The following is a 452,276-nucleotide window of genomic DNA, read 5'->3' as shown; positions in this document are numbered from 1 at the left end:
ATCAGAAGCCTGGCCGGCGGATGCGATCGGGCGAGCTTCTGGGTTCGCTTGTCCAGGCTGCTGAACTCGCGCCGCAGCACGGCATGGGCTTCGAGCAGCGCCTTTGCCACCAGCTCCAGTCCAGGATGGCCGGCGACCAGCTCCCGGATACGGCTGGCGAACGTGCATTCGGTGGTCTTGCCGACCTTCAGGCCAAAGCCCCGGAGCACGCCACGCAGACTGTTCTCGACGTCGCGCAGCTTCGACTGCAGCAGTTTGCGCGCCGTCAGAACCGCACGCGTCTCCTGCGCTTCGATCGACTTGCAGTGCACCGGGCGGAACCAGCCCAGCCGCATCAGTTGCGCGATCCCGCGGGCATCATTGCGGTCCGACTTCACCGGCATCGATTTGAAGGCATCGCGGACGTGCCGCGTCTCCAAAAGCTCGACCGCAAACTTCGCTTCGCGCAGCGCCGCGTAAAGCCATTGCGACAGAGGACCTGCCTCCAGGCCGATCCGCTCGAGCGAAAGCCCCAACGACCGAAACCAGGCGATCAGGGCCTCCGGCTCGCTCGCCACCTTCGCCTCACGCAAAATCTTGCCCGCGCCATCGACCACGCAAATGGTCGAGCTTTTCAAAGACACGTCGATTCCGGCATAGTGGTACATGGTCGTCCCTCGATGATGCTTGGAGCGGGCTCGCCCGACTCCGGTTATTGACACCATCAGTCTGAGGGACGACCGCCTCCCGGCAAAGCCGCACGCGAGCGCGCTTCCAAATCGCGCCGTAGCGAGCGTGCGGCTGGTTCGGCCGGCCCGTTACCCCATCTACGGAATTCTCACCCCCGCCGTGGCCAGGCTGCCGCGACCGCCAGCGCCAGCCAGCTTGCAATCAGCAGCGTCCCGCCGGTCGGCGCGGCCATTGTAAACAGCCCATGCCCGGCATAGTGCCGCAGCGTCAAATCGCCGGCGAACAGGCCCGCCGCAACCACGAAGCCGAAAGCGGCCGCGATGCCGATTGTCGCGTGAACGATCCCGCGCTCGGCCAATGCGACGGCGCCTAATACGGCGCTGGAGTGAAACAACAGCATCGACGACGCCGACATCAGCCGCGACGCATCCGCGCCATGGGCGGAGGCGGCCGCCAGCATGACACCGTCAGCGCCCATGATGGCAGCGAGCACGATCAGGATGCGGCCGGCGCGGTTCATCAGCCACGCTCTTTCAACAGGCGCACCATCGCAGCGCGCAATTCCGGCATGCCGGCACCGGTGCGCGAGGATGTCACCAATACGTCCGGAAACGCCGCCGGATGCTTGGCGAGCGCGGTCGTGGTTTCGGCGATGTTCTTTTGCAGCTCGGCGGCCTTCACCTGATCCGCTTTCGTCAGCACCACCTGATAGCTCACAGCGGATTTATCCAGCGTCTTTAGTACGTCCTGATCGACATCCTTGATGCCGTGGCGCGCGTCGATCAGCACATAGACCCGCGCCAGCGTGGCGCGTCCTAACAGGAATTGATGGATCAGCTTGGTCCAGGAGGCGACCTTGGTTTTCGGCGCCGAGGCATAGCCATAGCCGGGCATGTCGACCAGTCGCAGCCCGGCCTTGTCAGGTCCTTCGAAGAAGATCAGTTCCTGGGTGCGACCAGGCGTATGCGAGGTGCGCGCCAGCGCGTTGCGGCCGGTGAGCGCGTTGATGAGGCTCGATTTGCCGACATTGGAGCGTCCGGCAAACGCCACTTCCACGCCGGCCATCGGCGGCAGCGTCTCAATCGAGGGCGAGGCCCAAACGAACTTCCATTCGCCGGCGAAGAGCTTTCGGCCCTCCTCGATCAGCTTCGCATCAGTTTCGGCGGTCATGCGAAGGTCCCAGATACATCGTCATGGCCGGGCTTGTCCCGGCCATCCACGTCTTTCTCTATTACCAACACCGTAAAGACGTGGATGCCCGGCACAAGGCCGGGCATGACGGGGTTGGAAAGTGCTTTCACTGCTGACTTGCGCGGCAGCTCTTACGTCTTCTCGGCGGCTTTCTTCGGCGCGAACGTCGCCTTGAGGTTGTCGAACAGCTCCACCTTCACGCCGTTCTTGCGCATGATGTAGCTCTGCTGGACCACCGAGAGCAAGTTGTTCCAGGCCCAGTAGATCACGAGACCCGCCGGGAAGCCCGCCAGCATGAAGGTGAAGATCAGCGGCATCCAGTCGAAGATCATCTTCTGGGTCGGATCCGGCGGTGTCGGGTTCAGCTTCATCTGGATCCACATCGTGATACCCATGATGATCGGCCAGACGCCGAGCGCGAGGTAATATCCGATCACCGGTATATGCGTCGGATCGAACGGCAGCAGACCGAACAGGTTGAACAGGTTGGTCGGGTCGGGCGCCGAGAGGTCCTTGATCCAGCCATAGAACGGCGCATGCCGCATCTCGATGGTGACGAACAGCACTTTGTAGAGCGAGAAGAACACCGGGATCTGCAGCGCGATCGGAAGACAGCCGGCGATCGGGTTGATCTTCTCCTTACGGTAGATCTCCATCATCTCCTGCTGCTGCTTCTGCCTGTCGTCGGGATACTTTTCCTTCAGCGCCGCGAGTTGCGGCTGCACCGACTTCATCTTCGCCATCGACTCGTAGGACTTGTTGGCGAGCGGGAAGAACAGGAGCTTGATCAGCAGGGTCACCAGCAGGATGGAGACGCCGAAATTGCCGAACAGATGGAAAAAATAGTCGAGCGCCAGGAACATCGGCTTGGTGATGAAGTAGAACCAGCCCCAGTCGATCAACAGATCGAAATGGTTCAGCCCGAGCTGCTTGTTGTAACCGCCGTGGCCGGCGAGCGGGAAATTGATGCCGACGACGCCGGCCTCCTTGGCCCCCGCAAACAGCCGCGCATTGGCGCTGCCGGTGCCGCCGATCGCAATGGTCTGGGGATCCTGCAGGTAGTCGGCCTGATAACGAACCTTGGCGCCGGGTTCGGCGAGGAAGCGGGCCTTGAGGCGCGCCGACGTGTCGGGCAACAGCGCCGCGGCCCAATACTTGTCGGTGATGCCAAGCCAGCCATTCGTTACATTAAACTCGAAGCCGCGTGCGCCATTGCCCAGAACGGGCGCCTCGGCGACGGCCTTGTAGCCGTGTTCCTGCAGGCCCTTGTCGCCGAGATAGCCGATCAGGCCTTCGTGCAGGATGTAGTAGCCCGAGACCTCAGGCGTGCCATGGCGCGAGATCAGTGCGAACGGATAGAGCGTGACCGGCGCGCTGCCGACGTTGGCAACATCATCCTTGATAGTGAAGAGATAGCGGTCGTCCATCGCAATGGTGCGGCGGAAGGTGAGGCCTTCGCCATTGTCGTATTTGAGCGTCACCGGGTTGCCGGGCGTCAGGCTGCCGGAACCCTCCTGCTGCCACACTGTATCGCGATCGGGAAGCCGCGCCGTCGAGCCCGGGGCAGCGACCCAGCCGAACTCCGCGTAATAGGGATGCGCGGTGTTTGACGGCGAAAACAGCACGATCGCGGGCGATTTCGGGTCGACGGTATCGCGGAATTTCTCCAGCGACAGGTCGTCGATGCGGGCGCCCTTCAGCGAGATGCTTCCCGAGACCCGCGGGGTCTCGATCTTGATGCGGGGCGAAGCGGAAATCGCAGCGTCGCGGCTGACGACGGGCGCAGCCGCGCCCGGCTGGCCGGCCGGCGTGGTGGCGGAGGGAGTCGAGCCCGGCTGCGGCGTTGTCGTTCCCGGCGCCGTCTGCGGCGACGACTTGCTGAGTTCAGCCTGGGTCTGGCTTTGCGCGCGCTGCCGCTCCATCTGCGGCATATTGTAGAAATACTGCCAGGCGATCAGCACGAGGCCGGACAGAATGACGGCGAGGATGGTGTTGCGGTTGTCGGTCATCGTTTTTGAGGTCTCGCCATTCAATTCGGGTTTCGGGCCCTTTCGGTTCCGACTGACGTCGCAACCGAGGCCCTCACTTTTCGTTTTGACGCGTTTTCTTCACGCGAACCGGAATCCACTTCGCTCGAAAACGCCTTGCCCGTCGGCTGCCGGTCGAGGCGATGCAGCGCCGAGCGGAGATCGTCGAGCATGGTTGCGAAGTCGCGGGTGAGCGCGGCGCGACGGCCTACCAGCACATAATCATGGTGCGGTCGCATTGATATGACGTCCAGCCGCTTCACAAGTTCGCGAAGCCGGCGCCGGATGCGATTGCGCTCGGTAGCAGTACCGTTCTTTTTGGTAACGGTGAAGCCGATTCGGATCGGGCCGTCATCCTCGCGGGCCCGGCCCTGCACCACGAAGGCAGCGCTATTGGCCCGCGTGCCATTGGCAACGGCGAGAAAGTCCGCCCGCTGCCTCAGCCGATCCATGAATTAAATCTCCGGAAAGGATCCGGCTCAGGCGCTCAGACGCTTGCGGCCGCGCGCGCGGCGGGCTGCGAGAACCTTGCGACCGCCGGCGGTGGCGAGACGGGCGCGGAAGCCGTGACGGCGCTTGCGCACCAGTTTGCTGGGTTGATAAGTCCGCTTCACGGGTAGTTCTCCGCTGACCGGGCAATTTGCCTGTTGGATTGAGATGCGTCCGATGATGCGGGCCGGCCCGAAAACGGGCCATTTACGGCCCAAAGCGAGCCGCCCCCGGGTGAAACCGGGCCATCGCGGACAATTGGCGCGGCTTATACGGGAGCGACCTGTTTTCGTCAATGTCGGGGGTTGCCACACCAGCCGTTCTTTGAAACGTCGCAATTAGGGCGAATATATCTGTTTTCGTGGGGTTTTCAGGGGCAAGACAGCGGCGCACCCGGACCATCGGAACCGCAGGACATTAGCGATCGGTAATTTGACCACCAGGTTGCCCAAACGCATCCTTGGAATCGCGATACCGACCGATTTGGGCCGGGGGCTTGGGTCCGGCTCCAAAAGCAGAGATATCAAGGCGGATATTCGTGTCAGCGACTGACGACCAGCCGACCCCTCAAGTACCGCGGCCCCGTGCCCAGCGGCGCCTCGGCCTGTCCGGCAAGCTGCTGCTGCTGACGATCCCGCTGGTGATGATCGCGCTGTTGATGATCTACGTGCCGTCGATCGCGAATTTCTGGACCAATCGGTTGAACGATCGTCTGGCGGCGGCCAACACTGCCGCCCTGGTGCTGGATGCGGCGCCGTTGGGAATGGTCCCGGATTCGCTCGCGCGTCAAATCCTGACCAGCGTCGGCGCGCGCGCGGTTGCCATCAAGATGGGACAACAGCGCCGGCTGCTCGCCAGCGCCGACCTGCCTGCGGCGATCGATCGCAATATCGACCTGCGCACCCTGACGGTGTGGTCCGCGATCGTGGAATCCTTCGAGACCATGGTGGATACCGGCAACCAGACCATCCGCGTGGTGGGACCCGCGCCCGGCGGCGCCCACTTCATCGAGGTCGTGGTCGATGAAAAGCCGTTGCGGCTGGCGATGTACCGGTTTTCCCGCAATCTGCTGCTGGTCTCGCTGGGGATAGCGATGCTCGCCGCGGGGCTGGTTTACCTCGCGCTGCATTATCTGTTTGTCCGCCCGATGCGGCGGGTGACCGCCAATCTCGTCGGCTTCCACGAAAACCCCGAAAGCGCGGCACGCATCATCGTGCCGAGCCAGCGTGGCGACGAGATCGGCGTTGTCGAGCGCGAACTGTCCGACATGCAGCGCGACCTCGTCTCGATGCTCTCCCAGAAGAGCCGGCTTGCCGCGCTGGGCCTTGCGGTATCGAAGATCAACCATGATCTGCGCAATCTTCTGGCGTCCTCGCAATTGCTGTCGGATCAATTGGCCAGCGTGCCCGATCCACGGGTGCAGCGCTTTGCGCCGAAACTGATGCGCTCGCTGGAGCGTGCCATCGACTTCTGCCAGTCGACGCTGTCCTACGGCCGCGCCCAGGAAGCCGAGCCCGACCGCCGCATGATCCAGCTCGAACCCGTGGTCACCGAGGTGCGCGAATCCGCTGGCCTCGCCGCCGACGCCTCGATCACCTGGATCAACGCGATCGAGCGCGGCCTCTCCATTGACGCCGATCCCGACCAGCTCTTTCGCGTGCTGCTCAACCTGGTGCGCAACGCGGTGCAGGCGCTCGACAGCCGTCCCAAGGGCGACGCTGCGACCTTGCAGATCCGAATCACCGGCCGCCGCGAAGGCTCGGTCGCGATCATCGAGGTGTCCGACACCGGTCCGGGCGTGCCGGCAAAGGCGCGCGAGCACTTGTTCGAGGCGTTCCAGACCTCCGGCCGCCCCGGCGGCAGCGGGCTGGGCTTGGCCATCGCCGCCGAGTTGGTCCGCGCCCATGGCGGCGACATCCACCTGGTCGAAGGCACCATCGGCGCCACCTTCCGTGTTTCGATCCCCGACCGCCCGGTGGAACTGCAGAGCGTCCGCAACGAGCGGGCGCGGGCGTAAGCGCTTGGTCTCGCAGTCATTCCGGGCGATGCGAAATATCGAACCCGAAATCCAGCGGTTACGGCGCGAGATTCCCCGATGGGCAGGGGGACATCCGACGTTTGCGCTAGGCGCGTCCCCGAATGACGGAAATACCGCCCGGAATTGGCCCCCTGATCGCATTTCCCCACCTTGCAAAGCGAAGCCGGAGCGGGTAGCTAAAGCGCTCTTTCGCGACGGTCCGAGGCTTTTGTCGGACGCATCGGGGCCTCTGAAGCCCAAATGCCAAGCGAAAACGCGCCCGTAGCTCAGCTGGATAGAGCACCAGACTACGAATCTGGGGGTCAGGAGTTCGAATCTCTTCGGGCGCGCCATTTCGGTACAAAGCTGCGAACGCCAGCAGCCGCCGATTCTACGCCAGCAGCGGCAACAAGTGTCCGGAGCAGTTCGGTTTCGTGCCACGGATATGAATCTCGCTCGGACTGACGACCTCAACGCGCTGGGCCACGGCGCGCAAATGGTCCCGCCGGTATGTTCCATCTTCGCTTCGCAACTTGCGGCGCGCACTCAGTGCGAACCGGCGTAGGCTCTCTGGCGTGATGGCTGGTCCAACACGTTCTGACGCCGCGACGGCACGTTCGGTATCCGCATGAGCCTGGTCGCGCATAGCGGACACTGCTTTGCGTTCTCCTTCGACCGATACTCATCAAACGGGGTCATGATCTGCCGCATCATCACGCTCATCGGGTCGTCGCCGAGGTCCTGCGTGATTGAAATCGGGCGGACGCCATTCTTTGCCAGCTTGCGGACGTAGAACTGGAACTGATCGCGGAAGAAGCGCGAGAATGAATGGACGACTATGAGCGTGCCCGAAGCTCTTCGCGCCGTGGATGGCGTAGTGCTACCGTCCAGCAGCTACAACATCACCAGGGACACGACCAAAATCATGACTAAAAGTAAGTTGCTACGAATGGACAATGTCGGCATCGTGGTGGAATCTCTCGATGATGCCATCTCTTTTTTCACCGAGCTTGGCCTGACGCTTGAGGGACGAGCCATGGTTGAAGGAGAATGGGCCGGACGCGTCACTGGACTGGGTAATCAGCGCGTCGAGATCGCCATGATGGTCACTCCCGACGGCCGCAGCCGCCTCGAGCTCTCGCGTTTTCTCACTCCGTCTGTAGTCGCCGATCACCGGAACGCTCCGGTGAACGCCCTCGGCTACCTGCGTGCTATGTTCACAGTGAGCGACATCGACGAAACACTCACCAGACTCCGTAAGCACGGCGCGCAGCTCGTCGGCGAAGTGGTTCAGTACGAGGACTTGTATCGGCTCTGCTACATCCGCGGCCCCGAAGGACTTCTCATCGGACTGGCAGAACCACTCGGTAGTAATCGGTAACGGTTCAGGGAGAGCCCCGCCCGCGTTAGTTTCGGTTCAAAGGCACGAACGCCTAGCACCGCCGCCTCTACGCCAGAGGCGGCGGTTAGCGTTCGGAGCAGCTCGCTCCGCAGCTCGCGAATGCGAACCTCTTTCCGGCTCACGACTTACACCCGCTGCGCGACAGCGCGCACTTGATCGCGGGCGAACGTGCCGTCGCCGTTCCCAATTGCGATTTAAAATCAGTCAATCTAGCTTACAACCGATTGCATAACGCAATCAGAACCGCGTGGATGTGCCGCATGAGGAAGGAATTGGGTATGGCTAAGCTCGTGTTCGGAATGAACCAGTCCCTGGACGGCTACGTCGACCATATGGCGTTTGCGCCAAGCCCTACGCTCTTCCGCCACTTCATCGAGGAGGCTCAGCGGCAGACAGGTAGTGTGTACGGCCGCCAAATGTATGAGATCATGCGTTACTGGGACGACGATCATCCTGAGTGGGGTGCAGAGGAACACGCCTTCGCGGCGGCGTGGCGGAACCAGCCGAAATGGGTCGTCTCGCGCTCGTTGAAGTCGGTCGGCCCCAACGCCAGGCTTGTTGAGGATGATCTTGAGGGCGCGATCCGCGAGTTGAAGGCCGGGCGCGACGGGGAGATCGAAGTTGCTGGCCCGGACTTGGCGCAAAGCCTAACCGAACTTGGCTTGATCGATGAGTATCGAATCTACCTGCACCCCGTCGTGCTTGGCCACGGCAAGCCATATTTCGCCGGACCCCGGCCGCCGCTCCGCCTTGTGACTAACGATCGGATTGGCGAGGATGTGATCAGGTTGACTTACGTTCCTGCTTAAATCTCGCGACCCGCCGGATGGAAATCGCAGCGATCTGCGCTCGCTAGCGGCGCTAGCGAAGTAGGAACGGCAGATTGTATTCGTCGTGTCTATCCGGCGTAGCGCGCCATTTCGGAATACGCGATCGCAGCCAAATCGGCCGCTCCTTCGATTGAAGCCGTTAGGTTCTCGAATTGAGTGCAGTGTCACCGTGATCCCGTACTACGCCGGTATATCTCCAGCAGACCGCGAATCGTCAGGTCGGGATCGAAGTGATCTATCGCCTTGGTGGCGTCGTGAAACAACGATGCGACACCGCCGGTGGCGACGACCGTCATTGCTTCGTTCCGCTCAGCCTTAATGCGAGCAATCATTCCTTCGATGAGCGCAACGTGACCCCAAAAAATACCGGACTGCATGGCGCTAACCGTGTCATCGCCTACCACCCGTCGTGGCTTTTGCAGCGCAATTCTGGGAAGCTTCGCGGCGGCTGCGTGCAGGGCCTCCATCGACAGGTGGACGCCTGGCGCGATCACACCTCCCTCGAAGCCGCCATCACTCCCGATCACGTCCAGCGTGATGGCGGTCCCGCTGTCGACGATGATCAATGGCCCGGAATAGACCTTGAGTGCGCCGAGCGCATTGACCAGACGGTCCGATCCGACCTCCGAGGGCTTCTTGGTCCGCACCTCGATGCCCAGCTCGGTATTCTCACCAATGATCAACGGCTCGGCGTGCAAGTAACGACGCGACAGGTTTCGCAGGTTGAAGATTGACTGCGGCACTACACTCGATATCACACAGGCATTCAAAAGGCTGAGCTCAAGTTTGTGCATCGCCATGAGCTGCGACAGCCACACGGCGTATTCATCGGCTGTACGGCTAGGCTCGGTAGCCGATCGCCATTGGGCGATCCAATGCTCGCCGTCGTGAACCGCGAACAGGCTGTTGGTGTTTCCCTGCTCAATTGCTAGAAGCATTGATCAAGTCCTGCGTTACAGCGTCACATTATCTGGGCGCGGCGCCGCGGGGAAGCAATAGTGCCCATCTTCATCGGCCGTGGCGCGCCACTTATCAACTGCATCGCGTAAATATCTTGATCTGCTAGAGGCTGCCGCTGTGCACGTGCTCGATGGACTGGCGCCTATCGACTAACGCCGATGTGCAAAGGATGCCTCAGGCGCTTCAATGGCCTTCGCGTGCCCTTGCGCGCGATTTCCTCGGAAACGTCGATAGCCATGTTGCGCTCGGTGACCCCGCCCGGGCTGCCGACGGACATTTTGGCTCTGAGCCGCTCCAGCCGCGCCCGCTGCGTATCGCGCGCGAACTTCTTTTCGACGAACTGTCGCCGTGCCTCTACATAGGCCGCCAGCAATTCGACGTCGGACATTTGTACAGGGTGGTTTTGGCTGAAACGCCCTCGGGTTCATGACATGTAGCGGGTCATAACCTATTCTACCGCACCGGTACGGGATCGTCGATTTCAGGAAACCTTCCTCCAATCGGTTTCATCGACTTGAGCAAAGCAACCCGTCCGCGCTTGCGGACCGGCTCGACCACTAGACGGTCACCCGCGCGATGCATGATCGCTCGTCGCCCGGTAGTTCGAACTCCACGGGAATACGGACCGCCTGAATTCGCCCGTGGCGGAATAGCCTGACACGCCTCTGCTCCGGCATCACGCTGCTCCGTTGGCATATACTTGTTACATGCCGCTTTATTCCGCCTCCGAAGCCAAGTCCGATCAAGAGCCTGCCATTTCCTGCGGCCCGCCGAGCAGCGTGACGTTGAGTCTGCCGCCAGTGAACAACATGTCGTCCAGCGCTTCGCTGATGTCGCCGGATTCGACCGTCGAACCGCCATCCCGAAAAATGCTCGCTTGCGCGATACGCCGCATCAATTCCTTGATGAACGCGGCGCTGACGCCCTTCGTGCGATTCACGGTCTCATCAATGATGGTCTGATCCATCGGCAGGTCCTTGCCATAGAGCTGAACAAGCTTGCTGCGGCCGATGCCGTCGGGCAGCGGCACTTCGATCGCCTGGTCGATGCGTCCGGGCCGGCCGGCCAGCGCGCCTTCAAGCTGCTCCGGCCGGTTGGAGGTGAGGACGAACAGGATGTCGGAGTCTTCCTTCAGCCCGTCCATTTCGTTGAGCAGCTTGTTGAGCAGCGGCTCTTCACACGATCCCATCTCTTCACGATCGCGGGCGATGAGGTCGACGTCCTCGATCACTACCATCGTCGGCTGCAACAGGCGCGCCAGCTTCATATAGGCGCCGAGCAACGCCACCTGCTCGGCCGTGATGATCAACGTCGTATGTCCGGGCAAATTGGTCGCGAGGTAACGGATCGTGTCTTGCCGGTGCCCGGCGGGCCGTAAAGCAGGATGCCCTTGCGGGTCGATTGGCCCAGCTTGCGAAGCGCCGCGCGATTGCCGACAAAGCCCATGACGTTGCGATCGAGCAGCTTCAGCGTCTGTTCGGGCAAGATGACTTCATCACGTCCGACCGCCGGTAGCCGGTGCACCATGACCCCGCTCGACCGTCCGCGATAGTCTGATCCTCCTTCGAGCGAAAGGATCTTGCCGCGATAGGAACGCGCGGCGTGCACCGCCTCTTCAAGCTCGGCGAACGAACGTTGCACCAATGCGTCGCCGGCGGCGCCGGCCGGCACGGCGATCTCGATGCGTATCGCAGCCTCATGCTGGTATTCGCGATGAAACGATAGCAGCACGGCGTAGCGGAGCTCGCCGGCCCCGCACAGCCACAGTCCGTTATGCAGGCATTTCACCGGCTGCGCTTCACCGATCTCGACGTCGTGGTACTGCGGCGGCGCAAGCGCGGGTGCGTTCCGGCCCTCCTTAATCAGGGCCGCAAATACCAGCGTCTCATAGCGATACTCCTCGTGAATGCCGAAGAAGTGCAGCGGCGAGGCGAGCAACTGGTCGACCGCGACCTGGACGTCGGCGCGCATGTGGCCGGGAAACTGCCGCGCTCTCGTCACCAATTGGTTTCGCGGGATTCCGGCAAAGTGCCAGTCAAGCGCGAGCCAGGCGTATTTGAACTCGTCTCCAGGCACGGCCTCCGATGCGCGCCTCACGGCAAGCAGGCAGCCGTTGCAGAGGCACGCTGTCCTGCCGGCGAGCAGGATTTCACTGCCAGTCGCCGGTGCTCCGCAAAGATCGCATGCGCCTTTCGTGGTCGCGGTTTCGCTGGTGATCAGCAAACCATGACCGGCGGCGCTGATGCTTTGCCGTGCCGAATCCAGCAGCGCCTTGGCGACCGGGCCCGGGTAGGGGCCGCAGGCCACCTTCTCTTTGTTCTCGATCAGCGCGGTGAATGCGATCGCCTCCCGTTCCGACTCGCCGAAGACGTTGCGAAGGAGCTGCCGGACGAATTCGACGGGCGTATCGTCGTCATTATGAATAAAGAGGGTAATCGACCCGGCGTCGGTGCAAATGTCATGCATGAAAGGAAAGACCTCGTACGCTTTGCCCAAAGAACAAAAAGAGAATACAGGCGGCGAGCCGCGTCAAGCGGTCAGAGAACCGCCACGGATGCATCGGGCGTTCAAGAGCGGGATCGCCGCTTCTGGATTCAAGGCAGAAGAAAATCGTCCCGCGCCCTGAAACGGCCTTGGGATAAACTCGTATGGGGTCTCTTAGGGACGTTGCGCAGGTCTCTCTTGTGTTCGCCTGATGAACTCCATCATGAGAGAGAGTGCCGGTTTGGCGTGCGTCTCGAGCAACTTGTGGCCGGCGTCGAGAACATGGGCTTCCATCCTCGGCAGCGCCTGCATCCATGACAGGACCTCGGCGAGATCGAAGAAGGGGTCGTGGCGTGCCCAGATCATCAGGGAAGGCGGTCGCCAGCGCGCGAGATATGCGGCGATTTCGTCGAACCGGGCGACGTAGTTCCCGTAGTCCTTGACGAGCGCGCGCTGCGTGTCCATCCGGCCCGGCAAGTTCATCACCCGCCAGTCCTCCTCCCAGATTTCGGCCGGGATTCGCGCCGCCACGTCCGGCGGCATCCCGCCGAGATACCCGTTGCGCACGCCCTCGAATGTGAGATGCGCGGTCGCAGCCGCCTCGTTTTCCGGGTCTGGATGGGACCAATAGGCCATCACCGGGTCCCATTGCGACCCGAGCCCGGTTCGATGAGCGTTGGCGTTCTGAATGATGAGGCCCAGGACTTGCTCCGGCGCCTGCATGGCGATGTGAAACCCCGCCGGCGCACCGAAATCATGAAGGTAGACATAGCGCGGTCCGATCGCGAGCCGGTCCAGGAGCTCCGAGATTGCCTGACCGAAGGCGGGAAACGAGACCGTCGGCAGGACGTCGGATTCGCCAAAGCCGGGCAGATCGGGCGCGATCACGTATGCGGCCTGCGACAGCTCGGGCACGACCTCACGAAAATAGCCCGCCGAGCCCGGAAAGCCGTGCAGGAGCAGCACCGCGGGCTTGGACGCCTCACCTGCCGTGATGAAGGACAACTCCGTACCGCCGGAGAGGCGAAATCGTTGCCGCGTCGCCGGGTTCATATCAGAACTCCTCTCCTTGACCGATTGATCACTCGCAAGCGGCGCGACAGGAGCGGAGCGCTACAGCTCCCGATCGTCGCGATGATCGCCGAGCCCGCTCGTCACGCGTCGGGTGACTTCCTTCATGTCCATGTCAACGCCGCTGCCGGCCTGGCGCTCCAGCCCGTAGACCTCTTCGGGGAAGTTCATTTCGCGCAGGATGGCGTTGATCTCCTCGTGCTTGTCGGACGGGAACATCTGGGCGGGATCGCCGACCGCCACCCATTTGATCGGGACAAGCGAGTTCGGCGGCAGCACGCTGCGCACGTGGACCACGCCGTCGATGCGAACCTCGGTGCGCCGCCTGATGAGCGCGCCCTGATAGATTTTGACGCCCGTCGCCAGAAAGCACTCGTCCTCGACGATGCAGCCCTTGAGCGAAGACAGCGGCCCGATTAGGACATGGTCGCCGATCTCGACGGCGTTCCGGCTCATGCTGCGGATGTTGAGGTTCTCGCGCACGACGCACTGGGCGCCGATCCGAACCGGCGCGCCATGCGCCTCGATCACCGCTCCGAACGAGACGTGCGTGCGTGGACCGATCGTCACATCACCGCAGATCACCGCCGTCGGGGCCACATAGGCGGTCGGATCGATGTTCGGCCGCTTGTTCTGATGCTCGATAAGCATAGGGCGGGCTCCTCTCTGGAAGAGCCAATGGTCGAGACCAGTGCGAGTTCCGCTGGCTGAGGTTAATTGACCACCTGTCGTTCGCAATCGCCGCATCAAGCCGCCGAAATTGCACGCGGAATAGCCCCGATGAGCCAAGTTTCATCGGGGCAAGCCCAGCTATTCGTAACGCCCTCCCGCATCTTCTCGCGATTGGAGAGCGCGAAAACACCATGGCCTCTGTCGGCGCGCTCTGTGCCACCGCGCATGAAAGGATGCCGCACCAAGCTCGCGAAAGCGAAGTGGCACGGGTGGTTCGCAGGAAAGCCGTGAGCCACGCCTCGGCGCTTAGCCCGCCGCGTCCTTGATCGCGGTTTCGAAGGTCTGGGCGTCGAAGGCCGGCATGCTTTGGATCCGCCCCAGACCTTGCGTCGCGTACCAGACGGAGAACGCGAGCATCGCTCCCTCATTCGGGGCATCGACGATGTCGACGAAATCGTAGTAGCCCTGCGTATAGTGGATCGACTCGACCTTGATGCCTAGCTTGTCGAGTTTTGCCTTGGCCTTGTCGACCCGCTCCGATTGCTTGCTTGCCCACTCCGGGCTCAGATTACCAAGCAGCACATATTTCATGGCCACCTCCACGTGCGGTTGATCATTTGCGCGAAGGACCAAACAATTATACGCCTTTCGGCGACCGGCGCCTATGCCGTTCCGCGATTGCGGGGAACGGCGAAGCACGGGTTCCCCGGCACTGGTCCTGGCCGCCAGCCCTATAGCCACCGCCGTACCCGCGCGCAGTAGCGGCGATAGACGTCGCCGAACTTGCGCTCAAGATACACTTCCTCGCGGGCAATCACACCGTAGCGGATGATTAGCGCGAAGGGCACCAGCGTCACCAACAGCCAGAGGCTGTTGAAGGCACTGGCCAAGCCGATGAGCCCCAGCACCATGCCGAGATAGATGGGATTGCGCGTGAAGCGGTAGGGGCCAGCCTCCACGATGGTCGTGGTCGGCAGGTTGGTGGGCACGTTCGAGCCGGCCCGGGTCATGGTAGAGATCGCCCACGCGACCAGCGCCAGCGCAAGGAAAAACACTATCGCACCCAGCCAGCCTGCAGGTAGCGCGGCCGGCAAGAACGGCAAGGGCATGAGCCAGTTGAGCGCGAACCCGGCAAGCACCGCGAGCGCCCACGCGATCGGCGGCCGGACAATGACGCCAGCGGTATCGTCTGCCATGTCAGCCATAACGGGGCCGGTGAAACAGCGCTTGATGTGGCTAAAGGCTATTTGCAAGTATGGCACAAAATCGCAGACAGGCCGAGATTTGCTGGTTGCATCGGGACGTGAAGGGTGGGAAGCGGAATTCAGATGATGCCGTGTTCTTTCAGAACGGCTCGCTCATCCCCTGACACCCATCCAAAGATCTTTGGCGTGTCTTCGAGCTGCTGCACCAGGTAATGGACCTCAAAATCAATGGAAACATCCACTTCGCTGCCACGGTCGTAGATGGCGGTCCAAGCGACGTGCGCCAGGCAATGGTGCTCGTCGATAGGTGCGATGCGGACATTACGAAGTCGCATATCCTTCGTGCCGATTCGGCGATAATTTTCAAATCCCTGTCGCATCATCTGCTTCAGGTGTTCGTCATTCCGGCCGACACTGACGCCAGCCGGAGAGGCAGCAACGAATGCAGTGGCGTATGAAGACGTCACTTGGTCCATATCCACTTGATCCCTAAGCGCCGTTCGGAACAGCTTCGCATAGCGCTCAAACAAGTCCTTTACGTTCTTTTCCATGGGGAGCCGCCTCCTCATTATGGCTCTCTTGGCTCAATGCATTCTGCGCGAGGTGGCTTAGTGTGGTCTAGTAAGGCTGACCTAGTCCGATCGTCCAAACATGTTCAGAATGCTGTGAGAGATAGATGGAAAAGCTGGACCTAAAGAAGGTGAGGAAGCCACTCTTCACCGCTCCCCTTAATCGCTTCGTGACGATCAATGTGCCGCCGGTTTCCTACCTCATGGTAGATGGTCATGGTGACCCGAACACCGCCCAAGCTTATAAACTGGCCGTGGAGAGCCTCTACGCGACGGCCTTTACGATCAAATTCTCCTGCAAGGCAAACGGGAAAGACTTCGTCGTGATGCCATTGGAGGGACTTTGGTCAGCTCCCGACCCTGAGAGCTTCTCCGCACGGCGCAAGGACGAATGGGAGTGGACCATGATGATCATGGTGCCGGACTATGTGGATGACGAAACCTTCCTGGCTGCCAGGATCAAGGCGCGAGAGAAGCTCGGCACACTTCCTGAAAGTCTGAGGCTCGAAAGCCTGGAGGAAGGCCTCTGCCTCCAAGCATTGCACGTGGGCAGCTACGACGACGAAGGGCCGCTGCTCGCGATGTTGCACGGGGAGATCATGCCTTCGGGCGGCTACGACTTCGCCGGTTGGCATCATGAGGTCTATCTGAGCGACCCTCGCAAGACTGCGCCTGAAAAACTCAAGACGGTGATCCGCCAACCTGTGCGGCAGAACTGAAAGTCCGCGAACCACTCCAAGCGGCGTGGAGCTTGATCAGCACGCCACAGAGGCGGTTACGAAATTTGCAGCTAGTTGGCGGCGCGAATGCCCCGCTCGCGTATGATTCGCGCCGAATCGCTCTGCAGGCGCAACAACCCAGGCTCAGGGAGCATGCCCTCTGGTCACCTGGACTGCCAAGCTTGGCGGGCTAGACGACCAATCATCCGCCTTCCAACTGGGAATACTGGTGCGGCGACAGATGGCGTAGTACTATACTCTGAGTTGCATAACGATTGTCATTTGGCCGATCTGGCCGTTGATCCCGGGATTCAATCATGACCAAAATCGTGCGCGCGACCGCGTTTTCCAACAATGAGGTCGCTTACATTGCTTGGGAGATCGATGGCCCGGCCATACCGGGCTGCCTCGGCTTCAACATCGTCCGTGAATTTCTCAACTCCGCCGGAGATGTCATCGAGGCAAAGCCGCTCGCCGCCTATGTGGCCTTCAAAGGTCAGCACAACCCGGAGGGCTTGGCTCAGAACACGACGGTCTGGCCGGTGCAGAAATTCAATTGGCGCGACCTGACATTGCGCAAGAGGCGTAGCAAACTGGAGCGACGCGAAGAGAGGTTGCGGGTGCGCTATTGTATCCGCGCAGTCGGGCACCTGCGGGACGGCCTGGAGAGGGTCGAGGTCGTGCCCGAAAGCCACTTTGACCGCAAAGCCAGACAGGAAGTCCTTCACACCTACGAAGGCGAGCCGATCCCTCTCGGCTTTTTGACCCCGGAGTTCCGCACGAATGTTATGGACGTGCCGCGCGACCGCGGGCCATTTACCTCGACCTTCACCAACGGCATTTTGTCGACGCAGTTCATCGTGCGTATCCTGCAAGAGGACGGCAGGATCACGCCCGGCGAATTGGAGGGGCGGCTGAAAAGTCCCGACGATTTCCTGAGGAACTATCTGGCCGGCGAAGTCCTTCCACTCATCGAGAACTTTTTCGCGCAGCCCGGAGGCCGCTTCCATGCGGCGCTCTACGAGCTCGAGGATAAGCAACTCGAGGACTTTCTCGCGGCGAATGCGGAGCGTCTTGATCTGATCCTTTCGGATGCCGGCAGCAGTTCAAGTGCGGACGAGCAAGGAGACCCGACGCCGAAAAGCAAAAAGGCAAAATCGGCGATGAAGAAAACGAGCGCGGCCAAGAAGAGCAAGAAGATTACGCTCTATGACACGCGCAATGAGGCGGCCCGCAGCGTTCTGCAAAAGCTCGCCAGGAAATCCGGCACGAAATTCAAGCTGCAGCATCGAATGTTCAATGGGTCGGGCCACATCGGTCATAACAAGTTCATCGTCTACGTCGATGACACCGGCACGGCGAAATCGGTCCTGACCGGTTCGACCAATTGGACCTGGTCGGGCGTCGCGGGCCAGAGCAACAACTGCATCCGTATTGATGACGAAGAAATCGCCGCCGGGTTCCTCGCTTACTGGCGGCGTCTGCACAAGGACAAACTGAAAGTCCCAAAGCCGTTGAGCGCGAAGGCATCCGACGCCAATCAAAGCGATAAACTCAAGGCCGAGAATCGCAAAGCCGTGACAGGCAAGCTTCCCGACGGCGGCACATTCGAATGCTGGTTTTCACCGAATATGCCCGGCAAGGAGCAGCCACCCGCAAAAACCGTGAAGACGCTGCCTCCGCCTCCTCCCGACATGGATCGTCTGTTTTCGCTCATGCGCAAGGCGCGGAAGGCGATATTTTTCCTCGTGTTCATGCCTTCTCGTGGCGGCCTGAACTCGATCGTGGCCGAAGCCGTCAATCTCGGCCTCAAGGATACGTCCCTCAACGTGGTCGGTGCAATTTCCGATACACAGGCGATGTGGGGCTATGAAGCCAGTCGCAAGACTGAATCGGGCGCAAAAATTCCAGCCTCATCGCCGCATGTTTTTCAGCAAGGCGGTATCTCAGTCGTGCGAGCCACTGCACTCACCGATAAGGAAATCGGCCGGGAGCTCGGAGATTTCCGGCTCGCCGAGACATTGACGGTCGGACGTGCGATCATTCACGATAAGATTCTCGTCATCGACCCGCTTGATCCGGATAACTGCGTCGTCGCGTTTGGAAGCCATAATCTCGGATACAAGGCTTCATACTCGAACGACGAAAATTTGACCATCGTGCGGGGACATCAAGCGCTGGCCGAGGCCTACGCGGTGCATGTGCTCGACGTCTATGATCATTATCGGTTCCGTGCCGTCGAAGCGGAGGTGAACGCCGGCAAGAAGGGCAAGAGCAAAACCGGCAGGGAGAAGCAAGGCTGGGTCGGCTTTCTTGCCACCACCGACGCATGGCAGCAGCGGTCGTCGCATCGGCTGTCGCGGTATTTCACGCAGTGATGTACCCTCGGGCAGGTGGCCGCAAGCGCGAAGCGACGTGAGGGACCGAACGCGGTCCACGGCGAAATCGCGGCTGCTGCAGGCACAAACAGCGGCCGCAGTTCGTGTGGTCGCTAGATCTTGATCCCGAAAGCGGACCGGTATCCGATCTCGCCTCGCACTTCTGGCTCGTCGAGGCGCAGCGTGCAGGGGAAGGCGAAACTAGTGTGCCGAGGTAGACGGCCGTTGCATCCTTGCCGTTAGCCGGCCTCTCGCTGCCTTCACCGTATTCTCCATCAGGCAGGCGATAGTCATCGGACCGACACCTCTTGGCACGGGCGTAATGGCTCCGGCAACCTGCACCGCCTCCTCGAAGACGACGTCGCCCTGAACGGCGTATCCGCTGTCCTGCTTCGCGACACGCGTGGTGCCAACGTCGATGACGATGGCTTGCGGCTTGATCCAGTCGTAGCGGACAAGTCCGGGCTTGCCGACCGCGCTGACCAGGATGTCCGCCTCACGGCAGACGCACGCGATGCCGCGTGTATGGACATGCGTTTGTGTCACCGTCGCGCGCTCTTCCAGCAGCAGCGCTGCCATCGGTCTGCCGACGATATTCGAGCTGCCGATGACGACGGCGTGACACCCGGTAAGATCCGGTGCGATTGACTTGATGAGTTTCAGGCAACCCGACGGCGTGCATGGCACGAGGGCGTCGGCGCCATGCAGCAGGCGGCCGGCGTTCAGCGCATGCAGGCCGTCGACATCCTTGGCCGGATCGATCGCGTCCATGATGCGCAACGTGTCGATGTGCGCCGGCAACGGGAGTTGGACGAGAATGCCGTCGATATCGTCCCGCTCGTTCAGTGTCGTAATAACGGAAAGCAGCTCGGCCTCGCTGACGCCATGCGGCAGGATTTCCGTCTCGCCGCGCAACCCCAACTGCTTTGCGATCTTGATCTTGCTTCGGACGTAGATGTGACTGGCCGGGTCGTCGCCGACCAGCACCACCGCCAGCCCTGGCGCTTGGGATAGCTGCTCCAGCCCATCGGCAATACTGTCGAGAAGAATTTGAGCCTGTTTGCGCCCGTCGATGATTTCCGCAGTCATGGCACCTCCGTAAGAAGCGGGTGCCCAGGCGCGCGGCATATGGCTTCCGCGCTCCCCGATGGTCCTCCATCTGAGCACCAGTCGCGCGGAAGCAGGCTTCATAGTTGATTGGATGGCCGAGGGCAATGGCCATCGTGGCGCTACATCACAGGGAATGCGACGTAGCAGGATTGACCGTCATCGAGAGAGATGCCGGCCCTCGAACCTCGCTCATGGCGCCGTCGTTTCCTCAGAAATGATGGATCCCCAGCGCGGAGAATGCGCCGTCATGCGGCTCATGGCCGTCCATCGTCGGCTGGCCGAGAAAGCCGAGCTGCAGCGGGATCGGATGTAGCAGCGACGTCGGTATCGCGCCCGCGGTGTCGAGCAGCGGTACGTCGTGCTGCGCGGCGCCAGAGAAATCCGTGGTGCCGGATGTCTGGCCGGAAAGGTTCGTCGTCAGCGGCTCGAGCAGGCTGGGGGCCGGTGCGTCATGAATCAGGCCGGTCACCGTGCCGGTCAAGCCGTCGAGGAGAGGGCTCGCGGTGCCGGTCACGGTCGCCGTCAGTTGCCCGACGGTGGCACTCACGTTTGCGATCGTATTCGATACCGTTGCAAGCGCGGTGTCCACGATCCCGGTGAGGCTGTCTGCAAAATTGTGAACGGATGCGCCAAGATCGAATGACGGTGATGCGGTGCTGCTGCCGAGTGAGCCATTCGCGCCCGCCGATGGCGCGTGATCCAGCGCAGCGCTGAAGCCTGATGGCACGGGCGTCGACGCAAAAGCCTGCGTGGCGAGCACGTCGGCTGATGGAACGTCGGCGAGAGTTGCGCCCGCATCCTGTGGCTGGCTCGTTGCCGTGGCCTCGGCGTGCACCGCAGGCGAAAGATCGGCTGCCGGAGGTTCGATCGTGCCGGCATGCTGGTCGTCATGGCCGGGTGCGGGATCGGCCGGCTGCAGCGCGGCCGGGACAATCTCTGCCGGAGGCGGGTGCAGGGCAGCCGGTTCTGCCGCGCGCGCCGGCTCGTGCTCCACGCGGTGCAGCGCGGCGTCGGCGTCGTTGAGAAGGCCGAGCAGCATGGTGGCGAAAGCAACCGATTCGGTTGCCGCGAGATGACGGCTGCGTTCAGCTTCGTCGGAGCGGCGGGCGTTCTTGACGGCTTCGGCCATGGCCATCTCCTCCTCAGCGCTCGCGAAACGCGCGGGTGATCTCGTCGCGCAGCGGACCGAGCAGATACTCGAACAGGGTGCGCGGACGCGTCGGCACGATCACCTCGGCGGGCATGCCGGCCTGCAGATCGATGCGCGCCTTCTTGACGTCGTTGGGATCGAGCGCGACCTCGACGGCGTAGTAGCCTTGTCCGGACTTGTCGTCGGTCAGGCGGTCGGCGGACACCGTATGCACGGTGCCGTAGAGCCGGGGACGCTCGATATAGTTGACGCCGGTGAGTTGCACTTCGGCGCGGTGGCCGACGGCGACGTCGTTGATATCAGAGAGCTTCAGTTTTGCGGCGGCGATCAGCGGATTGTCGGTGGGCACGATGTCCATCAGCCGCGCGCCGGGCTGGATCACGCCGCCCTCGGTAAAGACGTCGAGGCCGACCACCGAGCCGGTTGCCGGCGCGGTAATCCGGGTGCGGGTAAGCACGTCCGTGGCGGCGTCGATCTTGGGCGCCAGCTCCGCGAGCTTGTTTTCGGTCGCGCGCAACTGGTCGGTGATCTCGCTCATCCGTGCGCGTTCCACCCTGGCGATCTCGAGGTCGTTCTGCGCGATCTGCTGCTGCATGCCGGCGATGCTGGCCTGCTGCGCGCCGATATCGGCCTGCAGCCGGGCGTCCTCGCGCTGCAAAGCGAGGATGCGGGTCTTTGGCGTATAGCCCTGCGCGAACAGATGTTGCGCGCCGTTCATCTCGTCGGTCAGCAGTTCCCGCTGCTTCTCGGTGCCGGCAAGCTGCGCCTGGGTGCCCGCGATCTGCGCTTCGAGCTCCTTGATCTTGCCGCGCAGCACCGCCGTCTCGGCGGCAAACTGGTGCTTTCGCGCCGCCATCATCGCGGTCTCGTTGGCCATGGCCTGGCGCACCGCGGATAGTTCGCTGCGCGCACGGAGATGTTCGTCGAACTCCGGCGCGTCGCTTCGGTCGCGCTCGGCGACCAGCCGTGCGCGCGCTGCCAGCGCGGCGTCGCGATCGGCTGTGAGCACATCGAGCTTGGCGCGCGGGTCGCTGTCATCGAGCCGGATCAGGAGCTGGCCTTTTTCGACGCGCGCGCCGTCGCGCACGGTGAGCTGGCGCACGACGCCGCCATAGGGGTGCTGCACGCTCTGCCGCCGCCCCTCGACCTGGAGGTTGCCGCTGGCGATGGCTGCGCCGGAGATCGGCGCGAGTGTTCCCCACATCGTCATCGCGGCGACGAACGCCGCCACCACGCCGGCACCTAGCAGCGCCGGCCGCGAGGGGCGTGCGTAGCGTGCACGGTCGCGCATCGGGGTGAAGCCGTCGATCGCCGTCATGACGCGCGCCCGGCGGCGGCCTGCTGGAGGGCATGGTAGACCTCGCCCGGCGGGCCCAACATGTCAAGCATGCCGCCCCGCAGCACCATCATGACGTCGACGATGTCGAGAATGGTGGTGCGGTGCGTGATCACGATGATGGTGGCGCCTTCGCTCTTGGCCTGCAGCAGCGCCACCTTCAGCGCCTCTTCGCCGGGAGCGTCGAGATTGGCATTGGGCTCGTCGAGCACGAGCAGCGGTGGGCGGCCGAGCAGCGCCCGCGCCAGCGCCAGACGCTGGCGCTGTCCGCCAGACAGGCCGACGCCGCCGGGACCCAGTCGGGTGTCGTATTGCTTCGGCAGGTCGAGCACCATCTCGTGAATGCCGGCGCGCTTGGCGGCGTCGATGATTTCGTCCGTCGAAGCATCGCCGAAGCGGGCAATGTTCTCGCGCACGGTGCCGGCGAACAGGCCGACGTCCTGCGGCAAATAGCCGACATGGCGGCCGAACTCGAGCGGATCCCAGTGGCTGTAGTCGAGCCCGCCGAAACGCAGCCGTCCATCGGAGGGTAGGATGGCGCCGACCAGAAGGCGAGCCAGCGTGCTCTTGCCGGAGCCGCTCGGGCCGACGATGCCGAGCGCCTGGCCACCGCCGAGCTCGAATGTGAGGTCCCTGATGACGGGCTCCTTGCGCGCCGGCAGCAAGCAGCGCAGTTCGCGCACCTCGATCGTATTGCGCGCCCGCGGCACGATGGTGTGCGGCGGCGTCAGGTCGACCTCGCTAAGCAGCTCGCGCACCTCCGCATAGGCCTCGCGCGCGCCGATGAACTGCTTCCAGGTGCCGACCGCCTGTTCCACCGGAACCAGCGCCCGGCCCATCACGATGCTTGCGGCGAAGATGGTCGCCGGCGTGATGGCATGGTCGATGGCAAGCCACGCGCCGGTGCCGAGCATCAGCGATTGCAACAGCAGGCGGAAGAAGCGGATGGAGGAGGTCATCACCGCGTTCTTGTCGCTGGCCTGCGCCTGCTGCACCAGCATCGATGAGCGTTGGCTTTGCCAGTTGCGCTCCACCGCCGGCTGCATGCCCATCGCGCGGATCACGTCGGCGTGGCGCAGGATGTTTTCGGTGAACACATAGGACTGGTTGCCGGCGGCCTCCGCTTCCTTCATTGGCTCGCGGGTCATCATCTCGTTGAGACCGGCGAGTCCAAGCAGCAGCACCGCGCCGATGTTCGCGACGATGCCAAGCAGCGGATGGATGAAGAACAGCAGCATCAGATAGATCGGAATCCACGGCAGGTCGAACGCGAAATAGATGCCCGGGCCGGTCACGAAGGTGCGGAACTGATCGAGATTGCGCAATTGCTGCGCGCCGCGCGATGCGCCGCGCTGCGCCGAGCGCACCACCAGCGCCTCGAACACGCGCGCGGACAATTCCATGTCGAGGCGGATGCCGCAGCGGATCAGGATGTAGGAGCGCACCGCGTCCAGCGCCGCCATGGTGAGCAGCGCGATCGCGAGAATCAAAGTGAGGAGGACGAGCGTGGAGACGTTCTCGTTGAGCAGCACGCGGTTATAGACCTGCATCAAATAGAGCGGCGAACTCAGATAGAGCAGGTTGATGGCGCTGGAGAACAGCCCGGCCCAGAGGAATTGCGGCCATAGCGCGACCAGCGCCTGGCGAACGTCATCGATCCGCCGCGCCGGCGCGACGGAGTCGTCAAGGGCGGTCAGCATGCCCGTAGGCATTCGGCATCACCTTAAGCGAGTTGATTATGGCGCTGCGCGATCCACTCGTGCAGTGCAGGCTTGGAGGACGCGCGGCGTGGGAATACGCTCCCCACGCCGCGCAGTTTGGGAATGTCCGAACTCAACTGGAGTTAGGCGAGGCCGTGGAGCAGGCCACCGACATCGAGATGGCCGACATCGGCGCTGGCGCCGATCAATGTCGGTGCGGAAACCGAGCTGTCGATACCGTCGAGCCCTGCCGAGAGGTCGATGCTCGGGCTGGTCTCAATCACCGCGCCGAGATCGAGCGTGTGCGACAGGTCCGCCGTGCCGCTGGCGCTGGCAGAAGCGCTACCGCTGGCGCTTGCGCCGCCAAGTACACCGGTGGCGGTTCCGAGCAGGCCATCGACGGTACCAAGCACGTTTCCGAGTAGTGCAGCCATATAGTCAACTCCTATGAAGGTTGGCTGGAATGCGACGAACGTCGCGATGCAAGAAGCCACGGCAGTCAGAAAGGTTGCGGACTCACATGCGGCGTTTTGGTGATGATTTGTTGGGAGGGGGAACTTTCCGTTGTTGCCGGTCGGCGTTGGCGCGACCATGATGTGAAATCTCTTTTGTAAGATCTCCTTGGAAGGTGTTTGGAAAGTAATGTTGGAAGATAAAGCGGATGTCGTGGTGCTCGGCGCGGGCATCGTCGGCGTGTCGACGGCCTTTGCCGCGCGGCAGCGCGGGATGCCGGTCGTACTCGTCGATCGGCGCGAGCCGGGCAGCGAGACCTCATACGGCAATGCCGGCATCATCAGCAGCGGCTCGATCACGCCGCTCAACAATCCATCGCTGTGGAGGTCGCTGCCGAAATACCTGACCAACCGCCACGCGGCATTGCGTTGGAATCCGTTGTGGGCGGTAAAGAACGCGGGCTGGGTGGCGCGCTTTCTGGCCGATTCGGCCGCGGCGCGACTTGAGCCGCGCGCGATCGCGCTGCATGGCTTGATCGGTGCATCGGCCAGACTGCATCGGGAATGGATCGTGCAAGCGGGAGCGGGACATCGCATTCGCGAGACCGGCTGGCTCAGGGCGTGGCGAAGCGATGCGGTTCTCGCGGCGAAGCAGGAGCAGGCCATGCTGGCCGAGTACGGCATTGCCAGTGAATGGCTCGATCGCCAGGCCATCTCCGCGCTCGAGCCGGACATCGTGCCGGTCTACAAAGTGGGCCTGCTGCACACCCAGACCGCCTCGGTCGACTCGCCAGGCGAGGTGGTCAGGGCCTATGCGCGGATGTTCGCGAATGCCGGCGGCCAACTCAGGCAGGCGGACATCAAGGCGATCATACCCGACGGCCATGGCTGGCGCGTGGTGCTGGCCGATGGCGAGATTTCGGCGCGGCATGTGGTGGTCGCGCTGGGACCCTGGTCTGCGGATATGTTGCGGCCGCTCGGCTATCGCGTGCCGCTGGCCTATGAACGCGGCTATCATCGCGAATTCAAGCCGAACCCGGCGCGATCGTTGCGGCGTCCGATCTACGACATCGACGGTGGCTTCATCATGACGCCGATGGAGCAGGGCATCCGCGTCACTTCGGGCGTCGAATTGACCGATCGCGATGCGCCTTCCTCGTTCGCCCAACTCGATCAGGTGGTTCCGCTCGCGCGTGGCGTGGTCGAGTTTGGCGATGCCGTCGGCGATGCATGGCGCGGCTCGCGGCCGACGCTGCCCGACAGCCTGCCGATGATCGGTCCGGCGCCCCGGCATGCCGGGCTGTGGCTTGCGTTCGGCAACCAGCACATCGGCTTCACGACCGGTCCCGCAACCGGCGCCGCGATCGCCGCCATGATTGACGGTGTACCCGCGCTTTACGACGTCACGCCCTTCGCGCCGGCGCGCTACATTTGATTGAAGGCTCATCAGGCCTCGGCCATCGCCGGCTTTGACGCGCTCGGTGTCCGACGCGGTCTGCGGCATGGACGACTGTCGGACCTCTCTGGACGTCCCTCTGTTTGCCGGCCAGCGCAAGGAAGCTTCGCTTGGCTGACATACCCAAGTATGAGGGAACGGATGTCGCTGCCGTTCATTGACCGTTCATGGAACGGATCTTCCTCGCGGTTATCGTCTCAGCCCTGATGGTGCTCATCGGCTCGACGATGATGCTCGTCTACGGCACGAGGGAATCGGCAGCTCTGCTGCGTCCTCCGACACAGGAGCAAACGCCGGTTAAGCCGTCATCGCTCGCGGTCTTGCCGCTCGGCACCGCGGCGGCGGGCCATCGGTAGAGATTTGCATGTTCCAGCCGCTTCGACCGCGGCGGTCCGGGAACCGAGAAATATCTCGATGTCGGCGACAAATGTCGCCCAGAAGCAGCTTCAGCCCCACGACCTTCCCTCGGCCCCAAGGCACGGTCGCGCGCCGCCGCACGGGATTTGACTGGCATGGATGCGCCAGAGCCTTATTATTCTCCACGTACGTCCTGCATGGATAGCGGGACAGGAGCGAATCCCGCCCGGCAACCAGGACAGGTAAAATGGGTGACCCAGAACAGGGTTCCGCGTCTGCTTCGCAGCAGGTCAATGATCTGTTCGATGCGCTCGATATCACAGAAGCGATCAACTCCCACGAGTTCAGGCTGTTCCTCGATCGCTTACCGATCGCGGTGGTCATCTCCAAAATAGTCGGTGGAGACCAGCGCATAGTTTTTGCGAACAAGTCCTATGAGGCGCTGACGGGACAAACCGCCTCGGAAATCCAGGGAAGAGGTTGGTCGATCCTGGAGTCGTTCACGCTCGAAGGACAGCCTGACGTCACCTTCACCAAGTCGCTACTCAACTGCGATGACTTTATTGGGACGTTTCAACGCGAGCAGCCGAAGCACTTATTGGTAGATGCATTTGCCGGCGTGATCCAAAACGAGGACGGAACGGAGGACTATCGCATCGTCGCGCTGATTGACATTACCGAGCGCGCAAAATCGCAACGTGAGGAGTTTGAGCGGCAATTGCGCGATAAGGATCTTTTGCTGAAGGAGTTGCAGCATCGAGTAAAGAACAATCTGCAACTGATCGCCGCCCTCATTCGCCTTGATATTCGCAATCAAAACAGCGCTGACCGGGCGGCATTGGATCGTCTGGCTGGACGCATCGAATCTTTGGCCATTCTCTACCGAGAACTTTCCGGCGACGGTCTTGGTCAAACCATCGATCTTGGCCAGTATCTTACACAAATTGCGTCCGCGGTGACGCGTACTCACGGTCTTGACGGCGTTAGACTGGACCTCAAAGCCGATCAAGCTCCGATTTCAATCAACGTGGCGATGCCCGTGGGACTTCTCGTCAATGAACTGCTGACGAATGCATTCAAGTACGCCTTTGATGGCCGTCAATCGGGCACATTGACGGTCAGATGCCTGCAGGAGCGCGACGACTACTATCGGGTCGTGGTGGCAGATGACGGGAATGGACTTCCCGAAGGCGCAATGTGGCCTGTGCCCGGAAAGCTTTCAGCCCTCATGCTCAGTACATTGACGGAGAACGCCAGAGCGGATTTCGATGTCGATAGCGCCCCCGGCAAGGGAATGCGCGTGAGCATCGGATTATTCAAGGGCCTCGCACGTTGAGCTGATCCGGCTGCTTAATCAGGCGCAGCAGCAGATGAGCCATTGATCGCTCGCCGCTCTTCGTGCCCCCAGTTTGCTCCGGAAGGTCCGCCACTCCGCAGCAAAGCCCTTGAATTCATTTGATTTTTTGGAGCGCGAGGGCATTGCCCTGATCGAACGTCAGAACTCCTGCCATGGCATGCACATTGCATTCGCCTCCGTGGCGTTGACGGGCGCAACGCTCGCACCACGTTCCTCAACGCCGCGATCGGAACGCGGCTGCGAGCCGCGGCTCGAATCGATCTTAGGTGAGACCAACATTCCAAGGCGTGCACACCCTGCACGAAATATCGTCGCCTCTCTTGCAAGGGACAACTGTTTGATGACACGTTCGCTTTGTTGTATGGCGGCCGATCTGAGAATGCGCGTCCCGGGTCGGTCGTGGAGTCCTGATATATGTTGCGTCTGATTGCCCGGCGTCTTGCTCTCGGTTTGCTGGTCGCGCTGACCGTCATGACGCTTGCGTTCCTGCTGACGCGGCTGTCCGGCGACCTCGCGGTGTCGATCGCAGGCCCGCAGGCGACGCAGGCCGATGTCGAAATCATCCGCAAGGCCTATGGCCTTGACCGCCCGCTCTACGTCCAGTTCTTCGCCTGGACCGGACGCGCCATGGTCGGTGATTTCGGCCAGAGCTACTTCTTCAAGGACAGCGTGGCGAACCTGATCCAGAAGCGCCTGCCGATCACGCTGACGCTCGGCCTGGTCGGCCTGAGCCTCGCCTTGATTATCTCGCTACCGCTCGGCATCCTGGCGGCGCTCCGCGAAAACACCTGGCTCGATCGCGGCGTGACCTTGTTCACGATGGTGGGGCAGGCGGTCCCGAGCTTCTGGCTGGCGCTGATTCTGATGATCGTGCTCGGCCTGCAGCTCGGCATTCTGCCCATATCCGGCACCGGCACCTGGCAGCATTTCGTGATGCCCGGCATCGTGCTCGCCTTCACCGCGATCCCGGCGCTGACGCGGCTGACGCGCTCCGGCATGATCGAGGCGATGGCCTCCGATTACATCCGCACCGCGCGCGCCAAAGGCCTGTCGCGGGCGCGCATCATCTTCAAGCACGCGCTGCGCAACGCCGCCATTCCCGTCGTGTCGATCGCGGCGGTCCAGCTCGGTTTCATGCTGGGTGGCTCGATCGTCATCGAAACGGTATTCGCGCTGCATGGCGTCGGCTATCTCGGCTGGGAGAGCATCGCCAAGAACGATTTCCCTGTGGTGCAGGCGGTGGTGCTGGTGCTGGCCGTGTTCTATATCGGCCTCACGCTGTTGGCCGACATCCTCAATGCGCTGCTTGATCCGAGGCTGAGGACCGGATGAGCGAACCGATTGCCATTCAGGCGCCGCAGCCGTCGAGCATAGGTAGCTCGCGCATCGGCACCGCCGGCTTTGCGATCGGCATCGCCATCGTCGCGGTCGTCCTGGCGGCGGCGCTCGTCGGCAATGCGCTGGTGCCGCAGGATCCGTTCACCCAGGACCTCGGCAATCGCCTCAAGCCGCCGTTCTGGATGGAGGGCACCCAGCCGGGCCATTGGCTCGGCACCGACCAACTCGGCCGGGACTATCTCGCGCGGCTGGTCTATGGCGCGCGCATTTCGCTCCTGATCGGCATCATGACCGTGATCACGTCGGGGCTGATCGGCATCACGCTCGGCGTGCTCGGCGGATTCTTCGGCGGCCGCGTCGACGATGTCGTGCTGTTCGCCATCACGACGCGATTGTCGATCCCCGTCGTGCTGGTCGCGCTTGCGGTGGTCGGGCTGATGGGGTCGGGCCTCGGGCTCGTCGTCGCGACCCTCGGGCTGTTGTTGTGGGACCGCTTCGCGGTCGTCGCGCGCGCCACCACCATGCAGGTCCGCAACCACGATTATGTCAGCGCCGCCTGGTGCGCCGGCGCCTCGATGCCGCATATCCTGACCAAGGAGATTTTACCGAATATCGCAAGCCATCTTGCCGTCGTGGCAACGCTGGAGATGGCGCTGGCCATCCTGCTCGAGGCTGCCCTGTCGTTCCTGGGGTTAGGCGTGCCGCCGCCGCTGCCGTCTTGGGGGCTGATGATCGCCGAGGGCAAGGACTACATGTTCTTTTCGCCCTGGGTGATCATGATTCCCGGCGTAGCCCTGGCGGTTCTGGTGCTCGGCATCAATCTGGTCGGCGACGGACTGCGCAATCTGCTCGGCGCGGAGCGGCTGCGATGAGCGCGCTCTTGGACGTGGAGGAGCTTCAGGTAACGTTCGGCCGCACCGCGGCGGTGCGCGGCGCCTCGTTCCGGGTCGAGAAGGGCGAGACCCATTGCCTGGTGGGCGAATCCGGCTGCGGCAAGTCGGTCACCGCGCTGGCGGTGATGAGCCTGCTCGCCCGCGGCGGCCAGCGTTCGGCGAAACGGATGCGTTTTGCCGGCATTGACCTCACATCGCTGTCGGACCGCGAGATGGCGCGCCTGCGCGGCAACCGCATGGCGATGATCTTTCAGGAGCCGATGACCAGCCTCAATCCGGCCTTCACCATCGGTTCGCAGATGGCGGAGGTGATGACGCGCCACAAGGGCGGCTCGCGCGCGGCGGCGCTCGACCGCGCCGCCGAACTGATGGGCCGCGTCGGCATCACCGCGCCCGGCATGCGGCTCGGCCAATTCCCGCACCAGCTCTCCGGCGGTCTGCGCCAGCGCGTCATGATCGCGATGGCGCTGATGTGCGATCCGGAACTGTTGATTGCCGACGAGCCGACCACCGCGCTCGATGTCACCGTGCAGGCGCAGATCCTGCGGCTGCTCGCCGGCCTCAAGCGCGAGCTCGGCCTCTCGATCCTGCTGATCACGCATGACCTCGGTATCGTCGCGCGCGTCGCCGACCACGTGTCGGTGATGTATGCCGGCGAGGTGGTCGAGCGCGCGCCGACCGCAGAACTGTTCCGCGCGCCGCAACATCCCTACACACGCGGCCTGCTGTCCTGCGTGCCGGTGCCCGGCCGGGTGCAGCGCGACCGGCCGCTCGGCTCGATCCCCGGCGTCGTGCCGGCGATCGGGCCCGGCTTTGCCGGCTGCGCCTTTCGCTCGCGCTGCGCGCACGCCAACGAAACCTGCACGCGCGCGATACCGCGGCGGCCGGCGGGCGATGCGCATGATTATCTTTGCCGGCTGGAGCCGGACTGGGCGGAGCTACAACCCGCATGACCGCCGCGATCGAGGTCAAAAACCTGCGGTGCGAATTCCGCGTCCACACCGGGCTGATGTCGGCGGAAAAGCGCGTGGTCGCGGTCGACGATGTCACCTTCAGCGTGCCGGCCGGCAGCGTGCTCGGCATCGTCGGCGAGTCCGGATGCGGCAAATCCACGCTGGCGCGCCTGATCCTCGGGCTGCTCAAGCCGACGGCGGGGACCGTGCTGGTCGATGGCAAGCGCCTGTTCGACCTCGACCGTAAGGCGCGGGCGCGCCTGATCCAGCCGGTGTTCCAGGATCCGTTCGCCTCGCTCAATCCGCGCCGGCGCATCAAGGATATCGTCGCGCTCCCGCTTGCAGCCCAGGGCACGTTCTCGCGTGGCGAGATCGAGCGCCGGGTCGGCGGCATTCTCGAACGCGTCGGCCTGTCGGCTGCGATGGGCGAGCGCATGCCCGCGCAACTTTCCGGCGGGCAACGCCAGCGGGCGGCGATTGCCCGCGCGTTGGTGCTGGAGCCGCGGATCGTGATCTGCGACGAGCCGACCAGCGCGCTCGACGTCTCGGTGCAGGCGCAGATCCTCAATCTCTTGGCCGACCTGCGCCGCGATCTCGGGCTGACCTATCTCTTCATCAGCCACAATCTCGCCGTCGTCGAGCATGTCGCGAGCGAAGTCGCTGTCATGTATCTCGGCCGGTTCGTCGAGCGCAACGAAACCGACGCGCTGTTTCGCAGCCCCCGCCACCCCTACACCAAGGCGCTCCTGGAAAGCGTGCTGACGCCGGAGCCGGGCAAGGGCGTGCCGGATATCGGTCTCGGCGACATCATGCCGGATCCCGCCAATATTCCGCCGGGCTGCCGGTTCAACCCGCGCTGCCGCATCGCAATCGAACGCTGCCGCCATGAGGCACCAATGCCCATGGTCCGCGCGCCCCAGGGAATGGTAGAGTGTCATTTGGCATAGGGCGTGCTTCACGCCGCCTGTAAACGAAAATAAAATAATGGAGAGCGACATGCGTATGCAAAACAAGCTCGGCGTTGCAATTCTGACGGCGGTTCTATCAGGTGTCGCCGCGTTGCCCGCTTCGGCGCAGAAATCCGCCGACACGCTGCGGATCGTGATGCGCGACGCGCTTCCCAACATCGATCCCTTCTACAACAATCTGCGCACCGGCGTGGTGATGCACCACCAGGGCTGGGACGCGCTGGTCTACCGCAATCCCGATACGTTCAAGCTCGAACCGCTGCTCGCCACCGAATGGAAGCTGCCGGACCCGACCACGATCGAGTTCACGCTGCGGCCGGGCGTCAAGTTTCATGACGGCAGCCCGTTCACGGCCGACGACGTCGTTTACACCATCAACATCGTTGCCGATCCGGCGAGCCGCGTCTCGACCCCATCGAACTACAACTGGATCGACAAGGCGGAGAAGACCGGCGATCTTTCGGTGCGCGTCAAGCTGAAGCGGCCAAACCCCGCGGCGCTGGAATATTTCGCGCTGGTGCTGCCGATCTATCCCAAGGCCTATCGCGAGAAGGTCGGTGCGGAAGGTTACGCCAAGGCGCCGGTCGGCGCGGGTCCCTACAAGATCACCAAAGTAGAGCCCGGCGTCACCATCGACTTCGAGCGCTTCGAGGACTACTGGGCCGGCAGCCCCAAGGGCAAGCCGGCGATCAAGAAGATGAGCGTGCGTTTCGTGCCGGATGCCGGCACCGAGATGACGGAATTGCTCGCCGGCCGCGCCGACTGGATCTGGAACATGAACCCGGACCAGCTTGAGCCCGTGAACCGGATGCCGCATCTGCAGGCGGTGCGCAAGGAATCGATGCGGATCGGCTTTCTCTCGATGGATGCGGCCGGCCGCACCGGCGCCGACAATCCCCTGACCAAGCTCAAGGTGCGTCAGGCGATCTGGTACGCGATCGACCGCAAGGCGATCGCCGACAAGCTCGTCACTGGCGGCAGCCGCGTCCCCGCCGCACCATGCTTCCCATCGCAGTTCGGCTGCGATGCCGAAGCGGCGATAAGCTACGACTACAATCCGGCGAAGGCCAAGCAGCTCCTTACCGAGGCCGGTTATCCCGATGGATTCGACGTCGAGCTTGCGAGCTACGTGCTGCCGCAATGGGGCTCCTCGGTGCAGAACTATCTGCATGCGGTCGGCATTCGCGCCAAGCTCAACCAGCTCCAGACGGCGGCGCTGATCCAGCGGGCCAAGGCCGGCGAATTGAGGATGTATCTCGGGAGCTGGGGCAGCTATTCGATCAACGACGTCTCCGCCATTCTGCCGAACTACTTCGACGGCGGCGCCGACGACTATGCGCGCGATCCCGACGTGCAGAAATGGCTGGTCCAGGGCGGCTCATCTATCAACCCGGAGGTGCGCAAGGAGGCCTATTCGGCGGCGATCAAGAAGATCACCGAACAAGCCTATTGGGCGCCGCTGCACACCTATGTGACGACCTACGGCCACTCCAAGCAGCTCGACTTCACCCCGTACCCGGATGAGCTGCCGCGCTTCTATCTGGCGAAGTGGAAATAGAGGTTCTGGCCGCGTCGGCCGTTCAACCCCGCCATGTGGACGCCGGGCTGCTTCCCGGCGTTCCACTTGGCGCGATCGAGCTAGCAAACGCGTCAAAACGAGAATCTAGAGCTTCGGTTCTGATTCAATCAGAACCGATAATACTCTGGTCACCGAACCGCTCGATAACATCCGCGAGTGGGATATGGCCGACACAAGCGCCTGTTCCCGAACCGATATCTCCGCTCTCCAGCGCCGTCGCATAGATGACGGCGGGGTCGGCCTCAATGCGCCGCCGCACCGCGGCGAGTTTTGGCCAGCGTGCCGGATCGGCGACTTGATGGAAGTCGAGCCAGCGCGCGACGCCGACCAGAACGCCGTCTGCAAGGGTCGGGCGCTCACCCATGAGAAAAGGATGATTCCCGATCATGGCTTCGAGCTTGTCATGCCGCTCGATCACCCGTGCGGCGCCGAACTCGCGTAGCGATGCCTGCATTTGCGGGTTCGGTTTCGCCATCTCCATCGCCGCCCACAGCGGCGCGAAGGCGCCAGTGAAGCCGGTGTTAACAAAGCCGATCAGTTGGTGCATCCGGTCTGCTTCCGGCGAAAGCGGTGCGAAGCTGATGCACCGCTCGCTGTCTCTTGCCTCGAGCCAGGCAGCGATCGCCATCGTCTCGGTCAGCACGCGCCCGGCATCCGTGATCAGCACCGGCGTTTCATGCCGGGCATTGATGCGGGCATAGGAAGGGTCGCGCATCTCGCCGAGCATATCGACACGGCACAGCCGATGGGGTTTGCCAAGCCATTCAAAGGCGGCGACAAGTCCCATCGAGCTTCCGGCCGGGAAGCCATAAACAAGTATCGGTTCCATTGGTATGTTCTCCGTGATTTCTGCCGATCACGCTGCGCAGCGTGACTGGAATCTACGGATCGGGCTGCCCAAGTAAATTACGCACCTTTTTGTAACCACGAGTAGTCAGATGAAAGATCTCGTCTCCCGCTGACATAACAGTGCCCAGCATCTTTCTTTCGGTCGCGCCAGTATCCGCTGAATTTACGATCTCCTACAACTGCCGCTGCGGTGTCATCTCGCTATCGGTTCTATTCGCGAGAGAAAACCGCGTGTAAGCGAGACAACTTCGGGCAGGTTCGTCTCCAGGAGCCAATGGCCTCCGTCCAGCAAATGCAACTCTGCGTTCGGCAGGTCACGCCGATAAGCGCGTGCGGAGGCTTCGGGCATGAAGCCGTCCTGCGGCCCCCAGACGATCAGCGTAGGTGGCTGGTGGTCGCGTAGGTAGGACTGGTAACGCGGAAACCAGGCGATGTTCTCTCGCAAGCCCGCGATCAGGCCGATGAAGATCTCCCGTCGTCTGGGCGTCGTCAGCGACCAATGCAGCTTCCAAAGATCCGGAGAGATGCGCTCGGCGAGCTCGGAACGGACGTCATTCAGGTACTCATCCCGGTATCCTTCCTCGCTCACAGCTTCACCGAGCTTGACTCTGCCTTCCGGCGTGGGATTGCGGAAATACTGCTGGAGCGAAGCGTACTTCGGGCCCATTTCATCTTCATAGATGTCGCCGTTCTGAATGATCAGCGCGGCAATGCGGTCGGGCCGACGAATCGCCAGCCGAAGACCGATCTGCGATCCGAAATCGTGTAGATAGAGCGCGAAACGATCAACGCCCAGGCGGCTGGTGAATCGATCGAGAAAATCGGCATAGCCGTCGAAATTGTACGCGAAGTCGTCTGGCGTATCGCTATAGCCGCACCCCGGAAAGTCGGGTGCGATAAGCCGATAGCGATCCGCCAAGAACGGCATGAAATTGCGAAATTCGTAAGACGAGCAGGGGTAGCCGTGGGGTAGCAGGACCGTCGGCGCATTGGGCGGTCCGGCTTCACGGTAGAAGATGCTGATGCCGTTCAACTCGACAAACCGGTGTGTCACGGAGTCTGCTGAAACCATTTTTGATGCCTTGCGTTCAACCGACTGAAAGCTGAACATTGCGCAGGCGCTCTAGTTCCGTGTCATCCGGACTATCGGCACCGTTGATTGTGCCGATCGCGTGCCCGGTTACGCGCCGTTTCTCTAACGCGCGCTCTCGTCGCCAGTTCACATTGGACATGACGCTGAACAATCCTGCGGAGGCATCTATCCGTGCGGTCAGTCAGCCCCTTAGTTCCCGGCCGGGAAGCCATAAACAAGAATCGGTTCCACTGGTATGCTCTCCGTGATTTCTGCCGATCACGCTGCGCAGCGTGACTGGAATCTACGGATCGCGCTGCCCAAGTAAATTGCGCACCTTTTTGTAACCACGAGTAGTCAGATGAAAGATCTCGTCTCCCGCTGTCCCATCGAAGAAGTGATGCAGGTCATCAGCGGTCGCTGGCCCAGCCTGCTGATCTACTATCTGAAGCAGGGCACCAAACGCTTCAGCGATCTGCGCAGGGACAACCCCACCATCTCGCAGAAGATGCTCACTCTGGAGCTTCGCAAGCTGGAGGAGGCCGGCATTGTCGAACGCAGTGAATTCGAGGGATATCCGTTGCGCGTGGAATACGATCTGACGCCGGCTGGCCTCAAGCTCGTGCCGTTGCTTGATGCCCTGGGCAGCTGGTGGGATGCGACGGCCGCTGGCCGCAGCCAGGGCGGCACGGTGCCGGTCGAGGTGACAAAATGACCTCGGGGCTATACGTCAGCTCTGCGGCAGCCCTTCTTGTCTGGGATCACAAGATATTTTTGCTCGTCGTGAGCATCGTCCGGCCACGCCTCGATGTCTTCCTCGACATCGGTAAGCCAGAAAAACTTGCCGGTCTTCCGGCAAAGGACGGCCTCGTTTCCCATGCTGACGAACTCGACCGTATTTTCCAGCTCGTTCCGGTCGATCAGCATCGCTGCTCTCCTGCTTGACCCCAGCGACGCCGCTTCCCTCTCGCGCTGCCCAATCAGATCGCATCTAAGCTTTCGGCGTGTGATTGTCAGGCTGTGAATCTCTCGTCACATGCACACCCGGCGTCTGTCCCGCGTTCCACTTGCCGCCGATCGCGCGCTCGATCTGGGCCGCCAGCTGCAACAGCAGCCCATCATTCGCTTGCTTGGCGATGGCCTGGATACCGAGCGGCAGGCCGTGCTCGTGGGTCGCGAGCGGCAGCGAGATCGCCGGGATGCCGCAGAGATTGGCGAGCGGGGTAAAGGCAAAATTGCGCCAGAGATTGCCGAACCAGTCGAGCACGTCGGGATTGTCGCTGATGGTGAGATATTCCGTGGTGCCGACCTTCGGCGTCGGCAGTGCCGTGATGGGGGTCAGGATGATGTCCCAGTCCTCGAAGAACGCGCCGAAGCCGCGCGAGGTCGTGTTGAATACCGCCTGCATGCGCGCTCGGTCCGCGTAGGACGTGTGCCGGCCATGCTCCCAGATCCGGATGTTGATAGGTTCGATCAGATCTTCCGGCGGCTGTTCGAGGCCGCGCGCGGCCAGCATGTTGGAGATCACGACGGCAAAATTGCTGATGTAGCAGGTGGTCTGAGCCGCGAAGGCTTCGCCATAGTCCAGATCGGGCAGGGCGTAATCGACGCGATGCCCAAGGCCCTCGAGAAAGCGTCCGGCCTTCTGCAGCTCGGCTGCAATATGCGGCGTCGCACGGTAATCGCCCCACTGGTACGACAGCGCGATTTTCAGCCGGGCAGGATCACGTGTGATCATCCGCGTGTAAGGCTCCGGCGGGCTCCAGAACGGCATGAATTCGCCCGGCGCCGGACCGCGGCAGGCGTCGACGAAGGCGGCGGTATCGCGCACCGTGCGCGACTGGCAGCCTTGAATCGAGACCAGTCCGCTCAAATCAGAGAGGTGCGGCGACAGCGAGAACACGCCGCGCGAGACTTTCAGCCCGATATTGCCGTTGACGCCGGCGGGAATCCGGATCGAGCCGCCGCCGTCGGTCGCGTGCGCGATGGGCACCGCGCCGGCGGCGACCATCGCGGCACTGCCGGCTGACGATCCGCAGGTGCTGTAGTCGGTATTCCAGGGATTGCGCGTGACGTAGACGGCGGGATTATCGGCCGAGCTGCAAACGCCGAATTCCGGCGTCGTGGTGCGCCCGATCAGATTGAGCCCGGCCGTGCGCATCTTCCGCGTCAGGAAGGTATCGGCGGTGGCGCGATTGCCGCGCATGAACAACGAGCCCATTTCCTGCAGCCGGCCCTTGAGCGTCGGACCGAGGTCCTTCACCAGAAACGGCAGGCCGGCAAAGGGACCGTCGAGATTGGTGCCATCGGTGGCGGGATCGGCGACCGCATCCTCGAACACCTCGACGACGCCCAACAGTGCAGGATTGACCTTCGCGATGCCGGCGGCGGCCTGCGCCGCCAGTTCCTTGGCCGTCAGCTCGCCCTTCGCGACACGCGCAGCCAGCGCCACGCCATCATGATCGGTCCATTCATCCCAGCTCATCGGCAAGTTCATGCAATCGGTCCCTTGGGAAAATAGCTCGGACCTTAGAACATGATTGGGGAAAAGCGGAACTGTTTTTCACCGGTCCGCAGATCGGTTCATTGTGACCTTCCCGCCGGCTGTTGAGCGGCTGCGTCTCTAGGAGCGGAAATCTATGCTGCGCGCGATGATGCCGGGAGGAGTGTCTTCAAACTGTCCAGAAATTTGCGGGACACGCATGCCCTCGATCCGGCGATTAGCTATCGGTTTCTTTGGCGTCCGCCGCATTTGGTTGAATAAGCCAGCCACCGCCTTGTATTCGCTGGCTTCGTAGCCACTTCGAGCATGCGGCAGCCGGAAAGGGCCTTCGAGTGAAGATTCGCGTCGGATTCGAAATGATCTACGATTTCCCGCAGCCGACGCCGATGATCATGGTGCTGGGCACGCACTTCACCCGTGCGTCCGACGTCATCGTGCCGGATTTCCTCACCACCGACCCAGTCGTCGAGATCACCCCCTATCGCGACATGTTTGGCAATTGGTGCAGCCGCATGGTTGCGCCCGCCGGCCGCGTGCGTCTTGCGGCCGACGGCGTCGTTCGCGACAGCGGTCTGCCAGATCCGGTGTTTACTTCCGCCGTTCAGCACGCGGTCGAGGACCTGCCCCCGGACACTTTGGCCTATCTGCTCGGCAGCCGCTATTGCGAGACCGACCGGCTTTCGGAAATCGCCTGGCAATTGTTCGGGAAAAAGCCGCCGGGCTGGGCGCGAGTCCAGGCGATCTGCGATTTCGTCCACCATCACATCGCCTTCGGATATGAGTATGCTCGCGCCAGCAAGACAGCGTGGGAGGCTTACCAGGAAGGCAAGGGCGTCTGCCGCGACTACGCCCATCTTGCCGTTGCGTTCTGCCGCTGCATGAACATTCCCGCGCGCTATTGCACGGGCTATCTCAGCGACATCGGCACGCCGAAGCCGTGGGCTGCAGGCGATTTCGCCGGCTGGTTCGAAGCCTATGTCGGTGGGCACTGGCGTACGTTCGATCCGCGCAATAACGTGCCAAGGATCGGTCGCATCCTGATTGCGCAGGGGCGCGACGCTTCCGACGTGCCGATCACCCAGACCTTTGGGCCGAACACATTGGTCGGCTTCAAGGTCTGGACCGACGAGGTTGCGTGACGACGGTCGCCGCGCGTCGACCTGCTTGATTTGAACTGCGACCAATCGGGAAAGGAACTCGGATGAAAACGACTCTCGCCGTGCTGGCACTATGCGCATGTGCGTCGGGCGCTCTTGCCGCTGCGCCAGAGTGCCGTGCGATCGACAACGCCAATGCGCGCCTGTCGTGCTACGACGCCGCGCATCCTCCGAAAATGGAAAAGCCCCTTATCCCCGAAAAAGACCCGTCGCGAGACGCCTACAAAGATCCTTTCAGCGCAGAAGACGCCAGGACCAACGCCAAGCTGAAGAATATCTGCCGCGGTTGCTGAGATGGAGGCGCCGGCCGGTAGAGGGCTTTTTCTTCGCACAGGCGACAAACGGCGCGACAGCCAGCTTTGCTAGCTCAACAAGGTACGCACCCTCATGGCGGCATCGTAGATCTGGACCTGAAGCATCGGATAGGCGGTCTTCAGCTTACGACCGGAGACCTCGGCAGCCTCGATCGTATCAAACTCCGATTTGAAATGGCCGTCGACAATCGTCGCGAACCCTTCGGTCGGAGGCCTGTCGGCCCGCACCGCCTTCTTCGGCTCTGGTTCTTCAATTGAAAGCACGGATTTTTTCATCGTTATTCCTTTCGCGTTCACCGCGATGATTTGATCTGCGTGGAAGCTGGTTTCAAAAGCCGCGGTTGGCGCATCGTGATGCGCGTCTTCCGTCACTGCGGCGTTACCACTGGACAATAACTGCTCCAGCGATCAGGAGACCAAGAACAACTGGTACCAGGATTGGAGGTACCAGCCACTCTCGCAGATTGAATTGTTGGCTGGTGGACATATTAACCGCCCGTCGTGTGGCGGGAGTACAAGACTCTCAGTCACCGATAGCAGCCAATGAAGGGGCGGTGATCCGTATAGCAGACGCTCTTTTCATGACGATGTCGAGCGAAATCCCGAAGCGGAGGCAAGGGTCAGCGTGCCGCATCTTTCCGATGGCGAGAGCAGCGTGATGTGGAGCTGGGATCGATCTCCAGTCCGCCTATGCCGTCCTCGGTGTGCCGTCTTGCGCTATATCGACCGGGCGCGAAGCAAAATGGTTGCTATTGGGTGCGGCAGTATCCATATGAGCAACAGGGTAACCGGTTCCGCAACAAGGCGTGTCCGGCAGACGCGACGCTTAGCCACACATCCTGCTGATGATATCGACCAACGGCATGTCGCTTCGGCATGCGCGTCATGGGTCAGGAGATCCTATGCCCATCGAACACGCGTCCGTACGGGCCATGCCCAAGCCCTGGGGCGTCAGCGATCTCCAGCCATGGAGCAGCATCGACGGTACCGGGGGTGCGGTGGGAGAGCTTTGGTTCGAGCGCGCCGACAGCAATGCGCCGACTCCTGCCTTGCTTCTCAAGTTGCTGTTCAGCAGCGCGCCATTGTCGATCCAGGTCCATCCGGACGATACGTTTGCGCGCGCAATGGGGATGCCGAACGGCAAGAGCGAGGCATGGTACATCATCTCGGCGGAGCCGGGCGCGCAGATCGGCGTCGGCCTGAATCGACGGATCACACCACAGGAACTACGGACGGCGATCACGAATGGCTCGATCGTTGATCTGGTTCAATGGCGTCCGGTTGCGAAAGGCGATGTCATCTTCATTCCGGCTGGGACCATCCACGCTCTCGGCGCCGGCATCGTGCTCGCCGAGATTCAACAGCGCAGCGATACGACATTCCGCCTGTTCGACTACGGCAGGCAGCGTGAACTGCACATCGACAATGGGGTCGCAGTCGCGAACATCGCTCCACTTCGACCTCCACGTCATCCAGTCCGCCTGACTCTTGAGCGGACGGTTCTGGTCGCGAGCCAGCATTTTGTGCTCGAGCGGCTTGAGTTGCCCGAGGGTTCAAGCTGGGCGCTGCTCGCCGATTCGGAGACTTGGGTTCTCGCTCTCGACGGCCATGCGGCGATCGGATTGGCCGCGCTGTCCGTCGGGCAGGCGATCTTCGTCGGCGGCGGTCGCGCCAGCATCGAAGTCGGTGCCAACGGGCTAACCGCCCTGGTCGCATATCCCGCAAGCGGTCCGATCGGCTCCCTTTTGCACAGGCTTTCCGGGCAATCGATCAAGCCTGCTCGGTCCGTTGCTTCCGACGTGGCGAAACTCACCGGCCTGGCCGAGGCGCACACGTGACGCCGCTACGCAGAATCGCCGTGATCGGCAATTCGTTGCCTCGCCGCTGCGGAATTGCGACATTTTCGACCGACCTGCAACGCGCAATCTCGAATTCGGAGCCAAACCTGCAAACCTGCATCGTGGCGATGACCGACCACGATCAGACCTATGACTATCCGGCCTCGGTCGCGTTGCAGATCAAGGACGCCAGCGTCGAGGAGTATGTGGCCGGTGCGGCGTTTCTCAACGCCGGCCGGTTCGACATCGTCTGTCTGCAGCACGAGTTCGGAATTTTCGGCGGCGAGGCCGGGGCTCATATCCTGGAACTGCTGTCGCGCCTTACCATGCCGGTCGTCACGACGCTGCACACGGTGCTGGCCGCGCCGACCGCGGCTCAACGCGCGGTGATGGAGCGCATCGTCGAGATCTCCTCGAAGGTCGTCGTGATGGCCAACAAGGGCCGTGAACTGCTGCGCAACGTCTATCGCGTGCCGGACGACAAGATCGAGGTCATAGCCCATGGCATCCCCGACTTTCCGTTCGTCGCGCCGGACGAGGCAAAGGCCAAGCTCGGATTCAGCAACCGGTCGGTCATTCTGACGTTCGGCCTGCTGTCCCCCAGCAAGGGCATTGAGGTCATGATCGACGCCATGCCCTCGATCCTGAAAAGACGGCCGGACGCGGTCTATGTGGTACTTGGTGCGACGCATCCCAATCTGGTTCGTGACCAGGGCGAAGCCTATCGCGGCAGCCTGATGGCACGCGTGCGCAAACTTGGCGTCGAGGATCACGTCGTATTCCTCGACCAGTTCGTGGATCAGGCCACGCTGCTCGAATTCATTTCAATGTGCGACGTCTATGTCACGCCCTATCTCAACGAGGCGCAGATGACGTCGGGCACGCTGGCCTACAGCTTCGGCCTCGGCAAGCCGGTCGTCTCAACACCTTATTGGCATGCGCGCGAACTGCTGGCCGACGGCCGCGGCGTTCTCGTTTCCTTTGGCGACGCGATGGGGATCGGCAACGAAATAGCGGGCCTGCTTACCGACGGTCCTCGCCGTCAGGCGATGCGCGAGCGCGCCTACGCTGCCAGCCGATCGATGACATGGGAGCGCACAGCCGAGCGTTACATGACCACCTTCGACAATGCACGGCACGGCCACCGGCTGAAGGTGATTGCGCGTGCCCGACCGGACGCAATCGCGCCGCACCGCCCCGCCGTGCCCGACATGCAATTGGGCCATTTCCTGTCGATGTGCGACGATACCGGCCTGTTTCAGCACGCCGTGCATTCGGTACCTGATCGTGCGCACGGCTACTGCGTGGACGACAACGCCCGCGCGTTGCTGCTGGCCTGCGCGCTCAATGAACCGGGCGAGCACCCGCTTTCGGAAAGCCAGACGGGCCGCTTTGCCGCCTTTGTGCAGCATGCGTGGAATCCCGATACCAGACGCTTTCGCAACTTCATGGGTTTCAACCGGACCTGGCTCGAAGATAAAGGCTCCGAGGACAGTCACGGGCGAACTCTGTGGGCCCTGGGCGAATGCGCGCGGAAGGATGCCAGCCGGTCACGGCGTCGCTGGGCAGCGGCCTTGTTTGCCGAAGCTCTGTCGACCGCCGCGAGCTTTCGTTCGCCTCGCGCAATGGCCTTCACGCTGCTCGGCCTCGACGCCTATTGTGCCGTAACTCCGGATGATCAGCGCGCCCGTGAGATCAGGCATTCTCTTGCCGACGGACTGGTTTCGGGCCTGGATTTGGTCGAGACGCCCAACTGGGTGTGGTTCGAGGAAGGCCTGGCGTATGACAACGCCCGCCTCCCGCAGGCACTGATCGCTACGGGCTTTGCAACGCAAACGCCGGCCTATACCGATGCTGGCTTGAGAACCCTGCGCTGGTTGATGACACAGCAGACGACGTCAACTGGGCATTTCCGTCCCGTGGGTACGACGAGCTTCGGACGACTTCGAAAGCCTCCTGGCGCGTTCGATCAGCAGCCGGTGGAGGCCAGCGCAACGATTGCGGCATGTCTGGTCGCCTGGCGGGCGGAGGGCGACGCCGAATGGAAGGCGATCGCGGCCAGGGTTTTTTCCTGGTTTTTCGGCGGCAACGACCTGTCGGTGGCGCTGGTCGATTCCGATACCGGCACTTGCCGCGACGGGCTGCATCCTGACCGCGCCAATGAAAATTGCGGCGGAGAGTCGGTCGTGTCCTATCTACTGGCGCTCGCCGAGATGCGCCAGCTTGCGCGCGTCAATATTGATCCGACCAACCCCGTGGCGCTTCGCGCCATAGGCGCTTGATTAAAGCGCCTACTCACGCAAATGCGAACAGAGGGCACGCTGTTGCAAGCCACGTTTATCAATCGGCGGGCGCTCCATCTGCGGCCTGATCCTGCGCGCGTGATCGTGCGTCCGTTCAAGCCAGCGACCGAACCGCGCGATCTCAACCCGACCGACAAGACACGCGCCAACCATATTGTCGAGCGCGTTCTCAATCTCGATTCGCAGGCTGCGGCCGGCCAATTAGCGGACGTGCTGGAGAATTTTCAGGGCCGGCACCGCAACTTGCTAAAGACGTTTGAGCTGCGTGCCGATGAGATGGAGGAGGCGCTGCTGGCGCACTCTACGTTTTCCGAAGTGCAGCGCCAACTGATCGGCGCCTACTTCGTGCACGAATATTCCTTCGAAGCGTCGGCACTGTTCAATCCAAGCATCGTGCCGCACCCCGACCAGTCGGGAATCCCGAGCGGCAGCCTGCGCTTCATTCTGAGCCTCCGAGCCGTCGGCGAGGGGCATGTATCGTCGCTGACGTTTCGCGCCGGCACGATCGCGGCGGATGGCAGCATTACAGTCGATCCGACCGCCCGGCTCGCTACGAGTCCCCGGGTCACGCACCGGACCGCCGGACCGAGCGGCGATGAAGTCGATGTCGTTTTCGAGCTGGCACCGGACATCAGCGAACGGGTGATCTTTCCGGTGACGGAGTCGCAATCGAACGGCATCGAAGACGCGCGCTTCGTCCAATTCAGCGACGGCGGTCGGACGACCTATTACGCAACTTATACCGCCTATAAGGGCACTGCCATCCGATCGGAGTTGATCGAAACCGCCGACTTCCTCTCGTTTCGGATGACGCCGCTGCAAGGCGCAGCCGCGCGCAACAAGGGCATGGCGCTCTTCCCGCGGAAAATCGATGGCAGGTACGCCATGATTGCGCGACAGGACAACGAGAATCTCTATCTGGTTTATTCGGACGATCTCTACAGATGGGAAGGCGGTCAGGCGGTCCTGAGGCCGCAATTTCCCTGGGAGTTCGTGCAGATCGGCAACTGCGGATCGCCAATCGAACTGGAGGAGGGCTGGCTGATGTTGACGCACGGTGTCGGCCCGGTCCGGAAATATTCGATCGGCGCAGCGCTGCTGGACAAGCGCGACCCCTCCAGGGTGCTGGCACGTTCGCGTGAACCGTTGCTGCGACCCGAACCATCCGAACGCGAAGGCTACGTTCCCAATGTGGTCTATACCTGCGGGGCGATGACGCACAACGGTCAACTCATTTTGCCTTACGCCGTCTCGGATACGTACTCCAACTTTGCGACAATCGAAATTTCTGCGCTGATGCGATCGATGGCCTGAATCAGAAATCGCGCGGTGCGACCCGCATTCCTAAGGAGAGCCCATGGCTCGCGAAACAAGCTACTTCGTTCAGGCCTTCGATGCCGGCCGGGGAGGAAACCTGAAAGCGGGCGTTCCGATAGCCTGCAAAACGGCAACGGGCGCGCTTCGCACCGCGGAGCGGCTGGCCGAGAGCAAGCTCGGGGTTGTTGCCTTCTCATCCACCGGTGACCCTGAGATGGGCGACTATGACGACGAGCCGACGGTCATCTTCCGCAAGGGAGAGCTGCCATCGGCCTTCGATTGAGATAGGCCCGACAAATTTCCGCGGATCGAGCCAGGTAGATCGCTTCGAGTTGGACGCGACGGGATTACGTCAGCGCCCCTTCCGTAGTCGCGCTCGAGGTCGGGATAAGGTGAAGTACGAGCATTGCCACCGGCAGGCGCTCGCGGTTGTCGCCGCGGCGTTTTAGCGCTCGCTATTGCCGCGACGCGAGCCTAGAGTTGATTATCACCGCGTTTCCCACGGCGTCTATCGGTGACTGAGGGCTAGCAACGCTCACGCCCGACGAACGGAGCGCTTTTGTTGTCCCAAGGTTGCTTGGCTGCCGACCGGACCGTCCCGCTGGCAATCGTTCCGCCGCTTCTTCCATTGTTGGTGTCGGCCGTGGCATTCCCGCATGGATAGGACGAGCGAACTGCATTACCTGATCAGCGGCAACAATCAATTTGGCCGGGTCAATCTTAGCCGTGCGGCGGCGGGGGCTGCCGTCAAGAAGGCAAAGGAGCTTTTGCAGGAAGGTTATTTGGACGTGAGGATATCCACGCCCCGGGGCCGGATCGTGTTGTCTGATGAGTTCGATCAGCTTGAAGAATAGCGGGGCGCCCACAAAAGGTCCGGGAGGCAAGCCGTGAGCAGACCCTTCAAGACCGCCGATGAGCTCCAGGACATGATTGTCGAGCAGGCAAGGATTCTCCATGGTCCCTGGCCTTCGGGGATGACGATGTTTGTTTTCGATGATGCTTACGGATGGAGCGCGAGCATCAGTCGGCCAGCGTCCGAGGGCGACAATTTCTACCGCACCCGCACGCTGGATCTGATCAGGACGTTGAAGGTCAGATATGACCTCGACGCGCCTCGGCTCTAGTCGACAACGATATCTAGCCGGATCTGCATTGGTTCAGGCATCACCATCAACCCAGGAGATCGACATGGCCAAAAGCGAGCAAAGAGGCAATCGGGAAGCCAAGAAACCCAAGAAGGAGAAGATCAAGGTAATTGCCGCAGCACCGAGCCAGAAGGCCGGAGGCTGGCAGCCAACCTTGGGTTCCGGTAAGAAGAAATAATGTTCGGTGCTCGCATGGCCTATCGGCGCATGCTGAACCGGGCTAACCGACGATCGCGCCCAGCATCAAACCTTGATTAGCCGCACCTTGGTGCCCCAGGGATCGGCGGTCTCGATGCTGTTCGTAATCGCAGCCGCCGGCGCGCCGGCCTGCCGCAGGCGCTGCTCCTGGGCCTGCAGGATCTCCTCCGACGCGACCTCGAGCGAAAACCATGCAAGTCCCGTGGCCGCATCATTCCGCCGGCCGGCGCCGGCGCTCTGCCAGACATTGATGCCGAGGTGATGGTGATAGCGTCCCGATGATAGGAACGCGGCACCGGTTCGTTTGCGCGTCGGATCGAAGCCGATGGCGCCGCCATAAAAGCGGTCGGCCTGTTCGAGGTCGCCGACGCGCAGGTGCATGTGGCCGATGCGAAGGCCGTCGGGTGCCGCGGCATAGTTGGAGATGCGCGGATTTGTCAGCGCCAGCAGGCCGTCGATATCGAGCGGGTCGGTGGCCATCGCCACCGTGCCGCCATCCCACTTCCAGCTTTCGGGCGCGCGGTCGGCGTAGACCTCGATGCCGTTGCCTTCGGGATCGTCGAGATAGACGGACTCGCTGACAAGATGGTCGGCAAAGCCGGAGAGCGGCACCTTGTTCGTCGCGGCCTGCACCAGCCAGCGCGCGAGATCCTTGCGGGTCGGCATCAGGAAGGCGGTGTGATAGAGGCCCGCCGCATTCCGTGCCTCGCTGGCGGCGCCCGCGCGCAGGGTGAGATCAAGCAGCGCCACGCCGCCCGCGCCGAGACGGGCACCCGTAGCCGTGCGCTGCATCACGGTGAGCCCGATCGCATCGCGATAGTAATCGGTGACGAGATCGAGGTTACGCACGCGCAAGGTCACCATGCCGATCCGCATCGGTGTGCGGTTGGCGAAGGTCGGTCCTCCGTCGGCCACGCCCTCTGCCTGCGCCGCGGCAACGGCCGCGGCTGATAGCGACGAGGCGCCGGCGAGGTGGAGCAGTGTGCGGCGCGTCAGCTCGATGGTCATGAAATTTCCCTTTCACAGATCGTTCAGTGAAGCAAATCCTGCGCCGGTTTCAATGTCCGCGACGCCGCATAAAAACTAACCGGAACCTTCGTTGCAGCAGAACGTTTTGCTCCGAGCAAGCTGTTTTTCAAGCCTTTGGAGACCGAAAATGACCCGCCTCGCGGCAGCGATTTTTGCAGCGGTAATCGGAGTGAGTGCGGCCTCTGCCCAATCCACGGCACCATCGGGCGAGAAGGAGGAGACGGCCTGCACGACATCACCGGCTGCGACGTCGGGAAGCGGCGAGGAGAAGACGTCGAATTCAGTCACCGTCGGCAAGAGCGCGGTGCTGCCCGATGCGGGCGGCACGGACTCTGCCGCGCCGACGGTGCAGAGCGGCGACGAGCCGCTGAAGGCTTCCCCGAACTGTCCGCCGGATTCCACACCAAAAGATTGACGACGAGATCCGTAGGGCGGGCAAAGGCGCCCTTGCGCCGTGCCCACCATCGGCGATCGCACTTCTCGATGGTGGGCACGCTATCGCTTTGCTCACCCTACTGGATTGCGAACTGATTTGCGGCGCGCAAAAGCGAAAATTTAATGCGCGGCTGCGACCAATTGGCACGACGGGCAAATCACCAAAAGTCTGTCCAGACCTTCTTGCAAAAATATTCCGCTTAACAGGCCGGGCAAATCAGCCGCATAACTCCGCCCGTCTCACCCGATGGAGGGGCGGCTCGCGATCGTCACGAACGTGCGGTGGGATGCGATGGACGCGAGAGGCGCACAAGACGGTGGCGCCCGACGCGTACGGCGAAGTCGTGTGGTTCTGGCGCCGCGGTGCTGGCGTTAAGTCCTTTGGAAGCGAAGCTTCTCGGGGGCGACGGTGGCAAGAAAGCCGTTCACCGGGAAGAGCACGAAGTAAGCCGTAAAGCCATTGCGCAGGGAAGGCCGGGATGCTCCCGCTGTACCTGTATGCTCGTGTGCGCGTTCTTAGTGCGCAAATTGCACACGAGACCGCGGGTGCGGCGCGCACCCGGTCTTCCCTGCGCCCTCTGTGTTTCGGAAGGGCGAAAAGAAAATGCAAACTCGGGCGCCATGCGTCGCGAGAACGCCGCTTCATATTCCCTTGTCGTCACCCGCGAAGGCGGGTGACCCAGTATTCCAGAGGCGCCAGTGATTCAAGCGATAAGCCGCGGCGTACTGGATCCCCCCTCGCGGGGATGACCATGGTGTGTTGCTTTGCTTCGCGGTGCCTGCCATCGGACTCGCCGAAGGCGAGCCGGGTGGCGGGATGTCGGTTGGTCGGCTATGCCCCCGCCGGCACCTGATCGAGGAAGCCGGTGATGCTGCGGATGCGGCCGTCGCTAAGAACGGCGAAATCCGTGCCCTTGATCGGAGTATCGCCGCCTTCGGGGCCGAGGCCCCAGGAGAAGCGGACGTAGTCGCCAAAACCATTCGGCTCGCCGATCAGCCTGAACCTGAAATCCGGAAACCGCTGCTGCACGCCAGCGATCAGCGCGTCCACGCCGTCATGGCCGTCGCCCGACATCAGCGGGTCGACATATCGGGCATCACTCGTCCAGTTCTGGCTGAGAATTTCGCGGCGGCGGCTTGGCGTCCGCTCATTCCACAGTTCGATGTAGCTGCGGGCGATCTTGTTGATGTCGGTCATCATGCTCTCCTTCGTTTCGGCCGAATGGGCCGGCTGACCGACTATCGAAAAATCCGACGCGCCAATCGATTACCTCGGAGGTTAAGGATTTCGATTTTTGCTGATACATGCATCCTCCGTCCCGTCGCCGCGGGCCTGGACGTCCAGCGCATCGAGGAAACATCGCACCTTGGCGGGCACAAACCGGCGGGCCGGCAGTAGCGCGTGAATGTTGAGCGGCTCGCAGGATGATCAGCGAGGGTGTGACGATCGACCAGCTAGGGCCTGCGCCGGATTTGGCGTAAAAGCATGCGATCTCGTTGTTCCAGAACAGCTCGATCCTGCCGTCCTCACCATGACGGCACGACCAATCGGTGAACGGGTGTGGTAGAGAAGCCAAAGAGGCCGGAGGAACATGCGGGCGCCGACTGGACGCAGGTGTGGCTGTGGCCGCTCGAAGCCACGCGATTGGCGCTCGACAGCTACGCGCAATGGATCGCCGATCAGAAACCTGCGCCTTCCCGCGCGCCGGAGCAGACACCGCTCGCCTGGACCACGCCAAACGCGGTGTTGCAACTTCAGTCGATGCGATTGCGCGAGTTTTCGCGAGGGGATGCGGGGCAGCCGGTGCTCGTTTGCGCGCCCTATGCGCTGCACGGCGCGCTGGTTGCGGACTTCGCGCCGGGCCACAGTCTGGTAGGGGCGTTGCAACGAGGCGGCATGAACCGCATCTATGTCACGGACTGGCGCTCGGCCACGCTGGAAATGCGCCATCTGTCGATCGACAATTATCTTGCCGAGCTCAACGTCGCGATCGACGAGATCGGCGCGCCGGTCGATCTTGTCGGCCTGTGCCAGGGCGGGTGGCTGTCGCTGGTCTACGCTGCTCGTTTTCCCGGCAAGGTGCGGCGGCTGGTGCTCGCCGGCGCTCCGGTTGATGTTTCCACGCCGTCAGAACTCTCGAAGATGGTGGCCGCACTTCCCCGTCAGGCTTTCGAGCAGATGGTGCAGCAGGGAGGAGGAATCGTGAACGGCGAGCACATGCTGCGGTTCTGGAACATTCCGTTCAGCCAGCATGACGTCGAAGCCGTGCTGCAAAGGAATCTTCGCGATCGATCGGACGAGGCCCGCATGCTGCTGGACCGTTTCAAGCGCTGGGATCGCGCGCCGCTGGATCTGCCGGGAGTCTATTATCTCGAGGTGACCGACCGCGTGTTTCGTCAGAACCAGATCGCTGAAGGACGTTTCGTCGCCCTCGGTCGCCGGATCGATCTCGCCGAGGTGCGCGTGCCGGTCTTCCTGCTGGCGGGAGAGAACGACATCGTGGTCCCGCGCGATCAGGCGTTCGCCACAGTTCGGCTATTGGGCACGCAACCAGCGTGGCTGGAACGGGCCTCCGAACCATGCGATCACCTCAGCCTGTTCATGGGGCGAAAAGTTCTGAGCCATTCCTGGCGCCGGATCGCCCAGTGGCTTCAGGCTGATATCGGCGATGTCACGGGCGAACGGATCAGCGCGTGAGAGGCCGATGAAAATGCCCCGGATGGCGTCTGCAATCCGGGGCAGCAAGACGGTTAGTGGCTGGCTGGCGTTACTTCGCCGCGACCACCATGATCTCGACATTGTATTGCGGAGCGGCGAGCTTGGCCTCGACGGTGGCGCGCGCCGGCGTGTTGCCGGCCGAGACCCAGCCGTCCCACACCGCGTTCATCTCGGGAAAGGTCTTCATGTCGGTGATATAGATCGTGGCCGACAACAGCTTCGATTTGTCGGTGCCGGCCTTGGCGAGATGGCCGTCGATGATCGACAGAATGTCCTGCGTCTGCTCGGTCACGCTCTTGCCGGCGGCCTTGCCGGCAACGACGCCCGCGAGATAGACGGTGTTGCCGTGGACGATGACCTGGCTCATGCGAGGTCCGGTTTCGAAGCGCTGGATGGTCATATTGTTCTCCTAATGAGGGGCGGCGGTTACTTAGCGCGCTCGCGTCCCATGCGCCACTGCGTTATTTGCATTGAGATTGCAGCCGCCATGCCGGGACAAGCCTGACCATCGCGGCGAAAAATCAGGAAGCCGCCTTGGCCGCCGCGCGTCCCGCATTCCTCCCCGAGAACAGGCAGCCGCCGAGGAAGGTGCCTTCCAGCGAGCGGTAGCCATGCATGCCGCCGCCGCCAAATCCGGCGGCTTCGCCGGCGGCGTAAAGCCCCCGGATGATCTCGCCGTTGGTGCCGAACACGCGCGAGTCGAGATCGGTCTCGAAACCGCCCAGCGTCTTGCGCGTCAGGATGTTGAGCTTGACCGCAATCAGCGGTCCGTGTTCGGGGTCGAGAATTCGATGCGGCTTTGCGGTGCGGATCAACTTGTCGCCGATGTAGCGGCGCGCATTGTGCAGGTTCATCACCTGCGCGTCCTTGACGTAAGGATTGGTGATCTCGCGGTCGCGCGCCTCGATTTGCGCCTTGATGTGATCGAGCTTGAGCAGGTCGCTGCCTGCGAGCGCGTTCATCGCGCTGACGAGGTCGCCGAGATTGTCGCGCACGATGAAATCGGCGCCGTTCTGCTTGAACGCTTCCACCGGCGCCGGCGCCCCCTTGTTGGTGGCGCGCTTGATCGTCATGCGCCAGCTCTTGCCTGTGAGGTCGGGATTCTGCTCGGAGCCGGAGAGCGCAAACTCCTTTTTGATGATGCTCTGGGTCAGGATGAACCAGGAATAATCATAGCCGGTCGACATGATGTATTGCAGTTGGCCGAGCGTGTCGGAGCCGGGGAAGAGTGGCGCGGGCAGGCGTTTGCCCGTGGCGTCGAACCACATCGAGGAGGGGCCGGGCAGGATACGGATGCCGTGGCGTGGCCAGATCGGGTTCCAGTTCCGGATGCCCTCGACATAATGCCACATCCGGTCGCGGTTGATCAGTCGCGCGCCGGCGGCCTCGGTGATGCCGATCATGCGGCCATCGACATGTTCGGGGACGCCGGAGACCATGAATTTCGGCGGCTCGCCCAGGCGCTTCGGCCAGTTCTGCCGGACCATGTCATGATTGCCGCCGATGCCGCCGGAAGCGACGATCACCGCCTGCGCCCGCAGCGTGAAATCGCCGATCACCTGGCGCGAGGAGCTCCTGCCGCGCTCGACGCTATCAGGTTCGAGCACAGAACCGCCGACCCCCTCAACCGCGCCGTTCGTCATCACGAGTGTGTCGACGCGGTGGCGGAACTTGAACGTTAACCGGCCATTTTTTTGCGCTTCGCGCGCGCGGCGCTCGAACGGCTCGACGATGCCGGGGCCGGTGCCCCAGGTGACGTGAAAGCGCGGCACTGAATTGCCATGGCCCATTGCGTCATAGCCGCCGCGCTCGGCCCAGCCGACCACCGGAAAAATACGGTGGCCCATCGCGCGGAGCCAGTCGCGCTTCTCGCCGGCGGCGAACGCCACATAGGCTTCCGCCCACCGCTTGGGCCAATGGTCGTCGCCGCGGTCGAAGCCCGCGGTCCCCATCCAGTCCTGCAATGCGAGATCAAACGAATCCTTAATGCCGAGCCGGCGCTGTTCGGGAGAGTCGACCAGAAACAATCCGCCGAACGACCAAAAGGCTTGTCCGCCAAGGCTTTGTTCGCCTTCCTGGTCGACGACAATGACGCGCTTGCCGGCATCTGCGATCTCCGTCGCCGCGACCAGCCCCGCCAAGCCACTGCCAACCACGATTACGTCTGCGTCATCAGCCATCGTTTCCTCCCCATGCCGCTTTTGATTCAAGCCCGCGTCCTTGCGCGTGGTCAACGGCAAACGGACTCTAGCCTGTGCCCGCATTGCCACCGCGCTAGTGGTTGCATGTTCCAGTCTGGGACCTTTTCGCGGGAAGGGTGCAGCGGCCAAGCAACACTTAATTTGAATTTGTTTTGACTAGCTGTGGCTGCCTAGACAAAATCACGATCTCAAACGACGCTACGCCACGTCTTGCATCACGAAGACGATCAGATTCGGTTTCGACATTTTTGGACTGGGGCGGGATATGAAGCTGGTGACGGGGTTGCTTGCCGCGGTGCTGCTGCTGGCGGGGGTAGGGGCGAGCCAGGCGGTGGTGCGGATCGCGGATGACCGCGGCGGCCGGATCGGCACCTATGTCGACAAATACCAGGGCCTGCGTACCTCGGGCGAAACCGTGATCATTGATGGCCTGTGCGCCTCGGCTTGCACCATCGTGCTCGGCGCGGTTCCCCATGACCGGATCTGCGTTACCTCGCACGCCAATCTCGGCTTCCATGCCGCTTGGGATTTCGGCGCCAACGGCCGCGCCGTCATGAACCCCGAAGCGACTCAGATGCTGTATTCGATGTATCCGCCGCCGGTGCGCAGATGGATCGCGGCGCGCGGCGGCCTGACCCAACGCATGCTCTTCCTGCGCGGCAAGCAGCTTCAGGCGATGTACAGGCCCTGCTATCTCGACGCCCAGGCGTCCTCGAACAAGCCCCCGCGCTGAGCCGAACGGCTGCTGCTCTGCAACGCCGGAGCGGTCGTCAGGCTCAGTTCACAAGAACGGCCTGCAGGATCCTAGGCAGCGCGCGCTTCGTGGGCGACGTACTCGCGAGTCACGTTTCCAACGTTTGCATCGATCCAGGCGGCCATCTCCTGTTCCTCCTGGAGTGATGCCTGAAGCGGGGCACGCGCGGATTCCATGCCGGCTGGGCTACAAAGCTCCAACAGGGACTTGTAGGCCGCGATCTCAAAATGCTCGAACGCATTGTTTGCGAACGTATTCTTCAGAATTTCGTCGCCTGCCATCGCGTTCAGCATCGCAGCGGTGTTGCCCATTACCGATTGCGCCGTATCCTTTAGGCTCGAGGTCGTTTCGCCGCAGGACTCGAGGCACTGCTCCAATCGCCTGAGCTGGCCATTGGTTTCTTCCAGATGGGCTCGAACCTTGGCCTTGACTTGCGGGTAATCATCCAGCCGCTCAGACTGCCGCTCCAGCAGCTCACGGGCCTGGACCTCCATCGAATGTGCGTTACGCAATCCGACCACAAAAATATCACGAGCACTGGTAGGCATGGTGGTCTCCTTCAGATTGATCATTGAGGCACAATCAACAGACATGCTGAGCGTTCCTCGCCGACCGGCTTTTTGAACGCCCGGTTACTTTCGCTTCTCTCGATCTGTTGGCGGTACGTCAGCTTGGGCTTGCTGCGCCATTTCCATGGCAATGGCCTGCGCCATCCGGAGATGGCCCAGTACGGTCGGCAGGATGTCCGATGCGAAGTCCTTCAGTTCCGCGTTCTCTCCTGAACCGATCTCGTATTGCAGAAGCTGTGCTGCCTTCTGATGCTCGATGATCTGGCCCTGGATGTAGGCGTGGTCGAACTGGGCACCGTCAGATTGTTGGAGCCTGACGTGCATGGCTTTGTGTTCCTCGTCCAGTCGATCGGGCGGCGCGATGCCGACTGTCCTTACGAGTGCCGCTAGCCTGTCGTTGGCGGCGCTGTGATCGCGGATCATGTGCTCGGCAAATTCCTTTACGGCACGGCCCGATGCTTTTTGTGCCGCAAGCTTGCCGAACTCCACCTCCGCCAATCCGCTGATCGTCGCCGCGTGAATGAAGGCGCGGTCGGGTTGATTGGTTTGTCGCGGAGCGGGCACTCCGGGCGCTGATTGTTTGGTACCTGGCGACATGCCGCCGGGGTTGCCGGGTGCCGGGCTCGCCGGATTGGTCGACTGAGCAAGGGCGGGTGGCGCAAGAAGCGCAGTAGCAAGCGATGCGACGGCAACGAAGCGAATCATTTCAACCTCCTTCGACGGCCGGGGACATTGACCGCTGCGAGCGTAGGGCGGCGTCACAGCGTGAGCATGTAGGCCACCAGCGAATCCTTCTCCTCCTGTGTCAGCTTCAGGCCGAGCACCAGGTTGAAGAACTCGACCGTGTCGGCGAGCGTCAGCAGCCGCCCATCATGAAAATAGGGCGGCGAGTCCTTGATGCCGCGCAACGTCAAGGTCTTGATCGATCCGTCGGGCAACGCCACCAGGCCGTTGACGGTCTGGCCTATGTTGTAGAAGCGCTCGAGCTTCAGATCGTGCATATTGTTGTCCAGGAACGATGTCTGCGGCGTATGGCATTGTCCGCACTGGCCCTTGCCCAGAAAGACCTGTTCTCCTGCGAGTTCCTGCTGGGTCGCCTTGCTGGGGTCCAGGCGTCCCATTGGGTTGAGCTTCGGTGCTGGCGGGAAGTCGATGATGTTTTGCATCTGCGCCATCATCGGCACCTGATCAAATCGGTCCGGCAGGTTCACGCCCTTGCGTTGCGCGCTGACGTGATCGCCGTTGAAATACGCCGTCCGCTGCTCGAATTGGGTGAAGTCCTCGACCGAGCGCAGCGATCGCTTCGAGCCGTGAATCTGCTGGTTGAACATGCCACGAAGGCTCACCGTGTCGAGGCGGAAGCGCGCCGCCTGCGGACGAACGTCAGGCGTCAGGTGGAAGGCCGCGTTGGTGTGGAAATTGGCATGGCAGTCGAGGCAGGTGACGCCAAGACTCTGGTCCGCGCTCTTGCGATCCTCTGTCTGGTTGAACTCTTCCTGCGGGAACGGCGTCAGCAGGAGACGCAGTCCCTCCATTTGCACAGGGGTAAGGAGGCCGACCATCAGTTGATAGTGGTTCTTGATTGTCAGGAGCTGGCCGTGGGAGACGTCGCCCAACTCCGGGTGCGTTGTGAGAAAGATCGGCGGTGGAAACTCGGGCGTGAACCGATCCGGAAGGTCGAAGTCGATATCGAACCGCCTGATATTGCGGAGCTCCTGCCGGCCCACCTCATCGATCTGCTGGTTCGGGAAAACCTGACCGCCGGTCGCCTGTTTAACGTGCGGCAGCGGCATGAATCCGGCCGGCAGCAGGCCGCGCTCGCGGATCTCGTCCGGACTCATCGCCGACAGGCTGTCCCAGGTAACGCCTGCGGGGAGCTTGACACGCACACCCCCCTGCACCGGCTTTCGCCCGCCTGACATTATGACGTTGGCGATCGGCCGATTCGAGAGGTCGTAGCGCTGCTCAAGCAGGGCCTGCTGACGCTGCATGACCTGCGTCTTCTGGGCCTCGTCGAGCGCCTTGACGGCATCGAACGGCAGCGTTGGAAGTGGCCGATAGGTCGCGTCGGGAGGCAGCGGGCCAGCCAGCGCGGCGACTGCAAGCAGGGCTGCTCCGGCCAGCGGAAGAGCAATTCTCAGGCGTTTTGACATTGATGGCCTCCGACTTCGGAGTGCGCAAATGTGAGCGCGACAAATGCGGGCTCCCAACGCGGATGCGCTGCCAAACGCGTGCAACTCATCATTGTTCCTAATGAAATACATCAGCGGCAGTGCTTGCCGGTTTCGACTGCGTCATTCGCAACTTCCGCAGGATATCACCTCGCCAGATTCGCAAGGTCTACCAATGCGTGTGGAAAGCGTCAGGGCCTGCTGACGCGCGCTCCGGTGACATCCCCGTCGCTTTTGTCGCAGCTTGCCCTCCGCATGACGTGATCTCTCCTCCGGCCATTCCGCTTGCCTGCTCGGGGAACTCGCCCTATCTGAACCTTCATGGTTCAGCCGATCTCCACCCGACAGGACATAGCGGCCGCCCGGCAGCAAAGCGGGGTGGCCGCGGTGATCGCTTGGAGCGCTGCCGGCCTCGGTGCGCTGGTCGTGCTCGGCGCGGCTGCATTGTGGTTCCATTACGGCACCACGGTGTTTTTCGAAATGATCGCCGCCGGCATCTCGGCCTGCTTCTGACCGGGCAATAAGGAATTCCTTTCATGGACCGGACGATCCGCCCGCTGGTGATTATCGCTGCCTTCGCTGCGAGCCTTGCGATCGGGCTGACGATCATGCTGTGGGCAATGGGCGGCTTGCGAACCGTCACAGCGCCGGCCGCGATCGGCGGGCCGTTTCAACTGACCGATCAGTCCGGCCAGACCGTCACCGAGCAGAATTTGAAGGGCAAGCCGACACTGATCTTCTTCGGCTTCACCCATTGCCCCGATGTCTGCCCGACGGCGCTATTCGAGATTTCGGAAGTGCTGAAGGCGATGGGCAAGGACGCCGATCGCGTCAACGCCTGGTTCGTCTCAGTCGATCCCGAGCGCGATACCGCCGCCGCGATGAAGGACTATCTCTCCAGCTTCGACCCGCATTTGAAGGGGCTGACCGGCTCGCCGGACGCGGTGGCGAAAGTGCTTTCGGCCTACCGGGTCTATGCCCGGAAAGTCCCGCTCAAGGACGGTGACTACACCATGGACCATACCGCGCTGGTCTATCTGATGGACCGCGACGGCAATTTCGTAGCGCCCTTCAATCTGAAACGGGCGCCGGAGGAAGCCGCCAAGGATTTGAAGCGCTATCTCTGAGCGGCGTCGCTGGTCAAAGGGCGAAAACGGCCTCGCATCGCGGGCCGGATGGTCTATAAGGCCGTGAAATTCCGCAAAGCCATTGCCGAAGATGCCATATCTTAACGTCCAGTTAACCAATGCAAGACTGCATCGAACCATCAGCGCGTGGCTGGTCGGGGTGTCGATCGCGTGCGCGTTGACGGCTGTCGGCGGCAATGCGGCGCAGGCGCAAACCCAGCCCCGTCCGGCCGTCGAGGCGGCTCCGCAGGCGGTGCCCGGCTTCTGGGACCCGCGGCGGCGCCCGGACCGGCCGGACATGTCGCGCCTCACCGTGATCCGGTTCCTGACCGAGACTGATTATCCACCGTTCAACTTTACCGGTCCCGACGGCAATCCCGCCGGCTTCAACGTCGACCTGGCGCGCGCGCTGTGCGACGAGATCAAGATTTCCTGCACCATCCAGATGCGCCGGTTCGAGACGCTGGTCGACGCCATCACCAGCAACCGCGGCGACGCCATCATCGCTTCCATGGCGGTGACGCCGGCCCTGCGCGCAAGGCTCGACTTCACCGATCCCTATTACCGCGCGCCGGCGCGCTTCGTGTCACGGCGTGAGGCCGTGATGCCGGAGGTTCGCCCGGAATATCTCGAAGGCAAGAAGGTCGGCGTCATCGCCGGCACCTCGCACGAGGCCTATCTGAAGGCGATGTTCACCGACGCCGAGATCAAATCCTATCCCAACGACGACGCGCTGCGGTTGGCGCTCAGACGTAGCGAGGTCGACTTTATCTTTGGCGACGCGATCTCGCTCGCGTTCTGGATCAACGGCACCGATTCGGCCGAATGCTGCGCGTTCTCGGGCGGGCCCTTTGTCGAGAGCCGCTATTTCGGCGAAGGTATCGGCATCGCCGTGCGCAAGGGCAATGATCTGCTGCGGACGTCGCTGAACTGGGCGCTGTTCCGGATCTGGGAAAAAGGCCGCTTCACCGATCTGTGGCTGCGGTATTTTTCGATCAGTCCGTTTTGAGGCGCCGTCATTCCGGGGCGATGCGCAGGCATTTCCGGGTCTGGTGCTTGCGCACCATCCCGGAATGACATCGGAGACGTCGTCATTGCGAGGAGCGAAAGCGACGAAGCAATCCATGGCTCAATACGCCGCGAAATGGATTGCTTCGCTTCGCTCGCAATGACGGCTATAACCGGCCGTTTCCCGGCCCCGGAGAGAGCCTCTAAAAATGTCCGTCATCGACCTTGCCGCCAACCCGAGCGATTTGCGCGCGCTCGCCGAACAATCCAACGCCTGGCCGTTCGAGCAGGCCAAGGCCATTGTCGCGCGGCTGAAGAAAAACCCCAAGGACGAGGTGCTGTTCTCGACCGGCTACGGTCCATCGGGCCTGCCGCATATTGGCACTTTCGGCGAGGTCGCGCGCACCACCATGGTGCGCCATGCCTTCCGCGTGCTGACCGAGGACAAGATCAAGACGCGGCTGCTCGCGTTCTCCGACGACATGGACGGCCTGCGCAAGGTGCCTGACAATGTGCCGAACAAGGAGCTTCTGGAACAGCATCTCGGCCGGCCGCTCACAAAGGTACCCGATCCGTTTGGCACCCATGACAGTTTCGGCGCGCACAACAATGCGCGGCTGCGCGCGTTCCTCGACACCTTCGGCTTCGACTACGAATTCGCCTCTTCGACCGAGTATTACACGTCGGGCCGATTCGACGCCGCACTGCTGCGCATGCTGGAACGGCTCGACGCCGTCATGAAGATCATGCTGCCCAGCTTGCGCGAGGAACGCGCGGCGACTTATTCGCCGTTCCTGCCGATCTGCCCGCGCACCGGCATGGTGCTGTATGTGCCGATCGTCGAGCATGATGTGAAGGCCGGCACGGTCTCCTATGACGATCCCGAAACCAAGCAGCGCGCCACGGTGCCGGTCACCGGCGGGCATTGCAAGCTGCAATGGAAGCCGGACTGGGCGATGCGATGGTTCGCGCTCGGCGTCGACTATGAAATGGCGGGCAAGGATCTGATCGACTCGGTCAAGCTGTCCGGCAAGATCTGCGCGGCGCTCGGCGGCACGCCACCCGAGGGCTTCAACTACGAGCTGTTCCTCGACGAGAAGGGCCAGAAGATTTCGAAGTCGAAGGGCAACGGGCTCACCATCGACGAATGGCTGCGCTATGCCTCGCCGGAATCGCTGTCGCTGTTCATGTATCGCGAACCGAAGTCGGCGAAGCGGCTATATTTTGACGTCATCCCGCGCAACGTCGACGATTACCAGCAATTCCTCGACGGCTTTGCGCGGCAGGATGCCAGGCAGCAGTTGCAGAATCCGGTCTGGCACATCCATTCCGGTAAGCCGCCGAAGGTGGATATGCCGGTCACCTTCCAGCTCCTGCTGACGCTGGTGTCGTCGTCGAATGCGGAAAACGCCGAAACGCTGTGGGGCTTTATCGGCCGTTATCGCCCGGGCGTGACGCCGCAGACGCACCCGAAGCTCGACGCGATGGTCGGCTACGCCATCAACTACTATCGCGACTTCGTGGCGCCGACCAAGAAGTTCCGCGAGCCGACCGACAGCGATCGCGCCGCGCTGCAGGACCTGCGCGATGCGCTGTCGCAATTGCCGTCAGGGTCTAGCGCCGAGGACATCCAGAACGTGGTCTACGAGATCGGCCGCCGCGAGCCGTTCCTCGACCCTGTCAAGAAGGGCAAGGACGGCCGGCCCGGTGTTTCGCTCGACTGGTTCAACATGCTCTACCAGGTGCTACTCGGCCAGGAGAAGGGCCCGCGCTTCGGCTCATTCGTCGCGGTGTACGGCATTGCGAACGCCGTGAACATGATCGACGGCGCGCTGGCGAGGAGCGGGTAGTGTTTTCCTTCCCTTCTCCCCTTGTGGGAGAAGGTGGCGCGAAGCGCCGGATGAGGGGTCTGTATCCGCGGACACAGACCCTCATCCGTCCCGCTGCCGCTACGCGTCCATAGCCGATGCGAGCATCGGCGTTCTAAGAGACGGCGGCCATAGGCCGCCTATGCCACCTTCTCCCACAAGGGGAGAAGGGAAGACGTCAAACCGACTGCAGCACGTATCAAGGGTCTGACCAGTCCGCCTACCCTGCAAACCGGGATGGCAGGCCCTCCGCAATTTCAGCCATAGCGGCGCCGGATTGCGCTACACTGCTGCGCATAACAGCCGCCAAAACCCCGCCGAGGGGCCGGCAAAAGCGCATCAGGGAGAAAGCTCATGCAGTTCAGGGTTTCGCCACAGACGCTCAGCGAGTACGGCGCCGAGGAATGGCAGGCGCGGGTCGATCTCGCGGCCGCGCACCGGCTGGCCTTTATCCAGGGATTTTCCGAAGGCATCTTCAACCATCTGACCTTCGTGGTGCCGGGCAAGAGCGACTGCTACTACCAGATCCCGTTCGGCACGCATTGGTCCGAGGTCACGGCTTCCTGCTTCATGGAAGTCGGCATCGACGACGGCGAGATCAAGCGCGGCGAGGGCGAGGTGGAGCGGTCCTGCTATTGCATCCATGCGCCGATCCACAAGGCGCTGCCGCAGGCGAAAGCGGTGTTCCACACCCACATGCCGCATGCCAGCGCGCTGACGCGGCTGGAGGATCCCCGCATCAAGGAGATCGGCCAGACCGAGGTCGGACTGTCGGGCGCCATTGCCTATGACGACGAGTACACCGGCCCGGCGCTCGATCCCGCCGAAGGCGCGCGGCTTGCCAAGGTGATCGGCGACAAAACCGTGCTGTTCATGGCCAATCACGGCATCTCCACGGTCGGACAGACCGTCGCCGATGCCTATGACATGCTCTATTACGTCGAGCGTGCGGCGCAGGTGCAGATCTACGCGATGTGGACCGGGCAGAGGCTGAAGCAGCTTCCAGCGCCCGTGGTGGAGAAAACCAAGCGCGATTACAAGGACGACCATCTCTACAAAGGCCCGACCCCGGCCCAGCGGCATTTCGATGCGTTGAAGCGGATGCTGGATCGGAAAGAGCCGGATTACGCGACGTAGCGCTTCTTCCCTTCTCCCCTTGTGGGAGAAGGTGGCGCGTAGCGCCGTCCGCGGAGACAGACCCCTCATCCGTCTCGCTGCCGCTGCGCGTCAGCGATCCACCTTCTCCCACAAGGGAGAAGGGCTCAGCTCTCACCCTGCCGCCCTGACCGCATCCGCAAACCGGTGCCAGACTTCCGGGCGCCAGCTTCCATTCGCGGCACCCGAGGTCGACGGCAATATCCACACCCTGGTATCGCCGATCAGTTCTAGCTGCTCGCCATAGTCGCGCTTGCCGTCGAAGAATTTCTGTCCGGCCGTCTTGCTGGTGAATGCGAGGAATTGCGGACGAAATGTCGCGATCGCATCGCTCAACCGGGCGCGATCCGCTGCCGTCATTTTGGCAGGGTCGCACGGTCCATGCCCACGCCCGCTTTGACGAGATCCGTCAGTCCGATCCGATGCTGCAGCAGATCGCGATATTGATGCGGCTGCAGCGGCTCCGGCGTCAGCCGCGTCTCGTACAGAATCTTCCAGAACTTGTTCTGCCGGTGCGCGTAGTAGGCTCGCTCGGCGGCGGACGTCGTGCCCGCGGCGGTTCCGCACAACACGATGCGAAGAGAATGTTGCAGCAGGTCGCTCAGCACGTCCGTCACGGAAGGGCAATCCTACTGGCTCGCCCATACGATCCTGGCGATCCAGGCGACGTCGTCGGCCTCAAGCGTGCGATCGGCATGCGCTGGATTGAGCGACTGCAGTTCCAGGGTTTTGGTGGTCCGGCGTTTCAATTCCTTGACCATCACTTCGCCGTCCGATGTCTTGAGCACCACGCGGTCGCCGCGCCGGATCGCCGTGCCCGGCGACACCACGATGATGTCGCCGTCGCGATAGGTCGGCTTCATTGCATCGCCCGAGATTTCCAATGCGTAGGCGTGTTCGTCGCTGGTCGACGGCAGCGCCACCTCGTCCCAGCCCTTGCCGGCGGGAAAGCCGGAATCGTCAAAATGGCCGCCGCCGGCTTGCGCAAGCGCGAGCAGCGGCACCGACTGCTGGCCGCGCGCGCCGTCGCCGATCAATTGCACGAAGGTATCTACCGACGAATTGGTCGCAGCCAGCGCCTTGGAAATGGATTCCGTTGACGGCCAGCGTTCCCGGCCGTCGGCGGCGATACGCTTGGATTTGTTGAACGTGGTGGGATCGAGGCCGGCGCGCTTGGCAAGACCCGAGGGCGACATGCCCGCGCGTTCCGCCAGCCGGTCGAGCGCGGTCCAGATCTGGCTATGGGTCAGAATGCGTTGCGCCTTGGCCTGCCGGGCCATCGAAAATCCCTGAAGCGATCTAGGAATTATTGCCTCATTCGGCCAGTTTGCGCAAACCTTCCAGCCGAACTCTGTGACCGCAGCGCTTGAGTTAGGCGCAGGCCGCCTTTACGGTCGGCCGCCAGCCCGGCCATTTCCGGGAAAATCCCAAGAGACTCAACGACAAGCAGGAAGTCCGGAAAGCCGTGCCAACGATCTATAAAATCACTCCCGCCTCGGCCTGGCGCGAGGCCGAACGGCAGGGAGTCTACCGGGGTAGCAGCGACGATCTGCGCGACGGCTTCATTCATTTCTCGACCGCCTCCCAGGTCGCCGAGACCGAGCGCAAGCACTATTTCGGCCAGAGAGGGCTGTTTCTGGTCGCGGTCGATGCCGACGCGCTGGGCGATGCGCTGCGCTGGGAGCGTTCGCGCAACGACGAACTGTTCCCGCATCTCTACGGCGAACTCGATCTCGGCGCGGTGACGGCCATCCTCGATATGCGCGCGCGCTCCGATGGCACGCACGAGATTCCGGAGCTTCTCCCGTGATCCGCGCGTTCGACGCCTTTTCGCTGCCGCTGTTGCGCTGGTTTGATCCGGAGGATGCGCACCGCATGGCGATCCAGGGCCTGCGGCTGCTGCCGTCGGTCAAGCCGCGCGCCGACGACCACAAACTGGCGGTGCGCGCCTTTGGCCTGAATTTTCCCAATCCGATCGGCATGGCCGCGGGCTTCGACAAGAGCGCGGAAGTGCCCGACGCGCTGTTGCGGCTCGGTTTCGGCTTTGTCGAGATCGGCACGGTGACGCCGAAACCGCAGGGCGGCAATCCGCGGCCGCGGCTGTTTCGGCTCGAGCGGGATGAAGCCGTGATCAACCGCATGGGCTTCAACAATGACGGCGCCGAAGCCGCATTGCGCCGGCTTGCGGCGCGCGCCCACCATGGCGGCATTATCGGCGTCAATGTCGGGGCGAACAAGGATTCGCCCGATCGCGTCGCGGATTATGTCAAGCTGATCGAGACGTTTGCGCCGGTTGCGAGCTATTTCACCGTCAATGTCTCCTCGCCGAATACGCCGGGCCTGCGCAATTTGCAGCAAGCGGCAGCGCTCGACGAATTGCTCGCCAAGGTGATCGACGCGCGCGAACGGGTGCGGAAGAATGCCGGGGATTCACCGGTGTTGCTGAAGATCGCGCCCGATCTCAGCCTCGCCGAACTCGACGACGTCGTGCACATCGCGCGCTCGCGCCGTGTCGACGGCATGATCGTCGCCAACACCACGCTGGCGCGCCCTTCATCGCTGCGCGAGCAGGCCCGCGCGAAAGAGCAGGGCGGCTTGTCCGGACGGCCGCTGTTTCGACTATCGACCCGCATGGTGGCGGAGACTTATGTCCGCACCGAGGGCGCGTTTCCGTTGATCGGCGTCGGCGGCATCGATTCCGGCGGCGCCGCACTGACGAAAATCCGCGCCGGCGCCAGCCTGATTCAGATCTATTCGTCGCTGGTCTACAAGGGGCTTGGTCTCGTCGACGACATCAAAAATGATCTCGCCTCGACCTTGCTGCGCACGGGGCGCGACTCGCTGTCCGAAATCGTCGGCGCGGATGCTGCGACGATCACGGCAGAGGACTGGCCGGTGAGGTGATACTCGACGGATTTTCGTAGCCCGGATGGAGCCAACGGGTCGCGCGAATGCGCGCCCGATGACAGGCTCCGCGCAATCCGGGACAACTTCACCCGCTTCCACGAATATCCCGGATTTCGCTTCGCTGCATCCGGGCTACGCAAACGACTTCCGCAACAGCGTCGGATACCGCAGCGCCTCCAGTCCACCGCGCGCGGCGTAGTGAACCAGTAGCGCGCCCCACAGTCCGGCATTGCCAAACGACCGCAGCGCAAACCACGCGGCGAGGAAGATCACCAGCGAAGCCACCATCAGATTGCGCATGTCGCGCGCCCAGGTGGCGCCGATATAGATGCCGTCAAAGGCAAAGGCGAACACGCCGAGCAGTGGCGCAAAAATCACGAACGGCAGATAGTCGCGCGCGATGCGCCGCACCTCCACGCTTGCCGTCATCACGTCGACAAACGTGGGCCCGAACAGCAGGAAACAGGCGGCGACCGCGAGCGCGAAGCCAAAGCCCCACATACCGACGAGCTTGACGGCGCCTGCGAAGGCCGCCTTGTTGCGGGCGCCATAGGCCCGGCCGCAGAGCTGCTCGGCGGCGTTGGCCAGGCCGTCAAGGAAAAACGCGCCGAATAGCAGAAAATTGTTAAGCACGGCATTGGCGGCGAGCGTCAGATCGCCGGCACGTGCGCCCTGTGCGGTGAAGAACAAAAATGCTGTGATCAGCGACGCGGTGCGGATCATGATGTCGCGGTTGACCGAAAGCATGCGCATCAGCTTGGCCCGGTCGAACAGCATCGCGCGAAAGGTGGCGGGCGATCAGCAAGCCGAGCATCAGGCCTGCGGCTTCCGCCATCAGCGCGGCGATTGCAGCGCCGGCAATTCCGAAGTCGAGCGCCAGCACGAGCACGACGGTCGCCGCCACGTTGATGAGGTTGATCGTGATCTGCGTGCCGAGCGCCAGCTTGGCCCTGGCCTGCCCGACCAGCCATCCCAGCACGACATAATTGCCGAGTGCCAGCGGCGCCGACCAGATCCGGATGATGAAGTAGGTTTTCGCCGCGCGCGTGACGCCCTCACTGCCACCCATCGTCTTGAGCAGAATGGTGGCGAGCGGGATCTGCAGAACGATCAGCACCGCGCCGACCAGTGCCGCGACGATCAGCCCGCGTGCCAGGATAGCGCGCAGTTCCGATGTCTCGCCGGCGCCGAGTGATTGCGCTGTAAAGGCGACCGTGCTCATGCGCAGGAAGCCGAACAGCCAGAACACGCAGTCGAACAGCACCGAGGCCAAGGCCACGCCGCCGAGCAGCGTGGCGTCGCCGAGCCTGCCGATTGCGGTGGTCGAGACGATGCCGATCAGCGGCGTGGTCAGGTTTGCGACCATCGCGGGACCGGCGATGGCAAACACCTGTGCTGTCGTGACTTTCGATGGAGCCAGGGGCGAATGCATACCTAGAGCTCGACGACCATGTCGTCATGGGCGGCGGTATAGGGCAGTTCGCCCAGCCGCCCGAGCATATCGTCGCTCATATGCGTTAGCACCAGCCGTTTCGGGTTGATATCGGGCAGACGCGCTGCGAGCGTTTTCAGGCTGAGATGGTTCTTGACGATTTTATCAAAGTAATATGCCTCGGCGACGAACAGATCGGCGTCGCGCCCCGCCGGGATCAGCGTCTCCGTCCACTCGGTGTCGGCGCTATAGGCAATGACGTGGCCCTCCGCCTCGACGCGATAAGCCAGGAACGGCCCACCGGATTCGCCGTGAACCACCGGATAGGGCGTGACCTTCACCTCGCCGAACGTGCAGCTTTGCTCCGGTTCAAGCGCGACGACCGAGAGATCAAAACGCTGTTTTGTCTTGGAGGAATGCTCGAATAGCGCTTCCATCAGGTTGGCAAGTTTCGCGTCGATGCCTTGCGGTCCGGCAATGACGAGCGGGCGGGAGCGGCGCGTAAATTGTGCATCCAGCAGCAAGAACGGCAGGCCGCCAAAATGATCGCCGTGGAAATGCGTGATCAGGATCAGATCGATCGCCTCGCGCGCGATGCCGAGGCGCTTCAGCGCCGGCAGCGACGACGCGCCGCAATCGATCAGGAAATTGACCCTGCTACCCGTGACGTGAAAGCAGGTATTGTACCTGCCGCCGGAGCCGAGCGCGTCACCGCAACCGACAAATTGCAATTGCATCGGCTGCCACCGCCCAACGAGTGACTAGCGCCCGCGCGGAGCGCCGAACAGCCGCGACAACAGCCAGATCGGGATCACGATCACGGCGCCGAGCAGGAAATAGCGCCACAGCCAGTTGACGGCGTCAAAACCGAGATCCCACAGCCGCTGGAACAGCATGCGGATACTATGCACGATGTTCCAGGGATCGAAACCGATGGCGGCGAGCACCACGCCGACCAGGATCGACAACAGGATCAGCCGGAACGCCACCGACAGCGGCGAGCCGCCGAGAAAACGGTACAGGCCGTCATTGCTGGCCGGCAGGTCTCTGACGTCGTTGGGCATCGGTTTCTCCTCGCGGGTCGGCCCATTATAGGCACGGCGGGGCACATGGGGAACCCGTTGATGTCGGTCAATGGCCGCCATACGCCCCAGGAATGTTAATTTGCTGTCACGTCCTTCAGCATCCGCTCCAGCGTCTCCAGCCGGTCGGCCTCGCGCGGCGGCTTGTCCCAGCGCAGCCGGCTGATTCGCGGAAACCGCATTGCGATGCCGGATTTGTGCCGCGGTGAGCGCTGCAGTCCCTCGAAGGCCACTTCCAGCACCAGGCCCTGGTCCGGCTCATGCACGACATGGCGGACGGGACCGAATTTTTCCGTGGTGTTGCGCCGGACGAAGCGGTCGATCTGCAGCAGCTCTTCGTCGGTGAAGCCGAAATAAGCCTTGCCGACCGGCACCAGTTGCTCGCCCTCCTCGCCATTGGTCCAGACGCCGAAGGTGTAGTCCGAATAATAGGACGAGCGCTTGCCGTGGCCGCGCTGCGCATACATCAAGACGGCGTCAATGATGTGGGGATCGCGTTTCCACTTCCACCACTGCCCCTTGGGTCGGCCCGGCAGATAGGGCGCGTCGCGGCGCTTGAGCATCACGCCCTCGACGGCATCAGCGTCCTCTCCCGCGCCGGCATTTGCGGGATCGGCGCGCGCGGCCATCAGCGCGTCCCAGCTATCGAAGGCAATCGTCGGCGATAAATCGATGCGCGGGTCGTTCAGTTTCCTGACGAATTTCTCCAGATGCTCGCGGCGCTCGACAAACGGCAATTCCCGTAGGTCATTCTCGTCATCGCCGAGCAGGTCGTAGGCGCGCAGGTGAATCGGGAAATCCTTGATCAATTTCGGTGAGACCACTTTCCGGTTCAGCCGCTGCTGCAGCACGTTGAAGGTCTGCACCCGTCCCTCGCGCAGCACCAAGAGCTCGCCGTCGATCGCGCCGGGCAGATGCAGTGACGGGACGAGATCGGGGAAGCTTTTTGTAATGTCCTCGCCGGTGCGCGAATAGAGCCGTGCCTGCATGTGTCCGCGCTCGTCGCGGCCGGCGACCGCCTGCACGCGAATGCCGTCCCATTTCCATTCCGCGATGTAATCGGCCGGATCGAGACTGGCGAAATCCGTATCCTCGATCGCATGCGCCAGCATCACCGGGCGGAACGGCGCCGGATCGCGGTTGACCGGTTTTTCGTCGCGGCCTTCCAGCCAGGCAAACAATTCGAGATAGGGCGGCGACAGCCCCGGCCAGATCAGTTCAATCTCGTGCGGGTCCTTGTCGCCGAGCGCGGCCGCGGCCGTTTTCGCCAGCCGCGCCGAAACTCCGATCCGCATCGCGCCGGTGACGAGTTTTAACAACGCCCAGCGGCCGGTCTCGTCGAGCTCGTCAAGCCAGCGCGCGAGCTGTCTTGGCAGTTCGGTCTTGCCGAGCGTGCGAAGGGTGGTGACGACTTCGGAGAGAGTTGGAGGCGGCGGGTTGTTGTGGTTTCGCGGTCGGAGCTCATCATTGAGACCACCCGTGGGATACCCCTCTCCCTGCCCCTCCCCCGCAAGGGGGGAGGGAACGGAGAGAGTCTTTGCTGCGGCTTTGGAGTTATCTTGCGATGATAGACCAGCACCCAACTGCGCTCCCTCCCCCCTTGCGGGGGAGGGCTGGGGAGAGGGGGGGCCCAGCAAAGACTCGTCATGATGAACCGCCCCCTTCGGCCACATCAGCGCAACCGTCTCGGATAAGTCGCCGACATAATCGTAAGACAGCCCGAACAACACCGGATCGGCGCGATCCATAATCAAATCACGAATCAGCCCCGGCTTGGCATGCTTGAACGACAGCGCGCCGGTCAGCGCCGCCAGCGCGTAGCCGCGGTCGGGATCGGGGGTGTCGCGGAAATAGGCCGTGATCAGCCGCAGCTTGTTGTTGCGGCCGGGCTCGTAGGCGAGACGATCGAGCAGTTCGGCGAAGCGGTTCATGCCTCGGCCTCGTCGACCGTGACCACCTCGTGCTCTTCCTCATCGCCGTAGCCGACCAGATCGAGTGGCCGTGCGGCGAGCCCGCGCGTTGTGCACCAATGCACTAGTGCGTCTTCTTGCCCATGCGTGACCCAGACCTCGCCGGCGCCGGTGGCCGCGATGGTCGCGGTCAGGCCGTCCCAGTCGGCGTGGTCGGATATCACCAGCGGCAGTTCGACGCCGCGCTGTCGGGCGCGCGCCCGCACCCGCATCCAGCCCGAGGCGAACGCCGTGACCGGATCGGGGAAACGCCGCGTCCAAATATCAGAGGTGGCCGTCGGCGGCGCCAGCGTGATGGTGCCGGCAAGGTCGGCCTTCTTCATGCCCCTCACCAGCCGCAGCTCGCCGAGCGCGACGCCGCGGCTCTCATAGTAGCGCGTGATCCCTTCCATCGCGCCATGCAGATAGATCGGCGCGTCGTAGCCCTGCTCGCGCAGCAGCGCGATCACGCGCTGCGCCTTGCCGAGCGAATAGGCGCCGACCAGGTGCGCACGTTCCGGAAACAGCGCGACCGAGGCGAGCAGCTTTTTCACCTCATCCGCCGCGTCGCCATGGCGGAACACCGGTAGGCCGAACGTGGCCTCGGTAATGAAGACGTCGCAGGGCACCACCTCAAACGGCGTGCAGGTCGGATCAACGGCGTCCTTGTAATCGCCGGACGCAACGATGCAGAGATCCTTGCAGGAAACGGCGATCTGTGCCGAGCCCAGTACGTGGCCCGCCGGGTGAAACTTGATCTTGACGTCGCCGAGGCGGATCTCTTCGCCATAGCGAATCGCCTGCGTGCTGCCCGCAAAATTGTCGCCATAGCGCAGCCGCATCATGTCGAGCGTTTCCTGCGTGGCAAGCACGGCGCCATGGCCGGGCCGGGCGTGGTCGGAATGGCCATGGGTAATCACGGCGCGCTCGACCGGGCGAACGGGATCGATATGGAAGCCGCCCGGCTTACAGCACAGGCCGGCGGCAACTGGCAACAGGATGTCGTGCGGACGCATTCCGGTTATATAGGAGGCCTTACGACGAATTTTACCTGTCATGCGCGGGCTTGACCCGCGCATCCATCTTTTGAACAGTCTACTTTTACGATGGATTGCCGGGTCCCGGCTACGCCAAGGCTTCGCCGGGCACTCTAGTGTCAGGCCGGCGTAGCTTCAGCGAAGTCGGCAAGCCCTGCAATGACTGATTTTGGTTCCTGAAATGCCTGCCCGCCTGTTTCTGTCCTCCGGCGATCTGATGGCCGACCGCCGGTTCGAATTCGCGCGCGACCTTCAATTGAAGGGCGATCTGCCCGCCGCTGCCGATCTGCTCATGCAGGCGATCGAACTGGCGCCGAACTTCAGCTCCGCCTGGTTCACGCTCGCCGATATTCGCGAGCAGCTCGGTGAGCGGGAGGCGGCTGTTGCCGCGTTCCGCAAGGCCCTGGCCAGCGATCCCGGCGACCGTCACGGCGCCGGGCTTCGCTTGATGCGGCTCGGTGCCGAGCCATTGGCCGGCATGTCGCGGGCCTATTTGCAAACTCTTTTCGACCAATATGCGCCGCGGTTCGAAGCTTCACTAGTCGGCGATCTCGGCTATCGCGGCCCGGCGCTGCTGTTCAAGGCGGTGTTGTCGGTGCGATCAGCGGCGCGCAAGCCGGCATTCTTCAAGCGCGCCATCGACCTCGGCTGCGGCACCGGGCTCGCGGCGTCGGCGTTTGCCAGGGAAGTCGATCATTTCATCGGCATCGATCTGTCGCCGCGCATGATCGAGCGGGCGCGCGGTACAGGGCTGTACGGAGAATTGGAAGTCGCGGATATATTGCAGGGCCTGCGCGCAAGACCAGACGCCAGCGCCGATCTCATCCTTGCCGCGGATGCCATGGTTTATGTCGCCGATCTCGCAGCCGTACTGGCGGAAGCCGCGCGTGTGCTTGCGCCGGGTGGCCTGCTTGCTTTCACCGCCGAGACCCATGACGGCGAAGGCGTTATCATCGGCCACGGGCTGCGCTACGCCCATGCTGCCGCTTACGTGCGCGCGTCGGTCGAGGGCGCGGGCCTCAAATTATCCCTGCTGGAAGATCGTTCCGCCCGCAATGAGGACAACGCTCCCGTTCCCGGTCTGGTCGCCGTCGCCGCCAAAACTTGAGTCTAGACGCTACGATTTCCGCCTTGCGAAATGAGGTGGACATCGCAAGCGGCATGGCCGTCAGTTGGCTATTGCCGAGGTCTCGGGAATGTAGATCATGGTGTGCAACCAAGGGAGAAACAACAATGAACAAGAAACAAACCCGCCGTGAATTCGGCGCCACCGCGCTCGCTACCGCTTTTGCATCAACGCTGCCCGCGCCCTTCGTCTGGGCCGCCGAGAAAAAATACGATCCGGGCGCCAGCGACACCGAAATCAAGATCGGGCAGACCGTACCGCATTCCGGTCCCGGCTCGCTCTACGGCGTGCTCGGCCGCGTCGGCGAAGCCTATTTTCAGATGCTGAATGAGAAGGGCGGCATCAATGGACGCAAGGTAAAATTCTTGACCATGGACGACGGCTACAGCGCGCCGAAATGCGTCGAGGCGACGCGGCGGCTGGTCGAGCAGGAGGAAGTGCTGGCGCTGTACGGCTCGCTCGGCACCGCCCCGCAGACCGCCGTGCACAAATATCTCAATTCGAAGGGCGTGCCGCAACTGCTGCTCAATACCGGCGCGTCAAAATGGAACGATCCGAAGAACTTCAAATGGACCATGGCGGGCCTGCCGCTCTATCCGACCGAAGCGCGCATTCTCGCCAAGCATGTCGTGAGCGTGAAACCGAACGCGAAAATCGGCATCCTTTATCAGAACGATGATTTCGGCCGCGATTTTCTGGCGCCCTTCAAGAAGGTGCTGGCCGATGCCGGCGGCACCGCCAAGGTGATCATGGAGCAGACCTACGATCTGACCGAACCGACGATCGATTCGCAGATCATCAATCTCTCGAAATCCGGCGCTGACGTCTTCTACAATATCTCGACCGGCAAGGCGTCGTCGCAGTCGATCCGGAAAGTCGCTGAACTCGGCTGGAAGCCGCTGCATCTGTTGTCGGCGGGATCGACGGGCCGTTCGATTCTCAGTGCCGCAGGTTTCGAGAATGCCACCGGCATCGTCGCCATCCGCTACGCCAAGGAAGTCGGCGTGCCGCGCTTCGAGAACGATCCGGACGTGATGGCGTTCGAGGAACTGCGCAAAAAATATCTGCCCAATGTCGATCCTGACAACACCATCGCCTTTGCCGGTTACGGCCAGGTAGTGGCGATGGCGGAGATCCTGCGCCGTTGCGGCGACGAGCTCACCCGCGCCAACGTTCTGAAGCAGGCGACGACGCTGGCGGGCTTCCATTCCCCCTACATGCTGGACGGCGTGACCTATAGCTACACGCCGGAGGACTACACGCCGATGAAGACGCTCTACATTTCGATCTTTAACGGCAAGGACTGGGATATTTCAGACAAGCCGGTGACGGAGTAGGGCTACCTCTCCCTCTCCCCGTTCTTCACGGGGAGAGGGTCGGCGTGAGGGGCTCTCTCCGCGCAGACGGTAACAAACAAACTCGCGGAGCAAGCCCCTCACCCGGCGCGACGCGCCGACCTCTCCCCGCGAAGAGCGGGGCGACGTGACTTCCTAGGCCCTCGACGAACCCGCCGCGACGGCTTACCTCTTTGCCGTGCCGTTGCCCGATCCCTTGCCCCTCACGCCGCTTGAAACGGCTGCGCTCTTGCCCGACCGCTTCCGGCGCTGGTTCACCTCGCGCGGCTGGTCGCCGCGCGAGCATCAACTCGCGTTATTGGCCAAGGCCCGCGACGATCGCTCGGCGCTCTTGATCGCGCCAACCGGCGCCGGCAAGACGCTGGCCGGTTTCCTTCCGACGCTGGTGGAGCTGAGTGTATCCTCAACGGCAGTGCGTGCTTCTCCCTCCCCCCTTGCGGGGAAGGGGCGGGGAGAGGGGTGGCCACATACACCGAACCCTGCGGCTTACCCCTCTCCTCAGCCTCGAGAGCGAGCTTCGCTCGCCTCGGACCCCGCAAGGGGGGAGGGAGCACATATCGCAAGCGGCAAGGTCATCTCCACGGGTCGCAGCGTCAAACGCACCGGCGGCCTCCACACCCTCTACATCTCGCCGCTCAAAGCGCTCGCGGTCGACATCGCCCGCAATCTGGAGACGCCGATCGCCGAAATGGAGCTTGCGATCAAGGTCGAGACCCGCACCGGCGATACGCCGGTGTCGCGGCGGCAACGGCAGCGGCGCTATCCGCCGGACATCCTGCTCACCACGCCAGAGCAACTGGCGCTGCTGCTGTCGTCCGACGACGCGCCGTTTCTGTTCTCCTCGCTGAAACGTATCGTGCTCGACGAACTGCACGCGCTGGTCACCTCCAAGCGCGGCGATCTGTTGTCGCTCGGCCTGGCGCGGCTGTGGCGCTTGGTGCCCGAGTTGCGCGCGATTGGACTATCGGCGACGGTGGCCGAGCCGGAATCGCTGGCACGGTTTCTGATGCCGCAGCGCGACGGCAAGGACGTGTCCGCTGATATCATCGTGGCCGGCGGCGCGGCCGCGCCCATCGTCGAGATGCTCGACACAAAGGAGCGGTTGCCGTGGGCCGGCCATACCGCCCGCCATGCGCTCGGCGAAATGTATGACCTGATCAGGCGCAACAAGACCACGCTGATCTTCGTCAACACCCGCAGCCAGGCTGAAATGCTGTTCCAGGAATTCTGGCGCATGAACGATGATGGTCTCGCGATCGCCCTGCATCACGGCTCGCTCGACGTCGCGCAACGCCGCAAGGTCGAGGACGCGATGGCGGCCGGTAAACTGCGCGGCGTGGTCTGCACGTCGTCGCTCGACCTTGGCGTCGACTGGGGCGATGTCGATCTCGTCATCAATGTCGGTGCGCCGAAAGGTTCTTCGCGGCTAATGCAACGGATCGGCCGCGCCAACCACCGGCTCGACGAACCCTCGCGTGCGGTCCTGATCCCGGCTAACCGCTTCGAAGTGCTGGAGTGCCGCGTCGCGATCGATGCCATTGCGGAGAATGCGCAAGATACGCCGCCGCTCCGAACCGGTGCGCTCGATGTACTGGCGCAGCACGTGCTCGGCTGCGCCTGCGGTGAGCCGTTTTTCTCCGACGAGCTCTACGAGGAAGTCCTGACCTCGGCGCCTTATTCCTCGCTGACGCGAACCGATTTCGACGACGTCGTCGATTTCGTCGCCACCGGCGGCTATGCGCTGAAGACTTACGAACGCTTCGCCCGCATCAAGCAGGACAAGCAGGGCCGCTGGCGCGTCGCCAATCCAAAGGTGAGGCAAAGCTATCGCCTCAACGTCGGCACCATCGTCGAAGAGACCATGCTGAAGGTCCGCCTGGTGCGCTCGCGAAGCAGTGGATCCGGCTCGACCGGCGCGCTCGGCCGCGGCGGGCGGATGCTGGGCGAAATCGAGGAAGCCTTTATCGAAGGCCTCGTGATCGGCGACACGTTTGTGTTCGGTGGTGAAGTCGTGCGCTACGAGGCGCTCGCGGAGGACGTGGTCTATGTCTCGCGCGCCAACGATAAGGACGCGAAGGTGCCGTCCTACATGGGCGGCAAGTTTCCGCTTTCGACCTATCTTGCCGAGCGCGTCCGCAAATTGCTGGACGACCGCCGCGCGTGGAATGCGCTGCCTGATCAGGTGCGCGACTGGCTGTCGCTGCAGAGGGATTTTTCCCGCGTGCCGGGTGTGCGCGAGCTGTTGATCGAAACCTTTCCCCGCGGCAACAAACACTACCTCGTCTGCTATCCCTTCGAGGGTCGGCTGGCGCACCAGACGCTCGGCATGCTCTTGACACGGCGGATGGAGCGGGCGCGGGTGCGGCCGCTCGGCTTCGTCGCCAACGAGTATGCACTGGCCGTATGGGGCCTCGGCGATATGTCGTTCATGATCCGGCACGGCAAGCTCGATCTCAACACGCTGTTTGATCCGGACATGCTGGGCGACGACCTCGAGGCGTGGCTCGCCGAATCCGCGTTGATGAAGCGTACCTTCCGTACCTGCGCGATCATCTCCGGCCTGATCGCGCGGCGCTTTACCGGCGAGGAAAAATCGCGCCGGCAGGTGCTGTTCTCCACCGACCTGATCTACGACGTGCTGCGTAAGCATCAGGCCGACCACGTGCTGCTGCGCGCCGCGCGTGCCGACGCCGCAACAGGTCTGCTCGATCTCAAGCGTCTGGGTGATATGCTCTCGCGCATTCACGGGCGAATCACCCATCGGGAACTCGAACATGTTTCGCCGCTCGCAGTCCCCGTGATGCTGGAAATCGGCCGCGAGTCAGTTTATGGCGAAGCGGGAGATGAGTTGCTGGCGGAGGCCGCCGATGAACTCATCAAAGAGGCGATGTCGTAAGGCGACATAGAGAATACGAATGAGTTTACGGGGCGATCCATCCACGTCGTCATGCCCGGGCCTGTCCCGGGCATTCACGCCTTTCTTTGCGAGACAAAGACGTGGATGGCCGGGACAAGCCCGGCCATGACGGAGAGAATATCTGTCACGATCAAACCTTCAAGCGCCTTCGAAATCGCCGGCGTCTCAATGCTCGCCGATCTCTCCGGCGCGCTGTTCTGGCAGGAGCAGCGCCTGCTCGTCGTCTCCGACCTGCATCTGGAGAAAGGCTCCAGCTTCGCCGCGCGCGGCGTGCTGCTGCCGCCCTACGACACCGTCGCGACGCTGAGCCGTCTCGCCGCCGTCGTCGCGCGGCACGATCCGCGCATGGTGATCGCGCTTGGCGACAGTTTTCACGATCGCGACGCGCATCAACGGCTGTCGGCGCCGGATCGCGACGCGCTGTCAGCGATGCAGGCGCGGCGCGATTGGATCTGGATTTCGGGCAATCACGATCCGGCCCTGCCGCCCGACCTCGGCGGCACGGTGGCGAACGAAGTCGCGATCGGGCCGATCGTGTTCCGCCATGAGCCGACGGGGGCGGCAGGTGAAATCGCCGGCCATCTGCATCCAAAGGCGCGCGTCGCCACCCGGGGACGATCGATGGAGCGGCGATGCTTCGCCAGTGACGGCGAGCGCGCGGTGATGCCGGCGTTCGGCGCCTATACCGGCGGCTTGAGCATCCGCGATCCCGCGTTTGCGAAGATTTTTCCGACGCCGGCCCTGATGGCGCATGTGCTTGGCGACAACAGGCTGCACGCGATAGCGGCATCAAGGTGTTATTGAGCGGCCGCACATGAAGACCTCATCCAGAGGAGCCGCGTAGCGGCGTCTCGAAGGATGGACCACTGGCCTCATGGTTCGAGACGCGCTTCGCGCTCCTCACCATGAGGGACCGATTACGCCGCCTTCGCGTCGACGCTGTCGCAGAACTCGGCGAGGCGGTCGGCGAGCCGCAGCGTTGCGGGGCTGGCGTCGGGCGAGGCCACCAGCGCCAATTCGGTCTTATCGATCGGCGCAAAGCCGTCTTTCGCCGTGAGCACGCGATGGCCGGCCTGGATCGCGATATCGGAGAGGATGCTCAATCCCAATCCCGCGGCGACCGCGGCCTGGATGCCGGCGAGGCCAGAAGAAGTATAGGCCATGTGCCAGGAGCGCCCAGCGCTTTCCAACGCATGGATCGCGCGCGAACGATAGAGGCAGCCGGCGGGAAAGCCGATCAGCGGCACCGAGCCAGCGTCGATATCGACCGGATGGGTTTTGCTGGTCACCCAGTGCACCTGTTCGGGCCACACCGCGATCGCGCCTTTCTCGCCGGCGTCGCGCTTGAGCAGCGCCAGATCGAGGTCGCCGCGTTCGATGTCGCGTCGCAGATACGTGCTCTGGTCGGCCCGCACGTCGAGCCGCAGGCCCGGCCGTGACCGCGCAAACGTCGCCAGCAATTTGGCGAGACGATAGGCGGCGAAATCCTCGGGGATGCCGAGCTTGATCGCGCCTTCGCTTTCCGGCCGCGCTACCACGTCGCGGGCTTCCTCGGCGAGCGACAACAGCCGCCGCGCATAGGAGAGCAGCCGCTCGCCGGCCTCCGTCGGCGTCACGTCCTTGCCATTGCGGTTTAATAGCGCCTGGCCGACGTCGTCTTCCAGACGCTTGATCTGCTGGCTGACGGTCGATTGCGTGCGGTGGACACGCTCGCTGGCGCGGGTAAAGCCGCCGGCGTCGACGACGGATATGAAACTGCGCAACAGCTCCAGATCGAGCATGTGAACGCTCCATTTATAAATCCACTGGACATCAGTTTATCATTTAATTTCCAAATATCAAGGTACGGCCCTAGATCATGGGTGAAGGAGACTATCCATGTCACTCGCCCCTTCGGTCGCGGTCCCCCGCGCCGGCTTCAATCTGTTACCGCTTTATATCGGCCTGTTCTGTCTGCTCTGGAGCTTTGCCTTCGTCGCCGGCAAGGTCGGCGTCACCGACTGCCCGCCGCTGATCCTGCTCACGGCGCGGTTTTCGCTCGCGGGAATCCTGATCCTCGGCATCACGGCGCTGCGCGGCGAGGCATGGTCCTCGCTCACCTGGCGCGACGCCGGCATTTTCGCGATTCTCGGCGTCGCCAACAACGCGCTCTATCTCGGCCTCGGCTACACCGGGTTGCAGACAGTATCGGCCGGCCTTGGCGCCCTGATCGTTAGCGCCAATCCAGTTTTCACTGCTGTACTTGCGGCGGCCTTTCTCGGCGAGGCGCTCACCTGGCGCAAGGTGGCGGGACTTTTGCTCGGCATTTCCGGCGTCGCTTTCATCGTCTGGCACCGCATGTCGGTCGGCACAGATAGTTTTCACGGCATCCTGTTTACGCTGGCGTCATTGGCCTCGATCGTCGCCGGCACCATCCTGTTCAAGGCGCTGGCGCCGAAAGGAAGTCTCTGGGTCGGCAATGGCGTGCAGAATCTCGCCGCGGGCATCGTGCTGCTGCCGCTTGCGTTCACGTTTTCCAGCGTCGGCGATATCGTGCCGAGCGCGCGGCTCGCCGGCGCGTTCGCTTTCCTCGTGCTCGGCGGATCGATCCTGGCTTACCTGCTCTGGTTTCACCTCTTGAAGGTCTGCGGCGCGACGGCCGCGAGCGCCTATCATTTCCTGATGCCGCCGCTCGGCATGCTGTTCGCCTTCCTTGTGCTCGGCGAACACGTCGAATTGCGCGACCTGCTTGGCATCATTCCCGTAGCCCTCGGCATTTATCTGGTGACCCGTCCCGCTGCGGCCGGTCAATCCCGAGCTTCGGTTCTGATTAAATCAGAACCGAAGCTCTAAACTTTCGTTTTGACGGGTTTTCTTCACGCGAACCGGAATCCACTTCGCTCGAAAACGCTATCGTAGAAGGAGCAGTCATGACACTAACCATCACCCTGATCGGCGGCCCGACCGCGCTCATCGAAGTCGACGGCTTCCGGCTGCTGACCGATCCGACCTTCGACGAGCCCGGCGCCTATCAACTGCCGCACGTGAAACTGGAAAAGCTGGTCGGTCCCGCCGTCAGCGCGCGTGATATCGGCGAGGTCGACGCCGTGCTGCTCAGCCATGACCAGCATTCGGACAATCTCGATCATTCGGGGCGCGATTTTCTCAAATCGGCCAAGCGCGTGCTGACGACGGAGGTTGGCGCAAAACGGCTCGGCGGCCACGCCGAAGGCTTTGCGCCGTGGGCGTCGACCGAACTGGCCGGCAAGAATGGTCATTCGCTGGCCATCACCGCGACGCCGGCACGTCACGGTCCGGCGGGAATCGAACCGCTGGCGGGCGACGTGATCGGCTTCGTGGTTTCGTCGAGCAAGCCGGGCAGCCGCCCGATCTACATCAGCGGCGACACCGTCTGGTACGACGGCGTTGCGGAAGTGGCGAAGCGGTTCAAGGCCGGTGTGGTGCTGCCGTTCGCGGGCGCGGCGCAAACCCGCGGCCCCTTCCACATCACGATGGACACCAACGATACGATCGAGACCGCGCGCGCATTCCCGGATGCGGTGATCGTCCCCGTGCATACGGAAGGGTGGAAGCATTTCCGTCAGAGTGCGGCCGATCTGCGAGCTACTTTCGACACGCTGGGTTTTGGGCCGCGATTGCGGATTCTAGAGCCGGGTGTGGCCACACTCATCGAGCCATTGCACGCCGTGTGACGCCTGCAACCTATCCGGCGCGCCCGAGCAAGTTCTTTGCCTGGAACTTGCTCGGGTCAGCTTCGTTGTTGCTCCGGCGGATCGCTGGCATGGCAAATCGTACCCGGTCGAACAAGAAGCATCCGAAGCGTACGAATTCCGGCCATGCGAATCCGGATGCAGAGGCCGAGGCCGCCCGGCCGTTTCGCTTCCGCAAGGCGTTGACGGCGCTTGGGCCTGGCCTGATCACCGGCGCGTCCGACGACGATCCGTCGGGGATCGGCACCTACAGTGCGGCCGGCGCGCAGCTCGGCTACGGCATCGGCTGGATTATGCTGCTGACATTTCCGCTGATGGCGGCGATCCAGGAAATCTCCGCACGCGTCGGCCGCGTCACCGGGCATGGCATAGCGGGCAATGTGTGCCGGCATTATTCGCCATGGTTGCTCAATGTGGTGGTGGCGATGCTATTCATCGCCAACACCATCAACATCGGCGCCGATCTTGGCGCCATGGCGGATGCGACCAAGTTGCTGATCGGCGGCCACAGCATCGTGTATGTGCTGCTGTTCGGCGTGACCTCGGTCGCGGCGCAGATCTTCCTCGATTACAAACGCTACGTGTCGGTGCTGAAATGGCTGACGCTCAGCCTGTTCGCCTACGTTGCCGCGCTCGCCTTTGCCAAGGTTTCGTGGGGCGACGCGCTTGCCGGCATTCTCGTTCCGCGCCCGACCTGGAGCGTCGATTACGTCACCACTATCGTCGCCATCCTCGGCACCACGATCTCGCCCTATCTGTTCTTCTGGCAGGCCTCGCAGGAAGCCGAGGACCAGCGCGTCGACAACACGAAGCGGCCGCTGATCGAAAAGCATCACGGCGCGCAGAAGGAATTCAACCGCATTCGCGCCGACACCATCATCGGGATGGCGTTCTCCAATTTGATTGCGCTGTCGATCATCGTCACCGCCGCGGCGGCGCTGCATGCGGCCGGAAAGACGGATATCCAGAGCTCAGCGGACGCGGCCGAAGCCCTGCGTCCGATTGCCGGCGCGTTTGCTGAAATGATTTTTGCGCTCGGCGTCGTCGGCACCGGATTGCTGGCCGTTCCAGTGCTCGCCGGCGCCGCGGCCTATGCCGTCGGAGAGGGACGGCGATGGCCGGTCGGGCTCGCGCGCAAGCCCAAGGCCGCCGCCGCTTTCTACGCGGTGCTGGCGCTTTCGGCTGGCATAGGCATCGCGTTGAACTTCACGCCGATCAACCCGATCTCGGCGCTGTACTGGAGCGCGGTCATCAACGGCGTGCTTGCCGTGCCGGTGATGGTGCTGCTGATGTTGATGGCGCGCCGCGAGGACGTGATGGACCGCTATGTCATCAAGGGCCCGCTCTATTGGCTGGGCTGGCTGTCCACCGCGGCGATGCTGCTCAGCGTCGTCGCGATGGGGATCGGATTTTTTGTCGGAAAGTAAGCAAGGTTTCATCCCGGCGGTCCGAACATCGCCCTAAACTTTGCTCGCACGGTTGCCGCCTTCCGGACATCGTGGAACATCGCGCTCCACTCGCCGAGCGCGATCCGCACCGGATTGAAAGACGGCTTGCCGCCGACCTTTCCTGTGCCGGCGCCTCCGCAAACGTGCCGAACAGGCGATCGAATATGATCAGCATGCCACCGAAATTCTTGTCGAGGCAGGGCTCGTTTGACGCGTGATGCACGCGATGATGCGCCGGCGTATTCAGTACCAGCTCGAGCGGACCCAGCCGCGGCGCAAGCTCGGTGTGAATGAAGAATTGATACATCAGGTTGATGCCGAGCATCGCGATTACCGCGAACGGATTAAAACCGATCCAGGCCAATGGCAGGAAGAACAGGAAATTGCCGGAAATGTTGCCGGTCCAGCCGAGCCGGATCGCAGCCGTCAGGGTTGAATCTGGTCGCCGAATGGTGGACGCGATGGGTTGCCCACATCCAGCGGATTCGATGCGAGGCGCGGTGTTGCCAGTAATAGAAAAACTCCATGCCTAAAAATAATCCGAGCAGGGCCGGCACGCTCGTCGCCGAGAATTCGAAAAGCCGATGCTCATAGACGAATACGAACGGGATCGCGACGATGCCGGCCTCGATCACGCGCACGAGGGTCTGCACCACCGCAACGCCCAGCGTCGCGGCGCTCTCCCGCCAGTCATGCGTCTCTCGATGCGTGAGGCGGGCGAGACCATACTCCAGCGCCATGAAACCGAGTGCGGTAACCAGGATCATGGCGCGGGCGGAGGGGCTGAGGAATGATGCAAGGTCCATGCGTCACTCCTGCTATTTAGGCATCACGCCAGCCGCGACCGCGCCGTCCTTGAGCGACTGGGCGCGTGGCATGGCTTGTGCGCAGGCGGCGCTGAGTGCGTTCGTGTGGCTCTGGAGGCAGGCCAGAATGCGCCCGCCGCCGGGCTGCACGCCGCCGCATAGGCGGTCATAGTCGGCACGGCAGACCCGCATCAGCGCCGTCGCTTCGCTGCGCATCTGCGGCGATACCTGCGCCTGCGCTGCGGCAGCTCCCGCGACCGCGGCCGATACAACAAACAAGCCGGCCAGCGCGCGAAGCGGTATCGAAGATAAGGGAAACTTGGGCATCGTGATCTCCTGAAGATGGGTTGCGGGGATGGAGAGGCGATCGCTCAGGGCGCTTCGGCCTTGAGCGATCGCCTTTGCGGTCAGTAGCGGGAGACCGTGCCCTGGCGGGTGTAGGTGTTTCCGGCAGGCCCGGTGCGCGTGGCGGTACGCGAGCAGGTGCCATTGGCGCAGCCGCCGGACACATACAGGCTCGATGTTCCGCGCGGCCCGTTGGAGGAAGCCGATCGCGTCCAGGCGCTGGCTTCGGCAATGGCGGTGAGCGAAAGGGTGCCGGCCAGCGCCGACAGCAGGACGAACTTCTTCATGGTCGCGGTCTCCTCGATGTGTAAACGGCTACCGGTGCGATGGCCGTACGGTGGAGACTGCGCCCGCTTTGTCAGCGCGATATTGCCGCGGAGAAACGGTTCGTATCGTTTTGTCGATCGCGTGTAACAGTGTGTAACAACGTCGCCGGCGGTCTTGCGCGGTGCGCGGCGTGGTTCAGAATGCGGCGATGACCGCACCTCCGCCGCTGATTCTGATTGTGGAAGACGACCCGGAGATCAGCCGGATGATCGCCGATTTCCTGCAGCGGGAGGGGTTCGAGGTCGCGTGCGCGGATAGCGGCAAGGCGATGGATACAGTGCTGCAGCGGCAGCGCCCCGATCTACTGGTGCTGGATTTGATGCTGCCCGGTGAGGACGGGCTGTCGATCTGCCGGCGGCTACGCGCCCACGAGGATTTCCCGATCCTGATGCTGACCGCGAAAAGCGACGAAGTCGACCGTGTGGTCGGGCTGGAGATGGGCGCCGACGATTACCTGACCAAGCCGTTCGGAACCCGCGAATTGCTGGCCAGAGTGCGTGCGATCCTGCGCCGTGCCAGGGCGGCACCGGCAAAGCCGCTGGTCCGGCGCTATGCCTTCGATCAGTTCGTGATCGATCTGGATGCGCGCAGCCTGCAGCGCGGCGATTCCGCGTCCGAAGCGCTGCAGCTTACCAGCGCCGAATTCGACTTGCTCGGCTGCTTCGTGCTGCGACCGCGTCACGTGCTGACGCGCGATCAGATCCTGGACTGGACGCGCGGGCGTTCGCCGGAGCCGTTCGACCGCACCGTCGACATGCTGATCTCGCGGCTGCGCAAGAAACTCGACGCCGCGTCTCCCGGGTCCAACCTTATCACCACGGTGCGCAACGGCGGCTATCTGTTTACGGCCGCCGTGAAGCAGGTGTCGTGATGTTGCGCTTCACGCTGGCGACGCGGCTTGCGCTGATCGCAATCGTTGGATTCTCGGCGGTCAGTATCGCTATCATTGCTGTCTTTTATTTCACCTCGATCCGCGAAAATGAATTTGCGCGACCCTCACCCGGCCGGATCGCGGCCATCGCCGATTTGATCGAGCGGTCTGATCCCGCGGCGCGGGTGCAGGTTCTCGGCGCGATATCGTCACCACAATTCGCCGTGCGGATCGAGCCTGCCGCTGCGGCAGCCGGGCAGCCGGTTTCGAATGATCTTCGACCCGAGCTTCGCGAGATGTATGCGGCTGCACTTTCCGGCCGCGAGGTCACGGTTGCTGCGTCCTCCGCCGCGTCCCGCGGCCGGTTTCCGCGACTGACCAAATTCATGGCCAACGCAATCGAGCTTCGGGTAGCACTTCGCACCGGAGAAACGCTGGTGATCGACGCATCGACCCGGCTGCCGGTCACCCGGCTCGGCCTGCCGCTCGGCTTCGGGGCGGGGTTGTTCGGAACTATCGTTGCCCTGCTGGCACTACTGGTCATGCAGCGCGAGACGAGGCCGCTCGCCCGGCTCGCCGCCGCCGTGGATCGCGTGGATCTCGCCGCCGATCCGCCGCCGCTTCCCGACGCGCGCCGCAGCGCGCCGGAAATCCGCGCCCTCATCGCCGCATTCAATCGCCTGCAAGCACGGCTGAACGAGATGCTGCGCGCTCGCATGACATTGGTCGGCGGCATCGCGCACGATGTGCGAACCTTTGCGACGCGGCTGCGCCTTCGCGTCGAAAAGATTCCCGATCCGGCCGAGCAGCAGAAAGCCATTGCCGACATCGATGACATGATCAGCTTGCTCGACGATGCCCTGTTGTCGAGCCGCGTGGGGGCCGGGCAGCTATCGCAGGAGATGGTGGACTTTTCGGCGTTCGTGGGTGCCGAGGTCGACGACCGGCGCGCCCAAGGCAATGCTGTCGATGTGGCGGTTGACGAAGCGAGCAAGGGCGTTTTCGTGCTCGGCGATCAGTTGGCGCTGCGGCGCATCGTCGCGAACGTGATCGACAACGCCGTGAAATACGGTCGAGTTGCACATGTTCGGACCCGGCTCGAAGGTGATACCATCCTCGTTATCGTCGATGACGAAGGTCCCGGGATTCCCGCAGATCAGCGCCGCGCTATGCTGGAGCCGTTCAACCGCCTCGAGACCTCGCGCAATCGCGCCACCGGCGGTGCGGGGCTCGGCCTCGCAGTCGTCCGCAGCCTGGTCGAAGCCCATGGCGGCTCGATCGAAGTCACCGAGGCGGCGGGTGGCGGCACAAGTGTGAGTATCGCGTTGCCGGTTTTCCGTCCGGGCTGAGGGTTGCCGAGGCCGAGGCGGATGGCGCCGACGCCCGCGTCAATCCTTCCGGAACACGATCGAGGCCATCCATCCCGTCATCAGCGCCATGAACGCAGTGACGAGTCCATAGACAAACCCGTTCTGGCGCGCGGTAGTCGCGACGAACTGCTCAAAGCCGACTTTCACGATTTCGAACGCAGTATCCGTCTTGGCCACCAGCGCGCCTTCGGCGAACAGTTTGATCTCGACATTATAGAGTCCGATCGGCACTTCCGCAGGCAGCGGGATGCCGGTGCGGAACAGCGTCGGCGTCAGGAACGTCACCGCCGAGGTCTCCTCGCGATAGAGGCCGTGCTGCTTGCGCAGCCGCACGAAGGCACTGCGGAACGCATCGTCCGGCACGACGTCGGCGTAGTCAGGCCCGACGCGCTGGGTGAGCAGCACGTTGTTCAGCCCGAGCTGCTGCCGCCGCTGCACCTCGGGCGCGGCGATGGCGTCGAACGGGCGGTTGGAAAATAGCGCCAGGTAGGTCGGCACTTTGAGGAACTGCCGGGAGTCGGTGTTGATCCAGATCCCGAACCGGCGCTCCTTGCGGCGCGTCACCATGTCGGCGCGCGGGCCGGCCACCGTTACCACGAGATCATAAGTGCGGTTGGTCGGCGTGTTTGCGTCCTTCTCCACCGAGCCGAACAGCACGAGCTCCTCGCCGGAATAGTTGGGCGTCACGGTAACGCGGTGGTTGGACACCGAAACGATCAGCCGTTCGGCCCGAACCGGCGACGCCGCGAGCACCGCGCCCAGCGCCAGCCATCCGAGCGTGCGGGCGAGGCGTGCGGTCATCCCGTCACTCCTGTTTCCCGCACGGTGAAGAGATCCTCGGGCCGGATCACCAGCTCGACGGCGAAACGAATGCCCACGGCAAGAACCAATAACCCGAGCAGCAGCCGCAAATGTTCGCCGCGGATTTTCTGCCCGGCGCGGGCGCCGAACTGGGCGCCGGTGACGCCGCCGACCATCAGGATCAGCGCCAGCACCGCATCGACCAGATGATTGGTCACGGCATGCAGCATGGTGGCGAACACCATCGTGACCAGGGTGAGCACCATCGAGGTGCCGATCACGGTCGAGGTCGGCACCCGCAGCACATAGATCAACAGCGGCACCAGGATGAAGCCGCCGCCGATCCCCATCACGGCGCCGATGAAGCCGATGGCCAAACCGATCACGACGACCGGAATGACGGACAGATAGATTTTCGAGCGCTTGAAGCGCATCTTCAACGGCAGGCCATGAATCCAGACATGGCTGCCCGGGCGGCGCGTGGTGATCGGACCGCCGCGGCGGGCCCGCAAGAGCGCCCGCAGGCCTTCCCAGAACATCAGGGCGCCCACGGTGGTCAGCAGGATCACGTAGGACGTCGCGATCATGAGATCGAGCTGACCGAGCGAGCGCAGCAGGGTGAAGGTCCACACGCCCAGCGCCGTGCCCAAACTGCCGCCAGTCAACAGCACGACCGCCAAGAGCGGATCGATGGCGCGGCGCCGCCAGTAGGATATCGCGCCGGAGAACGAGGAGGCCGCGATGTGGCTGGCGACGGAAGCGACCGCAACCGCGGGAGCAATGCCGACGAAGATCAACAGCGGCGTCATCAGGAAGCCGCCGCCGATCCCGAACATGCCGGAGACGAACCCAACCGCCGCGCCCATCGCCAGGATGAGGAAAACATTGACCGGAATGTCGGCGATCGGGAGGTAGAGCTGCACGCGCGTCTGCTTTTGTAGCTTTGCCGCAAGAGACGGCCGAGGGGCCGCTCAGGGCATGGTTTCTCTTGTATTTGCCGGCAGTGGAATCCGGTTCGCGCATGCACCTTTGCGTGCGCAGGGGCCGGTTCCCGCGCCTTTGCATAACCGAATTCGGAAGGATGAGGGACTAAAAATGCCCGGGAAGGCAAATTTTTGCCGTACGCGCGCGTGCCTCGGGATGTTGCAACGCTGTTACAAAATCCGGAAAGCCGGTCGGTTCATGGGGCACGGCACTCGGCCGACTCAGGGCTTTCCGAGCGGCTCCGTGACGAGGTTCATCGCCAAGGCCTGCTTGGGGCTGAGCCAGCGAATATCCCGGGTCTCGGACATCGCTTCCACGATCGAGGACGAAACCCCCATTTTGGTCATGTAGCCCAGCACAGCACCAGCAATCCGCTGGGTGTCCGCGACGGGGTCGTCCACGGGCCTGGTGGTGACAAACCGGTGAACGCCCAATGCCGAGCCTAATACGCCGAAGCGGGTCTTGCCTCCGGCATAGGCCAGCACGCAGGCGCTGGCGCAGTAACCGGGCTTGATGCGGCCCGAAGCGTCAGCGCTGCCGACCGCGGTCGCGAGCCCCCGCGAGCGGATGATCTCGCCCATGATCACGGCCTGGTTCAAATCGCCGCCGGGCGAGGCCAACAGCACGATGTCGCCTGGCGCGAGATTGGCCTGCTCCAATCTGCCGCGAAACCAATTCGCGGCGGCAGGGCCGATGGTCCCGCTGACGAACAGCGCACGCCGGCCCTTGCTCGAACCATCGAGATAAAGCGTCTCAATCACCTGCGACGTCAGGCTTGGCGAGACGTACTGATCCTTCCAGTAGTGCCAAGCGTCCGGCTGCGACAGGTCTCGGTAGGCGCGAATGCAGATGCCAGCAACCAACAGGATGAAGATCGCCACCGTCCAAAAATGCCGTCTGCGCCGCGATGGCTGGGGCGGCGGCGCCGGGGTCCGACCGGCTGGGATGCGCGGCGGCGCGACCACAGGACCTGTCGGCGAGCTGCGGAAACGATTTTCCCCGTGCTGGCTGTCGTCGGCTGACAATCGATCCTCTTTGCAAGCCGGACCCGGTCAGGATCAGGCTGACCAGAAGCACTAATACGAATTTATGGCCGAGGATATGGCGGCGATGCCGGCGCCAAGCGCTTAGTGAACGGCGGCGGTGCGCTTGGTCGCAGCCGGTTTGGCGGCGGGCTTGCCCGTGGCAGGTGCTGGGGCCGAATCCCAGCCGCCGGCAGGTGACGCGACGTTAACGGCCTCGTCGGGCTGCGGCTCGACGGTGAAGGTCTGGATCGCAAGCTTGGCCGCTGCCAGTGACTGGGCGTCGAGGCGCTTGGCAATATCGTCGCGCTTGCGGCCGGCATCCGCATCGCCCTGGGCGGCTGCGAGGCTGAACCATTTGAAGGATTCGGCGAGGTTCTGTTCGACGCCGATGCCGCGGGCATAGAGGATGCCTAGGTTGAACTGGCTGTCGGCGACGCCGCGATCGGCGGCTTTGCGGAACCAGATCGACGCGCTCTTGTAGTTGGCGCCCTTGCCGCCGCCGTCGGCGTCGAGCACGGCCAAATTGTGCATCGCCTTGGCGCTGCCGCGCTCGGCCGCCTCCAGGTAGTAACGCCGCGCGATATCCAGGTCCTTTTTCACGCTCATGCCCTTCTCGTAGAAGGTGCCGAGCCGGAACAGTGCGGGCACCACGCCGGCCTGCGCCGCGCGGTCGTACCATTTGGCGGCCTCGTCAAGGTTCGGGGCGACGCCCTTGCCTTCGGCAAAGCGCACACCGACCTCGTAAGCGGCGGTCGGATCGCCCTTCAGCGCGGCGGCGCGCAGCACCGGGCCGCCGATACCGTCAGGCAACCGCTCGCTCGGCGGCACCGCGATCATCGCAAGCTTGACGCCGCTGGCCGGCATCGCCTGGATCGCGCCGGTGATATCGCTGGCCTGCGGCGGGGCCGCGATCCGTGCGCTATCCAGCGTGTTCGGTGCGGAAGAATTGTTCGATTGCTTCTCGACCGGCGTCGGCGAGATCATCGAGGGCGCCTGCGGCGCGGGAACTGCGGGCGCGGGCCTGGAGCTGCTCTCCGAGGGTGCGGCCGGCGGAGCCGGCTCGCGGGACTGCTCCATCATCGGCAGTTGCAGCACGCTGCCGGTATCCAGCAGCGTCATCGCCATCTTGAAGGTGCCGAGCACGATCACGACCACGCTTGCGCCGACCAACAGCGAGCGGATTTTTGAGGAAATGTTCGACGCGTTCTTGTCGTCCGCCTTGGCCTTGTTGCCGCCCTTGTCCTTGAGCACGGCCTTCGCAGCCGAACGTCCGGCTTTCTCAGGCGGTGGCGCGGCGGCGGCGGCCTGCGCGGCGCGTCGCGCGGCGGCAATGAAGCTCGACGAACTGACCGGCTCCTTGGGGGCGGAAGCAATCTCGCTGATCGCGTTTTCGGAAGCGGCGATCCGCTCCGACGGCGACGACATACGTGCCGGCGGCCGCGTACCCGGCTCAAGCGGATGATCCGGCGGCAGTTCCGGCGCGATCGCGGTGCGCGGCGCTGATGCATGCGGCTCCAGGATTTCGCTGATCGCCCGCGGCGGCAATGGCGGCACAACCGGCGCGGCCGTTTGCACGGCGTGGAATTCGCGCGGGGCAGCGTCGAAATGTCCTTGAGGATATTCTTGCAGCACAGCGGGATTCGGCAATTCCGGCTTCGGCGGCGCCAAAGGCTGCATCAACGGCTGCGTCGAGGGTTGTGGCGGCGGCGTAAAGGCCTGCGGCGGCGGCGTCACCGCGCGCGGGGCCTCGTCACGCCCCTCTAGCGGCGCCCGGGCTCCCTGGGGCGCGGCGCGAACCCCGCGCAGATCACCTTCGATCATCGACAGGCGATCGACCACATGGCCGAGCGTGTTGTGAACGGTCTCCAGCGAGTCCTGCGTGCGGCGGTCGGTTTCCGACTGGCTGAAGCGGATGTCGGATAATTCGCGCTTCACCAGATCGACGATGCCGGTGTCCATCGGCGCTGCCGCACCGCCGGAATTGCGGTTGGATTCGGCGAGCGCGACCAGGCTGGCGTGCTGACGTTCGAGAGAACGCAGAATGTCGTGCAGGCTTTCCTCGACCCGTCCGAGATCGATGGCCGGAGCTGCGGAACGATCGTTAGAGGCTTCCAGGCGCTCCAAGAGATACGAGACGCGCTGTTCGAGATGGGCTAACGCCGACGCATTGTCGTTGCCGACCGGAATGCGGTCTAGCCGCTCCGACAGCGAGCGCAGCGCGTTTTCGACATATTCCGAATTCTCGCTTGCGGCCGGCGGCTGCCGGGATTCCAGCGTCGAGGTCAGCGCGGCGAGGCGCTGCTCGAGAATGCCGAAGGCATCGCTGTTGCCGTCAAAGCGGGAAAGCTGGTCGACCTTGGCCGACAGCGTGTGGATATCGTCGGCGAGGCGGGCCAGCGCGTCGTTGGAGGCGACGTTGGACACAATTCCGCGCAGCGCCGCAATCGCGCTTTCGAGCTGCTGCACCGTCGACGGATCGTCGTTGGAGCGCAGGATCACGTCGAGCTTGGCGCCGAGGTTGCGGATCGCCTCGTCGTAGCCGGTAAGCTGCTCGGCCGGTGTCAGCGAGCGCAACGCTTCGCGGATTTCACCGAGCGCGCTCTCGATGTTGGCCAGTATCTGGCCGTCGGTGCCGTTGTGGCGGCTGTCGTCGATGCGGCGCGACAGCGAGCGGATTTCGCTCTCGAGCGATTCGATCTCCCGGCGCGGCACCGCCTCGGTGATGGCCTGACGGATTTCGGCAAGCTCGCTGCGGAATGCCGCAATCGACTGCTCGATATGATCTGGGCGCTGCAGCGCCTCGATCTGGCTCGTGATCTTGATCAGGTGCCGTTCGAGCGACGAAAAGTCCGGCCCCGCAGGCGCGGACTGCGTTGTGGGATACGCAGAATGGGGCTGGGCGGCCGAGGCCATCGGCGCGGCATTGCGCGGCGGCATCTGGCGCGGCGTCGGAGTATCGAGTTCGTTCTGGCGGGCGGCGATTTCGGCGATCGCAAAATCCATCGAGGCCGGGCTGAGCGGCGGCGCGGGGCGATAGACCTGGGCCGCGGCACGCTCGACCAAATCGGTCTGACGCTGCTTTTCCTGCATCTGGGCCTGACGCGCCGGCACGGGATTCGAAATCTGCGACAGCCGCGCGTCGAGGCGCGAAATGGCGTCGTTGAGCTGGCGGGCCACCGTCGGCTCGCCATGAGCGGCTTCGCCGCGGGCTGCCGGCCGCGAAATCTGCTCGATCTGCTTTGTGATCGAATCCAGCCGCTGGTGAATGTCGGCCACATCGGGGATCTGCCGGCTCGGCATCGCCGGCCGCTGACCGGAAGGTGCGCCGAAACTGGGCGGGGCCGGTTCGCCGATGGTGGAATTCAGCCAGTCGTTCAACGACATGCCGGCGCGGCGCGCAGCCGCCTCGGCCCTATCGCGGACCGATGGATCGATGCCGTCAACACTCCACGATACGCGCGAATTCATGCTCTCGTCCGGTTCCGCTACGGCGCCCCACCCGCGCCATCAGCCTCCCCGCGCGTCCCACTGAGGAGACAATCGTATTTCCGCGCGGGTCGCCTGCCTCGGAACTGACTTTTTCGCGTTACGGTAAAGAAGGGGTTAAGGAATGGGACGGACTGCCCCAAAAGTTACCAGGCGGCCAAATCGGCTGGCGTCAGGCGTTGTTTTCGCGCTTGTTCTCGTCGATGGGCACGACGTTACTCCGCTCCGTGCCTGGAGATAGGGCCGACAATGCCTCGATCGCCTCTTCGCACCATTCCGCTACGGCGCGCTCGTGGGCGAGGCCGATGCGAAGTCCGAGCAATTTGCCGACATCCGCCGGCCGCGCCGTGCCGTCAGGGAATCGCTTGTTGAGCAGGCGCTCGTAGCGGGCAAAGCGGTCGCGGTGATGTTCCAGCCGCGCCATCAGGTCGGTGCGCAGCGGTTCGATGTCGACGCTATCGAGCGCATAGAGCCGCACCAAGAGGTCGTCCTTGATCGAAGCCGGCACGCTCGGCCGCGCAGCCCAATGCCGGAGCGCGGCGCGCCCCTCCGGGGTGAGGGTATAGACCAGCTTGTTCGGCTTACCGGACTGCACCACCTCGCGGCCCTGGATATGGCCGCGGTCGCGAAGTTTGGTGAGCTCCCGATAAATCTGCTGGTGGTCTGCCTTCCAGAAGAATCCAATAGAGTTGTCGAACGTCTTGGCGAGCTCATAGCCCGTCATCGGACGTTCGGTCAGGCAGGCAAGGATCGCGTCACCAAGCGCCAAAACGCCCGCCTCCGGCTTTCATTGTGATTTGACTTTATGCATAAAGTTGCATATGCGTCAACGCGCATAAGCTCCGGAGAAGTCCATTCCCGGCGCCAGCCCGTCATCGCCCGCATAGGAGACGTGATGACCATGAGCGGCCTCGACAAGTGGTACGGCTACATGAAGTCCCATGACAAGGCGGCGCTATGGGACCTGTTGCACCCGGACGCGGTGTTCGAAAGCCCTGTTGTCCACACGCCGCAGCGTGGGCGTGACATCACCTTCAAATATTTGGCGAGCGCCGAGAAGGTGCTGGGCGGCCCCGGCTTCAAATACACAGGCGAATGGCGCAGCGAGAGCGGCGCGGTCCTCGAATTCGAAAACGAGGTCGAGGGCATCAAGATCAACGGCGTCGACATCATCACGTTCAGCGATGACGGTAAGATCACGCACTTCAAGGTGATGGTGCGTCCGCTGAAAGCAATCAATCTGCTGCACCGCTTGATGGGGGAGCAACTCGCCAAGCAGTGAGGTGAGGAAGCAAAGGCTGCGACCTCCGGCTCGACTTATGTCGCAATGGTTGTCCGGATATTTCGCTTGCCCACTCACTCCCTAGGACTGCCGGAACGCGGTAAGGTCTCGTTCCGGAACGCCACAACGAATTTCATTCAAACGCCTTCGTCGCCCTTTGCCCCTGCCGGGAGAACACCATGCCGATCTACAAAGCCCCCGTGGAAGACGTCACCTTCCTGCTCAACGACGTGTTCCAGATCGATCGCTACGACAATCTGCCCGGATTCACCGATGCCTCCGCCGATGTGCGCGAGGCCATTTTGGGCGAGGCCGCAAAACTTTCCGAAGAGGTGCTGCAGCCGCTGAATCGCGTCGGCGATCTCGAAGGCTGCAAGCGGCATGATGATGGCTCGGTGACGACGCCGAAGGGGTTCAAGGAAGCCTTCAAGCAGGTGGCCGAGGGCGGCTGGCTCGGTTTGTCGGCGCCGGCAGAATATGGCGGGCAGGGGCTGCCGGTGACGCTGAGCCAGGTCGTCACCGAATTCCAGAGCGCGGCCAATATGGCGTTCTCGATGTATGGCGGCCTGACCATGGGCGCGACGGCCGCGCTTCTGGTCCACGGCAAGCCCGAACAGAAGAAGATGTTCGTGCCGAAGATGGTGGCGGGTCAGTGGACCGGCACCATGAACCTCACCGAGCCGCAATGCGGCACCGATCTGGGCCTGTTGCGCAGCAAGGCGGTGAAGCAGGCCGACGGCAGCTACAAGATCACGGGCACCAAGATCTTCATCTCGTCCGGCGAGCATGACCTCGCCGAGAACATCATCCATCTGGTGCTGGCGCGCATCGAAGGTGCGCCCGCCGGCATCAAGGGCGTGTCGCTGTTCGTGGTGCCGAAAATCCTCGTCAATGCCGACGGTTCGCTGGGGCAGCGCAACGGCGTGTCCTGCGGCTCGATCGAGCACAAGATGGGCATTCACGGCAATTCTACCTGCGTGATGAATTACGACAACGCCACCGGCTGGCTGATCGGCGAAGAGAACAAGGGCATGCAGGGCATGTTCGTGATGATGAACGAGGCCCGCCTCGGCGTCGCCGTGCAGGGTCTGGCGCAGTCCGAAGTCGCCTATCAAAACGCCGTCGCCTATGCGCGCGAGCGCCTGCAGGGCCGCTCGCTCACCGGCCCCAAGGAGCCTGAGAAGCCGGCCGACCCGATCATCGTGCATCCGGATGTTCGCCGCGTGCTGCTCACCATCCGCGCCTTCAACGAGGCGGCCCGCGCCATGGTGGTGTGGACCGCGCTGAAGAGCGACGTCGCCCACCGCTCCTCTGATCCGAAGGATCGAGAGGCCGCCGACGACCATATGGGCCTGATGACCCCGGTCATGAAGGGCGTGATGACCGACGTCGGCTTCTCCAACGCGGTGCTGGCGCAGCAGATGTATGGCGGCCACGGCTATATCGCGGAGCACGGCATGGAGCAGTTCGTGCGCGATGCGCGCATCGCCATGCTCTACGAGGGTGCCAACGGCATCCAGGCGCTCGATCTGGTCGGCCGCAAGCTGCCGCGGAATGGCGGCCGCGCCGTGATGGCGTTCTTTGCCGAGGTCGCTGGCTTTGCCAAGGAGTATGGCGGCGACGAAGCGATGAAGCCATTCGTGGCGCCGCTCTCGACCGCGCTCGGCCATCTGCAGCAGGCCACCGGCTGGCTGATGCAGAACGCGATGACTAAGCCCGACAACGCCGGCGCCGCCGCCACCGATTACATGCAATTGTTCGGCCTCGTCGCCTTCGCCTACATGTGGGCGCGGATGGCGAAGGTGGCGCAGGACAAGATTGCGGCTGACGGCGCCACGCCCTATCTGACGACCAAGCTGGTGACCGGCCGCTTCTTCATGGAGCGGATGTTGCCGGAAACCCACGTCCATCTTGCGCGCATCCAGTCCGGCTGCGCGACCACCATGGAATTGGCGGCGGAAGCGTTCTGATTTTTCGCCGTTTCCCGTTCGATCTGCCTATAATATTATGATCCTCATACCAGGAGGGCGTCATGCCTGAGGCATATATCTACGATCACGTTCGCACCCCGCGCGGCCGCGGCAAGCCCGATGGCGCGCTCCACGAGGTCACGGCGCTGGCGCTCGCCACCGTGCCGCTGCAGGCGCTGAAGGAGCGCAACAACCTCGCCGAAGACGTCGTCGATGACGTCATCCTCGGCGTGGTCGATCCGGTCGGCGAGGCCGGATCCGACATCGCGCGCTTCGCGGCGCTGAAGGCCGGCCTCGGCGAAAGCGTCCCCGGCGTGCAGATCAGCCGGTTCTGCGCCTCCGGCCTCGACGCCGTGAATTTTGCCGCCGCCCAGATCATGGCCGGCCAGCATGAACTCGTGATCGGCGGCGGCGCCGAATCGATGAGCCGCGTCGGCATCGGCGCGTCCGGCGGCGCCTGGCCGATGGATCCCTCGATGGCGGTGCCGTCCTATTTCATGCCGCAGGGCGTCTCGGCCGATCTGATCGCCACCAAATACGGTTTTTCGCGCGACGACGTCGACGCCTATGCCGTGCAGAGCCAGCAGCGCGCCGCCAAGGCCTGGGACGAGGGGCGTTTCAATAAATCGGTGGTGCCGGTGAAGGACGTCAATGGCCTGACGATCCTTGCCAAGGACGAGCACATGCGCCCGACCACGACCATGCAGTCACTGGCGCAATTGCAGCCGTCGTTCACCGTCGTCGCGCAGATGGGCGGGTTCGATGCGGTCGCGATCCAGTCGCACCCGGAAATTGAGCGTGTCAACTACGTGCACCACGCCGGCAACTCCTCCGGCATCGTGGACGGCGCCGGCGCGGTTTTGCTCGGCAGCAAGGAAGCGGGCGCCAAGCACGGCCTGAAGCCGCGCGCAAAAATCTGTGCCTTCGCCAATATCGGCTCGGAGCCCGCGATGATGCTGACCGGTCCGGTCGACGTCACCGAAAAGCTGTTCGAGCGTTCCGGCATGAAGAAGTCGGACATCGACCTGTTCGAGCTCAACGAGGCCTTTGCTTCCGTCGTGCTGCGCTACATGCAGGCGTTCGAGATCGACAATTCGAAGATCAACGTCAATGGCGGCGCGATCGCGCTCGGCCATCCGTTAGGGGCAACGGGCGCCATGATCCTCGGCACCGTGCTCGACGAGTTGGAGCGCACCAACAAGTCCACCGCGCTGGTGACGCTGTGCATCGGCGGCGGCATGGGGACCGCGACGATTATTGAAAGAGTCTGAGCGCGTAGGGTGGGCAAAGGCGCTCTTGCGCCGTGCCCACCATCACGCACTCCGCGAGCAATGGTGGGCACGCTTCGCTTTGCCCACCCTACGAGATCCAGACACAACCGCCGCGCCTGATATCGGCTGCGGCACCGAGGGAGCAACGACATGGCCTTCAAGAATTTCAAGCTAGAGAACGACGCCGACGGCATTGCGCTCGTCACCTGGGACATTCCGGGACGTTCGATGAACGTGCTCGATGAAACCTCGACCACCGAGCTCGAGGAGATCCTGAAACAGACCACGGCGGACGCCGCGGTAAAGGGCGTCGTCATTACTTCGAGCAAGGAAGCGTTCTGCGCCGGCGCTGACCTTTCGATGCTCGAGGGCATGAACAAGGAATACGCAAAGGTCTTCAAGGAAAAGGGCGAGGTCGCCGCCAACCAGATGCTGTTCGACCAGAGCCGGCGCTTCTCGCTGGTGCTGCGCGGCATCGAAACCTGCGGCAAGCCATGGGCGGCCGCGATCAACGGGCTGGCGCTCGGCGGCGGCTTTGAGGTGACGCTGTCTTGCCACTATCGCGTTGCGGCCGAAAATCCCAAGACCCGGCTCGGCCTGCCGGAAGTGAAGGTCGGCCTGTTCCCCGGTGCCGGCGGCACCCAGCGCGTGCCGCGTCTGGTGCCGCCGCAGGACGCCATGACGATCCTGCTCAAGGGCGATCCGGTCACCGTTGAGAAGGCCAAGTCGCTGAACCTGATCCACGCCATCGTGCCGGCTTCCGACCTGATCAAGGCGGCGAAGGACTGGATCAAGGGCGGCGGCAAGGCGGTCGCGCCGTGGGACGAGAAGGGTTTCAAGCTGCCGGGCGGACCGGTGTTCTCCAAGGCCGGCATGATGATGTTCCCGGCCGGCAACGCCATCTACCGCCGCGAGACCTACGACAATTATCCGGCGGCGCGCGCTATCATGAGCTGCGTCTATGAGGGTCTGCAGTTGCCAATCGATGCCGCGCTGCGCGTCGAGTCGCGTTACTTCACGCAAGTGCTGCGCTCGAAGGAAGCCGCCGCGATGATCCGCAGCCTGTTCCTGTCAATGCAGGAGCTCAACAAGGGTGCGCGGCGGCCGCAAAACGTGCCGCCGACGAAAGTGAAGAAGATTGCGGTGATCGGCGCCGGCTTCATGGGCGCCAGCGTCGGCTACGTCTCGGCGCGCGCGGGCCTCGACGTCGTGTTGATCGACCGCGACCAGGAAAGCGCCGACAAGGGCAAAGCCCATGCGCAGAAGGTGATCGACGAGCAGATCGCCAAGGGCCGCGCCAAGGCAGGCGACCGCGACGCGCTGCTGGCGCGCATCACGCCATCAGCGGATTACGCTGCGCTGGGGGATTGCGACCTCGTCATCGAGGCGGTGTTCGAGGACCGCAAAGTCAAGGCGGAGACCTTTGCCAAGGCGCAGCAGTATCTCAAGCCTGACGCGATCTTCGCCTCGAACACTTCGACGCTGCCGATCACGTCGCTGGCCGAAAACTTCAAGGACCAGGGCAAGTTCATCGGCATCCATTTCTTCTCGCCGGTCGAGAAGATGATGCTGGTCGAAATCATCCTCGGCAAGAACACCGGCGATGTCGCGCTCGCCGCCGCGCTCGACTATGTGCGGGTGATCGGCAAGACGCCGATCGTCGTGAATGATTCCCGCGGCTTCTACGCCAACCGCTGCGTCGGCCGTTACATCGCCGAAGGCAACGAGATGTTCCTCGAAGGCGTGCCGCCGGCGATGATCGAGAACTGCGCCAAAATGGCCGGCATGCCGGTCGGCCCGCTGTCGCTGTCGGATGAAGTAGCCCTCGACCTCGGCCTGAAGGTCATCAAGGCGACCGAGGCCGATCTCGGCCCCAACGCCATCAACCCCGATCAGAAGAAGCTGATGGTGGAGCTGGTCGAGAAGCAGGGCCGCCTGGGGCGCAAGAACGGCAAGGGCTTTTACGATTATCCCGAGAAGGGCAAGGGTCAGAAGAGCCTGTGGCCGGGATTATCCGCGCTGCAGCCCAAGCAGCTCGACCCCGATACGATCGATATCGAGGAGTTGAAGCAGCGCTTCCTGGTGGTGCAGGCGGTGGAGGCCACGCGCACGGTGGAGGATCACGTCATCACCGACCCGCGCGAGGCCGATGTCGGCTCGATCCTGGGCTTCGGCTTTGCGCCGTTCACGGGCGGCACGCTGTCCTATATCGATTTCATGGGCACGCGAAAGTTTGTCGAGCTCTGCCACAGACTGGAGGCCAAGTACGGCTCGCGCTTTACCCCGCCGAAGCTCCTCGAAGACATGGCGGCGAGCGGCGAGACCTTCTACGGTCGCTTCCCGCCGAAGAAGCAGGCGGCGTAAGCTTTGTAGGTTGTAGCCCGGATGGAGCGAAGCGAAATCCGGGGATCTCGCCACTTGCTGCACTTTCCCGGATTGCGCTGCGCTCCATCCGGGCTACGCAACGACAAGGGCCGGATCATCGATCCGCCCTTTCCATATTCGTTATTCGCAAGAACTCACGCCGCCTTCAGCAGCCCTTCCTTGGTCATCGCCTCCTGCACCTTCGGCCGGGCGCCGACACGGGCCTTGTAGGCCAGAAGGTTCGGCATGGCGGAAAGGTCGAACTTCAAGCGGTCGGTCGCCCACATCAGCATGGTGAACAGGTAGCCGTCGGCCACGGTGAACTGCTTGCCCATCAGGTAGTCGCGCCCGGCCAGCGCCGTTTCCAGGTACTTGAACTTGCCCATGGCGCGGTCCTTGAAAAACGCCTTGGCGTCATCGGCCAGCACCGGCGAGAACATCGGTCCGAGATTCTTGTGCAGCTCGGTCGTGATGTAGTTCAGCCATTCCAGCAGCTTGTAGCGCTCGTCCGAATCGCGGGGCGGCGCCAGATTCTTGCCCGCCTTGTCGGCGATCATCTGGACGATGATCGGGCCTTCGGTCACCAGTTCGCCCGAATCAAGCGCCAGCGCCGGCACCTGGCCCTTCGGGTTGACCTTCAAAAAGTCGTCACCATTCTCCAGCTTCTTGGCGCGCAGATCGACCTTGACCAGGTCGTAGGGCAGACCGGCCTCGAGAAGCGCGATATGGGGAGACAGCGAGCAGGCGCCCGGGGAATAATACAGTTTCATTGGCTTTTTCCTTCCCTCGACATTATTGGCGGACTGACTAAATGCATCTGCATGGAATAGTCAAGATTGATGCAGCTGCATTTAGTGCGGTACACTGATCCTTGACAGATACGGACCGGACCATGAAACGCAAACCATCGACCGAGGCGACTGCCGCCTGGATCCGCCTGATGCGGGTGCAGAGCCGGGTGCTCGATGCCGTCGAACAGGATTTGAAGAAAGCGGGCTTTCCGCCGCTGGCCTGGTATGACGCGCTATTGGAACTGTCGCGCGCCCCGTCCGGCGAGATGCGCCCGGTGGAGCTGGAAAAGCAGATGCTGATCCCGCAATATTCCACCTCGCGGCTGATCGACCGCCTGGTGGACGAAGGCCTGGCGGCGCGCCGCGAATGCAAGATCGACAAGCGCGGCCAGTTCGTGGAGATCACCGAAGCCGGGCGCGAGTTGCAGAAGAAGATGTGGGGGGCCTATTCGGCGGCGATCGAAAAGCACGTCGGCTCCAAACTGTCCGATGCCGACGCCTTGAAGCTCTGCGGTCTGCTCGACCGGCTGGGCTGCTCCTGCTCCGACGTCAAGGCGGCTGCTGCCCGCGACGGCGTGCCGGCGCGATGACATCTTTGATACGTTTCGTTGGTGCAGACGACGCCGTCCGCACCCCCTCAGCCACACGGCGCGTTCGGTCGAATCGCCAGGTATCCGGATTTTTTCATGGCGCGTGACCAGATCGATATGACGCCGCTGCAATCGCGTGACGAACTCGTCGCGTGGTTCGAGGCCGGCATCAAGGCGCCGTCCGAGTTTCGCATCGGCACCGAGCACGAGAAGACCCCGTTCACGCTGCAGGGCCGTCAGCCCGTGCCGTACGAAGGCGCGCGCGGCATCGGCGCGCTGCTCGAAGGCATGCAGCTCCTGCTCGGCTGGGAGCCGATCATGGAGCGCGGCAACATCATCGGGCTGTATGACGTCACCGGGGGCGGCGCGATCTCGCTGGAGCCGGGCGGGCAGTTCGAATTGTCGGGCGCCCCGGTCGAGAACGTGCACCAGACCCAGTCCGAGCTGATGGCGCACCTGGCGCAGGTCCGTGAGATCGCGACCCCGTTGGGCATCGGCTTTCTCGGGCTTGGCATGACGCCATCGTGGTCGCGGTCGCAGATCCCGGTGATGCCCAAGGGCCGCTACAACATCATGACCAACTACATGCCGAAGGTCGGCCAGTACGGCATCGACATGATGTACCGGACCTGCACGGTGCAGACCAATCTCGACTTCTCCTCCGAGGCCGACATGGTCAAGAAGCTGCGGGTTTCGCTGGCGCTGCAGCCGGTGGCGACCGCTCTGTTTGCCAACTCGCCCTTCACCGAAGGCAAGCCCAACGGCTTCCTGTCGTTCCGGTCAGAGATCTGGCGCGACACCGACAATGCGCGCTCCGGCATGTTGCCGTGGGTGTTCGAGGACGGCATGGGGTTCGAGCGCTGGGTCGACTACGCCCTCGACGTGCCCATGTACTTCGTCAAGCGCGGCGAGACCTATATCGATGTCGCCGGCTCGTCGTTCCGCGCCTTCTTCGAGGGCCGCAACAATTCGTTGCCCGGCGAGCGTCCGACCCTGTCGGACTGGGCAAATCATCTGTCGACGATCTTCCCCGAAGTCCGCCTCAAGCGCTATCTGGAAATGCGCGGCGCCGATGGCGTGCCGTGGGGCCGCCTGCCGGCGCTGCCGGCGTTCTGGGTCGGCCTGTTGTACGACAATGACAGCCTCGATGCAGCCTGGAATCTGGTCAGCCACTGGACCGCCGCGGAGCGTCAGGCGTTGCGCGACGATGTCCCGCGCTTCGGCTTCAAGGCCAGGATCAAGGACCGCTATCTGTTCGAGATCGCGAAGGAATGCCTGAAGCTGTCGCATGCGGGCTTGCGGCGGCGCAACCGCGTCGACCATTCCGGCCGCGACGAGAGCCGCCACCTCGAACCGCTGGAGCGCATCCTCGAAGCGGGCCGCACGCCGGCGGAAGAGATGCTGGATAAATTCAACGGCGACTGGGGCGGTTCCGTGGAGCCCGTCTATCAGGAATACGCGTTCTGATTAAATGGGTTGCCTGGTCTTCGGCCGTTCATCCGCCGTACAGGTTGATGGCGCTCAAATGACGGCCGATCCAGCATGATCCGAACGACCGCCTGCCGGTCTTTCGAAAAATCATGCTGAATCAAGGGGCTGGGGGTGGACGACTTTTCGAGGAAGGTCATCCCGCGCTGGCAACGCGCGCATTCGAAAGCAACCGCAGATGGAGACTGGTCGCCTGCTCAGGGCGTGTATGGTGGCGCTCGCCTTCTTGGCGGCGGCCGTATGCGCGCGCCCGGCGCTGGCGCAGGCCAAATTCGACCGTCCCGGCGGCGATTATCTCAGCGCTCCCGTGATCTCGGGCGATCCGGCGGAATGTGCGCTGGTATGCGAGCGCGACCGGCGCTGCCGCGCCTGGAGCTTCAACTATCCGACTGATCTCGCCAACGGTGCAGTGTGCTGGCTCAAGAGCAACGTGCCGCCGCGGATACAGAGCGATTGCTGCGTCTCCGGCGTGCGCGGCGCTGGCGTGGTTGAACGGCGCAACGAGGCCGTCGAAACCTCGATCGACCGCTTCGGCGGCGACTACAAGAGTTTTGATCTCAAGAGCAGCGACGGCGAAGACGCCTGCAAGGCCGCCTGTTCCGCCGACAACAAGTGCCGCGCCTGGACCTATGCCCGGCCGGGTTATGCCGGCAAGGAAGCGCACTGCTTCCTGAAGAAGGACATCAAGCCGCCGCGCCGCAAGGCGGGGTTTACCTCGGGCGTAGTGCGGTAGGGGCGGCACCAGCATAAGAACCGTAGATGGGGTAACGGGCCGGCCGAACCAGCCGCACGCTCGCTACGGCGCGATTTGGAAGCGCGCTCGCGTGCGGCTTTGCCGGGAGGCGGTCGTCCCTCAGACTGATGGTGTCAATAACCGGAGTCGGGCGAGCCCGCTCCAAGCATCATCGAGGGACGACCATGTACCACTATGCCGGAATCGACGTGTCTTTGAAAAGCTCGACCATTTGCGTGGTCGATGGCGCGGGCAAGATTTTGCGGGAGGCGAAGGTGGCGAGCGAGCCGGAGGCCCTGATCGCCTGGTTTCGGTCGTTGGGGCTTTCGCTCGAGCGGATCGGCCTGGAGGCAGGTCCTCTGTCGCAATGGCTTTACGCGGCGCTGCGCGAAGCGAAGTTTGCGGTCGAGCTTTTGGAGACGCGGCACGTCCGCGATGCCTTCAAATCGATGCCGGTGAAGTCGGACCGCAATGATGCCCGCGGGATCGCGCAACTGATGCGGCTGGGCTGGTTCCGCCCGGTGCACTGCAAGTCGATCGAAGCGCAGGAGACGCGTGCGGTTCTGACGGCGCGCAAACTGCTGCAGTCGAAGCTGCGCGACGTCGAGAACAGTCTGCGTGGCGTGCTCCGGGGCTTTGGCCTGAAGGTCGGCAAGACCACCGAATGCACGTTCGCCAGCCGTATCCGGGAGCTGGTCGCCGGCCATCCTGGACTGGAGCTGGTGGCAAAGGCGCTGCTCGAAGCCCATGCCGTGCTGCGGCGCGAGTTCAGCAGCCTGGACAAGCGAACCCAGAAGCTCGCCCGATCGCATCCGCCGGCCAGGCTTCTGATGACAACGCCGTCAGTCGGTCCGATCGTCGCTCTCACCTATGCCGCTGCGATCGATGATCCGAAGCGATTCCGCGCATCCAAGGCCACAGGCGCGCACTTCGGACTGACCCCGAAGAAACATCAGTCGGGGCAAAAAGACTACACCGGCCGCATCAGCAAGATTGGCGATGCCTCGGTGCGGGAGGCACTCCACCAGGCCGCTCACGTCATGCTGACCAAACCGATCAAGGGCTGCTCGGCGCTGAAGAGCTGGGCGATGCGGATCGCCAAACGCGCGGGCATGCGCAAGGCCAAGGTGGCGCTGGCGCGCAAGCTTGCCGTCATCCTGCACCGCATGCTTGCCGACGCCAAACCGTTCAACCCGATGGCCAAGGCCACCGCAACCTAAGCAAGGAGCATCGATCGATTCCGGGCGGGCCAAGACACCAGGCTCTCCCCGAGCGAAGTCCCTCGCCGGGACGATGGATCCGGTCAGGCCGCCATCCGGGAAGTCGGCTCACAACCACGCACCCCGTAGATTGGCCGGCCGATTCCTCATGCACCCCAGAAGGTGACGGCCTCAGCGCCGATCCCGTACAGAAGCAAGTGCCCGGCAGGTGGACCAAGCAAGAGGGATTGACAAACCAAGGCCCGTTACAGAAGCCCGGATGGAGCCAACGGGTCGCGCGAATGCGCCCGATGACAGGCTCCGCGCAATCCGGGGGACTGTATCCAGTGGCAACACTGTCCCGGATTGCGCTGCGCTCCATCCGGGTTACGAGAGCCGCTCCGCCGGCAGCACCGTGAGCTCCGGCCACAGCGCCTTCCAGCGCGCAGCCTTGGCCTCATAATTTGCGACCGAAAAATTCGGTCCCGGGTTAGGCCGCGCGATCAGTGCGGCGACATCGTCAAAACCATTCGGCGCGTAAACCTCATGCCCATTCCGCGTGCGCCGGATTCCGATCTGGGTGTTCCTGGTCAGAAAGCGATCGATGCCATCGGTCGAGCAACGCAACGGCGGGTAGGGCAGACCATGTTTCTTCGGGTACCAGAGATGCACGCGCGCTTGATTGCGCGCCTCGACCGCGATGCCGCGGCTTGAAAATCGCTGCGCCAGCGCGCGGATGACGGCATCCTCGGCTTCCCAGGACGTATCGGGATCGAAATAGAACACGTCGTAATCGTTGATGCCGTAATCGACCGCGCGCTTGGTCAGCACGTTCCACACCGTCTGCACCAGGCAGCCGGAGACCAGCCACGCGTCCGGCAGCGATAGTCGAAACAGTTCCTCGGTGATGATTTCGTTGATGGGATTGCGCAGAGCGGCGGTGAGGAATTGGTCCTGGTTCATTGCCGTTCGCCTGGGGATCGTAGCTGGGTGGCACGAATGCCGCACGTCGTCATTGCGAGGCGCGTAGCGACGAAGCAATCCATTCTTCACTGCCGCAAGATGGATTGCTTCGCTTCGCTCGCAATGACGGAAGAGACTAAAGCTCGTCGAATTCCTTCACCGCTTTCTTCGAGGCCAGCGCGCGCCAGTGCCGGCGCAACAGCGGCTCGACGGTGGCGCGGCTGGCCTTTGAGAGGCGGATCAGCACGATCGGATAATCGCGGTAGTGATCGGTGAAGTAAAACGTCTTGGGCTGGCTTTCCACCAGCATCTCGCGCTCGTCCCTTGGCACGCTTGGCATCACCAGGCTGTCGCCGTCTTCCTTTAGCCGCACCAGCATCTTCTTGCGCACCTTCAGGGCCGGCGTGCCGTAGGAGGTGCCGTCCTCGACCTCCGGCCAGAGAAGCGCGATTTTTCTGACATCATCGAAGGTCATGGCTCAGCGCTGTAGGGTGGGCAAAGCGAGGCGTGCCCACCATTAGCTTGATCGCTAGCTTGATCGCTGGCGAGATGGTGGGCACGGCGCAAATGCGCCTTTGCCCACCCTACTTCCCGCTCAATGCACGGACGTAAAAAACCGCGCCAGCCGGAAACCCGACAACCAGGTCCATACCGGTTGGTTGCGCATGCCGAGATCCCAGGAGCCGACCACGGCATCGGCGCGGCCGATCAGATTGTCGATCGGCAATAGTCCCACGCCGCCGTCGCGCACAGAGACGCGGCTGTCGGCGGAATTGTCCCTGTTGTCGCCGAGCACGAACAGTTTGCCCGGCGGCACGGTCACCTCGGGCGTGTTGTCGAGCCTTCCATTGTCGCGCATCTTGAAGATCGCGTGGCTGACGCCGTTCGGCAGCGTTTCGATGAAGCGGTAGGCCCGTTCGGTATTGCCGCGATCGTCTTCGGCCTGCGCCACGCCGTCCGGCTTCAACGTCGCGGCATGGTCGTTGATGAAGAGCTGGCCCTGCCGCATCTGGACGCGGTCGCCCGGCAATCCCACCACGCGCTTGACCCAGGCCTGCGACCGGTCGCCCGGCCAGCGGAACACGACGACATCGCCGCGCTTTGGCGTATCGCCGAACAGGCGGCCGGTCTCAGGCAGGGTGATCTGGATCGGCAGCGACGCCGCGCCGTAGCCGTAAGGAAATTTCGAGGCAACCAACGCGTCGCCGATCAGAAGCGTCGGCTCCATCGAACCGGACGGAACATAAAAGGGCTCGGCGATCGCACCCTTGGCGAGGAACACGACGGCAACAATCGCCGCCAGTTGCACGGCTTGCGCGCGCCAGCTCGACCATTGGCCGGGAGAAGCATCCTTGTGGTCGCTCACCACCTTTTTGTCGCTCACTAGCCCGTTCCTCCGACCGTGATCTTTTCCATCCGCAGCGTCGGCTGGCCGACGCCGACCGGCACGCCCTGGCCGTTCTTGCCGCAGGTGCCGATGCCGGTGTCGAGCGCCAGATCGTTGCCGACCATGGTGATTCTATGCAGGTCGGTCGGCCCGTTGCCGATCAGCATCGCGCCCTTCAGGGGCGCACCGAGCTTGCCGTTCTCGATCTTGTAGGCCTCGGTGCACTGGAACACGTATTTGCCCGAGGTGATGTCGACCTGGCCGCCGCCGAAATTCGCGGCATAAACGCCATTCTTCACCGACGCGATGATTTCCGCCGGATCGCGATCACCGGCCAGCATGTAGGTGTTGGTCATGCGCGGCATCGGCACATGAGCGTAGCTCTGGCGACGGCCGTTGCCGGTCGGCTTCATGTTCATCAGCCGCGCGTTCTGCCGGTCCTGCATGTAGCCGACCAGAATGCCATCTTCGATCAGCACGGTGCGGTTGGTCGGCGTGCCCTCGTCGTCAATTGAAAGAGAACCACGCCGCGAGGCGATGGTGCCGTCGTCGACGACGGTGACGCCCTTGGCCGCGACCTGCTTGCCCATCAGCCCTGCGAAAGCGGACGTCTGCTTGCGGTTGAAGTCGCCTTCGAGGCCATGGCCGACCGCTTCATGCAGCATCACGCCGGGCCAGCCGGCGCCCAGCACCACGTCCATTTCGCCCGCGGGCGCGGGCACCGATTCCAAATTGACCAAGGCCTCGCGGATCGCGCCGTCGGCAGCCTCGCGCCACGCTTTTGTTTCGATGAAGCGCGCATAACCCTCGCGTCCACCATAACCCTTGCTGCCGCTTTCCTGCCGGTCGCCTTGGCCGGCGACGACGGAAATATTCACTCGGACCAGCGGGCGGATGTCGCGATAGCTCTCGCCGTCGGGCCGCAGGATTTCCACTACCTGCCAGGTGGCGCCCAGGCTGATCGAGGCCTGCCGCACCCGCGGGTCCTTGTCGCGGACGTAAGCGTCGATCTCGGCCAGCAGCTTCACCTTGGCCTCGAAGCCCGGCGCATCCAAAGGATTCTCGTCGCCATAGAGCCGCACATTGGTGTGCGGCGGCGGTGCTGCAAAGTTGCCGCTGTACCCGCCGCGCACGGCCGCCACCGCGTCCGCTGCGCGGATCAGCGCCGGCAGCGACACGTCGGAGGAATGCGCGTAACCCACCGCATCGTCCTTTACCGCGCGCAGGCCAAAACCCTGCGAGGTGTCGTAGGTCGCCTGCTTCAAGCGCCCATTGTCGAAGCCGAGCGCTTCGGTCTGGCCGTATTCCAGAAACAGTTCGCCATCATCGGCGCCCAAAAGCCCCCGCGTGATCTCGCGTCGGACGGCATCGCGGTCGAGATTGGCGCGGTCGAGCAGGGAGGTGGTGGCAGGGTTTGTCATCAAATCAGTCCGTTGTCGGAGGGGCGCATCCAAGATAGTTGTTTCCGGGCCATTCCGCGAGGGGCGGGATCAACACGTTGCTGAGACGATGGCTGTCGTTCAAATTGTTCCGATCAGGGAAGCCCACATCGAGAGCTTTCATCGCGCCCTCGATTTCGTCGCCAGGGAGCGCCGTTATCTCGCGTTTCTGGAAGCCCCGTCATTCGAATCGACGCGGGCGTTCATTCTCAACAATATCAAGCAAGGTTATCCGCAACTGGTCGCCGTTTCAGACGGCCAGGTGATCGGATGGTGCGATATCGTGCCCAACCCAAGGCCGATTTATTCCCATGTCGGCGTTCTCGGCATCGCGCTGCTGCCGGAATTCCGGCGGCAGGGAATAGGCGGGCGTTTGATGCGTCAGACGCTCGACGCGGCGCGCGACTTTGGACTGCGCCGGGTCGAACTGACGGTTCGGGAAAGCAACGCGGCAGCGATCAGGCTCTACAAGAAATTCGGGTTTGAAATCGAAGGGCTGCAGCGCAACCGCATTCTGGTCGATGGCGGCTACGAAAACCTGGTCCTCATGGGGATGCTGTTTTAGCAGCCTATGCCTTACGGCAACTTGTCATATCCTTTGCCGGCAGCGTTTGCATCGGGCTCCAGCCTGCCATGTGTATTGGCCCATCGGGACAGTTCGTCGAATACCGGCTTCAAGTCCCTCGCCGCCGGTGTCATTTCGTATTCGACGCGCGGCGGCACTTCGGGAAACACGGTGCGTTTCACCAGGCCTTCGTTTTCGAGGTCGCGTAGTTGGGTGGTCAGCATGTGCTGCGTCACATCGGGAATGGCGCGCCGCAATTCGCCGAACCGCCGATTGCCGCCGACAAGCTGCCAGAGAATTTCGCCCTTCCACTTACCGGAGAGCACGCGAAGCGCGCGCTGAAGCTGCGGCGCTGCGGGGCATTCGGACGGCGCGGGCTCATTAGTCTGCTTTTTCATACTACACCAGAAAAATCATCCTACTTGTCAATTTCATCTTAGTACCGAATTTTGGTTTTGAAAGGCCGCGGTCGCCTTAGGCCTTCGACACATTAAGGCCTGGTGCTCGCGGCCGCGGACCGTTTCTCAAACTTTCGGGAGTTTCGATGTCGGACGTTGCTGTGCCTGCCGAGCGCCGTTGGACCTATGTTGCCGTGTGGATTTTCAGAGGATTGCTGGCGCCGGCGTTCCTGGCGGCCGGGGGCGTCAAGCTCTACGGCGTGCCGATGATGGTGGACGAGTTTCACCATATTGGGCTTGGCCAATGGTTTCGCTATTTGACCGGCAGTCTCGAGATCATCGGGGCAATCCTGCTGCTGCTTCCGCGAAAGGCCGGCTTCGGTGCGCTGCTGCTCATCTGCATCATGATCGGCGCGGTGATCACGCATTTGTTCGTCATCGGAGGATCGCCGGTACCGGCAATGGTCCTGCTCGTATTGAACGTGCTCGTCGCCTATTCGAAGCGCGAGGAGATTGCTTCCCTCGCCAGGGCATTTTGAAGCCGCGATAATGCGCCCGTCTTTCCGCCAGGTAATCAAATGGGTCGGGCTGGCGCTGATCTTCATCGTGCCGCTGGTCGTGACGTTGTTGCTGACCGAGCCGGGCTCCGCTGTCTCGAAACCGGAGGCGAAGCGCGCTTCGCCTCCGGTGCATCGGCTGGTGCTGCCGATCAATAGCGACGATCCCACCACGATGCGGGCTTTGATCTCGACGTCGCTCAACTTTCCGAAATACTACCAGGACCGCAACGAACCGTTCATGATCGAGATCGTCGCCTACAATGCCGGCGTTCACATGTTCCGTGTCGACACGTCGCCGGTGAAGGATAAACTGCAGGTGGTAAGGGCGGTGAATCCAAACATCCGCTTCGTGGTCTGCGATGCGACGAAGCAGGGCATGCAGCGCAGCGAGGGCCGCCCGATCACGCTGATCGACAATGTCGATCTGGTGCCGAGCGGGCCTGGACGCATCATCGAATTGCAGGAAGCCGGTTGGTCCTACATCCGGTCATGACAAGCGGACACGCACCATGACGCTACATCGCGGGCTAACACGCCGCACGGTCGTTGTAGGGCTGCTCGGGGCCGGCGCCTCGGTCGCGATGTCGGCTGCGTCCAATCGCGCCCAGGCCGAAGGTCCGCCGCCATTCGCCACCTCCCGGCATCAGTTCATCCAGCTTCGTGGTGCGAGGCCTGTCCCGTCTGTACCGATTCCGCGTCTCTCCGGAGGCGCGATCGATTTGACCTCCTTGAGAGGGAAGGTGGTGCTCGTCAATTTTTGGGCGACCTGGTGTCCGGCCTGCCGGACCGAACTGCCGATGCTGGACAGTCTGGCGGCGAGCGACGTCAGGAATCTCATGGTGATCGCCGTGGCAACGGATCGCGACCGCTCGGTCATTGCACCTTTTGTAAAAGGGCTGAGGCTCCGGCGCCTTGCGATCGGGCTTGATCCGCAAGGACTTGTGGCAAGAGCCGGCGCAAGCGGCCAAGCCGACACGCCGTTTGCGCTCTATGGCATGCCCATTACCTTTTTGATCGGCATCACCGGGCAAGTCGAAGGCTATATCAGCGGTGAAGCAGACTGGCTTTCCATCGAGGCGCGCCGATTGCTTGATTACTACGCCAGTGCCGGTTAGGTCGATCAGCCGGATCTTGCGGAGCTATCGGCTCGCCCTCACGGCAGCTTGTCATATCCCTCGCCGAGCCCGTTCAGGCTGAGCGGAAACCCAATTCCCTCTTCGGGCGTCTCAAAGATAATGAAAGTTGCCGTCTTGGCGCCCCGGAGCTGGCCCAAGAGTTTTTCGTCCATCACCACCTCGGCGACGCAGCCATTCGGCAGGCATCGCACGAACCCGGCCCGTCCAACGTCCTGGTTATCGAGTTTCAGGCCGAGCCCGGAGGGCAGCAGCACGCCAAGGGGGGCGACCACCCGCATCAGCTTGCTCTTCTGGTCGGCGGTTTTCAGCACGATCACGGTCAGGCCGGCGTTGGAGCGGTCCTCGGCGACCACGCTCTGGATCAGCGCGCATTGCTCGCCTTGGGCACCAGGCGGGGTGTCGCAGCGGATCTGCCAGTCGCCATGGACCGACCGCACCGCGCCCTGCGCGCTCGCCGCCTGGGTCAGGCCGAGCAGGAAGGCCACGGCGAGCAGGCCGCCGAGCCAGCGGGCCGGTTCCAAGCGAGATCCTGCCTGATGTCGTCCCGCCCTATGTTTCGAACGCCCCATCCGGGTCGATCCTCTCACGATTTCCGGCAGCGCCGGCAGCACATGTTGTAACTGGACTTACCCGGACTGATACGCAATGACGGCGCCTTGAAGGCGGTCCGAGAGCCTATCCACGCCATCAAGGACCATCCGGCCCAAGCGAATCAGGTCGCTCGGGAGCACCATGACTGTGCCTACATCCGGCAATCGGGCTGTCAAGCGGTGCAGGCCTGCCAAACGGCAGGTTTTGCCTGATTTGTCGGGGAAATCCGACGTCCGGCGAATAGCAGGTGACGCATGGCTTTGCGCACCACTACTGCATTGCGAGAGCCCTGGAATTATGATTTGAGAGGCTGGATTTCGACGCGTTCTAACGATCTGGCCCGGGGTACTGCAGCAATATTGTTGCAGGTACTTTCGAAGGTGTACTTCAAAAGTACCTCCGGTAGGCCGTTTGTGAGGGCGGATCGTGCGGCATTTCCTGCCATCCGGCGGAAATGCTTTGGGGATTATTTCTAAGGGAGCGCGAGCGGCATGAAGATGTCGAAGGGCCTGATGGGCCGTCGGTTGCTGGGGTTGGCGGTAGCGGGCATGGCGCTCGTCTCCGGCGGGACGGCTTTTGGGCAGCAGCCAAAGCCGTGGGAAATCACGCTGCAGGAAGCCGCTACCCCGGTGATGGAAAACATCATCAGCTTCCATAACTTGCTCTTGGTGATCATCACGCTGATCACCCTGTTCGTGCTGGCGCTGCTGGTCATCGTGGTGGTGAAGTTCAACGCCGGGGCCAATCCGGTGCCCTCCCGGACCACCCACCACACCCTGATCGAGGTGGCCTGGACGCTGATCCCGGTGCTGATCCTGGTTGGTATCGCGGTGCCGTCGTTCCGCCTCCTGTTCCAACAGCTCGACATTCCTCGGGCTGACCTGACCGTCAAGGTCACTGGCAAGCAGTGGTATTGGAGCTACGCCTACCCTGATAACGGCAAGTTCGAGTTCGACTCGCTGATGGCTCAGGACAAGCAGCCGCGCCTGCTTGGCGTCGACAACGAGATGGTGGTGCCGGTCAACAAGGTGATCCGGGTCCAGACCACCGGCGCTGACGTGATCCACGCGTTTGCGGTGCCGTCGTTCGGCATCAAGATTGACTCGATCCCCGGCCGTCTCAACGAGACCTGGTTCAAGGCGACCAAGACCGGCATGTATTACGGTCAGTGCTCCGAACTGTGCGGCAAGGACCACGCCTTCATGCCGATCGCGGTCAAGGTGGTGAGCGATCAGGAATTCGCTGACTGGGTTGAGGCGGCGAAGAAGAAATATGCGACCAACCCGGCGAACACCTACGCCTCGGCTGGGGGCCAGGCCGCGCAGTAGGCCGCGGGCCAAGGGACAAGCAAGGGACAAGGGCGACGGGACCTGAAAAGGTCCGCAAAGGGACTGCAAGGCAGGATTACAAAAATGGCAACGACCGCTGCGACACACCACGATCACGCCCATGACGGCCATGCGCATGCCAATCCGACCGGATGGCGGCGCTGGCTCTATTCGACGAACCATAAGGACATCGGCACGATGTACCTTATCTTCGCGATCTTCGCGGGCGTCATCGGGGCTGCGATGTCGATCGCGATCCGCATCGAGCTGATGTATCCCGGCGTCCAGTTCTTCCACGAATCCCACACCTACAATGTGTTCGTGACCTCGCACGGCCTGATCATGATCTTCTTCATGGTGATGCCGGCGATGATCGGCGGCTTCGGCAACTGGTTCGTGCCGCTGATGATCGGCGCGCCCGATATGGCGTTCCCGCGCATGAACAACATCTCGTTCTGGCTGCTGCCGGCTTCCTTCGCGCTGCTGTTGATGTCCACCTTCGTCGAGGGTGAGCCGGGCGCCAACGGTGTCGGCGCGGGCTGGACCATCTACGCACCGCTGTCGACCTCGGGTCATCCGGGACCGGCGGTCGATTTCGCGATCCTGTCGCTGCATCTGGCCGGCGCCTCCTCGATTCTCGGCGCCATCAACTTCATCACCACGATCTTCAACATGCGCGCGCCGGGCATGACCCTGCACAAGATGCCGCTGTTCGTCTGGTCGATCCTGGTGACGGTGTTCCTGCTGTTGTTGTCGCTGCCGGTCCTCGCCGGCGCCATCACCATGCTGCTCACCGACCGTAACTTCGGCACCACCTTCTTCTCCGCCGATGGCGGCGGCGATCCGGTGCTGTTCCAGCATCTGTTCTGGTTCTTCGGCCACCCCGAAGTGTACATCCTGATCCTGCCCGGCTTCGGCATGATCAGCCAGATCGTCTCCACCTTCTCGCGCAAGCCCGTGTTCGGCTATCTCGGCATGGCCTACGCCATGGTCGCGATCGGCGGCATCGGCTTCGTGGTGTGGGCGCACCACATGTACACGGTCGGCATGTCCAGCGCGACGCAGGCCTATTTCGTCGCCGCCACCATGGTGATCGCGGTGCCGACCGGCGTGAAGATCTTCTCCTGGATCGCCACGATGTGGGGCGGCTCGATCGAGTTCAAGACGCCCATGCTGTGGGCGATCGGCTTCATCTTCCTGTTCACGGTCGGCGGCGTCACCGGCGTCGTGCTGGCCAATGCCGGCGTCGACCGCGTGCTGCAGGATACCTATTACGTGGTCGCGCACTTCCACTACGTGCTGTCGCTGGGCGCGGTGTTCGCGATCTTCGCGGGCTGGTACTACTGGTTCCCGAAGATGTCCGGCTACATGTATTCGGAAACTATCGGCAAGCTGCACTTCTGGTTCACCTTCATCGGCGTCAACCTGGTGTTCTTCCCGCAGCACTTCCTCGGCCTGTCGGGCATGCCGCGCCGCTATGTCGACTATCCGGATGCGTTCGCGGGCTGGAACCTGGTGTCCTCGCTCGGCTCCTACGTTTCGGGCTTCGGCGTGCTGATCTTCATCTACGGCGTGGTCGATGCCTTCGTGAAGAAGCAGGCGGCTGCCAACAATCCGTGGGGTGCCGGCGCCACCACGCTGGAGTGGACGCTGACGTCGCCGCCGCCCTTCCACCAGTTCGAAGTGCTGCCGCGCGTTCAGTAAACATTTGTTCGCGGCGCGCTATCGTTGCGCGCCGGCTTTAGTGAAGCGAGATAAATCTTGTCGGTAGTCGACCACAATGCCATCGATGCTCTGCCCCGGGTTTCCGAGGCTGATGTCGGTGATTACCTCGCGCTGCTGAAGCCGCGGGTGATGTCGCTCGTGATCTTCACCGCGCTGGTCGGCCTCTTCATCGCGCCCGGCCACGTCCATCCGGTCATCGCCTTCACCTCGATCCTCTGCATCGCGGTCGGGGCCGGCGCCTCGGGCGCGCTGAACATGGCCTATGAAGGTGACATCGACGCTTTGATGTCGCGCACTGCCAACCGGCCGATTCCGCGGGGACGCATCACGCAGGGCGAGGCCATGGCGTTCGGCCTGATCCTGTCGTTCTTCTCGGTGATGACGCTCGGTACCCTCGTTAACTGGCTCGCCGGCGCGTTGCTGGCGTTCACGATCTTCTTCTACGTGGTGATCTACACCATGTGGCTGAAGCGCTGGACCGCGCAGAACATCGTGATTGGCGGTGCCGCCGGCGCGCTGCCGCCTGTCGTGGCGTGGGCCGCGGCCACCGGCTCGCTGTCGATTGAGCCGCTGCTGCTGTTCCTCATCATCTTCTTCTGGACCCCGCCGCATTTCTGGGCGCTGGCGCTGTTTCGTTCCGACGACTATGCCCGCGCCGGGATTCCGATGCTGCCCGTGGTCGCCGGGCCCGACGCGACGCGGCTGCAGATACTGCTCTACACGGTCGTGCTGGTCGCCATCGCCGCCGCGCCCTGGCCGCTCGGCTATTTCGACGCGGTGTACGGCGTCATTTCGCTGATGCTCGGCGCCGGCATGATGTGGCTTGCGATCGAGGTCTATCGTCACCGCGAAGGCAAGCAGGCGCAGCGCGCCACCCGCCGGCTATTTGCCTTCTCGATCCTCTATCTGTTCGCGCTGTTTGCGACGCTCCTGCTCGAGGTCGTGATTCGCGCCGTCGCAGCTATGGTCGTCGGGTAGGGGGCGCATGGAACGCTTATGGACGACAAGCGCAAGCCAGATGGAATCGTCCTCACCGAGGCGCAGAAGCGAAGCCGCCGTCAGCGCTCGATCGCCATTGCGCTCGCGCTCGGCGTCCTCGTCGTGCTGTTTTTCGCAGTCACCATGGTCAAGGGGCCGGGCGTTCTCGTCCGTCCGTTGTGATTGAGATGCAGAACGAGCCGCAGATCAGCGAGGGCAGGGCGGAAGGCGAGAGGCTTGCCTCGCGCCGTACCCTGACGCGCGATGCGGCCGTTGCCTCGATCTGCGGCTTCGTCGTGGTGCTGATGGTCGGCGCGTCCTATGCCGCCGTGCCCTTCTACGACTGGTTCTGCCGCGCCACCGGCTTCAACGGCACCACGCAGGTCGCGACTTCGGCGCCATCTGACGCGCCGCTGGAGCGCAAGATCGCAGTGCGGTTCGACGCCAATGTCGGTCCCGGACTGCCCTGGAAATTCGAGCCCGAGCAGAACGAGATCGAAGTCCGCATTGGCGAGGTCGTCACCGTCTTTTATACCGTGACCAACCAGGCCGCGCGTGCCACCGCCGGCGTTGCCGCCTACAACGTCGCGCCGCTCACCGTCGGCGCCTATTTCCAGAAGATCAACTGCTTCTGCTTCACCGAACAGACGATGGGCCCCGGCGAGAAGCGCGAGATGCCCGTGGTGTTCTACGTCGATCCGGCGCTGGCGAAAGACAGCGAGAACGACGGACTGAAGACGATTACGCTGTCCTACACCTTCTATCCCGTGCGCGAACCGGCACAGAGGCCGCTCGCGGCCGGCGAAGCCGACAAGCGCAAGGGAAGCCTGTAAGCTCGGAATTCCGTATCTCACGGGATTCGCGATTTGATTGTTGAGACGAATATGTGCCGAAGGGAACGGCACATCTAACGGAGAGACCGCAATGGCTACGGCGCACGCGAAGCACCACGACTACCACCTCGTCGATCCGAGCCCGTGGCCGGTCGTCGGGTCGATCTCGGCCTTCATCATGGCCGTGGGCGCGATCGCCTGGATGCACAAGATGTTTTCCGGTGCTCCAATCGTCTTCGGCGTCGGCACCATTGGCGTGCTCTACACCATGGCGAGTTGGTGGGGCGACGTGATCCGCGAAGCCCAGTACAAGGGCGACCACACCCGCGTGGTGCAGATCAGCCACCGCTACGGCATGATCCTGTTCATCGCCTCCGAGGTGATGTTCTTCGTCGCCTGGTTCTGGGCGTTCTTCAATTCCGCGCTATTTCCTGCGGATGCGGTCCACGCTACCCGCGACGCGGTGTTCGGTTGCGGTCCGGGGACGGCTGCCGGCGCCTGCCCCGTACCGGGCACCTGGCCGCCGAAGGGCATCGAGACCTTCGACCCCTGGCATCTGCCGCTGCTCAACACGCTGTTGCTGCTGACCTCGGGCACGACGGTGACCTGGGCGCACCACGCGCTGCTGGAGAACGACCGCCAAGGGCTCAAATACGGCCTGATTCTCACCGTCGTGCTCGGCGCCTGCTTCACCGCCGTGCAGGCCTATGAATATGCCCACGCCACGTTCTCGTTCTCGGGCAACATCTACGGCGCGACCTTCTTCATGGCGACCGGCTTCCATGGCTTCCACGTGCTGGTCGGCACTGTCTTCCTCTTGGTCTGCCTGTTCCGCGCCTATGCCGGCCACTTCACGCCGAAGCAGCATCTCGGCTTCGAATTCGCGGCCTGGTACTGGCACTTCGTCGACGTGGTGTGGTTGTTCCTGTTCGTCACGATCTACGTCTGGTTCCGCGGTTCGGGACCGGTGGCCGGGCACTGATGCAGGCTTGACGTGCTACAAGGGGGCGGTCGGAAGGACCGCCCCTTTTTCTTTCTTCCTTTCCCCTTGTGGGAGAAGGTGGCATAGGCGGCCGTCAGCCGTCGTACTTAGAAAAGGACGCCGATGCTTTGCATCGGCTATGGACGCGTAGCGGCGGCGAGACGGATGAGGGGTCTGCATCCGCGGAGAGAACCCCTCACCCGCCCTCGCTTCGCGAGTGCACCCTCTCCCACAAGGGGAGAGGGGAAGGACGGAATATGACGCCTGGCCAATCACCCACACTAACCCAGAGCGCACTCCGCGGCCTCGCCTGCCGCTGCCCGCGTTGCGGCAAGGGCAAGCTCTATGCGGGCTTCCTCGACCTGCGCCCGAAATGCCAAGCTTGCGGCCTCGACTACGCCTTCATCGATTCTGGCGACGGCCCTGCGATCTTCATCATCATGCTGGCCGGCGCCATCGTGGTCACCGCCGCCCTGATCGTCGAAATCAAATATCAGCCGCCGTTCTGGCTGCATGCGGCGCTGTGGCTGCCGCTGATCGCAGTGACCACGCTTCTGCCGTTACGCTCGATGAAGTCGCTTCTGATCGCGCTGCAATTCCATCACAAGGCGGCGCCGGGCCGGCTGATCGACCGCGAGCCGAAATGACCGGCCTTTCGTCACGGCGGCGGCCGGTCGCCGGCTTTGCCGTCTTCACGCTGATCATGGTGGCGGTCTTCGCCGGCCTTGGCATTTGGCAATTGCAGCGCCGGGTCGAGAAGCACGCGCTGATCGCCAGGTTGAATGAGCGGCTCGCGGCCGCGCCCGAGGCGCTGCCGGCGCAAACGCAATGGAGTTCGCTAAATCCGGCCAAAGACGAATTCCGCCGCGTCAGCTTCACCGCGGTCTATGCGCGGCTGCCGGACGCGATGGTTTATAGCGCAGGCTCCGCGGTCCGCGACGATGTCTCCGGTCCCGGCACTTGGGCATTCCTGCCAGCGCAACTCGCGGATGGCAGCACCATCGTGGTTAATGCCGGTTTTGTGCAAAACACGATGCAGGACCGCAGCCAGCAGGATCGCGCCACCAGTCGGTTGATCACCGGACAGCCCGCGACGCTCACCGGCTATATCCGTTTTCCCGAGAGCGCCGGCACGCTGACGCCGCCGGAGAGCGCGGCAAAACGGCTTTGGTTCACCCGCGATCATCTCGCTATGGCGCGCGCGCTCGGCTGGGGCGAGGGCGGCAAGATTGTCGCGCCTTTCTATGTCGATCTTGAACAACCGGTGCCCGAAAGCGGCATTCCGAAGCCCGGGCCGCTCTCCGTGCACCTCAAGGACGATCATCTGCAATACGCCATCACCTGGTTCACGCTGGCCTTTGCAGTTGTCATCGCCTTCGGTGTGTGGTGGCGCGCGCAGCGTCGAGCCTGAGACCCGTATTCGTCCGGACTAGCCTAATGGAACCTTTGTTCCGCACAATCATTCAGGTACCACGGTGAGTTCCGGAAATAGGCTGTTCAGTGTCCATTCACGACGATCGCCATACTCCGTCACCCGCGTCAGTACTCGGGACAAGGTATGACAACGTGGATGGGATCGCGGAATTGGCTGATGATTTCGATCCGGTAGCACTGGTGGTCGATTGGCTGGACGCGTGTCGCAATCGCGACCTCGTGACATTGCTCGACCTCTATGCTGACGACGCGATGGCCGAATGCCGGTGCGGCGAGGTGAAGCTCAGTGAAGGTCGCGCCGAACTCGAATCCTATTGGCGGCCGCGCCTCGATGCGCTCGCACCGACCGCATTCGGACTGGAGGAAATCACGCCGACCACTGATGGCGTCGTGCTCGATTATCTCAGCCACGAAGGCCAGCCGGTGCGCATCGCCTTCAGCTTCACGCGTGATGGAAAAATTCGGGCGACACATTGCATGCCGGTGGCGGAGTTGCAGGAGCGCGCCGCCGACGAGCTACTGGTTCCTTCACATGCATTGAGGCCGGACTAAAGCAGGCCAGATGGAGCAACTCCCGTCAGGCTTGCTTTGCGGCTTGCGCGTGTGAGGCCGATTCCCCCGCCGGAAGCCGGCAACGAACGCGGGTGCGCCCCGCCTCGCGCAACAACTCAAGCGTCCCGCTCAGCGCTCGAACGCGCTCCAGCATTCCCGTCAATCCGCGGCCGAATACCCGATCCGCCGGAAAGCCGATGCCGTCATCGGACACTTCCACGATCACTTCGCGCTCCTTGGTGCCCGCCGCGACATGCATCGATGTCGCTTTGGCATGGCGGAGCACATTTGTCACCGCCTCCTGGATCACCCGATAGATCGTCTGCGACAGCAGGCCATCGACCTCGTTCAATGCCGCGTCGATCTGTGACGTCACTTTGAGATCAGGTGATTGCGCCTTCGCATTGCGCAGCAGTGTCTGGATGCTCTTCTCCAGGCCGAGCTCCTGAATGTAGAGCGGCCGCAGGCGGTCGAGGATGCGGCGGTTTGCCTGCTGCAATGTTTCGACCGACTGCAAAATGCCATCGGCAGCGCTCCTCAACTCCGCATTAGCGGACGGGATCGTCTCCAAGAGCGCCACCGTGTTGGCGCGAATCCCGAACAGCAATGGCCCGAGCTCATCATGGAGCTCGCGCGCCATGTCCTGCCGCTCGTCATCCTGCAGCGACACGATCCGGCGCAGCAGGCTACGGTTATCCTGGCTGAGGCGATTGAGGGTGCGGGCGAGTTCGTTGGCTTCCTGCGCGCTCCTGCGGATCTCGGGCGGACCGGCAGGGGAAATTAGCTGTTCGTAATTCCCCGTTCGCATGCGGGTCAGGCCGTCGCCCAGATTCTGCAGCGGTACCAATGCGGAACGCGCGGTGAAGTGGGCAATTGCCCCCGTCAGCAGCATCAGGACAATTCCGGAACAGGTCATCGCCAGAAATCCGATCCACTTTTCGTAGATGTCGGCGGACATGTCCGGCGCAAATATGATATCGCCGACCTGCTTCCCCTCGACCATCACGGGGAAGGCTGTCCCGAATTCGGGGATGGCGAGGAGGTGGACGAACCATTCAGGCACCGTTCCCAGGGGAGTCTGCACCTCGGGAGGGTGAACATCGAGGTCGGTCCCGAGGCGCCGAAACCGGATCGTTTCCGACGTTCCCAGCGATTGCACGAACGCATCGAGGGTTGCTTGCGGATTGGCTGAGGCTTGAAGTGCAGCATTGAGCGCCGCCGCGACCGTTCTGGCCGAGCGAGACCCTGGCGCGGCTTCCTCCACAAGGTGCGCAGAGGCAAAGATCTGGAGCGAAACGGCGCCGGCCAGCAGGGCGGCCACGAACATCAGGCCGAGCGGCAGTAACAGCCGCGTTCTAAGAGAAAGCCTTTCCCACATTTGCACTATTCTAGTTCCCGCAACCCAAGATTTCTCTTTTCAAATGCTGGCAACCGCTTATTTATCCCGAAAGGGGAAGGATGATGCAAAATTCCGCCAGATCGGCAACGAAGGTATTGATCGTCGACGACCATCCGGTGGTCCTGTCCGGTTGCCGGTCGCTGTTCGCCTCGGACAATTCCGTCAAGATCGAGGAGGCCACCGACGCCAAGTCCGGCCACCGCGCCTACATTGCCAGAAAGCCCGACGTCACGGTAATCGACATCAAGCTTCCCGACGTTTCCGGTTTCGAGCTGATGCGGCGCATCCGCAAGGACGATCCGGGCGCGAGGATCATCATGTTTAGCATGAATGACGATCCGGCGTTCGTCGTTCGCGCCATCGAGATGGGCGCGCAGGGCTATGTTTCGAAGGGTGACGATCCCCGGATGCTGGTGCGGGCCGTCCGCAAGGTGGCCGCCGGCGAGAATTTCATTTCACCGCAACTGGCGGAGGCGGTGACGTTCTCGGGAGCTTCGATCAAGGCCAATCCGGCGTCGCTGATGACGCCGCGCGAGCTGGAAATCCTGCGGCTGTTGGGCCGTGGCGACAAGATTGTCGAGGTCGCCGACGCGCTGGAGATTTCTTACAAGACGGTGGCCAACACTACGTCACTGCTCAAGCAGAAGCTCGGCGCCAAGAACCATTCGGACTTGATCCGGATCGCGGTCGAGATGGGGCTCGGCTGAACGCCGTCTGCCGTTTGATCCCCGCTGAACCGGTCGCGCCGGATGGCGCGACCCGTTCGCGCCGCTGCAATTCGCGCATCGCCCGGGCAATGGGATGACGACAAGCGAATCCAGCGAAGCCTTACCAGCGGTGATGCCGGCGATGGTGGCGCCACTTGTGATGACCGCGACCCCTGTACCATCCGTAATGATGACCGCGTCCGCGGTGTCCGCGACCATGGTGGCCGTGACCGCGCTTGACCTGGATCACCGCGCCGTCCTGCGCGGCAAGGGGCGCGATGCCCAATCTGGCGGAAGCGGACAGGGTCATTGCCAGCGAGGCAATCAATGCCGCGCCAATCAGAACGGTACGTCTCATGTTTGGGGGGTCCTCCCGATCGCTTGATCGCGATACCCAACACAAGTTCCCGATCATCGATTTTGTTCCGCGGCGACCAAGCAAGAAGATGAAGCGAACAGTCTGCCGCCGGTTGACGGGAAAAATTGGCAAAGTAACCTTGCGGAGCATTTGCAAGGAGAGCTGGATGAACAGCCCGGATATCGCAGAAGCCGCCTTTGCACGGGCCTGGAGCGTCTACCTGCTGATCCACAGCGGTATCGACGAGAACGACGTACGCCGCGCCAGTCTCCAGCGTTTTATTCAACAGCGCTGCATGGCGGGCGAGACCGACACGGAGCTACTGGCGGTCGAGGGGCTCAAATATCTCAAAAGCCTGGAAGGGCTCCAGGACGACTAGTTTGCAGATCAGTTCGCCGCCGCCTCACCGACGGCGCATCCTCTCGGACGGGAAAAACTGGAACATTCGATTATCTCAGGAGTTGCCGGTTGCATCATTGGGAAACCGGAGGAGGACACCTTGAGGAAGTTTCTGATGATCGGGACGCTGGCCTTTGCCGCTTCGGCCGTCGCCGGGCCGGCGCTTGCTGCCGAATTTTATGTCGTTCGCGACGCCACCACCAAGAAATGCACGGTGGTCGATACCAAGCCGACCACGACGACGACCACCATCGTCGACAACGGCGTCTTCAAGACCAAGACCGAGGCCGAAACCAGCATGAAAACCATGAAGGTCTGCACAAGTCAGTGACGGAGACCCTTCCAGGAGAGAGGGCCGCAGGTTCGCCTGCGGCCCTTTTTGTTGGCCCGGCAACAAGCATCAGCGCCGGTAACGCAGCGCCTCGACCAGCACGGCAAAGGCGGGTGTGAGCTGACGGCGGCTCGGATAGTAGAGGTGATAGCCGGAAAATGGCGGACACCAGTCGGCGAGCACGCGGATCAGGCGACCATCGGCGAGGTACGGCTGCGCCTGGTCTTCCGGCAGATAGGCAAGGCCGAGCCCGGCCAGCACCGCGCTCATCCGCAGCGCCAGATTGTTGAACACCAACTGGCCGTCGACTCGGACCCTCAGTCCGCGCCCGCGCTTCTCGAATTCCCACGCGTAGATACCGCCATGGGTCGGCAACCGGATATTGATGCAGCTATGCGCGGTCAGATCCTGGGGCTTGGCGGGCTTGGGATGTCCAGCAAAGTAGGAGGGCGCTCCGACCACCGCCATGCTGAAGTCCGGTCCGATGCGCACCGCGATCATGTCCTTTGCCACCTGCTCGCCGAGGCGAACGCCGGCGTCGTAGCGCTCCGCGACGATGTCGGTGAGGCCATACTCGATGGTGATCTCCACCTTGATGTCGGGATAGCGCGGCAGCAGCTTTGCCAGCGCCGGCCAGAGGATTGCGCTCGCCGAGTGTTCGGCCGCGGTGATGCGAATTGTGCCGGCCGGCTTGTCGCGCAGTTCCGTTAGGGCGGACATTTCCGCATCGATCTCTTCCAGCCGCGGGCCGACCGTTCGCAACAGCCGCTCGCCGGCCTCCGTCGGCGCGACGCTACGCGTGGTGCGGGTCAACAGCCGCAATCCGAGCCGCTCCTCTAATCCGCGCAGCGTATGGCTGAGCGCAGGCTGTGAAACCCCGAGCTGCGCCGCCGCCCGGGTGAAGCTTCTTTCGCGCGCCACCGCAAGGAACGCGGTGAGATCGCTGATGTTTTGCCGCGCCATTCATGAATCCAGTTCATAGGTGCAAGTTAATTCTACCATCTAATAGGGCGCGCTCGCAGCCGCTAGATGTTGGGCTCGGCCGCGCTCGCACCGGCCATCGCGCTCTATCAAACGTGAACGCCGGCTAGGAACAGCCGGAACGCGGCGCAGTTACAGGAGCGCAGCCGGATATTGCGGGCATCGGTAAAGACCGCGCCCTATCTCGAACGTAATCCGCGCGAAAAGCACAACGGGAACACGACATGAAAAGTCCGAGCGACTTCGAATTATCGCGGCGTAAACTGTTGGCGGGAAGCGCCGCATCAATGGCGCTGACTGCGGCGCCATCCATCCTCAATGCCCAGGCGCCTGCTGTGGAGGCTGCCGTCGCTGAAGTCTCTGCCGTACGGAAAGTCTCCTTCACCGTGAACGGAACGGCGCGCGGCCTCACGCTCGACCCGAGAACCACGCTGCTCGACGCGCTGCGCGAGCACCTGCATCTCACCGGCACCAAGAAGGGTTGCGATCACGGCCAGTGCGGCGCCTGCACCGTCATCGTTGGCGGAAGGCGGATCAATTCCTGCATGACGCTCGCCGTGATGCATGAGGGCGAGCGCATCACGACCATCGAGGGGCTCGGCACGCCCGAGAATATGCACCCGATGCAGGCCGCTTTCGTCAAGCATGACGGTTACCAATGCGGCTATTGCACGCCGGGACAAATTTGTTCGGCCGTCGCAGTGCTCGACGAGATCAAGGCCGGCATCCCGAGCCACGTCAGCACCGACCTGAACGCGCCGCCGCAACTCAGTAATGCCGAGCTCCGCGAGCGCATGAGCGGCAATATCTGCCGTTGCGGCGCCTATTCCAACATCGCCGAGGCAATATCGGAAGTCGCCGGGAGGCCCGCATGAGATCATTCACCTACGAACGCGCCCGCACGCCGGCTGAGGCTGCCGCTTCCGCGATGCGCAAGCCGGATGCCAAATTCATCGCGGGTGGCACCAATCTCCTTGACCTGATGAAACTCGAGATCGAGACGCCGGCTCATCTGATCGACGTCAACGGCCTTGCACTCGACAAGATCGAATCGACGCAAGAGGGCGGACTACGCATCGGCGCGCTTGTGCGCAACACCGATCTCGCCGCAGACGCGCGCGTACGGCGCGACTACGGCGTATTGTCGCGCGCGCTGCTCGCCGGCGCCTCGGGGCAATTGCGCAACATGGCGACCACCGGAGGCAATCTGCTGCAGCGAACGCGCTGCCCTTACTTCTATGACACCAACCAGTCCTGCAATAAACGGAAGCCCGGCAGCGGCTGTGCGGCGATTGGCGGCTTTAGCCGCCAGCATGCTGTCGTAGGCGCAAGCGAAGCCTGCATCGCGACCCATCCGAGCGACATGGCGGTAGCAATGCGTGCGCTCGATGCCACCATCGAAACCGTGCGGCCCGACGGTGCGAGGCGAGCGATCCCGATTGCCGAATTTTACCGTCTGCCCGGCGATACGCCGCATATCGAGACGACGTTGATGCCGGGCGAATTGATCACGGCGGTGACGCTGCCAAAACCCGTCGGCGGCAAACAGATCTACCGCAAGGTGCGCGACCGCGCCTCCTACGCCTTCGCGCTGGTGTCGGTGGCTGCGATCGTGCAGGGCGACGGAACCGGGCGTATTGCGCTCGGCGGCGTCGCGCACAAGCCATGGCGTGTCGAGGCGGCCGAGGCCCAGATGCCGCGTGGCGCCAAGGCGGTCGCCGCACAGTTGCTCGCCGGCGCCAGGCCGACGCGGGAGAATGCATTCAAGTTGGCGCTGGCGGAACGCACGTTGGGCGCCGTGCTGGCTGAAGCGAAAGGTTGATCCGAAAGGTTGATCCATGAGATTCGAAACCCCTGCCACAATCAATCCGATCGACCAGCTCAAGGTGGTCGGTAAGCCCGCCGATCGCATCGATGGTCCGCTCAAGGCCACCGGCCGCGCCCCTTACGCGTATGAGCGCCACGATGTCGTTTCGAATCCGGCCTATGGCTACGTGGTCGGTTCGGCGATCGCAAAGGGACGGATCGCCCGGATTGACCTCGCTGCGGCCAAGGCCGCGCCCGGTGTGCGCGCGATCGTTACGGCCGACAATGCCGGCAAGCTCGACAAGGGTGAGCGCAACACGGCGAGGCTGCTTGGCGGCCCCGAGATCGAACATTATCACCAGGCGATCGCGGTTGTGGTCGCAGACACTTTCGAGCAGGCACGCGCCGCTGCGGAGCTTGTCCACGTCGATTATGTCAAGGCGGAGGGCGCGTTTGATCTTGAAGCGGTCAAGGACACGGGTAAGCCCCAAGCCCTGTTCGGCGGTCCTGCCGATACCTCGGTTGGTGATTTTGACCGCGCATTCACGGCAGCGCCGGTTCAACTCGACGCCACCTACACCACGCCCGATCAGGCGCATGCGATGATGGAGCCGCATGCCTCGATCGCCGCCTGGAACGGCGACAAGCTCACGCTTTGGACCTCGAACCAGATGATCGCCTGGGGAGTGGGCGATGTCGCGAAGACGCTCGGCATTTCCAAGGAGAATGTTCGGCTGGTCTCGCCTTTCGTCGGCGGCGGCTTCGGCGGCAAACTATTCGTGCGTTCGGATGCCTTGCTTGCGGCGCTCGGCGCGCGCGCAGCCGGCCGGCCGGTAAAGTTGGCGCTGCAGCGTCCGCTGATGTTCAACAATACGACGCACCGTCCGGCGACGATCCAGCGCATTCGTATCGGCGCGACCCGCGACGGCAAGATTACGGCGATCGGACATGAGGAGTGGTCCGGCAATCTGCCCGGCGGCAGGCCCGAGGGCGCGGTCAGCCAGACGCGGCTGCTATATGCCGGGGCGAACCGCATGACCGCAACCCGCTTGGCGGCGCTCGACCTCGCCGAAGGCAACGCGATGCGCGCGCCGGGCGAGGCTTCGGGCATGATGGCGCTGGAGATCGCCATCGACGAAATGGCCGAGAAGCTCGGGATTGATCCGATCGAGTTTCGTATCCTCAACGATACCCAGATCGATCCGGAACGGCCGACGCGGCCATTCTCGCAACGTCAACTCACCGAATGCTTCCGCACCGGCGCTGAGCGGTTCGGCTGGAGCAAGCGTAATCCGCAACCGGGCCGGGTCCGTGACGGACGCTGGATGATCGGCATCGGCACCGCCGCTGCGTTCCGCAACAATTTGGTGGTGAAGTCAGCCGCGCGCGTGCGGCTCGACAACAACGGCACGGTGACGGTCGAGACCGACATGACCGACATCGGTACCGGCAGCTACACCATCATCGCGCAGACCGCGGCCGAAATGATGGGCGTCCCGCTGGAGAAGGTGGTGGTACGTCTCGGCGATTCGACCTTCCCGGTCTCGTCAGGCTCCGGCGGGCAATTTGGCGGCAACAGTTCGACCGCAGGCGTCTATGCGGCGTGCGTCAAGCTGCGAGAAGCAATCGTCCAGAAACTCGGCTTCAATTCAGCGGAGGCCGAGTTCGCTGATGGCGAGGTGCGCGCGGGCAATCGCCGCGTGCCGTTAGTGCAAGCTGCGGCAGATGGTGGGCTCACAGCCGAAGACGGAGTTGAATTCGGCGACCTCGACAAGAAGTACCAGCAATCGACCTTCGGCGCGCATTTCGTCGAAGTCGGCGTCGATGTTGCGACCGCTGAGATCCGCGTGCGCCGCATGCTCGCAGTGTGCGCGGCGGGCCGAATCCTCAATCCGAAAACTGCGCGCAGCCAGGTGATCGGGGCGATGACCATGGGCGTGGGTGCGGCGCTGATGGAAGAACTCGTGGTCGACAAGCGCGCCGGCTTTTTCGTCAACCATGACCTCGCCGGCTACGAGGTGCCGGTTCACGCCGACATTCCGCATCAGGACATGATCTTCCTCGACGAGACCGACCCGATGTCCTCGCCGATGAAGGCCAAGGGTGTCGCCGAGCTCGGCATCTGCGGCGTGGCGGCGGCGATCGCCAACGCAATCTACAACGCCACCGGCGTCCGCGTGCGCGACTATCCGATCACGCTAGACAAGCTTCTGGAGCAGCTACCGGACGTCGGCTGAGCCGTAACGCGGCGCAACCGTTTCGAAGCTCGACGCAAGCACGAAGGGGAAAGCGTCATGATCACGCGACGACGCCTGCTCGCCACCACCGGCCTCGCGGTGCTGGCAGCAGGAACAACGCCGGCTGTCCCGGCTAATGCAAGGAACGGAACGATGGAAATCAAGCGAAGCGGTTCACAGCCGTCCGGCAAAGGACCTGCGGAATATTTCACCGGCAGCGTGCGCGTCGATCCGCTGATGCAGGCGCCCGATCCGGCGCGTGTCGCCGGTGCGCACGTCACATTCGAGCCCGGTGCGCGCACGGCATGGCACACCCATCCGCTCGGTCAGACCCTGATCGTCACCTCGGGGCGCGGCTGGGTGCAGGTCTGGGGCGGACGTGTCGAGGAAATCCACCCGGGCGACGTCATCTGGTTTCCGCCCGGCGAGAAACACTGGCATGGCGCGACGCCGACCACGGCGATGACCCATATCGCCATCCAGGAGCGGCTCGACGGCAAGACCGTCGACTGGATGGAAAAGGTCAGCGACGAACAATACCGGACTTGATTTTGAGAGCTTGACGGAAAATGTAGCCAGCATCTTCAGGCTCTTTGCTGACTGTATGAAAGCGAGTCGCGTTTTCGTCATGGCCAGGCTCCTCCCGGCGCTCCAATTCTTCTTGCTTTGTTGAGACACCGTTTGTCGTTCACAGCCCGCGGCGCCCTGATCTGGCGTGGCAGGAATATGGCGGTGAACGAGGATCATTCTTCAAAGCTAGGCGCCAATCGTTCCAAAAACGCGCTATGAATTAACCATGGAGAATCCGCGCCCCCTGCCGTTCTCGGCATTCGAATGGCTGCTGTCCGGGCGGTATCTGCGGGCGCGTCGCAAGGAAGGCTTCATTTCCGTTATCGCCGGTTTTTCCTTCCTCGGCATCATGCTCGGCGTTGCGACGCTGATTATCGTGATGGCGGTCATGAACGGCTTCCGCAAGGAACTGGTGGACAAGATCGTCGGCCTGAACGGCCATCTTCTGGTGCAACCGCTTGAGGCGCCGCTGACGGATTGGGAGGACGTCACCGAACGCATCAGTCGGGTTCCAGGCATACGGCTCGCCGCTCCCGTGGTGGACGCTCCGGCCCTGGCATCATCGGCGCACAACGCCTCCGGCGTGCTCGTTCGCGGCATCCGCTCCGACGATCTCAACAAGTTGGCCGCGATCGCCGGCAATATCCAGCAGGGCTCACTGGATGAATTCAACGAGGGGCGGGGGGTCGCCATCGGGCGCAGGCTTGCCGATCAATTGTCGCTGCGTGCCGGCGACAATATCACGCTGGTCGCGGCAGATGGCGCAGTGAGGTCGAAGGGCACGACGGCGCATATCAAGCCGTACAAGGTTGCGGCGGTGTTCAGCATCGACATGTCGGAATATGATTCCGTCATGGTTTTTCTGCCGCTCGCCGAGGCGCAGGCCTATTTCAACCGTGCAAACGACGTGAGCGCCATCGAAATTTTTATCGACGGCAGCCCTGACCGGGTCGACAGCTTCCGAAGACCGGTAGCTGACGCCGCGGGGCGGCCGGTGTTCCTCGTCGACTGGCGGCGGCGCACCTCGGCCTTCTTCGCCGCACTTCAGGTCGAGCGCAATGTCATGTTCCTGATCCTGACCTTGATCGTGCTGGTTGCCGCGCTGAACATCGTATCGGGCCTGATCATGCTGGTGAAGGACAAGGGCAGCGACATCGCCATTCTGCGCACCGTGGGCGCATCGCGAGGGGCAATCATGCGTATATTCCTGATCGCAGGTGGTGCGATCGGCGTGCTCGGCACGGTGACCGGACTGCTCGTCGGCATGCTGATTTGCCTGAATATCGAAACGATCCGGCAATTCCTGTCCTGGCTCACCAATACCGAGCTGTTTCCGCCAAAACTCTACTTCTTGTCAAAACTGCCGGCGGAGATCGATTTTGCCGAAACCGCCGCCGTCGTGGTCATGGCATTGACGCTGTCATTGCTCGCGACGCTCTATCCATCCTGGCGCGCCGCGCGGCTCGATCCGGTCGATGTGCTTCGATATGGGTGACGGCACGCTGGCCTTAGCGTTGCTCTCGCTCCGCAGAGGCTGCGGCAAGATCCGAACCCGGCTGTCGTCGCCCGCGAAGGCGGGTGACCCAGTATCCCAGAGGCGCTGGTACTGAATCGAGAGGCCGCGGCGTACTGGATCCCCCGCCTTCGCGGGGGATGACGGCTTGTGGTGATTCGGCGCTCTACGTCATCGCGGGTCGCGCGCCCGATGACAGGCTTCCGCGAAGCAATCCATCTGTCCCGGCGCCGATGTGGATTGCTTCGCTGCGCTCGCAATGATGGGGTGGACGGCCCCCGAACGGCATCGATGTGCCAGACTGGCGATGCTGAGTCGAACCAGACAAGGGGACCGTCCATGACGAAGATTAGCACGATTGGGTTGGATCTGGCTAAGAACGTGTTTCAGGTTCACGGGATTGATGCATCGGGAAGGGTTGTGCTGAGGCGGCAGCTCAGGCGGGCTGCCGTAGAGAAGTTCTTTGCGGGGTTGCCACCGTGCCTGGTTGGCATGGAGGCTTGCGGGAGCGCACATCATTGGGCCCGGGTGATCAGGCGCTATGGCCATGAGGTGCGACTGATGCCGCCGGCCTATGTGAAGCCCTACGTCAAGCGCAACAAGAACGACGGCCGGGATGCGGAAGGTGTCTGCGAGGCAGTGGGCCGGCCGACGATGCGCTTTGTTCCGGTGAAGAGCGTCGAGCAACAGGCCACGCTGGCGGTTCATGGCACACGTGCCTTGCTGGTTCGCCAGCGGACGATGGTGGCAAACGCCTTGCGGGCAGCGCTGAGCGAGCTCGGGATCGTGGCCGCGCAAGGACATCAGGGGCTGTGTGAGCTGATGGCCAAGCTTGAGGAGCCGAGCGAAGAGATTCCGGAGATGATGCGATGTGCTCTGTTGATGCTGGCGCAGCACTGGCAGGCGCTCAATGCCGATGAACGCGTGCTTGAACGGCAGATCGCGAAGGCTGCCAGATGCGATCGGGACGCGCGCCGGCTGATGGAAGTCCCAGGCGTCGGCCCGATCATCGCCAGTACGGTGTTGGCCAAAGTGCCCGATGCGAAGGTGTTTCGCTCCGGTCGGGACTTCGCCGCCTGGATCGGGCTCACCGGCAAGGACCACGGTACTGGCGGCAAGCATCGCCCAGGGCGTATCTCCAAACAGGGAGATCGTATGTTGCGCGCGCTGCTGATCAGCGGAGCCAGCGCCCATCTGCGGCAGCAAAAGAGGCGCGGCGTCAGCGACCCGTGGCTGCGCGATCTTTTGGCGCGGCGGCCTTACAAGGTCGCCATGGTGGCGTTCGCCGCTAAAGCCGCGCGCATCCTCTGGGCCATGCTGAGCAAAGGAGAAGTTTACCGAGACCGCGCGAGCGCGCCGGCTGCTGCCTAGTTGAAGGGCGACAGCCGCCGCGCTCGCGCTCATCCCTATCGGAAGGGCAATTAAGGTGTGATGGCAAATGGTCAGGAAACCAGGATCGAAACACTCCGACACGTCATTGCGCGTCACAGCGCGCCGCAATGATTGGAATTCGATCCGCGATCTCCATCAGGGCCCGCGGTCAATGGCCGCTTCTCGAGGCCGTATACATGACCGCTCCCCGATCCATTGCCGAAGCACCAAAAAGCCCTTGCCGAGAGGGGGCCGTCCATACATGACGTGGAAGGGCCACGCCGCGCGTCTTGAACAGTCTTTTCCCCTCTCATGCCATTTCCCCTTCGCCACAAAACCCATTATGGTGCGCCCTCGCTTCGCGCTTGGCGAAATCTAATTCATGGCTAATATCAAAGGCTTGGCATAGGGCTTGCGCCTTTGGAGGGTGGTTTGACGCGCTATATTTCGACGCGGGGGGAGGCCCCCGTCCTGGGTTTCTGCGATGTGATGCTGACCGGGCTCGCCCGCGACGGCGGCCTCTACGTGCCTGAAGTCTGGCCGCAGTTATCGAGCGAGACCATCGCCTCCTTCTTCGGCCGGCCCTATTGGGAAGTTGCCGTTGACGTCATCAAGCCGTTTGCTGCAGGCGAAATTTCCGACGCTGACCTCGGACGCATGGCGAATGAGGCTTATGCGACGTTCCGCCATCCCGCGGTGGTGCCGCTGAACCAGGTCAGCCCCCATCAATTCGTGCTGGAGCTGTTCCACGGTCCGACGCTGGCGTTCAAGGACGTCGCGATGCAGTTGATCTCGCGGCTGATGGATCATGTGCTGGCCAAGCGCAGCCAGCGCACCACCATCGTGGTCGCCACTTCAGGCGACACCGGCGGCGCCGCCGTTGATGCGTTTGCCAATCTCGACAATGTCGATCTGGTCGTGCTGTTCCCGAACGGGCGCATCTCCGACGTGCAGCGGCGAATGATGACGACGACGGGCGCTGCCAATGTGCATGCGGTGGCGATCGAGGGCACCTTCGATGATTGCCAGGCGATCCTGAAGGCGATGTTCAACCATCACGGCTTTCGCGACGCGGTCTCGTTGTCGGGCGTCAACTCGATCAACTGGGCGCGGATCGTCGCGCAGGTAGTGTACTACTTCACGTCGGCGGTGGCGCTCGGAGCGCCCGCGCGAACCGTGGATTTCACAGTGCCGACGGGAAATTTCGGCGACATCTTTGCGGGCTACGTGGCGAAGAGGATGGGGCTGCCGGTGCGCTGGCTACGCATCGCCTCCAACATCAACGACATCCTGCCGCGCACGCTCAAGACCGGCATCTATGAAGTCCGCGAGGTTCATGCCTCGGCTTCGCCTTCGATGGATATCCAGGTCTCCTCGAATTTCGAGCGGCTGTTGTTCGAGGCCAGCCGTCGCGATCCCGACAGTGTCCGCCGGCTGATGGCCTCGCTAAAACAGTCCGGACGTTTCGTGCTGCCGGATGCCATGCTGGCCGCGATCCGCGAGGAGTTCGACGCCGGCCGCGCCGACGAGACCGAGACGTCGGCCGCGATCCGCGCCGCCTGGCGCGAGGTCGGCGACCTCGTCGATCCCCATACCGCGGTGGCGCTGGCGGTGGCCGATCGCGATACGTCGGACTCGAAGATCCCCAACATCGTGTTGTCGACCGCGCATCCGGCCAAGTTCCCCGATGCCGTGGAAGCCGCGTGCGGCGTGCGGCCGCAACTGCCGGCCTGGCTCGACGGCCTCATGACCAAATCCGAACATATCACGGTGATGAAAAACGATTCAGCCGAGGTGGAGCGATTCGTGCGCTCGGTCAGCCGCGCTGCGAAGCAGGGAGTTGCGGGATGAGCGTTGACGTCACCAAGCTGCCATCCGGCCTGACGGTCGTCACCGACACCATGCCGCATCTGGAAACCGCGGCGCTCGGCGTCTGGGCCGGCGTTGGTGGTCGCGACGAAAAGCCGAACGAGCACGGCATCTCGCATCTCCTCGAACACATGGCTTTCAAGGGCACGACGCGGCGCTCCTCGCGCGAGATTGTGGAAGAAATCGAGGCTGTCGGCGGCGACCTCAATGCCGGGACCTCGACCGAGACCACGGCCTATTATGCGCGGGTGATGAAGGCCGACGTGCCGCTCGCGCTCGACGTGCTCTCCGACATCCTCACCAATCCGTCCTTTGTGCCTGACGAACTCGAGCGCGAGAAGAGCGTCATCGTGCAGGAAATCGGCGCGGCGCAGGATACGCCCGACGACGTCGTGTTCGAGCACCTCAACGAGCTCTGCTTTCCGGACCAACCGATGGGCCGGTCGCTGCTCGGCACCGCGAAGACGCTGAAGAATTTCGATCGCGACATGCTGCGCGGCTATCTTTCGACGCATTACCGCGGCCCCGACATGGTGGTGGCGGCCGCCGGCGCGGTCGACCACAAGCGCGTGGTGGAGGAAGCGGCGCAGAAGTTTGCCAGCTTCGACGCCACGCCGGCACCGAAGCCGCAAGCCGCGATGTTCGGCAAGGGCGGCTCGCGCGTGGTTCACCGCGATCTCGAACAGGCGCATCTGACGCTGGCGCTCGAAGGCGTGCCGCAGACCGACCTGTCGCTGTTCTCGCTGCAGGTCTTCACCAACACGTTGGGCGGCGGGATGTCGTCGCGGCTGTTCCAGGAAGTGCGCGAAAAGCGCGGCCTCTGCTACTCGATCTACACCTTCCACGCGCCCTATACCGACACCGGGTTCTTCGGCCTCTACACCGGCACGGATCCCGGCGACGCCCCGGAGATGATGGAGGTGATCGTCGACGTCATCAACGACGCCGTGGAAACCCTGACCGAAGCCGAGATCGCGCGGGCGAAAGCGCAGATGAAGGCGGGGCTGTTGATGGCGCTGGAAAGCTGCTCGTCCAGGGCCGAACAGCTTGCGCGGCACGTGCTGGCCTATGGACGGCCGCTGACGGTGGAGGAGCTGGTCACCAGGATCGATGCGGTCTCCATCGAATCGACCCGCAACGCAGCGCATGCGCTATTATCCCGCAGCCGGCCGGCGGTTGTCGCGCTTGGCAGCGGAAGGGGCCTGGACACGGCGGTGTCTTTTGCGGAAGGATTGACGCGGTCAAAGGCGAAAACGCTCCTACATTAAGGTTGTTAACCTCTCCCCGCTTGCGGGGAGAGGTCGGCGCGAAGCGCCGGGTAAGGGGCTCTCTCTGCGAATACGGCTCGTGGAGAGAGCCCCTCACCCCGACCCTCTCCCCGCCAGAGCGGGGCGAGGGAGAGCTAGTTAGGGCGGGAGAGAGCGGCATGGCCCTGTTTCGTTTGCCAACCAGCGGACCGGCTGCGCTCGTGCCGCGCGGCCACGGTCTCCTGCTGCGCGCTCCCCAGATGGCGGACTTTCCGCAATGGGCGCAATTGCGCGAACAAAGCCGGACCTATCTGACGCCATGGGAGCCGATTTGGCCGTCGGACGATCTGACCCGCGCCGGGTTCCGTCGCCGGCTGCGCCGCTACGCCGAGGATATCGCCGCCGACCGCTCCTATCCCTTCATCATCTTCCGTGAGCGTGATGGCGCCATGATCGGCGGCATTACGCTCGCCAATGTCCGCCGCGGCATCGTGCAGGCCGGCACCATCGGATATTGGGTCGGCGAGCCTCACGCCGGCCGCGGCTACATGACCGCGGCGCTGCGGGTACTGCTGCCGACCCTGTTCGGCGAGCTCAATCTGCACCGCATCGAGGCAGCCTGCATTCCCTCCAATACGCCGTCGATCCGGGTGCTGGAGAAATGCGGCTTCACCCGCGAGGGGCTGGCGCGGCGCTATCTCTGTATCAACGGCATCTGGCAGGACCACCTGCTGTTCGGCCTGCTGCATGAGGATTTCCGCGGCTGAACCGTTGATTTCTAAGCCTTTTGGGTGCCTTGGGTTCGCCGCCATTGGGCTGCTATAACGCCGCCGCGAACAAATTCACGTGGGACGATGGGATTGCGGGGACGTCGCATGGGTGACAATCGTTTGGCCAGGGTGATGGCTGTGGCTGCGGTCGCGGGCGGTCTGGCCTGTCTGACGGCGGCGCCGGCATCGGCGCAATCGCTGACCGACCGTTTCAAGAGCCTGTTCGGTGGCAAGTCGGACGAGGAGCCGGCCACCGCTGCGCCGACAGTTCCGCAGGACACTGGCGATCTGACCTGTCCGCCGGTCACGGTCCGGTCAGGCGCATCCACCTACGCGGTCGCTGCGCCCGGCAAGCAGCCGGTCGGCAACGACCTGCGGTTCCAGGCGACGATCAGCAAGATGGCCCGCGAATGCAGCATCAATGGCGGCGTGATCACGGCGCGGATCGGCATTCAGGGCCGCGTCATCGCGGGTCCCGCCGGCGCGCCGGCCTCGGTCCAGGTCCCTATACGTGTCGCAGTGGTGCATGGCGGCGTATCTGAGAAGACCATCGCCACCAAGGCCTACCAGACCACCGTCAATATGACCGAGAGCGGCAGCGAGCCGTTCACGCTGGTCGCCGAAGACCTCACCTATCCGGCGCCCCCCGGCGCCGTCGGTGACAGCTACATCTTCTATATCGGATTCGACCCGCAGGCCTTAAAGCCCGAACGCCCGGCACCGAAGAAGAAGAAGCAATAAAAAAGCCGGCGCGATCGTCTCGCGCCGGCTTTTGATTGATGGAGGAAAGCGCTCAGTTCAGCTTGGCGCGAACCTCGGCAATGCCCTTGGCGAGCAGGTCGTCGGCGACCGAGCCCTTGACCGACTGCGACAGGATGGTCGAGGCGGCTTCGACCGCAGCGTTGGCCGCGGCGGCACGGACGTCGGCCAGTGCCTGGGCTTCGGCCAGCGCAATCTTGCTCTCGGCGGTCTTGGTGCGGCGGGCGACGAAGTCTTCCATCTTGGCCTTGGCTTCGGTCGCGATGCGCTCCGCTTCGGCCTTGGCGTTGGCGACGATCTCCTCGGCCTCGCGCTCGGCGCTGGCGCGGCGGGTCTGATACTCGCCGAGCAGCTTGGCGGCCTCCTCTTTCAGACGGCGGGCGTCGTCAAGTTCCGCCTTGATGCGTTCGCCGCGATGATCGAGCGCCGTCAGTACCGTCTTGTGGATGCCGAGATAGGCAAACAGCACCAGCAGGATGACGAAGGCAATCGCGACCCAGGTTTCCGGTTCGGTAAACATCGGTCTATCCCTTCAACGAAACATCAACGGCTTTGCTCACCGTCTTGCTGTCGGGCAGCACGCCGGTGAGGCGCTGGACGATGGCGCCGGCCGCGTCCGCTGCGATGCCGCGGACATTGCTCATCGCGGCTTCCCGCGTTGCCGCGATCTGCTTCTCGGCGGCGGCAAGCTTGGCGGTGAGCTGGTCCTCCAGCGTCTTGCGCTCGGCTTCCGCGGCCGCGTTCAGCTTCTCGCGGGTCTCGTTGCCGATGGCCTGGGCGCGGGCGCGGGCGGAAGCGAGTTCGGTCTCATACGCCTTCAGCGCCGCGTCCGACTCGTCCTTGAACTTCTGCGCCGCCGCCAGATCGCCCTCGATCGCGTTCTGACGTGCGTCGATCACGCTTTCGACGCGCGGCAGCGCAAAGCGGGAAACGATCACGTAGAGCGCGACGAATGCAATGACGAGCGACACCAGCTGCGAAGCAAACGTGCTCGACTCGAACGGAGGAAATCCTCCGCCGTGTCCGCCGTCGGCTTCGGTGTGGGCGCCGGTGCCCTTGGCCGGGGTACCATGACTTTTTTCAGCCACGGGGTTCTCCTGTTGCGGTCAGGCGCGCCGCCCGGAGGCGGCGCGAGTGGGTGCAGCTCAGAGCGGAACGAACAGCAAAAGCAGCGCGATCAGCAGCGAGAAAATGCCGAGCGCTTCGGTCACGGCGAAGCCGAAGATCAGGTTGCCGAACTGGCCCTGGGCTGCCGAAGGATTGCGCACGGCAGCAGCGAGGTAGTTGCCGAAGATGATGCCGACGCCGACGCCCGCGCCGCCCATGCCAATTGCTGCGATGCCCGCGCCGATAAGTTTAGCTGCTGCCGGTTCCATTTCTATAGCTCCTTGAGGGGTAAGACAAAGGTGTGGGTGGAAATTCCCCGGACCGCTTAGTGTCCCGGATGAATGGCGTCGTTGAGATAGATGCAGGTCAGGATCGCGAACACGTAGGCCTGCAGGAACGCGACCAAGAGCTCAAGCGCGGTCAGCGCTACCGTGAGCGCCAGCGGCAGCATGCCGCCGACCCAGCCGAGCGCGCCGAGCGACACGCCGAGCATCGCGACGAAGCCTGCGAACACCTTCAGCGCGATGTGGCCCGCCAGCATGTTGGCGAACAGACGTACGCTGTGCGAGACCGGTCGCAGGAAGAACGACAGGATTTCGATGAACATGACCAGCGGCAGGATGTAGATCGGCACGCCGGAGGGCACGAAAATCTTGAAGAACTTGAGGCCGTTCTTGTAGAGGCCGTAGATCAGGACGGTGAAAAAAACCAGGAAGGCCAGCGCCGCGGTAACGATGATGTGGCTCGAAACCGTGAACGTATAGGGAATGATGCCGATCAGGTTCGAGATGCAGATGAACATGAACAGCGAGAAGATCAGCGGGAAGAACTTCATGCCTTCCGCGCCGGCGGTAGAGCGGATCGTCGAGGCGACGAATTCGTAAGAGATTTCCGCGATCGACTGCAGCCGCCCGGGAACCAGTTGGCGTCCCGCCATGCCGCCGATCATCAGTAGCGAGATCACGGCTACCGTGAGGAACATGTAGAGCGAGGAGTTGGTGAAGGCGATCGTCTGATTGCCGATATGGCCGATCGTGAAGAGGGGTTCGATATTGAACTGGTGGATCGGGTCGATTTTCATCCGCGCGGCTCTTTATCCACCGGCCTGGCCGGCATCGAATTTCAAATGTCGTGACTTCCCGTCGATGCTCAGCGTCTGCGGGAAGCTACGCCTGCAGATCTCACCACGTTGACCACACCGGCAGTGAAGCCGAGCAGCAGAAACACGATGAAACCGAACGGCGATGTCGACAACAAACGGTCGAACCCCCAGCCAATCGCTGCACCGACGACAACGCCCGCAACCAACTCCGAGGAAAGCCGGAAACCCAGCGCCATCGCAGATGCTCTGGCAGCCCTGTCTCCGCTTTCAGTTCCGGGTTGATCAGTCCTGAGTTTCCGGGTGTCGCGAATTTCGGACAACCGTTGATCCAGACTTCCGAGCCTTGCGGAAAGCGCAGCTTCGTCGGAAGACGGCTGATCGCGATTTCCACTTGCGTTGTCGTTCTTGTCTTCGGCCATGCCAAGACATTAAACGATGCCAACGGTTGATGGAAAGTACGCCCGTCACCCTTGAAAGCCGCGCGGACCATACTTACCGCGTCTAATCAAGTCAAGATTACGCGGTAGCCAGCTAGTGCTTTGATTTTTCTGGATTTATTCGAATGTCGTCTGCGGCCCTGTGGACCCGCGATCGCAGTGCAGCAGTATTGCCACACAGATCGATCTTGCGCAGATTTGGGCGGTCTGTTGGGATGTCCCGAGCGAAGCGAAAATCCCCATCCGTGGAGCCCGCATGCAGCGTCAGGTCGATTACTATTTCTCGATCCAGTCGCCTTGGGCCTATATCGGGCATCAGCCCTTTCGTGACCTGGTAAGTACCTACGATCTCAAGGTTAATCACAAGCCGGTAGTGCTGGTCGATCTGTTCTCGGAGACCGGCGGCTTGCCGTTGATGAAGCGCCATCCGGTGCGGCAGCGCTACCGGATGGTCGAACTGCAGCGCTGGCGCGACAAGCGCGGCCTGAAATTCCACCTGCAGCCGGCGAACTGGCCGTTCAATGCGCGGCTGGCTGATGGCGTCGTGATTGCGGCGCTCGAGGCTGGCCACGATCCCGACCGATACCTGCGACGGGCCTTTGCCGGCGTCTGGGAAGAGCAGCTCAATCTCGCCGATCCCGCAACGATTGCGAAACTCGCCGATGAATCGGGGCTGCCCGGCAAGCAATTGGTGGAGCGCTCGAGCTCGGAAGAAATTAGCGCAGCCTATGAGCAGAACCGGCAGGACGCGCTCTCGGCCGACGTGTTCGGCTCGCCGGTCTACGTGCTGGATGGCGAGGTGTTCTGGGGGCAGGACCGCATCGAATTGCTCGGTGACGCGTTGAAGTCCGGCCGGGCGCCCTATAGCTCGGTAGTGTAAGGGCGCCTTGAAAGCGCCCCGGCGGGCGAGGAAACCGGTACTGTCCTGAGGCGGGAGCAAGGCCCATGAGCAGAGCGAAAACGTCCTCGAAATTGCCCGGCATAATTATGCTGGCCGTTTGTCTTGCCGGTGCCGGTCAGGCGCTTGCCGGCCCGATGCCGGAGACCGAGAACGGCCGTTACGCGCTGTCGCCGGCAGGCGATGGCGTGCTTCGCCTGGATACTCGAACCGGCGCGGTCTCGACCTGCAACAATTCGGGTGCGGGCTGGGCCTGCTATGCCGTACCTGACGAGCGGGCGGCGATGGACGTCGAAATCGGCCGTCTGCAAGCCGACATTGTCCGGCTGCAGGCCGAGAATGAGCGGCTCAAGGCGGACCTCGCCTCGCGCGAGCCCAACGTATCCGGCAAGATCGGGGAGCCGTTGCCGAAATCGGACTCCCTGAAACCAGGCGAGCCGAAGGTCGCCGAAGGGGAGCGCAAGATCGAAATCCCGCTGCCGAGCGACCGCGACCTGGATCGCATGGTGTCGTTCCTCGAGCGGGCCTGGCGGCGATTGATCGAGATGGCCAACCGGGTGCAGCGGGACGTCAGCGGCAAGATTTGACAATTGTTGCGTACGCAAGGTGGGCGTAGCGGCGCAAGAACTGGTGGGCACGGCGCGAAGAGCGCCTTCTCACCCTTACGAAGATTGCAAGTGATGACCGCATCCAAATCCATCTCTCGCACCGCGCCTTCCACCGTCAGCGCCACCACCATCGTGTCCTCGCTCTTGACCGCGCAAACGCGAGGTGCCGGCTTTACCGACCTCACCGCCGAAGTCGCGAAATTCGTCCGTGACGCACATGCGCGCGAGGGCGCGGTGACGCTGTTCATCCGTCACACGTCGGCGTCGCTGACGATCCAGGAGAATGCCGATCCGACCGTGTTGGTCGATCTGACCACCGCACTGAACCGGCTCGCGCCCGAAAATGCTGGGTGGCGCCATGACACCGAGGGGCCGGATGACATGCCGTCACACATCAAGACTATGCTGACCGCAACCTCGCTGCACGTGCCGGTGCTTGAGGGCGCGCTCGCGCTGGGCACTTGGCAGGCGATCTATCTGGTCGAGCACCGCGCCCGGCCGCACCGGCGCGAGGTCGTGCTGCAGTTCATCGGCAGCGTCGATTGAGCACAACCCTGGTTGCTGCGATCACCAGCATCCTCGTCTGTCGGTCGCAAACCCGCAATTCGCCGGTGCGACGAGCTAGAAACCAAACCAGCCGTGAACCGACCACAGCCGGATTGAGAGGTCAGCGATTGGATTGCATATAGGCAAGCCCCGCGGCGCACGCACCAAAGGTAAGCGCCCAAAGCAGGCTTGAATCAAGCGACGCGTTCAGCCCATACCGCTGCAGCAGGAAAATGAAGGCGGCAGCCGCCGCGGTGTGCATAGCGATATAGCGCCAGTTTTTCATCAATCCGCCCTGCCTTTTCGAGACGCCGTATCATCGATGTCTAGCCTGATCATGGGTACCAAACAACGCCATTGCACTCGGTTGCCAGTCTCGCTGCGCATGCCGTTCCCCTGAAATGCGAAACCACATTGGGGACGTGGCGATCATTCGATCGGGCACCGCGGCAGCCGCGCGTGCACGAGATCGGCGCGCGGATGTCGGTGAACCCAGCTCAAAAAAACAGCCGACCGCGGAGCGATCCGCGACCGGCTTTGTTGGGGTGTCGTACTGCCGCGGCTGTTGCCGCCGGTAAGACCGCTACTTGGTGATATCGACGTCCTTGGTTTCCGGCAGGAAGAAGAAGCCGACGACCGCAGTAATCGATGCGAAGATGATCGGATACCAGAGACCCGCATAGATATCGCCGGTCGAGGCCACGATCGCAAACGAGGTCGCCGGCAGCAACCCGCCGAACCAGCCGTTGCCGATGTGATAGGGCAGCGACATCGAGGTGTAACGGATCTTGGTCGGGAACAATTCGACCAGCATCGCGGCGATCGGCCCGTACACCATGGTGACGAAGAGCACCAGGACGAACAGAAGCCCGATGATCGCCGCAACTTGCGGTTTGAAGATATCGAACGGGTGAGCCATCTTCACGATCTGGGCATCGCCGGCCTTGGGGTAACCTGCGGCCTGCACCGCTGCCAGGACGGCCGGATTGGACGTCTTGGCGTCGGTGTAAGCTACGTCCTTTCCATTGACGACGACCTTCACGCCGGAGCCTGCAGCGCCATAGCTGGTCGAGTATTTGACCGACTGCTGTGCCAGGTAGGCGCGAGCGGTATCGCATGGTGCGGAGAAGACGCGGGTGCCGACCGGGTTGAACAGGTCGCCGCAGCCCTTGGCGTCGGCCACCACCTCGACCTTTACGGATTCGATCGCCTTTTCCAGCGCCGGGTTGGCGTTGGTGGTGATCATCTTGAAGATCGGGAAGAAGGTCAGTGCCGCGATCAGGCAGCCTGCCAGAATGATCGGCTTGCGGCCGATCTTGTCGGACAGCGCACCGAACACGATGAAGAAGCCGGTGCCGAACAATAGCGACCAGGCGATCAGCAGATTCGCGGTGTAGCCGTCGACCTTGAGGATCGATTGCATGAAGAACAGCGCGTAGAACTGGCCGGTGTACCAGACCACGCCCTGACCCATTACGCCGCCGATCAGCGCGATCAGTACGATCTTGGCATTGCTCCAGTTGGCGAAGGCTTCGGTCAACGGAGCTTTCGACCCCTTGCCTTCATCCTTCATTTTCTGGAACACAGGCGATTCATTCAGCCGCAGCCGGATCCATACGGAGATGCCAAGCAGCAGCACCGAGACCAGGAACGGAATGCGCCAGCCCCAGGCGGCGAATTCAGGCTCGCCGAGTGCGGTTCGGGTGAACAGGATCACCAGCAGCGACAGGAACAGGCCGAGCGTTGCCGTGGTCTGGATGAATGAGGTGTAATAGCCGCGCTTGCCCATCGGGGCATGTTCGGCCACGTAGGTCGCCGCGCCGCCATATTCACCGCCGAGCGCGAGGCCCTGCAGCAGGCGCAGGCCGATCAGGATGATCGGCGCCGCAATGCCGATGGTCGCCGCGTTGGGCAATATGCCGACGATGAAGGTCGACAGGCCCATGATCAGAATGGTGACGAGGAAGGTGTATTTGCGGCCGACGATGTCGCCGATGCGGCCGAACACGATGGCGCCGAACGGACGAACGATAAAGCCTGCTGCGAACGCCAGCAGCGCGAAGATGTCGCGGGTGGCCTGGTTGAACATTGGCTGATTCGTTGCGGGATCAATGACGCCGAAGAACTGCGCGCCGATGACGCTGGCAAGCGAACCGAACAGATAAAAGTCGTACCATTCGAAGACGGTGCCGAGCGAGGAGGCTAGAATGACGAAACGTTCGTCCTTCGTCATTCCGGCGGCCTTGCCGGACGTGGCAGTTATTGTAGACATTTCCGAATCGCTCCCCGTTTTTATGATCGCAAAGATGTGCGTTGCGTCCGATCACGCATTATGAATAGGGCTCACTACATGTTCGCGAAGCTTGGCCCAATAGTACTTTCGGCTGGCGTCGGGGCCTGTGCTGATCAGGACCTGGTTCTAGCCACTGCTTTTCCATAATCCCGGATTGCGTAATCAGTAGGCAGCGCGGATTTCCGGCAGATGGAAAGCTTGGCATTCAGCGCTTTAACCCGTCGACGTGTGGCCGGTCCAACAAGCTGCAAGCGGTGATCTGACCGCGCCGGGAGCCTCGCCAGTTCGGCGCAGTCTCGAACTAAAGTCCAATGACTGAGAAGACGAGCGCAATGCTCCACATCACGATCGAGACCGTGGCAGTCCATAGCGCGAACAGCAGATAGGTCTCGCGCATGATCGTCGAAACTGTCCGCTGCGCGGAAGCCTGGGGCGGACGGCTCTCCTTGGGGAGGTAGAGCCACATCTCGGTACGCCGGTGATCCTTGGTCCGGGCTTCCCAGGCTTTCACGACCAGAACCAGCGTCATCAGGATGCTGAGAAAACCTCCAGCCTGGAAGGCCGAGCGCGGCAGGAATGACAATCCTATCATGACGCAGAAGATGGCGAGCGAGGCGAAGCCGCAGGCGCGCAGCACTGTTTCGTAGGCGATACGGCGCATCTCTTCCACGGTCCGCCACTCCGTCGATCAAGGACACATGCCGGATTTAAAGAGGCCACAGCGTAGCGGCAGCGCGGCCCGCCCTCAACACCGCGAATTGGCCGTTACAGCCCGATCTTGAGAAAGTTACCGACCGCGGGCAGCGCGAGAAGGGCGGTTCCGGCAAGCCATATCCAGAGCGATGCGTCGCTGGATTCCGAGCCGCCGGTGACCCGCTCGTAGATCGCCGCCGGAATCCCACCAAGGATGACGGTCGCAGTCGAAACCATTAGCGATGAGAACATCAGCGTCAGCGACAGGCTGCCAAACAGCAGCGGGCCGGCGAGCAACTGGACATACAGCAGCGTGAAAATCAGCGCGAGCTGATTGAAGATGCCATTGATCATCCCGAAGAAAGCGATGCCTATGAAATAGAAGTTGCGGTTCATGATGCGGCTCCGCCAAGTCGGGGCGCCAGATTGAACAGCAGCAGGGTGTAGTGAAGGGCGACGCGCAGCCAGAACAGCCAGACAAAGCCGAACAGCCAAATCACGACTGGCGGGGTCACCTTCGGCGTCACGATCGCGACAGCGGCGACGACGGGATCGGTGATTCGGCAGAAAAATCGCCAGATGTAATTCGGCGAGTCTGCATCGACCATCAGACCGAGCAGAACGCGGCCAAGCAACGTGTACATCAACACCGCAAGAATAAAATTAGGCAGGTGAAAGTACCAATATGCCACGAGCGAGCTTGCGATATCCAAGAACGTTTCTCCTCGCAGCTTGACGGTGAGACAGCCGGCCGACCTCGCAACCAGCCGCGCTCGACCAACAATGGCAAGCCCACGATATCCCGGCAAGCCAGATAAGGTGCCGCCAACGAAGACGGGGCCCTGAGGGCCCCGTCCATCGATCTCCAGTCGAAGAACCTAGGTGGTCTTCTCCTCGAGCACCGTCCTGCCGCGCGGCTTCCGGATTTCGTCGACGTAGGCCTGCATTTCGGCCGATGGCTCCCTGCCGAGCTTGCTGACAATGTAGATGACAGCGAAGCCGAGTGGTGTTCCCAACAGCCCGCAGGCGATGTTGTTGAGGTTGAACCACCCGACCTTGTTGGCCAGCGGGTGAGCCAACGTCGGGAAGCTTTCCATGGCATTGGGCGCCGCCATGGCCTTCGCGATGTCGACCACCGGAGCCCCCGTCACGGGGTTCAGCAGCGAGGTCATGCCGAAGTACTTGACGCCTGCGCCGGGGAAGTACCGGGTTGTCACGAGATAGAACAGGCAGAGCCCGAAGCCCGCAATGATGCCGCAGATGGCACCCGTCGCGGTCGTCCGCTTCCACCAGACGCCCATGACCAGCGCCGGGAAGTTACCGGCCATCGCCAGTGAGAACGCCCAGCCAACCATGGCCAGGATGTCGCCCGGTTTGGTTGCGGCCGTCGCGGCTGCGACCACGGCGACGCCCACCAGGAGAGCGCGAGCTACGGTCAGCCGGCGAATGGTCGGCGCGTTCGGATCGATCATCTTGTAGTAGATGTCGTGCGACAGCGCGTTGGCGATGGCGAGCAGCAGGCCGTCGGCGGTGGAGAGCGCGGCGGCGAGACCGCCCGCTGCCACTAGACCCGAGATCACATAGGGAAGTCCCGCGATTTCCGGCGTGGAGAGCACGATCACGTCCGTGTTGATCACGAAGTCCTGCAGCCGCACGACCCCGGGGTGGTCGGCGATGGCCTTGCACGCCGCGATAACCGCATCGATGCTGGCTGCGTTCTTGCCGCAGATCTGGATCAGCCCGAGTTCACCCCAACTGAACAACCACGGGCGAATCGCCGTCAGGTCCCGCCCGATGATGTTGGTGTAGACTTCCAGCTTGGAGAACGCCGCGTAGGCCGGCGCGGAGAAGTACAGCAGGAAGATGAACAGCAGCGACCAGGCGACCGACTGGCGCGCTTCACGCACCGACGGGGTGGTGAAGTAGCGCATCAGGATGTGCGGCAACGACGCCGTACCGACCATCATGCACATGATGATCGCAAAGAAGTTGAGCGGGCTATAATTGATGAAGGGCTGGATGTGCGGCTTCAGCGCTGCGGGTGTCGCAAGACCCGTCGCCAACATTTGCTGCTCGCGCGCGGTAATATCCACGATGGCCTGCCCGTAGGTGAGTTCCGGAATCGGAATCCCGTACTTCATGGTGGACAGGATTACGATCGGCGTCAGATAGGCGATAATCAGGACGATGTATTGTGCGATCTGTGTCCAGGTCACCGCCCGCATACCACCCAACATCGCGCAGAGCAGAATGCCGACAAGTCCGGCGAAAACTGCAAGCTCGAACTGCATTCCGAGGAATCGCGAGGCGATAATCCCGGTGCCGTAGATTTGCGCCGTCACATAGGTAAAGGAGCAGGCGACAAGGACGATCACGCCAAGCAAGCGGGCGAAGTTGCCGCCGTACCGGAATGACAGGAAGTCGGGCACCGTATAGGCGCCGAACTTGCGCAGGTACGGCCCAATCAGGATCGACACCAGCACGAATCCGCCGGTCCATCCGAGCACCCATGCGAGGCCGTCGTAACCCAGCAGGAACAGGGTGCCGGCCATCCCGACGAAGGAAGCCGCCGACATCCAGTCGGCGCCCGTCGCCATGCCGTTGTAGAAGGCCGGCACACGTCGTCCGGCGACATAATACTCGGAGACTTCCGCCGTTCGCGTCATCACCCCGATGATGGCGTAGACCGCTAGCGTGAAGAACACGAACAAGTAGCCGAGGATCTTGTTTGGAACGCCGACCTGTTCGAGAAGAGCAAGCAGAATGATGAACGCCAGGAACCCGCCGGTGTAGGTCCCGTACATCCTGCCGAGATTCTTGATGAAATCCGAAGTGGCAGCGCCTTGTGTGGCCATGTCGATGCTCCCTCAATCTTCCTCGGCAAAGCCGAATTCGCGATCGATCTTGTCCTGCTGTTTCGCGAATACGAACAGCATGACCACGAACGCGATGAGCGACCCCTGCGCCGCCATGTAGAAGCCGAGCGGGAAACCGAGGATCGGGATGACGATAGTATTGAGTGGCTTCACGAACATGTGGATGACGAAGCCGAAGAAGAACCAGATGCCGAGATGCGTGAACATCAGGCGTGACGTCTTCGCCCAGTGTGCTTCTTCTTTTGCTTTCAGATCTGTGGGGTTAGGCATGGGTTGCAAATCCTCCCTCAAGACACCGGTCAGCAAGTGAGCCGGGATCGAACGATCGAGGGGATTGCAATCCCGTCAGCGCGGCACCCCCCTGCGCCGCAGTCCCAACCGCTCTTGTGCCGGTTTGGAACTAACGAAGGCTAACACCACGAATAGTCAGTTCTTAATAATACTTTCGGCGGGTAGAATATGTTGCGACTGCTAACAGCGATGCTGCATTGGAATCATTGCGCTTTGCAGGTACCGGATAGTTGGACAAGCTGATCCAGGTCGCCGCGCCGGAAAAGACTGCAATGAAGCTGTTCGAAAAACTGTTTCGTCCCCGTCCGCCGATTCGCGACCGCGAGGCGCTCGCGGACTTCATCGACGCCCAATCGGCATTCATCGTGCAGAAGGGAATCTACGAATATTCGCGCGCCCGCGCAGGGCATTATTCCAAGGTGCTGTTTGCTGAGGAGGGCTTTGCCAGGTCGGTCGAGCGGGCGCGCTGGCAGGCGTTTCCGCTCGGGCTGTCGATGGTCGGCGAGACGGTAGATGTCGTATTGCGTCCGCACGCCGGGGATGAGCGCCGGGCGGTGCTCGACCAGATCATCGCGGTCGTCCTTTCGGTGTTCGATCGCTATCCGGTGCCGCCCTCGATCGGCGAGGCCGCCTGGCAGGAGGCGCGGCGCGAACTGGCGCATCGGCTCGACCTGGCCGGCGGGCACGCGCCCAAGCGGGTGATGGACATTCCCGAACCGCTGGCTGAGAGCTACTTTGCCATGATGCCGATCCATGAAAAGCTGCGCGGGCGCGATTTCCAGACCACGCGCAACTATCTGCGTGTCAGCCTGTGCAACATCCATGACGAATTGGCGGACCGCATCGATGCGGCCGCGGTGATCGGTGCGCTTTTGAAATAGGACCGTCCGAAGCCTGCCGATGCCGGGACCGTAGAGCGGCGTTGGAGCGGGCGGCGGGCGCGGGCGGGAGAGGTCGATGGACAAGACGGCCGGCGGAGCCCTGCTTTTGTCGCTCGACGCCGTTGTCATCGATACGGAGACGACCGGGCTCGATCCGCGCAAGGCGCGGGTGATCGAGCTCGCCGGGGTGCGCCTCTCGGCCGGAAAGCTAGCGGCCGGCGATACGTTTCGCCAATTGCTGCGGCCGGCGGGGGAATCGATTCCGGCTGCAGCCACCCGCATTCATGGCATCGACGACGCTATCGTCGCGGGAGCGCCGCCGTTCGCGGAGGTCTGGCCGGGCTTCAAGGCGTTTCTCGGCGGATCCGTCGTGATCGGCCACACGGTCGGGTTCGATCTGGCGGTCCTCAAGCGCGAATGCGACCTGGCCGGCATTCCCTGGTCGCGGCCGAGAACGCTCGATACCCGGCTGCTGGCGCAGATCGCCGCGCCCGAATTGGCCGGTTATACGCTGGACAAGCTCGCAGGCTGGCTCGGCATCGAGACGGCCGGCCGGCACTCCGCGCTCGGCGATGCGGTCATGGCCGCGCGGATATTCCTGGCGCTGGTGCCGAAGCTGCGTGAGCACGGCATCCGGACTGTCGCCGAAGCCGAACGCGCCTGTCGCGCACTCACCACCGTGCTCGACGATCAGGTGCGCAGCGGCTGGATCGACGCTGTCGACGCCACCGCCCGCGTCGATGCTGAGGAGACCCTGCAGCGCTTCGACAGTTATGCGTTTCGCCATCGCATCCGCGACATCATGCGCACGCCCGCGATCTTCGTCTCACCGGATACCAAGGTCGGCGAAGCGCTGGCGCGCATGACGGACGAGAAGATCTCGGCGGTCTACGTCCACCGGCCGCAGCCTGAGCCGGAGATCAAGGCGGCTGACGCGGGCATTGTCACGGAACGCGACGTGTTGCGCGCCTTGGCCCGGGATGGCGCCCCGGCGCTGCAACGGCCGGTCGCCGAGATCATGAGCCAGCCGCTGGCGGCGGTCCCGTCGGAAGCGTTTGTCTACCGCGCTATTGGCCGGATGCATCGCCTCAAGACCCGACATCTCGGCGCCGTCGACGAGAAGGGCTGCGTGATCGGCGCATTATCGGCGCGCGATCTGCTGCGCCTGCGCGCAGGCGAGGCCATATCGCTCGGCGACGAGATCGACGCCGCCGCCGACGCGCATGCGCTGGCGGCGGCCTGGGCGCAGTTGCCGCGAGTCGCGGAATTGCTTCTGGCGGAAGGATTGTCCGGTCGCGATATCGCCGAAGTCATTTCCCGCGAACTGGGCGCTCTTTCTCGCCAGGCCGCAGTGATCGCCGAGCGGATCATGCGGGAGAGCGGCCGAGGCGGGCCGCCGTGCGAGTATGCGCTGCTTGTGCTCGGATCGGCCGGACGCGGCGAGAGCTTGTTGGCGATGGATCAGGACAACGCCGTGATCTTCGCGCATGGCGAGCCCGACGGCGAGGAGGATCGCTGGTTTGCCGAACTCGGGACGCATGTCGCCGATATCCTGCACGAGGTCGGCGTGCCCTATTGCAAGGGCGGCGTCATGGCGAAGAACGCGCTTTGGCGCGGCTCGGTGGCAACATGGCAGGATCGCGTCGACAAGTGGATCACGCGTTCGAGTCCCGCCGATCTATTGTCCGTCGATATCTTCTTCGACCTGCGGGCGGTTCGCGGCGACGGCAGCCTTGCTGTCTCGGTGCGTCAGGCGGCCTTCGCGGCGGCCGAAGGCCAGGTCGCGTTTATCAAACTGTTGGTCGAGAACGTCAGCGTTCCGGCGAGCCTGAAACTTTTCGGCGGGATCCGCACGGTCGCCGGCCGTATCGACCTCAAGGCGGCCGCACTGTTTGGTCTCGTTGCATGGGTGCGCGCGATGGCCATTCGCTATCACGTCATGGAACGGTCGACGTCGGCGCGATTGGCCGGCGTGAAGGCGAGGGTTCAGGCCAGCGAGAGCGATCTCGATGCGCTTGGCGAAGCCCAGCGCGTCTTCCTCGATCTCATCCTGTCGCAGCAGCTTGAGGACATCGCCCACGGCATCCCGCCTTCCAATGCGGTTGCCGTAAAGCGATTGTCGGGCCGCGACCTCGATCGGCTGCGTACGGCACTTGCTGCGGTTTCCACCATCGATGAGCTCGGCCGAGACCTCCTGTTCAGGGATTGACGCAGCGCGTCCTCCGACGGCGAAGCATTTTCTCCGAGTTCCCTGTTGGGCTCGGCCGGCGCAGCGCGATTCCTCGGTCATTCCATTTTTTTGCGTTGCACCATTCACAGCAAACCGGCGTTGGATTAACTGCTTTTGCGCGACGCAGGAAAGGTTGCCTTGCAAGTCGCTTCCCGACAGTGGACAATCAAATTGCTGTCAATCAGCAACGACTTGCATGCTTTCCCGACCTCTTGTCGGCGCCCGGAACAGATGATTGCTGCTGCCAATACCCACCTCGTTATCGCCGATGACCATCCGCTGTTCCGCGACGCTCTGCGGCAGGCGGTTGCCAGTGTCGTGGCTTCGGCCGCCGTCAGCGAAGCCGGCACCTTCGACGAACTCACGGCGTTGCTCGAGCGGGATTCCGACGTCGACCTGATCCTGCTCGATCTCACGATGCCAGGGATTTCGGGCTTCTCGGGGCTGATCTATCTGCGCGCGCAATACCCGGCGATCCCGGTGGTGATCGTGTCGGCCAGCGACGATGCGGCCACGATCCGGCGGTCGCTGGATTTCGGCGCCTCCGGCTTCATTCCCAAGCGCTTCGGCGTCGAGACGCTGCGCGACGCCATCATGAAGGTGATGGAGGGCGACGTCTGGGTGCCGCCGGACACCGATCTCTCCTCGGCCAGCGACCCCGACATGACGCGGCTGCGCGACCGCCTCGTGACGCTTACCCCGCAGCAGGTGCGGGTACTGATGATGCTGTCGGAGGGGCTGCTCAACAAGCAGATCGCCTACGAGCTCGGCGTGTCGGAAGCGACCATCAAGGCCCACGTCTCGGCGATCCTGCAGAAGCTCGGCGTCGAAAGCCGCACGCAGGCGGTGATCGCTGCAGCGAAAATCTCCGGCGGCCAATGGCGCCAGGGCACGCCGACGGCGTGATGACCGTAGAATGGGTGGAGCGCAGCGATACCCATCACCGCACGAGCATGCTCGCATGACCGACTACCGCTGCAATTTCGTCGCTGGAGGCAGTTTCTTCCGGCCTCGACGGGAGTTTGGCGAGCGGCGTTGAATACGTGGCGAGGTGATGGGTATCGCTGCGCTCCACCCATCCTATGATCTCGCAATGACGGCAGCTACTCCGCCGCCACCATCTGTTGCGCGCGCCACTGGCCCAGCAGGGCACGGAGCGAGGCCGGCTTGACCGGCTTGTTGAGGATCGCGATGTTTTCCTCGCGCGCGGCGGCGCGGACGTTCGGGCTGCGGTCGGCCGTGATCAGGATAGCCGGGATGTTTTCACCGAAGCGGCGGCGGATTTCGCGGATCGCGGCAACGCCGTTGCCGCGGTCGAGATGATAGTCGACCAACAGGCCGGTCACGCCGTGGCCGGACGATTCGATCGCGGCGATCGCGGCTTCCGGGTCAGCAACCGCGATCACCTCGGCGTTCCAGGCCGTCAGCAGCGTCTTCATGCCATCGAGAATCGCCGGATCGTTCTCGATGCAGACGATCAGGGCGCCGCTCATCGGCGTCTTCGACAGCGGCGTTGCGCTCGTCACGGCAGCGGTATGGTTGATCGCCTTGGCGATCGGCACGGTCACCGAAAACACCGAGCCGCCGCTGGCGTTGGCGTCGATCGCGATACCGTGGTTGAGCACGCGCGCCAGCCGCTCGACGATCGATAGACCGAGACCCAGGCCGCGGGCGATCCGCGCGCCCTGCTCGAGGCGGTGGAACTCCTTGAAAATCTCGCCACGCTTCATCACGGGAATGCCGACGCCGGTATCGTAGACGGCGATCTGCAGGGATCGTCCGTGGCGGCGGCAGCCGACCAGCACGCGCCCGCGCGGGGTGTATTTGATCGCGTTGGAAATGAAATTCTGCAGCAGCCGCCGCAGCAGCGAGCGGTCCGATTGCACCGGCAGCGAGCAGGGCACAAAGGTCAGCTCCAGCCCCTTGGCGCGGGCGATCGGCGCAAACTCGATCTCCAGCGAGCGCATCAGGTCGGCCATCTTGAAGCTTGAGATTGAGGTCGTCATTGCCCCCGCATCGAGCCGCGAGATGTCAAGGAGCGCGCCGAGGATCTCCTCGATCGCCTCCAGCGAGTCGTCGATGTTCTCGACCAGGCGGGAATCCTCGCCGCCGTTCTGCCGCTCGACGAGGCTCGTCACATAGAGCCGCGCCGCATTCAGCGGCTGCAGGATGTCGTGGCTGGCGGCCGCCAGGAAACGCGTTTTCGAGATGTTGGCGTCCTCCGCGGTGCTCTTGGCCTGCGCCAGTTCGGAGTTCAGGCGCGTCAACTCCTCGGTGCGGTCGCGCACGCGCTTTTCCAGCGTCGCATTGGCGCGCTCGAGCGCCTCGGCGGCCTCGAAGCTCGGGGTCACGTCCGAGAAGGTGATGACGAGGCCGCCACCCGGCATCCGGTTGGAGCGAACCTCGATGACCATGTGGCGGTCGGCCAGGCGTTCCAGATAGGGCTCGCCCTCGGTGGTGTAGGCCTCCAGCCGCCGCTGCAGCAACGTATCGGGATCGCCGGCGCCGGATGCGCTGACCGCGCCCATGAATTCGAGGATTTCCTGCAAGGGAATGCCGAGCTGCACGAGGTGCGGCGGCAGCGCCAGAATTTCACCGAACTGGGCGTTCGAGCAGATCAGTTGCAGATCCGCATCGAAAACCGCGATACCCTGGCGCACATGGTTCAGCGCGGTCTGCAGGATCTCGCGGTTGAAATGCAGCGCGGCGTGGGAATCGTCGAGCAGCTTTAGCGCGGCCTTGGCGGAGACGGTGCGCTTGCGCAGCAATAGCGACATCACGAGGCGCGACGAGGCCGCCCCGATCGAGGAGGCGATCAGGCGTTCGGCGTGCTGCAGCAACTCGAAATCGGCGGGCGCGGCTGGATCGAGATTGCCGGGACGGCCGGCGGCAAAGGCCTCGAAAGCATCGCGGGCGCGGTCGGGGCCGAGATATTGCGCGACCGTGTTCCGGATGTCCTGCACTGTAACGGTGGTACGCCAGCGCCGGAAGGTCGGCGCAATCGGCGCCAGCGTGGTCGGTACGAACAGATCCGCCTGCAGCCGCTCGATCGACGACGGCTGGCGCGCGAGCGATATCACGATGTAGGTCAGGATGTTGAGCGAAAGCGACCAGAGCACGCCATGCATCAGCGGCGGCAGATCGGCGCCGAATAGCGCTCGCGGACGCAGCGCCTCGATGCCGAAGGGTCCCTGTTGCAGCAGCAGCAGGCCTGTGGGATTGCCCTCCAGGAAGCTCGGCAGAAACAGCGTGTAGGCCCACACGGCCACACCGACCAGCATGCCGCACATGGCGCCGCGCGCCGTGCCCTGGCGCCAGAACAGGCCGCCGAAGAAGGCCGGAGCCAGTTGGGCAAGCGCTGCGAACGACAACAGGCCGATTGCCGCGAGCTGCGTGTTGCCGAGCGCGCGATAGTAAAAATACGCCATCACCATGATGGCGAAGATTGCAAAGCGCCGGATCCGCAGCAGGAAGTCGCCGAAATCCTTGCCGCCGTCGCGCGTCGCCGGGCTCCGCTGCAGCACCAGCGGCAGCACGATATCATTGGAGACCATGATGGAAAGCGCGACGCACTCCACGATCACCATTGCGGTCGCGGCCGACAGGCCGCCGACGAATACGGCGATGCTGAGCAACGGAGAGTTTGCTTCGATCGGCAGCGCCAGCACAAACATGTCGCTGTCGACCGCGCCGAACGGGAAGGTGACGAGACCGGCGATTGCGATCGGGATCACGAACAGGTTGATGGCGATCAGATAGAGCGGAAACAGCCAGCGGGCGCGATTGACCTCTTCGGGGCTGGAATTCTCGACCACGCTGACGTGGAACTGGCGCGGCAGCAGCATGATCGCGCAGAACGACAGCAGCGTCATGGTCAGGAAATTGCCGATCGACGGCACGTAGCTGATGGCGCGCACCGCCTCCGGCGTTTTCATCGCGCGTTCGATCAGCTCGACGGGCGTGAACATCCAGAAGGTAACGAAAGCGCCGGCGGCGAGAAAGGCCACCAGCTTGACGATGGATTCGGTGGCGATCGCCAGCATCAGGCCGTGCTGGTGCTCGGTGGCGTCGGTCTGGCGGGTGCCGAACAGCACGGCGAATGCCGCCATTGCCAGCGTCACGACCAGCGCGATGTCGCCAATCAACGGAATCGACGAGAACAGCTTGTCCTCGGTCAGGATGGTCTCCAGCGACGATGCCACGGCCTTGAGCTGCAGGGCGATGTAGGGCACCGAGCCGACGATCGCGATGATCGCCACCGTGGCGGCGACCGCCTGGCTCTTGCCATAGCGCGCCGCGATGAAGTCGGCAATCGAGGTGATGTTCTGCGATTTGGCGAGCTGGATCACGCGCCGCAACAGCGGCGTGCAAAGCCCGATCATGAGGATCGGCCCGACATAGATGGCGAGGAAGTCGACGCTGGTGCGGGTGGCGAAGCCGACCGAACCGAAGAATGTCCAGGAGGTGCAGTAGATCGCCAGCGACAGCGGGTAGATCAGCATGCTGGCGCGGCCGCGCTGGCTCGGCGACAGGCGGTCGCCGTAGCTCGCGACGACGAACAGCAGTCCGATATAGGCGAACGCGGCGGCGATTACGCCCCAGTCGTGCAGCATCGCTGCGGGTCTCCCTCTCCCGGCGCTTGATGCGGACGTGTGTTCTTCACGTCAGCCGGGACGCTCGTAAACGCCATGGCCGGAAGCGGTGAATATAGACGCTTTGGGCCGGCAGCGCACGGCGCCTCGGCCCAATTCGAAGGGATTAGGGCGGGTAGGTTACTCGGCCGCCAGCGATTTCTGTCTCACGGGCAGCCCAAGGCGTTCCCAGACCTGCAGCAGCGCTTCCGCAAGCCGGTCGATCAGGCCGTCATCGTGATAGGGCGAGGGCGTGATCCGCAGCCGCTCGGTGCCCTTGGCGACCGTCGGATAGTTGATCGGCTGGATGTAGATCCCGTGCTCTTCCAAGAGAATGTCGGAGGCCTGCTTGCACTTCTCGGGATCGCCGACAAACAGCGGCACGATATGGGTCTCGCTTGACATGACAGGCAGTCCTGCGGCGGTGAGGATCGCCTTGACCCGGGCGGCGCGGTCCTGGTGGCGCTCGCGCTCCCAGTTCGAGGTCTTCAAATGCCGGATCGCAGCCGTTGCGGCCGAGCAGATCGCCGGCGGCAGGGCGGTGGTGAAGATGAAGCCTGGCGCGTAGGAGCGAACCGCGTCGATGATTTCGGCATTGCCGGCGATATAGCCGCCGAGGCAGCCAAAGGCCTTGGCGAGCGTGCCTTCGAGCACGTCGATGCGGTGCATCACGCCGTCGCGCTCGGCAATGCCGCCGCCGCGCGGGCCGTACATGCCGACTGCATGGACCTCGTCGACATAGGTCATGGCGCCGTATTTCTCCGCGAGATCGCAGATCTTCGAAAGCGGAGCGACATCGCCGTCCATCGAATAAAGGCTCTCGCAGGCGATCAGCTTGGGCCGGTCGGGGCCTGCAGCGATCAAAAGTTCCTCGAGATGGCCGAGGTCGTTGTGGCGGAAGATCTGCCGCTCGCAGCCGGCCTGGCGGACGCCTTCGATCATCGAATTGTGGTTCAGCGCGTCAGATAGAATGAGGCAGTTCGGAATCAGCTTTGCGATCGTTGAGATGCCGGTCTGGTTCGAGACGTACCCCGAGGTGAACAGCAGCGCGGCTTGCTTGCCATGCAGGTCGGCCAATTCCCGCTCGAGCTGCACCAGCGGATGATGGGTGCCGGCGATGTTGCGGGTGCCGCCGGCGCCGGTACCGACGCGGGTCGCGGTCTCGACCATGGCGCCGACCACTTTCGGGTGCTGGCCCATGCCGAGATAGTCGTTGGAACACCAGATCACGACGTCGCGCCTACCCTTCGGCGAGTGCCAGACCGCATGCGGGAACCGGCCTGCGATCCGCTCGAGGTCGGCGAAAACGCGGTAGCGCCGCTCGTCATGCAGGCGGTTGAGGGCGACGTGGAAGAATTTGCTGTAATCCATCACAAGACCTGGAACGGAACCGGCTGTATTGGCGTCGGGCCTTTTTAGAGCCTTTCCAGCTTTGATGTCTATGCGAATTCCCACATTTCGGCGCGCCTCCGGGACGCTACTGAGGCTGGGTGAAAATTGATCTAGATCAACACGCTAGATGCGTTTCGCAGGCGTGCCCGCGGCGCGGTGATCTGCGGATTGGACAAGCGTGGCTAGCGCCTCGGCCAGCGCCGCCACGGCGGCTGCGGGGCGGGCTCTTTCAAAGATCGCGAATTCAAGATCGGGCAGGGGCGGTAATCCATCGGAGACCCCGAGAACACGCAGGCCATTCGTGATCGCGCTGGCCGGAAGCGGCGTGATGGCAAGGCCGGCCAGCGCCGCGGCGCGTACTCCGGTCAGGCTGGGGCTGGTGTAGTTGATCTCCCAAGATGCATCGCTACCGCGCAGTGCCCGCAGCGCCGCCTCGCGCGATACCGAGTGTTCGCGATAAAGCGCCAGCGGAAGCGGCGCGCCGGGAACGAGATCGAACGTCTCAGCGGCCGCCCACAACAGCGGTTCGCGCCAAGCCAGGCGTCCGCGCGACGTGCCGAGCGGACGCTTGGCAAGCACGACGTCGAGCCGTCCCCGGTTGAGCAGTTCGATCAGTTCCGAGCTGACGCCGATCTGCACTTCGAGCTTCACATGGCGGTGCAGGCTGGCGAAGCGGCCGAGCGCCGGAGGCAGCGATCCGCCGGCCACCTCCTCGACGGCGCCGAGGCGCACCGTGCCGGAGAGCTGCGGCGCGGTGAGACGATGACGCGCCGTCTCCTCTAGCTGCAGCAGCCGCCGCGCATCGCCCAACAGCATCTCGCCGTCATCGGTCAGCGCCACCGCGCGCGTGGTGCGGCGGAATAGTGGGCGTTTGGCCTCGAGCTCCAGGCGCTTGATGTGCTGGCTAACGGTGGATTGCGTGAGGTGGAGTTGCTCGGCCGCACGATGGAAGCCGCCGCATTCAGCGACCGCGACGAAGGTTTTGAGCAGGTCGAGTTCGAGCACGGTCCATTGATCGATATTTGCGATCAGTCATATTACGAAATATCGTTTTTATAATCAATTGGCCGCCTCTACGTGTCGCTCATCGGCAAGCCGGAGAGATCAAACGGAACGGCTGCAACCATGTTGGAACAACAAAACCCGCGATCGGCCAATCGCCGCGAGCGCCTGGCGCGGGCGGTGTACGTCTGCGGTGACAGTGGAAAAATCTGTCCGCCCGGCCGTGCGATCGAGCTCCTTGAAGCGCTCATCGAACCCGGCGACCGCGTTGCCATCGAAGGCGACAATCAGAAGCAAGCCGATTTCCTCGCCGCGGCACTTGCCAATGTCGACCCGGCGCGCGTGCACGATCTGCACATGGTGCAGTCGGTCCTGGCACTTCCCGACCATCTGGCCGTGTTCGAGCGCGGCATCGCAAGGCGGCTCGACTTTGCCTTTGCCGGGCCGCAAAGCCGCAAGCTTGCCGAGCTGGTCGGCGCCGGCGCGCTGAAGATCGGCGCGATCCACACCTATCTCGAGCTCTATGCCCGCATGCTGGTCGACCTCACGCCGCGCGTTGCGCTGATCGTCGCCGACAAGGGCGACCGGCACGGCAATCTCTACACCGGCCCGAACACCGAAGACACGCCGACGATCGCGGAAGCGGCTGCTTTCCGCGGCGGTATCGTCGTGGCGCAGGTCAATCAGATCGTCGACGTGCTGCCGCGGGTCGACATCCCCGGCGACTGGGTCGACGTTGTCGTGCCTTCTCCAAAGCCCTACGCGATCGAACCCCTGTTCACGCGCGACCCCGCCAAGATCAGGGAGCAAAACATCCTGATGGCCATGATGGCCGTCGCCGCAGTCTACGAACCCTATCAGGTGCGGCGACTCAATCACGGGATCGGCTACGCCACCGCGGCGATCGAACTCATCCTGCCGACGTTCGCCGCCTCGCGCGGATTGAAGGGCACGGTCGCGAAACAGTTCGTCCTCAATCCGCACCCGACGCTGATCCCGGCGATCGAGGCCGGCTTTGTCGAGAGCGTCTACTGCTTCGGCTCCGAACTCGGTATGGAACGCTACATGTCGAGCCGACCGGATGTTTTCCCGGTCGGTGCGGACGGCAATCTGCGCTCGAACCGCGCGCTGGCCCAGGTCGCCGGGCAATATGCCTGCGACCTCTTCATCGGTGGCACCCTGCAGATCGACGCGGAGGGTAACAGTTCCACGGCAACGAAGGACCGGATCACCGGCTTCGGCGGCGCGCCAAATATGGGCGCCGATGCGCGCGGGCGCCGTCACGACAGTCCGGCCTGGTTGCGCGCGGGAAGGGAGGCCGGCGAAACCATACGCGGGCGCAAGCTTGTCGTGCAGATGGTTCAGACCCGGCAGCCCAATGGCGAGCCGAGCTTTGTCGAACGGTTAGATGCGTTCGACCTGGCGGCGGCCGCGGGCCTCGCATTGCCGCCGGTGATGATCTACGGCGATGACGTCACGCACGTCATCACCGAGGTAGGCGTCGCAAATCTCCTGCTTTGCCGTTCGGCGGAGGAACGCGCTGCGGCGCTGCGCGCCATTGCCGGTGACACGGAATTCGGGCGCGCGCGGTCGGCCGACGTGGCCGAGGATTTGCGCAAGCGCGGCATCGTGATGCGGCCATCCGATCTCGGCATCGACATCACGACGGCAACTCGCGATCTGCTCGCCGCGCAGACGATCGACGACCTCGTCACATGCTCCGGCGGCCTCTACGAGCCGCCGGCGAAATTCCTTCGGCCGTCAGTCGCGAAGCCCGCAACGGCCGATGTCCGGGCAAAGCCGACGATCCACTCCGCAGAAGGATAAGGTCATGAAGAACGCCCGAACCGGCAGTTTTCGCGACGCGCAACCGGGGTCGTCCTGGCTGGAGCGACTTCGGATTTCGCTCGGCCTCAGCAGCAGCGCCGACGCCGGATCGGCGTGCGATGCGATCGCGCCGCTTGATCAGGCGAAACGGCTCGCGGCAGCCTTGCTGTCCGAACGCGGCGAAGCCTCCGGCGCAGTGGTCGCGCGCGAGCTCCACGACGTCCTGCGGGACCTCGAAGCCGACGATCGCCGCCGCTTCCAGCGCTATCTCGCCACCAACTTCCTGCCCGACGCCGCGGCGTTGCGGGCGGCCGCGCAAATCTATCTTGCCGGTGCCACGGCCGAGAGCGCGGCGCGGCTGGCGCAAGCAGCCGATCCGCCGCGGCAGGAGCTGTTGCGGCGAATGAACATGGCACCCGGGGGCACCAGTGCGCTCGTCGCGATGCGCAAGGAGTTGGCGGCACATCTCCGCGACGAGCCGGTCCTGAAGTCGCTGGATGGTGATCTCAAGCATCTGTTCGCATCCTGGTTCAACCGCGGCTTTCTCGAACTGCGCCGGATTGACTGGCAGTCGCCGGCGGCGCTGCTCGACAAGCTGATCGCCTATGAGGCGGTGCATGAGATTCAGGGCTGGGATGATCTGCGCCGCCGCCTGGCGCCCGATCGGCGCTGCTTTGCCTTCTTTCATCCGGCACTGCCGGGCGAACCCCTGATTTTTGTTGAAGTCGCGCTGGTCGAGGGGCTCGCTGGAGCGGTGCAGCCGCTACTTGTACAGGACGGCGACGACGATACCGCGCGGCAGCGGGCGCGGCGCGCGGACACCGCGATCTTCTATTCGATCTCGAACTGCCAGGACGGCCTGCGCGGCGTTTCGTTTGGTAATTTCCTGATCAAGCAGGTGGTCGAGGAATTGAAGGCCGAGCTGCCGCATTTGACCCGTTTCTCCACCTTGTCGCCGGTGCCGGGCTTTCGACGCTGGCTGACCACGCTGGCGGACGCGAGCGAAGCCGAGGCTGCGGCATTGACCGAACTCAAGACCGACGCATGGTGGCGCGACGCGTCGCGGAGCGAGGCGCTACGTCCCTGGCTGATGCACCGTTGTGCGACCTATCTGACACGCGAGGTCTCATCGAAGCCGCCGATCGATCCGGTCGCGCGCTTCCATCTCGGCAACGGCGCGCGGCTGGAGCGCATCAACTGGCTCGGCAATGCCGCGCCCCGCGGCATCGAGGAATCGTTCGGTATCATGGTCAATTACCTCTACGACCCAGGGACGATCGAGGCCAACCACGAGACCTTCGCCCATGACGGAACGGTGGTACGGTCGCCCGACGTCGACGCGCTGCTAATAGCCCGGCAACGCCGCCAATCTCCGCTTTCATCTAGCGCCTGAGTAGGGGAGCCCGTGTCCGTCAGGTCGAGTTGCGCAAGGCGGCAGCGCAGGCCGGCCGCTCAGGTCGTGCGGAATCGCAGCACGCCGTCGCTGACTTCACAGGTCAGGCGTCCTTCGACCAGCATATAATTGACGTGCGCGACCAGTTCGCCGGCGGCAAAGCCCATCTGGTGCTCGTCCAGCACGTGCTTGTGGAACACGACCGGCACTAGGTCCTTCGAGGTCTGCGGCACTTCCCGGCAGGCCTCCGCGATCAGGCGGCAGCGATCCTCGTGATGATCGGCGAGCTGCTTGATGCGCGTCTTCAGCCCGTAAAACGGCACGCCGTGGCCGGGCAGCACCATCACATCGTAAGGCAGCGTCGTGGTGAGGCTCGCCAGCGAAGCCAGATATTCACCAAGCGAGTTCTGGTCGGGCTCGACCGCCCAGACGCTGACGTTTGGCGAAATCTTGCTCAGCACCTGGTCGGCCGACAGGAACAGCTTGTCGGCGGCGCAGTACAGCATCACCTGGTCGAGCGCATGGCCGCCGCCGGTGATCACCTTGAAGCGCCGCGTGCCGATCACGACTTCGTCGCCATGCGAGATGCGCCGGTAGGACGGCGGCAGCACCGAAACCCGCTTCAAATAGTCCTGGCCGCGGCCGAGCAATCTGTCGGTCAGGCCCTCGTCCATGCCGTGGCGGCGGAAGAACAGCCGCTGTGCGTTGCGCCGCTCCTCGGTGCCGCGGTTCTGGTGATAGACCGATTGCAGGTATTCGACCTGCGACATCTGCAGCGGGCAGTCGAAGCGTTCGACGATCCACCCGGCAAGACCGACGTGATCGGGATGCGAATGGGTGACGATCAGCCGCGTGATCTTCACATGCCGCAGCGGCCCCTCGAACAGGGTGGTCCAGGCGGCGATGGATTCCTCATTGCCGAAGCCGGAATCGACCATCGCCCAGCCATCGCCATCGGCGAGCAGGTAGATGTTCACGTGGTTGAGCCGGAACGGCAGCTTGAGCCTTACCCAGAGCACGCCGGGCACCACCTCGACGACCTGATCATGGCCGGGGTGGTTCTCGAAGGGGTATCGCAGTGCCTCGGCCGAGGACTGCACCGTATCGGTTTTCGAATGCATGCTACTGGCTTAGCGGTAGAGGCGGCGCCGCGCTAGCCGAAAAACGGGCTGGCTGTCATTCCGGGATCGTGCGTTAGCACCAGATCCGGAATCTCAAGATTCCGGGTTCTATGCTTCGCATAGCCCCGGAATGACGGCGCGTATGTGGTTGTTACGCCGCCCTAATATTCGACAGGAACGCGTCGATCTCCTCGCGCAGCACGTCGGCCTCGCGGCGCAGTGCGTCGGAGGCGGTCAGTACCTGGCCGGCGGCGGTTCCGGCTTGCGCCGAGGCGCTGGAGACGCCGACGATGTTGCTGGAGACTTCGCTGGTGCCGCCCGCGGCATGCTGGATGTTGCGCGCGATTTCGCGCGTCGCCGCACCCTGTTCCTCGACCGCGGCCGCGATCGCGGTGGTCACTTCGTTGATCTCGCTGATCGTCGTGCTGATGTTGCGGATCGCGGAGACCGCCGTCTCCGTCACCGTCTGCATGCTGACGATCTGCTGGCGGATCTCGTCGGTGGCCTTCGCGGTCTGGTTGGCGAGGCTCTTCACCTCGGAGGCGACCACGGCAAAGCCGCGGCCGGCATCGCCGGCGCGTGCCGCTTCGATGGTGGCGTTCAACGCCAACAGGTTGGTCTGCGAGGCGATGGTCTGGATCAGGTCGACGACCACGCTGATGCGCGCTGCGTTATCCGCGAGCCCCTGCATGGTGGCGTCGGTGGCACCGGCATCGTCGACCGCCTTGCGGGCTATCTCCGCCGAGGTAATGACCTGACGGCCGATCTCCTCGATCGAGGAGGACAATTCCTCGGTGCCCGACGACACGGTCTGCACGTTGGCCGAGGTCTGCTCGGCGGCGGTCGCGACCGCGGTCACCAGCGCGCTGGACTGATCGGCGGTCGCCGACATGCTTTGCGCGGTCGATTGCATCGAACCCGCCGCGGTCTGCAGGCTGTCGAGCGCGGTGCGAACGGTGGATTCGAACTCGACGATGCGGGCTTCCATGCGGGAGGCGCGCTCCGCCTTGGCGATGCGGTCCTTGTCCTGCTCGGCGGAGAGCGCGCGGCTCTGGATCATGCTCTCGCGGAACACCTGCAGCGAATCGGCCATGGCGCTGATCTCGTCCTGCTGGTGGCTCTGATAGACATCCGTTTCGAGATCGCCGCTGGACAGCAACTGCATCGAGCGCTGCAGGTTGCTGATCCGCCGCAGGATGTTGCGGCCGACATAGAGCCAGACGAACAGGATCGAACCAACCAGTGTCGCCACGCCGAGCGCGAGCATAACCATGGTCCCGAACGAGATCTCCTGACGCGCCTGCCAGGCCGCAGCGTCGGTTTCCTTCTGCACGCCATCGACGAGCTGCTGGACGCTGATGCCGAGGCCGACGTTGAGCTTGCGGGTTTCCTCCAGGATCGTCTGGCCGAAATCATCCGCATCCAATTCCTGCTGACGAACCTTGAAAATGCCGGCCTTGCCGTCGGCGAGCGCAAGCAGGTCGAGGGTTGCTTTCCGGACGACGTTCGTTGCGGTCGTCTTGGGCAGCGCTTCGGCATTCGCCTTCACGCGTGCCTGCGCGGTGCGGAAATCCTTGCCGATGGCCTCGAGCGTATCGCCGTTGGTCGCCGATAGCGCGGCGATCATATCGAACGCCATCATATTGCCGCTGGCCGCGATGTCGGCGAGCTGGTCGGCGGTCTTGTGGGCCTTGATCGCGTCGGCCTGGGAGAAGTTGGGCGCGGCGTAGATGCTGTAGAGTTCGGTCTGGGCGTCGATCGCGGCGGGGCCGGCGGCGGCGATGAAGCGCCGTTGCGCCTTGCGCACCGCTTCGTACAGTCTTTCGTGTTGGGCGGCGAGTTCGAGCCGCTCTTGCGCAGCCGAGCCGAGGCTCTTGATCACCTCATCGATGCTCTTCATGTTCTCGGTGAGCGCGGCAACGATCGCCTTGTCGGCGCCGAGTTCGACGATCTCGCCGAGCTTCTGCAGCGCGACCGTCTGGGTCTCCTTCATTTTCCTGGTGCGATCGTTCAGCGCCTGCTCGCTGCGCGCAGCCAGCAGCGCCGGCCCCTGGCTGGCGAGACTCGCGCTTTGCGCCGAGAGTTGCAGGCTGGCGGCGAGGCGGGGAATATCCCGTCCGCTTAGGTCCACCATGGTCCCGCCAAGCCGCCCGAGCATCAGTCCGGCACCGGCAGAGATGACGATCGCCATGCCGGCGATGACGGCGAAGGCGGCAAACAGACTGCCCCTGACGCCGAAGCGAAAACCCTTGAGCCCTGATTTGAATAACGCCATCTGCCCGCTGCCCCGTCCACGCTACCTTGAGATGTTTCCTCGCCCGGCAGTATCGCGATACCCGGTTAACAAGTTTGGAAAAACCGAACGTTTTTCGCCGTAATTTTACTGGCAGGCGTTTGCCGCCCTTGATTTTTCCGCACACCGGAAAAATCCGCAGGCGGATGAACAAAAACAAAAAGGCCGGCTTAAAAGCCGGCCTTCTGCAATTCTCAGTTGAAAGCGCTCAGTAGCGTGCCACGACGGGGCTGGCAAAGTTGAAGCGATAATTGACGCCGGCCTTCAGCGTGTGGTCGTCATTGTGGAAGCTGCCGAACGGCACCAGCGCGGCGGGGCTCTCGAAGCGTGTGCTGCCGAAATCGTAATACATGTACTCGCCTTTGACCGACCAGTTCGGGGCGAACATGTATTCGACGCCGGCGCCGACGGTGTAGCCGTGGCTGTGGTTGCCATCGAGCAGGAAGGGGATCGGCGCGCCGGCGAGCGTCAGCCTCTCGCGGTTGTCGGAATAGGCGTAGCCGCCTTTGACGTAGAGGAGGCCTGCACCCCAGGTGTAGCCGATGCGGGCGGTAACCGAGCCGAGGCCGCGCTGATCGTTGGTGTAGACGTAGCCGCCGGGGAAGGTGGCGGTGAGGTTATTCTTGCCGAGCCAGGAATACTGGCCTTCGGTGCCGAGCACCCAGTTCGGCGCGAACTGCCAATCGAGGCCGGCCTGAATGCCGCCGAGCAGTCGGGCGCTGGAGTCGCTCAGCACCGCGCCGTTGAAGTCGTGGCTGCCGCTGAAAGCGCCGCCGAGATGGCCGCCGATATAGAAGCCGGTCCATTGGGCGGCGACCATCGCCGGCGTATAAGCGGGCTGCTTGTAATAGCGCGCGCCAAGGTCGGCGCCAGAGGCGGGCGCGGCGGCAGTGAGGGCTGCGAAGGCCACGAGGGCGGCGAGGATCTTCTTCATTTTGCTGTCTCCGAAAACCGTTCGGCGACACCGCGTGCCGGCGTCATCCATGGCCACGCAGATAGACAGCTTTTATCTAAAATGCTGTCACTCCGAGGTGACAGCGGCCTATAACCCAACCCATTGGTGGACAAACGTTTTTCGTACTTAACGAAGGCCTAATCAAAGGTAAGCAAAGTCTTAATTTCAAGGCGCTTCTGGCAAGCTTTGATTAACCAATGCGGCGCCGCACGTCGCTGCGCATCTGTTCACGGAAGGCTTGCCGGCGCGCCGGGCGATCTTTCACCGGCACGTCGTGGCGGTCGAACACGTTGAACATTTCGAGGATCGGATAGTGGTCGCTGGCCATCGCCAGGATGCGCAACAGCTCCGCCACCGGCCCTGTCGGACCGGTGACCTCCCATTTACGGATGGTGTCGGCGCCGTCTGCAGCCGGCAACCCGCAGAGCTTGGCCATGTCGGCCACCGACAGCGGCTGGCCGATGGCCTCACCGAGATGCTGGCGAAGTTTCTTCAGTTCGGCTCCGGTCACGGGTTCTCCATTACAAATCGACATCTGTGAAGTACGTCACATACGGCATCTGGCGTGGGAGCTATACGCAGCCCATTAGGTTTCCTGATGAGGAGGTAACCATGCGCCGATTACTTGAAAGTCTTACCCCCGAGGCCCGCCGGATTTATTGGAAATGGGTCGGCGGCATGTTCGCCCTTTATGTCGTGCTAATGCTCACTGCTGCAGGCGTATTTGTCAGTCACGAATCATCGCGCAAGCTGGCGCATGAACCCGCCACGACTGTGGCAACCGACGGCAAGCAGCGGCCCATCACCGAGGTCCCAGCGTCAATCCGGCAAGCCGCGAGGTATTGAGGCCAGCGATCGGCGTTCAGACGCCGATCGCGTTCCGCGCCACCACGTCGCGATAGAAGGCGACGCTCAGCTTCGGCGTCCGGCGCTGCGTCTCGAAGTCGACGTGGTAGAGCCCGAAGCGCTGCTTATAGCCGAAGATCCATTCGAAATTGTCCATCAGGCTCCAGAGGAAGTAGCCGCGAACCGGGACGCCCTCCGACGTCGCGCGCTGCAATTGCCGCAAGTAATTGCGCAGATACATGATGCGATCGAGGTCGTAGACCTGGCCGTCGGCGCGAAGCTTGTCTTCCGACGAGGTGCCGTTCTCGCTGATGTAGATCGTCTCGATGTTCCAGACCTTTGCCGCCAGCCGCGGCGCCCAGTAGATCGTCTCCGGCCCAACGCGCAGCCATTCCGAATTCATGTGCGGGAAGGAAGTGGGAAAGGGCAGCACGCTCCAGCCCGGCGGCTTGTCGGAAGCGGCGATGTAGAATTGCGGCGCGTAGATGTTGAGGCCGACGAAATCGTTCGGCTCGGAAATGATCTTCAATTCATCAGCGGTGAATTTCGGCGCGTTCTTGCCGGCGAATTGCAGAAAGCCGTCGGTGTATTTGCCTTCCAGGATGACGCCGAGAAAGCCCGAGTTCAATTCGCGCGTCGCTGTCTCGGCCGCGCGAACATTTTCCGGCGTGTCGAACGCCGGCACGCAGGCCGCGATGTTTTCGGCCGGCCCTACTCTGGTGCCCGCGCGTCCTTGCGCGCGGATCGCCTGCACAGCGAGGCCATGCGCCAGCGCCACATGGTGGCGAACCTGGTTGACGTCAGCGTCCGGCAGTTTCAGCCCGGGGGCGTCGATACCCCATCCGTAGCCGAAATTCACGAACCTTCCGGCTTCGTTGATCGTGAAGATCGACCGGACGCGATCAGACAGGCGCGCCGCCACATAGCCCGCATAATCGCCGAACGCTTTTGACGTTTCGCTGGATCGCCAGCCGCCGACCTTGTCCTCGAGCGCCTGAGGCAGGTCCCAGTGATAGAGCGTCCCGTATGGTTCGATGCCGTTCTTGAGCAGTTCGTCGACGAGGCGGTCATAGAAGTCGAGGCCCCTGGGGTTCGGCTTACCCGTTCCTTCCGGAAACACCCGCGGCCACGCGATCGAAAACCGGTAGGCCCTCGCGCCCAATTCCCTGATCAGGCCGATGTCTTCCTTGTAGCGGTGATAGTGCTCATTGGCACGGTCGCCGCTGGTGCCGTCCTCGATCTTGCCGGGCGTGTGCGAGAACGTATCCCAGATCGAGCGGCCGCGGCCGTCTTCGATCACGGCGCCCTCGATCTGATAGGCCGACGTCGCGGTGCCCCAGACGAAGTCTTTCGGAAAGCTCGCCGATGAGGGATGGTCGACCGCCGGCTGCGCTGCGGCGTCAGAGGGTTGCGCCGCCATTCCGAGCGCGGACAAGCCTGCCAGCTTTGCAAAATGCCGGCGCGAGAATTTTCCGAACATCGTCATCTCCGGTCAGCGTTCGTCGATCTGGTAGGCGGATATCCTGTCGACCTCGAATGCGACGGTCGCGGGCGACTCGCCGTCGACGAATCCCACGCCCTCGAGAGTCTTCGAGCCCATGGCGAGGTTCACGATCATGTACATGGGCACGCCGAAGCCGATGGGGACCTTGATCTCGGAGACCGGCTGGCGGTCGATGAAATAGGTGATGCGATCCGGCTGCCACAGCACGCCGTAGTCGTGGAACACGGTCGGGGCGTCCGGCACGCGGAAGTCAAACCCGCAGCGTTCCACGCGCTGCGTCTCCGGTATCCGCCAATGCGTCGTCATCACGATGTCGCCCGGCCGTTGCCCGCGGCCCTCCATGATGTCGACTTCCGGCGGCCAGCCGCCGTCATCCGCGAGCATCCAGAACGCCGGCCACACGCCGACGCCGACCGGTATCTTGGCGCGGATCTCGAAATATCCGTATTTCTGGGAAAACCGGCTCTGCGTCGTCAGGATGCCCGAGATATACTCGTTGTTGAACAGCAGGGCCTTCAGCGCCGGCGGGGTGCGGCTGGCGACGATTGAGAGAATGCCGTCCTTGACCTTGAACGGATCGAGGCCGAGCGGGGTTGTTTCCCGCCCGCCATAACGCGGATCGACGTAGATCTGCTGCTCGCCGTTGTAACTGGTCTTGCGCCTGAAATCGGAGCCGTCGCCGCCCCAATAGCGCGCTTCCGGCCAGGCGGCGCCGCCGGCGTAGTGTGGCACCCATCTTCCATCCACCAGCGGATGCGAGTCGAAATCATCGTGAAAGGTCCGGTGCAACGATACCGATGCGAACGATGCGGGATTCGGTGCCTCGACGCGGCGGCAGCGTTCGCCGAGCATGGCGGTCGCAACCTGCAGCGAAAGTTTGGCCGTTGCCCCGGCGAGCTCGGCCTGCCCTGACGCTGGGCCCGCCAGCAGACAGCCGGCCAGGGCCAAAGCGCACAGCATTAATCTCTCGGTCCGCCGTTCGCTTCGCGACGACAGGAGATCATTCACTGGCGGGCCCTCGATCTGATGGTCTTCGGACGAACGGCGGGCGTACCTCGTTTGAGGTACGTAGTTATACGAGGTGGACGCTTAACGGCAAGGTAGCCCTGATGTTCAAGAATAAGGCGCATTAGAGCGCCTGATGCCGATGGCGCCGAGCGCGGGCTCGGCTTTTTCGATCCATCGATTGTTTAACTTGTTTTCAGTTATTCAAGGTTGTGAGACGATTCTTCAATATTGGTGCGTACGGACTTTTCTCGAAATGCTCGTCTATTTTGTCACAGACGAACCGACGAAACTACCGGCGATCCGCGCGATGCTCGAGCCGCAACACGCCGTGGTTCCCTGGTTGCTGGGTGGCGGCGGCACCCGGATCAGGTCGCATGGCGTGCTGATGGTCGACGTCGACCTGCGGCAGATGCCGCGCGTCGATCAGCTCAGGTTCATATTGCAGGACCTTGCCGGTATTCCCGAGAAACTGTTCGTCGTTCACAACCTCACGCGTTCGATGGTTGCGCAGGCCTATGCGCTCGGCGCGACCGCGGTTCTTTCGCGCGCCAAGGAAGCCATTCTCAAGGTTACGCAGATCGAAGCAGTGGAAGCGGCGGCTGCCGATAAAGCCGCAGATCCGGCATCGGAGATGGACGAGGGTGTGGCCGCCTTCGCCTCGATGTTTTCGAATGTGCGCCTTGGCAAGCCGGTGAAACCTGCCGAGGCGCAGCGTGCGACGTCGAAGATCATTAACCGCGTCGGGCAGGATGGCCTTTCGCCCTGGCTCGACGAGGTGCGCCGCTACCACGAGGGCACGTTTCAGCATTGCCTGCTCGTCACGGGTGTTGCGGTCGGCTTCGCGCTCGATATCGGCTTCTCCCGCGCGGACGTAGCGCGGCTCGGACTGGCTGCAACGCTTCACGACATCGGCAAGGCGCGCATCCCGCTGTCGATCCTGGACAAGCCCGGGCGCTTGGACCCCGACGAGGAGGAGATCATCAAGCGCCACCCCGTGATCGGATATGATCTCTTGAAGGGCGTATCCGGCATCAGTCCGGAGATTCTGGACGGTGTGAGGCACCATCACGAATATCTGGATGGTACAGGTTATCCGGATGGACTGAAGGCGTCGCAGATTTCCGATCTGGTCCGGTTGCTGACGATCTCGGACATCTTCGCCGCGCTCATTGAGTCGAGACCCTACCGGCCGCCAATGCCGCGGCCCGCCGCCTACCAAATTCTTTGCGGCATGGAGGGCAAGCTGGAAGGATCGCTGGTCAAGGCGTTCCGCAACGTCGCGCTCGGGTCGTGAGCGCCCCTGCCGATAATCCAGCCGAATGATCCCGCTCCCGGACTGATTCCCGATTAAGGTCGGTCATCTATTGGAAGGGGATGTTGCTGCCAGACAGGAACTGTCGAGAGAAACACCCCGTAAACTGAATTTATTGAGCTTTTTGCCTCGCCAGCGGTCCTGAGCCTGGTGTCGAAGCGGTTCCCGCCCGATCACCCAAGGTTCCTACCTTTACCGGCGCGGCGCCGTAGGGTACTCAGCAAGTATCGCATCCAAGAAGGCAGCTCAAAGCCGGAACGATGCACGATGAAAGTGGAGTTAGTGTCGGCGCAGCGCAGAAGACATTCCGGCCAAAGACATTCCAGGAGAACTCCGTGTTCTTCTGAGGGAAGAAGTCTCTCGTGATGGGCCTTCCGGCGAGCGCCGGTAATCGTCTTCTCACCGCGTTGCCGCCGGCAGACCTCGCGTTGCTCACGCCGCATCTCCAGAAGGTGTCGCTCGAACAGGACGCCGTCGTGATACGAGCGGGAGATCGACGCCACCACGTCTACTTTCCCCATAGCGGGGCCATCTCCTTCATGCTCGGCCTTCCGAACGGAGAAACGATCGCAACCGCCGTAATCGGGCGCGAGGGAGCGATCGGCGCATTATCGGTGCTGGGACCCTCTTTCTTGTCGTCCGTGACCGCGGTCGTGCGGGTGGGCGGCACCGCATCGCAAATCTCCGTGTCGCGGTTTCATGCAGCCTACATGGAGAGCGGCGCCATCAGACATGTGGTCGAGGCGCACACGAGGTCGATACTCATGCAGTTCCAGCACGTCTCAGCCTGCAACGGACTGCACTCGGTCGAGGCCCGCATGGCCCGGTGGCTGCTTCACCTGCACGATCGAACCGAGGGCAACAATATCCTATCATTAACGCAGGGGACACTTTCGCAGTTGCTCGGGGTGCGACGAACGACCGTGACGCAGGTGATTGCCAAACTCCGCGCCATAGGCGCCATCAGATCCGCTCGGCGGGGCTTGGTTGAAATCGACAGGGTGCGGCTCGAGGAAGCTACCTGTGAATGCTACGACATCATACGTTGTGCAACCGATCGGATCGTCCCGCATGAAGCCGTGGGGTCACACCCGCATTTTGCGTCGACCGCCAAACTCCACGGTGTATGATCGTTTCAAGATTACATAAGCTCCTACAGACGGCCACGACGACGCTCAAAAAATCACAACGTTTCGAGGGAAGCGAATGACCGCCGCAGCCCGATGCGCCGGGGCCTTGTGGCTGATGGTTCAGAGGAAAGATGGTGCTGCCAGACAGGATTGAACTGTCGACCTCTCCATTACCAATGGAGTGCTCTACCACTGAGCTACGGCAGCATGCCCGGTATCAGGGAATCGGCCCTAAAGGCCTTACAGGCGGCCGGTTCTTGCCACAAGGGCCCTTCTGGTGCAAGCGCGCGGGCAGGCCGGGAAAGCACCAAAATGGGGTAAAGTCGGCGCCTACGATCGGGACCTAGGGTAATTGGGCAATCTCGGGCCTTACTCCGGTTCCCGACCTCGCCTTGAGCGGCCGAATCCTGGCTTCCGCTGCTTGGCGTGAGGTGCTGGCGAGCCGCCGCGGCATGGATGATCGAAACCGACTATCTTGGAATGGCGGCGTGGCTAACGCCGTTTCGACCAAGGCATATTCGGCGGACTGATGATGACGGGTGATCAAGGCAAGGGCGCAGGGAAGACGGCTGCGGATGTGAAGGATTCACGACGCGACCGGCTGAAGCTGGCGCTGCGCGAAAATCTCAAGCGGCGGAAGTCGCAGGCGCGCGGGCGCAGTGATGGCGGCGTGTCTTCCGAAAGCCCCAATGCCTCCCTAGATGACGGCAGCGGAGAAAAGCCGGGCCAGTAGCGTAGAGGGGAATCCCCGATCGCTCGCCGGGCGGCCTGACATTTTTTGCGCGTTGTTGTTTCCTTGGGTGGCGATCATGAGTGCAGACATCACGGCCGGTCCGGCGACCGGCGCGGCTTCCATCGCGTTTCCACGTTACGAACAGACATTCCCGGCGCTCTCCGATCACGAAATCGCGCGCATGCGCCGGTTCGGGGAGCTTCGGACGTATAGGGACGGCGAGACCCTGTTCGAGACCGGCAAGGTCGGTCCCGGCATGTTCGTGGTGCTGTCGGGCACAGTCGCGATCACCCAGCGCGACGGCCTCGGCCATATCACGCCCGTCATCGACCAGGGCCCGGGACAATTCCTGGCCGAGATCGGTCAGCTTTCCGGCCGCGTCGCGCTGGTCGACGGTCATGCCGAGGGCGATGTCGAAACGCTGCTGATCCCGCCGGACCAATTGCGCGCGCTGCTGGTCGCCGAAGCCGAACTCGGCGAGCGCATCATGCGCGCGCTGATCCTGCGCCGGGTCAGCCTGATCCAGGGCGGCGTCGGCGGGCCGGTGCTGATCGGCTCGCCCTCTCTCGGCGATACCGCGCGCTTGCAGAATTTCCTGGCGCGCAACGGCCAGCCGCACCACGTGCTCGATCCCGCGACCGACAAGGACGCGGCCGATCTCGTCGCGCGCTATGCGGCCTCGCGGGCCGATCTGCCGCTGGTGGTTTGTCCTGACGGTACCGTGCTGCGCAATCCGTCGGAGACGTCGCTGGCGCTGGCGGTCGGCATGATCACCAACCATGCGCATGAGAGGCTCTATGATGTGGCGGTGGTCGGCGGCGGTCCCGCCGGTCTCGCCACGGCGGTCTATGCCGCCTCCGAAGGATTGTCGGTGGCGGTATTCGACGCCCGGGCGTTCGGCGGCCAGGCCGGCGCCAGTGCGCGCATCGAAAACTATCTGGGCTTTCCGACCGGCATCTCGGGGCAGGCGCTCGCGGGGCGCGCCTACAATCAGGCGCAAAAATTTGGCGCCGAAATGCTGATTCCGGTTTCGGTGAGGTCGCTGGATTGCTCGCAGCGCGACGGCGTATTCGCGCTGGCCACCGAATGCGGGCAGTCGCTGCGCGCCAAATCCATAGTGGTGGCGAGCGGGGCGCGTTACCGGCGGCCGGAGATCGAAAATCTCGACGCATTCGAAGGCCGCGGCGTCTGGTATTGGGCCTCGCCGATCGAGGCCAAGCTGTGCGTGGGCCAGGATGTCGTGTTGGTCGGCGGCGGCAATTCCGCAGGCCAGGCCGCAGTATTTCTCTCCGGCCATGCGCGCAAGGTCTACATGATCATCCGCGGCGGCGGGCTGGGCGCCAGCATGTCGCGCTACCTGATCGAGCGGATCGAGGCGGCGCCCAACATCGAACTGATCTTCAACGCCGAGGTGATTGCGGTCGAAGGCGGCGGCGATGGATCGCTCGAACGGGTGCGCTGGAAGAGCCGCCTGGCGCCCGAACAGCACAGTTTCGATGTCCGTAACCTCTTCTTGTTCGTCGGCGCCGATCCGGCGACCCATTGGCTGGACGGCTGCGGCGTCACGCTCGACCGCGCGGGCTTTGTGGTGACGGGGGCGCAGTCCGAGCAGAATCAGGGACGCCCGGTGCCGCCCCTGGAAACCTCGGTGCCCGGCGTGTTCGCGGTTGGCGACGTGCGCTCCGGCTCGGTCAAACGCGTCGGCGGCGCGATCGGTGAGGGCGCGCAGGTGGTGGCCGCGCTGCATGGCTATCTCGCCGACGCTGCGAAGCCGTCGCTATGATACGGTGTGGCTACCGTCATTTGTGACAGAAGCGCAAATATTTCGTGCATCATACAATTTTTGTTGATGTGTCTTCATTCATGCACATGCCTGCCTTGCCGAAGGCCGCACGCGATGCGTGTGGAAATTCTTCGCGCCGCGTCGTAACCTTTAGATGATTTCCAACGAAGGGGCGCATCATGATTTTGGGTATGAGTTTGGCGACATTTATTTCAGTGCACGTCATCATCAGCCTGATCGCCATCGTCGCGGGAATCATTGTGATGTTCGGGATGCTCGGCTCGAAGCGGATGCCGGGCCTGACCGCGATCTTCCTGGTGTTCACGATCCTGACCAGCGCGTCAGGATTTCCGATTCCGCCTCTGCTGTCGGAGAAGCTGTTGCCGTCGCATATGATCGGCATTCTCTCGCTGGTGCTGCTGGCGATCGCCTGTTTTGCGCTTTATGGCATGAAGCTTAAGGGTGCCTGGCGCTGGATCTACGCGCTGACCGCGCTGGTCTCGCTCTATCTCAACGTATTCGTGCTGGTGATCCAGTCCTTCCTCAAAGTGCCGGCGCTGCATGCGCTGGCGCCGAGCGTGCCGCCGGCCGAGCCGCCGTTCGCCATCGTCCAGGGCATCGTGCTGATTTTCTTCGTCGTCGCGATCATCGGCGTGCTCCGGCGATACCGGCCGGTGTGAAGCTTGCTGATTTCGTCATTCCGGGGCGCGCGTCAGCGCGAACTATGGGGCGCCTTTGCGCCCCTGAGAAGCTCCATCAACACCATTCGGATTCCTGCCACGCAATGACGCGTGCTCGGAATAACGGCGTAACCAGAGGAGAATTCCCATGCCCACCATCACCACCAAAGACGGCGTCGAGATCTTTTACAAGGATTGGGGCAAGGGTCAGCCCATCGTGTTCAGCCACGGCTGGCCGCTGTCGGCGGACGATTGGGATACGCAGATGCTGTTCTTCCTCAATAACGGCTTTCGGGTCATCGCCCATGACCGCCGCGGCCACGGCCGCTCCAGCCAGGTGGCCGACGGCCACGACATGGACCACTACGCCGACGATCTCGCGGCGTTGACGGCGCATCTCGATCTCAAAGGCGCCGTTCACGTCGGCCATTCCACCGGCGGCGGCGAGGTGGTGCATTACATCGCTCGCCACGGCGAGAGCCGGGTGGCGAAGGCCGCGATCCTCAGCGCGGTGCCGCCACTGATGGTGCAGACGCCCTCCAATCCGGGCGGACTGCCCAAGGAAGTGTTTGACGGACTTCAGGCCCAGCTCGCGGCGAGCCGCACGCAGTTCTATCGCGACCTCGCGTCGGGTCCGTTCTACGGCTACAATCGGCCAGGCGCCAAGCCGTCGGAAGCCGTGATCGAGAACTGGTGGCGCCAGGGCATGATGGGTGGTGCCAAGGCGCATTACGACGGCGTCGTCGCCTTCTCGCAGACCGACTTCACCGAGGACCTCAAGAAGATCACCGTGCCGGTTCTGGTGATGCATGGCGACGACGACCAGATTGTTCCCTACGCAGACTCCGCGCCATTGTCGGCGAAGCTTCTGAAGAACGGCACGCTGAAGACCTACAAGGGCTTTCCGCACGGCATGCCGACCACGGAGGCCGCCACCATCAACGCCGATTTGCTCGCGTTCATCCGGTCGTAGCGTCAGTGTGAATGTCGTTCCGGGGCGATGCGCTAGCATCGAACTGTGGGGCGCCCTTGCGCCTCTGAGAACCTCGAGATTCTCAGGGGCGCAAGGGCGCCCCGTAGTTCGCGCTTTTCGCGCGCCCCGGAATGACGGCTGCGGCTAAGGCACCCACCCCATCAAATCGCCGCAAATATCGCCGCTCCTGCTGCGGACACGCGCGCACAATGTGTGCATAGCAGGAGGGTGCCATGGACCGCATTCGTATTATCGGCGGCAGCAAGCTCAACGGCACCATTGCGATTTCGGGCGCGAAGAACGCCGCCCTGCCGCTGATGATCGCAGCGCTGCTCACGGAGGAAACGCTTATCCTCGACAACGTGCCGCGGCTTGCGGACGTTGCGCAGTTGCAGCGCATCCTCGGCAACCACGGCGTCGACATCATGTCGGCGGGCAAGCGACCGGGCGACGGCCAATATCAAGGCCAGACCCTGCACATCTCGGCCGCCAACATCATCGACACCACCGCGCCCTATGACTTGGTATCGCGGATGCGCGCCAGCTTCTGGGTGATCGCGCCGCTATTGGCGCGAATGCACGAGGCAAAGGTCTCGCTGCCGGGCGGCTGCGCCATCGGCACCCGGCCGGTCGATCTTTTGATCATGGCGCTGGAAAAGCTCGGCGCTGAACTTGCCATCGACGGCGGCTATGTGGTGGCGAAAGCGCCCGGCGGCCTGCGCGGGGCTGCGATCGATTTTCCCAAGGTGACGGTGAGCGGCACCCATGTCGCGCTCATGGCCGCAACGCTGGCCAAGGGCACGACATCAATCACCAACGCCGCCTGCGAGCCGGAGATAGCAGACGTCGCCGATTGCCTGAACAAGATGGGCGCGCGCATCACCGGCGCCGGCACGCCGCGCATCATCATCGAGGGCGTCGAGAAGCTGCACGGCGCGCACCATACCGTGCTGCCGGACCGTATCGAGGCCGGCACCTATGCGATGGCGGTCGCGATGACCGGCGGCGACGTGCAGCTTTCCGGCGCGGGTCCCGAACTATTGCAGTCGGCGCTCGACGTGCTGGTGCAAGCCGGCGCCGTCATCACCGTCAACAATGACGGCATCCGGGTCACGCGCAATGGCGCGGGTATCCGTCCCGTCACGGTGTCGACCGCGCCGTTTCCGGGTTTCCCAACCGACCTGCAGGCGCAATTGATGGCGCTGATGGCCTGCGCCGGCGGTTCCTCGCAGATCACCGAGACGATCTTCGAGAACCGCTTCATGCATGTGCAGGAACTGGCGCGGTTCGGTGCGCGGATATCGCTGGATGGCGAAACTGCGACCATCGACGGCATCGCCAAACTGCGCGGCGCGCCTGTGATGGCGACCGATTTGCGGGCGTCGGTTTCGCTTGTTATCGCAGGCCTTGCCGCCGAGGGCGAAACCATGGTCAACCGCGTCTATCACCTCGACCGCGGATTCGAGCGGCTGGAGGAAAAACTTTCGGCCTGCGGTGCGTTGATCCAGCGCATCAGCGATTAGAGGATGATCGAGGACTTTTGGGAATGCCGGCTGACCCGCTCAAATTGATGGCGCTCGATGCCGACGATCTCGCCGTCATATCGGCCCATGTGCAGGACGCCCGCGTGCTGGCCTCCGACATCGTCTGGCGGCAGGGCGAAAAGCGGCTGGTGGTCGGCATGAGCCGGCTGGACTGGGAGCAGACGCTGTCGGGCGGAACCGAACCGCGCCGCCTGATTGCGGCATTGCGCTTCGATCGGGTGCTGGCCTGCAAATCGCGCAACATCGATCTGCAGCGGCCCACCGCGATGCTGGAACTGGTCGGGATCGAATTCCACCCGGGCGAGGCCCCCGGCGGCAGCGCGCTTCTCCTGTTCAGCCACGGCGAGGCGCTGCGGCTGGACCTCGAGTGCCTGGAATGCGAGCTGACCGACCTCGGCACCGACGATCTCGGCACCAGCGACCTGGCGATAGCGCCCCTGGGGCCGGAGGGGTGAGGGCACGTCATTCCGGGATGGTGCGCAAGCACCAGACTCAGGTGCGCAATTGCGCACCGGGGAATCTCGAGATTCTCAGGGGCGCAAGGGGCGCCCCGCCCCATAGTTCGATGCTGCGCATCGCCCCGGAATGACGGTTATCCCAACGCCATTCGCCCCATCCGCATCCCCAAAGGGTTGACGGCCCTTGGCCGCCGCGCCATTGAGCAGGGGCCTTCGATCTCTCCCAGAAAGCCGCCATGCCCGTTCGCCTGGATACCAGCAGCGCCGATTTCGGTTCACGATTCAAGCAATTCCTCGCCGCCAAGCGCGAGGTTTCGGCCGATGTCGAGCGCGCCACACGGGCGATTGTCGATGACGTGGCCGCGCGCGGCGACGCCGCCCTGATCGAGGCGACGAAGAAATTCGACCGGCTGGACATCGAAGCCCCCGGCCTGCGCGTGACCGCGGCCGAGATCGATGACGCCGTGAAGGCCTGCGATGCCGCCACCATCGACGCGCTGAAATTCGCCCGCGACCGGATCGAGGCGTTCCACCAGCGGCAACTGCCGAAGGACGAGCGCTTCACCGATGCGCTGGGCGTCGAACTCGGCTGGCGCTGGAGCGCGGTCGATGCGGTCGGCCTCTACGTGCCCGGCGGCACCGCGGCCTATCCGTCCTCGGTGCTGATGAATGCGGTGCCGGCCAAGGTCGCCGGCGTGCCGCGGGTCGTCATGGTGGTGCCGTCGCCTGACGGCAAGCTCAACCCGCTGGTGCTGGCGGCCGCCGATCTCGGCGGCGTCTCCGAGATCTATCGCGTCGGCGGCGCGCAGGCGGTGGCGGCGCTGGCCTATGGAACCGCGACGATCGCGCCGGTCGCCAAAATCGTCGGCCCCGGCAACGCCTACGTGGCCGCAGCCAAGCGGCTGGTGTTCGGCAAGGTTGGCATCGACATGATCGCCGGCCCTTCGGAAGTGCTCGTCATCGCCGACGATACGGGCAATGCCGGCTGGATCGCCGCTGATCTTTTGGCGCAGGCCGAGCATGACGCCAGCGCGCAGTCGATCCTGATCACCGACAGCGCAAGCCTGGCCACGGACGTCGAGCGCGCAGTGGAATCCCAACTTGCCACGCTGCCCCGCGCCGAGATCGCGCGGGCCTCGTGGAACGACTTCGGCGCCATCATCATGGTGAAAGAGCTCGACGAGGCGGTGCAGCTTGCGAACGCGATCGCCGCCGAGCATCTGGAGATCATCACCGCAGATCCGGAAGATCTGTCGGCAAAGGTTCGCAATGCCGGCGCGATCTTTCTCGGCGCCCATACGCCGGAAGCGATCGGCGATTATGTCGGCGGCTCCAACCACGTGCTGCCGACGGCGCGCTCGGCGCGGTTTTCGTCCGGGCTCGGCGTGCTAGACTTCATGAAGCGCACCTCGATTCTCAAATGCGGGCCGGACCAGTTGCGCGCGCTGGGGCCTGCCGCGATGACCCTGGGCAAGGCCGAGGGTCTGGATGCCCATTCACGCTCCGTCGGATTGCGCCTCAATTTGCCATGAACAAGCCGCCGCCAGACGATGACCTGCACAACCGCATCGTCGCGGTGACGCTCGACGAGGAATCGATCGGCCGTTCCGGTCCCGATATCGAGCACGAGCGCGCGATCGCGATCTACGATTTGATCGAGCAGAACCTGTTCGCGCCGGAAGGGACGGAGCAGGGGCCGTACACGCTGCACATCGCCATTACCGGCAACCGGCTGATGTTCGACATCCGCAAAGAGGATGGCACGCCTGTTGTCGCGCATCTCTTGTCGCTGACGCCGTTCCGGCGGATCGTGAAGGACTATTTCATGATCTGCGACAGCTACTATCAGGCGATCCGCACGGCGACGCCCGACAAGATCGAGGCGATCGACATGGGCCGCCGCGGCATCCATGACGAAGGTTCGCGCACGCTGCAGGAGCGGCTGAAGGGCAAGGTCCGCATCGATTTCGAAACCGCCCGCCGCCTGTTCACGTTGATCTGTGTGCTGCACTGGAAGGGGCAGGACGCATGATCCCGAGCTCCGCGCGCAGCGAAGTCGCGCCCCGGAAGAGAGAAGCCTGACCGCATGGAGGCGCCGCCCCGCGCGCGCAATCCGCAGGCCGTGCTGTTCGCATGCGGGCTGAACAGCGTGCGTTCGCCGATGGCGGCGAGCCTGTTGCAGCAGATGTTCCCGCAAGGCCTCTACGTAAAGTCCGCCGGCGTCAAGAAGGGCGAGCTCGATCCGTTCGCGGTCGCCGTGATGGCGGAGCTCGGCCAGGATATTTCCGGCCACAAGCCGATCACGTTTGAAGAGCTCGAGGATTGGGAAGGGCTCAATTTCGATCTCATCATCACGCTGTCGCCGGAAGCCCACCACAAGGCGCTGGAGCTGACGCGCACCCATGCCGCCGATGTCGAATACTGGCCGACGCCGGACCCGACCGACGCGGAAGGCAGCCGCGAGCAGAAGCTCGCCGCCTATCGCGACGTCTGCGACGGCCTGTTGATGCGCATCCGCCGCCGCTTCGCCAAGGCCGGGGCGGCGAGCGGGTAGCCGTCGCGGGGATGAACTGCCGGCCGGCGTCCCCGGATGCTGCGCAACGCGAAGTGTTGCGCTGCTGATCCGGGGTCCATGCGGCCGATCCGCAAACTCGGCTGTCGTCACCCGCGAAAGCGGGTGATCCAGTATTCCAGAGACGGCGGTTATTGGATCGAGAGGCCGCGGCGTACTGGATACCCTGCATTCGCGGGGTATGACGGCTACAGTGCCGATCTTGGGTCCCGGCTCTGCGGAGCAACGCTATGCGCTGCACCGCGTCCGGGACACGAGATTCAAGGTGAGGCCGTAAACGGATAGACCAGCAGCCGGCCGGCGTTCCCCGGCTGCTGCGCAGCGCGACAGCGGTGCGCTGCTGATCCGGGGTCCACGTCGGCCATTAGGTCCCGCTTCAGCGGAGCAACGCTACGCGTTGCTGCCCGCGTCCGGGACACGATAGCTTCATCTTGGCGAGGCAGAAATGAAAGCTCGGTCAAACACTTGTTCCCCGGTTGTGGAATGGAGTGCCTTCCGATAGGTTCCGCGCGCGCGATCCCACCCGAATCCATTTCCCGACAAACTCAGCATGCTTGGCCGTCCCAAACTCGTTCTTGCTTCCGGTTCGCCGCGGCGGCTCAGCCTGCTCAACCAGGCCGGCATCGAGCCCGACGCGCTGCGCCCGGCCGATGTCGACGAGACCCCGAAGCGGGGCGAGCTGCCGCGCGCCTGCGCCAACCGCCTGGCGCGCGCCAAGGCCGATGCGGCGCTGAAATCCGTTCACCTCGACGACGAGCTGCGCGGTGCCTTCATCCTGGCCGCCGACACAGTGGTCGCGGTCGGCCGCCGCATCCTGCCGAAGGCCAATCTGGTCGACGAGGCCGCGCAGTGCCTGCGGCTGCTGTCGGGGCGCAATCACCGCGTCTACACCGCGATCTGCCTGGTGACGCCAAAGGAGGCGTTCCGCCAGCGCCTGATCGAAACCCGCGTCCGCTTCAAGCGTTTGAGCGAAGATGACATCCAGGCCTATATCGGCTCCGGCGAATGGCGCGGCAAAGCCGGCGGCTATGCCGTGCAGGGCATCGCCGGCTCCTTCGTGGTCAAGATGGTCGGCTCCTACACCAACGTCGTGGGCCTTCCGCTCTACGAATCGGTTACGCTGCTCGGCGGGGAGGGCTTCCCGATCCGGTTCGGCTGGCTCAATGCCAGTTGACGGCCCCAAGGATACCGGTGGGAAGGATACCGGCGCGCCCAAGCCGCCAAAACCCTGCCCGGTCTGCGGCAAGCCGGCCGATCCGGCCACGCTCCCATTCTGTTCCAAGCGCTGCCGCGACGTCGACCTGAACCGCTGGCTCTCCGGCCGCTACGTCATCCCCGGTCGCCCCACCGACCCCGAAGACGCCGAATAACGGTGATTCGCCAAATATTTGGGGACGAGTCCGAAGCCGGGCCGCGCCCGGCGTAGCCGAAGGCGAAGCCGGGTGGACACATCCCTCCGACCTCTCTATAAACCGCCCGCTCGCCCGGCCTTTGGGCCTTCGAGTATGCCCAGGTAGCTCAGTTGGTAGAGCATGCGACTGAAAATCGCAGTGTCGGTGGTTCGATCCCGCCCCTGGGCACCATGATTTTGTTCCTGTAGCGACTTAGCAAACTTCAGAGCCCATTGTGATTAAGAGAGAGCGAAGGCGAAGCCGACGCGATATAGCCGCGAATCCGTGTCTGCTTTTTTGCGCAAGAGCAGACATCACAAATTCAGAGCGTCACTTCCATTCCTGTGAAAGGTTTTCGGATGGCGGCCCCACGATGACCGCGCCGCGTACTCCGGGGGTATGAAAACCTCAAGGGAGGAAACCGCGATGAGGGGCCTGTGCGGCGCACGGACCTCGTCCGCTCCGTCCTATGGGCGGGCAGATGCAACTCCTGTGATCTTAGGCGCTCTGGCGCAAGCAGCCCAGGATAACAGAGAACCTTGGTGAAATGTGGAGAGCAACGTGCCGCCAAGCATATTCTCGCAACTATTGCGGGAGGCTCAGCGTGCGGCCCGCAGGCGGCCGGAAGCCGAGGACCTTTTTCAGACGGTCTGGCTTGCGGCGGTTGAGGCCGGCAGGGAGGACCTCTCCTGCGCGGCCAATCGCCGGTGGTTCGTCGGTGCACTTCGCAGGCGCGCCTTGTTCGATGCGCGTACTGCTGTTCGCAGGCGGACCCGCGAGCAGCGCGCCGCCCTGATGGACGCGCACACCGGCCAGAGCGCGGAGGTCCCGGTGTGGTTCGTGGAACGGCTCCCGCCAAACCTCCGCACCACAGCGCTGCTAGTTCTGACGGGCCACAGCAAGCGTGAGATCCTTTGGCTGCTGCGGATGAATGAGCCTGCCTTACGTCAGCGCATCGCCGACATCCGGCGCCGTTGGCGGGCCGAGGGCGGTGGCTCGCTGGACGGTATATCCGGGCTCAGCGGCCCCCTCAATTTCGGCATCATTCGGCGCGCACTTCTGCCGCCGGCCCGGAGGCCGGGCGTTGTGCTCGCCAGCCATGATCCGGACGGGCACCTTTTTGTCGTAAGCACCTCACGAAAGCCGGGCGTCCGGCAACTAGGTAGCGGCTCGAACCATTTGAAGGAGTAGATCCATGTTCGCGAAGTGCCGACTGGGTGCCGTCTGCCACTATGTCAACGACATCAACCGTACCGAGGCGTTCTACCGAGACGTGCTTGGCTTGGCGGTTCAACGGATGGACGACGACGGCGGCGGCAATCCCTGGCTGATAGCTACGACGATCAACGGCGTGGAATTGCTCTTCATCAAGCAGGAGTCGCGGCCGGGCAACACGCCGATTGTCACGTTTGAGATCGCGGAGGGCGGCATCGACGACATGGTCTCGGAGTTGGCCACCAAGGGCGTCACGATCGTGACGCCGGTCAGTCACGCGCCGGGCGGCTGGTCGGCGGAAATCAAGGACCCGGAGGGGCATGTCCTTTCCATGTACCAGTCAGCGGACAAGCCGCGGAAACGCTGATCAGCAAGCGTAGCCCGGATGAGCGAAGCGACATCCGGGCTTTTGGCGAGTTCCCATCCCCGCATATCGCTTTGCTGATGCGAGCTGCTTGCTAACCAATTGCGGACATTCCCCGCGAGCGTTTACCACCTAAAACCGGGCATTCGCTCCGATGGGCTCAGCGACGCAGGGCGGCCCTCATCAGCCGGTCGATGCGGCGATGAAAACCGCCAATTGAGCCTCGAAAGCACGCTTAAAGGCCGGCCGTGCTTCGCCGCGGGCGATATAGGCGGAGAGGTTCGGATATGCGTCCAGTATGCCCGATCTGTTCAACCTGCGCAGCACCGTTACCATCAGCAGGTCACCGGCGCTGAACGCGCCATCGAGCCAGTCGGCATCGCCAAGCCGACTGGAAAGTTCGTCCAGCCGGCCACGGATGCGATCCTCGAGGATAGGCAGGCGCTGCTCGTACCAGGTCTTGTCGCGCTCCACGAGCGTGGCAATTTCGCGATCAACAATCGGTGACTCCACCGTGTTAAGCGCGGCAAACATCCATGTGATCGCGCGTGCCCGGGCATTCGCATCGTCCGGCAGCAGGCCACTATGGCGCTCCGCGATATGGAACACGATCGCCCCCGACTCGAACAGGGCGAGATTGCCTTCTTCATAGGTCGGGATCTGCCCGAATGGATGAAGCGCACGATGCGCGGGTCCCTTCATCTCGCTGAACGAAACAAACCGAACGTCGTACGGTTGGCCTACTTCTTCGAGCGCCCAACGAACACGCATGTCACGTGCCTGTCCCTTGCCGCGGTCGGGCGACCGTTCAAAGGCTGTGATAGTGGGGGTCATTGGAAGGCTCCGGGTGATTGCATGACGCTGTCGAAAGTGACGTGCGTGGTTCTCATGACTAGGTTCCGGTTCTTGCGCTTTGCATTCAGAGGACGAACGACTGGCGCCGCTCCCGACAAGTTGCCTCGTTTTCTTTCGCCACGGTATTTTCGCGGTCCGAGCCTTCTACGCGCGGCCGTCACCGGCGAACGACCTGAAACCTTTCCGACGGCCAAGGCCTCAAAATGGCGCGAGCAGATACAGCAAGCGCAGCTCGGATCAGCGAAGCGATATCCGGGGTTCTGGTTAGTCCTGTCCCCGCATATCGTTGGGATTACGGTGACAGTGCACCTCATACATACGCCAAATCGAGACGTATTTGATTGACCGCGGGATCACTTAAGTGCACCGTCACCGCGGCGCGCTCTCACTTCTGCTCACTCGCCCGCATCTCTTCCGCAAACGGTCGCAGCGCTTGCGTCATATCGTCGAGGCGCTTTTGCCATTCTGCGCCGGGCATAAACGCGAGAACGGGGGCGTCGCCGGGCGAGCTCTTGATGTATTCCGGATCGCGCAAGCCGTCCGCAATGGCAGCTTCAAGCTTGTTGACGACCTCGTCCGAAACGGCCTTTGGTACGGCGAAGCCGCGTTCCGCTGTCATCGTGACCGGAATGCCTGCTTCCTCTGCTGTCGGAACGTCGGGGAGTGACGGCGAGCGCTGCTTCGACAGGATCGCAATGGCGCGGAGTTGTCCCTTGTTGGTGCCGTGCAGCTCGGGGACTTCGCTGAGGCTGACCATTCCAACATCTAGATGGCCGCCCAGAAGATCAGTCCTTTGCGCGGCCGTTCCCCTATAGGAAATTTCGTTGGGTTCAACCTTGGCGGCCTTCGCCAGCATGCGGATCGCCAGATGCCCGTTCGTGCCAGCACCATTGTGACCGAACGTTATCGAACCCGGCTTGCTGCGCAGCGCAGCCAGAACGTCCGCAAGACTTGCAAGCTTGCTTGCCGCAGGCACCACGATCACACTGGGATCGTCGACCACGCGCGCGACAAGGCGGATTTCATCCATGCTGTACTGGGTCTTTCGCGTCATCGGGATGAAATTATAGCCGGGCACGTTGACCACGCCCATCGCGTAAGCATCCGGCGCGGCGCGGGCAATCGAGGCAAACGCGATCTCGCCGCCGGCGCCAGGTTTGTTCAGCACGACGAATTTGGCCTTACCGCCCAGTCTCTGCTCGACGAACGGCAACAGCTTGCGCGCCATGACGTCGGTACCGCCACCGGGAGCAAAACCGATGACAACTTCGATTGGCTTGTCGTCTGGCCATCCCGCCCAAGCTGGTCCGCAAGTTACGATTCCGATTACTGCTGCAGCCAGTGCGATGACCTTACGATGCATGACATTCCACCCGTTTCTTGTTGTTGGGCGGTCGCCCTGCCGTCTGGGCAGCGCGACCGATGATTTACGCGTATCGCTTTGTAACTGCTCGGTTCGGCGAAGAACAGCGAACAGCAAGCATAGCTCCATGAGCGAGGCGGCATCCGGCTTTTGGTTGGTGCCGATCCCCTGATCTCGCGGAGCCTATCATCACTGCGCGAGCGCAATTGCGCTCGTCGCGGAGCGCGCGTTCGCGATCCGTTGGCTCGTGCGGGCTACTTGCTGGGCTTTTATCGTCGCCGATATCGTTTGAATTTCGGAGGGTCTGTTCCGGTAATTGCTCGATACCACGCGGCGTCTGATTGCGCGAGCGCTCTGGCGGCGGCGAGATCCGATTGCGCACGATAGAACTGACTTAGGCCGAGATAGCAATCGGTGCGTGCCGGTCCATGAGGTATCGCTGCGCAGTTCAGCTGCCCGCTCGCAACGGCAGGAAAGGTCACCAGCAAGACTGCGACGACGCTTGCGGTCCGATGTGTCATACCGCCTCCAAGCAAGCGTAGTCCGGACGAGCGAAGCGACATCCAGGTTTTGGTATGCCGATCTCGAATATAGTTCTTGTTCATGCGGGCTACTTGCTGAGCTATCGATTACAAGTTACCCGCGCCCGCGCGATTTGGATCGCATGCCTCGCTTTCGAAACCGACATTGTGATTGCGGGACAAAGATGCAGACCGCTTGGGACGGGTGGTTCCAGGAATATGCGCGGTCAGATGCGCACAGAGGGTTGGAACCGAACACAAGTTAAGCGTCGGCAACCGAACATTGCATCACAATGCCTCGATCGCGCAAAAAGTCACAATAGCGCCCGGTCGATGGCCTACAGCCGCGGACCTTGGTTGGCGCGATCCAGCGATCCCTTGTTCTCGGCCGAAATACCGCGAGAAGGACAACGCGCCGATTCCGCGATAGCGGAGCGACGCGGCGCCTAATCCATGCCGGCGCGAGCCGGGTGTAACATCTGCCACATGTGCAGGCCGGCGTCGCTGGCCGCCCGACCTGCTGAGCAAAGAGCAGGAGGCTCTCATGTCCACAGCGTTCCGCGTGGTTCTCGAAGGCGCTCAGGAAGTCCCGCCGAACAACTCGACGGCAAGCGGTCTCGGCACTGTCATCTTTGACAGCACGGAAATTGCCGCGAGCTATACCTTTCAGATCGAAGGCGTCGATTACGGGCCGATTACGGGTGGTGCGGCCCAGACGCCGTCGACCTCAGATGACGTCACCTCCACGCATTTTCACAATGAAGTGCGAGGAGCAAACGGGCCCGTTGTCTTCGGGCAGATCGACCCGGCGCAGGACCAAGATGATCTCAACATCGCGCTGAATGCGGATGGCTCCTGGACGGTAAGCGGTCGATGGGAGACGACGGACCCCGCCAGCGTTCCAATCACCAACTTCGCCGACGAATTCGGCTCAGCTCCGGTTGGATCGGAGATCCCGATCTATTTCAACGTCCATACGGAGCAATTTCCAGGGGGCGAGATCCGGGGTCAGTTGATCGCAATTGCAGATGACAACGACAACGTTGTCGTTGGAACGGAGGGCGACGATTTCCTTCCCGGGCTCGGCGGCAATGACATCATCCGTGGCCTTGCCGGGAACGACAGACTCGAAGGCGGCGATGGCGACGACATTATCGAGGGCGACGAGGGCGACGACGACATCAATACAGGGGCCGGCAATGACCTGGTTTTCGGCGATAGCGGCAACGACACCGTTGGCGGCATGGCCGGAAGGGATACCGTCTTCGGCGGCGACGGCGATGACTTCATCGCCTGGAACGATCCTACGGGCGATATCGTATTTGGGGACGCCGGGAATGACACGCTGCGAGGCGGCGACGTTGCCGCCGACACGATCTTTGGCGGTGAGGGTGACGACCTGATCCGGGCGGTCGCCAACCAGGAGTTGGCGGATCACGCGCCCGACCGCCTGTTTGGAGACCGCGGCAATGACACCATCATCGGCGGCAATGCTGATGATACGATCGAAGGCGGCGCCGACGACGACAACCTCGCCGGCTTCGGTGGGGCTGATCAGTTTATCTTTCGCGAGTCTGAACCAGGCAATGATCTCATCACCGACTTCGACGTGACGCAGGACCTCGTGGTGTTGGAAGGCTTTGGAGCCGAGTTCGATCCGCTGGACAATCTAAGCGCGGCACCTTCGGGCGCCACCCTTGATCTCGGCGAGGGCAATCAGGTGGTGTTCCTGGGTCGCCTTGTGACCGAGTTTAATGCCGCGGATTTCCTCGTGACTGCTTGAAGCAAGCGTAGCTCGGATGAGCGAAGCGATAGGGTCTTGTTAGTGCCGATCCCCGCATGTTGCTTTGCTCATGCGGACTGCCTGCTACGTTGCAGAAAAGCAAAAGGCCCCCGGCGCGAAGCACCGTGGGCCTTCACCTCAATGAGGGATACATCCCCTCATTGATACCACTGGGAAGCGCAGCAATGCGCTATGAATTGGTTGCCTCGCGGGCGAGGCGTTCGGCTTTCAATCGCTCGAAGTTGGCGCGGAAAGCATCGTCGGCCGCTTTGCGTTCGCGGATCGCCTGCTCGGCCTCCAGGCGGCGCTTCTCCGCCTTCGCGGCGCGCTCTTCGGCCGAGGTAGCGGGCTTCTCTCGTTGTTCAAAAGGATGCATCCAAATCAACGCATCAGGTGAACCAAAGTTCCCTGATGCCGGACCAGCCTCATCCTCTTGCATCACCGTCGAGATATCCTGCCGTTCAAGCCCGTTGGCCCGCTGATATTCGCCAGGCATACCCGAACCGCACTGACAGCACATCTCTCCCCCTATGCACGCTTTGGATGTTTCTCGGAGGCCCATCCCAAACCGAAGCACAGAGGGCATTTCGGGTCGATCACGAGTGAGACGCACCCAACAGGCCAAGCTCCTTGCGAACGGCGGCGGCTGAATTCCCGACCTTGTCGACGGCCTTCTGCAGTTCTTCCTTCGTCACGCCGAGCGCCTTGGTCCAGTGCTTGACCTCATAGTCCTCATGCATGTTGATCTTGCTGCGGTCGGGCTGGTCTCTCTTCGTGAGATTGTCCATTGCACACCTCCGAAGAGAAAACGCGCTCGGGAAGGGGCTGTTCCTCTACGAGGCCAGGGATAACGGTTGCTCGGCCCTGAAACGCTGGTAGGCGGTGATGGCATTGTTCGAGAGCAGCAAGCGTCGCCGCTCTCCACACCTGATCATCGCTTCAATCGTATCGAGCAGATGATTGGCCGCAATATCCGGGCTGCCCAGCTCGCCGGTTGCCTCAAGGTAATCCCAGGCGATCTCAAAGGAGTCCGCGACAAGTTGTGACAACGTCTCAGCCATGACGGGCAACATTATCGCGTCCCTTCTGTTCCTTCTGACGCTCGAAGGAGCTTGCCCGCAGTCGGTTTCCGCAATTGCGATCATTGACCTTCACAAGCGTCGGCTCGTTTCAAATTGCTGCATATGCGCAAGAGCCTTGGAGCCCGGTTGGGGGGCAGGAACGAAATCAGGCTTCGCCCGTTTGGTCGGCTCGTAACGGAGGCTGCAAATGCCGAAAGAAAATGATCTGGAAGGCCAGCAGGACATGGGCGGCAAGCACGGCGGCCAGGCCGGCATGCCGAAACCGGAGAACCGCAACTCCGCACAGCAAGGCATTGTGCGAGACGAAAAAGGTCAGGAGCAGCCAGCCGACAAATCGCGGGCTCAACAAGCCAGTCGGTAGCTCGGGCGCTTACGCCGCGAGAATGCGGACGCATACCCTTTCGCTGTTTGACAGTTGAATCCTGACAGTCACCCACCACAACGGAAACGACGTGGGAGCCGCCATCGGCCGCGGCCTCGCGCGACCGTGTTGTCCCCACGTGCGCTACTTGCTGAAACTAACGACGGCCTTTGCCGCCCCGGCGAGGATCCTTGCCCGCGCCTTGACGACCGGCGCGAACTAGCTTCTCGGCACCTCTCGCGTGGTGTCCACCTCGATTGCCGCCGTGTTTCCCAATCCGCTTGCCCGGCTCTGCGGTTGCCTTCGTTTTGGCCATAAGTCAGCTCTTGGTGTGTCAGCGCTTGGCGTCAGCTCTTTACGTTAGCTCTTGGCGCTGGAATTCTCGTTCTGCCGATCTTCCTTGGTGATCGGACCTTTCGCAGCCTTGTTTCCGCCGCCCCATTGCTGAGCCTTCCGGCTCGCGTCGCCGCCTTGATGCTGCGGCGCATTACCTTTCGTGTTCGGGCTGGCGCTTTCGCCCTTGTTGCGGGCGCGATCGTCGCTTTGTTTCATCGCCACCTCCTTGCTCCGATCAGAGGAAACGCGGGGTGATTGCCACCGTTCCCAGGAACTGCCGTCTGGCAGAATTCGTTATAACTATGATGAAAACCGCACCGAAAGACTGCTACGTCTTCGACATCGACGGGACACTTGCCGATGTGTCCCACCGGTTGCACCACATCGAACGAAAGCAAAAGAACTGGCGCGCGTTTTTCGCAGCCAGCGCCGATGACAAAGCCATTGAGCACATCTGCGACCTGGCCCGGCATCTTTCCAAAGCCAAGCCGGTGGTCTTTGTGTCGGGCCGCTCGGATGAGGTGCGCGAAGAAACCGAAGACTGGCTAGAACGCGAAACCGGTCTGCGTGGTCCTTTGTACATGCGAAACCGCCGCGACCGCCGCCCGGACTACATTGTCAAGGCGGAGTTGCTGGACCGGCTTCAGGCCGACCGTTATCGGCCGATCATGGCCTTCGACGACCGCGATTAGGTCGTGAAGATGTGGCGCGCCAAGGGTGTTCCATGCGCGCAAGTCGCAGAGGGAAACTTCTAGCGGAAGATGGAGTTGGCGCATGCAACGATCTTCGGACAGAGCCAAGATCGGCTCGGGGCAAATCGTCGTGCTCATCGTACTTGGTGCTCTGCTTGTCCTCACCGGCGTGTGGGCCGCTTACGTCTGGAACGCAAGCAGCGACGTTCCGATGAGCACGCACGGCTGGATTGCACTTGGCCTTGGCACGTTCTTCTCGCTGCTGATCGGATGCGGCCTGATGGCGCTGATGTTCTTCAGCAGCCGCAGCGGCCATGACGAGGCTGCGAGTCCCCATTTCAGGCAGCGTCGCGAGAGTGAAGATCGGACGTGAGTCAGCTCGACCGAACGTCCCGCCAACCTACATCTGAATATCCGGCCATGCTGGCGCGGCGTGAGCGTTTGCGAGGCCAGCAGCGCCCTAGTCACGCCGCCAGCGCATCCGGATTGACCTCACCCTTGGCGATATCGGTGAGCAGCGCATCGATCTCTTTCTCTTCCATCAGGCTGCTATGCAGCGTCGCCTGGTCGTTGCGCAATTCCAACTGCCCGGCCAGCGCGGCGGCCGAGCCGTATGCGGCGATTTCATAGTGCTCGAGCTTCTGGGCCGATGCGATCAGGCCGGCATCGCGAAGATCGTCGCCCTCCAGCATGCCGAGCATCTTCCGGGTTTCGCGGATGAGCGCCTGCATGGCCTGGTCGACATGCGCCTCTGGGTCAGCGCCATGCTGGCGAAGGATGGCCACAAGGCGAGCCTTCTGCGTGACCGTCTCCGCGTGATGGTCCACCAGCGCGTCCTTGAGTGCAGGGTGGGATGCTGCCGCCGCCATACGCAGCAGTGCTTCCGCAAGTTGGTCTTCGACGCTCACCAGTTCCTGCAGTTCGGCAAGATACATATCCTTGAAATTCCTGATCTCCATGACGAAATCCTTCTCTCTCAGGATGCGTATGAGGCTTCCGGCAGCAGCGTTGCATCGTCTTCGGAAGTAGCCGGCACGAGCCGAGCGGCCTGTTTCACGCTCGAGGCCTGCGATATCATTGCAACGAGGCCACGGTGCATCTGGTTCCGGTGCAAGACCTGATCGAAGCTCCAAGAGGTGCTGCGATGACGGAATGGTACTTCGTTTGGGTGGAAGGCCTGCGAGGGCCTGCGCCGCAGAAATGGTCGTCGGATGGCCTTTGGGGGCAGGTCAGGCGTCAGGATGTCATCGTGCGTTTTGCACTGAGCGACGAGGAAGCCCATCTGCCGCTCGACGAACTGGCTAGGCGGCATCCCATTCCCGACGGGAAATAGCCGATTGTGGCCTCGTATGTCGCCGATCGGCGGAACAATGGGCTTTAAAGATGCCGTTGTGCGGAACATTGCTAATTTAATTTTGTTGCCCGCTTGAAGCGGCGCCAAGAGGCACCACTGTCCCGACTTCAATTCGGCTTGCTTGCGGAATTGAAAGCGAAGCTGCGAGCCGGCGCGCGGCGCTGGTGGGGACGAGCGATCAGGATTCGACACGCTTGAACGTCATTCCCTCCGCAGAAGAGCCGCGCGCGGTCAAGGCCGTCACGCGGTGCTCACCAACCAGAAGCCAAGTAAGGAGATCGTGCATGAAATTGAACTCGGCACAGGTGGAACGCGCTCTGACGCAATTCGAAGCCCAGGCGCTTCCCGACGATCATCCGGTGGTCCCGCAGCTAGCCAGCATGTTTGGGGATCATACATTCTTCCTCGACAGCGGCGGGCTCAACGTCTTGGAACCGACAGAGGCTTCCGAGCGGGACACCACAATCGGCATGATCGTAAACCTTGCTTATTGGAGCGATGAGACGCTGACGAAATTGTCGCCACACGAGCCCGAGCCCACAGGCGTGATCGTCAGCCTCGAATCCAGGCACTGACTCTTCGAGTCCGGGAACTCGGGTGTGTTTCAGACGATTTGTCGTGCGCGGTCGCGTGCCGCGCGCGACGGTTGCTGGAGTGCGCCGGTCAGGTTTCGAAACGAACCCCGATCCGCGTCTCTTTTCGCCAGACGACGCGGCACGGCACATGGATGTGGTCGGCTTCGATCACCAGCGTGAAGCGTTCAGGAATGCCGACGGGGGAGATCACCTCGAGCGCGGCGCCGGTTTCGGAGAGGTTGCGCACCGTGCAATCGATGGCGGCGCCGCCGCCGAACGAAATCCTGCCCGCCTTCAAGAGCCGACGCCGTGGTGCTGTTCTGTGCTCGTCCACCACATGGACCTCCACCTGAACAGGGAAGTTTCTACGGGCGAGGTTACTATCCCGTTACTGAGCGTTCCAGCCGTGCTGCAACGACAAGTCGTGGCCGCCGCGGAACCGTCGTTTCAGCTCATCGAGCTTGGCCGTCCGTCCGCGCCCGCCGGCCCTCGATCGGGTAAGCTGGGTCATTGAACCCCGGCGTCGAGGGATGGCCACTCGCCACCAGCCGGTCGATCAGCGCCTCGTCCTCCGCCGTGAAGCGATAGTCCAGCGCTTGGATATAATCATCCCATTGCTGTTCGGTCCGGGGACCCGCGATCACCCCGCTTACGAACGACGAATTCAGCACCCATGAAACCGCGAATTGCCCGGCGGTGATGCCGCGGGCTTCGGCGTGCTGCTTGATTTGCTGGGCGAGCTGCAGCGATTCCGGACGCCATTCGGTCTGCATCATGCGCTTGTCGGCGCGCCCCGCACGCGTGTCCTGGTCGGGCGCCGCATCCGGCCTGTACTTGCCGGTCAGCACCCCGCGCGCCAAGGGGCTATAGGGCACGATGCCGAGGCCGTAATAGCCGCACGCCGGGAAGTGCTCGACTTCGGGCATGCGGTTCATGGCGTTGTAATAGGGCTGGCTGACGATCGGGCGATCGATGCCGTTGTTGTCGCAGATGTTGCAGATCTCGGCGACGCGCCAGGCGCGGTAGTTGGAGACGCCGAAATAGCGGATCTTGCCCTGGCGCATCAAATCGCCCATCGCGCGCACCGTCTCCTCCAGCGGCGTCGCGTGGTCTTCCTTGTGCAAATAATAGATGTCGATGAAATCGGTGCCGAGCCGCTGCAGGCTCTCGTCCGCGGCCTGCATCACCCAGCGCCGCGACAGCCCGCCGCGGTTGGGATCGTCGCCGATCTGGTTGGCGAGTTTTGTCGCCAGAATCCAGTTCGTGCGATTGTTTGAAATGGCGCGGCCGACCACCTGCTCGGACTGGCCGCCATTATAGGCATCCGCGGTGTCGATGAAGTTGACGCCGGCCTCGCGCGCTTTCGCAATGATGCGCGACGACGTCGCCTCGTCGGTGGGGCCGCCGAACATCATGGTGCCCAAGCAGATCGGTGAAATCTTCAGGCCGCTGCGGCCGAGTTGGCGGTATTGCATGGGGTGGGGTCCTTAAGCGGGTCCAGGCAAGATAGCGGTTGTCATCCGTCATTGCGAGCGTCAGCGAAGCAATCCATGGCGCCGCAAGCTAAGGCATGGATTGCTTCGTCGCTTCGCTACTCGCAATGACGCGGAGGGGCGGTACTTCAAGCTTCGCTCTTCAATATCTTGAACACGCCGCTCGCCATCGCGATACAGCGTTTGTCGACCGTCACTTCCGTCGTGATGAAAATAAGGCTCCGTGTCGAGCGCACCACGTGCGGCTTTGACACCAAAACCTCGCCGATCTTGCCGGCTTCGACAAAGTGCGTATCGAGCTGCACGGTCGCCAGCGTCGGCTTGCCGGAGACGAAGCGGGCGGTCATGCCGCAGGTGCGGTCGGCGAAGGTCATGATGACGCCGCCCTGCACCAGGCCGCGGCGGTTGTGGTGCTTGTCCTCGGTGGCAAGCGCGTATTCGTGCGCGCCGTCGACGACGCGCTGCCATAGCGGGCCGATCAGGTGCAGGAAGCCGGAGGTTTCGACGATCTTCCAGCCGTCGGATTTGAGCTTGTCCGCGGCCTTGGCTGTCATGTCGTGCTTTCCGTTTCCTGCGGGCTATCGTGCTGTCCGAGGTCATTTCATCTGATGCGCTGGTGTTGTAGTCAAGCGGGATGGTCAGGCCATTTGACGATACCACACGGCGGAATATTGCAGCGCTTTGCGCGGCGTTTACGCGAGCTGCCTCGGAGGGCGCGGAGCCTGAGCTGAAGCGCGCCGCGGTCGCCATTGCGCTGACCGAGGCCGAGAGCGGCCCCGGCACCACATTTCTGTTGACCCGCCGCGCTGCAAGCCTGCGCGCCCACGCCGCTCAATGGGCGTTGCCCGGCGGACGCTGCGATCACGGCGAGACGCCGGCACAGGCGGCGTTGCGCGAGTTTCACGAAGAGCTCGGCGTCGACCTCGGCGAGGGCGATGTGCTGGGCCTGCTCGACGATTACCCGACGCGCTCAGGCTATCTGATCACGCCTGTCGTGGTCTGGGTCGGTACAAGCGCCGATATCATCCCCAATGCGGCGGAGGTCGCCTCGGTGCATCGTGTCGCGCTCGGCGATATCGAGCGCGAAGGCGCCTTCAGCTTCACCACCATCCCCGAAAGCACGCGGCGCGTGATCCGCTTCCGCCATGCCGGCCAGCACATCCACGCGCCGACGGCGGCACTGATCTATCAGTTTGCTGAAGTGCTGGCTGGCCGCGAGACCCGGGTGGCCGAACTGGAGCAGCCGGTGTTCGCCTGGAAATAGAGTCGGCACCGCCGCCGAAACGCCTGCTCATCTCACCATGTGAGAGCGTGTGCTCACGCGGCGCGGGTTGCGGACGTCGGCGGTTTCGGCGACGATAGCTGAGTCAAGAAGAACAACAGATCCGGGAGCTCGCCCGCCATGTCCATCGGGAGAAAGTGGCTTTGCGTTGCAGCCGCCGTGCTCGGCTTGAGCGCAGCAACAGACGTTTCGCACGCGCAGGCCTATCCTGCCCGCGCCATCACCCTGGTCATTCCGTTCGCGCCGGGCGGCAGCACCTCGATCGTCGGCCGCGCCATTGCCGACAAAATGAGCGAACAGCTCGGCGAGAAGGTGGTGGTCGACAACCGTCCCGGCGCGGGCGGTACGATCGGCACCAAGGCGGTCGCGAAAAGCGATCCCGATGGCTACACGCTGCTCTTGGGTTACACCGGCACGCTGGCGATCGGCCCCTCGCTCTACAAAAATCCCGGCTACGATCCGCGCAAGGACTTTGCGCCGATCGGCATGATCGGCAACGCACCGAATTCGCTGGTGGTGCATCCGTCGTTCCCCGCGAAAAGCGTGGCCGAACTGATCGCCTATGCGAAGGCCAATGCCAACAAGGTCAATTTCGGCTCGGCCGGCGCCGGTACCGCCAGCCACATTACGGGCGAGTATTTCGCCCGCGCCGCCGGCATCAAGCTGGTGCATATTCCCTACAAGGGCACCGGTCCGGCGCTGACGGATCTGTTGGGCGGCCACATCCCGATGGCGTTCGCGCCGATCCCGGCCTCGCACAGCAATGTCGCCGCCGGCAAATTGCGGGCGCTCGCGGTGACCAGCATCACGCGATCGAGCCTGTTGCCCGACGTGCCGACGCTGATGGAAGCGGGGCTAACCGGCTTCGACGCCTCGCTCTACTACGGCCTCGTCGCGCCCGCCGGCACGCCGCGGCCGATCGTCGACAAGCTCAACCAGGCGTTGCGCGACGCGCTCGCCTCCGACGAGGTGAAGAAGCAGTTGGGCAATGATGGCACCGAAATCACGCCGGGCACGCCCGAAGACTATGCCGCCTTCATCGACAAGGATGAGAAGAAGTGGTCGCAGCTAGTGAAAGCCAGCGGCGTCGAGCAGGAGTAGGGCGCACGGCGCGAGGCGGGACTCTTCCCCTCTCCCCTTGTGGGAGAGGGGGGATCGAATGAGCGGAGCTCATTCGAGACGGGTGAGGGGTTCTCTCCGCGGATAGAACCCCTCATCCGCCTTCGCTTCGCGAAGGCACCTTCTCCCACAAGGGGAGAAGGGAAGAAAGACACCACCTAATGTCGCTCCTTTCGGGGCTGACATCTCGGGCGCGCTTGCTACAACGATGCGATGCGCCTGCCATTGATTCGTATGGGTTCCGGATTAGCCGCGCTCGCGCTGCTCGCGAGTGCGCCGCCTGCCGTGGCGACGGAGCTGCTCCCTGCCTCAACCGCCGATGCCATGGCGCAAGCGGCTTCGCCGCAGGCGATGGCCGAATACCGTCGCAAGCTGAAAGAGTATCAGGAAGCCCGCGCCGCGTTCGAAGAGGAGGCAGGCGCCTATTGGGCCTCGATCTCCGAGAAGCGAAAGGGCCGCAACGCCAAGCGCCGGGAACGCCAGGCCATCAAGCTCAACGATTACGTGCTGACGCAGCCGCCGGTCTACACCGGTCCGAAGCGTCCGGTCAGTCCGGAGCCGGAGGAGGAGAAGCCGCCGCGCGAGCGCAAGCCGCTGCCGGTGGTTGCCGATTTTCTTAAAGCGGCCGCCGAGCATTTCCAGTTCACGCCGCAACGGCCGGCAACCGAGGTTGAGTTCAAGCGCGCCTATGCCCGCTACGCGTTGGCCGCCGGACTAACGCGCGAGCAGGCGGTGCGGGTCTACTCGTTTGAGACCGGCGGTAACGGCAATCACGACATGCAGTCGGGGCTGAACCCCTCGAAACCGGGCTCGCGCGCGATCTCGACCGCGATCGGCTACAATCAGTTGCTCACCACCAACAGCGTTGAGCTATTGGCCGAACAGGGCCACGAAATCATCAGGGAAATGACGGCAAAGGCCGCCACGCTGTCGGGCGCGCCGCGCAAGGTGATGGACCACAAGCTCGCCGTCTTGAAAAGGATGGTGGCGTTTACGCGCACCGTCCCGGATACCTGGTCCGAGCATGAGAAGCTCGCCAACACCCCGCAGGGCTGGGCTGTGCACGCTATGGTGCTCGATATCGACGTCGGGCCGATGCTGCAGACCCACAAGCTCCTCACCTCGGTGCACTTCGCGCGCGCCAAGGGCTACAGCCGCCCGCTGACGGCCGCCGAACTCGAAATGATGAACCTGACCGGCGACGGCACCGGCCTCGACATGGTGACCATGCCGCAGGCGATGCGCGCGCAGGTGCCGACCTCGAATTTCTTCCAGCGCGGTGGCTACGAGCGGAACCCGGTCGCAATCCGCCATAACACAGTGGCGAAACTATTGGCGATCACCGACGAGCGGATGGATTTCAATTCGAGCAAGCCCGGCGCGAAGGAGCTGGCGGCGGCGTTTTAGGAAGCCTCTTCCCTTCTCCCCTTGCGGGAGAAGGTGGCGCGGATGAAATCCGCGCCGGATGAGGGGTTTCTATCCGCGGAGACAGGACCCCTCATCCGCCTTCGCGTTCCGCGAAGCCACCTTCTCCCAGAAGGGGAGAAGGAAGAAAGCTCACTCCGACCCGAACATGAACTTGCCGTCGCCTTCCAGATAGGGGCCTGAGCGCATGTAGAGCTGCCCATTCTGGCCGATGAAGAACAACGTGCCCTTCGGCACCTTCTTGGCGCCCTTAAGCAGCAGACCCGCATTGTTAGTGCCCAGCTTGTAGGCGAGCGTCTTGCCGTCCCTGCCGTAGGCATAAGCCATGTCCGACTTCAATTCCCAAGGAGTCGGTGCCGCGCCTTGCGCACATGCCGATGTAGCCAGCCCCGTCAGTGCGACCGCCACTAAAACTGATTTTGTCGAAACGCTCGTCATCGTCATCCTCCCAGCGGCCTTAAGCGGCTTCTGTCCCACGTTTTGAACAAATCACGAACGGCGTTGCGCCGTCAATTGCCACCTTCGACGCATCACGCGGCCCTTGAGAGTTTGTGATTTCCCGCGTCTGACTTCGCGACTATGTTCGCGTTTCCGGCTACAAGCATGCATTGCGAAAAACGTCATAGGGATGATCAGGATGAATCGCGTCATGAAATTCGGTCTTGGTGTTGCGCTATCGTTCATGACGCCGGCTCAAGCGTCAGAGGCTGACAATTTCAAGCTGTCCAACAACCAGCGGATCGCCTGCAGCCGGGGATTGGCCGCGGGCAAGCTCAACACCTCGACCTGCAAATCCTATGCGTACGTGTTCAACACCAAGACGTCAGAGTATTTCCGTTGCCAGGTCTCGATGGCGCTGACGCGGGACAACAAGGAAGTCATCAACGTGCAGGCCGACGGCGGCTGCACCAAGAAGCCGCGTATCTTCGATGCCGATTCAAACTATTCGTTCGACGCCACCGAAACCGAAGGGCCGAATACCAACTCGTTCTTCGGTCCCGGCGGCTATGCGGTGTGGGCCAGCGATAACAATAATCTGAAGGTGCGCGGCTGCATCATCATCTCGTCCGGTCTCGGCTCCGACATCGTGAAATGCATCGACATGAAGTTCGAGTGAGCCTCGCTCAGAGAGCCTTCTCGGAGCCGGCTGCAAGCTGAGGGCGCGACCGCGCGAATTTGCGCACCCCGACCGGCTTGCCGAACAGATGGCCCTGGATCAGATCGAATCCCATGTCGTGCGCGGCAAGATACTCGGCGCGGGTCTCGATGCCCTGGGCGACGGCGCGAGCTCCGTTGTCTCGGGCCAGTTCGACGATGCGTCGGCATACCGTCTGCTTCAGCCGGTCGTCCGCGCAGCCCCTGACGTATTGTTGGTCGACCTTCACCTCGACGAAGGGGAAACTCCGAAGCTCCAGCAGCGACGGCCATTCCGCGCCGACATTGTCGATTGCGATCGCGATATTGTGCAGGCGCAGCCGTCTTGCGGTGTCCACTGCGAGATCCAAATGGTCGACCACCTCGCTGCTGTTGATTTCGATCAAAAGTCCGCCGAATGCCGGGTGGGCGGGCATGGCGCGGCACAGATCACGCACCGCCGCTGCGTCGTCGAAGAACGATATCGGCAGGTTGATCGAGAGGTCGACCGGACCCTGGCTCTCCAGCAGATAGCGCCAATCCTCGATCGCGCGGCCGATCACGAATTCGGAAAGCTTGCGAAAATGCGGATCCTTGTCGTCGGGAATGAAGTAGGCCGGCGGGACCACGCCCCAGGCAGGATGCCGCATCCGGACCAGCGCCTCCGCTCCGCTGGGGACCAGCGTGCGGGTGTTGATCTTCTGCTGGTACCACAATTCGAGCCAGCCAGCCTTCAACGCCTCGGCGACGTCGACGGCGGGGCTTGGCGCCGGTTCGGCAGGCAATAGCGTCGCGAGGCTGGCGCGCAGGCTCGCCGCGCCGAACGGCGTCGGCAGGGAGGGCAGCATGGCAATGCCGTATTCTTCGCCAATTTGCCTGACGGCCTTAACCATGATCGCGTCGGGCTGACCGATCACGAGAACCTTGCCGGCGAAATTTTTCCGGACGATCGCCTCGAGAATTTCGCCGACATTGATCCCGTCGGCGCACACGCTGAGCACGATCAAGTCGGGCTGCTCCGCCTGCAGTACGCCTGCCAAATCGCCGGCCTGGCCGCATTCACAAGTCACGAACCCGAGATCCTCGAGAGCGTCGGAAAGAAACAGTCGCAGGTGCTTTTTGCTGTCGATGACGCACGCTCTGGGCGTCAGCTTCCGATGCCCAAAGTGCGCTCCCCGAGAATGCTCGCTAAAGTTGATCTGCTCCATGCCGCGCTCCCACCAAATACCCCGACGCCAGTGGTACATCGGCGTTGCGGTCGCAATCATGGAATTTTTGCGTGAGGTCACATGATTGCTTCGGTAGGGTTAAAGCCGCCGACAAGAATAAAATTTTAGGGAAACTGCTGGTCGGGACGCAGCCAACCAGCGCCCGGGCAACTCGATGGGGTCATTTCATCGGCTTCAACGCGCTGACGCCCGGCTTGGACAACATTTGATCAGCCTCGCGTGTTAACGCCTGTGGTCGCTCGCTGGCGCCGCGATGTTCGTGGCTTAGCGAACGTCGCCTGAGCGCTCCTTCACAGGAGCAGCAATGCCGCGACACTCACAACCCTATCGATGGCAAAAAGAATGACCGCGGTCCTCGGCAGACCGCGGTCACTGATGACGCAAGCCGAATTAGCTCAAGCACACCGCTAGCCGCCGACGCCCTTTTCCTTGAAGTACTTCAACGCGCCGGGATGGAACGGGATCGGCGAGCGCTCCTGCACCTGGTTATCGAGCGAAAAACTCTCGGCTTCCTTGTGCACGGCGACGATGTCCGCCTTCTTCTCCACCAGCGTCTTGACGATGGTGTAGGCGTCCTCGTTGCTCATCTTGTCGCCGGTGACGATCAGATTCCAGACTTCGGTGATGGAGTTGTCCTTGTCGTAGCCGGGATACGAGCCCGCCTTGATCTTGCTCGACGAGTAGAGCTTGCCGTATTTGGCGTTCATCTTCTCGGCCAAATCGCCATGGTCGATCAGCTTCATCTTCAGGCCCGGCGTCGCCGCGAGATCGGTGATTGCAGCGGTCGGAATACCGCCGACCCAGAAGAAGGCGTCGATCTTGCGGTCCTTCACCGCATTGACGGATTCGGCAACCCCGAGCCGCTCGCGCTTCATGTCCTTGTCCTTATCGAGGCCGGCCGCCTCGATGACACGGAATGCCATCACTTCGGTGGCGCTGCCGGGCGAACCCGTCGAAACGCGCTTGCCCTTGAGGTCTGCCATGGTCTGGATACCGGTGCCTTCTACCGTCACCACATGCATGCGGTTCGGATAGACCACGAGCAGCGCCTGCAACGGCACCTTGCCGCTCTTGAACTTGTCCTCGCCCTTCAGCGCATCGAGCGCGGCATCGGCCATGGTGAAGGCGAGCTCGCTCTTGCCGGCGCCGATCAGCTTGAGATTGTCGACCGAGCCGCCGGTGACTTCGGCGGTAGCCTGCACGTTGGGAAGGTTCTTGGAGAGCACGTTGGCAACCGCACCGCCGAGCGGATAATAGACCCCGCCGGTGCCGCCGGTGCCGATCGACATGGTTTTCTGCTGCGCATGGGCTGCGCCGGCAAAGGCGAGCCCCAGGGCCATCGCCAGTATCGCTGTGGTCTTTTTCATTTTTGTCTCCTCAATTGCTTCTTCTCTATGTTGTGAGCGCAGGCCGCTCTGGCGACCGCGTTCTGGCCTGCCACAGCAATACGCCGAAACCGATGATCAGGCCCGGCACATAGGTGTAGCTGATATCGCGCCCGGTGATCCATTCGACCAATGCCTCAATCAGGCTTGGGAACACCAGCAGCAGTCCGGATAGCAGAAGCAGGCCGCGCTCGACCGCTGTATTTTGTCGCAGCGCCCAGTTCTGGGCAAACGCAGCCAGCGCCAGCAGCCCCAGGCTTGTCTTGATCGTGATTTCGAGAATATCGACCCACGATCCACCCTTGGGGATCGACATCAGCAGGCCGCCGCCCTGCGGATCGAGCACGAAGACGAACGGCACCAGGAACGCCGGCAGCGTATATTTCCAGGATTGCAGCGTGGTCTTGTACGGATCGCCGCCGGTGATGGCGGCTGCGGCGAACGGCGACAGCGCCGTCGGCGGCGAGACCTCCGACAGCACGGCATAGTAGAAGATGAACATATGCGCGGCGTAATCGGGCACGCCGAGTTTGACCAGCGCGGGCGCTGCGATGACCGCGCAGATAATGTAGGACGCCGTCACCGGCACGGCGAGGCCGATGATCCAGACGATCAGCGCGGTGTAGATCGCGGTCAGCAAGAGGCTGCCGCCGGCATAGGCGATGACGATCGACGAGAATTTGAGGCCGAGACCGGTCAGGGTCACGATGCCGACGACGATGCCGGCGCAGGCGCAGGTGGTCGCGGCATTGAGTGCGCCGATCGAGCCGTCGGCCAGTGCCTTCACCAGTTTGCTCGGCACCAGCGCAGTCTCCCGGCGCAGGAAGCTCAGCGCGAACGTCACGACAATGGCGTAGAACACCGATAGCGACGGCGAGTAGCCGATGACCATGAAAAAGACGACGGCGAGCAGTGAGATGAAGTGGAAGCCGTACCGCATGGTCATCTGGCCGAGCGACATCTCGGGCGTGAAGGTCACGTTCTTGGCGTGGAATTTCTTGGCGTCCAGCTCGACCATGAACAAGAGCGACATGTAATAAAGGCAGGTCGGTATGGTCGCCATCCAGATTACGTCGAGATAGCTGATCTTGAGAAACTCGGCGATCAGGAACGCGGCCGCGCCGAGCACAGGCGGCGACAGGATCGCGCCAAGCCCGCCGGCAGCCAGCAATCCGCCCGCGGCGTTCCTCTCGAAGCCCGCCTTGGCCATCATCGGATAAGCCACGGTGCCGATCATCACGGTGGTGGCGACGCCCGACCCGGAGGGGCCGCCGAGCAGGAATGACGACAACACCACGGTGCGGCCGGCGCTGTTCGGCTTGCCGCCCATCAGGGCCAGAGAGAAATCGATGAAGAACTTGCCGGCGCCGGAATGCTGCAGGAATGCGCCATAGATGGTGAACAGGATGATCAGGGTCGCCGACACGTCGACCGCGACACCGAAAATGCCTTCCAGCGTAATGAAGAGATGGCCGACCAGGCGGGGCAGGTCGTAGCCGCGATGGGTCCAGGGCGCCGGCAAATAGGGGCCGAGCATCGCATAGGCGATGAACAGGATCGACACCACCGGCATGATTGCGCCGGTGGTGCGCCGCGTCGCCTCCAGCAGCATCACGATGAAGACGATGCCGACGATCACGTCCCAGCGGTCGGGCGTGGTGGCGCGATCGGTAAAATCCTCGCCACCCCAGAGCGCGTAGACGACAGTTGCGACCGCTACGATCCCGGGAACGATGTCCCACCAGCGCACACGGTTGCGAAACCGCGTTGCCAGCGGAAACAGCAGGAAGCTCAAGATCAAGGTGAAGGCGACGTGGGTGTAGCGAAGTTCCTGGGTCGGAACGATGGCATAGGCCGCATAGAGATGAAAGAGGCTCATCACCACGGCAATCGTGGTCGAGATGCGCCCCGCCCACCCCATCAGACGGTTGGCCGCGCCTTCTTCGGCCTCGATGTAGGCTTCCGCCTTGTGCAAGGCTTCGTCCGAAACGGCGACGACCTCGTCATTGGGCGGCGTTGTCTTGTCTACGGCCATACTTCCCCCCGGGGACCGGTTAACTTTCCGGCCCGACTGCGGCGGGCCTCGTTCGCGGGCCGCATTCAGTCCGGTTTGGGTGGCGGTGGCAAGGGGCTTTTCGGCCTATGTCCAAGTCGCTGCTTTAGCTTTTCGGAGCGGTTGACCCAAGGCCGCCGTCCGTCCAATTTCCCGCCCCAACTTCGGATGCGCCGCGTTCGTGCGCGCTGCAACGCAACGAAAACCCAACGGGAGAAGAAGTCGATGGAGCGGCTCAAGGGCAAGGTGGCGATGGTGGTGGGCGCGGGATCGATCGGTCCCGGCTGGGGCAATGGCAAGGCGACCGCCGTCACCTTTGCGCGCGAGGGCGCCAGCGTGTTCTGCGTCGATCGCAATGCGGCTGCCGCGAAAGAAACCGTCAGCATCATCACGGGCGAGGGCGGTAAGGCTGTCGCCTTCACCGCCGACGTTTCGCGCGAGGCCGAGGTCGAGGCTATGGTGGCGGCGTGCCTAAAGGCCTATGGCCGCATCGACGTGCTCGACAACAATGTCGGCATCGCCGAAATGGGCAGCGTCGTCGAAGTGAACGAGGCGAGTTGGGACCACGTTTTCGCGGTCAATCTCAAGAGCGCTTATTTTGCCATGAAGCACGTCATTCCCGTGATGCAGAAGCAGGGCGGCGGCTCGATCATCAACATCTCGTCGATCGCGTCCATTCGCCATCTCGGCATTTCATACGTCACCTATGGCGCCTCGAAGGCGGCGATGAACCAGATGACGCGCACCACCGCCGTGCAATTCGCGAAAGACCATGTTCGCGTGAACTGCATCCTGCCGGGCCTGATGAAGACGCCGATGGTCGAGCACTCGGCCGGCCTTGCGGCAAGCTATTCGGCCGGCGACGTCGAAGCGATGTGGCGGGCGCGCGACGCGCAGGTGCCAATGGGGCACATGGGCGACGCCTGGGACGTCGCCAATGCGGCGCTGTTTCTCGCCTCCGACGAGTCCCGTTACGTCACCGGGATCGAGCTCGTGGTCGATGGCGGGATCACCGTGAAGTCGAGTTAGTTCTGGTCATTCCGGGGCGCCCGAAGCGCGAACCTCAGATGTGCAATTGCACATCGGGGAATCTCGCGCAACAATCTCTGGATTCCGGGTCGCTCGCTTCACTCGCGCCCCGGAATGACGGCCCTTGCGCTACTGCGCCATCGCCAGGATGCCGCCCGCGAAGGAGTGCCAGAGCGGCGTGACGCTGATCGGCCAATTCAGGAGTTTTACCGCGATCAGCGCAATGCCGCCGTAGATATAGACCGGATGCGGCCGGCCGCGCGTGCGCCAGTCGAACGCGATGGCGGCGACCAGCAGGAGATAGGCGACGAAAGCCGGCGGGATGGTCACGGGTACCGGCGGCGGGCCGAGCGGGCCGGGAGGCGCGAGGAAGGTGAGAAACCAGCGGGCGACCGCGGCGTCCAGCAGCGAAATGCCGGCCAGCAGCATCAGCCGCTTATGGGTTTCCGGCCGCCGGATGGCGGCAATCGCCAGCGTGAACACCACGGCAAAGAACAGAATTCCGCTGAGGGGAACGATCGCGAAGGCGATTCCTTCATTGGTCAATCCCGCCGCAGCGGAGCGTTTCATCGCGTGGACCGCGACCAGGAAACCAAAAATCGTCATTGCGGTCGCCAGCGAGACGCCGATCATGCCGATAGCGCGGTGCCGGGCGACTTTGCCGGATGCAGCAAGCCAGCTCTGGAATGCGAAATAGAGCGACCAGGCGAAAAACAGCAGGCCGTGAAAGTGCACGACGGGCGAGGCCGAGAACGATCGCTGCGCCATTGGCAGCCAGTAGGTCGGCGCGAAGCCGAGAAAGGCAACGGCCGTGCAGGCCAGCGCCATGTAGAAGTAGAAATAGGCTGATTGGGATTGCGCGATGGCGCGCGGCGGACGCAAGTCGGTCAATGTGGTCATGGTTGTTGAGTCTGAGAGACCGACGAAAGGTTCACGGCAAATTTCATCGCCGATTGTATCTTTTCTCGTGCAGGCTGTTGTGTCTTCCGGTACGTCACGTTTCGGCCAAAATCCGTCTTGTGCCCAAAGGGGAAAATCGCAAGCGGCCGTTGTCGGAAAAGCGCAGCCCTTGCTAGGATCGCGCGGCAGTCGACAGCATATCCCGGGTCAATCGATGCGAGGCTATCCCGATGTCTGCGGCCTGATGGTGGCTTGCCTGCTGTCGCTGACGTATGCGCATGGTGCATCGGCGACCGGCGGCGAGCCGGTCAAGGATTTTCGGATCGATCCTGCGCCCTGTCTTGCCGCTGGCCTTGCACATGATCACGACAGGACGGTGCATCTCTGCACTGTGCTGATCGACAACGAAAAGACCGAAAAGGCCGACCGCATCAAGGCGCTGATTGCACGTGCGACCGCCTATGAGCGTAAGGACATGATCGACCGCGCCATCGCCGATTATGATGGCGTGTTGCGGCTCGATTCTTCGCACGCCGATGTTTACAACGCGCGCGGCGAACTCTGGCGCAAGAAGGGTGATCTGCCCAAGGCGGTGGCCGATTTTGCCGCGGCGATCAAGCTGAACCCCGACCACGTCGTCGCAAGAGCCAACCACCGGGCGCTGGCGCAGGAGGCGGAGCGGCAGGGCGCGCTGAAAGCGGTCGCCGGCAAGCCGAGCTTCAACTGCGCCACCGCGCGCCGCAACGTGGAGAAGGCGATCTGCGCCAATCCCGAACTCGCCGATCTGGACCGCGAAGTTCAAGGGTCGTACGTCAGGGCGGCCGCCGGGAAGATGACCCGACAGCAGGCGCGCAGGCTGCGGCGAGAGCAGGAGGAATACATCGCCCGCCGCAACGCGGAATACGGCCGGCCCGACTATGATCTGAAGAAGGCCATGCGCGACCGCCTGCAGCAGATTAACGGGATCGACGGGTACTAAACGTCAGGTCAAAAAAGCGATCTGTGCCGACGCGAGCCTTGCCCAGCTCGACCGCAACGTCAACGACGTATTCCTGCGGGTGATCGCCAGCGCGGAAACCGACAGCCGTCGCGTCGCGCTGGCGCTGACCCGGCAGCAGCGCGATTTCATCGACAAGCGCAACAGCTCGTTCGGCCGGCGCGGCTACGATCTCCGCCAGGCCATAGAGGACAGGCTGGAGAAGCTCAACGCGATCGCCCGGCAATAGGGGTTTCTCCGAGCGGCCAAGCTGTTTCCGGCTTGATCTAGCGCCGCTTCCCGTGACAATGCCCCGGAATAATATCGCTCAGCCGTCATGGCCGGGCTCGTCCCGGCCATCCACGTCTTGCTTTCCTTTGACTTGAAGCAAAGACGTGGATGCCCGGCACAAGGCCGGGCATGACGACATGTGTGAAGACGGGGAGTGCGCCATGAACATCCAAGACAACAGCCGCTATCACGAGGTCCATGCCCGCTCGCTGGCGGACCCGGAAGCATTTTGGGCCGAGGCGGCGCGCGAGATCGACTGGATCGAGCCGGCCAAAAAGATCTTCGATCCCACGATGGGCGCTTACGGCCGCTGGTTTGCCGGCGCCGGGGTCAACACTTGCTACAACGCGCTCGACCGCCATGTTGCGCGCGGACGCGCCGATCAGGTGGCGCTGATCCACGATTCGCCGCTCACCAATTCCGTCTCGAAATTCACCTATGCCGAGATGCTCAAGGAGGTGCAGACGCTCGCCGCCATGATGGCCGATTTCGGCGTCGGCAAGGGCGATCGCGTCATCCTCTATATGCCGCTGGTGCCCGAAGCGGTGTTTGCGATGCTGGCCTGCGCGCGGATTGGCGCAGTGCACAGCGTGGTGTTTGGCGGCTTCGCGGCGAAAGAACTCGCGACGCGGATCGATGACGCCAAGCCGAAACTGATCTTCTCGGCAAGCTGCGGGATCGAGCCCGGTCGCATCGTGCAGTATAAGCCGCTGCTCGACGAGGCGATCAAGCTTTCCAGCGCGAAGCCGCAAGGCTGCATCATCCTGCAGCGGCCGCAGCACGTTTGCGAACTCGCGGCGAGCCGCGATCATGACTGGGCGACGCTGCGCCGCGCGGCGCTCGACGCCGGCAAGGCAGCGCCCTGCACGCCGGTGCTCGCGACCGATCCGCTCTATATTCTCTATACCTCGGGCACCACGGGCATCCCGAAGGGCGTCGTGCGCGACAATGGCGGGCATCTGGTTGCGTTGAAATGGTCGATGTTCAACCTCTACGGCGTCAAGCCCGGCGAGGTCTGGTGGTGCGGCTCCGATATCGGCTGGGTGGTCGGCCACAGCTACATCGTCTATGGGCCGCTGATCCATGGCGCGACCTCGATCATGTATGAGGGCAAGCCGATCGGCACGCCGGACGCCGGCGCGTTCTGGCGTGTCATTTCCGAGCACAAGGCTGTCGCGCTGTTCACCGCGCCGACCGCCTTCCGCGCCATCCGCAAGGAAGACCCGGACGGCGCGTTCATCCGTAAATATGACCTGTCGAAATTCCGCACGCTGTTTTTGGCCGGCGAGCGCGCCGATCCGCCGACGGTGGAATGGGCGGAAGCGCAGTTGAAGGTTCCGGTCATCGATCACTGGTGGCAGACCGAGACCGGCTGGTGCATCGCCGGCAATCCGGTGGGCCTTGGCATGTTGCCGGTCAAACACGGCTCGCCGACGGTGCCGATGCCGGGCTATCAGGTCGACGTGGTGGACGAGGCATCCAGGCCGGTGGCCGCAGGCACCATGGGTTCGATCGTGATCAAGCTGCCGATGCCGCCCGGCTGCCTGCCGACGCTGTGGCAGCAGGATGAACGCTTCAGGGAGGCCTACCTCACGGAGTTTCCCGGCTACTACAAGACATCGGACGCCGGCTACAAGGATGAGGACGGCTATGTCTGGGTGATGGGCCGCACCGACGACATCATCAATGTCGCCGGCCATCGGCTTTCCACCGGTGGCATGGAAGAGATCCTAGCCTCCCACCCTGATGTCGCCGAATGCGCCGTGCTCGGCATCAAGGACGCGATCAAGGGCGAGGTACCTTGCGGCTTCCTGGTGCTGAAGGCCGGCGTGACGCGAGCTCCGGCCGAGATCGAACAGGAGATCGTGGCGCTGGTGCGCGACAAGCTCGGTCCTGTCGCAGCCTTCAAGCTTGCGATCACGGTCGGCCGCCTGCCGAAGACGCGGTCGGGGAAAATCCTGCGCGGCACCATCAAGAAGATCGCCGACGGCGAAAGCTGGACCATGCCGGCCACCATCGAGGACCCCAAGGTGCTCGACGAAATCGGCGACGCGCTGAAGGGCAGGGTGTGACGGTTCCTCATCATGCCCGGGCTTGACCCGGGCATCCATCATCGTCAAAGCAGGCTGCCATCTTTTCGATGGATTGCCGGGTCATCCCCGATCAGGTCGGGGACAGGCGCCCGGCAATGACGAGATCGGAAGAACGGGAGCCCTGCATGCAGTCCGGAGTCGCAAAGCATTTCATCGCCCTCCTGCTCGTCGCACCACTGCTCGCCGGTTGCCTCGAACGCGGCCAGCCGACCATGGTCGACACTAGCGCCGACGATGACGCGTTCTGTCGCTCCAACAATGTCGCGCCGGGCTCGAACGACTACGTCATCTGCCGCAAGAACCGCGACGTCCAGCGCGCCAACGCCAATGCACGTACCGACCGCGCCCAGCGCAATCTCGCCGAGCAAATGCTGAACAATCCGACGAGGCCGTAACGGGAGGCCACCATGAACGAAGACACCTTCAACGCAAGCCTGCGCAAATTTCTCAAGCAAGTCGGCGTCACCTCGCAACGCGAGATCGAAAAAGCCGTGCGCGATGCGGTCGAAACCGGCAAGCTCAAGGGCCATGAGAAGCTGCCGGCGAAGATGGTTCTGACCGTCGGCGGCATCGCGCTCACGCATGAAGTGAACGACGAGATCGAATTGGGCTGAGAAGAGGAGCGCGAGCTTGTTTCCCCTCTCCCCTTGTGGGAGAGGGTGGATCGGATGAGCATAGCTCATTCGAGACGGGTGAGGGGTTGTTTCCGCGGAGACAGACCCCTCGTCCGTCGCGGACTTCGTCCGCGCGCCTTCTCAAGGGGAAAAGGGAAGAGGCGCTCCAGTTTCTCACAAGAAAGCATCACATGGACATCAAGGTCAGGGATTCCAACGGCGCACTGCTCGCCGAGGGCGACAGCGTCACGCTGATCAAGGATTTGAAGCTGAAGGGATCATCCACCGTGCTCAAGCGCGGCACCGTGATCAGGAACATTCATCTCACCGACAATGAGGACGAAATCGAAGGCCGCACCGACAAAGTCAAGGGCTTGGTGCTGCGCACGGAGTTCTTGAAGAAGGCGTGAGGGGTTGGGCTCACCCGGTTGTGCTTGGCAAACCATCTTCGAATCGATGCTATAAGCCCGGCATGGAACAATTTGCAATCAAGCTGCTGGGGTTTGCCGCTGCAACGTGCACGACCCTCGCTTATGCCCCCCAGCTCGTGAAGGTCTGGAGAACCCGCTCCACAGACGACATTTCGCTGGGCATGTTTCTCGTCATGGTGCTCGGCATCCTGCTTTGGCTGTTGTACGGCCTGCTTTCCGGAGATGCGCCGCTGATCGTTGCGAATGCGATTACGATTGTCTTGGCGGGGGGAATTCTCTTGATGAAGCTGAAGTACGGTTGAAGCGCAGCCAGCCGGCTCGCAGTGCTCACCGCAAGAAAAAACGCGGCAGGTGACCCGCCGCGTTTGAAATCTCGTAACCGAAAAAAATATCGGAAGCGCTTACTCTTCCTGGTCCTGCTTCTTGCCGCCGATATTCTTGAGCTTGGCGAACACGGCATCGACGTTGAGGTCGTCCTGCGACTTCTCGCTTGGCTCGAACTCCGGCTCCTTCTTCGTGGTCTCGGAGGCCGGCAGCAGGGTGGCACCGCCGTAGGCCGCGGGCACCGGCTTTTCCTTCGCCGCGCGTTGCACCTCGAAATCGAGCTCGATCTGCGAGCACAGGCCGAGCGTCACCGGGTCCATCGGGGTCAGCGTCGAGGCATTCCAGTGGGTGCGGTCGCGGACGCTGGCAATGGTGGTCTTGGTGGTGCCGACCAGGCGCATGATCTGCGCGTCCTTCAGCTCGGGATGGTTGCGGACCAGCCACAAGATCGCGCTCGGCCGCTCATGACGGCGCGACACCGGGGTATAGCGCGGGCCCTTCTTCTTGGCGGCCGGCGGCAGCACCACCTTGCTCTCGCCGAGCTTGAGGCGGTAGTTCGGGTCCTTTTCGCCCTTTTCGATCTCGTCGCGGGTCAATTGGCCGGTCGAAATCGGGTCCATGCCCTTGATCCCCTGGGCGGCGTCGCCATCGGCGATGGCGCGGACCTCAAGGGGGTGCATTTTGGTGAAATCGGCCACCTGGTCGAAGGTCAGCGCCGTATTGTCGACCAGCCACACGGCCGTCGCCTTGGGCATCAGCGGTGCATTGCTCATGGCAAATCTCCTTTGTGCCTCGCCCACCTCTTTTTAGGAGGCGAAGCCTGTGGTCATCGTTGATGACGGGAATTGAGCGCTATATACGCCTTCCAACCCCTTTGGCGCAATGGTCTGCTAAAGTGCCTTGACACAGCCCGAAAGCAGTCCCAAGTCCTTATCCGAATTGGCCGTTCCCTGCCCGCCGGCAAGGGGTGATTCGGTCCTGAGATAGCGCCCCATGCCAGCCAAACCAGACCTCAGAATCGTGCTTTGTTCCCCCCGCGGCTTCTGCGCAGGGGTGGTGCGGGCCATCGATACCGTGGAGCGGGCGCTCGCCATCTATGGCGCCCCCGTCTATGTCCGGCACGAGATCGTGCATAACCGCTACGTCGTTGACAGCCTGAAGACCAAGGGCGCGATTTTCGTCGAGGAACTCGCCGAGATCCCCGACAATACCAACGCCCCGGTGGTGTTTTCGGCCCACGGGGTTCCCAAATCCGTTCCGGCGGACGCCCGCGCGCGCAATTTCTTCTCACTGGACGCGACCTGCCCGCTGGTTACCAAGGTGCACCGCGAGGCCGCGATCCACTTCAAGCGCGGTCGTGAAATCCTGCTGATCGGGCATTCGCACCACCCCGAGGTAGTCGGCACGCTCGGGCAGTTGCCGACGGGCGCGGTGACGCTGATCGAGACCGCTGATGACGCCAAGACGTTCACGCCGAAGGATCCGAACAACCTGGCTTTCGTGACGCAGACGACGTTGTCGATCGACGACACCGCCGAGATCGTCGCGCTGCTCAAGGAGCGCTTCCCGAACATCAACGGCCCGCACAAGGAAGACATCTGCTACGCCACCACCAACCGCCAGCTCGCGGTGAAGAAGGTGGCGCCGGTGGTCGATGCTCTGATCGTGGTCGGCGCGCCGAATTCGTCGAACTCGCAGCGCCTGCGCGAAGTCGCCGAGCGCGAGGGTTGCCCGGTCTCGGTGTTGGCGCAGCGCGCCTCGGATCTCGACTGGTCGCGCTTCGAGGGCATCAAGAGCCTCGGCATCACGGCGGGCGCGTCCGCGCCGGAAGTGATCGTCGAGGAAATCATGGGCGCCTTCGCCGAGCGCTTCGAATTGCATGTGGAGACGGTGTCGGCCGCGGAGGAGAACGAGTTCTTCCCGCTGCCGCGTTCGCTGCGGCCCGAAGCTGCCGCCGAGTAGTCGCGATGGCGGTTTACACCGACGTGGCCGCCGAAGATCTCGCGGAGTTCCTCAAGGGCTACGAAATCGGCGAGTTGCTCTCCTACAAGGGCATCGCCGAAGGCGTCGAGAATTCCAATTTTCTGCTGCATACCAGCAAAGGCGCCTTCATCCTCACGCTCTACGAAAAGCGCGTGGCGGTGGACGATTTGCCGTACTTCCTGTCGCTGATGGCGCATCTGGCCGAGCGCGGCGTGCGTTGCCCGCAACCTGCCCGCAATCGCAAGGACGAGGTCTATAGCGAACTGGCCGGGCGTCCGGCGGCGGTCATCAACTTCCTCGAAGGCATGTGGCCGCGGCGGCCCAACGCCGCGCATTGCACCGGCGTCGGCGAGGCGCTCGCAAAGATGCATCTGGCGGGCCGCGAATTCCCGATGTTCCGCAAGAACCCGTTGTCGGTGGAGGGCTGGCGGCCGTTGTTCGATCTCGCGGCACCGCGCGCCGACAGCGTCGCGCCCGGCCTGCAGGACTTCATCGCGCGCGAGCTCGACCACCTCGAGGCAAGCTGGCCGAAAGATCTGCCGCTCGGCGTCATCCACGCCGATCTGTTTCCCGATAATGTCTTCTTCCTCGGCGACAAATTGTCGGGCCTGATCGACTTCCCGTTCTCCTGTAACGACATCCTGGCCTACGACATCGCGATCTGCCTGAACGCGTGGTGCTTCGAGCAGGATCATTCCTTTAACGTCACCAAAGCGCGCGCGCTGCTCAACGCCTATGGCCGCGAGCGGCAATTATCTGATACCGAGCAGGAGGCACTGCCGCTGCTGGCGCGCGGCTCTTCGCTGCGCTTCCTGCTGACGCGGCTGGTCGATTTTCTCAACGTGCCGCCGGGCGCGCTGGTGAAGCCGAAAGACCCGCTCGAATATGTCCGCAAGCTGCGCTTCCACCAGAGCGTTTCCAGCGTGCGCGATTACGGCCTGACCCAGCCCGGATTTGTTGCTTGAGTGAACTGCCTCACGTGACGGTTTTTACCGATGGCGCCTGCTCGGGCAATCCCGGCCCCGGCGGATGGGGCGCGATCCTGAGGTTCGGCGACAAAGAAAAGGAATTGAAGGGCGGCGAGCCGCACACCACCAACAACCGCATGGAGCTGATGGCGGCGATCTCGGCGCTGGAAGCGCTGAAAAAGCCGTGCGTGGTCGATCTCACCACCGATAGCCAGTATGTCCGCCAGGGCATCAGCGGCTGGATCCATGGCTGGAAGCGGAACGGCTGGCGCACGGCGGACAAGAAGCCGGTCAAGAACGTCGATCTGTGGCAGCGCCTCGACACCGCACTGAAACCGCACCAGGTGCGCTGGCACTGGATCAGGGGCCACGCCGGCCACGCCGAAAACGAGCGCGCCGATCAATTGGCGCGCGAGGGCGTGGCGATGGCGAGGTTGCAGGAGAGAGTGGGGAAGTAGCTCGAATGAGCGAAGCTCATTCGAGACCGCGGATATGTGTTCTCGTCTGAAGCGTTTGCGTCCGCGGATAGAACCCCTCATCCGGCGGACTGCGTCCGCCACCTTCTCCCACAAGGGGAGAAGGGAAAAAGGCCGTCATTGCGAGCGAAGCGAAGCAATCCATGGTGCCGCAAGCGCCGCAATGGATTGCTTCGTCGCTATCGCTTCTCGCAATGACGAATCAGCTCACAACTGCCCCAGCAGCGTATCGCCGCCCGACACCTCGACCTTGCCCGGCGCCGGCTCGAGGTTCAACTTCTTCACCACGCCGTCTTCCACCAGCATCGAATACCGCTTGGAGCGGATGCCGAGACCATTGCCGGAGGCGTCGAGCTCCATGCCGATCGCCTTGGTGAAGTCGGCGTTGCCGTCGGCGAGGAATACGGCCTCGTCGCGCTGGTCGGTGTCGCGCTTCCATGCGTTCATGACGAAGGCGTCGTTGACGGAGACGATGGCGATGGTGTCCACGCCTTTGTCCTTGATGGCGTAGGCGTTGAGGAAGATGCTCGGCAGGTGCATCTTGTGGCAGGTGCCGGTGTAGGCGCCGGGCACCGCGAACAGCGCCACCTTCTTGCCCTTGAAAATGTCGTCGGTGGTTTTGACCTGCGGTCCTTCCGCCGTCATCACGCGAAACTTGGCTTCCGGCAGCTTGTCGCCAACTTGGATCGTCATCGTCAATTCTCCCTCAATGAGCGGGTGTTTCTTAGACCGGGCAGGCAGCCGGCACAATATTCGTCAGCCTCGAAACGGCAACGGTCGAGACCGTTCACGCTTGCGTCATCACGGCGAAAAGCCACCTTCATCGAGGAATGCCTGCTCCTCGGGCGTGGTGGCGCGGCCCAAAATCTGGTTGCGGTGGGGAAAGCGGCCGAAGCGCCGAATGATATCGGCGTGGTGTTCGGCCCATTTCAGGCTTTCAGTGTGACCGGCCGCGCGTGACAACTCTATGCAGCGCAACTGGTCGCCAAGGTGCTCCGAATGCATGAAAGGCAGATAGAGGAATTGGCGTAAAGCGGGATCGATCCGCACGTCGACGCCGCGGTCGACGGCGCGGTGTGCTATTTCGCGCGCCAGTGCATCGCTGGCGTAAGTCCTGGCGTCGCCGCGGAACATGTTGCGGGGAAACTGGTCGAGCACGATGACAAGCGCCAGCGCGCCGTCATCGCTCGTTTCCCACGACGATAATTCGCCGGCCGCCGCTCTCTGCCAAAGGCCGAGAAAGCGCCGGCGCACCTCCGCATCGAAAGCGTCGTCGCGCGTGTACCAGCGATCAGGGCCGGCGTCGCGCCAGAAGGCCAGAATGTCGGCTGGCGCGACGTCAGTCTCGGTCATCTCGGGAGGTCCGCGTGCGCCCTTACGCCGCGGCCTTCTTCTCGTCGCGCAGTTCGCGGCGCAGGATCTTGCCGACATTGGTCTTGGGCAGATCGGTCCTGAACTCGATCTGCTTGGGGACCTTGTAGGCGGTGAGCTGCGTCGTGCAGAACTTGATGACGTCGTCGGCGGTAAGGTTCGGGTCCTTCTTGACGATGAAAGCCTTCACCGCCTCGCCCGATTTCGAATCGGCGACGCCGATCACAGCGCATTCGAGCACGCCTGGATGCCCGGCAATCACTTCCTCGATCTCGTTCGGATAGACGTTGAAGCCCGAGACCAGGATCATGTCCTTCTTGCGATCGACGATCTTGGTGTAGCCGCGTTCGTCCATGACGCCGATGTCGCCGGTGCGGAAGAAGCCGTCGGCCGTCATCACGGCCGCGGTCTCTTCCGGCCGGTTCCAGTAGCCGGCCATCACCTGCGGTCCCTTGGCGCAGATCTCGCCGGGCTGGCCGAGCGGCACCTCCTTGCCGTCGTCGTCGCGGATCGAGATGTAGGTCGACGGCACGGGAATGCCGATCGAGCCGGAGAACTGGTCGGTGTCGGCGGGGTTGCAGGTCAGCACCGGCGAGGTCTCGGACAGGCCATAGCCTTCCGACAGCGCGCAGCCGGTGACCTTCAGCCATTTCTCGGCCACGGCCTTTTGCGTCGCCATGCCGCCGCCGAAGGAGGTCTTCAGCTTGGAGAAGTCGACCTTGTCGAAGCCGGGTGCGTTGAGCAGGGCATTGTAGAGCGTGTTGACCGCCGGGAAGCTGTTGACCTGGTACTTCTGCAGCTCCTTGATAAAGCCCGGTATGTCGCGCGGATTCGGGATCAGGAGGTTGACGCCGCCGGCCCGCACCGCCATCAGGAAGCACGCCGTCAGTGCGAAGATGTGATAGAGCGGCAGCGCGCAGACGATGAAGAGCTGGTCGACATGCGGCGGCTTCTTCAGCGCCGGCTGCAGCCAGGCGTCGTTCTGCAGCACGTTGGCGAGAATGTTCTTGTGCAGCAGCGTCGCGCCCTTGGAAACGCCGGTGGTGCCGCCGGTATATTGCAGGAAGGCGACGTCATCACGCGTCAGCTGCGGCTTGTTGAGCTTCATGCTGCGGCCGGCGGCGAGCGCCTCATTGAACGAGACGGAGCCTGGAAGCGACCAGGCCGGCACCATTTTCTTCACCTTGCGTACGACGAGGTTGACGATCACGCCTTTGAAGCCGAGCAGGTCGCCCATGCTACCGACGATGACGTGCTTGACCGAAGTCCTCGCGATCACCTGCTGTACGGTCGTGGCAAAATTCTCCAGCACGATGATCGCTTCCGCACCGGAATCCTTGAGCTGATGCTCAAGCTCGCGCGGCGTGTAGAGCGGATTGACATTCACCACGGCATATCCCGCGCGCAGCACGGCGGCGGTCGAGACCGGGTATTGCAGCACGTTCGGCATCATCAGCGCGACGCGGGCGCCCTTTTGCAGGCCCTTGCTCTGCAGATAGGCGCCGAGCGCGGCCGACATCTCGTCCATGTCGCGGTAGCTGATCGACTTGTCCATGCAGATGAACGCCTTGCGATCGGCGAACTTCTTGAAGCTTTCTTCCAATAGCTCGACCAGCGATGAGTACTGGGTGACGTCGATATCGGCTGGCACGCCGGCCGGATATTGCTTGAGCCAGATCCGCTCCATGGTATTTCCCCTCTGGTTATTTTCCCTGTCTCTCGGCCGGGCACGCCTTGTTTTCGGCAGTATTGTGAATGCCGCCGCCGATGGCAAGCGGCTGCGCGCTATCGACCATTTCGCCGATCTGGAATCGTTCGGCCGAATGGCAGGAAAACTGCCTAATTACGCCGCTGCGCGGCCCGTTAACCAGCCGGCCTGTTTTCGCCTTTGGGTTTAGCGGCGGCCTTCGGCTTGGCCGGTTTTGGCGCGGGCTTGTCTCCGACGGCCGCGGGCTTGGCGGCTGCGGGCTGGGCGGCTGCGGGTTTGGCGGCCGGCTTTTTCTCAGCCGCGGCGGCCGGCCTTGCGGCAGCATCCGGTTTGGCGTTTGCATGCCTGATGGCAGCAGGTTTGGCTGCCGGCTTTGCGTTGGCTTCAGCCTTGGGCGCTGCTGCGTCGTCGGGCTTCTTCGCGGCAATCTTCGACTTCTTGCCGCGCTTTGCCGAAGCCTGCTTTTCGGCCTCCGCCGCAACGGCGGCGATCAATGCGGGGCCGGTCTTGGTTGGACCGGTATAGACCGGAACGGGCTCGGACGGCTCTGCCGCGGCCGCCAGCAGATCCGCAGGTTTGACCGGATGGTGCTGCAGCCCCGCCGTGAAGAAGTTCACCGCACTCTCGCCAGTCGAAGTGTTGCCGTTGCTGGCGACAATGTCCGGGTCCTCATCGGTGGCCGGCCGCTTGCGCTTGCCGTTGCACATCTCGTCGCGCAGGTTCGGCGGCGTCGCATCGACCGGAACCAGATTGTCGACGGTGCCGAGCGAAGGCTTTAGCCAGCCCAGTCCGTTGCCGAAGCCGCGCTCCAGCAACTGCGCGGCCCGAACCGCGCGCGCCTGGCCTGAGGATGCGCCGAGCACGACGGCGATCAGCCGCTTGCCGTTGCGCGTAGCGGACGCGACCAGATTGTAGCCGGAAGCGCAGATGAAGCCGGTCTTGAAACCGTCGGCGCCGGGATAGCGCCCTATCAGCTTGTTGAAGTTCTGCGTCACCCTGCGGCCGTAGCGGATCGAAGGGATCTGCATGAAATATTCATATTCGGGCAGGTCGCGGATAACGGCGCGCGCCAGCATCGCAAGATCGCGCGCCGAGGTGACCTGTCCGTCTGCCGGCAGGCCGTTCGGATTGACGTAGCTCGTCTGCGTCATGCCGAGCCTTAACGCGGTCTGATTCATCATTGCCGAGAAACTGTCGACCGATCCGCCGACTCCTTCGGCGAGCACCACGGCCATGTCATTGGCCGACTTCACCATCATCATCTTGAGCGCGTTATCGACAGTGACCTGGGTGCCCGGAGGAAAACCCATCTTGGACGGCGACTGCGAGGCGGCAACCGGCGACACCGTCAATAACGTATCGAGCGAGAGACGGCCTTCCTTGACCGCCTTCAGCGTGACGTAGGCGGTCATTATCTTGGTCACCGAAGCGGGATACCACGGCATGGTGGCATTCTCGGCCTGCAGCACCTTGCCGGTATCGGCTTCGACGACCAGCAGCGCTTCGGCGTGCACGGCGCGCGGCGTCATGACGGCAAGCGCCGTCGCCAGGAAAATCAGGTTCAGTGAGGAAGCGCGAAGCAACGGGCGAAGAAAATGCACTTTTCCGTTCCGGTCCTTTGAGACCCGCCTTCGAAAAGGAGGTCCTCTCGATCTATCGTTCGGGTTTCAAGCGTGTCCGGCGCCGTCGCATTGCGGCAGGTCGCAAACCTATACCGGCTTGGCGATCCAGAACAGAGGCCCGGCGATTTAATCGTGGACGAAATAGGCGCAATTTCGGCGATAGTTGAACCGTAGCAGACGCTTGCCGGCCTATTTGACCTTGATGCCGGCCCGAGCATTCTCCTGCACCATGAACTGGGCCTTGGCGAGTTCCGCGAAGCGACCGCCCATGGCCACCAGTTCATCGAAAGTTCCACTTTCGATCACCCGCCCATTATCGAACATCAGGATGCGGGTCGCGTTGCGAATGGTCGAAAGCCGGTGCGCGATCACAAAGGTGGTGCGGCCCTTCATCACCTCGTCGAGCGCGGCATTGACCTTGGCCTCGGTGACGGCGTCGAGTGCGCTGGTCGCTTCGTCGAGAATCAGGATCGGCGGGTCTTTCAACAGTGCGCGGGCGATCGACAGGCGCTGCCGCTCACCGCCGGATAGCATTCGGCCGCGCTCGCCGGCATGGGTCTCGAATTTCTTCTCGCTGCGCTCGATGAATTCCAGCGCCTGCGCGCGGCTTGCGGCGATCCGCATTTCCTCGTCGGTCGCGTCCGGCTTGCCGACGCGCAGATTGTCGGCGATCGAGCGGTTGAACAGCAGTGCCTCCTGAAACACCACGCCGATGTTCCGCCGCAGCGCCGTCAGCTTCAACGCGCGGATATCCATGCCGTCAATCTTGATGATGCCGGACTGCGGATCGAAGGCGCGGTGCAACAGCGCAATCGCCGTCGACTTGCCGGCGCCGGTCGGGCCGACCAGGGCGATGGTCTGGCCGGGCAGGGCGGTGAACGAAACGTCTTCGACCGCGGGCCGTTTGCCGTCATAGGAAAACGAAACGTCGTGGAATTCGACGAGGCCGGAAAGCCGTCCGGTATCGACCGCTCCGGGCCGGTCGCGCACCGCGGGTACAGCATCCAGTACGTCGAAGAATTCCTGCAGCCTCGGCGCCTCCATGAACACGCTGTTGATGAAGCTCACCACCTGTTCCAGCTTCTGGATCAGCATGGTCGCAAAACTCACGAACATCACGATCTCGCCGACCGTCGTCTGTCCCTGCGCGTGCAGGTAGATGCCGACGGTAAAGATCGCGAGCACTGTGATGGTGGTGGAAGCACGGGTGATGACGGTGACCAGCGCCCACCAGCCCAGCACCGGCATCTGCGCGGCGAGTAGCTTGTCCGCGACGAAGCGCATGCCCTGAACCTCTGCATCGATCCGCACGAAGCTTTGCACCAGGGCGACGTTGCCGAGCGCATCGGACGCGCGCGCCGAGAGATCGCTGTATTGCGCCTCGACCTCGGTCTGCATGCCGTAGGTCTTGCGTACGACGAGCGTGGTCAGCACCGTAAACACCACGCACAGCGCGAACAGCAGGATCGCCAGCCGCCAGTTGATGTAGAGCGCGAGCGGCAGCAGCACGACCAGCGACAGGATCGCCGCAAAATGCTCGCGGAAGAATGCGACCCAGAGCCGCCACAGCGCGTCGGTGCCGTTCAGCATCACCTTCATCAACCGGCCGGAATGGGTGCCGGTGTGGAAGGTCAGCGGCAGTTGCATGATGTGCTCGAAATAATCCGTCAGCACCGCCTGGCGCTGGCGGTGCGCCAGCTTGTCGGCATGGAGCGCGACGGCGGCGCTGCATGCGATGGTGAAGAGCCCGAACACGACCCAGGCCGCCAGCAGCGACCAGGCCGAGTTCGTGGCCAGCGGCCCGGTCTGCGGCTTGCCGGAGAGGACGTCGACGATCTTGCCGAACAGCACCGGCTCGGCGAATTGTGCGCCGGCCAGCAGTAGATTGGCGACGGCAAGAATCCAGCCCAGCCGCGCCTCCTTGCCGAGCAGCTCGAGGACGCGGGTGTAAAGGCGCAGCATGGACATCAGGTGAGGACTCGCGAGACGATTCAGTCGCCCATTGTAAGCAGGGATTGCTTGGGACGACTAGTGAGCTGGGCGAACTCTCAGGCAGTTGAGCAAGCGGCACCCCTCTCCCCAACCCTCCCCCGCAAGGGGGGAGGGAGCCTGATCAGCCTGCTCACCTCACTCCTGCGCGTCACGAGTGCTGAAGATCGCGAGCGTTCGTGAGAGGGGCACCGTCGGATGGGCTCCCTCCCCCCTTGCGGGGGAGGGCTGGGGAGAGGGGTAGTCCCGGGCGCTGGCGGCGCGATCAGGACGCGTACTCAATTAATCAGCCGGCTGTTGAGCGGGGGCAGAAACTGGTCGTCGAAAATGTCTGACGCCTGCGGCCGCTTCTGAAACTTGAAGTCGTCCGCGACCTGATCGATCGAGCGTTCGAAGCGTGCCGGATCGATGGCGCCGATGCCGTTGCGTTTCACTTCGCTGGTGAGGATGTAGTCGCGCAGAATGCTTTGCAGCCGCTCGAGTTCGAGGTCCTTCGAGCCACCGTCCATGCGATTTGCGACCTCGGTCGCGGCGCGTTCAGGGTCCTTGACCGTGAGATGCAACCCGCCGATGACGGCTCGCACGAATCCTTTCACCGCCTCCGGCTTGGCGGCCGCCAGCGCCGGATTGGCGATAACAGCGAAACCATAGGCTTCACAGCCATAGTCGGCGAATTTCAGCACCGCCAGATCATCGGCAGGCACGCCACGATCCCTGAGATTGATCGCCGATAGGTAGGAAAATCCGGTCACGGCATCGATCTGGCCTGCCGACAGCATCGGCTCCCGCACCGCGGCACTGATGCTGCTTTGCTTCACGCTCTTGATCTTGATGCTGTTCTGGTGCGCCACCGCCGGCCACAGCCGGGCCGACAGGTCGCCTTCGGCGACGCCGAGAGTCTTGCCCTCAATGTCCGTCAGCGCGCGGATGCCGCGGCTCTTGCGGGCGATGATGGCATAGGGCGCCTTGTTGAACAGCACGAACACGGCCTTGATCCTGGGACCGCCCTGCTTGTCCTTGTCGCGAAACCGCATCAATGCGTTGACGTCGACCATGGCGAAATCGCTGGTGCCTGCCGCGACACGCGCAATCGCGTCCGGCGATCCGCTGGCGATGTTGGTCGTGACCGCAAGCGCCTCAGCGCTGTACAGGCCGCCAGCGGCGGCCATCACGAACGGCGCCGCCGCGGCATCGATCGGGCGATCGAGCGAAAACTGGATTGCGAGCGGAGGCCGAGGTTCGTCGGCGGCGAGGGCGCTATTCGCCGTGAAGCCCGCAATGGTGCACAGCCCGGCAAGGAAAGCCAAGGGAACGCTCAGGCGAGAGCGGATGGCGTTGGTCCTGATCGCACGCATCGAGATGACATCAGCAAGAGGTGGGTCAAGTTGCCGCGCCGGCGATGTCGGTTTCGTGACATCGCCAACGGCAGACTTAGCCGGTAGGCGAGCTATTGTGCAGCATCTAACCTGAATGGTCGATGACTGCCACGATTTTGCCAGGGATCGTTCAGCCGCCGTTCGGATTCGGGAACCTAGTATCCGTTCGGTGGTTAGCTGTCGAAGGCCTGTCAGGCCAGCTCCCACGGAGGATGTCGAGATGTTTGCGCGAAAAGGTGTCTTTTCATCGATCGGCCGCGCCGGCGCGGTGGCGACGGTTGTGGCTGTTGCACTGACGGCAGTCGCGCCAACCACGGCATTCGCGGGCTCCGCGCCGTCGGGCAAGGGCGTGACGGCCTCGACCGGGACCAGCGACGCGACCGATATCAGCGCCCGCCGCCGGCACTATCGCGGTGGTGGTGGTGGTGGCGCGGCGGCAGCGGCGGCCTTCGCCGGCATCGTCGGTACCGGCCTTGCGATTGCGGCCACCCAGAACCGCCGTGACTACTACTACGACCGCCACTACGGCTATTATGGCGGCGGCCCGGTCTATTACGGCAGGCCGGCCCCGTATTACTACGCGCCCCGCGCCTATTATGGCGGCGGCCCATACTATGGCGGCTGGTAAACGCGATCGCTAGAATCGCAACTGTTAAAGATGAATCCACCGGCCGCCTCGGCCGGTGGATTTTTTTCTGGTTGCAGCGGCGGCCGTTAACACGCCGGCCATGGCTTTGCATTAGGTTGTCAGGATGAGTGATTCGCTCGAACGGCTTTATCAGGCTGTTATCGCGGCCAAGGATCTCGATCCGGCCACGTCGCGCACGGCCCGGCTGTTTCAGCGCGGCCCCTCCAAGATGGCCAAGAAGCTCGCCGAGGAAGCCATCGAAGTCGTGATCGATGCCGTCAACGGCAAGGCCGACGCGGTGGTCCGCGAGAGCGCCGACCTGCTCTATAACCTGACCGTGCTGTGGGCTTCGGCCGGCGTAAAGCCGGAGGACGTCTGGCGCGAAATGGAGCGGCGCGAGGACCTGCTCGGCATCGCCGAGAAGCTGCCGAAGCCCGTCAAGTCGCCGAAAACGGCGCCAACCAAACCGCTGCCCAAGGCGACGGCAGGCCCCGCAGTCCGGCGGCGAATTGTCGCGCCTGGAAGGCCGTTCCTTACGCAAGCGGTAGTAAATCCGCTCAAATTCCGTCGTTTTCCGGCATGGACAAATCCGCTCCATGATGGTTCATGCGCCCATGCTCAAACGGACTTACGACTGGTTTATCGACGCCGCCGACAAGCCTTACGCGCTGTGGATTATGGCGGCCGTATCTTTCGCGGAAAGCTCGTTTTTCCCGATTCCACCTGACGTCATGCTGCTGCCGATGTCGCTGGCGCGGCCGAAGAAGGCGTGGTGGTTTGCGACCGTCTGTACCATCGCATCCGTTGCCGGCGGCGTGGTCGGATACGCGATCGGTGCGCTGCTCTATGACTCGGTCGGGCACTGGCTCATCACGATCTACGGTCTCAGCGACAAGGTCGAAACCTTCCGCGCTTCCTATGCCGAATGGGGCGCGGTGATCATCCTGCTGAAGGGGCTGACGCCGATCCCCTACAAGCTCGTGACCATCACTTCGGGGTTTGCCGGCTACAACATCTGGCTGTTCATCCTGTGCTCGATCGTGGCGCGCGGCGGGCGGTTCTTCATTGTTGCGGTCCTGCTCAACCAGTATGGGGACGTGATCCGGGCCGAGCTGGAAAAGCGCCTTGGCACCTGGGTGACCATCGGTGCCATTGTCCTGGTGCTCGGCTTTTACGCCGCGTTCAAGCTGGTCTAGCGCTTTGCCGGCATCCCGGCTTCAGGCTACGTTTCGTTTCATGTCCGATCGAATCGGCCGTTTGATCAAGCTATTCGGGACGCAACGCGCAACCGTTGGCCTCGTTGCATCCGTGCTAGCGATCGCTCCCGATGCTGGCTGGTCGCAAGCCGGATCGCAGCCCTCGCTCGGCCTGCAGTCGCCGGCCCAGCAGCCGGTGCCGGCGCAGCCCGAGCGGCAGCAGACTGAACCGCAGCAAGCGCCGCGCCAGGAAAATCCGGGTTTGATCGACGAAATCGGAAAGCTGTTCGAGAAATCCAAATCGCTGCTGCCGTCGCTGAAGAGCCCAAGCGAGACCGTCGAGGACTTCAATGCGGGCGCCAAGGGTGCCGGCGGTAGCCTGTCGAACCTGGCCAAGCCTTCGACCATGGTGAGTGGGCGTGCGGCGTGTCTGGTGGCCGCCAACGGTGCGCCGGACTGCAAGGCCGGCGCCGACCGGCTGTGCCAGAGCAAGGGCTACAAGGAAGGCAAGAGCCTCGATACGGACGCGGCCGAGAAATGCTCGCCGAAAGTGTTCCTGCCCGGCTACAAGCGGCAGTCTGGCGATTGCAAGACTGAAAATTACGTGACGAGGGCGCTCTGCCAGTAGTGGTCGTTCCGTCATATCACAGCGTTAAAACGCCATACTTGACACTGGAAAGATTGCCTTGTTGGTTGGTATGATGCCTGGCATCTCTAGAGCCAATCGCTTGCCTGAATAAAAGGATCGTTTCGAATGTCCATGCCCGCGCTGTTCAAGGGCCGCCTGTCGATACCCGTGATCGGGTCGCCGTTGTTCATTATCTCCGTGCCCGATCTCGTGATCGCCCAGTGCAAGGCCGGCGTGGTCGGATCGTTTCCGGCGCTAAACGCGCGGCCGGCTTCGCTGCTCGACGAGTGGCTGGCGCGGATCACCGAAGAGCTCGCGGCTTACGACAAGGCGCATCCGGAGCGGCCGTCGGCGCCGTTCGCGGTGAACCAGATCGTTCACAAGTCCAACAACCGGCTCGATCACGATCTCGCGGCCTGCGAGAAGTACAAGGTGCCGATGCTGATCACCTCGCTCGGCGCGCGCGAGGATCTCAACCAGGCGGCGCATAATTGGGGCGGCATCGTCTTCCACGACGTGATCAACCAGAAATTCGCGCACAAGGCGGTCGAGAAGGGCGCCGACGGCCTGATCCTGGTTGCGGCCGGCGCCGGCGGCCATGCCGGCACGATCTCGCCGCTCGCCTTCGTCGAAGAAACGCGCGCCTGGTTCGACGGACCGATCGCGCTGTCGGGCGCGATCGCCAATGGCCGCGCCATCCGTGCGGCGCGCATCCTCGGCGCCGACTTCGCCTATATCGGCTCCGCCTTCATCGCGACCAAGGAAGCTAATGCCGTCGAAGCCTACAAGGAGATGATCACGTCCTCGTCGGCGGAAGACATCGTCTACTCGAACCTGTTCACCGGCGTGCACGGCAATTACCTCAAGCCGTCGATCGTTAAGGCGGGTCTCAATCCCGACGACCTGCCGACCTCCGATCCCTCGAAGATGAGTTTTGGCACCGACGCCTCTGGCGAGCGCGCCAAGCCGAAGGCATGGAAGGAGATCTGGGGCTCTGGTCAGGGCATCGGCGGCATCGGCAAGGTGGTGCCGGCCGCCGAGCTGATCGCGCGGTTCAAGAAGGAATATGACGAGGCGGTCGACCCCGCATTGTGAGGCGCCTTGCGGGTCGCGCGCCGTCGTGAAGGCGACGGAGGATCGGTGATGGCCGGACAGAACTTGAGCGCGCGGGTCGCGCTGGTGACGGGAGCGTCCCGCGGTATCGGCGCGGCGGTTGCCTTGACACTTGCCGAAGCCGGCGCCGCGGTCGCGGTCAATTACCGCGAGCGCGCTGATGATGCCGATACCGTCGTCGCCCGGATCAAGGCCAATGGCGGCCGCGCCATCGCGGTCGCGGCCGATGTCTCGCAGGCGGCGGCTGTCGCCAACATGGTCGAGCAGGTGGCCTCCGCGCTCGGCCCGATCGACATTCTCGTCAACAATGCAGGTGTCGCGATCGTGCGCGGCGTCGACGATCTCACCGAGGACGATTTCGACCGCACCATCGCGGTAAACCTGAAATCGGCGTTCCTGTGCACTCAGGCGGTTGTGCCGGCGATGCGGGCACGCAAATGGGGCCGCATCGTCAACATCTCCTCGGGCGCGGCGCGCGGCGCCGGCGCCATCGGCGTGCACTACAACGCCTCCAAGGCCGGCATGGAAGGACTGACGCGCGGCTATGCAGCGCGCCTCGTCAAGGAAGGCATTACCGTCAACGCGGTGGCGCCGTCGCTGATCGAGACCGACATGATGGGCGGTCGCACCGATCTGGCGCGCAACATCCCGCTCGGCCGCATGGGCCAGGCCGGGGAAGTCGCACAAGCCGTCGCGATGGTGCTCGGCAACAGCTACATGACCGGGCAGACCATCGTCCTCAATGGCGGCATGGCGTTCATTTGACGCGCCGCGTTGCTTGTCGTCTCCCGCGAATGTCGCCGGTGCTCTGCCTGCCGCGGGCTCGACTCGTCCCGCTGAAGCAGGCAAGAAGCTCGTCCCTTGATCGACAGGACTTCTCATTCAATGGACGGCATTTTTCGTGTTGACGGCAACGACGTCGTCACCAGCCCCTTTGCAGCGGGGCCATGGGACCCGAGCATGCAGCACGGCTCGCCGCCGGCGGCGCTGGTGGTGTGGGCGGCGGAGCGGATTCCGACGCCGGTCGCGATGCGGGTTGCGCGCGTGACCGTGGACCTGATGCGCCCCGTGCCGGTGGCGCCGCTGACCATCGAGAGCGAAGTCTTGCGCGAGGGGCGCAAGATCCAGCTCTGCGCGGTCAGGCTGCTGGCCAAAGGCGTCGTCGTGGTCGGCGCGACCGTGCTGAAGATCAAGGTGCAGGCCCAGGAATTGCCGCTAGAGGCCGCGATTCTGCCGGTTGAGCTGCCGGGGCCGGGTCGATCGCGCGTCGAGCCCGCGGATTTTTCTTCCAGCCCGTTCGTATCAGGCATGTCGCTGCGTGCCGCGCGTGGCCGGTTCGGCACGCCCGGTCCCGGCGCGATCTGGTATCGCGTCGACCGGCCGATCGTGGAAGGCGCGCCGGTATCGCAGGCGATGCGGGCGATGGCGGCGGCGGATTTCTGCAACGGCACTTCGGCCGTGCTGGATTTTCGCGAATGGACGTTTCTCAACGCCGACCTGACCGTGAATTTTGCGCGAGAGCCGGTCGGCGATTGGATCCTGCTCGATGCCGAGTCCTGGATCGGTCCCGACGGCGCGGGGCTCGCCATGGCGCGGCTTGCCGACGAGCGTGGCTATTTCGGCCGCGCCATCCAGAGCCTTGTCATCGAGAAGCGCTGAGCACGGACAGACGGCAAGCCGCGATCACAGGGATCGCGGCTTCCCGATCATTCCAGATCGATCGGCTGGTAACGCCCGCTTTCGTCGAGTGCCGTGCCCCACACCTTGTTCGAGGCCTGGTGCTCGGAGCGGCCGAAGCTGAGCTGGGTCCCGAGACCGAGGTCGAGATTGCGCATCGTCTCCAGCGTGTCGATCAGCTTCTCCGTATCGATCTGCGGGCCGGTCCGCTTGATGCCCGCGATCAGGACGTTGGCGGCGACATAGCCCTCGAACGAAACGTAGTCGGGCGCTTCGCCTGGGAAATACTTGGCGAGCGCATTCTTGTATTCGAGCACGGCGGACGAATAGCCCGACACCGCCGGCACCACCTGCGTCACGATCACGCCGTTCGTGTAACGCGGTCCCAACAGCTTCAGTTCTTCGGCAAGCGCGGTAGAGCCGACGAACGAGACGTTGGAGTATATCATCCCCGGATAGAGGTCGCGCGTCTTCTCGATGAACCGCGCCGCGGCCCGGTAGGTGGCAACCATGACGACGGCCTTGATCGGCGGCTTCGCGAGCTTCAACTGGTTGATCGCGTCGTCGACGTCGACGGTGTTTCGCGCATAATTGAGCCGGAGGATGGCGCCGTCGTTCACGCCCATGGAGCGAAACGCCTTGGCGACCCCGGCAAATCCGGCGTCGCCGTACGAATCCTGCTGCGCAAACACCGCGATCTGCCGGGGCTGCAGCCGGCGTATCTTGACGAGGTAGCGGACGACCGCGTCGGTTTCCTGAACATAGCTGGCGCGGTAGTTGAACACGTAGCGATCCGGCGGATCGTTGCGCAGGATGTTGGCGCCGGTGAAGGCCCCAAAGAACAGCATCCGGCGTTCGAGCGCATAGGGGATCGCCACCGCCGCGGTCGGCGTGCCGACATTGCCGACGATGCCGAACACCTGGTCTTTTTCATAGAGCTGCTTCATCGCTTCCGCGGTGCGCGAAGGCTCGTAGCCGTCGTCGGCGGCGTACAGTTTGAGCATTCGCCCGTCGACGCCGCCGGCATCGTTGATCCGGTTGAAGGCGGTTTCGATTCCGAGCTTCATCTGGCGTCCCAGCTCACGGGCCGAGCCGGAGAAGGGCGCTGCGATGCCGAAGCGGATTTCCTTTTCGCCGATGCCGCGTGGCAGCGGCCCGGTGGGGACCGGAGCCGTCGGCGCGGTTGCTGCGTTCGCGGCCGTTGCCGCAGCAGCAGGGGACGGGCCAATGACGCTGGAAAGACTCGGCCCCGAGATCGAGCGTTCGAGATCGGCAAGCTGACGATCGGCCCGGATGCAATCAATTTTGCCCGAGCTAACAGCGGCGCGGCCATCGGCCACGCTGCGATCGAACGTCTGGGTGAGATCAGAACGCTCCGCCTCGTTCGACGAGGCTTCACGGATCACCTGTGAAAACTTGTCGACGATGGTCTGGGTGCGGGAACGCGCAATGTCGCGGCAGGCCTGGGCCGAGCCGATCACGGGGCCGACGCGGCCTGCAAGATCGCGCACAATCGCAATGTCGCCGGCAGCCTGGGCGCTGCCTGCGATTCCGAAGAGCACGGCCCCAACCAGCAAGGCGATCCGGTGCGAGGTCATGGCAAACTCCTTGAGAACAAGATCGCTACAAGTCGGTTCTCAGGCATTGTCCCCTCCATCTGAATCATGGGTTGGCGCGTTGTGGCGTCGCCGGATCTGGCTTCTCGCGCCATTGCATGAATTGCTTGAGCAACTGGGACTGCTCGGACGCAGGCGAGGCGCTCGGTGGCGTGGAGGCGAGAACGGCCTGGAATTCGCTGATTGCAGGCTTTGGCGACGCCTCTCCGGACTGGAACAGGGCAGCCTTGATCGACTGCACGATGCCGGAGGACGCCGACGGCTCACCGTCGCTCTGCCGCGACCCCGGCACGAGCACGACGAAGAACAGCGCCACGAGAGCCGAGACGCCGATGGCGGCACCAAAACGCGCTGCGACGCTCCACAACGCCTTCTTCGATTCCAGTTGAGGTTCGCGCATGATCTCGGGATCGAGGGGGTGGCGCAGCGCATCGGATACGGCGCTCTCGAGCTGGGAGTCGAACGATGCCGGAGAAAACGGCGTCGTCGCGGGGCCGGCATCGCGCTGGGAAGCCGACCGCTCACGTAGCGAGCGCGGCGCGTAGTACAGGGGATCGCGGGGATTGATATGGTCCTGCTCACTCACACTGCTCATACCGTTACTCCTCATGACACTTGGCGGATTGCCCGGCGGATTGCTTGGCGGCGAAACGGCTGCGGACGTATCGGACAAAAGCTCCAGGTGACGGAAGAGGCGCGCGGTATCATCCACGTCCGCTTTCCGTCCGCTATCGGGTTTGATTGGAAGATTTGAATCGAAGTGCGAAGCGTCGTCCCTGCGTCCGACGACACCTGTCTGCGAGATCGGATCTCGCGACCACTCAACACCCACGACTTGCACTGCCTCGTCCCCTGCCGGCAAATGTCCGTCTGCCCGACGGATTGAGCTGCCAGACCGCAAGGATCTGCCAGCACACATAAGTTTGTTGGAGCCGCGCGAGGACTAATTTAGGTCGGAAACGTGACGAAAGTAAGTTGAGCGTTCGTTAACTACAACTCGCGTGACCCCTGTTTTCATAGGGTTTTACGCGCCATCGCCGCGATCAGCAGCAAGAATCGGCCATAAATGCGCCGGATTCGCCGCCCGTTGCGCCGTTTTCTGCGCGCAGCGCGGGTTTTCGCATTAATTACTCGTTAACGAAGTTGGTCGATTGTTAACTATTCAATAAGAAAGGCGAGTCGAACATCATGGACGTCCGAGCGGATCCCACGCGTCAACTGGTCCGGCTGCGCGGCCGTTCGTATGTCGCATTCGTATTCAGCCCCGTCGTGCCGATCGTGGAGTGGCTCGCCGAGATCGACGCCACGCTGGCGCGCTCGCCCGGATACTTCGTCGGGAAGCCGATCGTGCTCGATCTCTCAGCCGTCGATCTCTCAAGCTCCGCCATCGCCCATCTCGTCGGCAGTCTCAACGAGCGCAACATTCGCGTTCTCGGCATCGAGGGCGTGGAGGAAGACCGCCTCAGCGCCAACATGCCGCCCTTGCTGACCGGCGGCCGTGCCTGCGTGATCACGCGAAGCGAGCCGGCGCAGAAGTTGGAGCCTGAGAAGCCGAAGCCGACCTCGCTGCTGCTCGACAGCCCGGTGCGTTCGGGCCAGTCCATCGTCTTCATGGAAGGCGATGTAACCATTCTGGGCTCGGTCGGGTCGGGCGCTGAGATCGTCGCCGGCGGATCGATCCACATCTACGGCACGCTGCGCGGCCGCGCGATGGCCGGCGTCAACGGCAATTCAGCCGCACGGATCTATTGCCAAAAGATCGAGGCGGAGTTGCTCGCCATCGACGGCTACTACCAGACTGCAGAAGAAATCGACGTTGCGCTCCGCAATCGCCCGGCGCAGGCCTGGCTGGAGGGTGACACCATGAAAATTACCCCGCTGAATTAACCGGCTAAGGAGATCAAGTATGGCCAAGGTCCTGGTCGTTACCTCGGGCAAGGGAGGCGTTGGAAAGACTACCTCGACGGCCGCGCTCGGCGCGGCGCTTGCACAAAGCGGGCAAAGCGTCGTGGTGGTCGATTTCGACGTCGGCCTGCGCAACCTCGATCTGGTGATGGGCGCCGAACGCCGCGTGGTGTTCGACCTCATCAACGTGGTGCAGGGCGTGGCCAAGCTGCCGCAGGCCTTGATCCGCGACAAGCGGCTGGAAAATCTCTGGCTGCTCCCGGCCTCGCAGACCCGCGACAAGGATGCGCTCACCGACGAGGGCGTCGGCCGCGTCATCGCCGAGCTGAGAAGTCGATTCGACTGGATCCTGTGCGACAGCCCGGCCGGCATCGAGCGCGGCGCGACGCTCGCCATGCGCTATGCCGACGAGGCCGTCATCGTCACCAATCCGGAAGTGTCCTCGGTGCGCGACTCCGATCGCATCATCGGCATGCTCGATTCGAAGACGGTGAGGGCGGAGCGCGGCGAGCGGGTGGAAAAGCATGTGCTGATCACCCGCTACGATCCGGCGCGTGCGGCGCGCGGCGAGATGCTCAACATCGACGATATCCTGGAAATCCTCGCAACGCCGCTGATCGGCATCATTCCCGAGAGCCAGGACGTTCTGAAGGCGTCCAATGTCGGCACGCCAGTGACGCTCAACAATGCTGAGAGTGCGCCGGCCCGCGCCTATATCGACGCCTCGCGTCGCCTGATGGGCGAGGAAGTCGCCATGGTGGTGCCGGCCGAGCGCAAGGGCTTCATGAACCGGCTGCTGGGACGGAGAGCTGCATGAGCATGAACCTGCTGCGGCTGTTCGGTGGCCGCAACGCGTCCGCTCCGGTTGCGCGGGAGCGGCTGCAGATTCTGCTGGCGCATGAGCGTGGACTGCTCGGCCAGTCCGACCTGCTCGTTACGCTGCGGGAGGAGATTCTCGCTGTCGTGTCGAAACACGTGGCGCTGGATCCTGACAAGGTCATCGTCAAGCTGGAGCGCGGCAAGACGGTATCGACGCTCGAAGTCGATATCGAAGTGCCCAACAATTTCGACAAGTCGAAGGCGCCCGGCGAGAGGCGCATGGCCGGCTGACGAGGGCATCGATCCTCGATCGATTTGCCGTACATCTCAACCTGTCATCCTGAGGTGCGGACCCGTTGGCTCGCGCCTCAGGACGACGGGGATGGCTTTGAAAGGTGAGGTGCCGACCGAGCTACTTGCTACCCCACCATCCGCTCCCGCCCGGTCCAGAAGGCTGCTTTCAGCACCTTCTTGTCCACCTTGCCGACGCCGGTCATCGGCAACTCGTTAACGAACTTGATGTGCTTGGGCGCGTGCGTCGGTCCCTTCTTCGCCTTCACGAGGTTGATCAGCTCGTCCGGATTCGGCCGCGCGCCTTCGCGGGCGACGATCACGGCGGTGACGGCCTCGCCCCATTTATCGTCAGGCACGCCGACCACGGCGACCATGGCGACGTCGGCATGCTGCGACAGGACATCCTCGACCTCGCGCGGAAAGATGTTGAAGCCGCCGGAGACGATCATGTCCTTCTTGCGGTCGAGGATGAACATATAGCCGCGTTCGTCCGATCGCGCGATGTCGCCGGTGTGCAGCCAGCCGTTCCTCAGCGTCTCCGCGGTGGTGTCCGGCCGTCTCCAGTACTCCGCCATTACATGCGTGCCGCGCACGCAGATCTCGCCGGCCTCGCCGGTTGCGACTTCCTGGTCGTCATTGTCGAGGATCTTCACCTGGCAGGCGGCAATCGGGAATCCGCAGGACAGGAACAGCTCCGGCGTCCTGGGATCATGGTCGGCCTTGCGCAGCACGGATACCGGATAGCACTCGGTCTGGCCGTAGAGCTGCGAGAACACCGGCCCGATCCGCTCGATGCCTTCGACCAGCCGGCTCGGCGACATCGCAGACGCGCCGTACAGCAAGAGTTCAAGCGAGGAGAGGTCGGTCTTGTCGAGCGTCGGGTGATCCAGCATCACGTAGATCATCGTCGGCACGAACAGCGTGAAGTTGATCTTCTCGCGCTCGATGGTCTTGAACACGGCTTCGGGATCAAAGCCTTTCAGCATGTGTACGGTGCCGCCGCGCATCAGCGTCGGCAGCACTTTTGTCCCCGCGACATGGCTGATCGGCGCGACGGTGAGATAGCGCGGCGTATCCGGAATTTCGAAATCGGCGAGGATCGCACTGGCCCAGCCGCCATATTCCCGGTGGTGCCGCAGCGCGCCCTTGGATTTGCCCGTGGTGCCGCCGGTGTAATTGAGCGTGGCGATGTCGTCGGGACCGGCGAAGCTGCGTGCCCTGACGCTGCCTGCGGCTTCAATCGCCTGCAAGAGATCGGCGCCGTAGCCGGCGGGGCCAAGCGTGAATACCGTCTTCACGCCGGCCGCTTTGGCGGCGAGTTCGCCGCCGCGATCGCGAAAGGTGACGCCGTCAACCACCAGCATCTGCGTTTCAGAGTCTTCCAACTGAAACAGTTGGTCGTCTAGCGAACCCAAAGGATGCAGCCAGGTAATCGCAAACCGCGCCAACTGCGCAGCAACGCCAGCGCACCAGGTGTCGGCGCGGTTGGCGGTGAGAAACGCGACGCGCGTGCCGGGCGCAAAGCCGAGCTGCATGAAGACGCTCTGCATGCGGCCGATCATATCGCTCGCGCCGCGATAGGTGATCGATCCGCCCGGCCAGGCGAACGCCGTGCGCTCCGGGTACCGCGCCAGCGCCCGCAACGTCTGCTCGCAGGCCGTCGGAAATGCGTAGAGCGGATTCCCCATCTTTCTTCCTCCCGCCTGTTTTGTAATTGGCCTTCGCTCGTGCCAATGTTGGATGAACGCTAGCACAATGGGCAAGCGGCTCAAGTCAGGAAGAACATCTTGCCGTCGATCGATTCTCTCGCGCGCTTTCGCGATCGCCTCGGCCTGCCGCTGATTGCGGCGCCGATGTTTCTCGTCTCCGGCGTCGAACTGGTGGTAGCCGCCTGCCGCAACGGCGTGATTGGCGCATTTCCCACGGTGAATTGCTGCAGCCCCGAACAGCTCGATCAATGGCTGACGGATATCGATGACCGGCTGAAGGAGCACTCGGACGCGAGCGGCAAGCCCGCGGCGCCTGTATGCGCGAATCTGATCGTGCATCGCTCCAATGCGCGGCTGGAGCAGGATCTGCAGGTGCTGCTGCGTCACCGGCCGGAAATGGTTATCACCTCGGTCGGCTCGCCGGCACCGGTATTGAAGCCGTTGCGCGATGCCGGCGCGCTGGTGTTTGCCGACGTCGCATCCATCCGCCATGCCGAACGCGCGGTCGCCGCCGGTGCCGACGGGCTGGTGCTGCTGACGGCAGGCGCGGGCGGCCAGACCGGCTGGCTCAATCCATTCGTGTTCGTGCGCGCGGTGCGCGCCTTCTTTGACGGACCCCTGGTGCTGGCGGGCGGCATCGCGGATGGTCACGCCCTGCGCGCGGCCGAGGCGCTCGGCTGCGATCTCGCCTATATGGGTACCAAATTCATCGCCACGCGCGAGAGCATGGCGGACGCGCGCTACAAGGAGATGCTGGTCGCCAGCAGCGCCGACGACATCCTGCTGACCAAGGCATTCACGGGCCTGCAGACCAACATGCTGCGCCCCTCGATCGAGGCCGCCGGCCTCGATCCGGACGATCTTCCCGAGCGGGGCGCGATCGATATCGGCAAGGATATCGACATCGGCGCGCGCGAGAACCGCCCGAAACGCTGGAAGGATATTTGGAGTGCGGGACATTCCGTTTCGGGCGTGACGGAGATTCTTTCCGTCGACGAAATGGTGGGGCGCACGCTCGCGGAATATCGCGCGGCCGCCGCGCGCGGAAAACCTCGCTAGATCTTAGGCTCCGGCTTTCATTTTGCAGCCCTTTGAAGTTCCCTGCGGTTCAAGCGCTGCGGCATCATTGCGATGCGAGAAATGCCAAGAGAAAGTCGCCGCACAGGCAAACTTCCGACACAGGATAACGGCGAAAACAGGCAATCCGACATGACGCACGCACGAAGGCGAGACCGACTCCAGGTTTTCGTCGCCGGGCGCATTTTATTCAGCGAGGCCTTCGTGTCGCACAAGCTCTTCCCCGCGATCCTGCTCATCTGCGCGCTGCTTGCCTTCCCGGTTTTCGCGCAGCCCGGCGCTGCGCCTGCCGCCGCTACCGATACAGCTGACGTCCTGACGCCCGATCAGGCGAAGCGGGCGCTCGATACGCTTTCCGATGACAAGAAGCGCGCGCAAGTCATCGAGACGCTACGCGCGATCGCCAGTGCCTCGCAGCCACCGCAAGCCCCGGCCGGCGAGCCGAAATCCGCGATGCCGCTCACGGCGGACAGCCTCGGCGCACAGCTCCTGCTGACGGTGTCCGAGCAAGTTGGCGAGATCTCGCGCGATGTCGCCGACGTGGTGCGGACGCTGACGCATTTTCGGGCGTTCTATTACTGGTTCGTGCGGACCGCCAATGATCCGTCCGCCTATCATCAGTTGCTCGATATCGCGTGGAAGCTGGCGCTGGTGTTCCTCTGCGCATTTGCCGCCGAATGGTTGGTTTTCCGCCTCATCAAGCGGCCGGTGGCGCTCCTCGAAGCGCGGCTTCCCCAAACGGCGCAGGCTCCGGTAACGACGCTCGCGATAGCCGATCCGCCATCGTCTGTCGCGGATATTGCCGCGGCGCCCGCGCAGCATCGGCGGCGGCTCAGCCTGGCGCGCACCTGGCAGTCGCTGGTCAGGCTGCCGTTCGTGCTCGGGCGCCTCGTGCTAGAACTGCTCCCGGTGCTCGCCTTTATCGGTATCGCCACGATGTTGCTGGGCACCGGGATCGGCGATCTCGCAACCACCCGGCTGGTGATCCTCGCGGTCGTCAACGCCTATGCGCTGACGCGCGGGCTGATCTGCGTGGTGCGGGCGCTGGCCGGGCCTTTCGGCCTGTTTCGCGTTCGCGCCGAGACAGCGGCCTATATCGAGATATGGGCGCGGCGCATCGTCACCGTCGCCGTCTCGGGCATCGCTTTCGCCAATGTGGCGCTGCTGCTGGGCCTGCACCGCGCCGGCTACGCCGCGTTGCTGCGCCTGGTGATGCTGGTCGTGCATCTCTTCGTCGTCGTCGTCATCCTGCAGTGTCGAAGGCAGGTCGCCGACGCCATACGCGCACCGGCCGGCCGCGACGGCACAGCCGCCAGGGTGCGCAATCGCGTCGCCGGTCTCTGGCACTATCTTGCCATCGCGCTCGATCTCGCCCTGTGGGCGGTGTGGGCGCTCAACATCCGCAACGGCTACTCGCTGCTGCTGCAGTATTTCGTCGGCACCATCGCGGTCGTGCTGATCGTGCGTCTCGCCACCATCCTGGTGCTGAGCCTGATCGACCGCGGCTTTCGCATCAGCCCGGATCTCCTGCGCCGCTTTCCGGGCCTGGAGACCCGCGCCAACCGCTATCTGCCACTGTTGCGCAACATCGTCTCGGCCGTGATTGCCTTCATCGGCTTCGTGGCGCTGCTGGAAGTCTGGGGCATCAACGCCATTGTCTGGTTCTATGGCGGCCAGATCGGCGGCCGGCTGTTGTCGGCGGTGGTCACCGTCGGCATTGCAGCGCTGGCTGCTGCCGCGATCTGGGAAGTCAGCAACGCGTTGCTGGATCGCAAGATCAACGCGCTCTCGCGTGAGGGGCACTACGCGCGCGCGGCGCGGCTGCGCACCTTTCAGCCGATGCTGCGAACGGCGCTGCTGTGTCTGATCGTCACCGTGGTCGGCCTGACGGCGCTCAGCGAAATCGGCGTCAACGTCGCGCCATTGCTCGCTGGCGCAGGTATCGTCGGTATCGCCATCGGCTTCGGCTCGCAGAAACTGGTGCAGGACCTGATCACCGGACTGTTTCTCCTGATCGAGAACACGGTGCAGGTCGGCGACAATGTCACGCTGTCAGGCCTGTCGGGCGTGGTGGAGAACGTCTCGATCCGCACGCTTCGCCTGCGCGCCGGCGACGGCTCGGTGCACATCGTGCCGTTCAGCGCGGTGACGACAATCACCAATTCAAGCCGGGGCGCCGGCAATGCGGCCGTCAGCGTCAACGTGGCCTACAAGGAAGACACCGACCGCGCCGGCCAGATACTGAAGGACATCGTTGCCGAGATGCGGCGCGAGCCCGAATACCAGCACCTGATCCGCGGCGATCTCGAACTGTGGGGCGTCGACAAGGTCGACGGCTCGATGGCTTCGATCGTCGGCCAGATCCGCTGCACCGATGCCGGCCGCTGGCCGGTGCAGCGCGAATTCAACCGCCGCATGAAGCTGCGATTCCAGGAGTGCGGCGTGGAAATCGCACCCGCCAGCCAAACCATTCTGATGCAGGTTCCGGCGCCCGCCGACGTCGCCGCGAATGCGCAGCCCCGGCGGGCGGCAGGATAATTCGTCACGCGATATTCGCGCGTATCAACGCAGGGTTCGGCCAAGGATGAGCGCCGCCTGATCGATCTCCTTTTCATTCCATGCCGCAAACCCGAGAAACAGGCCCTGCTCGTTTGTCTTGTGATACAGCATGGTCGATAACGGCCGGCTGGCGACTCCGGCGTCGAGCAGGCGCGCGGACAATTGCCGGTCGTTAGCCGGTCCGCTGCACCTTGCGAGCAATTGCATGCCGCCGGCCGGGGCTTCGATCGCGAGACGGTCGCCGGCCTCCGCGGCAAGCGCCTGCAGCATGCGGTCGCGCCGGCCCTTGTAGAGACGCGTCATTCTCTTGACATGGCCGAGATAGGCGCCGGATGCGATGAACTCGGCCAGCGCATCCTGCATCGTGATCGACGTCAGCATTCCCGTGTGGCGCTGCGCGGGTTCGAAGACCTCGATCAGCGTTTCCGGCACCACGAGGTAACCGAGGCGGATGTCCGCGTACGTCGCCTTCGAAAAGGTGCCAAGATAGAACACGCGCGGCGATGTTGCGAGCCCCTGCAATGCGGCTACCGGGCGAGCCTCATAATGAAATTCGCCGTCATAGTCGTCCTCGATGATGCAGGCGCCCGTGGCTTCGGCGAAACGCAAAAGTTCGAGACGGCGGCCGATCGGCATCAGACGTCCGGTCGGATATTGATGCGACGGCGTGACGAAGATCAGCCGCGGCGTCTCCTTGCGGGATGAGACGGCCATGCCTTGTGCGTCGAGCGGTATGGCGGAAACGATGGCACCGGCGGCATGCAATGCGACGTTCGCGCCGCCATAGCCCGGGCTTTCGATCCAGGCGTGATCGCCGCGCTCAAGCAGCGCACTGGCGACCAGCGTCAGGCCGGATTGCGCCGTCGGCACGATCAATATCTGGTCGGCCTTCGCCTTGATTCCGCGATGAACCACGAGATGCCCGAGCAGCGCTTCCTGCAGAGGTGCATGGTTGATGGGCCGGTCACGGCGCAGCGGCGCGTTTCGCGCCGCGCGCCGCAGGCAGCGGCTCCACACATCGTGCGGAAACTCGCGCTCATCCGCCAGCCCGGGCTGAAACGGCCGTGGCCGTCCGTCATGAACGGGCGGCCAGTCCGCCCGCCGCAGGCTGCGCGCCCAGGACGACAGGTCTACTCGCTCGCTGCCGGCGCGGCTGCTTCGCGGCGACATGTTGCGGCGATCGAGCGACAGGCCTTCGGCGACGATCGGACGGCGCCCAGCGGTAAGCGAGAGATAACCTTCCGCGGCCAATTGCTCGACCGCAAACGAGACGGTGTTGCGCGACAGCGCGAGCGATTGCGCCAGTTGCCGGCTCGAGGGCAGGCGCTGGCCGGGCGCGAGGCGTCCTTCCGTGATGAGGTGCCGCAACTGATCGGTGAGCTGGCGCGTCAGAGTCGCGCCGCCGTCGCGCGCCAGATGCAGCATTCCGGGCAGCAGGTCGTCCACAACTGGCCCCAGCAAATCGTCAAAACTGGTTCTTTCATTAGAGCCAGTTGAAGGGCTAGGCAATGCAGATCGGTTCATGACGGGACCTGTTCGAGATGGCCAATGGACTTTCAACCCGTAGCGCAGCGGCGCTGCTTGCCGGCGTCGTGTTCGCCTGGGGGACCAACTGGCCGGTGACGAAGATGATCGTGCACGACGTGTCCCCGCTTTGGGCGACGGCGATACGCTGCATGATCGCCGCCGCGACGCTGGCGCCGATGTTGTGGGCCCAGGGGGCGTTCATCGTCCCGAAGCGCGGCGACCTGCCGGTGGTGTTCTGCACCTCGATTCTGCACCTGGTGGCGTTTTCCGCGCTGGTGGCGGCCGGGCTGCAATTCGTGCCGGCGGGCAGGGCGATCGTGCTTGGCTATACGACGCCGCTATGGGTCGCGATCGGAGCAGCCATGTTCCTGTCGGAGCAGATCACGCCTCGGCGCGCGATCGGTATCGGCTGCGGCCTGGCGGGCCTCGCGGTCATCTTCAATCCGCAGACGCTGAACTGGGGTGACCGCAACGCGCTGTTCGGCAGCGGTCTGATCCTGCTCGCGGCGTTCTGCTGGGCCGGCAACATCGTTTACGTCCGCGCGCACAAATGGATCTCGACACCCTTTCAGCTCGTGTTCTGGCAAGTGCTGCTGGCGGCGGCGCTGCTGTCGCTCATCGCGTGGCTTGTGGAAGGCCCGCCGCACATCATGTGGACGGCGCGTCTCGCCGGCCTGATGCTCTATAGCGGCATCGTCTGCACGGCATTCGCCAACTGGGCAATGACGATGGTGAACCGCGGCCTGCCGGCCGTCACCACATCGCTGTGCCTGCTGGCGACGCCACTGCTCGGAATCGTCAGCGCAACCGTGATGCTGAACGAGCCGCTCGAGCCGTCGCTGTTTCTGGCGATGGCGCTGATCATCGGCGGCATCGCGTTAGGTGCGGTTGCCGGCGGCTCACTTCGCGCGAAAGCCGCCTAATTCGCTACGAAATACCAATTCTCGTCATAGCGCTCGAGCCGGCTCGGCGGCTTGTCGGCGAATTCGAAGAAGTTCTTGGGATCGCCGCCTGGCGGCACGTGCAGGAAGCCGGTGAAATAGTGCTTCAGGCCGCGTGAGGTCAAGAACAGCACATAGGTGCCTTCTTCCGTCTCGTCGACGACGATGTCGTTGCCTACGGAAACATTAGGCTCGCGGTCGCCGAGCGCGACCAGGTTCTTGTCGTAGGAGACGTTGGGTTTCAGTTCGCCGGCTTCGACTCGCGCCACGATCCGTTCGCGGTCGGTCCGGTGCCAGCGGAAATTCTGCTGCAGCGCGACCTGGTGCAGCGGGGCGTAGGCGAGAATGGCGAGCGTCAGCGCGCAGATCAGGAAGGGGAGGGCGAACTTCGCGCCGCTGGTTCGGATCCTTGGGAGCAGCGAAGCCGACCACACGATGCAGCCGAAGAACACGAGCGCGACCAGCGGCACGATGACAAGCAGGACAAAGCCGGAGGGCCAGTCCGCCATCGATAGTTCGAACGTTGCGATCGACAGCGTGAAGGCTGAAATCGCGATCGTCGCCACCAGCGCGGCGCGAACCGATGGCCCGGTGGCGACTGACGTCGTCTGGGATGTCGCTTCAGCCATGCCGGGCTGTTCTGCTCCGCCGTTTGCTCGGGTCCCGGCGCTTGCCCATTCCGGAGGCTTAACGCGCCGTTAACCATGTCGGCCCCAACAATAGCCCCGACGATGGTCCGCCGCCACGGTCGGACCGATGGCAAATCGAAAGGGGTATGGATGGATTTCGATCGGTATTTCGCCAAGACCCCGGCCACCCTCGAGGAGATCCGGCGGCGGGTGATGTTTGCGCTCGACCGGCATCCGCTGTGCCGCGGTATCGAATTCGACGTCGTCAGCATGCCGCGCAACCGCAAGTGCAACTGGACCGTCACCCTGCAGCAGGTCGCCCCCAACGCCCTATGGGAAGCCTCCGATATCGTTGCCGATATCCAGGAGGCCTATGAATTGGCCGCAGCGGCCTGATTCCAGGCGATTTTTGCCGGATTTCCCCATCTTTTCGATCGCCTCGGGCCGCCGATTGGCATCGTATAGCCTCAATTATCCTCCAGTTTTCGGCAAAAGGGCCAAACGTCGGCGGGAATGGAGACCTTTTTGACCAAAACCATGACGATCGTCGCATTGATCTGCTTTCTCGTGATCGGCGCCGCAGCCACCGCCATTCTCGGCCGCGACAGCGTGCCTGCCGCCCGGTTCGAACTGGCGTCGGCTTCCTCCGTCCAGGCGCCGGTCTCGAACAAGGAAGGCAAAAAGGATCGCTTGGCGGTCCTAAGCTACGCCACCGCCGCGGTTGAACCCCAGCCCAGGGATCCCGCGCTGAACGAATCCCTGCGCCGGGCCTATGCCTCGACATCGTCCGTCGATATGGCCATGCCGAAGGAAATCGCGGCTCCCACCGTCCCGCCCACGACATCCACCGCTGCGCCGAGTGCGGCGCCAGCGCCTGCGCCAGTCAAGTCCAAGGCCGCAGCTAAGTCCCAGCCGCAGAAAAACTACGCGCTGCTGAGCGATGGCCAGATCGCCGGCATCAAGGACCGCCTGAAACTGACGGCGTCGCAGGAGTCCTACTGGCCGCCGGTGGAAACCGCGCTGCGCGCCGTCGCCCGCAAGATTCATGCGGGCCGCCAGGCCAACCCGAATGCGACCGGCGTGCCGATCGATCCCGACTCCGCAGAAGTTCAGCAGTTGAAATCCGCAGCGATGCCGCTGCTGTTCCAGTTGCGTGAGGACCAGAAGAGCGAAGTGCGCTCGCTTGCCCGCATCATCGGGCTGGAAAAAGTCGCCGCGATGATCTGACCGTTGAGCGCTGCGATTGCAGCGCCGCCGGTTCCAATCGCCTCACAGTGCCGTGCCGGAACATCGACCGATTCCACGCGTTGCCCGCGTGGATGAGGGAGAGAGACGATGCGCACATCAACCGCGTATTTTGCGGGGGCAGGAACCGTTGTCGTGGCGGTCGCCGCCGGCCTCGGCGGTGGATACCTGGCTGCCAACATCGTCAGCCCGCCGACGCAGGTCGTTTCCAAGCTGGAACGAAGGATGTCGGCGGAGCCGATACCCGTTTCGACAGCGCCCTCCGAGCCGGTGCCGTATGCCGCGGCGCCGACGGTTGCGGCGAATACCGCTTCCTCGCCGAGCCAAGAGCAGCCGCAGTCACAGCAGACGCAATCACAGCCCCAAGCGCCGCAGACGACAGCGGCAACGCCGCCCGTCAATAATGCTCCCGCCGAAGACAAAAAAGCTAACAACGTAGCGGCGGCGCAACCTGCAACGTCAGCAGCACAACCTTCGAAACCCGCCGAACAGGCCAGCGAAAAATCGCCCGAAAAGACTTCCGCGCCGCAGGAGGCGTTTGCCAAGGCGCGTGATGCCGACCTCAAACGGGCTGCCACCGAACAGCGGCGCGCCGAGCGGCGCCAGCGCTGGGCCGAAAAACGCCGCTTCCAGCAGCCCCGCGAGCAGGAACTCGAGGCGGTCGAGGAACGGGTCCGGGAACTGACCGAGCCGCGGCGGATCAGGATTCGTGAAGAAGGCGAGCCAAGGGGTTTCTTTGGCGAGCCCGTTAGAAGGGACATGTTCGCCGAGCCGGCCAGAAGCGAGATGCCGCGGATCAGGCTCTTCGAACAGGAATGATTGATTCTCTTGCGGCGACCGCAAATGTCAGAGCGTGATGACTTCGAACGTCATCGCGCTCCTTTTGTTTGGGCGTAATCGCCTCGTGAACGCTTCGCGTTTGTCCGAGAGAATAGGTGGCGACCTTCTCGGATCAGGCGTTTAGCCGCCGCGCGATTCCACCACCTTGCGGCAGCCATCCGACAGCTTCGTCTTGTTTGCTTTCAGGCAGGCATTCATCTGCGGCGGCTTGCCGATATGCTCGGCGCAGAATTTTCCGGCATCCGAACGGCAGGCCATCTGCTCCTGGGGAGTGGGGCCGGATTGCGCCTGAGCCAGCGAGCCGGCGCCGAGCGACAGGATGAGGGCTGCGGCCGCAGCCACCACATGAATGGATTTCGTCATTGGATCACCTTTCGACGAGAACGTGGGTTGAAAGCGCGCGAAAACTCGTCGAGCTTGCGCCTGCGGTCCACGCCATGTTCATGGCGTCGGAAGCGGCCGCAAAGCACCCCCGCACGCGCCCACACCATTTTCATGGGATGTTGCCGGCCCCCTCGATGGACCATGTACATCTCGCGTCGGCTGCGGTGACCGATCGGCACATCGCAAAGAGCTGCACGCCCAATTCGGGAGAGATGACACATGTTGAAGAAGACAGGTTGGCTGAGCGCAGGTCTGATGCTCGCGGCGTTTTCGGCCGTGGCTTCCTTTGCAGTCGGCGGCGCAAGCTCTGCCCAGGCTGCAGTGGTTTATTGCAAGACGGTTGGCGTGCCGAAGGGCTGCGTCGCGCGCCCGACGCCGGTCGCGGCGGCTGCGGTCGTGACGCCGGTCGTTGGCGTCGGCGCTGTCGGCGTCGGAGCTCGGGGCGTCGGCGTTCGTCCCGGCACGCCAATGAATCGCGGTGGCCCGGTCAACCGCGTCGGCCGCCGCTGAGGCGTGATAACTTTCGGTCGAAGCCAAGTACTCGCATTATACCCGTCATCCTGAGGTGCGAGCGAAGCGAGCCTCGAAGGATGTGCGGCCCGGCTGGTGGCCGTCGCCCTTTGAGACGCCGCTTCGCGGCTCCTCAGGGTGACGGATCACGAATTCGAACGACTTTGTCAGGCTGCCGCAAACAATAAGGCCTCAGCCCACAGCGCCGTCGCTGTCGGGAAAGCGGTGGGGCAAGGTCAGCCTCACGCGCGTACCTTTGCGAATTCCTTGGGCGCAGGAGCTCAGTTCCAGCTCCGCGCCGCAGCGCGCGGCGCGGCTTCGCATGTTACGCAGGCCGCGCGCCGCTTTTATCGCGCCTGCCGCCGCGCCATCGGACGTGATCTCAAAGCCCTTGCCGTCGTCCTCGACGGTGATGCAGCCGCGATCGAGGCCATCGGCGCCTGCGAGCGTTTCTATCCTCACCGTGATACGGCGCGCATTGGCGTGCTTGACCGCATTGGTCACGGCTTCATCCAACAACCGCACGATCTGGATGACGTGCCACGGCCGCAGCTCGGGATGAACCGGCAAGCCCTGCGCCGTAACGGCGCGCCAGTCGAGCGCGACGTCATGCGGGCGAAGCTGCGCCATGGCGCGTTCGCGCCATGAGCCCAGCGCCAGCATCAGATCGCCGCCGATGTCGTCCATGGAGTCGATGACGAGGCGCAAATCCTTCAGCGCTGCGCGCGCCGCATCGCCTATCCCCGCGCTGCCATTGCCGCGCTCGCTGAGCGCCACGATGCTGACGAGTTGGCCGCCGAGTCCGTCATGCAGGTCGCGCATCAGGCGCGTGCGCTCCCGCGCCAGCGCCGCGGCGCGGGCGCGCTCCTCCTCGCGGGCGAAACTGGCTTTCAGCTTTTCCTCCGCCTCGCGCACCTGGGTGACGAGGCGGCCGGCAAAGCCATCGACCTGGTTCAGCGCCCGGGCGAACCGCCAGGTGAGCCCGGCGCCGATCGCGACCAGCATCGCCGAATAGGACAGCCGCGCGGTGAAGATGCGGTTGGGCATCATCTGAAACACCGAGAGCAGGTCGACGATCCAGCAGGTCAGCATGATCGTGACCGCGCAGCCGAGCAGGAAGCTCGCGACGTTCTGCCGTTGCAGCGCCGATCGCGCGGTAACGACGGCCATGATGAGAAGGGAGATGCCGACCATCGGTACGGCGAGAATCAGGAAGAGAGCGCGCACCAGCGCCTGATTTCCGAACAGGCCGGCCAGCGCCAATGCGATGCCCGGAATGAAGATGATCCAGGCGTAGCGCTGCCACTTCCAGCCTGAGAGCAGCAGCGCAAAGACCAGCACCAGTGCGCTTTCGATCGGCGCGGAGGAAATCAGGATCACATTGAACCTGGAAAATGCCGTCTCACCCATCGGCGTTTGCAGGAACGCCTGGCCGACACCCACCGCCATCGCCGCCGCCAGAACGCCGTAGGCTGGCTCGTGTCGACGCATCACCCACATGATGCCGAGAATGACAGCCAGAATCGCCTGCCAGGATGAGAACACCACCGGCAACGTCACGAACACCAGCGTTCTGAGATTATAGGTCGGGCGCAACTCTTCATCCGGGCCGACCCAGATGCGATCGAGGAAGCCGGTGATCGGGCCCCAGATGAACAGTCGGATCGAGATGTCGTTGTCGCCATCGCGCAGCACGGAAGCGGGGATCACCGCAATCGCCGGCGTGTTGCGGTCGGGCCGGTTGGCGGCAGGATCGCGCCGGCTGTCGAGGATCACCACATCGTTGACGGTAACCTCGACGCCGTTGGTAAAGCGCGGCAGGAACACCGACCAGGCCTGCGAGGCCTCGCCGGCCGGGCGGACGAAGTGCCCCCTGAAGCGGGGCGGATCGTTCATCGCATTCCGCAACGGCGAGAAGTACGGCAGCGTCACCGCCCGCTCGGCGCCGGCTTCGGTGAGCTGAAAGGCCGTCACCCGATACTGCGCGGGAGGTCCGGGCAGCGATTGCAGAAGTGCCATGATGCAGGCGACGGCGATCACCGCCTGCAGCAACAGATACTGGATGAGACGGGACGACCGCAGCCGACGCCGCGCGCGGCCGGGCAGCTCCGGTTGCACGTCGTCCCCGTGATCATTCACAACTTGATCAAGCCCTGCTGGACGGCCTCGAACACCGCCTCGCCCCGGGTATGAACCTCGAGCTTGCGATAGATACTCTTGATATGCCCGGGCACGGTTTGCCGCGACAGGCCGAGATGGCTGGCGATCTCGGCATAGCTGAAGCCCTTGGCGATGCCCCAGAGAATGTCGATTTCGCGCGGCGTCAGTTTGGCGGTGTTGAGCGCGGGGCCGGGCGGCGGCTCCGGCGTGCTCTGGGTCCGGCGCACGATGAAGCGTGCGATCGAGGCCGAGATCGGCGAATGTCCGGCGACGAGGTCGCGCACGGTCGCGGCGATATCGGTCGGGAACGCGTCCTTGAGCAGATAGCCCGTCGCGCCGACGGTGATCGCCGAAATCACGCTTTCCTCGTCGCCAAGGATCGAGATCACCATGATCTCGGTATCGGGAAAGCGCTGGCGGGTCTCGCGGATCAGATCGACGCCATGGCCATCCGGCAACTGAAGATCGGTCAGCAGCACTTTTGGCGCGCCTTGCGCGAGACAGGCGCGGGCTTCCGTGAGCGTGCCGGCGGCCTTTACCTGGTATCCTGCGTTGGTCAGGGCGTCCTGCAGCCGCCAAAGTGTCGGCGCATCATCTTCCACCAGCACGACCGTGATGGCTTCCGCCTTGGGCCCATCGCTCAATGAATTCATCTGAAACTCCGGCTGCCTGTCCCTGCAGCCCGCGCAAGTGTAACCCCGCAGCAGCTTTTTGCGACACCCATGTTCATGGGGCGGGATTTTTACGAGATTCGAGGGAGGCGAAAGGAGCGGAAAAGGCCTATACGATTGCCTCTCAACGAGGCCACCGAAATGCCGAATCCTCCTAAAAGTGTACCGCCGACAAAAGCCGCTTCCGAGCCCGGCCGACTTGCTATCACGCCCGAGGACATCACGGCTGCGGGCGCGTCGATTGCCGGGTCGGTCCTCGTCACCGAATGCGACCAGAGCCGGACGCTGAGCGAGATCGGCGGCTGCAACCTCTGGCTCAAATTCGAGAACCTGCAGTTCACCTCGACTTTCAAGGAGCGCGGCGCGCTCAATCGGCTGCTGGCGCTGTCGCCGGAGGAGCGCCGACGCGGCGTGATCGCGATGTCGGCCGGTAACCACGCGCAGGGCGTGGCTTATCATGCCAGCCGGCTTGGCATTCCCGCAGCCATCGTGATGCCGGTCGGCACGCCGATGGTGAAGATCGAGAACACGCGGCGTCATGGCGCGAATACGATCATCTCCGGCAAGACGCTGGAGGAGGCCGGCGAATTCGCGCGCACGCATGGCGAGACGCACGGCATGATCATGATTCATCCTTACGATGACCCGCTCATCATTGCGGGGCAGGGCACCATCGCGCTCGAAATGCTCCGGGCCGCGCCGCAGCTCGACACGCTGGTGGTGCCGATCGGCGGCGGCGGGCTGATTTCCGGCATGGCAGTTGCGGCCAAATCGCTGAAGCCGGATCTGCAGATCGTCGGCGTGCAGGCGCAGCTCTATCCCTCGATGTACAACGCCATCAAGGGTCAGCATCTGCCGATGCGCGGTGATACGCTCGCCGAAGGCATTGCGGTGAAGGTGCCTGGCCGGATCACCACCGAAATCATTCGCCATCTCGTCGACGACATCGTTCTCGTCACCGAGGACCAGATCGAGCGCGCGGTGGCGATGCTGATCGCGATCGAAAAGACCGTGGTCGAGGGCGCCGGCGCCGCGGGCCTTGCCGCGGTGCTGGCCGCGCCGGAGCGTTTTGCCGGCCGCAATGTCGGCCTTGTGCTGACCGGCGGCAACATCGATACCCGGCTGATCGCGTCCGTGCTGACGCGCGAGCTCGCGCGCGAGGGCCGGCTGACGCAGATCGCGATCGACATCGTCGATCGCCCCGGCCAGCTCGCCGCCGTCTCGGCGCTGCTCGCCGAAGCCGGCGCCAACATCATCGAGGTCTCGCACCAGCGCACCTTCTCCGACCTGCCGGCCAAAGGCACCTTGCTCGAAGTCGTCATCGAAACGAGGGATCGGGTGCATCTCGACGAGGTGATGAAGCGGCTCGGCGAGGCCGGATTCGTCGCGTGGCTGCCGGGGCGAAGGTGACCGTAGCTCTTTCGAGCGAAGCACGTCCACGGACTTGATCCGAACATGGCGACCGGTTCGCGTAAGGAAAACGCGTCAAAGCAAAAGCGCTGGAGCGTGAAGTCATCATTCGAAGTCATCATTCAGAGTGGCCGGTTATGCGCGTTGGTGCGCATTTCGGACTCAAGCTGGATCTTGAGTGAGGTCCGGGAAGGACCCAGAACCGACGTTCCGTCCCGGCGGGGCGGCTAAGCGGCCGACGCCTCGGGTTGTTTTCTGCCCAGTTGTGCATCGCAATCGTGAGCAGATCGCTCGCGGTCATTCATCCGCTGGCACCCGGATGGCCGCTAAGCTAACATCGGGATCATTTGAGAGGAGCGGTGGGTCGCACTGGACGCTTTACTCTTACGGGAAGTCCAAAGCGGGCACCGTCTGGACATGCTGCATGGCCAACATTTCTGCTTCGCCAAAGCCCATGCCACCCCGCGGCTATTTGGCCGTCATCCGTAGTATTGACAAGTTCACGGAATCGACCGGGTACCTCTTCGTCCTCTCGATCATTCCCCTGATCTGCGCCAATGTGGTTGAGGTTTTTGCCCGCTACGTCCTGGGGGATCCGACGATCTGGGCCCTCGACGTGACGACGATGTCTTACGCGACCTTGTTCATGCTGGGCTCGGCATTGGCGCTTTTGAAGGGCGCTCACATCCGCACCGATGTACTGTGGGAAAAATTCTCAGATCGCACGAAAGGCATGATCGACAGCCTGGCGTTCCTGCTGTTCTTCCTGCCGACAATGGTCGTGCTGTTCTTCCTCTCGATAGACGATTTCTTGTACTCGCTTTCGATCGACGAACGCGGAAGCTCCGGCGCGTGGACGCCGGTCCTGTGGCCGCTGCGCGGAGTTATTCCGCTGACGGCATTCATGCTGTTCTTGCAGGGTATCTCGGAGCTGATGAAGAGCCTCTGGGCTTGGCGAACCGGCGCATTCTTGACCAGGCACGTGAAGATCGAGGTCTGAAGAACCATGACAGCCGCCGAAGCTCTCGGACTTGCCATGCTCGTCGGTATGGTCTTCGTCATTTTCATCGGCTTCCCGATATCCTTCACGCTGCTGTTTCTCGCCCTTGTTTTTGGTGCCATTGGCCTCGGGTGGGAGCAGACTTTCAATCTCGGCTACCTGCAAATCTGGGGCACGATGAAAGACGAGATCTTTCCCGCCGTGCCGCTGTTCATCTTCATGGGTTACATGACCGAACAGGCCGGGCTCATGGAGCGGCTGTTTGTGGCTTTCCGCAGCGTTCTCGCGCCGGTGCGCGGAGCGCTCTATTTAGCCGTGATTCTAACGGCAACTGTTTTTGCGATGGCGACCGGCATCGTGGGCGCCGCGGTGACTGTGCTCGGCATCATGGCCGGATCGATGATGATCAAAACCGGCTACGACGCGCGGCTGTCAGCGGGTGCAATCGCCGCCGGCGGTACACTCGGCATTCTGGTCCCTCCGAGCGTAATGCTGGTAGTCATGGGCCCGGTCATGGGCGTGCCCGTCAATCTGCTTTATTCAGCGGCGTTCGGCCCGGGCTTTCTGCTCGCTGGCTGTTACATTGCCTATACGCTCGTCCGCAGCTTAATCAATCCGAAGCTCGGTCCAGCCATGACCATGGAGGAGCGCCAAGCCACCTATGACGCGATGACCACCGAAAAGGTAGGCGCTCCTGTAGTCGGATTGGGCCTCGTATGCTCGGTCGCAATAGCGTATTTGCTGATCGAGTTGTTATTGAGCCAGGCGCGTGCACAGCGTCTGTCGTTTGCAATCGGTCCGTTCAGCCTGTCTGCCATCGCTTCGGTGTTAGCAATTCTGACGGCTTACCCCTACTTCCGGAACGCCTACTTCCGCGCCGTCATGCTCGGCGTTGCGCCTCTAAGCGCGCTGATCGGATTTACCCTCGGAACCATCGTCAGTGGAGTCGCCACGCCGACCGAGGCAGCCTCCTGCGGGGCTTTCGGCGCTGTCCTCCTTGCACTCTTTTACGGCCGGCTCAGCATGCGGTCGATAACCAACGCGGCCATCGGCACGATGGTGACCTCGGCCATGGTGCTGTTTCTCGCGGTGGCCTCGACGGTGTTCGGCGCTGTCTTCACCAAGCTGGGCACGGCGAACTTGATCACCAACTATCTGCTCGCCCTTCCGTTGAGTGACTGGTGGAAGTTGGCATTGATCATGGCGATCTTTTTCATCCTCGGCTGGCCGTTTGAATGGCCCGTAATCATCCTGGTCTTTCTTCCGATCGTTTTGCCGGTGGTCGAAAAGCTTCAGTTCGGTATGAACAAGCTCGACCTGCTGATTTGGTTTGGCGCACTGACCGCCGTCAATATGCAGACGTCGTACTTGAGCCCGCCCGTTGCAATGTCGGCGTACTACCTGAGGAACGTCGTTCCGCAATGGAGCCTGAGCACGATTTACCGGGGCATGTCCGACTATATGGTGATTCAGGTTATAGTCCTGGCGCTGCTGCTGCTGTTCCCGCAAATCGCACTGTGGTTGCCGAACATTGTCAGGTAAGCGCGATCGGCTGTTTATCCATCTCAAGAAGGGCGGCCGAGGCCGCCCTTCCAGCTATGTCCCTCCTACGCCAGAACATGCTCCGGAAAACTGGGTACCGGTTCTCCCTCGGGACAAACGCGAAGCGTTTGCCCGGAGATCATGCGCAATCAAAACCTAGAGCGCGATGGCGATCTAATCCGCGTTCAAGGCTGTTTAACGGGCCAATAGTGGTCTGCCTGCAACGCGTAGGGCGGGAACATGAAGCGCTTGGCGGGCACGACCTTGGAGGCATAGGCCTTCTGAGATTCGTAGACTTTCTTGAAGAACGGGTTCTTTGCGGCCTCCGCCGCGGCAAACTCGTCCCAGGCCTTGAGGAAGGCTTGATTGACCTCGGGCGGCGTCGTCAGGAGCTTAACTCCATGCTTCTCCGTAAACTCCGCGATGGCGTCCGCGTTCTGTCGCTGGAAGCTCGCCCACCAGCGCAGGAACGTCTCTGTTGTGGCCGATTTGATGGCCTCCTGGTTCTGCGGCGGCAGGCTGTCCCACACGTCCTTGTTGATCGCGATCTCGGCGACTGAGGCGCTCTCATGCATGCCGGGTGTGTAGTGATATTTCCAGACCGTATGCAGGCCGAGTCGCAGATCCTCGATACCGCCGACCCACTCGGCACAATCGATCGTGCCGCGCTCGGCGGCGGGCAGGATCTCGCCGCCCGGCATGTTGACGACCGCCATGCCCATCTTGGCATAGAGCTGGGAGACGATGCCGGTCTGCCGGCACTTCATCCCCCTGAAGTCGGGCAGGTCCTTGATCGGACGCTTGAACCAGCCGAGTGCTTGCGGGCTCGGCGGAATGCTCGGAAATGCCACCAGATTGAGCTTGAGCTCCTTCTGATAGAACTCGTTCCACAGATCGAGGCCGCCGCCCTCGTAAACCCATCCAATGAAGTCGACAGCATCCATGCCGAAAATACCGGCCGGCGTATTGGCGAACAGCGTCGCGGTGACGCTCTTGCCGTACCACCAGTAGGAGATGCCATAGGCACCGTCGATCACCTTCTTGTGCGCGCCATCCAGGATTTCGAAGGGCGGAACGACCGCGCCGCCCGGCAGCGCCTCGATCTTGAGATTACCGCCGGTGAGCTTGTCGACTCGCTCGGCAAAAAACTTGAGCGCGTCGTGGGTTGTGGACGAGGGCGGAACCGCCGATTGTATCTTGAGGACTCGAGGCTGTTGGGCGAGCGCCGTGCCCGCGAACGCCAATGTGGCGGAGGTTACTGAGACCAGAGCGACTTTCCTAATAAGCGAACTCATTTTCATTGGATGTCCTCCCTCCCTTTTGCTTTTGCTCCCTTTGGCAGAGTGCGGGCGAGCCAAGGGCGGCCAGCACACGAATAGCCTACAGCGGCGAGGTGCTGTCAGCCAGTGCGGCCCGCTGGAGTTCGTTAGCTGCCAGTAAGATGAACCCTCAAGCCGTTAAAGCAGCAAGCGAGCCACCCCGGTTCGCGAACAGACCGGACAGCCGCTCGTGGTGGCAAACGGCCCTCTGGGCAGCGGTCAAGCCGTTCGAGTGGTGGGCTGGAAAATAAGGCTGGCGCGGCGCGAGAAAACGAGCGACATAAGTTATTGTATTTACACGTTTATTTCTAGTGTGACTCCAAAGTGGACATCAGTGCCGCTCGCAGCGCGCTCAGCTTGTCCGCGCCCAAGTTCACCAGCCGCACCGCGCCAGCCTCGCTGACATCATAGCCGCCAAGTTCGCCCGCCCGATCGCGGAAGCCTGCCTGGGCGCAAAGTCGAACAGCGCCTGCGGCCCTACCCGCGAATGCGTTGCTCGATGTTGGCAGCCGGTCCCCCCGCGCGCACGTTACGAGTACCTGATGGATGCGCTTGTGAGCCCGCGAAGCTTTTCCACGGACCAATAGTTTCGACGATGATGTTAATTCCGGCCACCGCGCTTTCGATTTGGCGCTGCACGCTGTCGACCTCGGATTTTAAAAATTCCTGCATTTTTTGCAGTTCGGAAGCCAGCTTGTGAAGGTCGTCTATCGAATTTGAGGTCAACCGGGCGACGGAAGTGTTGAATCGCTCGGTGCTGATCTCCAGCGGGCTAGCGGGATTCGATTTTTCTTTGCCGGGTTGTGTCGCCAGCGTCTCCTCCGGCGGAGGCGTTTTCTCGTCGGGCGCGGCAGACGTCAGGGTATCCATCAGTTCCCTCCTTAGTGCCCGCGCCCCGCTGCACTAGGCGTCGTTGAGTCGTTAGGCGATTTGGTGGCGTGGCGGTGGCGATCCGGGGGCCCCGAGGTTTTCCGGCTTACCCCGGTTGAACTTCGACGGTCGTCGCATATCCGTTTTTCGAGTTGGACCAGCACGAAAAACGGGCGTCGCTGGCAGCCGCGGCTGGTGCGGACATTTGCTTCAGGTCTCAGCCGCCGTCGCCTATGGGCAACTCGCTTCTCATCCTTGATTATCACACAGGCATACTTGTCGCACGCTTCCAGCCACCAGCGGGCTGCGGTCAAAATCACCAAAGCGCTCGATGAGGCGTAGGCCACCTGATGCGATTAGCAGCGGCATTTCTTGCGGAAAGATGTTTCGCATTTGCATATGAGTCTTCCAGAAGTCCTTCTTTGCCGATGTCGACCAGTACCAATCCACGTGACTGATTTGGGTGAGGGGATCGTATCTAAGGGTCTCGTCGACGATTACCTCACCTTGAAGATCATGGACGATCGATCCGACCAGTTGACGCTTGTCGGGATCGCTGCTCAGTATCGCCGCATTCGGAAAAAAGGCGTCGAACACAAGCCTGCCCTTCGGTGATAGATGCCGTGCGACTGACCGAAAAAAGCCTGTGAAATCGTTCAGGCTGTGCAGGTGCAGAACCGAATTCATAGCAACAATGATGGTATCGAAGGTGCGTCCATTTAGGTCGAAATGGCGCATGTCCAACTGCACCAGGTCGAGCTCGACCGCCTGTGCCTCGGCGGAACGTCGCGCACGTTCGAGCATCTTGGCGGATAAATCGCCTCCAGTCACTTGTAAACCTGATCGGGCCAGCGGAATGGTGAGACGACCGCTTCCACACGCAAGATCGAGAACGCGACCACCTCGTTCGCGGGCGGTCTCGACGTAGAAGCGCTCCATGGCTGGATAACTTGGCGCGATCAAATCGTATAGATCAGGGCGATCGTAGAGGCTGTTCTGTTCCATGAAAAAAGCTCGCGTCAATTTGCATGTGGCTGCGCGCTGATGAGTTGGCGCCCTAGTTCACCAGCCGCACCGCGCCAGCCTCGCTGACATCATAGCCGCCGAGCTCGCCCGCGCGATCGCGGAAGCTCGACCCGCGCATGAAGTCGAACAGCGCCTGCGGTCCCTTCATAAAGTAGTCGCGCTGCCGCATCACCAGGTCGAAGCGCTCCCAGGTCAGCGGCAGGAAATCGAGCCCGGCCGATTTCGCCACGCTTCGCGTGGCGATCCCGCAGTCGATGCGACCCGAACGCACCGCCTGCGCGATGTCAGGTCCGGTCGGAAGTACGGGCTTTGCCAGTTTCAGATCGTCGAGGGCGATCCCGGCGCGCGTCACGAGCGCAAGCAGCAGCAGTTGTGCGCCGGCGCCGGGTGGACGTTGGCCCATCCGTGCGCCTGATCTCGCGATCGAGGCCATGTCGCTCAGGCCGAGCGGATTGCCCGGCCCGACCAGAATGCCCTGCTCGCGCCGGGCGAAGCCGAGCACGACTGCATCGTGCAGGCCCGGCGCATCGGCGACCGCTTCGACATTGGCTCGTTCGTCATCGCCATCCAGCCGATGCAGGTGGATCGCTGCGATCATCACCTCGCCGCGGGTCAGCCGACGCAGGCCTTCCTCGCTGCCTTCGGGCAGGCTGGCAAGGCCGGAATTACTCTCACGCAGCGCCCATTCCAGCAGCGGATCATGGCTGCCGCCGACGATCGGCAGCGCCGCCACCTGCGCCAGCGCGGCGGGCGAGATCAGGCCGGCGGATACCCAGCGGTCGAGCGCCGTGCGCGGAAACAGCCAGCGACCGGTCACCTTGCTGCAGGGCACTTCGCGGTTCGCCACCAGTTCGTAGAGCTTGCGCTCGGAGAGCCGCAGATACTCGGCCGCTTCGTCTGTCGTGAGGAGTTCCGGCATCGGCACCAATATGCATTTGAATGAAGCTATTACATAAATTGACCATACCGTCTCTATCTGCGCAAGATGTACCGCGCTAGTTGGAATTACAAATGCCAGACGACCCGTCCGCCCTTCAACTCGTCCTCAGCGGTGATCCCGCGCTGTTCGCGATCGTCCGGCTGTCGCTCTATGTGAGTTTCTCGGCGGTGGCGCTGGCCGCGCTGATCGGCATTCCCTTGGGCGCCTGGATCGCGCTGACGAGATTCCCCGGCCGCCAGGGCGTCATCGTCCTGCTCAATGCGCTGATGGGCCTGCCGCCGGTCGTCGTCGGCCTCGCGGTGTATCTTGCGCTGTCGCGCTCGGGGCCGCTCGGTGCGTTCGGCCTGTTGTTCACCCCAAGCGCCATGATCGTCGCGCAGACCGTGCTGATCACGCCGATCATCGCTGCGCTGACGCGCCAGACCATCGAGGATCTCTGGCTCGAATACCGCGACGAACTCACCGCGATGAACCTCGGGCCGCTCGGCCGCGTCATGGCGCTGATCTGGGACGCGCGCTTCAGCCTGGTCACGGCGCTTCTGGCAGGTTTCGGCCGTGCAGCCGCGGAGGTCGGCGCCATCATTATCGTCGGCGGCAACATCGAGGGCTTCACGCGCACGATGACGACGGCGATTGCGCTCGAGACTTCCAAAGGCGACCTGCCGCTCGCCGTCGGCCTCGGCCTCGTGCTGATTTCGATCGTGATCGCGGTCAACGCGCTGGCCTGGGGCGTGCGCCGCGCCGGCGAGCGACTGGCGGGATGACGATGCGCGCGCCTTCGAGCGAACTGCCGATCGAATTCGACCACGTGACGGTTACGGCCCGCGGCGTCACGATCCTTGACGACATCGCGCTCGCGCTGGCACCGGGCCCGCCCACGGTTTTGATCGGCCCCAACGGCTCGGGCAAATCGACGATGCTGCGCCTGGCGATGGGACTGCTGGCGCCGTCGCGTGGGCGCATCACCTGGGGCGGCCTCGAACATGTCCCGCCGCTTAAGCGCGCGATCGTGTTTCAGCGCCCGGCGATGCTTCGGCGCAGCGCCGCCGCCAATCTCCGTTTTGCGCTGCGCGCCGCCGGCATCCCGCGCGCGGAGCATGCGCGGCGCATCGCCGAACTGCTCGAACTGGTAGGCTTGCACGCGCTCGCGGACCGCGCGGCGCGAAGGCTCTCCGGCGGCGAGCAGCAGCGGCTGGCGCTGGCACGCGCGCTGGCGCGCGATCCCGCGGTACTGTTTTTGGACGAGCCGACCGCAAGCCTCGATCCCATCGCCACCAAGGCGGTGGAGGACATCATCCGCGCCGTCAGCGAGCGCAACATCAAAGTCGTGATGGCGACCCATGATCTCGGCGAAGCGCGCAGGCTCGCCGGCGAAATCGTCATGCTTCACCGCGGCCGTATTGTCGAAACCGGTGCAGCCGCATCGTTCTTTGACGCGCCGCAAACCGCCGAGGCGAGGGCGTTCCTCGGCGGCGAACTATTGATTTAACGCATGATCCGGAAAAGTGGTTACCGGCTTTCCGAACGATCGTGCTCAAACTAATGATGGGAGAAAACAAATGAACATGCTCACGCGCCGTCTGCTGATTGCGGCGACCGCCAGCCTGGTATTCGCAAGTCACGCCGTCGCGCAGGATAAATCGATCGTAGTGGCTTCGACCACCTCGACGCAGGATTCCGGCCTGTTCGGCTATATCCTGCCGATGTTCAAGGCCAGGACCGGCATCGACGTAAAGGTGGTGGCGCAGGGTACGGGACAAGCGCTCGATACCGGCCGCCGCGGCGATGCCGACGTGGTGTTCGTCCACGCCAAGCCTGCGGAAGAAAAATTCGTCGCCGAAGGTTTTGGCGTCAGGCGCTATCCCGTGATGTACAACGACTTCATCCTGATCGGCCCGAAGAGCGACCCGGCCGGCATCAAGGGCTCGAGGGACATCGTTGCTGCGCTCTCCGCGATCAAGGCGAAGGCCGCAGACTTCATCTCGCGCGGCGACAAGTCCGGCACGCACCAGGCCGAGCTCAACCTCTGGAAGGTCGCTGGCATCGACATCGCAAAGGACAGAGGCTCCTGGTACAAGGAGATCGGGCAGGGTATGGGCGCTGCGCTCAACACCGCGTCCGCCTCGAACGCCTATGTGCTCGCCGATCGCGGCACCTGGCTGTCGTTCAAGAACCGCGGCGACCTCATGATTTCAGTCGAAGGCGATAAGCGCCTGTTCAACCAGTACGGCGTCATGCTGGTGAATCCGGAAAAGCATCCGAGCGTCAAGAAGGATCTCGGCCAGCAATTCATCGACTGGCTGATATCGCCAGAGGGACAGAAGGCGATCGCCGATTACAAGATCAATGGCGAGCAGTTGTTCTATCCCAACGCCAGCGATTCAGGCGCGTGATACGCAGTTGCGATCAGTCCGGCGCAATGATCACGGTTCGCTTGCAGTCGGCGGCGTTTCGTCAGACTTGATTGCTGGATCCGTGATCAGGCGATAGATCGGCACCCACGCTGTCTCCCATTTTTCGAGCGTAGCACCGCAAGCCGTGCACTCAAAACTGTCGATCTCGCGCGAGGCCGCCATCGCCTCGGTGCGGTGGTAGATCGCGCCACATCTGCAATGTCGCTGATTTCCGATCACCGACGACGTTTAAGCCCCGGCGCGAAGCCGTACAACGCTACTCTCGTCGAAGGAACTGCCGTTCATATTCATGAATGTCTGTTCAAGGAGCTGTAGCAATCTTAATGTCGCAGACGGAACGTGATCGCGGCGCGGTGATTAGACTCGGTAGAGTCGACACATCACTGGAGTTCGATGATGAAGAAACTAGCCATCGTATTTGCCGTTGGTGCTGCTGCGCTGATCGGCGGTTCCGCCGCCAACGCTGCCGACAATGCGGTGAAGGCGAAACCTTCGACGGATACTGTACAGTCTTCCACTGACTTCAGCGCCCATCGCCGCCACTGGCGTCATCGGCACTGGGGCTACCACCGGCACCATCGCCCGTACTACGATAGCTACGGCTACTACGCGCCGCGCCGGTACGGGCACTATGGTCCCCGCTATTACGGCGGCGGTCCCGGCGTAACCTTCAGCTTCGGCACCGGCGGCTATCGGTGGTAGGATAGTTCGGGTGAGACAAAAAAGCCCGCAGCAATGCGGGCTTTTTCGCGTGCCACTGGCCGGTCGATACGAGCCTATAGTTCCCGCGATGCTTTCGATGACTTTGTCCGGCTGCCGCTGCCGGCGGCCGACGCAAAGCGGGTACCGGATTGTTTGCCGAGCTTCCGTGTCGCAGCCTTTGCTGCCAGCCGGGTCACCCGGGCATGCGCATTCCGGAACGCGGTACGTACAGCCCTCGCGGTTCGGCTTGCAACAACCCGCCGCTTTTTGACAGCCGCGTGGCTCTCTTCGGCAATGTCGGCCTTTCGCAACATCCCGCTGATGGAAGGCGCCAGATCGACGGGCACTTCGGCGATCTGGTCTTCCTTCGACAGGCCGCCGACCCCTTCACATGGCGCCTTATCCGGCAGGTCCGTCGGCATGTGGACGGTATTGTCTTCGTCTGTCCAGGCTTCGGCCTTGTGGCCGGTGATGATCTTGACGTAAGCGCGCGTTTCCTTCGGCAACGCGCCGCGTCGCGATAACCACTTCTCGATCCTGCCGCCGCCCGCATTGTACGCTGCCGCCGCAAGCCCGAGATTTCCGAACTGATTATAAAGCTTGCGAAGAAATCTTGCCGACGCAGGAATCGCCTGCAGCGGATCGAACGGGTCTCTCAAGCCCATTTCGACCGCCGTTCGCGGCATGAATTGCGCAATGCCCTGCGCGCCTGCCGAACTGACCTCCGCCGTTTTAAACCTGCTTTCCTGCCAGAGCAGGCGCGCGAGAAACCCGATCGGAATATCGTGTTCCTCGGCGGCAGTCCTGACCGCCTCACAGATCGAATTCGGTGACGCGGCCTCCTCCTTTATCGAGGCGACCGCATGAGCCGCGCCATCGGCTCTCGTTGCCGACTCGTACGGCGCGGTGACGACGTTTGTTGCGTCCGGTTCTTGCGAATGCTCGACCGACGCGGTCACAGTTCCTGTGTGAGAATTCGATGTCGTGGCGGGTTCCGATTGCGCTTCGGCGACAACGAAAGATGGTTCCATCCATACTGACCTGATTCCGGAACTTTCAAAATCCACCGCGACTACAAACACAGCAATCACGGCGGCGAAAAGATATCGCATCAACAACTTCCATCCATTTGGGTGAAGGCCGGTCGGATAGAAGTTGGATGTGGAGATTTCGCGGATGAACTACGGCAGAGCAGTGTTCTTTGTGGCCGTAATTCTACCGAGGGGAACTTTCAGAAATGCGCGTTTCTGGGCCAGTCGCCTACATAGCTCTTTACGCCGCGTTGTACGCGGCGTTCGGCGTTGCATCGCCGTTCTGGCCGAAGTTTTTTGAAACCAGAGCGCTCACGCCCGAGCAGATCGGTGTGATACTGGCGGCGGCGTTGCTGGCGCGTCTTGTCGCCGGTCCACTCGTCGGGATGTTTGCAGACTTCCTGCAATCGTTGCGCCTCGTGCTCGCATGCTGCGCCGTCCTGGCAGGAGCAACGGCTGTGGCGTTGCTGTGGGCCGATGGTTTCTGGATGTTGCTGCTTCTGGCGCTGGTTCAAGCCGTGGCACTAGCCCCAACGACGTCGGTGGCCGACGCGTTGGCGGTCAACGCGGCCAAGCCGCAGATGGCGGGGCGGCCTTTCGAATACGGCTGGATCCGCGGCGCCGCGTCGGCGGCTTTCGTCTGCGGTACGCTGCTCATCGGGCAACTCATCACTTCCACTGACCTGACGCGTGTGATCTGGCTGAACGCAGCCCTGCTTGTCGCTGCCGCTGGGGCAACCGCGCTGGTGCCTAGGGTTTCAGCTCCCACGGCGACGCATACCGGCGCATCGCAGCTTGCGAGCGAGGTTCGTGGACTCCTTGGGATCGCGCGATTCCGAGTCCTGATACTAGTCTCTGCTCTGATCTATGGCAGCCATGCCATGCATGACGCCTTTGCGGTGATCAGGTGGAGCAATGCCGGAATAGACACCTCCGTCATAAGCGTGTTGTGGTCGGAGGCCGTCGCTGCAGAGGTCATCGTATTCTTGCTGATCGGACCGGCCTTGCTCAACCGGATCGGCGCGCGTGGTGCGGCGGCATTGGCTGCAGCAGCCGGAATCATCCGCTGGTCGGTTGCGGGGACCACGACTTCCGTTGTGGCGCTCGCGATGGTGCAGCCGCTGCACGGATTGACGTTCGCACTGCTGCATCTGTCTTGCATGCGATTGATGGCCGCTCTTGTCCCCGCCAGAATGGCCGCAACGGCTCAAGCAATCTACGCGTTTGGTTCAGGCGCGGTGACAGCCGCACTGACGCTGCTTTCGGGGCTTTTCTATGCCAGGTATGGCGGAGGGGCGTTCGTTGCGATGGCGGTGCTCTGCGGCCTAGCGTTGCCGCTCGCCTGGTTTGGCTTTACCGATGCTCGGGATATTTCTGCCCGCGCACGCTGAGTTGCGGTAGAATCCGCGTCGCGAAAAGCAGGTCGATCTCTGTCGAAGGTTTGTCAATTGGTCTCGGAAAGCGATCTAGACGCTACTCTTGATGTCGTCAGGGCCGGCGCCGCTGGGCCGGCTGAGGGCATCTTTGGCCCGGCGTCGGTGACGTGGCGGATCGACAGGGAAGCCGTGATGTTTCTGGGAGCCGGGCGCGCCTTACTGCTTCAACTGGCGCATCCCTGGGTCGCGGCTGCGGTTGCCGAGCACTCGCGCACCTTTGCCGATCCGGTCGGCCGCTTTCATCGAACCTTTGAGCTGATGTTTACAATGGTGTTCGGTTCGCTCGACGGCGCGACTGCCGCGGCCCGGCGCCTGCATCGGCGGCACGCGATGATCTCCGGCGTGCTTCCCGAGGCGAGCGGCCGCTTCGCCCAAGGCTCATCCTACAGCGCCAACGATGTCGCCGCGCTGCGCTGGGTTCACGCCACCCTCGTCGAAACCGCCGCCATCGCGCACGACCTCGTCTTGCCTCCGCTCTCGCCTGAAGAGCGCGAGCAATATTGGGCCGAAAGCCGGCTGTTCGGCGCGCTGTTCGGGCTGAGACCTGCGGACCTGCCGGCGGATTGGTCATCCTTCGCCGAGTACAACGCCGCCATGGCTCAATCCGATACCTTATCCGTCAGCACCGCGGCGCGTGACGTGGTCCACCACATCTTCACCGGCTCACGTCCATGGTTGCGGCCGCCGCGCTGGTACGTGGCCCTGAGCGCACAGATGCTGCCCGAGCGGCTGCGCACAGGTTTCGGCCTCGATCTCGACGAACGCGATCGGAGGGCCGCGGATCGCGCGCTCAAGTGGATACGCCGCCTATATCCCCACCTGCCGACCCGCCTCCGCTATGTCGGCCCCTATCATGAAGCGCAGGCGCGGCTGCAGGGAAAGCCGCGGCTCGAACTGGCTACCCGGTGGCTCAATCGGGCGTGGACTGGACGACCGCGTCTGGATGACAGCCGGAAGAAATGAGGCCGATGGCCATCGGCGCGTCAATTACGGTAAGAGATTTCCCGCCGACGATTCCTGAAAACGAAACCTTGCAGAACTGGATTTTGAGACCGATGGACGAGGACGACCCGAGTGACGAGATTTCGCAGATAGAAGCGCGGCTCGAGGAACTGGCCGAGATCGCCGAGCGCTGCCGCAAGATCATGCTGGTCTCGAAATTGGCGATCGCCGCCGGAGCCGGATTGATGCTCGTCACGGTGCTCGGCCTGCTCGGGTCCAATCAGGTCGCCGCCCTCGGCTCGATTGCCGCCGTGCTGGGCGGCATCGTGTCGCTCGGCTCGAACGCCAGCACCTTGCGGCAGACCATGGCCGCCATCAGCGAGGCCGAGGCGCTTCGTTCCGATCTGATCGGCAGGATTGACCTTCGCGTGGTCGGCGACGAAATGAGAAAACGGATCTAAGCTGGTCTTGAAAAGCGATCTCTGAATCTTGGCTCGATGTCGTCAGGGCCGGAGCCGCCGGCCCGTGGGAGCGGTGAATCCCGTGCCCAAGCACGCTTGCCTTGCGGTCGGGCGCAATCAAGCAGCCAGTGTAAACGCCTCGTGCACGGACGACTGGACCGCCCCGCCCGTCACCGCGCCGCCGCCGGCAACGTAGATGGCATCGCCAATCGTGGTGGCGCCGACCGCGTGCCGCGGCGTCAGCATCGGCGCGTGGGATTGCCAGGTGTTCGTCTGCGGATCGTAACTCTCCATCTGACCGAATACTGTAGCTTGCGATATCTGACCTTTGTCCTGCACGCCGTATTCGCCGCCCATCGCGAACAAGCGGTCGCGGTAAACCACGAGGCCGTGGCCGGAACGCGCCGTAGGCAGCGGCGCGCGCTCCTTCCAGGTGTCAAGCGCGGGCAGGTAAACGTGGTGAAGGTCGGTGTTATATTCAAAGGTGTTGAAGCGGCCGCCGATGATATGGACCATGCCGTTATGGGCGACGGCGCCGACATGGTCGCGCGCCGCCGGGAGCGCCTTGCGGATTTCCCACTTGTCGGTTTGCGGATCGTAGACCTCATGCCAGCCGACGCTGGCGCGCTCGTTGGTGGGCGCGCCGGCGCCGCCGATCAGATGGATCTTGCCGTCAAGCGCGACCGCCGCGGCCGCGCGCGGACGTGACAATGGGGCGATGGTCGTCCACTTGTCGGCAGTCACGTCGTAGGCAAATGCATTCGGATCCGGATTGCGATTCTGCTCGATGAAGCCGCCGAGCGCGTAGACGCGCCCCGCATCCGCCACGACGGCGACATGGTTAGCACCGCGCGGCAATGGCGCGGCGTTGAACCATCGGTCGTCCTTCGGATCGTAAACGTGGTGATAGGCGCGGTCGACGCGGCCTTCGCCATAGCCGCCGACAATATGCATGCGCCCCGCCCAGGCGGTGGCCCAGGCCATTTCGCTTCGCGGCAGCGGCAACGCCGCCTTTGGTGTCCAGCGCCCCTGCGGGCCCTTCGGCGCCGGACTGTCCACCTTTCGCTGCGCAATCTGCTCGGTGGTGAGGTGATGCGGCGTGCCGCCCTGAAGCCGGGCGAACGGATCGGCGGAGGGCGCTGCTTCCGGCAGCGCTGCGCCTGACGGCGTGCCATGGCCCGCATGCTGGGCGAGCGCCGGCGCGCAGCAGATGGTTACGCTGGCAGCCCCGGCAACGAAAGCTCTCCTGTTCAGACGCGGCAGATCGGATGAAGACATGAGAGCTCCTGGGCTAGAGGTGCTGGATCATCGATGGTCGTAACAAAGGCGAGTGCGGTCAAGACAACAACTCCGTGAACTGCGGTGGCCCGGATCCTGCTTTGACAGGTTCGCGCTTAGGTGATCCATTTCAGTGTTGAGAGTGACGAGGCATTTAGCGCCAGTGAGGAGTCGGCCCCATGAAAGAGCGGGAACTGCGAGACCTGATTGCTGACGTCAAGACTGGCCGGTTGTCGCGGCGGGCCTTTGTCCAGCGAATGATCGCCGTCGGCCTTTCGGCGCCGATGGCCGGGATGATGCTGAGCCAGTCCGGGGTCGCGATGGCTGCGACCGCGCTACCCTACAAGCCGACCAAGGCCGGCGGCGGCGGCGTGCTGAAACTGATGTATTGGCAGGCCATCACCCTGCTCAATCCGCATTTCGCCGTCGGCACCAAGGATCAGGAAGGCTGCCGGATCTTTTACGAGCCGTTGGCGGGATGGGATGGCGACGGCAATTTGGTTCCGATCCTCGCCGCCGAGATTCCGAGCAAGGAGAATCATGGATTGGCCGAAGACGGCCGCTCGGTGGTCTGGAAGCTGAAACGCGGCGTCAAATGGCATGACGGCATGCCGTTCACGGCCGACGATGTCGTCTTCACCTGGGAATATGCCAAAACGCCGGAGACCGCGGCGGTCTCGATCGCCAACTACAAGGACATCACGGTCGAGAAGATCGACGACTTCACCGTCCGCCTCACCTTTGCCAAGCCGACGCCGTTCTGGGCCGATGCCTTTGTCGGCAATTACGGCATGATCATCCCGAAGCATCTGTTCAAGGATTACGTCGGCGCCAGGTCGCGCGAGGCGCCGCACAATTTGAAGCCGGTCGGCACCGGCCCTTATCTGTTCGTGGATTTCAAGCCGGGCGACATGCTCCGCGGCAAGATCAATCCGAACTACCACGTCGCCAACCGGCCGCATTTCGATGAGGTGGAGGTGAAGGGCGGCGGCGACGCGGTGTCGGCGGCGCGCGCGGTGTTGCAGTCCGGCGAATACGACTATGCCTGGAACATGCTGGTCGAAGAGGACATCCTGCTGAAGCTGGAAGCCGCTGGAAAGGGCAGGGTCAACATCACGCCGTCAGGCAATGTCGAGTTCATGTCGCTCAACTCGACTGATCCCGCCGTCGAGGTCGACGGCGAGCGCGCGAGCATAAAGACCAGGCATCCGCTGTTTAGCGATCCGGCCGTGCGCCAGGCCATCAATCTCCTGATCGATCGCGCGTCGATCGAGAAATTCATCTATGGCCGCACGGCGCGGGCCACCCCGAACTTCCTCAACAACCCGGAACGCTTCCGGTCGAAAAACACCAAATTCGAATTCAACATCGAGAAGGCCAACCAGATCCTCGAGGCCGCTGGCTGGAAAAAGGGCGGTGACGGCATTCGCGCCAAGGACGGCAAGCCGCTGAAGTTCGTATTCCAGACCTCGATCAATGCGCCCCGGCAGAAGACCCAGGCCATCGTCAAGCAGGCGTGCCAGAAAGCGGGCATCGACATCGAACTGAAGTCGGTGGTGGGATCGGTGTTCTTCTCCTCGGACGCCGCCAATCCCGATACCTACACGCATTTCTATTGCGACGCGCAGATGTACAACACCACCATGCCGCAGGCCGATCCGCAGTTTTTCATGAACCAGTATGTGTCGTGGCAGATAGCGAACAAGGAAAACAAGTGGCAGGGGCGCAATGTCTCGCGCTGGCAAAGCAAGGAATACGACGAGATCTACAAGCAGGTCGAACGGGAGCTCGACGCGGTGAAGCGCGCGGCGCTGTTCATCAAGCTCAACGACCTCGTCGTAACAGACAATTACATCCAACCCATCGTCTCCCGGAGCCGCGTCGCCGCGCTCGGCAACAAGCTGACCGCGCATATCTCGGGCTGGGACAACGATTTGTGGCAGCTCGCGAGCTGGTACCGGGAAGCGTGAGAGCGGAATATCGGTGCAGTCCAGCACTGTCACCGTAATACCACCATAATGCCACGGCCCGCATGCTGGGCCAGCGCGGGCGCGCAGCCGACTGTCGCGCCGGCAGCCGCGGCAATGAACGCTGTCCTGTTCAGGCGCGGCAGATGGCATGTCGAAGCCATGAGAGCTTCCGGGCTGGCATAGCTGATCATCAATGGTCATGACAACAGCGAGCGTGGTCAGGACGACAACTCCGAGAACTGCGGCCGATGCACTCAGTTGCAGGTGACCTGCATCGCAACTGTTAGCTAGCTCACACGTGAAGGCTGTAACCCGACGTAAGCTCTTCACGGTCAGCCGTGAGCCGTAATGCTCCGGCTGCGCAAGCGAATATCGATAGTGCGGACAGCGCGTCCGGCCGGTTGTCACTGGCCGCGACGATCGGATCATCGTGCCGAAAGGGCAGATCTGGGCCGGCCAATGAGCAGCAAACCGAGGCCGAGGACGCAGCGATCGACGAAAAGGAAGCGGGCAACAGGCACACAAACGGGGGAGCGAGCAATGGGTCAAATTGGCAGGTCTACCGATCCTTCAACCGCTGATAATCGCGACGACGTCGCAGGCAGCGAGGTCGCTTCGTTCCGCTACAACAATCCCGGCGCTCAATATCCGAGCGCACGCGCCGCGCGCTTTGGCCAGACCGGCTATGGCATCATCGGCGGCGGCCACAAGATCGCGCGCTTTCCCTCGCCGGTGAACGGCGCCGCCTCGAATTTCGATTTGTTGTCGCGCAGCTATGTCGGCATGCGGATCGGCGAGGCCGGAACGAAGTGGACCGGCGCCCACGGTTTCGGCGTGCCCGGCTATGACCCGAACGCCACCCTGACCAAGGAGATGGTCGACGATCCCGTGCAGGCCATTGCCTTGCTGAAGGCCATTGCCGGCCGCGAGTCGGGCAAAGGCAATAACCTGACCGAGGAGCAGTGGCGTCAGGCGCATCGAATGTACAAGGCCGGCAGCGCCGATGCCTTCCTGAACAGCCTGCCCGCTGTAGCCGTTGCCCAGCCACCTGCGAGCGGTGTGCCCTCAGGTGCGGGCCTGGTTCAGCGCGCCCGCGCGCATATCGGCGAGCAATACGTCAACACGCAGGTACCGAAGGACGATCCGCATTGGCATGGTCCGTGGGACTGCGCCGAGTTCGTTTCATGGCTGGTCTATCAGGAAGCCGGTACGCTTTACGGCTGCGTCGACCACACGGCGCTGCCTGCCAAGGCCGATGCCTATACCGGCGCCTGGAAGGCTGACCTCGAACGGCTCGGTAAGCGCGTTTCGGTGGAGGAGGCGGCGGCAACCGTCGGCGGCATCGTGCTCCGCTATCCGCCTGGTCCGGGCAAGATGGGCCACATCGCAGTATGCGACGGCAACGGCGGCACCATCGAGGCAAAGGGACGGCGTTACGGCGTGGTGGCCGACACAGTGCACGGCCGCGGCTGGCATACCGGCATCCTGATTCCCGGCATTTCCTATGACAATGCCGCACCGATCAAGGTCAACCCGCCCGCCATCATCTACGAGGTCGGTGCGCCGAACATGGATATGGCCGTGGTTGCGCGCATCCAGGCGGCGCTGGCCGCCAAAGGCTTCGATCCCGGCCTGATCGACGGCGAGTTCGGATTAAACACGCAAGCAGCCGTGCTGCGTTTTCAGGAAGCCGAGGGCATGGTCGTCGATGGCGCGGTCGGGTCGGAGACGGCGGCGGCGCTCGGGGTCTCGCTCGGGGCCGAAGTCGTCCAGCCCGGCGTCGCCGTGGCGGAGACGGGTCCCGCCGCTGGCGCTGCCGCGCTCGACCTGCAGCAACTGCTCCCGCTCATTCTCATGTTGCTATCGAAGGAGAAACCGATGGCTGCCGATCCTGCCAAGCCGGGCCAAGGCCTCGAACTGCTGCTGCCGCTGATTTTGCAGTCGGCACTTACCGGCAAGCAGCTCGACATCACGCAGCTTCTTACCGTGCTTGCGACCGGCAAGCCCGCTGCGATGCCGGCGGTCACGCCGATCGCCAATGCGCCGGTGCTCGCGCAACCTGTCAACACCGTCCCGGCGCCGGTCGTCGCGCAGCCGGCAACGCCGCAACAGCCGGCCGCCGCGCCGCCGGTCGATCTCATCACCGTGCTGATGCCGCTGCTCTACGAGCGGCTGACCGGCAAGCCACTTCCAGGCACCGAAAAACCGGACAAGCCTGCCGAGCCGCTCGCGCCGGCGATGTCGCGGCCGAGCGTACAGCTTTCAGCGGGCATGCTTGGTATCGTCACCCTGCTGCAGTCGGCGGGCATTCTCAACCTGCCCTTCAATCTGGGAGCGATTGCTGGTCAGGCGCCAACCACAGCCGCGCCGGTTTCAGGTTCGACGCTGGCGACGATAATTCCGATCATCACCGGCGTGATCGGCGCCACCGGCGGCTTCGGCGCGATCGGCGGAATAGCATCGAAGCTGCTGGGCGGACTGCTCAGCGCGTTCGGGAAGAAATGAGGAACACCGGAGGTTGGAAGGAGTAAACCTCGGTGCGTCCGCGACCCGCTGCTCGGGAGTTGTGCCCGCCGCTGGTGCCATGACACCTGCTCGGGGCATTGAACCTTTCGGTCCACGCCAAGACACATCCACGCCTACAACAGTGTTTGCCGCAGGCGCGTCTTTTCATGGAAGATCCTACAGTTTTTCTCAGCCGCCTTGCCAGGTTCGCCCTGATACCGATTGGCCTGCTGCTATTGCTCGCAGCGGGCTCCAGTGTCTGGTCAACAAGAACATGGATTGCACGCGCCATTGAAACGCCCGGGTCGGTGATCGAGATGGTGCGCCTGCGCGACAGCGAGGATAAGGGCTACGTGTTTGCGCCAGTCGTGCGCTTCCAGACGATGGACGGTCGTACCATTGAATTTCAGTCCGGGCTGCGCACCAATCCGCCGGCCTATCGTACCGGACAGACTGTCTCGGTGCTCTACGATCCCGGCGTGCCGGAATCGGCGGCCATCCGGGGCGTGTTTTCTCTTTGGCTGATGCCGATCATCCTGGCTTTCATCGGGTCGATCTTCCTGGCGATCGGAACCGCCATGATCATGCTGATCAGGAGGGTGGCGCGGGCCTTCGATCAGCCGCCGCATCTGACTGACGTGGTTGGTTCGCCGGCGCGCGGGCAAGTCGCCGTTTTCAACAGGACAGGTTCATGATCGCGCTTCTGTTCGGTCATCGCCACGCCCGGCCGGGCCATGCCATGGCGCTTGTGCTAGCGCTTGCGTTGATGTTGCCCGGTGCCGGCGCATCCGAGGCCGCACCTTCCGACAATCGCGCAAAGCTCTGGAATTCCTGCCGTGCAGACGACAACGAGGCCGGCCTCGCAGCCTGTATGGCGATCATCAGCACGCCCGGCATTTCAAAACGAGAGCGCGCGATCGCGTACTACAATCGGTGCTATAAGTTCATCACCCGGCACGACTACAGGAACGCACTCGCCAGCTGCGACCGGTGCCTTGAAGACAATCCCTCCTTCGTCGAAGCATGGCTTAACCGGGCGTTGATCCGCAGCGGGTTCGGCCAATTCGACCTCGCCATCATAGACGCGACCAAGGCGCTCGCGGTCGCGAACAATAATTCCGACCGCGCCGACGCGTTGCGTAACCGCGCCGCTGCCCATGTGCGACGTGGCAGCATCGCGGAGAGCCGGGCTGATCTGGACCAGGCGGCCAGGCTGCAACCTGGCGGCATCTACAATTTCATCCACCAGGCCGACTTCCTGGTGCAACTTGGCCGTCCCGATGAGGCGCTCCAACAGATTGCGCGAGCTCGCGCCGCTCGGGTCAGCGGTAACTCTTCGCAGCAGAAGACTTCCGCCGACATCGGCTTGCTGCACGGAAAAGCCCTCGTGGCGCTGAAGCGTTACCCGGAAGCGCTTCCTGTGCTGGATGCGCTGCTCAAGATCGACCCCCAAAACGCCGAAGCGTTTGCGCTAAAGAGCGTGGCATTGGGTCGAACCAACAACATCGCGGCCGCACGGGATGCGCTGTCCACCGCGCGCCGGCTGCCGCTGTCCAGTCCCGACGCCGCCGACGTGTTCCGCGAGGCGGAGCAGCTTGTGCGCGAGGTGGATAGCGCAATGGCGCCGCCCCGCGGCGAACCGGTCGCGCCGGGCGCAACGCCGTCGCGCGAGCGCAACAATCGGGTTGCGCTGGTGATCGGCAATGCCGCCTATCAGAACGTTTCACCCCTCAAGAATGCGGGCCGCGACGCCGAGGCGCTGGCGGCGGAATTCGACGCGCTTGGCTTCCGCAAGGTGACGCTGCTGCGCGATCAGACGCGCGAACAGATGTTTGCCGCCCTGCGAGCCTTCGCCAGGGAGGCGGAAACGTCTGACTGGGCCGTCATCTATTTTGCCGGCCACGGACTCGAGATGGGCGGAATCAACTGGCTCGCACCTGTCGATGCGCAGTTGAAGACCGATCGCGACGTGCGCCTCGAAGCAGTGTCGATCGACGAGCTCAGCACCGCGATCGAAGGCGTGCGGGGATTGCGGCTCATCGTGCTGGATGCGTGCCGGGACAATCCTTTCGCGCCGCAGATGCGCTTCACTAACAGCACGCGCTCGCTCGGAACGGGGCTAGCGCGCGTGGAGCCCGAGGGCGGGACCATGATCGCCTATGCGGCGAAAGCCGGTCAGGTGGCGCACGATGGGGACGACGACAACTCTCCGTTCATGAAAGCGCTGCTCAATCGGCTGAAGCAGCCGGGGCTGGAGATCTCCATGCTCTTTCGCTTCGTCCGCGATGATGTGATGGCCGCAACCGGACGGCAGCAGGAGCCTTTTGTCTACGGCTCGCTGCCGAGCGAACCCTTTTATTTCCGTACCGCAGCGACAGCTTCGCGGTGAGGCGGATCAATCGCGTACAGAAAACTCAACACGTCCGAGTTTTGAGAGAGTAGCTCGGACCAGCAGGTCGGGCATCGAGCCTGCCTTGGGCCTGTGTCATCCTGACGTCATGGACGCTTGATAGTCGGACTAAGCGAACAATTAACGATTTTGTTCGGAAACAGCGAACACGCTGCGAGGTTCGAGATGCTGTCGCTCCAGAACGTGACCGTTACATATCCCAATGGGGTCGTGGCGCTGCGGCCGACCACTGCCATGTTCGAGCGGGGAAAATTCATCGTTCTTCTCGGCACCTCAGGGGCGGGAAAATCGACATTGCTGCGCAGCCTCAATGGGCTCGTGCGGCCTACGTCGGGTGAGGTTTGCGTCGAGGGGCGTGGATCGATCTTCTCTAGCCGCACACAGTTGCGGGCGCATCGGCGGCGGACTGGAATGGTGTTCCAGCAACATCATTTGATCGGCCGGCTGTCGGCGCTCGACAACGTGCTGACAGGACGGCTTGCTGCGCACAGTGTGGTGCGGTCGATTTTTCCGCTGCCGTGCGCTGACCGCCTGCTGGCCCTGGAGGCGCTTGACCGGGTCGGACTTGCCGACAGGGCGCTGGACCGCGCCGATCAGCTTTCCGGTGGACAACAGCAACGCGTCGGCATCGCGCGCGCCATGGCCCAAAAGCCGGAAATCATGCTCGCCGATGAACCCGTCGCGAGCCTCGATCCTGCCACGTCCGTCCGGGTGCTCGAAGATCTTCATCGGATCTGCCGCGAGGACGGGATCACCGCGATCGTCAGCCTGCATCAGGTCGATCTGGCATGTCGGTTCGCCGATCACATCATCGGCCTCGCGCAGGGCGGCATCGTTTTCGAAGGGGCGCCGGATCAACTCGGGTCGGTTACGCTCGATCGTATCTATGCGATGGAACGCAAAGGCTTGGCCAAAGCGGCTTAGTCGAGCCCTCAATCTAGATGGAGAAATCAGATGATTCAGCGCCGCAACTTCCTCGTTGCATCGGCCGCGGCCGGGCTCTGCGTGCTCGCCGCTCCGGCATTTGCCGCCGACAAGACAAACCCCGACAAGCTGCGTATCGCACTGCTTCCCGACGAGAACGCGTCGACCATCATTCAGAATGCACAGCCGCTCAAGAAGTACCTTGAGGAGGTGCTCAAGAGACCCGTCGAGATCATCGTCACCACGGACTATTCGTCGATGATCGAGGCGATGCGGTTCGGACGCATCGAGGTCGGATATTTTGGCCCGTTCTCCTACGTGCTCGCCAAGTCGAAAGCGCCGGAAATCGAGCCCTTCGGCGTAGGCGTCGAAAAGGGTAAACCCAATTATCAGTCAATCCTGATAGCCACGGCGGATGGCCCGGTGAAGGAACTGGCCGACATTAAGGGCAAGCCATTCGCATTCGGTGATCGGGCTTCCACGTCGAGCCATCTTGCGCCGCGCGCCCTTCTCGCCAAGCAAGGGCTGATCGGAGACGCCGACTATAAGGTCGTCCATCTGGGCCAACACGATGCGGTGGCGCGCGCCGTCGCTGCCGGGCAGGTGCCCGCGGGGGCGTTATCCGAATCCATTTACCGGGTCTTGGTCGAAACCAAGAAGATCGATTCCACCAAGCTCAGGCAGCTCGCGCTATCCGAACCGATTCCGAACTATCCACTCACTGTGCAGGGCTTTCTGAAACCCGAGCTCAAGAACGCTATCAAGCGGGCGTTCCTCGACCTCAACGATCCGGCCATCCTCAAGCTGTTCCGCGTCGAGGCTATCGCGACGGCGACTGACAAGGATTACGACGTGCTGCGCGACATGGCGAAAGTGCTCCAACTCGATATTGCCAAGCTGTGAAACAATGAAATCGGTTTCGCACACGTTTGACGCCATTCTCGAAGAACAACGCCGCTCCGCCTTGCGCGGGGCGGGCCTCGTCGGCTTGATCATCGCTGCGTGCGTAGCGGCGCTGGCGGCCACGGGCTTTTTCGACGCGCAGCGATTTCTGGAGAGCGGGCCTGCGATCGGTACGCTAGCCTCTGAAATGGTACCGCCGGATTTCAGCCGCTGGCAACCATGGTTGCGGCCGCTTCTGGACACGCTTGCGATGTCGATCGCCGGGACGGCGCTCGCCGTGGCCTTCTCCTTGCCGCTCGCACTTTTGGCCGCTCCCAATACGAGCCCGCACCCGACCGTTTATCTGGCGGTTCGGACATTCCTCGCCTTCTTGCGTTCGGTGCCGGAGATCATCCTTGGCGTTCTGTTTGTCGCCGCGGTTGGTTTCGGGGCGCTGCCTGGTGTCCTTGCGCTGGCGCTGCATTCGATCGGCATGGTCGGCAAGTTCTATGCCGAGGCAATCGAACATGTCGATCCCAAGCCGCTGGAAGCGGCTCGCGCCGCGGGCGCGACGCCGTTGCAAGTCATCCAGCACGCCGTTCTGCCGCAAGTCCTGCCGCAGCTCACCGATGTCACGATCTACCGGTGGGAGTATCATTTCCGCGCTTCCGCCGTGCTCGGCATCGTTGGCGCAGGGGGAATCGGTTTCGAGCTGATCTCGGCTCTGCGCCTCCTGAACTACGACCAGGTTTCGGCCATCCTGCTTTCGATCCTCGCATGCGTTGTAATCGTCGACAGCGTCGGCGCGTACTTGCGAAAATCGCTCAAGTAACCGTGCCTCGATGACAGAGTTGCCGCTCATCGTTCTGACAAACCGGATCTTCCCCGAGACCCGCGCCGTGTTCGACGGCGTTGCTTGCATCGTTGCAAACGATAGGCCCGAACCATGGAGCTATCACGAGGTGATCGAACGCTGCAGGCAAGCAGCCGGGCTAATGGCATTCATGACCGATTGCGTCGACCGGGCGTTTCTCGAGCAATGCCCGAACCTGAAAGTCATCGGCGCCGCGTTGAAGGGCTATGACAATATCGACGTCGATGCCGCAAGCGAACGCGGCATCCAGGTAACAATCGTGCCGGACCTTCTCACCGAACCGACGGCTGAACTGGCTGTCGGATTGATGATCGCGCTGGGGCGGCATATTGCCGCCGGTGATGCGGGAATTCGCAAATCGGGATTCGCCGGCTGGCGGCCTCAGCTTTACGGAACCGGCATCGGCAACTCGACGGTGGGGATCGTCGGCTTCGGCCGGGTCGGCCAGGCCATTGCGCGCCGGCTTTCCGGATTTGGCTGCCGCATCGTCGCATATGACGCCGAGCCGTTCGAGAGCCCCGGTGTGGAAGCGATGGCGCTCGAGAATGTGTTGAAATCAGCCGACATCGTGGTGCTGGGTCTGCCGCTGACGGAGGCCACCACCGGTTTGATCGATGCAGAAGCGATCGGCCGGATGCGGCGCGGCGCGTTACTCGTCAACCCCGCACGGGGTTCACTCGTCAATGAAGCCGCCGTGGCCGATGCGCTCGATAGCGGTCAGCTCGGAGGATATGCCGCCGATGTTTTCGAATGCGAGGACTGGGCGCGGCCCGACCGGCCAACGTCAATCGACACGAGATTGACCAGGCCGGGTGCCCGAACCGTATTGACGCCGCATATCGGGTCAGCGGTGATGTCGGTGAGGCGAGAGATCGAGTTATCCGCAGCGACCAGCATCATCGAGGCCTTGGCCGGCAAGATGCCTCGCGGGGCCATCAACAGCCCGGCGAGAAAAATCAGAAATCCTGCATTGACGAAATGAAATGCTGAATCTGATCCATGCCCGCTCCTTCGTGACCGTGATCGCGACGCGGGGCGTTCGTGCAGCGGCGCGTGAACTTGATCTGGCGCCATCCACCATCGTGGATCATATCCGCCAATTGGAGGAAGTCTTGGCTGCGCCTCTGTTAGTACGTCAGCGTGGCAGCGCCACGCCGACGGATCAAGGCGCCCGCTTTCTTCCGCTGGCGCGCGCGCTGGTCGAGACGGCCGGCCGCGTGCGCAGCCTGATTCACCTTCCTGCGCTGCGTTTGGCGGCATCGAGCAACGTTGGTACATACTTGCTGCAGCCTCACATCGCAGCCTTTCGGCAAAGTGCCGGCATCCCGGTCGAACAATGGCTTGGATCGAACTCGGATGTAGTCGCCCGGCTGGAACGAGGCGAAGCTGACGTTGCAGCAATGGAATGGTGGGATGAACGACCGGGCTTTACCGCGCGCACCTGGAGGCGGGAGCCGCTCGTCGTCATCGTGGGATCCGGTCATCGTTGGGCCCGACGTGGATCCGTGTCCGTGACTGACTTGCAGACCGAGCCGCTGCTGGGCGGTGAATCCGGCACCGGAACCGGTTATCTCTTGCGCCGGCAACTGGGATCAATCGCGAAATCCCTGACCATCATCGATGGTTTCGGCAGCACCGAGGCTGTCAAGCGCGCGGTCCGCGCCGGCTGCGGTGCCTCGATTGTCATGGAAGCCTCTGTTGCCGACGAAGTTGCTACAGAGCAGCTGGTCGCTCTTCGAATCGAAGGGGTCGAACTCGACAAGGAGATCAAGCTGATCGTGCCAGCGACTTTGCCTCCTACCGCCCCGGCAATGGCAATGTTCGACGCGGCGCGGAGCTGGGAGCGAGGTCTTCCCATTTAGCTGTCGTTAACCGGCCGCTTGCAATCGAAGCTGCGAAAGCTGTCCGTCTTCGCTTTCGCACGCTCAAGCTTCGCAGGGCACGCTCCGGTCTCGCAGTTCTGCGTCCCTGCGCCACGCGTAGCCCGCGAGGGCGAAGCGTGGTGCCCCTGGCCGACAATCGCCTAGTCGCATAACGAGTTGAATTTGCAATAGTTTTAGTCGCCGATTGCTGCGGATACCAACAGGAATACCAACAAGATGACGGACGGCAGTAGCTCGCAAAAATAAATCAGCAAGCGCTCGGCAGCAGGCAGGGCCCATGCCGTTCCGGTCTCCACAATCGCCGACCGGAATCGAACCCGGCTCAGACTCGAAATCTTTGGCGGAGGCAGGCGAGCGCTTACTCAGCAGCTTTCAGTCTTCTTCGAAGTGGAATGATTGAAAATCGTGAGTTTGACTCCCACTCTCTCCGCCACTCTTATGCATAAGCAATTGACAAATCGAGCTAATTTCTTGCGGGCTATTTGCGCCCTAACACTAGGCCAACCATTCATTGTTATCTTCAGTGCTTTTCTTTGAAACCGACCGCGCCTGTGACCGAATGTAAGAGCGGCTGCAATGTCGATCAGGGCTGCCTCCGCGACACCGCCCCGAGTTGCTGATTGACTCATGGGGTTCTGACCTCTTCAAACAATGCAGATCGTTCAGGCTCGTACTGAACTTCACCGGTTCAAATCATGCCTCGTGAACGCAGTTAGGCGCAGGTGATCGGCGCGCATGCGATCCGAGAGCCGCGCTGCTCATTGGGGATTAGCCGCCGTGGTCTTCGGGTTTTCCCGCTTAGTGCCTTGAACGGCCAGTGCAGCTCCGAGGATTGATGGGATCTCGTCTGGTAAGAAGAACTTCTCGCGGGTGATCTTCTTTCCCCGTCCCACGATCCTCCTTCCCAATGCAGGGTTTGTTGACATCCATCCGCGTTCCATGCCCCAGCCAAACACGGCTCTCAGCGCAGCAAAGTCCGTGTCGTTGATGGTTTTGGCCTTGATACCAGCAGCGCTCTTCTCGTCGCCCCATGATTGAACGGTCGCCGGTGTAACGCGGCTCAGATCATCGTGGGTCAGCCATTTCTGGAAACGGAGGACGACGGCCTTCCATCGCTTTGCGTCGCGTGGGCGAACTCCTCTGGCGAGAGCGCCAGTCTGCCAAGCGTCTGCGAGCGCAGTGAGAGATCGACCAGCCTGAGCGGACGGCTTTGCCTCGGTCGGTAAGGGGAAGCGGGTGACGTAAGTGTCTGGCGAGTAATCGCCGTCGGCATTCCTTGCGAGCTTTTTCGCGCCCTCCGTGAGATCGCGAGACAGAGCTTCAATCAGCTTCCACCGGCTCTCATCGTCAGCTACGAGGCCTTCTCTGACCAGCGTGGCGTCGGCCAGTCCTCCAAAGCGTTGCTCCATGGTGGTCGCTCGCCGCTCCGCGTTGCTCTGGGCAATGAGGAGAGGGTTGCCCCGTTTGGCTGCCTCGTTTGCCTCGGCAACTCTGAGCCAACCGTCGACCGTTAGGCCGGGATTATTCTCTAGCCCGTCTGCAAAGGCGCGGTAGACGATGCCGGACAGCGAGGCGATCTGCTTGGCTGCGAGTGGCTTGGGGCCTTCACGCAATGCTTTGAGCTGTCGCTCTACGCTGGCAGACACCTCCGGGCATTTCGCCTTGGCGGCAACGCGATCAGCAGTGCCGAGTGAGATGCTAATGTGCGTCTTGTACCAGCCGCGAGGGCGACGCTCCTTCGGTAGCTTCTGCAAGATCACTCGGACATCCGCTGGGATTGTGCGGCGGTAGTACCAGTTGTCGGAGCCTTTTCTTTTTGTTGGGCAGGCCATTCTTAGAACCATAGATGCATCACCCCCGTGTATCAGGAGCGGCGCAAAAAGCTGCCTTCCAATAGGCTATTGATCGTTCAGGGGAAAAGATGGTGCTGCCAGACAGGATGGAACTGTCCTACACGTGAACGTTGTTTCATAACATTCGATGGATCGCCAGCATGTACATCGGGAACGTGCTGCTTTTGCTCAATCTCCCGCTGATCGGGCTATGGATCCAGCTGCTGAAACTGCTCTACAACATTCTCTTTCCTTTGCTTGCTGACGGTGGTGCTCATTCAGCATTGAGAGAGGCTCGCGTCAGCGATGGCTCGATCACTGCACGCGCGGCGGACCACTTGCGCAACGCTACATAAAACACTGGAGTCAGGAACAGACCGAACAGGGTGACGCCCAGCATGCCAGCCAGAACCGTGACGCCGATCGCCGCACGAACCTCGTGACCGGCTCCATGACCGAGCAGCAGCGGCACGCAGCCGGCGATAAATGCAACCGACGTCATCACGATGGGGCGCAGCCGCAAATGGCAGGCTTCTAGCGCCGCTTCGACGATGCCTTTGCCCTGAATTTCGAGCTCGCGAGCGAACTCGACGATGAGGATGGCGTTCTTGCACGCGAGCCCCATGAGCACGACCAATCCGACCTGCACAAAGATGTTGTTGTCGCCGCCCGTGAGCCAGACGCCGAACAGTGCCGAGAATATGCACATCGGCACGATGAGGATCACCGCCAGGGGCAGCGTCCAGCTCTCGTACAACGCGGCGAGGACCAGGAAGACAAGGATCACCGCGAGCAGGAAGACAACGGGCGCCGCATTGCTCTGGGTCACCTGCTGATAGCTCAGATCCGTCCACTCCATCTCGATGCCACGGGGCAATACGCGCTTTGCGATCTCTGTGATCTTGGTAATGACCTCCGCCGACGAAAGCACTCGGGGATCGGAATCACCGATGACGTCTGCCGCCGGGAAGCCGTTGTAGCGGACCACCGGATCGGGGCCGAAAGTCGGCACAACGGTCACCATCGAACTGATCGGCACCATATCACCGCGCGCGTTACGCGTGCGTAGATTTCCGATGTCTTCCGCCTGCTGGCGAAATGATGCGTCCGCCTGGGCCAAGACCCTGTATACCCGGCCGAACTTGTTGAAGTCGTTGATGTAGCTCGAGCCAAGATAGACCTGCAACGTTTCGAACAGGTCGGATAGCGCCACGCCCTGTGCCTTGGCTTTCACACGATCGATCTTGACCTCGAGCTGAGGAATGTTGGCCTGATAGGAACTGACGGGATGGGTCATGCCCGGCGTTCGTGCGATCTCGGCCATGAACACGTTCAAAGCGTCCTGCAGGGCGCCATGACCTAAGCCCGCTCGATCCTTGAGGTACAACGAATAGCCCGATCCGTTCCCAAGCCCTTGAATGGGTGGCGGAAGCAGCGCGTACGAGAACCCGTCCTTGATGCCAGCAAACTTGGCGTTGAGTTCGGCGGTGATCTCCGCCGCGCTGCGGTTACGCTCGCCGTACGGCTTGAGGAGGATATAGGCGGTCGTGATGTTCGGCGTATTCACGAACTGCAACGCGTTGAACCCAGCATAGGCATTGACAAAGTCCACGCCCTCGACGGTGCGGGCGATTTCGTCCATCTTTCGGGTGACCGCTTCCGTCCGGGCAAGAGATGCCCCCTCAGGCAGCTTTGCACCCGAGAACAGGTAGAGCTTGTCCTGGGCAGGGATAAAGCCGCCAGGCACCGACTGGAACAGCACAGCCGTGATCGCCAGGAGACCCGCATAAACCGCAAGCGCAACACCGCGTCGGCCGAGCGACTTGCGCACCAGTCCTTGATAGCCTCCTGCACTTACCTGAAAGAGGCGGTTGAACGGGCGGAACAGCCAGCCGAATGCCGCCTCGATAACCCGCGCCAGCCGGTCATTTGGCGCTCCGTGCCGCTGCAGCAGCTTCGCGGCCAGGGCCGGCGACAAGGTCAGCGAGTTGATCGCAGATATCACCGTGGAGATTGCGATCGTCACCGCGAACTGCTTGTAGAACTGACCGGTGACGCCCGAGAGGAACGCCATCGGCACGAAAGCAGCGCAGAGCACCAGCGCAATGGCGATAATCGGGCCGGAAACCTCACGCATGGCCTGGTGGGCGGCTTCATACGGGCTAAGCCCCCGCCCGATGTGGTGTTCGACGTTCTCGACCACGACGATTGCGTCGTCAACGACGATGCCGATGGCGAGCACAAGCCCGAACAAGGTCAGGGTGTTGATGGAGAAACCCAGCAGATACAGGAAAGCAAAGGTGCCAACCACGGACACCGGCACGGCAATCAGCGGGATAACCGAAGCTCGCCAGGTTTGCAGGAAGAGGATGACGACGAGAATGACGAGGAACACCGCCTCTAGAAGCGTGTTCAGCACTGCACGAATTGACTCGCGCACGAAGACGGTCGGATCCCAGACCACCTTGTAGGTAATGCCCGGGGGAAAGCTTTCCGACAGCTTGCTCAACCGGCCGTAAACCGCATCGGCAACGCCGAGCGCGTTGGCGCCGGGCGACAGAAAGACGCCGGCGGTTGCTGCGGTCTTGTTGCCCTCGAAAACCCGCATCGTGTAGTCACCGGCTCCAAGTTCGAGTCGTGCGACGTCGGCAAGGCGAACCACCTGGCCGTCCTCGCCGCTCTTGAGCACAATGGCGCCAAACTCGTCCTCGGTGGCGAGTCGGCCACGCACGTTGATCGAGACCAGAAAGTCCGTGGTTTTGGGAGACGGTTCCGCGCCGAGCTGCCCGGCGGATACCTGCACGTTCTGCTCACGTATCGCCTTGAGCACGTCGTTGGCAGTCAAATTGCGTGACGACAGCTTATTGGGATCGAGCCAGACGCGCATGGCGTAGTCGCCGGCGCCGTACAGTCCGACATGGCCGATGCCGTTGAGACGCGACAATTCATCCTTGACGTTCAGTGTCAGGTAATTGCGCAGATAAAGCGTATCGTAACGGCCATCTGACGAATAAAGGCTCACATACAGCAAAGGCGTGGGAGACTGCTTTTGAGTCGTTACCCCATACTGACGCACCTGCTCCGGCAGTCGGCTGAGCGCCTGACTTACCCGGTTCTGTACGCGAACGGCCGCGGTGTCGGGGTCGACGCCAGGCTGGAACGTCACGACGATCTGCAAGCTACCATCGGAACCGGCAACCGACTTCATGTACATGATGCCTTCAACGCCGTTGATCGCCTCCTCGAGCGGCGTCGCCACCGACTCGGCCGTTTCCTTCGGATTGGCGCCCGGATAGGTCGCACGCACCACCACACTGGGCGGAACAACTTCAGGATACTCACCAACCGGCAGCAGGGGAATCGAGATGAGGCCTGCCAGGAAAATGACGATCGACAAGACAATTGCGAAGATCGGGCGTTCAATGAAGAACTTCGAGATATTCATTGTCGTCTCCTCAGTTTGCTGCGGCCAGCATTTTGGCTTCGGATGGCTTCACCGGAGCACCAGAGCTGTAGATTCTCTGCAATCCACCGACGATGACCTTGTCGCCCGGCATCAGGCCGGCCTCGATCAACCGGAGACCATCGCTCTTGCGGCCGGGTTGAACGTCCCTTCGTTGTGCCGTGTTGTCGGCAGCAAGGACGTAAACATACTTGCGGTCCTGATCGGTCAGCACGGCCTTGTCGTCGATCAGGACAGCCTCACTTTCGTGGCCGGAGGAGACCTTCACGCGCGCATACAAGCCCGGCGTGAATATTCGATCGGGGTTGCGCAGCTTTGCCCGCATGCGAATGCTTCCGGTCGCCGGATCCACCTGGTTGTCCTGAAAATCGACCATTCCCTTGTGCGCGAATCCTTCATCGCCCGCCAGCGCGACACGCACCGCAAGCGTGTTACCAGGGCTCCGGCGCGACTCGGCGCTGTAGCGAAGATAGCTTTGCTCGTCCGGATCGAAATCGACGTAGACCGGGTCCTGCGAGACCATTGAAGTCAACAAGCTCTGATCCGCCACAGCAAGGTTGCCGACGGTTAGCAGCGCGCGGCCGGCCCGACCGTCGATCGGAGCACGAACCTGTGTGAACTTAAGATTAAGCTCCGCGAGCTCGACTGCAGCTTCTGCGTTAAGCACGTCGGCCTCGCTTTGCGCGTAGGATGCGTGGCGCGCGTCAGCTTCATCCTGGGACACGGCACTGGACGGCAGGAGTCTTCGCGCGCGTTCGTCGCGGCTCTTCGCCAGCAGTGCCGTTGCTCTGGCGCGCTGCAGCTGTGCCGTCGCGCTGTTCAACGCCGCTTCGTACGGTCGTGGGTCGATGGCGAACAGAAGATCGCCACGGCGAACCTCATCTCCTTCCTTATAGGCCACGTGCGTCACATATCCGCTGACCCGGGAGCGAATCTCGACCGATCCAACAGCGCTGATCCGTCCGTTGAATTCATCCCACCGCTGCACGCGCTTGAGCAGCACCGGAGCAACGTCGACCTGAACAGGAGGGGTACCGCCCATAGCCGCGGCCTCTCCGTTGCCGGTCAGTTCCCCTGTTGCCGCAAGAAGGCCGAGCGGTACGCCGACGGTTGCGAGGATAGCTGCCGCTACCAGTAACGTTCTGGTCTTCATCGATGATGTCTCCCGGTTGATGGCGCTTGTTGCGGTGCTCGTGTGCACGGTTCGGATGAAGCCTGGATATCTCCAGCACGACACGAACGCCCGTTATGCGTCGTAAGAAGTTGTTAGACGCTGCCAGCGCCGCCCACCTTCCGGGCGGTGTTGGAGGGTCTGGGACCGAGGGGAAGCAGATTCACCACTCTCTTGGTGGTGTGGAGGTGACTCTTGAAATAAAGTGCCGCCCGGAAACCCGCGAGATGGAAAGTAGACCCCATGGCGACGGTACCGGATCAGGCCAGCGATAGGTTGTCGTTTGGCCCCTTCAATTTAGTGGCGAGCGAAAGGCTTCTCACGAAACACGGCGTCCCGGTCGATCTGGGTGCGAGAGCGCTCGACATGCTGATCGCGCTGATTTCCAGGCCGAATGAAATCATCAGCAAGAAGGAACTGATGTCATGGGTTTGGCCGGACGTCACCGTCGAAGAGGGTAGCTTGCGGTTTCATATGGCGAGCCTGCGCAAGGCGCTCGGCGACGGAACGGACGGCGCGCGATATATCACCACCGTCGCAGGGCGGGGCTATTGCTTCGTCGCGCCTGTCTCGCGTGGAAGCAGCGCGCCCGAGGTGGCGCCCGCCGCCGCCAACTTTCCGTACGCCAATCTTCCCGGTCGCCTGAGCCGAATCGTCGGCCGAGATGATGATGTCCTGAAGCTGTCAGCCGACCTGACCGCTTCGCGATTTGTCACCATCGTCGGCGCTGGTGGCGTCGGCAAGACGACGGTCGCGATCGCTGTTGCACATCACCTGGTGGACGCCTTCGCAGGTTCTGTCCTCTTCGTCGATCTCGGGATGCTGAACGATCCGAAGCTTGCAGCGACGGCCGTCGCCTCCATGCTGGGACAGTCGATCCAGTCGGACGATGTAACGCCCGGTCTCATTGCATTTCTGAGGAGCCGACGGATTCTTTTGATTCTCGATACCTGCGAACATTTGGTGGAAACGGTTGCTCCGCTGGCTGCAAGGATCATAGAGGCTGCGCCGCAAGTGCACATCCTGGCTACGAGCCGCGAGGCCCTACGGATCGAGGGCGAGCACGTTTACCGGCTGGATGCGCTTGCGTGTCCCCCGGACGCCCCGGGGGGGCTTACGGCGGCGGCTGTCCAGCAGTTTCCGGCATGTCAGCTGTTCGTAGAGCGCGCGATTGCGAGCGGCGCGCGCCTGGATCTCAGCGATGCGGAAGCTCCCCTTATCGCAGACATCTGCCGGAAGCTTGACGGTGTGACGCTTGCGATCGAGCTCGCGGCCAGACGCGTTGAATCCCACGGGTTGCAGCAGACCGCCACGCTTTTGGATCAACGTCTGGCACGGCTGTGGCACGGGTCGCGCACGGCACCGCCGCGCCAGAAGACATTGCAGGCCACGCTTGACTGGAGCTACGGGCTCCTGTCCGAGCAGGAACGGGTGGTGCTTCGCCGGCTCGCCGTTTTCGTTGGACATTTCACGCTCGACGCGGCGCTGGACGTCGCTACCAGCGCGCCCCTCGATCGATCGATTGTGTTTGGCGCGATCGACAGCCTCGTCGCCAAGTCGATGGTCGCCACCCGCCCGATCGGGGCGATGATGCGTTACCGTTTGCTCGACACCACCCGCGCTTACGCCCTCGACATCAGCTTAGACCCCACCGACGCAGCCGATCTGGCCGTGCGTCATGCGACCTATTATCGGCGCTGGCTGGAGCAGACCGGAAACGAATGGGAGACACTGACGACCGGCACGGAACGGGCACCTTTCTTTGCCGGTCTCAACAATGTCCGCGCGGCTTTGGAGTGGTGCCTTGGCGAAAACGGCAACGTATCAATCGGTATTGAGCTAGCAGCCGCCGCTGCGCCGGTCTTCTTGGCGATGTCGTTGTTGATCGAATGCCAGCGCTGGTCGGAGCGCGGCCTCCTCGCTCTCGATGATTCACGCAGGGGCGGCCGCGAAGAAATGCAGCTTACGGCCGGTTTTGGAATTTCGCTGATGTTCACGCGCGGCAACAGCGATCGGGTCCACGCGGCTCTAAACAGAAGCCTTGAGATTGCCCAACAATGCAGCGACGCCTTCCATACGGCCGCAATGCTGGGTATGCTGCAGTTATTCCACCTGCGCGGCAGCGATTATCGTCTCGCCTTGCGGTGCGCCGAGCACTGCTCCATCATCGCCAGCAAACTTGATGACGTCACGCTGACTACACTGGCACATTCGCTATTGGGGATTTCGCGCCATCTCGCGGGCGATCTCAATGGCGCGCGGGCGGAATTGGAGGCAGCACTTGAACGTGAAGCAAGCGCGGCAGCGGGCCGTGCAGCCTATTTTGGGTTTGATCATCTCAGTTTGGCCGGAGCGTCACTGGCCACGACCCTTTGGTTGCAGGGCTATTCGGAGCAGGCATCGGCAAAAGCGCTTAAAGCGGTCAATGACGCCGAGCGCATGAACCATCCGATATCGCTCGTCATTGCGCTGACTGCAATCACTGTACTGCTGTGGACCGACGAGCTTGACGCCGCCGAGCAGCACTTGGACTGGTTTGTTTCCCGCGCGGAAACGCAATACTTCGGGCCTTATGTCGATGTGGGGCGCGGCCTCCAAGCCGAGCTCGCTATCCGCCGCGGCGATGTCGAGGCCGGGGTCAAAACGTTAAGAGATTGCTTGGAGAAACTCCACGCGGCGCATTACGAGCGCTTCACCGCGCGATTCGGCATTATGCTCGCTCGCGGATACGCCGCCACGGGTCGATTCATGGAAGGCGTCACCCTAATCGACGAAACGATACAATTGGTTGAAGCGAAGGGTGGCATCCCTTACACCCCCGAGCTCTTGCGCCTCAAAGGAAGCATCCTACTGAAGATGCCGAAGCCTCGGACCAAAGAGGCCGAGACTTGCTTCAAGCAATCGCTCGAACTGAGCCGCAATCACGGCTCTCACGTGTGGGAGCTGCGAACCGCCACTGACCTTGCAGCGTTGTGGGCCGACCAAGGGCGTGTCAAGGATGCGCGCGGGCTCCTGCTTCCGATCGTCAGAAAATTTACCGAAGGCGTGAACTCGCCGGACCTCAAAGCCGCCCAGCGCCTATTGACGACTTTAGGTTAGCGCATCCGACGGACGTACCGCCCACGTCCTGATTTTCGCTGACTTATCAGCCGTCTCCATCTTCCGGTGAATTCGCCGCGGCGGTTCCGACCTGCCGCTCGAGTACCGCCCAGACGGTGGCAGCGCTGGCAGCGTCTAACAACGTCTCACAACGCATAACGGGCGTTTCCTGCGTCTTGGACGTAGTTCTTGGGCAACACCACCGCCGAGCTGACGGAGCGCCCGATGAACACCAGCAAGACCATCGAAGCAATCGACCACAACCGTCGCCAGCTTTTGAGCATGGCTGCGATGGGCATCACCGTAGCGGGTGCCGCAAGCCTCTTCCCGTCACAGCTCGCCGCCGCTCTTGCCGCGGACGCCATCCGGCCGTTCCGCGTCCACGTATCGGAAGGGCAGCTCGCCGATTTGCGCCGGCGTATCGCTGCCACCCGCTGGCCGGATCAGGAAACTGTCAATGACGGGTCGCAGGGCCCACAGCTCGCAAAATTCCAGGAGGTGATCCGCTACTGGGGCACGGACTACGACTGGCGCAAGGTGGAAGCGCGACTGAATGCGCTTCCCATGTTCCTGACCGAAATTGACGGCGTCGACATTCACTTTATTCATGTCCGCTCAAAGCATGAAAATGCGTTACCGCTGATCGTCACGCACGGTTGGCCGGGCTCGATCATCGAACAGCTGAAGATCATCGATCCTCTCACCAATCCCACGGCGCATGGCGGAAACGCATTGGACGCCTTCCATCTCGTGATTCCATCGATGCCCGGTTACGGCTTTTCCGGCCGGCCAAAGGATAAGGGCTGGAATCCCGATCGCATCGCTCGCGCCTGGGCGGAATTGATGAAGCGTCTTGGCTACTCCCGCTACGTCGCCCAGGGCGGCGACTGGGGTTCACCCGTCTCGAGCTCGATGGCCCGCCAAGCGGTTCCCGGATTGCTCGGCATCCATATCAACCTCCCGGCGACGGTACCCTCCGACGTGGTCACGGTGCTCGCCACCGGCGGTCCCGCGCCTGCGGGGCTCTCTGACAAGGAACGCGCAGCATTCGACTCGCTCAACACGTTCTTCAAGAAGTACCGTGCCTATGGCGTGGTGATGGGCACGCGGCCGCAGACAATCGGCTACGCCCTGGCCGACTCTCCGATTGGGCTTGCGGCCTGGATCTTTGACTATAACAACGGCGAGCCCGCGCGCAGGCTTCACCGAGATGATGTTCTAGACGACATCACGCTGTACTGGCTGACCAATACAGCGACATCGGCAGCGCGCATCTACTGGGAAACCGCCGGCCAAAGTGTCGTTCTCGCGACCGCCCAGAAGACCAGCGAGATATCGCTCCCGGTCGCCATCACCGTGTTTCCGGAAGAGGTCTATCGCGCCCCGGAGACGTGGGCTCGTCGCGCCTATCGCAACCTCATTTACTTCAACGAGGTCGACAAAGGCGGCCACTTCGCTGCGTGGGAGCAGCCTGAGCTCTTCTCCCAGGAGATCCGCGCAGCGTTCCGGCCGCTCCGACAACCCTGACCGAAACCGGTTCTCACACACACACACACACATCGAAACGGAGATTTACATGAAATCGACTCGAATGATGGCCGTCATCGCGGCGCTGATCGCCACTGTCAGTCTGGCTCCGCACGCAGCGCAATCTCAAGAAGTGCGTCTGGGCGATATTAAGCGCACAAATCTCATGAAGGAAGATCTGAGCATCCCTGGACGCGAGGTCGTTCAGGTGCGCGTCGATTTCCCCCCGGGCGTGGTCGCCGTCAGGCATAGCCATCCAGGTGAAGAGCTCGTCTATATCATCGAAGGCGTGCTCGAATATCAGCTCGACGGCAGACCGCCGGCGACGCTCAAGGCCGGCGATGTGCTGCTCATCCCATACGGAACGCATCACGCGGTGAAGAATGTCGGCAGCGGCAATGCCGCGGAGCTCGCCACGTACATCGTCGAAAAAGGCAGGCCGCTCTCCGCGCTGGGCAAGTGAAACTCGTCACCATCTCAAGTCACACGAACCACAGGAGCTGAAAATGAACATCCAAGTACGCAACAACTCTGAAATCGATCCTTCGAGGGCGAGGGGCATTGACCTCAAACTCGAGGTTGTCGCGATTCCCGTCTCGGACGTTGATCGCGCCAAGCAGTTTTACAGCCGCCTGGGCTGGAGACTCGACGCCGACTTTATCGACGGTAACCATTTTCGGGGCGTGCAATTCACGCCTCCAGGCTCGCCGACTTCGATCCACTTCGGGATGGGCGTCACATCAGCCGCACCCGGCACGGCACAAGGGTTGTTCCTCGTGGTATCAGATATCGAGGCGGCGCGCGCCGAGTTCGTCGGGCGCGGCGTCGATGTGGGCGAAATCTTCCACATTGCCGCTCCCGGACATCCGCCGATGCCCGGCCCGGATCCGGAGCGCCGCAGCTACTTCTCGTACGCCCCGTTCAGCGACCCGGACGGCAACTCCTGGCTACTGCAGGAGGTCACCGCGCGCTTTCCCGGACGCGTAGACGCGAGCCAAACGAAGTTTTCTTCGGGAGCCGATCTGGCGGCCGCTCTCCGGCGGGCGGCAGAAGCACACGGCCAGTACGAGAAGCGCCTCGGGGGACGGCACGATGAGAACTGGCCTGAATGGTACGCCGAGTACCTGATTGCAGAGCAGGCCGGCAAGGACCTGCCGCAATAGCAGCAGCTCAAACTTCACCAACGGAGGTTTGCCGTGCGCAATCGCATTCTCGTCTTTTACGGCTCCTATCGTTCGGATCGGATGGGGATTCGGCTCGCTCAATTTGTGATCGAGCAGTTGCGACGCCGGGGCGATGACGTCGAGTTGATCGACGCCAAGGCGATCGATCTCCCGATACTTGATCGAATGTACAAGGAATATCCGAAGGGCGAAGCTCCCGAACGCCTTGAGCAGCTCGCCGGCAAGATCCGCGACGCCGACGGGTTCGTGTTCATCACTGGCGAGTACAATTGGGGCGTCCAGCCCGGGCTGAAGAACCTCACGGATCATTTCCTGGAGGAATGGTTCTGGCGGCCCGCAGCGATCGTCAGCTATTCCGCCGGTCGTTTGTCCGGTGCGCGCGCGGCAACCGCCTGGCACGGTACACTCTCCGAGATGGGAATGGTGGTGGTTTCCAGCACTATTGGTGTTGGTCCGATCGGACAGACCTTGTCGGTCGAAGGCCAACCTGTTGGGGAAAACGGTCAGGCGCTTAAGCAGGCGTTCCCCCGTTTTGCCGACGACCTTACGTGGTGGGTGGAAGCGGCCAAGGCGCAGCGACAGCGCAAGGCGCCGCCGTATTGACCGCGAGAGCAAAAGGAAAGCGCGGCGAAGACATTGAACCCGCGACGCAGACGACATCCGAACCAAGGAGACTATCCATGAACACGCAGCTGAAACGGAAAATCGCTTTCTCACTTTCGATGGGCGTCGTGACGACCGGAATCATTTCCTTCGTCCTTCTCGCCCTCAATCTGGGCTTCTCGAACGAATTGGCCCTCGCATGGCTGCGTTCCTGGGCTATTGGGTACGTTATTGTCATTCCCGCGACCCTGCTGCTCGGCCCGCGACTGCAAGCGCAAGTCGATCGTCTCGTTAAGTGATCCGGTCATACAGGGAGGGCAACTGACATGCCAAAGCCATTATTCCGGAACTTGTTCGCAGGCATTGCAATGCTCTGCAGTTCTGCCGCGCCGGGACACGCCCAAGCTCCCTCCGAGCAAGAAAGGAAAGCCGATATCGGCTTCTTCGAAATCGACAAGGACATCACGCTCAGAAGAATGGTTGTGTACAATCCGCGACCGAAAGGAACCGTTCTCTTTCTGCACGGGTTTCCGGAGACCCTGTACGCCTGGAAGAACATTTCCCTCGCCCTCGCCGATGACTACGAAGTCCATGCTTTCGACTGGCCGGGCTACGGCCTTTCATCGCGGCCGACGGTCGACAGGTTCTCCTACGCGCCCAAGGACTACGCGCGTGTTCTGAATGACTACATAGCAAAAGCAGGCATCGACACGTCGAAGCTCACGATCTACGCAACGGATATCGGGGCCCTGCCAGCGCTTCTCCTGGGCCTGGAAAAACCCGATATCGCGAAGACTCTCATCGTCGGCGACTTCGCCCCGTTCAACCGACCCCATTACATGTACGAAAGCCTGCAAAGCCTGAAGGCGGGGCCTTCGATGGAGCAGGCCCGCGCCAATCTGAACAAGAATCGCGACGATATCCTCGAAAACGCCTTCAGAAGAGGCTTGTCCAATGAAACGCAATTCGAGGTTTCGCCGGAATTCAAGGATGACATGTCCCGTGGATGGAGCCAGGGTTCGATGACGACGGCAGACGCGTTCTCCCACTACTACGCGCACTTTACGCGGGACCAAGATCACTTCGAGTCGCAACTGGCCCGGCTCAAAACTCCGGTGAAGGTGGTTTGGGGCGAGAAAGACCTCTACATCAAGAAAGAAATGGGAATCGAGTTCGCCGAAAGGGTGAACGCCGAACTCACGCTTCTTACCGGCATCGGGCACTACCCTCATCTCCAGACCCCGAAGCAGGCCATCGATGAGGTGCGTGCTTCATTCCGATGAGTGCGCAATGGCCCGTGAGACCTCGATCGAGGCCTGAACCAGCAGCTACCCTAATTGCCCGACCGCTCCGTCGCGAAGCCACGACAATCTCGTTCAAACCTGAAGTGATCTACCGATGAACATAAACAAACTCTTGGTGGCAGCAATCCTTGCCGCGGCGATCGGGGCGCCGATCGCCGGCTTTGTCAGCGAAATGAAAGGTCAGCCGATGACGTCCACCGGAGCGCGCGTTCCGTTCCTTCACGGATTCCCTATCGGCCCGTCTGCCGGTCAAAATGCGCTGGCATCGCTTGACCGCGCGAACGAATGGCTAAATTCGCCGGCTCTGACCTCGGAATCTCTGCGCGGAAAGGTCGTCCTGGTCAATTTCTGGACTTACACCTGCATCAACTGGCGTCGTCAGCTTCCGTATGTCCGTGCCTGGCATGAGAAATACAAGGACCAGGGACTGGTGGTGATTGGCATTCACGCCCCGGAGTTCGAATTCGAAACGAACACGGCAAACGTTCGCTGGGCCGCGGAAGACATGAAGGTCGACTACCCAGTTGCGGTCGACAACAATCATACCATTTGGCGCGCATTCGAGAACCAAGCCTGGCCGGCTCTCTACTTGATTGATGCGCAAGGACGTGTCCGCCATTCCTTTTTTGGCGAAGGCTCCTATGAGCAGTCGGAGATGGTCATCCAGGCGCTGCTGCGAGAGGCCGGAGCCACTAGCGTCAGTGACAAGCCGGTTACGGTGGATGCCCGCGCCCACGAGGCTGCCCCCGACTGGGCCAATCTCAAATCTCTCGAAAACTATGTCGGGTTCGAGCGCACCGAGAACTTTGCGTCACCAGACGGCGTATTGCGGGACAAACCGCGCCTGTATCGACCGCCCGCGCAGCTGAGCCTGAATGAATGGGCTCTCTCCGGCGAGTGGACGGTGAAGCGGGATGCCGCCGCTCTGAACAAAGCCGGAGGAAGCGTCACGTACCGCTTTCACGCCCGCGACCTTCACCTCGTCATGGGTCCGGCAGTGCGTGGATCGCCCATAAAATTCCGTGTGCTGATCGACGGACAGCCGCCAAGCTCCGCCCGTGGGGTCGACGTCGACGAGCAGGGCTACGGCACGGTGACCGAACAGCGGATGTACACGCTGATCCGGCAACCCGGCCCAATCGCCGATCGCCAGTTCGAAATCGAGTTCTTCGGCTCCGGCGCGGAGGTCTTCGCCTTCACGTTCGGCTGACCCGCCGGACAACGGCTAACAGCATCTCACAACGCATAACGGGCGTTTCCTGCTTTCCGAGGGTAGGTCTTGAGCAACTCGAGAGCATCAGGAAACCCGAACAAAACCCACGCGCCAGCGGCGCAACCCAAAAGGATAAAGTGCCATGTCGACCTCCCCTAAAGGCGTCGCAGTCGTGACAGGAGCCTCCGCCGGAATCGGCGCGATCTATGCCGACCGGCTGGCCCGCCGCGGCCACGACCTTATCCTCGTCGCACGCAACCAAGCCCGGCTCGACGACCTGGCGACGCGCATCACCGGCGCGACGGGACGTGTGGTCAAGCCTGTCGCCGCCGACCTCAACAACAGGGCAGATCTGAAGCGAATCGAGACGATCCTCGCCACCGACACCAGGATCACGATGCTGGTCAACAATGCGGGCGTCGGCGCGCTCGAACCGCTTCTGCAGTCCGACGTTGACGCCATGGAGGCGATGATTGGCCTCAATGTCACGGCGCTGACGCGGCTCGCCTATGCCGCTGCTCCGGCGTTCGTCGGCCGCGGGGGTGGCGCGATCATCAACATCAGCTCAGTGGTGGCCATCGCGCCGGAAGTCCTGAATGGCGTCTATGGCGGGACGAAAGCTTTCGTGCTGGCCTTGAGCCAATCGCTTCACAAGGAGCTGGTTGACAAGAACGTGCGTATCCAGGCCGTCTTGCCCGGTGCGACCGCGACCAACTTCTGGAACGCGGCGGGCGGCTCGCACGAAAATCTGCCGAGCAATATCGTCATGCGGTCGGACGACCTCGTCGATGCTGCGCTTGCCGGCTTCGATCAGGGCGAACTCGTCACCATCCCCTCGCTTCCCGACGCAGGGGATTGGACCGCCTTCGAAGAGGCGCGTCAAACGCTCATGCCGAATCTTTCTCTCAATTCCGTGGCGGCGCGATACCGAACCGCCGATGCGGCGTAGCGAAGACGGTTTCGCCCTCTAGGAGTCAGACAATGGACAATCCCAAAACCCCAGAAAACATCGACCGGCGTCGCCGAACCTTCGTGAGCGGAGCGGCCGCGATCGCGGCAGCCACTTCGTTCGGCATCGTGCCTTCAGCGGAGGCACAGGCAGGAAAAGCGACGTTACCACTCATCAAACCAGGTACAAACGCCTCGCTTGGGCCACTGAAGCACATCAACGCCGGGGTCCTGAATGTCGCTTACGCAGAGGCGGGCCCGCCCGATGGTCCACCGGTGATTCTCCTGCATGGCTGGCCCTACGACATTCACAGCTTCATCGATGTGACGCCGATGCTGGCGTCGGCCGGCTACCGCGTGCTGGTTCCTTATCTGCGCGGTTACGGCCCGACGCGCTTTCTTTCCAGCGAGACCTTCCGCAATGGCCAACCGTCGGCTCTGGCGGTTGACGTCATCGCTTTCATGGATGCGCTGAAGATCGATAAGGCAGTCCTCGCCGGCTTCGACTGGGGCGCGCGAACGGCGGGCATCGTCGCCGCACTCTGGCCGGAGCGCGTCAAAGCGCTCGTCGCCGTTAGCGGATATCTGATCGGCAGCCAGGACGTTGGCAGGATGCCGCTGCCGCCGAAGGCCGAACTCGAGTGGTGGTACCAGTTCTATTTTGCCACAGAGCGCGGACGGCTGGGATACGAGACAAACCGGAACGACTTCAATAAGTTGATCTGGCAGCTCGCTTCTCCGAAATGGAGCTTCGACGATACGACGTTCGCCCGCAGCGCGGCGGCATTCGGCAACCCCGATCACGTCGATATCGTGATCCATAACTACCGTTGGCGGCTCGGTCTGGCCGAAGGTGAGCCGAAATACGCCGGCCTCGAAAAGCGGCTTGCCGAATTCCCGATCATTACGGTGTCCACCATTACCCTGGAAAGTGACGCGAATGGCGCGCCACACCCGGACCCTAAAACTTACGCGAAGAAATTCGTCGGCAAGTATGAGCACCGCCATATCGAGGGCGGCATCGGGCACAACCTGCCTCAGGAGGCCCCAAAGTCTTTCGTCGATGCGATCATCGATGTCGCCCAGGCGTGACGCAGATACGAAGGATGGGCCCATGAGCGAGACTTCAAAGGTCGTGTACACTGCCAGAATCCACACCACAGGTGGCCGCAAGCATGGCGTCTCGCGCAGCTCGGACGGGTACTTGGACATCAGGCTGGCGGCTCCAGGCCGCATCGGCACCAACCCGGAGCACCTGTTCGCTGCAGCCTGGTCGGCCTGCTTTGAGCATGCGATCAGATTGGCCGCCCAAAGGAGGAACATTACCCTGTCGGCCGGCATCACGATCGACGCAGAAGTAAATCTGAACGTTGCGGCCAGCGGCGACTTCCTAAGCGCTGGCCTCAACGTCAGCATTCGGGGCGTCGAGCGCGACCTTGCCCAAGCTCTGGTCGACGAAGCACACGAGATTTGTCCGTACTCAAAAGCGACACGGGGCAACATCGACGTAGCGATCAAGCTGGCCGAGCCGGTCTCGCGCTGACTTCGCTGTAAGGTTTGAGGATCGGAGAGACGAGATCCCATCAGTCATACACGGTGGGTGTTCGTCGACTGGATGTGGTTCGCAGGTGAGCAGCCGATCGGTCTCGCGGCTTTTTTTCGGGGCCAGTACAACAGCACCCATGAGCGCAAAGGAGAACACCACCATGAAAATACGATCGATCTTCGGCGCGGCCTATGCTGCGATTGCCATCGCCACTGCGGTGCCTGCCGCCGCGCATGGCGTCGGCGAAACGGTCACGCCGCACTTTCAGCAGACAATACCCAATATCCCAGGCAAGTCACTGGTCGCCCTGGTTGTCGACTATGCGCCGGGCGGGGCGTCGCCTTCGCACATCCATGCCAAATCGGCTTTCATCTTCGGCTACGTCTTGTCGGGAGAAATCGAGTCCCAGGTGAATGACGAACCCAAGCGGGTCTACCGCGCCGGCGAAAGCTTTTACGAGACGCCGGGCTCACGTCATCCCGTCAGTCGCAATGCGAGCAAGGCCAAGCCGGCAAGGCTGCTCGCAGTTTTCGTCGTCGATACCGACGAAAAAGAACTGACTACCCCCGTTGAGCGAGACCCGTCATTCAGGAGCAAAAAATGAGCAAGCGCCTCGATTACAACCAGATTGCACCGGCAGGCGTGAAAGCGCTGGGCAGCGTCTACGGCTACGTCATGCAGAGCAGCCTTCCCCCTGCGCTGGTCGAGCTGGTGTACCTGCGAATTTCCCAGATCAACAACTGCGCCTACTGCCTCGACATGCACACGCGCGACCTGCTCAAGAAGGGAGAGAAGATCGAAAAGCTCGCGCTGGTGCAGGCGTGGGCGGAAGCCGGCAATCTCTTCGACGAGCGCGAACGCGCCGCGCTTGCGTGGGCCGAGACGGTGACGCGCGTCGCCGATACCGGCGTGCCGGATGACGCGTATCAGGCCGCACGCGCCGTGTTCGAGGAGCGCGAGCTCGTGGACCTCACGATCGCGATCGGCCTGATGAACGCCTACAACCGCATGGCAATCAGTTTTCGGAACCCGCCGCAGGCCGCACTCGGAAAGTAGTAAAGGAAAGTCGCGCTTCCGCACCGTAGTTCGTGCTGCTATCCTCAATCTGCTACCGCTCGAGCTATTCTGGCGCGAACAACGTACACGCTCAATCTGATCGTCTCCGACCGGGTTTGGAAGCAGCAAACGATCAATGTGGTTTGTTGCCGGCCGGAGGCTCCTCCGCTGCACTCTCGCGTCCATGCGCTAACATTGTCTAACAACACATAACAAGCAATTTGCCGCCTTGTGCGCGAATATTCCCGAGCCAAAGCGACAGACGTTGAGGGGAAAAGAGCGGTGTGCTCACTTCCCTGCGGTCTGGGGGAGTACTTCATGAACTTTCCGGAAAAGCCAAATGCGACACCACGCGTCTTACTTGAGCGACGCCTGCCCTCATATTGGCGGGTCACGTTTGACCATCCGCCACTGAACGTCTTCGGACCAGAGACTATCCCGCAATTGAATGCGATCATCACGGCTCTGGAAACGGACGATCATGTTAAGGTCGTCGTATTCGATAGCGCAGTAGAAGGCTTCTTCCTGACCCATTACGATTTCCTCTCACCCCTTGAGGATTCGACGAGCATTCCGCCCGGACCGACTGGCCTGCAAGCACTCCCTGACATGCTGGTACGGCTTAGCCGAGCGCCGGTCGTCTCGATCGCCTCGATCCGTGGGCGAGCGACAGGGGTCGGCAGTGAGCTTGCGCTGGCGAGCGACATGCGTTTTGCCAGCCGCGAAAAGGCCATCTTGTCGCAATGGGAAGTCGGCGCCGGCCTAGTCCCCGGTGGCGGACCGATGGCTCGATTGCCTCGTCTCGTTGGCCGCGGACGTGCGCTGGAGATTCTCCTTGGGGCGGATGATGTTCGCGGGGATCTCGCCGAGCGTTACGGATACGTGAACCGCTCTTTTCCTGACGCGGAGCTCGACAGCTTTGTCGATGCGCTGGCGATGCGGATCGCGTCTTTCGATAAGCAGGCGATTGCGGATACCAAGCGCTTAGTTAATGCGGCAAGCCTGCCAGCCGACGCGGACATCGCACCCGAGTGGGACGCCTTCATCGCTTCCCTTGGACGTCCTGCCACTCAGGCCAGGATCAAGGCGCTAATGGCGCGCGGCTTCCATCGATCTGGTGATGTGGAGAACCGCCTTGGGTACCACGTCGGCCTGCTTGGCAGCTGAAACATTTCACTTAGTCCAATCTGATCGAACACGCGAGCATGCCGGGAATGTGCGGCTAATCCGGCAATCAGGAAGGAGACGACATCATGGGCTTCACAATCGAAGTCAACGGAACCACGCGTAGTGCCGATGTTGATAGCGACACGCCATTGCTCTGGGTCCTGCGCGACATACTCGGCATGACCGGCACGAAATTCGGCTGTGGCGCGGCGCTGTGCGGCGCTTGCACGGTACATGTTGACGGCGTTGCCACCCGGTCTTGCATCACACCGGTTGACAGTATCGGAAGCGCGCAGGTCACGACGATTGAAGCGGTGGGCAAGACGGATGTCGGCGCGAAAATTCAGAAGGCATGGCTGGAGCATGAGGTCGTCCAATGCGGCTACTGTCAGTCCGGGCAGATCATGTCAGCCGCGGCGCTGCTGGCGAGCAATCCGCGCCCGACCGACGCCGACATCGATGACGCCATGAGCGGCAATATCTGTCGTTGCGGCACTTACATCCGCATCCGCGAAGCCATCAAGCTCGCGGCGCAATCGAACGTTAGCGGAGGCTGACCATGACGCTGGATCGCACCGAACCCCGCGCTTCCGACACCAGCCTTTCGCGGCGTGGCTTCCTGGCCACGGCTGCGGCCACCGGCGGCGGCTTGATGCTGAGTTTGAGCTTGCCTTTCGGCCGCAGTGACGCTGCTTCCGACAGTTTCGTGCCGAACGCTTTCATTCGCATCGCGCAGGACGGACGGGTCGTGCTTACCATGCCCTATGTGGAGATGGGCCAAGGAACATACACGTCTATTCCTATGCTAATCGCGGAAGAGCTCGAAGTCAGTCTGAACCAGGTGCGCCTGGAGCATGCCCCGCCGAACGAAAAGCTCTACGCCAATCCGCTGCTTGGGGTGCAGCTTACCGGTAATTCGAACGCGATGCGCGGGGCATGGAAACCGCTGCGCGAGGCGGGAGCAACCGCAAGGACCATGCTCATCGCCGCAGCGGCCAAGCGCTGGGGCGTCGATCCGAAGGCCTGCAGTGCACAGGACGGTGAGGTGATCCACGCGGAGACCGGGCGACGCCTGACATACGGTGCGCTCGCCGCCGACGCAGCGAAGATACCTGTTCCAGTCAGTGTCATGCTGAAGGAACCCGGGGCTTTCAAGCTGATCGGTACGCCGACCAAGCGCCTCGACGCACCGGCGAAGGTCAATGGGACGGCCGTCTACGGCATCGACGCAAGTCCGCAAGGCGTGAAGTTTGCGACGCTCGCGCAGTCACCCGTGTTCGGGGGCCGAGTGAAGAGTCTGGACGATGCGGCGGCTAGGGCCGTAACGGGCGTGCGTCAAATTGTGCGGCTCGACGATGCTGTTGCGGTTGTCGCCGACCACATGGGAGCCGCCAAAAAAGGACTAGCAGCGCTCAAGGTCGAATGGAACGACGGCCCGCATGCTGGGCTCACCACTGAAGTGATTGCGAAAGAGCTTGAGCAAGCGACACTTTCGGCGGGCGCTGTGGCGCAGAGTATCGGTGATGCAGACAAGGCGATGGCAGGCGCCGCGAGCAAAGTTGAGGCAAACTATCAGGTTCCGTTCCTTGCCCACGCGACGATGGAGCCGATGAACTGCACGGTTCATCTTCGCAAGGACACGTGCGAGATCTGGGTTGGCAGCCAGGCGGTGGCGCGTGTCCAAGCCGCAGCGGCAAAGACGGTCGGCCTGCCGCCCGAGAAGGTGATCGTACACAACCATCTGATCGGCGGCGGTTTTGGCCGGCGGCTCGAGGTCGACGGTGTGATCCGTGCCGTTCAGATCGCACAACATGTGAATGGCCCCGTGAAAGTCGTTTGGACTCGCGAAGAAGACATCCAGCACGACATGTACCGGCCCTATTGGTTCGACCGGTTCACCGCCGGTCTCGACGAAACAGGCAAGCCGGTGGCTTGGCGTCATCGCTTCGCGGGCTCGTCCGTGATCGCGCGGTATCTGCCTCCGGCTTTCAAGAACGGGCTCGATCCGGACTCGATCGAAGGCGCGATCGATCTCGTCTACGCCCTTCCGAATTTCCACGTCGAGTATGTGCGGGTCGAGCCGGCCGGTATACCGACGGCCTTCTGGCGGTCCGTTGGTCCGTCGCACAATGTTTTTGTCGTCGAAAGCTTTATGGACGAACTGGCGGCCGCGGCGAAGCAGGATGCGGTCGGCTATAGGCGGGCTCTGCTTGACAAGTCGCCACGTGCCAGGGCGGTGCTTGAGCTTGCCGCCGAAAGGGCAGGCTGGGGACAGCCTCTGCCGAAAGGAAGGGGGCGCGGCGTCTCGTTGCAATTCGCCTTCGGCAGCTACCTCGCACAAATTGCCGAGGTTGAGGTGTCAAAGGGCGGAGCCGTCCGCGTTCATCGCGTGGTGTGCGCCGTTGATTGTGGCACCGTGGTCAATCCTGACACGGTCCAGGCGCAGATACAGAGCGGGATCATCTTCGGCACCACTGCGGCGCTCTATGGCGAGATTACGCTGAAGGACGGCCGTGTCGAACAAACGAACTTCGACACTTATCAAATCCTGCGCATGAACGAAGCGCCTACGATCGAGGTCCACGTCGTCAAAAGCTCGGAGGCACCGGGCGGTATGGGCGAGACGGGCACGTCAGCGATCGTGCCAGCCATCAGCAACGCCATCTTCGCGGCAACTGGCAAACGTCTGCGAAAAATGCCGATCGATATTCGATCGCTCAAACAGCCCGCGTGAGCGTTGGGAGGACAAGATGATTGAACTTTTGGCTGACGCCATCCAAGCACATGGCGGTCTGGATCGGTGGAAAGGCCACCGTCGCCTCACAGCAACGATCGTGACCGGTGGCGAGCTTTGGGCATTGAAATCCGTCAATCAGGATCCAAGCCCGCGAACGATGCGAGTCGATCTCCATCGAGAATGGGCTTCCGTTGAGCCATACGGGAAGGCCGGACAACGTACAGATTTTACTCCGGAGCGTATCGCGATCGAAGCTGAGGGAAGGGGAACCGTGGCAGAGCGACTAAATCCGCGCACGTCATTCGCGGGACACGACATGAGGACCACTTGGGATCCGCTGCAGCGCGCCTATTTCAATGGGTATGCCCTCTGGACGTACCTGACCGCGCCATTCCTGCTTGCAATGGACGGCTTCAAGGTCCGCGAAATTGAGCCATGGCGCGAGGGTGCGGAGACGTGGCGCGGATTGAGGGCGACCTTCCCTCCGGAAATCGCAAGCCACAGCACCGAGCAGGATTTCTATTTCGGACCGGATATGCTTATCCGTCGGCACGATTACAGGGTGGAGATCGCTGGAAGCTTCCCGGCTGCCCAATACATCTCCAATCCAGTCAGCGTCGAAGGCATCAAGATTCCGACTAAGCGGCGAGCCTATCTGCGCGACGACAACTTGATGCCGGTTCTCGATGCGCCATTGGTGACCATTGACCTCTCAGACTTTCGCTTCACCTGAGGATCAGGCTGGCACGACGGCTTCGACCACTTGGTGACGCAGTGGATGTCGCGAGTAACGGGGGTCGAACCGCGGGGCGGCGCGGCTGAACGCTTTCTCCACCGTGCGACAAGGGCCTTTGCAACTAGCCGTAACGAAAGAGGTTGAACATGGACGAGTCGACCCTGTCAGACCGCCTCTATCTTGACGATCTGCATGTCGGACAGCGCTTTACCAGCGGGACACACACGCTTGACGAAGCCCAGATCAAGGCGTTCGCGGTTCAATTCGATCCGCAGCCTTTTCACACGGACAAGCAAGCGGCGGAACGCACGTTTTTCAATGGCTTAGCGGCAAGCGGCTGGCAGACCGCTGCGATCACGATGCGTCTCAATGTTGAGAGTGGCCCGCCACTCGCTGGCGGCATTGTCGGGGCCGGGGGAGAGTTGAGCTAGCCGGCGCCGACCCGCCCCGGAGATGTACTCCACGTTGAGAGCGAAATCGTTGAAATTACGCCATCGCGCTCGCGACCCGATCGCGGCACGATAGTCCTTCTCAGCCGGACGATAAACCAGCGTGGCGAGGTCGTTCAGATTCTGAAGGCCAAACTTGTTGTTCCGCGCAGACTCGCAACGTGATCCCTTTTCGCGCGCGACCTCAGCGCAGCCAGAGATACTTGTTTCATTTGATCGGCAAAACGCTGCGAAGCGCTGCTTCCCTGGCAGCCTTCAGCATCCTAACAGGCTGACCGGCCTTAGCCAGAACTCGCAGTCCGAAATAAACTGACAAGAGATGTTGAGCGGCCGCGCGACGCCGGGTGTTGTCGATCGCGCTCAACTCTGAGAGCACTTTTTCCAGCACGCGCCCAAGACGTTCTAAGCTTCCCTTGACCAAGCGCTCTGTTTCCGGATCCACGACCGCTTGGTCAATCGACGCGTTGCATAAGAAGCAGCCTCGGGGATCATTTGTGACCGCTAAGGCATCAATTGGCGCTTGGAGGAACTTGCCGATGCGTCGCTCTGGCGTATCGATGCCAGTGAGCATATGCACGGACTCGTCGATAGCCGTTCGATCATAGAGCGCAAGTGCTTTCCGATACATGGCGCGCTTGTCGCCAAAAGCCGCGTAGAGGCTGCCTTTTCTCAGCTCGGTGGCGGACTCGAGATCGCTCATGGACGCGCCTTCGAAGCCTTTCTCCCAGAACACATCCATGATCTTCGCCATGGCCTGGTCCTCGTCGAACTCGCGGGGCCGGCCGATCACCTTCCGCTCAAGCATTTGTGACGTCTCCCTTTCTTGACCGATCGGTCACGAACGACCATTTGCAGACGGTACAGGCGGCCAATAGGTCGCTTTCGTTTGCATGAAATAATGACCGATCGGTTAAGAATCAAGGCCGATCCGAGATGACAAAGGAGATATGAACTATGTCCAAAGTGGAGCTTTACACCAAGGACTACTGCGGCTTCTGCGCCCGAGCCAAAGAGCTGCTGACTGCAAAGGGCGCCGAGTTCACCGAGATCGACGTGACGCATGACGCCGTCCTTCAGGCGGAGATGATCCAGCGATCCGGACGGCAGACCGTACCCCAGATATTCATTGACGGACGGCATGTCGGCGGCTTCGACGATCTTGCGGCGCTCGACGCGGCCGGCCGGCTCGATCCGCTGCTTGGCCGTGGCAAGAGTGCCGCCGACGAGGCGCGGCATTCCCGCGTCGTTATTCTTGGCAGCGGACCTGCCGGTTATACCGCCGCGATCTATGCCGCGCGTGCAGGACTCGCGCCGTCTCTCATTACCGGGCTGGAGATCGGCGGCCAGTTGACGACCACGACAGAGGTCGAGAACTGGCCAGGCGGCGACGTCACCCTGCAGGGTCCGGAGCTGATGGAGCGCTTTCACGAACATGCCGAGCGCTTCGACGTGACGCTGATCCGCGATCACATCAAGGCTGTCGATCTGTCCAGCCGGCCATTCCGTCTCACCGGGGATGGCGGAGCCTACACGGCCGACAGCCTGATTGTGGCCACCGGAGCCACGGCTCGCTACCTCGGTCTGGCGTCGGAGACGGCATTTAGGGGCCGCGGTGTCTCGTCGTGCGCCACGTGTGATGGATTCTTCTTCCGCGCCAAGCCGGTCGCCGTGGTTGGCGGTGGCAATACCGCCGTCGAGGAAGCCTTATTCCTGACCAACGTCGCCAGCCATGTCACGCTCGTGCACCGCCGCGATGCTCTCAGGGCCGAGAAGATCCTCCAGGACAGGCTGTTCGCCAAGGTCGCCGAGGGCAAGGTGTCGATCCTGTGGGACCATGAGGTTGCGAAGGTCCTGGGTGAACAATCCGGCGTGACAGGCCTGCGCGTTCGCCATGTTGGCACTCGAGAAGCTCGGGATCTTGCCGTGGATGGCGTCTTCATCGCCATCGGTCACGACCCGAACACGGCACTTTTCGCCGGGCAGCTCGACCGCGACGGTGGCTACCTCCGGACCAAAGGCGGCTTGGGCGGCAACGCCACCGAAACCAGTGTCCCCGGCGTCTTCGCCGCGGGTGATGTTGCCGATCCGGTCTATCGGCAGGCAGTCACGTCGGCCGGGACCGGTGCCATGGCTGCGCTCGACGCCGAGCGTTACCTGGCCGGCCTTTCAATCGGCGCTGATGCGCCAAGTCTGAAACATGCAGCATGAACAGGAGTAATGACATGACAACCCTTGTTGCCAACGAACCGATCCACATCAACGACGACGACTTCGACGTAGCTGTCCACCGAGACGACCTCGTGTTGGTCGACTTTTGGGCGCCCTGGTGCGGCCCGTGTCGCGCCATCGCACCGGTCCTGGAAGACCTCGCCGGCGAATACGGCGCGGCCCTGACCGTCGCGAAAATCAACGTCGACGACAATAAGCGAAAGGCCGCACAGTTCGGCGTCCGTGGCATTCCGACCTTGGTGCTGTTCAAGGGTGGCGAACCGGTTGAAACGCTGGTGGGCCTCCAAAAACGGATCTCGCTGATTGCCGCGATCGAACGCGCGCGGACAAAGTACGCGAAGACGGACCAAGCGCTCGGCCGGCTGACTGCCGAGCAGTACCGGGTCACACAGCAGGACGGAACCGAAGCGCCGTTCTCAGGCGAGTATGTCGATAACAAGGCCACCGGAATCTACGTCGACGTGGTCTCAGGAGAACCGTTGTTTGCCTCGATCGACAAGTATGACTCAGGCTCCGGCTGGCCGAGCTTCACCCGCCCGATCGTGGAGGAGAATGTCGTCGAGCGTGTTGACGACAGTCACGGCATGCGCCGGGTAGAGGTGCGCTCCAAGCACGGCGACAGCCATCTCGGACATGTCTTCCCGGATGGGCCATCAGACTCAACTGGCACACGCTATTGCATCAATTCCGCATCGCTGCGGTTCATCGCGCTGGAGGACATGGCAGCCGAGGGCTATGGTGACCTGCTGCCAATCTTCAGTGAAGGACAGACGGAGGACTATAATGACAAGCAAGTTTGAACGTGCCGTCCTTGCCGGCGGTTGCTTCTGGGGCATGCAAGACCTGATCCGCAAACTGCCCGGCGTAGTCAACACACGTGTCGGATACACAGGCGGCGATGTGCCGAATGCGACCTATCGCAACCATGGATCTCACGCCGAAGCCATCGAGATCGAGTTCGATCCGAACCGCATCAGCTATCGCGACCTTCTGGAGTTGTTCTTCCAGATTCACGATCCCACGACAGTGGATCGCCAAGGGAACGATGTCGGAACCTCGTACCGCTCGGAGATTTTCTATGTCTCCGAGGCGCAGCTCGACGAGGCGCTCCGAACAATCGACGACGTCAACGCCTCGGGCCTGTGGCCAGGCCGCGTTGTGACGAATGTCACGCCCGCCGGCGAATTCTGGGAGGCCGAGCCGGAACACCAGGACTATCTCGAGCGCTATTCGTCCGGCTATACGTGTCACTTCCCGCGCCCGGGCTGGAGACTGCGCCGGCGAGTAGGGGCGACCGCCTGAGGCGGCGCTGCAAACCCTCATCGCTCTTAATGCGAGCGATGAGGCCACTCAGCCCGAGCGGAAGAGCATTCCAAAGCATGTAGGTGCTCGCCTCGCAATCTGCCCCGACGTTCCTGCTTCCTTGAGTTCTTGCGATCACCGATCTGGGATTCCTAGTCCATTTCGCAGGCGATGATTGTGCGGCCAGTCGGCATGAAGGCATACGGAGACCCACGCGCATTCTTTATCTGCTCGATGCCGGGGGACCGAAGCGATGACCTTCGAAGGCCGGATGCCGGTCGCGCGAGTCGCCAACCATCCCAGCAGTTCGACTGTGCCTCTTTCGTATCAGCAAACGGTGAAACCGCTAGGCCCATTGCATTCTCAGCATGCTTCTATATACGCTTGGAGTGATACCCAGGAAGGTAAGGTCACGTCTGAATCGTAGACCACGGCCGCCGCAAGGACGATCAGGACTGCACCCCCGGGCGATGGTTGTCGTGCGGCCGATCCGGCCCGTCCTTGCGGGCGACGCGAGGAATGCTTCATAGTTAGTCCGGCAACGCGGGCGAACGGTATGGAAAACTTGCTGTCCGTCATCGGGTATATTGGGACTGGGCTTGTCATCGGCGCCTACGCTCCTCAGATCTGGCACCTCTGGACTGAGCAGTGCTCCGCCGGAATCAGCGAGCGCGCTTACGCGCTATGGGTGTTGTCGTCAGCGGTCTTTCTCGGTCATTCGATCACCATCGGCGATCCCGTGTTCATGGTTACACAGCTCGTGAACATCATCGCCCTCGCGATCATCCTGGTGCTCGCGCGGCGGTTCCGTAACCAGATCTGCAGCGCGCATGCGCGCCAGTTTCATGTAAAAGAGTAGTCCCGTTAGAGGGCAGGCCTTAAATGAGCCACAACGCTCACACTCAGCGCATCATTGTTGACCAGCTTCTGCGCCATGCAGCAAAGCGCGACACGCCTGCTCGCACTCTCGGCAAGCCTCGGCGCAGATGCGGCAGTGCTCATGCATGGCGGCATGGCGTTCGCATTCTGCCGCGCAGATAAGGCAGGCCTCGGCGCAGGACGTCAACTGCACTTCCACCAGCATCGGACTCGGCTCTGTAAGGCGTGAGACGATACGCGCGGTGGTGAGGCATATATCCGAGCAATCAAGGCAGGTTCGGATGCAGCAGCCCAAGTCAGCCACGTGAGCCTCGCCCAGGCATGCATCGGAACAGGCGGCGCATACTCCACCGCAATCGTAGCAGGCCGCAACGCACGCCTCGAGCAGTGATGGGTCCGGAGGCCGCTGGGGATGAGTTGCGAAGATGGCGCCGATGTTTCCCATGATCCCTCTCCAGTCGAAAAAATGGACGTTTATGCTTCAAAGCAGCGTGGTGCTACTAACCGCCAAATCGCTCAGTACGGATCGTCTCTGGAACCAGACCTAAATCGAGAAGATGACCGGTGACGGCTTCCACGAAACCATCTGAGCCGCACACAAAGGTCAATCGGGGCGCAGCGCCAAGCCTCGCCAGCGTAGCTTTGAGCATCGGCCCATCGATCCTGCGGCCAGCGTCCTGCGACCGGCGCGCGGTGTCCCTGGACAGACTGAAGAGAACGGTGAAATCGAGCTCGGCTGCATCGCGCGCGATCAATTCCTCACGGTTGATCACGTCCTCCCAGGTGCGCGCGGCATAAAGAAGAATCGTTGGGACAGCGGCGCCGACCGTAGCGCGGTGGCGCAGGATCGACATGAGTGGCGCGATCCCGGAGCCCCCGCCGATGAGAAGGAGGGGGCCGCCGTCCCCGGGATTCCATGCAAAGTGACCGCCGAACGGGCCGCGTATCTCAATCGTATCGCCAACCTCGGCAACATCGTGGAGGAAGGGAGAAACCTCTCCGCCTTCAAGACGCTCCACGATGAGTTCGTAAAGGCCCTCGAACCCTGGCGCAGATGCGACCGAGTAGCTTCGCTGTGCCACATAACCATCCTGCGCGGTAAGCCGGACGTCGAGGTGCTGGCCAGCCTGAAAGGAGCGCCAGTTCTGGGGGCGAAGGAAGAAGCTCGTCACACTCTTCGTTTGGCGCCGGATACGTTCGATCACGGCCTCCTGCCATGGAATGTGAGCTGCCTGAATGACCGCGCCCGTCACGGTCAATCGCCTGAGTAGCGCTGCTCGCGCCACGGATCGCCATAGATATGATAACCACGCAGCTCCCAGAAACCCGCCTCCTCGCGCTCGGTGAACTGAAGCCCATTGATCCACTTCGCCGATTTCCAGAAGTAGAGATGCGGGACGAGTAGCCTTGCCGGACCGCCATGGTCTGGGGTCAAAGGCTTGCCGTCGTAGTAGGTTGCGATCATGGCTTTGCCACCAACGAGGTCGCCCACTGGCACGTTGGTCGAGTAGCCATCATGTGAATGCGCCAGTGTATGGGAGGTTGGCGGCTCAAGACCGACATCGGCGAGGAGATCATCGATCAGGACACCGGTCCACGGTGTATTCAGTTTCGACCACTTGGTGACGCAGTGGATGTCGCGGGTCATCTTGGTCTGCGGCAGAGCATTGAACTCCGCCCATGTCCAGCGCTTCACCGGGCGTGGACCGATCTTGAGTGCGAACGACCAGTTCTCAACCGAGACTCGCGGAGTCGGGCCGGCGGAGAGGACAGGGAAATCCCCGACAAGGTGTTGCCCGGGGGGGATTCGATCTGATTGATCTGATGCGGGCCGCTTGCCGGTGAATCCACGTGTCACCATAATAATGCTCCTTGATTTTAGCTGATCGCGCTTGCGGTTCTGAGCGCGATACAAGCTGCGCCCCCATCTGAGAATTTGTTGCGTCTATCGCTTAAGTGGGGGATATCCCTCTACATAAATCCAATCAGTTGCTTGAGCTGGCGTATGACACGACTGGCAATCGGTTTTGTAATCGGTGGAAGTTGTTCTCGATGGGTTGTCGGCTTCGAACCATGACCAGCCCCAACCGTCTCCCCACAGCTTATTGGCCGGATAGCGATTACTGCTGTCCTTCAACATGACGAACCAACCCTTAAAGTTCCCAGCGTGACTTACCGTACCAGTCGTCATGTGTTGAGTGGCGGCTTCAAAGACTTCTTTGACAAAAACGGCACCATCCGGAAATCGTCCATTCTTTAGATAAGAGGCGATTACTCCAGGTGACGCATAGACAGCATGGATCTCCTTTGAGCCCTGTCCTTGATCCGCAGCCACCGCCCAGCTCCCTAGCATTTGGTAGCTAGATCGATAACCCTGCGGCACATGCAAATTTCCATTGGCATCCGCTATGACCTTCTCGTTACTTTCTGCACTCCCACCGATCACCCCCCAAGCCGCGACGGTCGCCACTACGGCGGCTCCTGCAATCCAATTGATCACGACGTTGGCGTTCTGCATGGTCTGTCCCCTTCTGACGACGTCACCGGCGATACCTCTTGTGCCACCGCGCAGCGTGACGAGCCGGTAAGGCCGAGCCGACATTGGTGCAGAAGCCGGCAAACCGCTCGTTAGGTATTGTTAGAGGCTGTTAGCTGTTGCCATCAGCGACAGGCGCAGCGCCGAGACACTCGCTTAGTTGGGCGTTATCCGCGCGCGCATGAACTGCTCAGGGCTATCGGTCGCTATTGCCCTTGGTCGAGCACAATTCCCTGGAGCTGGGGGTTTTCTTGGCGAGCTTTCAAACACTTCGTCAGACCGGCGACGGGCCCTACGTCCGGATATCAAGTACAATGAAGAGGATTCGGCCGCGACCTGGGCTGTGCTAGTGGGATTCTCCGGTTTCGCCCGCACCTAACGCACAGCGGCGGCCGCGCGCCAGACGCGGGCTGTCGCGATGGCATCCCGCACGAACATCGAGTAGGATCGTCACAAGTCACATCGCGCGCGTACAATTAACTTTGGAGACGCGAGGACGCCGCTATGCCAGATACCGTCATCCGGGAAGCGACGATGAAGGCTTGGCGTGTGCACGAGTTTGGCCCGCCGGAAGTGATGGTTCTCGAGGTCATTCCCCGGCCGGTCCCCGGCCCAGGCGAAGTCCTTGTCAAAGTTCGCGCAGCAGGGGTGGGCCCGTGGGATGGGTGGATAAGGGCCGGAAAGAGCGCGTTACCGCAACCTCTTCCGCTCACGTTGGGCTCTGATCTGTCCGGTGAGGTTGAGGCACTGGGTACAGACGTATCCAACATGGCCGTCAGGGATCAGGTCTTCGGAGTGACCAACCCCCGGTTCATTGGCGCGTACGCGGAGTACGCGGTGGCATCCGCTGGGATGCTCGCGAAGAAGCCCACCTCGCTTAGCTTTATCGAAGCGGCCTCCGTTCCCGTCATCGCCGTCACGGCTTGGCAGGGTTTGTTCGAGCACGGTGGCCTCAAAGCTGGTCAGACGGTAGTCATCCATGGAGCCGCGGGAAACGTCGGAGCATATGCTGTTCAGCTCGCTCGTCGCGCTCGCCTACGCTGCGTCGCGACGGCTGGAACGGAAGACATCGATTACGTGCGGTCCCTCGGTGCAGAGACAGTGGTGGACTTTCGAACGCAGCGCTTCGAAGATGAAGTCGAGGATGCCGACGCGGTGCTCGATCTCGTTGGTAGTGACACGCAAGCACGTTCCTTCCAAGTACTTCGCCCGGGCGGCAGACTTGTTTCCGCCGTGTCCCAGCCTGATCAAGACCGCGCAAAGCGCCACGGCGTAACTGCAGGCTTCTTTCTAGTGGAAGTGACGACCGAACGGCTGGGCAGAATTGCTGAACTTGTTGATCATGGTGAGCTCAAGACACGAATCGGCGTGGTCGTTCCTCTAGCCGATGCGCGAGATGCCCACCTGATGTTGGATGGCCGGCGACCGCAACCGAAAGGAAAAATCATCATCAGTGTGGAACGGGCTGGAGATATCCGCCAAGCTACGTGACGGCGTCGGGACACCTAGATTGCCGGAGAGCGATTTTGGCCGACGCGCAGGGCGTGATCGAACTTGCCAAGGAGCGCTTTACCAAAAGCCTATGGAACATGAAGTCTCGCCTTCTCACCGTACGCGTCGACGCTTTCGATTACCCGGCAGCGGCGCTTAACTGCGCTCAATCAACTTGTTTCCCGAGCCGGACTTTTCCGGCCTACAAAGTATTTCACTGTCAATGACGGATTGACTGCAGTGCTTTTCAACCCATTACTGAGGTGGTAAGTTGCTCGTCCTTGGCCTCAAAGGGGCGAGCCAACGATGGCACCTAGCAGAGGCGACCGTGATCATCCTTCTGCATCCGTCACGGAAAGTGACGGACGCAATCACGTAAGCGCGCTTACGTTCTCATTTGGCCCGTTCCGCCTTTCCCCACGGCAGCAACTACTGCTTCAAGGCGACAATCCAGTTCCGCTCGGAAGTCGAGCCTTTGAAATTCTCGTTGCGTTGGTTGAGCGCGCCGGCGAAGTAGTCGACAAAGATGTACTCATTGCTCGCGTGTGGTCTGGCCTCACCGTCGAAGAATCGAATCTTCGAGCTCAAATCAATGCTGTGCGGCGCGCACTCGCGGAGGGTGGCACGGGCGAAAACTACATCGTCACGGTGCCCGGTCGGGGGTATCGCTTCGTTGCGGCGGTAGCACGGTCCACGAGCGATGCGGCCGAGCCATTCACCGCCGCCGGCCCTAAGGGGCACAACTTTCCTGACCGCCTCACCCGGCCGATCGGCCGCGACGATATCGTTGCAATGGTAAGCAGTCGATTGAAGCGAGGCCGCTTCGTCACGATTGTCGGACCAGGCGGAATCGGCAAGACGACAGTTGCTCTGGCGGTCGCCGACAAGCTGATTGCCACTTACAAAGACGGTGGACGGCTTGTTGACCTTGCTCCCCTCAGCGATCCCCAGCTTGTGCCGAGCGCACTCGCCGCAGTGCTTGGTGTCGCCGTCCGCTCAGAGAATCCATATCCCGCACTGACCTCCTTTCTGAAAGACAAGCAGATGCTGCTCCTGTTCGACAACTGCGAGCATGTCCTGCTGGCAGCCGCAGCGTTGGCGGAAGAACTATTGAAAGGAGCACCGGGTATTCACGTCCTTGCCACCAGTCGAGAACCTTTGCGTGCCGAAGATGAGCGCGTGCAGCGCCTCCCGCCACTGGAAACCGCCCCTACCGAACCAGGATTAACAGTCACGGAAGCGCTTAGCTACCCGGCGGTACAACTCTTTGTCGAGCGGGCGGCAGCAAGCGGCGGATACGAACTCAAGGACGAAGATATCCCAGTTGTCGCGCAGATTTGCCGTCGGCTCGACGGAATCGCACTAGCAATCGAACTTGCCGCGTGTCGCGTTGACGCCTTTGGCGTTCGCGGAGTGGCCAGTCGCCTGGATGATCGATTTCATCTGTTGTCACGCGGCCGGCGGACCGCCCTGCCACGGCATCAGACGCTTCGTGCAGCGTTCGATTGGAGCTATGAACTGCTCTCCGAAACCGAACGCGTCGTCATGCGCCGGCTGGGAGTATTTGCTGGACGCTTTACGATGGACGCTGCAACCGCCATTGCTGGAGACGGCACAACTATCGCGTCCGAGGTAGACGATGTCATTGCCGATCTTGTCGAGAAGTCACTGGTCATCGCGGATGTGGGAGGCGCGAACGTATTCTATCGCCTAACAGATACAGCACGAGCCTACGCGCTGAATAGGTTGACTGACGAAGAAACGCAAGCTGTGAGAAGACGACACGCGCTTTACCTACTCGATCGATTCGAGCGTGCCCATGCAGAGTGGGATACATGGCCCACGACCGAATGGTTGTCCGCCTATGCTCCGCAGATCGACGATCTTCGCAACGCGCTAGACTGGGCCTTTTCGCCAAGCGGTGATGTTGGCCTCGGTGTAGAGCTGACGGTCGCCGCGTCGCCCCTTTGGTTCGAGATGTCGCTGATGGAGGAATGCCGCGCGCGCGCCGAACGTGCGCTAGCCACACTCGGGGAAAGTACGACGAAGGATGACCGCCGCCGGATGCAACTCTATGCTGCGGTTGCCTGGTCGCAGATGTACACAACGGCATCGGCCCGAGACACGGAAGTGGCGTGGACGACTGCTTCCGAAATCGCGGAGGGGCTGGACGATACTGACTACCGCTTACGAGCGCTCTGGGGAATGTGGGCTTCGCGAGTTAATCGGGGAGAGTTTGGCGAAGCTCTGACCATCGCGAAGCGTTTTTCTTCCGTTGCCGACAAGACCGCGGATATGAATGATCGATTGCTCGGTGACCGATTGACAGGTGCGACGCTGCATTTCCTGGGTAGACAATCGAGTGCGCGACAGCACATTGAGCGGATGCTTGCGAGCTACGTTACCCCGGTCCGTCGCTCACATGCGGTGCGCTTCCAATTCGACCAACGGGTGACAGCACGCATCACGCTCGCGCGAGTACTATGGCTGCAAGGGTTTGCGAATCAGGCGTTACGCTGTGTCGAGATTAATGTCGGCGAGGCTCTTTCGATCAATCACAGGCTTTCGCTCTGCAACGCGCTTGCTCAAGCAGCGTGTCCGGTTGCGCTCATGGCTGGCGATCTGTTGGCCGCGGAGCGCTACACAAAGATGCTGCTCGATCAAACTGCCAGCGATGAGCTCGATATTTGGCGCGCTTACGGCCGCTGTTTCGAAGGAGAACTGCACGTCAAGCGCGGCGCTGCCGGATTGCAGCAGCTTAAAGCTGGTATAGACGAGCTGCGCCGAGCCAGATTCGTCCAGTATCTCACGACGTTCCTGGGCGCGCTGGCCGAGGGGTTGGCGGTCACCGGAGACGCCCTACTGGCAAAGGCAACGATCGATGAAGCGATCGTACGAAGTGAGCAGAGCGCGGAGCGCTGGTGTAGCCCGGAGCTGTTGCGGATCAGGGGTGTAGTCGTTTTGCAGCGGGATGCTAGTCACACCGCGGGCAAGGCCGAGGAGGACTTTCTAGAGTCGATCGAGCTAGCCCGAACGCAGGAGGCCCTCGCGTGGGAGCTACGCACCACAACTAGCCTAGCGCGACTGCGGCAGGATCAGGGGAGGATCGGCGAAGCGTACGAGCTGCTCGCGCCGATCTATAGCCGCTTCACCGAAGGGTACGAAACCAACGATCTTAGGGCCGCGAAGGTTCTACTGGATGAACTCTCGGGACAACGTTAGCTCGGACTTGGTCAGAGCAGACCGTTTCACGTCCCCGTGGAAATTTCACGAAAATTCACAATGCTTCGTGGGGCGATTTCACGTCTCCCTCCGGGATTTTTGCGAGAATTCACAACGTTTGGTTGGGATTTTCTCGCGGGAGCGCTCATGAAGACTGGCGAGCGCTACTTTTCGGATGGATCTCGATGCCAGAGAAAGCCGCACCAGCAAATATCCCCAACGAACCGTTGCTTGAGCCCCTGACACAGCAGTTTGTCGAGGCGATAGCTGACGGCCCGATTATGCGCGAACTGTCTCCCAAAGACGCACGACGCATTCTGACGGATACCCAATCAGGCATCATCGGCAAGCCGGCCGCGCATTTGCAGGATATGGTTGTGCCTACCGGCCCCACCGGACCGGTGCCTGTTCGGATCGTTCGACCGGAGAGAGCAAGTGATGCGCTACCCGCATTGATATATGTCCATGGCGGCGGCTGGATTTTCGGTGACAGGGAAACGCACGACCGCTTGATTCGCGAAATCGCGGTCGGTGCGCACGTTGCGTTGTTTTTCGTAGATTACGATCGCTCGCCGGAGGCCAAATATCCCGTAGCAATCGAACAAGTCTATGCCGTCACCAAATACTTGGTAGAACATGCCAGGCAACTTGGAATCGATCCCACGCGCCTCGCCATCGTTGGCGACGGCGTCGGCGGCAACATGGCCGCCGCTGTCACTCTCATGGCGAAGGAGCGGCGTGGTCCCAAGATAGACGTGCAGGTGCTGTTCTATCCCGCTCTCAGCTTAATGTTCGACACCGAGTCCTACGCCTTGTTCGCAAATGGTCCGTGGCTGACCAAGCAAGCCATGGAATCGTTCTGGAACGCCTATCTTCCGGACGTCGCCGCGCGTAAGCAGATCACCGCTGCACCACTCAACGCCTCGATTGATCAGCTGGCGGGTCTTCCGGATGCGCTCATCATAGTCGCCGAGAACGACGTGCTCCGTGATGAAGGCGAGTGCTACGCGCGCAAATTGGTCTGCGCGGGCGTACGTGTCACCTCCACGAGATACAACGGCACCATTCACGATTTCGTCATGCTCAACGCATTGGCCGACACTCCTGCGGCCCGAGGCGCTATTGCGCAGACTAACGCCCTTCTCCGATCCATTCTTGAATGAAAGATTTAACGCGCAGCAGACTTGTTGGAGATCCATGAGTGACAGTGACGGCTAATGAATTGGAGCACGCCGATGACGACGGGGATAGCGCAGACCAAAGAGGTCATATCGTTCGGTTCTTTTAGCTTGGTCGCGAGCGAGAGACTGCTGACAAAGGATGGCGAGCCCGTAGAACTCAGCGGGCGGGCCTATGACCTCTTGGTGACACTGCTGTCGCGTCCTAACGAAGTCATTAGTAAAAGCGATTTGATGGCTGAGGTCTGGCCTGGCATCACGGTAGAAGAAGGCAGCCTGCGGTTTCACGTCGCGAGTATCCGTAAGGCGCTCGGTGATGGAAGGGACGGTGCCAGATACATCTCGACATCGTCTGGGCGAGGCTACTGCTTCGTGGCTCCGGTCTCGCGGTCGAGCAAACGAAGCCAGGCAGTTGCAGAGGTCGCAGCAGGCTTCCCGCACGCCAACCTGGCGAGCCGATCTATCCGGATGATCGGACGCGATGATGATGTTCTCAAACTATCAAACCGGCTGAACGCAACGCGCTTTGTCACAATCGTTGGCGCCGGTGGCGTCGGCAAGACGACGGTCGCCCTAGCGGTTGGGCATCATCTGCTCGATGAATTCACGGGTGCCGTGGTCTTCGTCGATCTTGGCATGCTAAACGATCCCAAGCTCGTCGCCTCGGCCATAGCGTCGACGCTGGGCCTGTCTGTCGAATCCGAGGACGCGACGCCGAACCTGCTCGCTTGTCTGCGGGACAAGCGACTTTTGCTGATTCTCGACACTTGCGAACATCTCATCGAGACGGTCGCGGAACTGACGTCACTAATCTTCACAGCAGCGCCGCAAGTACACCTCCTCGCGACAAGCCGAGAGGTTCTTCAGGTCAAGGATGAACATGTCTACCGACTGGACTCTCTTGCCTGTCCACCGGAGGATCAGGGGCTTACGGCCGCTGCACTTCTTACATTTCCTGCGACTCGGTTATTCGTAGAGCGGGCGGTGGCGAGCGGCGCGCACCCTGACTTTAGCGACCCGGAAGCGACTATTGTGGCGGGTATCTGCCGGAAGCTCGACGGGATGGCGCTGGCAATCGAGCTGGCAGCCAGGCATGTCGAATCCTACGGCCTGGCGCAGACTGCCGCCCTGCTCAACCTGCGCCCGCCGCTGCTGTGGCCCGGCCCGCGTAGAGCGACGCCGCGCCAAAAGACCCTGCAGGCCACGCTGGATTGGAGCTACGCGTTGCTTTCCGAACTGGAGCGCACGGTGCTTCGTCGGCTCGCCGTACTCGTTGGGAACTTTACGCTCGACGCCGCTCTCGCGGCTGCGACCAGCGCGACGTTGGATGAATCGGTAGTTTTTGGCGCAATTGACAGTCTGGTCGCCAAGTCGATGGTCGCGACCCACCCGATCGGCGCCGTAATGCGCTATCGATTGCTCGACACAACGCGCTCCTACGCGCTCATGATCAGCGCTGACGAGGATGAACTGTCCGCCTGGCCGTTCGCCATGCGAACCGCTGCGGTCGATGCAAGGGTAAGAGCTGATCTCTGCGTCCCAGTGTGACCTTAACTTCGCCGATGATTGCAAGCTACCATTGCCTTGATGCAATCGTCCAAGACGCACCGGCGTTAGCAGCTTGTCGGCGCAGGATCCAACTAGTTAAAGTCCACGCGCGGGATCATCCATGTTGAGAACGTCTGCCAAGCGCCATCGCCTAGATGCCGTTGATAGGCGATGAAGTCGGCATCGTCGCCGTGCACGAATTCATAGCGATGGTACCAGATTGCCCCTTCGGTGTGTTTCGTCACTGAAATCTCCCTAATTGGAATTGATCCGCCCTCTGAAATAGTCGGGGCGCTACGCCGATCAATACAATGATATGCATCATATCATCACTTTATCGATAGGTGAACTGGCGTAACGCGGTTACTTGCTCGCAACGTCTAACAACGCCTAACGAGCCAACACCCCAGGCTTGAGTGCAGAGTGCGGCTGCTAAGACGTTTGTGACTTGCACAGAGAACAGCGGAGGACAGCCATGAAATTCGTATTGGTGAATGATAGGGCCGCTCGGGCATCGACATGTGCGACGTGCTCCACGCCGATCGGTTTCGGTTATCTGCATGAAGTGTTTTCTCGACAGTTCTACTGCGACCACGCCTGTTATCTCGCGAGGAAGGCCAAGTCAGTACCGGTCGTATCGCGCGCAGGCGCTGGCATCGACGGTTTGCCGATTGGTGACGCCAGCGTCTGGTCATAATACTAGTCCTCGGCATCAAGGCCAATCTGCCGTTTGCCTAATAACCTACAAACGACACAACGCATTCACAGAAAGGAATTCTACAGTGACGAACTTGATGCTTATGGTGACCTTCGCACGTATTTTGATCGTGAACGCACGGTTCGCGTGGGTGCAGGCAGCTGTGCCCGTTAGAAGGGGCGGCCATGCTGTTCAGAAGACACCGCTTCGCGTCCTTCACGATCGATGACGCCGATCGCACGCTTTGTGTCACCAACATCATCATCCGCCAGCAAAGTGGTTGGCTTGTGAAAGTAGTATTGGTAGCTCTGAACATGGAAACCGCTCGATTTGCATTGACGATAAAGCGTGCACTGTACGTAGCGACCGCGCTTGTTCTGTTTCTTGGGATTGCCGCGGCCCCCTTTATGCTAACTAATCTAACGTCAGAACGGGCATCGAGCTCGGTTCACCTCCCCATCGCGTCCGGCGCTGAAGCGCACGCAGTTTCGACCCTTGAGGAACGCAAATTGCCGATGCGATTCACTTGGGTCGCATGTCAACCGAATTGCCGCGGCTGGGTCGCCGCCGTCGGCGTCGTCACGGCGGACACACCGAATGAGTTCGATGCATTTGCGCGCGAGCATCAGCTCGTCGGCGCGACCATCGTGCTTAATTCCAGCGGCGGATCGGTGAATGATGCCATCGCGCTGGGGCGGCGCTGGCGCAGTCTTGGAATGCTGACGACAGTTGGCGCAAGCATCCAAGCGAACGGACGTCATGCCTACATCGCGTCCCAGGCATATTGCGAATCCATGTGTGTGTTTCTGCTCCTTTCGGGCAAGGTGCGTTACGTGCCTGATGGCGCACATGTGCGGGTGCACCAGATCTGGTTCGGCGATCGCGCCCATGATGCCATGGCTGCGAGCTACAGCGCGCACGATATCATGATCCTGGAGCGCGACATTGGACGCCTCGCTAAATACACATTCGAGATGGGCGGCGGAGGCGATCTCCTGTCGCTCTCGCTGAGCGTACCGCCCTGGACGGACCTCTACGAATTGTCGCCTGCAGAATTGCGGCTGACTAATCTGGTCACGGCTTACTCGGTTGCCGAAGTGCTCCCACCGAACGGCGACGGGACGTCCGCTGATGACGTGGGCACGACATCGGTGAAGAGCCGGATTGCGGACGAAGCGAAGAACTCGTTGCCAGCGGCCTCGTCGATCAGGGCCGCCGAAGCAATCATTCCGACAGGCTGTGCCACTTCCAGCGCCCATCCAGCGCAGCCGCAAGTCGCCTGCGGAAGGAGCAGTGCTATAGAGCCCTCGCGATCGCCGGTCGTCTCCCGCGCACCATCGGTACCCTCTGAGTCGGGCGGCAGATGGTGATTTCGTGCTCACGTGACAGTCTTTGCTTGTGGTGAGTTTCCGAAGGCGAGATGGTCCCAAACCGATATGCGATTCATTTGGACGTGCCGCCGAGGTCCTGGTTGGGGTGGAATTCGACCCCTTCTTGTGACAGGCTGCCTTGCTCAGACGGGAGCCGGGCATAGCCTTGCGTATGATGCTCTCAATCGCGATGCTGCTTGGCTCCGCGACGCCCATAATCGCGGCGACGTACGCCAAGGGCAGGTCTGGTAGCATTGCACCCGCACGGGCGAGAGGGGCCAATGATCGACGGCGGTGCGCGCAACCGACAGCGGTAGCCCGCCCCGACTCCAGTAGCCGCCTCGGCCGATCTCAGCTGCGCGCTTGGTGCTAGCAGCAGGATGAAGAGGAGAATGTCATGAAGGTCGCGATCAACGGCTTCGGCCGTATCGGAAGGACGCTGTTCAAGCAGCTCCTCGACGCGGGAGGCTTTGATGTCATCGCCGTCAACGACATCGCGTCCGCTGACGATCTTGCGTACTCGCTTAAGTACGACACTGTGCGCGGCCGTTACGGCCGAGACGTGGAGGTCGCGGGCGACCGCATGATTGTCGACGGCCGCACGTCGCGGATACTTCGAGAGCGGGATCCCCAGCAGCTGCCGTGGGACGAGCTCGGTGTCGAGTTGGTTTTCGAGTGCACCGGCCGGTTCACGAATGCTGCCGATCTTGAGCGGCATCTCGCGGCGGGAGCGGGCTTCGTCATCCTCTCGGCTCCAGTGCGCGACGGCGACGTGCCGACGCTCGCGCACGGCGTCAATACCGCCGCCGGCAAACGGATCGTCAGCTGCGCGAGTTGCACGACGAACGCGATCACGCCAGTGATGGAAATCCTGAATCGGCGCGTCGGGGTGCGCAAGGCGACGATGACGACTGTTCACGCCTACACCGCCGGCCAGGCGCTTGTCGACGGTCCGCTCGCTGATCGCCGCCGCGGACGTGCGGCGGCCGCGAACCTGGTGCCTTCGACCACGGGCGCAGCGCGCGCAACGACAAAGGCGCTGCCGGAGCTTGCGGGCCGGTTCGATGGCGTCGCCATCCGCGCTCCGGTGCCCGTCGGTTCGATCGCCGACATTACCTGCCTCGTGGTGGCTCCCACGACAGTCGAGGCCATAAACGCCGTTTTCCGCGAAGAGGCGGTGAGCGAACGCTACCACGGCGTGCTTGGCGTCTCAGATGACGAGTTGGTGTCGAGCGACGTGATCGGCGATCCCCGAGCAGCGATCGTCGACCTGACGCTCACCCAGGTCGTCGACGGCGATCTCGTCAAGCTCTTCAGCTGGTACGACAACGAGTGGGGCTACTCGGCCCAGCTCGTCCGTGTGGCCCAGGACCTTGCCGTTTCTCACGCGTGAATCGTGGCGGCGCGGCAGGCACAACCGGCGCCAACGAAGCCGCCCGGGCCGATGCGGATGGCTACACGCTGCGAACAACGGGCCAATCTCGATCGCCCCACTGCTGCAGAAGGGCGTCGACTTCGATCCGCTGAAGAGCTTTGCACCGGTCTCGCTTGTCTCCAAGGCACCGCTGGTTCTCGTTGCGAGTGAAAAGGTGCCAGTGAACGACGCAGCCAGCCTGATCGCCTACGCCAAGGCGCAGAGTAAGCCAATGCTGTATGCGACCGCTGGACCTGGCTCGCTTGGACATCTGAGCACCGAGCGCTTTCTCAATCAGGCCGGGCTACAGATGGTCCATGTCCCATACCGCGGCCAGGCACCGACGACGCTGGCGATCTTCGCCGGCGAGGTTGACGTCTTGCTGACGACCCCTTCCGACACACTGAACGAGCATATTCGTTCCGGCAAAGTGAAGCTGCTCGGCGTCTCGTCGCCTGAGCCCTCCGCCGTGGCGCCGGGTGCCACGCCCATCGGAAACTTCTTGAAAGGATACTCCGTCGAAACCTGGTTCGGGATTCTCGCGCCGGCCGGCACGCCGGCTAAAATCATCAATAGGCTCAACGCCGCAATCGGTATGACGCTGGCCAGTCCGCAGTTGCGCGATCGCTTCATGACCTTTGGCGTAGAGGCTGGGGCTAGTACTCCCACTGAACTTACCGCAATCATTGAGGCCGAAATTCCCTTGTTGCGCAAAGTAATTGAAGAGCGCCAGGTCAGGTCCGAGTAACAGCTGGAACGCGCGGCCTCCAACTACTCTCAACAGATCTGCCGTGCCACCGAAGCGCAAGTTAGCGGAGAACGACGACCCGTAAATTCAAAGATTGTGAACGGCCGCTGCTGGCGCGAAGCGGACTTTCGAAGCGGTTGAACAAGGTCCGAGCTTTTGTCGTGCGGAAAATCTCGGCTGTGCAAATCATCCTAAGTCTACCCGTGCTGGGTGAGACGCTTGCGCGAGACCGCCAGCGTTGCGCCGACCGCGTACGCCGCTGCAGCCGATGTCGCCGCAATCGGCGAGCGCTGCGGCGACTCCGACCTCATCGCCTGTGCCCGCCACCAGCAGGGCTGAATTCGACTGCAGCATCGAGCGGCCCTTCCGGTCATACTCATCGGCTGACGCTGCGCGAGCTCCAAGGTCCTGAGCATGGTTGCGACCGGCCAGACCAACAAGGCCATCGCCAGTAAGCTCATTCATGAATGAGCCCATAATTGAGAGCGTAATCGGGAACGTAAATAAAAGAGCGCAGCCGATCGATGCACGGCTGCACGCTGACAACTTCACCCGACCATGCGATCTTGCTCATGCGATTCATATCGCGACATGCTCGGCGATCCGCCTCGCAAGTGTTAACCCGGTCAGCACTGGGTTGACCGAGCCGACCGTCGGGAACAAAGACTGATCGCAAGCGTATGCGTTGCTAATGTGATGGAACCGTCCGAAGCTATTGGTCACCGAGCTCGCCGGCGCATCGCCCATCCAGAGCGTCCCGGATTCGTGATAGGTCGTGCCTAGCCCGCGATGCCATTCCGGAAATGGCCGATTGAGCGGAAAGGGTTGCGTCTGCCAGCCGCCGTCGTAGAGGTACTCAATATTGCTGGGCGCTTTAGCGATCTTCTGAGCGAGTGTGATTGCAGTCTGGTCCATCGCCTGCCATACCTGTAAATCGCCCACGCTGAGCGTGAGCTGGACATACGCTCTCGGCACGCCGTATTCATCGGACTCATAAGGACTCAGGTTCATCCAGCTCGTCGTAGCGTTGGGAATGGCGGTCGTTTTGTCGCCGCGCATCTCACCGATGCCGCGAAACGTGATCGTAATCCAGTTCGGATCCTGGTTGGCGAGTTGCGCCGAGAGGATATCCAGGTCGGGAATCATTCGAAACAGGAGCTCGTCGGAGCCGGCCGCGTGTGTGGAGGCCGTGACTTGAATGTGGAAGCGGCCGGAGGCTGTCACGCCGCGAACGAGGAGCGCCGCGGTCTGCACGTGAGCCGGCACAGGAGGTAATGCTGACCTGCGCACCCGCACTGTGAAGTCGCTGCGCACGTGCGCCATCAGATTGCGCCCCATTAAGGAAGTCGGAAAGGAAAGCAGCGCGAGCCGCGTGCTCTCTATGCCGCTCGCGGCTAGAATCACGGCGCTCTGCGAGCCGACGGGCAGAAACTTGCGTTGGCCGTCGACATCCACCTCGATCATGTGCACCACGCCGCCGGCGGCGTGCAGCTTGACGACATGCGCCACCGGCACGAGGAAAAGCTGGCGGTTCGCGTCGTTCGCGCCTGAGAATGCGACGGCGTCGCGAATAGCTTCGACCAAGAGCGGCAGGCTGCTGTACTTGTCGAAGCTGAACAGGCCCGAGCTCGGCGGACTGCCTTCGACCGCCAACGGGGCCACCTCGACACCGTTATTTCCGATGGTCGTTTCGATGTTCGGCACAAGTCCAACCGCGCTACCGATTTCGTTGCGCACCACATTGAGCAGGTCGCCGAAAATGAAATCAGCTCCCGGGACGACGCCGATCTCGCTCTCCACATTGAGATAGTTCGCGTTGAGATACAGCGTTGCTGCAGATGGCCAGCCCTGCAGGTCGGCGCTGGTGAGCCGCGGACACCACCCACCCCAGTAGATCGACTTGCCGCCGGTGCAGTAGGCGAGCCCGGGAAACTCCACGTTGCCGCGCCAAGGAATGCCCCAAACGAGCTCTCGCGCCACGCCGGGATCGCTCGACGGAGGAATCGGCGATGGCACATTGAGCCCGATCCGAGCGAGATTCTGCACATGCTCCGACACGAGAAAGCGTCCCGCGTCGAGCAGCAGTACGCGCTTGCCCGGGTGCCGACGGAATATCTTCGCCGCGCAATACGCCCCGTACATTCCGGCACCGACGACGATCGCGTCAAACGGTGCGCCGCCGTTCGCGGTCGCTTCGTCCCACGTATTGCAGACGTAGCGGCCGAGCGCATCGACAGCAAACGTCGTATTCTGGACTTGAACCGGCCCACCGGCAGGGATGAGATTAGGGAGCGGCATCGCGTTCTCCGAGTGGTGCGCCAGGGTCCCGGCTCATAAGGCACCAAGTCATGGTTGCGGCGATAACGACGCCAGCGAGGAAGTTGCGGACGAGCTTGTCGCAGCGGGTGGCAATGCCACAGAAATCTCCGAGCCGGCAGAACAATGCGTTCGATATGATCGAGGCTCAGGGTGATCGACATTGCTTTAATCGCAAGCTACTGGTTCCAGGTGGGATGCATATTGGCCCCTGATGAGAGCAACTTATGCCGGTGGAAACGACGTGAATGTGAACCGGTTCACACGCGATGGATATCTCACTTCGTGGCAGCGGCTCTTCGCGTGAATTAGAGTTGAATCTCAAGCGTGATAGCAAAGGTACAACGGACTATCGGGCGCAAACGGCCGCTTGTGGCAAAGCGGCCGTTGAGGTGGATGTTGGATCTCACGAACTCCACTCTGCACTGGACCGACCACCACTGCGAGCGCCAATCCAACCGCTTGTAGAAACGATCGCCGTTCTCAGAATAGCGAGCTTCCGACGACTAATCAGTTGCTAAGCAATTTGCGCTCGGCGACGATTTTCTCCAGAGATTGCTTACTCGTTCGAATGAGACAGTATTTGATTTTCGGTTCGGGCGCGCATATGGCGCTGTAAAATAGGGAGAAATTGGCGCACCCGACACGATTCGAACGTGTGACCTTTGCCTTCGGACGGCAGCAGTCAGGATCGCAGACGGTCTCTTGGTCACGGCGTATGTACGCGCGGCGTTTATCTCAGGCGGCCAAGCGCAACGCGTTGCAAAGGCGCTGCGAAATCGATCCGCTTTCCGGCACGTCATGCACAACCGTCGACGACTATCACACGAGCTTGCCGCGAGTTGAATTGGACAACATCAACCAGCCTGATGATAGGAGACTCAAGCCTGCGCGCCTCCCTTGATCGGCATCGCCTTCTTGGGACCGAGCCAGTGGTCGATCCGACCAGCCCAATGCTGCATCAGCTTCGTGCGCGAGCCGAAAAGCGCAAGCGGTCCGTCGCCAATGTCGAATTTCGGTCGCGCGGCGCGGCAGTCGACGTCGATCAGATCTGCTTTGGGTTGGCGCCGCGCCATCGCTCCTGCGAGCCATCTGCTCGATTCCGTCGTTCGGAATAACGAAATTCGCCGCGATCATTTAATTTCCCGATGCCAACAAAAATACCAACAGATTGGACGGCTGGACTCACTTTTTAACCAGTGTTTTCAACGAGCCTCTTAGTCGCCGATTGCTGCGGATACCAACAGGAATACCAACAAGATGACGGACGGCAATAGCTCGCAAAAATAAATCAGCAAGCGCTCGGCAGCAGGCAGGGCCCATGCCATCCCGGTCTCCACAATCGCCGACCGGAATCGAACCCGGCTCAGACTCGAAATCTTTGGCGGAGGCAGGCGAGCGCTTACTCAGCAGCTTTCAGTCTCTTCGAAGTGGAATGATTGAAAATCGTGAGTTTGACTCCCATTCTCTCCGCCATTTACGCGATTTTGTACGCCAGACTACGATTTCGCGCGCTTGGGTTCGCTAGGCCTACAGGCAGGGAAATGAAGACCAAGAGCCACGAAACAGCCGCGGACCGAAACTGCCGCGGTCCACGACATATCGGCCCGCGACACGCAGACGAAGGAGATGCCTGGCCAGCTTGGACCCGCGAAGTCGAAGGATTTCGACACCGGCAATTGCATGGGTCCGTGCCTCGTGACGTATGACGAACTCCGCGATCCATACGACCTGACGATGATCGCCAGGGTCAACGGAGAAGAATGGGGGATAGGAAGCTCGTCGACGATGATGTGGAAGTTCGAGGATCTCATTCAGCATATTTCCGCTTCGGAGACCCTATATCCCGGAGAGTTCCTCGGCTCAGGCACAGTCGGTTCGGGGTGCGGACTTGAAACGTCTCGCTTTCTCACTGCAGGCGATGTCGTTGAGCTTGAGGTGGAAGGCATCGGTATTCTGCGAAATCGCATCATTCGGCGGAATATGTAAGCCATTCGCCGGAGTTCTCTCAACCTTCGAAACCCAAGGTTCAGTTGCAATACGCTGCTATGCGCAGCTTATGCGACCCGCACGTTTTCAGTCGGGCGGAGCGTAGATTTCTCTGACTTTTGCAACGTGGGACCGACTTCGCCTATCTCATCGCAACCGCCGACTTTGGCCGGCCGGATACCTCAACGTGTCGAGGTCGATAGGTTGGCAGTTTGGTCTTCACCGATATCGAGCGCCCTGGCGTTTGCGACTCGATGTCCGGCATGACCGTTTTCAGACAGCCTTCAACGAGCGCCTATGGCGATCACGCGCCGGCGGCGGTGCTCCGCACCTGGTTTTGGGAGCCCCCTGGGCTGGATGGAACTGCGGATTCAGCAGCATCAGGCAATCCGCAACGATCTCGTTAGTGTCTTTCGCGAGAGGAAACTGGCTACTCGCGAGCCGCAAGCCGGCAGTTATCTATTCCTACACTGCCACACCCCCTCGCAGTAAGTCTGGAAGACTTTGTTCGGTTGCTACGCCACCAGGCAGACGTAATCGTGACGCCTGGTATCGAGTTCGGTCCCTATCCGAACAGTATCCGGCTGAACTTCTCTCAGGGCATGCCGCGGCAGTAGCCGCAGGGCGGCGCATCGTTGAGATGGCGCATCGATATCAGAAGTGAATCGCGATGGCCGTTCGATCCGTTCCGGTGCCACAAGGCGCTAACGCTATTTAATGCGCCTCTTGATTAGACGATTTTGTTTTGATGAAATCCAAGAATGCGCGCAGTGGCAGTGGTACCAGGCGGCGGCCGGAATAATATAGAAACGGCCCAGGAAACGATGGCCACCAATCCGACAAAACTGGAAGGAGGCGTCCGCTTTTGAGGTGCGGGTCGAGCCATTCTTCAAACAGCGCGATGATTCCGACACCGGCAACGGCCATATCGACGGCAAGGTCCATCGCGCCACCGATGCTTACGGTCAACGGGCCTTGCGGTTCGATGCGGACGACCTCCGCTCCCTGTCCGAATTCCCATGGGCTCATGAGGGTGCCATTGCCGAAGCGCCCGCGTAGGCAGGCATGCTGGAGGAGGTCACGGGGGTGGACTGGTTCGCCGCGCCGAGCCAAGTAGGCGGGGGAAGCGGCGACCGCCAGACGCTGGATGCGCGGCCCGATCGGCACCGCGATCATGTCCTGCTCAAGCCGCTCATCGTAGCGGATGCCAGCGTCGCATCCTGCCGCGAGCACGTCCACGAAGCTGTCTTCGGCGATGATTTCGAGCTGTATATCGGGATAGAGAGCGACAAAAGGAGGTAGGATCGCGGGCAGCACCAGACGAGCTGCGCTGACCGGCACGTTAAGCCGCAGCGTGCCGGCCGGCTTATCCCGGAAACCGTTGACGACATCGAGCGCCGCATCGACCTCTCGGAGCGCTGGCGTGAGCCGCTCCATTAATCGCAGTCCAGCCTCAGTCGGCGCCACACTCCGCGTCGTGCGATGGAGCAACCGCACACCCAGTTTCGTCTCAAGCCGGCGCACCGCCTCGCTGAGCGTGGTCGGACTGACTCCTACGGTGCGGGATGCATCTCGGAAGCCCCGACACTGCGCGACAGCCAGAAATGCATTTAAGTCGCCCAAATTCGCGCCCATTGTCCAGATTCCCGTACAGCCCATTCGGATCATACAGGATTATCATGGCAATAGGTATTCGTTACGTAGTTCTAGACAGCCGCTGTGGTTGTGAACTCAAAGGAGGACTACATGTCTCGAGCCATCCCCGTCCGCGGATCGGTCAGCAATTCCAGGTCCCGGCGCGCAGCTTTCCTCAACGTCGAAGTGACGCAAGAAATCTGGTTGCCAGGCCCCATCGCAGACGTATTCGATTTCGTTGCAGGCGAAGACGTCCTGCCCAAGATCCTCACCGGCTATGGCCTTGTGCCCGCTGTAGCATTCACGTCCGACGTTTCCGGCCCATGGGACCAGGTAGGCTCGCACCGCATTGTGCACCTGGCGGACGGAAGCACCGCCGAAGAGAGTGTGACGCATTACGACCACGCATCCTATTTTGCCTATCGCGTGAGCAATCCGAGCTTTTCCTTGAAGCATCTCATGGTCGATGCGCGCGGGCAGTTCTGGTTCATGGAGGAAAAGGGAGGAACGAGAGTCAAATGGACGTACTCCTTCGCGGCCAAGAATCGTTTGGCCAGAATTCCGTTGGCGCTCTTCGTGAAGACGCAGTGGAGTGGCTATATGAGGACCTGCTTGCATAACGTCGTCGGAAACTTCGCCGGCAAGTGACCGCAAGGTCTTCTTCGACCCGCTTGCGCGCCGCAAGCTCGGCCCTTCAGGGCCGGGCCCAAGCCGGGGCGACCTCCGCGGCGAAAGCGTCCACCGCGCCGAAGGCCCTTCTCGGAACAAGCCGGCTCCGATTCTTTATCGTACGCATCGACATAGATGGCGCGGTCCGCGGCGGGCCCGGCCTGCCCTGGGCACGCTTCGAGGCCTCTCCGGCACACAATCGAAACCTGCCGTAACGGATACACGCGGAGATCGGCTCGATTCCAACTGCGTGCCAAGAACAGGCTTACCAGGTTTCCTCTGGCTCTGTTCGTGAACTCCCAGGGGAAGGGTTACATCGACGTCTGCTTGCAGAACGTGGCCAAGCACCTCTCCAACGGATGACCGCATATCCTCTGGGCGCGCGCTTTGCGCGCGTCCGTCTCCCTGTCGGCTGGGTCGCATCTTTTCTCGGGCCGCGGTTTAGCGCTTGTGCTAATCGATGAAGCCGGCAAGTTCCTCGGGCGTCCCCGAGGGGAAGGATTGCCTGAGAAAATCCAGGAACGCGGATACGCGAGCGCTTAACAGTCGGCGCGACGGGTATAGAGTCCAGATGGCGATTTCTGGTCCATCGACATCACCCCAGCTGACAAGCTTGCCGGCGGTCAGGTCGTGACTCACCAGCGACACTGGGAGGCGCGCAGCGCCTACGCCTGCGCGGACGGCATCGCGGATCATGACGATGGATGTGAGGCGAAGCACCGGATCGATTGTTATCCGGGACTTTCCGCGTGGCGCCACCACTTCCCAGGCGGAGCTCAGATCGCCGGTCCCGCGCATCACGGCCGGAACGGCGACATTGGGCTTTGGACGGGCCAGGGCAGGGCTCGCCACGACCACAAGCCGGTCGCGCAGGAATATCCGCCCGACGAGGCTGTCATCCGGATCCGGATTGACCCTTATAACCAAGTCATAACCTTCCTCGATCATATCGACGGCGCGGTCTTCCGTCGTGACCTCGAGCCGGACTTCCGGATATTTGAGCGCGAACGCCGCGGCCAGCTTGCCCATCGCGGTTTGCGAGAACAGCAGGGGCGCGCTGATCCGCAACCTGCCTCGCGGCTTCTCCCCGCCTGATGCGATCGCCGCCGCCGTCTCGTCGAGCTCGGCGAGCAATGCACCTGTCCGCTCATAAAGCGCCCGGCCTTCCTCGGTAAGTTTCAGAGCGCGTGTTCCTCGCTCGAATAGGCGCAAGTCGAGGTTGCTTTCCAGTTCGGAAACCCGGCGGGAGAGCGTCGCCTTCGGTCGTCCAGCAGCCCGGCCGGCCCGTCCAAACCCTCCGTGACGGGCGACCAGGTTGAAATCGGCGAGAGCGAGCAAATCCATGTGTTCCACCCATGAGACGGTCTGTCCAAATATAGCGTCTATCGGTCCGAATGTGGATCACTAATTTGCGGGTGTGTCTTCTAACCCCAAACCCGGAGTGATCCTCATGACCATCCTCGTTACCGGCGCAACCGGCAATGTCGGCCGCCAAGTCGTCGAACAACTCGTCAAGCGCGGCGCCGATGTCCACGCGCTCGTCCGCGATCCCGCAAAGGCCATCTTCCCGGCGGGCGTCACTGTAGTGAAGGGCGATCTGCTGGACGTCGACTCGCTGCGGAGCGCGTTCTCAGGGGTCTCGACCCTGTTCCTACTCAATGCCGTGGTGCCGGAAGAATTCACCCAGGCCCTGACCGCGCTCAACCTTGCCCGCGAAGCCGGTATTGAGCGGATTGTCTACCTCTCGGTGATCCACAGCGACCTCTACGTCAACGTGCCGCACTTCGCGGGCAAATTCGGCGTCGAGCGCATGATCGAGCAGATGGGCTTCAAGGCTACCATCCTGCGCCCCGCGTACTTCATGAACAACGAACTCACGATCAAGGACTTGGTGACCGGATACGGCATCTACCCGATGCCGATCGGCAGCAAGGGACTCGCGATGATCGACGCCCGCGACATCGGCGAGATCGCGGCCATCGAACTCATCCGCCGTGAGCACTCCGCCGTGCCGCTTCCGCTCGAACGCTTCAATCTCGTTGGTCCCGACACGCTGACGGGCGCCAATGCCGCTGCCATCTGGTCGGAGGTGCTGGGCCGTACGATTACCTATCCCGGCGACGACACTGCCGGCTTCGAGAACAACCTCAGGCAGTTCATGCCGAGCTGGATGGCCTTCGACATGCGGGTGATGAGCGAGCGATTCCTCACCGAGGGAATGGTTCCCGAGGCCGGCGACGTCGAGCGTCTGACTAAGCTGTTGGGCCGTCCCCTGCGGTCCTATCGCGACTTCGTTTCCGAAATCGCAGCCTCTGCCTGACGGCAGCGGCGAAATTCAACCACGACAACAAGGAAGCACGACCATGATCTATTCGACCGCCACCGTCCCGGTGAATCCGAAAGGCGCGACACCGCTAACCCGCGCGCAGCTGTGGAACGGCCTGGTTCTCAAAGCCCGCGACGCCCGGCTGTTTCTTCCGCCCAACCTCTGCACCCGTTGCGAGGTCGTGGAAGAGAGCGCGACGCACATCGTACGTGAAGCCACGATCGCAGGTGACGATCTGCGCGAGATCATCGCCTTCGAGCCGGAGAAAAAGGTCACCTTCTTCCAGGCCACCGGTCCGCGCGAAGGTGCCATCATCAACGAGCTTTTCGAGGACGATGCCGGCGCGTTGCAGTTGAAGTTCTATTGCTACACCGGCTTGCGCGGCAAGACGCCTTTCGGCCCAGAAGAACAGGCCGAGCAGGCGCAGTTCGACAGCGACACGGGTTACAAAGCCGCTCTGCTGTCCACGTTGAAGCGGACCCGCGAACTGGTCGCTGAGGGCAAGCTCTGATCACCAGAGACCGAAACTGCGGGACGGCTTCCTGGGAGGCGTCCCGCCATTCAGCCTGGCGTTGCTGAAGTCGTCGCGTCACGGATCTCCCGTCCTCGAGAATGCGATGGCCGCGACGTAGCTGGGCTTGCGAGATAGGGGCTCCGCCTTCATTACGTCAAATTCCGGATTGAAGCACCGATCGCTTCGGCGTGAGCGAGTGCCCTCGTCGGGAGGCACGCACGGCAAAGCGACTCGGAGTCCAGTCGCTTAACGGCGCTGTTGTCGACGACGGGCCATTGGGCGGGACAGGCTTTTGTCGAAGGCGAAACCATTTTCCGGCGGTAGCTCAAACGGTGGTTTTTGATCCAGGAAGTCAAAAATGCTTTGTCTTTCAAAGGAGGTTGACTGACACTCTCTCCGCCATTTGCACGTGCGCCAACCTACGATTTTGAACCTCTATCGCGGCGATTTCCATCACCGTGACAGCACCGGTGCCGACCAGATGATCCGTCCTGGCGCGCTGAAGATTGGGGTAGCCGTGACGTTCAAGATAATCGGGAGAGGCAACGACAACACGCCGATCAGGGGCGAGCCGCCGCGCCACGAATGAGGAGTCACTGAGCTCAGTATATCGAACGGCAACATCGAATGCCCCTTCAACGAGATCGACAACGCTGTCGGAGACGCGCATGTCGAGCTTGAGGTCTGGATACCGATCTATAAATTCCGGCAGGCCTGGCACGATATGCATTCGTGCGAATGAGGAGGGGGCTGCGACCCGAAGTGTCCCGCGTGGTGATGTCTGCTCGCGCCCCAAGGCCGCGCGAGCAGACGCTGCCGCGTCCAGTACATTCTCAGCATGAGGTAGGAACCGCATCGATGCGACACCGGATCTAATTCCGATCATGTCGCGTTGCGGGTTCGAGAACTTGATCCTGGTCGCCGGATTCAACGGTCACGGCTTCGCGCTGGCGCCCGCCGTGGGTCAGGTCATTTCGGGTTTGATTCTCGATGGCATCGCGCCGCTCGATCTCGATGCCTTCCGATTGTCCCGGTTTCCGAGGGGCGTCTGGATAGGCAATCCGGCGCCATGTGAGCTGAGTTGGAGGAATGCCCTTGAGGAACAATGGAGCCTGCCGCTACGCGGCAGGTTCGACGTCGATGTTTTCGTGGACCTCGAAGTGGCGCCGCTGCAACTCGGCCAAAAGGAGGGAACGTCATAGTACTCTTCCGGTCCCCAGACGCCGGCTTTGCGCTCTTTCGACAGCAGCAGTTGTACGCCGATCGAAAGGCCCATCGACGTGCCGGCATCGACAAAACCATCGAACGAAGGATGCGGGTGGCCGATCACAGCGAAATTCAGCGTGGTCTTTTTCCCTCCGCTGGTGCCGTGACCGATCGCGAGATGAATTTCGTGGCTCTGCTGTGCAGGAATGCGATGACGATTGGTGGCAATATTGCGCGCGATCACGGCTTCGAGGAACTCGGCCGGCGTGATCTTGGCGTTTCCGACCTTGATCGGTTGATCAAAGGCTCCGAACCCGGCCTTGATCAATCCTGTCCAGGCTTCGTGCTCCCGGTGCGGCAAATGCAGCTTCCAGGTGAATTCGCGAATGCCCTTCTCCCGAATACCTTCCGCGAAGGGTACGGTGAGTGGTTCAGAGTGTTGGGTATACATGAATTCGGTGCGGCCCCACGGTTCGGGCAGGAGAAGTATTTCCTTTCCGGATTGCGGAGCGACTTCCTTCAACGAGCCGTCGAGGAATTGCATCGAGGGATTGGCATATTCGCCGAGAATGGTGGAGACACTGTAGGGCGGCACAAGAATCGGATTTTCCTCTCCGACTAAGGTAGCGGCCCAATAGAGATTGATGCGATCAATCGTATCCAGCCGCTCAGCCACTGCCTTGCAGATCATATTGGAGACACCCGGATCGGCTCCGAGTCCCAACACGGCGGTGACGCCGGCCGCCTTCCACGCGTCATGTTGCTTCTTCTGTTGGACGGTGAAGACACCCATTCCACCGTAGTCGACGTAAGTGCGCCGGGCTCGCAGACACGCTTCGAAGATCGCCATCTGATGACCTGCGAAGGTGGGAACTGCGTTGATGCAGAGGTCGTGTTCCTTCAGCAACGCTGCCAGCTTCCCGGAATCATCGACATTGAGCTCGACGCCCCTGAGCCGTGGATCCGCAAGTTCGGCAACAAGCTTGTTGGCGCGCTCGGCAGCGAAGTCGGCCACTGTGATCAAGTCGATGGCTCGGGACGAGTAGGGTGCGACGAGGTCCCGCACCGTGCCGCTCGCCATGGCGCCGGCGCCACCCAGAACAAGTATTTTCGCCATCAGTTTTCCCTTTCGCCTTGCGAAGCCTCAAGCATCAAATATTTAGCCAAAGTGAAATTTATCAGCCCGAGCGGTCGCAATGCAAAGGGTTTTTGGGGGATGGATCAATAGATAGGCGGCGTGATGATCCAGTGGATGTAGGTCATCGTGGGGCCGGAATTGACGTAGCGGTGGGGCGTTTCCGAATTGAAGCTGAAGCTGTCGCCAGGATTGAGCAGATATCTTTGGGAGCCGAGGAAAAGCTCGAGCTGGCCATCGATGATGATCCCGAACTCCTGGCCTATGTGGCTGTCGAATTCGGTTCCTGACATGCCGCCGGGAAGGAGGTAGGCCACGAAAGCCTGTATTGGAGTCCCTTCCTCGGGTGTCATTATTTCCATGTGCATGCCGATACTGTCGAGATTTAGCACGCGTCTCATGTGCTTTCTCGTGATGTGACGGCTCTCGCCCGCATCTTCAGCGTCGGTCCTGGCGAAGAGGGAGCTCACGGAGACGCCGACAGCATCGGCGATCTGCCTGAGCGATCGCATCGAAGGTGTGGTCAGGCCCCGTTCGATCTGACTGATCAGCCCGATCGACAGTCCAGTGGCGTCCGCGACGTCCTTGAGGCTCAAATCTTTGCTCTTCCTGGCCTCCCGCAGAAGGCCGGCCAGGGCCGGATTGCGGGCCGGACTGCCCTTTGGGCTGGGCCTTTTCGGACCCGCTGGCGGGGTTAACCCTGACTTGCCCGCTTTTCGTTCGTCTCGCTTCATTTTCACTCTTGCTAAAATTTCAGGTTTCTGTCGTACTCCACCGGGAAGGCGAATTCCAGCCGGAACCGCCCCTTTTGGCGGTCCACTCAGTGAAGTGCGGATTTGCATTGATGATCAAGATGGCGATCGAGGTCGGGGGTACCTTTACCGATCTAATTTGGATTGAAGGCGATGACGTCCGTTCGCACAAACTGCCCTCAACCCCTCATGATGCGTCGGTCGGTGTGATCGATGGTCTTTCACAGTCCCTTGGCCCTAACCATCCCAAGCTGACGCACCTGTTTCACGGATCGACGGTGGCCACCAACGCGGTCATCGAGCGGAAGGGGTGCCGCGCGGCGTTTCTGGCGACCCGCGGCTTCCGCGATCTTTTGGTCTTGCAGCGACAGCTTCGTCCGAACGTCTACGCGATCGCCTGCAAAAAACCGGAGCCGTTGATACCCCTCAAGCGCTCCGTCGAACTGACCGAGCGCATGGACGTTTCTGGGCAAGCCGTTCTTTCTCTCGACGAAGACGAATTGTGTCGGACGATCGACCAGTTGATCGAAAAGGAAAAGCCCGAAGCGCTTGCGGTCTGCCTGCTGCACTCCTACCGGAATCCCGAGCACGAGCAGACAGTGCGGAGGATCGTGAACAAGCGCTATCCGGATCTACCCGTGGTGCTGTCGTCGGACGTGCTGCCGACATTCCGCGAGTACGAGCGGGCGTCGACAACGGTGATGGCGGCCTATCTGGTGCCGCTGGTCGGTCGTTATCTGCGCCGCCTCGAGGACCATCTCGGCGAGCGCGCGCCCGGCAGCGGTCTGTTCGTGATGCAATCGTCGGGCGGTGTGCTTCCAAGCTCCGGATCGCATGGCCGGGGCGTGGAGATGCTCAATTCGGGGCCGGCGGCCGGCGTGATCGGGGCGACGCGGATGGCGGACGTCACTGGTGATCGCAACGTCATTACGCTGGACGTAGGCGGAACGAGCGCGGATATCTGCCTCATTGCGAATGGGGTTCCCGGCATCACCGCCGAGACGGAAGTGGACGGGCTGCCGGTCGGTCTGCCCAGCGTCGACATCGCAAACATAGGCGCAGGCGGTGGCAGCATCGGATGGATCGACGAAGGCGGAATGCTGCAGGTCGGGCCCCGCTCGGCGGGCGCAAAGCCGGGCCCGGCATGCTACGGACACGGCGGCAGCGCTCCTGCCTTGACCGACGCGCTGGTGCGCCTTGGATTGATCCGGCCGCACCGTTTTCTCGGCGGCAGGATGACATTGCATCCGGAAAAATCCGACCAGGCGCTGAAGACGCTTGCTGAACCGCTCGGCCAGACCGTCGACGAAATGGCCCAGGCGATGGTCGAAATCAGCACCGCGCATATCAGCCAGGGAATGCGCCTCGTTTCGGTTCAGCGCGGCCACGACCCAAGGGATTATTCGCTCTACGGCTACGGGGGCATGGGGCCGATGATCAGCGCGCTCGCTGCTTCCGAACTAAAGATACGCCGCGTCGTGATTCCACCTTATCCCGGCTTGTTCTCCGCACTGGGTCTCCTCGTTGCCGACGTCAAGCGAATCTATCGCGAGACCCGATTCTTGCCCGTGGATGGCGAAAGCCCCCGGACAATCGCAAGCACATTCCGCCAAATGCAGCGCGAGCCGGAGTCGGAGTTCATCAGATACGGCTATGCGGCAGCAGATATCGTCTACGAATATGCGCTCGAAATGCGTTATGCGGGGCAGGGCTTCGAGCTCTTGGCGACGATCGACCTTGATCGCCTGGATCGCGAAGGCGTCGCTTACCTTCGCGAAGTGTTCGGCGCAGCTCACCAGGCCCGCTACGGCTCGACATCCCGCGCTGCGCCGATCGAAATCGTGACATTCCGTCTGACCGCGCAAGCGCCGACGCCCTCAACAGTGCTGAACTCGTTGACCAAGATGAGTGAAGAGAAAAGCGAGGCAGAAATCGAGAAGGGACAGATCATCTTCGGAGGCGGAAAAATCGCCTGTCGATTCGCCTGGCGCGGCAGTTTGGCTCCGGGCTCGGTCGTCAAGGGCGCCGCAGTGATCGAGGAGCCGACAGCAACAACGTTCGTACCGCCGGGATGGATACTCACCGTCGACAAGACCGGCGCGCTCATTCTCACTCCGGAATCCTAGATCATGCGCACGAATCTCAATCAAGCGACCTTCAACATCATCAGCCACGGGCTGCACGGCATGGCGCAGGAAATGGGCGAGAAGCTCGTGCGCTCGGCCTATTCCACCATCATCCGCGAAGCCAGAGACTGTTCGACGTCCTTTCTCGATCGCAATGGCCGCATCATCGCCCAGGCACAGTTTTGCCCGATCCACATGAACTCCTTCGGCAAGGTGTTTGAGGCGTTTGCCGCGAAGTTCGATCTCTCGACCATCAAGCCAAACGAAGGTCTGATTACGAACGATCCCTATCACGGTGCCCAGCACCTCAACGACATCGTTCTATTCACACCGGTTTTCTATCGTGACAAGTTGCTGGCGTTTAGCGCTTCGCTCGGCCATCACATCGATGTCGGAGGAGGCGCGGCCGGCCCCAACGCGAGCGCCACTGACGTGTTCTCGGAAGGCCTGCGTATCCCGCTATGCCGGTTCGACGTGGATCGCGATCTCGGCGACGGCCTTCTGGAACAATTCATCAGAATCAACGTCCGTCCGCCCGACGACGTTATGGGCGATATCTATGCACAGCTGGCCGCCAATCGGACCGGTCAGGCTCGCTTCATAGAGATGCTCGATCGATTCGGCGAGGAGACGGTGCTGGCTGCGGCGCGTGATCTTCAGGATTATTCCGAGCGGCTCGCCCGCGACGCCGTGCGCGCAATTCCTGACGGCGTTTATCGCGCGGAAGATTTTGTCGACGACAACGGATTCACAGCGGATCCATTACGGGTTGCCGTCAAAATTACCATCGATGGCGACGAGATCGAAATCGATTTCGACGGCAGCTCGCCGCAGACGAAGGGAATGATCAATTCACCGCACGCGTCGACGGTATCGGCGGCCTATGGAGCCATTGCGATCTTGCTGGGGGGAGGGCGCATTCCGGTGAATGACGGTCTCTATCGGCCGATCCGCTGCGTGAAAGTACCTTATGGATCGTTTCTCAATCCTAGCCAGCCCCTGGCGGTAAGGGCCCGCAACAACGCATGCCATCGGGTCTACAATTCGATCATGCTCGCGATGTCTGAAGTGGTTCCGGACCAGGTACTGACGTCCGGTCACGATACGACGAACGCGATCGGCATGGGTCATATGGGCTCCGATCGATACCGTGTCTACATGGAGGTCGTCGGTGGAGGGTGGGGCGCCTCGGCCGGCTCGGACGGGGCGGACGTCGTCGATGGCTACGTGGGAAATTGCTCGAATGTACCTGTCGAGTCGCTCGAGGCCGATTACCCCTTCATGCGGGTGGAGGAGTACGCGCTGCGCCGCGGCTCGGCCGGTGCGGGGAAACACCGGGGAGGCCTGGGTGCGCGACGGGTCTATCGCATCATGGACGATGGCGTAACGTTCAATTCCTACTCCGATCGGTTCAAGATACCGCCATGGGGATTGTTCGGCGGGAAGGCCGGCGCGAAATCCCGGTTTGTCGTGGAACGCGATGGCGAGCTGATCACGCTTCCGTCGAAAGGCAACACGGAGCTTTGGCGGGGCGATCGTCTCGTGATCGAGACCGCCGGCGGAGGCGGATATGGCGATCCCCGGGATCGCGACCCCAGGCACGTTCGGAACGATTGTGAGCAAGGTCTGGTCATGGCGGAGGACACCTCCGCGATGATCGATCGAAGCATCGTCCGATGAGATGGACGGCGCGTTTTCAGCAACGATGAGGCATCACCCATGATCATTCGGTACTGTGTCGCTATGAGCGTTGTGGCTTTGCTGGGGCTTTCCACCATCGTGCCCTGCGACGCCAAGATCGAGAAGGACGTCGTCAAGATCGGGATCCTCAACGATATGAGCGGCCCCTATGCCGACTTGGGTGGTCCGGGCTCTGTCGTCGCTGCACAGATGGCTGTCGATGATCTCGGAGGAGCTATCAATGGTGTGCCCGTGCAGATCATTTCTGCCGACCACCAGAACAAGGCCGATGTCGGATCGGCAACAGCACGTCGTTGGTTCGACGTCGACGGCGTCGATGCCATCGCCGACGTGCCGGTCTCGTCCGTTGCGTTGGCAGTGCAAGAGGTCGGCCGACGGGCTCGTCGCATCACGCTGATGCAAGGATCGACATCGGATCTTTCCGGGAAGGCCTGTTCACCCTATAGCACGGCGTGGCAGGACGACACCTATGCCTATTCGAAGGCCTCCGCACAAAACACTGTAAAGAATGGAGGCAAGACCTGGTTTTTCGTAGAAGCCGATTATGCGTTCGGCCATGCGTTGGAACGGGACGTCACGGCATTCATAACCGAAGCCGGCGGATCCGTGCTTGGAGTAGCGCGACATCCAATCAATACTGCCGACTTGAGCTCCTTCCTTCTGCAAGCGCAGAGTTCCAAGGCTCAAATCATCGGACTTCTGAACGGCGGGGCCGATTTGATCAATTCGATCAAGCAAGCCAAGGAGTTTGGCATCACCGACAGCGGACAGAAGCTGGTCGGATTTCTTGTGTATCTGACTGACGTCCACAGTCTGGGCCTGGATGCGACGAACGGATTGTTGCTTTCCGAAGGGTTCTATTGGGATCAGAACGACGTGGCTAGGACCTGGTCGAAGCGCTATTTCGAAAAAACCAAGCGAATGCCGACGAAGGAGCAAGCATCTGTCTATGCGTCCATCACGCACTATCTGAAAGCAGTGAAGAGCGCTGACTCAGTAGATGCCGATGTGGTCGCGGCGGAGATGCGAAAGGCTCCAGTCGACTATTTCGGCAATGCCGGCTCGATTCGCATCGACGGCCGGGTTCTCTATCCCATAACGTTGTACCAAGTGAAATCCCGCAGCGAATCAAGGGGGGCTTGGGACTACTATAAAGCGGTCGGAAATGTAGAGGCAGATCGCGCGTTTCGTCCGCTCAACGAAGGCGGCTGCTACCTGGTCAAGTGAGGTCAGCATACCGGCATCGCCGGATCCTGTGAAAGCTATCGGGCAATGCATCCGCTCTGGCACACCGGACACCGACCTGCCGGCTCTCACCGAATGCGGCATGCGCGTTCTGGCTGCCGTCGGGCTTGCAGTGAATCTTGGAGCAATTTGGCTGGCGAGCTAGGTCGGATCGGCAGCGCAGGTTGTGGCGGCGCATCTCGTAAGCGTCCAAAGCTCGATCAGGGAGACAAAGTGGTGAGATTTATTGGTCATCATGTCGGGGGGTCGACACTGGCAAGTAAGACTGATGTCGACTGCGCAGTGGATATTGCATCGAACGCATTCGAAGCTTGGGCTGATGCCGCGCCGCTCCGGCGCGCGCGTATCCTGAACAAGTTCCTGCGTCTCGTTGAGGATCGAACGTCCGAATTGGCGTCTGCTGTAACAAGGAACATGACAAAATCCACGCAGACACGGTGGGCGAAATGCAGCGTGGTCTGGAAGTCATTGAATTCGCGACCGGCGCCCCGCATCTGCTGAAGGGCGAAATCACCGAGAATGTCAGCTCCCGCATTGACAGCCATTCCGTCAGGCCGCTCGGCGTCGTCGCGGGCATCACGCCGTTCAATTTTCCCGCGATGGTCCCGATGTGGATGTTTCCGGTCGCGCTGGCGTGCGGAAACTGTTTCATCTTGAAGCCATCGGAGCGGGATCCGACAGCATCATTGCTGATTTGCCGACTGGCTGAAGGAAGCTGGTTTACCCGACGGTGTCTTCAACGTCATTCAAGGCGACAAGGAAGCAGTCGATGCGTTGCTCCACCATCCCGATACTGCGGCCATCAGCTTTGTCGGATCCACGCCCATAGCCGGGCGTATCTACAAAACCGCAGCAAAACATGGAAAGCGGTGCCGGCCCTTCGGTGGCGCGAAAAATCGGTAGTGTCTCAGTTTGAAATTTGCCCCGATTGACGCACCTGTCGCATTCCGACGCCGCCTCCTATATGCTTAGCCCTATGAACCGCCAAATAACCCCCGTTCTGCATCTTGATGAGTTGCAAGCATATGATGCCATGGTGGAGTTTCTTGACGCCTATTGGCGTCGTGACGGAATGCATTCTGACGACATAGCCATACTTCTCGGCGGCCTTTCAAGGTCTACCTGGACCGACAAATTTCCGAGCGATCCAGCAATGTGGGAAGACTGGATGAGGGCTGTTAGCAAGGTGAAAGGGGCTAGCTCCAATGCCAACCGAACCTAAAGGCGAGAAGCGCCCAGCCGACGTGATCGGCAACGCCGTCATGGTCGCGAAGATCTCGACAGGCGAGATAGAGGACAGCACCCCGGATGTGGTCTGAAAATGTCGGACGTCGTTGCTCTGATCGACGCGCGGGAAGAGCCTGCGGGTCCGAGGGCCTTACAAGAAAAAGGCCCCGAAATTTCAAACTGAGACACTACCGAAAAATCACATGATCATTTTGCCTGATGCGGACCTCGATCAGGCGGTGGACGCGCTTATGGGAGCGTCCTACGGATCGGCGGGGGAACGCTGCATGGCGATCTGCGTGGCGTCCCTGTCGGTCAGCGCACTGCGGACGAGCTTATTGCGAGACTGGCACCCAAAGTGGTCAAAGCGAATGGCGTGCTCTGCGTCAGCAGCCTTGGCGCCGATCAGGTCGGCCTGTCGCAGATGTTCGCAGGCGTCGTTCGGGTAGCAATGAGCGGTGTGCTGGACCGAACTGGCCGTGCTTGCCACCTGCTCACCGTACTGCGTGACCTCACGCGTCGCGCTCGATATCCGCGAAGTTGGCACGCAAAGCGTGATCTTCCGAAGTGCTCTCCACCGCGCATGCCGACGACGGCGAGCCCTGATCTATCACAGCCGCAACTACGCAACCCTCCGGCAAATGGCTTGATTCTGCCGGCGCCAAATTCCCGAGCCAATGGATCTGACCATGCTACGTACCGGTGCGCAATACCTGGAAGCCCTGAACGACGGCCGCAATATGTGAGTCGGCGATGATCATCCCGCAGCCGCTTTTTCCGAAACACCCAGCTAACGGGATGCCCTTTATGAACACGACGTTTGAAGTGCCGCGCGACCGTCTATTTTCCATCGGCGCGGCAATCAAACTCCTCGCGTTACATCAGACTGTCGATACGCTTCAGAGGTTGCAGCACGATATCAGAAATTGCTGCTACTCCAATCTTAAACGCCTTATGGTATTCCGGATCATCAATCATATTCTTGAATGCGGATCGGCGCGGATACTGAACCAGCACAGCGGCATCCCATTCCTGTGCTTGCCCTGTCGTGAGCACCGGCAGACCATCGCCGCCGAATAGGATTTTCGCACCAAATCGAGCCAGAATCGGCTTGGCCATTTGTAAGTATTCCAGATATTTCTCTCGGCCGCCATCGGGTTCGAATCGAAGCAGATTCAACATTATAACGGCTGAATCGTCGTCTCCAGTCAGGAAGGCGTCGATCGCGACAGGTGACAATGAAACCATTTATCTTTCCTTTGACATGGCACCGGGAGCGAGTGCACCCGTCAATTGGTAGCGTGTCGACGTGTCAGAAACTGTCAGGATCGAACGCCAGTCACGATCCTGCTGCCGCCACCGCCTCACGATCGATTGGCGTCGCCCGGGGTAGCGCTCCTCCGAAATCGTCCTGAGGTGCAAACGATCGACACGGAAGTGGCGGAAGGCCGATCTGTGTTCGCACCAAGCCGCCAGTACGCGCACGTCGTCGAAATAGACGATTGCGATCGGCCAGATGCTGCGATCCGATAACGAGCCGTGGGCGTCTTCGTAGCTGATCGCGACTTTGCGTTGCCGACGGATGGCATCTCGCAGAAGTGCGACCTGCGGAGGGTCCATGAGCTCAGACGCTGAGGCCGCGGTTACGAGAGCAGGTGGCTCATCGCTCGTCGAGGACCCGTTCTTTCTCGCGGAAAGTATTTTCGCCAAGGCGCTTTCGCTGCATGGTGCCAAGGCAGGATCGGCCCGCTGCCGCACCCAGCCTAGACCGAGTATCAACGCGTCCAGTTCGTCCGTTGAGAATGCGAACTCCGGAAGAAAAAATCCTTCTCTCAAACAATAGCCGATACCTGCTTGCCCCTCGATAGGCGCTCCCAGCGAACGCAACGTTTCAATGTCTCGGTATATGCTCCGCTGCGAGATACCCAGTTCACGCGCAAGATAGAGGGCCGTAACGGGCATCCTGCGTGCGCGCAACACGCTGATCAGTTCAAATAGACGACTCGTTCTGTACATATACCGAAACTTTCTCGACAAACGCCGTCCGCGAGATCAGGGCGGCGCAAACCTCCTTTTGAGGTGAAACTCCGTAACGCCCCGAGAGTGAGAGAAGGGCGGGGTATTCGAGCCGGAGCGAGAGTTGGCAGACGCACTGGCAATCTCCTCGCATTTACTAATCGCGGTTGTTTAGTGATCACGTTGTTGACCCGTCGATTAGATCGCCGAAGCGCTCCCAATGCGTGCCGGTCCACCTTTGAAGTTGCATTTGTCGTATCGGACGGAAATTTTTCGAGTCGGTGTTGAGCACAATGCCGGGAAGCAAGCACGAGAGCGCCAAATTGCGAATGTTCGTTGCCTCCTTCATGATGTTCTCACGCGAAAAATTCCCGTCGCACTGCTTGAGAACATGCAGCGCGGTCTCGGCGACGCTATAGGCGAAAACATAGTTCGAATCACCCAAATCCGCATTCGGCATGTATTGCTTCATAAACCTGCGGAATGCGTTCATGCCGGGGTCATCCTTCCAGACGGGATCGCCGTTGTCTTTCAGATAGCCGGTAGAAACGACGCCTATTGCCTTCTCGGGTCCCACAGGATTGATCACAGCCGCAACGGAAATCCCTGTGTTGGTGATCAACGTCAATGGCTTCCAGTTCAGTTCATAGATCTTTCTGATCGCCTGGGCCACGTACTTGGGCGTTGCCGTGATTACCAGAACATCGGCTCCAGAGGCGTGCAATGAGACGATCTGACTCTCAATTGTGGGGTCTTGCGTTTCGTACGTCGCCAGTCGGGCTACCTTCTTATCGAAGTTGCCTCCCCATACCGACTTCAGTCCTGCAACGTAATCCTTGCCGGCATCTTCCGCTGAGTGCAGCATGGCAACCCGTCCGTTCGGTCTCTCAGCATCGATATACCGCGCGTAGATTGATGCCTCGGTACGGAAAGTGGGCTGCCACCCAATCGACCACGGAAGCTTGTCCGGTTGGCTCCATTTGTCCACACCGGCCCCTACGAACAACTGCGGCACTTTTCGTTGGTTCATGTATCGCTGAACGGCCAACTGCGGAGCACTACCGATCCCGTTGAGTATGAACGCTACCTCATCGCTCTCGACGAGGCGCCGCGTTTGCTCGACCGTCTTCGGCGGACTGTAGGCATCATCGAGCGAGATGAAGTTGATTTTGCGTCCTGAAATGCCTCCGTTGTCATTTACCTGCCGGAAGTATGCGCTCAGTGCCTGGCCGATCACGCCGAACGCCGATGCAGGCCCGCTGTAGGGCGCCGTGTTGCCGATCTTGATTTCGGTCGAAGTAACACCGGGCGTCTCCGAAGCCGAGGCACGTCTATTGACTCCAAGAGCAGTAGCCGCCGCAAGCAAGAGTAGAGTGCGTCGATCCATGGCGTTTCTCCCTTTCGATTCATTATTTTCCAAGTCACGTCGAGTGTGATCGTGCGGCTAACGCACTACCGCGATAATTCAACTGCTGAAGTATCCGAAAGACTTGACCCGGCGGTCCGAACGTTTCCGTTGTGCCGATGGGGGTCTTGGTCTACCTGAAGTCGTTCCGCGGCCGAGAAATACTCATGCTCGGTTCTCTCGACCAACTCCGCAACTGTCGGAATATCGTCTATCGGGCCGACGCCCTGTCCGGCGCTCAGAATATCGCGCCAGCGCTTATGGTCAGATAGCAACTCCGCAAGACTGGCGCCCGGCTTGTCACTGCCAACGGGCTTGTCCGGAAGCGTTTGTCTCAGCCAGTTGGCCCCGAGACCATCGATTTCAGAGGAATATACGACGTCCCGGATGTCGGATTCGATTACCAGCTGCTTCATACGCTCGGATGCAATACTCTCCTTGGTGTTCACGAAGCGGGTGCCGATGTATCCGAGGTCCGCGCCAGCAGCTATCGCTCCCGCAAGGGAATGACCGTTACCGATACAGCCGGACAGGATAAGCGCCTTGTCGCCCAAGAGGGGTTTCAATTCGCCGATGAAGGCAAATGGATAATACGTGCCGGAATGCCCGCCGGCACCCGCGCACACGGCGATTATCCCATCCACATTCGCGTCGAGCGCCTTCTTTGCGTGCCGTACATTTATTGCATCGTGAAAGACAAGACCGCCATATGAGTGCACGGCGTCCGTCGCCTCTCTCGTTATTCCTATGGCGCTGATCAAAATAGGCACCTGATACTTAACGGTCAGCGCGAGGTCCTCCTCCATGCGCTTATGTGTGCGATGAACCGCGAACTGTATCGCCCAAGGCGCATCAGCGTCCGTAAGGCGCGATCGGATATCTTTCAGCCAAGCCTCGCATCCCTCGGAAGTGCGCTGATTGAGGCTTGGAAAGCTTCCTACCAATCCGGCTCGGCTGGTCGCGACCACCAGGTCAACGCCCGAGACCAGGAACATCGGCGAGGCTATGGCGGGGAGTCGCAAACGACCCTTCAAAGCGGGGGGCAGCATCCAGAACCTTCTCTGCTCGTTGCAAGTCGGCCGATAAACATGAAATACAATAAATTGACTATTGCGTCAATTGGATCGTATCGTGGTCGTTGCGGCCGGCTCCTCGATCGTCCAATCAAGGCCGTCGTTAGGAGAGTTGCGCCTGACGATCTGCATTTCCCGACAGCGAGGCTGGCGTGTTGAACTTGCTACCATCGAACGTCGCTGCTCCCAGGCCAGGACGACTGGAGGGTCGCCGCGTGCTTGTCGTCAAAACCGAGCAGTACGATGTCGCGCTTGCCGCGGCTCCCACAGAAGCGACAATGAGTCTTCTGTTTGCCCGCGAAGGCGCGCGGGTCGCGATTGCCGACGCCGACGAGAGAACTGCCATCGAGACTGTCGACCGGATCCGGAGGGATGGAGGAGATGCGTACGCCATAGGAGCCGATCTCGCCTTTGAGGCCGACGCAAGTTGGATGATGCGCGAAGCGCGCAAAGCCTTGGGAGGCGGCCTCGACGGGCTAGTATTGAATGCGGCCAGCGGAGGTAACGCCGAGCATCATCAACTCGATGCGCAGGAATGGACCCGCGTTTTCGATCTGAATGTACGTGGCCCGATGCTATGTTGCCGCGAAGCGCTATCGAATTTCAGGGACGGCGGCTCGGTCGTCTTCACCGCCTCGATAAATGGTCCTGCGACGGGCCGGAAAAGGATGGCGTACGACTCGGTCGGAGCAGCCATCGTCGGACTCATGCGAAACATCGCCGAGGAGGTGGCCCCGCGAGCTATTCGAGCAAATCTCGTCTATTGCGGCCCTCAATGCGCGCCGCCCTGCTTTGGCCCCGACGCTTACGCTCTCTTCGACCATGATCGCATGGCGTCTGGCAGCCGAGCAGCCGCGGCAGCCATCGCCAACGCGGCGCTGTACTTTCTCTCCGATGAAAGCGCCGGCGTCACCGCGCAGACACTCACGGTCATGCACGGACATGATCGCCTGAGGTTCGAAGATTGATGGGCGATATGGACATCTATCGATTGAGGACACCTGGTCGAGCGCGTTCAAGGAGCCGCAGGGATGTTATGATCGCCGACGCGAACAGCACGAGGAGCGAAAAGATGCCGCAGCCAGGTCGTACGAACGCACATGTCTTGCTTGCCAAGCGTCCGACAGGATGGGTCGATGAATCCTGCTTCCGGATCGAAGATCGTGAGGAGCCGTCCTGTGGACCCGAAGACGTGCTCGTCCAGGCGGTCTGGTTGTCGGTGGACCCCTATTTGCGGGGCCGGATGAACGAAGAAGCCTCGTATGCGCCCAGTTTCGAAATTAGCAAGCCTCTGGCTTCGCGCGTTGTAGGTCGCGTCCTTCAGTCAAGAAACGCGCGCTTCGGCGAAGGCGATTACGTGTGGGGCTTCCTAGACTGGGCCGAACGCACCGTGGTACCGCGCGGGGAGGGCCTCCACTTGATCGACCCGGCACTAGGCCGTCCAACCCTTGCGATTTCCGCTTTAGGCATGCCGGGTCTCACCGCTTGGGTAGGCGCGATAGAGTTGGGTCGACCGCAACCCGGCGACACCGTGTACATCTCATCAGCCGCGGGCGCGGTCGGTCAGTTGGCAGGGCAGTTCGCCAAGCGCGCCGGCGCGCGCGTAGTCGGCTCGGCTGGCAGCGACGAAAAGGTGTCCTTCGTACAGACTAAATGTCGGTTCGACGCGGCGTTCAACTACAAGACGCGGGCGACGGATGAAGCGCTGCACGAACTGTGCCCGAAGGGCATTGACGTCTACTTCGATAATGTGGGTGGAAGCACGCTCGAGGCTGCACTGCGCCATGCGAATGTGGGGGCGCGCTTTCCGATATGCGGAATGATATCCGAGTATAACGCGGTCAACGAAAGCGGTATCAAGGGAATGCAGGCGATGTTCGCAAAGCGCATCGCAATGACCGGATTCATGGTTTCCGACCACGTGCACAAGCTTGCTGCGTATCAAACTCGAGTAGCACCGTGGTTGCAGGCCGGCGAGATATATTTCCATGAGGACATCGTTCAAGGGCTGGAGCAGGCGCCTTCAGCGCTGATCGGCATGATGCGTGGGACTGCCATCGGCAAAAGGCTGGTCCAAATTGTTCCGCAATAGGGCTTCCCAAGTGGGACATTGAGCTGCGCGCCAGTGGTTCGCGCGTGTTCTCCGTTCGGCGATCATGAAAGGTCGGCGAGACCGGTGTTACCTTGCGAGGGGAGATTGGAGACGCAGTAGGCCAACTGGAAGCGGGTCCTGCGACTCCGTCAAGCGCGCGAAAAGATACGAGCCTAGATTGCTCCGGACGATCTCAATTCCCTCATGCTGCCTTCATTATAGCCGGTCTCGCGGAGGATCGTTTCGGTATCCTCGCCAACACGCGGCACACCTCGTCGCCAATTGGTTGGAGCGTTCTGAGAAAAGCGCGGGGCGGGAGCGGCCTGTAATACGCCACCAATTTCAGCAAATACCTGTCGCGCTGCCATATGCGGGTGGCGCGCGGCCTCCCCGGGATCGTTTACTGGGGCGAAGCAAGCGTCGGTTCCTTCGAGTATCGCGCACCACTCGGCACGCGTCCGCTTGGCAAAGGTCTCCGACAATACAGCCCGCTGCAGAGGCCAGTCCGCGCTGGCGGTCCGGTTCTCGAATACCGGATCTCCAGCAAGTCCGATGCGTTTGAGCAGCTCTTCGTAGAATTGAGTCTCGAGAGGCGACACGATGATCCAACCACCGTCCGAGCAACGGTAGGTATTGACCGAGGGACCGCAATCAAAGTGATGGACACCTCGTTCATAGCCCGCGCCGTCGGCGGCCAGTGCGCTGAGTAGCAAGTTCAACATATGCGCAGAGCCGTCCACGATGGCTGCGTCGACTACCTGTCCACGACCGCTCTGCTTTGCCTTGAGAACGCCGGCCAACAAGCCGATCGCGAGATAGAGTGCACCACCTCCGACATCTCCGATCAAGGTTGGAGGGGCGACGGGCGCAATACCCGGCGGACTTGCGTACCAGAGAGCGCCCGACAATGCGGTATAGTTCCCGTCGTGCCCCGCCGAGTGAGAGAGCGGACCATACTGTCCCCACCCCGTTATGCGGCCATAGATGAGCGAAGGGCGATGCTCCAGACAGACCTCGGGAGCGATGCCCAACCTCTCCATGACGCCGGGCCGCATGCCTTCGATCAACACATCGGCCCGTTCGACGAGCCGCAATACCACTTCGACGGCTTGCGGTTGCTTCAAGTCCAGCGCGATCGAGCGTTTCCCTCGGTTCACAATGTAGTCCGGACGCGGCAACGGCGTTGTCGCATCCTTGCGCTCGACGACAATCACGTCCGCACCCAAATCCGCAAGAAGCATGCCGCAGAACGGACCGGGGCCCAAGCCGGCAATCTCGATGATGCGTAAACCTTGCAGGATCGACATGTCATCAATCCATCGCAAAAGCTGACCGGCCTTCAACGAAGCTTGAGACGTGCGCTCCCCGTCTGCCGTTCGATTCCAAGCGATCGGACTCCCAAAGCGATCCGTCTTTCCCTGGCGCGGATCGGATTTGACTCAAAGGTCACTAATATGCTCGCGAAAGTCAATAGCGCTTGCGAGCAATAGCGGGCCGGGCGATTTGCCGATCTCTACAAGGCGCGGGATTCGTGTGCGACGGTACGGGACGCGACCGCAAAATCAGGGCCGACTTTTCTTTGCGGTGATTCCAGTCCGGGCTCCGCCGATCTGCGGTACGCGACGACGCCTCCCTTTTTCCGGCGAGCCCATATCGGCGCCTTTTGATGCCGTCGGAGCGATCGACGCGTCTGCCGCCTGTCTGGCGGTTTCGGCGCCGAACACGTCAAGAGGAACGGCAGGAGGAATTTCTATGAGGTCGATATCGTCAGGATTTGCGCTCGTCCCCAAGCCATGCATTAGCAAATCAACCATCCCATCTGCGATGTCGTCCAATCCGAGCCGGCCTTTCGGCGAGTACCAACTCTGAACACTCGTCACCGCACCCATGAACGTGAAGACGGCGAGTTTTGGATCGACACGCCGGATCGTGCCGTCCTTCATACCTTCCTCAATAAACGAGACGAGGCGATCCTCGATCTCGTCACGCCTGTCAATTACCTTACGTCGATCCGCTGGGCGCAGCGCGGACACGTCCGAGGTCACGCCGCCGGCGCCCAGGGCTTGGTTCTGCCAGCGGATATAGGCGCGCAGGTTCAGCCGGAGCTTCGAATAACCTGTCGTTCCATGCTTCTCTGCGAACGCGACGGCTTGCAACCCCATGTCGAGGGACATCATATGGCACTCGAAAAGTATCTCGAGCTTGTCGGTTACGTAGTTGTAGAGCGTGCCTTTCGAAACCTGAAGGGCTTCGGCGACGTCGTCGAGAGACGTGTTGTGAAAGCCTTTTCTCGCGATGATGCGCGTTGCCTCCCGGAGCACCGCGTTCCGCTTGACACGATAAACCTCATCACTGGTCTGAAGGACATTCTTCCAACGGGGCACTTCGTTCTCAGCTCCTCATTATGGGCAGTGCGGCATCGTGTCGAATCTTCAGCAATTTGATCGGAGGACAATCCGACAACAGAAGCGCTCGCGTCAATGATCGCCCGAATTCCTGACTTTGAAGTAATCCCTTTACATCATCGAGTAAAGCAAATTGGCTGCTCGGTAAGCGCCCAACTCGCAATGGCCATCGAGAGATGGGAGGCAGTCGGCGATTTGTCGGCACGCAAATCCGCTCCGACCACCAGCGGCGGGGCAGTCTTCGTGGCCGTCGGTCGAGTGGGAAGCTCTTATATCATTGGCTCAAACGCGGGGACGTCCCTGCGCACCGATGACCAAGCCGAGAGCCTGCCGCCCAGGGAGGAACTCGTCATCCGAAGCGCATAGGATCAGGCACGCGCCACCTCAGCCGCAGCCGATCCATCTCATCTCCATCGATGTCGTGTAAGAATAAAAAATTGACTTTATAGTCAGTTGTGATCTATCGCAGGTGCTGGGAATCGATAGAGCGAGCGCCAACGCTGGCTCTTGGAGTTTCCGGAGGAGACATCGATGAGCATTCTTGATTTGAATGACAAGGCGGCAGTCGTTACCGGTGCCGGGCAGGGAGTTGGCCGTCAACTCGCGCTGACGCTCGCGGCTCATGGCGCAAAGGTCGTCGTCAACGATTATTTTCTGGAACGCGCTACCCAAGTCGCACGGGAGATCGTCGATGCGGGCGGCAAAGCGATCGCTGTCCAGGCGGATGTTACCGACCTCGATGGGGTCAGGGCCATGATGCGCCGCACCGTCGATGAGTTCGGCACCCTGGATGTGCTGGTGAACAATGCCGGCAACGAGGGGGCCAACCCGTCCAGCGCTTCACCGAAGCCATTCTGGGAGACATCTCCGGAAGACTGGCAGCGCTGGCTTGGTGTCAATCTCTTCGGTGTGATCGCCTGCGTGACCGCGGCGACACCCTACATGATCAGACAGCAGAGCGGCAGATTAATCACTATCATCTCCGACGCGGGACGAGTTGGAGAGTCTGGGATCGAGGTCTATTCGGGCGGCAAGGCTGGTGCCGCCGGCTTCATGCGGGCGGTGGCGCGCACCTTGGGTCGCTACAATATTACCGCGAATTGCGTCGCGATTGCCGCAACGCTGACCCCGACAATAGCGCCAGTCATCGAGGCGCAGCCTCCCGAGAAGACGAAACGTCAGCTTGAACGCTATGTCATTCGCCGCTTTGGACGTCCCGAAGACATTTCAGGCCTGGTGACTCTGCTGGCCAGCGACTCAAGTTCGTGGATGACCGGACAGACCTATCCGGTCAATGGCGGTTTCTCGTTCGCCATGTGAGTGAGGCCGGACACGGTCCTGCCTCGGCGCAACCGATAGAACGATGTCAAAGCGGCGCGCCGCTGCGTTGACGTCGAACGTGATCTACCGACCTTTCCAATGGGGTTTGCGCTTTTCGGCGAACGCTCGCAGGCCTTCCTTTGCATCCTCACTGTCGAGCGCAACCCGGGCAATCTTCCACTGTTCGCTCCAGGCTGCTTCATCGGTCCAGTTGTTGGACTGAAACATGATTTCGCGGCTTGCCCATACCGCGGTCGGGCCGTTAACAAGAACTTCTTCGGCAAACGAAAGAGCAACGGATAAGGCCTGACCTTCCTCGGCCAGCCGATTGACGAAGCCAAGAGCGTGAAGATCCTCGGCCGTCCTGAACAGCCCGGTGATCGCCATCTCCATCGCAACATTGTAGGGAATCCGCTTCGGAAGCCGAAATAAGGCGCCTCCGACCGCCACCACGTTGTGGCGTACTTCAGGTAGTCCGAATTTTGCGCTTCGCGCCGCGACGACGAGATCGCAGGATAAGCAAAGCTCGAACCCACCTCCCACCGCGAAACCTTCGACCGCAGCAATCGTCGGCTTAAGCGAGGGGCGCGCAAAAGCACCGAAGCCGCCGCGTCGTTCGGTGATCGAGCTCTCCCCTTTGGCGGCCGCTTTCAGGTCCGCTCCTGCCGAGAAGATCTTGTTCGACCCTGTAATGATGCCCACGCGAAGTTCGGGATCCGCATCAAGCGCATCCAAGGCAGCTTCCATCTGCAGCGACGTCTCATAGTCCACAGCGTTGCGGGCTTCAGGGCGGTCGATAGTGATGATGAGGGCGTGACCGCGACGCTCGCAAATCACCTTCTGTGTCTGGCGCTCCACGCTATTCTCCTGCTTCTAGAAAGGGTTCAATCAAGATTGACTTTTAAGTCAGAAAATGTGACGATCAAGTAATAAATGCGGTTCGAGGCTTGCTTGTGCTGATCTCGCGTCGCCACGGGTCCTGCGCGTCAGGCGGAGCATGCGATGCGGCCCCATGCGATCAAAGGCAGTTCGGGCAAATGAGAGCGTGCCTCGTCTGGGAGGGAAGAGTGCGGGTATCGGACTATTTCGAAAAGGCGGCTATTGCCAATCCCGACGTCGAGTTTGCCGTTTTCGGGGATCTGCGCGTGACCTACGGGGAAGCGCGCAGGACAGTGCACGCGATTGCGACGGCTCTGAGCCGCGAGCCCGGATTGACGGCAGGTGCGGTGATCGGCATCTACAGCTCGAACGATCCCCGCATTTCCATGCTGCAGATGGGAATCAACCGGGCCGATTTCGCTTGGGTTGGCGTGCACGATCGCAACGCCGTCGAAACCAATGCGGAAGTGCTCGACTTCATGGATGGCGAGCTAGTCTTTTTCAACAGCCGTTACGAAAAGGAGGTGGGACAACTGAAGGCCAGCAACAGCAGGGTCCGCAGATGGATCTGCATCGACGCCGATTCCCCCGAGGGTGAAAGCTTGGCGAGCTGGCTGGACGGAAAGTTCGAAGAATTTCCGTACTCCAAGCCCGATATGATGCGGCGGGCGTGTCTTGTGCCGACGGGGGGTACGACTGGTCCGTCGAAAGGCGTCGTGCACACCCATTATACGCTCGAACAAGGATTGATTGCCCAGGAAAAGGGCTTCAGGATTCAACCGCGCTCGCGCGTTCTATCCATAGCGCCGCTTTCGCACGCCGCCGGAATGTTTGCCATGGCGTTCTATCCGTCTGCGGGCACCAACGTAATTATGTCGGGCTTCGACGCCGAAAAAGTCCTTCACCTGATCGAGCAGGAAAGGATCACGCACCTGTTCATGCCGCCAACGATGATCGGCGCGCTCCTGGTGCATCCAAAGGTCAAAAGCACCGACTTCTCATCCGTGAAGATGTGCCTGACCGGGGCGGCCCCGATCGCGCCGGAAAAATTCAAGGAGATCGTCGCTCTGCTGGGACCCGTTGTGTGGGAATCCTATGCGCAGTCGGAAACGCATATGCCCGTGACGGTCAAAGCGCCCGAAGATTACATCTTGAAGGACGGCTCTTTCAATGAGTCAGTTCTGCGCTCCGCGGGGCGTGCGGCGGAGTACGTCCGCCTCGAAATCATGGATGACGATGGCAATATCCTCCCGCGAGGGCAACGTGGAGAGATCGTGGTCAGGATGCCATCCCTGATGAAGTGCTACTACAAGAACCCCGAAGCCACGAATGAAGTCAGTGCGTTCGGCTTCCACCACACCGGTGATGTCGGGATCATGGACGATGCAGGATTCGTCACGATCGTGGACCGCAAGAAGGACATGATCGTTAGCGGCGCGTTCAATATCTTCCCCTCGGAAATTGAAAAGATCATCTACGAAATCCCTGCCGTTCTGGACTGTATCGTTGTCGGAGCGCCGCACGAGAAGTGGGGAGAGGCCGTCACTGCAGTCATCCAACTCAAGCCCGGCCATGCATTGACCGAAGACGGGGTATTGACGCTGTGTCGCGAACGCCTCGGCGGCATGAAGACTCCCAAGCGCGTGGAGATCTGGAGCGAGTTGCCGCGCAGCCCCGTCGGTAAGCTGTTGAGACGCGTAGTGCGCGAAAAATTCTGGCAGGGCCACTGGCGCTCGATCTAATTCGGAGGAATTCACATGGAAGACGTCTATATCATCGGCGTCGGGATGACGCCGTTCGGTCGGCATCTGGATAAGAGCCTGAAAAAGCTTGTTGCGTGGGCTTTAAATGATGCGTTGAGCGATGCAGGCATCGACAAATCCGAGATCCAGGCTGCTTTCTTTGGAAACGTCGTCCAAGGTTTCATGGAGGGACAGACTTGCATCCGCGGGCAGGTCGCGCTGTTGCCCGAAGGCCTTCAGGGAATCCCGGTCTTCAACGTGGAAAACGCCTGTGCGACGGCGTCGTCCGCGTTCAATCTCGCGGTGAACCATCTGCGCGCCGGAGCCGGTGAGGTCGCTCTCGCAATAGGCGCCGAGAAAATGTACGACGAGGACAAGGCGAAGATGTTCGCCATCTTCGATTCGGGTTGGGATGTCCATACGCCGAAGGAAAATGCGGATCGGTTGATTGCTCTCGGTCAGGGTGTCGATCCGCCTCCCGGGAGTGTGTCCGATCGGCCCTACAGCGTCTTCATGGATGTCTACGCCGCTCTTGGTCGACAGTTGATGCGTTTGCACGACATCACCCAGGAGCAAATGGCCTTTGTCGCCGCCAAGAACCACACCCACGCGGTCGACAACGAGCGGGCGCAGTATCGCAAATCGATGACTGCCGATGAAGTCTTGGCGGGGCGCGCCATTAGCTACCCGTTGACGCTGCCGATGTGTGCGCCGATTTCCGATGGCGCTGCGGCTGCCATCATCTGCACCGGCGCGGCGCTCAAACGTTTGGGTGTTCAGGCGTCTCGCGCTGTCAAGGTGCGGGCGAGCGTTATCCGCTCCGCAACGGCGCGCGGAGGTGATGATCTCGAGAACCACATCACCCGGCTCACGGCAAGAGCTGCCTATGAACAGGCGGGCGTAGCGCCGGAGGACGTCGACGTGGTGGAGGTCCATGACGCCACCGCGATCGGCGAGCTCATCCAGAGCGCCAATCTCGGACTGTGCGAGCTCGGAGCCTCCGGCAGGTTTGCGCAGAGCGGGGCCACAACGTTGGGCGGCCGCGTGCCCATCAACCCATCGGGCGGTCTCGAATCCAAGGGCCATCCGATCGGGGCGACCGGCATTGGGCAGATATTCGAGCTCGTTGCGCAGTTGCGAGGAGAGGCAGGGTCGCGACAAGTCAAGGATGCGCGGATCGCCGTCCAGGAGAATGGTGGGGGACTTTGGGGGTTCGAGGAAGCCGTCGCACACATTGCTGTGTTCGAACGCGGCGTTGCCTGAACCGCCGAATCTCTGTGACTAAGGAGTCGCTCATGATGGACAATGTGCTGACCGAAATCGGTGATCGAACTCTGACGATCCGTCTGAACCGACCGGATAAGCGAAACGCGCTAACTCGCACGATGTATTCATGCCTCGCAGATGCTCTTGAACGGGCCGAGGCCGACGCTTCCATCAGGGTGGTCGTCCTGACGGGGAGCGCTGATTGCTTTACGGCCGGCAACGACTTGTCCGACGGCATTATCGAGGGGCCCGACGGACCGCATGGCCGGTTCATGAGTGCTTTGGCGGAATGCAGCAAGCCAATCATTGCCGCGCCATGCGGCATTGCCGTTGGTATCGGCGTGACGATGCTTTTGCACTGCGATCTCGTCTACTGCGGATCACATACAACCTTCAGAATTCCGTTCGTGCCGTTGGCGGTTTGTCCGGAGTGTGCATCGTCTTACTTGCTGCCCCGGCTGGTCGGACATCATCGCGCGAGCGAAATCCTGCTCACAGGAGAAGCGTTCGACGCGACTACGGCGCTTGAGCTAGGGATCGTGAATGGCGTGTTTCCCAATGACCAGGTTGAAGAGATTGCCAAAGCGAAGGCGGCGCTCGTCGCGGCTCAGCCGCCTACGTCAGTGCGAACGACGAAAATGCTCATGAAGCGGTCAATGGCGGAGGACGTTCGCGAGGCGATTAAGGTCGAAATAGAGCATTTGGTTCGGCTCCAGCATCGAGCTGAAGCAATACAAGCGGTTAACGCATTCAAAGAGAAGCGCCGCGCCGACTTCTCGCGGTTTACCTGACTGCATGCGAATGCGGTTCAAGAGCGGCAATGGGGCGCAAGAAGCGCGTCAAGTCTGCGCGTTGAATCTCGTCCTTCGATCGAACCGAGCTCAGTAAAGGCAATCAAAATGGGAAATTATGGCGATCCACAAGTAACCGCTCGGCTCCAGGCCAAGCTCAAGTTGCCGCTCTTTGTCGCGCCGATGTTTCTCGTTTCCGGTCGAAACCTTGTAGTAGCGTCGTCGTCAAGCGGCGTTCTTGGGTCCATTCCGGCTCTCAACGCGAGAACCACTGATATCCTCGACTCTTGGATCAGCGATATTGTCGCGAAGCTGGAAACTGCAGGCGCGACGGCTCCATTCGCAGTAAACCTTATCGCCCATGCGAGCAACACGAGACTCGATGCCGACATCGACTTGATGATCAAGCATAAGGTGCCGATCGCGATATCCAGCGTAGGCAGCCCGGACCGGCTGATAGATAGTATCCATAGTTATGGCGGTCTGGTCTTCTCCGATGCCGCGACGGTTCGCCACGCAAAGCGCGCTGCGTCAGCAGGCGTTGACGGACTGGTGCTTCTAAGCGCCGGCGCGGGCGGCAATACGGGCTGGCTAAATCCATTTTCGTTCTTGGCGGAAGTTCGCAGATTTTTTGATGGGCCGATCGCACTTGCGGGAGGTCTTTCGACAGGACGGCAGATCGCCGCTGCCGAAATGATGGGAGCGGATTTTGTACTCATGGGCACTACCTTCATTGCAACGCAAGAAAGCGAAGCCGATCAAAGCTATCGAGACATGCTCATCGAAAGCGGCGCTGACGACGTTGTGACAACCGACAAGCTGACTGGGATCCCGGCAAACATCCTGCGTGCCAGTCTGGAAAAGTCGGGCTTTATCGACCGCGGAAATCACAAAGGTTTCAGCGTAAATCGCGATACCGACCTCATGAAAATGTGGCGTGATATCTGGAGCGCTGGCCACGGAGTAGGAGGCGTAACAAGAACTGTGAGTGTACGCGATGAGGTCGAAAGGTTGGTGCACGAGAGGGCGGCTGCCCTCGAGAGAAATCAGTCAATGGCCGAAGCGTACTAAGCGATGAGACAATCCGTCGATAGTAATTCCGCGGATGCGTTCAGCCACCCCGTGGAGACTGACATTATCTGTGCTGGTCGGGCTCGGCTTGTTTGCTGCATTCCCCTCTCGCGTTGGCGCTCGCGCTATCTTTCTTGATGGCCATCTACTCAATTCTTTCGTTCGGGAATAGCGAAATTCGCCGTGAACGTTCTCCCGATACCAACAAAATACCAACAAACCGGCCGGCTGCAGTGAATTTTTACGTGTTTCTTCAACGCGTTGCAAAAAATCAGGAATCGAACTAAGGTTATAAGTTATTGTTATTACTGATGTTTTTTGATTGGTGCCCCTGGCCGGCAATCGCGTAATACAATAACCAATTGAATTTAAAGTTATTTTCCTTGTCAATTGTTGCCGATACCAACAGGAATACCAACAACATGAGGCTTGGTATTAGCTCGCAAAAATAAATTGCAGGCTCCTCGGCAGCAGGCAGGGCCGATGCCGTTTCGGTCTCCACAAGCGTCGCCGAAATGCAGCGACAACGGCAGCGACCAACACTGCAGTGCTCAGCCAAACGATGACGTCTCCGATCTTGTTGTAGAGGCGGCGTGAGATCGTGAAATTGACAAAGGAAATGGACGATTGACGACATTGCATACGGAGGCGACAGCCGTTTAGATCGCGGAGCTCGAACTTCCGATCTGAATCGGCCAAACCCGCAAGACTGGTTTCGGTCGTAGCTCGAGTTGTGGGTTTTGGTGCAGGAAGGTCGAAAATTCCCTTTCAATGGGGATTGACTGACACTCTCCCCGCCATTTGCGCGGTTCTGTACGTCAAATTGCGATTTCGACCGATTTCCTGCGCTTACGTTCGCCAGTTGTGCCGCGCTATCGACGGGTGGCGGTCAAGGCCCGCAGCGCGGATTGGGGTGATCCCTCCCGAGCAAATATGCAACGTGCGTTGCGATAACAATCGCTGGACGTTGAACCGCGCGTCCAGCGGTCGAAGAGATTTCTCCGCTGCCTCACGTTGTGCGTTTCAGAAGGCGTAGCAACCAGCGCCGAGCGGCTCGCACCGCTGTATTCAGCGCGTGTCGGGCAGCATTGCTTTGTCCGCCTGCTGCGGAATCGCCGCCCCCGCTGAATGGTCGAATGCCCAGTATTCGCGCCGTTTTTGCTCGATGAGCGCGCACTGGACGCAACCGGCCGCCCTTGACAACAAAACGATGACGGTTATCGTTTCGACATATCGAATAAGGTTCGATATGGCGAACAGAGGCGCTGATGACTGCTGCGGATGTAGCTCCCTTCCTGTTTGACGTCGTCGGCTCAATGGCAATCTTCGTGCTTGCTGTTCTCGGCCTCGGCGTCATTGCGAGCATGATGGGTATCTTCAATTTCGCCCATGGCGAGTTTCTGCTGCTGGGCGCGTACACGGTTTATCTCGCCCACGAGGCCGGCCTACCGACATGGGTTGGAATGATCGCAGCTCCCTTTGTCGTCGCACTTATCGCGCTCGGTCTCGAACGAACGATCATACGTAGGTTCTACGCGACGCCAGTCGCGGCGATGATCAGCACGTTCGCTATCGGGCTCGTTCTCAGAGAGAGCGTCCGCCTCCTGCTGGGAGGCCAGTTCTACAGCGTCGAAGCCCCATTGATTGGCGCATTCTTCATCGGCGATGTCGCTCTGTCGAAGTGGCGCGTCGTCATCATTCTCATGACCGTCATCGTCCTGGCGGCGAGCTACCTGTTCCTGTCGCGATCGACGCTGGGCCTCTATGTCCGCGCGTCGCTGGAGAACCCGGGTCTTGCGCGTGCCTCCGCGATTCCGACCAGCCGCGTTTATGCAGGGACATTTGCGTTCGGTGCGGCCCTTGCTGGGCTCGCAGGCGGGCTGATGGTGCCGATCTACTCGCTGAACGCCGATATAGGCGTTCCATTTCTGATCAAGTCTTTCCTTGCCGTCATGGTCGGTGGCGTAGGCAGCTTTGAAGGATCCGTGCTCGGGGCGTCCTTTATCGGAGCAGGCGCGGCCGGGCTTCCCTGGGCCATCAAGCCGGTCGTTGCCGATGTCCTTCTGTTTCTCGTCGCAATTCTGTTCGTGAAGTATCGCCCAACCGGGCTTCTGTCACTGTGGAGAAAATGACCATGTCGACCGACAACATGAACGAGATCCTCGAATCGTACTCCCGCAGGCTCTTCTTGCAGCGCACGGCCCTTTTTAGCGGCATGCTGGCACTCGGGAGCGGAAGCTATCTGCTCAATCCGCGGGGAGCGTGGGCTGCTGATCCAATCAAAGTCGGCTTCGCGCTCGATCTGACGGGCCCCATCAGTGTGCAGGGTCTTCCCTGCGCAAACGTCGCCAAGATGCTCGTCGAGGATATCAACGCCAAAGGCGGCGTTCTTGGGCGTCCGCTGCAAATGTTTCTCGAAGACACGGCGACCAACGAAGCGATTGCGGTGACGCGCGTGAGCAAGCTAGTCCAGAAGGACAATGTCGATGTTATGATCGGCGGCATTACGAGTTCAATGCGCAATGCGATCAAAGATACGATCGTCAATCGGGGCAAGAAGCTCTACCTCTATCCTCAACTCTACGAGGGTAAGGAATGCACCGCTAACCTGTTCTGCACCGGGCCGACGCCTGCGCAGCAATGCGACACATTCGTGCCTTGGCTGATGAAGAACACCGGCAAGAAGTTCTATTTTACTGGCGCAGACTACATCTGGCCGCACACGTTGAACGCATACGCCAAGAACGTCGTCGAGAAGAATGGCGGCGAGGTCGTCGGCGAAGAATACTCGCCCGTCGATCAGGTCGAGTACGGCGCCACGGTTCGCAAGATCATGGCAAACAATACGGACGTGGTCTTCACGACCTTGATCCCACCGGGCCTGCCGGTTTTCGTAAAGCAGCTGTACGAAGCGGGTTTCATGAAGCGCGGCGGACGTGTCGCCTCGGTGCTTTATGACGAGAGCACGATGACGATCAGCTCGCCCGCTGAGACGGAGGGTCTGGCGAGCTGTCTCGACTACTTCAGAGCCGTTGACGATCCGTTCAGCAAACAGCTGTTCGAGAAGTACACGGCCATGTTTGGAACGAAGAACCCGCTGTCGGCGGCCGGCGGCTCGACCGGTACCTATCGTGCGGTGAAGCTGTGGGAAGCGGCAGCCAAGGAGGCAGGCAGCGTCGCCCGCGACGCGGTTGCTGCCGCACTGGATCACGCAAAGATCAGCGAGGGACCGGGTGGCGGTGCCGAAATGGTGCCCGGTACCAGGCACGTGAAAATGAACATGTATACCGCTGTTGCGAAGGGCGGGAAATTTGACATCGTGGACAAATCAAATGGCGCCGTCGCGCCAGGCGAATGCATGAAGTCGTGAAGGAACCTCTGGCGGCGGCCGTTCGCGAGCCGCCGCCGTGCGGGTTGCAGCATCTCAGATCCGTAAACATGGCCTCAACGATGTCAGCGTCAACTAGCAAGCGGAAGGTGCTGCCTTGGATCGAAGGCACGCTGCTCGGCGTGTTTCTGTTCTTGCCACTCGTGCTTGAGCATTATTGGGTCTTGTTCACAACCCGGATCGTTATCCTTGGGTTGCTGGCACTATCGTTCGATATGGTCTGGGGCTATGTCGGAATTCTGAGTTTCGGCCAGGCTCTGTTCTTCGGCGGGGCTGGATACAGCACGGCCCTGCTGGCGACGAAACTCGGAGTCACCTCGGCACTGATCTTGTTGCCGGCTGCTCTCCTGGCGGGTCTTCTCATTTCTCTGGTCATGGCCGCCATCATTCTCTTCGGCAAGCGATCGCCGACAGCGGTATTCGTGGCCTTGGGTACTTTGACCGGGTCCTACGTGGTCGAGCGGTTGCTTCGCGGGTGGTCGTATGTCGGAGGCCAGAACGGCATTCCCTCGCTGCCGCGCCTTACCATCGGCACAATGGAGATCGAAGAGGGTATCGGTTTCTACTACCTGGCGTTCGGGCTGCTGGTGTTAGTCTATGTCGGGCTGCGCTGGGCGGTGCGATCGCAGTTCGGGCTCGTGCTCGCCGGCATACGGGAGCAGGAGGAGCGGCTCGCGTTCTTGGGCTACCAGACTCAGACTTATAAGGGCATTGTATTCTGTCTGGCAGGCATGATCGCCGGGCTTTCGGGTGGACTTTATTCTTTCCACGAAGGCTTCGTTGGGCCAGCTCAACTCGGTCCAGTGTTTTCGACGCAGGTAGCGCTCTATTCCATGTTCGGCGGAGCGGGAACGCTGATCGGCGCCGTGATCGGCACTGGCTCCATTGAAGCCGTGGGATATTATGTTTCTCAATACTGGGAGACGGGTTGGCCGATCCTGCTTGGCATGCTGCTGTTAGCGATCGTAACATATCGTCCCGCAGGTCTCATCAGCCTCGTCGTTTCAGAAAGAGAAAGAATCGGAACATTCGGAGGCGAGGCCGTGAGCGCGTCCGATAACATTGCGGAGCGCTGTCATGAACATGCTTAGGATTCGTGGCGTGACACGCAAGTTCGGGGCTCTTGTCGCGCTAAATGGCGTCGATCTCGACGTTAAGGCCGGTGAATTTCACGGGCTGATCGGGCCAAATGGTTCGGGAAAGTCGACCTTGCTTAAATGTCTCGCGGGCGCGTTGACGCCGGACTCTGGCACCATCTCGCTCCTTGGCCGCGACATTACGAGCAATACGCCTTTTGAGCGTTCGCGCGCCGGCTTGTCTATAAAGTTTCAGATCACGAGCATTCTTCCCAAGCTCTCGGTGTATGACAACATGCTGCTGGCGTTCCAGGCCGATGACGGCATCGTGGCCCAGATGCTGTCTCGATCTCGGCGTCATCTGCGCGACCGGATCATGTCGATGTTGCAGCGCTATCGGCTTGCGTCGCGTGAAAAGGACCTTGCCGGCGATCTTTCTCACGGTCAGCAGCAGTGGTTGGAGATTGCCATGGCGGTCTCGCGCGGGCCGAAGGTGCTGCTTCTCGACGAGCCGACTGCCGGGATGAGTCCCCAGGAGCGGCGCGCGACCGGCGAATTGCTCTTGGAGGCGAAGGACGAGTGTCCACTTGTCATTGTCGAGCACGACCTCGATTTCATTCGAGACATCTGCGAGTCCCTGACGGTGCTGGATCAGGGTAAAGTTGTCGCGAGCGGCCCATTGGCCGAGGTGCAGGCCAATCAGAATGTGCGGGAGGCTTATCTAAAAAATGCCTAGTCTGCTCAGCAGCAATGGTCTTTGCACCTCCTACGATCGTGGCCAGGTCCTGTTCGACGTCTCGATCGAGGCGCCGGCCAGTGGTTGCGTCGCCGTTCTCGGTCGGAACGGTGCCGGAAAGACGACGCTCTTAAAGACCCTGTCGGGCGATCTGTCGCCGACCCGCGGAAGCGTCAGCTTCGACGGGCAAGACGTAACGCACATGCCGCTTGAGCGAAGGGTGTCGCTCGGGTTGGGTACAGTGCCGCAGGATCACAACATTTTCTCGGGCATGACCGTGAGAGAAAACCTCGAAATCGGCGCTCTGATCAATGGGAAGCGCAGCTCAAGCTTCGATGAAATCGTCGAGCTTTTTCCTCGGTTGGGCCAACGCATGCACCAAAAGGCAGGCACACTGTCTGGCGGCGAGCGGAAGATGGTTGCCATCAGCCGCGCCCTGCTGGGCAACCCACGCCTGCTCCTCCTCGACGAACCCACCGAGGGAGTTTGGCACGGCGTCATTGAAGAGATCGCCGAGTGCCTGAAGCGGCTTGCCAAGCGTATCGGCGTGATCATCGTCGAGCAGCATATCAAACTTGCGCTCGAAGTCTCGGAACGCTGTTACGTGATGGACCGCGGATCGATCGCGCTTGCTGGTGATAGCGCAGCCGTACAAAATGACCCGGCGCTGCATCGTCTGCTGGCGCCATGACGCAAGTTGAGCACAGCAGTTATCGAAAGGCTCGCGATGTCGATTGAAGCACCAACTCCATCGGAGGTCGCCGAAGCGGCCAGGGAATGCGGTCTGTCGCTGTCACAAGGCGATATCGCGTCCTATATTGGGCTAATGAAGCCGTACATCGACGGATACAACCTGGTGCATGAGCTTTCCGACAACGTGCCGGAGGTAAAATATCCGCGCGGCAAGGTGACGTTCCCCTCTGCCGAAGAGAACCGGCAGAACGCCTGGTATGTCAAGACCTCGATCAAGGGATCGACAAATGGGCCGCTGCTGGGCAAACGCGTCGCAATCAAGGACAATGTCATGGTTGCCGGCGTTCCGATGATGAACGGATCCTCGATCCTCGAGGGCTTTGTGCCCGAGGTCGATGCGACGATCGTGACGCGGATTCTCGACGCTGGCGGCGAGATCGTCGGAAAAACGCACTGCGAATATTACTGCATCTCCGGTGGCAGCCATACGGGCGCGAAGGGTGTTGTGCATAACCCATACAGGCACGGATTCTCCGCCGGCGGCTCCTCGTCGGGCAGCGGAGTCGTGGTCGCGCTGGGTGAGGCCGATATGGCGATCGGTGGCGATCAGGGAGGCTCGATCCGGATGCCGTCAAGCTGGTGCGGGCTGTATGGCATGAAGCCCACACATGGTCTCGTACCATATACGGGCATCATGCCCATTGAGATCTTCATCGATCATACAGGCCCAATGTGCAAATCGGTAACGGACAATGCTGTCCTGCTCGAGGTGATCGCAGGAGCAGATGGTTTTGATCCCAGACAGTACGCGCCGAAGATTCATCCCTATTCGCGAATGCTCGATGTCGGGGTGAAAAACCTACGGATCGGCATCGTGAAGGAAGGATTCGCCCGGCCGGAATCCGAGACCGCAGTCGATGAAAACGTTCGGAAGGGGGCAGATCTGTTCCGCAAGCTCGGAGCTTCGGTTGAGGACGTCTCGATCCCAATGCATCTCATGGGCCCGTCGATCTGGACACCGATCGGCATCGAAGGAATTACCCAAACCATGATGTTCGGGGATGGCTATGGGCTTTCGAGGCCAGATCTCTACGTTACCGGTCTGGTCGACAAGTTGCATGGCTGGCAGCGTCGTGCCGACGAGCTGTCGGAGACGACCAAGGTGATCACTGTTCTCGGCACCCATATGAAGAAGCAGTTTGGACCGCGATACTACGGCAAGGCTGTCAATCTGGCGCGTCGGTTGACCGCCGCCTATGACGAGGCTCTTGCCACTTACGACCTGTTGCTGATGCCGACGCTTCCCATGGCTCCAACGCCCTTGCCGGGTCCCGATGCCAGCCGCGAGCTGATCGTGCAGCGCGCCTTCGAGATGACCAACAATACCTGTCCGTTCGACATCAGCCACCACCCGGCGATGAACGTGCCGTGCGGTATGATCGATGGCCTTCCGATCGGGCTCATGTTGATCGGGAAGCATTTCGACGAGCCGACCATCTATCGCGCGGCCTACGCCTTCGAACAGGCTGATGACTGGCGGACGATGTGAAGGGGTTTGCCTCCGTCCTTGCCCGGGCGGCGCGCTCGCCACGAGCGCCGCGGTCGACCCATGCCGAAGAGCGATCAACTCGGCGGCAGGTTGCCCAGCCATTCCGATAGCATCGACCGCGCGCGCCGCTCCAGATCCGGACCATTGCGTTTCGTGTCCGCGCGGAGAGCCGGTATATCGATCTTGTTGGCTGCCAGCTCGTGCGCGTGGCCGATCAGCCATTGTTCGTGGTCTTCCGTTCTGATTTCCGGGTGGAATTGAAATGCGAGCACCGAAGTGCCGATCGCATAGGCCTGATTGCGGACATCTCTCGTCGAGGCCAGCAGCCGCGCGCCGGGCGGCAGGTCGAATGTATCGCCGTGCCAGTGCAGCACCTGGCCGTCCTGCCCGAGATGTCTGGCGACTGAAACCAGCCCGTGGTCCGTTAGAACAACCGGCGCCCAGCCGATTTCCTTGACGGGTCCCGGGTATACCGCGGCGCCCAATGCATTTGCGATCAACTGGGCTCCAAGACAGATCCCGAGAGTCGGCGCACCGGACTCGAGTCGCACCCGGATGGCCTCAACTTCGTTGTTCAGAAACGGATACTGAGTGGTTTCATAGCAGCCGATTGGCCCCCCGAGAATGACAACCAAGTCGGCGGCCGCCAATTGCCTGCCGTCCAGTTGCGTCTTTCCGATGTCGCAGTAGCTGACCGAATAACCGAACTCGGCGAGAACAGGCTCAAATGTCCCGAGGTCCTCAAACGCGACATGCCGAATCGCCAGAGCTCTCTTACTGGGCATGACAATCGGGCCGGGCCCGCGCCGCTCGGAAAATCTTGCAGAACTTCATTCGACTAATAGAACCCAGTTCGATATAAAGAAAGTACGAGACGCCGACGCCTCAGTCAACCCTGAGTTGGTGCACCGTAGGGACAAGACTTTCAATGGCCAAACCCAAGAAATCATCAGCCAGAGCTCGAGCGGAGCCGAAAAGCCTGGCCCCCGCGCTCGCGCGCGGTCTGCAGATTCTCGAGCTTCTCTCTGAGGCGCCGAAGGGCCTCTCTCTTTCGGAACTCGCTTCTAGAATCGGGATCGCGAAAAGCTCCGCTTTCGGTCTTTGCGCAACGCTGCTCGAGCGCGATTTCATTCAGCGCGCCCCCGACGGCAGTTTCACCATTGGGATCCGGATTGTCGATCTTGCGAGCGCGAAGCTTGGAAAGTCGGACATTGCCATGGAGTTCTATTCGGCGTGCGACTCGCTTGGGAAAGTCGGGGAGCAGACCGCAGTCTTGTCTGTACTCGAGGGCGCAGATGTCTTGTACGTCGCCTGCCGGAACAGCCCGAAGCCCCTCGGCATCACCTTCAAGATCGGCATGCGACTTCCCGCCTGTTGCACGGCAACCGGAAAAGCCATGTTGAGTACCCTGACGGACGACCAGGTGAGATCCTTGTACAAGAAACATGATATCGTGACCCTAACAAAGGCCGGTGTCGCCTCCATCAACGATCTGCTCGCTCAATTGGCCCGGATCCGGCAGAACGGCGTGTCGATCGACGATGGCGAAACACGGGAGCACATGTATTCCGTCGGAGCCCCGATTGTCGATCCGAGTGGGGCCGTGAGGGCTGGCGTTGCGATCTGCTTCTACCGGGGCGAGGTGACTGCGACGCAGACCAAGCAGGCACAAGCTGCAGTTCGCATGCTTGCCGATGCTCTCGCGCGCAGCGTGGGAGGACGCAAGGCTCTCAGCTAGATCATTCCGTCGCCACTCCGCCGCAAGAAGCCTGCAGTCGATGCCCGCGACGCGCCGGTCAGATGTTGCGGGCCGCCAAAGAAACGGTTTCGAACCATGAAAACCAAGCCGCGCGTGCTCCGCTTCGCGAGCTCGCGGACGCTCACCGAAAGCGCGGTTCGGCCCCGCGCTCGGAGAACGATCGCCCGCTTCTTAATGCACACGATGTTGCACAAAATCGCAATGTGAGGTGTGCCATCACAAAGCTACGTTTTGCGCGGAGGCATTGACGTGCTCGAAAGCTGTGCAGGCGACGTTGACTGGAACGCGGCGTTCGGGGGCCACGAAGAAGCCGCGGTCCCCGAAGGACCTCGCGCGTCAACCCATCGTCGGCATCACGAACTCGGCACCGGTCCGTATCCCCGTCGGCCAGCGCGTCGTGATCGTCTTCAGCTTGGTATAGAACCGCACCCCTTCCGGGCCATGCATGTGATGGTCGCCGAAGAGAGAGGCTTTCCAGCCCCCGAAGGAGTGGAACGCCATTGGAACGGGAATCGGAACGTTGATGCCGACCATGCCGACTTGGATCTGGTGGGCGAATTCCCGCGCGGCGTCGCCATCGCGCGTGAAGATCGCGGTGCCGTTGCCGAATTCATGATTGTTGATCATGTCGGCTGCGTGGTCGTAGGACTTGGCTCGCGAAATGGCCAGAACCGGGCCGAAGATCTCTTCGCGATAGATCTTCATGTCTGTGGTGACGTTGTCGAACAGCGTTCCACCGATGAAGTATCCGTTCTCGTACCCCTGCCGTCTAAATTCGCGTCCGTCGACCACGAGCTTTGCGCCCTCGGCGGCGCCCGCGTCGATATAGCCGCGCACCTTGTCGAGGTGCTGCTTCGTCACGAGCGGACCCATCTCGGCTTCGGAATCAGTACCAGGGCCGATCTTGAGCGCCCGCACCTTCGGTGCGAGCTTGTCAATCAGCCTTTGCGCGGTGGTGTCGCCAATCGGCACGGCCACGGAGATCGCCATGCAACGTTCGCCAGCGGATCCGTAGGCGGCACCCATGAGTGCGTCGACGGCCTGGTCCAGATCAGCGTCGGGCATCACGATCATGTGGTTCTTGGCGCCTCCCAAGGCCTGGCAGCGCTTGCCGCGGCGGGTGGAGGTCTCATAGATGTAGCGGGCAATCGGGGTGGACCCGACGAAACTGACCGCGACCACGTCTGGATCCATCAGGATTGCATCGACAGCCTCCTTGTCGCCATGGACCACATTGAAGACGCCATCAGGCAATCCGGCCTCCTTCAGCCATTGCGCCATAATATTGGCAGCCGAAGGGTCTCGCTCGGATGGCTTCAAAACGAACGTATTTCCGCACGCGAGTGCAACCGGGAACATCCACATCGGCACCATCGCCGGAAAATTGAACGGCGTTATGCCAGCCACAACACCCAGTGGCTGGCGCAGGGAATGGCTGTCAACGCGGGTGCCAACGTTCTCGGTGATCTCGCCCTTCAGCAGTTGGGGTGCCCCCGTTGCGAACTCCACGACTTCCATGCCGCGCTGGATTTCGCCCCGTGCGTCTGACAGGACCTTTCCATGCTCGGAGGTGATCACTTGGGCAAGTTCGTCGATGCGATCTTCGAGGATGCGCAAGAAGCGATTGAGTATGCGCGCGCGACGAAGGGAAGGCGACGCGGCCCAGGCCGGGAAGGCTCGCCGAGCTGCCTCGATAGCCGCCTTTACGTCCGTCGCCGAAGCCAATCCGAGCGTTGCCGACTGCTCGCCCGTAGCCGGGTTAAATACGGGCGATGTCCGCCCGCTCTTGCTTGCCATCAGTTCGCCGTTGATGAAGTTCGAGATCGTCACAGGCATTGGCTCATCTCCCGGATCAAACGATGGATGATTGCGGGTATGAGACGCATGGGAGTCGATCTCAACGTCCGTATTCGCGGCTCCATTGTGCAGAAAGTGTAGTCCATGGACTGGGAGCAGGTCCGTATCTTCCTCGAGGTCGCTCGGGCCGGACAAATCCTCAAGGCTTCCCGGAATCTAAAACTGAACCATGCGACCGTTGCTCGTCAGCTTACCACGCTGGAGAAGAGCCTTCGGACGAAGCTACTCGAGCGGCACACATCGGGCTGCACGCTCACGGCGGCGGGGCAGACGTTGCTCACGGCCGCCGAGCGGACGGAGGGCGAGTTCCTGCGGGCTGCCGCCAATATCGGGGGTGCGGAGCAGGGGATCACAGGCACCGTGCGCGTAGGGGCGCCCGATGGACTTGGTCACTACTTCCTCGCCGATCGCTTGGGAGCACTTGCATCAAAGCACAGCGGATTGACGATTCAGCTTGTTCCTCTGCCGCGTGCTTTTTCCCTGTCGCGGCGTGAGGCCGATATTGCGATCAGCCTCGATCGGCCGAAACATGGCCGCTTGATCCTTTCGAAGCTGACGAACTATACCCTCAGCATTTATGCGGCAGAAAGCTATCTTGCCCGCGAAGGACCGATTGCAAGCCAATCCGATCTGGCGGGGCGGCTCTTCGTCACGCATGTCGAGGAGCTCGCCTACAGCCGCGCCCTCGATTACGCGTCGGTCTTGGGCCGCCTCATGTCGCGCCGTTACGAATGCGGGAGCGTCGTGGCGCAAATGGAAGCGGTCCGCGCCGGCCACGGGATCGGCATTCTGCACGACTATGCGGCGCAACGTTTCCCTGAACTCACGCGTCTCCTGCCCGATTTCAGGTTCATGCGAAGCTACTGGCTGACGTCGCATCCCGATACACATGAGACGCTGCGCGTCCGGGAGGTGCACCGCTTCATCACCGCCTCGGTAAAGACGGCCAAGTCATCCTTCGAGTTGAAATGATGAAAGTGAAAAGGATCGTTGGTCCAGAGCGACGCGAAGCTTAGCTGCCCGGACGTTGGTGCAATCCGTGTTGCATCGAATCCTGGATAACAGCCCACCTGCACTGTGATACTTCGAGGCGCCTGGAAGTCGTGATGAGCCATTGCTGCCTCCGGCGTTTCCTCCCTACACTTGTCGGCCTCCGACACAGCCCCCCGCTGCTCATTGCATCGGGGGCTCTATTTTTTGAGCCGATCGAATCCGGCGTTGGGTTCGTGCAAACTGCAAGGGCCGGCAACTGCGGTCCCATGAGGCGCGAGCCGCCGGTCGAATGAGGGTTGATCATCTACGCACATTGCTGTGGACCCAATCGCGGTTGAAGGAGCGATCGTGTCGTTTTAACCCGCCGCGGTGAGCCAAACAGGCCGTTCCTACGGTCGACCTTGCACCAGCCAAAAATCAGCCAGGGGTAGAAGATGGAAGTGAAGAAATACGTCGCCGAAGCGTTCGGCACAGCGGCGCTTGTGTTTGTTGGATGTGGTGCAGTGACCGCCGGTGCACACGGCGCCAATCTTCCGATCGGAGCTTTGCCCATCGGATTGGCGTTCGGCCTGACGGTCCTTGCTCTGGCCTATTCGATCGGCCCCATCTCGGGATGTCATATCAATCCTGCGGTCACGCTGTCTCTTTGGGCCGCGGGCAGGTTCGATGCCCAGCACCTTCCCGGATATTTCGTGGCGCAGTTCTGCGGAGCAGCGGTAGGGGCGGCCCTCCTATTCGTGATCCTTCAGGGAAGCGCTGCCGGTGGTTACGATGTTGGCGTTCGGGGGCTCGGGCAGAACGGTTGGGGCCAAGGCTACCTTGGCGGCTACGACTGGTCCGCCGCGTTTGCAACGGAGTTCTTCGCAACCGCCGTGTTCGTCGCCGTAATACTCGGCGCCACGTCGGCGAAGGCCAACTCCTCACTCGCGGGCGTCGCGATCGGATCCGTTCTGACCGTTCTGATCATCACTTTCCTCAACATTACCGGCGTTTCGCTCAACCCCGCGCGGAGCTTCGGGCCGGCGCTGTTGGTCGGCGGGAAAGCGCTCTCGCAGCTTTGGCTCTTCTTCGCAGCCCCATGCGTGGCCGGCCTGATGACTGGTTGGATGTTTAGGGAAGGCTAGCCAGCAGACTGGGTTCGTGACGCTTCGCGGACTTAGACGGCAGGTGCGCTGGACGACATGAACGCGCCTGCGAGCAGCACTGATCCAAGCCACGGCGGCCATGAATATCTCATCGCCGCCGTAATTCATGACGTAGGTTCGGCGCGCACCACGAGCAGACCGCGTTCGGCAGGTCGCGACAATCTTGATCGCCCGCTTCGACCGTCTCCTCGAAGAAATGTTAGAGCCGCCGCGCGCAACTCGAACGTACCGCGCTGGATATTCCGACGTACAACGCGGCAAACAGCGGCGCTAATGGATACAGACGTGTCGCAGCGCGGATGCAAGCTCTCGAGCCAGCGCTGACATGAGTTGTCGTAGCCGACCGTTGAACAGAGACAGCATGTGAAAGCTCCTGAAGCTGCTTGCCTTCATGTTGCGCTTGGTGCGGCGTATCGGTCAACGCCGCCGCCTGTGCAACTATGCACAATGGTTCGCATTGCCCGACGGCTCCATTGCGTGAATTGTTCGACTACAGTCGATCCGATTGCGGCACCCACCATGGTCATGGTGCGTGCGCTCGGCCAAGGAGTGAGAGCGATGGAAGTACGCAAGACTGTGATTTTTCAGGAGGAGATCGCCATCGAAAACGGCAGTCGACTCGCAACCCCGATGCGTCGGGTCGTCGTAGGTAGCGTCATCAGGAATCCCCTGGCGCAGAAGCCGGTTGGGGAGGATCTCAAACCGCTCGTCGACATTTCCGTCGAGCTCGGCGCGAAGATGACGAAGACGGCTCTCTCGCTCATCGGTGAGGCCAAAAACCTGCGCGCATACAGCAAGGGCGCATTGGTGGGGCTTTCCGGCGACCTGGAGCATGGCGCGGCGATGATCCACGCAAGGATCGGCATGGCCATGCGCTCGACCCTCAGGAGGGGCCGGGTCATCATTCCCGGCAACGCAAAGGTAGTCGCCGCGGGGACGGCCATCGACCTCGTCTTCGGTCCGATTGATGAAGGTTGGGACCTCGATGCCGTCGACACCATGCCGATCAGCGTCGGGGACGCTCCCCGGCCGGACGAGATATTGCTTCTCGTCGGTTATGCCACGGGGCCGAGACCCCACGCCCGCGCAAAAGGACCGGATCAAAGCGAAGTCGACGCCCTGATCAAGTCGTTCACCTAGCAGAATCGGTCGTCAAAGGGTCTGATACACTGATGTCGGTTGGGGCCGGGCCAAATGGATGGCCCGGCCGGTCCCGGCCGCAAGTATCGGAGCTCATTGTGCGCCGCCGCAAAGATTTTCGCGAGAACGATCCCTACGCGCTTTTCGCGTGGGACGACATTCAATACTTCATTGAACTCGTCCGCAAGAAAACACTGGTCAAAGCCTCCAGGCGGTTCAATGCATCGCATACGACGGTACTTCGACGCATTGGCAATCTCGAACGTGCGCTCGACCAGAAGCTGTTCAACAGGACGTCTCAGGGATTCGTGCTGACCGAGGCCGGGGCCGACTTTCTGGTCCACGCCGAGATCATGGAGCGGGCCGCCGACCAGGCCATTCGGTCGAAGTCCGGAAAGGACAAACTTTCCGGACCGGTGAGGGTGGCCGCAGTTGAGGGATTGGCCGCCACCGTGTTCGTGCCAGCATTGGCCGCCTTCAAGGACAAGTATCCCAACATATTCGTCGAAGTCGTCACCGCGATGCAGACCGCAAATCTGACGCGGAGAGAGGCCGATATCTCCATCGGGATTGTGCGTCCCACGGGCCCCCGCCATATCGCACGTCGAATCGCGAGGTGCGACGTTTACCTCTACGCTTCGGAAGGCTACATCGATCGCCACGGCGAGCCCAAGAGCCTCGAGGAATTGGATGATCATGTTTTCGTCGACTACATCACGGACATGATCGAAATCCCTGCCCTGAAATGGCTCCAGGACACGGTTGGCGAAAGACGCGTGGTTTTTCGCAGCACCAGCCCTCTCGTCCAATTGGACACCGTCAGGCGAGGCTTCGGGATCGGAATGTTTCCCACATATCTGGCGGACTCCGAGCCCACACTCAGACGCGTGCTCGAGGGTGAGGTCAGAACAAATCGCGAGTTTTGGCTCGCCATCCACGAGGAGCTACGACGCGTGCCAAGAATGGCCGCGGTCTTCGACTTCGTCACGGAGATATTTGCCTCGAACAAGGCGTTCTATCATTAGGCTGGATGAGAATATCGTAAGTTTGCTTTGTTCGTTGGAAAGCGGCTGCACTCCCGTTACCCCGGGTACGCTTTGCTAGCTTTTAGAGTTAATTGCGGCCAGCTCGGGGTTCTTGAAATACCCCAGGGAAGGCGATCTTTATAAATGGTTTCGTCCGGCCGCTTGCTTGCAGCGCCCTCCGGGGCATTTTGAGATACCGCTGCCAGGTCCATCCTGACATTGTCATTCCTTCTCTCGCAAACAGGGCTGAGCGTAATGGGTTGACACGCCGAGATGACATGCGACTCGGTCGGCATCGAGGTCCCGATCGCGCAGATAGCTTCAAGATCGGATCGCCGCATCGCAGGTGAGCGAGCCGCGAGTAGTCGCTAATGGCTTGCTTTGCGCGCGGGCTGCTCGCCATCTTTCGCCTTCGCGAGTCGTCGGCCTGTGCGAAGCTGATGCATGCCGTGTCCGAGGGGCGTCAAGCTATGAGAGCCTTGAGCCAAAGGAACAGTGAAGCTGGTCGCGCGCCGCTGCACTGCGGCATCGGCCTCCATATCGGAGACATCATGTACGGCAATATCGGATCACAGACGCGGCTCGACTTCACTGTGATCGATCCGGCAGTTAATATGGCCTTCTGGCTCGAAAGCCTCACCAAGCAATTTGAGAAGCCGGTGCTGCTGTGCCGCGCATTCGCCGATTTTGTTGACCAGGATTTCGCTCTCGAATGAGTCGGGGAACATACGGTGCGCGGCTTCGCAGAAGCAATAGAACTGTTTGCGTATCTCGGCTGAACGGAGAACGCAGGTCTCGTCCGGCAATGTCGGTGCACCATCTTACGCAGTAAGCATTATGAAATTCCGGGATGGTCTGGTGTTGCACGAAACCCCTTTTCGGCACGTCATGCACCAGCGTCGACGACTATCACATGAGCTTGCCGCGCGTTGAATTGGACAACATCAACCAGCCTGATGATAGGAGACTCAAGCCTGCGCGCCTCCCTTGATCGGCATCGCCTTCTTGGGGACGAGCCAGTGGTCGATCCGATCAGCCCAACGCTGCATCAGCTTCGTGCGCGAGCCGAAAAGCGCGAGCGGTCCGTCGCCAAATATCGAATTTCGGTCGCGCGGCGTGGCAGTCGACGTCGATCAGATCTGCTTTGGGTTGACGCCGCGCCATCCTTCTTGCGGGCCTTCTGCTCGATTGCGTCGTTCGGAATAGCGAAATTCGCCGCGACCTTTTCAACTTCCCGATGCCAACAAAAATACCAACAAATTGGACGGCTGGTGCTAACTTTTTACCAGTGTTTTCAACGAGCCTCGAAAATGCTCCCAAAAATAACGGAATCATACCAATGGTTAAGTTATTGTTTCTATTGGTGTTTTCGGCTTGGTGCCCCTGGCCGGAATCGAACCAGCACTCCTTGCGGAACTCGATTTTGAGTCGAGCGCGTCTACCAGTTCCGCCACAGGGGCCTTCGGTCGCGGGCCGGAGGGCCGGTGCGGCGAAGCCGGCGGAATATAGCGGGCGGCGCTTCCGGGTCAACCCGCGTGGAAGTGATTGTGGGTGTCTCGACACCTGGGCAGTGGCGGGATAGGAGGCTGATGCCTATTTTGAGCATGCACCCATGCTCCGGAGAACATCCGTGACGTCAGATGCCCTCCATTCGTCGCATGCGCGCCATCCCGCCGATCCGGTCGTCGTTGCAGCACTGGCGATCGCGGTCGTCGCCGCGGCGACGCTGGCGGGCGCCTGGTTCTTCCAACTCGTGCTGGATGTCCGCCCCTGTCCGCTCTGCCTCGAACAGCGCTACGCCTATTATCTGGCGGTCCCGCTCGGCCTCGTGGTCGCCTTTGCCGCTTCGCGCGGGGCACCGCGGCAGGTGGCGCTGGCCGGGTTCACGGTGCTGCTGCTCGCTGCGCTCGCCAATGCCTGGCTCGGCGGCTATCACGCCGGCGTCGAGTGGCAATTCTGGCCGGGACCGACCGATTGCTCCGGCCCGCTGGCCGATCTCGGCAGCGCCGGCACGCTGCTGCAGCGTCTCGACACGGTGAAGGTGATCCGCTGCGACGAGGTGCAGTGGCGCTTCCTCGGGCTCTCGCTAGCCGGCTACAACGTGCTGATCTCGCTGGCGATGGCGGTGATCGCCGTGTGGGGCATCGTGTCGGCCAAGCGGGTAACCTCGTAGCGCCATAGGGTGGGCAAAGGCCGCTAGCGCCGTAGGGTGGGCAAAGGCGCGCTAGCGCCGTGCCCACCATTCATTCCCAATCGTACGATCTCGATGGTGGGCACGCTTCCGCTTGCCCACCTACAGTTTTCAATCCTCATGGTGAGGAGCGCGTCTTCGCGCGTCTCGAACCATGTGGCCCGGCTCGTGCCATACATCCTTCGAGACGCTGCTGCGCAGCTCCTCAGAATGAGGTCTAACATCTGTGATCTCGTCTGTGACTGCGCGACGGGCAAATCAGTTCTGATTTTCCGAAATCGTGTCAAGCCCAGGAAACAAAAAGAATCAAAAATATTCCGCTTTCGTTCTCACCCAAATCAGCCGCATAACTCCGCCTGTCTCACGGCAGATGAGGGGCGTTGGCCATCGTCACGAACGTGCGGTGAGATGCGATGGACGCGGATGGCGCGATAGACGTACGCGCCTGACGCGTACGGCGAAGTCGTGTGGTTCTGGCGCCGCGGTGCTGGCGTTAAGTCCTTTGGAAGCGAAGCTTCTCGGGGACGACGGTGGCAAGAAAGCCGTTCACCGGGAAGAGCACGAAGTAAGCCGTAAAGCCATTGCGCAGGGAAGGCCGGGATGCTCCCGCTGTACCTGTATGCTCGTGTGCGTGTTCTTAGTGCGCAAATTGCACACGAGACCGCGGGTGCGGCGCGCACCCGGTCTTCCCTGCGCCCTCTGATCAGGAGGGTGGGAGTTAAGAGCAAACCTCGGGCAGTTCATGTCGCGAGATTGCGAAGTCATACTCAGTTGTCATCGCCCGGCTTGACCGGGCGACCCAGTATTCCAGAGACGCCAGTGATTGAACCGAGAAGCCGCGGCGTACTGGATCCCCCGCCTTCGCGGGGATGACAGTGGTGGGTGGCGCTATCTCCGCCCGTCATTGCGAGCGTGGCGAAGCAATCCATGGTTCAGCACGGGGTTAGATGGATTGCTTCCGCCTTCGCCAAGGCTTCGGCGGACAAGTCGCTGCGCTCGCAATGACGTGGATAGGTCGGGGGGCCGCCCTCAATCGTCCACATCCTCCTGCGGGCGGCCGAACAGGTGCATGATTCCCGGTGTCGTGATCGAGACGAACACGAAGCGCGACAGATGATGGGCGCCGACGAAGATCGGATCGATATGCAGCGTGAGCGCCAGCGCCAGCATGGCGTCCATCGCGCCTGGTGCAAACGCGACAACGACGTCGGCGAAGCGCACATCGGTGGCCAGCATGATCACCGTGACGAAAATGGCGGAGATCAGAATCGCGACGGCGAACGAGCCGAGCCCGGCATTGATATGGCTGAGCAGCGTCGACTTGCTGATCCGCGCAAAGCGCGTGCCGATCACGGCGCCGATGCCGACCAGCGCCACGCCGCGCATCCAGGGCGGCAGGCCGCCCTCGATCAGGCCGGTGCCGTGCAGCGCGGCGGAGGCGATCATCGCGCCGAACATCCAGCTCGCAGGAAATTTGGCGAGCCGCAGCAGCAGGGCTGCGGCGACGGCTGCCGCCGCCAGCACGGCGAGTTCGAGCGGCGAGGCGACGAGACTGGCGACTTCCGCCGGCGCCGTCGGCGCGATGTCGGTCAATGCGAGTAGCAGCGGCAGGGCGGCGGTCAGGATGATCACCCGCATGGTCTGCACCACCGCGATCGCCGCGACGTCGGCGCCCTTCTCGGCGGCGAGCATGGTGATCTGCGACAGCGCGCCGGGGCTTCCCGCCAGCAGCGCCGAGGTCTGGTCCCAGCCGTGCGCGCGCTGCAGATACAAGCTCGAGCCGAAGGTCGAGCAGAATGTCGCCAGCGCCAACAGGCCGATGGTCAGGGGATAGGCGCTCATGTGCTGGATCAGTTGCCGCGACACCAGCGAGCCCAGCGTGATGCCGAGCAGCACCAAAACGCTTTGCGTCAGGATCGCCGGCATGGTGACCGGCCGCCCTGCCAGCGCGGCGATGCCCACCGCGGCCATCGCGCCGGAGATCAACCCGCCCGGCAGGTTAAGCCACAAAAACAGCAGGCCGCCGGCGGCACCGATGACGAGCGTCTCGAGCGTACCGAGAATCTTGGCGCGATCGGCCATAGCGGAGGATATCGAGGCGGGGATCAAGCTCACGCGCCTTATGGCAAATCCGCCTGCACCGGACAAATGCGCCACGCGATTGCAGCAATGCAGGGAGGAGGCCTGCACAATGTCTGCACAAACATCTCCCGGTCTTGGCTGAACGCGGGCTGAATGCGACGGCGGATCGCGCAGGCTCGGTGCCAGAAAATTTTTATGACAGAGGTGGCTCGATGCGTTGTCGCAAGCTGTGGTTGCGCTAGGATGGTTGTCGCAGATGACTGCTGCCCTAAGGAGACCAGGGATGACTATTCAAGCAAAAATACTGGGCGCGTTTGCGCTGTCGGCATTGGCTGGGTTTGCAATGACCTCGCAGGCGAATGCCCTGACGGCGCAGGAATGCAGCGCCAAATACCAGGCCGCGAAGGCCGCCGGCACGCTCGGCGGCCAGAAGTGGAACGACTTCCGGAAAGCCCAGTGCGGAGCCGACGCCGCGCCCGCTCCGGCGGCAGCGGCAGCACCCGCCGGGGAGCCGAAGGAAGCCGCCAAGAAAGAATCCAAGAAGGAAGCCAAGGAAGCTGCGGCGCCTGCCGCGCCGTCAGGTCCTGCGGTCTATCCGAACGCCGTGGATGCAAAATATTCGAAGGAGACGGCGACGAAGCAGCGCTTCAACACCTGCCTCGATCAATACAACGCCAACAAGGCCAGCAACGCCAATGGCGGGATGAAGTGGATCCAGAAGGGCGGCGGCTATTACAGCGAATGCAACAAGAAGCTGAAGGGCTCGGCCTAGCCAGCAATCGACGTGGGCGCGGCCGGAAGCTTCGGCCGCGCCTATATCTCGCGGAGCAATGTTTCGGCCGACTTCGCCACCAGTTGCGCGCGCTTGCGCTGGCCCCGTTCGAGAAACAGCAGACTCTGGCCGAACACGAAACAGTAGAACAGGAACGCCTGCGCGTCGGCCTCCTCGGCCGTCAGTCCCGTCGCGCGATAGAGATGCCCGACATTCTTCAGCCGCGCGACGTCCACGCTCGCCACCGCATTTGCGGCCAGCTCGTCGGAGCGGGCCCATTGCCGGATCGCGAGCTCGACCGCCATGGCCTCGGTATTCATGCGCTGGGAATAAAGCGTGATCAGCGCCTTCAGCCGCTCGCGGGCGGTGGTGCCGTCGAGGGTGGTCTGTTTCTCGATCGCGGCGATGCGGCCCGCGCTCCAGTGCTGCAGCATGGCGTCCAGCAGGCCCGCGCGGTCGCGGAAGCGGCGGTAGAAGCCGCCCTTGGTGACGCCGAGGTTCTTGGCCAGCACCTCGACCCGCACGCCCTCAACCCCGGTTCGGGCGATTTCCTGAAAACCGGCCTCGATCCAGCTCTCGTGGCGAACCTCGCCGGCGCGCGCATCTCCGGTTCGCGCCTCTCCTTTGGCATCGCTCATGGTCCGGTCTCACCGAGTGTTGATACGGTGCCGTATTGCTAACCCGGAGATGGTCTGATACGCTACCGTATCAGCAGCAGAGACAAGACAGCGGGGGCAACGATGGAGACGGACGCGACCTATCGCGGCACGGTCTATCCGTGGCAATGCGATCATGTCGGGCATATGAACATCATGTGGTATGTCGGCAAGTTCGACGAGGCGAACTGGAATCTGTTCGCCCGGCTCGGGCTGACGCCGTCGTACTTGCGCAACTCCGGCCGCGGCATGGCCGCCGTGCAGCAGAACATCAGCTACAAGCGCGAACTGCTGGCCGGCGACATCGTCGAGGTCAGGAGCCGGGTGCTCGAGGTTCGCGACAAGTCGATCCGCTTCGTCCACGAGATGCGTAACGCCGAAACCGGCGAGATCGCCGCCACTTGCGAATCCATCGGCGTCCACCTGGACCGGCAGGCGCGCAAGTCGATTCCGTTCGCGCCCGTGATCCGCGACGCCGCCATGCGGCATCTCGAACCGGCGATGGCGTGACCAATGTCACGCTACCAGCCGAAGAACCCGGATTATCGCGCGGTCGCGACCGAGATGTTCGAGCAGCAGCGCGCGATGAAGACGCTCGGCATATCCATCGCGCGGCTGGAGCCGGGCGAGGCCGATCTCGCGATGGACTATTCGCTCGATCTCACCCAGCAGCACGGCTTCATCCACGCCGGCATCATCACGGCTGCGCTCGACAATGCCTGCGGCGTCGCCGCCTTCACGCTGATGCCGCCGGGTGCGGGGGTCCTCACCGTGGAATTCAAGACCAACCTGCTGGCGCCGGCGCGCGGCGAGCGCTTCGCGTTCCGCGCCAGCATCGTCAAGCCCGGCCGTACGCTGACGGTATGCGAGGCCCGCGCCTATGCGACGCATGACGGCAAGGAGACCCTGATCGCGACCATGACCGGCACACTGATGGCACTGACTAGCCGTGAGGGCGCATCGCCAGAGAGGGGGCATGTCGCAGCCTGATCGGCCGATGGGTATTGCAGTGCAGCTTTGTGCTGCGGCCATGGCGATCTGCAGAAAATCCTTCTATGGTCGTGCCGTGCAACAGAGTCTTTCAACTTGATCATCTCCACCGCGCAAGGCGTGCTGGGACTGGCGTCGGGGATGCTGGTCGGGTTCTCGCTCGGCCTGGTCGGCGGCGGCGGCTCGATACTCGCCGTGCCGCTGATGGTCTATGTGGTCGGCGTGGCGGAGCCTCATATGGCGATCGGCACCAGTGCGATCGCAGTGGCCGCCAACGCCGCGCTCAACCTGTCCAACCATGCGCGCGGCGGCACCGTGATCTGGTCCTGCGCGCTGATCTTCGCCGCCGCCGGCATGGCCGGCGCCTTCGGCGGATCGATCCTCGGCAAAATGGTCGACGGCCAGAAGCTGCTGGCGCTGTTCGCGCTGGTGATGATCGTCATCGCGCTGTTGATGCTGAAGACGCGGTCGCGGATTGGCTTGCCTGACGTCAAGGTCTCGATGGCGAACATGCCGGCCATTGTCGCTCTCGGCCTCGCCACCGGAACAGTGTCGGGATTCTTCGGCATCGGCGGCGGATTTTTGATCGTGCCGGCCCTGATGCTGGCAACCGGCATGCCGATCATGAACGCGGTCTCCTCCTCGCTGGTGGCGGTCACCGCATTCGGCCTGACCACGGCCGCGAGCTATGCCTGGTCCGGATTGGTGTCGTGGGCATTGGCAGGACTGTTCGTGGCGGGCGGTCTCGCCGGCGGACTGGCCGGCACACGTTCGGCGCGGCACCTCGCCGAGCGCCGCGGTGCACTCAACATCGTGTTCGCCGTGGTCATTATTGCCGTGGCGCTCTATATGGTGGCGCGTAACATATCCCTATCTCAGTCGTAGACAGGAAAATGCAGCCCTTCGCGAGGCCCAGATGAAGCGATCGAATAATCCGGCCGGGACGATCCCAGGCCCGACGCGGCGCGAAGCGCTTGGCCTCCTCGGTGCAGGCGCAGCCCTGCTTGGCGCCAGCGCCCCGTCACGTCCGGCGTTCGCGCAAGGCGATGACGTCCTGACCGAAGCCCTGGTGCTACGCGACCCCGACGCTCCCGCGACCGGCAATCTCGACGGCGACATCAACATCGTCGAATGGTTCGACTACAACTGTCCCTACTGCCGCAAGATCGCGCCCGAGATCCAGCAGGTGGTGCAGGACGACGGCAAGGTCCGTCTGGTGCTGAAGGACTGGCCGATCCTGGGCGACGTCTCAAAGTACGCGGCGCGGGTGGCGCTCGCCGCCAAGTATCAGGACAAGTACCTGCCGGCGCACGAGGCGTTGATCGGCGTCAGTTCAAGATTGACCGAGCCGCGCATCCGCGAACTGGTGGCAGGCGCCGGCATCGATATGGACCGCCTCAATCGCGATCTCAGTTCGAATGCGAAGGCAATCGACACCATTCTCGCCCGCAACCACGATCAGGCAGTGGCATTCGGATTCAAGGGAACGCCGTCCTTCATCGTCGGCAAGTTCCGCGTGCCGGGCATCCTGACCATGGCGGAGTTCGAGATGGCGATTGCCGACGCGCGCAAGGCGAAGAAGAGCAATTAGCGCGCATCAAAACGCCGTCGTCCGGGGGACGACGGCGTTTGAATGCTGTGACGATCTCGCCAGGAAATTACCGAGGAATCATCGCGACGTGATCTTGACCCAATCGTCGTGGGCACGCGTCTTCAGCGCCTTCCAGTCCTCCGCCGCGACATCCCAATTGACGAGGGTGCGATTGGCCTGCGCGACCTGGCCGCTGGCGACGCTCGACGTCCGCATGGAATCGTAGACATAGACGCCGAAAACCAGCAGCAACGCGCCCAAAACCATTCCGACAAACGTCTGCATGCGATACCTCCGTGACCGGTCACTAACGCCGAGGTCGAGGTATGGTTCCCCGATCTACGATCGCACCTTCGACGGCGCCGGGCGGGGCGCCGAGGCGGAAGGTGCCGTCCCTGTGGCCGTTGCCAGATTGAGCGACTTCAATTCATCGGGCTTGAACACGAAAAGCTTGTCGTGCGGCGTCTCCATCGCATGCACCCAGACTTGCAGGTTCACACCCATGTCGCCGAGATAGCGCTGGCACCGCGCCGAGATATTTTGCGCCACGTTCATCTCGTCGCGGGGCAGGCCGGCTGTGGTGCCGAGCGCCGCGACCTGATGCACGCCGACGATTGCCTTGTCGCCGACCCGGCGCTCGACGCCGCCGGCGAACACCAGCGGGCAGGATGAGGCGCAGTGCTTGCCAGCCTCGATCTCGGTCCCGAAATTACGGTCTCGAATGAGCCGTCCCATCGCCAACGCATCGCTGACCGAACCACCCGGCGAATTCAGCACCACCGTCTTGATGTAGTCGCCGCGCTTGGCGACCTCGGCTGCAAACGCATCCGAAATCCCTGGCGTGATTGTGCCGGTCGCCATCAGCTTGCCGCCAGCCACCAGCTCGAAGTTCATCGGCTTGGCCATCGCGTCATCTGCTTGCGGCCGTGGCGTCAGGCGCTTGTCGTCGCCGGGCGCCAGCGGCGCCAGAATGGATGGCACCGCATCGGGAAGGTTCTGCGAAGGCGTGTCCTGCCTACGCTCGACGGCCGGATCGGTAGCGCCGATCCATCCATTCATACCGGCGAGATCGGCCGCCAGTACAGCAATCGTGATCGTGACGATGCTGCGGAAGATCCAGCGCAGGATCGCTTCGTCCGGATTGGCCGCAAGAAAGGCTTGAACGCGCTGTCGAAGCGTTGCGGATGGCTGCATGGCGATACCTACTTGGTATGCCGCGCCGACGATAGCGAGGTAACGTTTTCGTCCGTCTCCGTCGCCTGATCGGCCACAGGCTCTTCCGCGGGGGCCTTGCTCCCGGCCTCACGTGGCGCCACGCGGCGCGCGTCCTCGACTTCGCGGGCCATCTGCAGGGCCGAAACCAGTTCGCCCGCGGTCATGTCGGAGGCACTGAACGCGGGAAGCCCCTCGCGCCGGATCGCGGCGTGCACCACGCACAGGATCAAGACCAGCACCGCCGGCATCAAATCGATCGAGATCGCGCCGGCCCAACTCGGAATGAAATCACCGGCGTAACGAAGCACGGCTTCGGCCGGCGACATGGTCTGAAATCGCGCCGGCTCGACCCGCGGCAAGGCCAGGATCTTGTCGGCGGCATCGGCGAGCGAAGCCGCTTGCGTCGCGATCGAGCTCTCGACCTTGCCGACCACGGCAGTCTGCCGGTCGGCGAGATCGGCCGTGCGGCCGCCCGCGGCCGGTGCGATGAAGCCTGACGACAGCGACGCCGCGGCGCGCTTGACGGCGGGCGCGACCGAGGTCTGCTGCAGGTTGGCGATCACGCCGGACAGCGCCAAGGATTCGGTCGCAAACGCATCGCTGCGCGTCGAGATCGGCCCACGGTCGGAAATCAATTCGCGCATCTTCGCCAGATGCTTGCCGCCCTGCTCGAACAGTGCCGAGACGCGCTTGGCCGACGCCTGGACTTCCTGCCCGAGACTGTCGAGCTGTCCGGACATCTGCGTCAGAAGCTGCACCACAGTGCCGGACCCGGCGGTGCCGGTCAGTGATCCCGCGCGTTCGGCGTCGGCCAGTTTCGCGAACCGCGAGGAGGCGAGCTGGATATCCGGCAACAAGCCTTGCGCGGCGATGGCGTTGCTGTTTGCGGTATCGAGGTCGCGGGTGTAGTTCTGGACGGTGATGGCGAGATGCTGCTGGATTGCGGCCGCGCCTGCCAGCGCCGAGGCGTTGAGCCAGGATGACATCGCCACGATCATCAGCGAGCCCAGCAGCATGCAGCCGAACATTAGGCCGCGGCCGGTGCGGTGCACCACGTGCGGCATGAACTGCATCAGGAAAATCCAGAAGGCGTAAATGCCGACCGATACGGCCACCGAATAGATCACCGCGGCGAAGAACACCGTGGTCGGGCTGCCGTTCAGCAGTTCACGGACGCCGAGATAGGTGTAGACGCCGGCGGCCAGCGCGAGGATCGCGGTCGTCAGCTTCAGCGTGACTTCGAGGCGGCTGACGCCTTTCGAAAGCAGCAGCGAATTGGAGGCACGCGCGGTAGGCGGTGGAGCGGCGAGGCCGGTGTTCGAGGGCATGACGTATCCTGTCGCGGTTCAATGAACCGGTCTGATCAACGCCCCCACGTTGTTGGCTAAGTTGTTCTGCTGATAGAGATAAATTCCGACCAGATTGTGTCGATGGCGTCGCCGGTGGTCAGGACTGGCCGTTCAGCCACTGCAAGATCTCGGCGTTCATCTCGCGCGGATAGGTGTGGCTGAGATCATCGAGCTCGCGATAGATGACACTGGCACCCGCGGCAGACAGCGCTTGGGCAGTCTGCCGCGCCACCTGCACAGGAAACATCCAGTCGAGCCGGCCGTGCACGATGTGAACGGGCAGGCCACGCAGCCTGTCGGCATCGGCCATTTCGGCCATCAGCGGATGAAACGTTGCCGCGACCGGCGCGAGGTGGGTGAAGGGCGAGGCGCTCTCGAATCCCGTGACGTAGCAGAACGTGCCGCCGTCGCTCATCCCGGTCAGCAGCATCCGCTTCGGATCAATGTTCCAGCGTGCGCGCACCGATTCCAGGATGCGCATCAAGTTTGGCGTATCGGTATCGTCGCCCATCAGTGCCCAGGTCGAGCCGGTCGCGGTCGGGGCGACCAGGATCGCGCCGCGGCTGCGGGCGTCGCGCAGCCAACTCCACAAGAAGCCACGTCCATTGCCGCTGCCGCCGTGCAGCGCCATCACCAGCGGCCATGCGCGCTCGGGCGTATAATATTCCGGTACATAGAGCGAGAAGCCGCCGCGGCTGCCAGGCTCGTTCTGATTGTGAAAGATGCCGGTGTTTTCGTTAGCCGGGGCCGCCAGCCCTGCCGCGAGATCAGCGTCTCCGCGCAGCGCAGGGTCGACAAAGAACTCACTTATCGGCGGCAATCTCGCCGACAGCGTATACAGTGCCTCCTGCGCGCGTGGCGCGTAACGCAGCGCACGGAACAGGCTGGTGAAATCGCCTTGGCCATTTTGGACGACGCGCAGGCCGGCGAACGCGGCGAGTGCCGCATCGCTCGCCGTTTCCAGAGAGGTCTTGATATCTGCGAACTCCGCCGGCCATTCTGCGAGCTTCGACCGAACCGCGCGCAAAGCTTCGTCAGGCTGGCCTGCCGCCTCCATCACGCGGTCGAAATCGGGCGGGTTCAGGTAGCGCGCGACAAAGCCGAGGGCTTCCAGCGATTGCAACAGCGGCGGCAGCACGGCCACGATGTCGTCCACCACGGCCTCGCTCATTAAGCCATCCCTTATTTCAATGTAGCCTCAATCTAGTGAAAGCCTCGTCGTCTAGTGCAGCCTTGGCGCTTTCAACAGCTTGGCACGGTCGGTCGAGGCCAGCACCACGTCGAAGGTGAGGCCCTCGTGGTAGACCGTGAGCGGCACGTCGACGCCGGCACTGCCGAGCGACCAGAGCTTGCGATAGAAGCCGGTCTGGCTGGTGATCTTGTCGCCATTGACAGCGAGAATGACGTCGCCGGTCTTCAATTCGGCGAGCGCTGCCGGTCCCTTGCTGGCGATGCCGACCACCACGACGCGATTGTCTATTTCGGTCGTGAACATGCCGAGCCATGGTCGCGCCGGCTTGTTGACGCGGCCGAATTTTCTGATGTCGTCGAGTACCGGCTTCAACAGGTCTATAGGCACGATCATGTTGACGTGCTCGGCCTTGCCCTCGCGCTCGCGTTCGAGCTGCAGTGAGCCAATGCCGATCAGTTCGCCGCGGCTGGAGATCAGCCCGGTGCCGCCCCAATTGGGATGCGCGGGATGAGTGAAGATCGCCTCATCCAGCAGATATTCCCAATAGCCCGCGAATTCCTGCTTAGCGGCGATCTGGCTGGCGACCGAGCGCGTGCGCCCGCCGGCGCCGCCGACCACGACGCGGTCGCCAATCGCAGCAGTGGCTGAAGAACCGAGCGGCAGCGGATCGAGGTCGAGGTCGCCGAGCGCTTGCACCAGGCCGAAGCCGGACTCGAAATCGAAGCCGAGCGCGTGGCCTTCCACCACGCGGCCGTCGCCGCGGTGCAGCCAGACGGCCTCCGCTTCTGTGATGAGATATCCGATCGTCAGCACCAGCCCGTCATCGATCACGACGCCATTGCCGGCGCGTTCGGTGCCGAGCGTCTCGGCGCTGAAGGCGTCGGGTGGAATGATCGAATGCAGCCCGACCACCGACGACAAAGTCTTATCGAGGTCGAAGGCGTAATCGCCCGGGCGCGGCTGGTTTGCGGGCGGCACTCTCCATTCGGTCAAAGAAGGCATGGATGGTCTCCTGGCGAACCGGCGCGCCTTTCGTGAGGGCGAAAGCGCGGGAATTCATCACAATCTATGCTGCAAACGGCCGTCTTGAAAGTGTCCCCCAAAATGAGCCGGCATGCGACTCATAAGGGGGCAGATTCACAATTGTTCCAGGACCAATTAAGGATCATTCCACGTTTGCCCGCGCACGGGCCGGCATGATCCGGAAATCGCGGTTCTCCTTCAGCCAGCCGGCGCGTTCGTCGCGCAGCAACGTGCGGCGAACCTTGCCGGAATCGTCGCGCAAGCCGATATGGACGGCCTCGAAACTTTCCGGATGCTTGTAGCGGCTGAGCCGGTCGGCCAGGAACGCAGCCATGCCGTCGGCGACGGCCTGCGCATCTGTGCCGCGGTCGAGTTCGAGGATGGCGTGCACGCGCTGCCCGAATTCGGCATCGGGCAAGCCAACCACGACGCAAGAGCGCACATCGGGATGCGCCGATACCGCGGCCTCGACTTCGGCCGGATAGATATTGGCGCCGCCGCGCAGGATCATGTCTGCGAGCCGGTCGCTGAGATAGAGATAGCCCTCTTCATCCAGCCTTCCGATATCGCCGAGCGATTCCCAGCCGTCCGGCCGGCGCTTCGGCTCGGCGCCGAGATAGTGATAGGTGGAACCGGGGCCATCATTGGGCAGGAAATAGATCTCGCCGGTCTCGCCGAGCGCTACATCGTTGCCGTCCTCGCCGATGATCCTTAGGCGGCAGGTGTCGCCGATCTTGCCGACCGAGCCCTTGTGCGCCAGCCATTCGGTGCCGGAGATGATCGTCGCGCCCTGTCGCTCGGTGCCGCCATAGAGCTCATAGATGCGCTCCGGCCCAAGCCACTCGATCCATTTTTCCTTAAGCCATGGCGGCATCGGAGCCGCCATGTGAAACACGATCTCCAGGCTGGAGAGGTCGTAGGAATTGCGCACGTCGCCGGGCAGCGCCCAGATCCGATGCATCATGGTCGGCACGAAATTGACCCATTGCACCCGGTTTTTCTCGATCAGGCGCAGCGTCTCCTCGGCGTCGAACTTGACGAGGCCGGTGACGCGACCGCCGTTGAACAGCGCGGTGTGCGACACGATGAACGGCGCGTTGTGATAGAGCGGCCCGGGATTGAGCAGCGAGGCGTTTTGCGGAATGCCGAGCGGGGAGGGGGCGGTCGTCTCCACTACCGCTGGCATGTGGTCGAGGATCACCTTGGGCCGCCCTGTCGAGCCGCCGCTGGTCATCGCCTTCCAGTAACGTGCTACCGGATTGGTTACCGGCTCGTCCGAAAAACCTTCGGGAACGAAATCGGCGGGCAGTGAATTCGGCGCGTTCCAGTCCGGCTGGCCGCCGACGACGAGCGAAGGCTTGAGGATGTCGAGCACGGCTGCGGCCTCGCCACGCGGCAATCGCCAGGTCAGCGATGTCGGCGTCGCGCCACATTTCCACACCGCAAAGGTCGTCTCGAAAAACACGTTGCTGTTGGGCAAGCCGATGGCGACGAAATCGCCGGGCTTGACGCCCTTGGCGGCGAAGGCGCGGGCGCGTCGGTTGGCATTGCGCTCGAGCTGCTCCCAGGTGATGGCATCGGCGCCGTGACTGACCGCGATGGTGTCCTTCGGTTTCCGTTCGGCATACCAGCGTGGCACATCGGCGATGGGAATGAGCATGGGACGTTTCCGTTGGAGCGTTGATGCCGCTCTTGTGGTTGTGACGAGGCTGGCGCCTCAAAAAACTATCGTGACAGAATTAAGTGGCTGCGTGAAGGCGCAGCTTGCGTTCCAAGATTGCGCGCGCCGCCTAGTCCGGCCCAACCGCTCCTCAAGGAATTCGACGGACGCGAAAAGAAAGGCCCCGCCTCGGCGGGGCCTCCTGCGCGGCGTCTACGCGACCGGCTTACCAGTCGGAAATGGTATAGCCGACTTCCGTGGTGTAGCCGTAGGGTCCGTAGTCGAAAGGCAACGGCGCGCCAAACGCGGGGGCCGGCACATAGGCCCGACGGCTCACCACCACGGTGCGTGGCCGTACAATCGGCGGCGCCGCGACAACCGGCGCCGGTGCGACGTAGACGCTGCCGGGAGCCACCGCCACGGGATAGGGGTCGACATATGAATCGACATAGATTGCCTGCGCGGATGCACTGGCGATGCCAAGGGCCAAAGAGCCGGCGATCGCCATGCCGGCCATCGAGCAAATGCGCGACTTATTTGTCATGTTCCGCAATCTCCTTTACTGCTTGTTACGGCTTCCAACGAACCCACACCGCGCACGGGCGTTCCGATGCTCACGAAGTTTTTTGGACGCAAGCTCCGTAGTGACGCTTCCCACCTTACGGACCGGCCAGGATATCGGTATCCAGCGCGCTATTGCGCGAAGCAAACCACTCGGCGCGAAGTGCCGCGCGGCGGCGACCGCGATCGTCGATTGGCAGCTTCAACCCCTCGATCAGGCCCTGAACCTCGCAGCGCGCGGGGAGACGAGATGCCTCCTCCCCGTCGCTGTCGGGCATTGTCTCGCAGAGCTCGTCCAGCGCGGTGAGCCCACGGGGAAAAAGATCGCGATAGATCGCCCGCTCCTGAAGGCCAGTCATGGCCCGGAAACCTGCATTGAGGGCCAGTTCCTGCAAGCAGCCGCAAAGAACCGGGGCGGTAGATGATCGTTGCGGCGAAATGCGGTTGCGCACCACGACCCAATCGATGAGAGCGCCGTCAACCGGCCGGCGATGGCGGCGTATCTCGCGCACCAACTCGCCGTAGTGGCCGACCCCGGTGACCGTCAACGTAACCGGATCGAGTGTCGCCAGCACGTCGAGGTCGAGAAAACTGTCGTTCAGCGGCGTCACCAGGGTGTCCGTGATCGAGTGGGCGAGCCGCATCAGGTAGCTGTCATGCGGGGGCGTATCGATCACGACGAAGTCATGGCGATCCTGCGCGGCGGCAACGGCTCGCTGGAAATCGGAGAATTCGGCGGCCTCGTTTTCCTCCACCACCGGGCCTTCGACGCGCGCGATGCAGAAATGCGTCGGCAGTTCCAGATCGACCTGGCTCCGCCGCGCCCAACCGCGCCGGCTCTCGACGTAGTGGGTGAGGGTCCGTTGCCGGCCGTCGAGGTCGATGGTTGCGACGCGCTGGCCGGCCTTCAGCAGCGCCACGGCGACGTGCATCGCGATTGTGGTTTTACCCGAGCCGCCCTTCTCGTTTCCGATCACGACGACATGCGGCGACGGGCGCAATTGATATGCAGGCGCGGTAAGCACGGCTGCGCCTCCACCAACCGTCGGTTGCTTTTCAAGCCTGCTCAGGACGGGCGCTCTGCAAAGGCGCGGCAGTCCTGTGCGGCAGGCAACGACATAACAGACGCGTGGAGCCGTTTGTTCCTGGAACGCCTGTAACCCCCGCTGCCGTCGATCATTTTTTTTGCAAGTCCCTTGAAGCGCAATTCTGAGCCACCTAGGTCGCATACTGCAGCCGCAGACTTCCGCCTGTCTGTCGCAGACTTCCGCCTGTCGATGGCTGCGATTCCCTGTCATCTCCACAAACAGCCGAGGAGGAGCGCAATGAAATTCCGTCCGCTTCACGATCGGGTAGTCGTCAAGCGCATTGAGGCCGAGGAAAAGACTGCCGGAGGCATCATCATCCCCGATACCGCCAAGGAGAAGCCGCAACAGGGGGAGGTCGTGGCGGTCGGGCCCGGCGGGCGTGACGAGGCCGGCAAGCTCGTTCCGATCGACCTTCAGGTGGGCGATCGCGTGCTGTTCGGCAAATGGTCGGGCACCGAGGTCAAGATCGACGACACCGAGTATTTGATCATGAAAGAGAACGACATCATGGGCGTGCTGGTGGAGTCCGGCGCCAGTCGCAAAGCCGCTTGAAAGCCCGCCCGATGTAATGGCTAACCGATGAACAGTATCTTAGGAGCAAGACCATGGCTGCCAAGGAAGTCAAATTTTCGGTCGACGCCCGCGAGAAGATGCTGCGCGGCGTCGACATTCTTGCCAATGCGGTGAAAGTAACGCTCGGACCGAAAGGCCGAAACGTCGTTCTCGAAAAGTCGTTCGGCGCGCCACGTATCACCAAGGATGGTGTGACGGTCGCGAAAGAGATCGAGCTCGAAGACAAGTTCGAGAACATGGGCGCCCAGATGGTGCGCGAGGTGGCGTCGAAGACGTCCGATCGAGTTGGCGACGGCACCACGACCGCCACCGTGCTCGCCCAGGCGATCGTGAAGGAGGGAGCGAAGGCTGTCGCCGCAGGCGTGAATCCGATGGACCTCAAGCGGGGTATCGACCGCGCTATCGAAGCCCTGATAGGCGATATCGAGAAGAACTCGAAAAAAGTCACCTCGAACGACGAGATCGCGCAGGTTGCAACCATTTCGGCCAATGGCGATGCCGAGATCGGCCGCTTCCTCGCCGACGCCATGAAGAAGGTCGGTAACGACGGCGTCATCACGGTCGAGGAGGCGAAGTCGTTGCAGACCGAACTCGAGGTGGTCGAGGGCATGCAGTTCGACCGCGGCTACATCTCGCCCTACTTCATCACCAACGCCGAGAAGATGCGGGTCGAGCTCGAAGACCCCTACATTCTGATCCACGAAAAGAAGCTGTCCGGTCTGCAGCCAATGCTTCCGCTGCTCGAATCGATCGTGCAGTCAGGCAAGCCGCTGCTCATTATCGCCGAGGACGTGGAGGGGGAGGCGCTCGCCACTCTCGTCGTGAACAGGCTGCGTGGCGGATTGAAAGTCGCGGCGGTGAAAGCGCCCGGCTTCGGCGATCGTCGCAAGGCGATGCTCCAGGATATCGCCATCCTTACCGGCGGCACCATGATATCCGAGGATCTCGGTATCAAGCTGGAGAGCGTGACCATCAAGATGCTCGGCCACGCCAAGCATGTGAGGATCGATAAGGAAAATACCACGATCGTTAACGGCGGCGGCAAGAAGGCCGACATTGAAGCTCGCATTACCCAGATCAAGGCCGAGATCGAGGAGACGACCTCCGACTACGATCGTGAGAAACTCCAGGAGCGGCTCGCCAAGCTCGCGGGCGGTGTCGCGGTGATCCGTGTCGGTGGGGCGACCGAAGTGGAGGTGAAGGAGCGCAAGGACCGCGTCGACGACGCGCTGCATGCGACCCGCGCGGCAGTCGAGGAAGGCATTCTGCCTGGCGGCGGTGTTCCCCTGCTCCGCGCCATCAAGGCGCTCGACAGACTGAAACCAGCCAACGAGGACGAGCGCTTTGGCGTCGACATCGTCAAGAAAGCGCTTTCGTGGCCGACCCGCCAGATCGCGATCAACGCGGGCGAGGATGGTTCGCTGGTGGTCGGACAGATCCTGGACAAGGATACATACGCCTTCGGATTTGATGCCCAGACCGGCGAGTTCGGCAACCTTATGTCAAAGGGAATTATTGATCCGACCAAGGTGGTGCGCACGGCGCTCGAGGACGCGGCATCGGTGGCGGGCCTGCTTGTCACCACGGAGGCAATGGTTGCTGAACTTCCGAAGAAGAAAGCCCCGCCGACGGCTCCGGGCGCGAGCATGGCCGATATGGATTATCAGATCTAACTCGGGAGTGATTGGCGCGTCTTCGACCGCGCCAATCACCGTTTTGTCGGCGATGGGTGCCTCCGATCAGGCGACCATCAATGCTGGCCTTGAGTTCCGGCGGTAGGCCATAAAGCCAACAGCAGCGAAGCCCAATATCATCATCGCCCAGGGCGCGGGCTCCGGCACGGCCGCGATGCTCACGTCATCCAAGCCAATGTAGGAGGGGCCGTTGACTTCGTTGAAGCTGATCGTGTTGGAGGTACCGTCCGCGATAAAGTTGAATGCGAACCGAATCCATGTGGAGGACTCGTTCGTGGAGGGGGCCGTCACGCTCTCCGACAACAGGATCGTATTGGACGTCCCGTCGGTAATATTAACGTTGAGCCCTGCAGGACCATTGTTAGCGCTGTAGTTACCAACCCAGAAGCTAAGTTGATACTGCTGAAATGCGAGAAGATTGATCGTCTGACTTATCCTTATAGTGTTTACGGTGCCATCGGCCAAGTTAACGCCGAAATTTCCTGTGCGCGGGGTCAGCACGATCTGCTGAGGGTTGTTGTTCCATCCGCTCGCATACCACGTCAGGGGCGCGTCGTTGACTGTCCAGCTTGAAAGCCCGCTCTCTCCGGGCTGAATTTGCTGAGCGAGAGAATTTCCTCCAGTGAACGTTCCCAGCTCAAAGCTGCCGTTCAGGACGAGACCTGCCGCTGCAGGGCCGGTCCAGATGATTGCACATGCCGCGACAAGAATGGCGATCGAACGGCTCGAACCAAACAGAGAATTTGTCCTGACGGAAGAAAGCCTATCCACATCAAATCTCCTTTTTAAGAAAACGGGTCAGCCGGCCATTCGTACAGGTTTTGACTTCCGCCGATATGCAGCAACCCCATTCCCTCAAAACCAGATCAGGAGCATCGCCCAAGTGGAAGGCTTGCGAGCGGCGGCACTGCATCGAAGGGAGCCCATCAGGTGGGCGTCAAAAAAATGTGAAAAATGGTAAGCCGGCCTTGGAGGAGGGTTTTCCAAGTTCGATCGGCGGTCGGACCGGCTCGCCGCGGACCGGCTGGTATCCGAGATGGGCAAAAAGCGGAAGTCGCAGTCAGCTCGGGCTACTGCCACTTTGCCCATATGAGGACATTCTCGGGATGAAGCTCCGAGAAGTCCATGTAAGGGGAGCGGCCGCAAGAAGCCTGCGCTTTCGGCCACGCGAACCTGTCTTATGAGGGCGCGACAACAGCCCGCGGCGGGCTGCTACGGATCGAGCTCGGTGTCCCAGTACAAATAATCAAGCCAGCTATCGTGCAGATAGTTCGGCGGAAACAATCGCCCGTTGCGATGCAACTGGTGCACCGTCGGTGCGAACGGCGCTTGCTTCGGAAACATCTTCGCCTGCTGCGGGGTCAGATTGCCCTTGCGCAGGTTACATGGCGAGCAGGCCGCGACGACGTTCTCCCACGTGGTCTGGCCGCCCTTGCTGCGCGGAATGATGTGATCGAAGGTCAGCTCATCATGCGCGTTGCAGTACTGGCAGACGAAGCGGTCGCGCAGGAAGACGTTGAATCGGGTAAAGGCGGGATGCGTGGTCGGCTTGACGAAGGATTTGAGCGACACCACGCTCGGAAGCTGGATCTCGAAGCTCGGGCTGTGCACCGCGCGGTCGTAGTGCTCGACGATGTTGACGCGATCGAGAAACACCGCCTTGATCGCGTCCTGCCACGACCAGAGAGACAGCGGGTAATAACTCAGTGGCCGGAAATCCGCGTTCAGCACCAGTACCGGCCAACCGCCCTGCGAGACATGTGCGTTCAAGTAACGCTCCTGACCCCCATGTTAGCTGCGAAGCAGCGTGTGCCCTGCATACTACAGGCAGCGTGACGGGATTGTGAAGAGCGTTCCGGGGCTTATCCAGCCGGAGCAATGCGTGATTCTGCGCCTGGCGCTGGAAAAAGCCTGGGTTCCTGACCCCCGCCATGCCTGATGTTTGCGGTCAACCCATCGTGATAGGAGGCCCGGTCCGACGGGGAGACACGCATTTGCGATGACTTCATGCGGGAAATGGCGAAGGTGGGTACGTTGCGCTGACGTCTACGGCTTGGCGGCGCTGGTCATGAGCTTCAAGCCGAGACCGAACATGACGGCACCGGCCGCGCGATCGACCCAGGATTTGTACGACAGATAAGCCCGTTGTGGCCCGGACGACGAGAAGAGAACGGCGACCAACGCATACCAGGCGGACTCGACAAAAAACACAGCGGCAAGCAGCGCGGCCGCGAACCCCAGCGAAAAGGACGCAGGGAGGAAAGCGGCGAAGACGCTTGCATAGACGATGGCCGTCTTCGGGTTGCTCACCTGCGTGGTAACGCCCAGCCAGAACGCGCGGAAGGGCCGCGAGCTGGCCTCGCCGCCGGCTGCAACCGTCGTGACAGGCTGCCGCGCAGATCTGAAGATGAGGAAGCCCAGGTAACAGAGATACAGGCCTCCCAGCACCCGGAGGCCTGTATAGAGCACCGGTACAGCCAGCAGGATGCTCTGCAGCCCGAGCAGCGCCACCGCGCCGAAAATGGCGCCGCCTGCGCCCATGCCCAAGGCTGTGGCAAGCGCCCGAATTCTGCTTGATGCGACAGCGACGCGCGCGACCATTACGAAGCTGGGGCCGGGGCTGATCACTCCAACGCTGAGCGCGGCGACGATGCTGGCGAGTGCGGCAAGTTCCTGCATGGCTATTTGTCCGGCGTGGCTGTGTGGCGCGACTATTCGGTGTGCGGCGGAGCTTCAACCGCCCAGCCCGGATCGGCACCGAATGGGTGATCGATGAAGAACACCCAGGTGCCGTCGGGCATCCTACGGTGAACCTCCATACCATGATGATGCACCTCGGTGCGCTTGCCGTGTTCGTCGGTGCCCTTAATCAGCCACTGCGACCGCGTCATAGCGAAGTCGCCGGAGACCGTCGTGTGATGGGTCACGACATCCATGTGCGGCTTCAATCCGACATAGGCCGCCATCGTCTTGCGGATGCCATCGGCGCCGCGCGCGACGCTGCTGCCGCCATGGACCTCGTCGACCTGAACGATCGAGGCGCCGGGGTGGTACATCGCTGCCGCGGCGTCAACGTCCTGCGCATTGAACGCGCGTGCCAGCCAGAGATTGCAAAGTTCGGGGGACGGAGCACCCATTTCTTGGACTCCCATGTGTTGAAGGTTGATCGATGCGATGAGGTCGTGGCGTCACGCTCCGGTGCAAGGCCGGATCAGTGTCACCTTAAGTTCCTCATCTCGCTTTCTCATTGCGGTAGGTAACGTCTGGCACAGCGGAAAGCACGTTGGAAATACGCCAGCGTCACTTGCGAAACTGCAAGCGGCGCCTACGTTTGCGTTTATGGAGGACTGGAACGAGCCCCAACTCGTGTTGGCGGTGCATCGGGCAAGCAGCCTCACCGGCGCCGCCAAAGCGCTTGATATCGATCACTCGACCGCGTTTCGGCGCCTGAATGCTCTGGAAACGCGGCTCGGTGTGCGTCTGTTCGAGCGGCTTCCTGGCGGGGCGTATCAAGCGACGCCGGCCGGCGAGCGGATGGCGGCAGCGGCCGAGCGGATGGAAGATGAGGCGCTCGCCATCGACCGCGACATTGCGGGGCGGGATCACCGTCCCTCCGGCCGCCTGCGTGTAACATCCTCTGAAACGCTGGCATATCGAAAGCTGACCAGCCATCTCGCCGCGTTCCGGCGAACCCATCCCGGAATCGTCGTCGAGCTCGTGGTCGACAACCGCGTCCTCAATCTCTCGCGCCGCGAGGCTGATATCGCGCTTCGTCCGATGCGGCCGAAGGAGGGCGATCTCTGGGGCCGCAAGCTCGCCGATGTCGCGTGGACCATCTACGCCGCGACGGGCTATCTCGATGAAACAGGCGGTGCCGCTTCATCCCCGCAAGATCTCGGCCGTCACGCCCTGATCGGATGGGAAGAAACGGCTGTTGGGATTATGGCTGCCGACTGGCTCAATCGAACGGTGCCGGGTGACGCCTTCGCCTACCGGACCAACAGTCTCGTCAATCAGTTCATCGCCGCGAAGGCCGGCATCGGCCTTGCGCTGCTGCCCTGCTATCTCGGTGACGAGGATCGCGATCTCGCCCGCGCGCTGCCCGATCCGATACCGGATCTGGTTGGTGAATTGTGGATCGTGACCCACGCCGATCTGAAGAGGACGGCGCGCGTGCGCGCCTTCTTCGATATCGTCGGAGAGGGCTTGGCGCGTGAGCACAGCCTGTTTGACGGCGGCCGCCGGTCCCGCGCTGCCGGCTTCGAATCGTAGCAAGGCTTTGCCGTTAGCAACGGTCTAAATCTTCTCCAGCTTCTGCAGGCAGCGCGCTACCCCGACCTCCGGCGGCATCGGCGTGTCCGGAAAGCTGGTCTTCCAGTCGGTGACGCCGACCTCGCCGATATAGATGTCGCCCCTGGAATCCAGTGCGATGCCGTGGGGCGCGAGGAATTTGCCGGCCTCCAGCCCCGGCCCATTTTCGCCGCCGAGCCGGGCGATCCGTTTGCCCTTCGAATCCATGATCGAAAGCCGCGGGCCGAGATTGGGCACCTTGCGGTTCACAGCCATGCCGGGCCCGAGTTCGCCGACGATGAACGTCGGCTGCTTGCCGCCGCAGCAGCACAGCGCGCAGGGCCGGTGCAGAAAGTTCCACTGCGTCTCGTATTTGCCGTTACCGTCGAACACCTGCACGCGGTGGTTCTCGCGGTCCGCGACATAGACCCAGCCGTCGGAATCGGTCGCGATGTTGTGGACGATGTTGAACTGGCCCGGATCGGTGCCGGGCTCGCCCCAAGTCTTCAAGAGCTTTCCATCCGGCGAATATTTGTGGACGCAGGCATTGCCGTAACCGTCGGAGACGTAGATCTCGCCCTTCGGTGACAGCGCCGTATGGGTGCAGCGGTGAAACGGCTCGCCGCTCATGAACGGCGCGGGTTTGTTTGGGATGCCGATGGTCAGCAGCACCTTGCCGTCTGTCGTGCACTTGCGCACGGTGTGATCGCCGTCGTCGGTGCAATAGAGATTATCGTCGGCATCGATGTGCAAGCCGTGCGCGCGGTTGAACAGCCCTTCGCCCCAGCTCTTGATGAAATTGCCCTCGCGGTCGAGCACCACCATCGGATGGGCGCCGCGGTTGAAGATGTAAATGCGGTCCTTGCTGTCGACGGCGACGGAGGCGACGTCGGTCAGGCTCCAGCCGTCCGGAAGCCTCGCCCAGTTTTCGACGACGCGGTATCGATGCTCGCCCGAGCCGAGAATGACCGACATGCGTTTCTCCCCATCTGATGTTTGTTGGCCGGGAGTGTTGCAGAGACCTGGTCGAAGCACGAGAGGGATTTGCGCATGGCACGTTTCTTCTGGCCTATCCTTGCGGCAACAGCCCTTCCTCGATCGCCTTGATCTGCAGCGCCAGATGTTTTGAGCCGATGCGGCATTGTGCAAGGCCGCCGGCGATGAACCACAGGCCGGGCTGGCCGGTCCGCTTATACATGTTGCGCAGTTCCTGCTCCTCGCCAAATCCCCAGATCGTGCCAACGCGCTTTTCCACCGCCTCGCCGAACAGTTTTCGCACCAGCTCTTCCTGGCGCTTGTAGCCCGTTGCCAGCACCACGAGATCGGCGGCGATGGTCTCGCCGTCCTTCATTTTCGCGCCTGCGGCCGCAAACGTGTCGAGATCGGAAAATTGCTTTAGCGCGATATCGCCTTTGACAATAAGATCGGAGCAGCCGACGTTGAAATAATAGCCGCCGCCACGTGTGAGATATTTGAACTGCCAGCCGGTATTGTCCTCGCCGAAATCGAGCTTGAAGCCGACGCGTTCGAGATCGTCGAGCAACTCCCTGTCGAGCGCCTTGGATTTTTCCGCCGTCATCGCATGGCTCTTGCGTGCCAGCTTGAACGGCATCGAGGTTGTGATCAGGTCGTTGTCCTCCAGCGTGCCTTCATTGTAAGGCGCGTAGACCAGTTGCGCCGATGGCTCGATGCTGACGACCAGCGTCGAAGAGCGCTGGAACAGCGTGACTTTTGCGCCGCTGGAATGCAGATCCTGCGCGATGTCGTGGCCGCTGTTGCCGGTGCCGATCACGATGGCGCGCTTGCCCTTCCAGTTCTCGCCGTCGTCATACTGGCTGGAATGCACCACCTTGCCGGCGAAATCTTTTAATCCCGGAATGTCAGGCACGCTCGGAATGCCGCTGACGCCGGTCGCCAGCACAACATGCCGTGGATGCATGCTGCGCTGAGCTCCGCCGGCGCAGCGCAGCGTCACGGTCCAGCGGCCTTCCGTCTCGTCATAGCTGCCGTCCTCGAACTCGGTCTCGGTCCAAAAATTCAGCTCCATGGCCTCGACGTAGGCCTCGAACCAGTTGGCCAGCTTGTCCTTCGGAATATAGGTCGGCCAGTTCGGCGGGAAAGGCATGTAGGGCAGGTGATTGACCTGCACCTGGTTGTGTAGCGTCAGCGCGTGATAGCGCTTGCGCCAATTGTCGCCGATGCGTTTTTCGCGATCGACGATCAGCGTATCGACGTTCAACTGCTTCAGCCGCGCGGCGATGGAAAGCCCGGATTGCCCGCCGCCAATGACGAGAACGGTGGGATCGTGATCTGCATATTCAGCCGACGCCTTGCGTAGGTCGAGCCAGTTCGGCCCGCGAAAGTCCCGCGAGTAGGCGTTGCCGCGCGGGCGGTTCACGCCGAGTTGCTCCTCAAAACCCTTGAGCTCGCCAAGTTCAGTCAGCAGCGTCCAGACCTTCAGGCGGTTGCCGTCGTCCTCGTCGGGAATGAGACGGATAATGCCGCTGCCGCGCCCGACCCTGGTTTCGAACTTGAAGATCGCCTCGATGGCGTTGGTGCCCGCACGCATCACCTTGCGCGGGACGGCGCGATCGGGTGCGATGGCAAAGCCGGTCGGCGCCGCGCTGCGAGCGAGAGGGGGAAGCGCCTTCAGTATGGCGTCTCTGCCGTTAAGCGTCTGGATATTCCAGCTCAGCGCCAGCACGTCGCGCCAATAGCTGTCGGGATGGAACAGCGTCTTTAGCAACTCGTCGTCGGGCTTTCCGAGGGCTTCCTCAAGCTGCGCAAGCCAAGTGTCGGCGGCAACCGAACTGTCGTCCGTCCTGTCGAGCATGGGGCGTTTCTCGCGGTCTGCCGTCTATGCGGCGTTTCCCTGGCCGAAGCCTATACCCATAATGGACGACGCAGGAAGGGCGCGAGGAGATGCCAACTATTCCGATAGCGACAGGATCAGCCCTTGATCCGGCGGCACGCGGCCGTTGAGGGTATCGAGATAGGCGCGTTGGACCGCCGCGGGCCCATGGCTCTCGATCACCTTCATCCAACGTTCCAGGTTCGGCACGAAGCCGGACCACGCGGCGCCGAACCGCATCTCGACGCCGCCCGGTCCCCACTCCTTGGCGCGCTTGCGGATATGGTCGGGCGCGAAGAAAAATTGGGGCTTGGCGCCCGGCAGTGCCTGCGCCGGTTCATCGGGCGATGACTTGCGATGCGTGAGCCCGACGATCCCGCTGTATTTCATGTGCTCGCCGAAGTGCCGGTGCAGCGTCGCGCGTAACGGGCTGTTGCCGGCCATGTCGACATAGGCGACCGCGGAATTCGTCGGCAGCGAGCTTACGTTCTCATAGGTCACGACTTCGTCGTAGCAGCCGAGCGATTTGACGAAGGACGTGTTGCCGGCCGAGGTCAACCCGATCACCTTGATGCCGTTACCTCTTGCATGCAGAAGGTGCGCCAGCCCGTAGGCCGTCTTACTGGAAGCCGACGACAGCATCACGCTTCTTGCGCCGTAAAATTCGTTCTCGGCGAGAAAGTCATCGACCAGAAACGACAGCATAAACAAGGGGCGCAGCAGCGCCTGATAGTCGCCCTGCCTGCCTGCGAATGAGGGATCGCCGCTAACGCGCGCATAGGCATTATAGACCGGCGCCACATCTTGCCGGTGCGCGGCCGCGTCGCGCAAGGCTCGCTTGCTGATGTCGGCGGCTTCGATCACGAGATGTGTCGACATCGGGAAATAGCCGAACAGGGTTTCGCCAACGGCAATCCCGGAATGCTTCGAGGCGATCACCTCGCCAAAGCCCCACACCGGAACGTTGCCGAAACCTTCGGGCGCCGGAAACAATTGCCAATATTTTAGATGATCGCCGAGTACGGCATAGGTGATGTTGTTGGCGGTGAAGGCAAAGCGCGTGACTTTCACCAGCAATGCCTCGTCAGGCAGTGCGGCTATGTCAGGCAGTTGCGTCTCGATGGTCTTGCATTGCTGCAGATCATTGCGGGCGACGACGAAGTCGGTGGATTGCATGTTTCGATCCCTGCGCTTCACATGCAGCAATCTTTGCGCCGTCCGATGACTGTTTTGCAACAGCAATGATGCTTAAAACGCTGTTTGGATTTGGCGTCGCAATGCCTCCCCGTCATTGCGAGGAGCGCAGCGACGAAGCAATCCAGTCCTCCGCAAGTGGCGAAATGGATTGCTTCGCTTCGCTCGCAATGACGCGGAAGGAGCGGAAGTCCATCCCCTACACAATGGCCCGCAGGCGCCCCTCGGCATACATATCCCGCAGCTTGCGCTTAAAAATCTTGCCGGTGGCTTCGCGCGGCATGGCGTCCATGAACTGAATGTCCTTGGGCACCTTGAAGTTGGCAAGCTTGCCGCGCAGAAACTCCTGCACCGCGATCGGCGATAGCGACGCATTCGCTTCTGGCTCGATGCACGCAAAAAGCCGTTCGCCGAATTCATCGTCGGGCACGCCGAATACCGCGCAGTCGCGCACGCTGTCCATGCTGATCAGCGCATTCTCGATCTCGGCGGGATAGATGTTGACGCCGCCTGAAATCACCATGTCGCGTTTGCGGTCGCACAGGAACAAATAGCCGTCTTCGTCGAGGTACCCGACGTCGCCGACACTGACGAGGCCGTCGCGGCCAGCTTCGGCGCGTGCTTCGGCCTTGCCGTGATAACCGAAATCCGGAACCGACATTTGCCGCATGAAGATCTCACCGGGCTCGCCAATATCGCACAGCGAACCATCGGGGCGGAAAATCTTGACGACGCCGCCCTCGATGGCGCGGCCGACGGTGCCGGGCTTTGCAAGTGCCTCCTCGGCCGAATGCCACACCGGGATGCCGGTTTCGGTCGAGCCGAAATATTCGTTGATGACCGGTCCCCACCAACAGATCATGTCGCGCTTGACCTGCGGCGGGCAGGGCGCCGCACCATGCACGACGAAGCGCAGCGACGACAGATCGTAGCGGCGCCTCACCTCATCCGGCAGCCGCAGCAGGCGGACGAACATCGTCGGCACCATGTGCATGTGGGTAACGCGGTGGCGCTCGATCAATTGCAGCATGTCTTCGGGGTCGAAGCGCGGTTCGAGCACGATTGTGCAGCCGCTGCGGAATGCCAGCATGCCGTAGGAGTTCGGCGCCGAATGGTACATCGGGCCGTTCATCAGGATGACCTGCTCCTCGTTCGGCTTGACGCCATAGGCGATGCCGCCGACCCGCGCGGAGGCCGCGGCCTGTTCCGGCGTCATCGGCTTGCGGCGCACGCCTTTGGGCAGGCCTGTCGTGCCCGACGTGTAGAACATCGGCGCGCTGCCGATCGGAGACTCCTGCGAGGGCGCATGCATGTCACGCCAGCGGTCCCAATCCGTCATCCCGTCGGGGACTGGGGTCAGCCCGGGTGCCACGTTGAAGGCCGCGGCGATTTCGGGCGGTGTCGCCACCACCAGTAGCCGAACGTCGGAAGCCAGGCCTTCCCTGATCTGCGGCAGCAGGTCGGCATGGCAGACCAGGATTTTCGCGCCGCTGTCGGCGAGAATATAGGCGACTTCCTCGGCCTTCAAATGCCAGTTGATCGGCACCACGGGGCTGCCCAGCGCCGCGGCAGCGCCGGAGACTTCGAAGAATGCAAAGTCGTTGCGCAGCATCATGCCGACCGGCGTTCCGCCGCCGACGTCGAGTGCTTTAAATCCCTCCGCCGCCCGCGCGATGCGGGCGTGGATTTCGGGATAGCTGATCTGGCGTTCGCCGCTGATGATCGATGTCATATTCCCTCCCGGGCTAACCGGACGCGTCGCTTAGCGGTCGTCCAGAATTTCACCGAAGCCAACCCAGCTCTTGCCGTCGAAGCGGCGCAGCCGCAATTGCTGGAACGGCAGGTAGTCATCGGCAGCGGTCGTTACCGTGATGCCCGGCAATAGCAGTGGAAGCGGCACATCACGCAACGAGGCGGCCTGCTTCATGATGTTCTCGCGGCTGAAGTCGTCCTTGCAGGCCATCAGAACTTTCACCATGAGATTCGCATAGTGATAGCCGGCAGCGTAGTTCGAATTGGAGAGGTCCGCATTCGGCAAATATTGCTTCATGAACGCGAAATACTCTTTCACGCCGGGGTCATTGGCCCATTGAACGTCCATCGTGTCCTTCTGGTTGCTGGACGAGATCAGGCCGACGGCGTTCTCCAGCCCGGCCGGCTCCAGGAACGAGATCGATGACGCCGAGGTCGGCACGAAAAACAGATCCGGCTTCCAATTGATCTCGGCGACACCCTTGATCATCTGCGAGGTGAACTTGCCGAGCACGACGCCAAACATCACGTTGGCGCCCGAGGCCTTCAGTGTCGCAAGCTGCGAGCTGATGGTTGGCGCGCTGGTCTCGTAGGTTGCCTCCGACACGATCATGGTCGCGGCCTTGTCGCCGAGTGCCCGCTTGAAGCCGGCGACGTAGTCGCGGCCGAAATCATCGTTCTGCGACAGGATGGCGATCTTGGCGTCGGGCTTGGTCTGCAGGACATGCTTGGCGTAGACGACGCCTTCGGACTGATAGGTCGCCATTCCCGGCATGGTCCACGGAAAATTCTTCGGGTCGGCCCATTTGGTTGCGCCGCTCAGCACGAACAGCTGCGGCACTTTCTTGCTATTGAGGTAGCGATGCACGGCGTTGTTGGTGGCGGTTCCGAGCGAGCCGAAGGTCAGCAGCACCTCTTCCTGCTCGACGAGCTTTCGGGTCTGCTCGACCGTCTTGGGCGGCGAGTACGCGTCATCAAGGCTGAAGAACTTGATCTTGCGGCCGTTGATGCCGCCCTCGGCGTTGATCTTCTCAAAATAGGCTTCCTGCGCCCGGCCGATGATGCCGAAGCCGGATGCCGGGCCGCTATAGGGCAGTGTCTGGCCGATGCGGATTTCCCCCTTGTCCCCTTCGGCGAGAGCCGCGGGGCTTCCCAGCAACGCGAGTGCGATAGTCAACACAGGTCGTGACAGTCTCATGGTTCCCATCCCTCTGTTTGTTTGATTGGTCGTTGAATCCGGCGTGTCTTACGCACGCGCGCGCTTGAGAAATTCGTTGCCGGCGTCGGCGAATTCGGCCTTCAGCCGCTCAACCAACTCAGCCACTGGCGGCGCGTCGGCGATCTGGCCGATGCCCTGGCCTGAGCCCCAGATGTCGCGCCACGCCTTGGCCTTGGTGTTGCCGCCGGAGCCGAAATTCATCTTCGATTTGTCGCTCTGCGGCAGATTGGCGGGATCGAGGCCCGCGGCCACGATCGAGGGGCCGAGATAGTTGCCGTGCACGCCGGTGAACAGGTTGGAATAGACGATATCGTGCGCGGCGTGGTCGATCAGCGCGGCTTTGTAGGCCGGATCGGCATTCGCTTCCTGCGTTGCGATGAAGCGCGTGCCCATGTAGGCCATGTCGGCGCCGAGCGCGAGCGCCGACGCAATGCCCCAGCCATCGGAAATCGCTCCCGAGAGCAGCACGGTGCCCTTGAACCACTGCTTGACCTCGCGCAGCAGCGCGAACGGCGACAGCGTGCCGGCATGGCCGCCGGCGCCGGCGCAAACCAGAATGAGACCGTCCACGCCGTGCTCGGCCGCCTTGCGCGCATGCTTGACGTTGATCACGTCGTGGAACACGACGCCGCCATAGGAATGCGCGGCCTCGACGATTTCGATCGGCGGGCGCAGCGAGGTGATGATGACCGGCACCTTGTGTTTCACGCAGGTCTCCATGTCCTTCATCAGCCGGTCGTTTGAATGATGGCAGATCTGGTTGACCGCGTAGGGCGCGACCTTCTTTTCCGGATGCAGCGCCTTGTATTCGCCGAGTTCGTTCTCGATGCGCGTCAGCCATTCGTCGAGTTTTTCGACGGGACGCGCGTTCAGCGCCGGAAACGAGCCGACGATGCCGGCCTTGCACTGGGCGATGACAAGTTCCGGCCCGGAGACGATGAACAGGGGCGATCCGACCACGGGCAGTTCGAGCGAATTGGCAAGCGAAGCAGGCAACGGCATTTGGTCTCTCCCTTGCAACGCAAAGCCGGGACTTAAGTCCGGACTGCGTCCATGATGTTGATTGAGAGCGCCGTACCGCCGGCGGAGCCGCCGGCCGGGCGCTGCTGTTGCCGTCACTATAAGGCTGGACGGCAGCCGCCATCCGTTCAATATTGAACAGACGTTCAATCAGTTCTGAACAGGCGATCTGAACCGCGGAGAGCACTGATGGACTGGGAGCTGTGCAAGACCTTCGTCGCGGTGGCCGAGGCCCGCAGCTTCGCGGCGGCCGCGCGCCGCTTGCGCTCCAGTCATCCCACAGTTGGGCGCAAGATTGCCGAACTGGAGGCCCAGCTCGGCATTCCCTTGTTCGCCCGGTCCAACGAAGGCCTTTCACTGACATCGCACGGGCAAAAATTTCGCGAGCATGTCGATGCGATGGCCGCGGCGGCGTTGCGTGCCGAAGCCGCGGTATCGGCAACCGGTGCGCAGGCGCGCGGCGTGGTCAAGCTGTCGATCGGCGCCACGCTCGCCTCGCACTGGCTGATGCCGCGGCTCGGGCCGTTCCTGCGCCAGCACGACCACATCCAGCTCGAGATCATCACCTATCCATATCCGGCGAGCGTCCGCCGCCGCGAGGCCGATGTCGTGCTGCGCCCGGTCGATAGCGGCGAGGAGAATTTGATCGGCCGCAAGATCGGCCGGCTCGGCACCGGCTTCTACGCCTCGCGCGACTATGCCGCGCAGCGGCGCCTTCCCGAACGGCGCGACGAATGGAAAGGCCACAGCGTCATCGGCTTTGCCGACCGATTATCGAACGAGCGTCTGGCGCGCTGGAGCGACGCAATCACGCGGCAGGGCTCAATGGTGATGCGCTGCTCCTCGCAAGGCGACATGCTGGCCGCCGCACGCGCCGGCCTCGGAATTTCGACGCTGTCCTGTTTCGTCGCCGCCGCATATCCCGATCTCGTCCGCGTCGCCCCGCAAAAACTCGTCAGCGTGGCCGATCTCTGGTTGCTGGCGCATCCCGATCTGGTCGATCTCCCCGCCGTGCGCGCCGTGATCGATTTCGTCACCGCTTGCGCGCGCGAGGACCGGATGCGGCTGCGGGGGTGAGAAGAAAGATAGATGGAGTTTAGGTGACGCTCTCCGTTCCCCAGACGCAGCGCAGCACGCAGTGATGCGCTGCAGAGCCGGGGGCCCATAAGGCATTGCGCGTGGCGAGATGGGGTCCCGGCTCTGCGGAGCGTCACTTCGTGCCGCACCGCGTCCGGGACACGGACCTCACGGCTTGCTTGCCAGCACGCCCTCGCGCTTTTTCAGAACCCGATAATAGCTCCACCACAGATGCGCCGCCGCGCCGCGCAGGGGACGCCACGGTTCCGCCAGTGGCGCCATCTGCTTGGCGGTCGGACGCGTTTTCAGGCCGAGCCCGATTTTGACCGCCTCCTGCACCGCGAGGTCGCCGGCGGGCCAGGCGTCGCCGTGGCCGAGGCAGAACAAGAGATAGATATCGGCGGTCCACGGGCCGATGCCGGGCAGCGCGGTCAGCGTATGGTGGGCGGCGTCGGCATCCTCTTCTGCCAGCACCTCGAGATTGAGCCGCTCGGCGGCCAGTTCGCGCGCGATATTCTTCAGCGTCTTGATCTTGGCGGCCGACAGCCCGAGCCGGCCGAGGCGGTCGGCGCGGGTCTTGCGGATGACTTCGTGATCGAACGGATCGAACGCGGCCGTCAGCCGCGCCCAGATCGCTCCGGCGCTGGCGGTAGACAATTGCTGGCCGCAGACGATGCCAGCAAGCCCCGCGAACCCCGGCTCGCGCTGCCGCAGCGCCGGCATGCCCGTAAGTTCGAGAATCGGTTTGAGCCTTGGGTCCTGCTTCACCAGTGCGTGGACGGCGTCCTCGAGATCGGACTGGGTGTTGAGGTGGATGGTCATTGAAACTTTCGGCTGGCGCGGCTCGTCATGCGCGGGCTTGACCCGCGCATCCATCATATATCGTAAAAGTCTTTTGAAAGATGGATTGCCGGGTCGAGCCCGGCAATGACAGTGTCAGGATCAATGCCGCCACCCGTTTTCCGATTTGCTCCGAGCCCGAACGGCTACCTCCATCTCGGCCACGCCTATTCGGCGCTATTGAATTTTGACCTCGCGCGCGAGCGCGGCGGGCGGTTTCTGCTGCGGATCGAGGATATCGACGCGACGCGTTGCCGGCCGGAATTCGAGGCGGCGATCTATGAAGACCTCGCCTGGCTCGGGATATCCTGGGAAACGCCGGTGCGGCGACAATCGGAGCATTTCGCGCGCTATCACGAGGCGGTCGAAAAGTTGGCAGGCCTAGGCCTGATCTATCCGAGTTTCGAGAGCCGCGCGGAGATCGCCCGTCTGGTCGCGCAACGCGAGGCCAGCGCGCCCTGGCCGCGGGATCCCGACGGGGCGCCGCTCTATCCGGGCGTCGCGAAATCGCTGCCGCCGGACCGCCGCCACGAGTTGATCGCACAGGGCGTGCCTTACGCGCTGCGGCTCGATATGCAGCAAGCGCTCGCGCGCAGGAAGGACCTGGCCTGGCAGGAACACGGTGCAGGGCCCGGCGGCGAGACCGGTGTCGTCGCCGCACGTCCTGAAGCGTGGGGCGACGTCATCTTGGCGCGGAAGGAGACGCCGACCAGCTATCATCTCTCCGTCGTGATCGACGACGCCCTGCAGGGCGTGACCGACGTGGTACGGGGCAGGGACCTGTTCTGGTCGACGAGCGTCCACCTGGTGTTGCAACAGTTGCTCGGTATCCCGCAACCGGTGTATCGGCATCACCGCCTCGTCGAGGATGCGTCGGGACACAAGCTGTCGAAATCGACGCAAGCCACGGCCTTGCGCGAATTGCGTGGGCAAGGTGCCAGCCCTGCGGGTATTCGCAGCCTCGTCGGTTTGCCCGACGATTCCTGTAGGACTACTGCGGGTTGTTGAAAACGTCTCCGTGACACCGGCCGCCATCGCGTGTCATGCTGGTCGCGGCAGAGGAAGGGGGACCATGGCGGCAAAGCGGCGCTCACCAGGCACCACGGGAACAGTCAAGAAGCGGCGAGTGAAAAAGCGCGTGTCCGGCGCCGCGGTCAAAAAACGCGGCACGCGCACGTCCGCGATCGCTGCACCCGGGATGGTCGAGAGCGCGCTGGCGGCCTTTGCGCACGAGGTGCGCACGCCGCTGACCGGCATTCTCGCGATCAGCAATCTTTTGGCGACCTCGGACCTCGACGAGCGCGAGCGGCGCTGGGTCGATACCATCAGGGCGGGCGCGGAACATCTGGCGAGCCTTGCGACCCTGTTCGTCGACGCCGCGCGCAGCGGCGGCCCCGGGCTCGAGGTGCGGCAGGACTTCTTCGACCTGCATACGCTTGCTCGCAACGCCGGCGATTCGCTGACCGGGCGTGCCGCGGCCAAGGGCCTGCAGTCGTCGGTCGACATTTCCGAAGAACTTCCAGGGTTTGCGATCGGCGATCCCGTCCGCCTGCGCGCCGCGCTGGAGAACCTGATCGACAATGCGGTAAAATTCACTGAACAGGGCAGTGTCGGGCTGCAGGTCACGCCCGTGCGGGGTCCGAAGGGCAAGGTCGCCGTCTCATTCGCAATCTCCGACAGCGGGATCGGCCTTGCGCTGAACGAAATCAAGCGCCTGTTCCGGCCATTCTCGCAGGCCAATGTCTCCATTGCATCGCGCTTCGGCGGCGCCGGTCTCGGATTGTCGTCGGTCAAGCAACTGGCGCGTGCTATGGGCGGCGACATCACTGTGACGCAGCGCCCGGGCGGCGGTACGACCTTTACCCTCAACGTCGTAATGTCGCCCGCAAAGGACGCCGCGCCGGCGGCATCCGGCGCCGGTGGCGAGGTATCGATCAGTTCGCCGCGGCCATTGCGCCTGCTCAGCGTCGAAGACAACCCGTTCGGTCGTGTCGTGCTCAACACGATCCTGACCGAACTCGGTCACCAGACCGACTTCATCGGCCAGGGAGAGGCGGCGCCCGAGCGGCTCGCGCAAGGCGCGTTCGATGCGGTGTTGATGGACATGGTCCTGCCGGGCATCGACGGCGTCGAGGCGATCAGGCGCATTCGCGCGCTGGAGCCGCCGCTCGGGCGCATTCCGATCATCGGCATATCAGGTCGCAGCGAGGACGAGGCGGCGTCGCGCGCCGCCGGCGCCGAGATCTTTCTGGTCAAGCCTGTGAGCCCGCGCGCCTTGGCGACTGCGCTTCATGCAGCGACAACCCCTTCGGCAACTGCGATTTCATGATGGCTGCGTTCAGCTCGCCGCCGAAGACGAAAATCGCCGAAATGAAATACAGAAACACCAGCGCGATGATGACCGAGGCAAGGCCCGCATACATCGTCACATAGCTGCTGGCGAAGCGCGCCAGATACTGGCCGAACACGACGCCCGAGATCAGCGATCCCACCATGGTAAAGACGATGCCCGGAAGGATCTGCAGAAAACTCCGCCGGCCGCAGGGCAGCCAGGCATGCAGCACGAAGAGCGCCACTGTCATCGCCGCGATCGTGATACCGTAGCGGGCGAAGGTGAGAAGGCCTTCGTTGGACTCGACGAAGAACGGAATGTGGCGGCGCGCCGTCTCCAGGATCAGCGGACCGAGCACGATCAGGAACGCCATCAAGAGCGACGTGACGGCGGCGACCAGCGTGTAGCCGATCGATTCCAGCCGCAGCCAGTACCACGCCCGCGGCTCGACCACCGAATAGGCGCGGTTCAGCGCGACCCGCAGCGCCTCGACGCCGTTGGAGGCGAAATAGACTGCCAGCACCGCGCCGACGGTCAGGATGTCGCCGCGGGTGGTCGTGAGCACGTCGTGGATTTCGCCTGACAGCGCGTCGGCGACTTGTTGCGGCCAGGTTTGAAGCAACAATGCCACGGCTCCATCGGCGAGTTCCTTGGAGCCAAAAAAGCCAGCCAGCGACGTCAGCACGATCAGGAATGGAAATAGCGCCATCAACGTCGATAGCGCAATGTGGCTCGCGATCGCCCAGCCGTCATCGGCGAGGAACGTGTAAAACGCCTCCATGACGACGAGGTAGACGTAGCGAATGAGCTTCACATCTCACCTCGATCCGGGTATCGCGATCCGGTCCTAACGCCGGGGCTAGCATCTGATATTATTGGATTAAAAGCCAGATCGTCGAGCGGTAGCGCGAGAGTTGTGAACGTGTGGAAGTCGGCGCCTCGCGGTGTTATGTACCGCCGATGGCATCCTTTCTGAGTTCGATTGTTCTCCCCATCGCGCTTGCGGCCGTGGCTATCGTGCTGTTGCTCGGCCTCGTCAACATGATGCGCGGCGGCTCGCCGAACCGCTCGCAGAACCTGATGCGGCTTCGGGTGCTGCTGCAGTTCGTCGCCATCGTCATCACCATGGTTGTGGTGTGGGCGTTGGGCAAATAACGGTAGGAAAGGGAGGCGCCTATGGTCGTGCTCAACCGCATCTATACCAAGACCGGCGATGACGGCACCACGGCGCTCGGCAGCGGCGAGCGCCGCCCGAAATACGATCTGCGCATCAGCGCCTACGGCACCGTAGATGAAACCAACGCCGCGATCGGCGTGGTGAGGCTGCACCTCGGCGATGCCCGCGAACTCGATGCGATGCTCGGCCGGATCCAGAACGATTTGTTCGATCTCGGCGCCGACCTTGCGGTGCCACAGCGCGACGGCAAGGCCGAGCGGCTCCGGATGCTATCGAGCCAGGTCGAGCGGCTCGAGCGCGACATCGATGCGCTGAACGATCATCTCGCGCCCCTGACCTCGTTCGTGCTGCCCGGCGGCACCCCCGCTGCCGCATACCTGCACCTCGCCCGTACCATATGCCGCAGGGCGGAACGGATCATGGTGGAACTCGCTGCGCGGCCGGAGGAGCCGGTGAGCTCGGCTGCCATTCAGTATATGAACCGCCTGTCCGATTTCCTGTTCGTGGCCAGCCGCGCCATGAACGATAATGGGGCCGGAGACGTGTTGTGGGTGCCGGGTCAGAACCGTTAAGGTAAGCCTTGAAGGCAGGCCTTGTCCCGGGCCGATTTTTGGCTTTCGCGCGTTGACCGCCGATAGCGGGACCTTTAGGTTCCGCGCCCAAGCTAATAACAAGCTGATCAAACCCCAGAATTCAAGCGAAAGAGGATCGATGAAGGTTCTTGTGCCGGTAAAGCGGGTGGTCGATTTCAACGTCAAGGTCCGCGTCAAGAGCGACGGAACGGGCGTGGAACTCGCTAACGTGAAGATGTCGATGAATCCGTTCGACGAAATCGCCGTCGAGGAAGCATTGCGGCTGAAGGAAGCCGGCAAGGCGACCGAGGTGGTGGTGGTGTCGATCGGCTCGGCGCAGGCCTCGGAGACGATCCGGACTGGTCTCGCCATGGGCGCCGACCGCGGCATCCTCGTCAAGGCCGAGGGCAATGTCGAGCCGCTGGCGGTTGCGAAGATTCTCAAAGCCGTAGCGGATGCCGAGAAGCCCGGCCTCATCATTCTGGGCAAGCAGGCGATCGACGACGATTCGAACCAGACCGGCCAGATGCTGGCCGCGCTGCTCGGCTGGTCGCAAGCGACGTTTGCCTCCAAGCTCGAAGTTGAAGGTTCGGACTTCAAGGTCACGCGCGAGGTCGACGGCGGCCTGCAGACCGTGAAGCTGAAGGGACCGGCGATCATCACCACCGATCTGCGGCTGAACGAGCCGCGCTATGCGTCGCTACCCAACATCATGAAGGCGAAGAAGAAGCCGATCGACGACAAGAGCGCCGCCGACTATGGCGTCGATCTCACGCCGCATCTTGAAGTGCTCAAGACAGCGGAGCCGCCCGGCCGCAAGGGCGGCGTCAAGGTCAAGGACGTCGCTGAGCTCGTTTCCAAACTCAAGACCGAAGCCGGGGTTCTCTGATGACGACGCTATTGATTGCCGAACACGATAACGCGTCGATCAAGGATGCGACCAACAAGGCGCTGACGGCAGCCGCTGCGCTCGGCGCCGACGTGCACGTGCTGGTCGCCGGCGAGAACGCCAAGGCGGCGGCCGATGCCGCAGCCAAGCTTGCCGGCGTCAAGAAGGTGCTGCTCGCGGACAATACCGCCTATGCCCATGACCTCGCCGAGCCGCTGGCCGCGCTGATCGTATCGCTGGCCTCCGGTTATGATGCTTTCGTCGCGCCTGCGACCTCGCGCTTCAAGAACGTGATGCCGCGCGTCGCAGCTCTGCTCGACGTGATGCAGGTGTCGGAGATCATCAAGGTGATTTCGCCCGATACCTTCGAGCGGCCGATCTATGCCGGCAACGCGATCCAGACCGTGAAGTCCAAGGACGCCAAAAAGGTCATCACGGTGCGGACTTCGACCTTTGCCGCGGCAGGTGAGGGCGGCAGTGCGCCGGTGGAGGACGCCGCCGCTGCGGCTGATCCGGGCCTCTCCAGCTTCATCGGCGAAGAGGTGGCAAAGAGCGACCGTCCGGAACTGACCTCGGCAAAAATCATCGTTTCCGGCGGCCGCGCCATGCAGAGCCGCGAGAACTTTGCCAAATACATCGAGCCGCTCGCCGACAAGCTCGGCGCCGGCGTCGGCGCCTCGCGCGCTGCGGTCGATGCCGGCTATGCGCCCAACGACTGGCAGGTCGGCCAGACCGGCAAGGTGGTCGCTCCGGAACTATATGTTGCAATCGGTATCTCCGGCGCGATCCAGCATCTCGCCGGCATGAAAGATTCCAAGGTGATCGTTGCGATCAACAAGGATGAAGACGCGCCGATCTTCCAGGTTGCTGATTACGGCCTGGTCGCGGACCTTTATCAGGCGGTTCCCGAACTGACCGACGCGCTTGGCAGGCTCGGAAAGTAACCACAGCCACAAACAACGGCCGGATGCGTAACATCCGGCCGGTGTTTTATGCTAAAGCGAAGTAGATTTTCGGCTTCGCGTGAATATAGCGTGCCAAAACGGGACCAGGACGAACAGGCGCGATGTGCGCGCCGTTCCGGTGGATGATAAGATGGCGGTGACAATCAAGAAGGTCGGCGTGATCGGCTCGGGCCAGATGGGTCACGGGATTGCGCAGGTGGCGGCGCTCGCCGGCTTGGACGTGGTGCTCAACGACGTCTCCGACGAACGGCTGAAATCGGCAATGGCGACCATCAACGGCCATTTGTCGCGCCAGGTTGCCAAGCAGGCGATCACCGAGGACGCGCGCAAGAAGGCGCTGGAGCGGATTACCTCCACCGAGACGCTCGACGGGCTGTCGGATTGCGACCTCGTGATCGAGACCGCCGTCGAAAAGGAAGAGGTCAAGCGCAAGATCTTTCACGAACTCTGCGCGGTATTGAAGCCAGAAGCGATCGTCGCCACCAACTCCTCGTCGATCTCGATCACCCGGCTCGCCGCCTCGACCGACCGTCCCGAGCGCTTCATCGGCATTCATTTCATGAATCCGGTGCCGGCGATGGAACTGGTCGAGCTGATCCGCGGCATTGCCACCGACGATATGACCTTCGATACCGCCAAGGAATTCGTCGGCAAGCTCGGCAAGCAGATCGCGGTATCGGAGGATTTCCCGGCCTTTATCGTCAACCGCATCCTGCTGCCGATGATCAACGAGGCGATCTACACGCTCTATGAAGGCGTCGGCAACGTCGAGGCGATCGACGCCGCGATGAAGCTCGGCGCGCACCATCCGATGGGGCCGCTGGAACTGGCAGATTTCATCGGACTCGATACCTGTCTGTCGATCATGCAGGTGCTGCATGAGGGGCTGGCGGATTCGAAATACCGGCCGTGCCCGCTGCTCGTGAAATATGTCGAGGCCGGCTGGCTGGGGCGCAAAACCCAGCGCGGTTTCTACGACTACCGCGGCGACAAACCGGTCCCGACGCGCTGAGATCCCTCAATCCTCATGGTGAGGAGGCGCGCAAGCGCCGTCTCGAACCATGTGGCCCGGTTGGTGCCATTCATCCTTCGAGACGCGCGCTATGCGCGCTCCTCAGGATGAGGTCTGACAACGCATTTGCCGTCCCGTCTCAATCTCCAAGCATTCGTTAACCGGTGCCGGGGTAGGGTGTCCTCAGGTTCGAGGAGTGCTGCGTATGGATATGATGGCTATGGTTTCGAGCATGCTCGCGATCCAGGCGGCGGGCACGCAGCAGCAGATCCAGACCTCGATCATCAAGCAGAATGCGGACGCCGAGAAGGCCGCGGTTCAGACGCTGCTCGGTGCGACCTCGACCGCCAATCTCGCTCCCGGCGTCGGCGGCAATCTCAATATTGCGGCTTGATAAGCCCATCACGCCGTTAAGTCCTCATGGTGAGGAGCGCGTCTGCGCGCGTCTCGAACCATTTGGCCACGCTGGTGCCATTCATCCTTCGAGACGCCGCTGACGCGGCTCCTCAGGACGAGGTCTGGCAGGAGAGGTCGGGGGCTAGCGCAGGCGCGTTTCAATCCCCTAAGACCCCGCCTTCATCGGCTGCATCGCGCCCTTGATCAGCTTGATCGCGTCCTCGCTGGCCCATTCGGCGGGGCCGGCAAGGGTGGCGATCTCGCAGCCCTGGGCGTCCACCAGCACCGAAGTGGGCATGCCTAGCGCCTTGCCTATATTCTTAAGATCCTGGAAAACCTTGGCTTTCTGGTCGGCGAAATAGCCGAGCCGGGTCAGATTAGCCTCTTTCAGGAAGTTTTTCGGCTTCTCGGGGTCACGGGTGTCGATGTTGATGGCGACCACCTCGAAATCCTTGCCGCCGAGCTTGGCCTGCAGGTTCTCCAGCGCCGGCATTTCCTTACGACAAGGCACGCACCAGGTGGCCCACAGGTTCACCAGCACGGTCTTGCCACGCCATTCCGACAGCTTCCTCGGCTTACCCTCGGCATCCTCGAAGGCGAGGTCGGGTAGCCGCAACGGCGTCGTCGCCATCGTCAACGCGGCCACTTCGCCGTGCGCGAGTGGCGATATCTTGCGGGCCAGTTCGACGGCTCCAGCACAGGATGGATCGCCGCCCGTGCCTCGCTTGAAGCTGCCGAGCCCGTAAAACGCGCCCAATCCGACCACGCCCGCAGCCGCCACCGCGCCGATGGCGATCGGGATCCGGCGCCTCGTGGCGGGGCGGGGCGGGGACGTTTCGGGCATATCGTTTGTCATCCTGTGTCAGATACGGCTATGCAGGGCTCAAGGTTACGGTCGAATTACGGTCGAGACCGCCACGGGTTTCGCGTAACTCCGACGATATAGATGGCAGGGCTTGGGAAGTCATGAGCAACAAGATGTGGGGCGGCCGGTTCAGCGAGCGTCCCGATGCGATCATGGAGGAAATCAACGTCTCGATCGACGTCGATCGTCATCTCTATGCCCAGGACATCGCCGCGTCCAAGGCCCACGCGGCGATGCTGGCCGCGCAAGGCATTATCACGGCGAGTGATGCGAAAAATATCGGCAAGGGTCTAGACACGATTTTGTCAGAGATCGGCAAGGGCTCGTTCGACTTCAAGCGTGCGCTTGAAGACATCCATATGAATGTCGAGAGCCGGCTTTCCGAGCTGATCGGGCCCGCCGCCGGGCGCCTGCACACCGCGCGCTCGCGCAACGACCAGGTGGCGACCGATTTCCGGCTCTATGTCCGCGACACGATCGACGAGACGGATGCGGCGCTGGCCGCCTTTCAGCACGCGCTGGCCAGCCGCGCGGCCGAACATGCCGCGACCGTGATGCCGGGCTTCACCCATCTGCAGACGGCGCAGCCCGTCACCTTTGGCCATCATCTGCTCGCCTATGTTGAGATGGCGGCGCGCGACCGCGGCCGGTTTGCCGACGCTCGGAAGCGGCTGAACGAATCGCCGCTTGGCGCGGCGGCGCTCGCTGGAACCTCGTTTCCGATCGACCGGGCCGCCACCGCCAAGGCGCTCGGCTTCGACCGCCCCATGGCCAATTCGCTGGACGCCGTCTCGGACCGCGACTTCGTATTGGAGACCCTGTCGGCGGCGTCGATCGCGGCCGTGCACATGTCGCGCTTTGCCGAGGAAATCGTGATCTGGACCTCGCCGCTGGTGGGGCTGGTACGGCTCTCCGACAAGTTCACCACCGGCTCCTCGATCATGCCGCAGAAGCGCAATCCGGACGCGGCCGAACTGGTGCGCGCCAAGACCGGCCGGGTGATCGGCGCGCTTAATGGTCTCCTGATCGTGATGAAAGGGCTGCCGCTCGCCTATCAAAAGGACATGCAAGAGGACAAGCAGGGTGCGATGGAGGCGTTTTCCGCGCTCTCGCTCGCGATCCGCGCCATGACCGGCATGGTCCTCGATCTCATCCCCGACGAGAACAGGATGAAGGCCGCGGCCGGCGAGGGCTATGCCACCGCCACCGATCTTGCCGACTGGCTGGTGCGGACGCTGAAGATGCCGTTCCGCGACGCCCACCATGTCACCGGGCGAATCGTTGCGCTCGCGTCGAAAGAGGGCGTGGCGCTGCACGAACTGCCGCTTAAAGCGATGCAGGAGGTCGAGCCTGACATTACCGCGGACGCCCTGCGCGTGCTGTCGGTGGAGGCCTCGGTCAAAAGCCGGACCAGTTATGGCGGCACCGCGCCGAAGAACGTGCTTTCGCAGGCCAAAGCCTGGCTGAAGCGGCTGGAAAAAGAGCAAAAATCGGGCTGAGCGAAAAATTCACTGCAATTTCTTGGGTTTTTCCTGGGTTTCCGTGGCCGATCGGCACTCGCCAGACTGCGGCAACCTTTGTATGGTGCGGCGCGCATTGGGGATTTCGTCGTGATCAGTAACTACCGCCCGTCATCGTCGGGATGGGCCATCATCCTGTTGAGCGTCACCGCGCTCGCACTCGGGGGCTGCGGACGCAAGGGCGGGCTCGATTTGCCGCCAAGCGCGCCGCCGCAGGCGCAGGCCACGTCGGATACCGAGACCGAGCGTGCAGCGCAGCCCGGCGTCTTCAATTCGACCTATGGATCCGAGGCAAGCCCCAGCGCCCCCAAGGGCGGCAAGAAGAAATTCGTTCTCGATCCGCTGCTGGACTGAGACTGAGCACGCCATGAATCACTTCGACTATCGCAACGGCGTGCTGCACGCCGAGGCCGTGAATCTGTCCGAGCTCGCGGATGCCGTGGGCACGCCGTTCTATTGCTATTCGACCGCGACGCTGGAGCGTCACTACCGCGTCTTCACTGAGGCCTTTGCCGGCGAGAAGACGCTGGTCTGCTACGCCATGAAGGCCAATTCCAACCAGGCGGTGCTGCGCACCCTGGCAAAGCTCGGCGCCGGCGCCGACGTCGTCTCCGGCGGCGAGTTGAAGCGGGCGCTGGCGGCGGGGATTCCGCCGAACAAGATTCTGTTTTCCGGTGTCGGCAAGACCGAGATAGAACTGCGCGCGGCGCTGGCGTCCGACGTGCTTTGCATCAACGTCGAGTCCGAACCCGAACTGGAATTGCTGTCGAAGCTCGCGGTCGAGACAGGCAAGACCGCGCGGATTTCGTTGCGGGTCAACCCGGACGTCGACGCCGGCACGCATGCCAAGATCGCCACCGGCAAGTCCGAGAACAAGTTCGGCATTCCCATTGCACGCGCACGCGAGGTCTATGCCCGTGCGGCCAGCTTACCGGGGATCGAGGTGACCGGCACCGATATGCACATCGGCAGTCAGATCACTGATCTCTCCAAGATGGAAACCGCGTTCCGGATTCTTTCCGAATTCGTGCAGACGCTGCGCGCCGACGGCCACACTATCTCGCATATCGATTTCGGCGGCGGGCTCGGCATCCCCTATCACGCCGACCGCGAGGCGCCGCCATTGCCGTCCGCCTATGCCGCGATGGTCAAGCGGGTGACGCACAATCTCGGCTGCACGCTGATGTTCGAGCCCGGGCGGATGATCGTCGGCAATGCCGGCATCCTCGTCTCCCGCGTCATCTATGTGAAGCCGGGCGAAGCCAAGAACTTCGTCATCATTGACGCCGCGATGAATGATCTGATCCGTCCGACGCTCTACGAAGCTCACCACGACATCCTCCCGGTTCGCGAGCCGGCCAAGAATGCGCGGACGATCACGGCCGACGTGGTCGGACCCGTCTGCGAGACCGGCGACTATCTCGCGCTGGATCGCAATTTGCCCGAGCCCAAGGCCGGCGATCTGCTGGCTATCATGACCGCCGGCGCCTATGGCGCGGTGCAGTCCGGCTTCTACAATACGCGGCCTTTGGTGCCGGAAGTCCTGGTCAAGGACGACCAGTACGCGATCGTCCGCCCCCGCATCGAGGTCGAGGAACTGATCGCGATGGACCGGCCGGCGCCGTGGCTGTGACCTCGTAGGACGGGTGGAGCGAAAGCGATACCCATCAATCCCGCGGGGAACGCAGCCTTCACTTCGCGCCGCCGACCACCACGCCCGCCGCCTTCTCGATCGGCTTGATCGCCGCGGTGAAATCCGACTCCGCGCCCTCGTCGCGGATGATGACTTCCCACAAGCGTCCGACCGCTTCGGCGACTTCCATCGACAGTCCCAGCGATTTCATCTCTTCCAGCGCAAGCCGCACGTCCTTCACCATCAGTCCCGTTGCGAAGCCGAAATCGAAGCTGCGCGGCAGCACCGAGCGCGGAAACTTGTCGCGGCTCGCCGTGTTAAGCCCGGAACCTGCGTTGATGACGTCGATCATGACAGCCGGATCGAGCCCTGCCTTGACGCCCATCACAACCGCCTCCGACGTCGCCACCATCGCGGTTGCCGACAGGAAATTGTTGGCGAGCTTCATGGTCTGCGCCGAGCCGGGCTTTTCGCCGATGAAAAACACTTTTCCGATCACGTCGAGCGCGGGTTTTGTCAGCTCGTAATCGGCGCGCGGGCCGGAGACCATCACGGCGAGCGTGCCCTTTTCTGCACCGCCGACGCCGCCGCTCACGGGGCTGTCGATCTGCACGATGTTCTTCTTGGCCAGCAGGCCGTGAATTTTCGCGGCCATTTGCGACCCGACGGTGGAGAGATCGACGAAGCGTTTGGCGCGCCTCCCTTCGATCACGCCGCCCGCGCCGGTCGCAACGTCGAACGAGGCCTGCAGCGACGGCAGGCTCGCCAGCACGGTCTCGCAGCGATCGGCGATATCCTTCGGCGATGATGCGGCTTGCGCGCCGAGTGCGACGAGCTTGTCGACGGCTTCCTGCCGCGTGTCGAACACGGTGAGTTGATGCTTGGCCTCGATCAGGCGGCGCGCCATCGGGGAGCCCATTTTCCCGAGGCCGATGAATCCGATTTCCATGGTGTCTATTCCTCCACGTCGTCATTGCGAGGAGCGAAGCGACGAAGCAATCCATCTATCCGCGTGTGGCGCTATGGATTGCTTCGCTTCGCTCGCAATGACGGCCGAAACGTCTCGACTGTTTGTGCGAACGGCTCTTATGCCTTATCCAACTCCGTGAACACTTCGCGCGCGATGCGAAAGCTGTCGACGCCGGCGGGGATGCCGGCATAGATCGAAACCTGCATGAATATCTCGCGGATCTCGTCGCGGCTGACGCCGTTGGTCAGCGCGCCCTTGATGTGTGCCTTCAGTTCATGCGGGCGGTTCAGGATTGAGATCATGGCGAGATTGAGCATGCTGCGGGTCTTGCGCGGCAGTTCCTCGCGGCCCCACACCGCGCCCCAGCAATATTCGGTGACGAGTTCCTGGAACGGCTTGTTAAAACTGTCGGCGTTCTTCAGCGCGTTCTCGACATAGGCCTCGCCGAGCACCGCCTTGCGAATTTCCAGTCCCTTGTCGTGTGTCTTCTGGTCCATCTCGTTTCCTCGTAGTTTTACGGTTCGGCGCGGACGTTACGGGGCGGGACGCTCGCAGTCACGCCTTCGTGTTATGTTATGCGTATTTCCGGGTGTGGGTTACCCCGGGAACAGGTGCCTCATTGCCGCCGTTGTGCTAGGCTGAGTTGTCGACAACCCGGAGAGATTGTTGAACGGCGCTCCCCCTGACCACACAAAGCCTGCGCGCGAGCCGGATGCCGTCGCGCGGCTTCAACTGACGCAGGCCCTGCAACGTGCGCAGTACGCGATTGCGTGGGAACGTACGTGGCCGGGGCTTGCCCGGCTGCTGAGCGTTATTGGGCTGTTCCTGGTGGCGTCCTGGGCTGGATTGTGGCTGGCGCTGCCGTTCCTTGCACGAGCGATCGGCCTTGGTCTGTTTGCCCTCGCGGCGCTGGCCGCATTGTTCCCGCTCGCGCGGTTTCGCTGGCCGAGCCGCGAAGAGGCGTTGAGCCGGCTCGACCGCGGCACCGGCATTCGCCATCGCCCGGCGACCGCGCTGACCGATACACTCTCGACCAGGGATCCGATCGCACAGGCGCTGTGGCGGGAGCAGCGCGAGCGCACGCTGGCCTCGATCAAACGGATCCGAGCCGGGCTGCCTTCGCCGCGGCTGGCGATCCACGACCCCTGGGCGCTGCGCGCGCTGGTCATAGTGATGCTGGCGGCCGCCTATGTCGCCGCCGGCGACGAGCGCAGGCTACGAATTGCTGCGGCGTTCGACTGGAATGGCGTGCTGGCGCCGGCCAACGTCCGGGTCGATGCCTGGGTGACCCCGCCGCTCTATACCGGCAAGCCGCCGGTCATTCTGTCTGCCGCCAACAGGGATGCCGCTTCTCCCGATAGCGGGGCACCATTGCCGGTGCCTGCAGGCAGCACGCTGCTGGTGCGCTCCAGCGGCGGCAATATCGACGTCGTGGTCGGCGGCGGCGTGACCGAGGTCGCGCCCAGCGAGCAGGCGCCGAAGGGCACCAACGAACGGCATTTCAAGATCACGGGTGACGGCACCGCGCATGTCCGCGCGCCCTCCGGCCAGCCGCTGTGGCGCTTCGCGGCGACGCCCGACCGTGGCCCGACCATCTCGCTGGCGAAAGATCCGGAGCGCCAGGCCCGCGGCTCGCTGCAGATGTCCTACAAGCTCGAGGACGATTACGGCGTCACTGAAGCCCGCGCGCAATTCGCTGCCCGTCCGGCCGATGCGGCCAAGGATAACAAGGAAGCCGGCAAGGAAGCGAACAAGGATGGCAAGACGGCCGAGCCACGGCCGCTGTTCGAGCCGCCGCAGTTTGCGCTGGTGCTGCCGAATGCGCGCACTCGCAATGGCGTCGGCCAGACGGTGAAGGATCTCAGCGAGGATCCCTATGCCGGCGCCGATGTGACGCTGACGCTCACGGCCAAGGACGAGGCCGGCAATGAGGGCAAGAGCGAGCCGTTCAACATGCGGCTGCCGGAACGGCTGTTCACCAAGCCCCTCGCCCGCGCCCTGATCGAACAGCGCCGCATTCTGGCGCTCGATGCCAATCAGAATTCGCAAGTTTATACCGCCCTCGATGCGCTGATGATCGCGCCGGAATTGTTCACGCCCGAAGCCGGTCACTATCTCGGCCTATTCAGTGTTAAGCACCAACTAGAGGCGGCGCGCACCGATGCCGCGCTGCGCGATGTCGTCGCGAGCCTGTGGGCGCTTGCCGTCACCATCGAGGACGGCAACATCACCGATGTCGAGAAGGCGCTGCGTGCGGCGCAGGAGGCGCTCAAGCAGGCGCTGGAGCGTGGCGCCACCGACGAGGAGATCAAGAAGCTGACGGATAATTTGCGCGCTGCGCTGGATAATTTCCTGCGCCAGCTCGCCGAGCAGTTCCGCAACAACCCGCAGCAACAGGCGCGCCCGCTCGATCCCAACACGAAAATGCTGAGCCAGCAGGATCTCAAGAACATGCTCGACCGGCTGGAGCGGATGTCGCGTTCCGGCGACAAGGATGCCGCCAAGCAGCTACTGGAACAGCTACAGCAGATGCTGGAAAACCTGCAGATGGCGCAGCCCGGCCAAGGCGGTGACAACGAGATGGAGCAGGCGCTGAACGAGCTCGGCGACATGATCCGCAAGCAGCAGCAATTGCGCGACAAGACCTACAAGCAGGGCCAGGATTCGCGGCGCGACCGCATGCGCGGCAAGCAGGGCGAGCAGAGCATGGGCGACCTGCAGCAGGACCAGCAGGGCCTGCGTGACCGCCTCAAGAAGTTGCAGGAAGAGCTCGCCAAGCGCGGCATGGGCCCGGGCCAGCGCGGCCAGCAAGGCCAGCGCGGCGACCAGCAGGGACAGCAGGGCCAACAGGGTCAAGGCCAGCAGGGTCAAGGCGGCGAGCAGGGCGATGGCGAGGATGGGCTCGATCAGGCCGATTCCGCCATGGGCGATGCCACCGGCCGGCTCGGCGAGGGCAATGCCGATGGCGCGGTGGACTCGCAGGGCCGCGCGCTCGACGCGCTGCGTAAGGGCGCCCAGAGCCTCGCGGAAGCCATGCAGCAGGGTGACGGCGATCAGCCGGGGGACGGCCCCGGCAACCCCAGAGGCCGCCAACAGGGCGCCGCCAACTCGACCGATCCGCTCGGACGGCCGATGCGCAATAACGAGTTCACCGACGACTATACGGTGAAGATCCCCGGCGAGATCGACGTGCAGCGGGTTCGCCGGATTTTGGAAGAACTGCGCCGCCGTCTCGGCGATACGGCCCGTCCGCAGATCGAACTGGACTACATCGAGCGGCTGCTGAAGGATTATTGAAACTCCGCTAGGGCGCGCTGTCATCACCCGCCAACGGGTCGCGCCAATGCGCGCCCGATGACAGGCTCCGGCGGGTGATCCAGTATGCCAGAGACGTTAGTAGTTGAATCGAGAAGCCGCGGCGTACTGGGTCCCCCGCCTTCGCGGGGCACGACGACCATTGATGTGGCTTATCCGTTCTTCCGCGCCGCCAGCGCGTCAGCCACCGCAGTACGGATGTCATGCACGGAAAACGGTTTCGTCACCACGTCGTGCACAATGGCGTTAAGGCCGGAGGCGCGTTCGCGCTGGTCGGCGAAGCCCGTCATCAACAGGATTTTCAGGTCGGGAAAATCGCGCGCCGCCGTCAGCGCCAGCGCGATGCCGTCCATCACCGGCATCTGGATGTCGGTCAAGAGCAGGTCGAATAGCCCTTGCTCGCGCGTCAGGATATCGAGCGCTTCGGCGCCGTCCTCGGCGGTGACGGTCTCGTGGCCATCCATGGCGATGGCGCGCGCCACCAGCGAGCGCATGGAGTCTTCGTCATCGGCAATCAGCACGCGTGGCATGAAATCTTGATCTCTCGCCTTGCAGGACAGGCGGTCACGTTCAGGCGTGACCGGCCAGATCCCGCTTGTTGAAAAAGCGTACGTCAATATTACGGCCTTCGGGCGGCGGCGAAGCCAGCCGCGATTTGAAATAGGCGCGCTCGCCGGGCTTGAGCACCGGCTGCTCCAGCACCGCGTTCCAGGCGTAGATCTCGGCGCCCTGCGCGTCGCGGACGGAGAAGCGCAGCCGCGGCAATTCGACCGGCCTTTTTGTCTCGCCGACGATCACGCCCTCGATGACCAGAACCGGCTTGCCGTCCACGGTCTCGTTGGTGATCTTGATGTCCTTGAACGCCAGCCCGCGCAGGTTCACTTCCAACCCGACCATCTTGTAGAACGTCGCGGTTTGCGGTAGCAGCCGCACGATTTCGGTGCGCCAGATCATCAGCGCCAGTATCAGCGCGCCCATCGCGGCGCAGGCGGTCGGCAGGCCGATGGACGGCATGAACGGAATACGGGGCAGGGAGGGCAGCCGCAAAAGACGGGCCAGCCGCTCGCGGTGCGTGGTGATCGGGATGTCGTCATGGTCTTCGGCATCCCGCCGGGCAACCGATGGCCAGTCGCTGTCGCCGCCCTGGCGCGACCCTTCGCTCTCGGCCGGCCAGCCGGCCGAAATCGAGGGACTGTCGACCACCGGGGTGTCCTGTCCCTCTTCCTCGCGCGCCATCGCCTCCCATTCGGCCGCGGCATCGTTTGCGGCCGGCTGGCTCGATTGCGCCGGAGCTGGCGGAGGACTTGGCATGGCGGCCGGTTCGGCGGCGGCCAGTTCGATCGCGTCCTCGGGCCGCGCCAGCCAGGTTTCCTTGCAGCGGGAGCAGCGGACGGTGCGCCCGGCGGCGCCCAAGGTGGCCGGATTGATGGCGTAAGATGTTGTACAATGGGGACAAACGATATGCATGGAGCCCAGCTCACCAGTGTCTTCGCCCGGATGCTACATACCGACCGTTAACGAATCGGAAACCATAACGGCCGCAAAACCGTTTTGTCCGGTTGGCGCCCAAACCAGCGGGCCACGAGCCCAAAGTTCAGGTTCGGGTCCGGGTTCAGGTTCAAGTCCGGGGTTTCCGGCCACGGTCCACGCCGAGCGGAGCTCGGCCACCGTCCATGCCGAGCGGAGCTCGGCCATGGTCCATGTCGAGCGGAGCTGAGCTTGGTTCGGTTCGAAAATGTCGGTTTGAGGTACGGGCTCGGCCCGGAGATTTTGCGCGACCTTTCCTTTGTGATTCCCGCCCATTCCTTCCAGTTTCTCACCGGTCCCTCGGGCGCGGGCAAGACCTCGCTGCTGCGGCTGTTGTTTCTGTCGCTGCGGCCGACCCGCGGCCTCGTCAACCTGTTCGGCCAGGACGTCTCGCTGCTGGGCAAGGATCAGATTGCGGGTCTGCGCACGCGCATCGGAATCGTGCTGCAGGATTTTCGTCTGCTCGACCACATGACGACCTACGAGAACGTGGCGCTGCCGTTCCGCGTGATGGGCCGTGACGAATCCAGCTATCGCCGTGAGGTGATCGATCTCCTGAAGTGGGTCGGCCTCGGCGAGCGCATGGACGCGCTGCCGCCGATCCTGTCGGGCGGTGAGAAGCAGCGCGCGGCGATCGCGCGCGCGGTGATCTCGCGGCCGCAATTGCTGTTGGCGGACGAGCCGACCGGCAGCGTCGATCCGACGCTCGGCCGGCGCTTGCTACGGTTGTTTATCGAGTTGAACAGGCTGGGCACCGCGGTGATCATCGCGACCCACGATATCACGCTGATGGACCAGTACGAGGCGCGGCGGATGGTGCTGCACCAGGGACGGCTGCACATCTATGAGTAGGGCCGGTGACGAGCATGGGCCGCTGGTGGACCTCGGGACCGAACGCCCGCAGGTGCCGGCGCGCGCGCGCAACATGTCGCCGATCGTGCCGCGGGCGTCGATCTCCGGCCGCGCGCTGGTCGCTGTCGTCGCTATCATGACGTTCCTGGCATCCATCACCACCGGCACCGTGCTGCTCGTCAGCGCATCGGCGGCGGAATGGCAGTCTGAAGTCGCGAGCGAAATCACCATGCAGGTGCGCCCGCAGGCGGGGCGCGACCTCGAGCGCGATGTGGCCGCGGCGGCGGAGGCGATGCGGACCCAGCCCGGCATCGTCCAGGTCAAGCCGTTCAGCAAGGATGAATCGGCCAGATTGCTGGAGCCGTGGCTCGGCAGCGGGCTGTCGATCGAGCAGTTGCCGGTGCCGCGCGTCGTCGTCGCGCGCGTCCAGCCCGGCACCACGCTCGACCTCGCGGCATTGCGCGCCAGGGTGACGCAAGTGGCGCCGTCGGCAAGCGTCGACGATCATCGCGCCTGGATCGAGCGCATGCGCTCGATGACTGGCGCCACCGTGTTTGCCGGCGTCGGCATTCTCGCATTGGTGATCGTGGCGACGATCATTTCGGTGTCGTTCGCGACCCGCGGCGCAATGGCGGCGAATCGCCCGATCGTCGAGGTGCTGCACTTCGTCGGCGCCGGCGATCGCTATATCGCCAACCATTTCCTGCGGCATTTTCTCAGGCTCGGGCTGGAGGGCGGGGTGATCGGCGGCGGCGCCGCGATGCTGGGTTTTGGCTTTTCCGAATCGATCGCCGCCTGGTTCTCGGGCACCCCCGTCGGCGATCAATTCGCAGCGCTGCTGGGGACATTTTCGCTGCCGCCATCTGGCTATCTGGCGTTGGCGGTGCAGGCTGTGGCAATTGCCGCCATTACCGCCTGGGCGTCGCGGCGGACGCTGTTTGCGACGCTGGACGATATCGATTGATTGGGACCATTGGTATTTTCAAGTGAAGCAAGTCACGGACTTGACCCGGGACCGGGACTCCACTTCGCCTGAAAACGTTCTAGAATTATCCGGGGGACGAGGGTTGCCGGACGATATGGATTTGCAGCACGACGATAGCACGCCGGGAACGCAGGCCGCGCGGCCACGCGGATGGCTGCGCGCGGTCATCGTCGGCTCCATGGCGATCCTGTTCGTCGGTGCGGCGGTAGGTTTCATCGCCTTTCTCTCGCAATTGCGCGGCGTCGAAATCAAGCCGGCGCGCAGCGCCGACGGGATCGTGGTCTTCACCGGCGGCTCGTCGCGGGTGTCGGATGCGATGGAATTGTTGGCCGGCGGCTACGGCAAGCGGCTGTTGATTTCGGGCGTGCATCCGACCAACGCCGTGCGCGATATTTCGCGCTCGCTGCCCGACAACCAGTCGCTGCTCGGCTGCTGCGTCGATCTCGACCGCTCCGCGGTCAACACGCGCAGCAATGCCGCCGAGACGCGGCGCTGGGCGCGAGAGCGCGGTTTCAAGTCGCTGATCGTGGTGACGTCGAACTACCACATGCCGCGGGCCATCCTGGAATTGTCGCATGCGATGCCTGACGTCGCGCTGATTCCGTTCGCGGTCATCGGCGACAAATGGCGCGACGAGCCGTGGTGGACCAGCGGCGCGACGCTGCGTCTGTTGCTGTCGGAATATGCGAAATATGTCGCCGCCGAAGTGCGCGTGCGCCTCGCCAGTGCGGGCATCGATCTCGTGCCCGAACCTTCCGATCAGCCCGCGCCGGCGCCGAGCCGGCCAGCGACGGCGCAAGTCAACTAGGCGCGTACCTGGATCCGCGAATGGCGCGTCCGGCTCCACGTCGATTTTACTCCAACGCGGACATCAGTCACACGTCGGCACGTTCGCTTTGGGCCGGTTCTTCCGATCTACCCTAGTAAACGGACATTCAGGTCGTCCGTCGGCATGTCTCAAAGGTAGGCCTTTAAGGCTCATGCGATCCGGTCAAGAAACCGGAGTACTTCGCGATTGAAGAGCTCCGGGCGCTGTAGCGGCGCGAAATGGCTGACGCCGGGAAGCACGATCAGTTCGGCGCGGGGAATGCTGCGCGCCAGGTAATCGGCATGCTCCGCCCGGATGAATTCGTCGTTCTCACCGAGGACGACAGCGACGGGCACCTTGATGCCCCCAAGCTGGTTGGCGCTGTAGTTCGGCTCGCTCTGCATCATGCGCGTCACGTCGGCGACGAATGTCTCAAACTCGGCGGGTGTCGCAGATAGCGCCTCATAGTCCCTCTTGTGGCGGCGGAAGCACCGATCGGTCACCGGCGTCGGTTTGAACTCGTGGGTGCCACTCGAGTCCATATTGCAGGCGAAGAAGAAGACGCCGGAGACGCGCTCTGGATGCCTGTCGGCAAGGATGAGCGCTGTGCAGGCGCCATCGCTCCAGCCGACAAGTGCCGCCCTTTCAAGGCCGAGGTGATCCATCACGGCCAGCACATCCCTTGCCATCCGTTTGTAGCTGAAGGGCTGGGAGTCGCGCGTGCTGCGACCATGCCCACGACTATCGATGGCGACGACTGTCCGGCGGGCCTGGACAAGGGCCGGAATCTGGTGGCCCCAGTTTCCGGCGTTGCCGAGCCCGCCGTGGAGCAGGATGACGGCGGGGCCGGAACCATAGGCGGCATACCAGATACGCGCGCCGTCGTTTTCTACGAAGCCTTCTCTTCCGGAGGCCGGAAGCGGCGCAGAGCCGTTCGCCTCGAAGTTCACCAGTTCGTCATCTGTCACTTGCATCAGCTTCTCCCTTTATCCTTCAGAACAAAGACAATCGGACGTGCCGGCTTTTGGCAGTCCAAATTAGGCCGTGTACTCATTAAGGGGCTGGCCGACTGATGTCAGCTCGACCCCAACAGCGGGGGACGCAGACATCACCCGAGGTCGCAGAAGGGGTCATTAACAGACATGCCCAGTCCCGATATTCGAGGTCCGCTTTGCCTCCAATGGTGGATACTGACTATCGCGGCCACTGGACTTCACTTCAGTCCGCTGTATGAGTACCCACACCCAGCTCAACGGTCGCTGTTCTCTGCGGGAAGAGGCGGTGGATGCTGGTTGTGCAGCATCGCTGCGAGCCGGTGCAGTTGGGAATCGCGAAAGCCTTCCGCCTCGATCGCCTTTACGGTGGCCAGAACGTAATCTCGGTTGACGCCGGACTGGCCGTGCCCCTGCTGCACATGACGTAGCTGCTCGGTGAGCGACAGCCGGCCGGCATATTGCACGTGGCCGCGATCGACCACGTAGACGAGTGCGCTGACGCGTTGACGCGCATCGTTCTCCAGCCACACCGACCGCATCACCTCGCGGTAGACCGAGGTGACCTGCTCGCGCTCGCGCAAATAGGCGACGGTGGCGGCGCGGTTCTTCTCCGCGATGCGGAACGCGATGCCGCGGCAGGCGCCGCCGCGATCGAGTCCGAGGACGAGGCCGGGCTTTTCCGGCGTGCCGCGATGGACAAAGGAGTAGACGCAGAGCGCGCGGTGTTCGCCGATCAGCCGCGCCGGAACCCGTTCAATAAACTCGAAGCCCGGGCGCCACATCAGGGAGCCATAGCCGAACACCCAGAGGTCGCCTTTCAAGAATTCCGTATCGTTGAACTCAATTGCGGACATGCCGGGTGCACCGCTACCAGAACGGCGCGACAAAGCGAAGTGGATTCAATGCCTTTTGTTGCGACGAGCGGATACTTACATTCGCCAAAATCGCTAGCCAAAGGACGCCGCATGCCTGACATGAACCCCGCGCCGCGCCGGCGCCCGCTGTGGCGCCTCTTCATCATGCCTGCTCTGCTCGTTATTGCTGCCGCGGCATGGAGCGCGTTCTGGTTCTATGCCGCGTCCGAAGTCGGCGTGCACGCCGACGCATGGGCCGCGCAGGAAGCAAAGTCCGGGCGCCTCTACACGTGCGGCAAGCGCTCCGTCGCGGGCTATCCGTTCCGCCTCGAAGTCCGCTGCGACGACGCCAGCGTTTCGCTGGTTTCGCAGACCGCCGGCGCGCAGGCGCCGTTCACCGCGCGGCTCGGCGAGATCATGGTGATCGCGCAGATCTACCAGCCGAAACTCTTAATCGCCGAATTCAAGGCGCCGGCCACGCTCGCCGATCGCGGCCAGCCGCCGTCGATGAAGGTGAACTGGACCTTGGGCCGCAGCAGCGTGAGCGGATTGCCCAATGTGCCGCAGCGCGCTTCCATAGTGTTCGACAATCCCTCGATCGACCGCGTCAACGGACCGGTCGAGACGCCGCTCGCGCGCGCCGGCCATGTCGAGCTGCACGGCCGTCTTGCCGAAGGCTCGACGAAGGATCACCCTGTGATCGACGCTGTGCTGCAGATATCGGGCGGCAACGTGCAGGAGGCGCACCCGGTGCTGGCGCAGCAGTTCGATGCCGACATCCAGACCAAGCTCACGGGTTTGAAGAATCTTTCACCAAAACCGTGGCCCGAACGGTTCAGGGAGCTGCAGGCGGCGGGCGGCCAAGTCGAGATTGTGCGGTCGCGGATTCAGCAGGGCGACCTGATCTCGTTGGCCGCCGGCACGTTGAGCCTCAATGCACAGGGTCGGATCGACGGCGAATTGCAGATGACGGTGGCGGGAATCGAGAAGGTGATTCCGCTGCTCGGTCTTGAAAAGATGCTGGAGGAGGGCGTGCCACAGGCAACCCTCGATCGCGTCGCACCCGGCGTCAAGAGCCAGGATCTTAACAATCTATTCGGCGCGCTCGACAAGGCGATCCCGGGGCTCGGCAAAGTCGTCAAGCAGAACGCCAATGCCGGCGTCGCGGCCGGCATCAATTCGCTCGGCAAGGAAGCGGAGCTGGAGGGACGGAAGGCGCGCGCCTTCCCGCTGCGCTTTGTCGACGGCGCGGTGTTTCTGGGGCCGATAAAAGTAGGGCAGGTGCCGCCGCTGTTCTAGAACGTCAGCTTAATTCAGATGAACGTCCGCCTTGGTTTGCATTCCGGACCAAGTCGGACAGCGACCTGCTGAATTACAGCGCTTGGCCGGAACGTTTTCGAGCTTGGATGCTTGAGTCCAGTTGTATTGTGCGGGGCAGCGACAAATAGGAGGCGAGAATGTTCCTGATGGGACTTGGCGCGCTCCTCTTTATCGTCGGAATCCTGTACATGGTACGCACCGCTATTTGGCGGGGACCCCTTAGTGGCCGGGATTCCTCCCGGCCCGCTCGCGATACTTTGGAGCCACCACGGCGCAGCTTGCGATTCCTGGGGCTCGGAACGAACTGGCCGGGCCTTTTCCTTATCGCACTTGGTGCAGTTCTGTTGGTATCGGGGGCCGGATACTAGCCTCAACCACCCAAGCTGAATGTGAGCAATCGGCAGGCGGCGGCCATTCGATAAGGGCCGACGTGCAGACGGCAGCCAACAACCCGAGGGGGCAGCGGGACGCTGCCGGATCGGTGACGCGCGCAACTCCGGCATCCTTAAACCATTACGAGCTAGCGCTCGCGGCTCCACGGGAAGAGATTGGCCGGGAAATCCGCCGCGTAGCGGTGCCCTTTCCGCAGGCGAGGCTCTTGCTGTGGCGGATTGGGATCCGGCTCCACCACCTTCCGGTACAGATGCCAGGTAGCATGACCGAGCAATGGCAAAGCAACGGCTAGTCCAACGAAGACCGGCAACGAACCGAGCACCAGCAGCGCCGCAACAATCAGTCCCCATCCGGCCATTTCAATCGGATTCTTCATCACGACCCGCAGCGAGGTCCGGATCGCGTCAATCGCAGTCGCGTGGCGGTCGAGCATCAACGGAAACGACACAACGCTAACGCACAACGCCACGACCGCGAACAGAAAACCGACGCCGCAACCAATGATGATGAGCGACCATCCGTCCGGTGTCGTCAGCACGCGCGTTGCAAAGTCAGGAATGCTCGCGGCCGGAGCGTGGCCGAAGATCTCAACGTAGATTGCGTTCGCTGCGCCGATCCAGGCCCCGAACAGAACGAGCAGAAGCACGCCGAGTTCGACCATGGCACCGAAAGCCGGAGCGCGCAGCACGGAAAACGCATCCCATGCGCCGACTTCCTCACCGCGCTCGCGGCGGCGGCTGAGCTCGTAGAGACCAATCGCGGCAAAGGGTCCAATCAAGGCAAACCCGGCTGCCAGCGGAAACAGTAGCGGCAGTATCGAATAGCCAAGGACCAGCCTGAACAGAAAAATGCCGAGAACGGGATAAATCACGCACAGGACAACCGCGTGACTTGGCATTGCGCTGAAGTCTTGCCAGCCCAGGCGCAGCGCCTCGCCCAGGTCGGACAGTTTGATTTTGCGAACGGGATATGTGGCGGCGTCGCCGAATACGTGCCGTGCAACTCTTGAGATATTGTCGGAATACACAGTGGCCATGGACGCACCCTCCCGTGCTGAAAGTCGCGGCGGCGAAAACCACGTGCTTTCCAGCCACGCGTGTCCGCCCCCTGCGAGAAACGCGACCGAGCCGAGTACGGCAAACCCTGGTCCAACGAAGGAGCTTAGCCGGACGAAACTTGTCGCGACCTGCCCGACAAGCTTAGCGCTATGGGACCCAGACAGCGCTCACGGTTCGGTGAACTGTGCACGTTCACGGTCATTGGTGCATTGCGTCATCGGATCGTGCCGGCTGACGCTCGCCACCTTGCGGCACCCGCGCAGCGTCCCGACGCTCAAGTGATCTATTGACGCCAGCGCCGACGCGTACCATCCTCATTTCTGACGCCCCAGATCTGAAGGAAGCGGTCGTAACGTGTGCTTGGTGCCACGTTTGGATGTCGCGACCGGTCAAAGTTGGGCGAGGCAAGACGCACTGCGATGGCGCATGTGAAGTCGGCCATCGAGACAGATGCGGGCTCCGCCCTGTAATTCGTCTCCGTTGCCTTTGGTGGCAAGGAGGAATGAGGGATGGCTGTCGCTATCGTACTGCTCCTCGTCGCGGTCGGCTCGGTGCTGTTTCACATCTACAGCCCGTGGTGGTGGACGCCGATCGCCACCAACTGGCGCTACATTGACGACACGATCAATATAACCTTCTGGATCACCGGGGCGGTTTTCTTCGCGGTCATCGCGTTCATGGCCTATTGCGTCTTCCGCTTCCATCACAAGGAGGGAAGGCAGGCAGCCTACAATCCCGAAAACAAAAAGCTCGAATGGTGGCTCACCATAGGGACCGCGATTGGGGTCGGAGCCATGTTGGCGCCCGGCCTGGTGGTCTGGCACCAGTTCGTCACGGTTCCTGCAGACGCTACCGAAATCGAAGTCATGGGCCAGCAGTGGAACTGGAGCTTCCGCCTCCCCGGCAGGGACGGCCGGATGGGCACAACCGATGTTCGCCACGTCAGCTCCGAAAATCCTATGGGCTTGAACCCCGACGATAAGCATGGGCAGGACGACGTTGTCATCGCAAGCGACGACTTGCACCTCCCCGTCGGCAAGCCGGTCAAGGTTTTGCTTCGCTCCCTCGATGTCCTGCACGATTTCTATGTGCCCGAGTTCCGCGCCAAGATGGACATGGTCCCGGGCATGGTCACCTATTTCTGGATGACCCCGATCCGAACCGGAACGTTTGATGTTCTCTGCGCCGAGTTATGCGGCGCTGCGCACGCACAGATGCGCGCCAAGGTTATCGTCGACGAAGAGAGCGACTATCGGGCCTGGCTGGAGAAGCAAAAGACGTTTGCGGAATTGTCAGGCCGAAGCGCCGTTAAAAAGGCAACGTACGAATCCGGCGGCAAATAAGAAATGCTGCTGCGAAGATAAATTGGGCGCGCAAGAACCCTCTCATCGCGCCGTGATGGAAGCAACGACCGGGAGGTAAGTCGATGGTCGATGTCCCGTATGACAGAATCGCAGACGTTCCGCCTGCCGAAGTGCCGGAGGTTGAGCTCTATCATCCCAAGAGCTGGTGGACGCAGTATGTCTTTTCGCAGGACGCCAAAGTCATCGCCATCCAGTACTCGCTGACGGCGACGGCAATCGGGTTGGTGGCTTTGGTGCTGTCGTGGCTGATGCGGCTGCAGTTGGGATTTCCCGGCACATTCTCCTTCATTGATGCGAACCAATACCTCCAGTTCATCACCATGCACGGCATGATCATGGTGATCTACCTGCTCACCGCGCTGTTTCTCGGAGGCTTCGGCAACTACCTGATCCCGCTGATGGTCGGCGCTCGGGACATGGTCTTCCCCTATGTGAACATGCTGAGCTACTGGGTCTACCTGCTCGCGGTCATCGTGCTGGCCTCGACCTTCTTCGTGCCTGGCGGGCCCACCGGCGCCGGATGGACGCTGTACCCGCCACAGGCGATTCTGTCCGGCACCCCTGGTCAGGATTGGGGCATCATTCTCATGTTGACCTCCCTGATCCTGTTCATCATCGGCTTCACCATGGGCGGGCTGAATTACGTGGTGACAGTGCTGCAGGCGCGCACGCGCGGCATGACGTTGATGCGCATGCCCCTGACGGTGTGGGGCATTTTCACAGCCACCGTGATGGCGCTGCTGGCCTTCCCGGCGCTATTCGTCGCCTCTGTCATGATGCTGTTCGATCGCTTGCTGGGAACCAGTTTCTTCATGCCGGCCCTCGTCGAGATGGGGCAGCAGTTGAAGTATGGCGGCGGCAGCCCGATCCTGTTCCAGCACCTGTTCTGGTTCTTCGGCCACCCCGAAGTCTACATCGTCGCACTTCCCGCCTTCGGCATCGTATCCGATCTGATCAGCACCCACGCTCGAAAGAACATCTTCGGCTATCGCATGATGGTTTGGGCGATCGTGGCGATCGGCGCACTCAGCTTCATCGTATGGGCGCACCACATGTATGTGAGCGGCATGCACCCGACTTTCGGGTTCTTCTTCGCCACCACGACGCTCATCATCGCCATTCCCACCGCCATCAAGGTCTACAATTGGGTGCTGACCCTATGGCGCGGTGACATCCATCTCACCGTCCCGATGCTGTTCGCCCTCGGCTTCATCATCACGTTCGTGAACGGCGGGCTCACCGGCCTCTTCCTCGGCAACGTCGTCGTCGATGTCCCGCTTTCGGATACCATGTTCGTCGTCGCGCATTTCCACATGGTGATGGGCGTGGCGCCGATCATGGTTGTGCTGGGAGCGATCTATCATTGGTACCCCAAGGTAACGGGACGGATGCTGGATGACTGGATGGGCAAGTTTCATTTCTGGGTCACGTTCCTCGGTGCCTATCTGATCTTCTTCCCCATGCATTACCTCGGGCTGCAGGGAGTCCCGCGCCGTTATCACGACCTTGGCGAAGCGACGTTCATCACGCCGTCGGTCCATACGCTCAACGCCTTTATCACCGTCGTGGCTTTGATCGTGGGCTTCGCCCAGATGGTGTTCCTGTTCAACCTCGTCTGGAGCTATTTCAAGGGCCGTCCGTCCGGAGGCAATCCATGGCGGGCGACAACACTGGAGTGGCAGACGCCGGAGACCCCGCCTGGGCACGGCAACTGGGGCAAGGAGCTCCCGGTGGTCTATCGCTGGGCGTATGACTACAGCGTGCCAGGCGCTGAGCAGGACTTCATTCCGCAGAACCAGCCGCCGCGACCGACACGGGCCGTTCAGGAAGCTGCGCCATGAGCGCCATCATCCTGTTCATGGCTGTGATAGCGGCCATCATCGGATGGTGGCTCGCGCAGCAACGGCTGACAGCCAAACCCTGGCTGGAAGAAGGTTCGATCGATCACTTCCCGGGCACGGGAGCAATGACCCTGCCGGCCGCGAAGATCGGACTGGGAGTGTTTCTCGCAGTCGCCAGTTCGTTGTTCGCGCTTTTCATGAGCGCTTATTCCATGCGCATGAACATGGTGGATTGGCGTGCGCTGCCCGTGCCGGGGCTGCTGTGGTTCAACACCGGCGTGCTGGTCGTGAGCAGTGTCGCGCTGCAATGGGCATACGTGGCCGCGCACCGGAACAACATGGACGGTGTAATCGTCGGCCTGTGCGCAGGGGGAGCGTCTGCCGTTATATTTCTGGTTGGGCAATTGCTGGCGTGGCAACAGCTGAGGGCGGCAGGCTATTTCGTGGCATCCAATCCAGCCAATTCCTTCTTCTACATGATCACCGCGGCGCACGGACTGCACCTGATGGGCGGCTTGGTGGCGCTCGGCAGAACGACTGCCAAGGTGTGGCGTGGCGCCGAGATGCCGCAGGTGCGCCTGAGTGTGGAGCTCTGCACGATCTACTGGCATTTCCTGTTGTTGGTCTGGCTGGTCCTGCTTGGTCTGTTGACGGGCTGGACTGACGATTTCGTCGACATCTGTCGGCGGTTGCTCAGCTAGGGAGAGACCAGATGGCAGAGACCGCGCTGACAAACCCTGGAGAATCGCCTGCGCGGGCTGCCGGCTGGCAAGGCATTGCTGCCGACTGGTCCTCGGATCAGCGCGCATTCAAGAATGTCTCCTGGGGGAAGGCCATGATGTGGATCTTCCTCCTGAGCGACACCTTCATATTCAGCTGTTTCCTGCTGTCGTACATGACGGCGCGAATGTCCACGACCGTGCCGTGGCCAAATCCGAGCGAGGTATTCGCCCTCGAGATTGCGGGGCACCATATCCCCCTCATCCTGATCGCCATCATGACCTTCGTGCTGATCAGCAGCAGCGGGACGATGGCGATGGCCGTCAATTTCGGCTACCGCCGCGACCGCGTCAAAACCGCAGTCTTGATGCTGGTCACAGCGGCACTTGGCGCAACGTTCGTCGGAATGCAGGCCTTCGAATGGACCAAGCTGATCATGGAAGGCGTGCGGCCCTGGGAAAACCCCTGGGGGGCACCGCAGTTTGGCGCAAGCTTTTTCATGATCACCGGCTTCCACGGCACCCACGTGACATTCGGCGTGATTTTCCTGATCGCCATCGCGCGAAAGGTCTGGCGGGGAGACTTCGACGTCCAAAGACGCGGCTTCTTCACGAGCAGAAAGGGACACTACGAGATCGTCGAAATCATGGGCCTCTACTGGCACTTTGTCGATCTCGTGTGGGTGTTCATCTTTGCCTTCTTTTATCTTTGGTGAGGTCGGCGCATGACAAACGTGGCAGTACATTTGGAAGCACAACAACCTTCGCTGCAAACCCATGCGCATGATGCAATCGCAGCTCCAGCCGCGCACGAAAAGGGGCAGCAGCATCCGATCAAGCTCTATCTCGTGGTCTGGGGCTGGTTGTTCGTCCTCAGCGCCTGCTCCTATCTCATCGACTACTTTGGCCTCCAGGGCTATCTCAGATGGTCCCTTATCCTGTTGTTCATGATGTTGAAGGCGGGCCTGATCGTCGCCGTCTTCATGCATATGGCCTGGGAGCGGCTGGCCCTGGTCTACGCGATCCTGCTGCCGCCGGTGCTGGTGCTGGTGTTCGTGGCCATCATGGTGTTCGAATCCGACTACACGCACCTCATCCGGGTCCTGTTCTTCGCGTCGCCGACTTAGCTGTTTTTGCTTCGCGCCGGAGGTGCTTCAACACGTCGCCGATCAGCTTGCAAAAGGGGGCATCAGTCTCATGCAAATCAATCGTTCAATTCCCGTTCGCGGGAGCTATGCCAATATCGAGGACTATGTCGCGCTGACGAAGCCGCGCGTTATGTCGCTGGTCGTCTTTACTGCGCTGGTCGGTCTCATGGTCGCGCCGGGCGGCGTCGATCCCTTCGCCGGTGCCGTTGCTCTTTTTTGCATAGCTGCCGGAGCGGGCGCCGCAGGTGCGCTCAACATGTGGTACGACGCCGACATCGATGCGTTGATGGCGCGTACAGCCATGCGTCCAATTCCCAGCGGCCGTGTATCGCGCTCGGAAGCGTTGGTTTTCGGACTGGTACTTGCCATATGCGCCGTTCTAAGCCTCGGCACTTTCCTGAACACGGCCGCGGCTGCGCTGCTTGCTTTCACAATTTTCTTCTATGTCGTCGTTTACACGATGTGGCTCAAGCGCCGAACCCCGCAGAATATCGTCATTGGCGGTGCGGCTGGCGCACTCCCTCCGGTGATCGGCTGGGTCGCGGCGGCCGGAAATGTTGGGCTCGAACCGCTCGTCCTGTTCCTGATCATCTTCCTTTGGACGCCACCCCATTTCTGGGCACTGTCGCTCAACCTTGCCGGTGAGTATGCTCGCGCCGGGGTGCCAATGTTGCCGGTCGTAGCCGGCCGGGCCGAAACAAAGCGCCAGATTCTTCTCTATACCGTTCTTCTGGCTCCTGTCTCGCTGCTGCCCTGGGCGTTGGGGTTCGCGGGGGCGATCTATGGCGCGGCTGCGGCGATGCTTGGAGCGATCATGATTTTTCTCTCATGGCAAGTACGTCGCAGCAATGACAAGGAAAGGCAGCCCGCGCGTCGCCTGTTCGTGTTTTCCATGCTCTATCTGGTCCTCCTTTTTGGCGTGCTGTTGATGAATGCTGTCCCCTACGTTCAGCCCGTCTAATCCAGAGCGAAGTCTATCGCTTCGTTTTCCGGGCCCGTTAATCTAGGCCGTGGGCGGCCATGCCTAGATTGTGCGGTTGCGCACGCCTTCCCGCTGCGCTTCGTCGACGGCGCCGTATTTCCCGAACCGTTGAAAGCGGGGCAGGTGCCGCCGCTGTTTTGAGACATATTCAATGTCGTCGCCCGGCTTGACCGGGCGATCCAGTATTCCAGAGACGGCCGTGATTTGAGCGATAGGCCGCGGCGTACTGGATACCCCGCATGCGCGGGGTATGACGATGTGGTGTGGAGCGGCACCTCGACTTCGAATTGAACGAAGCCGCGTCTCTTCACTCCGCCTTCTTCAGCGGCGGATGTGGCCGGCCGAAATCCGGCGCGGCCGAATCCTGGCCGATCTCGACGATGCCGCGGCGGATGGCGCGGGTGCGGGTGAAGTGCTCGAACAACGCTTCGCCATCGTTGCGGCGGATGGCGCGGGTGAGCTTTGACAGGTCCTCGTTGAAGGTGCCGAGCATTTCCAGCACCGCCTCCTTGTTGTTCAAAAACACGTCGCGCCACATCGTCGGGTCAGACGCCGCGATGCGGGTGAAGTCGCGAAAGCCGCCGGCGGAGAACTTTATCACCTCAGAAGAGGTCACCTGCGCCAGCTCGTCCGCCGTGCCGACGATGGTGTAGGCGATCAGATGCGGCAGATGGCTGGTGATCGCCAGCACGAGGTCGTGATGATCCGGCGTCATGGTCTCGACTTTGGCGCCCATGCCGGCCCAGAACGCGCGCAGGGCTTCGACCGCCATAGGGTCGGCGCCCTCGGGCGGGGTGAGAATGCACCAGCGGTTGATGAACAGTTCGGCGAAGCCGGAGTCGGGCCCTGAATGCTCGGTGCCGGCGACCGGATGTGCCGGAACGAAATGAACATGGCCCGGCAGATGCGGCGCCATTTCGCGGACGATGGCGCCTTTGACCGAGCCGACGTCGGAGACGATCGCGCCCGCTTTCAGGAACGGGGCGATCTCGTGCGCCACCTGCCCGCAGGCGCCGACGGGGATACAGAGAATCACGAGATCGGCGTCGTTGACGGCTTCCGCGTTGGTTTCCAGCACGCGATCGACGATGCCGAGCTCCACCACGCGTGCGCGCGTCTTTTCCGAGCGCGCGGTGGTGACGATTTCGCTCGCAAGCCCCTGGACCCGCACCGCACGCGCGATCGAGCCGCCGATCAGGCCGAAGCCGATCAGCGCGACGCGTCGGAAGATCGGTACCGCGCTCACTTGGCTGCTCACTTGGCCGCCATGAAGTCGCGCAAGGCGTCGACGACGAGGCGGTTGGCCTCCTCGGTGCCGATGGTCATGCGTAATGCATGCGGCAGGCCGTAATTGTTGAGTGCCCGCAGCACCAGGCCACGTTTGGTCAGGAACGCGTCCGCGTCGGCCGAGGTCCTGCCCTTCTCGGTTGGGAAGTGAATCAGCACGAAATTGGCGACGCTCGGCGTCACCTTCAGTCCGAGTTTGCCGATTTCCTCTGTCAGCCAGTTGCGCCATTCTTCGGTGAACGCCTTCGACTTCTGGACATGCGCGGTGTCCTCGATCGCGGCGACCGCCGCCAGCATCGCCGGCGTCGAGACGTTGAAGGGACCTCGGATGCGGTTGACGGCATCGACGATGTGCGCCGGGCCAAACATCCAACCGATCCGCAGAGCTGCCAACCCGTGAATCTTGGAGAAGGTATGCGTCATCACGGTGTTTTCGGTGGTGGCCACCAGCTCCAGGCCGAGCTCGTAGTCGTTGCGCGACACGTAGTCGGAGTACGCAGCGTCGAGCACCAGCAGCACGTTCGACGGCAATCCGGCGCGCAGCCGCTTGACCTCGTCGAACGGCACGTAGGTGCCGGTCGGGTTGTTTGGGTTGGCGAGCCACACCAGTTTCGTGCGCGGCGTCACGCGCGCGAGAATGGCGTCGACGTCGGCGGTAAAATTGGTCTCGGGCGCGACAACGTTCTTGGCGCCGTTCGCCATCGTCGCGATCGGATAGACCAGGAAGCCGTGGGCGGTCGAGATCGCCTCATCGCCCTGGCTGAGATAGGTATGCGCCAAAAGGTTGAGGATTTCGTCCGAGCCGGCGCCGCAGATGATGCGGCTGGGATCGAGCCCGTAGGCGCGGCCGATCGCTTCGCGCAGCACCCGCGAAGTTCCTTCCGGATAGTCCTCCAGGTGCGCCGCCACGTCCTTGTAGACTTCGATCGCCTTCGGCGACGGCCCGAACGGGGTCTCGTTGGCCGACAGCTTGAACACTTTGCGGCCCAGCTCCGGCACCGGCGTCTTGCCGGGCGTGTAGGGCGCAATATCGAGAATGCCGGGATTCGGCACGGGGCGGTTCATCTTCAACTCCGGAATTTCGGGCGGCGTTTTAAGGCTTCGCCGACCCGTTCGGGGGCACCGTATAGCGCGTTGCGTGGCTGCCGACGAGAGCCGACGAGCGCACCGAGGCGCCGGCCTGGATCAGGGCGGTCTTGATCTTTTCGAACCCGGTGCCGGCATCCGACACCAGAAGCGCCGCGCCATCGAAAGCGGTATCGGGCACGGCGACGATTTCGGCGAGCGGCGCCAGCGCTCGGGCGATATCGGCGTTCCAGCCGGCGACGCGCACGCTCCACATCTGCACCTCCGTCACCATGGCATCATCAGCGACGCGCGAGATCACGAATACCGGCAGCGCGGCCGGATGATCGGCGCGTTCGAGGAACGGCAGCCGCGCAATGATTTTTGGCGCGCCATCGGCTTCCAGCGCACTCCACCACCCCGTGCGGCTCGAGACCGCCGAGACCAGCGCCAGATCGCCCTTCGATTTCGCCACCGCCTCGACTGCGGCCTGCGCGCTGAAATGGCCGACATAGGGCACGACGAAGCCGAAGTGAAACCGCGCCGAATCCCGCATCGCGGGCTCGCCGACCGAGACGTCTGCATGCACCGAGAACGGCGCCTGGACGTAAGTGAAGGTCGAGATGATGACGCGCCAGATGCTCTCGATGGTATCGAGCGGCAGCATGCCGCGATGACGCTCGACCAGGCTGCGCATCATGCTGGCCTCGCGCGCGGGCCGGAATGCCGACCCCACTTCCTGGGTCTGCTTCACCTGGATCAGCCGGTCGATGATATCGCCGCGCGCCATCAGCAGGCGATGGACCTGCTCGTCGATCGCGTCGATCTCCTTGCGCAATTCCTGCAGCGAGGGCGGAGCCGGGGGAGCCTTGGACATTGGGCGTAACCTGATGAGAGCTTTACCTCATCCTGAGGAGCGGCGCATGCGCCGCGTCTCGAAGGATGAAGCCCGTTCTCCCTCATGGTTCGAGATGGCGCAAGGGCACCTCCTCACCATGAGGTCTGCGAGCCCGGTTAACCATGCGGCTGCCTTGACGGGGGACCTGCTTCGGACTAGCTTTGTTCCATTCCGTGGTCATTTGAGCCGGCCGGCTTGCAGCCACGTTAAACAACTCGCTAAACAGGCCGGGGACAGATTGATCCCGGCCGAACCTTTCGTTCAGGCCGGGTTTTTTACGGCCTGATTTCTGTCTGTAAAGACCTCCGCGAGGAGGAAGGTCGGGATGACACAATTGCAGTCGGTATCCAGTCCGTCGATTCACAGCGAGGATCGCGCCCACGAGGCCGACCATCCGACTTCGCCGGTGGTCAAATTCGGCTTCGAGCAGCCCTTGAAGCTCGATTGCGGCATCGATCTCGCGCCATTCCAGATCGCATACCAGACCTATGGCGAACTGAACGCCGACCGCTCCAACGCGATCCTGATCTGCCACGCGCTAACGCTGGATCAGCATGTCGCCAACGTGCATCCTCTGACTGGCAAGGCCGGCTGGTGGGAAATCATGGTCGGTCCAGGCCGTCCGCTCGACACCGACAGATATTTCATCATCTGTTCGAACGTGATCGGCGGCTGCATGGGATCGACCGGTCCGGCCTCGACGAATCCCGCGACCGGTAAGGCGTGGGGACTGGATTTTCCGATCATCACGATCCCCGACATGGTCCGCGCGCAGGCCATGCTGCTCGACCGGCTGGGCATCGAAACATTGTTGTGCGTGATCGGCGGATCGATGGGCGGCATGCAGGTGCTGCAATGGACGGCAGCCTATCCGGAACGAGTGTTTTCCGCGCTGCCGGTCGCCTGCTCAACGCGCCATTCGGCGCAAAACATTGCGTTTCACGAACTCGGCCGGCAGGCCGTGATGGCCGATCCGGACTGGCACCATGGGCGCTATTTCGAACGCAGCACGCATCCGCATCGCGGACTGGCGGTCGCGCGGATGGCAGGGCACATCACCTATCTCTCCGATGCCGCGCTGCATCGCAAGTTCGGGCGGCGGATGCAGGACCGCGAACTGCCGACGTTTTCGTTCGACGCGGATTTCCAAGTCGAAAGCTATCTGCGCTATCAGGGCTCGTCGTTCGTCGAGCGCTTCGATGCCAACAGCTATCTCTATCTGACGCGGGCGATGGACTATTTCGATATCGCCGCCGACCATGACGGCGTGCTGGCGGAAGCATTTCGCGGCATCAAGACCCGCTTCTGCGTAGTGTCGTTCACGTCCGACTGGCTGTTTCCGACCTCGGAATCGCGGGCGCTGGTGCACGCGCTGAACGCGTCGAGCGCGCGGGTGTCGTTCGCCGAGATCGAGACCGACCGCGGCCACGATGCCTTCCTGCTCGACGTGCCCGAGTTCTTCGACATTTCTCGCGCCTTTCTGGAATCCGCGGGCAAGGCGCGCGGCCTTGAGAGCAAAGCGTTTTCAAGCGAAGTGGATACCGGTTCGCGTGAAGAAAACGCGTCAAAACAAGAAAGGTAGAGCATTTTCCGTTCCGACTACATCGGAACGGAAAAGCTCTAGAGGTGGCTGATATGGCCCTTCAGGAACAAGCGTTGCCGCTCGGCGGGATCGCTCCCGATCGCACGGGCAAGTATCGCACCGATCATCTCCTCGTCGCAGAAATGATTCCGGCCGGCTCAAAAGTGCTCGACGTCGGCTGCGGCGATGGCGAGTTGCTGCAACTCCTGGAGAGCCGCGGCATCGATGGCCGCGGCATCGAGCTGTCGCGCGAGGGCGTCAACCGCTGCGTCGCCAAGGGGCTCGCGGTGGTGCAGGGCGATGCCGACACCGACCTCGTCAATTATCCGGACGATGCTTTCGATTACGTCATCCTGTCGCAGACGCTGCAGGCGACGCGACAGCCGAAGCCGGTCCTGGAAAACCTGCTGCGCATCGGCCGGCGCGCGATCGTATCGTTCCCGAATTTCGGCTTCTGGAAGATGCGGCTGCAACTGCTCGTCGGCGGCCACATGCCGCGCACGGAGAACCTGCCGGCGACCTGGTACGACACGCCGAACATCCATTTCTGCACCATCAAGGACTTCGTGCAGCTCTGCGACGAGATCAACGTCAAGATGGAGCGCGCGGTGGCGCTCGATCTCTACGGCCGCCCGGTGCCGCTGAACCTGCCCTGGTGGGTCTGGAATATGTTCGGCGAGCAGGGGGTGTTTTTGCTGAGTAGGGGCGGGAAGGGGAGATAGCCACCACCGTCATTGCGAGGAGCGAAGCGACGAAGCAATCCATCTATCCCCGAGTCGAGGCATGGATTGCTTCGCTTCGCTCGCAATGACGGGGCAGCCGTAATGGGACGTAAGGTAAGCACGCTGTCAGGGCTCCCTCCGCCCTCGCGGGGGAGGGTTGGGGAGAGGGGTAAGCCCAGGGCTCCAGCGGAAGAGAACGGTGAACTCGCGCAACACGGCTCGCGACGCGAGAGAAGGTCTTCGCAGAAGCCATCTTTGCCGTCCAACGACGGAGCAAGCGGCACCCCTCTCCCTAACCCTCTCCCGCAAGGGGAGAGGGAACCTTCCGCCGGCGCGTCCCTCACATGTGCTTGCCACGCCGAGGCGCAACTTGCAGCAGCGTGACGCGACGTGAGGTGGGCACGCTGCGCTTCCTTCCACGCAAGCGGGAGAGGGAGCGCACTTGCGCTGCGCTTAGACCATCGCTGCCACCATCGACCTCGGGTCCCGCGCCGGCCATCGCCCGGCTTCCACCAGCGCGATGAACCGCTCGACCATCTCGTTGAACAGCGCCGGCTCTTCCAGATTGAGCACGTGGCCCGACTTCGGAAAGAACGAAAGCCCCGCCGCCGGCAAGTGCCGCTTCAGGAACAGGCTCGGTTCGATGCAATTGTCGTCCTCGTCGCCGCACAGGATCAGCGCTGGTGTCGGCACGCGTCGGATCGCATCTGTCATGGTGTAGATCGACGGTCGCTTGCCCTGAAAGCTGCGCATGGTGTTGGCCGAGCCTCTGGCATCATGCCGCGCCAGCGCCGCGTAGAAATCGGCGTGGCCGCGCGGGTCTTTCAGCAAAAATGGAATCCGGCTCGGCGCCTCACGCGTTACCTTGGCAACCTCAACCGATCCGATCGCCTCATACTGCTCGGCATTGGCGACGCATTGGGCCCGGAAGGCCTCGAGATGCTCGAGGCCCGAACCGGCGCCGACAGCGGCGAGCGTCATCGACAGCGCGCGCTCCGGCGCATTGAGGCCGACCTGCAGCGAGGAATAGGAGCCCATCGACAGGCCGACGAAATGCGCTTTGGCGATTCCGAGGTGGTCGAGCACGGCGAGCGCGTCGGTGTAGAAATGCTCGTAGGTGTAGACGTCGGCCGAGGGAGGCACGTCGGAGGGCGTATAGCCGCGCGCCGAATAGGCGATGCAGCGATGGCCGCGCGAGAAGTAGCGCATCTGCGGCTCCCAATTGGTGTGGTCGGCCGCGAATTCGTGCAGGAAGATGATCGGCGTCCCGCTTCCAGCCTCCTCGAAATAGAGACGGACGTTATCCTTGGCGACGGCATAGGGCATTTCAGATTCCTCTCGATTTTCTTGTTTTTGCGCAGCTTCCTTGCGCGGCGAACCTGCAAAATTGCAATTAATTCTCGGGGCTGCAATGCGGCAGGAAAGGTTCATTTTCGCCATCAAATGAGCGCGGAATCACCCCGGAATCGTTGCCGCGCCGCCACATAAAATCTTCCTCTCGTCACATCGCCACACGCAAAACGCCGCCCGCGTTCGTTCGTAGACGAACGCAAAGGGGAAGTGGGGGCTTTAAGAGGATCGAGTATGCGTCAGTTGTTTGCGTTTCGCCGGTCGCTTCGTTTCATCGCGCTGGCACTGTGTTCGGCTTCCATTTTCGTATTTGTCTCTCCGGCTTCAGCAAGACCAAATCACGGCGCAGGGCGGCACGCTCGCGCTTATCACGCCGGCCATCATGCGAAGCATCATTACACATATCGCCACCATCGCCATGCTCTCAGGAAGTCGCGCTGGGAGCGCAGGGCTGCACAAATGCAGGCGGGCGGCTTTGCCGAGAATAGCCCAAGCTTCATGGGAAGCAGCGCCGAGATGGTGACACCCGGCGGTTTCGTCTCGTCCAATACAGTCAAGGCAGCGCGCGCCGACCGCGGCGGCCGTCGCGCCCGGCTCCGGCACGCCGCGCACGCATCGCGCTGGGAGCGCGCGGTCACGCAGATGCACGCGCGCGGTCTTGCCGATGCCAACGCAAGCGTCACGCCGGGAACGAGCGTCGAATCCAATGCAACGGTAACGCCGACCGGCGGCGCGATGGCGTCAAGCTACACCTCATCGAACGTCGTCGCCGAAGCTCGGAAATATCTCGGCGGCAATCCCACGGGGCGCGGCAGGCTGTGGTGCGCGCGGTTCATGAACATGGTTCTGCAGCATTCCGGTTATCGCGGCACCGGCTCCGACATGGCGAGCTCGTTCGCGAAATACGGCCAGCGCATTTCCGGCCCGCAGGTCGGCGCGATCGCGGTAATGTCGCGCGGCCGCCGCGGCGGCCATGTCGGCATCATCACCGGCATCGACGCCAAGGGCAATCCGATCATGATCTCGGGCAACAGCGGCAACCGCGTCCGCGAGATTCCGGTCTCGCGCGGCCGGATCTACGCCTACGTCATGCCGACGAGCTGAGGCGGCGGCGCTTCTTCTCCTCTTCCCGTTCTTTGCGGGGCGAGGCTGCCTTCACGCTGATGCGTGAAGGCAGGTGAAGCGCGGGAAGGCAGATGTCTGGCTGCCGGCGCTTTGCGCTTCGGGGCCGCTTGTTGATTTCGGGTCTGCGGCATTCTGTCTCCAGTGCCCGAGTTCCTGCAGTGCGTACACATTTTACATGCGCCCGGTGCCATTTAGGCGTAGGCTTTTTGCCATCGCCGCTCTGTCTTTGGCTCCATCGGTGACTGAGAGTGTTGTGCTCCCGCCTCACAAAGGGAGGGCCTGATGCCCGACGCGCAACTCACCGACAAGCTATCGCCTCGCCAAACCGTGCGACCCCGCTGTCCGATATGCCGAGCCGACATGGAAGTGTTACGTGTTGTTCCGGGAAGGCTCGGCTTCGAGCAGTGGACCTTACGATGCAGGAAATGCGGACTGATCCATGAAGCGCAGGCGGCCGCGGATCCGATTAATGCCGAAGCGCGGGGGTGGTTGGGCAGTCCGCTGAAGCCGCCCCAGTAAAGGCGCTGGCTGCGATGCGGTCGATTTTATCTCGCTACCGACACGGAATGGGCGCTGCATTCAGCGCTGGCTGTCAAAAAGGAGGCCGCTCATGAACGGCAACATATTCAACAGCAAGGGAACCCGCGTCGCTGTGGTGGTCGGCCCAGAAATTTTCGATCTTAGCGGCAAGAAGCTCTTTGATCTCAAGGGCAAGAACATCTACCGGCTATCCGGTGAATTGGTTGGTCATCTGAATGACGCGAGCGGTTCGGCGAAGCGGCTCGACAAGGCGACCGATCGATTGTTCTCGTAATTGCGATGCCGGACCCTCTTAGCCCGATTCATCGCGGCTGCCGTAGGTTGCCTTAACCTGGACAAATGCCGCTTTCTCCGAAAAAATCGATAGCTATTTGCGGGGAAAGGGCGCACGGTCGATACATGACCACGCGCACGCGACGGGAAATGATTCATTTCAAGCGTCCGTTCCATCTGAAGGGGGTCGGCCGGCTGTTGCCGCCTGGCGCTTATGAGGTCATCACCGACGAGGAAATGATCGAAGGTCTTTCGTTTCAGAGCTTCCGCCGCGTCGCCACCATGATCATGGTCCCCGGCGCGGCGCCGCACCAAACTTCGACGGAAATGATCTCGATCAGCTCGGTCGATCTTTCCGATGCGCAGCGCGACGACGCGATCGCATCTCGTGAGTGAAACCCCGGTCGATCTCGACAAGCACCGGGGCATGGCGGCGCAAAAGGCGACCGATATCCGCCGCGTGCTCGCCGACGTCGAGGCTAACGCAAAGCTGCAGCGGGACCGCCAGGCTGCCCTCGAACTGCAGCTCCTGACCGTCCCGGCTGAGTCGTGGCCGGAAGCGGTCGCAAAAGCGCGGTACGTCCTGAACCTCTATGCGGCGGATTTGGCGCCGACAGATACGCATCACCGCGACCTCGTGGCCACCGTACTGGCTGACCTCGCCCGCCTCGCTGGTGAAAACTGACGAGGCGAATATTCCGGCTCGGCCGTCGAGCTTCTTGCCACGCACTCGAATTACCTCGAACGCGCAACTGAAAGCCTCACATGCAAAATCTCTCGCCCCGTCACGTCAAGGCTGAAGAGTCGCTCCGCCTCGGTGTCGTTTCCGGATGGTACTCCACCAAAGTCAGCGGAACATTCGTCTCTGGCCCGCACGATTCCGAAGCCGAGTGCCTGCGCAGGATTGCGGAGATCGATCCTCAGCCTATCAGGAAAAAATGATTGGCACTGGAGCCTGGTGCTGCCCTTATCAGCCGGAGGTTACTCAGAATGACACTCACGCGCGGCGATGTCGGTGGTTACGAATTCGATCGCATGGTGGTGCTGTTCTCGATGAGGGACGGGGCCAGGGTAATACCGTGCGCCGTTAGCGCCTCGGCGATGGACGATCTTGAACACGCCTCGCGCACCGCGGCGGACCAGCGCGAACAACAATTCGTGCGGCTGCGGGATCGGATCGAACAATGCGCGTCACGAAAATTTCTCGCCGGGGAGTTCGAAGGCAATCCTCCGGGTATCATTCTGCGCGGCATCGATTTCCGCTGATAGACTCGAGCAGGCTTGATTCGAAAGAAGTGGTCGGCATTTCCCGCCTGAACTGAACAGGTGGTCATATGCCAGATCTCAAGAAAATCACCCTCGGCGAGTGGCTCGTGCTGCCCATCCGGTTGCCGGTATTCCTGGGGCCGGTCGTTGCCTGTGCTGCGATAATCAACCGGTAGTCCGCTTCGCCTTAAGGGATTTCAGCACAATAGAGGTGAAACAAGATGAACGAACGCCATGAGATTCTGAGAAAGGCGCGGGACCGCATGATCGAGGATCGCGATGTGCACGCCAAGGTGCTTGCTGCGCCGTTCGATCGCGACAAGGCGGAGCGCGCACGGCTAAAGTTCATCGAGATACAGGGCTTGATAGACGCGATCGATCGTGCGATGGCCGGCGAGCGGGCGTAGGGACGGCAGAAGCAAGTGTAGCGCCGGGAATGCGCGCCCGATGACGGCTCCACCAGCGCCAAGCCGTTCGGATAATTCAGTCAGTCCTGGATTGACCGCTCTGCAACGATTCATCGCCGACGAGGTGCAGCGCGAACGGCTTAGGCGCGGACCCATGTCCGCCGTCGGCTGGGGCCAGTATCTTTCGTCTGGTCAGCTTTGCCCGCGGTACAGCCTCGCTCTCGCAGGAGCGAAACAGCGCGTAGTCGCGGCGAAACAGCCAGCACGAAATCTGAAAGATGCCGTGGGTGATGAACAATGCCGCGAGCACATCGATCGAATAGTGATAGTGGCCGAGCAGCACGATTGAGCCGAAGAAGCCGGTCAGCGCGAGATAGAATATTCGCCATTGCGGGATGTGCCAGAAGGCAAGCGCTGCGAGAAGCGGCAGACCGGTGTGGCCGGAAAAGAACAGGTCGCTGCCGTAGAAAATCGAATTGAAGAACGGCGCCGGCTGCTGCGGATCGATCGGCGATGGCGCCACGTGGGTGAGCGCCACGAACACGGCACGGACCAGCAGGAACAGCGCTGCGGCCTTGAGTGCGAATGGCAGCCGGTTCGGCCGCCAGGCCAGCAGCCCTGCGGTGATCACGAACGCTGCGAACGTCCCGTAAATGAACAGAAAGCGCACGTTGAAAGGCCCGACGCGGCTCAGCACAAAATCGGTGACGTGGTTGCTGGCGTGGACGGTCGCGTAGGTCACGGCGGCATAGATAGCAATGGAGCTGGCGGCGAGGAAAAATGCGCCCTCGGATAGCGAGCGCAGATACGCGCGATTGCCCAACAGCGTTCGGTAGAGCCGGATGGTATCTTCCATTACGACTGCCCTCCGTTCGCAAATCTGTAATGCGGGACGCGGCAGCGGCGTATGAACTACGCCACATCTCGGAAGCCCTTGTTGCGTGGAACTAAGTCGGAGCGGCGTATCCCCTATGCCGCACCGGCCTCTCAGTTTCGTGAAGACGTTTCGTGGGACCTCTGGGCTGCAACAGCAGTGCCGCCTGACGAAGTCGTTTTCTCAGTCCGACGAAGACACCCTGAAACAGACCAGTGGTTTGATGGCCGTCCCCAAACAACCGGAGGCTATCCGAGACTCCCTGGGGCGAGGTTCAGGCTCACGAGAGATTTGCCTGAGGCAGTAGGTGTCGTCATGCGCGAAGATTTTGCTTCATCCAGTTTTCTTGCTGTTATCGTCGTCAGCTTGATTGTGGTTTGTACTGGCCTTCTCGCGCTTGGAATCTGAGGTCCAATTCGAGGCGACCCGTGTGTCGGCGCGCCGCTGATGCGCGTCATGATTGAAGGTGAGGCGATCGCAAGTCTCTCCCGCTGTTGCCATCGGCAAGCTGGAGCTTCTCTCCAGTCGCATGGACGTTGATCATATTCCCATCGATCACGCAATCTGGAGCAATTCTAGCAACCACCCATCGAACTCCGAAGATGTCTGCGTTAGAGCGAGGCATCAAAAATCCTACCGGCCAAGCCGGCAGACTTCGGGGTATCTAAGGGTGACACTGACAGCGTTTGATTCGTTTTCCGCCACTCGACTTCAACTCTTGCGAACGATCTGCCTGGGGGCAGTCAGCAATTTCACCCTCTCCCTGCCGACCGGCGCGGCGCTGGCGCAGTCGTCACTGCCGCCGGTCACTGTGGACGCGCCGCAGGAGCGCGCGCGACCGGCCGCGGCGCCGTCATCCCGCCGTGCTGCGACCACGCGCGCTACGCGCGTCACTCGCGCCGCCGCCAACCCACAAGAAGCGGTACCGGCTGCGGCCGCGTCAGGCCCCGGTGCCGGCGAACGCGCCAATGGTCCCGTGCGCGGCTTTGTCGCAACTCGCACCGGCACTGCGACCAAGACCGACACGCCGATCATCGAAACCCCGCAGTCGATTTCCGTCGTCACGACAGACCAGGTCAAAAACCAGGGAGCGGAATCGGTCGGCGCTGCATTGCGCTACACGGCCGGCGTCAGCGGCGACGTCAACGGCGGTTCCGACACGCGTTTCGGCGGGTTGCAGATCCGCGGTTTCGACATGACCATGCCGGGCCTCTATCTCGATGGCCTGCGGCTGCCCAGCAGCCGCTATGTGCACTTCCTCGGTCTGGAGCCCTACGGCGCCGAGCGTCTGGAAGTGCTGAAGGGGCCGTCCTCGGTAATGTACGGCGGCAGCGGCACCGGCGGCATTCTCAACTATGTCAGCAAGCTGCCCACGGCCTACCAGTTCGGCGAGATCTCGGTGTCGGGCGGCAGCTTCAATCGCTACCAGGGCCAATTTGACGTTGGCGGCCCCGCCAACAAGGAAGGCACGGTGTTGTGGCGCCTGACCGGCGTTGTCCGCGACGGCGAAACCCAGGTCGATTTCACCAAGGACAACCGCGTCTTCATCGCGCCGGCAGTGACGATCAAGCCGAACGAAGACACCACCATCACGCTGCTGGCCAACTATCAAAAGGACACCGCTGGCTGGGGCCTGCAATTCCTGCCGCCGTCGGGCACGGTGTTTCCGAACAACGGCCGCATCATTCCGAATACGTTTTTCGGCGGCGAACCGAATTTCAACCGATTTGATACGGAGTTGGCCACGGCGGGCTACCTGCTATCGCACGACATCAACGAGGCGCTCACGTTCCGGCAGAACCTGCGTTATGCGTGGATGCACAATGAACAGCAGAGCTTCTACGGTCTGGGCTACCTCTCGGCGGCCGACGAAGCCGCAGGTCTGATGTCACGCGCCGGCTCCGGCGGTGCAACGACCATCAACTCCTTCGCTGTCGACAACCAACTCCAGGGCAAGTTCGTCACCGGCATTTTGAGCCACACCACATTGTTCGGCATCGACTACCGCAACACCTCGTTCCGGGACGTCGCTTCAGGGTACAGCACCGGCAAGATCAACGTGTTTGCGCCTGTCTACACCAATACCTGGACCAATCTCGGCCCTTCTGACGACCTACGCATCAAGCAGTCGCAGATCGGATTCTACGCGCAGGACCAGATCAAGCTCGGCCGGCTCTCGTTCCTGCTGGGCGCCCGGCAGGACTTCGCCACGACTGACCTCGACGACTTTCTCCGCCCGACCTCGGCCAGCACCGACGCTTCCGCGTTCACCCGTCGCGCCGCCGTGATGTACAATTTCGACAACGGTATCGCGCCGTATTTCAGCTACGCCGAATCATTCCTGCCGGTGCTCAACACCAACGCCGCGGGCGAGCTGCTGAAGCCGGAAACCGGCGTCCAGTATGAAGTCGGCGTGAAGTATCAGCCAGTCGGAATCAATGCGTTGATCACGCTGGCGGCCTTCGATCTGACGCGGTCCAATGTCGTCACCTTCGCGCCTCCGTCGTACACTGCCGAGCAGAGGGGACAGGTGAACTCGCGCGGCATCGAGCTGGAAGGCACGGCCACGCTGACGGAAGGTTTCAACGTCCGTGGCGCTTACTCCTACATCGACGCCGTGGTCACGCAGGATCCCGTCAACGTCGGCAAGACGCCGACCACCGTGCCGCTCAACCGGTTCGCGCTGTGGACCGATTACACGCTGCAGGGTGGGCCGCTCGCCGGCGTCCAGGTAGGTGGCGGCGTCCGTTATGTCGGCTCGACCTTCGGCGACGATGCCAACACCTTCAAGGTGCCGGCCTCGACCGCGGTCGACGCGCTGCTGGCCTACACCAAAGACAACTATCGCCTGGCGCTGAACGTCACCAACATCGCCGACACCCGCTATGTCGCGGCCTGCTACGGCTACACGAGCTGCTTCTATGCCGAGGGCCGCAAGGCGATCGCGAAGCTGACCTATCGATGGTGATAGGCAGCGACATGCTGCGACCGATACATCACCGCCGGTCAATCGACCGGCGGTGATGATGTTTGCTAATTGAGGCACCAATAGCACGGACGAAGCCATGAAATCGATCTTCGGGCGACTGCATCGCTGGGCCGGCCTTCTCACCGCCGGCTTTCTGTTTTTTTCCGGCGTCACCGGCGCGATCATCTCGTGGGACCACGAGATCGACGACCTCTTGAACAAGCAGCTGTTCGACGTGACCAGCAGCGGTCCCGCGATTCCCTCCGTCGAGCTAGTCAAGCTGATCGAGCAGCGCGATCCGCGCGCCCGCGTCGTCCACATGTTCATGACGCCGGAAAAGGGCGAATCGCTGTGGTTCTTCGTGCTGCCGCGGATCGATCCCGCGACCGGCAAGCGATTTAATCTGGATTACAACCAGATCTTCCTCGATCCCAACACCGGCGCCGAGCTCGGACGGCGCTACTGGGGCGCGGTATGGCCGGTGACGCGCGAGAACTTCGTCTCGTTCCTCTATAAGCTGCACTACACCATGCACATTCCGGAGTTCTGGGGCAGCGATCGCTGGGGGATGCGCGTGCTTGGCGTTATCGCGATCATCTGGACCATCGATTGCTTCCTCGGCTTCTATCTGACGCTGCCGTCCCGTCGCCGCGCCAGGGCGGAGCGAGCACCCGCCGTTGCGCGCGAACTCGGCCGAGGTTTCTGGGCGCGCTGGGCGCCGGCCTGGAAAATCAAGACCTCAGGGAGTGCTTATCGAATCAATTTCGATATCCACCGCGCTTTCAGCCTGTGGACCTGGGCGCTGCTGTTCGTCATCGCCTTCACGGCGTTCTCGCTGAACCTATACTTCGAGGTGTTCTCGCCGCTGATGAAGACGGTGTCGAACTACACCCCGACGCCGTACGAGCAGCGTCCGTATCGGCATCTCGACGATCCGATCGAACCCAAGATCACGTATGCCGATATCGCCGCGCGGGCGGCGGCCGACGGCAAGAGCCGGGGATGGACTACGCCCGTCGGTTCGATCAATTACGGCCCGGCCCACGGCGTGTATGCCGCGGCCTTCTTCCACCCCGGCGACGATCATGGCGCTGGCGGCGTCGGCCCGGCGCAGCTTTATTACGACAGCGAGGACGGACGCCCGATCGGCGAGCGGCTGCCGTGGGTCGGCACCGCCGCTGATATCTTCGTGCAGGCGCAATTCCCGCTGCATTCCGGCCGTATCGCCGGGCTGCCCGGCCGCATCCTGATCTCGGTGATGGGGTTGGTGGTTGCGGCGTTATCAGTGACGGGCGTCGTGATCTGGTGGCGCAAGCGCCGTGCCCGCGTCCGGGTACGCGAGGCCGCTGCAACACGCTCGAGCAGGGGCCAGCTTGCGCCGGCGGAATAGCTCGTATCGAACTTGTCGGGCCTCCGAATCGGCTTCTTGCAATCGAAATTAGATCCGGTTGTCATCGTCCGCGAAGGCGGACGATCCAGTATCCCAGAGACTGTAGGGATTGAACTGATAGGCCGCGGCGTACTGGATCCCCGCTTTCCGCGGGGATGACGGTCGTTGTGCTGTTTCAGTAGCCGCAATGAAGGCCGAAACCTTACAGCAACTCCGCCTGCTCCGCCGTGATCGCGTCGCCGGTGCTGATGCTGCCGCCCGTGATCACCTCGGCATAGATCCCGCAATCGCCATGGCCGAGCCGGCGCTGCAGCGCCGGGGGAATCGCGAGGTTGCGCTCGGCCGTATCGAGATCGACATTGACGGCAGCGCAGCGGACGATGCGTTTCACCACCTTCAGCCGGACGTTGCCGATCGCAAGCATCCGGTCGAGCAGGTCGAATTCGTGCCAGGCCGGCCAGCCCTCGACATAGAGATTGGCGCGAAAGCGAAGCGGATGAACCGGGGCGCCGACGATGTCCTCGATGGCGCGGACGCTGGCAAGGTTGATGATCGAGACGACCTTGCGGGCAACATCCGAAAAACTGTGGCCGGGGCTTTCGAGCACCTTGGGCGGGCCCTTGATCTGGCCGGCAAAGGCGGTGGCGAAGAAGTTCTCGATGGTCCGCCGGCCCTCGGCAGTAGCTAGATTGCCCTCGGCCGCAATCTCGCCGTTCCGGCGGATCGAGAGGACGTTGCTCGCGTCGTCGAAATGGCTGCGCAGGCCGGCCAGCCACTCATCCCGCATCAGCATCAGGAAGTGCGGCTTCGGTAGCCATTTCGGCTCCGCCGGATCGAAACCGGAGGGGCCGTTCTCGATGGCGTAGCGGCGGTCAGCCAAAAGGGTTTGCCCGGGCTTGAGCTCAGCGCGGTCGAGCTGCTCCGGGGTCAGGCCTTTGACGGGGTAACGGTAGATCCCGGCGATCCGGGCGGGGGAGATGGCGTCCATACGGCTTCTTAATGGATTCCTGCGGCTTTCGCCAAGCGTTCCCGAATTTGTGAGTGGGCCTCTTCCGTTTTTCCCAGCGATGCCCACATTCGAGGCAAGCCTGAAATGCGGGCGACGAGTGCGGCCGGTTGACGAAGGTCAACGCGGTTCGCGGAACCCCAATGAAGATGCCGCAATCATGCCTCAGGGGTGATGGCGGCATGCCGAGGGAAGCAAAAGATGAATATTGAAAAATACACCGAGCGTGCGCGAGGCTTCATTCAGTCTGCGCAATCGCTCGCCATGCGCGATGGGCACCAGCAGTTCTCGACCCTGCATGTGCTCAAGGTGCTGCTGGACGATAGCGAGGGGCTTGCCGGCGGTCTGATTGACCGCGCTGGCGGTAATTCCCGCGCCATTCTCAAGGCAACCGAGGACGCGCTGAAGAAGCTGCCGAAGGTTTCGGGAAGCGGCGCCGGGCAGATCTATCTTGCCCCCGATATGGCGCGCGCCTTCGACGCGGCGGAAAAGGCCGCCGAGAAGGCCGGCGACAGCTTTGTCACGGTCGAGCGGCTGCTGCTGGGGCTGACGCTCGAGAAAAGCAGCGAGGCCGGTACCATTCTGAGCAAGGGCGGCGTCACGCCGCAAAACCTCAATGCGGCGATCGAATCGCTGCGCAAGGGCCGTACAGCCGACAGCGCATCGGCCGAAAACGCCTACGACGCGCTGAAGAAATATGCCCGCGACCTCACGCAGGCCGCGCGTGACGGCAAGCTCGATCCCGTCATCGGCCGCGACGAGGAAATCCGCCGCACCATCCAGGTGCTGTCCCGCCGCACCAAGAACAACCCGGTGCTGATCGGCGAACCCGGCGTCGGCAAGACCGCCATCGTCGAGGGCCTGGCGCTGCGCATCCTCAACGGCGACGTGCCGGAGAGCCTGAAAGACAAGAAACTGCTGGTGCTCGACATGGGGGCGCTGATTGCGGGCGCCAAGTATCGCGGCGAGTTCGAGGAACGGCTGAAGGCCGTGCTGCAGGAGGTCACCGCGGCCGAGGGCTCGATCATCCTGTTCATCGACGAGATGCACACGCTGGTCGGCGCCGGCAAGGCGGAGGGCGCGATGGATGCGTCTAACCTGTTGAAGCCAGCGCTGGCACGTGGCGAGCTGCACTGCATCGGCGCGACCACGCTCGACGAATATCGCAAGCATGTCGAAAAGGACGCGGCCCTGGCGCGGCGCTTCCAGCCGATCTTCGTCTCCGAGCCCACGGTCGAGGATACGATTTCGATCCTGCGCGGCTTGAAGGACAAATACGAACAGCATCACGGCGTGCGCATCACCGATTCCGCGCTGGTGGCTGCGACCACGCTGTCGAACCGCTACATCACCGACCGTTTCCTGCCCGACAAAGCCATCGACCTGGTCGACGAGGCTGCGGCGCGGCTGAAGATGCAGGTCGATTCCAAGCCAGAAGAACTCGATTCGATGGACCGGGAAATCATCCGGCTGAAAATCGAGCAGGAGGCGCTGAAGAAGGAAACCGATGCCGGTTCGAAAACCCGCTTGCAGACGCTGGAAAAGGAATTGGCCGATCTCGAGGAGAAATCGGCGGCGCTGACGGCACGCTGGAGCGCGGAGAAGAGCAAGCTCTCCGACGCGCAGAAGCTCAAGAGCGAACTCGACACGTTGCGCATCGAACTCGCCAACGCGCAGCGTCGCGGTGAATTCCAGCGGGCAGGCGAGCTCGCCTATGGCCGGATTCCCGAGCTTGAAAAGAAGCTCGCCGAAATCGAAGCCAAGGAGGACGTCGGCGAGATGATGGAGGAGGCCGTCACGGCCAACCACGTCGCGCAGGTGGTGTCGCGCTGGACCGGCGTTCCCGTCGACAAGATGCTGGAGGGCGAAAGGGACAAGCTCCTGAAAATGGAGAACCAACTCGGCAAGCGCGTGGTCGGCCAGGCCGAAGCCGTGCGTGCGGTGGCAACCGCCGTGCGCCGTTCGCGCGCCGGGCTGCAGGACCCGAACCGCCCGCTGGGCTCGTTCATGTTCTTGGGTCCGACCGGCGTCGGCAAGACCGAACTGACGAAAGCGCTGGCGGAGTACCTGTTCAACGACGAGACCGCGATGGTCCGCCTCGACATGTCCGAGTTCATGGAAAAGCACTCGGTGTCGCGGCTGATCGGTGCGCCTCCCGGCTATATCGGCTATGACGAGGGTGGGGCGCTCACCGAAGCGGTGCGGCGGCGGCCTTATCAGGTGGTGCTGTTCGACGAAATCGAAAAGGCACATCCCGACGTGTTCAACGTGCTGCTGCAGGTGCTCGACGACGGCCGGCTGACTGACGGTCAGGGGCGCACCGTCGACTTCCGCAACACGCTGATCATCATGACCTCGAACCTCGGTTCGGAGTTTTTGGTGAACCAGCCGGAAGGCGAGGACACAATAGCTGTGCGCGAGCAGGTGATGGGGATGGTGCGGGCGCATTTCCGGCCCGAATTCCTCAACCGGGTCGACGAGATCATCCTGTTCCACAGGTTGCAGAAGAGCGAGATGGGCCGGATCGTCGAGATCCAGTTCGCTCGCCTGCAGAAACTCCTGGAGGATCGCAAGATCACGCTGACGCTGGATGCAGCGGCGCGCGACTGGCTGGCCGCCAAGGGCTGGGATCCGGCCTACGGTGCCCGGCCGCTGAAGCGGGTGATCCAGCGCAACCTGCAGGACCCGTTGGCCGAGATGATCCTCGCCGGCGAGATCGGCGACGGCGACCGCGTCGTGATCTCGAGCGAAGGCAACGTGCTGACCTTCAACGGCAAGGCCGCGCAAACCGCGGAGATCGCCCAGTTCGAGGCCCCGGTGCCGAAGCGCAAGCTGAATTGATGCACCACGTCAACGCGAAAGCCCCGAACACACAATGTTCGGGGCTTTGGTTAAGGAGTCCGTGGCTGTGTCATTCCATTGAACTGACGGCAGGCCCCGGCTCACCGGGATCATCGTCCTCTGGCTCGAGCTCCGTCAGTATATCCACGAGTTCGCGGACCCGGCCAGTCGCCAGCGGCCGGCCCGCATTCAGCATCGGCTCGTCATTGGCCATCCAGGCTTGAGCCTCCGCCAACTCATCTACTGTGGCGCCGGTTCCGATGATCTGGGCGATCGTGACTTCGTCAGCCCCGCTGACTGCCTTGATTACGTCGTCCCGGGTAATGCGGTTCATTGCTGCTCATCCCCTTCACGTCGCGCCAACAACCGCCCGCCGCCAGCATGCGGCGGGCGGTACGTGGGCAAGGCGTCTCAGCGGCCCGTGGTAAGCCGCGGCGGGTTTTGCGTCATGAGCCAGATTTCGATCGCCGCCAGCACCGCCACGGCAGCGCCGATCAACACGTGCACCGTCATCGCCGTGGTCCCCTGGAAGCCCAGTACCCAAGGCGATACCAGCGCCCACAGTCCGACGATCAGGTTCAGCCACTCCTCCCACACCGCGAACGCTGCCAGCGCCGCTATCGCAAGGATCGCGATTACGAGGCCTGTGACATAGGCGTTGTTGGAAACTGTTCCGGCGTCAAAGCCGAACATCCAGGGCGAAAAGAACAGTATCGCGCCGAGGACCAAGTTCGCGACGTCGCACCATTTTGCGTTGCTCCAATTCTCCATGGCATCCTCCATTGAAGACTTGCCAGTTAATCAACCGGGCAACGGCCGTCCGGGTTCCATGGGGCGGCGACTGAATGTAAATTAATGAACACGCGGGGCGGCGCTGCCTATCGCCCTTGCAGGTAATGGGCGTCGGCTCGGGCTGGGGCGCTGCGAAGGCTCAGCGGCTGACCTGGCGCGTCTGCGGCGTGGCGCCGGTGGCCTCGGAAACCCGCGCCGAGTTGCCGCGGTTGCTCATCTGCGCGTCGAGACGGTCGCGCTCCTTTTCGAAGCTCGCCAGCATTGAGCCTTCGAGCGAACGGCCGCGCGGCAGCTTGACGCGCATCGGGTCGACGAAGCGGCCGTTGACCAGAATCTCGTAGTGGACATGGGCGCCGGTCGACATGCCCGTCGATCCGACGAAGCCGATCACCTGGCCCTGGCGTACGCGCTTGCCGGGCTCCATGCCCTTGGCGAACGCCGACATGTGGCCGTAGGCGGTCTCGTAGCCGTTATTGTGTTTCAGGCGAACGTATTTGCCGTAGCCGCCCTCCCAGCCGACCTTCTCGACCACGCCATTGCCGGAGGCGAAGATCGGCGTGCCGTAGGGGGTCGCCCAGTCCACGCCGGTATGCATCTTGGTAAAGCCCAGGATCGGGTGACGGCGGCCGCCGAAGCCCGACCGCATGATCGCGTTGTTGACGGGCTTGCGGACCAGGAACTTCTTCGCGCTCTTGCCGGTCTCGTCGTAAAAGTCGACGACGGAGTCGTCGGGGGTCTGGAAGCGATAGTATTTTTTGGTCTCGCCGCCGACGGTGAGGGAAGCGAACAACACTTCGGTCTTTTCGGTGCTGGGAGTGCCTTCGTCGTCGCCCGCGAAGAATACGTCGAAGGAATCGCCGGGCTGCACCTTGCGCTGGAAGTCGACGTCATAGGAATAGATGCGGACCATGTCCTCGATCACGGCGGCCGGCACCTTGTTGCGCATGGCGGTCTCGTAGATGCTCTGGTAGAGCCGGACGCCGCTGCCGTCATCCTCATCGTCCTCGTCGTCATCTTTGCCGGCGGGAGCTTCGGCGACGGTATTCATGCTCTGCACGTCGACCGCGACATATTTGCCGACGTCCGACAGCGCGGCCACGGCTTCGACGGTAGTGTCGTTGGCGACGATCACGCGATAAGGCTGCAGCCGGGCGGCGGGGCCGAGGCCCGAGGGCGCCATCAGGATGCGCAGCTTCTGGCCTTCCTTTAGGCCGCCGTCGCGGCCGCGGGCACCAAGGGTCAATGCGATCGCCCTGGCTTCATCGGGCGTCGCACCCTGGTCGCGCAGGACCGAAGCGACGCTGTCGCCCTTCTTCACGATGTGAATGCGTTCGCCGGTGGGGTTGCCGCCAGTGATCTGGTCCTTGGTCTTCGGCAGCAGGGTGACATTTTCCGGCACGATGCGGGTTTCAAAGCCGGCATAGGGATCGGAGACGTTGCCTTCGGTGGCATAGGCGAGCTTGAGATCGGACTGGGCGCCGCTGACGTCGGCGGCGGCATTGGCCAGCGCCGTGTAGCGGACGCCGCCCGAGCCGCGCCAGTTCGCAGCATCCCGCACCCGCATCAGGACTTCGTCCAGCGCGACCACGGCGGAGAGTTTCGCCTTCGGCAGCACCGTTGCGAGATCCTTGGTCACAAAGGAAACCTCGGCGTCGGGTTCGACCGCCTCGGGATTGTTCGGATCCTCGGAAGCCGGTTGAGTCGGGGTGCCGACATCGGTGAGCATGCGCTGCGCGTTGAATGGCGGGATCTTGGCGCTGAGATCGCTCGTCGTCATCGATAGATTGCCGGAGATACGAACGAATGGCCGCACCCGCATCACGTCGCGGTTCCCGACGCGGGTAACCGTCGATACCCGAACCACATTACGCGAGGCAGTGGATTCGCCAGGCGGCGGCAGGCGGTCGCTCTTGTGCAGGGTGGCGGTGCGGTCATTGGCGCTGAATGCCCCACGCAACGCGCCTTCGACGCGCTCCGGCACCTTGGCAAAGGTCATTTCGCCGTCGAGGGACGCAAAAACGGCGCCGCCGATGAGGGCCGCGCCGCACAGACCGGTCAGGATAGTGCCGCTGAACCATTGCACAGAGACACGGCGGCGATCGATCACCGCAGCCTCGGAGCCATCGACGGAAAGTGGCGGCTCGTGACCGAGATCAATGATCCCGGTCTCGCGTCCATAGCCGCTTCCGCGTGGCGCCTTCTGGCTCAACCCTGTGTCCCCCCAAATTCCACCGACATCCGACAAGACCTCGCCCGATCCAGACCCCACGTTTCCGCCCTTTTGAAGGAGCGATTCCGGGGCATGGCGTTGCCGCACGCATGGAAATTCGGGAATCAGAGGCCAGAAGAAGACCGGCCGCAGTCTCGAACGTCAATGGTCAGCAGATCTCTCGAAGTTTCCTGGCCGCGTGGGAAAGGCGACGGGTTCCTCGAATATCGCCTGTCCCTGAACACCGGGCAGCCCCCACTGGCATCCGGTGATTCAATGCTTACTTACAGTCAGAACGTCGCAGGATTGTGGCTCAAGTGCGGCCAAAGGCCCGAAACATAGGGACTTCTTGGCGTCCCAAAATTCTTCGACGTGATGCGACAATTTGTTGACGAAGGGCGTTGACAACCCCGATCGGGCGGGCCTATAACCCGGCCACTGAGCGCGGCGATGCATTGGCCCCGAGGCCAAGGCATCTCTTCGCGCCCCGCAAGCTCCTCATTACGATGAGTGACTCAACAGCCGATACCAATCGGTTGTCATTTGTCGTCGGATGGGTGGGTGCGGAACCTTCCAGGGATGGAAGGGTGGGATCCCAAGTGGTCCCGGGCTGTTTGACAAGTGAAGATGAAGAAAGAGAAACGTGGACGGCGGAGTCCTTGCGAGTCTCGATCACTTGAATACGCAAGTATTGAAGTATTGAGGCTGGACGAAAGACTTCGGCGGTACACGTTTTAAAGGTTACACCATCGTCGTCAGCGATGTGAATCGTCGGCGATATATATGGTGGGACCTCGTCAAACGTTGTGATCAGCCGGTTCAAGGTTTCAAGTCCAACTTGAGAGTTTGATCCTGGCTCAGAGCGAACGCTGGCGGCAGGCTTAACACATGCAAGTCGAGCGGGCGTAGCAATACGTCAGCGGCAGACGGGTGAGTAACGCGTGGGAACGTACCTTTTGGTTCGGAACAACCCAGGGAAACTTGGGCTAATACCGGATAAGCCCTTACGGGGAAAGATTTATCGCCGAAAGATCGGCCCGCGTCTGATTAGCTAGTTGGTGAGGTAATGGCTCACCAAGGCGACGATCAGTAGCTGGTCTGAGAGGATGATCAGCCACATTGGGACTGAGACACGGCCCAAACTCCTACGGGAGGCAGCAGTGGGGAATATTGGACAATGGGCGCAAGCCTGATCCAGCCATGCCGCGTGAGTGATGAAGGCCCTAGGGTTGTAAAGCTCTTTTGTGCGGGAAGATAATGACGGTACCGCAAGAATAAGCCCCGGCTAACTTCGTGCCAGCAGCCGCGGTAATACGAAGGGGGCTAGCGTTGCTCGGAATCACTGGGCGTAAAGGGTGCGTAGGCGGGTCTTTAAGTCAGGGGTGAAATCCTGGAGCTCAACTCCAGAACTGCCTTTGATACTGAAGATCTTGAGTTCGGGAGAGGTGAGTGGAACTGCGAGTGTAGAGGTGAAATTCGTAGATATTCGCAAGAACACCAGTGGCGAAGGCGGCTCACTGGCCCGATACTGACGCTGAGGCACGAAAGCGTGGGGAGCAAACAGGATTAGATACCCTGGTAGTCCACGCCGTAAACGATGAATGCCAGCCGTTAGTGGGTTTACTCACTAGTGGCGCAGCTAACGCTTTAAGCATTCCGCCTGGGGAGTACGGTCGCAAGATTAAAACTCAAAGGAATTGACGGGGGCCCGCACAAGCGGTGGAGCATGTGGTTTAATTCGACGCAACGCGCAGAACCTTACCAGCCCTTGACATCCCGGTCGCGGGCCCCAGAGATGGGGTCCTTCAGTTCGGCTGGACCGGAGACAGGTGCTGCATGGCTGTCGTCAGCTCGTGTCGTGAGATGTTGGGTTAAGTCCCGCAACGAGCGCAACCCCCGTCCTTAGTTGCTACCATTTAGTTGAGCACTCTAAGGAGACTGCCGGTGATAAGCCGCGAGGAAGGTGGGGATGACGTCAAGTCCTCATGGCCCTTACGGGCTGGGCTACACACGTGCTACAATGGCGGTGACAATGGGATGCTAAGGGGTGACCCTTCGCAAATCTCAAAAAGCCGTCTCAGTTCGGATTGGGCTCTGCAACTCGAGCCCATGAAGTTGGAATCGCTAGTAATCGTGGATCAGCACGCCACGGTGAATACGTTCCCGGGCCTTGTACACACCGCCCGTCACACCATGGGAGTTGGTTTTACCTGAAGACGGTGCGCTAACCGAAAGGGGGCAGCCGGCCACGGTAGGGTCAGCGACTGGGGTGAAGTCGTAACAAGGTAGCCGTAGGGGAACCTGCGGCTGGATCACCTCCTTTCTAAGGATGATCCTTCAGATAGCTTGCTATCTATCGGATCGTTTTAGAAACATCAGTGGCCAACAATCGTCAGGATTGTTGAGCTGCATTGGCGGGATTTCGCCGTCTTCGTTTCTCTTTCTTCGCGGACGAACACGCGCCAGGGGCTTAGCGCTGTGCGAAGGTTTGGCGCTTGTGCGATGCATTGGCGTGACCGATTGCGCGCGAGCTTAAGTCCCTCGTGTTAGGGGCTTGTAGCTCAGTTGGTTAGAGCGCGCGCTTGATAAGCGTGAGGTCGGAAGTTCAAGTCTTCCCAGGCCCACCACGCTTCGCCGTTGGCTACGCGTGGCGCAGCCATGCGACATGACAAAGCGAAGCGTGCCCGGCGTAGCCCAAAGGGCGACGACGGGCCTAAGGGAGCATTCGTCTTCTGGTACGGGGCCATAGCTCAGCTGGGAGAGCGCGTGCTTTGCAAGCATGAGGTCGTCGGTTCGATCCCGTCTGGCTCCACCAGATGAAATCGAAGATCGAGAGTGCCTCGAATAATCGTCCGCGAAACATCACTTCGCATACATTGTCCGGATGGGCAGTGACATGCGTGATATCTGACATCGTAAAGAGGAGATCGATCCGAGTTTGGGGTCTGCAAAGCAATTTGCGGAATCTCACTCATAATCTCCAGGTCATTTCGGCGCTCGCTCATCGCAAGATGATCGGGTTGTAAATGATCTTTTTAGCGAAGCTTGACCGCCTCGCTATCGGTTCGATCTTACGAAGCAAGCTGGTCTTTCTAATCAGTGTCCGGCTGCGCATAGCATTCATCGAGGGTGCGTGCCTTCACAGGCAATTGCGCAGACAACATTCTGCCGAGTGTGTGGACATTGATAATGAGAGCAATCAAGTGCCTTAAGGGTGTTCGGTGGATGCCTTGGCGCTGAGAGGCGATGAAGGACGTGCTACGCTGCGATAAGCCGTGGGGAGCTGCGAAGAAGCTTTGATCCACGGATTTCCGAATGGGGAAACCCACCTTCGATAGCTGGAACTCCAAGATCTCTATCTTGGGGTTCGTACAGCAATGTGTGAGACCAAGCCGTGAGGTTTTGGATTTCCAGTTATCAAGTGAAGGTATGAAATCTCTGAATTCATAGGAGGTTTTAAGCGAACCCAGGGAACTGAAACATCTAAGTACCTGGAGGAAAGGACATCAATCGAGACTCCGTTAGTAGTGGCGAGCGAACGCGGACCAGGCCAGTGATACATCAAAGACAACCGGAACCTGTCAGGAAAGCAGGGCCTCAGAGGGTGATAGCCCCGTACGGGTAATGCGATGATGTATCCTTGAGTAAGGCGGGACACGTGTAATCCTGTCTGAACACGGGGGGACCACCCTCCAAGCCTAAGTACTCCTCAGCGACCGATAGTGAACCAGTACCGTGAGGGAAAGGTGAAAAGCACCCCGACGAGGGGAGTGAAATAGACCTGAAACCGGACACCTACAAACAGACGGAGCCCAAGATACGTTCTGGGTGACGTCGTACCTTTTGTATTATGGGCCAGCGACTTAATTTAACGAGCAAGCTTAAGCCGATAGGCGTATGCGCAGCGAAAGCGAGTCTGAATAGGGCGCCAAGTTCGTTGTATTAGACCCGAAACCTAGTGATCTAGCCATGAGCAGGTTGAAGGTGAGGTAACACTCACTGGAGGACCGAACGGGTGTCTGTTGAAAAAGACTCCGATGACTTGTGGTTAGGGGTGAAAGGCCAATCAAACTGGGAAATAGCTGGTTCTCCGCGAAAGATATTTAGGTATCGCCTCGCATGAATGCTTCGGGGGGTAGAGCACTGGATGGGCTAGGGGGACTTACCGTCTTACCAAACCCAACCAAACTCCGAATACCCGAAAGCAATATGCGGGAGTCACACGGCGGGTGCTAACGTCCGTCGTGGAGA

At 62.1% G+C, this 452,276-nt stretch carries 434 protein-coding genes, 6 tRNA genes, 2 rRNA genes, 11 pseudogenes and 2 riboswitches (2 of these 455 only partly in view); of the genes and pseudogenes, 269 read left to right on the top strand and 184 right to left on the bottom strand.

All coding sequences use genetic code 11. The features are described from left to right. From RX328_RS41455 to rpmH, 6 genes are all read right to left on the bottom strand, one after another. A protein-coding gene (locus RX328_RS41455; protein WP_317258590.1) for an IS110 family transposase crosses the window boundary here: on the bottom strand, positions 1 to 647 show its 5' portion. Its footprint begins 388 nt before the window's first position; 647 of the gene's 1,035 nt are visible here — the first part of the coding sequence; the start codon lies at positions 645 to 647; the stop codon falls past the left edge of the window. Between the two features lie 170 nt (positions 648 to 817). Next, on the bottom strand, positions 818 to 1,189 hold the full coding sequence (locus RX328_RS41450) for a DUF423 domain-containing protein (RefSeq protein WP_213254504.1): 372 nt from the start codon (positions 1,187 to 1,189) through the stop codon (positions 818 to 820). Next, positions 1,189 to 1,839, bottom strand: coding sequence for a ribosome biogenesis GTP-binding protein YihA/YsxC (yihA, locus tag RX328_RS41445; RefSeq protein ID WP_213254506.1), 651 nt, complete (start codon positions 1,837 to 1,839; stop codon positions 1,189 to 1,191). The genes RX328_RS41450 and yihA overlap by 1 nt, the downstream gene beginning before the upstream one ends. A gap of 152 nt (positions 1,840 to 1,991) precedes the next feature. After that, positions 1,992 to 3,869 carry a membrane protein insertase YidC gene (yidC, locus tag RX328_RS41440; RefSeq protein ID WP_213254508.1) on the bottom strand — a complete coding sequence of 626 codons (1,878 nt, stop codon included), beginning with the start codon at positions 3,867 to 3,869 and terminating at the stop codon, positions 1,992 to 1,994. Between the two features lie 20 nt (positions 3,870 to 3,889). After that, positions 3,890 to 4,339 (bottom strand): ribonuclease P protein component, encoded by a 450-nt coding sequence (rnpA, locus tag RX328_RS41435; protein WP_213254509.1) that lies wholly within the window; start codon positions 4,337 to 4,339, stop codon positions 3,890 to 3,892. 27 nt (positions 4,340 to 4,366) lie between these two features. After that, entirely contained in the window at positions 4,367 to 4,501 is a 135-nt protein-coding gene (gene rpmH / locus RX328_RS41430; protein WP_008542748.1) for a 50S ribosomal protein L34, read from the bottom strand. Between the two features lie 413 nt (positions 4,502 to 4,914). On the opposite strand from rpmH, the gene RX328_RS41425 reads away from it, so the two are divergent. Together RX328_RS41425 and RX328_RS41420 are read left to right on the top strand one after the other, a co-directional pair. Then, complete coding sequence (locus tag RX328_RS41425) at positions 4,915 to 6,393, top strand: ATP-binding protein (RefSeq protein ID WP_213254511.1); 1,479 nt, start codon at positions 4,915 to 4,917, stop codon at positions 6,391 to 6,393. Between the two features lie 276 nt (positions 6,394 to 6,669). Next, a tRNA-Arg gene (locus RX328_RS41420) sits at positions 6,670 to 6,746 on the top strand. A 304-nt stretch (positions 6,747 to 7,050) separates the two neighbouring features. On the opposite strand, the pseudogene RX328_RS41415 reads toward RX328_RS41420, so the two are convergent. Next, positions 7,051 to 7,233, bottom strand: a pseudogene (locus tag RX328_RS41415) (recombinase family protein); the annotation flags it as partial. A gap of 85 nt (positions 7,234 to 7,318) precedes the next feature. On the opposite strand from RX328_RS41415, the gene RX328_RS41410 reads away from it, so the two are divergent. Together RX328_RS41410 and RX328_RS41405 are read left to right on the top strand one after the other, a co-directional pair. After that, complete coding sequence (locus tag RX328_RS41410; protein WP_213254586.1) at positions 7,319 to 7,774, top strand: VOC family protein; 456 nt, start codon at positions 7,319 to 7,321, stop codon at positions 7,772 to 7,774. A 299-nt stretch (positions 7,775 to 8,073) separates the two neighbouring features. Further along, positions 8,074 to 8,604 (top strand): dihydrofolate reductase family protein, encoded by a 531-nt coding sequence (locus tag RX328_RS41405; protein ID WP_213254513.1) that lies wholly within the window; start codon positions 8,074 to 8,076, stop codon positions 8,602 to 8,604. A gap of 185 nt (positions 8,605 to 8,789) precedes the next feature. Here RX328_RS41405 and RX328_RS41400 read toward each other — a convergent pair whose 3' ends face one another. The 4 genes from RX328_RS41400 to RX328_RS41380 all read right to left on the bottom strand — a co-directional run bounded on the left by RX328_RS41400 (position 8,790) and on the right by RX328_RS41380 (position 12,051). Beyond that, entirely contained in the window at positions 8,790 to 9,563 is a 774-nt protein-coding gene (locus RX328_RS41400) for a type III pantothenate kinase (RefSeq protein ID WP_213254515.1), read from the bottom strand. Between the two features lie 164 nt (positions 9,564 to 9,727). Then, on the bottom strand, positions 9,728 to 9,973 hold the full coding sequence (locus RX328_RS41395) for a hypothetical protein (RefSeq protein WP_213254517.1): 246 nt from the start codon (positions 9,971 to 9,973) through the stop codon (positions 9,728 to 9,730). 354 nt (positions 9,974 to 10,327) lie between these two features. Next, the gene (locus tag RX328_RS41385; protein WP_249726974.1) at positions 10,328 to 10,894 is read right to left on the bottom strand and encodes an AAA family ATPase; all 567 of its coding nucleotides are present in this window, start codon (positions 10,892 to 10,894) and stop codon (positions 10,328 to 10,330) included. Then, positions 10,891 to 12,051 (bottom strand): ATP-dependent Clp protease adaptor ClpS, encoded by a 1,161-nt coding sequence (locus tag RX328_RS41380; RefSeq protein WP_249726976.1) that lies wholly within the window; start codon positions 12,049 to 12,051, stop codon positions 10,891 to 10,893. The genes RX328_RS41385 and RX328_RS41380 overlap by 4 nt, the downstream gene beginning before the upstream one ends. On the opposite strand from RX328_RS41380, the gene RX328_RS41375 reads away from it, so the two are divergent. Continuing rightward, a complete protein-coding gene (locus tag RX328_RS41375; protein ID WP_317258594.1) occupies positions 12,050 to 12,211 on the top strand; it encodes a hypothetical protein in 162 nt (53 codons plus the stop codon). The genes RX328_RS41380 and RX328_RS41375 overlap by 2 nt on opposite strands. 32 nt (positions 12,212 to 12,243) lie before the next feature. On the opposite strand, the gene RX328_RS41370 is transcribed toward RX328_RS41375, so the two are convergent. From RX328_RS41370 to RX328_RS41350, 5 genes are all read right to left on the bottom strand, one after another. After that, entirely contained in the window at positions 12,244 to 13,122 is an 879-nt protein-coding gene (locus RX328_RS41370; RefSeq protein WP_213254520.1) for an alpha/beta fold hydrolase, read from the bottom strand. 60 nt (positions 13,123 to 13,182) lie between these two features. After that, the gene (locus tag RX328_RS41365) at positions 13,183 to 13,791 is read right to left on the bottom strand and encodes a gamma carbonic anhydrase family protein (protein ID WP_213254522.1); all 609 of its coding nucleotides are present in this window, start codon (positions 13,789 to 13,791) and stop codon (positions 13,183 to 13,185) included. 327 nt (positions 13,792 to 14,118) lie between these two features. Beyond that, positions 14,119 to 14,403: a GYD domain-containing protein gene (locus RX328_RS41360; RefSeq protein WP_213254524.1), complete on the bottom strand. Its 285-nt coding sequence runs from the start codon at positions 14,401 to 14,403 to the stop codon at positions 14,119 to 14,121. Between the two features lie 140 nt (positions 14,404 to 14,543). After that, the gene (locus tag RX328_RS41355; RefSeq protein WP_213254526.1) at positions 14,544 to 15,017 is read right to left on the bottom strand and encodes a methyltransferase family protein; all 474 of its coding nucleotides are present in this window, start codon (positions 15,015 to 15,017) and stop codon (positions 14,544 to 14,546) included. A gap of 119 nt (positions 15,018 to 15,136) precedes the next feature. Continuing rightward, positions 15,137 to 15,568 carry a nuclear transport factor 2 family protein gene (locus tag RX328_RS41350; protein ID WP_213254528.1) on the bottom strand — a complete coding sequence of 144 codons (432 nt, stop codon included), beginning with the start codon at positions 15,566 to 15,568 and terminating at the stop codon, positions 15,137 to 15,139. A 125-nt stretch (positions 15,569 to 15,693) separates the two neighbouring features. Here RX328_RS41350 and RX328_RS41345 point away from each other — a divergent pair, with 125 nt between their 5' ends. Continuing rightward, positions 15,694 to 16,305: a GyrI-like domain-containing protein gene (locus RX328_RS41345; RefSeq protein WP_213254530.1), complete on the top strand. Its 612-nt coding sequence runs from the start codon at positions 15,694 to 15,696 to the stop codon at positions 16,303 to 16,305. Between the two features lie 317 nt (positions 16,306 to 16,622). After that, a complete protein-coding gene (locus tag RX328_RS41340; RefSeq protein WP_213254532.1) occupies positions 16,623 to 18,683 on the top strand; it encodes a phospholipase D-like domain-containing protein in 2,061 nt (686 codons plus the stop codon). A 201-nt stretch (positions 18,684 to 18,884) separates the two neighbouring features. On the opposite strand, the gene RX328_RS41335 is transcribed toward RX328_RS41340, so the two are convergent. From RX328_RS41335 to RX328_RS41315, 5 genes are all read right to left on the bottom strand, one after another. Next, positions 18,885 to 19,772 (bottom strand): bifunctional 5,10-methylenetetrahydrofolate dehydrogenase/5,10-methenyltetrahydrofolate cyclohydrolase, encoded by an 888-nt coding sequence (locus tag RX328_RS41335; protein WP_213254534.1) that lies wholly within the window; start codon positions 19,770 to 19,772, stop codon positions 18,885 to 18,887. Between the two features lie 15 nt (positions 19,773 to 19,787). Further along, positions 19,788 to 19,867: riboswitch (ZMP/ZTP riboswitch) on the bottom strand. Between the two features lie 134 nt (positions 19,868 to 20,001). After that, the gene (locus RX328_RS41330) at positions 20,002 to 20,922 is read right to left on the bottom strand and encodes a hypothetical protein (protein WP_213254536.1); all 921 of its coding nucleotides are present in this window, start codon (positions 20,920 to 20,922) and stop codon (positions 20,002 to 20,004) included. A 13-nt stretch (positions 20,923 to 20,935) separates the two neighbouring features. Further along, the gene (locus RX328_RS41325; RefSeq protein ID WP_213254538.1) at positions 20,936 to 22,261 is read right to left on the bottom strand and encodes an HlyD family type I secretion periplasmic adaptor subunit; all 1,326 of its coding nucleotides are present in this window, start codon (positions 22,259 to 22,261) and stop codon (positions 20,936 to 20,938) included. Beyond that, on the bottom strand, positions 22,258 to 23,991 hold the full coding sequence (locus RX328_RS41320; protein WP_249726978.1) for a type I secretion system permease/ATPase: 1,734 nt from the start codon (positions 23,989 to 23,991) through the stop codon (positions 22,258 to 22,260). The genes RX328_RS41325 and RX328_RS41320 overlap by 4 nt, the downstream gene beginning before the upstream one ends. Positions 23,992 to 24,122: 131 nt before the next feature. Continuing rightward, positions 24,123 to 24,413, bottom strand: a complete 291-nt coding sequence (locus RX328_RS41315) for a hypothetical protein (protein ID WP_213254540.1) — start codon at positions 24,411 to 24,413, stop codon at positions 24,123 to 24,125. Positions 24,414 to 24,624: 211 nt separating this feature from the next. On the opposite strand from RX328_RS41315, the gene RX328_RS41310 reads away from it, so the two are divergent. From RX328_RS41310 to RX328_RS41275, 8 genes are all read left to right on the top strand, one after another. After that, positions 24,625 to 25,866 (top strand): FAD-dependent oxidoreductase, encoded by a 1,242-nt coding sequence (locus RX328_RS41310; protein ID WP_317258593.1) that lies wholly within the window; start codon positions 24,625 to 24,627, stop codon positions 25,864 to 25,866. Positions 25,867 to 26,054: 188 nt separating this feature from the next. After that, positions 26,055 to 26,243 (top strand): hypothetical protein, encoded by a 189-nt coding sequence (locus RX328_RS41305; protein WP_213254544.1) that lies wholly within the window; start codon positions 26,055 to 26,057, stop codon positions 26,241 to 26,243. Positions 26,244 to 26,491: 248 nt separating this feature from the next. After that, on the top strand, positions 26,492 to 27,580 hold the full coding sequence (locus RX328_RS41300; RefSeq protein ID WP_213254546.1) for a sensor histidine kinase: 1,089 nt from the start codon (positions 26,492 to 26,494) through the stop codon (positions 27,578 to 27,580). 435 nt (positions 27,581 to 28,015) lie between these two features. Beyond that, the gene (locus RX328_RS41295; RefSeq protein ID WP_213254548.1) at positions 28,016 to 28,933 is read left to right on the top strand and encodes an ABC transporter permease; all 918 of its coding nucleotides are present in this window, start codon (positions 28,016 to 28,018) and stop codon (positions 28,931 to 28,933) included. Next, entirely contained in the window at positions 28,930 to 29,811 is an 882-nt protein-coding gene (locus tag RX328_RS41290; RefSeq protein WP_213254550.1) for an ABC transporter permease, read from the top strand. The genes RX328_RS41295 and RX328_RS41290 overlap by 4 nt, the downstream gene beginning before the upstream one ends. Next, a complete protein-coding gene (locus RX328_RS41285) occupies positions 29,808 to 30,785 on the top strand; it encodes an ABC transporter ATP-binding protein (RefSeq protein ID WP_213254552.1) in 978 nt (325 codons plus the stop codon). Before RX328_RS41290 ends, RX328_RS41285 begins: the two co-directional genes overlap by 4 nt. Next, on the top strand, positions 30,782 to 31,732 hold the full coding sequence (locus RX328_RS41280) for an ABC transporter ATP-binding protein (RefSeq protein WP_213254553.1): 951 nt from the start codon (positions 30,782 to 30,784) through the stop codon (positions 31,730 to 31,732). Before RX328_RS41285 ends, RX328_RS41280 begins: the two co-directional genes overlap by 4 nt. 49 nt (positions 31,733 to 31,781) lie before the next feature. Then, positions 31,782 to 33,311, top strand: coding sequence for an ABC transporter substrate-binding protein (locus tag RX328_RS41275; protein ID WP_213254556.1), 1,530 nt, complete (start codon positions 31,782 to 31,784; stop codon positions 33,309 to 33,311). Positions 33,312 to 33,435: 124 nt separating this feature from the next. Here the strand turns inward: RX328_RS41275 and RX328_RS41270 are convergent, their stop codons facing one another. Both RX328_RS41270 and RX328_RS41265 read right to left on the bottom strand, forming a co-directional pair. Further along, the gene (locus RX328_RS41270) at positions 33,436 to 34,161 is read right to left on the bottom strand and encodes a glutathione S-transferase family protein (protein WP_213254558.1); all 726 of its coding nucleotides are present in this window, start codon (positions 34,159 to 34,161) and stop codon (positions 33,436 to 33,438) included. A 213-nt stretch (positions 34,162 to 34,374) separates the two neighbouring features. Beyond that, positions 34,375 to 35,253: an alpha/beta fold hydrolase gene (locus tag RX328_RS41265; RefSeq protein WP_213254588.1), complete on the bottom strand. Its 879-nt coding sequence runs from the start codon at positions 35,251 to 35,253 to the stop codon at positions 34,375 to 34,377. 361 nt (positions 35,254 to 35,614) lie between these two features. On the opposite strand from RX328_RS41265, the gene RX328_RS41260 reads away from it, so the two are divergent. Continuing rightward, positions 35,615 to 35,968 carry a winged helix-turn-helix transcriptional regulator gene (locus RX328_RS41260; RefSeq protein ID WP_213254560.1) on the top strand — a complete coding sequence of 118 codons (354 nt, stop codon included), beginning with the start codon at positions 35,615 to 35,617 and terminating at the stop codon, positions 35,966 to 35,968. An 8-nt stretch (positions 35,969 to 35,976) separates the two neighbouring features. Here the strand turns inward: RX328_RS41260 and RX328_RS41255 are convergent, their stop codons facing one another. Then, complete coding sequence (locus RX328_RS41255; RefSeq protein ID WP_213254562.1) at positions 35,977 to 36,180, bottom strand: hypothetical protein; 204 nt, start codon at positions 36,178 to 36,180, stop codon at positions 35,977 to 35,979. A 64-nt stretch (positions 36,181 to 36,244) separates the two neighbouring features. Further along, positions 36,245 to 37,750 (bottom strand): amidase, encoded by a 1,506-nt coding sequence (locus RX328_RS41250; RefSeq protein ID WP_213254564.1) that lies wholly within the window; start codon positions 37,748 to 37,750, stop codon positions 36,245 to 36,247. Positions 37,751 to 38,088: 338 nt separating this feature from the next. Between RX328_RS41250 and RX328_RS41245 the strand changes: the two genes are divergently transcribed. Both RX328_RS41245 and RX328_RS41240 read left to right on the top strand, forming a co-directional pair. Beyond that, complete coding sequence (locus RX328_RS41245; protein ID WP_213254566.1) at positions 38,089 to 38,895, top strand: transglutaminase-like domain-containing protein; 807 nt, start codon at positions 38,089 to 38,091, stop codon at positions 38,893 to 38,895. 62 nt (positions 38,896 to 38,957) lie between these two features. After that, positions 38,958 to 39,206 (top strand): hypothetical protein, encoded by a 249-nt coding sequence (locus RX328_RS41240; RefSeq protein WP_213254568.1) that lies wholly within the window; start codon positions 38,958 to 38,960, stop codon positions 39,204 to 39,206. Between the two features lie 69 nt (positions 39,207 to 39,275). Here RX328_RS41240 and RX328_RS41235 read toward each other — a convergent pair whose 3' ends face one another. Continuing rightward, positions 39,276 to 39,620, bottom strand: a complete 345-nt coding sequence (locus tag RX328_RS41235; RefSeq protein WP_249726979.1) for a hypothetical protein — start codon at positions 39,618 to 39,620, stop codon at positions 39,276 to 39,278. A 509-nt stretch (positions 39,621 to 40,129) separates the two neighbouring features. Here RX328_RS41235 and RX328_RS41230 point away from each other — a divergent pair. The 7 genes from RX328_RS41230 (at position 40,130) to RX328_RS41200 (ending at position 46,008) form a co-directional block, all read left to right on the top strand. Continuing rightward, positions 40,130 to 41,065, top strand: a complete 936-nt coding sequence (locus RX328_RS41230) for a class I mannose-6-phosphate isomerase (protein ID WP_213254570.1) — start codon at positions 40,130 to 40,132, stop codon at positions 41,063 to 41,065. Beyond that, entirely contained in the window at positions 41,062 to 43,347 is a 2,286-nt protein-coding gene (locus RX328_RS41225; RefSeq protein WP_213254572.1) for a glycosyltransferase family 4 protein, read from the top strand. The genes RX328_RS41230 and RX328_RS41225 overlap by 4 nt, the downstream gene beginning before the upstream one ends. Before the next feature lie 21 nt (positions 43,348 to 43,368). Next, positions 43,369 to 44,682, top strand: coding sequence for a glycoside hydrolase family 130 protein (locus RX328_RS41220; RefSeq protein ID WP_213254574.1), 1,314 nt, complete (start codon positions 43,369 to 43,371; stop codon positions 44,680 to 44,682). 43 nt (positions 44,683 to 44,725) lie between these two features. Continuing rightward, positions 44,726 to 44,968, top strand: coding sequence for a hypothetical protein (locus RX328_RS41215; RefSeq protein WP_213254581.1), 243 nt, complete (start codon positions 44,726 to 44,728; stop codon positions 44,966 to 44,968). Positions 44,969 to 45,341: 373 nt separating this feature from the next. Next, entirely contained in the window at positions 45,342 to 45,539 is a 198-nt protein-coding gene (locus RX328_RS41210) for a hypothetical protein (RefSeq protein ID WP_249726981.1), read from the top strand. A 33-nt stretch (positions 45,540 to 45,572) separates the two neighbouring features. Then, positions 45,573 to 45,809, top strand: a complete 237-nt coding sequence (locus RX328_RS41205) for a hypothetical protein (protein WP_213254582.1) — start codon at positions 45,573 to 45,575, stop codon at positions 45,807 to 45,809. Positions 45,810 to 45,873: 64 nt separating this feature from the next. Further along, on the top strand, positions 45,874 to 46,008 hold the full coding sequence (locus RX328_RS41200; RefSeq protein ID WP_283772419.1) for a hypothetical protein: 135 nt from the start codon (positions 45,874 to 45,876) through the stop codon (positions 46,006 to 46,008). Positions 46,009 to 46,073: 65 nt separating this feature from the next. Here the strand turns inward: RX328_RS41200 and RX328_RS41195 are convergent, their stop codons facing one another. Then, positions 46,074 to 47,036 (bottom strand): VOC family protein, encoded by a 963-nt coding sequence (locus RX328_RS41195; protein WP_213254583.1) that lies wholly within the window; start codon positions 47,034 to 47,036, stop codon positions 46,074 to 46,076. Between the two features lie 148 nt (positions 47,037 to 47,184). Here RX328_RS41195 and RX328_RS41190 point away from each other — a divergent pair, with 148 nt between their 5' ends. Further along, positions 47,185 to 47,472, top strand: coding sequence for a hypothetical protein (locus RX328_RS41190; RefSeq protein ID WP_213254584.1), 288 nt, complete (start codon positions 47,185 to 47,187; stop codon positions 47,470 to 47,472). A gap of 852 nt (positions 47,473 to 48,324) precedes the next feature. Here the strand turns inward: RX328_RS41190 and RX328_RS41185 are convergent. After that, complete coding sequence (locus RX328_RS41185; protein WP_213254264.1) at positions 48,325 to 48,690, bottom strand: nuclear transport factor 2 family protein; 366 nt, start codon at positions 48,688 to 48,690, stop codon at positions 48,325 to 48,327. A gap of 363 nt (positions 48,691 to 49,053) precedes the next feature. Here RX328_RS41185 and RX328_RS41180 point away from each other — a divergent pair, with 363 nt between their 5' ends. After that, entirely contained in the window at positions 49,054 to 50,190 is a 1,137-nt protein-coding gene (locus tag RX328_RS41180; protein ID WP_213254262.1) for an alpha/beta fold hydrolase, read from the top strand. A 70-nt stretch (positions 50,191 to 50,260) separates the two neighbouring features. On the opposite strand, the gene RX328_RS41175 is transcribed toward RX328_RS41180, so the two are convergent. Next, positions 50,261 to 50,611 carry a RidA family protein gene (locus tag RX328_RS41175; protein ID WP_213254260.1) on the bottom strand — a complete coding sequence of 117 codons (351 nt, stop codon included), beginning with the start codon at positions 50,609 to 50,611 and terminating at the stop codon, positions 50,261 to 50,263. Between the two features lie 121 nt (positions 50,612 to 50,732). After that, the gene (locus RX328_RS41170) at positions 50,733 to 52,391 is read right to left on the bottom strand and encodes an FAD-binding dehydrogenase (RefSeq protein WP_213254258.1); all 1,659 of its coding nucleotides are present in this window, start codon (positions 52,389 to 52,391) and stop codon (positions 50,733 to 50,735) included. Positions 52,392 to 52,677: 286 nt separating this feature from the next. Between RX328_RS41170 and RX328_RS41165 the strand changes: the two genes are divergently transcribed. Next, positions 52,678 to 53,145 carry a hypothetical protein gene (locus RX328_RS41165; protein ID WP_213254256.1) on the top strand — a complete coding sequence of 156 codons (468 nt, stop codon included), beginning with the start codon at positions 52,678 to 52,680 and terminating at the stop codon, positions 53,143 to 53,145. Positions 53,146 to 53,216: 71 nt separating this feature from the next. Here the strand turns inward: RX328_RS41165 and RX328_RS41160 are convergent, their stop codons facing one another. From RX328_RS41160 to RX328_RS41150, 3 genes are all read right to left on the bottom strand, one after another. Further along, on the bottom strand, positions 53,217 to 53,714 hold the full coding sequence (locus tag RX328_RS41160; protein ID WP_213254274.1) for a ferritin-like domain-containing protein: 498 nt from the start codon (positions 53,712 to 53,714) through the stop codon (positions 53,217 to 53,219). 84 nt (positions 53,715 to 53,798) lie between these two features. Beyond that, on the bottom strand, positions 53,799 to 54,224 hold the full coding sequence (locus RX328_RS41155; protein ID WP_317258592.1) for a DUF4142 domain-containing protein: 426 nt from the start codon (positions 54,222 to 54,224) through the stop codon (positions 53,799 to 53,801). 269 nt (positions 54,225 to 54,493) lie between these two features. Beyond that, positions 54,494 to 55,888 carry a cytochrome B6 gene (locus tag RX328_RS41150; protein ID WP_213254252.1) on the bottom strand — a complete coding sequence of 465 codons (1,395 nt, stop codon included), beginning with the start codon at positions 55,886 to 55,888 and terminating at the stop codon, positions 54,494 to 54,496. A 339-nt stretch (positions 55,889 to 56,227) separates the two neighbouring features. Here RX328_RS41150 and RX328_RS41145 point away from each other — a divergent pair, with 339 nt between their 5' ends. From RX328_RS41145 to RX328_RS41125, 5 genes are all read left to right on the top strand, one after another. Then, positions 56,228 to 56,419, top strand: a complete 192-nt coding sequence (locus tag RX328_RS41145) for a hypothetical protein (RefSeq protein WP_213254250.1) — start codon at positions 56,228 to 56,230, stop codon at positions 56,417 to 56,419. A 23-nt stretch (positions 56,420 to 56,442) separates the two neighbouring features. Beyond that, on the top strand, positions 56,443 to 57,033 hold the full coding sequence (locus RX328_RS41140) for an SCO family protein (protein ID WP_213254248.1): 591 nt from the start codon (positions 56,443 to 56,445) through the stop codon (positions 57,031 to 57,033). A gap of 91 nt (positions 57,034 to 57,124) precedes the next feature. Then, positions 57,125 to 58,042, top strand: coding sequence for a transporter substrate-binding domain-containing protein (locus tag RX328_RS41135; RefSeq protein WP_409410881.1), 918 nt, complete (start codon positions 57,125 to 57,127; stop codon positions 58,040 to 58,042). A 208-nt stretch (positions 58,043 to 58,250) separates the two neighbouring features. Next, on the top strand, positions 58,251 to 59,891 hold the full coding sequence (locus RX328_RS41130; RefSeq protein WP_213254246.1) for a lysine--tRNA ligase: 1,641 nt from the start codon (positions 58,251 to 58,253) through the stop codon (positions 59,889 to 59,891). Between the two features lie 372 nt (positions 59,892 to 60,263). After that, positions 60,264 to 61,046 (top strand): class II aldolase/adducin family protein, encoded by a 783-nt coding sequence (locus RX328_RS41125; protein ID WP_213254244.1) that lies wholly within the window; start codon positions 60,264 to 60,266, stop codon positions 61,044 to 61,046. 132 nt (positions 61,047 to 61,178) lie between these two features. On the opposite strand, the gene RX328_RS41120 is transcribed toward RX328_RS41125, so the two are convergent. Genes RX328_RS41120 through RX328_RS41110 form a run of 3 tightly spaced genes read right to left on the bottom strand, consistent with a single transcriptional unit; the run spans position 61,179 to position 62,344 of the window. Further along, on the bottom strand, positions 61,179 to 61,424 hold the full coding sequence (locus RX328_RS41120; protein ID WP_213254242.1) for a hypothetical protein: 246 nt from the start codon (positions 61,422 to 61,424) through the stop codon (positions 61,179 to 61,181). Next, positions 61,421 to 61,681: a uracil-DNA glycosylase family protein gene (locus RX328_RS41115; RefSeq protein ID WP_213254240.1), complete on the bottom strand. Its 261-nt coding sequence runs from the start codon at positions 61,679 to 61,681 to the stop codon at positions 61,421 to 61,423. The genes RX328_RS41120 and RX328_RS41115 overlap by 4 nt, the downstream gene beginning before the upstream one ends. 12 nt (positions 61,682 to 61,693) lie before the next feature. After that, positions 61,694 to 62,344, bottom strand: a complete 651-nt coding sequence (locus RX328_RS41110) for a helix-turn-helix transcriptional regulator (RefSeq protein WP_213254238.1) — start codon at positions 62,342 to 62,344, stop codon at positions 61,694 to 61,696. Between the two features lie 185 nt (positions 62,345 to 62,529). Between RX328_RS41110 and RX328_RS41105 the strand changes: the two genes are divergently transcribed. Further along, positions 62,530 to 62,874 carry a DUF952 domain-containing protein gene (locus tag RX328_RS41105; RefSeq protein WP_213254236.1) on the top strand — a complete coding sequence of 115 codons (345 nt, stop codon included), beginning with the start codon at positions 62,530 to 62,532 and terminating at the stop codon, positions 62,872 to 62,874. Next, positions 62,871 to 63,968 (top strand): quinone-dependent dihydroorotate dehydrogenase, encoded by a 1,098-nt coding sequence (locus tag RX328_RS41100; RefSeq protein ID WP_213254234.1) that lies wholly within the window; start codon positions 62,871 to 62,873, stop codon positions 63,966 to 63,968. Before RX328_RS41105 ends, RX328_RS41100 begins: the two co-directional genes overlap by 4 nt. Positions 63,969 to 64,103: 135 nt before the next feature. Here the strand turns inward: RX328_RS41100 and RX328_RS41095 are convergent. The 5 genes and pseudogenes from RX328_RS41095 to RX328_RS41075 all read right to left on the bottom strand — a co-directional run bounded on the left by RX328_RS41095 (position 64,104) and on the right by RX328_RS41075 (position 69,450). Beyond that, a pseudogene (locus tag RX328_RS41095) lies at positions 64,104 to 65,403 on the bottom strand (MATE family efflux transporter). A 2-nt stretch (positions 65,404 to 65,405) separates the two neighbouring features. After that, the gene (locus RX328_RS41090; protein ID WP_213254232.1) at positions 65,406 to 66,140 is read right to left on the bottom strand and encodes an MBL fold metallo-hydrolase; all 735 of its coding nucleotides are present in this window, start codon (positions 66,138 to 66,140) and stop codon (positions 65,406 to 65,408) included. 24 nt (positions 66,141 to 66,164) lie between these two features. Beyond that, the gene (locus RX328_RS41085; RefSeq protein WP_213254230.1) at positions 66,165 to 66,467 is read right to left on the bottom strand and encodes a DUF6460 domain-containing protein; all 303 of its coding nucleotides are present in this window, start codon (positions 66,465 to 66,467) and stop codon (positions 66,165 to 66,167) included. Between the two features lie 95 nt (positions 66,468 to 66,562). Further along, positions 66,563 to 68,416, bottom strand: a complete 1,854-nt coding sequence (locus RX328_RS41080; protein ID WP_213254228.1) for an ATP-dependent DNA ligase — start codon at positions 68,414 to 68,416, stop codon at positions 66,563 to 66,565. Beyond that, entirely contained in the window at positions 68,413 to 69,450 is a 1,038-nt protein-coding gene (locus tag RX328_RS41075) for a ligase-associated DNA damage response exonuclease (RefSeq protein WP_213254270.1), read from the bottom strand. Before RX328_RS41075 ends, RX328_RS41080 begins: the two co-directional genes overlap by 4 nt. Before the next feature lie 202 nt (positions 69,451 to 69,652). Here RX328_RS41075 and RX328_RS41070 point away from each other — a divergent pair, with 202 nt between their 5' ends. The 4 genes from RX328_RS41070 to pdeM all read left to right on the top strand — a co-directional run bounded on the left by RX328_RS41070 (position 69,653) and on the right by pdeM (position 75,673). Beyond that, positions 69,653 to 70,579 (top strand): class I SAM-dependent DNA methyltransferase, encoded by a 927-nt coding sequence (locus tag RX328_RS41070; protein WP_213254226.1) that lies wholly within the window; start codon positions 69,653 to 69,655, stop codon positions 70,577 to 70,579. 125 nt (positions 70,580 to 70,704) lie between these two features. Then, entirely contained in the window at positions 70,705 to 71,934 is a 1,230-nt protein-coding gene (locus RX328_RS41065) for an ABC transporter substrate-binding protein (RefSeq protein ID WP_213254225.1), read from the top strand. 202 nt (positions 71,935 to 72,136) lie between these two features. Then, on the top strand, positions 72,137 to 74,848 hold the full coding sequence (locus RX328_RS41060; RefSeq protein ID WP_249726932.1) for a ligase-associated DNA damage response DEXH box helicase: 2,712 nt from the start codon (positions 72,137 to 72,139) through the stop codon (positions 74,846 to 74,848). A 189-nt stretch (positions 74,849 to 75,037) separates the two neighbouring features. Further along, a complete protein-coding gene (gene pdeM, locus RX328_RS41055; protein WP_247510605.1) occupies positions 75,038 to 75,673 on the top strand; it encodes a ligase-associated DNA damage response endonuclease PdeM in 636 nt (211 codons plus the stop codon). A gap of 113 nt (positions 75,674 to 75,786) precedes the next feature. On the opposite strand, the gene RX328_RS41050 is transcribed toward pdeM, so the two are convergent. Next, the gene (locus RX328_RS41050; RefSeq protein WP_213254221.1) at positions 75,787 to 76,650 is read right to left on the bottom strand and encodes a LysR family transcriptional regulator; all 864 of its coding nucleotides are present in this window, start codon (positions 76,648 to 76,650) and stop codon (positions 75,787 to 75,789) included. A 97-nt stretch (positions 76,651 to 76,747) separates the two neighbouring features. Between RX328_RS41050 and RX328_RS41045 the strand changes: the two genes are divergently transcribed. The 3 genes from RX328_RS41045 (at position 76,748) to RX328_RS41035 (ending at position 80,006) form a co-directional block, all read left to right on the top strand. Further along, on the top strand, positions 76,748 to 77,701 hold the full coding sequence (locus tag RX328_RS41045; protein WP_213254219.1) for a DMT family transporter: 954 nt from the start codon (positions 76,748 to 76,750) through the stop codon (positions 77,699 to 77,701). A 77-nt stretch (positions 77,702 to 77,778) separates the two neighbouring features. Beyond that, a complete protein-coding gene (locus RX328_RS41040; protein WP_213254217.1) occupies positions 77,779 to 78,561 on the top strand; it encodes an MBL fold metallo-hydrolase in 783 nt (260 codons plus the stop codon). An 89-nt stretch (positions 78,562 to 78,650) separates the two neighbouring features. Next, positions 78,651 to 80,006, top strand: coding sequence for an NRAMP family divalent metal transporter (locus tag RX328_RS41035; protein WP_213254215.1), 1,356 nt, complete (start codon positions 78,651 to 78,653; stop codon positions 80,004 to 80,006). On the opposite strand, the gene RX328_RS41030 is transcribed toward RX328_RS41035, so the two are convergent. The 4 genes from RX328_RS41030 to RX328_RS41015 form a co-directional block, all read right to left on the bottom strand. Then, positions 79,963 to 80,406, bottom strand: coding sequence for a sterol desaturase family protein (locus tag RX328_RS41030; RefSeq protein ID WP_283772415.1), 444 nt, complete (start codon positions 80,404 to 80,406; stop codon positions 79,963 to 79,965). The genes RX328_RS41035 and RX328_RS41030 overlap by 44 nt on opposite strands. Continuing rightward, positions 80,372 to 80,833 (bottom strand): sterol desaturase family protein, encoded by a 462-nt coding sequence (locus RX328_RS41025; RefSeq protein ID WP_283772414.1) that lies wholly within the window; start codon positions 80,831 to 80,833, stop codon positions 80,372 to 80,374. The genes RX328_RS41030 and RX328_RS41025 overlap by 35 nt, the downstream gene beginning before the upstream one ends. A gap of 12 nt (positions 80,834 to 80,845) precedes the next feature. Beyond that, entirely contained in the window at positions 80,846 to 81,160 is a 315-nt protein-coding gene (locus tag RX328_RS41020; protein ID WP_213254213.1) for a cysteine rich repeat-containing protein, read from the bottom strand. Positions 81,161 to 81,240: 80 nt separating this feature from the next. Next, a complete protein-coding gene (locus tag RX328_RS41015) occupies positions 81,241 to 81,465 on the bottom strand; it encodes a hypothetical protein (protein WP_213254211.1) in 225 nt (74 codons plus the stop codon). Between the two features lie 188 nt (positions 81,466 to 81,653). On the opposite strand from RX328_RS41015, the gene RX328_RS41010 reads away from it, so the two are divergent. Next, positions 81,654 to 82,376 carry a response regulator gene (locus RX328_RS41010; RefSeq protein ID WP_213254209.1) on the top strand — a complete coding sequence of 241 codons (723 nt, stop codon included), beginning with the start codon at positions 81,654 to 81,656 and terminating at the stop codon, positions 82,374 to 82,376. Then, positions 82,376 to 83,725 (top strand): ATP-binding protein, encoded by a 1,350-nt coding sequence (locus RX328_RS41005; RefSeq protein ID WP_213254207.1) that lies wholly within the window; start codon positions 82,376 to 82,378, stop codon positions 83,723 to 83,725. The genes RX328_RS41010 and RX328_RS41005 overlap by 1 nt, the downstream gene beginning before the upstream one ends. Positions 83,726 to 83,764: 39 nt before the next feature. On the opposite strand, the gene RX328_RS41000 is transcribed toward RX328_RS41005, so the two are convergent. From RX328_RS41000 to RX328_RS40980, 5 genes are all read right to left on the bottom strand, one after another. Next, positions 83,765 to 84,547 carry a TIGR02186 family protein gene (locus RX328_RS41000; protein WP_213254205.1) on the bottom strand — a complete coding sequence of 261 codons (783 nt, stop codon included), beginning with the start codon at positions 84,545 to 84,547 and terminating at the stop codon, positions 83,765 to 83,767. Further along, positions 84,544 to 85,470, bottom strand: coding sequence for a sulfite exporter TauE/SafE family protein (locus tag RX328_RS40995; protein ID WP_213254203.1), 927 nt, complete (start codon positions 85,468 to 85,470; stop codon positions 84,544 to 84,546). The genes RX328_RS41000 and RX328_RS40995 overlap by 4 nt, the downstream gene beginning before the upstream one ends. 282 nt (positions 85,471 to 85,752) lie before the next feature. Beyond that, positions 85,753 to 86,556, bottom strand: a complete 804-nt coding sequence (locus tag RX328_RS40990; protein ID WP_213254201.1) for a hypothetical protein — start codon at positions 86,554 to 86,556, stop codon at positions 85,753 to 85,755. 102 nt (positions 86,557 to 86,658) lie between these two features. After that, a complete protein-coding gene (locus tag RX328_RS40985) occupies positions 86,659 to 90,024 on the bottom strand; it encodes a tetratricopeptide repeat protein (RefSeq protein WP_213254199.1) in 3,366 nt (1,121 codons plus the stop codon). Positions 90,025 to 90,214: 190 nt separating this feature from the next. Beyond that, on the bottom strand, positions 90,215 to 90,811 hold the full coding sequence (locus RX328_RS40980; protein ID WP_213254197.1) for a PadR family transcriptional regulator: 597 nt from the start codon (positions 90,809 to 90,811) through the stop codon (positions 90,215 to 90,217). A 126-nt stretch (positions 90,812 to 90,937) separates the two neighbouring features. Here RX328_RS40980 and RX328_RS40975 point away from each other — a divergent pair, with 126 nt between their 5' ends. The 4 genes from RX328_RS40975 (at position 90,938) to RX328_RS40960 (ending at position 96,929) form a co-directional block, all read left to right on the top strand. Then, positions 90,938 to 91,324, top strand: a complete 387-nt coding sequence (locus RX328_RS40975) for a nuclear transport factor 2 family protein (RefSeq protein WP_213254195.1) — start codon at positions 90,938 to 90,940, stop codon at positions 91,322 to 91,324. A 179-nt stretch (positions 91,325 to 91,503) separates the two neighbouring features. Beyond that, positions 91,504 to 93,294, top strand: a complete 1,791-nt coding sequence (locus tag RX328_RS40970) for an acyl-CoA dehydrogenase C-terminal domain-containing protein (protein ID WP_213254193.1) — start codon at positions 91,504 to 91,506, stop codon at positions 93,292 to 93,294. A gap of 62 nt (positions 93,295 to 93,356) precedes the next feature. After that, positions 93,357 to 94,565 (top strand): acetyl-CoA C-acetyltransferase, encoded by a 1,209-nt coding sequence (locus tag RX328_RS40965; RefSeq protein WP_213254185.1) that lies wholly within the window; start codon positions 93,357 to 93,359, stop codon positions 94,563 to 94,565. Between the two features lie 150 nt (positions 94,566 to 94,715). Further along, positions 94,716 to 96,929, top strand: a complete 2,214-nt coding sequence (locus RX328_RS40960) for an FAD-dependent oxidoreductase (protein WP_213254183.1) — start codon at positions 94,716 to 94,718, stop codon at positions 96,927 to 96,929. A 155-nt stretch (positions 96,930 to 97,084) separates the two neighbouring features. Here RX328_RS40960 and gstA read toward each other — a convergent pair whose 3' ends face one another. Next, complete coding sequence (gstA, locus tag RX328_RS40955; protein WP_213254181.1) at positions 97,085 to 97,699, bottom strand: glutathione transferase GstA; 615 nt, start codon at positions 97,697 to 97,699, stop codon at positions 97,085 to 97,087. A gap of 122 nt (positions 97,700 to 97,821) precedes the next feature. On the opposite strand from gstA, the gene RX328_RS40950 reads away from it, so the two are divergent. The 4 genes from RX328_RS40950 to RX328_RS40935 all read left to right on the top strand — a co-directional run bounded on the left by RX328_RS40950 (position 97,822) and on the right by RX328_RS40935 (position 101,751). Then, positions 97,822 to 98,310 carry a MarR family winged helix-turn-helix transcriptional regulator gene (locus tag RX328_RS40950; protein ID WP_065731894.1) on the top strand — a complete coding sequence of 163 codons (489 nt, stop codon included), beginning with the start codon at positions 97,822 to 97,824 and terminating at the stop codon, positions 98,308 to 98,310. Positions 98,311 to 98,406: 96 nt separating this feature from the next. Continuing rightward, a complete protein-coding gene (locus tag RX328_RS40945) occupies positions 98,407 to 99,777 on the top strand; it encodes a glutamate--cysteine ligase (RefSeq protein ID WP_213254179.1) in 1,371 nt (456 codons plus the stop codon). 229 nt (positions 99,778 to 100,006) lie between these two features. After that, positions 100,007 to 100,531, top strand: coding sequence for a PAN domain-containing protein (locus RX328_RS40940; protein ID WP_213254266.1), 525 nt, complete (start codon positions 100,007 to 100,009; stop codon positions 100,529 to 100,531). A 185-nt stretch (positions 100,532 to 100,716) separates the two neighbouring features. Next, complete coding sequence (locus tag RX328_RS40935) at positions 100,717 to 101,751, top strand: IS110 family transposase (RefSeq protein ID WP_317258590.1); 1,035 nt, start codon at positions 100,717 to 100,719, stop codon at positions 101,749 to 101,751. Positions 101,752 to 102,117: 366 nt separating this feature from the next. Here RX328_RS40935 and RX328_RS40930 read toward each other — a convergent pair whose 3' ends face one another. The 4 genes from RX328_RS40930 to tldD all read right to left on the bottom strand — a co-directional run bounded on the left by RX328_RS40930 (position 102,118) and on the right by tldD (position 105,501). Then, the gene (locus RX328_RS40930; protein ID WP_213256322.1) at positions 102,118 to 102,693 is read right to left on the bottom strand and encodes a nucleotidyltransferase family protein; all 576 of its coding nucleotides are present in this window, start codon (positions 102,691 to 102,693) and stop codon (positions 102,118 to 102,120) included. Positions 102,694 to 102,829: 136 nt separating this feature from the next. Further along, positions 102,830 to 103,168 (bottom strand): MmcQ/YjbR family DNA-binding protein, encoded by a 339-nt coding sequence (locus RX328_RS40925; RefSeq protein WP_213256320.1) that lies wholly within the window; start codon positions 103,166 to 103,168, stop codon positions 102,830 to 102,832. Positions 103,169 to 103,288: 120 nt separating this feature from the next. After that, entirely contained in the window at positions 103,289 to 104,077 is a 789-nt protein-coding gene (gene lepB, locus RX328_RS40920) for a signal peptidase I (RefSeq protein WP_409410907.1), read from the bottom strand. Then, positions 104,077 to 105,501: a metalloprotease TldD gene (gene tldD, locus RX328_RS40915; protein ID WP_213256318.1), complete on the bottom strand. Its 1,425-nt coding sequence runs from the start codon at positions 105,499 to 105,501 to the stop codon at positions 104,077 to 104,079. Before tldD ends, lepB begins: the two co-directional genes overlap by 1 nt. Before the next feature lie 88 nt (positions 105,502 to 105,589). On the opposite strand from tldD, the gene RX328_RS40910 reads away from it, so the two are divergent. After that, entirely contained in the window at positions 105,590 to 106,084 is a 495-nt protein-coding gene (locus RX328_RS40910; protein ID WP_213256316.1) for a GNAT family N-acetyltransferase, read from the top strand. A gap of 11 nt (positions 106,085 to 106,095) precedes the next feature. On the opposite strand, the gene RX328_RS40905 is transcribed toward RX328_RS40910, so the two are convergent. Next, on the bottom strand, positions 106,096 to 106,482 hold the full coding sequence (locus RX328_RS40905; RefSeq protein WP_213256314.1) for a winged helix-turn-helix transcriptional regulator: 387 nt from the start codon (positions 106,480 to 106,482) through the stop codon (positions 106,096 to 106,098). 146 nt (positions 106,483 to 106,628) lie between these two features. Between RX328_RS40905 and RX328_RS40900 the strand changes: the two genes are divergently transcribed. From RX328_RS40900 to RX328_RS40890, 3 genes are read left to right on the top strand one after another with little or no spacing between them, the layout of a single operon-like run. Continuing rightward, a complete protein-coding gene (locus RX328_RS40900; protein ID WP_213256312.1) occupies positions 106,629 to 107,021 on the top strand; it encodes a DoxX family protein in 393 nt (130 codons plus the stop codon). 10 nt (positions 107,022 to 107,031) lie between these two features. Next, positions 107,032 to 107,535 carry a hypothetical protein gene (locus RX328_RS40895; RefSeq protein ID WP_213256310.1) on the top strand — a complete coding sequence of 168 codons (504 nt, stop codon included), beginning with the start codon at positions 107,032 to 107,034 and terminating at the stop codon, positions 107,533 to 107,535. Beyond that, complete coding sequence (locus tag RX328_RS40890) at positions 107,459 to 108,157, top strand: TlpA disulfide reductase family protein (protein WP_312018134.1); 699 nt, start codon at positions 107,459 to 107,461, stop codon at positions 108,155 to 108,157. The genes RX328_RS40895 and RX328_RS40890 overlap by 77 nt, the downstream gene beginning before the upstream one ends. A gap of 38 nt (positions 108,158 to 108,195) precedes the next feature. Here RX328_RS40890 and RX328_RS40885 read toward each other — a convergent pair whose 3' ends face one another. Next, positions 108,196 to 108,747 carry an invasion associated locus B family protein gene (locus RX328_RS40885; protein WP_409410906.1) on the bottom strand — a complete coding sequence of 184 codons (552 nt, stop codon included), beginning with the start codon at positions 108,745 to 108,747 and terminating at the stop codon, positions 108,196 to 108,198. A 513-nt stretch (positions 108,748 to 109,260) separates the two neighbouring features. Here RX328_RS40885 and coxB point away from each other — a divergent pair. From coxB to RX328_RS40840, 9 genes are all read left to right on the top strand, one after another. Further along, complete coding sequence (gene coxB / locus RX328_RS40880; protein ID WP_213256306.1) at positions 109,261 to 110,097, top strand: cytochrome c oxidase subunit II; 837 nt, start codon at positions 109,261 to 109,263, stop codon at positions 110,095 to 110,097. An 84-nt stretch (positions 110,098 to 110,181) separates the two neighbouring features. Continuing rightward, the gene (gene ctaD / locus RX328_RS40875) at positions 110,182 to 111,801 is read left to right on the top strand and encodes a cytochrome c oxidase subunit I (protein ID WP_213256304.1); all 1,620 of its coding nucleotides are present in this window, start codon (positions 110,182 to 110,184) and stop codon (positions 111,799 to 111,801) included. Positions 111,802 to 111,858: 57 nt separating this feature from the next. Next, positions 111,859 to 112,800, top strand: coding sequence for a heme o synthase (locus RX328_RS40870; RefSeq protein ID WP_213256302.1), 942 nt, complete (start codon positions 111,859 to 111,861; stop codon positions 112,798 to 112,800). An 18-nt stretch (positions 112,801 to 112,818) separates the two neighbouring features. Then, positions 112,819 to 112,983 (top strand): hypothetical protein, encoded by a 165-nt coding sequence (locus RX328_RS40865; protein ID WP_028348021.1) that lies wholly within the window; start codon positions 112,819 to 112,821, stop codon positions 112,981 to 112,983. A 5-nt stretch (positions 112,984 to 112,988) separates the two neighbouring features. Next, complete coding sequence (locus RX328_RS40860; RefSeq protein ID WP_213256300.1) at positions 112,989 to 113,633, top strand: cytochrome c oxidase assembly protein; 645 nt, start codon at positions 112,989 to 112,991, stop codon at positions 113,631 to 113,633. A gap of 91 nt (positions 113,634 to 113,724) precedes the next feature. Continuing rightward, positions 113,725 to 114,615, top strand: a complete 891-nt coding sequence (locus RX328_RS40855; protein ID WP_213256298.1) for a cytochrome c oxidase subunit 3 — start codon at positions 113,725 to 113,727, stop codon at positions 114,613 to 114,615. A gap of 257 nt (positions 114,616 to 114,872) precedes the next feature. Continuing rightward, complete coding sequence (locus tag RX328_RS40850) at positions 114,873 to 115,262, top strand: DUF983 domain-containing protein (RefSeq protein ID WP_213256296.1); 390 nt, start codon at positions 114,873 to 114,875, stop codon at positions 115,260 to 115,262. Further along, entirely contained in the window at positions 115,259 to 116,026 is a 768-nt protein-coding gene (locus tag RX328_RS40845) for an SURF1 family protein (protein ID WP_213256294.1), read from the top strand. The genes RX328_RS40850 and RX328_RS40845 overlap by 4 nt, the downstream gene beginning before the upstream one ends. A 173-nt stretch (positions 116,027 to 116,199) precedes the next feature. Then, positions 116,200 to 116,601, top strand: a complete 402-nt coding sequence (locus RX328_RS40840) for a nuclear transport factor 2 family protein (protein ID WP_213256328.1) — start codon at positions 116,200 to 116,202, stop codon at positions 116,599 to 116,601. Positions 116,602 to 116,626: 25 nt separating this feature from the next. Here the strand turns inward: RX328_RS40840 and RX328_RS40835 are convergent, their stop codons facing one another. Further along, positions 116,627 to 117,979 carry a histidine kinase gene (locus tag RX328_RS40835; protein WP_213256326.1) on the bottom strand — a complete coding sequence of 451 codons (1,353 nt, stop codon included), beginning with the start codon at positions 117,977 to 117,979 and terminating at the stop codon, positions 116,627 to 116,629. Positions 117,980 to 118,062: 83 nt separating this feature from the next. Between RX328_RS40835 and RX328_RS40830 the strand changes: the two genes are divergently transcribed. The 3 genes from RX328_RS40830 to RX328_RS40820 all read left to right on the top strand — a co-directional run bounded on the left by RX328_RS40830 (position 118,063) and on the right by RX328_RS40820 (position 119,795). Then, the gene (locus RX328_RS40830; protein ID WP_213256292.1) at positions 118,063 to 118,707 is read left to right on the top strand and encodes a response regulator transcription factor; all 645 of its coding nucleotides are present in this window, start codon (positions 118,063 to 118,065) and stop codon (positions 118,705 to 118,707) included. 236 nt (positions 118,708 to 118,943) lie between these two features. Next, complete coding sequence (locus RX328_RS40825; protein WP_213256290.1) at positions 118,944 to 119,444, top strand: hypothetical protein; 501 nt, start codon at positions 118,944 to 118,946, stop codon at positions 119,442 to 119,444. A 135-nt stretch (positions 119,445 to 119,579) separates the two neighbouring features. Further along, positions 119,580 to 119,795: a hypothetical protein gene (locus RX328_RS40820; RefSeq protein WP_409410908.1), complete on the top strand. Its 216-nt coding sequence runs from the start codon at positions 119,580 to 119,582 to the stop codon at positions 119,793 to 119,795. A gap of 69 nt (positions 119,796 to 119,864) precedes the next feature. Here the strand turns inward: RX328_RS40820 and RX328_RS40815 are convergent, their stop codons facing one another. Then, complete coding sequence (locus RX328_RS40815; RefSeq protein WP_213256286.1) at positions 119,865 to 120,758, bottom strand: LysR family transcriptional regulator; 894 nt, start codon at positions 120,756 to 120,758, stop codon at positions 119,865 to 119,867. 242 nt (positions 120,759 to 121,000) lie between these two features. Here RX328_RS40815 and paoA point away from each other — a divergent pair, with 242 nt between their 5' ends. The 10 genes from paoA (at position 121,001) to RX328_RS40765 (ending at position 132,900) form a co-directional block, all read left to right on the top strand. Next, complete coding sequence (gene paoA, locus RX328_RS40810; protein WP_213256284.1) at positions 121,001 to 121,651, top strand: aldehyde dehydrogenase iron-sulfur subunit PaoA; 651 nt, start codon at positions 121,001 to 121,003, stop codon at positions 121,649 to 121,651. Continuing rightward, positions 121,648 to 122,598, top strand: coding sequence for an FAD binding domain-containing protein (locus RX328_RS40805; RefSeq protein ID WP_213256282.1), 951 nt, complete (start codon positions 121,648 to 121,650; stop codon positions 122,596 to 122,598). The genes paoA and RX328_RS40805 overlap by 4 nt, the downstream gene beginning before the upstream one ends. A 16-nt stretch (positions 122,599 to 122,614) precedes the next feature. Further along, positions 122,615 to 124,819, top strand: coding sequence for an aldehyde oxidoreductase molybdenum-binding subunit PaoC (gene paoC, locus RX328_RS40800; protein WP_213256280.1), 2,205 nt, complete (start codon positions 122,615 to 122,617; stop codon positions 124,817 to 124,819). Between the two features lie 153 nt (positions 124,820 to 124,972). Next, on the top strand, positions 124,973 to 125,368 hold the full coding sequence (locus RX328_RS40795) for a cupin domain-containing protein (protein WP_213256324.1): 396 nt from the start codon (positions 124,973 to 124,975) through the stop codon (positions 125,366 to 125,368). A gap of 247 nt (positions 125,369 to 125,615) precedes the next feature. Beyond that, positions 125,616 to 126,884 (top strand): lipoprotein-releasing ABC transporter permease subunit, encoded by a 1,269-nt coding sequence (locus tag RX328_RS40790; protein ID WP_213256278.1) that lies wholly within the window; start codon positions 125,616 to 125,618, stop codon positions 126,882 to 126,884. Positions 126,885 to 127,241: 357 nt separating this feature from the next. Continuing rightward, on the top strand, positions 127,242 to 128,273 hold the full coding sequence (locus tag RX328_RS40785) for an IS110 family transposase (protein WP_247510610.1): 1,032 nt from the start codon (positions 127,242 to 127,244) through the stop codon (positions 128,271 to 128,273). Between the two features lie 432 nt (positions 128,274 to 128,705). After that, the gene (gene thrC, locus RX328_RS40780; protein ID WP_213246371.1) at positions 128,706 to 130,124 is read left to right on the top strand and encodes a threonine synthase; all 1,419 of its coding nucleotides are present in this window, start codon (positions 128,706 to 128,708) and stop codon (positions 130,122 to 130,124) included. Continuing rightward, on the top strand, positions 130,121 to 131,410 hold the full coding sequence (locus RX328_RS40775) for a M16 family metallopeptidase (protein ID WP_213246373.1): 1,290 nt from the start codon (positions 130,121 to 130,123) through the stop codon (positions 131,408 to 131,410). The genes thrC and RX328_RS40775 overlap by 4 nt, the downstream gene beginning before the upstream one ends. A 158-nt stretch (positions 131,411 to 131,568) precedes the next feature. Beyond that, a complete protein-coding gene (locus tag RX328_RS40770; protein ID WP_213246375.1) occupies positions 131,569 to 132,156 on the top strand; it encodes a GNAT family N-acetyltransferase in 588 nt (195 codons plus the stop codon). Positions 132,157 to 132,264: 108 nt separating this feature from the next. After that, complete coding sequence (locus tag RX328_RS40765; protein ID WP_409410720.1) at positions 132,265 to 132,900, top strand: hypothetical protein; 636 nt, start codon at positions 132,265 to 132,267, stop codon at positions 132,898 to 132,900. A 52-nt stretch (positions 132,901 to 132,952) separates the two neighbouring features. Here RX328_RS40765 and RX328_RS40760 read toward each other — a convergent pair whose 3' ends face one another. The 5 genes from RX328_RS40760 to RX328_RS40740 form a co-directional block, all read right to left on the bottom strand. Beyond that, a complete protein-coding gene (locus RX328_RS40760) occupies positions 132,953 to 133,438 on the bottom strand; it encodes an ATP F0F1 synthase subunit B (RefSeq protein WP_213246378.1) in 486 nt (161 codons plus the stop codon). A 4-nt stretch (positions 133,439 to 133,442) separates the two neighbouring features. Beyond that, positions 133,443 to 134,006, bottom strand: a complete 564-nt coding sequence (locus RX328_RS40755) for a F0F1 ATP synthase subunit B' (RefSeq protein WP_213246380.1) — start codon at positions 134,004 to 134,006, stop codon at positions 133,443 to 133,445. Positions 134,007 to 134,063: 57 nt separating this feature from the next. Then, positions 134,064 to 134,294 (bottom strand): F0F1 ATP synthase subunit C, encoded by a 231-nt coding sequence (locus RX328_RS40750; RefSeq protein WP_028348038.1) that lies wholly within the window; start codon positions 134,292 to 134,294, stop codon positions 134,064 to 134,066. A gap of 56 nt (positions 134,295 to 134,350) precedes the next feature. After that, positions 134,351 to 135,106 (bottom strand): F0F1 ATP synthase subunit A, encoded by a 756-nt coding sequence (locus RX328_RS40745; protein ID WP_213246382.1) that lies wholly within the window; start codon positions 135,104 to 135,106, stop codon positions 134,351 to 134,353. 68 nt (positions 135,107 to 135,174) lie between these two features. Then, positions 135,175 to 135,546 carry an AtpZ/AtpI family protein gene (locus tag RX328_RS40740; RefSeq protein ID WP_213246384.1) on the bottom strand — a complete coding sequence of 124 codons (372 nt, stop codon included), beginning with the start codon at positions 135,544 to 135,546 and terminating at the stop codon, positions 135,175 to 135,177. A gap of 274 nt (positions 135,547 to 135,820) precedes the next feature. On the opposite strand from RX328_RS40740, the gene RX328_RS40735 reads away from it, so the two are divergent. From RX328_RS40735 to RX328_RS40725, 3 genes are all read left to right on the top strand, one after another. Next, positions 135,821 to 136,444: a 2-hydroxychromene-2-carboxylate isomerase gene (locus RX328_RS40735; RefSeq protein ID WP_213246386.1), complete on the top strand. Its 624-nt coding sequence runs from the start codon at positions 135,821 to 135,823 to the stop codon at positions 136,442 to 136,444. Between the two features lie 65 nt (positions 136,445 to 136,509). Then, complete coding sequence (locus RX328_RS40730; RefSeq protein ID WP_213246388.1) at positions 136,510 to 137,049, top strand: hypothetical protein; 540 nt, start codon at positions 136,510 to 136,512, stop codon at positions 137,047 to 137,049. Between the two features lie 93 nt (positions 137,050 to 137,142). Continuing rightward, positions 137,143 to 137,616 carry a secondary thiamine-phosphate synthase enzyme YjbQ gene (locus RX328_RS40725; protein WP_213246390.1) on the top strand — a complete coding sequence of 158 codons (474 nt, stop codon included), beginning with the start codon at positions 137,143 to 137,145 and terminating at the stop codon, positions 137,614 to 137,616. Between the two features lie 121 nt (positions 137,617 to 137,737). On the opposite strand, the gene RX328_RS40720 is transcribed toward RX328_RS40725, so the two are convergent. From RX328_RS40720 to RX328_RS40690, 7 genes are all read right to left on the bottom strand, one after another. After that, positions 137,738 to 137,902, bottom strand: coding sequence for a hypothetical protein (locus RX328_RS40720; protein WP_213246392.1), 165 nt, complete (start codon positions 137,900 to 137,902; stop codon positions 137,738 to 137,740). Positions 137,903 to 138,199: 297 nt separating this feature from the next. Next, entirely contained in the window at positions 138,200 to 139,849 is a 1,650-nt protein-coding gene (locus RX328_RS40715) for an MFS transporter (RefSeq protein WP_213247040.1), read from the bottom strand. A gap of 361 nt (positions 139,850 to 140,210) precedes the next feature. After that, positions 140,211 to 140,579 (bottom strand): hypothetical protein, encoded by a 369-nt coding sequence (locus tag RX328_RS40710; protein WP_213246394.1) that lies wholly within the window; start codon positions 140,577 to 140,579, stop codon positions 140,211 to 140,213. A gap of 95 nt (positions 140,580 to 140,674) precedes the next feature. Continuing rightward, positions 140,675 to 140,998, bottom strand: coding sequence for a hypothetical protein (locus RX328_RS40705; protein WP_213246396.1), 324 nt, complete (start codon positions 140,996 to 140,998; stop codon positions 140,675 to 140,677). Beyond that, positions 140,995 to 141,315 (bottom strand): hypothetical protein, encoded by a 321-nt coding sequence (locus RX328_RS40700; protein WP_213246398.1) that lies wholly within the window; start codon positions 141,313 to 141,315, stop codon positions 140,995 to 140,997. Before RX328_RS40700 ends, RX328_RS40705 begins: the two co-directional genes overlap by 4 nt. 165 nt (positions 141,316 to 141,480) lie before the next feature. After that, complete coding sequence (locus RX328_RS40695) at positions 141,481 to 143,457, bottom strand: sodium:solute symporter family protein (protein WP_213246400.1); 1,977 nt, start codon at positions 143,455 to 143,457, stop codon at positions 141,481 to 141,483. Between the two features lie 12 nt (positions 143,458 to 143,469). Continuing rightward, complete coding sequence (locus RX328_RS40690; protein ID WP_213246402.1) at positions 143,470 to 143,748, bottom strand: DUF4212 domain-containing protein; 279 nt, start codon at positions 143,746 to 143,748, stop codon at positions 143,470 to 143,472. Positions 143,749 to 143,999: 251 nt separating this feature from the next. On the opposite strand from RX328_RS40690, the gene RX328_RS40685 reads away from it, so the two are divergent. From RX328_RS40685 to RX328_RS40675, 3 genes are all read left to right on the top strand, one after another. Then, the gene (locus RX328_RS40685) at positions 144,000 to 144,650 is read left to right on the top strand and encodes a hypothetical protein (RefSeq protein ID WP_213246404.1); all 651 of its coding nucleotides are present in this window, start codon (positions 144,000 to 144,002) and stop codon (positions 144,648 to 144,650) included. Between the two features lie 76 nt (positions 144,651 to 144,726). Continuing rightward, entirely contained in the window at positions 144,727 to 146,859 is a 2,133-nt protein-coding gene (locus RX328_RS40680; protein ID WP_213246406.1) for a DUF294 nucleotidyltransferase-like domain-containing protein, read from the top strand. A gap of 255 nt (positions 146,860 to 147,114) precedes the next feature. Further along, positions 147,115 to 147,786, top strand: a complete 672-nt coding sequence (locus RX328_RS40675; RefSeq protein WP_213247042.1) for a response regulator — start codon at positions 147,115 to 147,117, stop codon at positions 147,784 to 147,786. Between the two features lie 197 nt (positions 147,787 to 147,983). Here the strand turns inward: RX328_RS40675 and RX328_RS40670 are convergent, their stop codons facing one another. The 3 genes from RX328_RS40670 to RX328_RS40660 form a co-directional block, all read right to left on the bottom strand. Then, positions 147,984 to 151,493 (bottom strand): PAS domain-containing hybrid sensor histidine kinase/response regulator, encoded by a 3,510-nt coding sequence (locus RX328_RS40670; RefSeq protein WP_213246408.1) that lies wholly within the window; start codon positions 151,491 to 151,493, stop codon positions 147,984 to 147,986. Positions 151,494 to 151,652: 159 nt separating this feature from the next. Continuing rightward, complete coding sequence (gene hemA / locus RX328_RS40665) at positions 151,653 to 152,882, bottom strand: 5-aminolevulinate synthase (RefSeq protein WP_213246410.1); 1,230 nt, start codon at positions 152,880 to 152,882, stop codon at positions 151,653 to 151,655. A gap of 144 nt (positions 152,883 to 153,026) precedes the next feature. Further along, a complete protein-coding gene (locus RX328_RS40660; RefSeq protein ID WP_213246412.1) occupies positions 153,027 to 153,908 on the bottom strand; it encodes a LysR substrate-binding domain-containing protein in 882 nt (293 codons plus the stop codon). A gap of 120 nt (positions 153,909 to 154,028) precedes the next feature. On the opposite strand from RX328_RS40660, the gene mdcA reads away from it, so the two are divergent. Both mdcA and RX328_RS40650 read left to right on the top strand, forming a co-directional pair. Further along, entirely contained in the window at positions 154,029 to 155,732 is a 1,704-nt protein-coding gene (gene mdcA / locus RX328_RS40655) for a malonate decarboxylase subunit alpha (RefSeq protein WP_213246414.1), read from the top strand. 4 nt (positions 155,733 to 155,736) lie between these two features. Next, positions 155,737 to 157,125 carry a malonyl-CoA decarboxylase gene (locus tag RX328_RS40650; protein ID WP_213246417.1) on the top strand — a complete coding sequence of 463 codons (1,389 nt, stop codon included), beginning with the start codon at positions 155,737 to 155,739 and terminating at the stop codon, positions 157,123 to 157,125. 59 nt (positions 157,126 to 157,184) lie between these two features. Here RX328_RS40650 and RX328_RS40645 read toward each other — a convergent pair whose 3' ends face one another. The 4 genes from RX328_RS40645 to RX328_RS40630 form a co-directional block, all read right to left on the bottom strand. Beyond that, positions 157,185 to 158,246, bottom strand: coding sequence for an MBL fold metallo-hydrolase (locus RX328_RS40645; RefSeq protein ID WP_213246419.1), 1,062 nt, complete (start codon positions 158,244 to 158,246; stop codon positions 157,185 to 157,187). Positions 158,247 to 158,397: 151 nt separating this feature from the next. Next, positions 158,398 to 160,521 (bottom strand): methyl-accepting chemotaxis protein, encoded by a 2,124-nt coding sequence (locus RX328_RS40640; protein ID WP_213246421.1) that lies wholly within the window; start codon positions 160,519 to 160,521, stop codon positions 158,398 to 158,400. A 226-nt stretch (positions 160,522 to 160,747) separates the two neighbouring features. After that, on the bottom strand, positions 160,748 to 161,473 hold the full coding sequence (locus RX328_RS40635) for an outer membrane protein (RefSeq protein ID WP_213246423.1): 726 nt from the start codon (positions 161,471 to 161,473) through the stop codon (positions 160,748 to 160,750). A 211-nt stretch (positions 161,474 to 161,684) separates the two neighbouring features. Continuing rightward, the gene (locus RX328_RS40630; protein WP_213246424.1) at positions 161,685 to 162,005 is read right to left on the bottom strand and encodes a helix-turn-helix domain-containing protein; all 321 of its coding nucleotides are present in this window, start codon (positions 162,003 to 162,005) and stop codon (positions 161,685 to 161,687) included. A 101-nt stretch (positions 162,006 to 162,106) separates the two neighbouring features. Between RX328_RS40630 and RX328_RS40625 the strand changes: the two genes are divergently transcribed. Continuing rightward, positions 162,107 to 162,340, top strand: a complete 234-nt coding sequence (locus tag RX328_RS40625; protein WP_213246425.1) for a hypothetical protein — start codon at positions 162,107 to 162,109, stop codon at positions 162,338 to 162,340. A gap of 16 nt (positions 162,341 to 162,356) precedes the next feature. Here RX328_RS40625 and RX328_RS40620 read toward each other — a convergent pair whose 3' ends face one another. Further along, on the bottom strand, positions 162,357 to 163,820 hold the full coding sequence (locus RX328_RS40620) for a GH1 family beta-glucosidase (RefSeq protein WP_213246426.1): 1,464 nt from the start codon (positions 163,818 to 163,820) through the stop codon (positions 162,357 to 162,359). A gap of 12 nt (positions 163,821 to 163,832) precedes the next feature. Next, on the bottom strand, positions 163,833 to 164,804 hold the full coding sequence (locus RX328_RS40615) for a family 16 glycosylhydrolase (RefSeq protein ID WP_213246427.1): 972 nt from the start codon (positions 164,802 to 164,804) through the stop codon (positions 163,833 to 163,835). A gap of 301 nt (positions 164,805 to 165,105) precedes the next feature. Here RX328_RS40615 and RX328_RS40610 point away from each other — a divergent pair, with 301 nt between their 5' ends. Both RX328_RS40610 and RX328_RS40605 read left to right on the top strand, forming a co-directional pair. Beyond that, positions 165,106 to 166,146 (top strand): HD-GYP domain-containing protein, encoded by a 1,041-nt coding sequence (locus RX328_RS40610; RefSeq protein WP_213246428.1) that lies wholly within the window; start codon positions 165,106 to 165,108, stop codon positions 166,144 to 166,146. 383 nt (positions 166,147 to 166,529) lie between these two features. After that, a complete protein-coding gene (locus RX328_RS40605; RefSeq protein WP_213247044.1) occupies positions 166,530 to 167,294 on the top strand; it encodes a Crp/Fnr family transcriptional regulator in 765 nt (254 codons plus the stop codon). A gap of 132 nt (positions 167,295 to 167,426) precedes the next feature. On the opposite strand, the gene RX328_RS40600 is transcribed toward RX328_RS40605, so the two are convergent. After that, positions 167,427 to 167,501, bottom strand: a tRNA-Thr gene (locus tag RX328_RS40600). A gap of 325 nt (positions 167,502 to 167,826) precedes the next feature. Here RX328_RS40600 and RX328_RS40595 point away from each other — a divergent pair. From RX328_RS40595 to RX328_RS40530, 14 genes are all read left to right on the top strand, one after another. Beyond that, the gene (locus tag RX328_RS40595; RefSeq protein WP_213246429.1) at positions 167,827 to 168,027 is read left to right on the top strand and encodes a hypothetical protein; all 201 of its coding nucleotides are present in this window, start codon (positions 167,827 to 167,829) and stop codon (positions 168,025 to 168,027) included. Between the two features lie 76 nt (positions 168,028 to 168,103). Beyond that, the gene (locus tag RX328_RS40590) at positions 168,104 to 169,810 is read left to right on the top strand and encodes an FAD-dependent oxidoreductase (RefSeq protein ID WP_213246431.1); all 1,707 of its coding nucleotides are present in this window, start codon (positions 168,104 to 168,106) and stop codon (positions 169,808 to 169,810) included. Between the two features lie 179 nt (positions 169,811 to 169,989). Next, on the top strand, positions 169,990 to 170,490 hold the full coding sequence (locus RX328_RS40585; RefSeq protein ID WP_213246433.1) for a hypothetical protein: 501 nt from the start codon (positions 169,990 to 169,992) through the stop codon (positions 170,488 to 170,490). A gap of 148 nt (positions 170,491 to 170,638) precedes the next feature. Further along, positions 170,639 to 171,463 carry an alpha/beta fold hydrolase gene (locus tag RX328_RS40580; protein WP_213246435.1) on the top strand — a complete coding sequence of 275 codons (825 nt, stop codon included), beginning with the start codon at positions 170,639 to 170,641 and terminating at the stop codon, positions 171,461 to 171,463. Positions 171,464 to 171,696: 233 nt separating this feature from the next. Beyond that, positions 171,697 to 172,986, top strand: coding sequence for a UDP-N-acetylglucosamine 1-carboxyvinyltransferase (gene murA, locus RX328_RS40575; RefSeq protein ID WP_213246437.1), 1,290 nt, complete (start codon positions 171,697 to 171,699; stop codon positions 172,984 to 172,986). 23 nt (positions 172,987 to 173,009) lie between these two features. Then, positions 173,010 to 173,462: a DUF2948 family protein gene (locus RX328_RS40570; RefSeq protein ID WP_213246439.1), complete on the top strand. Its 453-nt coding sequence runs from the start codon at positions 173,010 to 173,012 to the stop codon at positions 173,460 to 173,462. A 239-nt stretch (positions 173,463 to 173,701) separates the two neighbouring features. Continuing rightward, positions 173,702 to 174,997 carry a histidinol dehydrogenase gene (gene hisD / locus RX328_RS40565; RefSeq protein ID WP_213246441.1) on the top strand — a complete coding sequence of 432 codons (1,296 nt, stop codon included), beginning with the start codon at positions 173,702 to 173,704 and terminating at the stop codon, positions 174,995 to 174,997. Further along, the gene (locus tag RX328_RS40560; protein ID WP_213246443.1) at positions 174,994 to 175,497 is read left to right on the top strand and encodes a UPF0262 family protein; all 504 of its coding nucleotides are present in this window, start codon (positions 174,994 to 174,996) and stop codon (positions 175,495 to 175,497) included. The genes hisD and RX328_RS40560 overlap by 4 nt, the downstream gene beginning before the upstream one ends. A 54-nt stretch (positions 175,498 to 175,551) precedes the next feature. Next, positions 175,552 to 176,019, top strand: coding sequence for a low molecular weight phosphatase family protein (locus RX328_RS40555; protein ID WP_213246445.1), 468 nt, complete (start codon positions 175,552 to 175,554; stop codon positions 176,017 to 176,019). 568 nt (positions 176,020 to 176,587) lie between these two features. Further along, complete coding sequence (locus RX328_RS40550) at positions 176,588 to 177,211, top strand: Maf-like protein (protein WP_213246447.1); 624 nt, start codon at positions 176,588 to 176,590, stop codon at positions 177,209 to 177,211. Then, positions 177,201 to 177,407 (top strand): DNA gyrase inhibitor YacG, encoded by a 207-nt coding sequence (yacG, locus tag RX328_RS40545; protein ID WP_213246449.1) that lies wholly within the window; start codon positions 177,201 to 177,203, stop codon positions 177,405 to 177,407. The genes RX328_RS40550 and yacG overlap by 11 nt, the downstream gene beginning before the upstream one ends. Before the next feature lie 137 nt (positions 177,408 to 177,544). Continuing rightward, positions 177,545 to 177,620, top strand: a tRNA-Phe gene (locus tag RX328_RS40540). Positions 177,621 to 177,989: 369 nt separating this feature from the next. Beyond that, entirely contained in the window at positions 177,990 to 178,619 is a 630-nt protein-coding gene (locus RX328_RS40535) for a transcriptional regulator (protein ID WP_213246451.1), read from the top strand. Between the two features lie 4 nt (positions 178,620 to 178,623). Then, positions 178,624 to 179,010, top strand: coding sequence for a VOC family protein (locus RX328_RS40530; RefSeq protein WP_213246453.1), 387 nt, complete (start codon positions 178,624 to 178,626; stop codon positions 179,008 to 179,010). Positions 179,011 to 179,190: 180 nt separating this feature from the next. Here RX328_RS40530 and RX328_RS40525 read toward each other — a convergent pair whose 3' ends face one another. Both RX328_RS40525 and RX328_RS40520 read right to left on the bottom strand, forming a co-directional pair. Further along, positions 179,191 to 179,841, bottom strand: coding sequence for a glutathione S-transferase family protein (locus tag RX328_RS40525; protein ID WP_213246455.1), 651 nt, complete (start codon positions 179,839 to 179,841; stop codon positions 179,191 to 179,193). Positions 179,842 to 180,247: 406 nt separating this feature from the next. Then, positions 180,248 to 181,225, bottom strand: a complete 978-nt coding sequence (locus RX328_RS40520; RefSeq protein WP_213246457.1) for a tripartite tricarboxylate transporter substrate binding protein — start codon at positions 181,223 to 181,225, stop codon at positions 180,248 to 180,250. A 1,083-nt stretch (positions 181,226 to 182,308) separates the two neighbouring features. On the opposite strand from RX328_RS40520, the gene RX328_RS40515 reads away from it, so the two are divergent. Further along, entirely contained in the window at positions 182,309 to 183,529 is a 1,221-nt protein-coding gene (locus RX328_RS40515) for a CHRD domain-containing protein (protein WP_312017928.1), read from the top strand. 190 nt (positions 183,530 to 183,719) lie between these two features. On the opposite strand, the gene RX328_RS40510 is transcribed toward RX328_RS40515, so the two are convergent. From RX328_RS40510 to RX328_RS40500, 3 genes are all read right to left on the bottom strand, one after another. Beyond that, positions 183,720 to 184,025, bottom strand: a complete 306-nt coding sequence (locus tag RX328_RS40510; RefSeq protein ID WP_312017929.1) for a hypothetical protein — start codon at positions 184,023 to 184,025, stop codon at positions 183,720 to 183,722. Positions 184,026 to 184,125: 100 nt separating this feature from the next. Next, positions 184,126 to 184,317, bottom strand: a complete 192-nt coding sequence (locus RX328_RS40505; protein ID WP_213246461.1) for a DUF3606 domain-containing protein — start codon at positions 184,315 to 184,317, stop codon at positions 184,126 to 184,128. Positions 184,318 to 184,362: 45 nt separating this feature from the next. Next, the gene (locus tag RX328_RS40500; RefSeq protein WP_249726023.1) at positions 184,363 to 184,602 is read right to left on the bottom strand and encodes a hypothetical protein; all 240 of its coding nucleotides are present in this window, start codon (positions 184,600 to 184,602) and stop codon (positions 184,363 to 184,365) included. Positions 184,603 to 184,798: 196 nt separating this feature from the next. On the opposite strand from RX328_RS40500, the gene RX328_RS40495 reads away from it, so the two are divergent. Further along, positions 184,799 to 184,972 carry a hypothetical protein gene (locus RX328_RS40495; RefSeq protein WP_213247123.1) on the top strand — a complete coding sequence of 58 codons (174 nt, stop codon included), beginning with the start codon at positions 184,799 to 184,801 and terminating at the stop codon, positions 184,970 to 184,972. A gap of 360 nt (positions 184,973 to 185,332) precedes the next feature. Here the strand turns inward: RX328_RS40495 and RX328_RS40490 are convergent, their stop codons facing one another. Continuing rightward, entirely contained in the window at positions 185,333 to 185,524 is a 192-nt protein-coding gene (locus RX328_RS40490) for a hypothetical protein (RefSeq protein WP_247510300.1), read from the bottom strand. On the opposite strand from RX328_RS40490, the pseudogene RX328_RS40485 reads away from it, so the two are divergent. Then, a pseudogene (locus RX328_RS40485) lies at positions 185,518 to 186,000 on the top strand (HAD family acid phosphatase); the annotation flags it as partial. The gene RX328_RS40490 and the pseudogene RX328_RS40485 sit on opposite strands and share 7 nt — an antisense overlap. A gap of 82 nt (positions 186,001 to 186,082) precedes the next feature. Beyond that, entirely contained in the window at positions 186,083 to 186,373 is a 291-nt protein-coding gene (locus RX328_RS40480) for a hypothetical protein (RefSeq protein ID WP_213246463.1), read from the top strand. A 91-nt stretch (positions 186,374 to 186,464) separates the two neighbouring features. Here RX328_RS40480 and RX328_RS40475 read toward each other — a convergent pair whose 3' ends face one another. Next, complete coding sequence (locus RX328_RS40475; protein ID WP_213246465.1) at positions 186,465 to 186,959, bottom strand: ferritin-like domain-containing protein; 495 nt, start codon at positions 186,957 to 186,959, stop codon at positions 186,465 to 186,467. A 134-nt stretch (positions 186,960 to 187,093) separates the two neighbouring features. On the opposite strand from RX328_RS40475, the gene RX328_RS40470 reads away from it, so the two are divergent. Continuing rightward, positions 187,094 to 187,333, top strand: a complete 240-nt coding sequence (locus RX328_RS40470) for a hypothetical protein (protein ID WP_312017930.1) — start codon at positions 187,094 to 187,096, stop codon at positions 187,331 to 187,333. A 305-nt stretch (positions 187,334 to 187,638) separates the two neighbouring features. Next, complete coding sequence (locus RX328_RS40465; protein WP_213246467.1) at positions 187,639 to 187,929, top strand: hypothetical protein; 291 nt, start codon at positions 187,639 to 187,641, stop codon at positions 187,927 to 187,929. Positions 187,930 to 188,017: 88 nt separating this feature from the next. Here RX328_RS40465 and RX328_RS40460 read toward each other — a convergent pair whose 3' ends face one another. From RX328_RS40460 to RX328_RS40450, 3 genes are all read right to left on the bottom strand, one after another. Continuing rightward, positions 188,018 to 188,263, bottom strand: coding sequence for a PilZ domain-containing protein (locus RX328_RS40460; protein ID WP_213246469.1), 246 nt, complete (start codon positions 188,261 to 188,263; stop codon positions 188,018 to 188,020). A gap of 118 nt (positions 188,264 to 188,381) precedes the next feature. Further along, the gene (locus RX328_RS40455; protein WP_213246472.1) at positions 188,382 to 189,404 is read right to left on the bottom strand and encodes an aldo/keto reductase; all 1,023 of its coding nucleotides are present in this window, start codon (positions 189,402 to 189,404) and stop codon (positions 188,382 to 188,384) included. Positions 189,405 to 189,550: 146 nt separating this feature from the next. Beyond that, positions 189,551 to 189,976, bottom strand: a complete 426-nt coding sequence (locus tag RX328_RS40450; protein WP_213246474.1) for a PaaI family thioesterase — start codon at positions 189,974 to 189,976, stop codon at positions 189,551 to 189,553. An 80-nt stretch (positions 189,977 to 190,056) separates the two neighbouring features. Here RX328_RS40450 and RX328_RS40445 point away from each other — a divergent pair, with 80 nt between their 5' ends. From RX328_RS40445 to RX328_RS40435, 3 genes are all read left to right on the top strand, one after another. Continuing rightward, the gene (locus RX328_RS40445; protein WP_213246476.1) at positions 190,057 to 190,686 is read left to right on the top strand and encodes an NUDIX hydrolase; all 630 of its coding nucleotides are present in this window, start codon (positions 190,057 to 190,059) and stop codon (positions 190,684 to 190,686) included. Positions 190,687 to 190,824: 138 nt separating this feature from the next. Further along, on the top strand, positions 190,825 to 191,805 hold the full coding sequence (locus RX328_RS40440; RefSeq protein WP_213246478.1) for a Bug family tripartite tricarboxylate transporter substrate binding protein: 981 nt from the start codon (positions 190,825 to 190,827) through the stop codon (positions 191,803 to 191,805). A gap of 231 nt (positions 191,806 to 192,036) precedes the next feature. Further along, positions 192,037 to 193,230 carry a hypothetical protein gene (locus RX328_RS40435; RefSeq protein ID WP_213246480.1) on the top strand — a complete coding sequence of 398 codons (1,194 nt, stop codon included), beginning with the start codon at positions 192,037 to 192,039 and terminating at the stop codon, positions 193,228 to 193,230. A gap of 150 nt (positions 193,231 to 193,380) precedes the next feature. Here RX328_RS40435 and RX328_RS40430 read toward each other — a convergent pair whose 3' ends face one another. Further along, on the bottom strand, positions 193,381 to 193,686 hold the full coding sequence (locus RX328_RS40430) for a hypothetical protein (protein ID WP_213246482.1): 306 nt from the start codon (positions 193,684 to 193,686) through the stop codon (positions 193,381 to 193,383). A gap of 199 nt (positions 193,687 to 193,885) precedes the next feature. On the opposite strand from RX328_RS40430, the gene RX328_RS40425 reads away from it, so the two are divergent. Continuing rightward, a complete protein-coding gene (locus RX328_RS40425) occupies positions 193,886 to 194,365 on the top strand; it encodes a hypothetical protein (protein WP_213246484.1) in 480 nt (159 codons plus the stop codon). Between the two features lie 7 nt (positions 194,366 to 194,372). Here the strand turns inward: RX328_RS40425 and RX328_RS40420 are convergent, their stop codons facing one another. The 3 genes from RX328_RS40420 to RX328_RS40410 form a co-directional block, all read right to left on the bottom strand. Then, entirely contained in the window at positions 194,373 to 195,590 is a 1,218-nt protein-coding gene (locus RX328_RS40420) for an EAL domain-containing protein (RefSeq protein ID WP_213246486.1), read from the bottom strand. A 428-nt stretch (positions 195,591 to 196,018) separates the two neighbouring features. Continuing rightward, entirely contained in the window at positions 196,019 to 196,978 is a 960-nt protein-coding gene (locus RX328_RS40415) for a TAXI family TRAP transporter solute-binding subunit (RefSeq protein WP_213246488.1), read from the bottom strand. A gap of 25 nt (positions 196,979 to 197,003) precedes the next feature. Next, the gene (locus RX328_RS40410; protein ID WP_213246489.1) at positions 197,004 to 199,031 is read right to left on the bottom strand and encodes a TRAP transporter permease; all 2,028 of its coding nucleotides are present in this window, start codon (positions 199,029 to 199,031) and stop codon (positions 197,004 to 197,006) included. Between the two features lie 243 nt (positions 199,032 to 199,274). On the opposite strand from RX328_RS40410, the gene RX328_RS40405 reads away from it, so the two are divergent. Beyond that, the gene (locus RX328_RS40405; protein ID WP_213246490.1) at positions 199,275 to 200,078 is read left to right on the top strand and encodes an SDR family NAD(P)-dependent oxidoreductase; all 804 of its coding nucleotides are present in this window, start codon (positions 199,275 to 199,277) and stop codon (positions 200,076 to 200,078) included. A gap of 129 nt (positions 200,079 to 200,207) precedes the next feature. Here RX328_RS40405 and RX328_RS40400 read toward each other — a convergent pair whose 3' ends face one another. After that, a complete protein-coding gene (locus tag RX328_RS40400; RefSeq protein ID WP_213246491.1) occupies positions 200,208 to 200,978 on the bottom strand; it encodes a hypothetical protein in 771 nt (256 codons plus the stop codon). Between the two features lie 214 nt (positions 200,979 to 201,192). Here RX328_RS40400 and RX328_RS40395 point away from each other — a divergent pair, with 214 nt between their 5' ends. The 7 genes from RX328_RS40395 to RX328_RS40365 all read left to right on the top strand — a co-directional run bounded on the left by RX328_RS40395 (position 201,193) and on the right by RX328_RS40365 (position 205,685). Further along, positions 201,193 to 201,957, top strand: coding sequence for a tetratricopeptide repeat protein (locus RX328_RS40395; RefSeq protein ID WP_249726024.1), 765 nt, complete (start codon positions 201,193 to 201,195; stop codon positions 201,955 to 201,957). Between the two features lie 19 nt (positions 201,958 to 201,976). Beyond that, positions 201,977 to 202,204: a lysozyme inhibitor LprI family protein gene (locus tag RX328_RS40390; RefSeq protein WP_213247056.1), complete on the top strand. Its 228-nt coding sequence runs from the start codon at positions 201,977 to 201,979 to the stop codon at positions 202,202 to 202,204. A 202-nt stretch (positions 202,205 to 202,406) separates the two neighbouring features. Beyond that, positions 202,407 to 204,317: a propionyl-CoA synthetase gene (locus RX328_RS40385; protein WP_213246492.1), complete on the top strand. Its 1,911-nt coding sequence runs from the start codon at positions 202,407 to 202,409 to the stop codon at positions 204,315 to 204,317. 146 nt (positions 204,318 to 204,463) lie between these two features. Then, positions 204,464 to 204,733, top strand: a complete 270-nt coding sequence (locus RX328_RS40380; RefSeq protein WP_213246493.1) for a hypothetical protein — start codon at positions 204,464 to 204,466, stop codon at positions 204,731 to 204,733. A 12-nt stretch (positions 204,734 to 204,745) separates the two neighbouring features. Next, positions 204,746 to 204,952 (top strand): DUF6494 family protein, encoded by a 207-nt coding sequence (locus RX328_RS40375; protein ID WP_213246494.1) that lies wholly within the window; start codon positions 204,746 to 204,748, stop codon positions 204,950 to 204,952. A 191-nt stretch (positions 204,953 to 205,143) separates the two neighbouring features. Beyond that, positions 205,144 to 205,362, top strand: coding sequence for an alkylphosphonate utilization protein (locus tag RX328_RS40370; protein WP_079542102.1), 219 nt, complete (start codon positions 205,144 to 205,146; stop codon positions 205,360 to 205,362). A 62-nt stretch (positions 205,363 to 205,424) separates the two neighbouring features. After that, positions 205,425 to 205,685 (top strand): SemiSWEET transporter, encoded by a 261-nt coding sequence (locus RX328_RS40365; protein WP_213246496.1) that lies wholly within the window; start codon positions 205,425 to 205,427, stop codon positions 205,683 to 205,685. 99 nt (positions 205,686 to 205,784) lie between these two features. Here the strand turns inward: RX328_RS40365 and RX328_RS40360 are convergent, their stop codons facing one another. After that, a complete protein-coding gene (locus RX328_RS40360) occupies positions 205,785 to 206,480 on the bottom strand; it encodes a DUF1013 domain-containing protein (RefSeq protein ID WP_213246498.1) in 696 nt (231 codons plus the stop codon). Positions 206,481 to 206,700: 220 nt separating this feature from the next. Between RX328_RS40360 and ispH the strand changes: the two genes are divergently transcribed. The 3 genes from ispH to rnhA are packed head-to-tail and all read left to right on the top strand — an operon-like array spanning position 206,701 to position 209,116. Next, positions 206,701 to 207,669 (top strand): 4-hydroxy-3-methylbut-2-enyl diphosphate reductase, encoded by a 969-nt coding sequence (gene ispH, locus RX328_RS40355; protein ID WP_065726692.1) that lies wholly within the window; start codon positions 206,701 to 206,703, stop codon positions 207,667 to 207,669. A gap of 5 nt (positions 207,670 to 207,674) precedes the next feature. Next, positions 207,675 to 208,655 (top strand): homoserine kinase, encoded by a 981-nt coding sequence (locus RX328_RS40350; protein ID WP_213246500.1) that lies wholly within the window; start codon positions 207,675 to 207,677, stop codon positions 208,653 to 208,655. Beyond that, complete coding sequence (gene rnhA / locus RX328_RS40345) at positions 208,652 to 209,116, top strand: ribonuclease HI (RefSeq protein WP_213246502.1); 465 nt, start codon at positions 208,652 to 208,654, stop codon at positions 209,114 to 209,116. Before RX328_RS40350 ends, rnhA begins: the two co-directional genes overlap by 4 nt. A 225-nt stretch (positions 209,117 to 209,341) precedes the next feature. Here the strand turns inward: rnhA and RX328_RS40340 are convergent, their stop codons facing one another. From RX328_RS40340 to RX328_RS40330, 3 genes are all read right to left on the bottom strand, one after another. Then, positions 209,342 to 209,827: a peroxiredoxin gene (locus tag RX328_RS40340; protein WP_213246504.1), complete on the bottom strand. Its 486-nt coding sequence runs from the start codon at positions 209,825 to 209,827 to the stop codon at positions 209,342 to 209,344. Between the two features lie 108 nt (positions 209,828 to 209,935). After that, the gene (locus RX328_RS40335; protein ID WP_213246506.1) at positions 209,936 to 210,487 is read right to left on the bottom strand and encodes a DUF924 family protein; all 552 of its coding nucleotides are present in this window, start codon (positions 210,485 to 210,487) and stop codon (positions 209,936 to 209,938) included. A gap of 22 nt (positions 210,488 to 210,509) precedes the next feature. Further along, positions 210,510 to 212,192, bottom strand: coding sequence for a long-chain fatty acid--CoA ligase (locus RX328_RS40330; protein ID WP_213246508.1), 1,683 nt, complete (start codon positions 212,190 to 212,192; stop codon positions 210,510 to 210,512). On the opposite strand from RX328_RS40330, the gene RX328_RS40325 reads away from it, so the two are divergent. Further along, positions 212,173 to 212,403, top strand: coding sequence for a hypothetical protein (locus RX328_RS40325; protein WP_213246510.1), 231 nt, complete (start codon positions 212,173 to 212,175; stop codon positions 212,401 to 212,403). The genes RX328_RS40330 and RX328_RS40325 overlap by 20 nt on opposite strands. Here RX328_RS40325 and RX328_RS40320 read toward each other — a convergent pair. From RX328_RS40320 to RX328_RS40310, 3 genes are all read right to left on the bottom strand, one after another. After that, the gene (locus tag RX328_RS40320; protein WP_213246512.1) at positions 212,369 to 213,814 is read right to left on the bottom strand and encodes a D-alanyl-D-alanine carboxypeptidase family protein; all 1,446 of its coding nucleotides are present in this window, start codon (positions 213,812 to 213,814) and stop codon (positions 212,369 to 212,371) included. The two genes, RX328_RS40325 and RX328_RS40320, sit on opposite strands and share 35 nt — an antisense overlap. A 210-nt stretch (positions 213,815 to 214,024) precedes the next feature. Beyond that, positions 214,025 to 215,803, bottom strand: a complete 1,779-nt coding sequence (locus RX328_RS40315) for a glucan ABC transporter ATP-binding protein/ permease (RefSeq protein ID WP_213246514.1) — start codon at positions 215,801 to 215,803, stop codon at positions 214,025 to 214,027. Positions 215,804 to 216,102: 299 nt separating this feature from the next. After that, the gene (locus tag RX328_RS40310; RefSeq protein ID WP_213246516.1) at positions 216,103 to 217,179 is read right to left on the bottom strand and encodes an ABC transporter substrate-binding protein; all 1,077 of its coding nucleotides are present in this window, start codon (positions 217,177 to 217,179) and stop codon (positions 216,103 to 216,105) included. 241 nt (positions 217,180 to 217,420) lie between these two features. On the opposite strand from RX328_RS40310, the gene RX328_RS40305 reads away from it, so the two are divergent. The 7 genes and pseudogenes from RX328_RS40305 (at position 217,421) to RX328_RS40275 (ending at position 222,424) form a co-directional block, all read left to right on the top strand. Continuing rightward, on the top strand, positions 217,421 to 217,828 hold the full coding sequence (locus RX328_RS40305) for a hypothetical protein (protein WP_213246518.1): 408 nt from the start codon (positions 217,421 to 217,423) through the stop codon (positions 217,826 to 217,828). A 124-nt stretch (positions 217,829 to 217,952) separates the two neighbouring features. Further along, positions 217,953 to 218,376, top strand: a pseudogene (hisE, locus tag RX328_RS40300) (phosphoribosyl-ATP diphosphatase). 66 nt (positions 218,377 to 218,442) lie between these two features. Then, a complete protein-coding gene (locus RX328_RS40295) occupies positions 218,443 to 219,024 on the top strand; it encodes a YqaA family protein (protein WP_213246520.1) in 582 nt (193 codons plus the stop codon). 40 nt (positions 219,025 to 219,064) lie between these two features. Beyond that, complete coding sequence (locus tag RX328_RS40290; protein ID WP_249726026.1) at positions 219,065 to 219,652, top strand: hypothetical protein; 588 nt, start codon at positions 219,065 to 219,067, stop codon at positions 219,650 to 219,652. A 126-nt stretch (positions 219,653 to 219,778) separates the two neighbouring features. Next, the gene (locus tag RX328_RS40285) at positions 219,779 to 220,747 is read left to right on the top strand and encodes an NAD(P)H-dependent flavin oxidoreductase (protein WP_213246522.1); all 969 of its coding nucleotides are present in this window, start codon (positions 219,779 to 219,781) and stop codon (positions 220,745 to 220,747) included. A gap of 48 nt (positions 220,748 to 220,795) precedes the next feature. Continuing rightward, positions 220,796 to 221,530 carry an SDR family NAD(P)-dependent oxidoreductase gene (locus RX328_RS40280; protein ID WP_213246524.1) on the top strand — a complete coding sequence of 245 codons (735 nt, stop codon included), beginning with the start codon at positions 220,796 to 220,798 and terminating at the stop codon, positions 221,528 to 221,530. Positions 221,531 to 221,650: 120 nt separating this feature from the next. Next, positions 221,651 to 222,424, top strand: coding sequence for a thioesterase family protein (locus RX328_RS40275; RefSeq protein WP_213246526.1), 774 nt, complete (start codon positions 221,651 to 221,653; stop codon positions 222,422 to 222,424). A gap of 47 nt (positions 222,425 to 222,471) precedes the next feature. On the opposite strand, the gene RX328_RS40270 is transcribed toward RX328_RS40275, so the two are convergent. Beyond that, on the bottom strand, positions 222,472 to 224,040 hold the full coding sequence (locus RX328_RS40270; protein ID WP_247508811.1) for an ABC transporter substrate-binding protein: 1,569 nt from the start codon (positions 224,038 to 224,040) through the stop codon (positions 222,472 to 222,474). Between the two features lie 64 nt (positions 224,041 to 224,104). Further along, a complete protein-coding gene (locus RX328_RS40265) occupies positions 224,105 to 224,653 on the bottom strand; it encodes a hypothetical protein (protein WP_213246529.1) in 549 nt (182 codons plus the stop codon). Between the two features lie 593 nt (positions 224,654 to 225,246). On the opposite strand from RX328_RS40265, the gene minC reads away from it, so the two are divergent. From minC to minE, 3 genes are read left to right on the top strand one after another with little or no spacing between them, the layout of a single operon-like run. Then, entirely contained in the window at positions 225,247 to 225,945 is a 699-nt protein-coding gene (gene minC, locus RX328_RS40260; RefSeq protein WP_213246531.1) for a septum site-determining protein MinC, read from the top strand. A gap of 19 nt (positions 225,946 to 225,964) precedes the next feature. Next, a complete protein-coding gene (gene minD / locus RX328_RS40255; protein ID WP_213246533.1) occupies positions 225,965 to 226,780 on the top strand; it encodes a septum site-determining protein MinD in 816 nt (271 codons plus the stop codon). Next, a complete protein-coding gene (gene minE, locus RX328_RS40250) occupies positions 226,777 to 227,073 on the top strand; it encodes a cell division topological specificity factor MinE (RefSeq protein ID WP_213246534.1) in 297 nt (98 codons plus the stop codon). Before minD ends, minE begins: the two co-directional genes overlap by 4 nt. A 128-nt stretch (positions 227,074 to 227,201) precedes the next feature. Here the strand turns inward: minE and RX328_RS40245 are convergent, their stop codons facing one another. Continuing rightward, the gene (locus RX328_RS40245) at positions 227,202 to 228,764 is read right to left on the bottom strand and encodes an AMP-binding protein (protein ID WP_213246536.1); all 1,563 of its coding nucleotides are present in this window, start codon (positions 228,762 to 228,764) and stop codon (positions 227,202 to 227,204) included. Positions 228,765 to 228,863: 99 nt separating this feature from the next. Between RX328_RS40245 and RX328_RS40240 the strand changes: the two genes are divergently transcribed. After that, the gene (locus tag RX328_RS40240) at positions 228,864 to 229,844 is read left to right on the top strand and encodes an NAD(P)H-dependent flavin oxidoreductase (RefSeq protein WP_249726027.1); all 981 of its coding nucleotides are present in this window, start codon (positions 228,864 to 228,866) and stop codon (positions 229,842 to 229,844) included. Between the two features lie 222 nt (positions 229,845 to 230,066). Beyond that, positions 230,067 to 232,400 carry a mechanosensitive ion channel domain-containing protein gene (locus RX328_RS40235; protein ID WP_312017931.1) on the top strand — a complete coding sequence of 778 codons (2,334 nt, stop codon included), beginning with the start codon at positions 230,067 to 230,069 and terminating at the stop codon, positions 232,398 to 232,400. 24 nt (positions 232,401 to 232,424) lie between these two features. On the opposite strand, the gene RX328_RS40230 is transcribed toward RX328_RS40235, so the two are convergent. Next, positions 232,425 to 233,867 carry a PLP-dependent aminotransferase family protein gene (locus RX328_RS40230; protein ID WP_312017932.1) on the bottom strand — a complete coding sequence of 481 codons (1,443 nt, stop codon included), beginning with the start codon at positions 233,865 to 233,867 and terminating at the stop codon, positions 232,425 to 232,427. Positions 233,868 to 233,962: 95 nt separating this feature from the next. Here RX328_RS40230 and RX328_RS40225 point away from each other — a divergent pair, with 95 nt between their 5' ends. Next, a complete protein-coding gene (locus RX328_RS40225) occupies positions 233,963 to 234,871 on the top strand; it encodes a DMT family transporter (protein WP_213246540.1) in 909 nt (302 codons plus the stop codon). Here the strand turns inward: RX328_RS40225 and RX328_RS40220 are convergent. Then, positions 234,868 to 235,518, bottom strand: coding sequence for a hypothetical protein (locus RX328_RS40220; protein ID WP_213246542.1), 651 nt, complete (start codon positions 235,516 to 235,518; stop codon positions 234,868 to 234,870). The genes RX328_RS40225 and RX328_RS40220 overlap by 4 nt on opposite strands. 150 nt (positions 235,519 to 235,668) lie before the next feature. On the opposite strand from RX328_RS40220, the gene RX328_RS40215 reads away from it, so the two are divergent. From RX328_RS40215 to RX328_RS40205, 3 genes are all read left to right on the top strand, one after another. Further along, positions 235,669 to 235,914 (top strand): hypothetical protein, encoded by a 246-nt coding sequence (locus RX328_RS40215; RefSeq protein ID WP_213246544.1) that lies wholly within the window; start codon positions 235,669 to 235,671, stop codon positions 235,912 to 235,914. Between the two features lie 129 nt (positions 235,915 to 236,043). Further along, positions 236,044 to 236,745: a hypothetical protein gene (locus tag RX328_RS40210; protein ID WP_213246545.1), complete on the top strand. Its 702-nt coding sequence runs from the start codon at positions 236,044 to 236,046 to the stop codon at positions 236,743 to 236,745. A gap of 108 nt (positions 236,746 to 236,853) precedes the next feature. Beyond that, positions 236,854 to 237,582, top strand: coding sequence for a hypothetical protein (locus RX328_RS40205; protein WP_213246547.1), 729 nt, complete (start codon positions 236,854 to 236,856; stop codon positions 237,580 to 237,582). A 141-nt stretch (positions 237,583 to 237,723) separates the two neighbouring features. Here RX328_RS40205 and RX328_RS40200 read toward each other — a convergent pair whose 3' ends face one another. Further along, positions 237,724 to 237,966, bottom strand: coding sequence for a cysteine rich repeat-containing protein (locus tag RX328_RS40200; RefSeq protein WP_213246549.1), 243 nt, complete (start codon positions 237,964 to 237,966; stop codon positions 237,724 to 237,726). Positions 237,967 to 238,206: 240 nt separating this feature from the next. On the opposite strand from RX328_RS40200, the gene RX328_RS40195 reads away from it, so the two are divergent. Beyond that, positions 238,207 to 238,497 (top strand): hypothetical protein, encoded by a 291-nt coding sequence (locus RX328_RS40195; RefSeq protein ID WP_213246551.1) that lies wholly within the window; start codon positions 238,207 to 238,209, stop codon positions 238,495 to 238,497. Positions 238,498 to 238,689: 192 nt separating this feature from the next. On the opposite strand, the gene RX328_RS40190 is transcribed toward RX328_RS40195, so the two are convergent. Both RX328_RS40190 and RX328_RS40185 read right to left on the bottom strand, forming a co-directional pair. After that, the gene (locus RX328_RS40190; RefSeq protein WP_213246553.1) at positions 238,690 to 240,636 is read right to left on the bottom strand and encodes an ATP-binding protein; all 1,947 of its coding nucleotides are present in this window, start codon (positions 240,634 to 240,636) and stop codon (positions 238,690 to 238,692) included. Next, the gene (locus tag RX328_RS40185; RefSeq protein WP_213246555.1) at positions 240,633 to 241,310 is read right to left on the bottom strand and encodes a response regulator; all 678 of its coding nucleotides are present in this window, start codon (positions 241,308 to 241,310) and stop codon (positions 240,633 to 240,635) included. The genes RX328_RS40190 and RX328_RS40185 overlap by 4 nt, the downstream gene beginning before the upstream one ends. 159 nt (positions 241,311 to 241,469) lie before the next feature. Here RX328_RS40185 and RX328_RS40180 point away from each other — a divergent pair, with 159 nt between their 5' ends. From RX328_RS40180 to RX328_RS40170, 3 genes are all read left to right on the top strand, one after another. Then, a complete protein-coding gene (locus RX328_RS40180; RefSeq protein ID WP_213246557.1) occupies positions 241,470 to 242,738 on the top strand; it encodes a threonine ammonia-lyase in 1,269 nt (422 codons plus the stop codon). Between the two features lie 424 nt (positions 242,739 to 243,162). Beyond that, positions 243,163 to 243,738: a TRAP transporter small permease subunit gene (locus RX328_RS40175; protein WP_213246559.1), complete on the top strand. Its 576-nt coding sequence runs from the start codon at positions 243,163 to 243,165 to the stop codon at positions 243,736 to 243,738. A 6-nt stretch (positions 243,739 to 243,744) separates the two neighbouring features. Beyond that, a complete protein-coding gene (locus RX328_RS40170) occupies positions 243,745 to 245,280 on the top strand; it encodes a TRAP transporter large permease subunit (protein ID WP_213246561.1) in 1,536 nt (511 codons plus the stop codon). Positions 245,281 to 245,465: 185 nt separating this feature from the next. Here the strand turns inward: RX328_RS40170 and RX328_RS40165 are convergent, their stop codons facing one another. From RX328_RS40165 to RX328_RS40150, 4 genes are all read right to left on the bottom strand, one after another. Beyond that, positions 245,466 to 246,575: a TRAP transporter substrate-binding protein gene (locus RX328_RS40165; protein ID WP_317258589.1), complete on the bottom strand. Its 1,110-nt coding sequence runs from the start codon at positions 246,573 to 246,575 to the stop codon at positions 245,466 to 245,468. Between the two features lie 501 nt (positions 246,576 to 247,076). Next, the gene (locus tag RX328_RS40160; RefSeq protein ID WP_213246565.1) at positions 247,077 to 247,469 is read right to left on the bottom strand and encodes a hypothetical protein; all 393 of its coding nucleotides are present in this window, start codon (positions 247,467 to 247,469) and stop codon (positions 247,077 to 247,079) included. A 249-nt stretch (positions 247,470 to 247,718) separates the two neighbouring features. Further along, positions 247,719 to 248,474: a class I SAM-dependent methyltransferase gene (locus tag RX328_RS40155; protein ID WP_213246567.1), complete on the bottom strand. Its 756-nt coding sequence runs from the start codon at positions 248,472 to 248,474 to the stop codon at positions 247,719 to 247,721. A gap of 52 nt (positions 248,475 to 248,526) precedes the next feature. Beyond that, positions 248,527 to 249,414, bottom strand: coding sequence for a helix-turn-helix transcriptional regulator (locus tag RX328_RS40150; RefSeq protein ID WP_213246568.1), 888 nt, complete (start codon positions 249,412 to 249,414; stop codon positions 248,527 to 248,529). A gap of 92 nt (positions 249,415 to 249,506) precedes the next feature. Between RX328_RS40150 and RX328_RS40145 the strand changes: the two genes are divergently transcribed. From RX328_RS40145 to RX328_RS40130, 4 genes are all read left to right on the top strand, one after another. Then, on the top strand, positions 249,507 to 250,199 hold the full coding sequence (locus RX328_RS40145; RefSeq protein ID WP_213246570.1) for an ABC transporter permease: 693 nt from the start codon (positions 249,507 to 249,509) through the stop codon (positions 250,197 to 250,199). A gap of 2 nt (positions 250,200 to 250,201) precedes the next feature. After that, complete coding sequence (locus RX328_RS40140; RefSeq protein ID WP_213246572.1) at positions 250,202 to 250,924, top strand: energy-coupling factor ABC transporter ATP-binding protein; 723 nt, start codon at positions 250,202 to 250,204, stop codon at positions 250,922 to 250,924. 76 nt (positions 250,925 to 251,000) lie between these two features. Then, positions 251,001 to 251,828, top strand: coding sequence for a substrate-binding domain-containing protein (locus tag RX328_RS40135; RefSeq protein ID WP_213247065.1), 828 nt, complete (start codon positions 251,001 to 251,003; stop codon positions 251,826 to 251,828). Between the two features lie 417 nt (positions 251,829 to 252,245). Further along, the gene (locus RX328_RS40130; RefSeq protein WP_213246574.1) at positions 252,246 to 252,551 is read left to right on the top strand and encodes a hypothetical protein; all 306 of its coding nucleotides are present in this window, start codon (positions 252,246 to 252,248) and stop codon (positions 252,549 to 252,551) included. A 74-nt stretch (positions 252,552 to 252,625) separates the two neighbouring features. Here RX328_RS40130 and RX328_RS40125 read toward each other — a convergent pair whose 3' ends face one another. Continuing rightward, entirely contained in the window at positions 252,626 to 253,582 is a 957-nt protein-coding gene (locus tag RX328_RS40125) for a lytic transglycosylase domain-containing protein (protein WP_213247067.1), read from the bottom strand. Positions 253,583 to 253,788: 206 nt separating this feature from the next. Here RX328_RS40125 and RX328_RS40120 point away from each other — a divergent pair, with 206 nt between their 5' ends. The 3 genes from RX328_RS40120 to RX328_RS40110 all read left to right on the top strand — a co-directional run bounded on the left by RX328_RS40120 (position 253,789) and on the right by RX328_RS40110 (position 256,421). Continuing rightward, positions 253,789 to 254,973: an MFS transporter gene (locus RX328_RS40120; RefSeq protein ID WP_213246576.1), complete on the top strand. Its 1,185-nt coding sequence runs from the start codon at positions 253,789 to 253,791 to the stop codon at positions 254,971 to 254,973. 57 nt (positions 254,974 to 255,030) lie between these two features. Further along, positions 255,031 to 255,981, top strand: a complete 951-nt coding sequence (locus tag RX328_RS40115; RefSeq protein ID WP_213246578.1) for an oxygenase MpaB family protein — start codon at positions 255,031 to 255,033, stop codon at positions 255,979 to 255,981. A gap of 92 nt (positions 255,982 to 256,073) precedes the next feature. Next, positions 256,074 to 256,421: a hypothetical protein gene (locus RX328_RS40110; RefSeq protein WP_213246579.1), complete on the top strand. Its 348-nt coding sequence runs from the start codon at positions 256,074 to 256,076 to the stop codon at positions 256,419 to 256,421. Positions 256,422 to 256,538: 117 nt separating this feature from the next. Here the strand turns inward: RX328_RS40110 and RX328_RS40105 are convergent, their stop codons facing one another. Next, complete coding sequence (locus RX328_RS40105; protein ID WP_249726029.1) at positions 256,539 to 257,699, bottom strand: Kelch repeat-containing protein; 1,161 nt, start codon at positions 257,697 to 257,699, stop codon at positions 256,539 to 256,541. Positions 257,700 to 257,878: 179 nt separating this feature from the next. Between RX328_RS40105 and RX328_RS40100 the strand changes: the two genes are divergently transcribed. The 9 genes from RX328_RS40100 (at position 257,879) to RX328_RS40060 (ending at position 269,126) form a co-directional block, all read left to right on the top strand. Then, positions 257,879 to 259,669, top strand: coding sequence for a peptide ABC transporter substrate-binding protein (locus RX328_RS40100; protein WP_213246581.1), 1,791 nt, complete (start codon positions 257,879 to 257,881; stop codon positions 259,667 to 259,669). Between the two features lie 540 nt (positions 259,670 to 260,209). Beyond that, positions 260,210 to 262,174, top strand: coding sequence for a peptidoglycan-binding protein (locus RX328_RS40095; RefSeq protein ID WP_213246583.1), 1,965 nt, complete (start codon positions 260,210 to 260,212; stop codon positions 262,172 to 262,174). A gap of 146 nt (positions 262,175 to 262,320) precedes the next feature. Then, positions 262,321 to 262,869, top strand: coding sequence for a DUF3592 domain-containing protein (locus RX328_RS40090; RefSeq protein ID WP_213246585.1), 549 nt, complete (start codon positions 262,321 to 262,323; stop codon positions 262,867 to 262,869). Continuing rightward, positions 262,866 to 264,563 (top strand): caspase family protein, encoded by a 1,698-nt coding sequence (locus RX328_RS40085; protein WP_213246587.1) that lies wholly within the window; start codon positions 262,866 to 262,868, stop codon positions 264,561 to 264,563. The genes RX328_RS40090 and RX328_RS40085 overlap by 4 nt, the downstream gene beginning before the upstream one ends. A 186-nt stretch (positions 264,564 to 264,749) precedes the next feature. Beyond that, on the top strand, positions 264,750 to 265,508 hold the full coding sequence (gene phnC, locus RX328_RS40080; RefSeq protein ID WP_213246588.1) for a phosphonate ABC transporter ATP-binding protein: 759 nt from the start codon (positions 264,750 to 264,752) through the stop codon (positions 265,506 to 265,508). Positions 265,509 to 265,538: 30 nt separating this feature from the next. After that, complete coding sequence (phnD, locus tag RX328_RS40075; protein WP_213246590.1) at positions 265,539 to 266,411, top strand: phosphate/phosphite/phosphonate ABC transporter substrate-binding protein; 873 nt, start codon at positions 265,539 to 265,541, stop codon at positions 266,409 to 266,411. Positions 266,412 to 266,415: 4 nt separating this feature from the next. After that, positions 266,416 to 267,222: a phosphonate ABC transporter, permease protein PhnE gene (gene phnE, locus RX328_RS40070; protein ID WP_213246592.1), complete on the top strand. Its 807-nt coding sequence runs from the start codon at positions 266,416 to 266,418 to the stop codon at positions 267,220 to 267,222. A 10-nt stretch (positions 267,223 to 267,232) separates the two neighbouring features. Then, positions 267,233 to 268,246: a phosphonate dehydrogenase gene (locus tag RX328_RS40065; protein WP_213246594.1), complete on the top strand. Its 1,014-nt coding sequence runs from the start codon at positions 267,233 to 267,235 to the stop codon at positions 268,244 to 268,246. A gap of 31 nt (positions 268,247 to 268,277) precedes the next feature. Beyond that, positions 268,278 to 269,126 carry a LysR family transcriptional regulator gene (locus RX328_RS40060; RefSeq protein WP_213246596.1) on the top strand — a complete coding sequence of 283 codons (849 nt, stop codon included), beginning with the start codon at positions 268,278 to 268,280 and terminating at the stop codon, positions 269,124 to 269,126. Positions 269,127 to 269,905: 779 nt separating this feature from the next. On the opposite strand, the gene RX328_RS40055 is transcribed toward RX328_RS40060, so the two are convergent. From RX328_RS40055 to RX328_RS40045, 3 genes are all read right to left on the bottom strand, one after another. Continuing rightward, a complete protein-coding gene (locus tag RX328_RS40055) occupies positions 269,906 to 270,907 on the bottom strand; it encodes a site-specific integrase (RefSeq protein ID WP_213246597.1) in 1,002 nt (333 codons plus the stop codon). Between the two features lie 346 nt (positions 270,908 to 271,253). Further along, complete coding sequence (locus tag RX328_RS40050) at positions 271,254 to 274,424, bottom strand: efflux RND transporter permease subunit (RefSeq protein ID WP_213246598.1); 3,171 nt, start codon at positions 274,422 to 274,424, stop codon at positions 271,254 to 271,256. Positions 274,425 to 274,434: 10 nt separating this feature from the next. Next, a complete protein-coding gene (locus RX328_RS40045) occupies positions 274,435 to 275,595 on the bottom strand; it encodes an efflux RND transporter periplasmic adaptor subunit (protein WP_213246599.1) in 1,161 nt (386 codons plus the stop codon). Between the two features lie 261 nt (positions 275,596 to 275,856). Between RX328_RS40045 and RX328_RS40040 the strand changes: the two genes are divergently transcribed. The 18 genes and pseudogenes from RX328_RS40040 (at position 275,857) to RX328_RS44025 (ending at position 293,347) form a co-directional block, all read left to right on the top strand. After that, entirely contained in the window at positions 275,857 to 278,712 is a 2,856-nt protein-coding gene (locus RX328_RS40040) for an ATP-binding protein (protein WP_213246607.1), read from the top strand. A 225-nt stretch (positions 278,713 to 278,937) separates the two neighbouring features. Then, entirely contained in the window at positions 278,938 to 280,239 is a 1,302-nt protein-coding gene (locus RX328_RS40035) for an epoxide hydrolase family protein (protein WP_213246609.1), read from the top strand. A 49-nt stretch (positions 280,240 to 280,288) separates the two neighbouring features. Continuing rightward, positions 280,289 to 280,702 (top strand): cupin domain-containing protein, encoded by a 414-nt coding sequence (locus tag RX328_RS40030; RefSeq protein ID WP_213246611.1) that lies wholly within the window; start codon positions 280,289 to 280,291, stop codon positions 280,700 to 280,702. 43 nt (positions 280,703 to 280,745) lie between these two features. Next, a complete protein-coding gene (locus RX328_RS40025) occupies positions 280,746 to 281,402 on the top strand; it encodes a VOC family protein (RefSeq protein ID WP_213246613.1) in 657 nt (218 codons plus the stop codon). Positions 281,403 to 281,435: 33 nt separating this feature from the next. Beyond that, positions 281,436 to 282,026, top strand: coding sequence for an NADPH-dependent FMN reductase (locus RX328_RS40020; protein WP_213246615.1), 591 nt, complete (start codon positions 281,436 to 281,438; stop codon positions 282,024 to 282,026). A 77-nt stretch (positions 282,027 to 282,103) separates the two neighbouring features. Next, complete coding sequence (locus RX328_RS40015; RefSeq protein WP_213246617.1) at positions 282,104 to 282,325, top strand: DUF2798 domain-containing protein; 222 nt, start codon at positions 282,104 to 282,106, stop codon at positions 282,323 to 282,325. 27 nt (positions 282,326 to 282,352) lie between these two features. Next, on the top strand, positions 282,353 to 283,309 hold the full coding sequence (locus RX328_RS40010) for an alpha/beta fold hydrolase (protein ID WP_213246619.1): 957 nt from the start codon (positions 282,353 to 282,355) through the stop codon (positions 283,307 to 283,309). 136 nt (positions 283,310 to 283,445) lie between these two features. Further along, the gene (locus RX328_RS40005) at positions 283,446 to 284,540 is read left to right on the top strand and encodes a redoxin domain-containing protein (RefSeq protein ID WP_312017934.1); all 1,095 of its coding nucleotides are present in this window, start codon (positions 283,446 to 283,448) and stop codon (positions 284,538 to 284,540) included. Positions 284,541 to 284,685: 145 nt separating this feature from the next. Then, positions 284,686 to 285,492 carry an SDR family NAD(P)-dependent oxidoreductase gene (locus RX328_RS40000; RefSeq protein ID WP_213246623.1) on the top strand — a complete coding sequence of 269 codons (807 nt, stop codon included), beginning with the start codon at positions 284,686 to 284,688 and terminating at the stop codon, positions 285,490 to 285,492. Between the two features lie 32 nt (positions 285,493 to 285,524). After that, positions 285,525 to 286,583, top strand: a complete 1,059-nt coding sequence (locus tag RX328_RS39995; protein WP_213246625.1) for an alpha/beta fold hydrolase — start codon at positions 285,525 to 285,527, stop codon at positions 286,581 to 286,583. Positions 286,584 to 286,605: 22 nt separating this feature from the next. Then, on the top strand, positions 286,606 to 287,034 hold the full coding sequence (locus RX328_RS39990; protein ID WP_213246627.1) for an Ohr family peroxiredoxin: 429 nt from the start codon (positions 286,606 to 286,608) through the stop codon (positions 287,032 to 287,034). Positions 287,035 to 287,197: 163 nt separating this feature from the next. Then, a complete protein-coding gene (locus RX328_RS39985; protein WP_213247071.1) occupies positions 287,198 to 287,641 on the top strand; it encodes a cupin domain-containing protein in 444 nt (147 codons plus the stop codon). Beyond that, positions 287,638 to 288,093 (top strand): carboxymuconolactone decarboxylase family protein, encoded by a 456-nt coding sequence (locus RX328_RS39980; RefSeq protein WP_213246629.1) that lies wholly within the window; start codon positions 287,638 to 287,640, stop codon positions 288,091 to 288,093. The genes RX328_RS39985 and RX328_RS39980 overlap by 4 nt, the downstream gene beginning before the upstream one ends. Positions 288,094 to 288,411: 318 nt before the next feature. After that, positions 288,412 to 289,260: an enoyl-CoA hydratase/isomerase family protein gene (locus RX328_RS39975; RefSeq protein ID WP_213246631.1), complete on the top strand. Its 849-nt coding sequence runs from the start codon at positions 288,412 to 288,414 to the stop codon at positions 289,258 to 289,260. An 86-nt stretch (positions 289,261 to 289,346) separates the two neighbouring features. Then, the gene (locus RX328_RS39970; protein WP_213246633.1) at positions 289,347 to 289,817 is read left to right on the top strand and encodes a (2Fe-2S)-binding protein; all 471 of its coding nucleotides are present in this window, start codon (positions 289,347 to 289,349) and stop codon (positions 289,815 to 289,817) included. A gap of 2 nt (positions 289,818 to 289,819) precedes the next feature. After that, positions 289,820 to 291,994 carry a xanthine dehydrogenase family protein molybdopterin-binding subunit gene (locus RX328_RS39965; protein ID WP_213246635.1) on the top strand — a complete coding sequence of 725 codons (2,175 nt, stop codon included), beginning with the start codon at positions 289,820 to 289,822 and terminating at the stop codon, positions 291,992 to 291,994. A 16-nt stretch (positions 291,995 to 292,010) separates the two neighbouring features. Beyond that, positions 292,011 to 292,730 carry a hypothetical protein gene (locus RX328_RS39960; RefSeq protein ID WP_213246637.1) on the top strand — a complete coding sequence of 240 codons (720 nt, stop codon included), beginning with the start codon at positions 292,011 to 292,013 and terminating at the stop codon, positions 292,728 to 292,730. 149 nt (positions 292,731 to 292,879) lie between these two features. After that, a pseudogene (locus tag RX328_RS44025) lies at positions 292,880 to 293,347 on the top strand (MaoC family dehydratase). A 43-nt stretch (positions 293,348 to 293,390) separates the two neighbouring features. On the opposite strand, the gene RX328_RS39950 reads toward RX328_RS44025, so the two are convergent. Then, on the bottom strand, positions 293,391 to 293,987 hold the full coding sequence (locus tag RX328_RS39950; protein ID WP_213246639.1) for a TetR/AcrR family transcriptional regulator: 597 nt from the start codon (positions 293,985 to 293,987) through the stop codon (positions 293,391 to 293,393). Positions 293,988 to 294,136: 149 nt separating this feature from the next. Between RX328_RS39950 and RX328_RS39945 the strand changes: the two are divergent. From RX328_RS39945 to RX328_RS39920, 6 genes and pseudogenes are all read left to right on the top strand, one after another. Further along, positions 294,137 to 294,322 (top strand): annotated as a pseudogene (locus RX328_RS39945) (glutaredoxin family protein); the annotation flags it as partial. 54 nt (positions 294,323 to 294,376) lie between these two features. After that, positions 294,377 to 295,390 carry a thioredoxin-disulfide reductase gene (gene trxB / locus RX328_RS39940; protein ID WP_249726056.1) on the top strand — a complete coding sequence of 338 codons (1,014 nt, stop codon included), beginning with the start codon at positions 294,377 to 294,379 and terminating at the stop codon, positions 295,388 to 295,390. Further along, positions 295,387 to 295,671: pseudogene (trxA, locus tag RX328_RS39935) on the top strand (thioredoxin); the annotation flags it as partial. The gene trxB and the pseudogene trxA, both read left to right, overlap by 4 nt. Positions 295,672 to 295,722: 51 nt before the next feature. Continuing rightward, a complete protein-coding gene (msrB, locus tag RX328_RS39930) occupies positions 295,723 to 296,211 on the top strand; it encodes a peptide-methionine (R)-S-oxide reductase MsrB (protein WP_312017942.1) in 489 nt (162 codons plus the stop codon). Beyond that, positions 296,195 to 296,713: a peptide-methionine (S)-S-oxide reductase MsrA gene (msrA, locus tag RX328_RS39925; RefSeq protein WP_213246643.1), complete on the top strand. Its 519-nt coding sequence runs from the start codon at positions 296,195 to 296,197 to the stop codon at positions 296,711 to 296,713. Before msrB ends, msrA begins: the two co-directional genes overlap by 17 nt. A gap of 556 nt (positions 296,714 to 297,269) precedes the next feature. After that, complete coding sequence (locus tag RX328_RS39920) at positions 297,270 to 297,572, top strand: PQ-loop repeat-containing protein (protein WP_317258587.1); 303 nt, start codon at positions 297,270 to 297,272, stop codon at positions 297,570 to 297,572. Between the two features lie 51 nt (positions 297,573 to 297,623). On the opposite strand, the gene RX328_RS44020 is transcribed toward RX328_RS39920, so the two are convergent. The 4 genes from RX328_RS44020 to RX328_RS39905 all read right to left on the bottom strand — a co-directional run bounded on the left by RX328_RS44020 (position 297,624) and on the right by RX328_RS39905 (position 300,110). Beyond that, entirely contained in the window at positions 297,624 to 297,719 is a 96-nt protein-coding gene (locus tag RX328_RS44020; protein WP_410734089.1) for a four-helix bundle copper-binding protein, read from the bottom strand. 373 nt (positions 297,720 to 298,092) lie between these two features. Then, positions 298,093 to 298,845 carry an FAD-binding oxidoreductase gene (locus tag RX328_RS39915; RefSeq protein WP_312017936.1) on the bottom strand — a complete coding sequence of 251 codons (753 nt, stop codon included), beginning with the start codon at positions 298,843 to 298,845 and terminating at the stop codon, positions 298,093 to 298,095. A gap of 2 nt (positions 298,846 to 298,847) precedes the next feature. After that, positions 298,848 to 299,453, bottom strand: coding sequence for a sulfite oxidase-like oxidoreductase (locus RX328_RS39910; protein WP_213247077.1), 606 nt, complete (start codon positions 299,451 to 299,453; stop codon positions 298,848 to 298,850). A gap of 84 nt (positions 299,454 to 299,537) precedes the next feature. Beyond that, entirely contained in the window at positions 299,538 to 300,110 is a 573-nt protein-coding gene (locus RX328_RS39905) for a cytochrome P460 family protein (protein WP_213246649.1), read from the bottom strand. A 552-nt stretch (positions 300,111 to 300,662) separates the two neighbouring features. On the opposite strand from RX328_RS39905, the gene RX328_RS39900 reads away from it, so the two are divergent. From RX328_RS39900 to RX328_RS39880, 5 genes are all read left to right on the top strand, one after another. After that, a complete protein-coding gene (locus RX328_RS39900) occupies positions 300,663 to 301,619 on the top strand; it encodes an NADP-dependent oxidoreductase (RefSeq protein ID WP_213247079.1) in 957 nt (318 codons plus the stop codon). Positions 301,620 to 301,654: 35 nt separating this feature from the next. After that, positions 301,655 to 301,846 carry a hypothetical protein gene (locus RX328_RS39895; protein ID WP_213246651.1) on the top strand — a complete coding sequence of 64 codons (192 nt, stop codon included), beginning with the start codon at positions 301,655 to 301,657 and terminating at the stop codon, positions 301,844 to 301,846. Positions 301,847 to 301,925: 79 nt separating this feature from the next. Then, a complete protein-coding gene (locus tag RX328_RS39890; protein ID WP_213246653.1) occupies positions 301,926 to 304,841 on the top strand; it encodes an ATP-binding protein in 2,916 nt (971 codons plus the stop codon). A gap of 185 nt (positions 304,842 to 305,026) precedes the next feature. Then, the gene (locus RX328_RS39885) at positions 305,027 to 306,004 is read left to right on the top strand and encodes an alpha/beta hydrolase (protein WP_213246655.1); all 978 of its coding nucleotides are present in this window, start codon (positions 305,027 to 305,029) and stop codon (positions 306,002 to 306,004) included. A gap of 72 nt (positions 306,005 to 306,076) precedes the next feature. Next, entirely contained in the window at positions 306,077 to 307,567 is a 1,491-nt protein-coding gene (locus RX328_RS39880; protein ID WP_213246656.1) for an ATP-binding protein, read from the top strand. A gap of 92 nt (positions 307,568 to 307,659) precedes the next feature. On the opposite strand, the gene RX328_RS39875 is transcribed toward RX328_RS39880, so the two are convergent. Further along, positions 307,660 to 307,812, bottom strand: a complete 153-nt coding sequence (locus RX328_RS39875) for a hypothetical protein (protein WP_213246658.1) — start codon at positions 307,810 to 307,812, stop codon at positions 307,660 to 307,662. 859 nt (positions 307,813 to 308,671) lie between these two features. Between RX328_RS39875 and RX328_RS39870 the strand changes: the two genes are divergently transcribed. The 3 genes from RX328_RS39870 (at position 308,672) to RX328_RS39860 (ending at position 311,796) form a co-directional block, all read left to right on the top strand. After that, entirely contained in the window at positions 308,672 to 309,634 is a 963-nt protein-coding gene (locus RX328_RS39870; RefSeq protein WP_409410722.1) for a hypothetical protein, read from the top strand. A gap of 397 nt (positions 309,635 to 310,031) precedes the next feature. Further along, complete coding sequence (locus RX328_RS39865; protein ID WP_213246660.1) at positions 310,032 to 311,027, top strand: type I glyceraldehyde-3-phosphate dehydrogenase; 996 nt, start codon at positions 310,032 to 310,034, stop codon at positions 311,025 to 311,027. Then, a complete protein-coding gene (locus tag RX328_RS39860) occupies positions 310,993 to 311,796 on the top strand; it encodes a Bug family tripartite tricarboxylate transporter substrate binding protein (RefSeq protein WP_312017937.1) in 804 nt (267 codons plus the stop codon). The genes RX328_RS39865 and RX328_RS39860 overlap by 35 nt, the downstream gene beginning before the upstream one ends. A 579-nt stretch (positions 311,797 to 312,375) precedes the next feature. Here RX328_RS39860 and RX328_RS39855 read toward each other — a convergent pair. Then, positions 312,376 to 314,094, bottom strand: a complete 1,719-nt coding sequence (locus RX328_RS39855; RefSeq protein ID WP_213246664.1) for a GMC oxidoreductase — start codon at positions 314,092 to 314,094, stop codon at positions 312,376 to 312,378. A gap of 899 nt (positions 314,095 to 314,993) precedes the next feature. Continuing rightward, positions 314,994 to 315,188: a hypothetical protein gene (locus RX328_RS39850; protein ID WP_213247124.1), complete on the bottom strand. Its 195-nt coding sequence runs from the start codon at positions 315,186 to 315,188 to the stop codon at positions 314,994 to 314,996. Between the two features lie 553 nt (positions 315,189 to 315,741). On the opposite strand from RX328_RS39850, the gene RX328_RS39845 reads away from it, so the two are divergent. Next, the gene (locus RX328_RS39845) at positions 315,742 to 316,101 is read left to right on the top strand and encodes a fumarylacetoacetate hydrolase family protein (protein ID WP_213246666.1); all 360 of its coding nucleotides are present in this window, start codon (positions 315,742 to 315,744) and stop codon (positions 316,099 to 316,101) included. A 714-nt stretch (positions 316,102 to 316,815) separates the two neighbouring features. On the opposite strand, the gene RX328_RS39840 is transcribed toward RX328_RS39845, so the two are convergent. Then, positions 316,816 to 317,736 (bottom strand): LysR family transcriptional regulator, encoded by a 921-nt coding sequence (locus tag RX328_RS39840; protein WP_213246668.1) that lies wholly within the window; start codon positions 317,734 to 317,736, stop codon positions 316,816 to 316,818. A gap of 186 nt (positions 317,737 to 317,922) precedes the next feature. Between RX328_RS39840 and RX328_RS39835 the strand changes: the two genes are divergently transcribed. Then, positions 317,923 to 318,384: an SRPBCC family protein gene (locus tag RX328_RS39835; protein WP_317258586.1), complete on the top strand. Its 462-nt coding sequence runs from the start codon at positions 317,923 to 317,925 to the stop codon at positions 318,382 to 318,384. A 474-nt stretch (positions 318,385 to 318,858) separates the two neighbouring features. Here the strand turns inward: RX328_RS39835 and RX328_RS39830 are convergent, their stop codons facing one another. Continuing rightward, positions 318,859 to 319,749, bottom strand: coding sequence for a LysR family transcriptional regulator (locus RX328_RS39830; protein ID WP_213246672.1), 891 nt, complete (start codon positions 319,747 to 319,749; stop codon positions 318,859 to 318,861). Between the two features lie 106 nt (positions 319,750 to 319,855). Here RX328_RS39830 and RX328_RS39825 point away from each other — a divergent pair, with 106 nt between their 5' ends. Then, entirely contained in the window at positions 319,856 to 320,725 is an 870-nt protein-coding gene (locus RX328_RS39825; RefSeq protein WP_213246674.1) for an SDR family oxidoreductase, read from the top strand. A 43-nt stretch (positions 320,726 to 320,768) separates the two neighbouring features. After that, on the top strand, positions 320,769 to 321,242 hold the full coding sequence (locus tag RX328_RS39820; protein WP_213246675.1) for an SRPBCC family protein: 474 nt from the start codon (positions 320,769 to 320,771) through the stop codon (positions 321,240 to 321,242). Between the two features lie 535 nt (positions 321,243 to 321,777). Here the strand turns inward: RX328_RS39820 and RX328_RS39815 are convergent. From RX328_RS39815 to RX328_RS39805, 3 genes and pseudogenes are all read right to left on the bottom strand, one after another. Next, positions 321,778 to 321,975: pseudogene (locus tag RX328_RS39815) on the bottom strand (LysR substrate-binding domain-containing protein); the annotation flags it as partial. A gap of 234 nt (positions 321,976 to 322,209) precedes the next feature. After that, entirely contained in the window at positions 322,210 to 323,568 is a 1,359-nt protein-coding gene (locus RX328_RS39810; protein WP_213246676.1) for a saccharopine dehydrogenase family protein, read from the bottom strand. A gap of 104 nt (positions 323,569 to 323,672) precedes the next feature. After that, complete coding sequence (locus tag RX328_RS39805) at positions 323,673 to 324,320, bottom strand: helix-turn-helix domain-containing protein (RefSeq protein ID WP_213246677.1); 648 nt, start codon at positions 324,318 to 324,320, stop codon at positions 323,673 to 323,675. Between the two features lie 110 nt (positions 324,321 to 324,430). Between RX328_RS39805 and RX328_RS39800 the strand changes: the two genes are divergently transcribed. The 6 genes and pseudogenes from RX328_RS39800 to RX328_RS39780 all read left to right on the top strand — a co-directional run. Continuing rightward, a complete protein-coding gene (locus RX328_RS39800; protein WP_213246678.1) occupies positions 324,431 to 326,464 on the top strand; it encodes a hydantoinase/oxoprolinase family protein in 2,034 nt (677 codons plus the stop codon). A gap of 3 nt (positions 326,465 to 326,467) precedes the next feature. After that, positions 326,468 to 328,144: a hydantoinase B/oxoprolinase family protein gene (locus RX328_RS39795; RefSeq protein ID WP_213246679.1), complete on the top strand. Its 1,677-nt coding sequence runs from the start codon at positions 326,468 to 326,470 to the stop codon at positions 328,142 to 328,144. A gap of 39 nt (positions 328,145 to 328,183) precedes the next feature. Next, positions 328,184 to 329,392, top strand: a complete 1,209-nt coding sequence (locus tag RX328_RS39790) for an ABC transporter substrate-binding protein (RefSeq protein WP_213246680.1) — start codon at positions 328,184 to 328,186, stop codon at positions 329,390 to 329,392. Between the two features lie 45 nt (positions 329,393 to 329,437). Further along, positions 329,438 to 330,060, top strand: a pseudogene (locus tag RX328_RS44015) (aldehyde dehydrogenase family protein); the annotation flags it as partial. Between the two features lie 55 nt (positions 330,061 to 330,115). Beyond that, the gene (locus RX328_RS44010; RefSeq protein WP_410734087.1) at positions 330,116 to 330,313 is read left to right on the top strand and encodes an aldehyde dehydrogenase family protein; all 198 of its coding nucleotides are present in this window, start codon (positions 330,116 to 330,118) and stop codon (positions 330,311 to 330,313) included. A 518-nt stretch (positions 330,314 to 330,831) separates the two neighbouring features. Next, positions 330,832 to 330,998, top strand: a pseudogene (locus RX328_RS39780) (aldehyde dehydrogenase family protein); the annotation flags it as partial. Positions 330,999 to 331,513: 515 nt separating this feature from the next. On the opposite strand, the gene RX328_RS39775 reads toward RX328_RS39780, so the two are convergent. The 4 genes from RX328_RS39775 to RX328_RS39760 all read right to left on the bottom strand — a co-directional run bounded on the left by RX328_RS39775 (position 331,514) and on the right by RX328_RS39760 (position 335,107). Further along, the gene (locus RX328_RS39775) at positions 331,514 to 331,885 is read right to left on the bottom strand and encodes a DUF1330 domain-containing protein (protein WP_213246683.1); all 372 of its coding nucleotides are present in this window, start codon (positions 331,883 to 331,885) and stop codon (positions 331,514 to 331,516) included. After that, positions 331,886 to 332,653 (bottom strand): helix-turn-helix transcriptional regulator, encoded by a 768-nt coding sequence (locus tag RX328_RS39770; protein WP_213246684.1) that lies wholly within the window; start codon positions 332,651 to 332,653, stop codon positions 331,886 to 331,888. A 178-nt stretch (positions 332,654 to 332,831) separates the two neighbouring features. Next, positions 332,832 to 334,040 carry an ABC transporter substrate-binding protein gene (locus RX328_RS39765; RefSeq protein WP_213246685.1) on the bottom strand — a complete coding sequence of 403 codons (1,209 nt, stop codon included), beginning with the start codon at positions 334,038 to 334,040 and terminating at the stop codon, positions 332,832 to 332,834. Between the two features lie 65 nt (positions 334,041 to 334,105). Next, positions 334,106 to 335,107 carry an NAD(P)H-dependent flavin oxidoreductase gene (locus tag RX328_RS39760; protein ID WP_213246686.1) on the bottom strand — a complete coding sequence of 334 codons (1,002 nt, stop codon included), beginning with the start codon at positions 335,105 to 335,107 and terminating at the stop codon, positions 334,106 to 334,108. 239 nt (positions 335,108 to 335,346) lie between these two features. On the opposite strand from RX328_RS39760, the gene RX328_RS39755 reads away from it, so the two are divergent. After that, the gene (locus RX328_RS39755) at positions 335,347 to 336,099 is read left to right on the top strand and encodes an SDR family NAD(P)-dependent oxidoreductase (RefSeq protein ID WP_213246687.1); all 753 of its coding nucleotides are present in this window, start codon (positions 335,347 to 335,349) and stop codon (positions 336,097 to 336,099) included. Between the two features lie 68 nt (positions 336,100 to 336,167). Next, positions 336,168 to 337,223 carry an NADP-dependent oxidoreductase gene (locus RX328_RS39750; protein WP_213246688.1) on the top strand — a complete coding sequence of 352 codons (1,056 nt, stop codon included), beginning with the start codon at positions 336,168 to 336,170 and terminating at the stop codon, positions 337,221 to 337,223. Positions 337,224 to 337,396: 173 nt separating this feature from the next. On the opposite strand, the gene RX328_RS39745 is transcribed toward RX328_RS39750, so the two are convergent. Both RX328_RS39745 and RX328_RS39740 read right to left on the bottom strand, forming a co-directional pair. After that, positions 337,397 to 338,530, bottom strand: coding sequence for a CaiB/BaiF CoA transferase family protein (locus RX328_RS39745; RefSeq protein ID WP_213246689.1), 1,134 nt, complete (start codon positions 338,528 to 338,530; stop codon positions 337,397 to 337,399). Positions 338,531 to 338,785: 255 nt separating this feature from the next. Next, on the bottom strand, positions 338,786 to 339,607 hold the full coding sequence (locus RX328_RS39740; RefSeq protein WP_213246691.1) for a TetR/AcrR family transcriptional regulator: 822 nt from the start codon (positions 339,605 to 339,607) through the stop codon (positions 338,786 to 338,788). A gap of 528 nt (positions 339,608 to 340,135) precedes the next feature. Between RX328_RS39740 and RX328_RS39735 the strand changes: the two genes are divergently transcribed. Beyond that, positions 340,136 to 340,948: an SDR family NAD(P)-dependent oxidoreductase gene (locus RX328_RS39735; RefSeq protein ID WP_213246693.1), complete on the top strand. Its 813-nt coding sequence runs from the start codon at positions 340,136 to 340,138 to the stop codon at positions 340,946 to 340,948. Between the two features lie 84 nt (positions 340,949 to 341,032). Here RX328_RS39735 and RX328_RS39730 read toward each other — a convergent pair whose 3' ends face one another. Beyond that, positions 341,033 to 341,806: a crotonase/enoyl-CoA hydratase family protein gene (locus RX328_RS39730; protein ID WP_213246695.1), complete on the bottom strand. Its 774-nt coding sequence runs from the start codon at positions 341,804 to 341,806 to the stop codon at positions 341,033 to 341,035. Positions 341,807 to 342,015: 209 nt separating this feature from the next. Between RX328_RS39730 and RX328_RS39725 the strand changes: the two genes are divergently transcribed. The 4 genes from RX328_RS39725 to RX328_RS39710 all read left to right on the top strand — a co-directional run bounded on the left by RX328_RS39725 (position 342,016) and on the right by RX328_RS39710 (position 346,697). Continuing rightward, entirely contained in the window at positions 342,016 to 343,569 is a 1,554-nt protein-coding gene (locus RX328_RS39725) for a class I adenylate-forming enzyme family protein (RefSeq protein ID WP_213246697.1), read from the top strand. A 15-nt stretch (positions 343,570 to 343,584) separates the two neighbouring features. Then, positions 343,585 to 344,832 (top strand): thiolase family protein, encoded by a 1,248-nt coding sequence (locus RX328_RS39720; protein WP_213246699.1) that lies wholly within the window; start codon positions 343,585 to 343,587, stop codon positions 344,830 to 344,832. A 32-nt stretch (positions 344,833 to 344,864) separates the two neighbouring features. Beyond that, positions 344,865 to 345,626 (top strand): enoyl-CoA hydratase, encoded by a 762-nt coding sequence (locus RX328_RS39715; protein WP_213246701.1) that lies wholly within the window; start codon positions 344,865 to 344,867, stop codon positions 345,624 to 345,626. Between the two features lie 108 nt (positions 345,627 to 345,734). Next, a complete protein-coding gene (locus tag RX328_RS39710) occupies positions 345,735 to 346,697 on the top strand; it encodes an NAD(P)H-dependent flavin oxidoreductase (RefSeq protein WP_213246703.1) in 963 nt (320 codons plus the stop codon). Between the two features lie 289 nt (positions 346,698 to 346,986). On the opposite strand, the gene RX328_RS39705 is transcribed toward RX328_RS39710, so the two are convergent. Then, positions 346,987 to 347,256, bottom strand: coding sequence for a hypothetical protein (locus RX328_RS39705; RefSeq protein WP_213246704.1), 270 nt, complete (start codon positions 347,254 to 347,256; stop codon positions 346,987 to 346,989). Between the two features lie 709 nt (positions 347,257 to 347,965). Here RX328_RS39705 and RX328_RS39700 point away from each other — a divergent pair. From RX328_RS39700 to RX328_RS39675, 6 genes are read left to right on the top strand one after another with little or no spacing between them, the layout of a single operon-like run. Next, positions 347,966 to 348,829 (top strand): branched-chain amino acid ABC transporter permease, encoded by an 864-nt coding sequence (locus tag RX328_RS39700; RefSeq protein WP_213246706.1) that lies wholly within the window; start codon positions 347,966 to 347,968, stop codon positions 348,827 to 348,829. A gap of 17 nt (positions 348,830 to 348,846) precedes the next feature. Beyond that, positions 348,847 to 350,067 carry a substrate-binding protein gene (locus RX328_RS39695; RefSeq protein WP_317258585.1) on the top strand — a complete coding sequence of 407 codons (1,221 nt, stop codon included), beginning with the start codon at positions 348,847 to 348,849 and terminating at the stop codon, positions 350,065 to 350,067. After that, a complete protein-coding gene (locus tag RX328_RS39690; protein ID WP_312017938.1) occupies positions 350,064 to 351,176 on the top strand; it encodes a branched-chain amino acid ABC transporter permease in 1,113 nt (370 codons plus the stop codon). The genes RX328_RS39695 and RX328_RS39690 overlap by 4 nt, the downstream gene beginning before the upstream one ends. Beyond that, entirely contained in the window at positions 351,163 to 351,897 is a 735-nt protein-coding gene (locus tag RX328_RS39685; RefSeq protein ID WP_213246708.1) for an ABC transporter ATP-binding protein, read from the top strand. The genes RX328_RS39690 and RX328_RS39685 overlap by 14 nt, the downstream gene beginning before the upstream one ends. After that, a complete protein-coding gene (locus tag RX328_RS39680; protein ID WP_213246709.1) occupies positions 351,890 to 352,588 on the top strand; it encodes an ABC transporter ATP-binding protein in 699 nt (232 codons plus the stop codon). Before RX328_RS39685 ends, RX328_RS39680 begins: the two co-directional genes overlap by 8 nt. A gap of 36 nt (positions 352,589 to 352,624) precedes the next feature. Further along, positions 352,625 to 354,139: an amidase gene (locus RX328_RS39675; RefSeq protein WP_213246710.1), complete on the top strand. Its 1,515-nt coding sequence runs from the start codon at positions 352,625 to 352,627 to the stop codon at positions 354,137 to 354,139. 74 nt (positions 354,140 to 354,213) lie between these two features. On the opposite strand, the gene RX328_RS39670 is transcribed toward RX328_RS39675, so the two are convergent. Next, positions 354,214 to 354,924, bottom strand: a complete 711-nt coding sequence (locus RX328_RS39670; protein WP_213246711.1) for a glutamine amidotransferase — start codon at positions 354,922 to 354,924, stop codon at positions 354,214 to 354,216. A 143-nt stretch (positions 354,925 to 355,067) separates the two neighbouring features. Between RX328_RS39670 and RX328_RS39665 the strand changes: the two genes are divergently transcribed. Beyond that, complete coding sequence (locus RX328_RS39665) at positions 355,068 to 355,877, top strand: IclR family transcriptional regulator (protein WP_213246713.1); 810 nt, start codon at positions 355,068 to 355,070, stop codon at positions 355,875 to 355,877. 357 nt (positions 355,878 to 356,234) lie between these two features. Here RX328_RS39665 and RX328_RS39660 read toward each other — a convergent pair whose 3' ends face one another. After that, positions 356,235 to 357,734: a CoA-acylating methylmalonate-semialdehyde dehydrogenase gene (locus RX328_RS39660; RefSeq protein ID WP_213246715.1), complete on the bottom strand. Its 1,500-nt coding sequence runs from the start codon at positions 357,732 to 357,734 to the stop codon at positions 356,235 to 356,237. Positions 357,735 to 357,839: 105 nt separating this feature from the next. Here RX328_RS39660 and RX328_RS39655 point away from each other — a divergent pair, with 105 nt between their 5' ends. The 5 genes and pseudogenes from RX328_RS39655 to RX328_RS39635 all read left to right on the top strand — a co-directional run. Beyond that, positions 357,840 to 358,727 carry a LysR family transcriptional regulator gene (locus RX328_RS39655; protein ID WP_213246717.1) on the top strand — a complete coding sequence of 296 codons (888 nt, stop codon included), beginning with the start codon at positions 357,840 to 357,842 and terminating at the stop codon, positions 358,725 to 358,727. 455 nt (positions 358,728 to 359,182) lie between these two features. After that, a complete protein-coding gene (locus tag RX328_RS39650; protein ID WP_249726031.1) occupies positions 359,183 to 359,872 on the top strand; it encodes an aquaporin in 690 nt (229 codons plus the stop codon). A 579-nt stretch (positions 359,873 to 360,451) separates the two neighbouring features. Further along, complete coding sequence (locus RX328_RS39645; RefSeq protein ID WP_213246719.1) at positions 360,452 to 361,033, top strand: amino acid synthesis family protein; 582 nt, start codon at positions 360,452 to 360,454, stop codon at positions 361,031 to 361,033. A 98-nt stretch (positions 361,034 to 361,131) separates the two neighbouring features. Further along, the gene (locus tag RX328_RS39640) at positions 361,132 to 362,058 is read left to right on the top strand and encodes a LysR family transcriptional regulator (RefSeq protein ID WP_213246721.1); all 927 of its coding nucleotides are present in this window, start codon (positions 361,132 to 361,134) and stop codon (positions 362,056 to 362,058) included. A 389-nt stretch (positions 362,059 to 362,447) separates the two neighbouring features. After that, positions 362,448 to 362,837, top strand: a pseudogene (locus RX328_RS39635) (adenylate/guanylate cyclase domain-containing protein); the annotation flags it as partial. Between the two features lie 596 nt (positions 362,838 to 363,433). On the opposite strand, the gene RX328_RS39630 reads toward RX328_RS39635, so the two are convergent. Beyond that, positions 363,434 to 363,518: transfer RNA gene (locus RX328_RS39630), tRNA-Leu, on the bottom strand. A 170-nt stretch (positions 363,519 to 363,688) separates the two neighbouring features. Here RX328_RS39630 and RX328_RS39625 point away from each other — a divergent pair. After that, positions 363,689 to 364,231, top strand: coding sequence for a disulfide bond formation protein B (locus tag RX328_RS39625; protein ID WP_312017939.1), 543 nt, complete (start codon positions 363,689 to 363,691; stop codon positions 364,229 to 364,231). A gap of 1,047 nt (positions 364,232 to 365,278) precedes the next feature. Here RX328_RS39625 and RX328_RS39620 read toward each other — a convergent pair. Further along, positions 365,279 to 366,364 carry an AbrB family transcriptional regulator gene (locus RX328_RS39620; protein WP_409410721.1) on the bottom strand — a complete coding sequence of 362 codons (1,086 nt, stop codon included), beginning with the start codon at positions 366,362 to 366,364 and terminating at the stop codon, positions 365,279 to 365,281. A 250-nt stretch (positions 366,365 to 366,614) separates the two neighbouring features. Between RX328_RS39620 and RX328_RS39615 the strand changes: the two genes are divergently transcribed. After that, on the top strand, positions 366,615 to 367,103 hold the full coding sequence (locus tag RX328_RS39615; RefSeq protein ID WP_213246729.1) for a hypothetical protein: 489 nt from the start codon (positions 366,615 to 366,617) through the stop codon (positions 367,101 to 367,103). A 41-nt stretch (positions 367,104 to 367,144) separates the two neighbouring features. Here the strand turns inward: RX328_RS39615 and RX328_RS39610 are convergent, their stop codons facing one another. Continuing rightward, positions 367,145 to 367,741 (bottom strand): TetR/AcrR family transcriptional regulator, encoded by a 597-nt coding sequence (locus tag RX328_RS39610; RefSeq protein ID WP_213246731.1) that lies wholly within the window; start codon positions 367,739 to 367,741, stop codon positions 367,145 to 367,147. A 102-nt stretch (positions 367,742 to 367,843) separates the two neighbouring features. On the opposite strand from RX328_RS39610, the gene RX328_RS39605 reads away from it, so the two are divergent. The 4 genes from RX328_RS39605 to RX328_RS39590 all read left to right on the top strand — a co-directional run bounded on the left by RX328_RS39605 (position 367,844) and on the right by RX328_RS39590 (position 370,340). Continuing rightward, positions 367,844 to 368,269 carry an acyl-CoA thioesterase gene (locus tag RX328_RS39605; RefSeq protein WP_213246733.1) on the top strand — a complete coding sequence of 142 codons (426 nt, stop codon included), beginning with the start codon at positions 367,844 to 367,846 and terminating at the stop codon, positions 368,267 to 368,269. Between the two features lie 3 nt (positions 368,270 to 368,272). Beyond that, entirely contained in the window at positions 368,273 to 368,749 is a 477-nt protein-coding gene (locus tag RX328_RS39600) for a PaaI family thioesterase (protein WP_213246735.1), read from the top strand. A gap of 99 nt (positions 368,750 to 368,848) precedes the next feature. Further along, positions 368,849 to 369,634, top strand: a complete 786-nt coding sequence (locus RX328_RS39595) for a sulfite exporter TauE/SafE family protein (protein WP_213247085.1) — start codon at positions 368,849 to 368,851, stop codon at positions 369,632 to 369,634. A gap of 31 nt (positions 369,635 to 369,665) precedes the next feature. Next, positions 369,666 to 370,340: a DsbA family protein gene (locus RX328_RS39590; protein ID WP_213246737.1), complete on the top strand. Its 675-nt coding sequence runs from the start codon at positions 369,666 to 369,668 to the stop codon at positions 370,338 to 370,340. Between the two features lie 78 nt (positions 370,341 to 370,418). Here the strand turns inward: RX328_RS39590 and RX328_RS39585 are convergent, their stop codons facing one another. The 8 genes from RX328_RS39585 to RX328_RS39550 all read right to left on the bottom strand — a co-directional run bounded on the left by RX328_RS39585 (position 370,419) and on the right by RX328_RS39550 (position 378,365). Further along, positions 370,419 to 370,625 carry a hypothetical protein gene (locus RX328_RS39585; RefSeq protein ID WP_213246739.1) on the bottom strand — a complete coding sequence of 69 codons (207 nt, stop codon included), beginning with the start codon at positions 370,623 to 370,625 and terminating at the stop codon, positions 370,419 to 370,421. A 54-nt stretch (positions 370,626 to 370,679) separates the two neighbouring features. Next, positions 370,680 to 371,534, bottom strand: coding sequence for a hypothetical protein (locus tag RX328_RS39580; protein WP_213246741.1), 855 nt, complete (start codon positions 371,532 to 371,534; stop codon positions 370,680 to 370,682). Between the two features lie 8 nt (positions 371,535 to 371,542). Continuing rightward, on the bottom strand, positions 371,543 to 372,883 hold the full coding sequence (locus RX328_RS39575) for a hypothetical protein (protein WP_213246743.1): 1,341 nt from the start codon (positions 372,881 to 372,883) through the stop codon (positions 371,543 to 371,545). 118 nt (positions 372,884 to 373,001) lie between these two features. Continuing rightward, the gene (locus tag RX328_RS39570) at positions 373,002 to 374,075 is read right to left on the bottom strand and encodes a phospholipase (protein WP_213246745.1); all 1,074 of its coding nucleotides are present in this window, start codon (positions 374,073 to 374,075) and stop codon (positions 373,002 to 373,004) included. A 51-nt stretch (positions 374,076 to 374,126) separates the two neighbouring features. Beyond that, entirely contained in the window at positions 374,127 to 375,098 is a 972-nt protein-coding gene (locus RX328_RS39565) for a S1C family serine protease (RefSeq protein ID WP_213246747.1), read from the bottom strand. Between the two features lie 163 nt (positions 375,099 to 375,261). Next, on the bottom strand, positions 375,262 to 376,779 hold the full coding sequence (locus tag RX328_RS39560) for an AMP-binding protein (protein WP_213246749.1): 1,518 nt from the start codon (positions 376,777 to 376,779) through the stop codon (positions 375,262 to 375,264). Between the two features lie 226 nt (positions 376,780 to 377,005). Then, the gene (locus tag RX328_RS39555) at positions 377,006 to 377,323 is read right to left on the bottom strand and encodes a hypothetical protein (RefSeq protein ID WP_213246751.1); all 318 of its coding nucleotides are present in this window, start codon (positions 377,321 to 377,323) and stop codon (positions 377,006 to 377,008) included. Positions 377,324 to 377,438: 115 nt separating this feature from the next. Further along, positions 377,439 to 378,365 (bottom strand): division plane positioning ATPase MipZ, encoded by a 927-nt coding sequence (locus tag RX328_RS39550; protein WP_312017940.1) that lies wholly within the window; start codon positions 378,363 to 378,365, stop codon positions 377,439 to 377,441. Positions 378,366 to 378,665: 300 nt separating this feature from the next. Here RX328_RS39550 and groES point away from each other — a divergent pair, with 300 nt between their 5' ends. Both groES and groL read left to right on the top strand, forming a co-directional pair. Further along, the gene (gene groES / locus RX328_RS39545; RefSeq protein WP_213246753.1) at positions 378,666 to 378,980 is read left to right on the top strand and encodes a co-chaperone GroES; all 315 of its coding nucleotides are present in this window, start codon (positions 378,666 to 378,668) and stop codon (positions 378,978 to 378,980) included. 53 nt (positions 378,981 to 379,033) lie between these two features. Further along, on the top strand, positions 379,034 to 380,674 hold the full coding sequence (gene groL, locus RX328_RS39540; RefSeq protein WP_213246755.1) for a chaperonin GroEL: 1,641 nt from the start codon (positions 379,034 to 379,036) through the stop codon (positions 380,672 to 380,674). A gap of 66 nt (positions 380,675 to 380,740) precedes the next feature. Here groL and RX328_RS39535 read toward each other — a convergent pair whose 3' ends face one another. The 4 genes from RX328_RS39535 to RX328_RS39520 form a co-directional block, all read right to left on the bottom strand. Further along, positions 380,741 to 381,466: a DUF642 domain-containing protein gene (locus RX328_RS39535; protein ID WP_213246757.1), complete on the bottom strand. Its 726-nt coding sequence runs from the start codon at positions 381,464 to 381,466 to the stop codon at positions 380,741 to 380,743. Positions 381,467 to 381,907: 441 nt separating this feature from the next. Beyond that, a complete protein-coding gene (locus RX328_RS39530; RefSeq protein ID WP_213246759.1) occupies positions 381,908 to 382,465 on the bottom strand; it encodes an HNH endonuclease in 558 nt (185 codons plus the stop codon). A gap of 276 nt (positions 382,466 to 382,741) precedes the next feature. After that, positions 382,742 to 383,374, bottom strand: a complete 633-nt coding sequence (locus tag RX328_RS39525) for a LysE family transporter (protein ID WP_213246761.1) — start codon at positions 383,372 to 383,374, stop codon at positions 382,742 to 382,744. A 32-nt stretch (positions 383,375 to 383,406) separates the two neighbouring features. After that, positions 383,407 to 383,832 carry a YybH family protein gene (locus tag RX328_RS39520; protein WP_213246763.1) on the bottom strand — a complete coding sequence of 142 codons (426 nt, stop codon included), beginning with the start codon at positions 383,830 to 383,832 and terminating at the stop codon, positions 383,407 to 383,409. A 202-nt stretch (positions 383,833 to 384,034) separates the two neighbouring features. Here RX328_RS39520 and RX328_RS39515 point away from each other — a divergent pair, with 202 nt between their 5' ends. After that, the gene (locus tag RX328_RS39515) at positions 384,035 to 384,967 is read left to right on the top strand and encodes a LysR family transcriptional regulator (protein ID WP_213246765.1); all 933 of its coding nucleotides are present in this window, start codon (positions 384,035 to 384,037) and stop codon (positions 384,965 to 384,967) included. A gap of 24 nt (positions 384,968 to 384,991) precedes the next feature. Here RX328_RS39515 and RX328_RS39510 read toward each other — a convergent pair whose 3' ends face one another. The 6 genes from RX328_RS39510 to RX328_RS39485 form a co-directional block, all read right to left on the bottom strand. After that, complete coding sequence (locus RX328_RS39510) at positions 384,992 to 385,960, bottom strand: peptidyl-alpha-hydroxyglycine alpha-amidating lyase family protein (RefSeq protein WP_213246767.1); 969 nt, start codon at positions 385,958 to 385,960, stop codon at positions 384,992 to 384,994. Between the two features lie 94 nt (positions 385,961 to 386,054). Next, complete coding sequence (locus RX328_RS39505) at positions 386,055 to 387,818, bottom strand: flavin-containing monooxygenase (RefSeq protein ID WP_213246769.1); 1,764 nt, start codon at positions 387,816 to 387,818, stop codon at positions 386,055 to 386,057. Between the two features lie 96 nt (positions 387,819 to 387,914). After that, positions 387,915 to 389,012, bottom strand: a complete 1,098-nt coding sequence (locus RX328_RS39500) for a DUF2855 family protein (RefSeq protein WP_213246770.1) — start codon at positions 389,010 to 389,012, stop codon at positions 387,915 to 387,917. 217 nt (positions 389,013 to 389,229) lie between these two features. Then, complete coding sequence (locus tag RX328_RS39495; RefSeq protein ID WP_213246772.1) at positions 389,230 to 390,762, bottom strand: acyl-CoA synthetase; 1,533 nt, start codon at positions 390,760 to 390,762, stop codon at positions 389,230 to 389,232. Positions 390,763 to 390,792: 30 nt separating this feature from the next. Continuing rightward, positions 390,793 to 391,980: an ABC transporter substrate-binding protein gene (locus RX328_RS39490; RefSeq protein WP_213246774.1), complete on the bottom strand. Its 1,188-nt coding sequence runs from the start codon at positions 391,978 to 391,980 to the stop codon at positions 390,793 to 390,795. A gap of 48 nt (positions 391,981 to 392,028) precedes the next feature. Further along, positions 392,029 to 393,003: an NAD(P)H-dependent flavin oxidoreductase gene (locus RX328_RS39485; RefSeq protein ID WP_213246776.1), complete on the bottom strand. Its 975-nt coding sequence runs from the start codon at positions 393,001 to 393,003 to the stop codon at positions 392,029 to 392,031. 207 nt (positions 393,004 to 393,210) lie between these two features. Here RX328_RS39485 and RX328_RS39480 point away from each other — a divergent pair, with 207 nt between their 5' ends. Further along, positions 393,211 to 394,098 (top strand): LysR family transcriptional regulator, encoded by an 888-nt coding sequence (locus RX328_RS39480; protein WP_213246778.1) that lies wholly within the window; start codon positions 393,211 to 393,213, stop codon positions 394,096 to 394,098. Between the two features lie 168 nt (positions 394,099 to 394,266). Here the strand turns inward: RX328_RS39480 and RX328_RS39475 are convergent, their stop codons facing one another. Then, on the bottom strand, positions 394,267 to 394,920 hold the full coding sequence (locus RX328_RS39475) for a DNA-3-methyladenine glycosylase family protein (protein ID WP_213247089.1): 654 nt from the start codon (positions 394,918 to 394,920) through the stop codon (positions 394,267 to 394,269). Between the two features lie 123 nt (positions 394,921 to 395,043). Here RX328_RS39475 and gluQRS point away from each other — a divergent pair, with 123 nt between their 5' ends. Then, a complete protein-coding gene (gluQRS, locus tag RX328_RS39470) occupies positions 395,044 to 395,946 on the top strand; it encodes a tRNA glutamyl-Q(34) synthetase GluQRS (RefSeq protein ID WP_213247091.1) in 903 nt (300 codons plus the stop codon). Between the two features lie 64 nt (positions 395,947 to 396,010). After that, positions 396,011 to 397,267: an ATP-binding protein gene (locus tag RX328_RS39465; RefSeq protein ID WP_213246780.1), complete on the top strand. Its 1,257-nt coding sequence runs from the start codon at positions 396,011 to 396,013 to the stop codon at positions 397,265 to 397,267. Here RX328_RS39465 and RX328_RS39460 read toward each other — a convergent pair. Then, complete coding sequence (locus tag RX328_RS39460; protein WP_213246782.1) at positions 397,191 to 398,084, bottom strand: YihY/virulence factor BrkB family protein; 894 nt, start codon at positions 398,082 to 398,084, stop codon at positions 397,191 to 397,193. The two genes, RX328_RS39465 and RX328_RS39460, sit on opposite strands and share 77 nt — an antisense overlap. Before the next feature lie 146 nt (positions 398,085 to 398,230). Here RX328_RS39460 and RX328_RS39455 point away from each other — a divergent pair, with 146 nt between their 5' ends. The 6 genes from RX328_RS39455 (at position 398,231) to RX328_RS39430 (ending at position 402,279) form a co-directional block, all read left to right on the top strand. Continuing rightward, a complete protein-coding gene (locus RX328_RS39455; protein ID WP_213246784.1) occupies positions 398,231 to 398,425 on the top strand; it encodes a twin transmembrane helix small protein in 195 nt (64 codons plus the stop codon). Between the two features lie 21 nt (positions 398,426 to 398,446). Continuing rightward, on the top strand, positions 398,447 to 399,019 hold the full coding sequence (locus RX328_RS39450; protein ID WP_213246786.1) for a cob(I)yrinic acid a,c-diamide adenosyltransferase: 573 nt from the start codon (positions 398,447 to 398,449) through the stop codon (positions 399,017 to 399,019). Positions 399,020 to 399,158: 139 nt separating this feature from the next. Next, positions 399,159 to 399,908 (top strand): electron transfer flavoprotein subunit beta/FixA family protein, encoded by a 750-nt coding sequence (locus tag RX328_RS39445; protein WP_213246788.1) that lies wholly within the window; start codon positions 399,159 to 399,161, stop codon positions 399,906 to 399,908. Further along, complete coding sequence (locus tag RX328_RS39440; protein ID WP_213246790.1) at positions 399,908 to 400,852, top strand: electron transfer flavoprotein subunit alpha/FixB family protein; 945 nt, start codon at positions 399,908 to 399,910, stop codon at positions 400,850 to 400,852. Before RX328_RS39445 ends, RX328_RS39440 begins: the two co-directional genes overlap by 1 nt. Positions 400,853 to 401,003: 151 nt before the next feature. Further along, positions 401,004 to 401,885, top strand: a complete 882-nt coding sequence (locus RX328_RS39435) for a 3-hydroxybutyryl-CoA dehydrogenase (protein WP_213246792.1) — start codon at positions 401,004 to 401,006, stop codon at positions 401,883 to 401,885. Positions 401,886 to 402,090: 205 nt separating this feature from the next. Next, on the top strand, positions 402,091 to 402,279 hold the full coding sequence (locus RX328_RS39430) for a putative motility protein (protein WP_213246794.1): 189 nt from the start codon (positions 402,091 to 402,093) through the stop codon (positions 402,277 to 402,279). A gap of 168 nt (positions 402,280 to 402,447) precedes the next feature. On the opposite strand, the gene tlpA is transcribed toward RX328_RS39430, so the two are convergent. Then, on the bottom strand, positions 402,448 to 403,125 hold the full coding sequence (gene tlpA / locus RX328_RS39425; RefSeq protein WP_213246796.1) for a thiol:disulfide interchange protein TlpA: 678 nt from the start codon (positions 403,123 to 403,125) through the stop codon (positions 402,448 to 402,450). A gap of 122 nt (positions 403,126 to 403,247) precedes the next feature. On the opposite strand from tlpA, the gene argH reads away from it, so the two are divergent. From argH to lysA, 3 genes are all read left to right on the top strand, one after another. Then, positions 403,248 to 404,645: an argininosuccinate lyase gene (gene argH, locus RX328_RS39420; RefSeq protein WP_213246798.1), complete on the top strand. Its 1,398-nt coding sequence runs from the start codon at positions 403,248 to 403,250 to the stop codon at positions 404,643 to 404,645. Between the two features lie 111 nt (positions 404,646 to 404,756). Continuing rightward, complete coding sequence (gene lptM, locus RX328_RS39415; protein WP_213246800.1) at positions 404,757 to 405,020, top strand: LPS translocon maturation chaperone LptM; 264 nt, start codon at positions 404,757 to 404,759, stop codon at positions 405,018 to 405,020. A 13-nt stretch (positions 405,021 to 405,033) separates the two neighbouring features. Next, a complete protein-coding gene (lysA, locus tag RX328_RS39410) occupies positions 405,034 to 406,299 on the top strand; it encodes a diaminopimelate decarboxylase (RefSeq protein ID WP_213246802.1) in 1,266 nt (421 codons plus the stop codon). 58 nt (positions 406,300 to 406,357) lie between these two features. Here lysA and RX328_RS39405 read toward each other — a convergent pair whose 3' ends face one another. Both RX328_RS39405 and RX328_RS39400 read right to left on the bottom strand, forming a co-directional pair. Next, positions 406,358 to 407,248 carry an NAD(P)-dependent oxidoreductase gene (locus RX328_RS39405; RefSeq protein WP_213246804.1) on the bottom strand — a complete coding sequence of 297 codons (891 nt, stop codon included), beginning with the start codon at positions 407,246 to 407,248 and terminating at the stop codon, positions 406,358 to 406,360. A 137-nt stretch (positions 407,249 to 407,385) separates the two neighbouring features. Further along, a complete protein-coding gene (locus tag RX328_RS39400; protein WP_213246806.1) occupies positions 407,386 to 407,766 on the bottom strand; it encodes a carboxymuconolactone decarboxylase family protein in 381 nt (126 codons plus the stop codon). 169 nt (positions 407,767 to 407,935) lie between these two features. Between RX328_RS39400 and RX328_RS39395 the strand changes: the two genes are divergently transcribed. Next, complete coding sequence (locus RX328_RS39395) at positions 407,936 to 410,566, top strand: TIGR02302 family protein (RefSeq protein ID WP_213246808.1); 2,631 nt, start codon at positions 407,936 to 407,938, stop codon at positions 410,564 to 410,566. Between the two features lie 170 nt (positions 410,567 to 410,736). On the opposite strand, the gene RX328_RS39390 is transcribed toward RX328_RS39395, so the two are convergent. Both RX328_RS39390 and RX328_RS39385 read right to left on the bottom strand, forming a co-directional pair. Then, positions 410,737 to 411,114 carry a response regulator gene (locus tag RX328_RS39390; protein WP_213246810.1) on the bottom strand — a complete coding sequence of 126 codons (378 nt, stop codon included), beginning with the start codon at positions 411,112 to 411,114 and terminating at the stop codon, positions 410,737 to 410,739. A gap of 40 nt (positions 411,115 to 411,154) precedes the next feature. Continuing rightward, entirely contained in the window at positions 411,155 to 412,051 is an 897-nt protein-coding gene (locus tag RX328_RS39385; RefSeq protein ID WP_213246812.1) for an MJ0042-type zinc finger domain-containing protein, read from the bottom strand. Positions 412,052 to 412,303: 252 nt separating this feature from the next. Between RX328_RS39385 and ftsE the strand changes: the two genes are divergently transcribed. The 3 genes from ftsE (at position 412,304) to RX328_RS39370 (ending at position 414,756) form a co-directional block, all read left to right on the top strand. After that, positions 412,304 to 412,963, top strand: coding sequence for a cell division ATP-binding protein FtsE (gene ftsE / locus RX328_RS39380; RefSeq protein ID WP_028348200.1), 660 nt, complete (start codon positions 412,304 to 412,306; stop codon positions 412,961 to 412,963). Next, complete coding sequence (locus RX328_RS39375; RefSeq protein ID WP_213246814.1) at positions 412,956 to 413,927, top strand: cell division protein FtsX; 972 nt, start codon at positions 412,956 to 412,958, stop codon at positions 413,925 to 413,927. The genes ftsE and RX328_RS39375 overlap by 8 nt, the downstream gene beginning before the upstream one ends. A 115-nt stretch (positions 413,928 to 414,042) precedes the next feature. Beyond that, on the top strand, positions 414,043 to 414,756 hold the full coding sequence (locus tag RX328_RS39370) for a YdcF family protein (protein ID WP_213247093.1): 714 nt from the start codon (positions 414,043 to 414,045) through the stop codon (positions 414,754 to 414,756). 170 nt (positions 414,757 to 414,926) lie between these two features. Here RX328_RS39370 and RX328_RS39365 read toward each other — a convergent pair whose 3' ends face one another. Together RX328_RS39365 and RX328_RS39360 are read right to left on the bottom strand one after the other, a co-directional pair. Next, a complete protein-coding gene (locus RX328_RS39365) occupies positions 414,927 to 415,730 on the bottom strand; it encodes an alpha/beta fold hydrolase (protein WP_213246816.1) in 804 nt (267 codons plus the stop codon). Positions 415,731 to 416,005: 275 nt separating this feature from the next. Next, on the bottom strand, positions 416,006 to 416,605 hold the full coding sequence (locus RX328_RS39360; RefSeq protein ID WP_213246818.1) for a gamma-glutamylcyclotransferase: 600 nt from the start codon (positions 416,603 to 416,605) through the stop codon (positions 416,006 to 416,008). 111 nt (positions 416,606 to 416,716) lie between these two features. Between RX328_RS39360 and RX328_RS39355 the strand changes: the two genes are divergently transcribed. Further along, positions 416,717 to 417,904: a DUF2125 domain-containing protein gene (locus RX328_RS39355; RefSeq protein WP_213246820.1), complete on the top strand. Its 1,188-nt coding sequence runs from the start codon at positions 416,717 to 416,719 to the stop codon at positions 417,902 to 417,904. Between the two features lie 541 nt (positions 417,905 to 418,445). Here RX328_RS39355 and RX328_RS39350 read toward each other — a convergent pair. Continuing rightward, the gene (locus RX328_RS39350; RefSeq protein WP_213246822.1) at positions 418,446 to 419,354 is read right to left on the bottom strand and encodes a DUF2189 domain-containing protein; all 909 of its coding nucleotides are present in this window, start codon (positions 419,352 to 419,354) and stop codon (positions 418,446 to 418,448) included. Between the two features lie 531 nt (positions 419,355 to 419,885). Between RX328_RS39350 and RX328_RS39345 the strand changes: the two genes are divergently transcribed. From RX328_RS39345 to RX328_RS39320, 6 genes are all read left to right on the top strand, one after another. Beyond that, positions 419,886 to 420,719, top strand: coding sequence for a cytochrome c oxidase subunit II (locus tag RX328_RS39345; protein ID WP_213246824.1), 834 nt, complete (start codon positions 419,886 to 419,888; stop codon positions 420,717 to 420,719). An 83-nt stretch (positions 420,720 to 420,802) separates the two neighbouring features. Continuing rightward, positions 420,803 to 422,581 (top strand): cbb3-type cytochrome c oxidase subunit I, encoded by a 1,779-nt coding sequence (locus RX328_RS39340; RefSeq protein WP_213246826.1) that lies wholly within the window; start codon positions 420,803 to 420,805, stop codon positions 422,579 to 422,581. Next, the gene (locus RX328_RS39335; protein WP_213246828.1) at positions 422,578 to 423,282 is read left to right on the top strand and encodes a cytochrome c oxidase subunit 3; all 705 of its coding nucleotides are present in this window, start codon (positions 422,578 to 422,580) and stop codon (positions 423,280 to 423,282) included. The genes RX328_RS39340 and RX328_RS39335 overlap by 4 nt, the downstream gene beginning before the upstream one ends. 11 nt (positions 423,283 to 423,293) lie before the next feature. After that, positions 423,294 to 424,016: a heme-copper oxidase subunit III family protein gene (locus RX328_RS39330; RefSeq protein ID WP_213246830.1), complete on the top strand. Its 723-nt coding sequence runs from the start codon at positions 423,294 to 423,296 to the stop codon at positions 424,014 to 424,016. 9 nt (positions 424,017 to 424,025) lie between these two features. Beyond that, on the top strand, positions 424,026 to 424,427 hold the full coding sequence (locus RX328_RS39325) for a cytochrome C oxidase subunit IV family protein (RefSeq protein ID WP_213246832.1): 402 nt from the start codon (positions 424,026 to 424,028) through the stop codon (positions 424,425 to 424,427). Between the two features lie 70 nt (positions 424,428 to 424,497). Beyond that, on the top strand, positions 424,498 to 425,409 hold the full coding sequence (locus tag RX328_RS39320; protein WP_213247095.1) for a heme o synthase: 912 nt from the start codon (positions 424,498 to 424,500) through the stop codon (positions 425,407 to 425,409). A 328-nt stretch (positions 425,410 to 425,737) separates the two neighbouring features. Here RX328_RS39320 and RX328_RS39315 read toward each other — a convergent pair whose 3' ends face one another. From RX328_RS39315 to RX328_RS39305, 3 genes are read right to left on the bottom strand one after another with little or no spacing between them, the layout of a single operon-like run. Further along, entirely contained in the window at positions 425,738 to 426,676 is a 939-nt protein-coding gene (locus tag RX328_RS39315; RefSeq protein ID WP_213246834.1) for a prephenate/arogenate dehydrogenase family protein, read from the bottom strand. Between the two features lie 8 nt (positions 426,677 to 426,684). After that, positions 426,685 to 427,782, bottom strand: coding sequence for a histidinol-phosphate transaminase (gene hisC, locus RX328_RS39310; protein WP_213246836.1), 1,098 nt, complete (start codon positions 427,780 to 427,782; stop codon positions 426,685 to 426,687). 28 nt (positions 427,783 to 427,810) lie between these two features. Then, positions 427,811 to 428,659, bottom strand: coding sequence for a chorismate mutase (locus RX328_RS39305; RefSeq protein WP_213246838.1), 849 nt, complete (start codon positions 428,657 to 428,659; stop codon positions 427,811 to 427,813). 184 nt (positions 428,660 to 428,843) lie between these two features. After that, positions 428,844 to 428,923, top strand: a riboswitch (SAM riboswitch). Between the two features lie 82 nt (positions 428,924 to 429,005). On the opposite strand from RX328_RS39305, the gene RX328_RS39300 reads away from it, so the two are divergent. Together RX328_RS39300 and metW are read left to right on the top strand one after the other, a co-directional pair. Then, entirely contained in the window at positions 429,006 to 430,262 is a 1,257-nt protein-coding gene (locus tag RX328_RS39300) for a homoserine O-acetyltransferase MetX (RefSeq protein WP_213246840.1), read from the top strand. Between the two features lie 53 nt (positions 430,263 to 430,315). Then, the gene (metW, locus tag RX328_RS39295; protein ID WP_213246842.1) at positions 430,316 to 430,984 is read left to right on the top strand and encodes a methionine biosynthesis protein MetW; all 669 of its coding nucleotides are present in this window, start codon (positions 430,316 to 430,318) and stop codon (positions 430,982 to 430,984) included. 453 nt (positions 430,985 to 431,437) lie between these two features. Here metW and RX328_RS39290 read toward each other — a convergent pair whose 3' ends face one another. After that, positions 431,438 to 432,310 (bottom strand): alpha/beta fold hydrolase, encoded by an 873-nt coding sequence (locus RX328_RS39290; RefSeq protein ID WP_213246844.1) that lies wholly within the window; start codon positions 432,308 to 432,310, stop codon positions 431,438 to 431,440. Between the two features lie 258 nt (positions 432,311 to 432,568). On the opposite strand from RX328_RS39290, the gene RX328_RS39285 reads away from it, so the two are divergent. The 6 genes from RX328_RS39285 to RX328_RS39260 all read left to right on the top strand — a co-directional run bounded on the left by RX328_RS39285 (position 432,569) and on the right by RX328_RS39260 (position 435,945). Next, complete coding sequence (locus RX328_RS39285; protein WP_249726034.1) at positions 432,569 to 433,438, top strand: TIGR02594 family protein; 870 nt, start codon at positions 432,569 to 432,571, stop codon at positions 433,436 to 433,438. A 631-nt stretch (positions 433,439 to 434,069) separates the two neighbouring features. Beyond that, positions 434,070 to 434,273, top strand: a complete 204-nt coding sequence (locus RX328_RS39280) for a hypothetical protein (protein ID WP_213246851.1) — start codon at positions 434,070 to 434,072, stop codon at positions 434,271 to 434,273. Between the two features lie 125 nt (positions 434,274 to 434,398). Further along, on the top strand, positions 434,399 to 434,668 hold the full coding sequence (locus tag RX328_RS39275; protein WP_213246853.1) for a hypothetical protein: 270 nt from the start codon (positions 434,399 to 434,401) through the stop codon (positions 434,666 to 434,668). Then, the gene (locus tag RX328_RS39270) at positions 434,661 to 434,957 is read left to right on the top strand and encodes a hypothetical protein (protein WP_213246855.1); all 297 of its coding nucleotides are present in this window, start codon (positions 434,661 to 434,663) and stop codon (positions 434,955 to 434,957) included. Before RX328_RS39275 ends, RX328_RS39270 begins: the two co-directional genes overlap by 8 nt. 305 nt (positions 434,958 to 435,262) lie before the next feature. Next, positions 435,263 to 435,538: a DUF1488 domain-containing protein gene (locus RX328_RS39265; RefSeq protein ID WP_213246857.1), complete on the top strand. Its 276-nt coding sequence runs from the start codon at positions 435,263 to 435,265 to the stop codon at positions 435,536 to 435,538. Between the two features lie 221 nt (positions 435,539 to 435,759). Beyond that, positions 435,760 to 435,945: a hypothetical protein gene (locus RX328_RS39260; protein ID WP_213246859.1), complete on the top strand. Its 186-nt coding sequence runs from the start codon at positions 435,760 to 435,762 to the stop codon at positions 435,943 to 435,945. Positions 435,946 to 436,021: 76 nt separating this feature from the next. On the opposite strand, the gene RX328_RS39255 is transcribed toward RX328_RS39260, so the two are convergent. Beyond that, positions 436,022 to 436,801: a phosphatase PAP2-related protein gene (locus RX328_RS39255; protein WP_213246861.1), complete on the bottom strand. Its 780-nt coding sequence runs from the start codon at positions 436,799 to 436,801 to the stop codon at positions 436,022 to 436,024. Between the two features lie 994 nt (positions 436,802 to 437,795). Between RX328_RS39255 and RX328_RS39250 the strand changes: the two genes are divergently transcribed. Both RX328_RS39250 and fsrB read left to right on the top strand, forming a co-directional pair. Further along, positions 437,796 to 439,787 (top strand): TonB-dependent siderophore receptor, encoded by a 1,992-nt coding sequence (locus RX328_RS39250; RefSeq protein WP_213247097.1) that lies wholly within the window; start codon positions 437,796 to 437,798, stop codon positions 439,785 to 439,787. A 97-nt stretch (positions 439,788 to 439,884) separates the two neighbouring features. After that, a complete protein-coding gene (gene fsrB / locus RX328_RS39245) occupies positions 439,885 to 441,177 on the top strand; it encodes a siderophore utilization protein FsrB (protein WP_213246863.1) in 1,293 nt (430 codons plus the stop codon). A gap of 202 nt (positions 441,178 to 441,379) precedes the next feature. Here the strand turns inward: fsrB and RX328_RS39240 are convergent, their stop codons facing one another. Beyond that, positions 441,380 to 442,165 carry an MOSC domain-containing protein gene (locus RX328_RS39240; protein ID WP_213246865.1) on the bottom strand — a complete coding sequence of 262 codons (786 nt, stop codon included), beginning with the start codon at positions 442,163 to 442,165 and terminating at the stop codon, positions 441,380 to 441,382. A gap of 219 nt (positions 442,166 to 442,384) precedes the next feature. Between RX328_RS39240 and clpB the strand changes: the two genes are divergently transcribed. Then, complete coding sequence (gene clpB, locus RX328_RS39235; protein ID WP_213246867.1) at positions 442,385 to 445,024, top strand: ATP-dependent chaperone ClpB; 2,640 nt, start codon at positions 442,385 to 442,387, stop codon at positions 445,022 to 445,024. A gap of 70 nt (positions 445,025 to 445,094) precedes the next feature. On the opposite strand, the gene RX328_RS39230 is transcribed toward clpB, so the two are convergent. The 3 genes from RX328_RS39230 to RX328_RS39220 all read right to left on the bottom strand — a co-directional run bounded on the left by RX328_RS39230 (position 445,095) and on the right by RX328_RS39220 (position 448,025). Beyond that, entirely contained in the window at positions 445,095 to 445,358 is a 264-nt protein-coding gene (locus tag RX328_RS39230) for a hypothetical protein (protein WP_213246869.1), read from the bottom strand. 77 nt (positions 445,359 to 445,435) lie between these two features. Continuing rightward, positions 445,436 to 445,795 carry an SPW repeat protein gene (locus RX328_RS39225; RefSeq protein WP_213246871.1) on the bottom strand — a complete coding sequence of 120 codons (360 nt, stop codon included), beginning with the start codon at positions 445,793 to 445,795 and terminating at the stop codon, positions 445,436 to 445,438. Between the two features lie 160 nt (positions 445,796 to 445,955). Further along, positions 445,956 to 448,025: a M23 family metallopeptidase gene (locus RX328_RS39220; protein WP_213246873.1), complete on the bottom strand. Its 2,070-nt coding sequence runs from the start codon at positions 448,023 to 448,025 to the stop codon at positions 445,956 to 445,958. A gap of 834 nt (positions 448,026 to 448,859) precedes the next feature. Here RX328_RS39220 and RX328_RS39215 point away from each other — a divergent pair. The 4 genes from RX328_RS39215 to RX328_RS39200 form a co-directional block, all read left to right on the top strand. After that, positions 448,860 to 450,348: ribosomal RNA gene (locus RX328_RS39215) — 16S ribosomal RNA — on the top strand. Positions 450,349 to 450,575: 227 nt separating this feature from the next. Beyond that, positions 450,576 to 450,652: transfer RNA gene (locus tag RX328_RS39210), tRNA-Ile, on the top strand. Between the two features lie 112 nt (positions 450,653 to 450,764). Beyond that, positions 450,765 to 450,840 (top strand) — tRNA-Ala (locus RX328_RS39205). 382 nt (positions 450,841 to 451,222) lie between these two features. After that, positions 451,223 to 452,276: ribosomal RNA gene (locus RX328_RS39200) — 23S ribosomal RNA — on the top strand; it runs 1,790 nt beyond the window's last position. The 16S and 23S rRNA genes sit together here with 2 tRNA genes alongside, the layout of an rRNA operon.

This window comes from Bradyrhizobium sp. sBnM-33, assembly GCF_032917945.1.
Taxonomy (GTDB): domain Bacteria; phylum Pseudomonadota; class Alphaproteobacteria; order Rhizobiales; family Xanthobacteraceae; genus Bradyrhizobium.
The sequence above is the reverse complement of the archived record's forward strand: the minus strand, read 5'-3'. Positions and strand labels throughout refer to the sequence as shown.

Excerpts from the sequence above, each read along its gene's own strand:
- RX328_RS39485 (WP_213246776.1), bottom strand. The coding sequence starts at position 393,003 with ATGCCGTTGCCTGCTTCGCTTGCCAATTCGCTCGAACTGCCCGTGGTC.
- fsrB (WP_213246863.1), top strand. The coding sequence starts at position 439,885 with ATGAAATCGATCTTCGGGCGACTGCATCGCTGGGCCGGCCTTCTCACC.
- RX328_RS40380 (WP_213246493.1), top strand. The coding sequence starts at position 204,464 with ATGCAGTCCGGAGTCGCAAAGCATTTCATCGCCCTCCTGCTCGTCGCA.
- RX328_RS40730 (WP_213246388.1), top strand. The coding sequence starts at position 136,510 with ATGAGCAGAGCGAAAACGTCCTCGAAATTGCCCGGCATAATTATGCTG.
- RX328_RS39790 (WP_213246680.1), top strand. The coding sequence starts at position 328,184 with ATGATCATTCGGTACTGTGTCGCTATGAGCGTTGTGGCTTTGCTGGGG.
- RX328_RS39840 (WP_213246668.1), bottom strand. The coding sequence starts at position 317,736 with ATGGGCGCGAATTTGGGCGACTTAAATGCATTTCTGGCTGTCGCGCAG.
- RX328_RS39745 (WP_213246689.1), bottom strand. The coding sequence starts at position 338,530 with ATGTCGATCCTGCAAGGTTTACGCATCATCGAGATTGCCGGCTTGGGC.
- RX328_RS39825 (WP_213246674.1), top strand. The coding sequence starts at position 319,856 with ATGACCATCCTCGTTACCGGCGCAACCGGCAATGTCGGCCGCCAAGTC.
- RX328_RS41110 (WP_213254238.1), bottom strand. The coding sequence starts at position 62,344 with ATGGCCCGGCAGGCCAAGGCGCAACGCATTCTGACCCATAGCCAGATC.
- RX328_RS41380 (WP_249726976.1), bottom strand. The coding sequence starts at position 12,051 with ATGCATGACATTTGCACCGACGCCGGGTCGATTACCCTCTTTATTCAT.
- minE (WP_213246534.1), top strand. The coding sequence starts at position 226,777 with ATGAGCATGAACCTGCTGCGGCTGTTCGGTGGCCGCAACGCGTCCGCT.
- RX328_RS40180 (WP_213246557.1), top strand. The coding sequence starts at position 241,470 with ATGCCGAATCCTCCTAAAAGTGTACCGCCGACAAAAGCCGCTTCCGAG.
- RX328_RS40385 (WP_213246492.1), top strand. The coding sequence starts at position 202,407 with ATGAACATCCAAGACAACAGCCGCTATCACGAGGTCCATGCCCGCTCG.
- RX328_RS40945 (WP_213254179.1), top strand. The coding sequence starts at position 98,407 with ATGGCGCGTGACCAGATCGATATGACGCCGCTGCAATCGCGTGACGAA.
- RX328_RS40750 (WP_028348038.1), bottom strand. The coding sequence starts at position 134,294 with ATGGAACCGGCAGCAGCTAAACTTATCGGCGCGGGCATCGCAGCAATT.
- RX328_RS40165 (WP_317258589.1), bottom strand. The coding sequence starts at position 246,575 with ATGAGTTCGCTTATTAGGAAAGTCGCTCTGGTCTCAGTAACCTCCGCC.
- RX328_RS40310 (WP_213246516.1), bottom strand. The coding sequence starts at position 217,179 with ATGCGTGCGATCAGGACCAACGCCATCCGCTCTCGCCTGAGCGTTCCC.
- clpB (WP_213246867.1), top strand. The coding sequence starts at position 442,385 with ATGAATATTGAAAAATACACCGAGCGTGCGCGAGGCTTCATTCAGTCT.
- RX328_RS40775 (WP_213246373.1), top strand. The coding sequence starts at position 130,121 with ATGAGCGTTGACGTCACCAAGCTGCCATCCGGCCTGACGGTCGTCACC.
- metW (WP_213246842.1), top strand. The coding sequence starts at position 430,316 with ATGGCCCTTCAGGAACAAGCGTTGCCGCTCGGCGGGATCGCTCCCGAT.
- RX328_RS40035 (WP_213246609.1), top strand. The coding sequence starts at position 278,938 with ATGAACACCAGCAAGACCATCGAAGCAATCGACCACAACCGTCGCCAG.
- RX328_RS40760 (WP_213246378.1), bottom strand. The coding sequence starts at position 133,438 with ATGTTTACCGAACCGGAAACCTGGGTCGCGATTGCCTTCGTCATCCTG.
- RX328_RS39865 (WP_213246660.1), top strand. The coding sequence starts at position 310,032 with ATGAAGGTCGCGATCAACGGCTTCGGCCGTATCGGAAGGACGCTGTTC.
- RX328_RS39335 (WP_213246828.1), top strand. The coding sequence starts at position 422,578 with ATGAGCGCCATCATCCTGTTCATGGCTGTGATAGCGGCCATCATCGGA.
- RX328_RS39775 (WP_213246683.1), bottom strand. The coding sequence starts at position 331,885 with ATGGTTTCATTGTCACCTGTCGCGATCGACGCCTTCCTGACTGGAGAC.
- RX328_RS40105 (WP_249726029.1), bottom strand. The coding sequence starts at position 257,699 with ATGTCTTCATCCGATCTGCCGCGTCTGAACAGGAGAGCTTTCGTTGCC.
- RX328_RS41340 (WP_213254532.1), top strand. The coding sequence starts at position 16,623 with ATGACCAAAATCGTGCGCGCGACCGCGTTTTCCAACAATGAGGTCGCT.
- RX328_RS41085 (WP_213254230.1), bottom strand. The coding sequence starts at position 66,467 with ATGCCCAACGACGTCAGAGACCTGCCGGCCAGCAATGACGGCCTGTAC.
- hisC (WP_213246836.1), bottom strand. The coding sequence starts at position 427,782 with ATGAACCGCCCCGTGCCGAATCCCGGCATTCTCGATATTGCGCCCTAC.
- RX328_RS41325 (WP_213254538.1), bottom strand. The coding sequence starts at position 22,261 with ATGACGGCGATCGACGGCTTCACCCCGATGCGCGACCGTGCACGCTAC.
- RX328_RS39870 (WP_409410722.1), top strand. The coding sequence starts at position 308,672 with ATGCTAACTAATCTAACGTCAGAACGGGCATCGAGCTCGGTTCACCTC.
- RX328_RS41350 (WP_213254528.1), bottom strand. The coding sequence starts at position 15,568 with ATGGAAAAGAACGTAAAGGACTTGTTTGAGCGCTATGCGAAGCTGTTC.
- RX328_RS40740 (WP_213246384.1), bottom strand. The coding sequence starts at position 135,546 with ATGGCCGAAGACAAGAACGACAACGCAAGTGGAAATCGCGATCAGCCG.
- RX328_RS41075 (WP_213254270.1), bottom strand. The coding sequence starts at position 69,450 with ATGCGTCCGCACGACATCCTGTTGCCAGTTGCCGCCGGCCTGTGCTGT.
- RX328_RS39905 (WP_213246649.1), bottom strand. The coding sequence starts at position 300,110 with ATGCAGAACGCCAACGTCGTGATCAATTGGATTGCAGGAGCCGCCGTA.
- RX328_RS40850 (WP_213256296.1), top strand. The coding sequence starts at position 114,873 with ATGACGCCTGGCCAATCACCCACACTAACCCAGAGCGCACTCCGCGGC.
- RX328_RS41170 (WP_213254258.1), bottom strand. The coding sequence starts at position 52,391 with ATGGCTGATGACGCAGACGTAATCGTGGTTGGCAGTGGCTTGGCGGGG.
- RX328_RS39450 (WP_213246786.1), top strand. The coding sequence starts at position 398,447 with ATGGTCGTGCTCAACCGCATCTATACCAAGACCGGCGATGACGGCACC.
- RX328_RS40815 (WP_213256286.1), bottom strand. The coding sequence starts at position 120,758 with ATGGCGCGGCAAAACATCAGCGATCTCACCGCGTTCCTTGCGGTGGCG.
- RX328_RS39280 (WP_213246851.1), top strand. The coding sequence starts at position 434,070 with ATGAACGGCAACATATTCAACAGCAAGGGAACCCGCGTCGCTGTGGTG.
- RX328_RS40010 (WP_213246619.1), top strand. The coding sequence starts at position 282,353 with ATGCCAAAGCCATTATTCCGGAACTTGTTCGCAGGCATTGCAATGCTC.
- RX328_RS41050 (WP_213254221.1), bottom strand. The coding sequence starts at position 76,650 with ATGCTCGATCTGGAGCTGTTGCGCAGTTTCATATCCGTCGTCGACGCC.
- RX328_RS40965 (WP_213254185.1), top strand. The coding sequence starts at position 93,357 with ATGCCTGAGGCATATATCTACGATCACGTTCGCACCCCGCGCGGCCGC.
- RX328_RS40765 (WP_409410720.1), top strand. The coding sequence starts at position 132,265 with ATGGGTGACAATCGTTTGGCCAGGGTGATGGCTGTGGCTGCGGTCGCG.
- RX328_RS40330 (WP_213246508.1), bottom strand. The coding sequence starts at position 212,192 with ATGGAGCGGATCTGGCTCAAGCAATATCCGGCCGGCGTGCCAGCCGAT.
- RX328_RS40595 (WP_213246429.1), top strand. The coding sequence starts at position 167,827 with ATGACGGGTGATCAAGGCAAGGGCGCAGGGAAGACGGCTGCGGATGTG.
- RX328_RS41010 (WP_213254209.1), top strand. The coding sequence starts at position 81,654 with ATGACCGCACCTCCGCCGCTGATTCTGATTGTGGAAGACGACCCGGAG.
- RX328_RS40785 (WP_247510610.1), top strand. The coding sequence starts at position 127,242 with ATGACGAAGATTAGCACGATTGGGTTGGATCTGGCTAAGAACGTGTTT.
- RX328_RS39355 (WP_213246820.1), top strand. The coding sequence starts at position 416,717 with ATGCCTGACATGAACCCCGCGCCGCGCCGGCGCCCGCTGTGGCGCCTC.
- RX328_RS39225 (WP_213246871.1), bottom strand. The coding sequence starts at position 445,795 with ATGGAGAATTGGAGCAACGCAAAATGGTGCGACGTCGCGAACTTGGTC.
- RX328_RS39570 (WP_213246745.1), bottom strand. The coding sequence starts at position 374,075 with ATGAGCGAGGCCGTGGTGGACGACATCGTGGCCGTGCTGCCGCCGCTG.
- RX328_RS39445 (WP_213246788.1), top strand. The coding sequence starts at position 399,159 with ATGAAGGTTCTTGTGCCGGTAAAGCGGGTGGTCGATTTCAACGTCAAG.
- RX328_RS40590 (WP_213246431.1), top strand. The coding sequence starts at position 168,104 with ATGAGTGCAGACATCACGGCCGGTCCGGCGACCGGCGCGGCTTCCATC.
- RX328_RS40530 (WP_213246453.1), top strand. The coding sequence starts at position 178,624 with ATGTTCGCGAAGTGCCGACTGGGTGCCGTCTGCCACTATGTCAACGAC.
- RX328_RS39660 (WP_213246715.1), bottom strand. The coding sequence starts at position 357,734 with ATGCCTGTGACGATCTCGAACTTCATCAACGGCGAACTGATGGCAAGC.
- RX328_RS41295 (WP_213254548.1), top strand. The coding sequence starts at position 28,016 with ATGTTGCGTCTGATTGCCCGGCGTCTTGCTCTCGGTTTGCTGGTCGCG.
- RX328_RS40350 (WP_213246500.1), top strand. The coding sequence starts at position 207,675 with ATGGCGGTTTACACCGACGTGGCCGCCGAAGATCTCGCGGAGTTCCTC.
- RX328_RS39385 (WP_213246812.1), bottom strand. The coding sequence starts at position 412,051 with ATGCATATCGTTTGTCCCCATTGTACAACATCTTACGCCATCAATCCG.
- RX328_RS40885 (WP_409410906.1), bottom strand. The coding sequence starts at position 108,747 with ATGGGGCGTTCGAAACATAGGGCGGGACGACATCAGGCAGGATCTCGC.
- RX328_RS40705 (WP_213246396.1), bottom strand. The coding sequence starts at position 140,998 with ATGAACCGCAACTTCTATTTCATAGGCATCGCTTTCTTCGGGATGATC.
- RX328_RS40580 (WP_213246435.1), top strand. The coding sequence starts at position 170,639 with ATGCCCACCATCACCACCAAAGACGGCGTCGAGATCTTTTACAAGGAT.
- RX328_RS39760 (WP_213246686.1), bottom strand. The coding sequence starts at position 335,107 with ATGCTGCCCCCCGCTTTGAAGGGTCGTTTGCGACTCCCCGCCATAGCC.
- RX328_RS39610 (WP_213246731.1), bottom strand. The coding sequence starts at position 367,741 with ATGAGCGATGCCAAAGGAGAGGCGCGAACCGGAGATGCGCGCGCCGGC.
- RX328_RS40410 (WP_213246489.1), bottom strand. The coding sequence starts at position 199,031 with ATGGCCGTAGACAAGACAACGCCGCCCAATGACGAGGTCGTCGCCGTT.
- RX328_RS39890 (WP_213246653.1), top strand. The coding sequence starts at position 301,926 with ATGGCACCTAGCAGAGGCGACCGTGATCATCCTTCTGCATCCGTCACG.
- RX328_RS41280 (WP_213254553.1), top strand. The coding sequence starts at position 30,782 with ATGACCGCCGCGATCGAGGTCAAAAACCTGCGGTGCGAATTCCGCGTC.
- paoC (WP_213256280.1), top strand. The coding sequence starts at position 122,615 with ATGAGATTCGAAACCCCTGCCACAATCAATCCGATCGACCAGCTCAAG.
- RX328_RS40285 (WP_213246522.1), top strand. The coding sequence starts at position 219,779 with ATGTCCATGCCCGCGCTGTTCAAGGGCCGCCTGTCGATACCCGTGATC.
- RX328_RS40015 (WP_213246617.1), top strand. The coding sequence starts at position 282,104 with ATGAACACGCAGCTGAAACGGAAAATCGCTTTCTCACTTTCGATGGGC.
- RX328_RS40900 (WP_213256312.1), top strand. The coding sequence starts at position 106,629 with ATGTCGGACGTTGCTGTGCCTGCCGAGCGCCGTTGGACCTATGTTGCC.
- RX328_RS39525 (WP_213246761.1), bottom strand. The coding sequence starts at position 383,374 with ATGCAGGAACTTGCCGCACTCGCCAGCATCGTCGCCGCGCTCAGCGTT.
- RX328_RS40220 (WP_213246542.1), bottom strand. The coding sequence starts at position 235,518 with ATGGCTGAAGCGACATCCCAGACGACGTCAGTCGCCACCGGGCCATCG.
- RX328_RS39975 (WP_213246631.1), top strand. The coding sequence starts at position 288,412 with ATGAACTTTCCGGAAAAGCCAAATGCGACACCACGCGTCTTACTTGAG.
- RX328_RS40155 (WP_213246567.1), bottom strand. The coding sequence starts at position 248,474 with ATGGAACAGAACAGCCTCTACGATCGCCCTGATCTATACGATTTGATC.
- RX328_RS40585 (WP_213246433.1), top strand. The coding sequence starts at position 169,990 with ATGATTTTGGGTATGAGTTTGGCGACATTTATTTCAGTGCACGTCATC.
- RX328_RS39370 (WP_213247093.1), top strand. The coding sequence starts at position 414,043 with ATGGATTTGCAGCACGACGATAGCACGCCGGGAACGCAGGCCGCGCGG.
- ispH (WP_065726692.1), top strand. The coding sequence starts at position 206,701 with ATGCCAGCCAAACCAGACCTCAGAATCGTGCTTTGTTCCCCCCGCGGC.
- RX328_RS39560 (WP_213246749.1), bottom strand. The coding sequence starts at position 376,779 with ATGCTCATTCCCATCGCCGATGTGCCACGCTGGTATGCCGAACGGAAA.
- RX328_RS40370 (WP_079542102.1), top strand. The coding sequence starts at position 205,144 with ATGGACATCAAGGTCAGGGATTCCAACGGCGCACTGCTCGCCGAGGGC.
- RX328_RS40745 (WP_213246382.1), bottom strand. The coding sequence starts at position 135,106 with ATGAAAATCGACCCGATCCACCAGTTCAATATCGAACCCCTCTTCACG.
- RX328_RS40455 (WP_213246472.1), bottom strand. The coding sequence starts at position 189,404 with ATGCAATACCGCCAACTCGGCCGCAGCGGCCTGAAGATTTCACCGATC.
- RX328_RS39515 (WP_213246765.1), top strand. The coding sequence starts at position 384,035 with ATGGAGGACTGGAACGAGCCCCAACTCGTGTTGGCGGTGCATCGGGCA.
- RX328_RS39800 (WP_213246678.1), top strand. The coding sequence starts at position 324,431 with ATGATCAAGATGGCGATCGAGGTCGGGGGTACCTTTACCGATCTAATT.
- RX328_RS39265 (WP_213246857.1), top strand. The coding sequence starts at position 435,263 with ATGACACTCACGCGCGGCGATGTCGGTGGTTACGAATTCGATCGCATG.
- RX328_RS41135 (WP_409410881.1), top strand. The coding sequence starts at position 57,125 with ATGCCATATCTTAACGTCCAGTTAACCAATGCAAGACTGCATCGAACC.
- RX328_RS40960 (WP_213254183.1), top strand. The coding sequence starts at position 94,716 with ATGGCCTTCAAGAATTTCAAGCTAGAGAACGACGCCGACGGCATTGCG.
- RX328_RS41080 (WP_213254228.1), bottom strand. The coding sequence starts at position 68,416 with ATGAACCGCTTCGCCGAACTGCTCGATCGTCTCGCCTACGAGCCCGGC.
- gluQRS (WP_213247091.1), top strand. The coding sequence starts at position 395,044 with ATGCCGCCACCCGTTTTCCGATTTGCTCCGAGCCCGAACGGCTACCTC.
- rnpA (WP_213254509.1), bottom strand. The coding sequence starts at position 4,339 with ATGGATCGGCTGAGGCAGCGGGCGGACTTTCTCGCCGTTGCCAATGGC.
- pdeM (WP_247510605.1), top strand. The coding sequence starts at position 75,038 with ATGCTCGCCGATCTCTCCGGCGCGCTGTTCTGGCAGGAGCAGCGCCTG.
- RX328_RS41335 (WP_213254534.1), bottom strand. The coding sequence starts at position 19,772 with ATGACTGCGGAAATCATCGACGGGCGCAAACAGGCTCAAATTCTTCTC.
- RX328_RS40845 (WP_213256294.1), top strand. The coding sequence starts at position 115,259 with ATGACCGGCCTTTCGTCACGGCGGCGGCCGGTCGCCGGCTTTGCCGTC.
- RX328_RS41140 (WP_213254248.1), top strand. The coding sequence starts at position 56,443 with ATGGACCGGACGATCCGCCCGCTGGTGATTATCGCTGCCTTCGCTGCG.
- RX328_RS40475 (WP_213246465.1), bottom strand. The coding sequence starts at position 186,959 with ATGGAGATCAGGAATTTCAAGGATATGTATCTTGCCGAACTGCAGGAA.
- RX328_RS40425 (WP_213246484.1), top strand. The coding sequence starts at position 193,886 with ATGAATCGCGTCATGAAATTCGGTCTTGGTGTTGCGCTATCGTTCATG.
- RX328_RS40065 (WP_213246594.1), top strand. The coding sequence starts at position 267,233 with ATGACAGAGTTGCCGCTCATCGTTCTGACAAACCGGATCTTCCCCGAG.
- yidC (WP_213254508.1), bottom strand. The coding sequence starts at position 3,869 with ATGACCGACAACCGCAACACCATCCTCGCCGTCATTCTGTCCGGCCTC.
- RX328_RS41375 (WP_317258594.1), top strand. The coding sequence starts at position 12,050 with ATGAAAGGAAAGACCTCGTACGCTTTGCCCAAAGAACAAAAAGAGAAT.
- RX328_RS40620 (WP_213246426.1), bottom strand. The coding sequence starts at position 163,820 with ATGTTCGGAAAATTCTCGCGCCGGCATTTTGCAAAGCTGGCAGGCTTG.
- RX328_RS39340 (WP_213246826.1), top strand. The coding sequence starts at position 420,803 with ATGGTCGATGTCCCGTATGACAGAATCGCAGACGTTCCGCCTGCCGAA.
- RX328_RS41130 (WP_213254246.1), top strand. The coding sequence starts at position 58,251 with ATGTCCGTCATCGACCTTGCCGCCAACCCGAGCGATTTGCGCGCGCTC.
- RX328_RS40245 (WP_213246536.1), bottom strand. The coding sequence starts at position 228,764 with ATGGGGAATCCGCTCTACGCATTTCCGACGGCCTGCGAGCAGACGTTG.
- RX328_RS39720 (WP_213246699.1), top strand. The coding sequence starts at position 343,585 with ATGGAAGACGTCTATATCATCGGCGTCGGGATGACGCCGTTCGGTCGG.
- RX328_RS39300 (WP_213246840.1), top strand. The coding sequence starts at position 429,006 with ATGACACAATTGCAGTCGGTATCCAGTCCGTCGATTCACAGCGAGGAT.
- RX328_RS39230 (WP_213246869.1), bottom strand. The coding sequence starts at position 445,358 with ATGAACCGCATTACCCGGGACGACGTAATCAAGGCAGTCAGCGGGGCT.
- RX328_RS41200 (WP_283772419.1), top strand. The coding sequence starts at position 45,874 with ATGGCCAAAAGCGAGCAAAGAGGCAATCGGGAAGCCAAGAAACCCAAG.
- RX328_RS40670 (WP_213246408.1), bottom strand. The coding sequence starts at position 151,493 with ATGCTGCACGACTGGGGCGTAATCGCCGCCGCGTTCGCCTATATCGGA.
- RX328_RS39645 (WP_213246719.1), top strand. The coding sequence starts at position 360,452 with ATGGAAGTACGCAAGACTGTGATTTTTCAGGAGGAGATCGCCATCGAA.
- RX328_RS40975 (WP_213254195.1), top strand. The coding sequence starts at position 90,938 with ATGACCATGAGCGGCCTCGACAAGTGGTACGGCTACATGAAGTCCCAT.
- tldD (WP_213256318.1), bottom strand. The coding sequence starts at position 105,501 with ATGACAAACCCTGCCACCACCTCCCTGCTCGACCGCGCCAATCTCGAC.
- RX328_RS39585 (WP_213246739.1), bottom strand. The coding sequence starts at position 370,625 with ATGCAGACGTTTGTCGGAATGGTTTTGGGCGCGTTGCTGCTGGTTTTC.
- RX328_RS39695 (WP_317258585.1), top strand. The coding sequence starts at position 348,847 with ATGAACGAGATCCTCGAATCGTACTCCCGCAGGCTCTTCTTGCAGCGC.
- phnD (WP_213246590.1), top strand. The coding sequence starts at position 265,539 with ATGATTCAGCGCCGCAACTTCCTCGTTGCATCGGCCGCGGCCGGGCTC.
- RX328_RS40335 (WP_213246506.1), bottom strand. The coding sequence starts at position 210,487 with ATGACCGAGACTGACGTCGCGCCAGCCGACATTCTGGCCTTCTGGCGC.
- RX328_RS39495 (WP_213246772.1), bottom strand. The coding sequence starts at position 390,762 with ATGACATCGATCATCAGCGGCGAACGCCAGATCAGCTATCCCGAAATC.
- hisD (WP_213246441.1), top strand. The coding sequence starts at position 173,702 with ATGCCCGTTCGCCTGGATACCAGCAGCGCCGATTTCGGTTCACGATTC.
- RX328_RS41410 (WP_213254586.1), top strand. The coding sequence starts at position 7,319 with ATGACTAAAAGTAAGTTGCTACGAATGGACAATGTCGGCATCGTGGTG.
- RX328_RS41190 (WP_213254584.1), top strand. The coding sequence starts at position 47,185 with ATGACCCGCCTCGCGGCAGCGATTTTTGCAGCGGTAATCGGAGTGAGT.
- RX328_RS39435 (WP_213246792.1), top strand. The coding sequence starts at position 401,004 with ATGGCGGTGACAATCAAGAAGGTCGGCGTGATCGGCTCGGGCCAGATG.
- RX328_RS39490 (WP_213246774.1), bottom strand. The coding sequence starts at position 391,980 with ATGAGACTGTCACGACCTGTGTTGACTATCGCACTCGCGTTGCTGGGA.
- RX328_RS40520 (WP_213246457.1), bottom strand. The coding sequence starts at position 181,225 with ATGCATCGTAAGGTCATCGCACTGGCTGCAGCAGTAATCGGAATCGTA.
- RX328_RS39285 (WP_249726034.1), top strand. The coding sequence starts at position 432,569 with ATGCGTCAGTTGTTTGCGTTTCGCCGGTCGCTTCGTTTCATCGCGCTG.
- RX328_RS40125 (WP_213247067.1), bottom strand. The coding sequence starts at position 253,582 with ATGGAACCATCTTTCGTTGTCGCCGAAGCGCAATCGGAACCCGCCACG.
- RX328_RS40805 (WP_213256282.1), top strand. The coding sequence starts at position 121,648 with ATGAGATCATTCACCTACGAACGCGCCCGCACGCCGGCTGAGGCTGCC.
- RX328_RS39665 (WP_213246713.1), top strand. The coding sequence starts at position 355,068 with ATGGCCAAACCCAAGAAATCATCAGCCAGAGCTCGAGCGGAGCCGAAA.
- RX328_RS39810 (WP_213246676.1), bottom strand. The coding sequence starts at position 323,568 with ATGGCGAAAATACTTGTTCTGGGTGGCGCCGGCGCCATGGCGAGCGGC.
- RX328_RS40890 (WP_312018134.1), top strand. The coding sequence starts at position 107,459 with ATGTCGATCTGGTGCCGAGCGGGCCTGGACGCATCATCGAATTGCAGG.
- RX328_RS40200 (WP_213246549.1), bottom strand. The coding sequence starts at position 237,966 with ATGACGAAATCCATTCATGTGGTGGCTGCGGCCGCAGCCCTCATCCTG.
- RX328_RS40625 (WP_213246425.1), top strand. The coding sequence starts at position 162,107 with ATGCGCCGATTACTTGAAAGTCTTACCCCCGAGGCCCGCCGGATTTAT.
- RX328_RS41215 (WP_213254581.1), top strand. The coding sequence starts at position 44,726 with ATGGCTCGCGAAACAAGCTACTTCGTTCAGGCCTTCGATGCCGGCCGG.
- RX328_RS39685 (WP_213246708.1), top strand. The coding sequence starts at position 351,163 with ATGAACATGCTTAGGATTCGTGGCGTGACACGCAAGTTCGGGGCTCTT.
- RX328_RS40205 (WP_213246547.1), top strand. The coding sequence starts at position 236,854 with ATGCGCACATCAACCGCGTATTTTGCGGGGGCAGGAACCGTTGTCGTG.
- RX328_RS41195 (WP_213254583.1), bottom strand. The coding sequence starts at position 47,036 with ATGACCATCGAGCTGACGCGCCGCACACTGCTCCACCTCGCCGGCGCC.
- RX328_RS40040 (WP_213246607.1), top strand. The coding sequence starts at position 275,857 with ATGGCGACGGTACCGGATCAGGCCAGCGATAGGTTGTCGTTTGGCCCC.
- RX328_RS41330 (WP_213254536.1), bottom strand. The coding sequence starts at position 20,922 with ATGGCCGAAGCCGTCAAGAACGCCCGCCGCTCCGACGAAGCTGAACGC.
- RX328_RS40940 (WP_213254266.1), top strand. The coding sequence starts at position 100,007 with ATGGTGGCGCTCGCCTTCTTGGCGGCGGCCGTATGCGCGCGCCCGGCG.
- RX328_RS40680 (WP_213246406.1), top strand. The coding sequence starts at position 144,727 with ATGGACAAGACGGCCGGCGGAGCCCTGCTTTTGTCGCTCGACGCCGTT.
- hemA (WP_213246410.1), bottom strand. The coding sequence starts at position 152,882 with ATGGATTACAGCAAATTCTTCCACGTCGCCCTCAACCGCCTGCATGAC.
- RX328_RS41355 (WP_213254526.1), bottom strand. The coding sequence starts at position 15,017 with ATGGCTGACATGGCAGACGATACCGCTGGCGTCATTGTCCGGCCGCCG.
- RX328_RS39805 (WP_213246677.1), bottom strand. The coding sequence starts at position 324,320 with ATGAAGCGAGACGAACGAAAAGCGGGCAAGTCAGGGTTAACCCCGCCA.
- RX328_RS40225 (WP_213246540.1), top strand. The coding sequence starts at position 233,963 with ATGGCCAATGGACTTTCAACCCGTAGCGCAGCGGCGCTGCTTGCCGGC.
- RX328_RS40150 (WP_213246568.1), bottom strand. The coding sequence starts at position 249,414 with ATGCCGGAACTCCTCACGACAGACGAAGCGGCCGAGTATCTGCGGCTC.
- RX328_RS40650 (WP_213246417.1), top strand. The coding sequence starts at position 155,737 with ATGAAGAACGCCCGAACCGGCAGTTTTCGCGACGCGCAACCGGGGTCG.
- RX328_RS39765 (WP_213246685.1), bottom strand. The coding sequence starts at position 334,040 with ATGGATCGACGCACTCTACTCTTGCTTGCGGCGGCTACTGCTCTTGGA.
- RX328_RS40100 (WP_213246581.1), top strand. The coding sequence starts at position 257,879 with ATGAAAGAGCGGGAACTGCGAGACCTGATTGCTGACGTCAAGACTGGC.
- RX328_RS39670 (WP_213246711.1), bottom strand. The coding sequence starts at position 354,924 with ATGCCCAGTAAGAGAGCTCTGGCGATTCGGCATGTCGCGTTTGAGGAC.
- RX328_RS40735 (WP_213246386.1), top strand. The coding sequence starts at position 135,821 with ATGCAGCGTCAGGTCGATTACTATTTCTCGATCCAGTCGCCTTGGGCC.
- RX328_RS40000 (WP_213246623.1), top strand. The coding sequence starts at position 284,686 with ATGTCGACCTCCCCTAAAGGCGTCGCAGTCGTGACAGGAGCCTCCGCC.
- RX328_RS41145 (WP_213254250.1), top strand. The coding sequence starts at position 56,228 with ATGGTTCAGCCGATCTCCACCCGACAGGACATAGCGGCCGCCCGGCAG.
- RX328_RS41400 (WP_213254515.1), bottom strand. The coding sequence starts at position 9,563 with ATGCTTCTAGCAATTGAGCAGGGAAACACCAACAGCCTGTTCGCGGTT.
- RX328_RS41120 (WP_213254242.1), bottom strand. The coding sequence starts at position 61,424 with ATGACGGCAGCGGATCGCGCCCGGTTGAGCGATGCGATCGCGACATTT.
- phnE (WP_213246592.1), top strand. The coding sequence starts at position 266,416 with ATGAAATCGGTTTCGCACACGTTTGACGCCATTCTCGAAGAACAACGC.
- RX328_RS39375 (WP_213246814.1), top strand. The coding sequence starts at position 412,956 with ATGAGTAGGGCCGGTGACGAGCATGGGCCGCTGGTGGACCTCGGGACC.
- RX328_RS40160 (WP_213246565.1), bottom strand. The coding sequence starts at position 247,469 with ATGGATACCCTGACGTCTGCCGCGCCCGACGAGAAAACGCCTCCGCCG.
- RX328_RS41220 (WP_213254574.1), top strand. The coding sequence starts at position 43,369 with ATGCGAACAGAGGGCACGCTGTTGCAAGCCACGTTTATCAATCGGCGG.
- RX328_RS40480 (WP_213246463.1), top strand. The coding sequence starts at position 186,083 with ATGCAACGATCTTCGGACAGAGCCAAGATCGGCTCGGGGCAAATCGTC.
- RX328_RS41290 (WP_213254550.1), top strand. The coding sequence starts at position 28,930 with ATGAGCGAACCGATTGCCATTCAGGCGCCGCAGCCGTCGAGCATAGGT.
- RX328_RS40290 (WP_249726026.1), top strand. The coding sequence starts at position 219,065 with ATGTCCGATCGAATCGGCCGTTTGATCAAGCTATTCGGGACGCAACGC.
- RX328_RS40510 (WP_312017929.1), bottom strand. The coding sequence starts at position 184,025 with ATGCCTGGCGAATATCAGCGGGCCAACGGGCTTGAACGGCAGGATATC.
- RX328_RS40865 (WP_028348021.1), top strand. The coding sequence starts at position 112,819 with ATGGACGACAAGCGCAAGCCAGATGGAATCGTCCTCACCGAGGCGCAG.
- RX328_RS39715 (WP_213246701.1), top strand. The coding sequence starts at position 344,865 with ATGATGGACAATGTGCTGACCGAAATCGGTGATCGAACTCTGACGATC.
- RX328_RS39850 (WP_213247124.1), bottom strand. The coding sequence starts at position 315,188 with ATGGCGCGGCGCCAACCCAAAGCAGATCTGATCGACGTCGACTGCCGC.
- RX328_RS39405 (WP_213246804.1), bottom strand. The coding sequence starts at position 407,248 with ATGGAAATCGGATTCATCGGCCTCGGGAAAATGGGCTCCCCGATGGCG.
- RX328_RS40725 (WP_213246390.1), top strand. The coding sequence starts at position 137,143 with ATGACCGCATCCAAATCCATCTCTCGCACCGCGCCTTCCACCGTCAGC.
- RX328_RS39320 (WP_213247095.1), top strand. The coding sequence starts at position 424,498 with ATGCAAATCAATCGTTCAATTCCCGTTCGCGGGAGCTATGCCAATATC.
- RX328_RS40560 (WP_213246443.1), top strand. The coding sequence starts at position 174,994 with ATGAACAAGCCGCCGCCAGACGATGACCTGCACAACCGCATCGTCGCG.
- RX328_RS41090 (WP_213254232.1), bottom strand. The coding sequence starts at position 66,140 with ATGCAATTGCAATTTGTCGGTTGCGGTGACGCGCTCGGCTCCGGCGGC.
- RX328_RS40395 (WP_249726024.1), top strand. The coding sequence starts at position 201,193 with ATGCGAGGCTATCCCGATGTCTGCGGCCTGATGGTGGCTTGCCTGCTG.
- RX328_RS39710 (WP_213246703.1), top strand. The coding sequence starts at position 345,735 with ATGGGAAATTATGGCGATCCACAAGTAACCGCTCGGCTCCAGGCCAAG.
- RX328_RS41360 (WP_213254524.1), bottom strand. The coding sequence starts at position 14,403 with ATGAAATATGTGCTGCTTGGTAATCTGAGCCCGGAGTGGGCAAGCAAG.
- yacG (WP_213246449.1), top strand. The coding sequence starts at position 177,201 with ATGCCAGTTGACGGCCCCAAGGATACCGGTGGGAAGGATACCGGCGCG.
- RX328_RS41230 (WP_213254570.1), top strand. The coding sequence starts at position 40,130 with ATGCCCATCGAACACGCGTCCGTACGGGCCATGCCCAAGCCCTGGGGC.
- RX328_RS40550 (WP_213246447.1), top strand. The coding sequence starts at position 176,588 with ATGCTTGGCCGTCCCAAACTCGTTCTTGCTTCCGGTTCGCCGCGGCGG.
- RX328_RS41240 (WP_213254568.1), top strand. The coding sequence starts at position 38,958 with ATGAAAACGACTCTCGCCGTGCTGGCACTATGCGCATGTGCGTCGGGC.
- RX328_RS40555 (WP_213246445.1), top strand. The coding sequence starts at position 175,552 with ATGGAGGCGCCGCCCCGCGCGCGCAATCCGCAGGCCGTGCTGTTCGCA.
- RX328_RS39995 (WP_213246625.1), top strand. The coding sequence starts at position 285,525 with ATGGACAATCCCAAAACCCCAGAAAACATCGACCGGCGTCGCCGAACC.
- RX328_RS40830 (WP_213256292.1), top strand. The coding sequence starts at position 118,063 with ATGCAAAATTCCGCCAGATCGGCAACGAAGGTATTGATCGTCGACGAC.
- RX328_RS40295 (WP_213246520.1), top strand. The coding sequence starts at position 218,443 with ATGCTCAAACGGACTTACGACTGGTTTATCGACGCCGCCGACAAGCCT.
- RX328_RS40280 (WP_213246524.1), top strand. The coding sequence starts at position 220,796 with ATGGCCGGACAGAACTTGAGCGCGCGGGTCGCGCTGGTGACGGGAGCG.
- RX328_RS41305 (WP_213254544.1), top strand. The coding sequence starts at position 26,055 with ATGGAACGGATCTTCCTCGCGGTTATCGTCTCAGCCCTGATGGTGCTC.
- RX328_RS39600 (WP_213246735.1), top strand. The coding sequence starts at position 368,273 with ATGTCACGCTACCAGCCGAAGAACCCGGATTATCGCGCGGTCGCGACC.
- RX328_RS40795 (WP_213256324.1), top strand. The coding sequence starts at position 124,973 with ATGGAAATCAAGCGAAGCGGTTCACAGCCGTCCGGCAAAGGACCTGCG.
- RX328_RS39615 (WP_213246729.1), top strand. The coding sequence starts at position 366,615 with ATGACTATTCAAGCAAAAATACTGGGCGCGTTTGCGCTGTCGGCATTG.
- RX328_RS39575 (WP_213246743.1), bottom strand. The coding sequence starts at position 372,883 with ATGCCCTCGAACACCGGCCTCGCCGCTCCACCGCCTACCGCGCGTGCC.
- RX328_RS40365 (WP_213246496.1), top strand. The coding sequence starts at position 205,425 with ATGGAACAATTTGCAATCAAGCTGCTGGGGTTTGCCGCTGCAACGTGC.
- RX328_RS39675 (WP_213246710.1), top strand. The coding sequence starts at position 352,625 with ATGTCGATTGAAGCACCAACTCCATCGGAGGTCGCCGAAGCGGCCAGG.
- RX328_RS39330 (WP_213246830.1), top strand. The coding sequence starts at position 423,294 with ATGGCAGAGACCGCGCTGACAAACCCTGGAGAATCGCCTGCGCGGGCT.
- RX328_RS40640 (WP_213246421.1), bottom strand. The coding sequence starts at position 160,521 with ATGGCGTTATTCAAATCAGGGCTCAAGGGTTTTCGCTTCGGCGTCAGG.
- RX328_RS39990 (WP_213246627.1), top strand. The coding sequence starts at position 286,606 with ATGAGCGAGACTTCAAAGGTCGTGTACACTGCCAGAATCCACACCACA.
- RX328_RS39650 (WP_249726031.1), top strand. The coding sequence starts at position 359,183 with ATGGAAGTGAAGAAATACGTCGCCGAAGCGTTCGGCACAGCGGCGCTT.
- RX328_RS39480 (WP_213246778.1), top strand. The coding sequence starts at position 393,211 with ATGGACTGGGAGCTGTGCAAGACCTTCGTCGCGGTGGCCGAGGCCCGC.
- RX328_RS39305 (WP_213246838.1), bottom strand. The coding sequence starts at position 428,659 with ATGTCCAAGGCTCCCCCGGCTCCGCCCTCGCTGCAGGAATTGCGCAAG.
- RX328_RS40570 (WP_213246439.1), top strand. The coding sequence starts at position 173,010 with ATGCCGGCTGACCCGCTCAAATTGATGGCGCTCGATGCCGACGATCTC.
- RX328_RS40050 (WP_213246598.1), bottom strand. The coding sequence starts at position 274,424 with ATGAATATCTCGAAGTTCTTCATTGAACGCCCGATCTTCGCAATTGTC.
- ctaD (WP_213256304.1), top strand. The coding sequence starts at position 110,182 with ATGGCAACGACCGCTGCGACACACCACGATCACGCCCATGACGGCCAT.
- RX328_RS39770 (WP_213246684.1), bottom strand. The coding sequence starts at position 332,653 with ATGTACAGAACGAGTCGTCTATTTGAACTGATCAGCGTGTTGCGCGCA.
- RX328_RS40340 (WP_213246504.1), bottom strand. The coding sequence starts at position 209,827 with ATGACGATCCAAGTTGGCGACAAGCTGCCGGAAGCCAAGTTTCGCGTG.
- RX328_RS39830 (WP_213246672.1), bottom strand. The coding sequence starts at position 319,749 with ATGGATTTGCTCGCTCTCGCCGATTTCAACCTGGTCGCCCGTCACGGA.
- RX328_RS40315 (WP_213246514.1), bottom strand. The coding sequence starts at position 215,803 with ATGTCCATGCTGCGCCTTTACACCCGCGTCCTCGAGCTGCTCGGCAAG.
- RX328_RS40130 (WP_213246574.1), top strand. The coding sequence starts at position 252,246 with ATGAAGAAACTAGCCATCGTATTTGCCGTTGGTGCTGCTGCGCTGATC.
- RX328_RS39505 (WP_213246769.1), bottom strand. The coding sequence starts at position 387,818 with ATGCTCGACAGGACGGACGACAGTTCGGTTGCCGCCGACACTTGGCTT.
- RX328_RS39700 (WP_213246706.1), top strand. The coding sequence starts at position 347,966 with ATGACTGCTGCGGATGTAGCTCCCTTCCTGTTTGACGTCGTCGGCTCA.
- RX328_RS39555 (WP_213246751.1), bottom strand. The coding sequence starts at position 377,323 with ATGACAAATAAGTCGCGCATTTGCTCGATGGCCGGCATGGCGATCGCC.
- RX328_RS39855 (WP_213246664.1), bottom strand. The coding sequence starts at position 314,094 with ATGCCGCTCCCTAATCTCATCCCTGCCGGTGGGCCGGTTCAAGTCCAG.
- RX328_RS41015 (WP_213254211.1), bottom strand. The coding sequence starts at position 81,465 with ATGAAGAAGTTCGTCCTGCTGTCGGCGCTGGCCGGCACCCTTTCGCTC.
- RX328_RS41165 (WP_213254256.1), top strand. The coding sequence starts at position 52,678 with ATGAAGCTGGTGACGGGGTTGCTTGCCGCGGTGCTGCTGCTGGCGGGG.
- RX328_RS41405 (WP_213254513.1), top strand. The coding sequence starts at position 8,074 with ATGGCTAAGCTCGTGTTCGGAATGAACCAGTCCCTGGACGGCTACGTC.
- RX328_RS40525 (WP_213246455.1), bottom strand. The coding sequence starts at position 179,841 with ATGACCCCCACTATCACAGCCTTTGAACGGTCGCCCGACCGCGGCAAG.
- RX328_RS40495 (WP_213247123.1), top strand. The coding sequence starts at position 184,799 with ATGCCGAAAGAAAATGATCTGGAAGGCCAGCAGGACATGGGCGGCAAG.
- RX328_RS40615 (WP_213246427.1), bottom strand. The coding sequence starts at position 164,804 with ATGCTGTGCGCTTTGGCCCTGGCCGGCTGTCTGCTGGCGGGCCCAGCG.
- RX328_RS40985 (WP_213254199.1), bottom strand. The coding sequence starts at position 90,024 with ATGAATTCGCGCGTATCGTGGAGTGTTGACGGCATCGATCCATCGGTC.
- RX328_RS40895 (WP_213256310.1), top strand. The coding sequence starts at position 107,032 with ATGCGCCCGTCTTTCCGCCAGGTAATCAAATGGGTCGGGCTGGCGCTG.
- RX328_RS40490 (WP_247510300.1), bottom strand. The coding sequence starts at position 185,524 with ATGAAACAAAGCGACGATCGCGCCCGCAACAAGGGCGAAAGCGCCAGC.
- groL (WP_213246755.1), top strand. The coding sequence starts at position 379,034 with ATGGCTGCCAAGGAAGTCAAATTTTCGGTCGACGCCCGCGAGAAGATG.
- gstA (WP_213254181.1), bottom strand. The coding sequence starts at position 97,699 with ATGAAACTGTATTATTCCCCGGGCGCCTGCTCGCTGTCTCCCCATATC.
- RX328_RS41020 (WP_213254213.1), bottom strand. The coding sequence starts at position 81,160 with ATGCCCAAGTTTCCCTTATCTTCGATACCGCTTCGCGCGCTGGCCGGC.
- groES (WP_213246753.1), top strand. The coding sequence starts at position 378,666 with ATGAAATTCCGTCCGCTTCACGATCGGGTAGTCGTCAAGCGCATTGAG.
- RX328_RS40605 (WP_213247044.1), top strand. The coding sequence starts at position 166,530 with ATGGGCCTTCCGGCGAGCGCCGGTAATCGTCTTCTCACCGCGTTGCCG.
- RX328_RS39520 (WP_213246763.1), bottom strand. The coding sequence starts at position 383,832 with ATGGGTGCTCCGTCCCCCGAACTTTGCAATCTCTGGCTGGCACGCGCG.
- RX328_RS40820 (WP_409410908.1), top strand. The coding sequence starts at position 119,580 with ATGATCGGGACGCTGGCCTTTGCCGCTTCGGCCGTCGCCGGGCCGGCG.
- RX328_RS40185 (WP_213246555.1), bottom strand. The coding sequence starts at position 241,310 with ATGAATTCATTGAGCGATGGGCCCAAGGCGGAAGCCATCACGGTCGTG.
- RX328_RS40175 (WP_213246559.1), top strand. The coding sequence starts at position 243,163 with ATGGCCAACATTTCTGCTTCGCCAAAGCCCATGCCACCCCGCGGCTAT.
- lysA (WP_213246802.1), top strand. The coding sequence starts at position 405,034 with ATGAATCACTTCGACTATCGCAACGGCGTGCTGCACGCCGAGGCCGTG.
- RX328_RS41260 (WP_213254560.1), top strand. The coding sequence starts at position 35,615 with ATGAAAGATCTCGTCTCCCGCTGTCCCATCGAAGAAGTGATGCAGGTC.
- RX328_RS41150 (WP_213254252.1), bottom strand. The coding sequence starts at position 55,888 with ATGTCAAAACGCCTGAGAATTGCTCTTCCGCTGGCCGGAGCAGCCCTG.
- RX328_RS40170 (WP_213246561.1), top strand. The coding sequence starts at position 243,745 with ATGACAGCCGCCGAAGCTCTCGGACTTGCCATGCTCGTCGGTATGGTC.
- RX328_RS40855 (WP_213256298.1), top strand. The coding sequence starts at position 113,725 with ATGGCTACGGCGCACGCGAAGCACCACGACTACCACCTCGTCGATCCG.
- RX328_RS39880 (WP_213246656.1), top strand. The coding sequence starts at position 306,077 with ATGACGACGGGGATAGCGCAGACCAAAGAGGTCATATCGTTCGGTTCT.
- RX328_RS40085 (WP_213246587.1), top strand. The coding sequence starts at position 262,866 with ATGATCGCGCTTCTGTTCGGTCATCGCCACGCCCGGCCGGGCCATGCC.
- paoA (WP_213256284.1), top strand. The coding sequence starts at position 121,001 with ATGAAAAGTCCGAGCGACTTCGAATTATCGCGGCGTAAACTGTTGGCG.
- RX328_RS41265 (WP_213254588.1), bottom strand. The coding sequence starts at position 35,253 with ATGGTTTCAGCAGACTCCGTGACACACCGGTTTGTCGAGTTGAACGGC.
- RX328_RS40970 (WP_213254193.1), top strand. The coding sequence starts at position 91,504 with ATGCCGATCTACAAAGCCCCCGTGGAAGACGTCACCTTCCTGCTCAAC.
- RX328_RS39440 (WP_213246790.1), top strand. The coding sequence starts at position 399,908 with ATGACGACGCTATTGATTGCCGAACACGATAACGCGTCGATCAAGGAT.
- RX328_RS40610 (WP_213246428.1), top strand. The coding sequence starts at position 165,106 with ATGCTCGTCTATTTTGTCACAGACGAACCGACGAAACTACCGGCGATC.
- RX328_RS41125 (WP_213254244.1), top strand. The coding sequence starts at position 60,264 with ATGCAGTTCAGGGTTTCGCCACAGACGCTCAGCGAGTACGGCGCCGAG.
- RX328_RS39970 (WP_213246633.1), top strand. The coding sequence starts at position 289,347 with ATGGGCTTCACAATCGAAGTCAACGGAACCACGCGTAGTGCCGATGTT.
- RX328_RS40375 (WP_213246494.1), top strand. The coding sequence starts at position 204,746 with ATGAACGAAGACACCTTCAACGCAAGCCTGCGCAAATTTCTCAAGCAA.
- RX328_RS41040 (WP_213254217.1), top strand. The coding sequence starts at position 77,779 with ATGACACTAACCATCACCCTGATCGGCGGCCCGACCGCGCTCATCGAA.
- RX328_RS40790 (WP_213256278.1), top strand. The coding sequence starts at position 125,616 with ATGGAGAATCCGCGCCCCCTGCCGTTCTCGGCATTCGAATGGCTGCTG.
- RX328_RS40910 (WP_213256316.1), top strand. The coding sequence starts at position 105,590 with ATGGCTGTCGTTCAAATTGTTCCGATCAGGGAAGCCCACATCGAGAGC.
- RX328_RS40195 (WP_213246551.1), top strand. The coding sequence starts at position 238,207 with ATGTTGAAGAAGACAGGTTGGCTGAGCGCAGGTCTGATGCTCGCGGCG.
- RX328_RS40440 (WP_213246478.1), top strand. The coding sequence starts at position 190,825 with ATGTCCATCGGGAGAAAGTGGCTTTGCGTTGCAGCCGCCGTGCTCGGC.
- RX328_RS40030 (WP_213246611.1), top strand. The coding sequence starts at position 280,289 with ATGAAATCGACTCGAATGATGGCCGTCATCGCGGCGCTGATCGCCACT.
- argH (WP_213246798.1), top strand. The coding sequence starts at position 403,248 with ATGAGCAACAAGATGTGGGGCGGCCGGTTCAGCGAGCGTCCCGATGCG.
- RX328_RS39360 (WP_213246818.1), bottom strand. The coding sequence starts at position 416,605 with ATGTCCGCAATTGAGTTCAACGATACGGAATTCTTGAAAGGCGACCTC.
- RX328_RS39655 (WP_213246717.1), top strand. The coding sequence starts at position 357,840 with ATGGACTGGGAGCAGGTCCGTATCTTCCTCGAGGTCGCTCGGGCCGGA.
- RX328_RS39365 (WP_213246816.1), bottom strand. The coding sequence starts at position 415,730 with ATGCAAGTGACAGATGACGAACTGGTGAACTTCGAGGCGAACGGCTCT.
- RX328_RS41320 (WP_249726978.1), bottom strand. The coding sequence starts at position 23,991 with ATGCCTACGGGCATGCTGACCGCCCTTGACGACTCCGTCGCGCCGGCG.
- RX328_RS41395 (WP_213254517.1), bottom strand. The coding sequence starts at position 9,973 with ATGTCCGACGTCGAATTGCTGGCGGCCTATGTAGAGGCACGGCGACAG.
- RX328_RS40505 (WP_213246461.1), bottom strand. The coding sequence starts at position 184,317 with ATGGACAATCTCACGAAGAGAGACCAGCCCGACCGCAGCAAGATCAAC.
- RX328_RS44020 (WP_410734089.1), bottom strand. The coding sequence starts at position 297,719 with ATGCATGAGCACTGCCGCATCTGCGCCGAGGCTTGCCGAGAGTGCGAG.
- RX328_RS40925 (WP_213256320.1), bottom strand. The coding sequence starts at position 103,168 with ATGACCTTCGATGATGTCAGAAAAATCGCGCTTCTCTGGCCGGAGGTC.
- RX328_RS41450 (WP_213254504.1), bottom strand. The coding sequence starts at position 1,189 with ATGAACCGCGCCGGCCGCATCCTGATCGTGCTCGCTGCCATCATGGGC.
- RX328_RS39510 (WP_213246767.1), bottom strand. The coding sequence starts at position 385,960 with ATGTCGGTCATTCTCGGCTCGGGCGAGCATCGATACCGCGTCGTCGAA.
- RX328_RS41185 (WP_213254264.1), bottom strand. The coding sequence starts at position 48,690 with ATGACCGACATCAACAAGATCGCCCGCAGCTACATCGAACTGTGGAAT.
- RX328_RS41255 (WP_213254562.1), bottom strand. The coding sequence starts at position 36,180 with ATGCTGATCGACCGGAACGAGCTGGAAAATACGGTCGAGTTCGTCAGC.
- tlpA (WP_213246796.1), bottom strand. The coding sequence starts at position 403,125 with ATGCCCGAAACGTCCCCGCCCCGCCCCGCCACGAGGCGCCGGATCCCG.
- RX328_RS39345 (WP_213246824.1), top strand. The coding sequence starts at position 419,886 with ATGGCTGTCGCTATCGTACTGCTCCTCGTCGCGGTCGGCTCGGTGCTG.
- RX328_RS40420 (WP_213246486.1), bottom strand. The coding sequence starts at position 195,590 with ATGGAGCAGATCAACTTTAGCGAGCATTCTCGGGGAGCGCACTTTGGG.
- RX328_RS39920 (WP_317258587.1), top strand. The coding sequence starts at position 297,270 with ATGGAAAACTTGCTGTCCGTCATCGGGTATATTGGGACTGGGCTTGTC.
- RX328_RS40770 (WP_213246375.1), top strand. The coding sequence starts at position 131,569 with ATGGCCCTGTTTCGTTTGCCAACCAGCGGACCGGCTGCGCTCGTGCCG.
- RX328_RS40400 (WP_213246491.1), bottom strand. The coding sequence starts at position 200,978 with ATGACCACATTGACCGACTTGCGTCCGCCGCGCGCCATCGCGCAATCC.
- RX328_RS39900 (WP_213247079.1), top strand. The coding sequence starts at position 300,663 with ATGAAGGCTTGGCGTGTGCACGAGTTTGGCCCGCCGGAAGTGATGGTT.
- coxB (WP_213256306.1), top strand. The coding sequence starts at position 109,261 with ATGAAGATGTCGAAGGGCCTGATGGGCCGTCGGTTGCTGGGGTTGGCG.
- RX328_RS41035 (WP_213254215.1), top strand. The coding sequence starts at position 78,651 with ATGGCAAATCGTACCCGGTCGAACAAGAAGCATCCGAAGCGTACGAAT.
- RX328_RS39400 (WP_213246806.1), bottom strand. The coding sequence starts at position 407,766 with ATGGACCAGAAGACACACGACAAGGGACTGGAAATTCGCAAGGCGGTG.
- RX328_RS40135 (WP_213247065.1), top strand. The coding sequence starts at position 251,001 with ATGCTCACGCGCCGTCTGCTGATTGCGGCGACCGCCAGCCTGGTATTC.
- RX328_RS39500 (WP_213246770.1), bottom strand. The coding sequence starts at position 389,012 with ATGCAATCCACCGACTTCGTCGTCGCCCGCAATGATCTGCAGCAATGC.
- RX328_RS41370 (WP_213254520.1), bottom strand. The coding sequence starts at position 13,122 with ATGAACCCGGCGACGCGGCAACGATTTCGCCTCTCCGGCGGTACGGAG.
- RX328_RS40465 (WP_213246467.1), top strand. The coding sequence starts at position 187,639 with ATGAAATTGAACTCGGCACAGGTGGAACGCGCTCTGACGCAATTCGAA.
- RX328_RS39430 (WP_213246794.1), top strand. The coding sequence starts at position 402,091 with ATGGATATGATGGCTATGGTTTCGAGCATGCTCGCGATCCAGGCGGCG.
- RX328_RS39950 (WP_213246639.1), bottom strand. The coding sequence starts at position 293,987 with ATGCTTGAGCGGAAGGTGATCGGCCGGCCCCGCGAGTTCGACGAGGAC.
- RX328_RS41160 (WP_213254274.1), bottom strand. The coding sequence starts at position 53,714 with ATGCCTACCAGTGCTCGTGATATTTTTGTGGTCGGATTGCGTAACGCA.
- RX328_RS40275 (WP_213246526.1), top strand. The coding sequence starts at position 221,651 with ATGGACGGCATTTTTCGTGTTGACGGCAACGACGTCGTCACCAGCCCC.
- RX328_RS40690 (WP_213246402.1), bottom strand. The coding sequence starts at position 143,748 with ATGCCTAACCCCACAGATCTGAAAGCAAAAGAAGAAGCACACTGGGCG.
- RX328_RS40415 (WP_213246488.1), bottom strand. The coding sequence starts at position 196,978 with ATGAAAAAGACCACAGCGATACTGGCGATGGCCCTGGGGCTCGCCTTT.
- RX328_RS40405 (WP_213246490.1), top strand. The coding sequence starts at position 199,275 with ATGGAGCGGCTCAAGGGCAAGGTGGCGATGGTGGTGGGCGCGGGATCG.
- RX328_RS40435 (WP_213246480.1), top strand. The coding sequence starts at position 192,037 with ATGCGCCTGCCATTGATTCGTATGGGTTCCGGATTAGCCGCGCTCGCG.
- RX328_RS40045 (WP_213246599.1), bottom strand. The coding sequence starts at position 275,595 with ATGAAGACCAGAACGTTACTGGTAGCGGCAGCTATCCTCGCAACCGTC.
- RX328_RS40450 (WP_213246474.1), bottom strand. The coding sequence starts at position 189,976 with ATGACAGCCAAGGCCGCGGACAAGCTCAAATCCGACGGCTGGAAGATC.
- RX328_RS40645 (WP_213246419.1), bottom strand. The coding sequence starts at position 158,246 with ATGCATTCGAAAACCGATACGGTGCAGTCCTCGGCCGAGGCACTGCGA.
- RX328_RS40445 (WP_213246476.1), top strand. The coding sequence starts at position 190,057 with ATGGTCAGGCCATTTGACGATACCACACGGCGGAATATTGCAGCGCTT.
- RX328_RS39475 (WP_213247089.1), bottom strand. The coding sequence starts at position 394,920 with ATGACCATCCACCTCAACACCCAGTCCGATCTCGAGGACGCCGTCCAC.
- RX328_RS41365 (WP_213254522.1), bottom strand. The coding sequence starts at position 13,791 with ATGCTTATCGAGCATCAGAACAAGCGGCCGAACATCGATCCGACCGCC.
- RX328_RS41275 (WP_213254556.1), top strand. The coding sequence starts at position 31,782 with ATGCGTATGCAAAACAAGCTCGGCGTTGCAATTCTGACGGCGGTTCTA.
- RX328_RS40430 (WP_213246482.1), bottom strand. The coding sequence starts at position 193,686 with ATGACGAGCGTTTCGACAAAATCAGTTTTAGTGGCGGTCGCACTGACG.
- RX328_RS39985 (WP_213247071.1), top strand. The coding sequence starts at position 287,198 with ATGAAAATACGATCGATCTTCGGCGCGGCCTATGCTGCGATTGCCATC.
- RX328_RS40145 (WP_213246570.1), top strand. The coding sequence starts at position 249,507 with ATGCCAGACGACCCGTCCGCCCTTCAACTCGTCCTCAGCGGTGATCCC.
- RX328_RS40835 (WP_213256326.1), bottom strand. The coding sequence starts at position 117,979 with ATGTGGGAAAGGCTTTCTCTTAGAACGCGGCTGTTACTGCCGCTCGGC.
- RX328_RS39290 (WP_213246844.1), bottom strand. The coding sequence starts at position 432,310 with ATGCCCTATGCCGTCGCCAAGGATAACGTCCGTCTCTATTTCGAGGAG.
- RX328_RS41025 (WP_283772414.1), bottom strand. The coding sequence starts at position 80,833 with ATGGACCTTGCATCATTCCTCAGCCCCTCCGCCCGCGCCATGATCCTG.
- RX328_RS39795 (WP_213246679.1), top strand. The coding sequence starts at position 326,468 with ATGCGCACGAATCTCAATCAAGCGACCTTCAACATCATCAGCCACGGG.
- RX328_RS39960 (WP_213246637.1), top strand. The coding sequence starts at position 292,011 with ATGATTGAACTTTTGGCTGACGCCATCCAAGCACATGGCGGTCTGGAT.
- RX328_RS41210 (WP_249726981.1), top strand. The coding sequence starts at position 45,342 with ATGGATAGGACGAGCGAACTGCATTACCTGATCAGCGGCAACAATCAA.
- RX328_RS40695 (WP_213246400.1), bottom strand. The coding sequence starts at position 143,457 with ATGGCCACACAAGGCGCTGCCACTTCGGATTTCATCAAGAATCTCGGC.
- RX328_RS39910 (WP_213247077.1), bottom strand. The coding sequence starts at position 299,453 with ATGGTGACACGTGGATTCACCGGCAAGCGGCCCGCATCAGATCAATCA.
- RX328_RS41300 (WP_213254546.1), top strand. The coding sequence starts at position 26,492 with ATGGGTGACCCAGAACAGGGTTCCGCGTCTGCTTCGCAGCAGGTCAAT.
- RX328_RS40860 (WP_213256300.1), top strand. The coding sequence starts at position 112,989 with ATGCAGAACGAGCCGCAGATCAGCGAGGGCAGGGCGGAAGGCGAGAGG.
- RX328_RS39680 (WP_213246709.1), top strand. The coding sequence starts at position 351,890 with ATGCCTAGTCTGCTCAGCAGCAATGGTCTTTGCACCTCCTACGATCGT.
- RX328_RS40635 (WP_213246423.1), bottom strand. The coding sequence starts at position 161,473 with ATGAAGAAGATCCTCGCCGCCCTCGTGGCCTTCGCAGCCCTCACTGCC.
- RX328_RS40110 (WP_213246579.1), top strand. The coding sequence starts at position 256,074 with ATGGACGAGGACGACCCGAGTGACGAGATTTCGCAGATAGAAGCGCGG.
- RX328_RS39820 (WP_213246675.1), top strand. The coding sequence starts at position 320,769 with ATGATCTATTCGACCGCCACCGTCCCGGTGAATCCGAAAGGCGCGACA.
- RX328_RS39465 (WP_213246780.1), top strand. The coding sequence starts at position 396,011 with ATGGCGGCAAAGCGGCGCTCACCAGGCACCACGGGAACAGTCAAGAAG.
- RX328_RS39240 (WP_213246865.1), bottom strand. The coding sequence starts at position 442,165 with ATGGACGCCATCTCCCCCGCCCGGATCGCCGGGATCTACCGTTACCCC.
- RX328_RS40140 (WP_213246572.1), top strand. The coding sequence starts at position 250,202 with ATGCGCGCGCCTTCGAGCGAACTGCCGATCGAATTCGACCACGTGACG.
- RX328_RS39455 (WP_213246784.1), top strand. The coding sequence starts at position 398,231 with ATGGCATCCTTTCTGAGTTCGATTGTTCTCCCCATCGCGCTTGCGGCC.
- RX328_RS39275 (WP_213246853.1), top strand. The coding sequence starts at position 434,399 with ATGACCACGCGCACGCGACGGGAAATGATTCATTTCAAGCGTCCGTTC.
- msrA (WP_213246643.1), top strand. The coding sequence starts at position 296,195 with ATGACAAGCAAGTTTGAACGTGCCGTCCTTGCCGGCGGTTGCTTCTGG.
- murA (WP_213246437.1), top strand. The coding sequence starts at position 171,697 with ATGGACCGCATTCGTATTATCGGCGGCAGCAAGCTCAACGGCACCATT.
- RX328_RS39965 (WP_213246635.1), top strand. The coding sequence starts at position 289,820 with ATGACGCTGGATCGCACCGAACCCCGCGCTTCCGACACCAGCCTTTCG.
- RX328_RS39390 (WP_213246810.1), bottom strand. The coding sequence starts at position 411,114 with ATGCCACGCGTGCTGATTGCCGATGACGAAGACTCCATGCGCTCGCTG.
- RX328_RS40905 (WP_213256314.1), bottom strand. The coding sequence starts at position 106,482 with ATGAAAAAGCAGACTAATGAGCCCGCGCCGTCCGAATGCCCCGCAGCG.
- RX328_RS39565 (WP_213246747.1), bottom strand. The coding sequence starts at position 375,098 with ATGCCTTCTTTGACCGAATGGAGAGTGCCGCCCGCAAACCAGCCGCGC.
- RX328_RS40930 (WP_213256322.1), bottom strand. The coding sequence starts at position 102,693 with ATGAACCAGGACCAATTCCTCACCGCCGCTCTGCGCAATCCCATCAAC.
- RX328_RS41175 (WP_213254260.1), bottom strand. The coding sequence starts at position 50,611 with ATGACCATCCAGCGCTTCGAAACCGGACCTCGCATGAGCCAGGTCATC.
- RX328_RS40270 (WP_247508811.1), bottom strand. The coding sequence starts at position 224,040 with ATGACCTCGCACCGGATCGCCTTGCTGGTTGGGGCCGTGCTCTTCGGA.
- RX328_RS40935 (WP_317258590.1), top strand. The coding sequence starts at position 100,717 with ATGTACCACTATGCCGGAATCGACGTGTCTTTGAAAAGCTCGACCATT.
- RX328_RS40025 (WP_213246613.1), top strand. The coding sequence starts at position 280,746 with ATGAACATCCAAGTACGCAACAACTCTGAAATCGATCCTTCGAGGGCG.
- RX328_RS39580 (WP_213246741.1), bottom strand. The coding sequence starts at position 371,534 with ATGCAGCCATCCGCAACGCTTCGACAGCGCGTTCAAGCCTTTCTTGCG.
- RX328_RS41250 (WP_213254564.1), bottom strand. The coding sequence starts at position 37,750 with ATGAACTTGCCGATGAGCTGGGATGAATGGACCGATCATGATGGCGTG.
- RX328_RS40720 (WP_213246392.1), bottom strand. The coding sequence starts at position 137,902 with ATGAAAAACTGGCGCTATATCGCTATGCACACCGCGGCGGCTGCCGCC.
- RX328_RS40500 (WP_249726023.1), bottom strand. The coding sequence starts at position 184,602 with ATGTTGCCCGTCATGGCTGAGACGTTGTCACAACTTGTCGCGGACTCC.
- RX328_RS41000 (WP_213254205.1), bottom strand. The coding sequence starts at position 84,547 with ATGACCGCACGCCTCGCCCGCACGCTCGGATGGCTGGCGCTGGGCGCG.
- minD (WP_213246533.1), top strand. The coding sequence starts at position 225,965 with ATGGCCAAGGTCCTGGTCGTTACCTCGGGCAAGGGAGGCGTTGGAAAG.
- RX328_RS40095 (WP_213246583.1), top strand. The coding sequence starts at position 260,210 with ATGGGTCAAATTGGCAGGTCTACCGATCCTTCAACCGCTGATAATCGC.
- RX328_RS40715 (WP_213247040.1), bottom strand. The coding sequence starts at position 139,849 with ATGACGAAGGACGAACGTTTCGTCATTCTAGCCTCCTCGCTCGGCACC.
- RX328_RS41315 (WP_213254540.1), bottom strand. The coding sequence starts at position 24,413 with ATGGCTGCACTACTCGGAAACGTGCTTGGTACCGTCGATGGCCTGCTC.
- mdcA (WP_213246414.1), top strand. The coding sequence starts at position 154,029 with ATGTTGGAACAACAAAACCCGCGATCGGCCAATCGCCGCGAGCGCCTG.
- RX328_RS39590 (WP_213246737.1), top strand. The coding sequence starts at position 369,666 with ATGAAGCGATCGAATAATCCGGCCGGGACGATCCCAGGCCCGACGCGG.
- RX328_RS41045 (WP_213254219.1), top strand. The coding sequence starts at position 76,748 with ATGTCACTCGCCCCTTCGGTCGCGGTCCCCCGCGCCGGCTTCAATCTG.
- RX328_RS40305 (WP_213246518.1), top strand. The coding sequence starts at position 217,421 with ATGTTTGCGCGAAAAGGTGTCTTTTCATCGATCGGCCGCGCCGGCGCG.
- RX328_RS39350 (WP_213246822.1), bottom strand. The coding sequence starts at position 419,354 with ATGGCCACTGTGTATTCCGACAATATCTCAAGAGTTGCACGGCACGTA.
- yihA (WP_213254506.1), bottom strand. The coding sequence starts at position 1,839 with ATGACCGCCGAAACTGATGCGAAGCTGATCGAGGAGGGCCGAAAGCTC.
- RX328_RS41285 (WP_213254552.1), top strand. The coding sequence starts at position 29,808 with ATGAGCGCGCTCTTGGACGTGGAGGAGCTTCAGGTAACGTTCGGCCGC.
- RX328_RS39260 (WP_213246859.1), top strand. The coding sequence starts at position 435,760 with ATGAACGAACGCCATGAGATTCTGAGAAAGGCGCGGGACCGCATGATC.
- RX328_RS41070 (WP_213254226.1), top strand. The coding sequence starts at position 69,653 with ATGCCTGCCCGCCTGTTTCTGTCCTCCGGCGATCTGATGGCCGACCGC.
- RX328_RS39845 (WP_213246666.1), top strand. The coding sequence starts at position 315,742 with ATGCCTGGCCAGCTTGGACCCGCGAAGTCGAAGGATTTCGACACCGGC.
- RX328_RS39885 (WP_213246655.1), top strand. The coding sequence starts at position 305,027 with ATGCCAGAGAAAGCCGCACCAGCAAATATCCCCAACGAACCGTTGCTT.
- RX328_RS41270 (WP_213254558.1), bottom strand. The coding sequence starts at position 34,161 with ATGGAACCGATACTTGTTTATGGCTTCCCGGCCGGAAGCTCGATGGGA.
- RX328_RS39255 (WP_213246861.1), bottom strand. The coding sequence starts at position 436,801 with ATGGAAGATACCATCCGGCTCTACCGAACGCTGTTGGGCAATCGCGCG.
- RX328_RS40215 (WP_213246544.1), top strand. The coding sequence starts at position 235,669 with ATGGATTTCGATCGGTATTTCGCCAAGACCCCGGCCACCCTCGAGGAG.
- RX328_RS39980 (WP_213246629.1), top strand. The coding sequence starts at position 287,638 with ATGAGCAAGCGCCTCGATTACAACCAGATTGCACCGGCAGGCGTGAAA.
- RX328_RS39325 (WP_213246832.1), top strand. The coding sequence starts at position 424,026 with ATGACAAACGTGGCAGTACATTTGGAAGCACAACAACCTTCGCTGCAA.
- minC (WP_213246531.1), top strand. The coding sequence starts at position 225,247 with ATGGACGTCCGAGCGGATCCCACGCGTCAACTGGTCCGGCTGCGCGGC.
- RX328_RS39605 (WP_213246733.1), top strand. The coding sequence starts at position 367,844 with ATGGAGACGGACGCGACCTATCGCGGCACGGTCTATCCGTGGCAATGC.
- RX328_RS40265 (WP_213246529.1), bottom strand. The coding sequence starts at position 224,653 with ATGAGCAGTGTGAGTGAGCAGGACCATATCAATCCCCGCGATCCCCTG.
- RX328_RS40120 (WP_213246576.1), top strand. The coding sequence starts at position 253,789 with ATGCGCGTTTCTGGGCCAGTCGCCTACATAGCTCTTTACGCCGCGTTG.
- RX328_RS41065 (WP_213254225.1), top strand. The coding sequence starts at position 70,705 with ATGAACAAGAAACAAACCCGCCGTGAATTCGGCGCCACCGCGCTCGCT.
- phnC (WP_213246588.1), top strand. The coding sequence starts at position 264,750 with ATGCTGTCGCTCCAGAACGTGACCGTTACATATCCCAATGGGGTCGTG.
- RX328_RS41005 (WP_213254207.1), top strand. The coding sequence starts at position 82,376 with ATGTTGCGCTTCACGCTGGCGACGCGGCTTGCGCTGATCGCAATCGTT.
- RX328_RS40950 (WP_065731894.1), top strand. The coding sequence starts at position 97,822 with ATGAAACGCAAACCATCGACCGAGGCGACTGCCGCCTGGATCCGCCTG.
- RX328_RS40360 (WP_213246498.1), bottom strand. The coding sequence starts at position 206,480 with ATGAGCAATGCACCGCTGATGCCCAAGGCGACGGCCGTGTGGCTGGTC.
- RX328_RS41345 (WP_213254530.1), top strand. The coding sequence starts at position 15,694 with ATGGAAAAGCTGGACCTAAAGAAGGTGAGGAAGCCACTCTTCACCGCT.
- RX328_RS39750 (WP_213246688.1), top strand. The coding sequence starts at position 336,168 with ATGATCGCCGACGCGAACAGCACGAGGAGCGAAAAGATGCCGCAGCCA.